The following is a 461,373-nucleotide window of genomic DNA, read 5'->3' on the forward strand; positions in this document are numbered from 1 at the left end:
GGGCACGGTGCGTGACGCCATCGCGTACGGGCGGCCGGAGGCCACCGACGCCGAGGTGGAGGCGGCGGCCCGGGCGGTGGGCGCGCACGACATGATCGCCACCCTGGACGGCGGCTACGTCCACGAGGTCGCCGAACGGGGCCGCAACCTCTCGGCCGGGCAGCGCCAGCTGATCGCGCTGGCCCGCGCCGAACTCGTCGACCCGGACATCCTGCTGCTCGACGAGGCCACCGCCTCGCTGGACCTGGCCAGCGAGGCCCTGGTCAACCAGGCGACCGACCGTCTCGCGGGCCGGCGCACCACCCTCGTCGTCGCCCACCGCCTCACCACCGCCGCCCGTGCCGACCGGGTCGTGGTCATGGACCACGGCCGGGTCGTCGAGGACGGCACCCACGACGAACTCCTCGCCCTGGACGGGCACTACGCCCTGCTGTGGCGCACCTTCATAGGGGAGGACGAGCCGGCGGGCGTCTGAACCGGCCCGTGTCCGGGGCGACTTCCGCTACTCGCGGACCCCGGAGATCTTCCCGGTCTCCAGGTCCGACCGCACCTTCAGGTACGTGTACGTGGGGTCGGTCGCCGATCCCCAGGTGAGCCGGACCGTCGACCAGGTGTGGCCGGCACCGCTGTCGCCCTCGGCGACACGGAAGCCGGCCGGGGTGTTCTGGGCGCGCAGCACACCGTCGGCGTGGTTGGCCGCCTCCCAGTCGCCCAGCTCCGCGCGCAGGCGGGGCGTGAGGTAGAAGTCCCGCAGCGAGGCGGCCAGTTTCCCGCCGTCCTCGGCGGTGACCGCGTCGATGTAGGCCCCGTAGAAGTGGGCGACCTGCTGATGCGCCGCGGCCACGCCGCGGGCCGACGTCGCAGCCGGTGCGCCCCGCGGTCCGACGGCGGCGGCCGGGACGGCCGCCACGGCGGCCAGCAGAGCGGCGGAGAGCAGCGTGCGGCCGATGAGGTGCCGGCCCCGAGGGCGACCGGAGGTGCGGAGTCGGGTCATAGCGGTTCCCGCCTTTCGTACGGCTCTGTCCGGTGACGCCCATCGTGTGCCGACCCGGCCACGCGCAACGCGGAGCGCGCCGGGTGCAACCTCCGGATGGCCTCTCGCGTCGTACGCAGATACACGTGTGTGCGTACATGTGTGGGATGGAAGCATGTGCGTTCGATGAGGCGATGGGGCTGCTGGTGACCAGAGGGACCGAAAGACACGACGGGCGCACGGGACGCGGCGTCCCGTTCCGCCTGCTCGCCCTCGCTCTGGCGACCGCCCTCGGGCTCGTCGTCGGCGGTGTGGAGGCGAGCAGTGCCGACGCCGCCTCGGTGTGCGCCGGACGGCCCGCGAAGACGGTGAAGTTCGCGACGGGAGAGCTGCGCGTCTACAGGACCCGCTCCTACGCCTGCGCCACCGCCGTCGCGGCCAAGCCCGGCAAGCGGCGCCCGATGTCCGTACAGATCCAGCCCCGCGGCGGCCGGCCCGTGGTCGACAGCGGCTCCTTCACCGAGCGGGCCGGACCCGTGACCGTCCACGCGCTGAACCGCTGCGTCCGGGCCTCGGGCACGATCTCCGGGAGCACCGGCACCACGAGCTGGATCCTGTGCTGACCGGGTGACGCGAGCACACGCCCGGGCAACGGGGGGTGGTGGTACGGGTATCGCCCCGCTAGGTTCACGACGTTCTGTTGTGAATCAAGGGGAGGGTGTATGCGCAAGGCGCTCAGAGGGTTCCTGTCGCTGGCAGTGCTCATCGGCACAGTCAGTGCGACGGGTGCTTCGGCCGGGGCGGCCACCGCCGCAGAACCGGCCGCGGTCCGTTCCGCCGTCGGCGACAGCGGTACGAGCACGGACATCAAGGACCGCATCCTGGCCATCCCGGGCATGAGTCTCATCCAGGAAAAGCCGGTGGACGGGTACCGCTACTTCGTCCTCAACTACACCCAGCCGGTCGACCACCGGCACCCGTCCAAGGGCACGTTCCAGCAGCGCATCACCCTGCTGCACAAGGACACCTCGCGCCCGACGGTCTTCTTCACCAGCGGCTACAACGTCTCCACCAATCCCAGCCGCTCGGAGCCGACCCGGATCATCGACGGCAACCAGGTCTCGCTGGAGTACCGTTTCTTCACCCCATCGCGCCCTTCGCCCGCCGACTGGTCCAAGCTCGACATCTGGCAGGCCGCCAGTGACCAGCACCGGGTGTTCACCGCGCTGAAGCGGATCTACTCCAAGAACTGGCTGACCACCGGCGGTTCCAAGGGCGGCATGACCGCCACGTACTTCGAGCGCTTCTACCCGAAGGACATGGACGGCGTCGTCGCCTACGTCGCACCCAACGACGTGGTCAACAAGGAGGATTCGGCATACGACCGCTTCTTCGCCGACGTGGGCACCAAGGAGTGCCGCGACCGGCTGGAGGGCGTGCAGCGCGAGGCGCTGGTCCGCCGGGAGCCGCTGGAGGAGAAGTACGAGCAGTACGCCGCCGACAACGGCTACACCTTCACCACCGTCGGCACCCTGGACAAGGCCTACGAGGCCGTGGTCATGGACTACGTCTGGGCGTACTGGCAGTACAGCCTGCTCGCCGACTGCGACTCCATCCCGGCCGACGCGGAGAACGCGCCCGACCAGGCGATCTGGGACTCGATCGACTCGATCTCCGGCTTCTCCGCCTACGCGGACCAGGGCCTGGCGAACTACACGCCGTACTACTACCAGGCGGGCACCCAGCTGGGCTCGCCCGACATCGAGCAGCCCTGGCTCGGCGGGCTCAGCCGCTACGGCTACCAGCCGCCCCGCAACTTCGTACCGAGCTCCATCCCGATGAAGTTCCAGCCCTCGGTGATGCGCGACGTCGACAGCTGGGTGAAGAACCACGCCAGCCACATGCTGTACGTGTACGGGGAGAACGACCCGTGGGGCGCCGAGCGCTTCCGGCTCGGCGCGGGCGCCCGTGACAGCTACGTCTTCACGGTGCCCGGCGGCAACCACGGCTCGAACGTCGCTGGTCTCGCCCCGGCGGAGAACGCCACGGCCACCGCGGCCATCCTGCGCTGGGCGGGCGTCGCCCCGGCCGCCGCCCAGGCGGACCCGGCGAAGGCGAAGCCGCTCGCGAAGTACGACGCGCGGCTCGACAAGAAGGACCTGACGACCGAGCACCGGCTCGGCACCAGGCGCCCGTAACGCCGTAACGGGAACAGCCCCGCGCCGGCGGCCGGTACGCAACCGGCCGCCGGCGCGGGAACCGCTCCGGAGCCTCTCGTTCGGATCATGCCGGGTTCGCGGGGCCCGGCACGCACACCTGCGGCGTGATCCGGACGCAAAGGCCCCAGGGCGTGTTTCGAAAGTCCCGCCTGCTCGGCGACGCCTGGCACGCACGCTCGCCGCGTTGTCGGGATCACCCCGATACACCCAGTATCGGGGCGACCCTCCGCCTTGCGATCGCACGCACCAGACGCCGCCGAGCCCGCCCTCCGGGCGGACGGCGCTACTTTCGAAACAGGCCCTAGTACGTCAGCCCGTAGCCCACCGGGTACAGCACCTGCGAGGGATCGTCCGGGCGCTGCACCGGAACCGGCAGCTTCCCCTCCGGCTCGGCCTGCCCCGCGATCACCCGCGCGGCCGCCCGCAGTTCGACGTCGGTCCACGAGTACGAGGCCAGGCTCGCCGCGTATCCGGTGCCGGCCAGACGGGCGATGTCGTACGGGTTGCGGATCGCGATCGTGATCACCGGGACGCCGGTCGCGGCCAGCTCACTCACCAGGGTTCGCTGCGAACTGGTCGCCGTGACGTTGTACGTCCCCACGACCACCGCGTCCTTGCCCTGCGCGGCCGCCACCGCCGCGTCGATGGCCGCCCTGGTCGGAGTGGTGCCCGTGGACAGGGCCGTGGCCGTGTACCCCAGCTCGTTGAACGCCTGTGCCAGGGTGGTGGTCGGCGGCCCCGTCGTGCCGGACGGTGAGGCCGGATCGGCCCCCACCACCAGCAGGTTCCTGTGCGAGCGACGGGACAGCGGCAGCACCGCGCCGGTGTTGGCCAGCAGCGTGGTGGTGTGCTCCGCGATCCGGTCGGCGGCGGCGAGGTGCGAGCGGGTGCCGACGTTACGGTCCACACCCCGGTGACTGACGAACGGGTCGTCGAACAGTCCCAGCTTCGTCTTCAGCCGCAGGATGCGCAGGATCGATTCGTCGAGGCGGGCCTCGCTGACCTCACCGCTCTTGACGGCCGCCAGGAGGGCGTTCCAGGACACCTCCAGGCTGGGCGGGTTGAGCAGTTGGTCGACACCCGCCTGCAGTGCCAGGACCGGCACCCGCTCGTCGCCGTACTTCGTCCGCACGCCCTCCATGCCGAGCGAGTCGGTGACCACGACGCCGTCGTAGCCGAGCTCCTCGCGCAGGATGCCGGTGAGGATCGGCTTGGACAGCGTCGCCGGGTCCTCGGCCGGGTCGAGCGCGGGGACCACGATGTGCGCCGTCATGATCGAGTCGATGCCCGCGGCGATCGCCGCCCGGAACGGCGGCGCGTCCAGCTCGGCCCACTGCTCACGGGTGTGGGTGATCACCGGCAGGCCGGTGTGGCTGTCGGTGCTGGTGTCGCCGTGGCCCGGGAAGTGCTTGGCCGTGGAAGCGATCCCGGCGCTCTGGTACCCCTTCACCTGGGCTGCGACCATCCCGGCCACGGACTGCGGGTCGGAGCCGAAGGAACGCACGCCGATGACCGGGTTGGCCGGGTTGACGTTGACGTCGGCGTCCGGGGCGTAGTTCTGGCAGATACCGATCGCGGCCAGCTCGGCGCCCGCGATCTGCCCGGCCCGCCTGGCATCGGACCGCGAACCGCCCGCGCCCAGCGCCATCGCGCCCGGCATCAGTGTGGCGGGCTCGCCGACGCGGCAGACGATGCCGTGCTCCTGGTCGGTGGAGATGAGGAGCGGCAGGGAGTTGGGCCCGGCCAGACCGGCCCGCTGGATGCCGTTGGAGAGATCGGCGATCTGGTGCGGGTCACGGGTGTTGTGCGCCCACGCGAAGTAGATGATGCCGCCCACGTGGTACTTGGCGATCATCTCGGCAGCGGTACGCACCCCGATCTCGGCGAGGTTGGCGTCGATGTCCGCCTGATCGGGCTCGGTCGCGGAGTGCCCGTAGACCCGCATGACGAAGAGCTGGCCGACCTTCTCCTCCAGGCTCATCCGGGAGATGAGCCGCTTCAGCCGACGGGTGGTGGCGGCGGAGGTGGGGCTGCTGCTTGCGGACTTCTGGGCGGCGACGGCGCCGGGGGCGACTGCCATGCCCGCAGCCGCCGCGACGCCGGTGGCCGCGGTGGCGGTGAGGAGGGTGCGTCTGGAGGTGCGGTCGTGCACGTGAGCTCCTTCGGCCGTACTCGGTGACGAGGGGGTGGTGAAAGAAACTGCCAAGCAGTACGGATATCCAGAAAATAACTTTCGGTCAAGGGTTCGGACCATTTTGCGCGCGTCTTCGCGCAGGGTGATCCGCCCCGGCGCGGCCCACGGTTGCCGCAGCCGCACACCCGCGCGGCGCCGTGGTCACCGCAGCCCCGCACCCGCCCCGTGTGCCTGAAGTGCCGAGACCGCCGCCGTGATCGCCGGGCGGCGCGCCGCCTCCGTACGCCACAGCGCGTACAGCCGCCGCACCGGTACGGGATCGATCCGCACCGCCACCACCCCGTCCGGCAGCGGCCCGCGCCCCAGTCGCGGCATCATCGCCACTCCGAGCCCGGCGGCGAGCAGGGCCAGCTGGGTGTGGTTCTCCTCGGCCTGGTGCCGGATGTCCGGCTCGTACCCCGCCGTGCGCAACGTCCGTACGAGCCAGTCGTGGCAGACCGTCCCCGGCGGCTGGCAGATCCACCGCTCCTTCGCCAGCTCCTCGCGCCGCACCCCGTCCCGCCCCGCGAGCCGGTGGTCCGCGGGCACCAGCAGATCGCAACGGTCCTCGCCGAGCACGGCCTGCGCCACACCCTCCGGGGCCGGCAGCGGGGCGATGTCCCAGTCGTGTGCGACGGCCAGGTCGATCACGCCCTTGGTCACCAGGTCCACCGAGAGGTGCGGGTCGACCTCGGTCAGTCGCACATCCAGGGCGGGGTGCTCGCGGTCCAGCTCTGCCAGGACCCCGGGCAGCAGCCCGCGCGCCGCCGAGGCGAACGCGCCGATCGAAAGCCGGCCCGTCGGCAGCCCCCGCCGCTCCTCCAGCGAGGTCTCGGCCCGCTCCACGATCGCCAGCAACTCCTGTGCGGCGAGGGCCAGATGCACCGCCTCCTCGGTGAGCGCGACCCCGCGGCCGCGGCGCTCCAGCAGTGTCGTGCGGGTCTCCCGCTCCAGCTTGGTGATCTGCTGCGAGACCGCAGACGGGGTGTAGCCGAGTGCCGCGGCGGCCCCCGCGACGGAACCGTGGACGGAGATGGCGTGCAGGGCGCGCAGCCGGGCGAGATCGAGCACCGGAGCCTCCGAGGGCCAGTCGATTGATTAGCGACGCTCAATTGCACCATGAAGAAATCCGCGCTGGTGCTACATGGTCCACCGACGGGATCCTCGGTGCATGCGTCCCCTCCACATCGCCCTGGCCGTCCTGGTGGCCGCCCTCTGGGGCGTCAATTTCGTCGTCATCGAGCTCGGGCTCGACCACTTCCCGCCGCTGCTCTTCTCCGCCCTGCGCTTCCTGGTCGCCGCTCTGCCCGCGGTGTTCTTCGTGGGTCGGCCGAAGGTCGCGTGGAAGTGGATCGTGGGGGTGGGGCTGGCCCTGGGAGTGGCGAAGTTCGGCCTGCTCTTCATCGGGATGGACCGGGGGATGGGTGCGGGGCTCTCCTCCCTGGTCCTTCAGGTCCAGGCGGTCTTCACCGCGCTCTTCGCGGCACTCGTGCTGGGTGAGCGGCCGGGAAAGGTCAAGCTGGCGGGGATGGCGGTGGCACTGTCCGGCATCGGAGTGGCCGCCGTCGACGAGGGGGCGAGCGGGCCCGTGCTCGCCTTCGTCCTCGTGATCGCCGCAGCGGCCTGCTGGGGCGTGTCGAACGTGCTCACGCGCAGGGCCGCCCCGCCCGACGCGCTCAACTTCATGGTCTGGGTCTCCACCGTGCCCGTCCTTCCGCTGCTCGGCCTCTCCCTGCTCTTCGAGGGCTGGGACCGCGACCGGGACGCGCTCTCCGCGCTCGACTGGAGCGGGGCCGGAATCATCGTCTACGTAGCCTGGGTCGTCACGATCTTCGGCTTCGGGGCGTGGGGTTTCCTGCTCAGCCGCTACCCGGCCTCGTCCGTCGCCCCGTTCACCCTGCTCGTACCGGTCTTCGGGATGTCGTCGGCCGCGCTGCTGCTCGACGAGTCGGTGCGCCCGCTGCGGTGGTGCGCGGCGGCGCTGCTGGTGGGCGGGGTGGCGCTGACCTCGCTCGCGGGGGCGCGGCGGACCCGCGTACCCGCCCCCGAGCCGGCCCCCGTCTGAGGACCGGCCCCGCGGCCCGCACCGCGCGGGCCCGCCCGTCCGCAGTGGATGCTCGCGGCCCGCACCGCTGCGTGGGCGTGCCCGTCCGCGGTGGATGCCCGCGCAGGGGCTACTGCTTGGGCGCACCCAGGCGCAACAGGTGCTCGCGCCCCGCGGCGAGCATCGCGGGCAGCTCCGCCGCCTGGGGGTACCAGCGCTTCTCGTACTCCCAGCAGACCCAGGTGTCCGCGTCCAGGGCGTCCAGGCACGCCCGCAGCGGCAGCACCCCCGCGCCCAGCGCCACCGGCGTGGTGTCCTCGGTCGAGGCGATGTCCTTCACCTGTACGTATCCCAGGTGCGGGGCCAGCACCGCATGGCTCGCCACCGGCTCCTCGCCCGCCAGCCAGGTGTGCATGACGTCCCACAGGGCGCCGATGCTCCCGTGCCCCACCGTGCCGACCACCCGCGCCACGTCGACCCCCGCGCGGTGCGAGTCGTGGGTCTCCAGCAGGACGCGTACGCCCAGGTCGGCGGCGTACGGTGCGACCGCTGCCAGCCTGCGGGCCGCCGCCGCGTCGGCTGTGGCGGGGTCCTGGTCGCCGCCGCCCGGGAAGACCCGGACGTGGGGCGCGCCCAGGTCCCCGGCCAGCTCGATCAGCCCGGCGAGCTCGTCCAGCACCGGCTGGTCGTCCCCCTCGGCGGCCGCCCGCACGTAGCCGGCCACGGTCAGGATCTCGACCCCTCCCCGCTTGAACTCATCGGCCACATCGGCCCGTTCGGCCTTCGACAGCCCGGGGTGCACCGGCTCCTCGGGATGGGCGCGCAGCTCCACCCCCTGGTAGCCGTGCTCGGTGGCCAGCCGGACGACCTCGGTCATCGGCAGTCCCGGAACCCCGAGGGTGGAGAAAGCGAGCTTCACGTGCGTGTTCCTTCCGTCGGTACGTGCCCCTGCACCGTACGGACCGGGGCACGTCCGCCGCGTACCCCGGTCACGGTGACTCGACTCATCCCCGGGGTGCGGCCGTCGACCCGCGCACCATCAGCTCCGCGGCGATCGTCGCGATGCCACCCGGCGGCGGGGCCTCCTTGCCCGTCGCCAGCCGGCCGGCCCGGGCCCCCGCCTCGACGAGCGGCAGCCGTACGGTCGTCAGGGCCGGGACCACGTCCACGGAGAACGGGAGGTCGTCGAAGCCGGCCACCGAGATGTCCTCGGGGATGCGCAGTCCGCGGTCACGGATCGCCGCGGCGGCGCCCAGGGCGACCGTGTCGTTCGCCGCGACCACGGCCGTGATCCCCGGTTCACGGCGCAGGAGTTCGACCGTGGCGTCGTAACCGGAGCGGCGGTCGTAGGAGCCGTGCACGGTGAGCCGGTCCTCGTCGCCCGAGACCCCCGCGGCCTTCATCGCGTCGCGGTGGCCCTCCAGCCGGTGGCGGGTGGTGGTCCGCTCCACCGGGCCCGCGACGTATCCGATGGCACGGTGGCCCAGTGAGAGCAGGTGTTCGGTGAGGCGCCGGCCGCCGCCCCGGTTGTCGAAGGCGAGCGCGGCCACCACGGAGGCGTTGTCCGGCAGCGGTGGCCGCCCGCACAGCACCACCCGGGTGCCCGCGTCCGCGAGCTTCGCCAGCTTCGCGGACATCGCGGCCTGGTGGGCCGGGTCCTCGACCGCGCCGCCGGTGAGGACGACAGCGGCGGCGCGCTGACGCTGGAGCAGGGTCAGGTAGGTGAGCTCGCGTTCCGGCGTGCCGCCGGTGTTGCAGACGATCGCCAGCTTCTCGCCGCCTGCCCGGCCCGTTCCGTCGCCCGGACCGCCGATCTCCGTCTGGGCAGCGCCCGCCATGATCCCGAAGAAGGGGTCGGCGATGTCGTTGACCAGGATCCCGATCAGGTCGGACGTGGCCGCGGCGAGGGAACTCGCGGGCCCGTTGAGTACGTAGTCCAGATCGTCCACCGCACGCAGGACCCGCTCCCGAGTGGACGTCGCCACGGGGTAGTTGCCGTTCAGCACGCGGGAAACGGTGGCCGGGGACACCCGGGCGCGAGCCGCCACGTCCGCCAGGGTGACTGTCATCGCATTCCTCCGAGGAGTGATGAGGGAGTGGACCAAACCAATCAGCGTGCCCCCTCTTGTCCAGGTCGCTGTCGGCAGGCTAGCGTCATACCGCATAGAAAGCGCTTGCTACGGCTGTATGGAGGAACTTTCGTGACACGCAGGACAGTGCGCATCGCCATGAACGGCGTCACGGGTCGCATGGGATACCGACAGCACCTGGTGCGCTCGGTCCTCGCGATCCGCGAACAGGGCGGCCTCGATCTGGGCAACGGCGACGTGCTGTGGCCCGAGCCGGTCCTCGTCGGCCGCCGCGCCCACGCGTTGGAGGCACTCGCCGAGCAGCACGGTCTGACCGAGTGGTCGACCGACCTGGACGCGGTCCTCGCCGACGACACCATCGACATCTACTTCGACGCCCAGGTCACTTCGGCCCGGGTCGAGGCGATCAAGAAGGCCATCGCGGCGGGCAAGCACATCTACACCGAGAAGCCCACCGCCACCGACGTCGAGGGCGCCCTCGACCTCGCCCGCCTCGCCCGGGATGCCGGCATCAAGCACGGTGTCGTCCAGGACAAGATCTTCCTGCCGGGCCTGCTGAAGCTGAAGCGCCTCATCGACGGCGGTTTCTTCGGCGAGATCCTCTCCGTACGCGGTGAGTTCGGCTACTGGGTCTTCGAGGGCGACTGGCAGGAGGCCCAGCGCCCCTCCTGGAACTACCGTGCGGAGGACGGCGGCGGCATCGTCGTCGACATGTTCCCGCACTGGGAGTACGTGCTCCACGAGCTGTTCGGCCGGGTCACCACCGTGCAGGCGCACGTACAGACGCACATCCCCGAGCGCTGGGACGAGCACGGCAAGCCGTACGCCGCGACCGCGGACGACGCCGCGTACGGCATCTTCCAGCTGGAGGGCGGCGCCGTCGCCCAGATCAACTCCTCCTGGACGGTCCGCGTCAACCGCGACGAGCTCGTCGAGTTCCAGGTCGACGGCACCCACGGCTCCGCCGTCGCGGGCCTGCGCAACTGCCGCGTCCAGCACCGCTCGGCCACGCCCAAGCCGGTCTGGAACCCCGACCTCCCCGTCACCGAGTCCTTCCGCGACCAGTGGCAGGAAGTCCCCGACAACGCGGTCTTCGACAACGGCTTCAAGGCCCAGTGGGAGCTGTTCCTCCGCCACATCGTGCTCGACGAGCCGTACACCTGGGACCTGATGGCCGGCGCGCGCGGCGTCCAGCTCGCCGAGCTCGGCCTCAAGTCGTCCGCCGAGGGCCGCCGCTTCGAGGTCCCGGAGCTGACCCTGTGATGCCGCGCCCCACCCCCGTCGCACCGGAGCGGACACCATGACCATTCACCTCCCGCAGGGCCCGTACGAGCCCCGCACCACCCCGCTCGACCTCGCACCCGACGGCGCGCCCCTGGCCTCCCGTACGGTCTTCTCCGCCGCCCACGTCGTGGCCGACCCGTACGCCGACATCAGCCCGGACTCGCCCGCAGCCGTTGACTGGGACGCCACCCTCGCCTTCCGCCGCCACCTCTGGTCGCACGGACTGGGCGTGGCCGAGGCCATGGACACCGCCCAGCGCGGCATGGGCCTGGACTGGGCAGGAGCCGCCGAGCTGATCCGCCGCTCGGCCGCCGAGGCCAGGTCCGTGGGCGGCCGCATCGCCTGCGGCGTCGGCACCGACCAGCTCCCCGCCGGTCCGGCCACGCTCGCCGAGGTGCGGTCCGCGTACGAGGAGCAGCTCGCCCTCGTCGAGGAGAGCGGCGCCCAGGCCATCCTGATGGCCTCGCGTGCGCTCGCCGCAGCGGCGAGGGGCCCGCAGGACTACCTGGAGACGTACGCACATCTCCTCCGCCAGGCCACCGAACCGGTCGTCCTGCACTGGCTGGGCCCGATGTTCGACCCGGCACTGGACGGCTACTGGGGCTCCACCGACCTGGACGCGGCGACCGACACCTTCCTCCAGGTCATCGCGGAACACCCCGACAAGGTCGACGGCATCAAGATCTCCCTCCTCGACGCGGAGCGCGAGATCGACGTCCGCCGCCGCCTCCCGAGCGGGGTGCGCTGCTACACCGGCGACGACTTCAACTACCCCGAACTGATCGCCGGCGACGACCGCGGCTTCAGCCACGCGCTGCTCGGCATCTTCGACCCGCTCGGCCCGCTGGCCGCGCACGCGGTGCGGGTCCTGGACACGGGCGACACCAAGGGGTTCCGCGAACTCCTCGACCCCACGGTCGAGTTGTCCCGCCATCTCTTCCAGGCACCGACCCGCTACTACAAGACGGGCGTGGTCTTCCTCGCCTGGCTGGCCGGTCACCAGGACCACTTCACGATGGTGGGCGGCCTGCAGTCGTCCCGCTCCCTGCCACACCTGTCCAGGGCGTACGAACTCGCCGACCGCCTCGGCCTGTTCCCCGACCCGGAACTGGCGGAGTCCCGGATGCGCGCGCTCCTCACGGTCAACGGAGGCCCCCGATGAGCGACGGCCGTCTCTCCATCAACCAGGAGACCATCAAGCAGTGGTCCCTGCCCGACCTGGCCGAGGGCTGCGCGAAAGCGGGCATCGACAAGGTCGGCCTGTGGCGGGCCCCCGTCCAGGAGTACGGCGTCGAGGCCACGGCCCGGCTCCTCTCGGACTCCGGCCTGTCGGTCACCAGCCTCTGCCGGGGCGGGTTCTTCACCGCCCTCGACCCGGTCGAGCGGGCCCGCGCCCTGGACGACAACCGCGCGGCGCTCGACGAGGCGGCGGGCCTGTCCACGGACACCCTGGTCCTGGTCTCGGGCGGTCTCCCGGAAGGCAGCAAGGACCTGTACGGAGCCCGCGAACGCATCGCGGACGCGCTGGCCGAACTGGCCCCCTACGCAGTCGAACGCGGTGTACGCCTGGCCATCGAGCCACTGCACCCGATGTTCGCCTCGGACCGCTGCGTCGTCTCCACCCTGTCCCAGGCGCTGGACATCGCGGAACGCTTCCCGGCCGACCAGGTGGGCGTGGTCGTGGACACGTACCACCTCTGGTGGGACGACCAGGCACCCGCTCAGATCGCCCGCGCGGGCGCGGCAGGCCGCATCCACTCCTTCCAGCTCGCCGACTGGATCACCCCGCTCCCGGCGGGCGTCCTGCTGGGCCGCGGCCAACTCGGCGACGGCAGCGTCGACTTCCGCGCCTTCCGCACGGCGGTGGAGGCCACCGGCTTCGACGGCCCGGTCGAGGTGGAGATCTTCAACGAGGCGCTGTGGGCACGCGACGGCGCCGAGGTCCTGGCGGAGGTCGCGGCCCGCTATGTGAAGCACGCCTGCTGAGGCGGCGATCCGGCCCTCCGGGCGTCCGAGGTAAAGAGATGGCCAAGGTGTACAACCCTTGAGTGCCATGCCGGGTCATATCTGCGTCGGACGCTTCCGGGGAGGGATCCGGGGGGATGTGGAAGCTCCGGCCGAGGGGGAAAGCGAGTGGGGCCCGGTCGGGAGACCGGGCCCCGTTTCGCCGCAGGGCTGTGCCGGACAGCCGATCGTCGGAGGCCCGGACGGGCGGGAGCCGTCGGCACAAGTCTCCTCGAAGGGCTCTGAGCAGGTCCGTTGCGCGGGAGCCAGGCCCTCGCCGTCCCCGCTCGGACAGACGACGCCGCGACGAGGACCAACTCCCGGACCGGGCCTGTCAGGTGCCTCGCACACGTCCTCCAGCCCCATCCTCAGCCGTGTCGGGCGAAGACCTCACGGATGCCGGGCAGGTCCGCTTCCTTCTCGTCCTCGTACCGACCGTCTTCGTCACGGATCGTCACGAGGGCTCCGGGGCGAAGTCCTGGCCGAAGCGGTAGGCGCGCAGGCAGTAGTCGAAGCCGGACTCGACGAAGAGGTCCGCGCCCTCGCGGCGGCAGTGCTCCGCCAGGCCGTCGGACACATGCCAGCGCGTGCCGTCGTACCAGAAGACGCCGCCTGCGTAGTGGATCGTCCGTCCCGTCGCGGAGTCCGTGAGGTTCAGCGACTCGTAGTTCTCGGGACGGTCGCGGACCAGGGCGACGAGGGATTCGGGGACGCCGTCGTAGAACGACTCCTGAAGGGCGAAATCCTCCTCGGCGTACAGATTCAGGTCCGACTCGTGGTCGAAGGTCAGCAGCAGCACGCGGCCGTCCTCCGTGAAGTACCAGACCGCGGACTGGCCGCCGCGGTCGTTCCAGGCCAGACGGCGTGCGCCGGACACCTCCACCGGTGCGACCTCGGCGAGTTCGTCCATGACGGCCGCGCGGCGCCGCACTTCCGGGAGAGGGGTCGCTGTCAGGGCGTCCCATGTCGCGTTGCTCATTCGGGCAGGGTATCCGCCGCCTGTGACACGGCCGTCAGCCGCTGCTTCGCCGTCCTCCACTCGCCCGATCCGGTCGACACGCCACGGCTCAGTCCGCCGGGTCCGCCGGGTACGTCACCTCGCCGCGCACCCCGATCCGGGGGCTCGCGCCCCAGGTGCCCAGGACATGGGGCCGCGGCTCGCCCGTCCCCATGATGTGCCGGACCGTCCAGCCGCGTGCGGTGAGTGTGTTGGCGATGAGCAGCCGGTGGCAGCGCCACGGCATCGGCTCACCGCACATGACGGCGACGCGGCCGCGGTCCGCGAGGGAGGTCAGGCGGGTGATGCCGCGCTCGTACTCCGGGAGCTGTGTGTAGTCCGCGTAGTTCTTGAAGCTCGCGTGGTGCCAGCCCGCGTTCACGAGGGGGTCCACTTCCTGCTTGCGCCGCCGCCCGCCGAGCTCGGCCAGGTACACGTAGTCGATGCCCGCCCGCTCCAGCCATCCGGGCAGCACATCCTGGGAGAACTGCGGGCTCCGGCGCGAGCCGGGCTGGGCCCGGACATCGGCCAGCACGTCGATGCCCTGGCCTTCGAGCAGTCCGGTGAAGGCCTCCTCCGGGCATGTCCAGTGCCCGATCGTCCAGATCTCGCGCATCGCATGCTCCTCTCCGAAAGAGCCGCCCTCGGACATACTGCACCGGCCGCGGCGCAGCGCCGCCACACCGTGCGAAGCATGTCCCGGGCGGGACACTGGAGGAGGCGGGAGACACCGTCATAACGGAAGGCGAACCGATGACCAGCGATTTCGCGACCGGGGACCATGTGCGTTGGAACTCCGAAGCGGGCCATGTGGAGGGCCGGATCACCCAGGTCCACACCGACGACGTGGAGTTCAAGGGCCGTACGCGGCGTTGCAGCCCCGACAGTCCCCAGTACGAGATCAAGAGCGACAGGACTGACCACGTCGCGATGCACAAGGGCGAAGCGCTGACGAAGATCACCTGACCGGCTGCCGTTTCTCGGGCGGCAGCGCGGCAGCACCGATCATGTCGCCGATCGTCTTCCAGTCCTCGTGACGTACGCCAGTTTCCGACGCGGGGCACCGCTGTCAGCCCGGCCAAGTACCGTCACCACCATGTCCACCACGTCGTCCACGGCCCCCTCCACGCCGAACATGGCCGTCCTGGAAGGCGTACTCGAGCGCATCACGTACGCCAACGAGGAGAACGGGTACACGGTCGCGCGCGTCGACACCGGGCGTGGTGCCAATGACCTGCTCACCGTCGTCGGCTCGCTGCTCGGCGCGCAGCCCGGCGAGTCGTTGCGGATGGAGGGGCGGTGGAGCTCGCACTCGCAGTACGGCAAGCAGTTCACCGTCGAGAACTACACGACCATCCTCCCCGCCACCATCCAGGGCATCCGCCGCTACCTCGGCTCCGGGCTGATCAAGGGCATCGGGCCCGTCATGGCCGACCGGATCACCACCCACTTCGGTGTGGACACCCTCGACATCATCGAGCAGCAGCCGAAGCGCCTCGTGGAGGTCCCCGGGCTCGGGCCGAAGCGGACGAAGATGATCGCCGCCGCGTGGGAGGAGCAGAAGGCGATCAAGGAGGTCATGGTCTTCCTCCAGAGCGTGGGCGTTTCGACGTCCGTCGCCGTCCGCATCTACAAGAAGTACGAGGACGCCTCGATCTCCGTCGTGAAGAACCAGCCCTACCGGCTGGCCGCCGATGTCTGGGGCATCGGCTTCCTCACCGCGGACCGGATCGCCCAGGCCGTCGGCATTCCGCACGACAGCCCGGAGCGGGTCAAGGCCGGGCTGCAGTACGCCTTGTCGCAGTCCAGCGATCAGGGACACTGCTTCCTGCCCGAGGAGCGGCTCATCGCGGACGCGGTCAAGCTCCTGCAGGTCGACACCGGGCTCGTCATCGAGTGCCTGGCCGAGCTGGCCGCCGAGCCGGAGGGTGTCGTACGGGAGAAGGTGCCGTCGCCCGAGGGCGGTGAGCCGATCACGGCCGTCTACCTGGTGCCGTTCCACCGGGCGGAGATCGCCCTGGCCGCCCAGGTGCGCCGGCTGCTGCGGACGCCCGAGGAGCGGATGCCGGCCTTCGGGGACGTGGACTGGGACGCGGCGTTGAAGTGGCTCGCGGGGCGGACCGGTGCGACGCTGGCTCCCGAGCAGGAGGCGGCGGTGCGGCTCGCGCTCAGCCGCAAGGTGGCCGTGCTGACCGGAGGGCCCGGCTGCGGGAAGTCGTTCACCGTCCGGTCGATCGTGGAGCTGGCCCGCGCCAAGAAGGCGAAAGTGGTGCTGGCCGCGCCCACCGGGCGGGCGGCAAAGCGGCTCTCCGAGCTGACCGGCGCCGAGGCGTCCACCGTGCACCGCCTGCTCGAACTGAAGCCGGGCGGCGACGCGGCGTACGACCGGGACCGACCGCTCGACGCGGATCTCGTGGTCGTCGACGAGGCCTCCATGCTCGACCTGCTGCTCGCCAACAAGCTGGTCAAGGCCGTGGCGCCCGGGGCCCATCTCCTGCTCGTCGGCGATGTGGACCAGCTGCCCTCGGTCGGTGCGGGGGAGGTGCTGCGGGATCTGCTCGCCGGTGGCAGCCCCGTCCCGGCGGTCCGGCTGACCACCATCTTCCGCCAGGCCCAGCAGTCCGGGGTCGTCACCAACGCCCACCGGATCAATTCCGGCGTACCGCCTCTCACCCAGGGCCTCAGCGACTTCTTCCTCTTCGTGGAGGACGAGACGGAGGACGCCGGGGTGCTCGCGGTGGATGTGGCGGCCCGTCGCATCCCGGCCAAGTTCGGGCTGAACCCGCGCCGGGATGTGCAGGTGCTGGCGCCGATGCACCGCGGCCCGGCCGGAGCCGGTCATCTCAACGGGCTGCTCCAGCAGGCCATCACCCCGGGCCGCCCCGGTCTGCCCGAGAAGCGGTTCGGCGGCCGGGTGTTCCGCGTCGGTGACAAGGTCACCCAGATCCGCAACAACTACGACAAGGGCGAGAACGGTGTCTTCAACGGGACCGTTGGTGTCGTCACCGCCCTCGACCTGGACGAACAGAAGCTGAGCGTGCTCACGGACGAGGACGAGGAGATCAGTTACGACTTCGACGAGCTCGACGAGCTGTCCCACGCGTACGCCATGACGATCCATCGCTCCCAGGGCAGCGAGTACCCGGCCGTCGTCATCCCCGTGACGAAGAGCGCCTGGATGATGCTCCAGCGGAACCTGCTGTACACGGCCGTGACGAGGGCCAAGAAGCTCGTCGTGCTGGTCGGCTCCCGGCAGGCGATCGGCCAGGCGGTCCGCACGGTTTCCGCAGGCAGACGCTGTACGGCGCTGGATTACCGGCTGCGGGGAGGTGCGGAAGGAGGATCCTCGGTAAAAATGATCGATCAAATCGGTGGGAAACATCACGGAGGTCTTCCGCAACCGCAGTCAAGGGGGCAGGATGAATAAGTTCGCGGCACTCAGTGCCGCGAGTAGGTCCAATGGACGACCCCGAGTGCACTCTCCTGAGCCAAATGGGGGAGGGTGGAGACAGTCAGGGAACCTCGAAGAAGAGGCACTACGTCGGTGAGGGATGACGTGAGCGAGCACACCAGCAACGCTGTAGTACTGCGGTACGGCGATGACGAGTACACCTACCCGGTGATCGACAGCACCGTCGGCGACAAGGGCTTCGACATCGGGAAGCTCCGGGCGAACACCGGTCTGGTGACGCTGGACAGCGGATACGGCAACACCGCTGCCTATAAATCGGCCATCACCTACCTCGACGGCGAGCAGGGCATCCTGCGGTACCGCGGCTACCCCATCGAGCAGCTCGCCGAGCAGTCGACGTTCCTCGAGGTCGCCTACACGCTCATCAACGGTGAGCTTCCGAAGGTCGATGAACTGTCGACCTTCAAGAACGAGATCACCCAGCACACGCTGCTGCACGAGGACGTCAAGCGGTTCTTCGACGGCTTCCCGCGCGACGCCCACCCGATGGCCATGCTGTCCTCGGTCGTCAGCGCGCTGTCCACGTTCTACCAGGACAGCCACAACCCGTTCGACGAGGAGCAGCGTCACCTCTCGACGATCCGGCTGCTGGCCAAGCTGCCGACCATCGCGGCGTACGCGTACAAGAAGTCGATCGGCCACCCGTTCGTCTATCCGCGCAACGACCTCGGCTACGTCGAGAACTTCCTGCGCATGACCTTCTCGGTCCCCGCCCAGGAGTACGTGCCGGACCCGGTCGTCGTCTCGGCGCTGGAGAAGCTGCTCATCCTGCACGCGGACCACGAGCAGAACTGCTCGACCTCCACCGTGCGTCTGGTCGGCTCCTCGCAGGCGAACATGTTCGCCTCGATCTCCGCCGGCATCTCGGCGCTGTGGGGCCCCCTGCACGGTGGCGCCAACCAGTCGGTCCTGGAGATGCTCGAGGGCATCCAGGCCAACGGCGGCGACGTCGACAGCTTCATCCAGAAGGTGAAGAACAAGGAGGACGGCGTCCGCCTGATGGGCTTCGGCCACCGGGTGTACAAGTCCTTCGACCCGCGCGCCAAGATCATCAAGGCCGCGGCCCACGACGTGCTGTCCTCGCTCGGCAAGTCCGACGAGCTGCTCGACATCGCGCTCAAGCTGGAGGAGCACGCGCTCAACGACGAGTACTTCGTCTCGCGCAACCTCTACCCCAACGTGGACTTCTACACCGGTCTGATCTACCGGGCCATGGGCTTCCCGAGCGAGATGTTCACCGTGCTCTTCGCGATCGGCCGCCTTCCGGGCTGGATCGCCCAGTGGCACGAGATGATCAAGGAGCCGGGTTCCCGCATCGGCCGCCCGCGTCAGATCTACACCGGCGAGGTCCTGCGCGACTTCGTCCCGGTCGAGGGCCGCTGACCCCCGGACCGCCCCCGCACCACCCCGGCCCTGACGGCCGGTTGCCTTCGCCCCGACTGCCGCGCTTTCGCACAGAGCGCGGTGTCCGGGGCGATTTGCTTGTCCGGACAGCTTCCGCCGACGGGCTCCCGCCGGCGCGCTCCCGCGCTCCCGTCCTTCCCGCGGGAGCGCTCCCGCGGGAAAGCGAGAAGCGCCCCGCCGTCGATCCCCCCACGGGCCGACAACGAGGCGCTTCCCATATCCCGGAGCGGATTCCCCCCACGGGATCCGGCCGGGCGTTCAGTGGGAGCCGAAGCTCCTGGGTTCCTCGGGTACTGCTGGTCCTGCGCTGTTCCTCGTACCGCCTGCGCGTGCCGCCTGCGGTCTGCCGGGGTACGTACGGACGGGAGGGCCGCTCAAAGCTCCCCGGTGCACGTGCCCCGGCCTACGCGTGCCCGGAGCGTCCCCCAAGACCCTCCGTCGGACGTCCCCCAAGACATCCTTTGGCATCGCACTCTAAGACTCGCGAACCCGCCGAATGGTTACCCCTGAACCGGTGTGATCTAAGTCTCTTTGTGGAAATTACGTGAAGGACCGCAGGCGCAGGCTGTTCGTCACGACGAAGACCGAGGAGAAGGCCATCGCCGCTCCCGCAATCATAGGGTTGAGCAGGCCAAATGCCGCAAGGGGTAGAGCAGCAACGTTGTAACCGAATGCCCAGAAAAGGTTGCCCTTGATGGTGGCCAGGGTGCGGCGCGAGAGCCGGATGGCATCGGCTGCCACCTTGAGATCTCCACGAACGAGCGTCAGATCGCTCGCCTCGATCGCGGCGTCGGTGCCCGTTCCCATCGCCAGGCCGAGGTCCGCGGTGGCCAGTGCCGCCGCGTCGTTGACCCCGTCACCGACCATGGCGACCGCCCGCCCCTCGGCCTGCAACCGCTCGATGACGTGCACCTTCTCCTCGGGCAGCACCTCTGCGCGGACCTCGTCGATCCCGACCGCACGGGCCACGGATTCCGCCACCGCGCGGTTGTCGCCGGTCAGCAGGATCGGCGTCAGGCCGAGCGCGCGGAGGTCGGCGACGGCGGCCGCGCTGGTGTCCTTGACCGCGTCGGCGACTTCGAGGGCACCGCGTGCCTCGCCGTCCCAGGCGACCGCGATCGCGGTACGGCCCTGGGCGGCTGCCTCCGTCATCGCGGCGGCCAGGGCGTCGGGGATGCCGATTCCGGCGCCGGCGAGCAGCCGGGGGCGGCCGACGAGGACCGCGTGGCCCTCGACGGTGCCCTGGACGCCGAGGCCGGGGAGGTTGGTGAAGTTCTCGGGGGTGGGGAGGGGTGCTCGGGTGTGGTTGGTGGCGCCGGTGGCGACGGCTTGGGCGATGGGGTGTTCGGAGGCGTGTTCCAGGGCTCCGGCCAGGCGCAGGACGTCGGTTTCGGTGGCGTTGTTCGTGGTGTGGACGGTCTGGAGGGTCATGCGGCCGGTGGTGACGGTGCCGGTCTTGTCGAGGACGATCGTGTCGATGCGGCGGGTGGTCTCCAGGACTTCGGGGCCCTTGATCAGGATGCCGAGCTGGGCGCCGCGTCCGGTGCCGACCATGAGGGCGGTCGGGGTGGCGAGTCCGAGGGCGCAGGGGCAGGCGATGATCAGCACGGCGACGGCGGCCGTGAACGCGGCCGTCGCGTCGTCCGTCACCAGCAGCCAGGTGACCAGGGTGACCAGGGCGGTCACCAGGACCACGGGGACGAACACCGCGGAGATCCGGTCGGCGAGCCGCTGTGCCTCGGCCTTGCCGTTCTGGGCGTCCTCGACGAGCCGGGCCATCCGGGCCAGCTGGGTGTCGGCCCCGACCCGGGTCGCCTCGACGACGAGCCGGCCGGAGACGTTCACGGTGGCCCCGGTGACGGAGTCCCCGGCCCGCACGTCGACGGGAGCGGACTCACCGGTGAGCATGGAGGCGTCCACAGCCGACGTGCCCTCGACGACGGTGCCGTCGGTGGCGACCTTCTCGCCGGGGCGGACGACGAAGCGGTCGCCGACGGCGAGCCGGCCCACGGGGATGCGTACCTCCGCACCGCCCCGCAGGACCGCGACGTCCTTGGCGCCCAGGTGCATCAGCGCCCGGAGGGCGGAACCCGCCTTCCGCTTGGACTTCGCCTCCAGATAGCGGCCCAGCAGAATGAAGGTGACGACCCCTGCCGCGACCTCCAGATAGATGGTGGAGGCGCCGTCGGCGCGGGAGGCCGTGAAGTCGAAGCCGTGCCGCATGCCGGGCATCCCCGCGTCGCCGAGGAACAGGGCCCACAGCGACCAGCCGAAGGCGGCGAGGGTCCCGACCGAGACCAGGGTGTCCATGGTGGCCGCGCCGTGCCGGAGGTTGGTCCAGCCGGCGCGGTGGAAAGGCAGGCCGCCCCAGACGACGACGGGGGCTGCCAGTGTGAGGGACAGCCACTGCCAGTTGTCGAACTGGAGGGCGGGGATCATCGCGAGCGCCACGACGGGGGCGGCGAGGACGGCCGAGACGATGAGCCGGAGCCGCAGCGCGGCGAGGGTGGAGGCGTCGTCGTCGGCGCCGGCCCGGGCCGCGGTATGGGTCCCGGTGTCGTCATCGGTCTCCGGAGCCGATGCCGGGGCCGCGGGCGCCGGTGCGGGGGGAAGGGGAACGGGCGGCGTCGGTACCGGGCGGCGCACCGGCGTCGCCGTGTAACCGGTCTTCTCGACCGTGGCGATCAGATCCGCGAGACCGGTCCCGGGACCGTAGGCGACCCGGGCCTTCTCCGTCGCGTAATTGACGGTGGCGGTGACCCCGTCCATCCGGTTCAGCTTCTTCTCGACCCGGGCCGCGCAGGACGCGCAGGTCATCCCGCCGATCGTGAACTCGGCCCGCGAACTCTCCGCCGCCGGGATCTCGACATCTGTTGCGCTGTGCATGTCCGAACTCCTGAAACGCCGACCGGGCCGTGCCCCACCAGTATCTGCTGGTCGGACCGGCCCGGCGGCAAGGGGGTGGTGCGAGTGCGGTGGATCCCGGTGCGGTCAGGCGCGGCCGGCGAGCTCGTAACCCGCCTCGTCGACGGCGGCGCGCACAACCTCCTCGTCCAGGGGGGCACGGGAGACCACCGTCACCTGCCCGGTGGACGCCACCGCCTTCACCGAGGTGACACCCTCGAGGGCGGAGATCTCTTCGGAGACCGCACCTTCGCAGTGTCCGCAGGTCATGCCCGTCACCTGGTAGACGGTGGTCACGCCGCCCTGCTCGGCGTCCGTGCCCGCGGGGTCGTGGCAGGAACCGGTGGGCGAGCAGCAGGAGCCGGTCGCCTGGGGGAGCTGGGTCTCGGCGGTCATCGTGTTCTCCTCTTCGACGAGCACAAATGGATGTGGCGGCAGGGGGCCGGGGGGACGCCGGTAAGGGCGGTGCGCCTCCACACTCTCGACTATATACCCCTAGGGGGTATCAATGCGAGTGACTCCCGGGATGGTGGGCCAACCGGGTGAAGGGCGGTCACTCCCGGCGGCCCCGGTTGCCCGGACGGGCGGCGACCCAGGCGCGGACGGTGTCCGCGAACCAGTAGGGCTTGCCGCTCTCGACGTGGTCCGGAGCCGGGAGAAGACCGTGCTTGCGGTAGGAGCGGACGGTATCCGGCTGCACCCGGATGTGTGCGGCGATCTCCTTGTAGGACCAGAGCCTTCTGTCCGTCATACGTGCCACCTCTCTGCGCCGCAGCGGTGGCCGGGGGGCCGTCGGGGGAACTGCGGCACGGACGCTGCGGATCACTCAGCCTCTGTCCGGTGAACGAGGGCGACGGGAGGTGGGGTGGGGCTGTCGAGCGCCTGTGACGGAAAACCCGCGTAACGGAGACATGCGTGACGAAGGGGTCACCTCCGGGACAGAAGAAGCACAGGGGGCGAAGGTGACGGAGCCTGGGCCGGCGGGTGCGCCCCACGATCCGGGGGGCGCACCCCGGGCGTCAGGCGTGCCAGAGCGCCGACCAGGTGCGCGGCCCGACGAGGCCGTCCGGGACGAGGGGCGGGTGGTCGGCCTGGAAGCGCTGGACCGCCGCGAGGGTCCGCGCCCCGAACACGCCGTCGACCGCCTCCCACGGCAGGTAGCGCCGGTTGGCGAGCATGCACTGCACCTGGGAGACGCGCTCGCCCTGTTCGCCGAACGCAGTCAGCCCGTCCCCGTCGTAGAAGGCGCAGACGGGGCTGGAGCCGGCCGGGGGCACGTTGCTCTCGTCGGCTGTGGCGCCGGGGGCGAGGGCCAGTGCGGCGGCCAGGACGAGCGCGGCCGGGGCCGAGCTCCGGGCGGCGCGGCGGAACGGCGGAGTCGTACGGATCACGGTGGGGTACTCCTCGGACGATGCGGTGACGGGGCCGGTGCCGTAGGCGCGGGGCCTCGTCCTCTCTTCGGGGACAACACCGCGTACCGCCGTGACGTCACTCCCGGGACGGCCGCCGGGGCCCGGAACCGGGAGGAGTTCACCTACTTGTCACCGGGGAGAGTGAGGGGACGGTACTGCCGTCGGCCGGTGGCTGTACGGTGCACACCTCAGATGAGATCTTTGAACTGCTGGGCCGGACAGGAGTGTTCAGCGGGGTTTCCGACTTCCCGTCTGTACGCGTGGTGCCCATGCGCAGATCGCCTCCGGCGCAGGCGGCCGCTTCGCCCTGGCAGGAGCGAAGTGCGAGCGACGACTCCCCGCTCGCTACGGCCCCGCGCCGGAGGTACCCGTCGGGCTGCGCGGCAACGGTCCGCGCCAGGTGCCGCCGCCCCCTCCGCCCTCGCCGCGGCCGGCATGCCCCCGCCCGGACCGTCCTCCTTGTGTCTACGCCGGTACCGAAACGGCAGACACAGTGTCGGGCCCCCCTCCGGCGCGGGCGTGGTGGGATGTTGGCAGGAGGAGGGTACTGAAGACCCTGGCTGGGCCCGCAACGACTGGCACGCACATCTGCGGCGTTGCCGAAGCGTCCTGATAGCTCCGCTATGAGGACGCTCCGGCGCCTTGCAGCCGCACGCACCAGGCTCCGCTCCCTGATCCGGACAGGATCTTCAGCACCCTCCCAGCCGAAGAAGGCCACTAGTCCGTCGGCGGTCACAGCACGGGAGAGCATGAGCGACACCCCACCGACCGACGCCGCCACACCTCTGAAGGAGACACCGTATGAAGACCGTCAACCACTGGATCGGTGGCAAGACCGTCGAGGGCGCGTCGGGCAACTACGGCCCGGTCACCGACCCGGCCACCGGAGCCGTCACCACTCAGGTCGCCCTGGCCTCCCCGGACGAGGTCGACGCAGCGGTGGCCGCCGCGAAGGACGCGTACGCGACGTGGGGCACCTCGTCGCTGTCCGCCCGCACCGCGATCCTCTTCCGCTACCGTGCGCTGCTGGACGCCCACCGCGACGAGATCGCCGCCCTGATCACCGCCGAGCACGGCAAGGTGCACTCCGACGCGCTCGGCGAGGTCGCCCGCGGTCTGGAGATCGTCGAGCTGGCCTGCGGGATCACCACCCAGCTCAAGGGCGAGCTGTCCACCCAGGTCTCCACCCGGGTCGACGTGTCCTCGATCCGTCAGTCCATCGGTGTCGTCGCCGGCATCACCCCGTTCAACTTCCCGGCCATGGTGCCGATGTGGATGTTCCCGCTCGCCATCGCCTGCGGCAACACCTTCGTGCTCAAGCCCAGCGAGAAGGACCCGTCGGCGGCCAACCTCCTTGCTGAACTGGCCTCCGAGGCCGGCCTGCCGGACGGCGTCCTGAACGTCCTGCACGGTGACAAGGTCGCCGTCGACGGCCTGCTGAACCACCCGGACGTCGACGTCGTCTCCTTCGTCGGCTCGACCCCGATCGCCCGCTACATCCACGCCACCGCGTCCGCCAACGGCAAGCGCGTCCAGGCGCTCGGCGGAGCCAAGAACCACATGCTCGTCCTGCCGGACGCGGACCTCGACGCCGCCGCCGACGCCGCCGTCTCCGCCGCGTACGGATCCGCGGGTGAGCGCTGCATGGCGATCTCCGCGGTCGTCGCGGTCGGCGCCGTCGCCGACGACCTGGTCGCCCGGATCAAGGACCGCGCCGAGAAGATCAAGATCGGTCCCGGAAACGACCCGACGTCCGAGATGGGCCCGCTGATCACCGCCGCCCACCGCGACAAGGTCGCCTCGTACGTGACCGGCGCGGCCGCCCAGGGCGCCGACGTCGTACTCGACGGCACCGGCCACACCGTCGAGGGCTTCGAGGACGGCCACTGGATCGGCCTCTCCCTCCTCGACAACGTCTCCACCGACTCGGACGCCTACCAGGACGAGATCTTCGGCCCGGTCCTGTGCGTGCTGCGCGTCGGCACGTACGAGGAGGGCGTGGCGCTGATGAACGCCTCGCCGTACGGCAACGGCACCGCGATCTTCACCCGGGACGGCGGCGCCGCCCGCCGCTTCCAGCTGGAGATCGAGGCCGGCATGGTCGGCATCAACGTCCCGATCCCGGTGCCGGTGGGCTACCACTCCTTCGGTGGCTGGAAGGACTCGCTCTTCGGGGACCACCACATCTACGGCAACGACGGCGTGCACTTCTACACCCGCGGCAAGGTCACCACCACCCGCTGGCCGGACCCGGCCGACGCCCCCGCCGGCGTCGACCTGGGCTTCCCCAGCAACCACTGACCCGCTCCTCCCCGCACGGCACAGCACTGCAGGGCCGCTCCCCCGGGGCGGCCCTGCAGTGGTTCGTGGGAGGTCAGCGACCGGTACCGGCCGCCTCCTCGATCATCCGCTCCATCGGTACGACAGCGACCCGCCCCGAGACGACGAAGGCCAGCACCATCGCCGCCCCCAGGACCACCGTGCCGGCCCACACCATCGTCTCGACCGGCACGGTGTACGCCCCCGCGGCCCGCACCACGCACTCGGCCAGCAGCGCCGCACCCCACACCGCGGAGAACCGCACCTCGGCCCGCCGGAACGCGTCCGACTCCACCGAAAGCCGCTGCCACGCGGCGGACTTGGCCGCCTCGCCCCGCGTCAGCCACGGCCGCAGAGCCGCCGTCATCATCGGCCGCCCGCGCAGCGCGGTCACCAGGATCACCAGACCGATCGTGCTGCTGACCCCGCTGTCCTTGAGAAGCATCAGCCGCGGGTCACCGGCCACCAGGCTCAGCAGCAGCCCCACCGCGTTGACCGTCACCATCAGCGCCGCAAGCCCGTTGAGCCGCCGGTCGCGCACCACGCCCCACACCGTCCGCACCGCCGGCACCACACTGCTCCAGGCCAGCGCGCCGAAGGTGCCCGTCCCCGCGGCTTTCAGCAGGTAGTACGAGGCGAGCGGCACCGCCACATCCACGAGCAGCGGCATCAGGCTGTCCAGCAGGGCCTTGCGGGGCGAGAACGGAACGGCAACGGCCGGAGCGCCGACGGCAGGTGCGGTGACGGTGGCGACCGGGCTGCTCATGACGGGTTCCTCCCGTATCGGCGGCGCCCTCGCGGCTCCCGCTCTCGATACGTACAGACTGGCCGCCGGACCCCGCTCCCCGGCAGAGCCGTGTGTACTGACCTCGGTGTGACGAATGTCAGTGTCCAGGGATGACGCGGGCCCCGCCCGGCCTCAAGTGGGCAGTCGTCCGGACCACTTCATTCAGGCGGCGTCGGAAAACTGTTCGCCCCCGGCGCCCGTCGCTGCTGGGATGTCCCCATGACCGCACCCGCCCCACCGCAGCACCAGATCCGCGCGCTCCACACCGCCACGACCGTCACCGTCTACCAGGCGTACTCCCCGGCCCTCGGTCTCCCCGCCGCCCGTGACGGCCGCTTCCCGCCCGCCTGGAAGCGCGACCGCATGACATGGATCAAGCCGAGCTTCCTGTGGATGATGTATCGCTGCGGCTGGGCGGCGAAGGAGGGCCAGGAGACCGTCCTGGCTGTCCAGATCACCCGCGAGGGCTTCGACTGGGCGCTGGCCCACGCCGAACTCTCGCACTACGAGCGGGGCGTGCACCCCGACCGTGCCACCTGGCAGCGCACCCTCCGCCGCGCCCCGGCCCGCGTTCAGTGGGACCCCGAACGCGACCTGCACCTGAACCGGCTCCCGTACCGCTCCCTCCAGCTGGGCCTGGCGGGGGAGGCGGCGCGGCGGTACGCGGACGAGTGGACGGTGGCGATCCACGATGTCACCCCGCTCGTGCGGGAGATCCATGGACTGGTCGGAGCGGGCAAGGCCGAGGCGGCAGCCCGGCTGCTGCCGGAGGAGCGCGTCTACGCGGCGCCTTCGGCGACTCCGGGGACGGGGTGAGCCGCGCACCGCTCAGTGCGCGATGCCGTCGATCAGTTCGCGCGCGCCCTGACGCAGGAGGGCGACGGCCACCGAGGTGCCGAGGGTGGCGGGGTCGAGGCGGCCGGCCCACTCGTGGGCGTTGAGGACCGTCTTGCCGTCGGGGGTGAAGACCTTGGCCCGGAGCGAGAGTTCACCGGTCCCTTCGACCTGCGCGTACCCGGCGATCGGCGAGTTGCAGTGCCCCTGAAGGACGTGCAGGAACATGCGCTCGGCGGTGGTCTCGCGGTGCGTGGCAGGGTCGCCGAGCGGGCTCACGAGGTCGATGAGCCCGGCGTCGCCTTCGCGGCACTGGAGAGCCAGGACCCCCGCCCCGATCGGCGGGCACATCACCTCGGGCGACAGGACCTCGGTGATCACGTCGGTGCGGCCGATGCGCTCCAGCCCGGAGACCGCCAGGAGCAGCGCATCGGCCTCCCCGGCGGCGAGCTTCTCCAGGCGGCGGTTCGCGTTGCCGCGCATCGGTACGCAGGCCAGGTGCGGGTGCGAAGCGGCGAGTTGCGCGGATCGCCGCACGGACGAGGTGCCGATCCGGGTGCCGGGCGGAAGCTGGTCGAGGCGGACTCCGGCCGGGTGGACGAGGGCGTCCCGGATGTCGTCGCGCTTGAGGAACGCCGCGAAGGTGGTCCCGGCGGGCAGGGGCCGGTCGGCGGGGATGTCCTTGACGCAGTGCACCGCGAGGTCGGCGTCGCCGGCGAGCAGAGCCTGGTCGACCTCCTTGGTGAACGCGCCCTTTCCCTCGACCGCGCTGAGGTCGCCCATCCACTTGTCGCCGGTCGTCCTGACCGGGACGACTTCGGTGCGGGTGCCTGGGTGGAGCGCGGCCAGTTCGGCGCGGACCCGTGCCACTTGGGCGAGCGCCATGGGGGAGTCGCGGGACACGATACGGATGAGATCCAGGTCGGTCATGGCAATGATGATAGGCCGTCAGGCATGCGGGAGCGGGTGGCGAGTGGCCGGGCGCGCGGACCGGCGAGTTACCCGGGCAGCAGGCATCGCGCCCGTGCTGCCGCCCGAGCAGGCAGCGCGAACCTCCCCGCACGGGAGGGGCATGGGGGATCATGGCGCTGAGGTGCGGGGTGCTGCGGGCGGCCGAGGGGACAGGATGATTTCCGAGCCGGAGATGGCGGGGGAGTTCGGCGCGTCCGCCGGACATGAAGTGCTGGACCATTCCGGCGCGCGGCCGGAAGGCGCGCGCCCGCCGCGCGCTCCGGCGCCGGGGGCACGGTGGCTGTGGGCCCTCGGCGGGGCCGTGGCGGCGTCGGCCGTGTGGGGGGCGCTGCTGTTCACGGACGGCCCGCGTGACGGGGCGCCCGACATGCACGGATACCGGCTGAGCCAGGATCCCTGTCCGGCCGTGGGGCTACGGTCGATCGGGGCGGCGATCGCGCCCAGAGAGCCCGAGCGGGGGTTCGAGGCAGGGATGCTGCGGCATGCCGCTCTCGACCGGGCCCAGTGCTACATCCCCCTCCGTCCCGAGAGCGCCCAGCAGCGGTCGGACAAGGGCTGGTTCGTCGGCTACACCGTCACGATCAAGATCGCGCTGCACAAGAAGACCGACCCGCGCGTCGAGTTCGAGGCGGGGCGGACCGCGACCGAGCTCGGGGTGGCCCCGGAGACCGAGGTGGAGGGGGTGCCGGAGCTCGGCGACAAGGCGTTTCTGCTCTCCTTGGACGGCGGGGAACAGGAATTGCGGGTCCTGGACGGCGGGGCGGTCCTTTCCCTCGCCCTCACAGCCTCCCTCGACTGGGCCGGCAGCGAGGGGCCGGGGCCCGGCGACGAACAGGGGAAACTGCCGGATCTGGCCCCCCACAAGGCCGCCATGATCAGCGACATGCGGGACTTGATGGCCGGCCTCAAGAGCTGAGACGGCGCTCCTCCTTACGCACCGGACCCGTAGGGGCCCGACACCCCGGCCGTTTCGCGTCCGTCCCTGAGTGGCGACGTGCGGGGCACAGAGCCGCCCTCTCCGCACGCGCCGGACCGTCGTAGAGGTGCCGGGCAGCTTCGAGGCCGGCGACGGGCGCGCGCCGGATTCACGCCCAGTCGTCCATGACGGGCCCTCTGGCGGTCGAGCCGGGCCGCGCGGGGGGCATACCGCGTGCGGAGTACGCCGACGGAGCTCCGTACGCCCAAAGGATGCCGGGGACCTCCGCCTGACGGCAGCGTGGGCGGGGCGGCGCCCCGCATAGGCTCGACAGCATGGAGACCCCTATTGCGCGTACGTCCCGGTGGCGGCGCCTGCTGCCCCGCGCCCGCGGCCGGTGGGCCGCGGGTATCGCCGCGCTCGTCGTGCTCGCCGGGGCGGGCACCTGGACCGCCGTGGCCGATGACAGCGCGCCCGCCGTGCACCGCCAGGATCGGATGATGCGCGTCGACGGGGTGTCCGTCGACACCTCGTACTACACCACCGGTGGCACCGGGCGCCGGCCCGCGGTGCTCATCGGTCACGGCTTCGGCGGCAGCAAGGCCGAGACCCGGGCGCAGGCCGAGCAACTGGCCGCCGACGGCTACGCCGTCATGACCTGGTCCGCGCGCGGCTTCGGCAGGTCCGGTGGCAAGATCTCGCTCAACGCCCCCGACCACGAGGTCAGGGACGTCTCCCGGCTGATCGACTGGCTCGCCGCCCGCCCCGAAGTGCTGCTCGACGGCAAGGGCGACCCCCGCGTCGGGATCACCGGCGCCTCCTACGGCGGCGCGGTCTCGCTCCTCGCCGCCGGGTACGACCAGCGCGTCGATGCCATCGCCCCGGAGATCACCTACTGGAACCTCGCCGACGCCCTCTTCCCCGACGGGGTGTTCAAGAAGCTCTGGGCCGGCATCTTCGTCACCACCGGCGGCGGCTGCGAGAACTTCGAGAAGCGGCTCTGCGACATGTACGAGAGGGTCGCCGTGAGCGGCAAGCCGGACGCCGCCGCGCGCGCCCTGCTCACCGAGCGGTCCCCGAGCGCCGTCGCCGACCGCATCAAGGTCCCCGCGCTCATCGTGCAGGGGCAGACCGACTCCCTCTTCCCGCTCGGCCAGGCCGACGCCATGGCGAAGGCCATCAAGGCCAACGGCGCACCCGTCTCCGTCGACTGGATCGCCGGCGGACACGACGGCGGCGACAGGGAGACCGGCCGGGTGCAGAAGCGGGTCGGGGACTGGTTCGACCGCTATCTGAAGAAGGACGAGAGCGCCGCCACCGGCCCCGCCTTCCGCGTCACCCGTACCGGCGGCATCGACTCCACCGACGGGGCCGCGCTCACCCGGGGCGCGAGCAGCGACACCTATCCGGGGCTGCGCAGCGGCCCGGAGCGCATCGAACTGCGAGGTGGCGAGCAGAAGTTCCGCAACCCCGCCGGAGCCAACCCGCCCGCCATCTCCGCCGTTCCTGGCGTCGGCGGTGGCCTCGCGCAGCTGTCCACCCTCGGTGTCGGGCTCTCCGTCGACTTCCCCGGGCAGTACGCCCGCTTCGAGTCCGCCCCGCTGACCGCCTCCCGGCGCATCACCGGCTCACCCACCGTCCGCGTCAACGTGACGGCGGGACAGGGCGACGCGGTGCTGTTCGGCAAGGTGTACGACGTGTCGCCGGACGGGAAGCAGCAGGTGCTCCCCTCCCAGCTCGTCGCCCCCTACCGGATCACCCCCGAGCAGCAGGGCAGACCCCTGGAGCTGACGCTGCCCGCCGTCGACCACGAACTCGACTCGGGTCACCGCCTGCGCCTCGTGCTGGCCGCCACCGACCTCGGTTACGCGTCACCGGCCGCGCCCACCACCTACACCGTCTCCCTCGACGGCCCGCTCACCCTGCCCACCGCCCCCGGCCTGAAGACCGCCGCGGCCGCCCTGCCCTGGTGGACCTGGGGGCTCCCCGTCGCCGCAGCGGTGATCGCGGCGGCCCTGCTGCTCACCACCCGGCGCCGCACCGCCACGCCCGCCCCCGACCCCGCACTCACCGACGTACCGCTGCAGATCACCGGCCTGTCGAAGAAGTACGCCAAGTCCGCCGACCGGTACGCGGTCAGGGAACTGTCCTTCCGCGTGGAGAAGGGACAGGTGCTCGGACTGCTGGGGCCGAACGGCGCCGGCAAGACCACCACGCTGCGCATGCTCATGGGGCTCATCACGCCCGACGACGGCGAGATCCGCGTCTTCGGACGGGCCATCCGGCCCGGTGCGCCCGTGCTGTCCCGCGTCGGGGCGTTCGTCGAAGGGGCCGGCTTCCTGCCGCACCTGTCCGGCCGCGCCAACCTGGAGCTGTACTGGCAGGCCACCGGACGGCCCGCCGAGGACTCGCACATCGAGGAGGCCCTGGAGATCGCCGGGCTCGGCGACGCACTGGCCAGGGCCGTGCGCACGTACTCGCAGGGCATGCGGCAACGTCTCGCCATCGCCCAGGCCATGCTCGGGATGCCGGACCTCCTCATCCTGGACGAGCCGACCAACGGGCTCGACCCGCCCCAGATCCGCGAGATGCGGGACGTGATGATCCGGTACGCGGCCGGCGGCCGTACCGTCATCGTCTCCAGCCACCTCCTGTCCGAGGTCGAGCAGTCCTGCACCCACCTGGTGGTCATGGACCGCGGCCGGCTCGTCCAGGCCGGACCCGTCGCCGAGATCACCGGCTCCGGCGACATGGTGCTGGTCACCTCCGCCGAGGAGATCACCGAACCGCTCGTCGAGAAGATCGCTGTGCTCGCGGGGATCGGATCCGCCGTCCGTACCGACGACGGGCACGGCCTGCTCGTCCGGCTCGACGGCGCCACCTCGCCGCAGCTCGTCACCGAACTGGTGCGCCTGGACATGCCGTTGACCGGCGTCGGACCGCACCGCCGCCTGGAGGACGCGTTCCTCACCCTCATCTCCGGAGGCTCCGCATGAGTACCGCAGCCGAAGTCGCCGAAGCACCCGAGGCGCCCGGATACCGTGCCCGGCGCACCCTTCCGCTGCGTGTCGAGGCGGTACGCCAGCTGCGCAGGCGGCGCACCCTGCTGATGGGCGGGGTGCTGGGCGCGCTGCCCTTCATCCTGATCATCGCGTTCGCGATCGGTGGCACCCCGGACGGCGGGCCCGGGGGCGGCGACCGGCTCACCCTGATGGACACCGCGACCGCGTCCGCCGCCAACTTCGCGGCGACCTGCCTGTTCGTCTCTGCCGGCTTCCTGCTGGTGGTTCCGGTGGCGCTGTTCTGCGGCGACACCGTGGCCTCCGAGGCAAGTTGGTCCTCGCTGCGCTATCTGCTGGCGGCGCCGGTGCCCCGGGCCAGGCTGCTGTGGAGCAAGCTCGTCGTGGCGCTCGGCTTCAGCCTCGCCGCGATGGTGCTGCTGCCGCTCGTCGCGCTGGCCGCGGGGGCCGCCGCGTATGGCTGGGGACCGCTCGAACTGCCCACCGGCGGGGCACTGGCGACGGGGGACACCGTGCCGAGGATCGCGCTCGTCGTCGCCTTCATCTTCGTGTCGCAACTCGTCACCGCGGGGCTGGCGTTCTGGCTGTCGACCAGGACGGACGCCCCGCTCGGCGCGGTCGGCGGGGCGGTCGGGCTGACCATCGTCGGCAATGTGCTGGACGCGGTCACCGCGCTCGGCTCCTGGCGCGACTTCCTGCCCGCCCACTGGCAGTTCGCGTGGGCCGACGCGCTCCAGCCCGACCTGGAGTGGGCCGGCATGGCGAAGGGCACGGCCATCTCGGTGACGTATGCCCTGATCCTGTTCGCCTTCGCCTTCCGGGGGTTCAGCCGTAAGGACATCGTGTCCTGACCTTGACATTCCGCCGGATGTCCGTGCGCCGTTGCCGCATCGAGACGGTTCCGCAACCCCTTCGAGGGCTCCGACGCCCCTGCTCGCACGTCACATTCACCAGTGGTGACACGACGACGCTGGGGGCCGAAGGATGAAACGCCGGACGAGGACGTACCGAAGCACCGTGGGCCTGTTCCTCGCGGGGGGCGTACTGCTCACCGCCTGCTCGGGGGGCGGGACGAGCGACAGGAGTGCCGCCGAGAGCGGCAAACGGGCGGCCGGTCCCGCACCGGCCGCACCCGGCGGGGCGGCCGCGGACGCGGCGCAGCCCGCGGACGGCGCGGAGAAGGCGGACGGGCTGAGGGAATCCATCGCGCCCGACTACCTGTCCACGTTCGCGCTGGACGTGGACACCGCCTCGTACGGATACGCGCGCCGTACCCTCGCCGACGGCAGGCTGCCGGGCCCGGAGACCGTACGGCCGGAGGAGTTCGTCAACAGTTTCCGCCAGGGCTATCACCGCCCTGCCGGCAACGGCTTCTCCGTCTCCGTGGACGGCGCGAGCGCCGGCTCCGGGGGCTGGTCGCTGGTACGGGTCGGCCTGGCCACCAAGGCGGCGCCGAGCAGTGCCGAACGGCCGCCCGCCGCCCTCACATTCGTCGTCGACATCTCCGGTTCGATGGCCTCGTCCGACCGCCTCGGACTCGTGAAGACCTCGCTGGGCATCCTCACCGACGAACTGCGCGACGACGACTCGGTCTCCCTGGTCACCTTCAGCGACGAGGCGAGGACCGTCCTGCCGATGACCCGGCTGCGGGACCACCGGGGGCGGATCCACGAGGCCGTCGACTCCATGGAACCCGCCGACTCCACCAACGTGGGGGCAGGCGTCCGGCGCGGTTACGAGGAAGCCGTCGAGGGCCACCGCAAGGGCGCCAACAACCGCGTCGTCCTGCTCTCCGACGCACTCGCCAACACCGGCGAGACCGACGCCGAGGCGATCCTCGAACGGATCGACTCCGCCCGCCGCGACTACGGCATCACCCTCTTCGGGGTCGGCGTGGGCAGCGACTACGGCGACGCCTTCATGGAACAGCTCACCAACAAGGGTGACGGTCACACCACGTACATCGCCGACGAGGAACAGGCCCGCAAGGTGTTCGTCGACCAGTTGCCCGCACACCTCGAACTGACGGCGCGTGACGCGAAGGCACAGGTCGCCTTCGACCCGAAGACCGTGGAGAAGTTCAAGCTGATCGGTTACGAGGACCGCAAGGTCGCCGACGACGACTTCCGCAACGACAGCGTGGACGGCGGCGAGATCGGCCCCGGCCACACGGTGACGGCGCTCTACGCCGTACGCCTGCGGGACGGCGCCTCCGGCCGTGTCGCCACCGCCACGGTGCGCTGGATGGACCCCAAGTCCCGGGCGGCGCACGAGGAGACCGGATCGGTCGGGACCGGGGGGATCGACGGCAAGCTGTGGGGCGGCAGGAGCATCCGGCTTCAAGTGACGGCCGCGGCCGCCTACTTCGCGGACAACCTGCGCGGCGGCACGCTGCCGGGCGCGCCCGGGCTCGGTGAACTCGCCACGAAGGTAGACGAACTGGCCCGGAGCACCGAGGACGACTCGGTGGCGAAACTGGCCACCGCGATCGGCCGGGCGGACCGCCTGAAGGGCGGCCGCGCCGACACAGGTGCGGGCGCGGACGAGGGCGAGATGGACTGAGCGGCGCCCCGCCGCGCCGCAGCGGGAGCCGGTCGTACAGCCCTGCGCATACGGGCTGTACGACCGGCCGCGCCGCGCCATGATGAGCCCATGGACTCCCTGTTCCTGACTCTCGCCGTGATCACGACCGGCCTCTACGCAGGCTTCATGCTGACGTTCCTCATCGCGATCATGCCCGGACTCGCCGCCCTGCCCGACGAGGGCTTCACCACGGCGATGCGCCGCTTCAACGAGAAGGTCCCCGGGCCCGTCTTCCTCGTCCTGTTCCTCGGCGTGATCGCCTTCCCGGCCGTCGCGGTCTTCACCGAGTACGGCGACGACGGGTGGCCGCTGGTCGCCGTGGCGCTGGCGTGCGCCGTCGTCTCCCACCTGATGACGATCGCCGGCAACATCCCGCTGAACACCGGGCTGGCCGAGTCCGAGGGCGGCGACGACAGTGCGGCCCGTACCGCGTTCGAGACCCGGTGGAACGCCCTCCACCGCTTCCGTACCGCACTCTCGCTCGCCGCCTTCGTCCTGCTGGCCGCGGCGGGCTGAGCGCGGCTCCGCGGGCGCGTCACGCCAGGTGGAACACCTCGGTGAGCGGCACCATGGCCTCGTCCGCCGCCTCCGGCTGCTCGAAGAATTCCGCCATGTCACGCTGCCACCGCTCGTTCACCTCGGTCGCGGCCATCGCCTCGCGGGCCGCGTCGAAGTCCTCCGTCTCCAGATAGCCGACCAGCAGCCCGTCCTCGCGCAGGAAGAGCGAGTAGTTGTGCCAGCCCGCCTCGGAGAGGGCGGCGAGCATGTCCGGCCAGACCGAGGCATGACGCTCGCGATACTCGTCGACGCGGTCCTTGCGGACGTTCAGCAGAAAGCAGACGCGCTGCATGATCGGGACCCCCGGGCGGGTGGGCGCGCCGGTAGCGAGACCGCAGGGCGCACGGACTGAAAGGTTTCAACCTGACTCGTCGAAAGCTAGACGGGCGGCCGGTGTGGGGTCAATGGGGGGCGGCTTCTGTTTCTTACACGGTCGCTACGCCGCCTTCGCTACCGTGCGGTGACCTGCCGAAAAGACCCTCCCGGGGGAGGGCCTGGCATGGGCTGGGCTGATGCGCCCCCGGCAGGACTCGAACCTGCGGCCAAGCGCTTGAGAAGAGAGTGACTTTCTCTGAACGGCGCGGGTCTCTGACCCGCCAAGTAGTGGTAGGCGCCAATCCGCCGACCCGCTCGGCACCGCGCATTCACCGGAAGGCACTATTCCGTCTGCTGTACGCGGGCCTGAGGGCAGGGCGTTGCGTAGTGGGTGCGAGGTGGTGGCCCCACCCCTGCACCCAAGTAGGTGCCGCTCGGGTAATTCTCAAAACCCTGCTGCGCAAGCCCTCGCCTTGTCAGGATGTGCGCATGGACACTTCACCCGCCCTGCCGGATCCTCTCCGCGCGATCATCTTCGACGCTAACGCGCTCGGCAACGGACTACCGCACCTGGGGAAGGTGCGGCGGATCGCGGCCCTGGCAGCAGACGCAGGAGTCGAGACATGGATTCCGGAGCTCGTGGCCCTGGAGTGGGCGGAGCACCTAGTCCGCGAGGTCGAGGCATTCCGCGTCGCAGCGAAGTCCGCAGTGAAGGTGATGTCTGCGGCAGGCATCAAGGTGCAGCCCCCCGTACTCCCTTCGGATGGCCAGGTTGTCGCCGAGGACTTTCTCAGGGAGCTGGAAGCCGTGCCGGGCGTCACGATGGTGGGGCTAAGCGGAGACGCGGCACGCGCTGGACTGAGGGACCAGGTCATGCAGACTGGGCCCGGCCGGAAAAAGCAGGGAGTCAAGACCGGTGGTTCCGACTCCGCCTGGCTGCGGGACGTCCTGGTAAAGGCCGGTGGCTCGTTCGACGATGTCGCCCTGCTCAGCCAGGACGGCGATGTTCAGGCCGCCTGCAAGGCTCTTCGGGTGGCTCCTCCCCAGATGATGAACTGGAAGGACTTCAACCAGGCGCTGTTCAGGCTGGTGGAGAGGCCGCAGGTACTGGAGCGCAGGATCACCCACTACTTCTCCTCGCTGGTGGACTACTCAAAGGGGACTCATCACGACTGGGCCGAACCGGAGATGGACCTCGGCGGCTTCGAGGCCGATGAGGAGCTCCTGCTGGCCGACAGCTACCAACACCAGCCCGAACTGAATGACGTCACCCTGAGCCGGGTGTACGAGGTGCTCGATGTGTCGGACATCCGCATGGAGTACGCGACGACAAGCAAGGAGCCCGGCGATGACCCTCGAAACGCCACGCTGGAGGCGACCGTAGCGTTCCGTGCCGACCTAAACGTCTCTACCTATGAACTCACAGTGGATGGCGGCGTAGAGATGGGTTCTCACCCCGTAGACGACGTACGCGTGACCAGTTCGCTCATCATCGAAGTCTCCGAAGGAGAAATCCGCTCGTACGAGCCGGTCGATAGCTCCCGCGTGACGCGTATGTGACCTTGTCCTCGCTGGGTGAGGCATGGCTCCGCTACCCGATCGGCTGTCGTAGATCATTTACGGGACAGCCTTGGTCTTCTGGTGGCTAATGCAGTGCTGTCGGCGACACCGCGCGGCCGATCCCGGTGTCGACAACCGCCGAGTACGCGGGTATCTCCAGCTTGGAGAGGGATACCCAAGCAGCGAGAGCCAGCTGGGTCAGACCAGGTAGGGATTGCGCGTGGATTGCACCACGAGAGCGACTCTGCGCGAGGTTCCGCGGTTGCCAGTCGCCGGATGTACGTCGCCGGCGACTGTTCAACGGCGGTGCCGTTGCCACCTGTAGGGCGTGCTCAAGTGCGAGGCCGCAGACCGTGGGGCCCATCTCCTCGACCAACGAGTGTTCGTTTACAGGTGCTTCGGGAAGCAGCAGTGGCCAGCGGATCACCACCACCCTCTCCCAAAGTTCGGGTGGCACCGTGTTGGCCAGGTGGTGGCTCTCACCCACCGGCAGGTCCCGCAGACGGCGCTCGGCCTCCTGCGTCTGCCCTACGTAGCAAAGTCCCGCACCAGCGGCGAATACCCCGTAGAGGGCGGGTCCTGTGATGGCAGGGCCCGCTCCATGCGCCTCGGTCAACAGGGCTCCGACTCGATGAGCGAACTGAAAGCGCCGCTCCTGCCACCGAGCAAGCAGTGTGGGATCCGCCAGCAGGGTCGTCAGAGACGTTCGCCAACCGCGGTAGGCATCGTCGTAGGTCTGATCGTCCACGCACCGCAGCGTAGACCTTGGCTCAGGTGGTGATCAGGCAAGCCACTGCCGTGAACTGGTACGACTCCGCTCTCCAGTTCACCGACCTCCAATGGGGTCGGACGGCCCGTCTCCCATCAGGCGGGCGCGAGCACATCAAGGCCGAGGACCTGAAGCCGAGCGATCTGCTGTTCCAGGGGGAGAGGGGCGAGCTGCTCGCAGGCTCCGTCATTCGTCGGGCCTGGCGATCCGCTCGTGTGAAGGTCCTCACCCCTGATGAGTTCGCCTCACCCTTGGGCAAGTGGGTGTACGACCTGCGGCACACGCGGCTGACCAAGTGGCTCAACGATGGCATTCCGCCGGCGCAGGTCGCGGAGTGGGCAGGGAACAGCGTGCCGATCCTGCTGGCCATCTACGCCCGCTGTGTGTCCGGTCGGCTCTCCGAGCTCAAGAAGCGAATGGAAGCGGGTGAGGACCTCCCCGAGCTGCCTGACGCGGGCTGACGGGGGCACGGAGAACTTCACCGTGCATTCACCGTGGCCACCCGTAGAAACCCGGTGACAGCCGGACAGTGCCGGACCGCCCTCACAGCCGCCCGAGGTCGGTCCGGCGCTTACGCGACCTCTACGAGAAACCCTCTAGGGTGCGTCTGACCAGCAAAAAGGCCCTCCGGGGTGGAGGGCCTCAAAGTGGTGTGCGCTGTGCGCCCCCGGCAGGACTCGAACCTGCGGCCAAGCGCTTAGAAGGCGCCTGCTCTATCCACTGAGCTACGGGGGCCGGGTGTGGGCCTCGATGGCCTGGAGCCCTGGGGACCCGGGTGGTCCGTGACCTTGCCGGGACAAGGATAGGGCTCCGATCGTCTCGGCCCGGTTGCTTCACCTGCGTGGCACGATGTGGAGGTTCGGTGAAGCGAGACGATAATCGCAGGTAGGTGCGATTCATGCACCGCTTTTGACGCCTCGCGCCCCGGGTGTTGTGCACTCGTTATGCCTGCGCCCCACTCGCCCCCTCTGTCCGGACGGGGGAACCGGCGCGCAGAGGTGGCTATACGCTTCAAAAAGGCGCCAAAATTGGGCATTCTTCGCATGTGGTGACCTTGGACGTACGGCCTCAGCTCATCGACGCACTTTCCGCCCTGCGCGACCGTGTCGCTGCCGTGCGTCTTCCACTCCCGCTCCCAGGAGCCCCACGAGCCCGGCAGACCAGGATCGAGCTGCTCGCTCAGCTCGACGACTACCTGCTGCCCCGGCTCAAGGACCCCGAGGCGCCCCTGCTCGCCGTCATCGGGGGATCCACCGGTGCGGGCAAGTCGACGCTCGTCAACTCCCTCGTCGGACGCCGGGTCAGCGAGGCCGGGGTGCTGCGGCCGACCACGCGGACACCCGTGCTCGTCTGCCATCCGGATGATCACCACTGGTTCGCCGACATCCGCGTGCTGCCGCAGCTCACCCGGGTCTGGCTGGCGCCCGAGGAGTCCGCCGACCCCGGCCAGTGCGACGACCTCGACGGACCCGACGGGAATGCGGCCGAGGAAGGGACCGCGCTGCGCGTCGAGACCGCCACCGGGCTGCCGCGTGGTCTCGCCCTGCTGGACGCCCCCGACATCGACTCGCTCGTCGTACGCAACCGGGTCCTGGCCGCCGAACTCATCTGCGCGGCAGACATCTGGGTCATGGTCACCACCGCCTCCCGCTACGCCGACGCCGTACCGTGGCATCTGCTCCGCACGGCCAAGGAATACGACGCCTCCCTCGTCACCGTCCTCGACCGGGTGCCGCACCAGGTGATCGCGGAGGTGTCACGGCAGTACGGCGCGCTCCTGACCAAGGCCGGGCTCGGCGAGGTGCCGCGCTTCACCATCCCCGAACTGCCCGAGTCGGCCGGCGGCGGCAGCGGACTGCTGCCCACCACCGCCGTCGCCCCGCTGCGCGCCTGGCTCACCCACCGCGCACAGGACCCGGCGGCCCGTCAGCAGGCGGTCGGGCGGACGGCGGCCGGGGTCATCAACTCCCTCGACGTCCGGATGCCGGCCCTGGCCGGAGCCGTCGCGGCGCAGTACGCGGCCGCCGTACGGCTGACCGGTGTGGTGGAGGACGCGTACGGCAAGGAGGGCGCCCGCGTCAGGAAGCGGCTCCAGAACGGCGGGGCGCTCGCCGGGGACGCCCGCACCCGCTGGCGCGGCTACCCGCTCTACAGCACCTCGGAGGAGGTGCTCGACGCACTCGTGGACTCCCTCGCCGCACTCCTGGAGTGCGCCGTGGCCGCCGCCGACGAAACGATCCGCGCGACCTGGCGGCGGGAACCCGCGGCCGGGCTCTTCCCCTACGAGGCGGCAGGCCGGGAAGCCGGCGGGTGGGGGCCCGCCGAGGACATCCGCGGCCGGATCGCCATGACCGTACGGAGGTGGCGCCGCGTCCTGGAGGAACTGGCGGAGGAGGAGCTGCGCCTCATGGAACGCAACACCGCGCCCGACCCCGAGACCGTCGCGGCGCTCCTTGCCGCCGCCCTCCTCGGCGGACGCCGGGCCCGTACCGCCGGAGAGCAACTGGCCGAACGCATCGGCGTCCAGGGCGCCCTGCGGCTCCGCGACAAGGGCGGCGAACTGCTCACCACCTACCTCGACCACGTGCTCGGCGGCGAACGCGACCGCCGGCTCGCGCCGCTGGACGCGCTGGACGTGACCCCCGAACCGCAGGCCGAACTGATCGCCGCGCTGTCCGTACTGCAGAAGGAGAGGTGGCAGCGATGACTGCCGTCACTGACGAAGGTCCGGGACAGAGCCGGGGACGGACCCGGCCCCAAGAGCCCGAATCCGGGCGGAGCCCGGACGGCGGGACCGCCGCCGGCGAGGGCCCCGGGCGGGACCGGGAAGAGCCGCACGGGGGCTGGGACGACGGACTCATCGCCCGCCGGGCCGCAGCCGAGGAGGCCGCGCCCGACCGGGCCCCCGTGACGGTCCAGGAGGACGACGTACGGCCCCAGGTCGAGGCGTACGTGCCCTCCGGCAGCCCGCTCAGCCCGCGCCTGGACGCCCTGCGCGAACTCGTCGGCCTTTCCAGGGCCCGGCTCGACCGGACCGCCCTCGCCGAGGCGGGACGGGTGCTGGACGAGGCCGCGGCCCGGCAGCGGCTCTCCTCCCGCCACACGGTGGTGGCCATCGCGGGGGCGAGTGGCAGCGGCAAGTCGACCCTCTTCAACTCCCTCGCGGGCGCCCAGATCTCCGAGACCGGCCTCCGCAGGCCCACCACGGCCGCACCCCTTGCCTGTTCCTGGACGGACGGCGCCGCGGGGCTCCTGGACCGGCTCGCCATCCCCGGACGGCTCAGGCGCAGGCCGCAGGCGGGCGCTACCGCAGCCGACGAGGCGCTCCAGGGCCTCGTCCTGGTCGATCTGCCCGACCACGACTCGGCGGCGAGGGGGCACCGCGACCAGGTGGACCGGGTACTGGCGCTCGTCGACGCGGTGATCTGGGTGGTGGACCCGGAGAAGTACGCCGACGCGGCCCTGCACGAGCGCTATCTGCGGCCGCTCGCCGGTCATGCGGAGGTCACCTTCGTGGTCCTCAACCAGATCGACCGGCTGCCGGGCGAGGCCGCCGACCAGGTCCTGGACGACCTGCGCCGGCTCCTCGACGAGGACGGCATGGCCCTCGGCGAACACGGCGACCCCGGCGCCACCGTCCTGTCCCTGTCCGCGCTCACCGGTGACGGAGTGGGCGAACTGCGCGAACTGCTCGGCCGGTTCGTCCAGGACCGCACGGCGGCCACCCGCCGTCTCTCCGCGGACGTGGACGCCGCCGCGGCCAGGCTCCGCCCGGTGTACGTGGCCGAGGGGCGGCCGGGACTGGGGGAGCGGGCCCGGGAGGAGTTCACCGACCGTCTCGCGGAAGCCGTGGGTGCCTCCGCCGCCGGGCAGGCGGCCGAACGCGAATGGCGCCGCAACGCCGGACGGGCGTGCGGGACGCCGTGGCTGCGGCTGTGGCGCTGGTACGAGTCCACCCGGCGACCCGGCGGCTTGGACCACGGCGCATTCACCGCGCCGCCCGAGGAACAGCTCACCGCACGCCAACGGGTCGAACAAGCCGTGCGCACAGTGGCCGACGACGCCGCGGACGGGCTGCCCGGACCGTGGGCGCAGGCGGTGCGCGAGGCCGCGGTGCACGGGGCCCAGGGTCTGCCCGAGGCGCTCGACGAACTGGCCGGGCGGGCCGTGGGGACGGACGGCCGGGACGCGGACGCCGACAGCGACGCGGACGGCGCGGCGACGGGTGTCCGAGGAGGCGCGGCCCACGCTCACGCGGGCCGCGGTACGAAGCCCCCACGGCCGGCGTGGTGGCCCGCGGCCGTACTGGCCCAGGTGGCCATGACGCTGCTGCAGATCTTCGGGGGACTGTGGCTGGCCGGTCAGATCATCGGCGTACTGCAGCCCGGGCTGCTGACGCCCGCTCTGGTGATGCTGGCGGGCATCATCGGCGGTCCGCTGGTGGAGTGGTCGTGCGCGGCGGCCGCCCGGGGGCCCGCGCGGCGGTACGGCCAGGAGGCCGAGCGAAGGCTGCGCGAGGCGGCGGCGGCCTGTGGGCGGGCCCGGGTGCTCGATCCGGTGTCGGCGGAGCTGGTGCGCTACCGGGAGGTGCGCGAGCGCTTCGTGGCGGTGACGGAGTTTTCCACAACGGGCCGTTAGTCCACAGGCCTCAGCAGGAATTCCGCCTCCCCTTCAGCATGGGATCAGTGACCGGACGCAAGGGCGTGGTCACCGATATCCGGACCGAAGGGGAGGCGGAGTCATGAACGAGACCTTGGTGACGCTGGTGGGGAACGCGGCGACCGGTGTGGAGTTCCGGGAGACCGCGAGCGGGGGAATGGCGCGATTCCGGTTCGCGGTGACGCCGCGCCGATGGGACCGGGAGAAGCAACTCTGGTCGGACGGACACACCAGCTTCTACACCGTGTGGGCGTGGCGCGCCCTGGCATCGAACCTGACGGGTTCCGTGGCAGTGGGGGAGCCCTTGGTGGTGCACGGCAGGCTGAAGGTGCGCGAGGAGGAACGGGAGGGGCAGCGCCGGACCTTCGTGGACATCGAGGCGGTGGCGGTGGGACACGATCTGACCCGGGGGACGTCGGCGTTCCGACGCGTGGTCAGGGGTGAGCCGGGGCTGACGGCACGCAGCGGCGGTCGGGAGGCCGGTGAGCCGGACCAGTGGACCGTGCGAGACCGCCCGGCGGGTGGCGAACAGCCCGCGGAGCAGGCGGAGCCACGGGCTGCGGAGCGCGTGCCCGCCGTGACCGACCGGACGAAGGTTCCTGCTACGAGGCGTCGGACGGCGCGTCAGAAGTCCGCTGCGGAGCTGGTGTCGGCGCCCTGACGGTCTGGCCCACGCGGAAGGCGCAGGTCGCTTCGCGGCCCGACTCCCGTCTCCCGCTGGGGCGATACCCGGGATAACGATTCCGATTCGGAATGGTTGTCGGACGGTATGACGGGGGACCGTGCTTCGTTCAGTCCTTAGGATTCCTCAGTACTCACAGGGCACTTGAGTGGGCTGGCGGGACATTCCCCACACGCGTACCGGACGCGAGGGGCTCGCCCGGAGGGGAATTCTGTGTTTTCTGCTTCTTCAGCGACCGTCTTGTCATCCACGAGGACGGCCAACACCCGACGACCCCGGGGCGTAGCCCGGCTGGCCGCCTCGGTGGTGGCATCAGGCCTGGTCATGGCCGGCGCCCTCACCGGGGCGGGTGGCGCGATGGCCGACGAGGCACCCCAGCACCTGGGAGGTGCGACCGCGACCCTGGACGGGCTGAAGACGTTCGACACCGCGGTCCTCCACGCGGACGGCGAGGAGCAGAAGCTGCCCGCCGGCCTCTTCGAGATGACCGTCGACGGCGGCGGCAAGTTCAAGACGTACTGCATCGACATCCACAACCCCACTCAGGACCGGGCCGAGTACCTGGAGACGCCCTGGAGCCAGACGTCGCTCGGCACGAACAAGGACGCCGGCAAGATCCGCTGGATCCTGGAGCACTCGTACCCGAAGATCGACGACCTCCAGGCACTCGCCGAGGAGGCCGGCACGGGCCCGCTCAGCGAGCAGACCGCGGCAGCCGGCACCCAGGTCGCCATCTGGCGCTACTCGGACGACGCCGACGTGACCGCATCCGACAAGCAGGCGGAGAAGCTCGCCGACTGGCTGCAGACCTCCGCCACCGACACCGCCGAACCCAAGGCGTCCCTCGCCCTGGACCCGGCCGTGGTGTCCGGCCGCTCCGGTGAGCGCGTCGGCCCCGTCACCGTCCGCACCAACGCCGGACAGGTCTCCGTGACCCCGCCCGCCGACTCCGCCAGCGGTGTCCGCATCACCGACAAGAAGGGCAAGGCCGTCACCACGGCCGCCAACGGTTCACAGCTCTACTTCGACATCCCGGCAGGCGCCGCCGACGGCTCCGCCTCCCTGACGGTCCAGACCACCACCTCGGTCCCCGTCGGCCGGGCCTTCGCCGGTGCCACCAAGAGCCAGACCCAGATCCTGGCCGGCTCCAGTGACTCCACGGTCTCCGCGAGCGCCTCGGCGACCTGGGCCGGCAAGGGCGCGATCCCGGCGGTCACCGCGAAGAAGAACTGCGCCAAGGGCGGCGTCGACGTCACCACGAGCAACAAGGGCGACGAGGCCTTCACCTACGAACTGGCCGGGGCTGAGCACACGGTCGGGCCCGGCAAGTCCGAGACGGTGACCGTGCCGGTCGCCGAGGACCAGGCGTACGACTTCACCGTCACCGGCCCCGCCGGGTTCACCCGGACGTTCAAGGGCGTCCTGGACTGCCTGACCACCACGACCAGCAACGACGGCCTCACGACCCAGACCGCTGACCAGCCCACCACGACCACTGCCACGGCCGGCGGCAGCACGACCGGCGTCGAGGGCAACCTGGCCGAGACCGGAAGCTCCAACGCCACCCCGATCATCGCGGCCGTCGCGATCGGCCTGGTCGTCATCGGCGGCGGCGGGGTCTTCCTCCTCCGCCGGCGCAAGGGCCAGCCCTCCGGCGAGTGACGAACGGCAGGCGCACGGTCACCCGTCGCTGATCACGGCCCCGGTCACGCTTCGGCGTACCGGGGCCTTCGCCTGTCGCGACCTCATCGTCCGGGACCGGGGACTCCTGGGCGCTCGACGTAATGGGGTACCCGCCGGTGAGGGCTCACGGGCGCTCGAAGTACTGGAGCACCCCTCCGGCGGAGAAGCAGACTGCTCCGGTGAGGGTGCCCCAGTTGGCGATGTCGACGTTCACGAGGCTTCCCGTGGCGGGGCGGGTGAAGTCGGCCAGTGCCGCGCCCAGGAAGAGCACGGACCCGAGTTGGTTGATCGCGACGATCCACCAGCCGAGATCGCGGGGACGGATTCCCGGCCGGCCATGGCAGACCTCGACCAGGGCGAAATGCCCCGAGAGAAGGAACAGGGTGCACCCCACCATGTCGGGGGCCCACACAAGCCTGTTCACCTGCTGCACCGAAAGCCCCTGCAACAAGGAACTCAGCAGGTTGATGCCGAACACCAGCGTTCCCACGAACAGCAGGAAGGTGCTCAGCCAGTCGATCCGGCCGGGCTCGTAGCTCCACCATCTCCAGTGCCGGGCGGCAAGCGCCCCGATGCCGTCGTCCCGGCGAGGAGCGTTGACTGCCTGAAGCAGCGACACATAGCCGCCCGCGTTGAAGAACAGGCCGCCGACGAAGTAGATCCAGGCACCCGTCGCGCCGCTCGTGCCGAACTGCGCCACCGCTGCCCCGGCGGCGAACAAGCCCCCGCCCACCGCGAACGCACCCGCCGCCATGGCGTTCAGCCTGCGGAGGCGGCCGACCGACGAGCTGTCCGCCGGCCGGGAGCGGGGCTCGGTCTCACCTGCTGCCCGCACAGTGAGCAGCCCGCGCTTGCGCGCCGGCCGCGACTCCCAGACCGCGGTGCCGCCATCGCTGAGGCGCCAGGTCAGTCGTGTCGTGAAGGGCCCCGCACCCTCAGCGGTTCGCTCGATTCGGCTCACTGCTCGACCCTAGCCGTTTGGTGGGCATTCATCCCTTATGCGGCTCGGCCTCCCGCAGGAATGGCGGGGCCCTTTCGCCGGGCAGGCCCGGCTGTGGCAGCCCAACCGCGGACGTCAGCGGACCATCAGGGCAGGTGGCAGGCGGAGCAGCCCAAGGATGGCGAGCATCCCAAGTTGCTTCGGGACGCAGAGGCCCACCCCTTGAGGGTTGGACCCAAGGTTCAGATTGGTATGACCTTTGATGCCCGAGGTATTCATGCCCGACTACGCATGCCGCCTGGAGCAGGCGAGGTAGCGTTTGCTGGAGGCCGTGGGCAGCGATGCGGATATCGAAGCGGGGGCGTGAAGGACCTTGGAGTCACTCGGGTACGCCCTTGCCGCCGTGGTGTGGGGCGGCGTCGGCATGGCCCTACTCGCAGGCGTGGCCGCCACGGTGCTGGCGGTCAGGTGGCGTCGGCGCGCCATAGCGGCTCTGGAAGGCGAAGAGCTGGCTGTCGAAGGGCGTCAAGCCCCGGCCCGGTCTGACGTCTCCCCGTGACATCGGCGGTGCCACCGCCGACAGTCCCGCCCGAGGCCGTCATGAGGGTGGGCCGCTCGGCGGACAGCTGACATCGTCGAGCCCGCCGCCCTGTGCGAGATCGTTTACGAGATCCCGGTCAGTCGGCACTAGTTTTTGGACGGGCGCCAACTTGGCTGTGTGCCTCAGTTGGCGTCGAACGCCGAGCGGGCTTCAAGGGCCGAGCGGAACGGGGGATGGCTGCGAGCTGTCCGAGGGAGGGCGGGAACCGTGACTGCGAACAGTGAGAGGGAGCGCTGGGAGTGGGTGCCTGGGGTCAGTGTGGGGCCCTTGCGGTTCGGGATGAGTCCGGCCGATGTCGCCGTTGCGCTCCAGGTCCTCGCCCCGCAGCAACGGGTTGGCGGACCGTACTCACAGGAGAACTTCGCCGACGGGGTGAAGGTCTTTTACGACGACGACGACGACGACGACGGGGGCGGGCTGGCGTGCGTGTCCTTGGATGCGTTTGTGGGCCCTCAGGCCTTCCTCGCCGGTGTGGCGCTGGCCGGCCGCGATCCCGAGAAGGCGCACCAGTTCCTCCTGGACCACGCTTCGGAGCACGGAAACTGCTTGCTCTACACGCCCGACGACTCCCTTGCCTTGACCGATCTCGGGTTGCTTCTGCGGACTCAGCGGGTCGGCGACGTGCTTTTGTCGCGGCCGCTCTTCGTGATCGAGGAGTGGCTCGAATCGGAGTACTACCGCGACCGTCTCCCGCTGGAAGGCGTCCCGATCGTGCACGTATGGAACGAGCCTTCGTAAGGCGACTCGCACGTGATTCTGCTGTGGCGTCTCCGTCAGCCCTGGGCCGTCTGTGGGCCGTGCGACGCCGCCAAGGGCCGGCAACCAGCGACCGACAGTGACAGTCCAGCTACCGGGGCTCGGCCGGAACCCCCAGGTCAGGCCCACCCGCCGATACGGGTTTCCGTCAAGAGGTAGCCGTCAGGCAAGATGGGGTGTATCTGCCCACTCATCGATTGCCGGACGGTTTCTCTTGGCTGAGTACATCTACACGATGCGCAAGACACGCAAGGCGCACGGCGACAAGGTCATCCTTGACGACGTCACGCTGAGCTTCCTGCCCGGCGCGAAGATCGGTGTGGTGGGTCCGAACGGTGCCGGTAAGTCCACGGTGCTGAAGATCATGGCGGGCCTGGAGCAGCCGTCCAACGGGGACGCCTTCCTGTCGCCCGGGTTCAGTGTCGGCATCCTCATGCAGGAGCCCCACCTCGACGAGTCCAAGACCGTTCTGGAGAACGTGCAGGACGGCGCCGCCGAGATCATGGGCAAGCTGAAGCGCTTCAACGAGGTCGCCGAGCTCATGGCGACCGACTACTCCGACGCGCTCATGGACGAGATGGGCAAGCTCCAGGAGGACCTGGACCACGCCAACGCGTGGGACCTGGACGCTCAGCTGGAGCAGGCCATGGACGCGCTGGGCTGCCCGCCCGGCGACTGGCCCGTCACCAACCTCTCCGGTGGTGAGAAGCGCCGCGTCGCGCTCTGCAAGCTCCTCATCGAGGCGCCCGACCTGCTGCTCCTCGACGAGCCCACCAACCACCTCGACGCCGAGTCGGTGAACTGGCTGGAGCAGCACCTCTCGAAGTACGCGGGCGCCGTGGTCGCCGTCACCCACGACCGGTACTTCCTGAACAACGTCGCCGAGTGGATCCTCGAGCTCGACCGCGGCCGCGCCATCCCCTACGAGGGCAACTACTCCACGTACCTGGAGAAGAAGGCCACCCGCCTCAAGGTCGAGGGCCGCAAGGACGAGAAGCGGCAGAAGCGGCTCAAGGAAGAGCTGGAGTGGGTGCGGTCGAACGCCAAGGGGCGTCAGACCAAGTCCAAGGCGCGTCTCGCTCGCTACGAGGAGATGGCGGCCGAGGCGGACAAGATGCGGAAGCTGGACTTCGAGGAGATCCAGATTCCGCCGGGCCCGCGGCTCGGCTCCATCGTCGTCGAGGTCGAGAACCTCTCGAAGGCCTTCGGCGACAAGGTCCTCATCGACGACCTGTCGTTCACGCTGCCGCGCAACGGCATCGTCGGCATCATCGGTCCGAACGGCGCGGGCAAGACCACGCTGTTCAAGATGATCCAGGGACTGGAGGCGCCGGACACCGGCTCCATCAAGGTCGGCGACACGGTCAAGATCTCGTACGTCGACCAGAGCCGCGCCAACATCGACCCGAAGAAGACCCTCTGGGCGGTCGTCTCGGACGAGTTGGACTACATCAACGTCGGTCAGGTCGAGATGCCGTCGCGGGCGTACGTCTCCGCGTTCGGCTTCAAGGGCCCGGACCAGCAGAAGCCGGCCGGTGTGCTCTCCGGTGGTGAGCGCAACCGCCTCAACCTGGCCCTGACGCTCAAGGAGGGCGGCAACCTGCTGCTCCTCGACGAGCCCACCAACGACCTCGACGTCGAGACCCTCTCCTCGCTGGAGAACGCCCTTCTGGAGTTCCCGGGTGCGGCCGTGGTCATCTCCCACGACCGTTGGTTCCTGGACCGGGTCGCCACGCACATCCTGGCGTACGAGGGCGAGTCCAAGTGGTACTGGTTCGAGGGCAACTTCGAGTCGTACGAGAAGAACAAGGTCGAGCGTCTCGGTGCGGATGCTGCCCGCCCGCACCGTGCCACGTACAAGAAGCTCACGCGAGGCTGATCGTCTTGGCTCGTCATATCTACAGCTGCCCGCTGCGCTGGTCGGACATGGACGCCTTCGGCCACGTCAACAACGTGGTCTTCCTCCGCTACCTGGAGGAGGCGCGCATCGACTTCATGTTCCGGCTGGCGCCGGGGGACGGCTCGCCGTCCTTCGCGGGCGGTTCCGTCGTGGCCCGGCACGAGATCGACTACGTGCGTCCGCTGGTCCACCGGCACGCGCCGGTGACCGTCGAGTCGTGGGTCACGAAGATAGGTGCCGCCTCGCTCACGATCGCGTACGAGATCAAGGACCCGGATCAGGTGTACGTGCGGGCGTCGACCATCGTCGTGCCGTACGACCTGGTCGAGGAGCGGCCCCGGCGGATCTCCGCGGAGGAGAGGCTCTTCCTCCAGGAGTACCTGGCCGAGGAGCCCGCGGCGGCATGACCGCGCCCGTACAGTCCCTGCGGTTCGCCGACGAGAGGGAGGCCGCGGATCTCGCGGCCTTCCTCGGCCGGCTGCTCCACTACGACCGTGCCGCGGCCGTGCGGCTGCAGTCGGGCGGCGGTGCGCTGGCCGTGTTCGGCCGGCCGCCGTCGTTCGAGGTCCTGGCGATCCGGGCGGTGCGGCTGGCGGACCGGTGCGACTTCGACGTGACGGTGTCCGCGGGCGAGCTCCTCGAATCACTGGAGGAGTCGACCGGTTCCGGTGCCGTCCCCCCGCCGGTGACGGGGCCGCCCTGGACCGGCGTGCTGCCTCCGCGCGGCGGCTGGCAGGAGCGGCAGGGGCTGCCCGGCCCCCCTGCTCTGCATACGGCGCTGAGCGAGGCCGTCGCCGAGTTCCGTACGCGGGACGCGGCACTGCCCGAGGAGCGGCGTACGCGGGCGGAGCGCGATCTCATCGGGCGTGACATCTGGTCGCGGACCGTCGGCGGTACGGAGCTTCCGCTCCGCGCCGTGCACGCGGCGCAGGCTCTCGGTTTCCTGCGTGCCGCGCCGGACTTCCCCGTGGCCCTGCTGGTTTCGGGGGCCTGGCTGCGGCTGCGTACCCCCTATGGCTCGATCGCCCTGCGGCGGGCGGGCGCTGCGGGGGGTCTGGGGGCGCTCGCCGTCTCCGTGGGCGGGTGACTCCCTCACCTCGCCTCACCAGCGCATGTGGACGTCCTCGGCCCAGCCCAGCAGGCGCTCCACGGCGATCTCCGTGCCGTCGTCCGTGCGAATCCGGCCGTCGTAGTAGCCGAAGCACTGGTCGGTGCGGTTGTCGATCAGGCCGGTCTCCGTGCGCGTCGACCGGTTGTGGAACGGCGTGAACGTCAGATCGACCTGATCGGACGACGGCGTACGGATGGTCCACGGCGCGAGCAGGTCGGTCGTCGACCACCGCCAGTCCAGTTCCTCGCCGATCTTGGTCAGCCGGCCGTCCACACAGAGGCCGTTCTCGGTGGAGCCGGTGCCCGCCGTCCAGCGGCCGCCGAACTGGAGGCCCACCGTGTGCCCTCCGGTGCGCCCGGACGCGGCGCCCCAGTTCCAGTCGACCGTGCGCGGCCAGCGGCCGCGGCCGTGGTCCAGGACGGCCCAGGTGTCGTCCCCGTCGAACTCCAGGTACTCGCTGCCGATCCTGACCCGGCCGGAGGCGGGGAGCGCGGTGTGTTTGGAGGTGTACTGGAAGCGTCGTTCGTCCCACGGCACGACGACGGAGAGCGACTCGTGCTCCGGCGGCCGGGCGACCAGGAGGTCGACCTCCAGCGGAAGCCGCTCCGGGGTCAGGCAGCGGGCCCTCAGCCGGGTGCCGGCGTTCTCGTCGCGGATCTCGACGCGCACCTTGCCGCCGGACGGCCGTTCGGGACCTACCACCACGTCCCGGGAGCCGGGGGCCCCGGCGACGGTGTCGGGCAGCTCGACGCCGAAGCCGCCGGGGATGATCGCGGTGCGCTCCACCTCAAGCCCGCCCGGCGCGTATTCGAGCAGGTAGACGGTGTTCAGAGCGAGGAAGTCGAGATCACTGACGGTCAGCGCCACGAGATGGGTGGGCGTCGTCACGCACCAGTACTCCCACCGCTTGGTCCGGCCCCAGCCGCGGAGGTTGGCGCGGTGAAGCGGCACCCGGGACCAGCCGACCGCGGCCGGATCGAGAGTGCCGTCGGGCAGGCACAGGTCGGTCGGCCCGGTGATCTCGCGTTCGGACGTCGTCATGCGCCGATCCTATGGCGGGGACCGGAGGCTATCCGGGCGTGGGCCCGGCGCCGTCCGGCCACACGCCGATGTGGTCATGCTCCAGTTCCAGCATCACACGGTGCTCCATGCCCAGCGTCTGCGTGTAGTCGGCGGGCAGTTGGAGCCGGCCCGCCCGGTCGAGCATCGCGTACTCGCGTGCCACCTGGGACTCCTGGCCCGTCGCCGCGTCGACCTCGGTGCGGCGCAGCACCTCGAAGGACGTGCGGCCGTCCCGGATGGCCACCGTGCGGCGCACCTCGTTCGCGACCGCCTGGTCGTGCGTGACGATCACGATCGTCGTGCCGAGCTCCTCGTTGGCGCGGCGGAAGGCGGCGAAGACCTGTTCGCCCGTGGCCGAGTCCAGCTCGCCGGTCGGTTCGTCGGCGAGCAGCACCGAGGGGGAGTTGGCCAGCGAGACAGCGATGGCCACCCGCTGCTGCTGGCCGCCCGACATCTGCCGCGGACGCCGGTCGCGGCAGTCGGTCACCTCCAGCATCTTCAGCAACGACTCGGCACGCGCGGTGCGTTCACGGTTGCGGCCGCGGCCGCGCAGTTGCATCGGCAGCGTGACGTTCTGGATGGCTGTCAGATAGGGAAGGAGGTTGCGGGAGGTCTGCTGCCAGACGAAACCGACGACGTCCCGGCGATAGCGGAGCCGTTCCTTCTGGCCCATGGAGAGCAGGTCGCAGCCCGCGACCTTCGCTGCCCCCGCCGTGGGTTCGTCCAGGCCCGCCAGGATGTTCATCAACGTCGATTTGCCGCTGCCGGATGCGCCGACCAGGGCCAGCAACTCGCCCTCGGTGACGAGCAGGTCCAGGCCCTGGAGGGCCTGGACCTCCACTCCGTCCGTGGTGAAGATGCGGACCAGGCGGTCGCAGGCGATCAGCGCGTCGTGGCCGTAGGAGGGCCGGTCGCGGCGGGCGGCGGCACGCTGTTCGAGCTCCGCCAGCGTGGAATCGGTCGACGGCGTCGTCATCGGGAGTCTCCTGCCCTGAGTTCGGTGATCGATCCACGGCGGGCCGCCCACCATGCCTGGACGCCGGCCACCACCGCGGCGAGGACGATCACGCCCACCGCCGGAAGGACCAGTGACCACGGATCGGTCCGCAGCGGTGCGGTGTCCAGCAGGCCGGAGCCGGCACTGGACGAGAGTGCGAGCCGCACCAGATCGATGCCCGGTGACAGCAGCGCGATGGTCGCCCAGCCGACGAGGAGCCCGCCCCCGGCGGCCAACAGGGCCTGCGGCATGGCCTCGAAGCCGAGGAGCCGGCCGCCCTGCCGGGAGGTGAGGCCCATGGTGCGCAGCCTGGCCAGCAGCGTGGTGCGTTCGGGTGCGGTCTGCAGCAGGGAGAGCAGCACGGCGAGGAGCGCGTATCCCGCGCCGGCCGCGATCGCCGCCTGGTAGATCCGCTCGGCCCCCGTCTGCATCGGGGTGTCGACGTACGTGGCCCGCGCTTCGGCGCGCATCTGCACGGTGGCCTCGTCGCCCGGGCGCCCGGCCGCCGTGCGCAGTGCCTCGCCGTCGAGCCGGTCGCCGGTGAGCAGCAGAGCGGTGGTCTGCCGATGGGTGAGCGAGGCGGAGTCGACGAGGATGAAGGCGGTGTCGTCGACGGCGGGCGTGGCCGCCACCGTGCCCGCCACCTGGACCTTGAAGTCCCCGGCCAGCGACTGGAGATCGCGCGGCCGGTCGCCGAGCCGCTCGGCGACGGACGGCGAGACGAGGACGGGCAGCACCCGGTTCTTCGAGGGCATCGCGCCCTTGGGCGTCGCCGGTCCGGTCGCCTTCAACCGGTCGGCGGAGAAGGGGCCGATGCCGGTCGAGCGGGCCAGCCGGGCGTAGGTGACCGGATCGACGCCGACCAGGGTGGCCCCCTTGGCGTCCTCGAATCCGTGCTCGGGCGCCGGAAGGGCGACCCCGTACTCGATCTGGACGCGTGCCACCTCCCGTACGCCGTCCGCCTTCCGCACCGCCCGGATCAGGCCGTCCGACAGGGGTGCGGAGTCGGCCGGGCCGCTGATCCGGGCATCGGCGCCGACGGCACGCACCGCCGCGCCGTCCCGGGCGTCCGCGACCCCGGCGAGCACCGAGCCGCCGAACGCCGCCGTCGTCAGCGCGACCAGCAGCGCCAGCAGCGGCAGGGTGCCGGCGGCCGAGGAACGTCCGGCGCGGGCGAGCGACAGGAAGCCGACCGCGCCGCGCAGCCGGGCCACGGAGCGCAGGGCGAGCCGCAGGGGCAGCGGGTAGAGCCGGACGAGGACCACGGCGGCGATCAGGCCGACCAGTACGGGGGCCGCGCTGATCAGCAGGTCGGTGCCCTCGGCGCCGTCCGTACCGCGTCGGCGCAGCGCGGCGACCGCGCCGACGGCCAGGACCAGCAGGGTGAGTTCGGCTACGGCACGCCGCCGGGACGGGCGGGCGGCGACCAGGTCGTCGCGGCCGCCGTGCAGTTGCGGAGTGCGGTGCAGCAGTGCCGTACGCAGAGGGAGCGCGGCGCAGACGAGGACGACGACCGCGGCGGCGCCCGCCGCGGCGGGCCACAGCCGGGCCTCGCCGATGGCCAGGACCGCGAGCAGCAGGCCCAGGGCCCCGGCGGGCACGGCCGTCACCGCGGTCTCGGCCAGCAGTCGGCCCCCGATGCCCGCCAGGGAACCGCCACGGGCCCGCAGCAGTGCCAGTTCGGCGTGGCGGCGGCCTGCCATCAGGCCGCCCGTCATGAGCAGGACGACGGCGGCGACGGCCCCGATGCCGACGGCGGCGACCGTGACGACCGGCTGGATCGCGGCACGCATCCCCTCGTAGCCGGTCAGCACCTCGTCCAGGTCGGTCGTGGCCGTGACGGTGGCACCGGCCCTCCCGCGCATCTTCAGCAGCTCCGGGCCGCCCTCCAGGGAGGCCACCGCGGTCCGCAGCCGCGGTACGTCGAGTGCGGTGAGGCGAGAGGCGTCGGGCGCGATCCGCCAGTACAGCTCGGGCTGCCCGGTGGTGGCGAGCAGGGCGGGCGCGGCGTCCGGCGGGAGGAGCAGCGCCGCTGTCCAGTAGTAGCGCGGCGTCTCCTTGGTGGGCCGGGCGACCAAGGACGGGCTGCGGAGCAGGGGTTCGGCCGACCAGTAGGAGCCGGCGGGGTCCCGCGGGGTGACGGTTCCGGTGATCCGTACCGTCAGCGGCTCACCGCTGCGGGTCGGGACGGAGACGGTCGATCCGGCCTTGATCCGCAGTGCCTTCGCGGTCTGCTCGGTGACGGCGGCCTCGACCTCCTTGGTCGTGAGTGTCACCTCGCCGCGGACGGCCGGCCACTTCCCCGTCCGCAGGGCCGCGTGGTCGGACAGCGCGGACTGGGTGACGTACGTCAACGCGGGGTCGAGGCCGTACGGGCGGGGGAACCACGGCTCGCCCGCCAGGATCGGCTCCGAGGTACGCACCCCGTACGCGGACTGGGAGGCGTCGGCCCGGACCGGGTCCGGCAGCCCGGCCAGGATGTCGCGCTGTACGGAGCCGAGCGTGGCCCCGCGCACGGCGGACTCGCGGGCCGCCACGGGCAGTTCCAGGCCGGGCTGGGGACCGCTCAGTTCCAGGACGCTGCGCGTGGCGTCGACGTTGCCGAGGTCGTGGCGCAGCCCCTTGTTCTCGTAGTTGTCGACGGCCCGGGGGAAGGCCGCGGCGAGGAAGGCCGTCACCACCACGAGGAGTGCGAACGCGCAGGCGGCGCCGGGGGCCGTACGCAGCCGGGTGCGTACCCAGGGAGCGCAGGCGGTGGCGGCGCGGGGGGTTCTCGGTCGCGGGTTCATGTCAGTTGTCCCCCTGGGCGCGCAGCGAGATCGCCGGGTCGACGCGGCGCAGTGTGAAGGCCGCGACGATGAGCAGCGGCAGCGCAGCGACTCCGGCGAGCAGTACGGCCACCTGTGCGGCCGGCAGCTGCACCAGCACCGCGGGCACCGGCTGGGCCGCCTGACCGGTCAGCACGATCAGCGGGACGACCGCCCGGGTGAGCAGGGCTCCGAGCGCGGCCCCGACCAGCAGCCCGATCGTGATCAGTACGGCCTGTTCGGCGGCGGTCATCCGGGCCAGCCGGCGGCGGGAGGCGCCGAGCGCCCGCAGCACGGCGAACTCGGCGGAACGCTCCCGCTGGGAGCCGACCGAGGCCACCGCGAAGCCGACCGCGGCGAGCGCGGCGGCGATGACGGCCACCGCGAGCAGCGCGGACTGCGGACCGGCCCCCAGCGGATCGCTGATCAGGTCCTCGGCCACCTCGTCGCGCACCTGGACCTGTACGGGGTCGGTGTCGGGCTGCTTGCGCAGTGCGGCCGCGACGTCCGCGGTCCGGCCCGGTTCGGTGCTCAGCCACCACTCGGTGGCGGTGAGCCGGGCGTTGGGGCGTTCGGCGAAGACCTGGCCCAGGGAGCGCAGGTCGAGGAGGAGGGCCCCGCCGTCCCGGGCCTTCTGCGATTCTCCGGTGGAGGCGGAGGAGCCCGAGCCGGGGCCGGTGGTCGGCAGCCGGTGCACCGTCCGTGTGATCTTCACCCGGACCGTCTCACCGGCCAGCGTGACGTCGACGTCCTGCCCCCGCTCGGCCCCGGTCGCCTTGAGATAGGCGTCGGTGGCCACGGCGTGCAGGGCCGGCGCCTTGGTGCGGAGCGCGGTGATCCGCACGTTGAGGGCCGGTATCGCCCACACCGCGTGCTCGGCCGTGACGGATCCCGTGGCGTAGTCGAGGGCGAGCGGGGCGGCGGCCGAGGCGGTCGGGAAGACGGCTGCACCGGGCTGCACCTCACCGAACACGTCGGCGGTCACCGCAGCCTGCCAGCGGAAGCCGTCCGGTACGGGGACCGGCCGTTCGGTGCCGCCCGGCCCGACGGCCCGCAGGGCGCTCACCGTGAGCCGGTGCGCCTCCCCCTTGCCGACGGGCTGCTTGCTGTCCAGCTCGATCCCGGTGACGGCCAGTTCACCGGCGGCGGCCACGTCGACCGAGACCGGATGTGCCTTGCCGTCGACGGGGACGGAGCCCACGACCACCTGGTACGGGATGCCGTAGCGGTCCTCAAGACCTACGGTGACCAGCGGAGCGATGCCGGACGGCGAGACCTTGCCGGGCGCGGTCACCGCGGAGAGCCTTACGTCGAAGCGCAGTTGTGTGCTGTTCTTCGGCAGCAGCAGTCCGGCCCGGGAAGTCTTCGGCGGGGAGAGCGTGTCGAACAGCCGGTCCACGGACCCGTCGCCGAGGTCGTCGCGCATCAGCATCCGCTCGTCGGCATGCGCGGTGTCCAGCGCGAGCACCTCTGCGGTGCGCTCGTCGGAGAGGTCCACCGACGCGCGGAAGGCGGGCGCCGCATTCCGTACGCCCGGCAGTTTCGCGTACGCACCGGCCTTCGCCGGGTCCGCGCTGACACTGCCGGTCATACGCACCGACGCACCGGACCTGAAGTCCGCCTGATCGCTCTGTGAACGGTTCCAGGACGCGCTCTGCCCGATCGCGAGCATCCCCATCGCCACCGCGAGCACCAGCAGCAGGACCGGCCCCGCCCCCCGGAGGGGGCGGCGGCTGAACTGCCAGCCCGCCAGCGCCGTCGCCAGTCCGCGGCCACCCGCCGCCCGGCGTTCCGCGAGCCTCGCGGCGGGCGGCAGCAGGCGCAGTGTCAGCACGGTGCCGGCGAGCAGCGCCAGTGCGGGTGCGGCCACCAGCAGCGGATCGATGCCGAGTTCGCCCGCGCGGTCGCCGCTGAGCGCACCGCCGCCCGAGCCCTTGGTCTGCCGGTCCAGCTGCCAGTACGCGACCGCGGCGATCACCAGCAGGGCGATGTCCGCCCCGGCCCGCACCGGTGCGGGCAGCGCGGCGGAACGGGTGGAGCGCCGGCCCCCGGCACTGGCGGCCAGCGCCGGAGCGACGACGGCGAGCGCACAGGCCAGCGCGGTGACGGCCGCGGTCAGCCACACCTGGCCGGTGACGCCGCCGTCGAGCCGCAGCCCGATCCGGGTGAGTTCGGAACGGTCCGCCAGCAGGCGGGTCAGCGGTCCGCAGAGCAGTGGGGCGACGACAGCAGCCGGCAGCGCGAGCAGCAGCGCCTCGACCGCTGCGAGCGAGGTGATGCGGGCGCGCGACCCGCCGCGCGCCCGCAGCAGTTCGGTCTCCCCGCCGCGTTCGCTGCTGAGCAGCCGCGCCACCAGCAGCAGGGCGTACCCGGCGAGCAGGACCAGCTGCACCGCCACGATCGACAACGTCGACCGGGAGACCAGCAGGGCCCGGTCGATCTGGTCGAGGACGGTGGGCAGCGAAGTCTGCGCAGTGGCCCCGTCCTTGAAGTCGGGAGCGGCGAGCAGTGCCTTGGGCCCCGTGGTCGCCGAGTCGCGCAGCGCGGCCATCCGGTCGGTGGTGACGGTCCCGAAGTCTGCGGAGGCCAGCCAGGACATCTCGCCGGAACTGATCCGGCCGGAGCCGAGCACGGCCGGGTCGGTGAGCAGCGGACCGTACGTCGTGAAGACGACCTTGCGGATGCCGCGCCCCCCGAGCGCGTCCAGCTGCCAGTACGGATCGGACTGGTCCGCGGCCTTGTAGAGAGCGGTGACGAGGATCTGTACGGGCTTACCGCCGAGCCGGTCGGTGAGTTTCAGCCGGCTGCCGGGCTTCAGCCCGAGGGTGTCGGCGGCCGTGACGGGGAGCGCGACCTGGACGGGGGCTCCCGCCTCGCCGGTGCCGGCGACCGGCATGCGGCCGGCCGTGAGCCGGATGCGGCTGCGGTCCAGGGAGGCGAAGTGTGTGAGGTCGGGGTCTCCGCGACGGGCGGCGGGGGCCTGCAGACTGCGCGGCAGCGCGTAAGGCCCGGAGGACTCCAGCTTCCTCACGGTCACCGGGAGCCCGTCGAACGTGGTGTGGGCGGCCCGGCGCGCGGCGGCGTCCGCGGCGTCCCGGCGGTCGCGCTCCACCTGCACGGATATGACGAGAGAGGCGGGCGCGGCGGACCGGTGGGTCAGGGTGTGCCGCAGCGCGGCGTCACCGATGGATCCGGAGAAGGCGGTGAGAGCGGCCAGGACCGAGGTGGTGAGGAGGACGGCCAGCACGGCCGCGGCGAGGAGGAGCCGATGAGCCCTTACCCGCAGTAGGACGAACCCCGTCACCTGGCCCCCTAGTCACCGCACGCTGCGCACGCATCGCCCCCGGCGCCGTCGTATCGGATGCTTTCAGACACCAGCTGCTGCTGGAAACCGCTTACAGGTAGACCTTGATGGGATTGTGATCGATATCCGAAGGTGGAGTACCGAATTCCGCACACCTTCTGACCGGTTCAGCCCTCGGTGTTCACCATCGAGGCGGCCGCGTAGGTGAGGTAGTCCCACAGCTGCCGGTCGTGCTCCGGGGTCAGGCCGAGTTCGTCCAGGGCCACCCGCATATGGCTCAGCCAGGCGTCGTGCGCGGCGCGGTCGACCCGGAACGGCACGTGCCGCATCCGCAGCCGGGGGTGCCCGCGCTCCTCGCTGTAGGTGCGGGGGCCGCCCCAGTACTGCATCAGGAACAGCGTGAACCGCTCCTCGGCCGGGCCCAGGTCCTCCTCCGGGTACATCGGCCGCAGCAGCGGGTCCCCGGCCACACCCTGGTAGAAGCGGTGGACCAGGCGTCGGAAGGTCCCCTCGCCGCCGACCTGCTCGTAGAAGGTCAGCTCCTGCAGCGTGTCGCGCGGATTCTCAGTCACCCGTCCATGGTCGCAGACGCGCCCGCCGGGCACGGGGGACCGGGTGAAGCCGGCCGGCGCGGACAGCACGACGGCCGGCGAGGAGCGCTCCCTCGCCGGCCGTGTCCGTTTCGGAGCCGCGTCAGTCCCGGCGGATCGTGATCGTCGTCCACGCCCCGACGTGCACCTGGTCGCCGTCCTGGAGGGGTACGGGGACGTAGGGCTGGATCGGGTCCTCGGCACCGTTGAGCGTGGTGCCGTTCGTCGAGTTCTGGTCGACCACGGCCCAGCTGCTGTCCGGCTGCTGCACCAGCACCGCGTGCTGGTGCGAGACGCCCGGATCCTCCGGGGGCACCGACAGGTCGATGTCGGGGGACTCGCCCGTGCTGTGGCGCCGGCGACCGATGGTGATCTGGTTGCCGACGAGCGGCAGCTGCTGCTCCGGGGAGTAGGCCGGGAGGTTGAGCCCGGTGGCCTCGGGGCCGCTGCGCTGCATCATCGCCAGGAAGTACTCACGGTCGGGCGCGATGACCGCGGTCCAGTTCATGGACTGCGGAGCCTGACCCTGACCCTGCCCGGGGCCCGGTCCCTGGTTCTGCCCGAAGCCCTGGTTCTGCCCGGGCCCCTGGTTCTGTCCCGGGTACGGCTGCTGCTGCATCGGCGACTGCGGGCCCTGGGCCTGCGAGGGCGGTGACAGCAGCCAGTCGTCACCGCCGGTCTGCGGCGCCTGCGGCTGCGGCGGGGCCGGCGGTCCGGGCTGCCCGAAGACCGGGGGAGCCGTCTGCTGGAACGCGGGCGGCGCACTCTGCTGCTGGTACGGCGACGGCGGAGGCTCCGCCGGCTGTCCCTGCTGCTGGAACGGCGGCGGGGGCGAGCCCTGCGGCGAATTCTGCTGCTGGAACGGCGGCGGGGGCGAGCCCTGCGGCGAATTCTGCTGCTGGGCGTGCTGCTGCCCCTGCGGGAAGCCCTGCGGACCGCCCTGCTGTCCCTGCTGCTGGAACGGGGGAGGGGGCGGCGGACCTTGCTGTCCCTGCTGACCTTGCTGCTGGAACGGGTGGGGTGGCTGCTGACCCGGTCCCGGAGGGCCGGGCCGGCCCGGGCCCGAGGAGAGCGGCTCGGCCGACCGGTTCATCTGCGAGGGGCGCGAGCCCTGGTACTCGAACGGGTCGCGCTGCTGCGGCGGACCCGGCGCCTGCTGGGCCTGGAAGCCCGGCGGAAGATTGAGCCCGGGGACGGGGCCGCCCGGACCGCCGCCGTGCTGCGGGGCCAGCGGCGTGTACGACGTGGCGGTGTTCGTGAGGAAGTTCCAGCGGCACTCCTCGCAGAACGGAGCCATGGACTCCCGCGGGGTGCGGCACTGGGGGCAGAGCTCGGCCTGCTGCGTCGCGTCGGGGCCGGGGCCCTGCGGGTATCCGTAGCCGGGCGCGGGTGGTGGGGGAGGCGGCGGGGGGACGGCGCCCGCGGGCGCGCCCGCCTCGGCCATGCGGTGTCCGCAGACCTCGCACCAGTCCTCGGAACCCGACTGGTGTCCGTTCGGGCAGGTCGGCATGTCGGCGCTTCCCCCTTTCCTCGTCCGGCCCCGGGGGCCGTCATTCTTCTTGCGTCGCCGCCCGGCGGACCTGGCCGGTCGGGCGGCTCATCAGTGCGGATATGTGGCTATTTCTTGACGCGGACCGTCTTCGTGGAGCGCGTTTCGAGTGTCATCTCGTCCGCTTCCGCGACCTTCGCCTTCAGTCGCACAGTACCGGTCGCCGCGTCGACGACGTCTACCACCTTCGAAAGCAGTTTCGCAGTGTCCTCGTTCCCGGACGCGGATGCCAACTGCACCGCCCGGCCGAGTTTGGCCGTCGCGCCGTCGAAGTCTCCCGACTTGCGTGCATCGAGCCCCTGCTGGATGACTTGTGCCAGTTCCGCCTGGCCCGTGTAGTGCGCGACCTGCGGATTGATCGAGGTCGACGCCACCATGTCGTCCGTCCACACCGCCCGCACCAGGCCCTGCGAGAGCGTCTGCGGCGTCCCGCCCGCGGGGGCGGGAAGGATCAGGGAGACACGGGCCGCCAGCATCTCCTGCCCGATACCGGCCTCCGGCACCTGCACGCACACGTGGTAGTCGCGGGACTCGTCCCCCCAGGACCCGGTGGGATAGTCGCCCGCGCGCGGTCCTGCCTCGGTGCGCCGGCCGGTGAGCTCGGCCACTGTCGGCGCGACCTGCTTCACGAACTTGATCTCCACGCCGACCGGGGTCCAGAGCCGCAGTGCCACGTCCGCGACCTCCTTGCCCATCGCGTTCTCCATCATCTGCGTGAAGTCCGCGGCAAGCCCCGACGGGTCGGCGACGATGTCGGCCGTGCCGAGCAGCGCGGAGGCGATCGCTGTGACCTCTTTCACTTCCCAGTCGGTGCCGACGCCGCGGGCGTCACACGTGAACCGGCCCGCGCACGCGTCGAGCGCGGCCCGAAGATCCTCCGGTGCCTCGTGCTCGTTGCGCCCGTCGGTCAGCAGGATCCCGTGCCGGATCTCCACGTCGGCGGCGCCGAACAGCCGGTCCGCCAGCCGCAGCCAGGTCCCGATCGCCGTACCGCCGCCCGCGCTGAGCCGGCGCAGGGCCTCCTTGGCCTGGGCCTTGGTCTGCGCATCGGCGACAGCGAGCCGCCCGTTGCCCGGGTAGACGTCCTTGGCCACGTGCGTACCGCTCACCACCGCGAAGGACGTGCCGTCGCGCAGGGTGTCGATCGCCGCCGCCGTCGCGTCGCGGGCATTGCGCATCTTCGTCGGCGGGTAGTCCATCGAACCCGAGCAGTCCACCATGATCACCACGGCCGCGTTCGCCGCGCCGCCCCCCGCATGCGAGGTCGCCGCACCCGACAGCGGAACGCCGCCGGTGGTGCCACCCCCGGTCGAGGTGACCGTGATGATGCCGTTGACCTCACGGCCGCCCTCGGGCAGATATTCGTTCTGATACACCTCGACGGAGAACTGCGGCACGTTGGACTTGGAGAAGTTGGCCATCTGATCGGCTCCTTGAGGCTCCACGTGTCAGATGAAGACAGATGTGCGGACAACGGCATCGGAGGTGCAGGGGGCGGACAGAACGGGACTCAGCCACTGCTGTAGGCGGATCCTGCCCCTTGCGGTGGTACGGCGAACGGCACCAGGGCCACTGTTACGTTGTCGTGGCCCCCGCCGTCGAGGGCGTGACCCACCAGCACCTGGGCACCGTGCAGCGGCCGTTCGTACGCGTCCTCGGGCACCGCGGCGGCCATTTGGGCGGCGGACTCCGCGTAGTTCCACAACCCGTCCGTGCAGACCACCACGAGTCCCGGGCGGTCCGGCTTGAACGACGCGGTGTGCGGCTCCAGCTCGTAGGCGTCCGCGCCGAGCCAGCCCGTGATGGCGTGGGCACGCTCGTCGGCGTACGCCTCCGCCTCGTTCATCAGGCCGGCCGCGACCATCTGCGCGGCCCAGGAGTCGTCCTCGGTGAGCCGGGCGGGCGGGCTGGAGCGGTCCTCGGGCACCCAGTACACGCGGCTGTCGCCGACCCACCCGACGACCAGCAGACCGCTCGCCATGATGGCGCCGACCAGCGTGCAGGCGGGAGCGTTCTGGTGGCGGTGCGGATCCTGCTCCTGGGCCTGAGGGGAGTCCTGCGCCAGCCGGTTGACCGACTCGGCGGCCGCGACGATCGCCTCGTGCATCGCCTGCTGCGGGTGCGTGCCGCGCGGCAGCGACTCCAGCAGCGCCTCGTTGGCGGCGTGTGCGGCGGCGGCCGAGGCCTCGTCGGGCCGGCTGGCCGACGACACCCCGTCGCAGACGATCGCGACGACGGCGGGCGACCCGTCCGGCAACGCGGTCGTCGACACGGCGAACGAGTCCTCGTTGCGATGATGACGCAGTCCGCGGTCGCTGACGGCGGCGACCGAACCGAGCTCCTGCTCCATGTGGTCGCGCTCGCGAGGCTGGGCGTGGCCGCAGTTCTCGCAGTAGCCGTCGCTGTCGACCCGGCCGGCCCGGCAGGCCACACACACCTTGGCGCCGGCCGGCGGAGCCGGGTCTGGGCCGGGGGACGTACGGGGATCGGGCGCCGCCCCCGCCGGAGCGGCCAGCTCGAAGTCGCCCGACGCGCCGGGCCCGTCGAACCGGGTGCCGGGCAGTGCCGAACGCTCCACGCCCGGCGCGGAGCCGGGCACCGGCTGCCCCGGGGCAGGCTCCGCCGCCCCGGGGGCCGGCCCGAAGCCGGCACCCGGAGCGGAGTCACCGGCCGGGGTGACGATGGCGATCGTCGGACGGTCCTGCGGCGGCTCGGGCACGGCCGACAGGTCGTGTCCGCACGCACCGCAGAACAGGTCCCCCGGCTCCAGCGGCTCCTCGCAGCCGGGACACCTCGACAAGGCAGTCTCCTGGTGCTTCTGCGACATGTTCACACCCACGTTCGGGGGCGGAAACGGTTGGCCCGCTCCACCAGCTCGATCCTCTCGTCGCCGGGCTCCGCAAGCCGGGCGAGCATCCGATACGACCGCTCCAGCCCGAAACGCAGGCCGCGCTCGTCCAACTCACTGCCGAGCAGCGTCTTCGGCCCCTGAGCCCCGGCGTGCGGAACGGACTTGGGGTCCGAGGGCCGAGCCGTGGGACTACCGGAGAGTACCCAGTCCAGGGCCGTCCCCAGCACCTCGGTCGACAACTGCTCGCGGCGCACCGCGTCCAGACCGAGCCCGGCCAGCCCCGTGACCTGGGCCGAGGCCGCCATCAGGTCGGTGATCAGCGGCTCGTCCGGGGCCCGCTCACGCAGCCGGGCCCGCACCGCGGCGACCCGGGCCGCCGTGAAGTGGATCGAAGCCTCCGGCACCGACTCCAGGGTCCGGACGGCTCCGCTCCGGTCCCCGGCCGCGATCTGCACCCGGGCCAGGCCGAACGCCGCGCTCACGAAGCTCGGGTCGGTCATCCACACCAGCCGGTAGTACTCGGCGGCGTTGTCCAGCTGACCCAGAACCTCCGCGCAGATGCCGAGGGCCAGCTTCGGCGCGGGCTCCCCGGGAAACGCGTCGTAGACCGCGTCGAAGGACAGGGCCGCGTTCTCCTTGTCACCGGAGACCAGGGCGGTGAGCCCGCGGTACCAGACCACCCGCCAGTCGTCCGCGTGATGAGCCTCCAGCGACGTCAGGGTCTCCGTCGCGCCGCCGAGGTCGTGCATCTCCAGGGCGGCCCGCAACTCGCGCAGCCTGGTCTCCAGCGAGGCGGCCGGCACGGCCTGCAGCGCGGCGATCAGTTCGGCGGGCGCCGAGGCCATCACCCCGGCGAGGAAACCCGCGTTGGGGTCGCTCGCGTCGACCCGGGGTACCGGCAGCGCGAGGGAGGTCGCGCGCACGTCCAGCCCGGCCAGCCAGGAGCCGTTCGCACTGTACGGCCCCGGCACGGCGCCCGGACTCACGACCGGGACCCGGGGGGCCGGAATGGCCGCCGGGGCCTGCGCGTACGGAGGCGGGGCGCTGTTCCCCGCGCCGGCCGGGGCGCTGCCGCGCAGATGCGTGGTGGTGGAGTGCAGCGGTCCGGCTCCCGCGGCGAACCCGGCGGGCAGGGCGCCCGGGACGCCGCCGGGCGGCGCCACCGCGGAAGGCGGGGCCGGGGGCGGCGCCACCGGAGCTCCGCCGCCCCGCCGGCGCCCGAAGAGGCCGGACCGGCCCGGCTCCTGGGACCTGGCCCCCAAGCGGGAGACGTCACCGGTCCGGCGGGTGAAGAGCTCCGTGTCGGTGACCCGCAACTCCGCGCCGAAGAGCGTCGACAGCGCCGGGCGCGGGCGCCCCGTCTGCAGGGAGACCACCTCGCGCAGCACGCCCGTCAGCTGCTCAGCCATCTCCGCGGCGGAGGCGAACCGCCGTGCCGGATCGGGATCGGTCGCCCGCACCAGCAGCCGGTAGAACGACTCGTAGGTCCGGAACACCTCGATGTTGTCCGGGTCCGGCAGCGAGTCGACGAAGACGTTCGTGTACCCCTGGAAGTCGAAGGTCATCACCGCGAGCGTCCGCGCGACCGTGTACAGGTCGGACGCCACCGAAGTGCCCACCTCCGCGACCTCCGGCGCCTGGTACCCCACCGTGCCGTAGATGGCCGACTCCTCGTCGTCCATCCTGCGCACCGCGCCCATGTCGATCAGCTTCAGCTGGTCCTCGGTCTGGATCGCGTTGTCGACCTTGAAGTCGCAGTACAGCAGGTTGCGGCTGTGCAGATGGCCCAGCGCCTCCAGTGCCTCGATGCCGAACGCGCACGCCTGCTCGACCGGCAGCGGGTCCCGCTTCCCGGCCGGTGTGCGGCGCTCGTTGGCGATCTCCTTGAGCGACTTGCCGCCGACGTACTCCATGACGATGTACCCGTCGAGGGAGCCGGTCCGCTGGTCGAGGTGCTCGACGAAGTTGTAGATCCGGACGATGTTGGAGTGCTCGATCTCGGCGAGGAACCGGCGCTCCGAGATGGCCGCCGCCATGGCGTCCTGGTCCCCGGTGTCGAGCAGGCCCTTGAGCACCACCCACCGGTCGGAGACCGCACGGTCCACCGCGAGGTAGACCCAGCCGAGCCCGCCGTGCGCCAGACAACCCGCGACCTCGTACTGCCCGTGGACGATGTCGCCCTCCTGGAGCTTGGGTACGAAGCTGTACGGGTGGCCGCACTTGGTGCAGAACCCCTCCGTGCGCCCCGGCCGGTCGCCCCGGGCACGGCCCACCGGCGCCCCGCAGTCCGAACGCGAACAGAACCGCTTGCGCTCGGGCACCTCGGGGTTCTCCATGACCGCGGTGCGCGGATCGGGGCGCGGCACGTCCGGTACGAGCACCAGCCCGGCGCCCAGCCGGCTGCGGCCCGAGGAGCCGGTCGACCTGGCCGAGGAACGCACCGAGACCGAACGCGATGCCGTGTTCCCGGACAGCGCCCGCGAGAGCCGCCCCGACACCGAACGCCGTGAGGTCGACGAGCGCGAGGAGGCCCGCGAGGACGCCCTCGACGACGCCTGCGAACTGCTGCGGGCCGAGGTGCTGTTGCTGCCCCTGCTGCCCCGGCCGCCGCCCGCGATACCGGTGGGAGGCGAGCTCACCATGCCGTTCGGTGACACGACCGGCGCCAGACCGCAGGTGTCGCAGTACAGCTCACCGCCGCCCATGTCCTCGTAACTGCCCTCGCACGCGGGGCGCTGGCACTGCGTACTCATGGTCGTTCCCCCTGTTCGCCCCGCCGCCGCAGCGGCCACGTTGCTCCGTCACTACCCGTCCCGCACACGTTCTGCCCCAGGATCCCCGGGCGTCTCACGAGCGCCCCCGCCTGTCCTCGGGACCGGACGACGCGCGCCCGGCCAGCATGTCCAGCGCCGCGTCCTGATAGCGCTGCACCGTGAGCGCGGCGACCCGCAGATCGCACGGCGCGCTCCACAGCATCCGGCGCGCTGCGTCGTAACGCTCGATGAGGACCGGGTCCTCCGCCAGACCGTGCCGGGCCACCTTCGCCTTGTAGGCGTCCAGCCGGCCGCGCAGCTCGGCCCGGACGGCCAGCGGCGCGGTGACCGCCGTCAGTTGCTCCCTGGCCCGCAGCAGCTCCTCGTCCGCCTGCCGCTCCAAGGAGTCCAACAGCGGCGAGAGCCGGTGCCACTGGGCATGCCTGCGGTATTCCGAGGCGGCGGCCAGCCGCTCCTGGAGTGCCGTCGGCGGACCGTTCACCGCGGGTACCTCGGACGCGGCGATCTTCGCCAGCACCTCGCCACGCGCAGCCCTGGCCTCGGCCAGGGTGCGGTCGGCCCGGGAGAGGACGTCGCGCAGCTGGACCAGGCGCTGCTCGGCATCCTGCCGGACCGCGAGCACCGCCTCGACCTCACGCCGCACCTCGTCCAGCGCCCGCGCCGCCCGGTCGTAGCGCGTCGTGTCCGGGCGACCGCCGCCAGGTGCCGAACTTCCGGGCCCCGGAAGCCAGAACGACAGCGGGTCGGAGATCACCTGCACCCGCAGCGTGGTCAGCTCCTGGATGATCGACTCCAGGTCGTCGCCGGCCGGGTGCTCCCCGGGCCGTACCCCGACCGAGTGCGCCAGCGAGTGGGTGCGGCGCAGCTCGGCGGCGAGCAGATCTATCCGGGCGGGCATCGCCGACCACACGGAGTCGGAGGCGACGACCATGTCGAGCGAGCGCGCGTACAGCTCGTTCATCCGCTGGACCAGCTCCTCCAGCGAGAAGCGCTCCGAGAGCCGGGCCGGGCCGGTGATCGACGGATCGTGTGCGGCAGCCGCATGCGCCACCGTGACCCCCTGGCCGCGCAGCAGCTCGGTGAGCGCCACCAGGTCCTCGCGGTTGGGCTGACGACGCCTGGCCCGCACCTCGCGCGCCCGGTTCAGTGCCCCCGCGTACGCGTCGAAGTAGGTCCACAACAGCGTGATCGACTGCTCGGTGGTGTTCCAGCGCTCCTTGGTGACACCGGTGAGCTCGGCGCCCTCCAGCAGCCGGCGGCCGGCGTGGTCCTGCAGAGCGAGGAGCGAGGTCTCGATCGCCTCGTGTTCCGCGCCGAGCCGGGCCAGCGCACGGTCGGCCTCGTCCCGGTCCATGACCGGGCCGGGAGGCCGGGCCGCGTAGCTGGGGAAGGGGCCCGCGACGCCCATCGATCACCTCTCCGCTCTCCTGCCGGGCGGGGGCCCGGCAGGATCAGTGCTGCCAACCCGCCGTCCGGGTGCCTGTGCCCCTGATCCGGCCTGATCCGAACGAAACGCTCAAGTGCTGCGACCGGCAGAGCCTGCCGGGGGGCGCTAGTCGTTCCGGTACTTGGGCGCCGGTGGCCCCTTGATCCCGGGGAGACCGTCCGCCAGCCAATGGCGGTACGAGATCATCCACGGGCTGTCCGTGCCGCCGGCCCGGTAGTCGACGAGCACCTCGTTGACCCGGGAGACCAGGTCGTCCGCGCCCTTCTTGGTGGCCACGCCGTAGTACTCGGTGGTGAAGGGCGCGCCCTTCAGCTCCACTGCGGGGTCCTGGGCTGCCTGCCCGGCCGCGAGGGCGTTGTCCGTGACGACGGCGTCGACCTCGCCCATCTGGAGCCGCACCAGGCAGTCCAGCTGGTTGGGGACGGTGAGCCTGTCCTCGTCGGCCGCGCTGCCGTCGTGCTCGTCCTTGAACACGGAGCCGAACGACTCCTTCTCCAGCGCCTCGTACGCGGTGGAGCCCTCCGCCGTACAGACCCGCTTGCCGGCCAGCGAGGAGTTGAAGCCGGTGATCGTCGCGTCCTCCTTCGCCGCGAGGACCTGCTGACCGGCCTGGAAGTAGGCCGTGGAGAACGACACCTGGTCCAGCCGGGAGCAGTTGATCGTCATCGTCCGGACGACGACGTCGACCTTGTCGTTCTCCAGCGCGGCGATGCGCTGGTTGGTGGGGATCGCCCGGAAGATGACCTTGTCCGGGCTGCCGAGGATGTCCTTGGCCACGGCCCGCACCAGATCGATGTCGAAGCCTTCGAGATTTCCCGACTCCGGGTTACGGAATCCCCACTGGAAGCTGTTCTGGTCGACGCCCGCGATCAGTTTGCCGCGGTCCTTGATCCGCTTGATCGCGTCACCTTCGGCCCGGCCGGGCTCCAGGCTGGCCTCCGGGTCCGTGCAGTCGTCGGCCCGTGTCTGAACGGCGTGGGCCGTCCCGCTTCCCGCTCCCTGCGCGTCGAAGGCGTCCTTGCCGCTGTGGGAGAGTGGCAGCAGGGTCAGCGATGCCGTCACCGCGCAGGCCGCGGCCATGCCGGTCACCCCGCCCCAGCCGCGCAGCCGGTGCAGCCGGCCCTCACGGGCCGTTCCCGGGCCCGTCCTCGGGTCCTTCGCTGTCATCGCTCCCCCTGTCACCGGAACTCCGAGAGCCTGCGGTTGACCCCGACGATCGCCGCCACCGCGCCGAGCACGGCGAGAGCCGCGGCCCCGATCGGCAGACCGCCCAGGGCCCCCCGCCCGTCCTTGGCGGCCTGGGTGAATTCGCTCTGCTCGTGGGCGAGCGCCTTCCGCAGCGCTTCGTCCACCCGGCTGAAGGACTCACCCGTCGAGTTCTCCGACCCGATGATCTGCTTCAGCGCGGTGTCGTAGTCGCCGCCGTCGTCACTCTTGCGGGCGGTCCGGTGGCGACCCTGCCACTCGGTGACAGCCGAGACGGCATCGGCCACCGGCTTGCTTCCCTCGGCGTCGCCGGTGTCCTTGGCCAGCTTCGCGGCCTTGTCCAGCTCTTCGCCGAGTGCCTTCATGCCCGTGCCGTAGTCGGTCTCGTACTTGTCGTTCTTTCCGTCCGCGGTGAGCACCGCACCACGCGCGACCACCGTGAGGTTCTCGCTGGAGCGCGCCTTCAGCGAGTCGATGCGCGCCCGGTTGAGCACGTCCAGGGACTGCTGGCCGTGGGTGTTGGCCTCGGCCAGGCCGGACCGGGCCACCGTGTGCCCGACCGCCAGCCACAGCAGCACCACCGTCGCCGCCGCTGTCGCGGCCAGCAGACCGTGGTTGAACACCCGGTTCGTCCTGCGGTAATTGCGCCGCTGCGCCCAGAACAGCACCGCCAGCGCGACGACACCGATACCGAGGGAGAAGAACGGCCACATCCGCGCGGCGTGGTAGTCCTGGTCGAGCCGGTCGGTCTCCGCCGTGTACAGCCGTTCGGCGGCCGGCAGCAGTTCGTTCGTCATCTTCTGGTTCGCGTACCGGAGATAGGCGCCACCCAGCGGCAGCCCCTGCCGGTTGTTGGCGCGGGCTCGCTCGATCAGGCCGGTGTAGCGCGGGAGTTCCTTGTTGAGCGTGCTGATCTCGTGACCGGAGCTCGTCGACGCGTCCGTGTTGGCCGCGGCCTTCACCAGCAGCCGGGAGGCGTCGTCGATGTCCTGGACGTACCGGTCGCGGACCGCGCGTGATTCCTGCCGTCCCTCCAGGAAGCCGCTCGCGGCCGCCGCGTCCGCGTCGGCCAGCGAGCGGTAGATGCCCGCCGCGTCCGCGCTGAGCGGCTGACTGTGCTCCACCACGTCGTTCGCCGAAGCCGCGCGGTCGCTGATCTCGAACGCCGTCACCGCTCCGAACGCGACGACGAGCAGCGCCAGTACGGCCCCGATGATCTGGAGCCGGCCCGGCTCGGTGGTCGCCGCGGCACGCAGCCGCTCGGTCACCACGGCCCGGACGCTGTGCGGCGGTGGCGCGGGTACGGCCGTTGGCGCAGGCGGCTGCCCCGGCGCGTGGTGCGGAGCCGGACGCACATTCGGCGGGTATGTCACTTGACCTCCCCCTCGGTCACTGACGGCGGCCCGCCCCCCGGCCGATCGGGGGACTGGTACCCGGCCAGAAGTATGGCCGCAGGGACCGGCGTCCACATGGGGAACGCCTGGATCCTGCACCGGTCCATGAAGCAGCCAACTGCGATCAGCCGCGGTCACACAGCATTCGATCAAGGCCGACGCCACCGATCAAGCCGATCGCCGACGCAATCCCCCGAACTGGATCGATCTCCCCCTCATGAACACGTCCGGGACAACTGATCGGTTCCCCCACGCAGAAGGCGTCCCGTGACCCGAAGGTTACGGGACGCCTCCGGCACCGGCCGGCGCAGCCGCCGTCAGACGTACTGGGCCCGCAGCCGGGCGTGCACCTCGGGCGCCGCACCCGTGTGGTCCATCCCCAGCAGCCCGGCGCCCAGGACGGGGGGCTCCTTCACCACCCGTACCGTCGCCTTGGGAGCGCGTACGGAGAGGAGTTCGCCGATGCGCTCGTCCAACCGCGGGTGACGCGCCGCCAGTACGCTGCCGCCCAGGATCACCGGGGCCACCTCGTCGAGCAGGCCGAGGCGGGACAGCGCGACCGTGGACAGCGCCACGACCTCGTCGGCCAGCCGGTCCACCAGCCCGCGCGCCACCGCGTCACCGGCCGCCGCCGTCGCGAACAGCACCGGTGCCAGTTCGTGCCGTCGTTCCGACGCGATCCGGCCCAGGTGCAGCGCCTCGATCAGCGCGTACATCGAGCCGAGTCCGAAGTGGGCGGGCAGCGTACGGGCCAGTTCGGTCGGCTCACCGCGGCCGTCCTCGGCGCGCGAGGCGAACCACATCGCTTCCTCGGAGAGCCCCGAACCCCCGCCCCAGTCACCGGATATCCGGCCTATCGCGGGGAACCGTGCCGTCCGTCCGTCGGGCACCATGCCCACGCAGTTGATCCCCGCACCGCACACCACCGCCACCCCGCGCGGCTCGTCGGCCCCGGCCCGCAGGATCGCGAAGGTGTCGTTGCGCACCTCCACCGTGCGGCCCCAGCCACGGGCGCGCAGGGCCTCGGTCAACTGCTCCTCCTCGACCGGGAGATCGGCGTTGGCGAGGCAGGCCGACACATGGGCGACGGACCCGGCGTCCACGCCGGCCGAACCCAGCACCTCCGCCACCGCCGCGCCGAGCACGTCCACGGCCGTCGGGACACCGACCAGCGGAGGCTGGAAGCCGCCGCCCCGGGCCGTGGACAGCACGGTGCCGTCCTCACCGATGAGTGCCACATCGGTCTTGCTGTTCCCCGCATCGATCGCGAGGACCGAACCGTTCATGCCCACGCGAGATGCTCCCGGTTGTGCGCGACGAGCTTGTCGGTGAGCGCCTCGGCGTACTCGAACTGACCGATCAGGGGGTGCGCCAGCAGTGCCTTGAAGACCCGGTCGCGGCCACCGCGCAGCGCGGCCTCCAACGCCAGGTCCTCGTACGCCGTCACGTTGGCGATCAGACCGGCGTACAGGGGGTCCAGCTCCGGCACGGCGAGCGGCGTCGCGCCCGTCCTGTCCACCGCCGCCTGCACCTCGATGACCGCGTCGTCCGGCAGGAAGGGCAGCGTGCCGTTGTTGTACGTGTTGACGACCTGGTGGGCGGAGCCGCTGCCGCCGAGCAGCGAGGCCGCCAGGTCCACGGCCGCCTCCGAGTAGAAGGCGCCGCCGCGCTTGGCGAGCAGCGCGGGCTTCTCGTCCAGTGCGGGGTCCCCGTACATGGCGAGGAGCTCCCTCTCCATCTCGGCGACCTGGGCCGCCCGCGACGGCTTGGTGGCGAGCTCCCGCACGACCTCGTCGTGCGCGTAGAAGTACCGCAGGTAGTACGAGGGGACGACGCCGAGCCGGTCCACGACCGCCCGCGGCATGTGCAGGTCGTCCGCGATCGCGTCGCCGTGCTCGGCTATCAGCCGGGGCAGCACGTTCTCGCCCTCGGGACCGCCGAGGCGCACCCCGAGCTCCCAGCTCAGGTGGTTCAGGCCGACGTGGTCGAGGTGCACCTCACCGGGGGTCACGTCGAGCAGAGCTGCGAACTTGCGCTGGAAGCCGATCGCCACGTTGCACAGGCCGACCGCCTTGTGCCCGGCCTGGAGCAGCGCCCGCGTGACGATGCCGACCGGGTTGGTGAAGTCGATGATCCAGGCGTCCGGGTTGGTGCGCCGGACGCGCTCGGCGATGTCCAGGACGACCGGGACGGTGCGCAGGGCCTTGGCGAGGCCGCCGGCGCCGGTGGTCTCCTGGCCGACGCAGCCGCACTCCAGCGGCCAGGTCTCGTCCTGGTTGCGGGCGGCCTGGCCGCCCACGCGCAGCTGGAGCAGGACCGCGTCCGCGCCGGCGACGCCCGCGTCGATGTCCGAGGTGGTGACGATGCGCCCGGGGTGACCCTGCTTGGCGAAGATCCGCCGGGCGAGGCCGCCCACGAGTTCGAGCCGGTCGGCCGCCGGGTCGACGAGCACGAGCTCCTCGACCGGCAGGGTGTCCCGCAGCCGTGCGAATCCGTCGATCAGTTCAGGTGTGTAGGTGGACCCGCCACCCACTACTGCGAGCTTCATGAATCAGCCCTTTACTCCGGTCAGTGTGACGCCCTCGACAAATGCCTTCTGTGCGAAGAAGAAGACGACGATCACAGGGGCCATGACCAGAACGGTCGCGGCCATGGTCAGGTTCCAGTCGGTGTGGTGTGCGCCCTTGAAGGACTCCAGTCCGTAACTCAGTGTCCAGGCCGCCGGGTTCTCGGAGGCGTAGATCTGCGGGCCGAAGTAGTCGTTCCAGGCGTAGAAGAACTGGAAGAGGGCGACGGCGGCGATGCCCGGCTTGGCCATCGGGATCACGACGCGCAGCAGGGTGCGCAGTTCGCCGCAGCCGTCGACCTTCGCCGCGTCCAGGTACTCGTTGGGGATGGTGAGCAGGAACTGCCGCAGCAGGAAGATGGAGAACGCGTCGCCGAACGCCATCGGGATGATCAGCGGCCAGAGCGTGCCGGACATGTCCAGCTGCTTGGCCCAGAACAGGTACATCGGGATGACGACCACCTGCGGCGGCAGCATCATCATCGAGATGACGAGCATCAGCGACAGATGCCGGCCCCGGAAGCGGAACTTGGCGAGCGCGTACGCCACGGGCAGCGACGACACGACCGTGAGGACGGTGCCCAGACCCGCGTACAGCAGGGTGTTCTTCCACCAGGTAAGGAAGCCCGGGGTGTTGAACACGTCCTTGTAGTTGCTCCACTCGAAGGGGTGCGGCCACAGGTCACGGGTCAGTGCCTGCTGGTCGCTCATCAGCGAGGTGAGGAAGAGGAAGACGAACGGCAGCACGAAGAAGAGTGCGGCCGCGACGCCGAGCGAGTGCACGGCGATCCAGTGCAGCAGCGACTTGCGTCGGGCGACCCGCTCGGCCGGGGTGACGGGGTCACTCACCGGGCCGGCGGCCTTGGGGGTGTCGAGAACCTGCGCCACGTCACTCACCTGCCTGGATCAGCCCGCTGCGGCGCCGCATCAGCAGTGCGGTGAACGCCATGGCGAGGACGAAGAGGACGAGCGCGACCACACAGGCCGAGCCGTAGTCGAAGCGCTGGAATCCGAGGTTGTAGACCAGCTGCGGAAGCGTCAGTGTCGACTTGTCGGGATAGCCCGGCTCGAACTGCTGCCCGGAACCGCCCATGACACCCGAGGCGACCTTCCCGGCCACCAGCGGCTGGGTGTAGTACTGCATCGTCTGGATGATGCCGGTGACCACGGCGAACATGATGATCGGCGAGATGTTCGGCAGGGTGACGAAGCGGAACCGCTGGTACGAGTTCGCCCCGTCGAGCTCCGCCGCCTCGTACTGCTCCTTCGGTACGTCGAGGAGTGCGGCCATGAAGATCACCATGAGGTCGCCCACCCCCCACACCGCGAGGGCGGTCAGCGCCGGCTTGGACCAGGTGGCGTCGGTGAACCAGCCGGGGGTCGGCATTCCCAGATCCCCGAGGATCGAGTTCACCGGTCCGGTGCCCGGGTTGAGCAGGAAGACGAAGCCCAGGGTGGCGGCGACCGGCGGGGCCAGGTACGGCAGGTAGAAGAGCGTCCGGAAGACCCCGGTGCCCGTCTTGATCCTGGTGATCAGCATGCCGACACCCAGACCGAAGACCACCCGGCAGGTGACCATGACGAGGACCAGCCAGAGCGTGTTGCGCAGGGCGGGCCAGAACAGCGGGTAGTCGTTGAAGACGAACGACCAGTTCTGCAGCCCACTGAACTCCGGGGCCGAGAAGCCGTCGTAGCTGGTGAAGGAGAAGTAGAGCGTGGAAATCAGCGGGTAGGCGAAGAAGACGCAGAACCCGATCAGCCACGGCGACATGAAGGCCGCCGTACGGAGCGCCGAGCGGCGGCGCTTCGAACGGAGTGTGTACGTGCTCATCGTGGTGCTACTTCGCCTGTGCGATCGCGGCGTCGATTTCCTTGGCCGTCTTCTCCAGGCCCGCCCCGATGTCCTTCTGGGTGCCCTTCTCGACCTCGAAACCGAGGTTCTGCAGGGACGTCAGGTAGGCGCCGCCGTTCACCGAGGGCGGGGTGGTGGTGGACTTCGGGTCGGCCGCGATGTCCAGGAAGGTCTTGAAGCGCGGGTCGTACTTCAGCTTCGGCGACTTCAGTGCGGCCAGCGTGGACGGCACGTTGTGGATGGCGTTGGCGAAGTTCACCACCGCGTCGGTGTCGGTCGTCATGAACTTCACCAGCTCCCAGGCGGCGTTCTGCTTGCCGGAGGTGGCGGCGATGCCGGCGATGGTGCCCGTCAGGTAGCCCTTGCCGTAGGTGTCGGCCTCGTCGTCGGCGACGGGCATCGGGGCCACGCCGATCTCGAACTCCGGATGGGTGTCCTCGGCCATGCCGAGCCTCCACTCACCGTCCAGCTGCATCGCCACCTGGCCGGTGTGGAACGGGTGCTTCGCGCCCCACTCGTCGCCGAAGCCGGTACGGAACTTCTCCAGCTTCCGGTAACCGCCCAGGGAGTCGACCAGCTTCTTCTGGTTCGTGAGCAGCGCGGCGAACGCCGGGTCCTTGGCGATGTTCGACTTGCCGTCCGCGTCGAAGTACGTCGGGTTCCAGCCACCGAGGTAGTGCTCGGTCGTCGACTCGTAGCCGTGGTAGTTCGGCATGAAGCCGAGCTGCTCGTACGTGTCGCCCTCGGTCTTCGTCAGCGCCTTCGCGTCCGCGGCGAACTCCGACCAGGTCTTCGGCGGACCGTCGATGCCGGCCGCCTCGAACGCGTCCTTGTTGTAGTAGAGCCCGTACGCGTCACCGAGCAGCGGCACCGTGCAGCGCACGCCGTCGAACTGCGTGTACTCGTTCATCGCCTTGGGGAAGGTCGCCTCCGCGTCGATCCCGTCCTTCTTCAGGAACGGGTTGAGGTCGACGAAGGCCTTCGACGAACAGAACTTGCCCACGTTGTTCGTGGTGAACGACGAGACGACGTCCGGCGCCTTGGAACCGCCCGCGCGCAGCGCCTGGTTGATCTTGTCGTCGGTCATGTTGCCGACGACCTTCACATGGATGTTGGGGTGCGCCTTCTCGAAGGCGTCGACCGTCGCCTGAATCCCCTTGACCTCGTTCGGGGCACTCCAGCCGTGCCAGAAGTTGATGGTCGTCTCCTTGGAGGCGTCATCACTGGCACCGGAACTGCTCTGACCGGTACAGGCGGAGGCGAACAGGGCGAGCGCGGCGGTCGCGGCGAGTGCGACGGCCGGCTTCCGGCGGTTTCCGGACATGGTGGTGTCTCCCGATGAAGGGTTGGGACGGGCAAGGGGACGCACGCGAATGTGCGGGGTCAGCGGTGTACGTGGACGTGGAGTCAGCGGTGTACGTGGGCGGGCGGGCTCAGCGCGAGGTGTCGAAAACTTCGTCGCGGGTGGTGGCGAGCGCGCTCTCCAGCGCGCCCCGCAGTACGGGGCGGTGGGTCACCTCGCCCGTGATCAGCCTGGGCCGGGAGGCCGCCAGCTCGGCGAGCTCGGCCGCCACCCGGCTGCGCAGCGGCTCCCCGCCGCGCGCGATCAGCTCTCCCGACAGCACGACGACCTCGGGGTCCAGGACGGCGACCATCGAGGCGAGACCCGTCGCCAGACCGGTGGCGAACCGGTCGAGGAGCCGGCCGTACGGCCCGCCCTCGCCCTGCTCCACGGCCTCGGCAGCCCGGCCCACCAGGCGGGCCGCGATCTCGTGATGGGTGCCCGGGCCGCGCACCGCCTCGTCGTCGATGCCCAGCTCGCAGGCGAGCCGGGCGAGCACCTGGGCGCCCGCCAGTTCCTGGAAGCCGCCCGCGTTCGCCTTGGTGACCTGGCGGACCAGCGGGGCGCCCGGCACCGGCAGGAAGCCGACCTCACCGGCGCCGCCGGTGAAGCCGCGGTGGAGCCGGCCGTTGATGACGAGGGCGGCGCCGAGGCCCTCCTCGTTCCACAGCAGCACGAAGTCCTCGTGCCCCCGCGCCGCGCCGAGCCGCTGTTCGGCCACCGCGACGAGGTTCACGTCGTTCTCGTACTCCACCGGCATCGGCAGGAAGGCCGCCAGCTCGTCCAGCAGGGTGGGGGAGTGCCAGCCGGGCAGGTGCGAGGCGTACCGCAGCCTGCCCGTGCCCGGGTCGAAGGCACCCGGCGTACCGATGACGACCCGGTGCACGTCGGACCGGGTCAGCCCGGCCTCCTTGACGGCCCCGCCCAGCGCGTCCGCGACCTGCCGGACCACGCTGTCGGCGCGCCGTCCGGGGGTCCGCAGCTCGAACTCCCCGACCGTCTCGCCCGTCACGTCGGCGACTGCGGCGACGATCCGCTGGGCGTTCACGTCGAGCCCGGCGACATGCGCGGCCGACGCGTCGACGGCGTACAGCTGTGCGTTGGGCCCGGGGCGCCCGGCCGCGGTCCCGGTCGCGACGACCAGCCCGGCGGCCTCCAGCCGGGCCAGCAGCTGGGAGGCGGTGGGCTTGGACAGCCCGGTCAGCTTCCCGATCCGGGTCCGCGAGAGGGGCCCGTGCTCCAGCAGCAGATCGAGGGCGGCCCGGTCGTTCATGGCGCGCAGAACGCGGGGGGTCCCCGGTGTGGTTCCGGCCATGGTCACTGCACCCGCCCTCTGTTAGGAAAGTTTCCTATTCGGTGAGAGGACCGTAGGGCGAGCGTCACCGGGGCGTCAATGGGCGGCACCGCGGTGGCAACCAAAGTGTTACCTGGACGGGGCGCCACGGAACGGTCCATGCCCAACGGGAACACCGGCGAATCGAGTTGGCCGGAACCCGGGGCGGGCCGAGAGCGGGACGGCACACCTGAGGGGCGCCCCGCAGACCTCGCGGGGCGCCCCTCAGGTGTGCCGCGTGCGTCCGGCAGCTACTTCGTGATGCTCGGCGGCGCCGGAGGTATCGGGGTCGCGGCCAGGGACTGGGGCGAGGTGGCCGAGGCGTACGCCGAGGGAGCGGCCATCGCGGCCGTGGGGTCGGCGGCCGAGGGCTCGTCCGGCTGGGCCGGGATGCCGCCGACCATGCGGATGCCCGCCTCGTCGAAGGCACGCTTGATGCGCCAGCGCAGCTCGCGCTCCACGCCCAGGGCCTTGCCCGGCATCGTCTTCGCGGTCACCCGGACCGTCATCGAGTCGAGCAGCACGCTGTCCAGACCCAGGATCTCCACCGGGCCCCACAGGCGTTCGGTCCACGGATCGTCCTTGGCCATCAGCTGTGCGGCCTCGGTGATCACCGTACGGACCCGGTCGAGGTCCTCCGTGGGGCGGACCTGCACGTCGACGCCGGCGGTGGACCAGCCCTGGCTGAGGTTGCCGATCCGCTTCACCTCGCCGTTGCGGACGTACCAGATCTCGCCGTTGTCGCCGCGCAGCTTGGTGACCCGCAGGCCGACCTCGATGACCTCGCCGGAGGCGACGCCCGCGTCGATGGTGTCGCCGACGCCGTACTGGTCCTCCAGGATCATGAAAACGCCGGAGAGGAAGTCGGTGACCAGGTTGCGGGCGCCGAAGCCGAGCGCGACCCCCGCGACCCCCGCGGAGGCCAGCAGCGGGGCCAGATTGATCTCGAACGCGCCCAGGATCATCAGGGCGGCCGTGCCGAGGATCAGGAACGAGGCCACTGAACGGAGTACGGAACCGATCGCCTCCGAGCGCTGCCGGCGCCGTTCCGCGTTGACCAGCAGGCCGCCGAGGGCGGTGCCCTCCACCGCCTGGGCACTGCGGTTCATGCGCTCGATGAGTTTGGTCAGTGTGCGGCGCACGGCGATGCGCAACGCGATCGCGATGGCGGCGATGAGCACGATCCGCAGACCGGTGTTCAGCCAGGTGGACCAGTTCTCCTCGACCCAGCTCGCGGCGTTGCCGGCCTGCTTCGCGGCTTCGTCCAGCGAGCCGCCTGGCTCGGGTGACGGGGCTGCGGCCAACAGGACGGACAGGGACACGGCGAAACCTCCGGTTGGGCGAGCGCTGGACAACCACACTAACGGGGCATCCGGAATGCTCCGTTGCCGTGATCGAGGGGAGAGACGCGTCTCACCCGGGGATATGGAAGAGGTAAGGGACTCGTCCGCGCAGGGCGGTGGCGAGCGGTGTGTACGGGCGGCCCGTGGCCGGTCGCACACCGGGCGCGGTCGTGGCGGCAGCCCGCCGAAGCACCTGTTCCGGCGCGTACCGGCGTACGGGCGGCAGGGTCCCGGAGAAAAATCCTTCCGGCCCGTTACCCGCACGTGGTGGCGCTTCGACCAGGCAGGAGGGGAGACTGAGATCGGATCGTCCCGGCGCGAGCCACGCGCCGCCGGCGTACAAGGAGGCGTCCACGTGCCGCATGTCCTGGTTCTCAACGCGTCGTACGAGCCACTCGGCGTCGTACCGCTCCGCCGCGCGCTCGTCCTCGTCCTCGAGAACAAGGCCATCTGCCTCGAGGAGTCCGGCGCTTTCATGCACAGTGCCACCCGTGCCGTCCCGGCACCCAGCGTCGTCCGCCTGAAGCGTTTCGTGCGCGTCCCCTACCGGGGCCCGGTCCCACTGACCCGCAGGGCCCTCTTCGCCAGGGACGGCGGGCGTTGCATGTACTGCGGCGCCGCCGCGACCAGCGTCGACCACGTCATTCCGCGCAGCCGCGGCGGGCAGCACGCCTGGGACAACGTGGTGGCCGCCTGCCGCCGCTGCAACCACGTCAAGGCCGACCGCCATCTGCCCGAGCTCGGCTGGCGGCTGCACCAGGAGCCCGCCCCGCCGACCGGACTGGCCTGGCGGATCATCGGCACGGGGCACCGCGACCCGCGCTGGCTGCCCTACTTGCAGCCGTTCGGCGCGGACGACGCCATGGCCCGGATCGACGGCATCTCAGCCTGAGACCGGGCCTCTGTCGTCCTGGCACCCACCGGGCGGCCCGGGGCCCCGGCATGTCCCGGACGAAGGGGCCTACTCCGCCACCGCGTACGCCTGGACCGACCACAGCGAGTAGCCGTACTCGGTCGCCCGTCCGTCGCCCTGGATCCTGATGAAGCGGGTCTCCTTGGCGTCCATCCGGACCGCTTCGTGCCCGCCCCCGCCGTTGCGGACGGTAGCCGCCGTGCGCCAGGTGCGGCCGTCCGCGGAGACCTGTACGCGGTAGCGGGAGGCGTACGCGTCCTGCCAGTCCAGGACCACCTGGCCGACCCGGGCCGGAGCCGGCAGCTCGGCCTGCCACCACGCGCCGTCCTCGGCGGGCGAGGACCAGCGGGTCCCGGGGTCGCCGTCCGAGGCGGCGGCCGCCGGGAAGTCCGGGGTCTCGTCGCCGGAGGAGGACGCGGTGGCCGTTCGCAGCAGATCGGGGCCCGCCGTGCGGGGGAAGGCCCGTACGGTCAGGGTGGTCTCCTCCGTACCGAACGAGAGCGGCACCTCGTACTCACCCACCGGCGTGCCGGCCGGGACGGTGATCTCCACGGGAACGGCGGTGCGGGACCCGCGCGGCAGGGTCGTCCGCTTCGGTACCCGTACCTCGATGCCCTTGGGCGCCTTCGCGGTGAGCGCGCCGCGCACCTCGGCGGGGCGGCGTGCGGAGAGCCGCGCCTCGACCCGCAGCGGATCGCCGCCGATCTCGGCGTCCGTCTCGCCCCGCGCGAGAGCGAGCCTGGCTGCGGGCTCGTCGCCGAACCACGGCACCAGCGAGCGCACCCGGGGGGCCGTTCCGGTGGACGGCGCGGTGCCCGCGAGCGGAGGGATGATCAGGGGCGGTGCGCCGGTGATCGCCGGGGTGGCGGTCGGCCAGCTGATCCGGACCGCGTCCGCCCGCAGGCCCTGGCCCGGCGACTGGGTCCAGCCCCGCGCCGACAGGGTGCCGAGACTGCGCCAGCCCTCGCCGGGCACGTGCGCCTGGACCGTCGCCCCGGACACGGAGGTGTCGCCGCCGGGCACGGTCATCGCCGTGACGGCCTCCAGCGGGCGGGTCCGGTGGAAGCGCACGGTATAGCTGCCCGGGGCCTCGGTCACCGTGCCGTTGTCTCGGTCCGAACCGGTCCAGGCGTCGGCCTCCTTGTGTGCCCGGTCGAGGAACGGGCCGAGCACTCCCTTGCCGACGGTCGCGCCGCCCGCCTTCACGGCCTTGAGCGCCGGTTCCAGGGCCAGTGAGGCCTCCCAGGCGGCCGCGCCGTCGTCGTGCGCCTGCGCCTGGAGCAGATCGACGGCCAGCTCGCCCGCCCGGCCGAAGCGGGCCAACTGCTCGCTCCACGGACGCACTTCGTCATCGAGCCGCCCGTCGGCCAGGCCGGCCAGACGCTGCGGGGTCTCACGCATCACCGTGAACGCGGCCCGCAACCGGCGCGCCGCCTCGTCGCGAGCCGATGCGCCCTCGGCCGTACGGGACTTCCAGAACGCGGCGAACAGCGGCTGCAGGTACGCCGATTCGTCGCCGCCCAGTACGGACCCCGCACTGTTGCCCGCCAGCGCCCGCAGCGCGTCACGACTGCGGGCGTCGCCGCCCGCGAGATCGTCCATGGCTGCCTGCCAGGACTCCTGCGGCTGGTACCCCTTCGGGTTCCAGGCGAAGTCGGCGGCGGTGAACAGCGGGATCCGGGACGCGGACGGCTGCTCCATCGCATTGGCGAGCAGCGCCGCCGAACCGATGGCGACCGCCGGGTCGCGGCCGGTGTACGGGCCCAGGAAGATCCGGTCCTGGGCGTAGTCGTTGACCGGATAGTTGTCCATCGTGACCAGCGGATGACGGAACGTGGTGCGCGCGCCGGCCAGTTCGCCGCCGGTGATGGTCCTCGGCACCACCCCGACTCCGGTCCAGGCGACCTGCACCCGCTCGTCGAGTTCCTTGGCGAGTGCGGTGCGGTAGTCCGTCGCCCCGTCCTGGTAGAACTCCGTCGGCATCATCGACACCGGCTCCGAGCCCGGATGCCGCTCCGCGAGGTGCCGCGCCACCTCGCCCAGGACGCGCGCCTGCGCCGTGGCCGCCGCCTCCGGGCCCCTGCCGAAGGTGTCGGCATCGGCCGAGCAGTGCCATTCGCTGTAGCTGACGTCCTGGAACTGCACCTGGAAGACCCGCACTCCCAGCGCCCACATCGCGTCGATCTTCTTCGTCAGTGCCTTCACGTCGCGGTCCGACGACATGCACATGGACTGTCCGGGGGCGACGGCCCAGCCGAGGGTCACATGCTCGGCGGCGGCCCGTTCGGCCAGCGCCCGGAACTCGGCACGCCGCTCGGCGGGGTACGGCTCGCGCCAGCGGTCCTGCCGGTACGGATCGTCACCGGCCGCGTAGAGGTAGCGGTTCTGCTTGGTGCGGCCCATGAAGCCGAGCTGGGCGAGCCGTTCCTCCTGGGACCAGGGCTGACCGTAGAAACCCTCGGTCAGCCCGCGTACGGCGCCGCCCGGCCAGTCCCGGACGGTGACGCCCGCGATGCGGCCGCCCCCGGTCAGCTGACGCAGCGTCTGCACCGCGTGGAACAGGCCGTCGTCGCCGACGCCGTCCACGGCCACGGTGTCCCGGCCCGCGACCCGGCCGACCGCGATCCGGTAGCCGCCGGACGGGAGGTCGGCGCGGTCGGGCGCCCGCAGCGTGCGCAGCGCGTCCGTGGCGCCGTCCCCGCCGAGCCGGATGACGGGGCCGCCGCCGGGCAGCGACTCGTGGACGGTTTCCGCGCCCGCGTCGCGCAGCACCCGGTGGAGCGCGTCGACCGCGTAGGGGTCGGCCCCCTCTCCGGCCAGGACCGTCACCTCGCCGGAGAGGGGGACCGGGGAACCGGACACCTTGATGCTCTGCGGACGCGGCCACACGGCGGGCGGCCCGGCGTCGTCGGTGCGGTCCGGTGTGGTGACGGCGGGGGTGCCGGGCGGCGGCGGAGCCGCGACGGCCGCCGGGGCCCCCGCGGAGAGCAGCCCGCCGAGCACGGCCACGGCGACGGCCGTCGCGTGCTTCCTGCGCCTGAGCTGCATGCCCGTCTCCCCTCACGTCCACCGGTCGGCCCCGAGCCCACCATCCGGGCGCGAGGGTGTCAATGCGCGTGGTGGGTGTGGTGCAAATGCCCGGTATGGCGGTCGTGGTGAAGGGGTCGCGGCAGCCGGTGGTGCACGCGAAAGACGGCGCCGTATGGCCGAAATCAGCGGACGTCTTACGGATATCAGGCCCCGGGGGAACGGATTGTGACCCGGAGCACGTTGAACTCGTTGTCATCACGCCTACGTCTGCGGCCGCGTCCGCTGGGTAGGTCTGCTGTGTCCTGTTCCCCTCGGCCAGGAGGCCACCATGCCCGCCGCAGCGCAGCTCCTGCTCTCCGCCCTGTGCAAACAGGTACCGGATCCGACCCTGTACGTCAGCGCCTCCCCGGCCACCCTCGGCACGCCCGGCCCGCTCACCAGCGAAGCGCCGCTGGCCGACGCCATACCCCTGACCAGCGAGCCGCCGCTCGCCGACGCCACACCTCTCACCAGTGAGCCCCCGCTCGCCGTCCTCGCCCCGCTGACCAGCGAGCCGGCTTTCTCCGGCAGTGCTTGGGGCATGGAGTCCTCAGGAGTCTGAATGGGCTTGTCCCGGCTCGCCGCACTGCACGGTGTCGCCACCTCCTTCTCCCCTTCCGCCGATGTCACGGTGCCCGTCCCCGAGGCCACGGTCGTCGCGGTCCTCGCCGCGCTCGGCGTCCCCGCCGCCACACCGGAGGCGGTGGCGGCCGCGCTCGCCGCGGCCGATTCCGCGGCCGGCTCCCGGCTGCTCCCGGCCACCCTGGTGGTGTGGGCCGGGGAGCCACTGCCCCCGGCCCTGACCGCGCTGCCGTCCGGCACGGAGCTGATGGTCCGTCCCGAGGGGCCCGCCGACGCCCCGCCGCCCCCGATGCGCGTCCCCGCCGGGGGTAGGGTTCCGGCCGTTTCCGGCCCGGGCGAGGTCCGGGCCGCCGAGGGCCTCGCGACAGCGGCCGCGGTGCCGGCAGCAGCCCCGCCCGGCTGGTGGTCCGAACCGCCGTTGGGGGTGCACCGGCTGACCGTCCTGCCACCGGGTGCACCGGCCGAGACGTGCACGCTCGTGATCGCCCCGGCCCGGGTCCCGCAGCCCCCCGAGCGCAGCCACGGCTTCCTCGTCCAGCTCTACTCCCTGCTCTCCGCCCGCTCCTGGGGCATGGGCGACCTCGGCGACCTCGCCGACCTCGCGTCCTGGTCCGGGCGCAGCCTCGGCGCCGGCTTCGTCCAGGTCAACCCGCTGCACGCCGCGGTGCTCGGCACCCCCACCGACCCCTCGCCCTACCGCCCGTCCTCGCGTCGGTTCCCCGACCCCGTGCACCTGCGCATCGAGTCCGTCCCGGAATACGGGCACGCGCCCGACCCGGCCGCCCTCGACGAGCTGCGCCGCCGGGCCGCGGAGCTCAGCGACGCCGTACTGAACAAGGGCGCCCTGATCGACCGGGACGCCGTCTGGGCGCTCAAGCGGAAGGCGCTCGACATCCTCGTGGGCGTCCCCCTCACGCCCGGCCGCCGCGCCGCCTACTGCGACTTCCTCGCCGAACAGGGGCAGGCCCTGGAGGACCACGCGCTGTGGTGCGCCCTCGCGGAGGTGCACGGCTCGGACTGGCACACCTGGCCGGCCGGACTGCGCGACCCCCGTTCGAAGGAGACGGCCCGCGCCCGCGCCGCGCTGCTGGACCGGGTCGACTTCCACTGCCGGCTCGCCTGGCTGACCGACGCTCAGCTCGCCGCGGCCCAGCGCGCGGCGGAGGACGCCGGGATGGCCGTCGGGATCGTCCACGACCTCGCCGTGGGCGTGCACCCCGGCGGCGCCGACACCTGGGCCCAGCAGGACGCGTTCGCGCACGGCATGTCCGTCGGCGCGCCCCCGGACGCCTTCAACGCCCGAGGCCAGGACTGGGGGCTGCCGCCCTGGAGACCCGACGCGCTCGCCGCGTCCGGCTACGCCCCGTACCGAGGACTGCTGCGCGGGCTCCTGGCCCACGCGGGGGCCCTGCGCATCGACCACGTGATGGGCCTGTTCCGGCTCTGGTGGGTGCCCGAGGGCCGACCGCCCACCGAGGGCACCTACGTCAGCCACGACGCGGAGGCGATGCTCGCCGTCCTCGTCCTGGAGGCCCACCGCGCCGGCGCCGTCGTCATAGGGGAGGACCTGGGCACCGTGGAACCGGGCGTCCGCGAGGCGCTCGCGCTGCGCGGCGTCCTCGGCACCTCCGTGCTCTGGTTCGAGCGGGACTGGTCGGGCACCGGCCGGCCGCTCGCCCCCGAGGAATGGCGCGAGGACTGCCTGGCCACCGCCACCACCCACGACCTGCCGTCCACCGCCGCCCGGCTGACCGGCGACCATGTGACGCTGCGCCACCGCCTCGGTCTGCTCACCCGCCCGCTGGACGAGGAGCGCACCGAGGACGGCACCGACACCGCGGAGTGGCTCGGCCTGCTCTCCCGCCTCGGCCTGCTCCCCGAGGGCGGCAACGACGAGGAGGCCGCCGTGCGCGCCGTCCACCGCTTCCTGCTGCGCACCCCCGCCCGCATGGCCGGCGTCTGGCTCCCGGACACGATCGGTGACCGCCGCCCGCAGAACCTGCCGGGCACCTGGGACCAGTACCCCAACTGGCGGCTGCCCATCGCCGACGCCGAGGGCCACCCGGTCACCTTGGAGGAACTCGCCGCCTCACCCCGGCTGCACCGGCTGATGGAGGTCCTCAGGCCTCGTCAGGATCCTCCGAGGACCCGTACGGCACCCCCGGGCGAGCGTCGCTCCTAGGCGTTCGCTACGTTTGCACCGTGGACAAGAAGAACGCTATGCGCGCCGGCGCCGTCGCTGCCGGTACGACGCTGATGATGCTGCTGATGTCGTCCCCCGCGCTCGCGCTCACCCGCGACGACGGTGACGACCCGGGTACGGGCCTGAGCGTGATCGACACGGTCGGTCTTTTCGTCGTGGCGCCCATCGTCCTGTTCGCGGTCATCGCGGGCCTGGTCATGGTCCTCGACAAGTCCAAGAAGCAGGCCTGAGCCTCTCAGGACACCCTGGTCATCCCGGGTGCGCCGCCGGTACCTCCGTACCGCGCGGCGCATTCGCATGTCCGGACCCGGCCCCGGAGCCGGACCTGCACTCGGGTCCTGGCCTGCACCCGGACCCGGAGTCGGACCCCCGTCGCGCCCCCGGCGCCCCGGTAGGTTGCGGCCATGATCGAGTGGGACGTCAAGAAGCTCCGCATCCTGCGCACCCTGCGTGACCGGGGTACCGTCACCGCGGCCGCCGAGGCGCTGCTGATGACCCCTTCGGCCGTCTCCCAGCAGCTCTCCAACCTCTCCCGGCAGCTCGGCGTACCGCTGCTGGAGGCACAGGGGCGGCGCGTCCGTCTGACCGACGCCGCCCACCTGGTGCTGCGGCACGCCGAGGCCGTCTTCGCCCAACTCGAGCGCGCCGACGCCGAACTGACCGGCTATCTGCGCGGCGAGGCCGGTGAGGTGCGGATCGCGGCGTTCGCCACCGCCGTGCCCGCCCTGGTCGTGCCGGCTGTGCAGACGCTGCGTGACGGGGACCGCCCGGCGCCGGAGGTACGGGTCCGGGAGGCCGAGGCGGCGCAGGCGTACGAACTCCTCGCCGCAGGGGAGGCGGACCTCGCCCTCTCGCTGGCCGCCTACGCCCCGACCGCCCGTGACTCCCGGTTCGCCGTGCTGCCGCTGCTCGCGGACCCGCTGGACGTGGCGCTGCCGGCCGGTCATCGCCTCGCTGCCGCATCCGGGCTGCGGCTGGCCGACCTGTCCGCCGAACCGTGGATCTTCGGCGGCTCCGGCCCCTGGTCCGAGATCACCACGGCCGCGTGCCAGGCCGCGGGCTTCGTCCCGGAGCAGGCGCACAGCGCCTCCGGCTGGACCGCGATCCTCGCCATGGTCGAGGCGGGCATGGGCGTCGCGCTGGTCCCCCGCATGGCGTCGGCGGAGCGCCAGGGCCGGGACGGGGTGGTGATGCGGGTCCTCGACGCGGACCGGCCACGCCGCCATGTGGTGGCCGCGGTCCGGCAAGGAGCCGAGGACGGACCGGCGGTGGCCCGGTTCCTGGCGGCGCTCCGCGAAGCGGCGGAACCGTTCAGCCGGCCTTAACGGTGCGTGCGAAAACTTTCGATGGACCTGATGGCTTCCGTCCCGCGACAGTGAACGCATGACCTTCGAACAGAATGAGACCCGCAACGAGGACCCCCACGCCAACGACGCGGCCCCGTACGGCGGTGGTGACCCGTACGCCGACTACCGCACCACCGACCTCCCCTTCACCGAACTCGTCGACCTGGCCGACCGCCGTCTCGGCGCGGGCGTGATCGCCGCCAACGACGAGTTCTTCGCCCAGCGCGAGAACCTCCTGGTCCGGGAGCGCGCCGTCTTCGACCCGGAGCACTTCGGACACAAGGGCAAGATCATGGACGGCTGGGAGACCCGCCGCCGGCGCGGCGCGGACGCCGCCCACCCGTTCCCCGCCCCGGACGAGCACGACTGGGCCCTGATCCGTCTCGGCGCCCCCGGCATCATCCGCGGCATCGTCGTCGACACCGCGCACTTCCGCGGCAACTACCCGCAGCGCGTCTCGGTCCGGGCGACGTGCGTCGAGGGCTCGCCCGGCCCCGCCGAACTCCTCGCCGACGACGTGAAGTGGGAGGAGATCGTCCCGCCGACCCCCGTACGCGGTCACGCCGCCAACGGTTTCGAGATCACCGCAGGACGCCGCTACACGCACCTGCGTCTCGGTCAGCACCCCGACGGCGGCATCGCCCGCCTGCGCGTGCACGGCGAGGTGCTCCCCGACCCGGCCTGGCTCGCGACGCTCGGCATGTTCGACCTGATCTCGGTCCTGAACGGCGGCAGTTACGAGGACGCCTCGGACCGTTTCTACTCCTCGCCGACCCAGATCATCCTGCCCGGCACGTCCCGCAAGATGGATGACGGCTGGGAGAACCGCCGTCGCCGGGTCCGCGACACCAACGACTGGGTCCGCTTCCGGCTGCCCGCGCAGGGCGCGGTCCGCGCGGTCGAGATCGACACGGCCTACCTCAAGGGGAACGCGGCAGGCTGGATCGCCCTCCAGGGCCGCAACGGCGAGACGGGCGAATGGTTCGAGATCATCCCGCGCACCCGGCTCCAGCCCGACACCCTGCACCGCTTCCCGCTCCGTGCCCAGGCCGTCGTCACCCACGTCCGGCTCGACGCCTTCCCCGACGGGGGCGTGGCCAGGATGCGGCTGCACGGCTCGCTGACGGAGTCCGGCGCGGCCGAACTGGCCCGCCGCCACGAGGCGTCGGGCGCATAACCGGCCCTCAGTACCGCCGCCCGGCGGACAGCTGCGCAGCAGCGCCTGTCCACCGGGCGGTTTCCAACCGTGCGGTCAGCGGCCCTGATCCCGCTCGTGCCGCGTCCCGTCATCCCCGGCGGGCGCACGACGCCGGCTACGGCACTCGCCGCGTTGTCGGAACGCCCCCATACCTCCGGCATGAGGACGCCCACCTCCTTGCGATGCACCGCATCCGACGCCGCCCGCCGATCCGCCGGCGATCGCGCGACAGCCCTCAGGCGGTCGCCGCCGCCGCGTCTGCCGCCTGGGCCTTCAGCGCCCGCTCGACACCCGAGCGGGACTCCGACATCAGCCGTCGCAGCGCGGCGCCCGGCTCGGCCGAGGCCAGCCAGGCGTCCGTGGCCGCCAGGGTCTCCTGCGAGACGTGGAGCGCCGGGTAGAGACCGATGGCGACCTGCTGCGCCATCTCGTGGCTCCGCGACTCCCAGACGTCCTTCACCGCGGCGAAGAACTTCTCGGTGTACGGGGCCAGCAGTTCGCGCTGATCGGTCTGGACGAAGCCGCCGATGACCGCCTCCTGGAGGGAGTTCGGCAGCTTGTCGGACTCGACGACCGAGGCCCACGCCTCCGCCTTCGCCTCCTGGGAGGGCCGTGCCGCACGCGCGGCCGCCGCGTGCCGCTCGCCCGCCGCGGTCCGGTCGCGCGCATACTCGGCGTCGATCTCCTCGTCGTCGAGCAGCCCGGTGGCGGCCAGCCGCTCCACGAACGCCCAGCGCAGCTCGGTGTCGACGGCCAGGCCCTCGATCGCCTCGGTGCCGTCGAGCAGCGCCTGCAGCAGGTCGAGCTGCTGCGGGTTGCGGGCCGTGGCCGCGAACGCGCGCGCCCAGGCCAGCTGGTGGTCGCTGCCCGGCTCCGCCGCGCGCAGGTGCGCGAGCGTGGCCTCGGTCCACTGCGTCAGACCCGCCTCGCGCCACTCCGGCGCCGCGTACACGTCCAGCGCCATCTTCGCCTGACGGTGCAGCGACTGGACGACGCCGATGTCCGTCTCCTTGCCCACCCCTGCCAGGACGAGCGAGAGGTAGTCACGGGTGGCGAGTTCGCCGTCGCGGGTCATGTCCCAGGCGGACGCCCAGGACAGGGCGCGCGGCAGCGACTCGGTGAAGTCGCCCAGGTGCTCCGTGACGACCCGCAGCGACTCCTCGTCGAGGCGGACCTTCGCGTACGAGAGGTCGTCGTCGTTGAGGAGGATGACGGCGGGACGCGCGGTACCGGCCGGGAACGGCACGGTGGTGCGCTCGCCGTCCACGTCCAGCTCGATCCGGTCCGTGCGGACCAGCTTCCCGGCCGCGTCGAGGTCGTAGAAGCCGATGGCGATCCGGTGCGGCCGCAGTGTCGGCTCGCCCTTCGCGCCCGCCGGCAGCGCCGGCGCCTCCTGGAGGACGGTGAACGAGGTGACGTGGCCGTTGCCGTCCGTCTCGATCTCCGGACGCAGGATGTTGATGCCGGCCGTCTCCAGCCACGCCTTCGACCAGGTCTTCAGATCGCGGCCGGAGGTCTTCTCCAGCGCGCCCAGCAGGTCCGACAGACGGGTGTTGCCGAAGGCGTGCGCCTTGAAGTACGCCTGGACGCCCTGGAAGAACGCGTCCATGCCGACGTACGCCACCAGCTGCTTCAGGACCGATGCGCCCTTGGCGTAGGTGATGCCGTCGAAGTTGACCAGGACGTCGTCCAGGTCACTGATGTCCGCCATGATCGGGTGCGTCGAGGGCAGCTGGTCCTGGCGGTACGCCCACGTCTTCATGGAGTTGGCGAACGTGGTCCAGGAGTGCGGCCACTGCGACCCGTCGGCGTACGCCAGGCACGCGATCGACGTGTACGTGGCGAACGACTCGTTCAGCCACAGGTCGTTCCACCACTCCATGGTGACGAGGTCGCCGAACCACATGTGGGCCAGCTCGTGCAGGATCGTCTCGGCCCGCGTCTCGTACGCCGCGTCCGTCACCTTGGACCGGAAGACGTACTGGTCGCGGATGGTGACCGCGCCCGCGTTCTCCATCGCGCCGGCGTTGAACTCCGGGACGAAGAGCTGGTCGTACTTGGCGAAGGGGTACGCGTAGTCGAACTTCTCCTGGAACCAGTCGAAGCCCAGCCGGGTCACGTCGAAGATCGCGTCCGCGTCGAGGTACTCGGCCAGCGAGGGACGGCAGTAGATGCCGAGCGGGACGGACTGGCCGTCCTTCTCGTAGCTGCTGTGCACCGAGTGGTACGGACCGACGATCAGGGCCGTGATGTACGTGGAGATGCGCGGCGTCGGCTCGAACGACCACACGTCGTCCTTGGGCTCCGGCGTCGGCGAGTTGGAGATCACGGTCCAGCCGGCCGGGGCCTTCACGGTGAACCGGAAGGTCGCCTTCAGATCGGGCTGTTCGAAGCTCGCGAAGACGCGGCGTGCGTCCGGGACCTCGAACTGGGTGTACAGATAGGCCTGCTCGTCGACCGGGTCGACGAAGCGGTGGAGGCCCTCACCCGTGTTGGTGTACGAGCAGTCGGCGACGACCTTCAGCTCGTTGGAGCCGGCCGCCAGATGCGCCAGCGTGATCCGGGAGTCCCGGAACACGGCCGCGACATCCAGGGCCCTGCCGTTCAGCTCGACCTCGTGCACCGCCGGGGCGACCAGATCGATGAAGGTCTCCGCGCCGGCTTCGGCGGAGTCGAAGCGCACGGTGGTGACGGACCGGTAGGTCCCACCCTCCTGCGCTCCGGAGAGGTCGAGATCGATCTCGTACGCGTCCACGGTCAGCAGGCGCGCCCGCTCCTGTGCCTCTTCGCGGGTCAGATTCGTGCCAGGCACGCGGTCATCTCCTTGCTCTGTGATGTTTCCCGCCATCCTTCCACGTGACCCCTGCCAGGGCGATGTCCGTTTTCCGCCGGTCCATGCCGGGCGGGCGGGCCATTCTCGTCGTATGACCAGTTACGAGCCACGCGCGATCGACCCGGCCGCGCTGAAGGAACTCCGGGAGACCGACGACGCGGGACGCCCCTGTGTCCCTTACACCGCCACGGCCGCGGGCAGCCCGCTGCGGTGCTGCCTGCGGGGCAACGAGCTGGGGGAGGAGATCGCGCTCGTGTCCTACGCGCCGCTGCGGCGCTGGGCGGCGGCGAGCTGGGCCCGCCCCGGGGCGTACGACGAGCAGGGACCGGTCTTCATCCACGCCGGGGAATGCGACGGGCCCGAGGCCGGCCGGTCCGGCTACCCGTTCTCGCGGGCGGGCGCGCTGCGCACCGTCCGCCGCTACAACGCGGACGGGCACATCGTGGGCGGCCGGCTGATGGAGATTCCGGCCGACGAGGAGCGAGGGTACGACGCGGCCTTCCGGGAGGCGTTCGACGATCCGGAGGTGGCGCTGGTGCACGTCAGGGCCGTGGAGTACGGCTGCTGGCACTTCGAGGTCCGGCGCCCCTGAGCGCCTCGGCGGCGCTGCCGCGGGCTCCCGGAGGGGGCGGGCAGGGGGCGGCGACGCCGCACAGCGGCACCGCCCCGGCGCTTCAGCCCCGAAGCTCCGCGGCGACCAGCTCCGCGATCTGCACCGCGTTCAGCGCGGCGCCCTTGCGCAGGTTGTCGTTGGACACGAACAGCGCAAGTCCGTGCTCCACGGTCTCGTCGACCCGGATCCGTCCGACGAAGGACGCATCCTGCCCCGCGGCCTGGAGCGGGGTCGGGATCTCCGAGAGCTCGACGCCGGGCGCGTCCTTCAGCAGCTCGTACGCGCGCTCCACGCTGATGGGCCGGGCGAAACGGGCGTTGACCTGGAGCGAGTGACCGGAGAAGACGGGGACCCGGACGCAGGTGCCGGACACCTTCAGCGCCGGGATCTCCAGGATCTTGCGGGACTCGTTGCGGAGCTTCTGCTCCTCGTCCGTCTCGAAGGACCCGTCGTCGACGATGGCACCGGCCAGCGGCAGCACGTTGAAGGCGATGGGGCGCTTGTAGACGCCCGGCTCGGGGAAGTCGACGGCGCCGCCGTCGTGGGTCAGCTTGTCGGCGTCCGCGACGACCTTGGAGGCCTGGCCGTGCAGTTCGGCGACACCGGCCACTCCGGAGCCGGACACCGCCTGGTACGTGGCGACGGTCAGCGTCTCCAGGCCTGCCTCGTCGTGCAGCGGGCGCAGCACGGGCATGGCGGCCATCGTGGTGCAGTTCGGGTTGGCGATGATGCCCTTGGGGCGGTTCGCGATCGCGTGCGCGTTGACCTCGGAGACGACCAGCGGGACCTCGGGGTCCTTGCGCCAGGCGGAGGAGTTGTCGATCACGACGGCGCCCTGCGAGGCCACCTTCTCGGCGAGCGCCTTCGACGTCGCGCCCCCGGCGGAGAAGAGCACGATGTCCAGGCCCGTGTAGTCGGCCGTGGAGGCGTCCTCGACGGTGATGTCCTGTCCCTGCCACTGGATGGTGGAGCCTGCCGAGCGTGCGGAGGCGAACAGCCGCAGCTCGTCGGCAGGGAACTTCCGCTCGGCCAGGATCCTGCGCATGACTGTGCCGACCTGACCGGTGGCGCCGACGATTCCGACCTTCACAGGGACTCCTTCAAACGTACGAACGGGCACGGTTGCCGCTCCATGATGCGTCTGTCCACGGCTTCCTTGTCCAATCCATTGTCCGACCTGCGGACGAGGGGCGCAGGGGAGGCGGACAGCGCAGTGGGGCGGGCGCCCGTCGAGCGCCCGCCCCACTGTCGTACGGATCACATGGTCACGCTGTAGCGGTTACGGCGTGACCTTCTCGATCACGACGCTGCCGGTGCCCGCGGCGGTGCCGCGGGAGTTCACCAGCTGGACCTCACCGAAGAACTGCCGGCCCTCGGGGGCCGCCCCGGCGACCGCGACCTCGGCACCGACCTTGGCCGATGCGCCGTTGGCCAGGTTGACGGCCTTCGACTCGTCGACGTTGATCGTGCCGAGCGACGGCGCGTAGTACACGTCGCGGTAGTCGTACTCGGTCGTCCCGGCCGGTACGTCGTAGCCCTCGATGACGACCGTGTACGTGCCGGCGGCCGGCTTCAGCAGGCTGACGGTCTCCTCGGAGCCCGCCGTGGTGGAGGAGCCCACCTCGTCCGCGCCCTTGTAGACGTACAGGTCGAGGTCGGCGTTGGCGTCCGAGGTGCCGCCGATTGCGACGTCCAGCTTCTCGACGCCCGCACCGATGGTGACCTCCTTGACGTACTCGCCGTGCGTGGAGATCGACGGACGCTCGACATCGGCCGAGCCCAGCGAGCCGCCCTTGAGCTTGCCCGCCAGGTCACCGGCGTTGTTGGTGACCGTCCAGTCCACCGCGGCAGGGGTGCCGATCTTCGCCTCGGCGATGGTCTGCACCGCCGGGTCGAAGGTCGCGCCGAGCAGCGAGACGTCCAGCTTGTACGGGTTGTCGAGCAGCGGCGACGTGCGCCGGGCCTCGACCTCGATCTCCCAGACGCCGGCCTGCGGGTCGGCGTACGAGCGCACGTCGGGGCGGCAGGTGTTGGCCGGGTTCTCGTAGTTCGGGTAGCAGAACGGCGTCCCGCTGTCCTCCACCGCGACCCCGTACGGGTGGATGGAGATGAAGCGGGTCTGGCTGCCCGAGCGCAGGGCGCTCATGGCGACCTCAAGGGTCTTGGCGCCCTCCGGCACGTTCACGAAGTACGACGTGGTGCCGTTGCGCTGCACCGAGCCGGACGCCGTGTACGCGTAACCCGGCTTCACCAGGTCCTTGGCGACGACGACCGTCGCAAGGATCTGCTGGTCCACACCGGAGGTCTTCGCGTCGTCGAGCTGCAGGATCGCGCTGTGCACGCCCGCGCTGCCCGGCTTCGCCTGGACCTTGACCGTCACCGGCTTGCCGAGCGGCAGTGAGACGGTGCTCGGGCCGGTCAGCTTGAAGGTGCCGTCGTTGTACTTCCAGGAGAGCTTGTGCCTGACGTCCTTGTCCGGGCCCGTGGTGCGGGTGACCGTGACGTCGTACGACTTCTTCTGGCCGGCCTTGAGGCCGCCCTCGCGGTCGTACAGGCCGGTGCCGAAGCCCGGGGTCTTCAGCGCGAAGTCGATCGCGGTGTCGACCGGGGCCTTGACCGTGTACTCGTGCGCCGGGGCGCCCTGCTTCTCGATCTGCTTCCAGGCGCCGACGATGTTGATCAGACCGGCACCCTGGGCGTGCGCGGGCACTCCCTTGATCTGGGTGGCGGTGCTGGTCAGCGCGGTGCGCAGATCGGCCGGGGGCAGCTCGATGTGCTTCTGCTTCGCGGCGGACAGCAGCAGCGCGGTCGCGCCGGCGGCTTGCGGGGAGGCCATCGACGTGCCCTGGAGCATGGAGTAGCCGGCCGGGAGGGAGTAACCCGCCTCCTTGACCGGACCGCCGGGCAGCCAGGTCTGCGTCGAGTTGATCGCCGCGCCGGGTGCCGTCAGGGTCGGCGTGAAGCCGCCGTCCTCACGCGGACCGCGGGAGGAGAACGGCATCATGTCGTACTTCTTGGTGACGCCGGAGCCGTAGTTGGCGGCCCAGGTCTCCTTGGAGATGGACGCGCCGACGGAGATGACGTGGTCGGCGAGGCCGGGGTCACCGATGGTGTTGATGCCCGGGCCCTCGTTGCCGGCCGAGATGACCAGCTGGACGCCGTAGATGTCGATGAGCCGCTTGTACAGCTCCGCGCGGGCGTTGTTGCCGTCGTTGAGCGGCGGCAGGCCGCCGATCGACATGTTGACGACGTCGACGCCGCGGTTCACGACGAGGTCGATCATGCCCTCGGTGAGCGCGATGTTGGTGCAGCCGCCGGACCAGGTGCAGGCGCGCGAGGAGACGATCTTCGCTCCGGGCGCGGCCCCGCTCATCTTGCCGCCGAACAGGCCGTTCGCGGAGGTGATGCCCGCGACGTGCGTGCCGTGCTCGGACTCGATGACACCGATGTTGACGTAGTCCGACGTGTCGCCCGCCGCGTTGTACACGACGTCGCCGCGGGTCTCCACGACGAACGGGATGCGCTCGACGACATCGGTCCGCGGGTCGTCCGTACCGAAGTAGGAGACCTGGTGCTTCTCCTTGTACGGCTTCAGGACGGCGTCGTCGGAGAAGTCCGCGTTGCCGTTCAGGTCCACCCGGGTGGTGCCGGCGACCGGGTCGTAGAGGACACCCCACGCGTCGGTGGTGTCACCGTCGCGGTTGAGGTCGCCCGCCATGTCACCGCCCTTGGTGGCGGCTTCCTTGAACACGCTGATCCGGTACGAGCCCGCCGGGGCCGAGTAGGTACGGCCGCCGTAGGCGAACGTCGGGCCGGACACGGCGTCCGTCATCCGCAGCCAGGTGCCGTCACCGTCGCTGACCGGGTCGGTGGCCGTCACCCAGTCGGTGATCTTGCGCTCGCCGGTGGTGGTCTTCTGCAGCGCCGGGTGGCCGAGGTCGACACCCGAGTCGAGGATGCCGATGGTCACCCCGCGGCCGTCGGCCTTCGGGTGCTGCTTGACGAAGTCGACCGCACCCGTCTCGAAGGACGGGTTGTACGGGTTCTCCGCCGGGGTCTTCTTCCCGGGGGCCGGGTAGGTGCCGGTCGACTTCACCGAGGCCCGGCTGCCGGTCGCCCGGTCGCCCGCGGGCGTCGGATCGTCCAGCACGATCTCCTGCTTGAGATCGATGCCGTGGACGGAGGTCAGCTTCGAGGCCGCCCTGATCGTGGCCTCGGCGGCCGCGGTGGGCACGGTGGCCCGGACGTAGCCGAGCTTGTCGTAGGCACGCCCCAGCACGGAGCCCTTGACGGCGTCCAGTTGCTTGCTGACCTGCTCGGTCGCACCGGGAGCGGTGGCGACCATCATCGTGATGTTCTTCTCGCCCTTGGCCCTGGCCTTGGCGAGAACATCGGCGTCGGCCGTGCCGAGCTTGTCCGCCGGGTTGTCGCCGGTGGCGGCCTTGACGGGGGCGGTGGCCGGGTCGTCGGCGGCGAAGACGGGAACGGCACCGGTGGCGGCCAGCGCGGCCACCAGTCCGGCGGCGGCCGCGACGCGGGCCACACGTCTCGCCCCGGGTATGTAGCTGGGGGATTCGGAGGTCATCAGCATCCCTGTATGTGAAAGAGAGAGTCCGGAAATCGGTACCGGATGACCGCTCACCCTTTCGTAGATGACAGGGGTTTGTGGAGAGTTGTGAGGGGCGAGTTATGGACATGGCGGACTTCCGCCAGTGAGTTCGAAGCGTCACATGGGACGAAACGGTGGATACACGGCGCCCGAGGGCCTCACCTGGGCAGGATCATGACGTACGCGGCCGGTTCGCGGTCGGCCGCCGCCATCAGTGCCGTCCGGACGACGGCCGCCTGCTGCTCCCTGGTGTCCCGAAGCTTCTTCGGCGTGAGGTGGACGACGGTGACGCCGAGTCGCTCCAGGTGCTCGCGCCGGGCGGCGTACGCGGACCACTCGGCCTCGTGCTCCTCCTGGCGGTGGTCGTCGTCGAGGCGGCTGTGGCGCGGGGACCTGGTGTCCAGTTCCACGGCGACCGCCTCCTCGGGCCAGTACGCGTCGACCGCGCCCAGATGCGGGCCGCCCGGCAGGCGCAGGTCCACGTTCCACAGCGGCTCGGGGAGCCCGTGGGTCCGCACCATGTCGTACAGCCGCTCCTCCGCCAGCGCCCGGCCCTCGGCGAGCAGTGAGTCCACGGCGTTCCCCACCTGGGGGCGGCCGAGCACCTTGGCACGGTTCAACTCGCCGACCAGGACGGCAGGTTCGCAGTGACCGCCGCGGACCGCCTCGGTGAGCAGCCGGCGCACGGTGTGAGCGTCCCCGAGTCCGGTCACGGCGTCCGCGACGGCGCGCGCCACGGGCGCCACCGCGATCGCGTCCACGTACTCCGGCCGCGGCAGTTCGGAACTGCGCACCAGGCGGACGTACCGGACCGACCGCAGCCGGCGGACGCGGGGGACCAGCACCTCGACGCGGTCGGTGGAGACGGCGGGCGGGGCGGCGGTGAAGCCGTACAGCGAGAGCGCGGCCAGCCCGGTGACCATCGCCTCGCCGTACCCCGGGTCCGCATCACCACCGGCCCGCGCCGGTACGGTCCGCCGTCCGGCCGCCGGTGGCCGTCCCGCGTACAGCAGGGCCGCCCGCAGCCGTTCGCGGCCACTGAGCGGCCCCGGGTGCAGCACGAAGACGCCGGGCAGCGGCTGCTGCCACGGCCCACCGGTCCGGCACCGCTCGCCGGCCTGCGCGGGGGCGACGCCACGGGACTTCAACTGGGCGGCGGACAGGACGCGTTGCCGGAGATCGGAGGTGATGCGGAGGTGGCAGGGGGAGAGCGGGGTGTTCTGGGTCATGCTTCGGTGTATCCCGCCGGCGGCCGGGACCTTAACCCCTGTTACAGGCCCGTCGACATTTCAGGACAACGCCGTCCTGAAGTAAGGGCGTTCGACTGCCGAAAAGGGCTGACCCGTCGGGGATCGGGAGCGCCCCGAAGGGCGCACCGACCGGGCCGGGCGCCGCCCGCGCACGCCCCTTCCAGGCCTGTGTGCGGGACGACGAGGCCCCTGCCGGGAAGTGCGCACCCCGGCAGGGCCTCGTGCCGAACGCCGTCAGACGGCTTTGCCGTCACACGCCTGGGCGCGCAGCCCACGCGCGAGGTCGTCCCTGGCCTCAAGGACCAGCCGCCGCAGCGCCGGCGCCGCGTCCGCGTGCGCCGTCAGCCATGCGTCCGTCGCCGCCAAGGTGGCGGGATCGTCCTGAAGGTCCGGGAACAGGCCCTTCACCACGGCCATCCCGATCTGGATGGACCGCTCGCTCCACACCCGCTCGATCGCGTCGAAGTACTTGGCCGCGTACGGCGCCAGCAACTCCCGCTGCGAGGACTGCGAGAAGCCCAGGATCGTCGCCTCGACCAGCGCGTTGGACAGCGTGTCCGACTCCACGACGCCCGCCCACGCCTGTGCCTTCACCGCGGCCGACGGCCGCGAGGCCAGGCACCGCACCTGGTGCCGCTTCCCGGAAGCCGTGTCGTCGCGGGCCAGTTCGGCGTCGATGGCCGCCTCGTCGGCCGCACCGTGCGAGGCCAGCGGCGACAGGAACGCCCAGCGCAGCTCCTGGTCGACGTCGAGACCGTCGATCCGCGCCGTGCCGTCGAGCAGCCCGGACAGCAGCTGGAAGTCCGTGTCCGAGGAGGCGACCGCGGCGAAGAAGCGGGCCCAGGCCAGCTGCGGCTCACTGCCCGGCGCGGCGAGCCGCAGTTCGCGCAGCGCGCCCTCGGCCAGCGCCCGGCCGCCCTCCTCGCGCCACGACGGGGCCGCGTAGTGCACCAGCGCGGTCCGGGTCCAGGTGTGCAGCATCTGCAGGACGCCGATGTCCGTCTCCCGGCCGGAGAAGGCCAGGACCATCGCGGCGAAGTCGCGGGCCGGCATCAGCCCGTCCCGGGTGAGACTCCACAGCGCGGACCAGCACAGGGCCCGCGCGAGCGGGTCCGTGATGTCACCGAGGTGCGCCCGGAGCGTGGCCAGCGACACCTCGTCGAAGCGGACCTTGCAGTACGTCAGGTCGTCGTCGTTGACGAGGATCAGCTCGGGCCGTTCGGCCCCGGCCAGCTCCGTGATCACGGTGCGCGGCCCCGCCACGTCCGCCTCGGCCCGGGCGTACCGCACCAGGTCACCGTCGGGCGTGCGCCGGTACAGGCCGACCGCGACCCGGTGCGGGCGCAGCTCGGGGTGAGACTCGGCCGCCTCCTGGATGACCACCAGTTCGGTGATCCGGTCCGCGGCGTCGTAGGTCGCCACCGGGGTCAGTGAGTTGACGCCGGCGGTCTGCAACCAGGAGCGCGACCACGAGGTCATGTCCCGCCCGGACGTCTCGGCCAGCACCGACAGCAGGTCGCCCAGCCGGGTGTTGCCGTACGCGTGCCTCTTGAAGTAGCGCCGTGCGCCCTCCAGGAACGCGTCCCGCCCCACGTAGGCCACCAGCTGCTTCAGCACCGAGGCGCCCTTGGCGTAGGTGATGCCGTCGAAGTTCAGCTTCGCGTCCTCCAGGTCACGGATGTCGGCCGTGATCGGGTGGGTGGACGGCAGCTGGTCGGCGCGGTAGGCCCAGGACTTGCGGTTGTTGGCGAAGGTGATCCAGCCGTCCTCGAACCGGGTCGACTCGACCATGGCGAACACGCCCATGAAGTCGGCGAACGACTCCTTGAGCCACAGGTCGTCCCACCACTGCATGGTGACGAGGTCGCCGAACCACATGTGCGCCATCTCGTGCAGGATGACGTTGGCCCGGCTCTCGTACGCCGCCCGCGTCACCTTCCCGCGGAAGATGTACTCCTCGCGGAACGTGACGCAGCCCGGGTTCTCCATCGCGCCGAGGTTGTACTCGGGCACGAAGGCCTGGTCGTACTTGCCGAACGGGTACGGGTAGTCGAAGTTGTCGTGGAAGAAGTCCAGACCCTGCTTGGTGATCAGGAAGACGTCGTCGGCGTCGAAGTGCCGGGCGAGGCCCTTGCGGCACATCGCGCCGAGCGGGATCTCCAGCGTCGAGCCGTCGTCGAACGTACGGCTGTAGGAGTCGGTCACGTAGTGGTACGGACCGGCGACGACCGCCGTGATGTACGTCGAGATCGGCTTCGTCTCGGCGAACCGCCACACCCCGCCGTCCCGGGACTCCTCGGCGCCGTTGCTCCAGACCGTCCACTCCTCGGGGGCCGTCACCTGGAAGCGGAAGGGGGCCTTGAGGTCGGGCTGCTCGAAGTTGGCGAAGACGCGCCGCGAGTCCGCCGGCTCGTACTGGGTGTAGAGGTAGACCTCGCCGTCCTCGGGGTCGACGAAGCGGTGCATGCCCTCGCCGGTCCTGCTGTACGCGCACTGCGCGTCCACGACCAGGACGTGCTCGCCCTCCGGCAGGTCCGCCAGCGCCACCCGCGTCCCGTCGAAGACCGAGGCCGGGTCCAGCGGCGTGCCGTCCAGGGTCACCGCGTTCACCGAAGGGGCGATCAGATCGGCGAAGGTCGTCGCACCGGCGCGCGCCGAGCGGAACCGGATCGTCGTCACCGAGCGGAAGGTCCTCGGACCGGAGTCCTGCCCGGCCTCCCCGTCGGGCCCACCGATCGCTGACCGGACGTCGAGCACGACGTCGTAACCGTCGACGGTCAGCAGCTCGGCCCGCTCACGGGCCTCGTCACGGGACAGGTTTTCACCGGGCACGAGCACACTCCTTTGTGTCACGTTCGAATACTTTGATCCTCCCATGCCGCCTTCCGCCCCGGCATTCGGGAATGGCGGGAGCGTCCGCCGGTGTTTCTCGGTCACAGCATGCGATCGGCCCTCATGAGGAGAGAGATGTCTGACAACAGCACGGTGACCGGCAAGACCCCTGCCGATTTCTGGTTCGACCCGCTCTGCCCCTGGGCCTGGATGACCTCCCGCTGGATGCTGGAGGTGGAGAAGGTCCGCGACGTCGAGGTCCGCTGGCACGTGATGAGCCTGGCCGTGCTCAACGAGAACCGGCTGGACGAGCTGCCCGACGAATACCGCGACATGCTGGAGAACAAGGCCTGGGGCCCGGTCCGCGTCGTGATCGCCGCCCAGCAGAAGCACGGCGACGACATCCTCGGCCCGCTGTACACCGCGCTCGGCACCCGCTTCCACAACCAGGGCGAAGGCCCCACGCGCGAGGCGATCGAGGGCGCCCTGAAGGACGTCGGCCTGCCCGTCGAACTCGCGGACTACGCCGACTCCGACGCGTACGACACCGAGCTGCGCGCCTCCCACCAGGAAGGCATCGACAAGGTCGGCCAGGACGTCGGCACGCCGGTCATCGCGGTACCCGGCGCGGACGGCGAGCAGATCGCCTTCTTCGGCCCGGTCGTCACTCCCGCCCCCAAGGGCGAGGACGCGGCGAAGCTGTGGGACGGCACGCTGCTGGTCGCCTCGATCCCGGGCTTCTACGAGATCAAGCGGACCCGGACCGCCGGGCCCAGCTTCGAGTGACCCCGTGGGTGCGGGACCGGGCGGCCCCGCACCCCGCCGCGTCAGCCGTACAGCGCGTCCAGCTTCGGCAGGCGCAGCGCCACCTGCTCCGCGTCGTCGAAGTCGAAGTCCCACTCCGGGTCCAGAGCCGGGTAGTCGATGGTGAACGAGTCCGGCGGCAGGGTCTCGCCCGTCGCCTCCCGGTACGCGTCCCACACCACCCCGAGCACCCGCTCGCACTCCATCTCCTCGAACTCGACCGCCGCCGCCCGGATGACCGGCAGGCCGGCCAGCGAGTCCGGATCGGCCACCACCCGCTCGAACACCTCCCGGCCCTGCGCTATCAGCCAGCCCCGGAAGTAGTCGAAACCGTCGTCCGAGCAGCCGCCGTTGACCGTGTACGCCGCAGCCCAGAGCGGGGCCCGGTAGGAGGCCGCCATCAGGTCCCACAACAGCTGCTGCGCGATGAGGATGTCGTCCACCGGCCGCTCGGCGAGCAGCGCCGCCATCCGTTCCGCCACGGCCTCGGCGTCACAGGGGTCGACGACCAGGGTGCGCGCGTCGTCGATCAGCTTCCAGAAGTCCTTGGTGTCCATGGGACGAAGCATGCGGCAGGGGTCTGACAGTCAGGACGCGGGCGGCCCCGCCCGGAGGCCCGGCCCGGCGCTCCCCGGCCCGCAACGCAGCGACGAGGCCGGATTCGGCGGTGCGCACGTCGGTACGATCGCGCGCCCGGTGTCGCCGGGACGCCGGTGATGCGACCACCGGTCCACGGAGAGGCGATGCGGCGCCCCTTCATACCCGTTGCCCATGTCGCGGCGCTCCTGTGCGCGGGGTGGCCCTCCGGGTCCGGCTCCGGACCGGTGAGCGATCCGGAGAAGCCGGCGAAACGATTCACGTTCCTCCAGGGGGCCTTCGTCATCCGCTGCGCGCCCGGCCGCTGTTGTGACGCCACCGTGACGCGATATGTGACCTGGGGCACAGCCTGGCCGGGTGGCCCCTGATCTTCTGGGCGCATGCGTACCGCCACTCCTCTCGCCCTGTGTGCCGCCCTCGCGAGCACCGCGCTGCTCGCCGGATGCGGGACGGAGACGGCCGGTGGCCCGGGGTCGCCTGCCGCCTCCGCCACCTGCGCGACCGCCTCGCCCGTCGCCGATCCCTCGGGCCGCACCTGGGACAACGTGTCGCTCGTCAACCGGCTCTGCGGGCCCTCCGGCGCCCCGGTCACCGAGTTCGCGGTCACCAACACCGAGAAGGAAGCGCTCACCTTCACCATCACGTTCACCCTGATGAACGAGTCCGGCCAGGCGATGGACAACACCACGCGCACGGTCGAGTCGGTGAAGCCCGGCCAGACCGTGCGGCGCACCCTCGACACGGACGACGAACCCGTCGTGGCCCGGGAAAGACTGGCCCGGATCATCAAGGTGCGGACCGTCCCGGCGGACGAGGCGCCCTCCGGGGCCGGCGCCTGCCCGCCCTCCGGGATCCGGGTCACGGCAGACCGGGGCGACGCCGCCATGGGGCTGCGCGTGGTGGGCCTCCACCTGCTCAACTGCGGCTCGGCCGCCTACGCGGTCGACGGCTATCCCGGGCTCCAACTCCTCGACGAGGAGCGCGAGCCGGTGAACGGAGTGCAGATCCTCCACGGCACCGACAAGATCTCCACCGGGATCGGCGGCGATGCCGCGCCCCGGCCCGTCACGCTGCGGCCGGGCGAGTCCGCGTACGCCAACCTGGCGTGGCGCAACACCACCGGCGCGGGTGAAGCGGTGAACGCCCCGTACACCCGGGTCACGGTGAAAGCCGGGGCCGCGCCCGTGACGGTTACCCCGGAACTCGACCTCGGGACCACGGGCCGCCTCGGCGTCGGCCCGTGGACGAAGGACGACACCTCCGCCCGGTGAGCCCTCCGGGGCCGCCCGGAGCCCCGCGGCACAGCAGAAGGCCCCCCGCGAGTCACGTCCTCGCGGGGGGCCCTCCTTCATCCGCCTGCCCGGCGAAGGCTGAGAAGACGATCACGAGGCAGGACGTTCTCGGTGTGCCGGACTTCAGGGTGCGAGCAGCAGCACGTCCGCGCGCTCCTTGGCGGCCGCGTAACGCCTGGCGACGTCCTGCCAGTTGACGACGCGCCACATCGCCTCGATGAAGTCGACCTTCTGGTTCTTGTACTGGAGGTAGAAGGCGTGCTCCCAGGCGTCGAAGACCAGGACCGGGACCGAGCCCTGGCCGACGTTGCCCTGGTGGTCGTAGACCTGCTCGACGATCAGCTTGCCGCTGACCGGCTCGTACGCGAGGACGCCCCAGCCGGAGCCCTGCGTGGTGGCCGCGGCCTTCGTCAGCTGGGACTTGAAGCCCGCGAAGGAGCCGAACGAGTCGGTGATCGCGTCCGCGAGATCGCCGACGCCGTCCGCGGCGAGGGGCTCGCCACCGCCGTCACCGGTCATGTTGTGCCAGTAGATCGAGTGGAGGATGTGGCCGGAGAGATGGAAGGCGAGGCTCTTCTGGAGCCCGTTGACCGCGCCCCAGGCCTCCTTGTCCCGCGCCTCCGCCAGCTGCTCCAGGGTGTCGTTCGCACCCTTCACGTACGCGGCGTGGTGCTTGTCGTGGTGGAGCTCGATGATCTGCGGATTGATGACCGGTTCGAGCGCCGCGTAGTCGTACGGGAGTTCCGGGAGCGTGTACGTGGCCATGGTCGAACCCTCCAGCTGCTGAACTGTTGTTATTGCAACCTATGTGCAAGAGCAGGCTAGCAGCAGGAGTGGGTGAGGGGGCGTCGCGGAGCGTCAGCCCTTCGGCGTAGGACCGCGGCCCGACGGACACCCTCCGGGTACGAAAAAACGCCGGGCGCGCCGCATCGCTCCGGCCCGCCCGGCGTTACGCGTGCCGGGCTACTCGTCCGTCGTGGTCGCGGAGCGCCGCTGCCGCACGGCACCGATCACGATCAGGGCAGCCGTCAGTGCGCCCGTCGCCAGCAGTTGGTCACGGGTGTCGGGCTGGCGGAGCATCAGGAAGAAGATGCCGGCCATGGCGAGGAGGGCCACCACGGTCAGGCCTGGGAAGAGCCACATCCGCACCACCAGCTTCTCGGGCGCCTCGCGCTCCAGCCGGGTGCGCAGGACGAGCTGGGAGACCGCGATGAAGATCCACACGACCAGGATCACCGCGCCGATCATGTTGAGCAGCCAGGGGAACACGTCGTCCGGCCGCCAGTAGCTCAGCAGCACGCACAGGAAGCCGAACACCGACGAGACCAGGACCGCCGTGCGCGGCACACCCGAGGTCACCCGGCCCAGCCGCTTCGGGCCCTGGCCGCGGGCGACCAGCGAACAGGCCATGCGCGAGGCCCCGTAGATGTTGGCGTTCATGGCGGAAAGCAGCGCGACCAGGATGACCACGTTCATGATCTCCGCCGCACCACTGATGCCGAGGTGGTCCAGGGCCGCGTAGAACGGGCCCACCTCCACCACCTTCGCGTCGTCCCACGGCACCAGCGTGACGATGACCGCCATCGAGCCGACGTAGAACAGTGCGATCCGCCACATCGCCGTCCGCACGGCCTTCGCGACACCCTGCACCGGGTTCTCGGACTCCGCCGCGGCGATGGTGACCGTCTCCAGACCGCCGTACGCGAAGACGGAGGCGAGCAGCCCGATGACCAGGCCCTCGGAGCCGTTCGGCATGAAGCCGCCCTCACCACTGAGGTTGGCGGTGCCCGGGGCGTCCGTGCCAGGGAGCACGCCGAGGATCGCCAGGACCCCCAGCACCAGGAACAGTGTGATCGCGGCGACCTTGAGGGCCGCGAACCAGAACTCGAACTCACCGAACTTCGTCACCGAGGCCAGGTTCGTCCCCAGGAACACCACCATGAACAGCGCCACCCAGGCCCACTCCGGAGTCCCGGGCAGCCAGCCGCTGACGATCTGCGCGGCACCGATGCCCTCCAGGCCCACGGCGACACAGAGCAGCACCCAGAACGCCCAGCCCGCCGTGAATCCCGCCCACGGCCCGATCGCCCGCTCGGCGTGGACGGAGAACGAACCGGAGGCCGGATTGGCCGCCGACATCTCGCCGAGCATGCGCATCACCAGCATGACCAGCAGCCCGGAGATCGCGTAGGCGATGACGATCGACGGTCCCGCGGCGGCGATGCCCGCGCCGGAGCCGACGAACAGCCCGGCGCCGATGACACCGCCGAGGGCGATCATCGACAGGTGGCGCTGCTTGAGTCCGTGAGTGAGGGCCGAGTCGCTTCCGGTGCCGGAGGTGACGGCCGGGGAGCCTGTGGGGGGAGACGCGGAGGTCCGAGGCATGGACGAGCTCTGTTCGGTCGGTGAGACGGGGACGGGTACCCAGTCTGGACACGGGCCCCGTTCACGGGGAACGGCTGTCCGCTATACGGGCACCAGGCTCACACATCGCGTACACCCGGCCTCGTGGGGTCGCTCACCGTCATGGACCGTCGTTTTAGAGGGAATTCACAGTCCGGCCCCAGGGCGCCTCCCCGGTCGGACGCGGCAGTATCCGCCCCCACCTCCGTGACGAGCATCACGCCCCGGCGCGATTGCGTGACGTCCGTTGTGCGAACCCCACCAATCCCCCAACCGACGCTTTGTGGGCCGCTGATGGTGATCCGGCCATACTCCGTCGGCTAACGTCAGCATCGATCCGTCCCCACCCACCCTCGCCTGCCCCTCACCCCGCGGAGTCCCGATGAGCACTGCTGCCGCCGCCCCCGTCCGTACCGGAGCGGTCCTCGCCGACCTGCTGCCCGCAGTCCGGCACCGCTACGCCGTGGACACCGCCCTGGTGCTCGGCGGCGCCGCGCTGACCGGCATAGCGGCCCAGATCGCCGTCCCGGTCCCCGGCTCCCCCGTCCCGGTCACCGGCCAGACCTTCGCCGCGCTCCTGGTCGGCACCGCGCTCGGCGCCCGCCGCGGCTTCCTCGCGCTCGCCGTGTACGCGCTCGTCGGTATGGCCGGCATGCCGTGGTTCTCCGCCGGCAGCTCCGGCGCCGGCGGTGCCTCCTTCGGCTACGTGCTCGGCATGCTGCTCGCCGCCACCGTGGTCGGCGGCCTCGCACGCCGCGGCGGCGACCGCTCCGTGCTGCGCACCGCGGGCACGATGGTGCTCGGCTCGGCGATCATCTACGCGGTCGGCGTGCCGTACCTGGCGCTGTCCACCGGCATGTCGGCGAGCGCCGCGATCGCGGCCGGCCTGACGCCGTTCCTGCTCGGCGACGCGCTGAAGGCCGTGCTCGCGATGGGCGCGCTGCCCGCGTCCTGGAAGCTCATCGGGCGTCGCGGCTGATGCCGTAGCTCCCCCCGAAGAGGCTCGCCGGGTCGTAACGCGACACCAGACCGGCGAGCCTCCTTCGCGTCTCCGGGTCGTGGAAGGCGTCGGTACGGTCCCCGCCGCCGAAGGAGAAGTTCAGCGAACGGCCTACGGCCGTCGCTCCCAGGACGTCGGCCACCTCCCCGTACAGCGCCCGGACCGACGCCACGTCCGTACCGTCGAGCGGCGACAGCAGCCGCAGCAGGAAGCCGGCGTCCCGGTAGGGCACCGCACTGTCCGGTTCGGGCGCGGCGGCCAGCGCGCCGCCCAGGTGGTTGAGCTGCACCACGGTCATCATCGGCGCCTTCCGTCCGGCGAGCTCCAGCACCCGCGCCGCACGCTCCGGATCGATCCCGCTCAGCATCAGCCCGTCCCCGTAGTAGGCGTGCGGGAACGGCGGATCGCTGTGGATGGTGTGGCTTTCGCTGTACGGCATCTCCCGCAGCGAGTCCGCCAGTGCCGGTCCGATCGCCCGCAGCGGTGCGACGTGGCGTTCGCCCTCGGTGGCGGATCCGGTGAACGCTACGCGCACCGAGACCACGTACCGGCCGCGCAGCGGCTCAGGCAGCTGGGGCAGGTCCGGGTACACGAGTGCGCCGACCGAGGAGGTCAGCGACGCGGGCACGGTCCGGGTCCACTCCAGATAGCGCCCGAGCACCTCCGCGCCGGCCTCGCCGTCGCCGTCGAAGGCGATCGAGCCGCCGTACAGCCGGGCCACCGGGACCAGGCCCGTCTCCATCCCGGTCACCACGCCCAGCCGGTGGCCGCCGCCGCGCAGCCCCCAGAACAGCTCGGGCTCGTCCGCGGCGGTGACATGGCGCAGCACCCCGTCCCCGGTCACCACGTCGAACGAGCGGACCAGGTCGGCGGCGTACCCGAACTCCCGGGCCAGCACGCCCAGACCGCCGCCGAGCGTGTACGAGACGGCGCCGACACCGGGGGAGGAGCCGTTCAGCGGGGCGAGCCCGTGCGGGGCCGCGGCCTCGATCACCTGGCCCCAGGTGACACCCGCGCCGATCCGGGCGGTGTGGCGCACCGGGTCGACCAGGACCGAGTCCATGGCACGGGTGCTGATCAGGACGCCGCCGTCGACGGGCCCTGCCAGGCCGTGCCCGGTGGCGTGGACGCGCACCCGGAGCCCGTCCCGGGCGGCCCGGGCCACTGCGGTGCGTACGTCCTCCGCGTCGGCGGCCTCGACGACGAGGTCGGGGCGGATCGCGAAACCGGTCTGGTAACCGGTGGGGGCGGCAGTCATGGGGAGGCTCTCCAGTCGCTCGCTCGATGCGCTGACGACCTCACCCGCGAGGACCGGCGGCGGCGCGGCCGGTCGCGGGCGAGGTCGTTACGGCGGAGAGCCTCCCCGGTATACCTGACAACGGCCGTCAGGTATGGACGATCACGTGTCGCTGGGCACGGCAGGCTCACCGCTGCGGCGCCTGCGGGCCTCACGCACCAGCGAGACGGCCACCACCAGTACCGCGACCAGCAGCGAGAGGAGCACCTGCTCGCGTCCGGCGTCGTCGGTCAGCATGTAGACCAGCACGAACGAGATCATCGCGATGGTCGCCCAGGTCAGGTACGGGAAGAGCCACATCCGTACGACCAGCTTCTCGGGCGACTCGCGCAGGATGATGCCGCGCATCCGCAGCTGGGTGAAGCAGATGACCAGCCAGACGAAGAGGGCGACAGCGCCGGAGGAGTTCAGCAGGAACGCGAAGACGGTGTCGGGCCACTGGTAGTTGAAGAAGACCGCGACGAAACCGAAGACGACCGAGGAGAGGATCGCCGCCTGCGGCACGCCCCGCTTGTTGGTCCGGGCGAACGCCTTGGGCGCGTCACCGCGCCCGCCGAGCGAGAACGCCATCCGGGAGGCCGTGTACAGACCGGAGTTGAGGCAGGACAGCACGGCCGTCAACACGATGACGTCCATCACCTGGCCGGCGTGCGGGATGCCGATGACGTCGAGCGCCGCGACGTAGCTGCCCTTGTCGAGGATCGACGGGTCGTTCCACGGCAGCAGGGTCAGCACGACGAAGATCGAGCCCAGGTAGAAGACCGCGATCCGCCAGATGACGCTGTTGGTGGCCTTCTGGACGGCACGCTGCGGATTCTCCGACTCACCGGCCGCCAGCGTCACGATTTCGCTGCCCATGAAGGAGAAGACGACCATCAGCACCCCGGTGAGGATCGCGCCCGGCCCCTTGGGGAAGAAGCCGCCGGTGTCGGTGAGGTGGGCCAGTCCGGAGCCGGCGTGGTCCGATCCGGGCAGTACCCCGAAAACGGCGAGCAGGCCGACGATCACGAACGCGCCGATCGCGACGACCTTGATCCCGGCGAACCAGAACTCGAACTCGCCGTACGAACCGACGGACACCAGGTTCGTCGCGGTCAGCACCAGCATCACGATCAGTGCCCAGCCCCACTGCGGCACGCCCGGCACCCAGCTCTCCAGGATCTTGGCACCCGCCGTGGCTTCGACGGCGAGCACCACGACCCAGAAGAACCAGTACAGCCAGCCGATCGAGAAACCGGCCCAGCGGCCGAGCGCCTGGTCGGCGTAGGCGGAGAAGGAGCCGGAGGCGGGGCGGGCGGCCGCCATCTCACCGAGCATCCGCATCACGAACACGACCATCAGGCCGACCAGTGCGTACGACAGCAGGATGGCCGGTCCGGCGGCGGCGATGCCGGCTCCGGAGCCCACGAACAGGCCCGCGCCGATCACACCGCCGATCGCGATCATCGAGAGGTGACGGTTCTTGAGACCGGCCTGGAGCCCGTCCTGGGTCTCCGTCCGGTCCGAACGGTCCGGCCCGTCGGGCTGGTGGCCCGGCCCTGCCAGAGTCGTCTGCGACGTCATGGATCGAATCCTTACGTTTTCGGATCACTCGGTTGCGAGGCTCGCCGCACCGCGGTGGCGGAACGGCGAGCGATGCATTGAAGCCCGGCGAACCCCGAAAGCGGAACCCATTCCTCCGGTTCTTTGACCGGATCGTTGCCTCTGTGGCATCGCACACACAGGGCCCGCACATCGCGGCCACACCGCACCCCGTCGTCGGTTACCCGGCGTCGCTCGTGCCACACTCCTCCCATGCGCGTGTACCTCGGATCCGACCATGCCGGTTACGAACTCAAGAACCACCTCGTCGAGTGGCTCAATGCACAGGGCCACGAAGTCGTCGACTGCGGTCCCCACATCTACGACGCCCAGGACGACTACCCGCCGTTCTGCCTGCGTGCCGCCGAGAAGACGGCCGCGGACCCGGACAGCCTCGGCATCGTGATCGGCGGCTCCGGCAACGGCGAGCAGATGGCCGCGAACAAGGTCAAGGGCGTCCGCGCCGCACTCGCCTGGAGCGAGCAGACCGCCGCGCTGGGCCGCGAGCACAACAACGCCAACGTGATCTCCATCGGCGGCCGGATGCACACGGCCGAGGAGTCCACCAAGTTCGTCGAGATCTTCCTCTCGACCCCGTACTCGGGCGAGGAGCGGCACACCCGCCGCATCGAGATGCTCACGGCGTACGAGAACACCGGCGAGCTCCCCCTGATCCCGGCCCACCACCCGCAGCAGGGCTGACCGGGTCATATCCTGAACTGTGCCGCCGGTACCCCCGGCGGCACAGCCATGTCACCGAGGAGAACCGCAGCCGTGCCCGAGGGACACACCATCCACCGCCTCGCGGGCGACCACCGGGACCGGTTCGCCGGACGGCCCGCGCGGGTCAGCAGCCCGCAGGGGAAGTTCTCCGACAGCGCCGCCCTGCTCGACGGCCGGGTACTGGAGGGGGCGGACGCGCACGGCAAGCACCTCTTCCTCGGCTTCGAGGAGACCGGCTGGGTCCACATCCACCTCGGCCTGTTCGGCAAGCTCGGATTCGGCACGGTCCCGGCCCCGCCGCCCACCGACACGGTCCGCCTCCGCCTCCTGAACGACGAGCACCACGCGGACCTGCGCGGCCCCACCACCTGCGCCCTGATCACCGACGCCGAGAAGCACGCGATACACGACCGCCTCGGCCCCGACCCGCTGCGCCCCGGCGACGACGGCGAGCGGGCCTGGCAGCGGATCTCCCGCAGCCGGATCACCGTGGCCGCCCTCCTCATGGACCAGAAGGTCGTCGCGGGCGTGGGCAACGTGTACCGCGCCGAGGTGCTGTTCCGGCACGGCATCGACCCGTACCGGGCCGGCAAGGACCTCACCCGCCGCGAGTGGGACGCGATCTGGGCGGACCTGGGCGCGCTGATGCGCGAGGGCGTACGGAACAACCGCATCGACACCGTGCGCCCCGCGCACCTGCCCGAGGCGATGGGCCGCCCGCCGCGCGTGGACGACCACGGCGGCGAGGTGTACGTCTACCGCCGCGCCCGCCAGGCCTGTCACATCTGCGGTACGGAGATCCGCACGGCGGACCTGGCGGCCCGGAACCTGTTCTGGTGCCCGGGCTGCCAGAGCCGCTGACCACCGTCGAGCCCGTCCGGCGACCGGGGTCAGCCCGGTCGCGGACGCACTCGGCTCCTCAGAACCCCCGCGGCAACCACGGCGCCACGTCGGACAGGAACGCCGAGGACACCTCCGCCACCGCCCCGGCCCGCAGCTCCCTCACCCGCCCGGCCAGGGCCAGCGATCCCAGGGCCTCGCCGCCCAGGTACGCGGAGCCCAACTCCCGCACGGACAAAGCCAGGTCCGCCGCGTCCTCGGTGCGCCCGCACGACGCGCCGCCCTTGGCGTCCACGATCAGCCGCCAACGCCCGGTGTTCCAGGGGCAGAAGGTGTCCTCGACCTCGAACACCACGTCCAGCGGCCCCCGGTAGGTCCGCGCCTCCAGCGCGGCGCCCACGTCCACCAGGCGCACATGGAGCGAGTCCCGCAGCCGGATGTCGCACCGCCGTACGTCCGAGACCAGGTGCAGCACCGCGTCGTCCGCCGGCCGGTTCCGCGCCTCGACCGTCGACGTCAGGTCGATCCCGAACAGGAACTGCCACAGCGCCGCGTACGCCATCGGGTCCAGCGCCGCCAGATCGCTCACCACGATGCGGCCCTTGGGGCCCGACATCTCCCATTCCGGCTTGATGTGGTAGTTCGTGTAGCCGACGACTTCGCCGTCCCGCTCCGCCAGCACGCACTGCAGCACCGAACCGCCGCCGCGTGAACTCGCCGGGTCCGTCAGCGGCTTGCGCTCCCAGCCGGGGCCGTGGGCCGGGGTGCCGGGCCGGCCGGGCACCAGCCGTGCGTACACGCTCTCGCACGCGGCGACCGCCTCGTCCTTCCTCGCGTGCCGCAGCCGGACCGCGTCCGTGCCCTCCGGCACGCTCAGCCGTACCCGGTCTGTGTCGATCGTCAGGGACATCTGCCGGGTCGCCGCCCCGTAACCGAACCGGCCGTAGATCGCCGGCTCCGAGGCCGTCAGCACCGCGATCGGCTCACCCAGCGCCCTCACGTCGTCGAGCTGGCGGCGCATCATCGCGGTCAGCAGACCGCGCCTGCGGTGCGTGGAGGCGACGCTCACCATCGTGACCCCGGCCGCCGGCACCAGCGCCCCGCCGGGCACGGCCACCCGGAAGCTGAACGCCCCCGCCGTCGCGACCACGTCGTCGCCGTCCCAGATGCCGATCGACCGCTCGCACTCGGTCAGCGACTGTTCCAGCTCCCGCTGCTCCGCGGACTCCTGGACCCCTCCGAACGCGAGTTCCAGGGACGAGAACCACTTGTCCCACTCGGACGGCTGCAATACGCGGAGCTCTGTAGTCATACGGCATGCCTACCAGGGCTTCCGCAGCCGGGCGAGCCGTTTTCGAACGCATTGTCACAGGGGTCCCCCTGCACCGGAGCCCGCCGGGTGGATAGGGTCCCCGCAATGGCACGACGCGCAGGAGCAGAGACATATCCGGCCCGATTGCGGAAATCGGCGCACCGGGTACGCACCGCGCTGCGCAGGTCCGGGGTCGACTACTTCCGCGGGGACGGCTCGGACTGGATCGCCCTGGCCGCGCTGCTGCTGACCATTCCGGCGATCACCTGCGGAACCCTGCTCAATCCGGTGTGGTGCTCGCCGACCGTACTCGTCCTGCCGATCGTCGCCGGTGGCCTGCTGCTGCGGCCCGCCAGCCTGCTGGGTCTGTACGCGACCGCTGCCGCGGCCCTGATCGTGGAAGCCCTCTGGCTCGGCCCGTACGCGGACGGTCCGGCCAGGGTCACCCCCGGCACCGTGCTGACGGTCGCAGCCTGCGGGTTCCTCGGGCTGATCCTCGCCCAGTTCCGCGCCAGGGTCGGCGTGCCATGGCGACGCGGCGGCACCATGCTCTTCGACCTGCGCGAACGCATCCGGGTCCAGAGCGCGCTGCCCCGCCTCCCGCAGGGCTGGCACCGCGAGATGTCGCTACGCCCGGCGGGGGGCCAGTCCTTCTCCGGGGACTTCGTCGTCGCGGCCCGCACCAACGGCGGCCGCACGCTGGAGGCCGTGCTCACCGATGTCTCCGGCAAGGGCATGGACGCGGGCTCACGGGCGCTGCTGCTCTCCGGCGCCTTCGGCGGACTCCTCGGATCGCTGCCGCCGCACGGCTTCCTGCCGGCGGCCAACGGCTATCTGCTGCGCCAGGACTGGGACGAGGGCTTCGCCACCTCCATCCACCTGGTCCTGGACCTGGAGTCGGGTGACTACGAACTCCTCTCGGCAGGCCATCCGCCCGCCCTCCAGCTCCACGCCGGCAGCGGCCAGTGGGAGGAGATGGCGGCGGAGGGCCCGCTGCTCGGGGTGTACGACGGGGCGGAGTTCGACGCGGTGAAGGGCCACCTGGCCCCCGGCGACGTCCTGATGCTGTTCACCGACGGACTGGTCGAGGCATCGGACCGGGACATCGCGGAGGGCATCGACCGGCTGACGGGCGAGGCCGACCGTTATGTCACCACGGGTTTCGAGGGTGCCGCCTGGCACCTCATCGAGGCATGCGCCAAGGACGTCAACGACGACCGCGCTCTGCTGCTGCTGTCACGCCGCGCCTGAATCCTGAACCGTACGCAATCGGTTCGAACCGGGCGTACGTCAATGTGGGCGAACCCATCACCGGTTCGGGAGCGGAATCGTCTCGCGCCCACGGGGCAGGAAGCGGGCCAGCCAGTGCGAGCGCCCGGCCGCCAGGGGGGCCAGGACCGCGAGGACGAGCACATAGCCCGCGATGAACGGGGAGAGCCGTTCGTCCAGCCCCGCGCCCGCCGCCATCGTGGCCAGGATCAGGGCGAACTCACCGCGCGCCACCAGGGTCGTGGAGATGTTCGCCGTGGCCTGCGGGCCGAAGCCGTAGACCTTGGCGGCGGCGATCCCGGCCACGACGTTCATCGCGAGGGTCACCGCCACGGCGGCCAGGACCGGCCACAGCACGGTCGGCAGATCGCCCGGGTTGATGGAGAGGCCGAACGCGAAGAAGAAGATCGCTCCGAAGGCGTCGCGCAGCGGGTGGACCAGCTTGAGGATGCGTTCCCCCGAGGTGGTGCTGCCGAGCATCAGGCCCACCATGAAGGCGCCGATGGCGTCCGCGACCCCGAACCACTCGGAGATCCCGGCGACGAGGACGGCGGCGCCGAGGAAGGAGATGACGAGGAGTTCGTCGTCCCGGGTGTTGATGAGCTTGCCGATGACCTTGGTGCCGAACCGGGCGGCCAGCGCGAGGAGCAGCAGGAATCCGAAGGCCTTGCCGCCGTCGACCGCTGCCGACGCGAGGCTGTCGGCGCCGGAGAGGATGGGCTGGAGGGCCGCCAGGTACAGGGCGAGGAACACGTCCTCGACGACGATGATGCCGAGGATCGGCTTGGTCTCCGGATTGCCGATGCGGCCCAGGTCGACCAGGACCTTGGTGACGATGGCCGACGACGAGATGCCGAGCACCCCGGCGAGGACCAGTGCCTCCGATGTGCCCCAGCCGAGCACGAAGCCGAAACCGAGCCCGGCACCCACGTTCAGGGCGAGATAGGTGCCGCCCGCGACCGCCATCTTGCGGCCCCCGGCCTTGAGGTCGTCCAGGTGGAACTCCAGGCCGAGGTAGAAGAGCAGCAGCACCAGACCGAGTGCGGAGAGCATCTCCAGGTCGTGCGGATCGGCGACGAGAACGATGCCGGGGGTGTGCGGGCCGAGCAGTATCCCGGCCAGGATGAACAGCGGGATGGTCGGCAGGCCGATACGGCTGCCGACGCGGGCGAGTACGGCGGCGGCGAGGAAGGCGCCGCCCATGGCGATGAGCGTGTCTGCGTGTCCGATGAGCTTGATCCTTCGTCGGGTCAAGAGAGCGTCAAGAAATCGTCAGTAATTAGTTTACCGAACGATTGACGCTGCAACTCTTCCCCGGCTGGATCCCCCCGCCGGCGGGGCGGCCGGCCGGGGAGCGGCCCTCGTAGAGTCGGGCCATGACGGCATCACACGCACAGTTGACCCTGACCGAAGTCGAGGCCATCGCCCGCGGGGCCCATGCGGGGCAGCGGGACAAGGCCGGACGGCCGTACGCCGAGCACCTGGCGGCGGTTGCCGAGGGGGTGCGGGCGAGGGGCGGCAGCGACGGGCAGATCGCCGCCGCGTGGCTGCACGACGCGGTCGAGGACGACGCGCTGTCGGAGCGGTGGCTGGCCGGGGCCGCACTGCCGCAGCAGGTCAAGGACATGGTGCTCGCCGTCACCAAGCGGGACGGCGAGGACCTGCCGGCCTACACCCGGCGCATCCTGGCCACGCCGGGCGCCCTGCTGATCAAGGAGGCCGACCTCGCCCACAACGCCGACCCGGCCCGCCTCGCGGTCCTGGACCCGGCGACCCGTACCCGGCTGACCGAGAAGTATGCGCTGGTACGGGGGCTGCTCGGGCTCACCGACCCGCAACCGCCCGCCGAGCAACGCGATTGAGCCAACACGCCGGGGCCCGGCCCTCGAACGGGCCGGGCCCCGGGGCGCCGGTGCACGTCTTCTCCCTGGGCTCTCAGGGCTTTGCGGTGTCCCGCCGGAACGCCCAGTTCATCTCCGGCTCGGTCACACAGCGCAGGGCGCGCCGTACCGGCGGCGTGCACATCAGGGTCACCCCGGCCGACGCCACGACCGTGACCAGCACCAGGCCGACCGGTGAGATCAGCCAGTCGTTCCGGTCGAAGACCCCGGTGTATTCGGCACCCTTCACCATGAAGCCGTGCAGCAGGTAGCCGCAGATCGTGCCGGCGCCGAGCACCGTGAACCATGTGTGGCGCCGCGGGACCCATGACAGGAACCCGGCGGTGAGGAGCGTCGCGCAGCCGAACAGCACGAGCGTCATGACCACGCCCGACCACCAGGGTGCGCCCAGGTCCTGGGCGGCGTAGTCACGCAGGAACCAGTCCGTGGTCATCCGCGGCGCCACCCAGTAGGCGACGGCCAGCGCCCCGGCGAACAGTGGCAGGGCCAGCAGCCGCACCTCGCGGCGTCGGACCAACTGGAAGTGCTCGGGCTTGAGTTGGAGGCCGAGTACGAAGAACGGCAGGAATTGCAGGACGCGCGGCAGGTCGAGGTGCTCGGTGATGCCGGGGGTGGCCGAGGCGAGGACGGCGATGACGAGGGAGACCGTCAGCGGGTAGCGCATGCTGCGCCACAGCGGGGTGGTGAGCCGCCAGATGAACAGTGCGATCAGGAACCAGGCGAGGTACCACGGGTCGGTCAGACTGATCGGGGAGTCGGGTGCGTCACCCGCGTACCGCCGGAACAGTGTGTAGGCCGTCTCGAAAACCACGTAGGGCACGGCGACGCCGGTGATCAGGCGCTTCGCCTTGGCCGGGCTCATGTCGAACGAGCGTGAGAAATAGCCGGAGATGATGATGAAGGCCGGCATGTGGAAGGTGTACGTCATCATGTACAGCGCGCGGGCGGCCCTGCTCCCGTCCATGACCGGCACCCAGGAGTGCGCCACCGCGACCAGCACGATGGCCAGGTACTTGGCGTTGTCGAAGTAGGCGTCACGCCTCTTCGCGGCGACCGTCGGCGCAGGCCGGCCCGCGGCCGGTACGGGGCCGTCGTCCGTCGTCACCGGTGCTTGGCGTCTGGGCTCCGACTCCCGGGTCGCCGGTGGGAGCGTGGCCCTCTGAAATACGTTCGGAGCGGGGAACATCTCAGGCACCCTAGACGCCTCGATTGCAATTCGTAAAACCACCTTCGGTTATTGCGTGTTCCCGTTCGAATAAATATCAAACCATCGAAAACTGTCCGCTATGGCCGTGTTAATCCTCCTTAAATGGTGCATATCGTGGAGGAGTTGGAGGCAGTGAATTACGTCTCGCTCGGGCGCCGAAATAGCCTGTGAATAAACTGTGTGGATACAGAAACGGTCACCGTTGCATATTGCCCGGACCGGCAGGGTTTCCGCTGCTGGGGGCCCTGGCGGCTGTCCTGCTGCCGCACGGCCGGCGCCCGCCCCCGCCTCCGTCAAGTGACCGGCGCGCAGGGGGCGCAGGGGGCGCAAGATGGCGCGATATCGACAGGTCGATTCGTCACCTGGCAGCGACCACAGGGGAGTTGGTGGCACGATGGACGCCGACGGAGGAGTGCGCAGCCGCACGCCTCCGGGCCGGCAAGGCGGACCGACCGAGGGTGTGAGCAGTCGTGGCCATTTCGCTGTCTGTGGTGCTTCTTTTGGCGATCATCCTGGTGGTCCTGATCCGAGGTGGCTCCATCAAGGCCGGACCCGCGATCGTCGCGGTGCTCTTCGGCTTCTTCCTGGCATCGACCGGCATGGCGCCGTCGATCCAGAAGTTCATGGACTCGATAGCGCAGAGCATCAACCAGATCAGCTTCTGACCGCGGGCCGCTCCCCGCGGGGAGCGGCCGGAAACGCAAGAGGCCCGGTCCGGCGAACACCCCCCAGGGGGTACCGCCGGGCCGGGCCCGAAGCATGGAGCGGGCGACGGGAATCGAACCCGCGTAGCTAGTTTGGAAGACTAGGGCTCTACCATTGAGCTACGCCCGCATGCAGTGCACCGCAGGTCACGGGGACCGCGGCACGAGAAGCATCGTAGCGGGTCGCGGGGGATGTCCGCACACCTGATTGCGACGAGCGGCTCCGAGTCGGGCGACGCCTGCGTAAAGCGTCCGATGCGCGGCCCTTCTGCATGTACCCTACGTGTCGCACCGACGGGGTGTGGCGCAGCTTGGTAGCGCGTCCGCTTTGGGAGCGGAAGGTCGTCGGTTCGAATCCGGCCACCCCGACCACCGGCAAGATCGCATTGTGGGAGTTCTCCCCCTTGCCGTTACTATGCAAAATGCGTGCCCGTGTGTCTGATGTACCGGGCTCGGTCCGCGAAGCCGCCTCCTGTGCGGTGGAGCAGAACCCCAAGAAGTCAGCCACCAAGGAGACCGAACCGTGAAGAGCGCCGTGGAGACCCTGAACCCGACCCGGGTTCGGCTCAGCATTGAGGTGCCCTTCGAGGAGCTCAAGGACAGCCTCGACGCGGCGTACAAGAAGATCAACCAGCAGGTCACGGTGAAGGGGTTCCGCAAGGGCAAGATCCCCAACCGGGTCATCGACCAGCGGTTCGGCCGTGGCGCAGTGCTGGAGGAGGCCGTCAACGACGCGCTCCCGAAGTTCTACACCGAGGCCGTCAACGAGGGTGAGCTCAATGTCCTCGGCCAGCCGGAGGTCGACATCACGGAGCTGAAGGACGGCGAGCTGCTGTCCTTCACCGCCGAGGTTGACGTACGCCCCGAGATCGAGATCCCGGACTACTCCGGCATCGAGGTCACCGTCGACGCCCTCGAGGTCAGCGACGAGGACGTCGAGAAGGCCGTGGAGCAGCTGCGCGAGCGCTTCGCCTCGACCAACCCGGTCGAGCGCGCCGCAGCCGAAGGCGATGTCGTGACGATCGACCTGCAGGCCAAGGTCGAGGGCGAGGTCCTCGAGGACGGCGTGGCCGAGGGTGTCTCGTACACCATCGGTTCCGGCGAGCTCCTCGACGGCATCGACGCCGCAGTCACCGGCCTGGAGGCGGGTGGCGAGGCCACCTTCGCGTCCGAGCTGAAGGGCGGCTCCGCCGAGGGCAAGGAGGCCGAGGTCACCGTCAAGGTCACCGCGGTCGCCGCCCGTGAGCTCCCCGAGCTGGACGACGAGTTCGCCCAGATGGCCAGCGAGTTCGACACGCTGGAGGAGCTGAAGGCGGACAGCCGCAAGCGCCTGGAGGACACCAAGCAGTACGAGCAGGCCACCCAGGCCCAGGAGCGCGTCCTCGAGGAGCTGCTGAAGCTCGCCGAGGTCCCGATCCCGGAGAAGCTGCTCGCGGACGAGGTCCAGACCCGCAAGCACAACCTGGAGCACCACCAGCTCGGCCAGATGGGTCTCGACCTCGAGAAGTACCTGGAGATCCAGGGCAAGACCCTCGAGGAGTTCGAGGCGGAGACGTCCGAGCAGGCCATCAAGGGCATCAAGACCCAGTTCATCCTTGACGAGCTCGTCAACAAGGAGAAGCTGAACGTCAACCAGGAGGAGCTCACCGAGCACCTCATGCGGCGTGCCGCTTCCTCCGGCATGAGCCCGGACCAGTTCGCCCAGGCCGTCGTCGAGGGCGGCCAGGTGCCGATGCTCGTCGGCGAGGTCGCCCGCGGCAAGGCGCTGGCCGTGGTGGTCGAGGCCGCCAAGGTCGTCGACACCAACGGTGAGGTCGTCGAGCTGGAGGACGACGAGGAGGCCACCGAGACGGTCGAGGCCGCCGAGGGCACCTCCGACGCCGCCGCCGAGGAGAAGACCGAGGCCTGAGCCTCGCGTTGAACCCCGTACGACGGGCTCCGGACGCCACCGCGTCCGGAGCCCGTCGTCGTATCGGCGCACGCCCCCCACAACCCTTGTGCGGACTGCGGAGCTTGCGCTCCCAGCGAACAGTTGCGGAAGCGGGATGGCGTTGTCCCACCTGCGCGTTAGGGTCCATGAAGAGGAAGGGTCGGGGAGTCCCGGCCCACCCGGTACGAAGACGCTGAGACGGCCGGAGCCGTCAGAGACGAGCAGGTGGATACGTGACGAATCTGATGCCCTACGCCGCCGGAGAGCCGTCCCTCGGTGGAGGCCTCGGTGACCAGGTCTACAGCCGACTGCTCGGCGAACGCATCATCTTCCTCGGTCAGCAGGTCGACGATGACATCGCCAACAAGATCACCGCACAGCTGCTTCTCCTTGCCGCCGAGCCGGACAAGGACATCTACCTGTACATCAACAGCCCCGGCGGCTCGGTGACGGCCGGCATGGCGGTCTACGACACCATGCAGTACATCCCGAACGACGTCGTCACCATCGGTATGGGCATGGCGGCCTCGATGGGCCAGTTCCTGCTCACCGGTGGCGCCGCCGGCAAGCGCTTCGCGCTCCCGAACACCGACATCCTCATGCACCAGGGTTCGGCCGGTATCGGCGGTACGGCCTCGGACATCAAGATCCAGGCCCAGTACCTGCTGCGCACCAAGCAGCGGATGGCGGAGATCACCGCCCGCCACTCCGGCCAGACCGTGGAGACGATCATCCGCGACGGCGACCGTGACCGCTGGTACACCGCGGAGGAGGCCAAGGACTACGGCCTCATCGACGAGATCATCACGGTCGCATCTGGCGTTCCGGGCGGCGGCGGCACCGGCGCCTGACCCGGTCAGTACCGGATCACGTCGCACCGCCCCGCTTTTCTCTCGTACGCCGAGACACCCAGCCACAGAACGCCACCAGGATGGTGAACACCCACATGAACAACTTCCCCGGCGCGTCCGCGAGCGGCCTCTACACCGGCCCGCAGGTGGACAACCGCTACATCGTCCCGCGCTTCGTGGAGCGCACCTCGCAGGGCGTGCGCGAGTACGACCCGTACGCGAAGCTCTTCGAGGAGCGCGTGATCTTCCTCGGTGTGCAGATCGACGACGCGTCCGCCAACGACGTCATGGCGCAGCTGCTGTGCCTGGAGTCGATGGACCCGGACCGGGACATCTCGATCTACATCAACAGCCCCGGCGGCTCGTTCACCGCGCTCACCGCGATCTACGACACGATGCAGTTCGTGAAGCCGGACATCCAGACGGTCTGCATGGGCCAGGCGGCCTCCGCCGCGGCCGTGCTGCTCGCCGCGGGCACGCCGGGCAAGCGCCTGGCACTGCCTAACGCGCGCGTCCTGATCCACCAGCCGTCCTCGCAGACCGGCCGTGAGCAGCTCTCCGACCTGGAGATCGCGGCCAACGAGATCCTGCGGATGCGTGCTCAGCTGGAGGAGCTGCTGGCCAAGCACTCCACCACGCCGATCGAGAAGATCCGTGACGACATCGAGCGCGACAAGATCCTGACCGCCGATGACGCCCTGGCCTACGGTCTGGTCGACCAGATCGTTGCCACCCGTAAGAGCGCGGCCGCAGCGGCCGCCTGACGTCGGCCTTTACCCCTTGGTACGGCAGGGTCACCCGGTCTCGGCCGTGTGAACCGTGCCAAGGGGGGCCCGAACGGGGGGCCAGGCAAGGTACCGTCGGATAGAGGCACCAGGAGCCGCTGAACCAGGCGGATCCCAGGCGAAGGGGAAGCACCTCGTGGCACGCATCGGTGATGGCGGCGACCTGCTCAAGTGCTCGTTCTGCGGAAAGAGCCAGAAGCAGGTGAAGAAGCTCATCGCGGGACCCGGTGTGTACATCTGCGACGAGTGCATCGATCTCTGCAACGAGATCATCGAGGAGGAGCTCGCGGAGACCTCCGAGGTCCGGTGGGAGGAACTCCCCAAACCGCGCGAGATCTACGAGTTCCTCGAGGGTTACGTCGTCGGGCAGGAGCCCGCGAAGAAGGCCCTCTCGGTCGCTGTGTACAACCACTACAAGCGGGTCCAGGCCGGCGAGAACGGCGGCGGTTCGAGCCGCGACGACGCGATCGAACTCGCCAAGTCCAACATCCTGCTGCTGGGCCCCACGGGCTCGGGCAAGACGCTGCTCGCGCAGACACTGGCCCGCATGCTCAACGTCCCGTTCGCCATCGCCGACGCGACGGCGCTGACGGAGGCCGGCTATGTCGGCGAGGACGTCGAGAACATCCTGCTGAAGCTGATCCAGGCCGCGGACTACGACGTCAAGAAGGCCGAGACCGGGATCATCTACATCGACGAGATCGACAAGGTCGCCCGCAAGAGCGAGAACCCGTCGATCACCCGCGATGTCTCCGGCGAGGGCGTGCAGCAGGCGCTGCTGAAGATCCTGGAGGGCACCACTGCCTCCGTGCCGCCGCAGGGCGGTCGGAAGCACCCCCACCAGGAGTTCATCCAGATCGACACGACGAACGTGCTGTTCATCGTGGGCGGCGCCTTCTCCGGGCTGGAGAAGATCATCGAGTCCCGGGCCGGCGCCAAGGGCATCGGCTTCGGCGCCACGATCCGCTCCAAGCTGGAGATCCAGGCGAGCGACCAGTTCCAGGAGGTCATGCCGGAGGACCTGGTGAAGTTCGGGATGATCCCCGAGTTCATCGGCCGCCTCCCGGTCCTGACCTCGGTCCACAACCTGGACCGCGAAGCCCTGCTCCAGATCCTCATCGAGCCGCGCAACGCCCTGGTGAAGCAGTACCAGCGGCTGTTCGAACTCGACGGTGTGGAGCTGGAGTTCGAGCGCGAGGCGCTGGAGGCCATCGCCGACCAGGCGATCCTGCGCCAGACCGGCGCGCGAGGCCTGCGCGCCATCATGGAGGAGGTCCTCCAGTCGGTGATGTACGAGGTGCCGTCCCGCAAGGACGTCGCCCGGGTCGTCATCACCGCGGACGTGGTCCGCAACAACGTCAACCCGACCCTGGTCCCGCGCGAGCCGCGGACGATCGGCAAGGGCGACGAGGGGCGGCACGAGAAGTCGGCGTAGCCGCGGTTTCGTACGCAACGCGAAGGGGCGCCCCGCCGGTTCAGCCGGCGGGGCGCCCCTTCGCGTTGCGCGGGTCAGATCTTGGTGCGGGAGGTGTTGTACAGCTTCGCCGCGACCGCGGCGACATCGTCCTGCGACATGGCCTGGTTCTTCATGGCGAGACCCATGTCGACACCGGTGACGATGCCGACGGTGCTGTAGTCGGCCCAGATGCAGATGGGTGCCTCGATCGACTTCGGCCCCTTCTCGACAGTGCCGTCACCGCCTTCGATGTCGGTCTTGACGTTCTGGCACCTCATCAGCGCACCCTTGAAACCGGCCGGGGTGACGTCCTTGGGGGAGCCGACCAGTTCGGCCTTGTTTCCGTCCTCGCCCTTGGTCATGTTCAGCTTGGCCTGGTTGAACGACTTGTTGATCACGTTGGCCGGGTCGCTGACCTCACCCCAGTAGCCCTGAAGGTTGATCATCTTCAGGCTCATGTCCTGCTCGGAACCCCCCTGGTAGTTCGCACCGGCTCCGTTGGGGTTCTTGACTCCGGCGGCCTCGATCTCGCTCTTCTCAGAACCGGTCAGTGGCCCGTTGGTGGTGCCGCCGCTGCCCTTCTTGTACCCGTCCACCGAAGCCGCCGGCGTCAGCTTGTACCCCTTCGTGGAGTCCGCGACATCGCTGTTGCTGGCCCCGCCCGACGTCAGGAAGTACACGCCGCCGCCGATGACCGCCAGCGCCACGATGACGCCGCCCACGATCAGGCCGGTCTTCTTCTTCGGCGGCTGGGCCGGCGGGAAGCCCGGCTGCTGGCCGTAGACCGGCTGGCCGCCGTACGGGGGAGTGGGGGGCTGCTGGCCGTACGGGCCGGGCTGCTGGGCCTGGGGGTAGCCGTAACCCGGCTGCGGGGGCTGCTGCTGGGGCGGGACGCCCTGGGGGGCCTGCTGCTGCGGGTAGCCATAACCGGGCTGCCCCTGCGGCGGGCCCTGCGGCGGCTGACCGCCGTAGGGGCCCGGCTGCTGGCCGTACGGTCCGGGCTGGCCCTGCGGCGGCTGGCCATCGTACGGGCCCGGCTGGTTGTAGCTCATCTGCGGTGTCCCCTGTTCGTCATACTTATGCGTTGCGAACATCCTGACGGACGGTCCGAGGGCGTGGGGCACCGGGAGGGAGACCGTTACTGAACAAACCGGTTTCAGTGCACGCTTGTGACGGCCCTAAACTGTGCGGCGTGACCGAGAACGCAGCGCAGCAGCCAGCCAGCACCCCCGAACTGCCGACCCAGTACACGCCGGCCGAGGTAGAGGGGAAGCTGTACGAGCGCTGGGTAGAACGCGGTTACTTCGAGGCGGACGAGAACAGCGACAAGCCGCCGTACTCCATCGTCATCCCGCCGCCCAACGTCACCGGCTCCCTGCACCTGGGACACGCCTTCGAGCACACGCTGATCGACGCCCTCGTCCGCCGCAAGCGGATGCAGGGGTTCGAGGCGCTCTACCAGCCCGGCATGGACCACGCCGGCATCGCCACCCAGAACGTCGTCGAGCGCGAGCTCGGCAAGGAGGGCAAGTCCCGCCACGACCTGGGCCGCGAGGCCTTCGTCGAGCGCGTCTGGCAGTGGAAGGACGAGTCCGGCGGCCAGATCTCCGGCCAGATGCGCCGCCTCGGTGAGGGCGTCGCCTGGTCCCGTGAGCGCTTCACCATGGACGAGGGCCTGTCCAAGGCCGTCCAGACCGTCTTCAAGCAGATGTACGACGACGAGCTGATCTACCGCGCCGAGCGCATCATCAACTGGTGCCCGCGCTGTCTCACGGCGATCTCGGACATCGAGGTCGAGTACCAGGAGGACGACGGCGAGCTCGTCTCCATGCAGTACGGCGAGGGCGACGAGACCATCGTCGTCGCCACCACGCGCGCCGAGACGATGCTCGGTGACACCGCCGTCGCCGTCCACCCCGACGACGAGCGCTACAAGCACCTGGTCGGCAAGCAGATCAAGCTGCCGCTGACCGACCGCACCATCCCGGTCGTCGCCGACCACCACGTCGACCCCGAGTTCGGCACCGGCGCCGTCAAGGTGACCCCGGCACACGACCCGAACGACTTCGAGATCGGCAAGCGCCACGACCTGCCGTTCCTCACGGTCCTCGACGAGCGCGCCGTCATCACGGCCCCCGGCCCCTTCCAGGGGCTGGACCGCCTGGAGGCCCGCTCCGCCATCGTCGCCGCCCTGCGCGCCGAGGGCCGGATCGTGGCGGAGAAGCGGCCGTACGTCCACTCCGTCGGACACTGCTCGCGCTGCAAGACGACCATCGAGCCGCGCCTCTCCCTCCAGTGGTGGGTCAAGGTCGCCCCGCTCGCCGAGGCGGCCGGTGACGCCGTCCGCGACGGCAAGGTCAAGATCCACCCGCAGGAGATGGAGAAGCGGTACTTCGACTGGGTCGACAACCTCCACGACTGGTGCATCTCGCGCCAGCTCTGGTGGGGCCACCGCATCCCCGTCTGGTACGGCCCGAACGGCGAGGTCGTCTGCGTCGGACCGGACGACGAGGCGCCCACCGGCGAGGGCTGGACCCAGGACAGCGACGTCCTGGACACCTGGTTCTCCTCCGGCCTGTGGCCGTTCTCCACGCTCGGCTGGCCCGAACAGACCGACAGTCTCGCGAAGTTCTACCCGAACTCCGTCCTGGTCACCGGCTACGACATCCTCTTCTTCTGGGTCGCCCGGATGATGATGTTCGGCCTGTACGTCAACGACGGCGTCCCGCCGTTCGGGACCATCGTCCTGCACGGCATGGTCCGCGACGAGCACGGCAAGAAGATGTCGAAGTCCTTCGGCAACGTGGTCAACCCGCTGGACTGGATGGACAAGTACGGCTCCGACGCGCTGCGTTTCACGCTCGCGCGCGGCGCCAACCCCGGTACCGACGTCCCGATCGGTGAGGAGTGGGTCCAGGGTTCCGCCAAGTTCTCCAACAAGATCTGGAACGCCACCCGCTTCGCCCTGATGAACGGCGCGACGATCGAGGGTGAGCTGCCGTCCGCCGACGAGATGTCGGTGACCGACCGCTGGATCCTCTCCCGCCTCAACAAGACGGTCGCCGAAGTCGACGCGTACTACGACGACTACCAGTTCTCCAAGCTCAGCGAGTCGCTCCGGCACTTCGCCTGGGACGAGGTCTTCGACTGGTACGTCGAGCTGTCCAAGACCACGTTCTTCGGCGGCGGCCGTCCGGCCGAGGTCTCGGGCCGGGTCCTCGGCGAGGTCCTCGACGTGATGCTGCGACTGCTGCACCCGGTCGTCCCGTTCGTCACGGAGACCCTCTGGACCGCGCTCACCGGCCGTGAGTCGGTCGTCATCGCCGAGTGGCCGGAGGACAGCGGCTTCCGTGACGACGCGGCCGAGAAGGAGATCGAGCTCGTCCAGCAGGTCGTCACCGAGGTCCGCCGCTTCCGCAACGACCAGGGGCTCCAGCCCGGCCAGAAGGTCCCGGCCGAGCTCACCCTGACCGGCACGGCACTGGCCCCGCACGAGGCGGCCATGCGCCAGCTGCTGCGTCTGCAGCCCGCCGGGGACGGCTTCCACGCCACCGCGTCGCTGCCGGTCGCGGGCGCCACGGTCGCACTCGACCTGTCCGGCACGATCGATATCGACGCCGAGCGCAAGCGCCTCACGAAGGACCTGGAGGCCGCGCAGAAGGAGAAGGCGCAGGCCACCGGCAAGCTCGGCAACGAGGCGTTCCTGGCCAAGGCCCCGGACAACGTGGTCGACAAGATCCGCGGCCGGCTCACCAAGGCCGAGGCCGACATCGAGCGGATCTCCGGCCAGCTCGCGGCCCTGCCGCAGGCCTGACACCGCGCCGAAGCCCCCGTACGCCTCCCGCGAGGGGTACGGGGGCTTCCCCGCACCCCTCGCCGCCGGGCGCTGCGCGCGTTGTCCGTGCCGATCCGTAGACTGGCCCCGTGAGTGAGCCCCGCCCTTCCGACCGGCACGACGCGTCCGACTCCGACGAGACCTTCGCGGAGATCGTCGACGAAGCGACCCAGCGCGACCCCGACCTGGCGGTGATCGAGGCCGGGAGCCGTACGCTGCGCGCCGCCTCCGGACCGCCCCAGGGCGAAGAGGTCCCCGCCCGCCCCGCCGACCCGGAGGTGGACAAGGCGCTGCGCGCGGTGGAGCAGGAGCTCGCCGGGCGCTGGGGCGAGACCAAGCTGGAGCCGTCCGTGGCGCGCATCGCCGCGCTGATGGACCTGCTCGGTGACCCGCAGCGCGCCTACCCCTCCATCCACATCACGGGGACCAACGGCAAGACGAGCACGGCCCGCATGATCGAGGCGCTGCTGGGCGCCTTCGACCTGCGTACCGGCCGCTACACCTCGCCGCACGTCCAGTCGATCACCGAGCGGATCAGCCTGGACGGCTCCCCGATGGACCCCGAGCGGTTCATCTCCACCTACGAGGACATCAAGCCGTACGTCGAGATGGTCGACGCGCAGCAGCCCTACCGGCTCTCCTTCTTCGAGGTGCTCACCGGCATGGCGTACGCGGCCTTCGCCGACGCGCCGGTCGACGTCGCCGTCGTCGAGGTCGGCATGGGCGGCAGCTGGGACGCGACCAACGTGATCGATTCCACGGTCGCGGTCGTCACCCCCATCTCGCTGGACCACACCGACCGGCTGGGTTCCACGCCGGGCGAGATCGCGGTGGAGAAGTCCGGGATCATCAAGCAGGGCGCGACGGTCATCCTCGCCCAGCAGCCCGTCGACGCCGCCCAGGTCATGCTGAAGAAGTCCGTCGAGGTCGACGCCACCGTGGCCCGCGAGGGCATGGAGTTCGGTGTCGTCTCCCGGGAGATCGCGGTCGGCGGCCAGCTGCTGACGCTGCGCGGCCTCGGCGGCGAGTACGAGAACATCTTCCTTCCGCTGTACGGCGCCCACCAGGCGCGCAACGCGGTGGTGGCGCTCTGCGCGGTCGAGGCGTTCTTCGGCATCGGCGCCGAGCAGACCGGATCGCTCGACGCCGACATCATCCGCAGGGCCTTCGCCTCGGTGATCTCGCCGGGCCGCCTCGAAGTGGTCCGCTCCAGCCCGACCGTCGTTCTGGACGCCGCGCACAACCCGGCAGGCGCCCTGGCCACTGCCGAGGGGCTCTCCGAGGCGTTCGGCTTCTCCCGGCTGATCGGTGTGGTCGGTGCCAGTGGCGACAAGGACGTGCGGGGGCTCCTGGAAGCCTTCGAGCCGATCTTCGCCGAGGTCGTCGTCACCCAGAACTCCAGCGCACGCGCGATGGACGCCGACGAGCTCGCCGCCGTCGCCGTCGAGGTCTTCGGCAACGACCGGGTCCAGGTCGAACCCCGGCTCGACGACGCGCTGGAGGCGGCGATCACCCTCGCCGAGGAAGAGGACGAGTACGCGGGCGCCGGGGTGCTGGTGACCGGATCCGTGATCACGGTCGGCGAGGCCCGGTTGCTTCTGGGAAGGCGCTGACCGACGTGCGTACGCTCTGTGCATCGACGCTGATCGGCGAGTTCTTCGTGATCGGGTTCGCCGGGCTCGTCGCGATGAAGTCCGACGACCTGACGACCGCCACGGTCTGGACGGTCTGCGGCATCGGCATGCTGCTCTCCGTGCTGCTCTGCGGGATGATCACCCGTCCCGGCGGCATACAGCTCGGCTGGGCCCTGCAGATCGCGCTGGTCGCGAGTGGCTTCGTCGTCCCGATGATGTTCATCCTCGGCGTGGCCTTCGGCGGCCTGTGGTGGGCCTCCGTGCACTACGGCCGCAAGATCGACGCGGTGAAGGCCCGGTGGGCCGCGCAGGAGGCGGCGCAGGCGCCGGCCGGCAGCTGAGGCGCTGCCGGGCAGCCAAACCCGGCCGCCGGCCCGTCACCGTACCCCTGTAACCTCGCCTCACCGCACCCGTATGCCTGCAAGGAGCCGCACATGACCCAGCGCACCCTCGTTCTTCTCAAGCCCGACGCCGTCCGTCGCGGTCTGGTCGGCGAAATCGTCGGCCGCATCGAGCGCAAGGCCGGCTGGAAGATCACGGCGCTGGAGCTCCGCACCCTCGACCGCGCCACGCTGGAGCAGCACTACGCCGAGCACGTCGGCCGGCCGTTCTACGAGCCGCTCGTCGAGTTCATGCAGTCCGGCCCGATCGTCGCCCTGGTCGCCGAGGGCGAGCGGGTCATCGAGGGCGTACGCGCCCTGGCCGGCCCCACCGACCCGATCGCCGCCGCGCCCGGATCGATCCGTGGTGACTTCGGCTCGATCACCCGGGAGAACCTCATCCACGCCTCGGACTCCGAGGAGTCCGCAGAGCGAGAAATGAAGCTGTTCTTTCCGGGACTTTCCTGACCTTCGATCAGCCGAACAGCGCTCATGACCTGGGGCGACCGAAGTAATTCGGTCGCCCTTCGGTATAGGGTCCCCGATCGCGGGAACGCATCCCTTCGACGTAACGTCACCATGAGTGGAACGGCCACCCGTTCTGCTCAGCATGGCGAAGGACCCTCGCGCTGTGTCGGTGTTTCCGGCACTACGATGGAAGCTTCCACGCCCGCAGCGCTCATCTCGCCTACCAAAACAAGCCATCGCTTTCGCTTGGGAAGGCCCGACGCATCCTCATGGGGAACAAGGGGAACTCAATGTCGTTCATCGGCCGTGACATGGCTATCGACCTCGGGACTGCCAACACGCTGGTGTACGTCAGGGGGCGCGGCATCGTTCTGAACGAGCCGTCCGTCGTGGCCATCAACACCAACACCGGCGGCATCCTCGCGGTCGGTTCCGAGGCCAAGAAGATGATCGGCCGTACGCCGGGCAACATCGTTGCCGTACGGCCCCTGAAGGACGGCGTGATCGCCGACTTCGAGATCACGGAGCGGATGCTCCGCTACTTCATCCTGAAGATCCACAAGCGCCGCTACCTGGCCCGCCCGCGGGTCGTCGTCTGCGTGCCCTCCGGCATCACCGGGGTCGAGCGACGCGCCGTCATCGAGGCGTCGACGCAGGCCGGCGCGCGCCAGGTGCACATCATCGAGGAGCCCATGGCGGCGGCCATCGGCTCCGGCCTGCCGGTCCACGAGGCCACCGGCAACATGGTCGTCGACATCGGCGGCGGCACCACCGAGGTCGCGGTCATCTCGCTCGGCGGAATCGTCACCGCGCAGTCCATCCGGGTCGCCGGTGACGAACTGGACAACGCGATCATCCAGCACATCAAGAAGGAGTACTCCCTCCTGCTCGGTGAGCGCACCGCCGAACAGATCAAGATCACCATTGGTTCCGCGTTCGAGCTGGAGAAGGACGAGCACACCGAGATCCGGGGCCGCGACCTCGTGTCAGGGCTGCCCAAGACCGTGGTCATCTCCGCCACCGAGGTCCGCAAGGCGATCGAGGAGCCGGTCAACGCGATCGTCGACGCAGTCAAGACGACGCTGGACAAGTGCCCGCCGGAGCTGTCCGGCGACGTCATGGACCGCGGCATCGTCCTGACCGGCGGCGGCGCACTGCTGCGCGGCCTGGACGAGCGGCTGCGCCACGAGACGGGCATGCCGATCCACATCGCCGAGGACCCGCTGGACTCCGTCGCGCTCGGATCCGGCAAGTGCGTCGAGGAGTTCGAGGCGCTCCAGCAGGTGCTGGACGCCCAGCCCCGGCGGTAGGAACTCCACGAACCTCCGGGCGGACACTGCCGTTCCGCCCGGAGGATCGTTGATATACAGGCACGAACATTCCTACGAGGAAGGCACGGCCGCCGCACGTGAGGGACACACGAGAGAGCCGGCTGCTCCTGGTGCTGCTGATCGCCATCGCATTCGCACTGATCACGGTGGATATCCGCGGCGGCGAGGAGTCACCGGTGGACGGCGCCCGGCAGGCCGCCGCCACCGTCTTCGGACCGGTGGAGAACGGCGTGGCGTCAGCGGTCGATCCGGTGGGCAACGCCATAGGGGCCGTACGCGCCTCCGGCACCCGCCACGACAAGATCGCCGCGCTGGAGAAGCAGAACGCCGAACTCAAGGCGAGGCTCGGCAGTGACGACCGCAACCGCAGCCGGGTCCGCGAGCTCGACAAGATGCTCAAGAAGTCGGACGCCGGCCAGTACGGCATCAAGGCCGCCGAAGTCATCGCCATAGGAGCGGCCCAGGGCTTCTCCTGGACGGTCACCATCGACGCCGGTTCCAAGGACGGTCTCAAGCGCGACATGACCGTCCTCAACGGCGACGGTCTCGTCGGCCGCGTCACCACGGTCGGCCCGGACACCGCCACGGTGCTCCTGGCCAACGACCCCGACTTCACCGTCGGCACCCGGATGGAGTCCACCGACGAACTCGGCTTCGCCACCGGCCAGGGCTCGCGCCCGCTGTCCGTCCAGTTCCTGAACGGCAAGGCCAAGGTCAGGAAGGGCGACCGTCTCGTCACGTTCGGCTCCAGCAAGGACAAGCCCTTCGTGCCCGGTGTCCCGGTCGGCGAGGTCGTCCGGGTCGACCCGTCCGGCGGCGACCTGACCCGTACGGTCTACGTCCGGCCGTTCGTCGGCTTCACCAAGCTCGACATCGTCGGCATCGTCGTCCAGGCACCCCGCGAGGACCCGCGCGACGCCGTTCTGCCGAAGAAGCCCGTCAAGCCGGCCAAGCCGAAACCGACCCCGACCGTGACCGTCACCATCTCGCCCAACGGCGACATCGTCGACACCGGCGGCAACGTCGTCGGGAACATCCACCAGAGCGCGACCCCCACCGGCAGCCCGAACCCCGACCCGAGCGGGAACGCCACACCGAACGCCGACAACGCGGTAAACGAACAGAGGTAGAGCTGATCCCCATGCGCGTCAACCGGACTCTGCTCTCCATCGTTCTGGTCGTGATCGCCCTCGTCGTCCAGGTATCCGTACTCGCCCGGCTCCAGCTCCCCGGAGCCGTACCCGACCTGCTGCTCATGGTCGTCCTCGGACTCGCCTTCGTGTACGGGCACGTCAGCGGGGCTCTCATCGGCTTCGGCGCGGGCCTCCTCGCCGACCTGGCGCCCCCCGCCGACCACGCCGCCGGACGCTACGCCCTGGTGCTCTGCATCATCGGCTACCTCGCCGGACTGGCCAGGCCGGAGAACGGGCAGCTCAAGTCCGCCTTCGTCCCGATGGCCGTGGTCGTCGCGGCGGCGATCGGCTCGACCCTGCTCTACGCGGGCGTCGGCGCCCTCGTCGGCGACACGGCGGCCCGCCATGTGGGCCTGGGCAGCCTGCTGTTCACCGCGGCCGTCTACGACCTGCTCCTCGCACCGTTCACGGTCCCGCTGATCATGGCGATGGCCAGACGAACGGTGAACGACCCGCTGACCGAGTCCTCCTCCGGCCGCGGCGACGCCGCAGCCGGCTGGCTCGCCGCGGGCACCGGGCTGCGCATCGGCAGCCAGCGCGGCGGACTGCGCGTCAAGGCAGCCCGCAACCGTGCCGCACGCGCCGGACGGATCAAGGGAGTCAAGCGACTGTGAGGCTGCATACCTCCGGGGGCAACCCCCCCGCCCCCAGCCGAACCACCACCGGGGGCGCCCCGTGAGCAACATTCCCGAGACGGGACGGACCCAGCGGGTCCAGATCCGCCTCATCGTCATCCAGGTCCTCGTCTTCTCCCTGCTGCTCACCCTCGGCGGCCGCCTCTGGTACCTGCAGATCCGCAACGGCCAGGAGTATTCGGACGAGGCGAAGAACAACCACGTCCAGCAGGTCGTCCAGCCCGCCGCACGCGGCTCCATCCTCGACGCGCGCGGTGTGCCGCTCGCCGACAACGAGACCCGGCTCGTCGTCTCCGCCAGCCGCACCGAGCTGATGAAGATGGACGACGACGGCAAGGGCGTCCTGACCCGGCTCGCCGGCGTACTCGACATGAAGCCCAAGGACGTCCTCGACAAGGTCCGGCTCTGCGACGCGAAGACCCCGCAGCCGTGCTGGAACGGTTCGCCCTACCAGCCGATCCCGGTCACCGACGAGGCCACCACCCAGCAGGCACTCCAGATCCGCGAACGCGCGGAGGACTTCCCCGGCATCACCGCCGAACCCACCGCCGTACGCCGCTACGCAGCCCCCGGCAAGGCCAACTCCGCCCAGGTCCTCGGTTATCTCTCTCCCGTCACCGACGACGAGATCACCAAGGCCCAGGACACCGACTCGCCCTACCTCCGCTCCGACCAGGTCGGCCGCTCCGGCCTGGAGCGCACGTACGACAAGGAACTGCGCGGCAAGGCGGGCGTCACCCGCTACGAGGTCGACAACCTCGGCCGGGTCATCGGCCAGGCCAAGAACGACGAGGCGGAGGCCGGAGCCAGCGTCGTCACCTCCATCGACGCCCGCGTGCAGGCCGTCGCCGAGTACGAGCTCAACCAGGCCATGAAGAAGGCCCGCCAGGAGTTCGACACCAACACCGGCGAGAACTACAAGGCAGACTCCGGCGCCGTCGTCGTCATGGAGGCCAAGACCGGCCGTGTCGTCTCCATGGCCTCGCTGCCCAACTACGACCCCAACGCCTGGGTCGGCGGCATCTCGGGCAAGGACTACGCCAAGCTGACGGGCAAGAACTCCAACTTCCCGCTGCTGAACCGTGCCATCCAGGGCCAGGCCGCCCCCGGCTCCATCTTCAAGGTCATCTCGTCCACCGCCGCGGTCAACGCCGGATACCCGTTCGACGGCAACTACCCCTGCCCGAGCTCGTACTCCATCGGCGGCCAGACCTTCAAGAACTTCGAGTCCCAGGGCTACGGCAGCATCACGATCGGCCGCGCCCTCGAAGTCTCCTGCGACACGGTGTACTACGGCCTCGCGCACAGGGAGTGGCAGAAGGACGGCGGGAACAACCCCAAGAAGAAGCCCAACGACTGGTTCTACAGGACCGCCCACCAGTTCGGCCTCGGCAAGGAGACCGGCATCGACCTCCCCAACGAGGTCAGCGGACGCGTCCCGGACCGCGAGTGGAAGAAGAACTTCGCCAAGGCCAACCACGACGCCTGGTGCAAGCAGGGCAAGAAGGACGGCACGTACGTCGAGAAGATCGCGTACGAGAACTGCCTCGAAGGCGACAGGATGCGCGCCGGTGACTCCGTCAACTACTCGATCGGCCAGGGCGACACCCTCGTCACCCCGATCCAGATGGCCACCATCTACGCGGCCATCTCCAACGGCGGAACCCTCTACAACCCCACCGTCGGCAAGGCGATCGTCAGCGGCGACGGCAGGACCGTCCAGGAGATCGAGCCGAAGTCGCACGGCAAACTCCCCTTCACCAAGAAGACGCGCAACGAAATAGACCAAGCCCTCGCGGGTGTCGCGACCCGTGGCTCGGCCGCCTGGCGATTCGGCGGCTGGCCGCAGGACAAGATCCCGATGCACGCCAAGACGGGCACGGCCGAGGTCTACGGCAAGCAGACGACCTCCTGGTTCGCCACGTACACCAAGGACTACTCGATCGTCATGACGATCTCCCAGGGCGGTACGGGTTCCGGTGCGTCGGGACCCGCCGTCCGCAACATCTACAACGCGCTCTACGGCCTCGACGCCTCGGGCAAGCAGGACCTCAAGAAGGCCCTCCTGCCGACGCCGCAGAAGTCCCTGCCGAAGATCCAGACGGACGGCACCATCGACTCGCCGAAGATCAAGCCGTACGACCCGAACTCGCAGAAGCCGGCGGCCGAGCAGACCCTCGCCGCAGTCCTCGGGAGGCGCGACTGATGGCCGGCTTCTCCGTCCAGCGGTACGCCCCCGAGCGCTCCGCCTGGGGCAGGTTCACCGCCCGTGACTCCGTCGTGCGCCGCCTCGACTGGCCGCTGCTCGGCTCGGCGATCGCGCTCTCCTTCATCGGCTCGCTGCTTGTCTACTCCGCCACCCGCGGACGTGACTCCCTCACCCACGGCGACCCGTACTACTTCCTCTTCCGCCACGCCCTCAACACCGGCATCGGCGTCGCCCTGATGATCGGCACGATCTGGCTCGGCCACCGGACCCTGCGCGGTGCGGTGCCGATCCTGTACGGGCTGTCCGTCCTCCTCGTGCTGACGGTCCTCACCCCGCTCGGCGCCACCGTCAACGGCGCCCACGCCTGGATCATCATCGGTGGCGGCTTCTCCCTCCAGCCGTCCGAGTTCACCAAGATCACCATCATTCTCGGCATGGCGATGCTGCTCGCCGCCCGCGTCGACGCGGGCGACCAGCTGCACCCGGACCACCGCACCGTCGCCAAGGCCCTCGGCCTGGCCGCGCTCCCGATGGCGGTCGTCATGGGCATGCCGGACCTGGGCTCCGTGATGGTCATGGCCGTCATCGTGCTCGGCGTCCTGCTGGCCTCCGGCGCCTCCAACCGCTGGGTCTTCGGACTCCTCGGCGCGGGCACCGCCGGGGCCGTCGCCATCTGGCAGCTCGGACTGCTCGACGACTACCAGATCGCCCGGTTCGCCGCCTTCGCCAACCCGGCCCTCGACCCGGCCGGTGTCGGCTACAACACCAACCAGGCCCGTATCGCGATCGGCTCCGGCGGTCTCTCCGGCACCGGCCTCTTCCAGGGCACCCAGACCACCGGCCAGTTCGTCCCCGAGCAGCAGACCGACTTCGTCTTCACCGTCGCCGGTGAGGAACTCGGCTTCCTCGGCGCCGGACTGATACTGGTGCTGCTCGGCATCGTCCTGTGGCGCGCCTGCCGCATCGCCCGCGAAACGACCGAGCTCTACGGCACGATCGTCGCCGCCGGGATCATCGCCTGGTTCGCCTTCCAGGCCTTCGAGAACATCGGTATGACGCTCGGCATCATGCCGGTCGCCGGACTGCCGCTGCCGTTCGTCTCCTACGGAGGCTCCTCGATGTTCGCCGTCTGGGTGGCCATCGGACTGCTCCAGTCGATCAGGGTGCAACGGCCGATAACGGCCTGAGCCGTCGCGGGCCCACTGCCCATCCGCGTACATCACGTCTAGATTCGATTGCATGGCGGACTCGAAGCGCGAGATCGAGCGGAAATACGAAGCCACCGGTGACACCCGGCTTCCCGATCTGAACCGGGTGGCCGGGGTCACGGCCGTCGACCACCACGGCGTCAGCGAACTCGACGCCGTCTACTACGACACCGAGGACCTCCGGCTCGCCGCGGACCACCTCACCCTGCGCCGCCGCACCGGCGGCCCCGACGCCGGCTGGCACCTCAAGTTCCCGGTCGCCTCCGGTATCCGCGACGAGATCCGGGCCCCGCTCGCCGACACCCTGCCCCCTGACCTGGCGGGCCTCGTCCGTTCCCGGGTCCGCGACACCGCCCTCGTGCCCGTGGTCAGGCTCCGCTCCGCCCGCGACGTCCACCTGCTGAAGGGCCCGGGTGGTGAACCGCTCGCCGAACTCAGCGTGGACGAGGTCCGCGCCGAGCGGCTGAACGGAGGCGGCCGCAGCACCGCCTGGACCGAGATCGAGGTCGAACTCGCCGACGACGGCGACCCCGCCTTCCTCGACGCCGTCGAGAAGCGGCTGCGCAAGGCAGGGATACGGCCCTCCGCGTCGCCCTCCAAGCTCTCGCGCGCCCTGGCCGAGACCTCCCCGAAGAAGCAGCGGGAACCGGAACCCTCCGCGTCGCCGCGCACCGCCGGCGACCACGTCCTCGCGTACGTCCAGCACCAGATCACCGCGATCGTCGCCCTCGACCCGGCCGTGCGCCGCGGCCTGCCCGACTCCGTGCACCGGATGCGGGTCGCCACCCGCAGACTCCGCAGCGCCCTGCGTTCGTACCGCAAGGTCCTCGACCGGACGGTCACCGACCCCGTCTGCGCGGAGCTGAAGTGGCTGGCGGCGGAACTCGGCGTGGACCGTGACCAGGAGGTCCTCGACGCCCGCCTGCTCACCCGGATCGAAGGGCTGGCCCCCACCCTGGTCCTCGGCCCGGTGCGCGCCCGGCTGCGGATGTGGTCCACGGCCCGCCGCAGCGGCTCCCGCCGCCGTACCGTCGAGGTGCTCGACGGCACCCGCTACCTCGCGCTGCTGGAGAAACTGCACGCGCTCCTGGCCGACCCGCCCCTGCGGCCCGCGGCCGCCGGCCCGCCCGGCAAGGCGCTCGCCCGCGCCGCGCACAAGGATCACGCGCGCCTGGCCACCCGGCTCGCGCACGCCCGGGAACACCCACCGGGCCCGGACCACGACCTCGCCCTGCACAACGCCCGCAAGGCCGCGAAACGCGCACGGTACTCGGCGGAGGCGGCCCGCCCGGCCCTCGGTAAGCCGGCCAGGAAATCCGTCAAGCGGCTGAAGGCCGTGCAGAGCCTCCTGGGCGACCACCAGGACAGCGTGGTCGCCCGCGAGGCCCTGCGCACTCTCGCCGTCCAGGCCCACGCGGCAGGGGAGTCCTCGTTCACCTGGGGGCTGCTGTACGGACAGGAGGAGGCGGCGGCCGCGGCACTGCGGCGGGAGTTGCCGAAGGTGTGGGCCCGCGCATCCCGGGCCGAGATCCGGACGGCGTCCGGAGGCTGAGCAGCGCGGTACGCTGGGTGGTCACCCCTGCCAGCTCTCGAAAGTTCGCGATGTCTGTCGATTCGGTCTTCCCACAGCTCGAAGCTCTGCTCCCGCATGTGCAGAAGCCCATCCAGTACGTCGGCGGTGAGCTGAACTCCACCGTCAAGCCGTGGGACGAATGCGACGTCCGCTGGGCTCTCATGTACCCGGACGCGTACGAGGTCGGGCTCCCCAACCAGGGCGTCATGATCCTTTACGAGGTGCTCAACGAGCGCCAGGGCGTCCTCGCGGAGCGCACCTACAGCGTCTGGCCGGACCTCGAAGCGCTGATGCGCGAGCACAAGGTCCCGCAGTTCACCGTGGACGGCCACCGCCCGGTCAAGGCGTTCGACGTCTTCGGGCTGAGCTTCTCCACCGAGCTCGGCTACACCAACATGCTCACCGCCCTGGACCTGGCCGGCATCCCGCTGGCCGCCAAGGACCGCGGCCTCGACGACCCGATCGTGCTCGCCGGCGGCCACGCCGCGTTCAACCCCGAGCCGATCGCGGAGTTCATCGACTGCGCGGTCATCGGCGACGGCGAGCAGGCGGTCCTGGAGATCACCGAGATCGTCCGCGCCTGGAAGGCCGAGGGCCGCCCCGGCGGCCGCGAGGAGGTGCTGTTCCGTCTCGCGAAGACCGGTGGCGTCTACGTCCCCGGCTTCTACGACGTCGAGTACCTCCCGGACGGCCGCATCGGACGCGTCGTTCCGAACAAGTCGGGCGTGCCGTGGCGGGTGTCCAAGCACACGGTCATGGACCTCGACGAGTGGCCCTACCCCAAGCAGCCCCTGGTCCCGCTCGCCGAGACCGTCCACGAGCGGATGTCCGTGGAGATCTTCCGCGGCTGTACCCGCGGCTGCCGTTTCTGCCAGGCCGGCATGATCACGCGTCCCGTGCGGGAGCGAAGCATCACCGGCATCGGCGACATGGTGGAGAAGGGTCTCAAGGCGACGGGCTTCGAGGAGGTGGGCCTGCTCTCGCTCTCCTCCGCGGACCACACCGAGATCGGTGAGATCGCCAAGGGCCTCGCCGACCGCTACACCGAGGACAAGATCGGCCTCTCGCTGCCCTCCACCCGCGTCGACGCGTTCAACGTGGACCTGGCCAACGAGCTGACCCGCAACGGCCGTCGCTCCGGTCTCACCTTCGCCCCCGAGGGCGGCTCCGAGCGCATGCGCAAGGTCATCAACAAGATGGTCTCGGAGGAGGACCTGATCCGTACGGTCTCCACCGCGTACGGCAACGGCTGGCGTCAGGTGAAGCTGTACTTCATGTGCGGTCTGCCCACCGAGACCGACGACGACGTCCTGCAGATCGGCGACATGGCCGTCAACGTCATCGCCAAGGGCCGCGAGGTCTCCGGACAGAACGACATCCGCTGCACCGTCTCCATCGGCGGCTTCGTCCCCAAGCCGCACACCCCCTTCCAGTGGGCCCCGCAGCTCAGCGCCGAGGAGACCGACGCCCGGCTCACCAAGCTCCGGGACAAGATCCGCGGCGACAAGAAGTACGGCCGTTCGATCGGCTTCCGCTACCACGACGGCAAGCCCGGCATCGTCGAGGGCCTGCTCTCCCGGGGTGACCGCCGCGTCGGCTCCGTCATCCGTGCCGTCTACGAGGCCGGCGGCCGTTTCGACGGCTGGCGCGAGTACTTCAGCTACGACCTGTGGATGAAGAGCGCCGAGAAGGCACTGCCCGCCTTCGGTGTGGACGTCGACTGGTACACCACGCGCGAGCGGACGTACGAAGAGGTCCTGCCCTGGGACCACCTGGACTCCGGTCTCGACAAGGACTGGCTCTGGGAGGACTGGCAGGACTCGCTCGACGAGACCGAGGTCGAGGACTGCCGCTGGACGCCGTGCTTCGACTGCGGGGTGTGCCCGCAGATGGACACGAGCATCCAGATCGGTCCGACGGGCAAGAAGCTCCTGCCGCTGACGGTCGTGAAGTAGATCCGCAGCTGACACGGCACGACCCGGCTCCTGTCGGTGACATCTCGGTGACGAAGGCCCGGTCCGGGGAAACCCCGGGCCGGGCCTTTGCGTCATGAGGTGCATGGAATACGGAAAGCACCAGGCACCCGCGCGGTACGAGAGCGGTGACGGCTGTCTGACCACGCTCGTCAGGATTCCGGTGAGGATCGTCGTCCTCGTCCTCGTCCTGCCGGTGCGGATGGTGTGGGACGCCCTGGTCGCGGGCGCCCGTGCTGCGGACCGGATTCTGCTGCGCCCGCTGGGACGGGGGCTGGCGTGGCTGTGCGAGGTACTGGTCGCGCTTCCGGCCCGATGGCTGTACGCGCGGGTACTGACCCCGCTCGGGCACGGGCTGCGATCGCTGGCCTTGGCGGTGTTCGTCCGGCCGTGGGTCGCACTGTGGCGGTACGGGGTGGTGCCGGGGGTGCACTACGGGATCGTGGTGCCGCTCGTATGGCTGTACGAGCAGGTCCTCACCCCGCTCGGGCACGGGGCGCGGTGGGTGTGGCGGGCGCTGGTGCTCCCGGCGGGACGCGGCATCGCCACGGCCGTCGGGTGGCTGCTCACCGCCGTGCTGGTCATGCCGCTGGTCCTGCTGGGGCGCTACGTCCTGAAGCCGTTGGGGGCGGCCGTCGCCCGGCTGGTGGAGCACCTGATCGTGCTGCCGCTGGTGTGGGCGTACCGGGAGCTGCTCACTCCGCTGGGCCACGGCCTCGCCTGGCTGCTCCATCTCCTGGTCCGCGGTGTCGAAGCCGTCGGCCGAGGACTGTGGGCCGCCGTCCGGTGGCTCATCACGGTGGTCCTCGTCACCCCGGTGGTCTGGGTGTACCGGCGGGTCCTGACCCCCCTCGGGCGGGAGATCGCCGCCGCGGTCGGCGTGGCCTGGCGGGTCGCCGGGTTCGTCTCGCGTGCGGTCGGCAGGGCGCTGGCCTGGCTGGCGTGGCACCTCGTCGGAGCGCCGGTGACCTGGGTCTACCGCACGGTGTGCACCCCGGTCGGGCACTTTCTGCGTGACGCGGTACTCGCGCCGGCCGGGCGGGCCGCCCTCGCGGTGGGCCGGACGGCCCGGCAGACGCTCCGCACGGCCCGCGAGACCGTACGGCAGGCCAGGCGCGACGCCTGGCGGGCCTTGGTCGGCGGGGCGCGCGAAGCCGGGCCCCGGGAACCGGGAAGCCTCTCTGCGCGTACTCTGGGTAGTACAACGATCGTGCCCAGCGCGGCGCCCGAGCCAGAGATCTCCCTGCGGAAAGAGAAATCCGTACCGCAGGGGTGAGCCGGAGCGGACACCCCCGGGCCACCCGTCTTTCGAGGGCGGCGCGCCACCGCGTCCGCTCCGCACGGAGGAGAAGAACCACTGGGCAAGCGACAGCCCGAAGGCCCGCCGCCCGCACCGGCAGTGCAGCGCATCCGACTGCGCTACACCAAGCGCGGCCGCCTCCGGTTCACCAGTCATCGAGACTTCCAGCGTGCCTTCGAGCGTGCACTGCGCCGCTCCGAGGTGCCCATGGCCTACTCGGCGGGCTTCACCCCGCACCCCAAGGTGTCGTACGCCAACGCCGCACCCACCGGCACGGGCAGCGAAGCCGAGTTCCTGGAGATCGCCCTCACGGAGGCCCGTGATCCGGGCACGCTGCGCGAACTCCTCAACGACTCGCTGCCGGACGGCCTCGACATCACCGACGCCGTGGAGGCCCGCACCTCGGGTCTCGCCGACCGGCTCACCGCCTCCATCTGGGAGATGCGGCTGAACGGGGTCGCCGTGGAGGACGCCGAGAAGGCCGTCGCCGCTTTCAACGCGGCGACGAGCGTCGAGGTCGAGCGCCGCACGAAGAACGGCATGCGGAGCTTCGACGCCAGGTCCGCGGTCGTCGACCTGCAGGCCCTTGATCATCAGCCTGATAGGCCCGGGGACAAGGCCTGTGCGATACTGCGGCTGGTTGTTCGGCACGTGACACCTGCCGTTCGGCCTGACGACGTCCTGTCCGGTCTCCGCGTTGTGGCCGACCTGGCGCCGCCGGTCCCCGCAGCGGTGACCAGGCTGGCGCAGGGGCTCTTCGACGAGGAGTCCGGCACGGTGACCGACCCGCTCGCGCCTGACCGCGAGGCAGCCCCGGCCGCTCCATCCACGGCCGCCGGGACCGCCGTCGCGACAGCGCCTGAAGGTGCAGGTTCCGCGTAAGGCGGTCGTTGTAGCGCAGCCCTCGGACTCGGGAGCCACCTGGGCCGGGCCGCGCGCTGACCCATAAGACTTTCGCCAGGCCGTACGCACACCGCGTACGGAACCGGCGAGCCAGACATTCAGCCCCCGTGCGGCGCCCGCGCCCCGGACGGCGGTACCGCGTATCACACGCGGACCGTGCCGGACCGGAATCAGGTGCGGCGCCCGGGAGCCCGACGGGAGAACCGCCCGCATGCCTCAGCCCACCGAACCCGGCACGGCCGGGAACGCAGAAGACAACAACACCCCTGGCGACAAGCTGCCGCCGCGCCGCAGGCGCCGCGCGGCATCGCGCCCGGCGGGCCCGCCCACGACGGGTGTGCAGGCCGGAGCCGAGGGCTCGGCCATACCGGTCGTTGACGCCGGAGTGTCGGAAGCCAGCACCGAGAACACCGCCGAAGCAGCGCCGCCCGTGCGTGCACGCCGTCGCGCCGTCCGCAAGGCGACCGCCCCCGCCGGCGCGCCGCAGGCCGCCGAGGCCGCGGAGGTCGTCGAGCCGGTCGTCGCGGCCGCGACACCGGTCGAGGAAGCACCCGCGGAGCCGGTCGAGGCGCCGCGTGCGCGTCGTCGCGCATCCCGTAAGGCGACCTCCCCGGCCGGTGCGCCGCAGGCCGCCGAGGTCGTGGAGCCCGTTGCCGCGGCTGCCGCACCGGTCGAGGAAGAGGCCGCGGAGCCGGTCGAGGCGCCGCGTGGCCGTCGTCGCGCATCCCGTAAGGCGAGCGCGCCCGCCGGTGCGCCGCAGGCCGCCGAGGTCGCCGAGATCGTCGAGGAGGCCATCGCGGCGGAGGCCGTGGAGCCCGCCGTGGCCGAACCCGTCGTCGCCGAGGCGCCGCGTGGCCGTACCCGGCGCCGGGCTTCCGCCCCCGCCGGTGCGCCGCAGGCCGCCCGGACCGAGGCTGCAGCCGAGCCGGCGGTCGCCGTCGAGACGCCGGCCGAGGAAGAGGTTGCGGAGCCCGTCGAGGCACCGCGCGGCCGTCGTCGCGCCTCTCGCAAGGCGACCTCTCCCGCGGGTGCCCCGCAGGTCACGGAGGCCGTCGAGGAGCGGACCGAGACACAGACGGGCGAGAGCCTGCCCGAGGCAGCCGTGGAGGAGCTGGCCGCCGAGACCGCCGAGGTCGAGGAGGCGGCCCCGCGCGGCCGTCAGCGCCGTCGGGCCACCGCCGCGGCGGGCCGCCCCGAGTTCACCGGCAAGGTCGAGGAGCCCGCGCGCAAGAGCCGCAGGGCGACGCGCCCCGCCGTCGCCGTGTTCCAGGCGCCGGTCTTCGCCGAGCCGATGTTCCAGACCCCGGAGACGGCCGCCGCGGCCGCCGCCGCCCAGCCCCCCGCCCCGCTCGACGAGGAGCCGGAGGACGAGGCCGTGACGGTGGAGGAGCAGACCGCTCCCGCCGAGACGGCCGCCCCCGCCGAGGCCGCGCCGCAGGGTGGTTCGCGCCGCCGTCGCCGCCGTCGTGGCGAGGCCGCCGAGGCCGAGCCCGTGTCCGCACCCGCCCCGGCCGCCGCTCCGGTCCAGGAACAGGCCGAGGACGAGCACGAGCCCGAGAACGAGAGCGACGTCGAGCAGGACGGGGAGGAGACCGACGAATACGGTGACCGCCCGTCGCGCCGTCGCCGTCGCGGTGGCCGCCGCCGCCGTCGTGGCGAGTCCGCCGAGGACGACGCCGCCGAGCAGCACGCCGACGAGGCCCCCGAGCGCTCCGACGACGAGCACGAGCCCGCTCAGGAGTCCGAGGACGAGGGCGACGACGAGCAGGACGACCACGAGTCCGCCTCCGGATCCAGCAGCAGCCGTCGGCGCCGTCGCCGTCGTCGCCGCAGCGGTGACGCGTCGTCCGACGCCGAGAACGGCACGGACGACCCGGAGCGCACGGTCGTCAAGGTCCGCGAGCCCCGCAAGAAGGAAGCCGAGCGCGAGCCCGGCACCGGCTTCGACGAGGTCCAGTCCATCAAGGGCTCGACCCGTATGGAGGCGAAGAAGCAGCGCCGCCGTGAGGGCCGCGAGCAGGGGCGCCGCCGGGTTCCGATCATCACCGAGGCGGAGTTCCTCGCCCGTCGTGAGGCCGTCGAGCGTGTCATGGTCGTCCGCCAGAACGGCGAGCGCACCCAGATCGGCGTCCTCGAGGACAACGTGCTCGTCGAGCACTACGTCAACAAGGAGCAGGCCACCAGCTACGTCGGCAACGTCTACCTGGGCAAGGTCCAGAACGTCCTGCCGTCCATGGAGGCCGCGTTCGTCGACATCGGCAAGGGGCGCAACGCCGTCCTGTACGCCGGTGAGGTCAACTTCGAGGCGCTCGGCATGGCCCACGGGCCGCGCCGTATCGAGACCGCGCTCAAGTCCGGCCAGTCCGTCCTCGTCCAGGTGACGAAGGACCCGATCGGTCACAAGGGCGCCCGCCTGACCAGCCAGGTCTCGCTGCCCGGCCGCTACCTGGTCTACGTGCCCGAGGGCTCGATGACGGGGATCAGCCGCAAGCTGCCCGACACCGAGCGCGCCCGGCTCAAGACCATCCTCAAGAAGATCGTCCCCGAGGACGCGGGGGTCATCGTCCGTACCGCCGCGGAGGGCGCGAGCGAGGACGAGCTGCGACGCGACGTCGAGCGGCTGCAGCAGCAGTGGGAGGACATCCAGAAGAAGTCGAAGAGCAGCGGCAGCTCCAACGCGCCGACGCTGCTCTACGGCGAGCCGGACATGACCGTCCGGGTCGTCCGCGACATCTTCAACGAGGACTTCTCCAAGGTCATCGTCAGCGGTGACGACGCGTGGGAGACCATCCACGGCTACGTCTCGCACGTGGCGCCCGACCTGACGGACCGGCTGTCGCGGTGGACCTCCGAGGTCGACATCTTCGCGACGTACCGGATCGACGAGCAGCTCATGAAGGCGCTGGACCGCAAGGTCTACCTGCCGAGCGGCGGCTCGCTGGTGATCGACAAGACCGAGGCGATGGTCGTCGTCGACGTCAACACCGGCAAGTTCACCGGTCAGGGCGGCAACCTCGAGGAGACCGTCACCAAGAACAACCTGGAGGCGGCCGAGGAGATCGTGCGGCAGCTGCGGCTGCGCGACCTCGGCGGCATCGTCGTCGTCGACTTCATCGACATGGTGCTGGAGTCCAACCGGGACCTCGTGCTGCGGCGTCTGCTGGAGTGCCTGGGACGCGACCGCACGAAGCACCAGGTCGCCGAGGTCACCTCGCTGGGCCTGGTCCAGATGACCCGCAAGAGGGTCGGCCAGGGCCTGCTGGAGTCCTTCTCCGAGACCTGTGTCCACTGCAACGGGCGCGGCGTGATCGTGCACATGGAGCAGCCCACCTCGATCGGTGGCGGTGGCAGCGGCAAGCGGTCCAAGAAGCGCCGTGGCGGCTCGGGCCAGGAACACGACCACGACCACGAGCACCTCACCGAGACGGACACCGACGTCGAGACCGAGGCCGAGGTCGCTGCGGAGGTCGCCACCCCGCTGGCGCTTCCCGAGCCGGAGTTCGTCCCGGACGAGGAGCTGTACAGCAGCCCGGCCGAGGCGGAGGCGGCCGCCTCGCGTGGCCGTGGCCGTCGCCGGGCGACCCGTAAGGCGACGGCTCCGGCCGGCGCCCCGAGGTCCGCGTCCGCCCCGGCCCCCGCGGCCGAGCCGGTCGTGGCACCGGAGCCCGTCGTGGAGCCGGTCGAGGCGCCGGAGCCGGTGGCCGAGACCCCGGTGACCGAGGCCCCGGCCGAGGCACCGCAGGGCCGTACGCGCCGTCGGGCGACCCGCAAGGCGACCGCCCCGGCGGGATCGCCCGCACCGGCCGCCGAGCCCGTCGCGGTCGTCGAACCGGCCCCCGCCGCGGAGCCCGCCCCGGTCGCCGAGGAGCCGGTGTCCCATGCCGACCCCGTCGCCGCGGAGGACCCGGTCGTCGAGGCGCCGCACGTCGAGGCGCCGCACGTCGAGGCCCCTGCCGAGGAGCCGGCCGCACCTCCGCGTGCCCGGCGCCGGGCGACCCGTAAGGCCACCGCGCCCGCGGGTTCACCCGCAGGTGCCGAGGACGCCGAGGTCGTCGTGGTGACGGCTGCCGAGCCGGAGTCCGCCACCGAGGCGGAGGCCGAACCGGCACCCGCCAAGAAGGCGGCCCGCAAGACCGCGAAGAAGGTCACGGCCAAGAAGGCCGCGGTCAAGAAGACGGCGGCCAAGAAGACCGTCGCGAAGAAGACGACGGCCAAGAAGGCGGCGGCGAAGAAGACGGTGGCGGCCGAGCAGTCGTCGAGCACCGTCACGGCCTCGACCGACGAGGTCTGATCTCCTCGCACCGCGCGCGACGCAGTCAGGCCGGTCCCTCCACGGGGCCGGCCTGCTGCGTTCCGGCGCCGGTCGCACCCGCCCCCACACGGAAGTCCCCGCACATGCACAGGATCCAGAAGGCCGTCATACCCGCAGCCGGGCTCGGTACCCGATTCCTCCCGGCGACGAAGGCGACGCCCAAGGAGATGCTGCCGGTGGTCGACAAACCGGCGATCCAGTACGTCGTGGAGGAGGCCGCCGCCGCGGGGCTGAACGACGTGCTGATGATCACCGGTCGCAACAAGCGTCCTCTGGAGGACCACTTCGACCGGAATTACGAACTGGAGTCGGCGCTGACCCGCAAGGGTGACGGCGAACGGCTGGACCGGGTCCAGGAATCCAGTGACCTGGCGACCATGCACTACGTCCGGCAGGGCGACCCGAGGGGCCTCGGTCACGCGGTCCTGTGCGCGGAGCCGCATGTGGGCTCCGAGCCCTTCGCCGTCCTGCTCGGCGACGACCTGATCGACCCGCGTGACCCGCTGCTGGCGCGCATGGTGGAGATCCAGGAGCGCGAGGGCGGCAGCGTCGTCGCGCTGATGGAGGTCGCGCCGGCGCAGATCCACATGTACGGCTGCGCCGCGGTGGAGCCCACTCCGGAGAACGACGTCGTCCGGGTCACCGGACTGGTCGAGAAGCCGGAGGCCGCCGACGCCCCCAGTAATCTGGCGGTCATCGGACGGTATGTGCTGGACCCCGCCGTCTTCGGGGTGCTGCGGGACACGGAGCCCGGCCGCGGCGGCGAGATCCAGCTGACCGACGCGTTGCAGCAGCTGGCCGCCGACGAGAGGCTCGGCGGCCCGGTGCACGGCGTCGTCTTCCGCGGCCGCCGCTACGACACCGGTGACCGGGGCGACTATCTGCGGACCATCGTCAGACTCGCCTGTGAGCGTGAGGACCTCGGCCCGGACTTCCGTACCTGGCTGCGCACGTTCGTGGCCACCGAGCTCTGAGCGACGCCCCGCACGCAGCCCCCACCCGAGCCATCCGCACCAAGGACCAAGGAGAACCCTCATGATCGGCATGATCCTGGCGGCCGGCGCAGGCCGACGTCTGCGCCCCTACACCGACACGCTTCCCAAGGCCCTGGTGCCGGTAGGCCCCGAAGGGAACGAGGAGAGCCTGACCGTCGTCGACCTGACCCTCGGCAACTTCGCCGAGGTCGGCCTGACCGAGGTCGCGATCATCGTGGGTTACCGCAAGGAGGCCCTGTACGAGCGCAAGGCCGCCCTTGAGGAGAAGTACGGCGTCACCCTCACGCTGATCGACAACGACAAGGCCGAGGAGTGGAACAACGCCTACTCCCTCTGGTGCGGCCGTGACGCCCTCAAGGACGGTGTGATCCTCGCCAACGGCGACACCGTGCACCCCGTCTCCGTCGAGAAGACGCTGCTCGCCGCGCGCGGTGAGGGCAAGAAGATCATCCTCGCCCTCGACACGGTGAAGCAGCTCGCCGACGAGGAGATGAAGGTCGTCGTCGACCCCGAGAAGGGCGTTCGGCGGATCACGAAGCTGATGGACCCGGCCGAGGCCACCGGCGAGTACATCGGCGTCACCCTCATCGAGGGTGACGCGGCCGAGGAGCTGGCCGACGCCCTGAAGACCACGTATCTGCGCGACCCGGACCTCTACTACGAGGACGGTTACCAGGAACTCGTCAACCGCGGGTTCAAGGTCGACGTGGAACCGATCGGCGACGTCACGTGGGTCGAGATCGACAACCACGAGGACCTCGCCAAGGGCAGGAAGATCGCGTGCCAGTACTGACCCGGCTGATCCCGGCGCCGGTCGTCGTCGACATCCGCGCCGGCGCCCTGGCCGACCTGGCGGCGGTCCTCGCCGATCAGCGGATCTCCGGCTCGGGCAAGCTCGCGATAGCGATCAGCGGGGGTTCCGGCCGGGCACTGCGGGAGCGGCTCGCGGACAGTCTGCCGGGTGCTTCGTGGTTCGAGGTCGGCGGAGGGACGCTGGACGATGCCGTCAAGCTCGCCGATGCCATGAGGACCGGCCGGTACGACGCCGTCGTGGGTCTCGGCGGCGGCAAGATCATCGACTGTGCGAAGTTCGCCGCGGCGCGCGTCGGGCTGCCGCTGGTCGCCGTGGCCACGAACCTGTCCCACGACGGTCTGTGCTCACCGGTGGCCACGCTGGACAACGACGCGGGCCGCGGCTCGTACGGTGTCCCGAACCCGATCGCCGTCGTCATCGACCTCGACATCATCCGTGAGGCACCGGTCCGCTTCGTGCGGTCCGGGATCGGCGACGCGCTCTCCAACATCTCCGCCGTCGCGGACTGGGAGCTCGCCCACCGGGTCAACGGCGAGGACATGGACGGCCTGGCCGCCGCGATGGCCCGTCAGGCCGGCGAAGCCGTGCTGCGCCACCCCGGGTCCCTCGGGGACGACGGCTTCCTCCAGGTGCTGGCCGAGGGCCTGGTGCTGACCGGCATCTCGATGTCGGTGGCGGGGGACAGCCGGCCCGCCTCCGGTGCCTGCCACGAGATCAACCACGCCTTCGACCTGCTCTTCCCCAAGCGTGCGGCGAGTCACGGGGAGCAGTGCGGTCTGGGCGCGGCGTTCGCGATGCACCTGCGCGGCGCGCGTCAGGAGTCCGTACGGATGGCCCGGGCGCTGCGGCGCCACGGCCTGCCGGTCACGGCGGAGGAGATCGGGTTCAGCGCGGAGGAGTTCGTCCAGGTGGTCGGTTTCGCCCCCCGCACCAGGCCGGGCCGCTATACGATCCTGGAGCATCTGGACCTGCCCCCGGACGGGATCCGGGAGGCCTACGCCGAGTACGTCCGGGCCGCCGGGGCCTGAAGTCCGGCCCGGATCGGGGGCCGGTTTGACCGGGCTGTACAGGTCCCCGTAATCTTGACCGTCGGCGTTTGTTCGCCACACCTCTGAGCACTGACCTCCCGCTCGTACGGGAGAGGCCGCTCGTCCAATCCGGATCATCACGGGTCCCCGGACCCGTGTGAGCGGCTGGCATCAGAGGTTTCCGCTTCGAGTGAGAGTGAGATCCGCGTGTACGCCATCGTGCGCAGCGGTGGTCGCCAGCACAAGGTTGCTGTCGGCGACATCGTTGAGGTTGACAAGATTCCCACCGCCAAGGTTGGCGACACGGTAGAGCTCTCTACCCTGCTCGTTGTCGACGGCGACGCCGTGACCAGCGACCCGTGGGTCCTGGACGGCATCAAGGTCCAGGCCGAGATTGTGGACCACCACAAGGGCGCGAAGATCGACATCCTTCGCTACAAGAACAAGACCGGCTACCGCCGTCGCCAGGGTCACCGCCAGCAGTACACGGCGATCAAGGTCACCGGTATCCCCGCGGCTGCGAAGTAAGGGACTGAGGAGACATGGCACACAAGAAGGGCGCATCGTCCACCCGGAACGGGCGCGATTCCAATGCTCAGCGGCTCGGCGTGAAGCGCTTCGGCGGTCAGGCCGTCAACGCCGGTGAGATCCTGGTCCGCCAGCGCGGCACCCACTTCCACCCGGGCACGGGCGTCGGCCGTGGCGGCGACGACACGCTGTTCGCCCTCGCCGCCGGTGCGGTCGAGTTCGGCACGCACCGCGGCCGCAAGGTCGTGAACATCGTTCCGATCGCCGGCTGATTTTCGGCGCTCGTCGAGCGGTATGACGTGGAGGCGGACCTCACTTCCTGTTGTGGGAAGTGGGTCCGCCTTTCGCGTGTTGCTCCTACAGGAGCGCACGAGCGAGACATTTCTGCATGTATGTAACTGGAGGTACCACCCATGACCACCTTCGTGGACCGCGTCGAACTGCATGTCGCCGCGGGTAACGGGGGCCACGGCTGTGCCTCCGTTCACCGTGAGAAGTTCAAGCCGCTCGGCGGCCCGGACGGCGGCAACGGCGGCCGTGGCGGCGATGTGACCCTGATCGTCGATCAGGCCGTCACCACGCTCCTCGACTATCACCACCACCCCCACCGCAAGGCCACCAACGGCCAGCCCGGCGCGGGCGACAACCGCACCGGCAAGGAGGGCCAGGACCTGGTCCTGCCCGTGCCGGACGGCACCGTCGTCCTCGACGCCGAGGGCAACGTGCTGGCCGACCTGGTCGGCCAGGGCACGATGTTCGTCGCAGGTCAGGGCGGCCGCGGCGGCCTCGGCAACGGCGCGCTGGCATCCGCCCGGCGCAAGGCGCCCGGCTTCGCGCTGCTCGGCGAGCCCGGCGAGAGCCGGGACATCGTCCTGGAGCTCAAGACCGTCGCCGACGTCGCCCTGGTGGGCTACCCGAGCGCCGGCAAGTCCTCGCTGATCTCGGTTCTGTCGGCTGCCAAGCCGAAGATCGCCGACTACCCGTTCACCACCCTCGTCCCGAACCTGGGCGTGGTCACCGCGGGCAGCACCGTCTACACCATCGCCGACGTACCGGGCCTGATCCCGGGCGCCAGCCAGGGCAAGGGCCTCGGCCTGGAGTTCCTGCGGCACGTCGAGCGCTGCTCGGTGCTTGTGCACGTGCTGGACACGGCGACGCTGGAATCCGACCGCGACCCGGTCTCCGACCTCGACATGATCGAGGAGGAGCTCAAGCTGTACGGAGGGCTGGAGGACCGGCCCCGCATCGTCGTCCTGAACAAGATCGACATCCCGGACGGCCAGGACCTCGCCGACATGATCCGGCCTGAGCTGGAAGCCCGCGGCTACCGCGTCTTCGAGGCCTCGGCGGTCGCCCGTACCGGCCTCAAGGAGCTCTCCTTCGCGCTGGCCGCGGTCATCGCCGAGGCGCGAGCCGCCAAGCCGGTGGAGGAGGCGACCCGTATCGTCATCCGCCCCAAGGCGGTCGACGACGCCGGGTTCACCGTGGTGCTGGAGGACGACGGCATCTACCGGGTGCGCGGCGAGAAGCCGGAGCGCTGGGTGCGCCAGACCGACTTCAACAACGACGAGGCCGTCGGCTACCTCGCGGACCGGCTGAACCGGCTGGGTGTCGAGGACTCGCTGCGCAAGGCAGGTGCCCGGGCGGGCGACGGTGTGGCCATCGGTGCCGAGGACAACGCCGTCGTCTTCGACTGGGAGCCGACGGTGACGGCCGGTGCGGAGATGCTCGGCCGCCGCGGCGAGGACCACCGCCTGGAGGAGCCGCGTCCGGCGGCTCAGCGTCGTCGCGACCGGGAGTCGGAGCGCGACGACGTGAGCAAGGAGTACCAGGAGTTCGACCCGTTCGCGTAGGACCGGACTGCTGGTGACCACGCAGAACGCCCGGCCGGGTTTTCCGGCCGGGCGTTCTGCGTGGTCCCGGGCCCTGACCGCGGTCAGCGCTCGTCGGCGAGCTCCTTGGCCTTCGCCAGCATGCGGTCCACCACGCGGTCCGAGGCGTGGCCGTCGTCGAGGTCGCAGAAGAGCCTGTGGAATTCCTCGTAGCGCTCCTCGTGTTCGGCCACCACCTCGTCGATGTCGAGGATGGCGCCGATCAGCTCCTCGGACGTACTGATCAGCGGGCCGGGTGCCTCGTTCTCGAAGTCGAAGTAGAAGCCGCGCAGCTTGTCCCGGTAGTGCTCCAGGTCGTAGGTGAAGAAGAGCATCGGCCGCCTGAGGTGCGCGTAGTCGAACATCACGGACGAGTAGTCCGTGACCATGATGTCGGCGACGAGGTAGAGATCGGCGATGTCGGGGTACTCGGACACGTCGAAGACGAACCCGTTCCCTGCCCCGGGGATGCTGTCCACCACGTTGGAGTGGCGGCGGATCAGCAGGATGTGATCGTCGCCCAGCCGCTCCCGCGCCTGCTCGATGTCCAGCCGCAGGTCGAACTTGAACTGACCCTGCCGGTGGGCCAGATCGTCGCGCCAGGTGGGGGCGTAGAGCACGATCTTCTTGCCGTCCGGCAGTCCGATCCCTGCCTTGATCTTCTTGGCCCGGGTCTCGCGGTCGGGCGCGTAGAGGTAGTCGTTGCGTGGATAGCCGGTTTCGACGATCTCCCCCTCGTACCCCATGGCCCGCTTGAGGATCGGGGTGCTGAAGCGGTTGGAGGACACCAGCATGTTCCAACTGCGGGACTCCTGCTGGAGCTGGGCGTGGTACTGGGGGTTGAACTTCGGCGCGCTGATGTCCAGGCCGATCTTCTTCAGCATGGTGCCGTGCCAGGTCTGGACGATGACCTGCCCCGGCCGGCGCTCGATCCAGTGGGGGAGATGCGCGTTGGTCACGATGTACCGGCAGCGAGCCAGTGCGTCGTACCACTCGGTTCCCCAGAAGCGGACCTTCTCGGCCGTGGGCGGGAGGTCCACCTGTCCGTCCCTGACCAGCCACAGGTGCTGAACGTCCGCGTTGCGCCGCAGCAGCTCCTCGTGGATGGCCCGAGGGCTGTCGGAGTACTGCTTGCCGTTGTAGCTGATGTACAGCACGGAGTCGCGCAGCGGTTCCTTGCGACCGGCCTCGTACACCTCGCGGTACAACCTGTCCTGCCGGTAGCGGCCGCGTTCGAGGATGGTCAGGTCCGAGGGACACTGCAGCTGGGGGAAGTCGTGCCAGCGGGATTCGAAGTGGTACTGGCGGCCTGCGTGTTCTCCCGAGACCGGGAAGGCCGGCACGGCGAGTCGGTCGATGACGAACGGGAGGTCGGGGCGCCCGTCCCCGGACCGCAGGTAGAAGTTCCACCGGCCGCTCTTCAGCGGCTTGGGGCCGTTGGGCCCGGGCATGGCCGAGGGCGTGAACGTGGCGACGAACGTGCCGTCCGGGAAGACCTGCACCGGCACGGTCTTCTCGTCGAAGAAGTCACGGGCCTTGATGAGGAGGACCGGGTCGCTCAGATCGGCCGGCGTGGAACCGTGGACCACGTACTCGCCGTCGACCAGCCGCACCGCCGTCATCTTGGCCTGGAGCGGGCGGCCGGAGAACTTCAGGTAGCCGTTGTTCCCCGCGAGCAGCGCGAGTTCGTTCCGTTCAGCCCCTGGGGCCACGCTTGCGGGGAGGCGGATCTGGCGGTCGGCCAGTCCGTCACGGACCACTGTGCCGAACCGGCGCTCCGTCCCCTCGGGGGTGGTGGCGACCAGCTCGGTGCTCCAGTTCCGCCGCGAGGCCAATGCCGGATTGCCACCCTCCGCGGCGTTTCCTTCATCGACGACGTCCTGGTGTTCGGGCAGCAGCGCGATGTCCCGGAGCGGCACGACGACCCGGAAGGCGGCGCGGCCGCCCTGAGCGGTCTCCAGGACGGCGGGGTAGGAGATGACCTCGCCGCTCTTGCGGTTGGAGACCTCCAGGTGCACCGACTCGCCTGTCTTCAGCGGGACGCGGATCTCACCCTCGATCTCCACGTTCTCGTCCACGCCACGGTGGCCGGTGATCAGGGCGCGTACCCGCTCGACACGCAGCTTCAGCGCACCCGTGGAGGTGAGGGGGAGCAGCCGGAAGTCCTCGTCCAGCCACGCGTACGGCGAGTGATTGGCCTCACCCGCTCCACTCGCGTGCACGGCGCGCTTGCGGACCAGCCCCGCGGAGGCGATACCGAGGCCCACGTGCCAGGTTCCCTCCACCCACTGGCCGCCCTTGCGGAGCTTTGCGGGGTCGAACAGCAGCTCCCAGCCGGCCCAGTCGTAGTTGTACTGCTTCCGGGAGGACAGTGCGGTGCACTCCGGGCTGTAGACGTTGCGCAGGGGCAGCACCGTGCGCCGGCGCGAGCCGTTCTTCTTGAGGGCCAGGACCTTGACCGCGCTGCGCTTCGTCGACTGGTCGATCCGGTCGATCCACGCATGGCCGAACAGCCGCAGTTTCCCGTTCTCCCAGGTGACCTTCTGAAGCGGAGCACGCGGAGTCAGGTCGGGGTCGATCCTTCGCGCCCGCTTGGGTATCAGGGCGGCGATCGTGTCCAGGTCGCTGAAGCTCGCGTACTTCCGGAGCCGCCCGGCGATCTCGATCGGGTCTCCGCGGCGCTCGGAGTTGATCAGCTCGACCAGCTCGGTCATGGCGTGCTTGCGCACCAGCAGCCACTTGATGCGCTGGACGGCGGTCAGCTCCATGACCACCTGCGGATCGACCTGGTCCAGGAACTGGTTGATGACGCGCAGGAACTCGGCCCGGAAGTCCTCGTCCCCGTCAGGAAGGACGTTGAGGAAGATGCGCAGATCGCCCTTGAGGACGGTGCTGTCGTACTCGCGCTTCAGCGTCGCGGCCTCTTCCCCGGGCTGCCTGCCGAAGAAGCGGCTCACCGACTCCACCGCGGTGGACCGGTCGCGTACGGCCTTCGGCTCGGTCCTGCGCTGGGTGATGGACGGGGTACCCTCGCCCTCGCGCAACCGCCAGTAGTACGTGGGAGCGCTGATGATGTCGACGGCCTCGGCCAGGAACTGGGCGGGCACGATGACCGGAACGTCCTCGTAGAGCACCCCTTCGGGGAAGGCCAGCTCGTGCTTTTCCCAGAACGAACGCCGGAAGACCTTGTTGCAGGCGATCTTGTCGTTGAGCAGCTTCTTGTTCACCGACACATGCGTCCGCTGGACGGCGCCGCCGGCGAGGATGCGGTGCATCGGGGACTGCCACACCTTGGTGCTGTTGATGTGCAGCACATTGCCCGTGATGAAGTCCGAACCGCTCTCGTCCAGGCTCGCCAGCATGAGGCGGTAGGCGTCCGGCGGAATCATGTCGTCACTGTCGACGAACGCGATGAACTCGCTCTCGGGTGCGAGCAGTCCGAGCCCCGTGTTCCGCGCGGCACCCAGGCCGGCGTTCTCCTTGGTGATCAGCCGGAACCGCGGGTCACGGGCCTCGTACTCGGCCGCGATGGCGGCGGAGTTGTCGGGGGACCCGTCGTTCACCATGATGACTTCGAGGTCCTTGAGGGTCTGCGCAGCCAGCGAGTCCAGGCAGGCGGGCAGGTACTGCTCCACGCTGTAGATCGGCACGATGACACTGAGACGAGGGGTCATAGTCGGTGCAGTTTCCTTTCGGGATCAGACCCGCTCGAACAGCTCGAGCGCCTGGGCTGGGGTGGGTGCCGGCTCGCGGTCGGCGAGCGGTACGACGGGAAGGAGGCTCTCCTCGCCCAGGAAGACTCTGCGGACCACCCGTTCCGAAGCCCGTCCGTCGTCGAAGTCGCAGAAGCGCTCTCGGAACGCGCTGCGCAGAGCGGCGGACGCCGGGCTCCGCCACTCGCCCGAGCGAAGGATCTCGGTGAGCTGCTCCTGGCTGGTCGCGACGGCGCCGGGCGGCTCGGCCATCAGGTCGAAGTAGCTGCCCCTGACGACCCTGTACGTGTCCCAGTCGTCGGCGAAGATCACGATCGGCCGGTCGAGGTTGGCGTAGTCGAACATCGCCGACGAGTAGTCGGTGATCAGGGCGTCGGCCGCGAGGTAGAGCTGTTCCACGTTCTGGTGTGCGGAGACGTCGATCACGCGGCCGCTGGCCTGGAGCTCGGCGAGCCGGCCGGTGGCCCTGTAGAAGTAGTGGCCCCGCACCAGCAGGGTCACGTCGGGGCCCAGCTTCTCGGCCAGCTCCTCGAGGCGGATCCGCGGCGTGAATTCCTTCTGGTACTCCCGGTGGGTCGGCATGTACAGGAAAACCGTGGAGCCGTCCGCCGCGCCCAGTTCGCGACGGGCCTGCGCGACCTCCCGCGCTCCGGCGTTGATCAGCACGTCGTTGCGCGGATAGCCGGTCTCCAGCGAGGTGTAGGAACAGGGATAGACCCGCTCCCACACCGAGGTGGAGAAGCTGTTGGACGACAGGCTGTAGTCCCAGCGGTCGCACCGCCGCAACAGGTCCTCCATCTTCATGCTCGTGGAAGCCGGGAAGTTGGCCTGGTCGAGGCCCATGGTCTTCAGCGGGGTGCCGTGATGGGTCTGCAGGTGGATCTGGCCCTTGCGCTTGACGAGCGCGTCCGCGAAGTTGACGTTGTTGACGAAGTACTTGCCGCGCGCCAGCGCCGTCCAGTATTCGCGGGAGCCGACGACGGCCACTTCGACGCCCTTGGGCACCCGGCCCACGTGCTCCGCGCGTACTGCCCAGATCCGGCGGATGTGCGGGGCCAGCCGGGCCAGCTCGGCATCGACGGCCGCCGGGTTGCACGAGTAGCCACGGTTCCAGTAGGCGGAGAAGACCGCGAGGTTCTCGTCGACGGGCAGCCTCAGCTGGGCCTGGTAGATCACCCGCATCGCGGCCCGCTTGACCTGGCCGATGCCCTCACCGGTGCGCGCCCGCGCCCGGTGGCGCACCCGGTTCGCCCGGGTGGCACCGGTCAGGGCCGGATAGGAGCCCAGGCTGAGCAACGCGTACTTGTAGCCGCGGCCCCCGCCCGGACGCTCGAACCCTTCGGGCAGCCGGCGTCTGTAGTCGGCGGCCGCCCGGTGGAAGAATTCGGACCGCGCGTTCTTGGGGAGGCGGCCCGCCTTTTCCATGACGGTGAGATAGTGGTCGACCATTTTTCCGAACAGTGCGGGACGCCAGCAATTGTCTTCCGGGTGTTCGTCCAAATAGGCGAATACGCGGTCGTACTGGTCGAACACGTCGAAATGCTTGCGGCTGACCGTGCGAAGGATGTTTCCGCCCTCGCGTCGCTGCCGGTAGAGCACACAGGTGCGGCCAAGTGTCGCGATGCGTTCCGCCGCGAGCAGGGTGGTGTACGTCCAGGGGGCGTCCTCGTAGTACCCGGACGGGAACCGGAATCCGTGTGCCTCGACGAAGTCGCGGCGGTAGGCCTTGTTCCAGACGATCTGCAACAGGTCGAGGAGCTCGGGCCGTTGGGACAGCGGGAAGACTGCGGGCTCGCTGCGGTTCAGGAGTTCGGCTCGTTGGTTGGGCAGCAGCCGGCCGTCCCAGTACGTGCGCACATAGTCGTAGATCAGGATGTCGGGGTCGTCCGTGACGTCGAGGCGGCCGGCGATGGCGCTCAGCGACCCGGGTGTCAGGGTGTCGTCGCTGTCGAGGAAGAGCAGATAATCGCCGGTCGCCTGTTCGATTCCGGCGTTACGGGCGTGTCCCAGCCCCACGTTCTCGCTGAGGTGGAGCACCCGGACCCGCTCGTCACGCCTTGCGTACTCGTCGAGGATGGCGCCGGAGGAGTCCGGTGAGCAGTCGTCGACGGCGACGACCTCGAAGTCGGTGAAGTCCTGCTGCAGTACGGAGTCGAGGCACTCCCGAACATACCCCTGAACCTTGTACGCGGGCACGATGAGTGTCAGTCGAGGCATCCTTCACCAGTCCAAAGAGCTGTTTACAGGGTCCGTGCGGTGGCGCCGATTCGCAGCGCGGAATCGTGGCGGAGCACCTAACACCTGAACAGCGTAATTGATTGACATCCGCCTGCCGTGGCCTTGCGTTTACCCCGGCTTCATTCGTCACCCCCGGGCTTCTGCGGTCAGTGTTCCCGGGCGTCAACCATGCAAGGCTGCTTGTCGCACGATAATACTGTCGGGGGCCACGTTTGTCTGATTCGATTTATGCACACACAGAGTGAACCTTTCCGTAGGGCTAGGGGCGGGGTGAGAGTGGGGGGTGTAGGAAATGACCTTGGTGGTTATGTGCGGGGCCCGGATGCGCGGGTGCGCACGACGTGCGGGCGATGCCTGCCCTGAGGTCTGCGGGTGGTCGTCCACGACGACCTTCCGGCGGGGAACGCCGGGGGTGTGCCCACGGGGTTCCCCTGGTCACCGGCGGCATGCGGGACCGGAGGCCCTGCACGCGGTGCTCCGCGGCCACCCCCGGCAGGCGTGGTGTGTGTTGCGGGCGGGGAGCCGTCCGGCGAGTCCGGCGGGGGCCGGATGCGCCCGTACGGGGAGGCCGCGCTCAACGGCGGATGGCTGATCCACGCTGCGGCGCCCGCCCATGAGCCGTGCCGCGCCTTGCTCCGCCCCTTCCGCGCCGTCGGCGCGGGCCTCGCCCGGGGCCTGCCGACACCGGGGCGATCGGCCTCGTCCCGATGGTCATCGCGCGCCTGGAGGCCGGGGAGGTCCGCGGATTCCGGGCGACGACGGCGCCCCCATGGCACATGCGTGCGAGGGCGTCCCTGTGGGGAGTGAGCCCCGGCCCACCTCGCGGCCGCACGCGCCGGTCGGGGCGGGGTCCGGTGCGGACCTCGCACTGAACCTCGGTCGCGGCGGGGGCGGCGCGGTGCATGACGGCGACGATCGGTTGACAAGCGGAGTCCGACGAATGTGCGAATGCAGGGAATTCGGTATCGAGTTCGATATCGCGCGGGCAGCACCATTTTCGCGGACGGACGTGAGACGAACCCGAATGGTTACGGGCGGCCGCCGCTTTTCCTTCGGACGAGTCGGTAAGCGGGCCGACCAAGCTGTTTCGTCGCGGATGAGAGGCGGAGTCTGACTAAGGTCACCCGGTAGGTCGCAGCTGCTGCGACCGGACCGCCGACTCATCGTGGGGGCAGAACTGTGAAGGCTCTCGTACTTTCCGGTGGGGCAGGCACCCGGCTTCGTCCCATTACCCATACCTCGGCCAAACAGCTCGTCCCGGTGGCGAACAAGCCGGTGCTGTTCTACGGACTGGAAGCCATCGCGGAAGCCGGCATCACCGAGGTCGGCATCATCGTCGGGGACACCGAGGAGGAGATCCGTGCGGCGGTCGGCGACGGCTCCCGGTTCGGCATCGACGTCACCTACATCCCGCAGTCCGAACCGCTCGGCCTCGCGCACGCGGTCCTGATCGCCCAGCGCTTCCTCGGCGACGACGACTTCGTCATGTACCTCGGTGACAACTTCATCGTCGGAGGGATCGCCGGTCTGGTCGAGGGGTTCTGCGCGGACCGGCCCGACGCCCAGATCCTCCTCACCCAGGTGCCCGACCCGACCTCGTTCGGCGTCGCCGAACTCGACGGGGACGGCAGGGTCGTGGCTCTGGAGGAGAAGCCGAAGGAGCCCAAGAGCGACCTGGCGCTCGTCGGCGTCTACCTCTTCACCCGGGTCATCCACGAGGCCGTCCGCTCCATCCGGCCGTCCTGGCGCGGTGAACTGGAGATCACCCACGCCATCCAGTGGCTGATCGACCAGGAGCGCGACGTCCGTTCCACCAGGATCCGCGGATACTGGAAGGACACCGGCAACGTCACCGACATGCTGGAGGTCAACCGCACCGTGCTGGAGACCGTCGAACCCTGCACCCGGGGCGCCCACGTCGACGACGAGAGCGAGATCATCGGCCGGGTCAGGATCGAGCCGGGCGCCCGGGTCACCCGCAGCCGGATCGTCGGCCCCGTCATCGTCGGGGCCCGCTCGGTGATCAGCGACGCCTACGTCGGACCGTTCACCTCGGTCGCCCACGACTGCCGGATCGAGGACAGCGAGATCGAGTACTCCATCGTGCTGCGGGGAGCCTCGATCGACGGCGTCCGCCGCGTGGAGGCCTCCCTCATCGGCCACGAGGTCGAGGTGACTCCCGCCCCCCGGAGCCCGTCCGCCCACCGACTCGTCCTCGGCGACCACAGCAAGGTGCAGATCTCCTCATGACGACCCACATCCTGGTGACCGGGGGCGCCGGCTTCATCGGCTCCCACTACGTCCGTACGCTGCTGGGCCGGGGCGGCCCCGGCGATATCGCCGTCACCGTGCTCGACAAGCTCACCTACGCCGGCAACCCGGCCAACCTCGACGAGGTGCGGGGCCACCCCGGATTCTCCTTCGTGCAGGGCGACATCTGCGACGCGGAGCTGGTCGGCGGTCTCATGCCCGGGCACGACCAGGTGGTGCACTTCGCCGCCGAATCGCATGTGGACCGCTCCATCGACGGCGGCGCCGAGTTCGTCCGTACGAACGTCCTGGGCACCCACACCCTCGTCCATGCCGCGCACCTGGCGGGCGTCAGCACCTTCGTGCACATCTCCACCGACGAGGTCTACGGATCGGTCGACGAGGGCTCCTGGACCGAGAGCGAACCCCTCGCCCCCAACTCCCCGTACTCCGCGTCCAAGGCGTCGAGCGACCTGATCGCGCTCTCGTACCACCGCACCCACGGACTCGACGTGCGGGTGACCCGCTGCTCCAACAACTACGGGCACCACCACTTCCCCGAGAAGGTCATCCCGCTCTTCGTCACCAACCTGCTGGAAGGCCTGCCGGTCCCGCTGTACGGCGACGGCGCCCACGTGCGCGACTGGCTGCACATCGACGACCACGTCCAGGGCATCGAACTCGTCCGCACCAAGGGCCGCGCGGGCGAGGTCTACAACATCGGAGGCGGCACCGAACTCTCCAACAAGGAGCTCACCGGGCTGCTCCTGACGGCGTGCGGCGCCGACTGGGACACCGACGTCGTCCACGTCGAGGACCGCAAGGGCCACGACCGGCGCTACTCCGTGGACTGCACCAGGATCCGCGAGGAGCTCGGCTACGAGCCCCGCAAGGACTTCCGCACCGGGCTCGCCGAGACCGTGCGGTGGTACCGCGAGAACCGCTCCTGGTGGGAGCCGCTCAAGGCGAGGGCCGCCCTGTGAGCCCGGTCTGGCTGGTCACCGGGGCCGCCGGAATGCTCGGACAGGACCTCATGGCCGCGCTCGCCCACGAGGACGTCACCGCAGTCGCCGCGGACCGTACGACCCTGGACATCAGCGACCCCGGCCGCGTCCGCGCGGTGCTCGCCGCGCACCGCCCCGCCGTCGTGGTCAACTGCGCGGCCTGGACCGCCGTCGACGACGCCGAGAGCCAGGAGGGCGCCGCGCTGCGGATCAACGGCACCGGCCCCGCGGTCCTGGCCGCGGCCTGCCGTGAACGGGGCGCCGTCCTCCTCCACGTCTCCACCGACTACGTGTTCGCCGGGGACGCCGGCCGGCCCTACGCCGAGGACGCCCCCACCGCCCCGCGCAGCGCCTACGGCCGCACCAAGCTGGCCGGCGAACGCGCCGTGCTGGAGACCCTCCCCGACACCGGCTACGTCGTGCGCACCGCGTGGCTCTACGGCGCGGGCGGCACCAACTTCGTCCGCACGATGATCCGGCTGGAGGGCGTCAAGGACACCCTCGACGTGGTGGACGACCAGCGCGGCCAGCCCACCTGGACCGTCGATCTGGCCGGGCTGCTCGTCCGGCTCGGACGGGCGGCGCTCGACGGCACCGCCCCGGCGGGCATCTACCACGGCACCAGCGGCGGCGAGACGACCTGGTGCGGCTTCACCCGGGAGATCTTCCGGCTGCTGGGCGCGGACCCGGCCCGCGTCCGGCCCACGACCAGCGCGGCCTTCGTCCGACCGGCGCCCCGGCCCGCGTTCAGCGTGCTCTCCCACGACCGGCTCGCGGCGGCAGGGACCGATCCCATCCGGGACTGGCGCACCGCACTGGAGGAAGCGTTCCCGGCCCTGCTCGCCGCTGAACGCCCCCTGGATCAGCGGCCGGCCGGGCTGAGGGGCCGCGCGGCGGCCACCGGGACCGGCGCGCCCGCACGCAGTCGGGCGTAGTACGCCTCGCACGCCCCGTACGACGGAAGCAGTCCCTGCTCCTCGGCCTCGGCCAGTGAGGGCGCCGAGGCGTCCTTCCCGGACAGCAGCGTCGTGATGTCCGCGGGCCACTCGATGCCCAGCTCGGCGTCGAGCGGGTCGATGCCGCGCTCGCGCCCCGGCGCATAGCCCTCGGAGCAGAGATAGAGGACGCACGCGTCGTCGGTCAGCGCCATGAAGGCGTGTCCCAGCCCTTCGGCGATGTAGACCGCCCGGTGATCGGTGTCGTCGAGGCGGACGCCCTCCCACCGCTTGTACGTGGGCGAGCCCGCCCGGACGTCCACGATCACGTCGAGCACGGCGCCCCGCACGCACTTGACGTACTTCGCCTGGCCGGGCGGCACGTCGGCGAAGTGGATCCCGCGCAGCGTGCCCCGGCGCGAACACGAGAAGTTGGCCTGCGCGAGCCCCAGCGAATGCCCCGCGGCCTCCCCGAGATCCGAGGCCCTGAACCACTCGTGGAAGCTGCCGCGGCTGTCGGGGATGACCTCGGGCTCGTGCACCCAGGCCCCGGGAATGGAGAGCTGGCGCATGCGATCACGTCCTGTTCCTGAAGTCCGCCGGGTTTCTCGGCCGTGGGCCGACACCTCCTGCAACGAGTCCCGGCGCGAAACGGATACGGAAGGCCACGGATCCGGACGAAACAGGGTCCACGGTGCGGAACGCGAAGGCGCCGGATTCCGCGCTCGCGTAGATTGCGGGGTCCAGCGAGGCGAACCATGGGGGATACGCGTGTCAGGGGCCAGGCAGGGCGTCACGGAGGCCCGCAGGATCGTGGTCAAGGTCGGTTCCTCCTCCCTCACCACCGCCGCCGGAGGCCTCGACGCCGACCGGGTCGACGCACTCGTCGACGTGCTCGCCAAGGTGCGCAGCGGCGGCGAGCGGGAGGTCGTCCTCGTCTCCAGCGGAGCCATCGCAGCCGGGCTGGCCCCGCTCGGACTGCACCGCAGGCCCAAGGACCTGGCCAGGCAGCAGGCCGCGGCCAGCGTCGGCCAGGGACTGCTCGTCGCCCGTTACACCGCTTCCTTCGCCCGCTACGGGGTCCGCGTCGGCCAGGTCCTGCTCACCAGCAACGACACCAGCCGTCGCGCCCACTACCGCAACGCCTACCGCACCCTGGACCAGCTCCTGGACATGGGCGCGCTGCCGATCGTCAACGAGAACGACACCGTCGCCACCGACGAGATCCGCTTCGGCGACAACGACCGGCTCGCCGCGCTCGTCGCCCACCTGGTCCGCGCCGATCTGCTGATCCTGCTCTCGGACGTGGACGGCCTCTACGACGGCGACCCGAGCATCCCGGGCACCACCCGCATCGCGGAGATCACCGGTCCGGCCGATCTGGCCGGGGTCAGCATCGGCAGCGCCGGCAAGGCAGGTGTCGGGACCGGCGGCATGGTCACCAAGGTCGAGGCTGCCCGGATCGCCACCGCGGCCGGTGTCCCGGTCGTGCTGACCTCGGCCAGCCACGCGGCCGACGCACTCGCGGGCCGCGACACGGGCACCTACTTCCACCGCACCGGACGCCGCTCGGCGGACCGGCTCCTGTGGCTCGCCCACGCCTCCACCCCGCAGGGTTCGCTGACCCTGGACGACGGCGCCGTGCAGGCGGTCGTGGAGCGCCACAGCTCGCTGTTGCCGGCCGGGATCGCCGCGGTGGAGGGCGAGTTCACCGCGGGCGACCCGGTGGAACTGCGTGACCTGCGGGGCCGCCCGGTCGCCCGTGGGCTCGTCAACTTCGACGCCAAGGAGATCCCGCAGCTCCTCGGCCGTTCCACACGCGAGCTGGCACGCGAGCTCGGCCCCGCCTACGAACGCGAGGTCGTACACAGGGACGATCTCGTCGTTCTCCACAGCTGACCGACCCCTGAAACGGCTGAAAGTCCAGCCTTCGGGCAGAGACCTTCACGAAAACCGCCCCAAGCCGGGCCGCGGACTGGTCCACTTTGTAGCAGGGACACTGCGGGGTTCACCACAGCAACACATTCACAGGAGGCCGCCGGTGAGACGAGCGCGCCCGGGGGCGCCGCCCCGAGGAACGGGTGGCCGCGCCCTGACCAGCGTCGGAGCAGGGACCGGTTTCGACGGAAGCAGGTCCACGGACCGGAGGGACGAACGGACCACCGGCGCCGAGCCGAGAGCGGTCGGCCAGGAACGCACTCAGTCGAAGCTGTGGCACATCACGCTCTGTGTCTCCGGCAGCGAGGTGCCGCTGAACGAGGTCAGACGCGGTCTCGAACAGCTCGCTCACGACCACCCCTTCCTGCTGACCAGCCGCTATGCCAACGACCACGCGGAGATCCGCTACTGGGAAGAGGCCCGGGACCTCCACGACGCGGCGGCGGTGGCCCTGCGGCTGTGGGGCGAGCACCGCTCCAGCGCGGGGCTGCCACCCTGGGAGATCGTCGGCCTGGAGGTCATCGACCGCGAGACGTACCACCAGCGCGTCGCCGAGGGGTACGGACCGCCCCCGGCCGCCCCGGTCGGGGTGCACCCGTACTGAAGCGTGTTCCGAAGGAGTCTCCGTCTCGCATCACGGGATACGTGACGGATGCCCGCAGCGTGCGCATTACGCTGCGGGCATGACCACGCTTTCGCCGTACGACAACATGTCCCCGGTCGCCCAGACCGCTTACCGGGCCCGTTCCGCGGCCGCCGACATCGCGCCACTTCCGCGCGCGGCGAAGGACGACGCGCTACTGGCGATCGCGGACGCGCTCGAGGTGCGGACCAGCGACATCCTCGCGGCCAACGCCGAGGACGTGGCGCGCGCCCGTGAGGCGGGGACCAGCGAGTCGGTCGTGGACCGGCTCACCCTCACCCCCGAGCGGATCAGGGCCATCGCGGCCGACGTGCGGGACGTGGCGGCGCTGCCCGACCCGGTCGGCGAGGTGGTGCGCGGCTCGACCCTGCCCAACGGCATCGATCTGCGCCAGGTCCGGGTGCCCCTCGGCGTGGTCGGCATCATCTACGAGGCCCGGCCCAATGTGACGGTGGACGCCGCCGCGCTCTGCCTCAAGTCGGGCAACGCCGTGCTGCTGCGTGGTTCGTCCTCCGCCTACGCGTCCAACAGCGCCCTCGTCCGGGTGCTGCGCGACGCGGTCGGCGGCTCCGGCCTGCCGGCCGACGCGGTTCAGCTGGTGCCGGGCGAGAACCGTGACTCCGTGCGCGAGCTCATGCGGGCGCGCGGCCTGGTCGACGTCCTCATCCCGCGCGGCGGAGCCTCACTGATCCGCACCGTCGTCGAGGAGTCCACCGTCCCGGTGATCGAGACCGGTACGGGCAACTGCCACGTGTACGTGGACGCCCAGACCGACCTCGACATGGCCGTCGCCATCCTGGTCAACTCCAAGGCGCAGCGCCCGAGCGTCTGCAACGCCGCGGAGACCCTCCTGGTCCACAAGGACGTGGCGGACGCGTTCCTGCCGCGCGCCCTGGACGCCCTGGCCGAGGCCGGTGTGACCGTGCACGGTGACGAGCGCGTCATGGAGTACGCGGAGGGGTCCAAGGCCACCGTGGTGGCGGCGACGGCGGAGGACTGGGAGACCGAGTACCTCTCGTACGACATCGCGGCGGCCGTCGTGGAGTCGCTGGACGCGGCCGTGGCACACATCCGGCTCTGGTCGTCCGGCCACACCGAGGCGATCGTGACGACCTCGCAGGCCGCCGCCCGTCGCTTCACCCAGTTGGTGGATTCGACCACGGTGGCCGTGAACGCCTCGACGCGGTTCACGGACGGCGGTCAGTTCGGCTTCGGCGCGGAGATCGGCATCTCGACCCAGAAGCTGCATGCCAGGGGGCCCATGGGGCTGCCGGAGCTCACGTCCACGAAGTACATCGTGACCGGCGACGGTCATGTGAGGTGACCGCCCATTGCGGCGAATGCGTCGTCTCCCTGCCCAAAACCACCCCGCGGGTCTAGGCTGAAGCTGTGCCGGACGACGTGGGGGGCAGGCCGTTCCCGAACGGCTGGGAGCCCGACGACGACCGCGGGGGCGCGGACGAGGACTTCGCCTCCGTGGTGTTCGACGAGGATTTCGTACGGGCAGCCGCATTCCACGAACCGACCGCCGACGAGCGATTGTTGGCGGCCGCCGAGGCGCGTGCCGAGGCCGACGCCCACCGGGCCCGGACCGTTGGTGGCCCGCTGGACGACGACCTCTACGACGACGGCTACGGCCCGGGCGGCGCCTACGGCAGCAGCGGCTACGACGACCCGCTCGACGCGGACGACGACTATGACGGCAACGGCCCCTACGGGCGGCATGGTGGCGCCCTGCGTCCCTACCGGGGTGCCGCGCGCTGGCACCGGCCGGTGGCCTGGCTGCTGGCGGTGCTGATGGGCGTCGGTATGGTCGCGCTGGCCTTCAGCGCCGTCTTCCGCAACGCTGCGGGCGACCGCCAGGACCAGGTCCCGCCACCGGCCACGAGCGGCGTGGACAGCGCACCCGGGCCCACCTCGGCTCCGTCCGCCGCTGACGGCTACTCCCGTCCCATGGTCTCGGCCGTCCCCCGCACCCCCTGACGCACGGGGGCGTTCCAGGGCGCCGGCCTGCGGCCGGCCCAGGGCGCACCCCCGCTCGGACGGCCCCGCCCGCCGGCTCACGGATAGGCCCGGGCGCCGGCTCACGGATGGGCCCGGGCGCCGGCTCACTGACGGGCCCGGGCGCCGGCTCACTGACGGGCGACGGCTCTCGGTCTCGTCCCGGAGCTCCGGGGGGCGGCCCAGGCGCACCGGGGCCGGGGGCCCGCGCTCTCGCCGGCCCCGTTCCCGCCGCTGACGTTTCCCGGTCAGGATCCGCCCGACCGGGGGAACCCCGGGTCAGTTCCCGCCCGTCACCGCGTTTACCTCCGTCGTAATCGACCTACTCTGAAGATATGACCCCTCACCCGCTCGAAGAGGGGGCTTCTCATATGTCCGTACATGTCCCCGCATGACGGGCAGGCCCTGTCCGGAGCCTTCCGGCCGCAAGGGGCGCACCGTTTCGGCCCCGGTCGGTGGCGTGGAGTCGGGAGAAGTCATGGCAGACCGCGGAGATCCACCCGAAGGCCCGTCGGAGAACAGTGCGAGCGGTAGCGAGGACGAGTACCGGTCCCTGGTCTTCGACGAGTCCTTCGTCCGGGCTGCGCGGCTGCAGGAATTCTCCGCCCAGGAGCGCATGGGAGAGCACGCCCGCGCCGTCCGGAGCCTGCCGGGCCGCGCCGTGCGCCACGGCTCCCGGGCCGCACTCGCCCTGGTCGTCCTGATCGCCCTGGCCTTCGGCGCCGCCGTCTTCATGGGCTTCCGTCACCCGTACCAGAACCCCGTCACCCGACGGGCCGAGCCGCTGCGGATGACGGTCGTTCCGCTGGCACCGAGCGGAACCGTGCCCGCCGGCACCCCGGCCGGCCTCTTCGCGAGCAGCCCCGCCGCCTCGTTCCGGAAGGGAGCCGCAGGTATCAGCCTCCCGGTCACCCGGCGGACGGCGAACTTCACCGACAGCCAGGTGTATGCCGCCCTGGCCACGGCCAAGGACTATCTGGCGGCCTCCTCGCTCGACCCGGACGTCCTCGGCGGGAGCGCGGTGCGCCCCGTGGAGGCGTTGCTCGACCCGGACCAGATGGAGCAGTTCGAGCGGAGCATGAACGCCCCGCACGACGACGGGCAGCACGCGGCGACCGGCTGGCTGGTGCGCTTCGACCCGGCCGAGGTCACCCCCCACCCGGAGATCCGGGTCCAAGGAACCCTGCGCTACGCCGAAGCGGGGGCCGACACCCTGGAGGTGGTGTCGGACCACACCTTCGCCTATGTACTCCGCCCGGCCGTCGCGGGCCCCCAACAGGCGGGCGGAGCCTCGCTGTTCACCGTACGACGGGAGATGCGCTTCCGGTTCGACCGTGACGATCTGCGGCTGCACCGGCTGGAGGTGCAGAGCAGCTACGTCCAGGCCGGACCGCAGTCCTGCTCCGCCGACACCACCGGGGCCCTGCGGCCGCTGCTCGCGGGCAGACGGGCGGTCGACGGCGGACCGGCGGGCACCGACCCGTATGCCACGGGCCGGCCCGCCGCGGCGCTGTGCGGGAAGCTGGCGGTCAGCTCCCCGGTGCCGCAGGCGGCCCCTCAGGGTCCTCGGGCCTCGGGGACTGCCCCGAGCCGTCGGTAGCGTCGCCCTTGGCAGCCCCGGCTCCCCTGGCACCGCTGCCGCCCGCTCCGGTGAACTTGTCGCGGAGCTTGCCGCCCAGGTCGCCGGCGCCGCCGGCTATGTCGCCGACCAGCTTCATCAGCGGATCCTTGCTGGTGCGCACCGAATCGGCGTAGTGCGAGGCGGACTCCTTGAAGGCGTCCGTCACCGAGGTGTCCTTGTCCTCGTCGCGCCGCGGGTAGTGGCCGTCCATGATCCGCTGGTAGTCCCGGGTCTCGGACCACTTCTTCAGTTCGGCCGCGCGCACCGTGGTGAACGGGTGCGAACGGGGGAGTACGTTCAGGATCTTGAGGACGGAATCGCGCAGGTCGCCCGCCTTCTCGTACTCGTCGGCCTGGGCGAGGAAGGCGTCCACGTTCATCTCGTGGAGGTGGTTTCCGCCGGCGATCTTCATCAGTCCGCGCATGGAGGCCCGCAGATCCTGGCCGACCAGCAGCCCGGCGCGGTCGGCCGACAGCTCGGACTTGCGGAACCACTCGCGCAGCGCAGTGACGATCCCCATGATCGCGACATTGCCGAGCGGGATCCACGCCACCTTGAGAGCGAGATTGGTGAGGAAGAGCAGGATCGTGCGGTACACGGCGTGACCGGACAGGGCGTGCCCCACCTCGTGCCCGACGACCGCCCGCATCTCCTCCTCGTCGAGCAGCTCGACGAGGCCCGTCGTCACCACGATGATCGGCTCGTCCAGCCCGATGCACATGGCGTTGGGCTGCGGGTTCTGGCTGACGTACATCGGAGGGACCTTCTCCAGGTCCAGGATGTAACAGGCGTCCCGCAGCATGTCGTTGAGGTGGCTGAACTGCGCGTCGCTCACCCGGACGGAGTCCGACAGGAAGAGCAGCCGCAGACTGCGCTCCGGCAGCAGTCCGCTCAGCGCCTTGAACACGGTGTCGAACCCGCTGAGCCTGCGCAGCGCCACCAGGGCCGAGCGGTCCGCCGGGTGTTCGTACGCCCGGGAGGAGATCCCCGGGAAACGCCTGCGCTGCCTGCTCGGCACCTGGCCATGGCTCTCGTGGCTGCCGTCGGTCATGAATGGGCCCCCTGTTCGTACGAGACGTCGCTCGCCCCCCTGGCACATCCCAGCGTAGGTGCTGGGGCTACGGTGTGCGGGGGCTGTGGATAACTGAGGAGACGCCCGACATGCCGCACACCGTTGCTCTGTTCGCCGCCGCATCCGAGGATCAGGGGCCGGGCAACACGATCCGCATCGTGCTCATCGCCTCGCTCGTCGGAGCGGCTCTGCTGGCCTGGTTCCTGCTGCGCGGATACCGCAACGACGACAACAACGACTGAGTCGGCGTGAGCGTGCCCGGGGCTCCCGCATACGATGTCCGCGACGTCTTCCCTCCGACTCCCGATCGATAGGTCCTGCCGAAGATGAGCCTCACGAGCACCGCACACCAGCTGGTCACCGTCGCCGCCGAGGGCGAGCACGGTGGGAACCACGAAAGTCTCAGCCCGCTCCTGACCGGTGGTGGTGCGTTTGTCGCGCTTCTCCTCCTTCTGTGGATCACCACGCGCTTCAACCGCGACCGCTGAGGCCGAGGCGTACAGCTGTGCCAGTAGGCTCTGCACGCATGGGAGAGCAGGAAGTGCCTACCGGCCGCGGGAAACGCCGACTCGGCGTGATGGGCGGGACGTTTGACCCGATCCATCATGGACACCTGGTGGCGGCCAGTGAAGTGGCCGCCCAGTTCCACCTCGACGAGGTGATCTTCGTTCCGACCGGGCAGCCGTGGCAGAAGAGCCACAAGCAGGTCTCCCCGGCCGAGGACCGCTATCTGATGACAGTCATCGCGACGGCGTCCAACCCGCAGTTCTCGGTCAGTCGGAGCGACATCGACCGAAACGGCCCCACGTACACGATCGACACCCTGCGGGACCTGCGCGCCGTCCATGGCGACGCGGACCTCTTCTTCATCACGGGTGCAGACGCCCTCTCCCAGATCCTCACCTGGCGGGACGCCGACGAGCTCTTCTCGCTGTCCCACTTCATCGGTGTGACGCGGCCGGGGCACGTGCTCACGGATGACGGGCTCCCGGAGGGGGGCGTCTCCCTCGTGGAGGTCCCCGCGCTGGCGATCTCCTCGACGGACTGCCGTGGCAGGGTCGCCCAGGGGGAGCCCGTCTGGTACCTGGTGCCGGACGGCGTGGTCCGCTACATCGACAAGCGCCAGCTGTACCGCGGCGAATGAGCCACGGAGAGGGGCACCGGTGAACGACCGACAGAATCCGTACGACCCGTACTACCAGCAGCCGCAGATCGTCGGCTACGACGAGTACGGGCAGCCGGTGTACCAGCAGCCCGGGCAGCAGCAGTACGACCCGTACGCACAGCAGCAGCCTCAGCCGCCGCACCAGGCCCAGCAGCCCCCGCAGCAGGCGCCGCAGGCCGGTCAGGGGTACGGCTACGACCCGTACGCCGAGCAACAGCAGCACCCTGCCGCGCCTCCGCAGCAGTACGACCCCTACGCCGCGCAGCAGCACCAGCCGCCCCAGCAGCAACCCCCGCAGCAGGGTTACGGCTACGGCGGCGGCTACGGCTACGACACGGGGCAGCAGCCCGCCGCGGTCGACACCACGCAGCAGTGGAGCATCCCGCAGCAGGCCCCTGCTCCGGCCGCTCCGCCGCAGCGGACCCCCGAACCGCAGCCGGCCGCGGAGCCCGAGGCGGGCGTCCCGGGGCCGCGCCGGGGAGACCGCGACTACCGCACGGAGCAGTTCTCCTTCATCGAGGAGCCCGACGAGGACTCCGAAGACGTCATCGACTGGCTGAAGTTCACCGAGAGCCGGAGCGAACGCCGCGAGGAGGCACGCCGTCGCGGTCACAACCGCATGGTCGCGCTGATCGTCGTCGCCGCCCTCGTCGTGCTCGGCGGCGTCGGCTACCTGTGGTCCGCGGACAAGATCCCCGGCCTCTCCGCGTCGGAGAAGGAGAACACCACGGCCACGGGCCCGCAGCGGCGGGACGTCATCGTGGTCCACCTCCACAACACCAAGCGGGGCGGTACGTCCACGGCCCTGCTCGTCGACAACGTCACCACGAAGCAGGGGACCACGGTTCTTCTGCCGAACTCGCTGGCCGTCGCCGACCAGGACGGTTCCGCCACCACTCTCGGGAAGTCGGTCGACGACGACGGGACCTCGGGAACGCGTGAGGCCATCGATTCGCTGCTCGGCACCGAGATCAGCGGCACGTGGCGGCTCGACACCCCCTACCTGGAGAACCTCGTCGACCTGGTCGGCAACATCGAGGTCGACACCGACACCGCCGTTCCCGACACCAAGAAGGGCGCCGCGCCCCTGGTGAAGAAGGGCAAGGCGCAGACGCTCAGCGGGCCGATGGCCGTCGCGTACGCCACGTACCGCGGTCCCGGCGAGGCCGAGGCGAAGCAGCTGATGCGGTTCGGGCAGGTCATGCGCGGAGTGCTGCGGAAGATCTCCGACGACCCGAAGGCCGCCACGGTCACCGTGGAGACGCTGGCCCAGATCCTCGACCCCTCCCTGCCCGAGCAGGATCTGGGTGCCTCCCTGGCCAAGCTCGCCGAGCACGCCAAGCTCGGCGACTACAAGACCGCGCTGCTGCCGGTCCAGGACGACGGCACCCTCACCGAGGCTGCCACGGAGAGTGTGGTCAAGGACATCCTGGGCGGCACCTTCAAGGCTCCTGACGCCGACGCGGCGGTACGGGTCGGGGTCAAGAACGCCACGGGCAGTGACCGCGGTACGGAGTCCGCCCGGATCGAGCTGGTCAACGGCGGCTACACCTTCGTCAACGCCGGGAAGTCCGATGCGGTGGCGTCCTCCGAGGTCGTCTACAAGAGCTCGGCGGACAAGAAGAAGGCGACCGAGGTCGCCGCGACCCTCGGGCTGCCGGCGACCGCGGCGAAGAAGGGCACACCGGCCGGAAACGCGGACGTGTCCGTCGTCATCGGCCGGGACTACAAGATCAAGTAGGCGGTGGTGCGGCCGGCCCGGCCGCACCGGCCCGATCGGGGCGGCTCGGGGACGGTTCCGACACCGGCAACGGTGTCCGGGGACGGTTCCGGGCCGCCCCGCAGCCGTTCCCGGCCCGCTCCCCGAGCCTCCCGCGGGCCGGTCCGGGAGGTTCCGCAGCCGCTCCCGGAGGCCGCCGGACGGCTGCCGACCGGCCCTCGGAAGATGACTGCGTGGGCTGTCGGCGGTCCGTGAGACCCTAGAGGTTGATCTGACCGCCGACGAAAGCCTGCATGTGACCGCCACGGACCGCTCCATCGAGCTCATCAACGCCGCCGCTCAGGCGGCCGCCGACCGGCTCGCGCACGACATCATTGCGTACGACGTCAGCGACGTGCTGTCCATCACGGACGCCTTCCTGCTGGCCTCGGCCCCCAACGACCGCCAGGTCAAGTCGATCGTCGACGAGATCGAGGAGCAGCTTCAGAAGAAGCTCGGCGCCAAGCCGGTCCGCCGTGAGGGCGACCGCGACGCCCGCTGGATCCTCCTCGACTACGTCGACATCGTCATCCACGTCCAGCACAGCGAGGAGCGCGTCTTCTACGCGCTCGAGCGCCTGTGGAAGGACTGCCCCGAGATCCCCCTCCCCGAGGATGCCGTGAAGACCCGCGGCAAGGCCGAGGAGCACGCACAGCTCACCGGCAGCACGGAAGGTGAGCAGAACTGAGCGGCAGCGGAGGCGGCAGGGGCCGCAGGATCGTCCTCTGGCGGCACGGCCAGACGGCCTGGAACCTGGAGCGCCGGTTCCAGGGCTCCACGGACATCGATCTCACCGAGGAAGGTGTCGGGCAGGCCCGCCGGGCTGCCCGGCTGCTCGCCTCGCTGGGGCCGGACGCGATCGTCGCGTCCGATCTGCGGCGGGCCGCGGCCACGGCGGCCGAGCTCGTCGCGATCACCGGACTCGACGTCGCGCACGACCCGGGGCTGCGCGAGACCTATGCCGGCGCCTGGCAGGGCCTCACCCACGAGGAGATCGTGGGGCTGTACGGCGAGCAGTACGCCGCCTGGAAGCGCGGTGAACCCGTGCGGCGCGGCGGCGGTGAGCTGGAGACCGAGGTCGCCGACCGGGCCGCCCCCGTCGTGCTCGCGCACGCCGACAAGCTGCCCGACGACGGCACGCTCGTCGTGGTCAGCCACGGCGGCACCATCCGGACCACCATCGGCCGGCTGCTGGGCCTGGAGGCGCACCACTGGGAAGGGCTCGGCGGACTCTCCAACTGCTGCTGGTCGGTGCTGGGCGAGGGTGCCCGCGGCTGGCGTCTGCTGGAGCACAACGCGGGCACTCTGCCCGAACCGGTGCTCGGGGACGACGCCTGACCGGCTGCCCGGCAGCGCCCGCAGGGCGTCTTCGGGCGGCGTCGGCCGGATTTCACTTTCTGGCTGGTCACAGGCTAAAGTTCTTCTTGTTCGCAGCGCGGAAACGCAGGGAAACACAGCGAACAGCGGGGCTATAGCTCAGTTGGTAGAGCGCCTGCATGGCATGCAGGAGGTCAGGAGTTCAATTCTCCTTAGCTCCACAATCAGGATCCCGTCCCCGTCAGGGGGCGGGATCCTTGCTTTTTCCCCGAGTCCGGGGGCTTCCCCGGGCGGTTCGGGACGCCGCCGGCCCGTGCCCGCCCCTCCTCGTACGGGGTTTCGTCGCGGGGCGGGATCTCCGGCGGGCTGACCCCCTTGCGGCGTCATGGCAGAATCGGACCGCCGGAGGGGGAGACGAGCGAACGGGGAGGAGTGCGCGATGCCTGCGAGCCGCCACGAACTCCCGGCCCTGCCGCCGGAGCCCGTTCCCGGTCGTCCCGCCGGCACACCCCCGGCAGTCCGAACGCCCGGCGCCCACGCCGGGATTCTCTCCATGTGTACGGCCCGCGGCCGCAGCCGGAGCTGATTCATGGGTGCACACAGGCGGAAATGCGACTGGTGCGGCAGGGGTACGCCCATCGTCAGGGACATGGACCCCATCAACGCCGACTACCAGTACTGGTGCGAGGAATGCGCGAGGGCGCTGGTCATAAAGGGCGACGCCATCGAGACCTACCGGGAGCTGGAGGGCGAGCCGATCTACGGACGGCTGCTGGAGGAGCACTGCACTCTCAAGCGCTTCTACTCCTTCGCCACCGCCTGACCGGGCTCGGCGATCGGCCGCAGAGGGGCCCGGCGGGAATCGATTTGGTGGACGGCAGGGGTGACCGGTAATGTTCTCGATGTCGCCACGGGAGACCGGGCGGCACAACGAGGGGCTATAGCTCAGTTGGTAGAGCGCCTGCATGGCATGCAGGAGGTCAGGAGTTCAATTCTCCTTAGCTCCACAATGAAGATCGACTGGTGGGCCATCCGATTCGGATGGCCCACCAGTCGTTTCTGCTCCGTCAACCAAGGCCGCTGCCCAGGGCCTTACGGCCGTTGCCCGGAGGCAGCGCGGGCCGCTCGGGAGCCTGCTGCTCGATCCGGAGCGCCAGCGCGGGACAGCGGCGTACGGCACGCTGCGCGCGGCCCCGCAGGTGCATCAAAACCGCCGCGTCCGCGAGCGCCGGATATCCGTCGGGGCCCAGCCTGATCAGCTCCGGGACGATGTCCGCACAGAGGCCGTGACCCCGGCAGAGCGTCCAGTCCACGGCAAGCTTCTCGCCACTGGGAATCGACTCCTCCACATCCTGGTACCCGGGTGCGGGAAGGGGGAGCACACCGAGCGTCTCTCTGCCGCAGCCACCGTCCAGCACATGCGCCGCCAGATCGTCGGTGAACGCGGAGAGCGTGGACGACAGGAAGCGCGCCGAACCGTCCGGATGCTTGCAGGCACCCCGGCCCTTGACCGCCAGCGTCACCTCACGCAGCGCCTCCAGGGCGGCGGGCCCGCCCCCGTTCAGTACGTCGGAGAGTCCGCCCGCGGCGGCCGGCAGTCCGAGCTTGCAGGGGCCGCACTGACCCGCCGTCTCGGCGGCCAGCCAGTTCGCCACCCGCAGGGACTCGCCGAGCGGACAGGTCTCCGGCCCGATCGGCAGGATCGCGCCCGCTCCCAGGGCGCCACCTGCCGCGGCCAGCGACTCCCGGGAGATGACGGCGTCATGCGTGGCGTGCGCGCTGATCCAGTTGCCGTGGTAGCCGCCCGTCAGCACCCCCTGCGGCAGCGGCGGCGCGCCTGCCAGCTGGAGCACGTACCGCAGCGGCACACCGGTCGGCACCTCGATGACCATCGGACGCGCGACGGCGCCGGAGAGCGTGAGGAGTACCGTGCCTGGCTCGTCCGGCAGGCCGGTGTTCCCGTATCGGCGGGCGCCCATGCGGGCGGCGACGGCGAGTTGTGCGTACGTCTCCGCGTTCGACAGCAGGGTGGGAGCGCCGCCGACCCCCGACTCGGCGGCCCGTTCGCGGCGCCCGGGCGGCAGAGCGGGGCCGCCGGACGCCGCCCGGATGACGGCCGAGGCTTCGCCGGAGACCATCCGCTCCGGCGTCCGCACCACCCGGGCCCGCAACGGCTGACCACGGCGGTCGGACAGACCTCGCTCGGCCAGGGCGGAGCGCACCGAGATCTCCGTGGAGTTACGGGTGACGGCAACGATCAGCGTGCGGGCGCCGAGCGCCTCGGCGGCCAGCAGAGCGCCGTCCAGGATGAGGTGCGGCGCACGGTTGAGCATCACCGTGTCCTTCCGGCAGGCGGGTTCGCCCTCGCTGCCGTTGATCACGACGACCGGCCGCACCCCTCGCCGGATTGACGCCTTGGCGACGGCCCGCAGCTTTCTGCCGAAGGGGAATCCGGCACCGCCTCGGCCGTTCAGCGAGATGGACTCGGCGAGTTCCGCCAGGCGTTCGCCGGTCATCGGCTCCAGCGGTCCGTGCACCTTCAGGTGCATGCCCAGGTCGAGTCGCTCCACCAGGTCGAAGCCGCTGGTCAGTTGGGGGAGGCCGACGACGCGGACTTCCGGGACGTCCGGCAGGGGGATGTTCACGGTCGGTCTCCTGCGGGTGCGGTCCAGGGTTCTCCGGCCGGGGGCGGATAGAACGGTCCCGGGAGCGGTGCGGTGTCGCCGACGACGGGCAGCGGAGCGGTCGATCCGCCGGCGGCGTACGGAGGTTCCTGGGCGGGGACGTGGGGAGCGGTGGGCGCAGGCGTGAAGGACGGCGCGGGGGGCTCGTAGGCGGCGTACTGGGGGTGCGCGGATCGCGCGTGGTCGGGGGCCGTGCGCAGTCCCCGGGCCGGCGGGGCGGGTGACGGCGCCGGCCAGCGCCCGGACTGCTGCCGGCGGGCGGCGGCTCCGGCGGTCGGTGAGACCGCGCGGTACCCGGCGGCGATCCCCGGGCCCGGGCCCGTGAGGCCGCCGGGCGTACTAGGGAACGGGTCCGTGAGGCGGTCGGAGCTGCGGGGCGGGGCCTCGTACAGCGGCGGTGCGGGCGCGGGGAGCGTGGCCCTGGGAGGCTCGAAGGACGAGGGCAGCGGGGTTCCCCGCAGCCGGTCGTCGAGGCCGAGCCGGTCCGCGCCGCCCGCGTCCGTTCCGTACGTCCTCGGCAGGCCCGCGATGTCCGCACCGGGCAGCGGGGCCTCGCGGGTCACCGGATCCGGTTCGGCGGGCAGGGCTCCGGGCTTGATCAGAGCAGTGATCAGATCCGCGATCCGCCGCTTCAGCGGCGGCGGCAGCGTGCGCAGGCACAGCGCTGCCGCCACGGCGACGAGGCTCATGCTGTACATGACGACGACCCAGCCCGCGGGCGGCCGGCCCGCGTACAGACCGTGCACCAGGGCGGCACACCAGGCCGGGTAGGACAGCGCGTGCAGCGCACGCCAGCGCCCGGCGACCTTGCTGGGGGTGGCGAAAGCGCTGCGCAGCGCGCCCGTCGCGGCGGCCACCACCATCAGCAGCCCGGCCAGCGCGCCGAAGCCGATCAGCCCTGCCGTACCGCTGAATCCGAGGCCGAACGGTATGAGGGCGCCGAGCAGCGCCACATGCCCCAGCGAGACCTTCACCGTGACATGGAGCAGCAGGAAGCCCAGCGAGGCGGCAGCGGCGGTGCGGTGGACGGCCTGGCCCACCAGCCGCTGACGTGAGGAGAGGAACAGCCGGTCGGTGGCGAGCAGACCCCAGCCCACCGCGGCGGTGAGGGAGACCAGCGAAAGCACACCGGTCGTGAAGTCGAGCGTGGCGCGCAGACCGTCGCTGCCCGCCACGGCGAGCAGGGGCAGGAGAACCAGCACAGCGACGGTCAGCCCGCCCTGCACCTGGCGGCTCGGCCCCTGGAGAGGGGCGGCCGATGAGCGGATCTTGCGATGAGGGTTCATAGGGGGGCGACTCCGAATGGTTCGGCAAAGCGGTCCCGTTGCCGCATGCTAAGGCGCCCCATACCGACCAGTACGCGGTTTGGGTGGTTGCCCCGATAGAGGGCATTACGCGGAGTAACCCCCGCTTCCCGGACGTTCCGCCGCATGGTTCGCAGCCCCGTGTGTCCACGGATCGGCGGCCCCCGAATGGGGGCCGGGCCTGTGCGGTACCCTGACGCCATGCGTGCCGTACGCCTTCTGCTTAGCGAGCCGCGCTGATCAGTCCCGACCGGTGAGAATGCCTGGTCGGCATCGGCGCGGCGTCCCCTCCTGTGCGAGGGGATTTTTCGTTTCCGTAGACGCGTGTCCGTAGACGTGGGCGCCCGGCAGATGACGATCGATGGAGCTTTGAGGATCATGAGCGAGACGAATTCCGCAGCCGACGTTGCTGCGCCGCACCGCTACACGGCAGCGATGGCCGCCGACATCGAGGCACGCTGGCAGGACTTCTGGGACGCCGAGGGCACCTACGAGGCGCCGAACCCGACCGGTGACCTGGCGGGCGACCCGGAGCTGGCCGCCAAGCCGAAGAAGTTCATCATGGACATGTTCCCGTACCCCTCGGGTGCGGGGCTGCACGTGGGCCACCCGCTGGGCTACATCGCCACGGACGTGTTCGCCCGCCACCAGCGGATGAGCGGCCACAACGTGCTGCACACCCTGGGCTTCGACGCCTTCGGCCTGCCCGCGGAGCAGTACGCCGTACAGACCGGTACGCACCCGCGGATCTCCACCGAGGCCAACATCGAGAACATGACGGCGCAGCTGCGCCGGCTGGGCCTGGGACACGACAAGCGCCGCTCGTTCGCCACGATCGAGTCCGAGTACTACAAGTGGACCCAGTGGATCTTCCTGCAGATCTTCAACTCCTGGTACGACACCGAGGCCGACCGCGCCCGGCCCATCGCCGAGCTGGTCGCCCAGTTCGAGAGCGGCGAGCGTCCGACCCCGGACGGCCGTGACTGGAGTGTGCTGAGTGCCGCAGAGCGTGCCGACGTCCTGAGCGACTACCGGCTGGCCTACGCCTCCGACGCGCCCGTCAACTGGTCGCCCGGCCTGGGCACCGTCCTGGCCAACGAGGAGGTCACGGCCGACGGCCGCTCCGAGCGCGGCAACTTCCCCGTCTTCAAGGCCAAGCTGCGCCAGTGGAACATGCGCATCACGGCCTACGCGGACCGGCTGCTGAACGACCTGGACGGGCTGGACTGGCCCGAGGCCATCAAGCTGCAGCAGCGCAACTGGATCGGCCGCTCCGAGGGCGCGCGCGTCGACTTCCCCGTCGACGGCGCCGGCAGCATCACCGTCTTCACCACCCGCCAGGACACCCTGTTCGGTGCCACCTACATGGTGCTGGCGCCGGAACACGAGCTGGTCGAACAGATCATTCCCACCGCCTGGCCCGACGGCACCCACGCGGTCTGGACCGGCGGACACGCCACACCGGCCGAGGCCGTCACCGCGTACCGCAAGCAGGCCGCCGCCAAGTCCGACGTGGAGCGGCAGGCCGAGGCGAAGGACAAGACGGGTGTCTTCACCGGTGCGTACGCGACCAACCCGGTCAGCGGCGAGCAGGTCCCCGTCTTCATCGCCGACTACGTCCTGATGGGTTACGGCACCGGCGCGATCATGGCCGTGCCGGCGCACGACGCGCGCGACTTCGCCTTCGCGCGCGCCTTCGAGCTGCCGATGCGCTGCGTGGTCGAGCCGTCGGACGACCGCGGCACGGACGCCTCGACGTGGGAGGACGCCTTTGGTTCGTACGACGCGAAGCTGGTGAACTCCGCGAACGGCGAGATCTCGCTGGACGGCCTGGGCGTCGTCGACGCCAAGGCCAGGATCACCGAGTGGCTGAAGGAACACGGCGTCGGCGAGGGCACCGTCAACTTCCGGCTGCGCGACTGGCTGTTCAGCCGTCAGCGCTACTGGGGCGAGCCCTTCCCGATCGTGTACGACGAGGAGGGCATCGCCCACCCGCTGCCCGAGTCGATGCTGCCGCTGGAGCTGCCGGAGGTCGACGACTACTCTCCGCGCACCTTCGACCCTGACGACGCCGACACCCAGCCGGAGACCCCGCTGTCGCGCAACGCCGACTGGGTCAACGTCACGCTGGACCTGGGCGACGGACCGAAGAAGTACCGCCGCGAGACCAACACCATGCCCAACTGGGCGGGTTCCTGCTGGTACGAGCTGCGCTACCTGGACCCGAACAACGCCGAGAAGCTGGTCGACCCGGCGATCGAGCAGTACTGGATGGGGCCGCGCGAGGGCCGGCCGACCGGTGGCGTCGACCTGTACGTGGGCGGTGCCGAGCACGCCGTGCTGCACCTGCTGTACGCGCGCTTCTGGTCCAAGGTGCTGCACGACCTGGGTCACGTCTCCTCCGCCGAGCCGTTCCACAAGCTGTACAACCAGGGCATGATCCAGGCGTTCGTCTACCGGGACGCCCGCGGCATCGCGGTCCCCGCGGCCGAGGTCGAGGAGCGTGACGGGGCGTACTACTACGAGGGCGAGAAGGTCTCCCGGGTCCTGGGCAAGATGGGCAAGTCCCTGAAGAACGCCGTGACGCCCGACGAGATCTGCGGCGAGTACGGCGCGGACACGCTGCGTCTGTACGAGATGGCCATGGGCCCTCTGGACGTGTCGCGCCCCTGGGACACCCGCGCGGTCGTCGGCCAGTACCGCCTGCTGCAGCGCCTGTGGCGCAACATCGTCGACGAGGAGAGCGGCGAGGTCACCGTCGTCGACTCCGAGCCGGGCGAGGACACGCTGCGTGCGCTGCACAAGGCGATCGACGGCGTCGGCGGGGACATGGCCGCGATGCGTTTCAACACGGCCATCGCCAAGGTCACCGAACTGAACAACCACCTGACCAAGGCAGGCGGCCCGCTGTCGCGCTCCGTCGCCGAGGCGCTGGTGCTGCTGGTGGCGCCGCTGGCGCCGCACATCGCCGAGGAGCTGTGGCGCCGGCTGGGCCACACCGAGTCGGTCGTGCACCAGGACTTCCCGGTCGCCGATCCGGCGTACGTCGTCGACGAGACCGTGACCTGCGTCGTCCAGATCAAGGGCAAGGTCAAGGCGCGCCTGGAGATCTCGCCGTCGATCACGGACGCGGAGCTGGAGGCCCTGGCCCTGGCGGACCCGGCCGTTGTCGCGGCACTGGACGGGGCGGGCATCCGCAAGGTGATCGTCCGGGCACCGAAGCTGGTGAACATCGTTCCGGCCTAGCCTGCCGGTGGTCTGTGGTCTGTGGTCTGTGGTCTGCGTTCAGAGGTCGGTGGTCGGCCGTTGACCAATCGCAGATGGCAGATGGCCGACGGTGACCCATGGCGGAGGGTCTGCTGGTGACGAGTGACGAGTGACGGGTGACCGGTGGCCGATGTCAGGGCGGCGTGAGGGCCTTTCGGTGTGAGGGCTTTCCCCTACGGGCAGGTTGGGGGTTCCAATGGAACCCTCCGCCTGCCCGTTCCGTTTACGGTGGAGGGGCGGGTGAAACCGTGCCGCAAGCCTTCACACCATCCGAGGGGCGCTCATGGAAGCCGTGATCCTGATCCTGGGGCTGCTCGTCGTCGCGTTCATGGCGCTGGGCGTCTACGCGACCGTCAAAGTGATCGGGGCGGCCAAGCGCGGCGTGGACCGCACGATCACGCAGGCCCGCCGGACCGTGGAGGACACCACGCTGCGGGCCAAGAGTTACGGGCAGGTGGGCGTCGGCGGCGAGCTGGCGCAACTCCGCCTGTCGCTGCGCACCTCGATGCGGGCCACCCAGGAGGCGCTGCAGACGGGTGTGGTCGAGGACGCCTCGCTCTCGGAGTCGCTGGGTCTGTTCGAGCGCCTCGGGGTGCACGGCCGCGAGCTGGACGAGGACCTGAAGCGGCTGGAGCGGGAGCCCGACAAGGCGACGGTCACCTCGCTGCTGCCGGATCTGAAGAAGCGCACCGAGCGGATCACGCGAGCTGCGGAGTCCCTGCGGTGGGCGGCCCGGGACCGGGCCCGGCAGTTCGCCGACGACGATCTGGCGGCGCTGAACGTGCAGATCGATGTGGAGGCCGGGGCGCTGCGGCACTGGACGACGGCGGAGGAGCCCGTACCGGGGCGCCCGGCGGGCCGCGGTCCGGAGCAGGCCCCGGGGAGCCCTGCGGAGGGCGAGGGGGCCCCGCAGGCGATCACGGCCACGGACCCGCGGCTCCAGGCCCGGCATCCGTGGCAGAAGTCGGCACGGCCGGAGACCACGAACTGACGTCGTTCGAAGGCGTGCTGACAACTTCCCCAGGCGTGCTGGCACCGTTCAGAGGCGTGATGGCAACCTTCGGAGGCGTGCTGATGGCGTTCGAGAGGCATGGGGCGATCTTCGTTTCCGTCGGTCACGCGGGTTGGTGGGCCACGACCGGGGCTGCAGATGAGCAAGGATGGCAGGATGCGGACCGTAGCGATCGGAACTGATCATTCGGTCGGGGTCGGACTGCCGAGCCACCTTCCCGGCAGGTAATCTCCCGCTCATGTCCCGCCATGTCGCGATCGTCACCGATTCCACGGCCTACCTGCCGCCCCAGGCGATGGAGCGGCATGGCATCACCGCAGTGCCGCTGACCGTCGTTCTCGGCGACCAGGCGCTGGAGGAGGGCACCGAGATCTCTGCCCGCTCCCTCGCGCTGGCCCTGCAGAAACGCCGTTCCGTGACGACTTCACGGCCCAGCCCCGAGGTCTTCGCCGCCGCCTACCGCGCGGCTGCCGACGCCGGTGCGAGCGCCATCGTCTCGCTGCACCTGTCGGCGGAGTTCTCCGGCACGTACGACGCCGCGCTCCTCGCGGCGAAGGACGCTCCGGTGCCGGTGCGCGTGGTGGACACCGGGATGGTCGCCATGGCCCTCGGGTTCTGTGCGCTGGCCGCGGCGGAGACGGCGGAGGCGGGCGGTAGTCAGGACGACGCGGTGGCCGCAGCCGAGAAGCGTGCGGCGGGCACGTCGGCCTACTTCTACGTCGACACCCTGGACTATCTGCGCCGAGGCGGCCGGATCGGCGCCGCGCAGGCCCTGCTCGGTTCGGCCCTTGCCGTGAAACCGCTCCTGCAGCTGCACGGCGGCCGGATCGAGCTGTTGGAGAAGGTACGGACGGCCTCGAAGGCCATCGCCCGGCTGGAGGAGATCGTCGCCGACCGGGCGGGCACCGGACGGGTGGACATCGCGGTGCATCACCTGGCGGCCCCGGAGCGGGCCGAGCGACTGGCCGAGCGGTTGCGTGAACGGGTTCCGGGCCTGGCCGATCTACATGTCAGCGAGGTGGGTGCGGTGATTGGCGCCCACACCGGCCCCGGTCTGCTGGGAGCGGTGGTTTCCCCTCGCTGACGTCACTCTCCGGAGTGGTGGAGTTATCCACAACGAGGCGGTTTTCCACCGGAATTGGATGCGCTCAGCGGGATCCGGCGGAAGTCCCTAGCGTCATGTGGCATGGCTTCCCGATCACATCGTGCAACCAATCGCGCCGCCGGGCGTGTCAGCGGCATCGGTCGATTTGCCCGGTCCGGCAGCGCGTCCCGCAGCGAGTCCGACACTCGGTCCGGCGGCGGGTCCGGTCCCGGTAGCGGGCCGGGGCGTGTTCCCGCCTCGGACGGCCGTGCCCGGACCGGGGCGGGCACCGGGCCCGGCCGACGGCAGCGGACGAGGGCACGCACGGCCGCGGCCGCGGCTTCGCGCAGCCGCGCGGATGCGCTGATGTCGGGAGGCTTTGGAGGGCGGGTCGCACGGCCCGTGCTGGGCGTGGGCACAGGCTCGTCGGTGATTCGTCCGGAGTCGACTGCCCGCTCGGAGTCGACTGCCCGCTCGGAGCCGGCTGCCCGCTCGGAGCCGGCTGCCCGCTCGGCGATGGCTGCCCGCTCGGAGTCGGCTGCCCGCTCGGCGATGGCTTCTCGCTCCGTGGTCGCGCCTCTGCCCTCGGTGGTCCTGCCCTCGGCGGTCCTGTCCTCGGTGGCTCTGCCCTCGGCAGTCCCGCCCTCGGCCGGGGTGCCTTTCGACGGCGAGCGCCCGAGCGAGTCGTCGCCCCTGGGCACATCAGGGTTCCCGGCCGTCCCGCGGGCGGGTGGGCGCTCGGCCGAAGCCGAGGCCGGTACCGCCTCGTCGGTGGGACAGGAGCGGGCGCGAGGGCAGGAACGGGGGCCGGGGCCGGGGCGGGAGCCGGGGTGCTTCACGGTTCAGGACCCGCTACCGAAAGCTCCGAGGGCGGACCGGCGGGGGCCGGGCTTTCCCGCGTTGCGGGAGCGGCTTCCGGTCTGGCTCCAGCTCAGGTGCGGCCTGGAGCCGAGGGCCCTGGCCGCGCTCGGTGTCGTCCTCGTCGCGGCAGCGGTCCTCGCCGCGATGCACTTCTGGACCGCCCGCCCCGATTCCGTGCCTGCGCCGGAGCGCGTCGGCGAGGCCGCGCAGGTGCCCGTGGGCCAGACGGATGCGGACGGGGGGACGAGCGGGGATCCGAACGGCACCCGCACGCCGGAGCCCTCTCCCGGAGCGCTGCCCGCCGCCGGCCCGGGAGGGCAGGTCGTGGTGGACGTGAGCGGGAAGGTCAGGCGGCCCGGGATCCACCGGCTGCCGTCCGGAGCCAGGGTCGCCGACGCACTGCGAGTGGCGGGCGGAGTGCGGCCGGGCGTGGATCTCGACAACCTCAACCGGGCCCGGGTCCTGATGGACGGGGAACAGATCGTCGTGGGTGCCCCACCCGGCACGGCCGCCACCGGTGGTGCCGGAGGGGGCGCGGGCCCGACCGGCGCCACGGGGCCAGTGAGCCTCAGCACCGCGACGCCGGAACAGTTCGACACCCTGCCGGGCGTCGGCCCCGTCCTCGCTCAGCGCATCGTCGACTACCGCACCCAGCACGGAGGATTCCGGTCCGTCGACGAGCTCCGTGAGGTCAACGGGATCGGTGACCGCCGGTTCGCCGATCTCCAGCCGCTGGTGCGTCCATGAGCTCCCAGGACGTCCACACGGCGTCTGGCCGACGGCTGGGGGCCTCCGACCCGCGGCAGGAGGGTCCGGTCGATCTGCGGCTGGTCCCCCCGGCCCTGGCGGCCTGGGCCGGTGCAGCGTCGGCCCTGGACGTGCCCGGCCGCTGGGTGGCCGTGGGCGTGGCGCTCTGTCTCGGGGCATCCATGGTCTGCCTGGCCCTACCGGGCATCCCGCCCGTCCGCGCGGCGCGGACAGTCCGTGAGGAGGGCTCCGCCGGTGACCGGCGGCGGTTGCGCACGAGATTGCACACCACGGCTGTCGCGGCGGTGCTGCTCTGCGCGGCGGCCGGCGCGGCCTCCGCAGGCCTGCACCGGGCCGATGCACGGCAGGGGCCCGTGCCCGGGCTGGCCGGGCAGTTCGCGCGCATCGACGCGGAAATCGTCCTGACCTCCGACGCCCGCCGCACGGCCCCCCGGGTGCGCGGAGACCGCAGCACCCCTGTCTCCCTGCTTCTGGACGCCGAGATCGTTCGGCTGACGAGCCGCGGCGGCGCGACCGTACGGCTGCGTACGCCGGTGCTGGTCATCGTCACGCCCGCTCGCGCGGCCGCACCGTGGCAGCGCCTGCTCCCCTCCACGCGGCTGCGCGTCAGCGGCCGGCTGGCCCCGCCGATGCGCGGCGGGGAGCGCGCCACCGCCGTGCTCCGCGCAGAGGGAAAGGGGCCGCCCCGCGTCATCGGCCCGCCCACCCGGCTCCAGCGCACGGCGGGCGGACTACGTGCCGGTCTGCGCACGGCGACGGAAGACCTCGGTCCCGACGCGCGGGCGCTGCTGCCCGGACTGGTCGTCGGCGACACCACGCGCGTCACACCGGAACTGCACGAGGCGTTCCGGGCGACTGATCTCACCCATCTCATGGCGGTATCGGGTGCCAACCTGGCCATCCTGCTCGTTCTGCTCATCGGGCCGCCCGGCAGCGCCCTGCGCGTCGAACGCCGCGGACTGGCGCCCGCGTGGGGGATCTCCCTGCGGGGGACCGCGCTGCTCGGCGGCGGGCTCACCCTCGCCTTCGTGCTCGTCTGCCGGCCGGAACCGAGCGTGCTGCGGGCCGCGGCCTGCGGTCTGATCACACTGCTGGCCATCGGTACCGGGCGGCGCAGATCGCTGATTCCCGCGCTGGCCGCCGCTGTTCTGCTGCTGGTGCTCTACGACCCGTGGCTGGCACGCGGTTACGGCTTCGTCCTGTCGGTGCTGGCCACCGGAGCCCTCCTGACCCTGGCCCCGCGATGGAGCGAAGCGCTGCAACGGCGAAGGGTGCCACCGCGGTTGGCCGAGGCCCTGGCTGCGGCGGCCGCGGCGCAGGCGGTCTGCTCGCCCGTCGTGGTGCTGCTCGCCTCCCGGGTGAGCCTGGTGGCGATCCCGTGCAATCTGCTGGCCGAGTTCGCGGTGGCGCCCGCCACGGTGCTCGGGTTCGCCGCACTGGCGCTGGCGCCGGTGGCCATACCGGTGGCCGGACTGCTCGCGTGGCTGGCAGGGTGGCCGGCGGGATGGATCGCCTCCGTGGCCCGGACCGGAGCCGCGCTACCCGGAGCGGAGACCGACTGGCCCGACGGCCGGCGGGGGGCGCTGCTGCTGGCCGTGCTGACGCTGCTGCTGGTGCTGTTCGCGCGGCGCATCGGGCGTCATCCGTGGATCTGTTGTGCCGCGGCGCTGTTGCTCGTCCTCGCGGTGCTCCGGCCCGTGCCACTGACCCGGGTGCTGACCGGATGGCCGCCGCCCGGCTGGGCGTTCGCGATGTGCGACGTCGGTCAGGGGGACGCCCTGGTGCTCGCGGCGGGGCCCGGCGCGGGCGTGGTCGTCGATGCCGGCCCCGACCCACGGCTCGCCGACCGGTGCCTGCGCGACCTGGGCATCACCCGCGTCCCGCTCCTGGTGCTCACCCACTTCCACGCCGACCACGTAAGGGGACTGCCCGGTGTGCTGCGGGGCAGAGCGGTGGGCGCGATCCAGACGACGAGCCTGGACGAGCCCCCGGAGCAGGCCGGGTTCGTCAGGCGAACGGCCGCTGCGGCGGGCATCCCGGTGGTGCGTACCGTCCCCGGCGAGCAGCGCAGGATCGGGGCACTCTCATGGCAGGTGCTGTGGCCGCCGGGTGGCCCGAGCACTGCGGCGGGCCTGGCAGCCGGCCCCGTACCGGAGGAACCGAACGATGCCAGCATCACCCTGCTCGTGCGGGCGGGCGGGCTCACGCTCTTGCTTCTGGGAGACCTCGAACCCCCCGCCCAGCAGGGTCTGTTGCGCAGTCACCCCACCCTGCCTCGGGTGGATGTGCTCAAGGTCGCCCACCACGGCTCCGCACATCAGGACGCGGCACTGCTCCGCAGCGCGCGTCCGAGGTTCGCGCTGGTGAGCGTGGGCCGGGACAATCCGTACGGGCATCCTGCCGCGCGGACGGTCGGGGCGCTCAGTTCCGGGGGAGCGGTGGTGCTCCGTACGGACAGGGATGGCGCGATCGCCGTGACGGGCGCCGGTACGGGACTGCGGGCGGTGGGCCGGTCATGACGGGGCGTTCACTCCAGCCAACGGCCGCCTGCCATCAGTTCGCGGCCGGCCAGCTCGTTCTCCTCACGCCACGCCCTGACCGCGTACGGCGTGAACCGCAGATACACCCATGCGGAACGCCCCCGCAGGTCCCAGCCGAGCTTCGTGGCAAAGGCGTCACCCGACTCCGCGAGAAGCTCCGCGCCCTCGACGAGCTCCGCCGTCGCATCGATGAGGACCACGTCGCGGGTGGGTCCGAGCGCGATCCGCGCCTGCCCTGCCGGCGTCACGTTGACCGCCGTCGGATTGGTACGCCTGGTGGCCATCAGCAGGGTCCCCCGGTCCCACACGAACGAGAGCGGCACCAGGGTCGGCACCCCGTCGGCCGAGGCGGTCGACACCCAGGCATCCGTGTCCTTCTCCAGATGATCGAGTACATCCTGCGTGCGCTGTTCGCGGCTGCGCGCCGGCGCCCGGTTCGTCATACCCGGCACGCTAGTGAGTGCGACGGGCGGCACGCCTCCGCCGCCGGTCCTAGGACCATCGGCTCAGGGCGCGGCGCCGCTCGGGGGGACAGACTGCCCTCATGGACCCGCAGCTGCCGCAGACCGTCGACGCCTACCTGGAGCGCATCGGCGCCACCCGGCCAACCCGCCCCGATGCCGCGGCGCTGCGCGAGTTGCAGCTGCGCCACCTCACCACGGTGCCCTTCGAGAACCTCTCGATCCACCTCGGCGAGAACATCGTGCTGGAGGAGCAGGCGCTTCTCGACAAGATCGTCGTCGACCGCCGCGGGGGGTTCTGCTACGAACTCAACGGCGCCTTCGCCGCATTGCTGCGCGCGCTCGGCTTCCACGTCACACTGCTCCAGGCGCGGGTCCACGGTGACGAGGGGCGGCTCGGCATTCCGTACGACCACATGGCGCTGCGGGTGGAGACGGACGACGGTACCGGGCCGTGGCTCGCCGATGTGGGATTCGGCGACCATGCCCAGCATCCGCTCGTGCTCGGTGACCGCACCCCCCAGCGGGACCCGCGCGGTGCCTTCCGGATCGTGCGGGCCCCCGTCGAGGGTGGCGAGGACTACGGGGATCTTGATGTGCTGCGGGACGGCCTTCCCCAGTTCCGTCTGGACCCGCGCCCCCGGGCGCTGGCCGACTTCCGGGGCGGAGCCTGGTACCACCGGACCTCACCCGATTCCGGCTTCACCCGGTCACCGGTCTGCTCGCGCTTCACCACCACCGGCCGGATCACGCTCAAAGGCCACAAGCTGCTCACGACGGTGGGTGCCGAGCGCCACGAGACGCGGCTGGACAGCGACGAAGAGGTTCTCGCCGCCTACCGCGAGCATTTCGGAGTGTCTCTCGACCGGCTTCCCGCGGAGGGAGGCGCCGGTGTTTCTGTGACGAATGGGTGACACACACACAAGCGGAACTATCAATTCGGACCTTCGGTAACACCTCCGCCCAAGCCGTTGCGAGCCGCTCTGTTTGCCTCGAACGTCTCATTGGTGATCGAATGCATGATCGTCGGCGGGCCGCTGCTCCGACAACGAAGTCCAGTCCTTCGGCCCGAGGTGAAACCGCCCCCGGGAGTGCGTGGAGATGTTCGGCCGTTGGCTCGGAAACAAGGGAGCGACGGGTGCCGTCCGCGGCAACGCCCTCGCCGGACTCGCCGTACCGGACTCCGCCGGTGTCCTCAGCTGCCGGGTGCTCGACCCGGTCAGTGAGGCGGTGCAGCAGGCCGAGTTCGTCGTCTCGGACGCGGCGGGCCGCAAGGTCGTCGGCGGGGAGACGGACCCGTTCGGGACTGTCCTCGCCACAGTGCCGGCGGGCGAGTACCGCCTGGCTGTCACGGCGGAGGGGTTCACCCCGTTCCATGGCTCGGCCACGGTCGTCGAGGGTGCGCACGCGGGCCTGGGCGATGTGACCCTGCAGGTCTCCGCGCCCCCGCAGCTGCCCGAGCCCGGCGAGTGGGAGATCGAGCCGATGCACTCCCAGATCGGTTTCACGGCCCGGCACATCGGGATGGCCCGCGTCCACGGGCGGTTCAACACCTTCGCCGGCGCGGTCCGGATCGCTGACCGCATGGAGAACTCGGCCATGCACGTGATCATCGATGCGGCGTCGATCGACACGAACGTCCAGATGCGCGACGACCACCTGCGCTCGAGTGACTTCCTCGATGTCGGCCGCTATCCGACGCTGGAGTTCTACAGCGAGCGTTTCGTCCACCGGGGCGGCACCCGATGGGGCGTCAGCGGTGCGCTGACCCTGCACGGAGTGAGCCGCACGGTGACGCTGGACACCCAGTACCTCGGCCTCGGTAACGGCCTGGAGGGCGAGACCCGGGCAGCCTGCCGCGCCACCACCGAACTGCACCGTGAGGACTTCACCCTCACCTGGCAGACGATGCTGGCCCGTGGCATCGCCGCGGTCGGCTCCAGCATCTCGATCGACATGGACATCCAGATCGTTCCGAAGAGCTGACTCCGCGGGCCTGCCCGTAACCCGGCTCCCGGGCAGGCCCCCACGGAGCGTCGGGTACCGCTAGGGAGCCTCCAGCCAGCCCTCGTGCTCCGCGGCGAACGCATCGAGTGCCGCGGAGTCGAGGCGCCGGCCCGGGTCCTCCACGACCACCAGCCACTGGGCGTCCTCGGCGTCGTCCTCGCCGGCCAGCGCGTCGCGTACGAGCTGCGGCTCCTCGGCCACCCCGAACCGGTCGGCCAGCTCACCCGCCGCCTCCTCCGCGGCGTCGCGGTCGGGCAGGACCAGTACATGTCTCACATCGCTCACCCGCCCATTCTCGGCCATGAACCGCCGGTGGGGCCCCACGGGTCGCGGCGTCCCTGACGGGCGGCCGCAGCCGGTCTGTCAGTGGCCCGTGGGATGCTGGACGGCGATGGCCACCAGAAGGAATTCCACCGACGATCCGCTCGCCCCCCTCACGCTCGCCGTGGGGCAGGAGGACCTGCTCCTGGACCGTGCCGTGCAGCAGGTGGTGGCAGCGGCCCGGGCCTCCGACGCCGACACCGACGTCCGGGACCTCACCTCCGACCAGCTTCAGCCGGGCACGCTGGCCGAGCTGACGAGCCCTTCGCTCTTCGCTGAGCGCAAGGTGGTGATCGTGCGCAACGCGCAGGATCTCTCCGCCGACACGATCAAGGACGTCAAGAAGTATCTCGACGACCCGGTCGAGGAGATCACCCTCATGCTGCTCCACGCGGGCGGCGCCAAGGGCAAGGGGCTGCTCGACGCGGCGCGCAAGGCCGGGGCGCGGGAGGTCGCGTGTCCGAAGACCACCAAGCCCGCCGAGCGCCTCTCCTTCGTGAGGGGCGAGTTCCGGACGCTGGGACGCTCCGCCACGCCCGAGGCCTGTCAGGCGCTGGTCGACTCCATCGGCAGCGATCTGCGAGAGCTGGCCGGCGCGGCTTCACAGCTCGTCGCGGACGTCGAGGGCACGATCGACGAAGCCGTGGTCGGGCGTTACTACACGGGCCGCGCGGAGGCGTCGAGCTTCACGGTCGCGGACCGGGCGGTCGAAGGACGGGCGGCGGAGGCCCTGGAGGCGCTGCGCTGGTCGCTGTCGACCGGTGTGGCCCCTGTCCTGATCACCAGCGCGCTCGCGCAGGGCGTTCGGGCGATCGGCAAGCTCTCGTCGGCGCGCGGGGGGCGGCCGGCGGACCTGGCCCGGGAGCTGGGCATGCCGCCCTGGAAGATCGACCGGGTGCGTCAGCAGATGCGGGGCTGGACTCCGGACGGGGTCGCCGTGGCGTTGCGGGCGGTCGCGGACGCGGACGTGGGGGTCAAGGGCGGCGGCGACGACCCGGAGTACGCGCTGGAGAAGGCCGTCGTCGCGGTGGCGCGGGCCGCGCGGACGGGGCGATGACGGGGTTGCCGCGGCGAGGGTAGCCGAGGGTCACGGTGCCGGTGGGGCGACGGCTACCGGCGCGCGAGGCTGACCGCGGTGGCCGCAGTCGCCGGACGGGCTCGAATGTGCCGTTCCGGGTGTTCTGGATCATCGGACGGCTCGACCGTGCCGTTCACCCGTGCCGTTCACCCGTGCCGCTCATCAGGCCGTTCGGAATGTCCTCGATCCAAGGCAGCGCGTGAGATCGCCTTCGCCCGCCGGACGGGGCCGGGTGGGGCAGGTGCACCCGGGCATGCAGAGCGAGTCGGCGTGCGCCCAGGGCGCCGCGCTGAAGGACGACATCACGAAGGCCCTCGTCGTTTCCCTGGGGAGGGGAACGACGAGGGCCTTCGGTATGTGCTTGGTGCGCCGCACCCGCGTGGCGAACGCAGGTTCGGTGTGCGGCGCGGGGTGCCGGTCAGGAGCGGGAGAGAGGGCCCGCTGGGTCCGTTCCGGCGATCACATCAGAATGCTCAGCCCTGGAGGGTGGCAACCTTGGTGGCCAGCGCCGACTTCTTGTTGGCGGCGGCGTTCTTGTGGATGACACCCTTCGAGACAGCCTTGTCGAGAGCGCGCGAAGCGTCGCGAACGGCCACGGTGGCCTTCTCGACGTCGCCCGCAACGACGGCCTCGCGGGCCTTGCGGATCGCGGTCTTGAGCGAGGACTTGACGGCCTTGTTACGCAGGCGCGCCTTCTCGTTCGTCTTGTTCCGCTTGATCTGGGACTTGATGTTCGCCACGAAAGAGCCTTTTCAGGTTCGTTGGATCTTCGATGTGTGTCCTTGCGGCCCGAGAGCCACGAGGCACAGCTGTCCACGGTACCAGCAGCACTCCGACCGGCCCAAACCGGTCCTCGCCCCCCAGGCGTGGGACGATGGAGGCTACGTACAGATCCGACCGACCCGACATCGACCCGAGACACGGCGTTCGGCGTCTCAAGAATCAGGACCCTGCGTGCCCGCGACTCCTCTCCACGTGCCCGAGCCGAGCCGTACCGACCCGGCGCTGATCCGCAATTTCTGCATCATCGCGCACATCGACCACGGCAAGTCGACCCTTGCCGACCGGATGCTCCAGCTGACCGGTGTGGTCGACCAGCGGCAGATGCGCGCTCAGTACCTCGACCGGATGGACATCGAGCGCGAGCGTGGCATCACGATCAAGTCCCAGGCGGTACGACTGCCCTGGGCGCCCACGACCGGTGAGGGCCAGGGCAGCACCCATGTCCTCAACATGATCGACACCCCGGGACACGTCGACTTCACCTACGAGGTCTCCCGGTCGCTCGCCGCCTGCGAGGGCACGGTCCTGCTGGTCGACGCCGCGCAGGGCATCGAGGCCCAGACGCTGGCCAACCTCTACCTGGCGATGGAGAACGACCTCACCATCGTCCCGGTGCTCAACAAGATCGACCTGCCGGCCGCCCAGCCCGAGAAGTTCTCCGAGGAGCTGGCCAACCTCATCGGCTGCCAGCCCGAGGACGTCCTCAAGGTCTCCGCGAAGACCGGCGTGGGCGTGGACGCGCTGCTCGACCGGGTGGTCCGGGACGTTCCCGCCCCCGTCGGCCAGGCCGACGCCCCGGCCCGCGCGATGATCTTCGACTCGGTCTACGACTCGTACCGGGGCGTCGTGACGTACGTGCGTGTCGTCGACGGCTCGCTCAACAAGCGCGAGCGCATCCGCATGATGTCGACGGGCGCCACTCACGAGCTGCTGGAGATCGGTGTCTCCTCCCCGGAGATGACCCCGTCCGACGGCATCGGCGTCGGCGAGGTCGGCTACATCATCACCGGGGTGAAGGACGTCCGGCAGTCCAAGGTCGGTGACACGATCACCTCCCTGAGCAACGGGGCGACCGAGGCACTCGGCGGCTACAAGGACCCCAAGCCGATGGTGTTCTCGGGTCTCTACCCGCTGGACGGATCGGACTACCCGGACCTGCGCGAGGCCCTGGACAAGCTCCAGCTCAACGATGCCGCCCTGGTGTACGAGCCGGAGACCTCCGCCGCGCTCGGCTTCGGCTTCCGCGTCGGCTTCCTCGGTCTGCTCCACCTCGACGTGGTCCGTGAGCGGCTGGAGCGCGAGTTCGGTCTCGACCTCATCGCCACCGCGCCCAACGTGGTCTACCGCGTCGAGATGGAGGACGGCACCGAGCACATCGTCACCAACCCGAGTGAATTTCCCGAGGGCAAGATCGACAAGGTGCACGAGCCGGTCGTCCGGGCCACGGTCCTGGCGCCCAGCGAGTTCATCGGCGCGATCATGGAGCTCTGCCAGCAGCGCCGCGGCACCCTCCTCGGCATGGACTACCTCTCCGAGGACCGTGTCGAGATCCGCTACACCCTGCCGCTCGCCGAGATCGTCTTCGACTTCTTCGACCAGCTGAAGTCCAAGACGCGCGGCTATGCCTCGCTCGACTACGAGCCCACCGGCGAGCAGTCCGCCGAGCTCGTCAAGGTCGACATCCTGCTGCACGGCGACAAGGTCGACGCGTTCTCCGCGGTCACGCACAAGGACAAGGCGTACGCCTACGGCGTCCGGCTCGTGGCCAAGCTGCAAAAGCTCATCCCGCGGCAGAACTTCGAGGTGCCGATCCAGGCGGCCATCGGCTCCCGGGTCATCGCCCGCGAGACCGTCCGCGCCATCCGCAAGGACGTCCTCGCCAAGTGCTACGGCGGTGACATCTCCCGTAAGCGGAAGCTGCTGGAGAAGCAGAAGGAAGGCAAGAAGCGGATGAAGATGGTCGGCAACGTGGAGGTGCCGCAGGACGCGTTCATCTCCGTCCTGTCGACCGACGAGTCCGCCGGGGAGAGCAAGGCGAAGAAGTAGTACGCGGACGGGGGCGGCGAGCCCGCCCCCGTGTTCGTACCGGCCAGTAGACGAACGGGTCCCCGCATCGCAGAACGCTGCGCCGCGGGGGCCCGTTCGTTATGAAGCGGGGTCCCGTTGCCTCTTACGCGGGGCGCGCGGGCGCTTTACTCTGATCACGGCTTCGTAGTTACTCGCCAGTTAAACAAGCACCATCAGCATGCAGACGTAAGCGGAGAGCACACCCCAACCAGCAGCCCGTCGTGAAGCACTGCCGCAGGCCCGGAGGATGTCGTGAGCGACACACAGACCATGATCGAGAACCGTCCGCCCTCCGTGGCGACCCTCTTCATCGACCGGGTGGCGGCCACCCCGGACGGGGAGGCCTACCGCTACCCCGTCCCCGCGGCCGCCGGCCAGGGGCCCGACGAGTGGAAGTCGCTCAGCTGGGCGCAGGCCGCCGAGCGGGTCTACGCCGTCGCCGCCGGGCTGATCGCTCTGGGGGTGCAGCCGGAGGAGCGGATCGCACTCGCCGCGAGCACCCGGGTCGAATGGATCCTGGCCGACCTCGGGGTCATGTGCGCGGGCGCCGCGACCACCACGATCTACCCCTCGACGAACGCGGAGGAGTCGGCCTTCATCCTCTCCGACTCCGAGAGCCGGGTACTGATCGCCGAGGACGCCGCGCAGCTGGCCAAGGCCCGCGAGCGCCGCGCCGAGCTGCCGAACCTCGCTCACGTCGTCGTCATCGACGCCGAGGGCGCCGGACCGGCCGAGGGTGACCCGGAGGGCTGGGTGCTCTCCCTGGCCGACCTGGAGGCCCTGGGCGCCGAGCACCTGGCCAAGAACCCGGCCGCGGTCACCGAGCGGGTCGACGCGATCACCCCCGAACAGCTCGCGACCCTCATCTACACCTCCGGCACCACCGGCCGTCCCAAGGGCGTACGGCTGCCGCACGACAACTGGTCGTACATGGCCAAGGCCACCGTCTCCACCGGCCTGATCACCAAGGACGACGTCCAGTACCTCTGGCTGCCGCTCGCGCACGTCTTCGGCAAGGTCCTCACCTCCGGACAGATCGAGGTCGGGCACGTCACCGCGGTCGACGGCCGGGTCGACAAGATCATCGAGAACCTGCCGATCGTCCAGCCCACCTACATGGCCGCCGTCCCCCGGATCTTCGAGAAGGTCTACAACGGCGTCGCGGCCAAGGCGCGTGCGGGCGGCGGGGCCAAGTACAAGATCTTCCTCTGGGCGGCCGGCGTCGCCCGCGAGTACGCGAAGGTCTCCCAGGACAACTTCCGGCGCACCGGCACCGCCTCCGTGCCCTTCGCGCTCGGCGCCAAGCACAAGGTCGCCGACGCCCTCGTCTTCGCCAAGATCCGCGAGGCGTTCGGCGGCCGGCTCCGCGCGTGCGTCTCCGGCTCCGCCGCGCTCGCCCCCGACATCGGGTTCTTCTTCGCCGGCGCCGGCATCCACATCCTGGAGGGCTACGGCCTCACCGAGTCGAGCGCCGCCTCCTTCGTCAACCCGGGCGAGGCCTACCGCACCGGCACCGTGGGCAAGCCGCTGCCCGGCACCGAGGTCAGGATCGCCGACGACGGCGAGATCCTCCTGCGCGGCCCCGGCCTGATGCAGGGCTACCAGGGACTGCCGGACAAGACGGCCGAGGTGCTGGAGGCCGACGGCTGGTTCCACACCGGCGACATCGGTGAACTGTCCGTGGACGGCTATCTGCGGATCACCGACCGCAAGAAGGACCTGATCAAGACGTCCGGCGGCAAGTACATCGCGCCGGCCGAGGTCGAGGGCCAGTTCAAGGCGGTCTGCCCGTTCGTCTCCAACATCCTGGTGCACGGCGCGGACCGTAATTTCTGCACCGCGCTGATCGCCCTCGACGAGCCGACCATTCTCGGCTGGGCCGCGGAGAACGGCATGGAGGGCAAGTCGTACGCGGACGTCGTGGCGTCCCCGAAGACCGTCGAACTCGTCGACGGGTACGTGAAGCGCCTCAACGAGGGCCTGCAGCGCTGGCAGACCATCAAGCAGTTCCGGCTGCTCCCGCGTGACCTCGACATCGAGCACGGCGAGGTCACGCCCAGTCTCAAGCTGAAGCGACCGGTCGTCGAGCGCGAGTACAAGGATCTGATCAACGAGATGTACGCGGGCTCCCGCGAAGCCTGACAGCGGCACGAAGTCCCGGCCCCCCGCGCCCCGCGCACGGGGGGCCGGGGCGTTGTTCTCCACTCACTTCGGTAACTCGACGCGTATGCGAAGGGTCGATCTGTCACTCTGTCCGTGTCGTCAGCGGCGCTCAGAGGGTGCGTCCTACGGAGAACAGGCAGCGAGAACAGGTCAGGAGCCGCCCTGTGGGGTCCATTCCCTTGCAGCGGGACATCGTGCAGCGTCCCGGAACCACTGGCGCGTCCACGGGCGAGCAACCCGTCGCCCGGACGAGTCTGCCCGGGAACCTGCTCGCGCCCTCCGCGGCCCGGCAGTTCGTCGCCGCGGCGCTGGCCGAGTGGAGCGGGCTCGGGCTGCCCGCGGCCGTCGGCTTCAGCGAGCGGCTGTCCGACGACGCGGCGGTCATCGTCAGTGAACTCGTCACCAACGCCGTCGTCCACGCCGGGACCACCGTCGACCTGCTCTTCCGGCTGGAGGAGGCGACCGAGGACGAGGCCTCCGCACTCGTCCTGGAGGTGTCCGACCACCACCCGACCCGTGCCGTGCGCAGCGACCGCTCCGAGAGCGGCTCCGGAGCCGACGAAGGACCGGGGGAGCCCGACGAGTACGGGCGGGGCCTGGCACTCGTCGCCACCCTCGCCGAACGCTGGGGCATCACCTATCGCACCGGCCTCAAGACCGTCTGGGCCCGGCTCCCCGTCGACGACTGGAACCCCTTCCCCGACGCGCCGGAGGCTGGATTCCAGCGCCAGCTGCGCGCCGCCGAACTGCTTGCCCCCACCGCCCGCCGCGCCCTGCGCGACGATGCGGACTGGGCCGGCCGCGGCGCGCTGTCGTTCCTCGCCGAGGCCTCGGACCTGCTGGCCGGACAGCTCGACGAGGACATCGTGGCCGCGCTCGCCGGACAGTTACTCGTGCCCCGGCTCGCCGACTGGTGTGCGATCTGGCTGGAACCCGAGACCGCCGGCCGCGCTGCTGTCCCGCGGCTCGCCAAGGTCTGGCACGTCGACGAGGCCCGCATCCAGCCGCTGCGCACCCTGCTGGAGGGCCATCCGCTCCGGCTCCCCGAGCGGGTCGGCACCGGGCCCGTCTCGATGCCGTGGCCCGGCAGCGCGGAGGACGGCGGTCAGCCGGACGGCCTCGAAGGCGTCACGCTCGCCTACCGGATCACCTCGGGCGGCCGCACCCTCGGCGCCGTACTCCTCGGCCGCGAAGGCATCGCCCGCGTCCCCGACGAGGTCACGGCACTGATCGAGGACTTCGTGCGCCGGGTCGGCCTCGCCGTCGGCGCGGCCCGCGCCTACACCCGGCAGGCCACCATCAGCCGCATCCTCCAGCGCGGACTGCTGCCCAGCAAGGTCGCCGACATACCGGGCGTCGCCAGCTCCCTCGTCTACGAGCCCAGCGACGACGGCGTGGTCGGAGGTGACTTCTACGACATCTTCCCCTGCCCAGGTGACCGCTGGTGCTTCGTCCTCGGCGACGTCCAGGGCAGCGGTCCCGAGGCGGCCGTCGTCACCGGGCTCGCCCGCCCCTGGCTGCGGCTGCTGGCCCGCGAGGGCTTCCAGGCCGGCGAGGTCCTGGTCCGCCTCAACCGGCTGCTCCTCGACGACGCGATGGAGGCCGCCGAAGCGGCCGCGCTCATGGTCGCCGCCGCGGGCGGCCAGCAGTCGGCGGACAGCGGACCCCGGTTCCTCTCCCTGCTGTACGGGGAGCTCGTGCCCCTGCCCGACGGCGGCGCGCGCTGCACCCTGGCCAGTGCAGGGCACCCACTGCCACTGCTGCTGCGCCCCGACGGCACGGTGCGCCCGGCCGCCGAACCACAACTGCTCCTCGGCGTCATGGACGACGCCGTGTACGAGACCCAGAGCTTCGACCTGGCTCCCGGCGACAGCCTCCTGTGCGTCACCGACGGGGTGACCGAACGGCGTTCGGGACCGCTCATGTTCGACGACGCCGAAGGGCTGGCGCAGGCACTCTCCGGCTGCGTGGGGCTGACCGCGGAAGAGATCGCGGACCGCATCAAGCACGCCGTGCACGCCTTCGCCGAGCGCCCGCCGGACGACGACCTGGCCCTGCTGGTCCTCCAGGCCCAGTAGGAGGCGGTCGGGCGGCTCAGGGCGGAGCGGCCACAGGCGTCGGACCGCGTCCGCTTCCGGCCCGAGGCCACCCGATCGCGCCTGCGCCGCCCGCCGTGGCGTCGAGGTGCCGGGCGGCGCGCGACAATGGGCGGTATGCCTTCCGTACTGCCCGATGGTGAGCCCGTGCCCGACGACGGGGCGCTGCCCCGCCACGCCCTGGAAGGCGCCGCTGACCGCCCGCTCGGCTTCTACCTGCACGTGCCGTACTGCGCGACCCGCTGCGGCTACTGCGACTTCAACACCTACACGGCGACCGAGCTGCGCGGCTCCGGCGGTGCGCTGGCCTCCCGGGACAACTACGCCTCCCACCTCGTCGGCGAGGTCCGCCAGGCCCGCAAGGTCCTCGGTGACGACCCCCGCCAGGTCCGTACGGTCTTCGTCGGAGGCGGTACGCCGACACTGCTGGCCGCCGCCGATCTCGTCCGGATGCTGGCCGCGATCCGGGAGGAGTTCGGTCTCGCGGACGACGCCGAGATCACCACCGAGGCCAACCCCGAGTCCGTCGGGCCCGCCTACCTCGCCGAGCTGCGTGAAGGCGGCTTCAACCGGATCTCCTTCGGGATGCAGAGCGCCCGGCAGCACGTCCTGAAGATCCTCGACCGCACCCATACCCCCGGCCGGCCCGAGGCCTGTGTCGCCGAGGCCCGGGCGGCCGGTTTCGAGCACGTCAACCTCGATCTGATCTACGGCACCCCTGGCGAGTCCGACGACGACTGGCGCGCCTCCCTCGACGCGGCGATCGGCGCGGGGCCCGACCACGTGTCGGCGTACGCCCTGATCGTCGAGGAGGGCACTCAGCTGGCCCGCCGGATCAAGCGCGGTGAGATCCCGATGACGGACGACGACGCGCACGCCGACCGGTATCTCATCGCGGACGAGGCGATGGCCGCAGCCGGCTTCTCCTGGTACGAGGTGTCGAACTGGGCCCGGACTCCCGAGGGCCGCTGCCTGCACAACGAGCTGTACTGGCGTGGGGCCGACTGGTGGGGCGCCGGACCCGGAGCGCACAGCCACGTGGGCGGCGTGCGCTGGTGGAACGTGAAACACCCCGGGGCGTACGCGCAGGCGCTGGCCGAGGGGCGCTCGCCCGGCGCGGGCCGCGAGATCCTCTCGGCGGAGGACCGCCGGGTCGAGCGCATCCTGCTGGAGCTGAGGCTCGTCGACGGCTGCCCGCTCTCGCTCCTCGCGCCGGCCGGGCTGGCGGCGGCGGGCCGGGCGGTCACGGACGGGCTGCTGGAGTCCCGCCCGTTCGCGGCGGGCCGCGCGGTGCTGACCCTGCGCGGGCGGCTGCTGGCGGACGCGGTGGTGCGGGATCTGGTGGACTGAGGGGACGGCCCGGGGGCCTGCGGTCGGACCGGGCCGGATCAGTGGCCGGCCGGATCGGAGAGCGGCCGGATCGGGGAGCGGGCGGACCGGGCCGGATCAGTGTGCGTTCCGACCCGCCCGAAGGTGCCTACGCGGGAGGCGCCGTCACGAAGTCGATCAGCTCCTCCACCCGGCCCAGCAGCTCGGGCTCCAGGTCCCGGTAGGAACGGACCGTGGACAGGATCCGCTGCCACGCGGCACCGGTGTTCTCCGGCCACCCCAGCGACCGGCACACGCCCGTCTTCCAGTCCTGGCCGCGCGGTACCACCGGCCACCCGGCGATCCCCACGGAGGACGGCTTCACGGCCTCCCACACGTCGATGTACGGGTGACCGACCACCAGCATGTTCCCGTCCGAGATCTGCGCCGCGATCCGGGACTCCTTGGAACCGGGCACGAGATGGTCGACCAGCACCCCGAGGCGTGCGTCCGGGCCCGGCGAGAACTCCCGGACGATCGCGGGAAGGTCGTCGATGCCCTCCAGGTACTCCACGACCACGCCCTCGATGCGCAGGTCGTCGCCCCAGACCCGCTCCACCAGCTCGGCGTCGTGCCGGCCCTCCACATAGATCCGTCCGGCCCGGGCCACCCGCGCCCGAGCCCCGGGAACCGCCACCGAGCCGGAGGCCGTACGAGCGGGCCGGGCCGGGCCGCCGGCCGACGGGCGCACCAGCGTGACGACCCGGCCCTCCAGCAGGAAGCCGCGCGGTGCCATCGGGAACACCCGGTGCTTGCCGAAGCGGTCCTCCAGGGTCACCGTCGGGCCCTCGGCCGTCTTCTCACACCGGATCACCGCTCCGCAGAAGCCGGTGGCGACGTCCTCCACCACCAGATCCGGTTCGGCGGGCACCTCGGGAACGGGGGCGGACTTCTTCCACGGCGGGGTCAGGTCCGGCTGGTAGCTGCGCATCGGACGACGATAAGCGCGGAGCGCGCTACGACACGCCGAACCGAGCAGCGAGATCATCGCGCTGGGACCGGACGAACGCGGCGTCCACCACCGCCCCGTGCCCCGGCACGTAGAGCGCGTGCTCGCCGCCCAGCGCCAGCAGCCGGTCCAGTGCCGCCGGCCAGCGCGCGGGGAAGGCGTCCGGGCCCGCCTGCGGTTCACCGGACTCCTCCACGAGGTCGCCGCAGAACACGATCGCGGGTGAGCCGGGGACGCCGGGCACCAGCACCGCCAGATCGTGACCGCTGTGCCCCGGGCCGACGTTCACCAGCACGACCTCGCGCCCGCCCCCCAGATCGAGCGTCCATTCGCCGCACACCTCGTGATGCGGCGCCACCAGCACATCGGCGGACTCGGCGGCGTCGTGCTCGGCCAGACCGTGCCGCACCGCGTCGGCGTGCAGCTCGTCCGCCCCGCGCCGCAGCAGCTCCGTCAGGCCGGCCGCGCCGAACACCTGCGCCCCGGCAAAGACCGCCGTGCCCAGCACGTGATCGAAATGGGGGTGGCTGAGTGCGATATGTGTCACCCTCGTACCGAGCAGCGACTGTGCCTGGCGGCGGACTTCGACCGCTTCACGGAGTGACGATCCGGTATCGCAGAGCAGCACTCCGTCCGCCCCCTCCACCAGGGCGACCGTTGCATCCCACACCGGAAGGCGCCGACGGCCCACTCCGTGTCCGAGTCGCTCCCAGCCGAACTCTTCCCAAGAGGCGTCCATACGACGACGCTATCGGCAACGACCTGCGCAGTCTCGCGGTAGCGTGGCCGGTCGCCCTTGCTAGGGGGCTACCCCGTCGCCGTACACTGGCCGGGGGATCGCTGGCACTCGTACGCACAGAGTGCCAGGGCAGGACCCGGGAACGACCCGAGAACCACCGAGGTACACAGCTGGAGGTGTGCGCGATGCTCAGCGAACGCAGACTCGAAGTGCTGCGCGCCATCGTCCAGGACTATGTCGGCACCGAGGAGCCCGTCGGCTCCAAGGCGCTCACGGAGCGGCACAAGCTGGGGGTCTCCCCGGCCACCGTCCGCAACGACATGGCGGTGCTGGAGGACGAGGGCTTCATCGCCCAGCCGCACACCAGCGCGGGACGCATCCCGACGGACAAGGGGTACCGGCTCTTCGTCGACAAGCTCGCGGGCGTCAAGCCCCTGTCGTCGCCCGAGCGCCGTGCCATTCAGAATTTCCTCGACGGCGCGGTCGACCTCGACGATGTCGTGGGTCGCACCGTACGGCTGCTCGCGCAGCTGACCCGGCAGGTCGCCGTCGTGCAGTACCCCTCGCTGACCCGCTCGACGGTGCGGCACGTGGAACTGCTGTCCCTGGCCCCCGCCCGGCTGATGCTCGTGCTGATCACGGACACCGGCCGGGTCGAACAGCGGCTGGTCGACTGCCCCGCGCCGTTCGGTGAGACCTCTCTCGCCGATCTGCGGGCCCGGCTCAACAGCCGGGTCGTGGGACGCCGCTTCGCGGACGTCCCACAGCTGGTGCAGGACCTGCCGGAATCCTTCGAGAGCGAGGACCGGTCCACCGTGTCCACCGTGCTCTCGATCCTCCTCGAATGCCTCGTCGAGGAGACGGAGGAGCGGCTGATGATCGGCGGCACCTCCAACCTCACCCGCTTCGGGCACGACTTCCCCGTGATGATCCGGCCGGTGCTGGAGGCATTGGAGGAGCAGGTCGTGCTGTTGAAGCTGCTCGGTGAGGCGAAGGACTCGGGCATGACCGTACGTATCGGGCACGAGAACGCCCACGAGGGGCTCAACTCCACGTCCGTCGTCGCGGTCGGCTACGGTTCGGGCGACGAGGCAGTCGCCAAACTCGGCGTGGTCGGACCGACCCGCATGGACTACCCCGGAACGATGGGAGCGGTACGCGCAGTGGCACGTTACGTCGGACAGATCCTGGCGGAGTCGTAAGTGGCCACGGACTACTACGCCGTACTCGGCGTGCGCCGCGACGCTTCGCAGGACGAGATCAAGAAGGCCTTCCGGAGGCTCGCACGCGAGCTGCACCCGGATGTGAACCCCGATCCGAAGACCCAGGAGCGGTTCAAGGAGATCAACGCCGCCTACGAGGTGTTGTCGGACGCTCAGAAGAAGCAGGTCTACGACCTCGGCGGCGACCCGCTGTCCGCCTCCGGAGGCGGCGGCGCGGGCGGATTCGGACAGGGTGGCTTCGGCAACTTCTCCGACATCATGGACGCGTTCTTCGGTACGGCGTCGCAGCGCGGACCCCGTTCGCGCACCCGTCGCGGCCAGGACGCCATGATCCGGCTGGAGATCGACCTCTCCGAGTCGGCCTTCGGTACGACCAAGGACATCCAGGTCGACACGGCCGTCGTCTGTACGACCTGCAGTGGCGAGGGTGCCGCACCCGGCACCTCCGCCCAGACCTGTGACATGTGCCGCGGCCGCGGTGAGGTCTCGCAGGTCACCCGGTCGTTCCTCGGCCAGGTCATGACCTCGCGGCCCTGCCCCCAGTGCCAGGGCTTCGGTACGGTCGTGCCGACCCCGTGCCCGGAGTGCGCCGGCGACGGCCGCATCCGCTCGCGGCGCACGCTCACCGTGAAGATTCCCGCAGGTGTCGACAACGGCACCCGCATCCAGCTCGCGGGCGAGGGCGAGGTCGGCCCCGGCGGCGGCCCGGCCGGCGATCTCTACGTCGAGATCCACGAGCTGCCGCACGCCGTCTTCCAGCGGCGCGGCGACGATCTGCACTGCACGGTCACCATCCCCATGACGGCGGCGGCCCTCGGCACGAAGGTGCCGCTGGAGACGCTCGACGGCCTGGAGGAGGTCGACATCCGGCCGGGCACCCAGTCCGGTCAGTCCGTCCCGCTGCACGGGCGTGGCATCACGCACCTGCGGGGTGGCGGGCGGGGCGACCTGATCGTGCACGTCGAGGTGATGACCCCGACGAAGATGGACCCGGAACAGGAACGCCTCCTGCGCGAGCTGGCGAAACTGCGGGGTGAGGAGCGGCCCACCGGCCAGTTCCAGCCCGGGCAGCAGGGTCTGTTCTCGCGGCTGAAGGACGCGTTCAACGGCCGCTAGGGCCTGAACGGAGTTCGACCGACGATGGTGTACGGGCCCGGTTTCCGGGCCCGTACGGCATTGCGGACAAAACGTGGCAGCGGGGTGCGCATCACGGGGCAGGGGCGACATGACACGATGCGGTCATGTCATCCGCGTTGACCGATCTCTGCCGGTATCCGATCGTGCAGGCCCCGATGGCGGGCGGACCCTCCTGTCCGCAGCTCGTCGCGGCCGTCGCCGAGGCCGGCGGACTCGGTTTCCTGGCCGCCGGGTACAAGACGGCGGACGGCATGTACAACGAGATCAAGCAAGTGCGCGGGCTCACCGGCCAGCCCTTCGGCGTCAACCTCTTCATGCCGCAGCCGAACCTCGCGGACCCGGCCGCCGTCGAGGTGTACCGGCACCAGCTCGCGGGCGAGACCTCCTGGTACGAGACCCCGCTCGGTGAGACCGACGCCTGCGGCGACGACGGCTACGAGGCCAAGCTGGCCATCCTGCTGGAGGACCCCGTCCCGGTCGTCTCCTTCACCTTCGGCTGCCCCTCCCGCGACACCCTCGACGCGTTCGCCGCGGCGGGTACGTACACCGTCGTCACCGTCACCTCGCCGGAGGAGGCCCAGGCGGCCCAGTGGGCGGGAGCCGACGCGGTCTGCGCCCAGGGCGTGGAGGCGGGCGGCCACCAGTCCACGTTCCGCGACGACCCGCAGACCGACGGATCCGGCACCGGGCTGCTCTGCCTGGTGACCCAGGTCCGTGAGACCGTGCAGATACCGGTCATCGCCGCGGGCGGGCTGATGCGCGGTTCCCAGATCGCCGCGGTGCTGGCGGCGGGTGCCGATGCCGCGCAGCTCGGTACCGCCTTCCTGGTCTGCCCCGAGTCGGGCGCCCATCTGTTGCACAAGCAGGCCCTGACCAACCCGCTGTTCGTCCGCACCACCCTGACCAGGGCGTTCTCCGGGCGCCCGGCCCGCGGCCTGGTCAACCGCTTCGTGCGCGAGCACGGACCGTACGCCCCTGCTGCCTACCCGCAGGTGCACCATCTGACGGCCGTGCTGCGCAAGGCGGCGGCCAAGGCCGGGGACGCACAGGGCATGGCGCTGTGGGCGGGGCAGGGGCACCGGATGGCACGCGAGCTTCCCGCGGGACGACTGGTCAGACTGCTCGCCGAGGAACTGGACGCCGCACGGACGGCACTGAGCACGAGGAGTACACAGTGACGGCACCCGTCTTCGTCGTCGAACAGCTGCCGGACGGGCCCGGGTTCGTCCTGGAGGGGCCCGAGGGGCGGCACGCCGTCTCGGTGAAACGCTTGCACGCCGGTGAGAACGTGGTCCTGACGGACGGGCGCGGCCGCTGGGCCGAAGGTGTCGTGAGCGCGGCCGAGGGCAAGGACCGGCTGGTGATCACCGACCTGGAGCCCGTCCACGAGGAAACCCGTCCCGGCGTCCGCATCACCGTCGTCCAGGCGCTGCCCAAGGGTGACCGGGGCGAGGTCGCCGTCGAAACGATGACGGAGACCGGCATCGACTCGATCGTGCCGTGGCAGGCCGCGCGCTGCATCACCCAGTGGAAGGGCGACCGCGGCCTCAAGTCCCTGGCGAAGTGGCGCAACACGGCCCGCGAGGCCGGCAAGCAGTCGCGCCGGGTCCGGTTCCCGGACGTGGCGGACGCGGCAACGACCAAACAGGTTGCCGCACTTCTGGCCACAGCTGACTTCGCGGCCGTGCTGCACGAGGACCGCGGGTACGCCAGCGAGCCGCTGGCCACCGTCGACCTGCCCGACAAGGGCGAGATCGTGCTGGTCGTAGGCCCCGAAGGGGGCGTCTCGCCGGAGGAGTTGGCCGTCTTCGCCGCCGCCGGCGCGCGGACCTGCCGGCTCGGACCGACCGTGCTGCGCACCTCGACGGCGGGCACCGCGGCGACAGCGCTGCTGCTGGGGCGCACGGGCCGCTGGTCGTAACGGCCCACGCCCGGGGCAGTTGTGGCCGCAAGCGGTCTACCGCTGCGTCAGGAGTGGTGGGAAGCTGCCCGTATGGGGACATCAAGGGCATGGGGTCGCCGGGCGACCCGTCGCTTTCCGGCCGCGATCTGCCTCGCGGCCGTCGCCGTCGCGGGCCTCGTCGCCTGCGAACCCGCGGACGGACTGAACACCGCGTCCATCGCCGTGACCACCGACCGCACCGCCACCCGCGCCCTGGAGCACGAAGGCGTGCACGTGCGGTGGCTGACCTGCACGGCGAACATCGACGGGGGTGGCACGAAGGCATCGTCCGCACGGGCGGGTTCGGCCACCGCCTCCACGCGTCGAGTCGCCGACGTCGACTGCAGCGGCCGGACGAAGGAGGGCCGGGACATCAAAATCGCCGGCCAGGTCCGGCAGGCGGTCGACGGCCGGTGCGTGCGGGGCGACCTGACCGCGAAGGCCGACGGCCGGACCGTGTTCCGGGCCAGCCTGCTCGGCAACTGCGAGGCCCCGCCCTCGGCCTCCGTACCGGACAACGGCAACGGCGACGGCAGCAGCGGGGGAGGGGCCCGGCCGACGGTCACCGTGACCGTCACGGTCACCGAGCACCCCCAGGGGAAGTGAGGGGCCGCTCCGACTGGACTACCGCGCCCACCGGTTGCCGGACCCCTTGCGTGTGCCGGGCATCCACCGCAGGGCGTACTCCGGCCAACTCCGTTCCGCCGGCCGCGGCCGCAGCCTAGGGTGATCGATGTGACACAGCATTCCTACCTCCGGTACCCCCATGTCCAGGGCGATTCGATCGCCTTCACCGCCGAGGACGATGTCTGGCTCGCGCCGCTCGACGGCGGCCGAGCCTGGCGTGTCAGCGCCGACAACCGTCCCGTCACCCAGCCGCGGATATCTCCCGACGGCACCCTCGTGGCCTGGACGTCCACCCGGGACGGAGCGCCCGAGGTGCACCTCGCGCCCGTCGACGGCGGTCCCTCCCGGCGGCTGACCCACTGGGGCGACGCGCGGACCGCCGTGCGCGGCTGGACCCCCGACGGCGACGTGCTGGTCACCAGCACCCAGGGCCAGGTCTCGCTCCGGCGCTCCTGGGCCCGGGCCGTCCCGGTCGACGGTGGTCCCGCACGGACCCTCCCGTACGGCCCGGTCGGCTCCCTCGCGTACGGGCCCGGCGGACGCGTCCTGCTGCTCTCGGCCACCATGGGGCGTGAGGCCGCTACGTGGAAGCGCTACCGGGGCGGCACGGCGGGCAAGCTCTGGATCGCGGACGAGGGTGACCCGGCGCAGTTCGTACGTGTCCACGAGGAGCTCGACGGCAACATCGAGTGCCCCCTGTGGGTCGGTGACCGCATCGCCTTCCTCTCCGACCACGAAGGCGTCGGCGCCCTCTACTCCTCCCTCCCCGACGGCACGGACCTGCGCCGGCACACCGGCGTCGAAGGCTTCTACGCCCGGCAGGCCACCACCGACGGCACCCGCGTCAGCTACGCGTCCGCCGGTGAACTGTGGCTCCTGGACAGCCTGGAGAGCGACGGACCCCGCCGCCTCGACATCCGGCTCGGCGGCCAGCGCGCCGACCTCCAGCCGCACTCCGTGCACGCCGGCAGCCACCTGCACGCCGCGTCGCCCGACCGCACCGGCCGCGGCAGCGCCGTCGGGTCCCGCGGCGCCGTCCACTGGGTCACCCACCGCGAGGGCCCGGCCCGCGCACTCGCCGTCGAACCCGGCGTACGGGCCAGGCTGCCCCACACCTTCCAGGCCGACGGCGACCAGCACGTCGTCTGGGTCACCGACGCCGAGGGCGACGACGCGCTGGAGTGCGCACCCGCCACCGGGACCGGCCCGGGCGCCGTACCCCGCCGTCTCGCCGCAGGCCGGATCGGCCGGGTCCACGACCTCGTACCGGCACCCGACGGCAGCCGGTTCGCCGTCGCCGCCCACGACGGACGCGTCCTCATCGTCGAGCGGGAGAGCGGCGAGGTCCACGAGGTGGACCGCAGCGAGCACGGCGACGCCTCCGGGCTCGTCTTCTCACCCGACTCCGCCTGGCTCGCATGGTCGCACCCCGGACCCGAGCCGCTGAGCCAGCTCAAGCTCGCCCACCTGGCCGACCTGTCGGTCTCCGAGGCGACCCCCCTGCGGTTCCGGGACTTCGCGCCCGCCTTCACCGCCGACGGAAAGCACCTGGCCTTCCTCTCCGAGCGGGCCTTCGACCCGATCTACGACGCCCACGTCTTCGACCTGGCGTTCATCGGCGCCTGCCGGCCGCACCTGCTGACACTCGCCGCGACCACGCCCTCCCCGTTCGGGCCGCAGCTCCACGGCCGCCCGACCGAGAGGGAGAAGGCCGGCGACGGGGAAGACAACCCCACCGCGCTCCCCGTCACCCGTATCGACCTGGACGGCCTCGCCGACCGGATCGTGCCGCTGCCCGTCGAGGCCGCCAGCTACTCCTCGCTGCGGGCCGCGAAGGACGGGCTGCTGTGGCTGCGCCACCCGGTGACCGGGGTGCTCGGCACGAGCGCGGCCACTCCCGACGCCCACGACGCCGAGCCCGTCCTGGAGCGGTACGACCTGGAGAAGCTGCGCTGCGAGGAGCTCGCCTCCGACATCAGCCGGTTCGCGGTCAGCGGCGACGGCAAGCGGCTGGTCCTGCACAGCCACGGCAAACTGCGCGTCGTCCCGTCCGACAGCCGGGTGTCCGCGAGCTCCGACGACGACGGCGACGACGGCAACATCACCGTCGACCTCTCCCGCGTCCGCCGCACCCTCGACCCGGCCGCCGAATGGCGCCAGATGTACGACGAGGCCGGCCGCATCATGCGGGACAACTTCTGGCGCCCGGACATGGGCGGCATCGACTGGGACGGCGTCCTGGACCGCTACCGGCCCGTCCTGGAGCGCGTCGCCACCCACGACGACCTCATCGACCTCCTCTGGGAGGTCCAGGGCGAACTCGGCACCTCGCACGCCTATGTGACCCCTTCCGGCGGCTGGCGCGACGACTCCGCCCGGCAGGGACTGCTCGGCGCCGACCTCTCCCGCGCGGACGACGGGAGCTGGCGCATCGACCGCATCCTGCCGTCCGAGACCTCCGACCCCGCCGCCCGGGCCCCGCTCGCCGCGCCCGGCGTCGCCGTCCGGCCCGGCGACTCGATCCTGGCCGTCGACGGGCACCCCGTCGACGCGCTCACCGGCCCCGCGCCCCTGCTCACCGGCTCGGCCGGCAAGCCCGTCGAGCTGACCGTCTCCCCGGTCGACGGCGGCGACCCGCGCCATGTCGTCGTCGTACCGGTCGCGGACGAGGAGGCGCTGCGCTACCACGCGTGGGTCGCCGACCGGCGCGCGTACGTGCACGAGCAGTCCGGTGGACGACTGGGCTACCTCCACGTCCCCGACATGGTCGGCTCGGGCTGGGCGCAGATCCACCGCGACCTGCGCACCGAGGTCGCCCGCGAGGGCCTGGTGGTGGACGTACGGGAGAACCGCGGCGGCCACACCTCGCAGCTGGTCGTGGAGAAGCTGGCCCGCCGGATCGTCGGCTGGGACCTGCCCCGCGGCATGCGGCCCTACAGCTATCCGGGCGACGCGCCGCGCGGTCCGGTGGTGGCCGTCGCGAACGAGTTCTCCGGCTCGGACGGCGACATCGTCAACGCGGCGATCAAGGCGCTGAACATCGGCCCCGTGGTCGGCGTACGCACCTGGGGCGGAGTGGTGGGCATCGACAGCCGCTACCGGCTCGTCGACGGCACGCTGGTCACCCAGCCCAAGTACGCCTTCTGGCTGGAGGGCTACGGGTGGGGCGTCGAGAACCACGGCGTCGACCCCGACGTCGAGGTCGTCATGGCGCCGCAGGACCATGCGGCGGGCCGCGACCCGCAGCTGGACGAGGCGATCCGGATCGCGCTGGAGTCGCTGAGCCGCACACCGGCGAAGGTGGCGCCGACACTGCCCCGGTGACACCCGCGGGGCCCGGGGACGCCTCGGCCCCGCGCCTCGATCGCGGGCGGGGCCGAGGCGTCGGCCCCGCCCGCTAGGCTGCCCTGTAACGGATCACCGAGACAGAGGAGCGCACCCCATGGCAGGAGAACCGCAGCCCGACTGCCTGTTCTGCAAGATCGTCTCGGGCGAGATCCCGGCCACCATCGTCCGGGAGACCGACACCACGGTCGCCTTCCGCGACATCAACCCCCAGGCCCCGACCCACGTCCTGGTCATCCCTCGCGTCCACCACCCCGACGCCGCCTCCCTCGCCGTCGCCGAGCCGCAGATCCTCGCCGACGTGGTGCGCGAGACCGGACATGTCGCCGCCGACGAGAAGGTCGACGCGACCGGGTACCGGGTCGTGTTCAACACCGGCGTCGGAGCCGGCCAGACCGTCTTCCACGCGCACGCCCACGTCCTGGGCGGCCGCGGTCTCCAGTGGCCCCCCGGCTAGGACCGGACGAAGCAGCCGCACCCATGTCGCCACGTGAACTCGTCGTCCTCGGCACCGCCAGCCAGGTCCCGACCCGCCACCGCAACCACAACGGCTACCTGCTGCGCTGGGACGGCGAGGGCATCCTCTTCGACCCCGGCGAGGGCACCCAGCGCCAGATGCTGCGGGCCGGCGTCGCCGCGCACGACATCAACCGGATCTGCGTCACGCACTTCCACGGCGACCACTCGCTCGGTCTCGCCGGGGTGATCCAGCGGATCAACCTCGACCAGGTCCCGCACCCCGTCACCGCGCACTACCCCCTGAGCGGACAGCACTTCTTCGACCGGCTCCGGTACGCCACCGCCTATCGCGAGTCCGTCGAGCTGACCGAGGCTCCGGTCGCCGCCGACGGGCCGCTGGCCACCACGAGCACGTACACCCTCAGCAGCCACAAGCTCTCGCACCCCGTCGAGTCGTACGGCTACCGGCTGGTCGAGCCCGACGGGCGGCGCATGCTGCCCGCGAAGCTCGCCGAGCACGGCATCGCCGGCCCGGACGTCGGCCGGATACAGCGCGAGGGCGCCCTCGGCGGCGTCTCGCTCGACGACGTCTCCGAGCGCAGGCGCGGTCAGCGGTTCGCGTTCATCATGGACACGAGACTGTGTGACGGCGTGTACGCGCTCGCGGAGGGCTGCGACATGCTGGTCATCGAGTCGACCTTCCTCGACGAGGACGGACGACTGGCCACCGACCACGGTCATCTGACCGCCGGACAGGCGGCCCGGGTCGCGCGGGACGCGGGGGTACGGCACCTCGTGCTCACGCACTTCTCCCAGCGCTACCCCGACCCGGAAGCCTTCGGGAACCAGGCCCGGGCGGCCGGGTTCGAGGGCGAACTGACGGTCGCCCAGGACCTGTCGCGGGTCCCGGTCCCGACGCGTCACCCGTAACACCTGACAGCACCACCATGCGTAAGTGAGAATCCCGTGCACCTCCCCAAAGCAGAACTCCACCTCCACATCGAAGGAACCCTCGAACCCGAGCTGGCCTTCGCGCTCGCCGCACGCAACGGTGTGCCGCTGCCCTACGCGGACACCGAGGAACTGCGCACCGCCTACCTCTTCGACGACCTGCAGAGCTTCCTCAACCTGTACTACGCGCTGATGGCGGTGCTGCGGACCGAGGAGGACTTCGCCGAACTCGCCGACGCCTACCTCACCCGCGCCGCCGGCCAGGGCGTGCGCCACGCGGAGATCTTCTTCGACCCGCAGGCGCACACCGCCCGCGGCGTCCCCATCGGCACCGTGATCGAGGGACTCGGCCGGGCACTGGAGCACAGCGAGGAGAAGCACGGCATCTCCACCCAGCTGATCATGTGCTTCCTGCGCGACGAGTCCGCCGAATCGGCACTGGAGACGCTGGAGGCCGCGAAGCCCTACCTGCACCGGATCAGCGCCGTCGGCCTGGACTCCGCCGAGGTGGGCCACCCGCCGGCCAAGTTCCGTGAGGTGTACGCGGCAGCCGACGCGCTCGGACTGCGCAAGGTCGCCCACGCGGGCGAGGAGGGGCCGCCCGCGTACATCACCGAGGCGCTCGACGTACTCGGCGCGGAACGCATCGACCACGGGCTGCGCTGCATGGAGGACCCGGAGCTCGTGAAGCGGCTGGTCGCCGACCGGGTGCCGCTCACTCTCTGCCCGCTGTCCAACGTACGGCTGCGCGCCATCGACACCCTGGAGGAGCACCCGCTGCGGGCCATGATGGACGCCGGGCTGCTCTGCACCGTGAACTCCGACGACCCCGCCTACTTCGGCGGGTACGTCGGGGACACCTTCCACGCCGTCCACGAGGCGCTCGGTCTGGAGCGCGAGCAGCTGCGCACCCTGGCCCGCAACTCCTTCGAGGCGGCCTTCCTCGACCACGACGAGGAGCGCAGGGCGCGCTACCTGTCGGAGGTCGAGGCGTACGCGTTCGACTGACCGGCGCCCGACGGGCCGGCCGTCCGGAAGGCACTCCTGACCAGGCGCCGGCGGCGCAGCGAGGGCAGGCTGATCTCCGTGACGGCCTGCTCGGGCGCGCCCAGCTTCGGCACGGCCCCGGGTACCGCGCCGGTGGTGACGGCGAGCAGGGCTGCCGGAGCGCCGCCCCTGCGGCGCACCGAACCCGGCACCAGCGGACGGCCACCGGTGTGCAGGGCCACCGCTGTCACCGGCACCGCGACCAGCAGCGTCACGGCGCCCAGGATCAGCCCCATCACCGGGAAGCCGGCCCCCTCCGACAGCACACTGCCGAGGACCGGACCGCAGGCCACACCGACCGACGAGGCGGAGCCCGCCAGGACGGCCCAGCGCCCGCGCACGTCCAGGGACGCGGCCAGGCCGATCAGATACGACAGGACCACCGGGTAGACGGTGTTCCACAGGATCTCGCCGGTCGCGAACGAGCCGAGGCTCCCGGCCGAGGAGCTGAGTACGATGCTCGCCGCGATGATCATGGTGCCCAGGCCGATCGGCACCGCCCGCCCGAGCCTGGCCCCGAGTACCCCGGCTCCCATCACGCCGAGCAGACCGGCACCCAGCGCGGCGGCGAACACCGCGCCGATGGTGACCTCGGAGAGGCCGACCTGGTCCACGCCGATACGGCTGCTGACGCCCCACAGCGCGTTCTGCGCCATGGACCAGACGAGCATGCCGCCCGCCAGCACCAGGCCCGAACGGCGGTGCGGCAGCCGTCCCGACGCCGGGACAGCGGGGCCGGCCGGGGCCGGGCTGCCGAGCCGGGAGGTGGCCGGCCAGACCAGCAGCGCGACCAGTGCGATCGACGCGAACGGCAACCGGTGCCCGCCGCCCAGATGCGGGATCGTCAGATACAGGGCGCCCGCGGTCGCGGAGACGCTCAGCAGTCCGAGGGACGACGTCCGGTGCGGATCACGCTGGGCGGCGATGCCGGCCGCGGCCACCGCGGTCGCCGTACCGGAACCGAAGCCGCCGGCCATCGCGCCCAGGACCACCAGCGGCACGGAACCCGCGAGCGCGGCGCAGCCGTACCCCAGCACGGCCAGCAGCAACCCGAGCCGCGCCGGTCTCTGCGGCCCGTACGTCTCGACGCGGCCCGCCAGGCAGAAGCCGGCCGAGGCCGAACTCAGCAGCAGGGCGCTGCCGACCAGACCGGCCTGGGCCGTGGTGAGCCCCAGATAGACGGAGAGCCGTCCCACGATGGTGGGGAGGAGATAGGCGGCGAGGTAACCGGCGGTGAACACGGCAACCAGAGGCCACGCGGCGCGAGGGCGCGAGGACATGGGCGTTCCTGAAGACATGCCAGAGGAGGCGAGAAGGCAGAGGGGGGCAATGCGAGAACTGCGAAGAATGAGAAACTGCGAGAAGCGCTGAAATGCGGGGAGTCGGCACACTCGTCGGTCAGATCCCCAACGGTGGTCGCGGGCCAATTTGTATCAAGTGCTCCCGGCCGACCGAAAGCCGACTCGATGTGATCTGGGTCACTTATGCGTTTGCCGTGTTTCTATGCGGGTAGCAGCCCATGTTTATGCAGGTCAGCCTCTGCATACGCGGAGCCGCCTCAACCCGGCGCGGACCCGGCGCACACGGACGGGAATCGGGCACACTGGCCGGAACCGCCACGACCGGGGAGTGCAAGGTGAGCACCGACATTCCAGCCATCGACCCACTGGACGGGCTGCGCGCACCGCAGGACCCCGACTGCGACGTCTTCCTCACCGGCACGGTCTTCCTCGACATCATCTTCACCGGCCTGGACAGCGCCCCCGTACGCGGTACCGAGTCCTGGGCCCGCGGCATGGGATCCAGCCCCGGCGGCGTCGCCAACATGGCCACCGCGCTGGCCCGTCTCGGCCTCCACACCTCGCTCGCCGCGGCGTTCGGCGACGACCACTACGGCGAGTACTGCTGGGACGCCCTCGAACAGGGCGAGGGCATCGACCTGTCCCTGTCGCACACCGTCCGCGGCTGGCACTCCCCGGTGACCGTCTCGATGGCGTACGAGGGCGAGCGGACGATGGTCTCGCACGGCCACGAGGCCCCGCCCCCGCCCGCGTTCGCTCCTCCCGGCGCCCCCGCGGCCTCCCCCCGGTGCCCGCCCCGGGCCCGGGCCGCGATCGCCTCGCTCGCCCCCGGCCGCAGCGAAGCCTGGGTCGCCACGGCTGCCCGCAGGGGCGCCCTGGTCTTCGCCGACGTCGGCTGGGACCAGACCGGCCGCTGGGACCTGAACGGTCTGAGCGACCTGGAGCACTGCCAGGCCTTCCTCCCCAACGCCGAGGAGGCCATGCGGTACACCCGCACCGACTGCCCGCGGGCCGCCGCACACGCCCTGGCCGAGCGGGTCCCGCTCGCCGTCGTCACCCTCGGGGCAGAGGGCGCGTACGCGGTCGACGCGGCGACCGGGACCACCGCCGAGGTCCCCGCCATCGCGGTCGAGGCACTGGACCCGACCGGCGCGGGCGACGTCTTCGTCGCCGGCTTCGTCACCGGCACCCTCGCCAACTGGCCGCTCGCCGACCGCCTGGCCTTCGCGGGCCTCACCGCGGCCCTCTCGGTCCAGGAGTTCGGCGGCTCGCTCTCGGCCCCCGGCTGGGCGGAGATCGCCGCCTGGTGGCAGCGGATCCGTACCGTCAACGGCCAGGACCCGGCCGCGCTCCAGCGGTACGCCTTCCTCCAGGACCTGCTCCCGGCGGCCACGCGCCCCTGGCCGCTGCGCCGGGCCGTCCCCACGATCGGCTTCCGCCCGTAACCCTGCGTCCTCCTTTCCCCCGCGAAAACCTCTCGGCGTTGTCAGTACGGAGTCGTAGGCTGGGAACACCTGAGGTTTTCGAGCAGCGAGAACCCTGCAACGGGAGGTATGTGCAGGCCCGAGGGCCGGCCCATGACTCAGACACCCACACAGCCGCAGGCGCGTGCCCACATCAGCATCCCGGCCGCACACCCCATGGTGATGCTCCTGGGAGCGGGCGACTCGCTGCTGCGCGTGATCGAAGCGGCGTTCCCGGCGGCCGACATCCACGTCCGGGGCAATGACATAAGCGCGACGGGCGAAGCGGCGGACATCGCCCTGATCCAGCGCCTGTTCGACGAGATGGTGCTGGTGCTCCGCACCGGTCAGCCGATGACGGAGGACGCTGTGGAACGGTCGATCGCGATGCTCAAGGCCAGCGAGAACGGCCAGGCGGACGGGACCGAGACCCCGGCCGAGGTGCTCACCCAGAACATCCTCTCCAGTCGCGGCCGCACGATCCGTCCCAAGACGCTCAACCAGAAGCGGTACGTCGACGCGATCGACAAGCACACGATCGTCTTCGGCATCGGCCCCGCCGGTACCGGCAAGACGTACCTCGCCATGGCGAAGGCGGTTCAGGCCCTGCAGTCCAAGCAGGTCAGCCGGATCATCCTGACCCGCCCGGCGGTCGAGGCCGGCGAGCGGCTCGGCTTCCTGCCCGGCACGCTCTTCGACAAGATCGACCCGTACCTGCGCCCGCTCTACGACGCCCTGCACGACATGCTCGACCCGGACTCGATCCCGCGGCTGATGGCGGCCGGCACGATCGAGGTGGCACCCCTGGCGTACATGAGGGGCCGCACCCTCAATGACGCCTTCATCATCCTGGACGAGGCGCAGAACACCAGTGCCGAGCAGATGAAGATGTTCCTGACGCGGCTCGGCTTCGACTCCAAGATCGTCGTCACGGGTGACGTCACCCAGGTCGACCTGCCGAACGGCACCAAGAGCGGTCTGCGTCAGGTGCAGGACATCCTCGAAGGCATCGATGACGTGCACTTCTCCCGGCTGACGTCCCAGGATGTCGTCCGGCACAAGCTGGTCGGCCGTATCGTCGACGCGTACGAGAAGTACGACAGCCAGGGTGACCAGGACGGCCAGGCCGGAAACGGCCGGGGCCGACGCAACGGGAAGCAGTAGCAGCGCACCATGTCGATCGACGTCAACAACGAGTCCGGAACCGAGGTCGACGAGCAGGCGATCCTCGACATCGCCCGCTACGCGCTCGCGCGGATGAGGATCCACCCGCTCTCCGAGCTCTCGGTGATCGTGGTGGACACCGCCGCCATGGAACAGCTCCACATCCAGTGGATGGACCTGCCGGGCCCGACGGACGTCATGTCCTTCCCGATGGACGAGCTGCGTCCGCCGGCCAAGGACGACGAGGAGCCCCCGCAGGGGCTCCTCGGTGACATCGTGCTCTGCCCCGAGGTCGCCAAGAAGCAGGGCGAGGACGCCGAGACGCAGCACTCCATGGACGAGGAGCTCCAGCTCCTCACCGTCCACGGGGTGCTGCACCTGCTCGGCTACGACCACGAGGAGCCCGACGAGAAGGCCGAGATGTTCGGCCTCCAGGCGGCCATCGTGGACGGCTGGCGCGGCGAGCACGGGCTCACCGGTCCGTCCCCCGCACCCACCGTCTCGTGAGCCTGCCTCTCGTCTTCGGGGTCGTCCTGCTGGTCGTCGTCGGCTGGCTCGCGGCCTGCGCCGAGGCCGGCATCGCGCGGACGTCGAGCTTCCGGGCCGCCGAGGCGGTCCGCTCGGGGCGGCGCGGCAGCGACAAGCTGGAACAGGTCGCGGCCGATCCGACGCGTTATCTCAACGTGGCCCTGCTGGTGCGGGTCGCCTGCGAGATGGCGGCCGGGGTGCTCGTCACGTACGCCTGCCTGAAGGAGTTCCCGGAGACCTGGGAGGCGCTGGCCGTCGCCATGGGCGTGATGGTCCTCGTCTCGTACGTCGCCATCGGTGTCTCGCCGCGCACCATCGGCCGCCAGCACCCGCTGAACACGGCCACCGCGGCGGCGTACGTGCTGCTCCCGCTCGCCAGGATCATGGGGCCGATCCCGCAGCTGCTGATCCTCATCGGCAACGCGCTGACGCCGGGCAAGGGGTTCCGCAAGGGGCCGTTCGCCAGTGAGGCCGAGCTGCGGGCGATGGTCGACCTCGCGGAACAGGAGTCGCTGATCGAGGACGAGGAGCGCCGGATGGTGCACTCCGTCTTCGAGCTCGGCGACACGCTCGTGCGCGAGGTCATGGTGCCGCGCACCGACCTGGTCTGCATCGAGCGCTACAAGACGATCCGGCAGGCGCTGACCCTGGCGCTGCGGTCCGGTTTCTCGCGCATCCCCGTCACCGGGGAGAACGAGGACGACATCGTCGGGATCGTCTACCTCAAGGACCTGGTCCGCAAGACGCACATCAACCGGGACTCCGAGGCCGATCTGGTGTCCACGGCGATGCGTCCGGCGGCGTTCGTGCCCGACACGAAGAACGCCGGTGACCTGCTGCGGGAGATGCAGCAGGACCGCAGCCACGTCGCCGTCGTCATCGACGAGTACGGCGGCACGGCGGGCATCGTCACCATCGAGGACATCCTGGAGGAGATCGTCGGGGAGATCACCGACGAGTACGACCGCGAGCTCCCGCCGGTCGAGCCGCTGGTCGACGGCTGCTTCCGGGTGACCGCCCGGCTGGACATCGGAGACCTCGGCGAGCTGTTCGGCCTCGACGAGTACGACGACGAGGACGTGGAGACCGTCGGCGGGCTGCTCGCGAAGGCGCTGGGGCGGGTGCCGATCGCGGGTGCCTCGTCCGAGGTCGAGCTTCCCGACGGGCGCCGGCTGCGGCTGACGGCGGAGTCGCCCGCGGGCCGGCGGAACAAGATCGTCACGGTGCTGGTGGAGCCGTTGGCTCCCGAGGAGGAGGAGGAGGCGACGGCATGACACCACAGCAGCTGAGGGCGTTCTGCCTGGCGTTCAACGCGAGCGTGGAGGAGTTCCCGTTCGGGCCGGAGACGTCCGTCTTCAAGGTGCTCGGCAAGATGTTCGCGCTGAGCACGCTGGATGCGCGGCCGCTGACGGTGAACCTCAAGTGCGACCCCGACGACGCGGTGCGGCTCCGGGAGGAGTACGAAGCCGTGGCGCCGGGGTGGCACATGAACAAGCGGCACTGGAACACCGTGACGGTGTCCGGTCTGCCGGATGCGAAGCTGCGCGAGCTGATCGAGGACAGCTACGACCTCGTGGTGGCGAAGCTGCCGCGGGCGGAGCGGCTGCGGCTCGACCGGGCGTAGGCCGGGAACGTCACTTCCGCCAGAGCAGGTGGTGCACCACGTCGCTGCTCGGGCTCGGGACCTTCTCCAGGTGAAAACGGTCGGTCAGCGCCTCGGGGCTCTCCCACAGCCGTTCGCCCGCGCCGATGTCGAGCGGCGAGACGGCGACGTGGAGCGAGTCGATGAGGTCGGCTTCGAGGAACTCCCGGACCGTGGCGACACCGCCACCGATGCGGACGTCCTTGCCCTCGGCGGCCTCGAAGGCGCGGGCGAGCGCGTCCTTCGGGGACGCGTCGAGGAAGTGGAACGTGGTCTCCCCGAGCGTGATCGACGGGCGTTCGTGGTGGGTGAGGACGAACACCGGGGTGTGGAACGGGGGCTCCTCGCCCCACCAGCCCTCCCAGTCGTGGTTCTCCCACGGGCCGCGCTGCGGGCCGAACTTGTTGCGCCCCATGATCTCGGCGCCGATGTTGTTGGAGAAGTCGCGGGTGAAGTAGTCGTCCAGCCCGAGGGTGCCTCCGGGGTCGGTCCGGTTGGGCCAGTGGGCAGTGGCACCGGCCCAGGAGATGAGCCGGCCGGGGTCGACGTTGCCGAACGGGCGGTCGAGCGTCTGCCCCTCCCCGGCGCCGTAGCCGTCGCGGGACACACAGAAGTTCTGGACGCGGACCAGCTGTTTCATCGGAGCCCTCTCTGGTTGCAAACTGCAATCGGTTCGTAAGCTATCTAGACTGCTCCCATGTTGCAACCAGTTCCGGTCGGAAAGCTGCCCGTGTCGCCGGGCCGGTCAGGCTGCCCGATCAACATGACGGTCGAGCTCCTCGGGGACCGCTGGAGCCTGATCGTGCTGCGCGACATCATGTTCGGCGGCCTCACCCACTTCCGTGAGCTGCTCAACGCGTCCATGGAGGGCATCGCGTCCAACATCCTGGCCAACCGGCTGGCGAAACTCGTCGAGGCGGGGCTGCTCACCCGTGACGACGACCCGAGCCACCGCCAGAAGGTCGCATACCACCTCACCGAGGCGGCCGTTCAGCTCGTCCCGGTGATGGCCCAGCTCGGAGCCTGGGGCGCCCGCTGGCTGGACACGGCGCCGGAGCTCACGGTGCGGGCCGAGCTCCTTGCCGCCGGCGGCCCCCCGATGTGGGAGCGGTTCATGGCCGAGCTCCGCGCCACCCACCTGACCGGGGCACCGGCCCGCACGGACGGCGTACTGGCGGAACTGACGGCCGCCTACGAGGAAGCGGTCGCCCGGGAGACCCGCACCCGCTGAGCCCGCCGTAGCCCGCACCCCTCGGCCCCGCCGCAGCCCCGCGCACCTTCAGGCCCGCCGCAGCCCCGCGCCCACCACGCCCGCGGCGACGACCAGCAGCCCCGCGGCCACCGCGACCACGGTCCGTACGCCGTCGAACAGCGAGCCCTGGGTCGTCGCCAGCACGCCGAGCAGCGGGATCCCGATCGTGAGCCCGACCTGCTGGGTCGTGGTGACCAGGCCGGTCGCCAGGCCCTGCTCCTCGTTCTGCACCCCCGAGGTGACAGTGACGCCGTACCCGATGATCGCGCCGAGGTGGCACATGCTGGCCAGCGAGACCGCGGCCGTGGCCAGCCAGACGCCCGAACCCGTACCGAGGCCCAGCAGGGCCGCGATGAACAGGCCCTGGCCCAAGAGGGAGGCGGCCAGGGTCTGCCGGGCGCCGAACCGGCCGATGACCTTCGGGGCGTACGCACCCGCCGCCACGGAGGCGACGCCCTGCGCCCCGAAGACCAGCCCGGTCCCGAAGGCGGACAGGCCCAGGACCTCCTGCAGGTACAGGGTCAGGACGAAGACGATGGTGCTCATCATCGAGAAGGTGACCAGCCCGCCCAGATTGCCGAAGGCCACCGTGCGCCGGCGGAGCATCGGCAGCGAGACCAGAGGGGCGGACGCGCGCGACTCGACGACCACGAAGGCGGCGAGCAGGACGAGTCCGGCGGCCAGCGAGGCCTGCACGTCCACGCGGCCGAAGCCGTGCTCGGCCGCCGTGGAGAGGGCGTAGATCAGCGCGAGGAGCCCGCCGGTGACGGTCACGGCACCCGGTACGTCCAGCCGCGGCCGGTCGGGCGTACGGGACTCGGTGAGGAGCGCGGGCGCCGCGGCGAGCACGTCGCATCCGGCCGTGGGCGCACTGGTCATGGAAGCGACCCAGCTGCGCATCCCGGCGCGTCCGGATCTCGCGGTCGTGGTGCACCACCCGTGGCCGGGCACCGGCACCGAGGAGAAGCTGCGGTGGCTGGCCTCGCCGGAGGGCCGGCGGGGCTCGATGCGCCAGGTACGGACCTGAGCGGCCGGGGCGCCCGCGTGCCGCGCCCGTCGCCGCACTTCGTATGCTCGGCACATGACCGATAGCACCGACCTCGGCGCCGAGGACCGCAAGATCGTCACGCTGGCGCGCAGCGCCCGCGCCCGCAACGGTGTGCCGGAGGGCGCGGCCGTGCGGGACGAGACCGGACGTACGTACGTGGCGGGCACCGTGGAGCTGGAGTCGCTGCGGCTCAGCGCGCTGCGGACGGCCGTCGCGATGGCCGTGGCCAGTGGGGCCACGTCCCTGGAGGCGGCCGCGGTCGTCTCCGAGGCGCTGACCCCGTCCGACGAGGACCGGGCCGCGGTACGGGACCTGGGCGGTGCCGACACGCCCGTGCTGCTCGCGGGGCCCGACGGGGTGCTGCGGCTCACCGTGACGGCGGGCTGAACCTCTGCGGGACCGCCGTCGTGCGCAAGAACGCCCCGCGTCCCACCGGCGCGGGGCGTTCGCGCAGGATGTGCGGGAATCGCGGATCCTGACATCATCTGATGGCCCATCAGTCGGCGCCTTTCGATGCCATTGACTTCTTTTGGGCCGGAGTCATCAATGGCCCCCTGCCGGCGCGGAAGAGCCGCGCGCCGGATCCCGCAGGAGGGGGCTCCATGCGTTCAGCCACACGAAGATCCGACAGTCGAAGATCTTGTCGCCGGGACCGTCCGGTGCGCGGCCGCCGCTGGGCAGCGGCCCTGGGCGTCGGTGCGCTCGTCATCACCGGGGGAGGGCTGCTCGCCGGACCCGCGCAGGCCGCCGCGACGGCCTCGGTCGCGGTGGACTTCCCGACCCACTGCATCCCGCCCGCCATCGCCGGCATCCCGCCGATCGACGGGACGACGTCGGCCGAGATCGCCGTCGACAACGCAGCCCCGAAGGTCGGCGACACGGTCACGGTGACGTACACCGTCGTCAAGCCGGCCGCGAGCAACCCCGTCGACCTGGCGCTGCCCGCCGACATCATGACGCCGACCGGCAAGGTCACCGTGGGCGGTGCGCAGTCCGCCGACGTCACGGTGGCGGGCCCGAAGAAGAACGAACCGGTGCCCGGCAAGGGCGACTTCCCCTCGTTCTCCATGACGGGCACCTTCACCGTCACCGCGCCCGGTGAGATCACTCTCTCGCCCGGCGACTACAACATCCACACCAGCTACATCATGGAGCTGGACACGCCGTGCACGGTCACCGATCCGCCCGCCCCCGTCTCCCTGACGATCATCGCCACAGACGGCGGCGGCCAGGTCAACGAACGCGCCATCCAGCTCGGCACGGCCTCCGGGGCGGCCGGTGACCAGGTCGCCGTGACCGGGTCGAAGTTCACCGCGGGCGCGTCAGTCACACTCGCCGGCCGGGCCGGGGACGCACCGACCGGCGACACCGCGACGGTCACGGCGGACGACGCGGGCACCTTCACCGGACAGCTCACCGTCAACGATCCGGCCACCACCGGCATCGTCGCCTACGAGGGTGCCGACTGGGACGCCACCAAGGGTGCGGGCCCGCAGGCCTACACCGTCACCGGAGGCGGCGGCGAGATCCCGGACGGCAGCCAGAAGCTGACCTCCTCCGTCAAGCCGGGAATGCTCACCATGGCCCAGACCGGGGACTCCGTCGCCCTGTCGGCGGTCGACTTCGGGCAGGGCGGCGCCTCCACCGGCGCCCTGCGGACCGTGACGGTGCAGGACTTCCGCGGCGGCCCCGCGGGCTGGTCCCTGACCGGCAAGGTCACCGACTTCTCGGGCCCGGGAGGGGCGACGATCGGCGCGTCCGCGCTCGGCTGGAGCCCGGCCTGCGCGACGAAGCCCGGCAGCCCGAGCACCTGCGCGGCCGGGTCCGAAGGAACGGTCGGCAGCGCGGGGGCCACCCTGGCGTCCACGCCGGACGGCGCGTTCACCGGCGGCGAGTTCACCGTCGACGCCCAGCTGTCGCTGGACGTACCGGCGTTCACCGCCCCCGGCGCGTACACCGGAGTGCTCACGCTCACACTCACGTGAGCGAGCGCCACTGATCAGCCGGTGGGCCGGGCGCGCACCCGGCCGGCCCACCCCGCCCGAGCGTGCACCTGGGAGCCCGCACCGTGCGCAGACCCTCCGTACCCCTGACGGCCCTGCTGGCCGGAGCCCTGCTCCTGCTCGGCGCGCCCGCCGCCGGCGCCGCCGACAACGGCAGCTGGTCGGTCTTCCCCGCGACCGCCGACGCGGGCACGCGGCCGTACTTCTACCTCTCCGCCGACCCCGGCGCCACCCTCACCGACAAGGTCACCGTCACCAACAAGACCGGTGAACCGCTGACCTTCCGGCTGTACGCCGCCGACGCGTACAACACCGCACGCGACGGCGGATTCGCGGTCCGGGCACAGAACGAGAAGCAGCGCTCCGTCGGAGCCTGGGCGAAGGCCGACCGCGACCGGGTCACCGTGAAACCGCACGGCTCGGTCACCGTGCCCGTCACCATCAAGGTGCCCGAGGGCGCCGAACCGGGCGACCACCCCGGGGCGCTCGTCGCCCTCGACGAACGCATCGACCCGGCCGACGCGGGCGCCGTCGCCGTCGGCATCCAGAAAGCGGTCGGCGCCCGGATCTATCTCCGGGTCAACGGCCCGACGATGCCGGCGCTCTCCGTCGAGGACGTGACGGTCGAGCACACCCAGCCGCTGGTCCCCGGCACCGGCACCTCCCGGGCCGTCATCTCGTACACCCTCCGCAACCGCGGCAACGTCACCCTGAGCCCCAAGGTCGCCCTCAAGGCCGAGGGCCTCTTCGGCCGCACCCTGCTCGCCCGCGACCTCAAGCGCATCCCGTCCGAGCTGCTGCCCCGCCAGGAGGTCCGGCTCACCGAGGAGTGGGCGGGCGCGCCGCAGGTGGAGTGGGGCGAGATCAAGCTGACCGCGAGCGCCCGCGACACCCGAGAGTCCGCCTCCGTGTCGTACTTCGCACTGCCCTGGCTGGTCGCCGGGGTACTCCTCGCGGCGCTCGCCGGGGGAGCGGCGCTGTGGATCCGGTCACGCCGCGGCCGTCGCCGCACGGCCTGAGAAGCGGGTCAGGTGGCCGCGGCGACCTCCTTGGTGCCCCGCGGCCGCCGGGATCGGGGACAATGGGCGCCATGAGCGCTCGACCTAACCCAGAAGCTGCTGCGCAGCAGGCTGAGAACACCGCCCCCCACCGGGCCGGTTTCGCCTGCTTCGTGGGCCGTCCCAACGCGGGCAAGTCCACCCTTACGAACGCTCTGGTCGGCCAGAAGGTGGCGATCACGTCCAACCGGCCCCAGACGACCCGGCACACCGTGCGCGGCATCGTGCACCGGCCGGACGCACAGCTGATCCTGGTCGACACCCCCGGCCTCCACAAGCCGCGCACCCTGCTGGGCGAGCGTCTCAACGACGTCGTACGCACCACCTGGGCCGAGGTCGACGTCATCGGCTTCTGCCTGCCCGCCGACCAGAAGCTCGGCCCCGGCGACAAGTACATCGTCAAGGAACTCGCGGGCATCAAGAAGACGCCCAAGATCGCGATCATCACCAAGTCCGACCTGGTCGAGTCCAAGCAGCTCGCCGAACAGCTGCTGGCCGTCTCGCGCCTCGGCGAGGAGCTCGGCTTCGAATGGGCCGAGATCATTCCGGTCTCGGCGGTCAAGGACGACCAGGTCGGCCTGCTGGCCGACCTGATCGCCCCGCTGCTGCCCCAGAGCCCGCCGCTCTATCCGGAGGGTGATCTCACCGACGAGCCCGAGATGGTGATGGTCGCGGAGCTCATCCGGGAGGCCGCGCTCGAAGGCGTACGGGACGAGCTGCCCCACTCCATCGCGGTCGTCGTCGAGGAGATGCTGCCGCGCGAGGACCGTCCGGCGGACAAGCCGCTGCTCGACATCCACGCCAACGTCTACATCGAGCGGCCCAGCCAGAAGGGGATCATCATCGGCCCCAAGGGCAAGCGGCTGAAGGAAGTCGGCACGAAGTCGCGCAAGCACATCGAGGCTCTGCTGGGCACGCCGGTCTTCCTGGACCTGCACGTCAAGGTCGCCAAGGACTGGCAGCGCGACCCGAAGCAGTTGCGGAAGCTCGGGTTCTGACCCCCCTCAGCGGTACGCCCGCGGTCTCACGCGCCCTCCTTCAGGACGCGTGAGACCAGGGCGCGCTGGGCGTCGGTCAGCCGCGGGTCCGCGCAGTGCACGGACCGGTCGCCGACCGTGATCCGGTAGCTGAAGCCGTCCGGAACACCCGGCGGCGGAGAGTCCCCGCCGTCGGTGAGCGCCGATTCGGCCAGGGCCTCCCACTCGTGGGCGTCGGCCCGTCCCGAGGTGTCGATCTCGCGGTGGCGCGCGATGCCGGCGAAGCCGCCGGTCCTGCTCACCTGGATCCGCATGCGGTGTCCCTCCTCGACGGGCCTGTCCTTCGGATCGGGCCGGTTACGCGGTCGGCACGCCCACCTCCGACCAGGCCTTGAGGACCGCCTCCACCTCGTCGCCCTCGCCGAAGCGGCTGCGGGCCGCCGCCACGGTCAGCCGGGCGAAGGACGCGAAGTCCGCGTCCACCGCCAGTTCACCACCCGTGAGCACATCGAACCAGAGCTGGCCCGCCCGCTCCCAGGAACTGCCGCCGAGCGCGGTGGCCAGCAGGTAGAACGCGCGGTTGGGGATGCCGGAGTTGAGGTGCACCCCGCCGTTGTCCTCGCCCGTGTGGATGTAGTCGTCCATCGAGGCGGGCTGGGGGTCCTTGCCGAGCACGTCGTCGTCGTACGCGGTGCCGGGCGCCTTCATCGATCGCAGCGCCACGCCCTGCACGCGGGGCGCCAGCAGGCCCGCGCCGATCAGCCAGTCCGCCTGCCCGGCGGTCTGCCCCAGGGAGTACTGCTTGACCAGGGAGCCGAACACGTCCGACACCGACTCGTTGAGCGCGCCGGACTGGCCGTAGTAGTTCAGGTTGGCGGTGTACTGGGTCAGTCCGTGCGCCAGCTCGTGCGCGATCACGTCGATGGCGACGGTGAAGTCCAGGAAGATCTCCCCGTCCCCGTCGCCGAAGACCATCTGCTCGCCGTCGAAGAAGGCGTTGTTGTACTTCTCGTCGTAGTGCACGGACCCGATCAGCGGCAGCCCGTTGCCGTCGATCGAACGCCGGCCGTAGGCGCTGAGCAGCAGTTCGAAGGTGGCGCCGAGTCCTGCGTACGCGCGGTTGACGCTGGCGTCGGACGTGGGGTCCTCGCCCTCGGAGCGGACCTTCGTGCCCGGCAGGTCCGTGCCGTGGCGGCAGTCGTAGAGCGTGCGGTCGGGTTTGCCGGACCGGTCCCCCTCCGGCGCGGGGGCGACCGTGGTCCGGACGACGGTGGTCACCTGACGGCGGGTGCGCCGGGCGGCGTCGGCCTCCAGGGTGCGGCGGGCCGGGCCTGCCAGGACGGGGTCGTCGGACTGGGACAGCTTGTCGAGGACGTGGGGCGGCACGATGGTGCAGAAGACAGGACGGAGTTCGTGCTGAGATCGAGGCTGCATACACCCAACTGTGGCAGTGCGTGATCGCCATGTCACCGGTTGCGACGAGGATTGATGAAATAGAGTGATCCCTCACTGTTCACCCGTTACCGGCACCCGGTCCCGCATACTGATACGGCACCGACGTCTCGGGCGTCCCTCGGTTAGTCTCTTCGCATCATGCGTTTCGGGCTGCTTCTTCTTAGCTGCCGCGGCGAGGGCCTGTAGTCGTAGGCCGACCCCCTCCCCGCGGAGTCTGGTGTTGCAGCAACACAGTCGGCCGTCCCCTTGCCGGACCCCGAGGAGCCCTACGCCATGACCGAAGTGAACCCCGCGCAGACCCCCGCCGCCAACGCCGTGGGCCGTCCCACGCCGATCACCAACGCCACGGGCCTGCAGAAGCCGTCCGGGATGCCGGTCCACAAGTACGGCCGGTACGAGGCCGTCGAGATCCCCGACCGCACCTGGCCGGACCAGCGGATCACCGTCGCGCCCCGCTGGCTCTCCACGGACCTGCGTGACGGCAACCAGGCCCTGATCGACCCGATGTCACCGGCCCGCAAGCGCGAGATGTTCGACCTGCTGGTGCGCATGGGTTACAAGGAGATCGAGGTCGGCTTCCCGTCCTCGGGCGAGACCGACTTCGCGTTCGTCCGCTCCATCATCGAAGAGGGTGCGATCCCCGAGGACGTGACGATCTCCGTCCTGACGCAGGCCCGCGAGGAACTGATCGAGCGGACGGTCGAGTCGCTGCGCGGCGCCCACCGTGCCACCGTGCACCTGTACAACGCGACCGCCCCCACCTTCCGCCGCGTGGTCTTCCGCGGCTCCAAGGAGCAGGTCAAGCAGATCGCCGTGGACGGCACCCGGCTGGTGATGGAGTACGCCGAGAAGATCCTGGGCGAGGAGACGATCTTCGGCTACCAGTACAGCCCCGAGATCTTCACCGACACCGAGCTGGACTTCGCCCTGGAGGTCTGCGAGGCGGTGTGTGACGTGTGGCAGCCCGAGGAGGGCCGCGAGATCATTCTCAACCTGCCCGCCACCGTGGAGCGTTCGACGCCCTCCACGCACGCGGACCGGTTCGAGTGGATGTCGCGCAACCTGTCGCGCCGCGAGTTCGTCTGCCTGTCCGTCCACCCGCACAACGACCGCGGCACCGCCGTCGCCGCCGCCGAACTGGCCCTGATGGCGGGCGCGGACCGGATCGAGGGCTGCCTGTTCGGCCAGGGCGAGCGCACCGGCAACGTCGACCTGGTGACGCTGGGCATGAACCTGTTCTCGCAGGGCGTGGACCCGCAGATCGACTTCTCGCAGATCGACGAGATCCGCCGCACCAGTGAGTACTGCAACCAGATGGAGGTCCACCCGCGCCACCCCTACGCGGGTGACCTGGTCTACACCGCCTTCTCCGGCTCCCACCAGGACGCCATCAAGAAGGGCTTCGACGCCATGGAGGCCGACGCGGCCGCCCGGGGCAGGACCGTGGACGACATCGAGTGGGCGGTCCCGTACCTGCCGATCGACCCGAAGGACGTGGGCCGCTCCTACGAGGCCGTCATCCGGGTCAACTCGCAGTCCGGCAAGGGCGGAATCGCGTACGTCCTGAAGAACGACCACAAGCTGGATCTGCCGCGCCGGATGCAGATCGAGTTCTCCCGGATCATTCAGGCCAAGACCGACGCCGAGGGCGGCGAGGTCACCCCGAAGCAGATCTGGACCACGTTCCAGGACGAGTACCTGCCCAACCCCGAGAACGCCTGGGGGCGCGTACAGATCCGCTCCGGCCAGACCACGACCGGTTCGGACGGTCAGGACACGATCACCGTCGAGGCGAACGTGGACGGCGCGGACACCGTGCTCACCGGCACCGGCAACGGCCCGATCTCCGCGTTCTTCGCAGCGCTGCAGGCCATCGGCATCGACGCGCGGCTGCTGGACTACAGCGAGCACACGATGAGCGAGGGTGCGAGCGCGCAGGCCGCCTCGTACATCGAGTGCGCCATCGACGGAAAGGTCCTGTGGGGCATCGGCATCGACCCCAACACCACGCGGGCCTCCCTGAAGGCGGTCGTCTCCGCGGTCAACCGCGCCACCCGCTGACCCGGGCGCCCGAAAGGGCATGAAGTCGTACGGTCCGTGACCCCGTCCACCCGCACCCGGGGGGCGGGGTTCGGCCATCTCCGGACGGTCGGGGCGGTCGGGGTGCTGACGCCGCTTCACGGATGTGGTTAACATCACGTCCAATGCGGCAATGTTGCCGGAGCATTACGGAGGTGTGCGACGTGCGGTCAAGCCTGGGACGAAGCGCCACAAAGCTGCGTATCTGCGGCATCCGCACGCTGTGGGACGCCGTCGGTGACGGCGAGTTCTTCTGCCCCGGCTGCGGGGGCGACCGCAACTACCGCCGCCTGACCGGGCGCCGCCGCTTCGCGGTCCTCGGGGTGCCGCTGCTGCGGCGCGGCACCGTGGGCCCGGTCGTCGAATGCGCCGCCTGCCACGCCCACTTCGACACCGAGGCGCTCGACCACCCCACCACCACGCGGTTCTCCGCGATGCTCAGGGACGCCGTCCACACCGTGACCCTCGGAGTCCTCGCGGCGGGCGGCAGCACCTCCCCTACCGTCCTGGGGACGGCCGTCGAGACCGTGCGCGACGCCGGCTTCGACGACTGCACACAGGACCAGCTCGCCACCGTCGTCGAGATCCTCGCCGCCGACATCGGCCACGGCTCCGCGTTCGACCCCGCGGCCGAGGCCTGCGGCGCGGCCCTCGCCATCGAGCTCCACGAGGCGCTGGAGCCCCTCGCCCCGCATCTGGCGCCCGCGGGCCGCGAATCGATTCTGCTCCAGGGCGCCAGGATCGCCCTCGCCGACGGTCCGTACAGTCCGGCCGAGCGCGAGGTGCTGACCACGATCGGCGGCGCGCTGCGGCTGCGCGGCGAGGACACCGCCCGGCTGCTCGCGGCAGCGGCGCGCACGCCCTCCTGACGCCCCGGGCCGAGCAAGGGCCCGGTAGCGTGGCTCTCTTCGGGTGGTGAAGGCCTCCGGAGTCCCGATTGCGAGCTCCACGATGAGCGCCGAAGAATCCCGCGCACACCAGCGCCTCGATGCCGCGCTGGACCGCCTGGCCCTCACTTTCGCCGGCATGACAGCCCGCCCCGACGAGTACAACTGCGTGTGCCATTGGGGCGATGCCGAGGAACTCGCCCGGCTCAAGGTGGCGGACACGGAGCTGGACCCCGACCTGCTGCGGCGCACCTGGCAGGCCTGCGACTGGAGCGACCACCCCTCCGTGCTGCGCAGGGTCCTGCCCCAGTTCGCCCGGTCCCTCGTCGCCGGTTCCGCCGATCCCTGGTACGCGGAAGCGGGGCGGTCGTTCGCCCGGGGCCGGTGGCGGCAGTGGCCCGCCGAGCAGGCCGGCGCGGTCCGGGAGTTCCTGCACGCCTGGTGGGCCCGCACTCTCGTCGATCCCCGCCCCGTGGTGCCCGTCCCCGACGTCCTGGCCCTGGCCACCGAGGCGTCCGGTGACGTCGTCCCGTGGCTCAGCGTCTGGGAGACGCTGACAGGGGCAACAGCCGACGGACACCTCGCCGCACTGGTCGAACGGTGGGAATGGGAACTCATCGGCGACCAACTGCCGTGGAGCGCCTGGGACAACGAGGAGGAGATACGCACCGGGCTGTGCTCCTGGCTGGTCCGCAACGCGCCCGCCCGCCTCCGCGCCCACGGCGCACCGGCGGAACTGCTCAACCGGATACGGCTGCTGGGCCTCGACGGCGCCGCCCGCTGGGAGGACCCCGGCTGGGACGGCCGGCCCTGCTGACCCACGGGGCCCGTCGTCGTCTCGCCGCCGCCCCTACTCCCGCGGGAGTATCCGGGCCCTCGTGCCCTCCGCGGCAGTAGCGGGGAAGTCGGCCCTCGGTGCGACGAACCGCCCCCGGCGCGACGGGAGTCTGGACATGACCGGACACCCGTACCGAAGAGGGGGCCTCCCATGAGGGCCGCAGCACAGGACAGTGGAGAGCGGACGCGACCACGGAGCAGGTGGCGCATGCTGCCCTGGGCGATCGTCGCGCTCTGGGTCGCCGTGATCGCGATCGCGGGCCCGCTCGCCGGCAAGCTCGGGGACGTACAGGTCAACCGGGCCGTCGACTACCTGCCGGCGAGCGCCGACTCCACCCAGGTGGCGAAGATCCAGGACACGCTGCCCGGCGGCGAGTCGACCGACCTCGTCCTCGTCTACCACCGCGACGGCGGACTGACCGCCGCCGACCGGGCCGCCGCGGCCCGGCAGACCGCCGAGGTCGCGGGCGCCCACACCCTCACCGCAGCGCCGCGAGCCGTGCCCTCCCAGGACGGCACGACCCTCATGTACCCGGTCTCCACCACTGAACCCGGCCAGGACGACGAGGCGCGGACCGCGTTCGTCGACGACGTGCGCGACACCGTGCGGGGCGACGGCGGACTGAGCGTCGAGGTCGGTGGCCCCGGAGCTCTGAACGCCGACGCGCAGAAGGTCTACGGCTCGCTCGGCGGGCCGCTCCTCTACACGACCGTGGCGGTCGTCGCCATCCTGCTGATCCTCATCTACCGCAGCCCGTTGCTGTGGCTGGTGCCGCTCGTCGTCGCGGGCGTCGCCGACGCCCTGTCGATGGCGGTCGTCTACGGCCTCAACCGGGGCTTCGACGTCACCGTCACCGGACAGAGCTCCGCGGTGATGACCATCCTCGTCTTCGGCGCCGGTACGGACTACGCCCTGCTGCTCGTCTCCCGCTACCGCGAGGAGCTGACCCGCGTCGCCCGGCCGCACGAGGCGATGGCGGCGGCGCTGCGCGGCTGCGGCCCCGCCGTCGTCGCGTCCTCCGCCACCGTCGCGGCGGGTCTCCTGTGCCTTCTGGCCGCCGATCTCACCAGCAGCCGGGGTATGGGGCCCATCGCCGCCGTGGGCGTGCTGTGCGCGCTCCTGGCGATGCTGACGCTGCTCCCTGCCGTCCTGGTGCTCCTGGGCCGCAGGGTGTTCTGGCCCCTCGTGCCCGTGTACGGCGCCGAGCCGGGGAAGCGCCGCTCGCTCTTCGCCGCCATGGGCGGCTCCGCGGGACGCCGCCCCGTCGCCGTGCTCGTCGTCGGCGGTGTGCTGCTGGGTGCCCTGTCGCTCGGCGCCTTCAACCTGCCCGGAGACCTCAAGCAGGAGGACTCCTTCATCAGCAAGCCGGACTCGATCGCGGCCATGGCGACCCTCGCCGACGCCTACCCCGGCCGTTCCACCCAGCCGATCACCGTGATCACCCCCACGGACCGGGCCGCCGCCGCACTGGCGAAGGCCCGTACGACCGCGGGCGTCGCCTCCGCCGAACGCGGCCGCAGCGGCGGCGGCTGGACCGAACTGTCCGTCGTCGCCAAGGACCGGCCGGAATCCGCGGGGGAGCGGGACACCATCCACGCCCTGCGCGACGGGCTGGAAGGCAGCCACGTGGGTGGGCCCGGCGCCCAGCAGATGGACCTGGAGACCGCCAGCTCCCGGGACCTGGGGATCGTCGTCCCGCTCGTCCTGCTCTCCGTCCTGCTGATCCTGATCGTCCTGCTGCGCAGCCTCGTCGCCCCGCTGCTGCTCGTCGCCGCGGTCGTCGCGGTCTGGGGCGCCGCGCTCGGCATCGGCGGACTGCTCTTCGAGCCGGTCCTCGGGCTCAAGGGCACCGACCCCGGACTGCCGCTGCTCACCTTCGTCTTCCTGGTGGCCCTCGGCGTCGACTACGGCATCTTCCTGATGCACCGCGTCCGCGAGGAGGCCCGGCGGGGGGCCGAACCCACCGAAGCAGCCCTCACCGCCCTGCGCACCACCGGCGGAGTGATCGCCTCGGCCGGACTCGTGCTGGCCGCCACCTTCGCCGTCCTGACGAACATGCCCCTGACGGGCCTGGTCGAGATGGGCTTCGTCATCGCCGTCGGCGTCCTGCTCGACACCTTCCTCGTCCGCACCTACCTGGTGACCTCGGCGAGTGTGGCGCTGCAACGGAGGATGTGGTGGCCCGGCGCGCTCAGCCGCACCCCCGCCGTACCCGCCCCGCACGAACACGAACTCGTAGGGACGCCCTGACAGTGCCACGCCCCGTACCGGAGGATGGCGGCGTGTCCACCACCGCAGGCCGCCGCGAGCGCATCCTGGCCGTCGTCAACCGCGACCCCATGCACGCGCCTCACAAGACGCGCACCGACGCCCTCATCGCCGTGGGCGCCGGTGCGCTCTCCGCCACCCTCGCCCTGTCCGCCGGCGACGCCGTCGCGCCCGACGCGCTCGGCTGGCTCCTGCTGCTGGGCAGCGCCGCTCCGCTCGTGTGGCGGCGGCGCAACCCCGTCCTCGTCCTGCTCAGCATGATCCCGCTGCTGATGCTCTACCACGGCCTCGACAACACCCACACGGCTCCGATGCCGCAGACCTGGATCGCGCTCTACACCGTCGCCGTGACCGGCCGCCCGCTGCGCACCCTGCTCACCGGCATCGGTGTGACGTCCGTGATGGTGACGGTGGTGCTCAGCATCGACGCCCATCAGGGACTCGAACTGCTGCGCATCTCCGGGTGGATCGTCGCCGTGCTGTTCTGCGGCGTCGACGTACGCATCTACCGCCAGTACGTCGCCTCGATGCTGGAGCGCGCCGAACGCGCCGAACGCACCCGCGAGGAGGAGGCCCGGCGGCGGGTCGCCGAGGAACGGCTGCGGATCGCCCGGGACCTGCACGACCTGCTGGCCCACAGCATCACCCTCATCGGCGTCCAGACCTCCGTCGCCTCGCACATCCTGACCGTCGACCCGCAGCGGCTCGACCGGGAGGCGATCGCCGCATCCCTGGACGACATCGCGGACACCTGCCGGGAGGCCAGGGCGGAACTCCGGACCACCCTCCAGGTGCTGCGCGACACGGGACACGGCAGCCGTCACGAGGCGGACGGCCCGCTGCCCGATCTGGCCGCGCTGCCCGGACTCGTACGGGCCGCGGAGGCGGCCGGGGCCCGGGTCGACCTGAGGGTGCGCCTCCCGGACGGCCGCCTCGCCCCGGCGACCGGAGCGGCCGCCTACCGGATCGTTCAGGAGTCCCTGACGAACGCGGTACGGCACGCGGGCCCCGGCGTCCGCGTCGTCGTCGCCGTCGAACCCGCCGGCACGGGCGGCCTGCGGGTCACGGTCACCGACGACGGCACCGGCCCGGCGGACAAGGGTTCCACCCCGGCGGACGAGGGCTCCGCCCCCGGCTTCGGCATCGTGGGGATGCGGGAACGGGCCCGCACCGCCGGCGGCACCCTGGACGCCGGACCCCGCCCCGACGGCGGCTTCGAGGTCTCGGCGCTGCTGCCGCACCGGTACCAGGGCGAGGGACAGGCCCCGCAACCGCCGTCCACACCAGCACCCCAGACCTCTGCGCCAAGGGCCCAGGCATCGGAGACCGCCTCATGATCCGCGTACTGCTCGCCGACGACCAGACACTCGTCCGGGCGGCGTTCGCGATGCTCGTCGGCTCCGACCCGGACATGGAGGTCGTCGGTGAGGCCGGCACCGGACTCGAAGCCGTCGCACTCGCCCGCTCCGCCCGCGCCGACCTCGTGGTGATGGACATCCGGATGCCCGAACTCGACGGCATCGAGGCCACGCGCCGCATCGCCGCCGACGAGGACCTGGCCGGGGTGAAGGTCCTGGTCCTGACCACGTACGACACCGACGACCACATCGTCGACGCGCTGCGCGCAGGAGCCTCCGGCTTCCTGGTCAAGGACACCCGGCCCGCCGACCTGCTCGCCGCGATCAGAACCGTGGCCGCGGGTGATTCCCTGCTCTCGCCCGGTCCGACGGCCCGGCTGATCGCCCGGGTCCTCAGCGCGCCGCAGCCCCCGTCCGGTGCCGGAGCGGGCGGCCCCGCCATGCTCTCCGACCGGGAACGCCAGGTCCTCGCCCTCGTCGCACGGGGCCTGAACAACACCGAGATCGCCGAGAGTCTCGGCCTCAGCCCGCTCACGGCCAAGACCCACGTGAGCCGGATCATGGGAAAACTGGGCGCCCGCGACCGGGCCCAGCTGGTGATCGTCGCCTACGAATCCGGGCTCGTCGTGCCCGCGGGCGGCGGCGCGGACGTGAACTGACCGGACCGGGTCGTGGGGCCGGGCCCGCCGGGCGTCCCGCGTACCGGACAATGGAGCCATGAGTTTGTTCCGGGACGACGGCGTGGTGCTCCGCACGCAGAAGCTGGGCGAGGCCGACCGGATCATCACGATCCTGACCCGAGGCCACGGCCGGGTACGGGCCGTCGCACGCGGCGTGCGGCGCACGAAGTCGAAGTTCGGGGCCCGGCTGGAGCCGTTCTCCCACGTGGACGTGCAGTTCTTCGCACGCGGCAGCGAGCTGGTCGGGCGCGGACTGCCGCTCTGCACCCAGAGCGAGACCATCGCCCCGTACGGCGGCGGAATCGTCACGGACTACGGGCGCTACACCGCGGGCACCGCGATGCTGGAGACCGCCGAACGCTTCACCGACCACGAGGGCGAGCCCGCGGTCCAGCAGTACCTCCTGCTGGTGGGCGGCCTGCGCACGCTGGCCCGCGCGGAGCACGAGCCGAACCTCATCCTCGACGCCTTCCTGCTGCGCTCCCTCGCGGTCAACGGCTACGCACCCAGCTTCGTCGACTGCGCCCGGTGCGGAATGCCCGGTCCGAACCGGTTCTTCTCCGTCGCGGCGGGCGGCGTCATATGCGCCGACTGCCGGGTACCCGGCAGCGTCGTACCCTCGGCTGAGGCCGTCACCCTGCTGAGCGCACTGCTCTCCGGCGACTGGGAGACGGCGGACGCGTGCGAGGCGCGTCACGTCAGGGAGGGGAGCGGGCTGGTGTCCGCCTATCTGCACTGGCATCTGGAGCGCGGCCTGCGTTCGCTGCGGTACGTGGAAAAGTGACACAGGGAGACTGAAGAGCTCATGGCAGTACGCGGATTCCTCGGCGGCCGTAACCGGCGCGACTACAAGACCCCGGAGCCGCACCCGTCCGGTGCCGTGCCTCCGAAGATCCCCGGTGAGCTGGTGCCCAAGCACGTCGCCGTCGTGATGGACGGCAACGGCCGCTGGGCCAAGGAGCGCGGTCTGCCGCGCACCGAGGGCCACAAGGTCGGCGAGGGCGTCGTCATGGACGTGCTCAAGGGCTGCATCGAGATGGGCGTCAAGAACCTCTCGCTGTACGCGTTCTCCACCGAGAACTGGAAACGGTCCCCGGACGAGGTCAAGTTCCTCATGAACTTCAACCGGGACGTCATCCGCCGCCGCCGCGACGAGATGGACGAACTCGGCATCCGGATCCGCTGGGTCGGCCGCATGCCGAAGCTGTGGAAGTCCGTCGTCCAGGAGCTCCAGGTCGCCCAGGAGCAGACCAAGGACAACGACAAGATGACGCTGTACTTCTGCGTCAACTACGGCGGCCGCGCCGAGATCGCGGACGCCGCGCAGCGGATCGCCGAGGACGTCGCGGCCGGGAGGCTCGACCCCTCGAAGGTCAACGAGAAGACGTTCGCGAAGTACATCTACTACCCGGACATGCCGGACGTCGACCTCTTCGTCCGCCCCAGTGGCGAACAGCGCACTTCCAACTACCTGATCTGGCAGAGCGCGTACGCCGAGATGGTCTTCCAGGACGTGCTGTGGCCGGACTTCGACCGCCGCGACCTGTGGCGGGCCTGCCTGGAGTTCGCCCAGCGCGACCGGCGCTTCGGCGGTGCGGTGGAAGCGGCGCAGGAGGCGGAGCCGACGGCCTGATCCGCTGCCGGTACGATCACGGCTCTTCACACTTCAGGGGGGGCCATGAGTGAGCAGCAGGGGGCCGTGCACGGTGCGGTCGATTTGAGATACCGCCCGGTGCTCCAGGACTATTCGGCGGCGCTCCGCGCCCGCAACCGGGTCGGTTCGTCGGGTCGGCGGCAGCGGATTCTGGGGGTGGTCACGACGGGCTGTGGCGTCGTGGCCGCCTCGCTGTCTTTGGCGGAAGGCACCGACGTGCCGGTGCTGATGCTGGTGGCGCTGCTGGTCAGCGGTCCGCTACTGCTCCTGAGCCCGTGGCTGATGGCGCGCCAGCTGTTCCGGTTCGTGGGGCGGCAGGGCGAGTTCCGGGTGCGGGTCGAGGAGTCCGGCGTCAGCATCGACACGGACCACTCCAGTGGGGTCATCAAGTGGCAGGCGCAGCCGCGGTACGTGGAGACAGCAGATCTCTTCGTGATGCTCAGCGACGACAAGAACGCCACCGCCCTGACGGTGATAGCCAAGCGCGGCGTCCAGGACCGGTCCGACGTGGACCGCCTGCGTGAGATCTTCGACCGGCACCTGACGAAGGCCTGACGGCCGGAGCCCGGGGGCGCCGCCCCCGGGCTTCACCCCTTGTCGCTCGCGCACTCCACGCACGTACCGAAGACCTCGACCGTGTGCGCCACGTTCACGAAGCCGTGCTGCGCCGCGATGGTCTCGGCCCATGTCTCCACCGCCGGGCCCTCGACCTCGACGGCCTTGCCGCACATCCGGCACACCAGATGGTGGTGATGGTCGCCGGTCGAGCACCGGCGGTAGACGGACTCGCCCTCGGTGGTGCGGAGCACGTCGACCTCGCCCGCGTCCGCGAGGGACTGCAGGGTGCGGTAGACCGTGGTCAGCCCGACCGAGTCGCCGCGGTGCTTGAGCACGTCGTGCAGGTCCTGGGCGCTGCGGAACTCGTCCACCTCGTCGAGCGCCGCCGCCACCGCTGCCCGCTGGCGGGTCGACCGGCCGCGTACAGGTGCCGCGTTCGTTCCACTGATCGGCGCCGTCGCCACAGGAGCCTCCTTGTGTCGCCCGTACGTGTGTCGGGCCATTGTGCCAGTCCGCACCGGCGGCGGGGTCAGGCCGACCGCACAGGTGCGTCGTCCGCGGCCGGGCGGGTGGCCGGTACTTCCAGGGTGCACCGCTCGTCCACCGTTTCGCGCCGGCGGGCACGGATCCGGGCCAGCGGGGCGGCGAGCAGGGTCAGGGCGATGAACACCCCGATGGCCAGCAGCACGATCGTCGCTCCGGGCGGGACGTCCTGGTAGTACGACGTGATGGTGCCGGCCAGGGTCACCGCGACCCCGGTGACGACGGAGAGCACGAAGGTCACCTTGAACGAGCGGGTGATCTGCTGCGCGGCGGCGACCGGGACCACCATCAGGGCGCTGACCAGCAGCAGCCCGACGACCCGCATCGCGACGGTGACGGTGACCGCGGCGGTGACCGCGATCAGCAGGTTCAGCACGCGCACGGGCAGCCCGGTGACCCGGGCGAACTCCTCGTCCTGGCTGACGGCGAACAGCTGCCGCCGCAGTCCCACCGTCACCAGCAGCACGAACGCCGCCAGCACGGCGATCGCGGTGATGTCCTCGGAGGAGACCGTGGACAGCGAGCCGAAGAGGTAGGAGGTGAGGTTGGCGTTGGAGCCGGTGTCGGAGAGGTTGATCAGCAGGACACCGCCCGCCATGCCGCCGTAGAAGAGCATCGCCAGCGCGATGTCGCCGCGGGTGCGTCCGTACCAGCGGATCAGTTCCATGGTGACCGCGCCCACGACGGCGACGGCGGTGGCCATCCAGACCGGGCTGGTGGAGAGCAGGAAGCCGAGGCCGACGCCGGTCATCGCGATGTGGCCGATGCCGTCGCCCATCAGGGCCTGCCGGCGCTGGACCAGGTAGATGCCGACGGCGGGAGCGATGACGCCGACCAGCACGGCGGCGATCAGGGCCCGCTGCATGAAGGGAGGGGTGAGGAATTCCATGATCAGCTCAGCAGTCCCGTCCGGACGGGCTCGGAGGCCGCGTGGGGGTGTACGTGGTCGTGGCCGGGCAGCGCGTGCTGGCCGAGGGCCTTCGGGGGCGGGCCGTCGTGCATCACACAGCCGTCGCGCAGCACGACCGCCCGGTCGATCAGGGGCTCCAGCGGTCCGAGCTCGTGCAGGACGAGCAGCACGGTCGTGCCGGCCGCGACCTGCTCGCCCAGCGTCTCGGCGAGGATCTCCTGGCTGGCCAGGTCGACGCCGGCCATCGGCTCGTCCATGATCAGCAGCTCGGGTTCACAGGCCAGCGCGCGGGCGATCAGGACGCGCTGGTGCTGACCGCCGGAGAGGGCGTCCACCGAATCCTTGGCACGCTCGGCGAGGCCGACGAGCGCGATGGCGCGGTCGACGGCGGCCCGGTCGGCCCTGCGGGGCAGTCCCAGCTTGGTGCGGGACAGCCGCCCCGAGGAGACGACCTCGCGGATCGTGGCGGGCACACCACCGGCCGCCGTGGTGCGCTGCGGTACGTAGCCGACCCGGGCCCAGTCGCGGAACCGGCGCAGTGGGGTACCGAAGAGATCGACGGTTCCGCCGGTGAGGGGGACCTGGCCGATGACGGAGCGCACGGCGGTCGACTTGCCGGAACCGTTGGCGCCGAGCAGGGCGACGACCTCGCCGCGGCGCACGGTCAGGTCGATGCCACGCAGCACGGGGCGTGCGCCGAGGGTGGCCGTGGCGTCGCGTACGACGATCACGGGTTCGGGTGTGGAGCCCTGGGGCTCGGGCATGAGCGCCTCCGGTGCTGCTGCCGCGCGGTTCGGGTCGGCCGGGTGGGCCGGGTCTGTGGGGCCGGTGGGATCAGTAGGGCTGGTGGGTCCGGTGGGGTCGCTCACTTCGCGCCGAGGGCCTTCTGCAGCGCGATGAGGTTGGACTCCATGACCTCGATGTAGTCATCGCCCTTGGACTTGCCGGTGATTCCCTCCAGCGGATCCAGGACGTCGGTCTTCAGGCCGGTGTCCCGGGCGACGGTCTTGGCCGTCTTGTCACTGGCGAGCGTCTCGAAGAAGACGGTGGTGACCTTCTTCTCCTGCGCGATCGAGTGCAGGGCGCTGATCCGGGCGGGGCTGGGCTCGGCCTCGGGGTCGATGCCGGCGATGCCCTCCTGTGTGAGGCCGTAGCGCTCGGCCAGGTACCCGAAGGCGGAGTGGGTGGTGATGAACGTCTTGGTGGCGGTGTTCTTCAGCCCCTTCTCGTACGCGGTGTCGAGCGCGTCGAGCTTGGCGACCAGAGCGTCGGTGTTCTTGCGGTAGTCCGCGGCGTGGTCGGGGTCGGCCTTCTCCAGGGACTTCCCGACCCCCTTGGCGACCTGGGCGTACTTCACCGGGTCCAGCCAGATGTGCGGGTCGGCGCCGGCCTCCTCGCCCTCGTGCTCGTGGCCGTGCTCCTCGCCGCCGACCTCGGCGCCGTGGTCCTCCAGCGTGGTGAGCTTCGCGGCGTCGACGGTGTGCTCGGACTCGGAGAGCTTGATCGCGTCGTCGACGGCAGGCTGGAGGCCCTTGAGGTAGAGGATGTAGTCCGCGTCGCTGAGGCCGCCGACCTCCCGCGGGCTGAGCTCCAGGTCGTGCGGCTCCACGCCCGGCTTGGTCAGCGTGGAGACGGAGACGTGGTTCCCGCCGATCTGCTCGGCCAGGAACTGCATCGGGTAGAAGGACGCCACCACGTTCAGCTTGTCGCCGCTCTTGTGGTCGGCGGCGTCGGACGCCGAGCAGGCGGTGAGGGCCGTGAGGCCGAGGGCAACTGCTCCGGCGACGGCTGTGGCGGGTATGAGGCGGCGTACGTTCATGACAGTCATTTTCAACAAAAGTGGAAACGATTGTCAACAAGGCTGATGAGATGCCCTCGGGCCGGACCGCTCGGCGGGCCGCACGAGGGACCGGTCCGATACCGATTTGATCGAAGGGGCGTGCCCGCCGGTAATCTGAGGCATTCGCCCACCCGTCTCCCGACCACCACCCCACACCGAGGCGCTTCGGGCCCACCCTGTCCAATTTCGTCGTCGTAATGAAGAGAGCACCGTGGCCGCCGACAAGATCGACTCCATCGTCAGCCTGAGCAAGCGCCGTGGCTTCGTCTACCCCTGCAGTGAGATCTACGGTGGCCAGCGCGCCGCCTGGGACTACGGGCCGCTGGGTGTTGAGCTCAAGGAGAACCTCAAGCGTCAGTGGTGGCGCTACATGGTCACCTCGCGCGAGGACGTGGTCGGACTCGACTCGTCGGTCATCCTGGCCCCCGAGGTGTGGGTGGCCTCCGGCCACGTCGCCACGTTCTCCGACCCGCTGACCGAGTGCACCTCCTGCCACAAGCGCTACCGCGCGGACCACCTGGAGGAGGCGTACGAGGAGAAGCACGGCAAGCCGCCGGTCAACGGCCTCGCCGACCTCAACTGCCCCAACTGTGGCAACAAGGGCACCTTCACCGAGCCCAAGCAGTTCTCCGGCCTGCTCTCCACGCACCTCGGCCCGACCCAGGACTCCGGCTCGGTGGCCTATCTGCGCCCCGAGACCGCCCAGGGCATCTTCACCAACTTCGGCCAGGTGCAGCAGACCTCGCGCAAGAAGCCGCCCTTCGGTATCGCGCAGATGGGCAAGTCCTTCCGGAACGAGATCACTCCGGGCAACTTCATCTTCCGCACGCGCGAGTTCGAGCAGATGGAGATGGAGTTCTTCGTCAAGCCGGGCGAGGACGAGCAGTGGCAGGAGTACTGGATGGAGCAGCGCTGGAACTGGTACACCGGCCTCGGCATGCGCGAGGAGAACATGCGGTGGTTCGAGCACCCCGCGGAGAAGCTCTCCCACTACTCCAAGCGCACCGCTGACATCGAGTACCGCTTCCGCTTCGGCGGCAGCGAGTGGGGCGAGCTGGAGGGCGTCGCCAACCGCACGGACTACGACCTCAAGGCGCACTCCAAGGCGTCCGGCACCGACCTGCAGTTCTACGACCAGGAGGCCGGCGAGCGCTGGACCCCCTACGTCATCGAGCCCGCGGCCGGTGTCGGCCGCGCGATGCTGGCCTTCCTCCTGGACGCCTACATCGAGGACGAGGCGCCCAACGCCAAGGGCGTCATGGAGAAGCGCACCGTGATGCGCCTCGACCCGCGCCTGGCGCCGGTCAAGGTCGCCGTCCTGCCCCTGTCCCGCAACCCGCAGCTCTCGCCGAAGGCCAAGGGCCTGGCGGCCGACCTGCGGCAGAACTGGAACATCGAGTTCGACGACGCCGGCGCCATCGGCCGCCGCTACCGCCGTCAGGACGAGATCGGTACGCCGTTCTGCGTCACCGTCGACTTCGACACCCTCGACGACAACGCGGTGACCGTGCGCGAGCGCGACACCATGAAGCAGGAGCGGGTCTCGCTGGACCAGATCCAGGCGTACCTCGGCGCCCGTCTGCTCGGCTGCTGACGCGTCGCACCCGCTTCATCCGCTGAACGAAGCCCCCGGTTCCCCTTACGGGGCCGGGGGCTTCGTGCACACTGGGCACACTCGTCCACAGGAGGCCCGGATGCCGTCCATGACCACGAGCAAGGTCAGCAGATGGGACCAGCACGGCCGTGAACACGTCGTTCACGTGAAGAAGTCGGGGGTGCAGCGGCAGCTGACCTGCGATACCTGCGACTGGCGCAAGGCGGTGCAGTTCCTGCCCTGGCTCAAGGCCGAGGAACACCTCGCCGAGGCCCACCAGGCGACGGTCGACCCGACGGCGACATAGCGGGCGAGGCGCCCTGGGGCCGGTCCACCGGGCCCGCGCACCGCCCTCAGGCGCGCAGGCCGCGCAGCAGGAGGTCCGAGACGGCGGTGAACTCGGCGGCGATGGCGGGCTTCTGCCACTCCGCGGCGTACGCCGGGTCATGGAAGCGCGCTGTCGCGTCGAAGACGGCCTGGGCGCTGGCCGCTGGGTCCTGCGCGGCGAACTGCCCCTCTCGCACCCCCTCTTCGATGATCTCCCGCAACTGGCCGACCAGTTCACGGATGTGGTCCTCGACGACGGTGCTTTCGCCCATCAGTACCTCGTACGTGGCGAACAGCTCGGGATCGTCGCCCGCCTTGTGCCGTTTGGCCTCGAACAGCGTCTCCAGCCACTGCCGCAGCTTCTCCGGAGCCGGCTGGGCGGCGGCGTGCAGGATCTCGGTGAGCGCCAGCTCCGTACGTGTCAGCCAGCGGCCGGTCACGGCCTCGCGCAGGGCGGCCTTGGTACGGAAGTGGCGGTAGACGCTGCCGTGGCTGACACCGAGTGCGCGGGCCACGTCGACCACGGTCGCCTTGGCGGGCCCGTACCGGCGCAGCACGTCCTCGGTGGCTTCGAGGATGCGCTCGGGAGTCAGCGGGTCGGACGGCGGCGTCATGGCGGTGGGCTGCCTTTCGGGGGGTCGTGCCGGGAGGGGCCGGAAGCGGGGCGGGCCGCACCCCAGCTGACCGTACCCGGAGGTCAGCGCTCGCTGTCCAGGTGGGCCATCTGGTTGTCGGGGTAGCGGGCGCCCGCGGCCGCACCGGCAGGGACGGCCTCCTCGATGGCGGCCAGGTCGGCCGCGTCCAGCCGCACGTCCAGGGAGCCGAGAGCCTCGGTGAGCCGGTCGCGGCGGCGCGCACCCACCAGCGGCACGATGTCCGTGCCCTGGGCAAGGACCCAGGCGATGGCCGTCTGTGCGACCGTGACGCCTTTCTGCTCGGCGATCTTGCGCAGTGCGTCGACCAGGTCGAGGTTGTGCTGGAGGTTCGCGTCCTGGAAGCGGGGGCTCATGGACCGGAAGTCGCCGGCGGCCAGCTCGCGGTCGCGGGTGAAGTGGCCGCTGATCAGGCCCCGGGAGAGCACTCCGTAGGCCGTGATGCCGATGCCCAGCTCGCGGCAGGCGGGCAGGATCTCCGCCTCGATGGAGCGGGAGATCAGGGAGTACTCGATCTGCAGGTCGCAGACCGGGGTCACGGACGCCGCCCGCCGGATCGTGTCCGCGCCGACCTCGGAGAGTCCGACGTGGCGGACGTGGCCCGCCTCGACGAGCTCCGCGATGGCACCGACGGTCTCCTCGATCGGGACGTCGGGGTCGAGGCGGGCGATGCGGTAGACGTCGATGTGGTCCGTGCCCAGCCGTTGCAGGGAGTACGCCGCGAAGTTCTTCACGGCTGCCGGCCGGCCGTCGTATCCGGTGAAGCCGCCTTCCACGGTCCGCAGGGCGCCGAACTTCACACTGGTCAAAGCCTGTTCGCGTGCTGCGGCGGGGGCGGTGCGCAGGGCCTCGTTGATCAGCAGCTCGTTGTGCCCCATGCCGTAGAAGTCGCCGGTGTCCAGCAGCGTGATGCCGGCGTCGAGAGCGGCATGGATGGTGGCGATCGATTCGGCACGGTCGGTCTCGCCGTACAGGGCGGACATGCCCATGCAGCCGAGGCCGAGCGCGGAGATCTGGGGGCCGGTGGAGCCGAGGGTGCGGGTGGCGAGGGTGGTCATGGGGAACTCCCGGTGGCGGGCTCGTCGGGTGGACGGGCGGTGGGTGGGCGTGGCCGAACGGCTCGGAAGGCGGCACGGGAGGGGCCAGGCCGCCGTGTCATTCCGTAGGTCCACCATGGCATGCGGGATGACAGATTTCAATATCTGTCAGTCCATGTTCCCTCGGGAAGGTGAGTGAGGGGCGGCCGGAGGGTGGGTGAGGGCCGGCCGGAGGGTGAGCCGGGGCCGCCCTCCGTTGCGCGTCCGTCCACGTTCGGGGGTCCGAAAATCCGGTGCTGGGGCCACGCGGCGCGGGGTACCTTTGCCGCATGTATTCGTTCTTCCAGATCTACGAGTGAGAGCGCGGCGGGTCCGACCACCCGCTGCCCACCGGACCGATCCAGGGTCTTCTCAGACCTCACTTTCACCACGAATGGGAGAACCCCGTGGCCAAGAGCCGTAACAACCTTCTCGGCGTCGGCGGACAGCGCAAGAAGGTGTCCCGCGCCGAGCAGCAGGGCGCCGGCGCCGGGCGCGACGCCGACCGCAGGACGGCTGCCGAGCAGAAGGCGGAGCTGCTGCGCAAGATGCGCGAGCGCGCCGCCGGGACAGAGACCGAGCAGTCGGACGCCCCCGCCGCCCCGGCCGAGCAGGACGCCCCGGAGCAGGACGCGCCCGCCCAGAGCTGACGCCTCCTCCTCCCGGAGACCGGAGCTGACGCCTCCTGGCGGAGAGCAGTTCCCTCCTCCTCGCGGAGGCCGGAGCTGACGCCTCCTGGCGGAGAGCAGCTCGCATCACCCGTACGAACGTGGGCCCGGAGCACCTCAGGTGTTCCGGGCCCACACCCGTATCGGCGCCGCGCCCGGTCGCACGCCAAAGGGCGTCGGCGAGGTGATCCCGACCCCGGCCGACGGGTGGCAGTTCTCGCTCATGCGTGTCGGCGCGCGTCGGCGACGGATCGAGTGCTCCGGCACGTTACCGCCGGGTGCCGGGCTTCGATGACGGAGCACGTCGCCGTCGGGTGCCGGGCTTCGATGACGGAGCACGTCGCCGAAACTTCGCGGAAGGGACCGGGTGAACGGGCTGAAGCGCCTTCAGGCCCTGGTGCCCGACGGCGAGGACTGACCCGCAGGTGCGCCGGGCGGGGCCACGGCCGTGGACTCCTCCAGCCGTTCAGCGGTCCGGCGGGCGGTGCCCCGGGCCCAGCGCCCGCTGCTCACCGCGCCGACCAGCAGGACGCACACCCCGCAGCCGGTGATGATCCACCAGGCGGCCCTGCTCGCCGCGACGAAGTCGCCCGCCGACCCGTTGCCGTACGAGGAACCGGCCTCGGCCACCCCCGCCGCCAGGACGGCGCCGATCACGGCGACGCCCAGCGTCTGGCCGATCTGACGGCTGGTCGAGGCGATCGCCGCGGCGACGCCCGCCTGCGATCGGGGCATGCCGGACACTGCGGTGTTGGTGATGGGCGCGTTGACCGCACCGAATCCGAGGCCGAACAGCACATAGGCGGTGAACATCGAGGCCGTGCCGGTCTCCGCGTCGAACGCCGCGAACATCAGCCCGCTCACCGCGATCGCGACGCCCGCGACCAGGAGCGGGATGCGCGGCCCGCGACTGGCGACGAGCCGCCCCGAGAACGGCGACAGGACACAGACCACGGCCGCCATCGGCAGCATGTAGAGACCCGCGTCGAGTGCGCTGAGGCCCCGTACGTCCTGCAGATAGAGGGTGTTGAGGAAGAGGAAGCCGCCCAGGGCGGCGAAGGCGCTGACCGCGATGACGGTGGCCCCGCTGAAGGGGGCGCTGCGGAAGAAGCGCAGATCGATGAGCGGGTCGGCGCGCCGGGCCTCGTACACCAGCAGGCCGGTCAGGGAGGCCACCGCGAGCGCGGCGAAGAGCAGGATCTCCGCCGAGGCCCATCCCTTCTGCGGCGCCTCGATGATCGCGTACGTCAGCGAGCCCAGCAGCGTGATCACCAGCAGCTGGCCCACCGGATCGGTGCGGCGGGCCTTCGCGGCGCGGGACTCGGAGACGTAGCGCCAGGTCAGCAGCAGTGCGGCGATGCCGATCGGCAGGTTGATCCAGAAGATCGACCGCCAGCCGACCGAGTCGACAAGGAGGCCGCCGACCACCGGCCCCGCTGCCATGGAGACGCCGACGACAGCGCCCCAGACCCCGATCGCCCGGGCACGTTCGCGGGGGTCGGTGAAGGTGTTGGTGATGATCGACATCGCCACCGGGTTGAGCATGGACCCGCCGACGGCCTGCACCATCCGGAACGCGATGAGCGCCTCCAGGCTGGGAGCCAGCGAGCAGAGCGCCGATCCCGCGGTGAACAGGACGAGGCCGGCCATGAAGACCTTGCGCCGGCCGATCCGGTCGGCGGTGGAACCCGCGAGCATCAGCAGGGAGGCAAGGACGAGCGTGTACGCGTCGATCGTCCACTGCATCCCTGCGACGCTCGCATCCAGGTCGTGGCGCATGGCGGGCAGGGCGACGTTGAGGACGGTGTTGTCGAGGCTGACGATCAGGAGACTCATGCAGCAGATCGCCAGTACGAGCATCCGCCGTCGGTGGCTCAGCTCAGGCATGCATGGATAGTACGGCTAACTAACGACTTCCGCTGCCAGTACCTCGGCCACCCCGGCCACCAGCGGGTGATCGCCCGCCGCATCCGCCGCGGGCTTGGTCGTCAGCACCGCCAGCACCACGGGGACCCCGTCAGGCGTCCAGGCGACGCCCACGTCGTTGCAACTGCCGTACGAACCGCCGCCGGTCTTGTCCGCGACCGTCCACTCCGGCGGCAGCCCCTTCCGGAGGCGGGTCCCACTGGTCCGGCAGTTCAGCAGCCAGCCGGTCAGCCGCTCGCGGTCGCGGGGCTCCAGCACGTTTCCGAGCACGAGCCGCGCGTAGTCGCGGGCGATGGCGGCCGGGGTGGTGGTGTCCGTACGCCGCTGGGGCTCGGCGGAATTGAGATCCGGCTCCCAGCGGTCGAGCCGCGTCGTCGGGTCGCCGATCGAGCGGCTGAAACGGGTGATCGCCCGCGGCCCGCCGAGCTCGCGCAGCAGCAGGTTGCCCGCGGTGTTGTCGCTGTCGCAGATGGCGGCGTCGCAGAGCTGGGCGACGGTCAGCCCGCTCGCGATGTGTTCCGGGGTGTCGGTGATCGGGGAATCGACCACGCAGTCCGCCTTCGTGTAGCGGACGAGCCGGCCGAGCACCTCGCCGTCCCGGTCGAGATCCCTCAGGACGGCCGCGGCTGCGAGCGTCTTGAACGTGGAGAGGACGGGGAACCGCTCATCGGCCCGGTGGCGGACGGCGGCCCCGGTGGCCAGGTTGTACGCGAACGCGCCGACCCGGGCGCCGTGGACGCGTTCCAGCTCGAGCAGCCGGGAGGACGCCGGTCCGGCCGTGCGCGCGGCGGCCCGGGAGGGGCCCGCGGCGGCGACGAGCAGCGCACCGGCCGCCCCTGCCGTGCCCAGCGAGAGCAGGGCGCGGCGGGTGGGGGCCGCCCCGGCTGCGGGGGCCGTCGGTACGGTCCGGTCTAAGGATCGGGTGGAGCTCATGGTGGTCATGCCCTTCGGTCGCTGTATCGGTACCAGCCCTCACGCTACGTGCGGCGGCCGGCGACGGGCCCACGCACCCCGGGCGGTCTCCGCCGCCGGAGCAGTTCCCGGCGTACGCGACAATGGGGGAATGACCACGCTCGCCCCCTCGCCCCAGCTGCTCCGCATCGGCCCGCACACCGTGCAGCCGCCGGTGGTCCTGGCCCCCATGGCCGGCATCACCAACGCGCCCTTCCGCACCCTGTGCCGGGAGTTCTCGGGCGGCAAGGGGCTGTTCGTCAGTGAGATGATCACGACGCGGGCCCTGGTCGAGCGCAACGAGAAGACCATGCAGCTCATCCGCTTCGACGCGAGCGAGACCCCGCGCTCGATCCAGCTGTACGGAGTGGACCCGGTGACGGTCGGCAAGGCCGTCCGCATGATCGTCGACGAGGACCTCGCCGACCACATCGACCTGAACTTCGGCTGCCCGGTCCCCAAGGTCACCCGCAAGGGCGGCGGATCGGCGCTCCCGTACAAGAGGCCGCTGCTGCGCGCGATCCTCAACCAGGCCGTCTCGAACGCCGGCGACCTGCCGGTCACCATCAAGATGCGCAAGGGCATCGACGACGACCACATCACCTTCCTCGACGCCGGCCGGATCGCGGTCGAGGAAGGGGTCACGGCCGTCGCCCTGCACGGCAGGACGGCCGCCCAGCACTACGGCGGCACCGCCGACTGGGACGCCATCGCCCGGCTCAAGGAACACGTCCCCGAGATCCCCGTCCTCGGCAACGGCGACATCTGGTGTGCGGACGACGCCCTGCGGATGATGCGCGAGACCGGCTGCGACGGCGTGGTCGTGGGCCGCGGCTGCCTGGGCCGTCCCTGGCTCTTCGGCGATCTGGTGAGCGCGTTCGAGGGTACGGAGACGAGGCAGGCACCCACTCTGCGCACCGTCGCGGACGTCATGCTGCGGCACGCGACCCTGCTGGGGGAGTGGATCGGTGACGAGACCCGCGGCGTGATCGACTTCCGCAAGCACGTGGCCTGGTACCTGAAGGGCTTCGCGGTCGGCTCCGAGATGCGCAAGAAGCTGGCGGTCACCTCGTCGCTGGAGGAGCTCGGCTCCCAGCTGCACGAGCTGGAGCTGGACCAGCCGTGGCCCGACGGCGCCGACGGCCCGCGCGGACGCACGTCGGGCAACAACCGGGTGGTCCTCCCGGACGGCTGGCTGAAGGACCCGTACGACTGCGCCGGTGTCAGTGCGGACGCGGAACTGGACACGTCCGGCGGTTGACAGTCCGCCCTGCGGGAGGGGCACCGGGTGCCCCTCCCACGGTAGTGCTCATTTGAGCGTGAAATTCGGCAAGAATTGGCCAGCTGGGCCGAGAAGTGACGTTCCACGTGTCCGTGAGGTGCTCCCAGCTACCCCTGTGTGAGCAACGGCCCACGGTCAGCCACCTGGAAGGCGTCCGGATGGTGACATCTGAGCGGCGGTCGCGGCGTGATTCTCGCCACCCTGAGATGAGTGTCGCTCACATGAGCGCGCCTGAACAGGCTGCACTTCTCAAATGATGGCACTGGGTGCCAGGTGCCTCCACTTCGACCGATCACCGGATTCGCTACCCGGCGTCAGCGATTTCGCGCCCATGTGGAGCGCTCCGTAGTCATGTGTTCAATGTTTGAACGCATGGCGGGGGTGGGTTCGCCCGTGGGCTTACTTTCGATCTGCTGGCGGACGGGTGGTTGAGGCCGCATGACGCGCATGCGGACGTACCGAGACACCTTCGATCTGGGTATGTTCCTCGCCGTCAGGGCAGCCACCGCGTCGTCGAGGAGTCGAGACTCGTGTCGGAAAACGAAGACCTTCAGAAGTTCGTCTACGACTTCACCGAGGGCAACAAGGAACTGAAGGACCTTCTGGGCGGGAAGGGTGCGAACCTCGCCGAGATGACCAACCTCGGGCTTCCCGTCCCTCCGGGTTTCACCATCACCACCGAGGCCTGCAAGGTCTACCTCGACAGCGGCGAGGAGCCGGCGGCCCTGCGCGACGAGGTGAGTGCGCACCTCGACGCCCTTGAGGCGCGGATGGGCAAGAAGCTCGGCCAGGCCGACGACCCCCTGCTGGTCTCCGTCCGCTCCGGCGCCAAGTTCTCGATGCCCGGCATGATGGACACGGTCCTCAACATCGGCCTCTCCGACGCCTCCGTCGTCGGTCTCGTCGCCCAGTCGGGCGACGAGCGGTTCGCGTGGGACTCCTACCGCCGCCTGATCCAGATGTTCGGCAAGACCGTCCTCGGGGTCGACGGCGACCTCTTCGAGGAGGCCCTGGAGGCCGCCAAGGAGGCCAAGGGCGTCACCGTCGACGTGGACCTCGACGCGGGCGACCTGAAGAAGCTGGTCAAGCAGTTCAAGAAGATCGTCACGCGGGACGCAGGACGTGACTTCCCGCAGGACCCCCGCGAGCAGATGGACCTGGCCATAAAGGCGGTCTTCGACTCGTGGAACACCGACCGGGCCAAGCTCTACCGTCGTCAGGAGCGCATCCCCGGCGACCTCGGCACCGCGGTCAACGTCTGCTCCATGGTCTTCGGCAACCTCGGCCCCGACTCCGGTACGGGTGTCGCGTTCACCCGTGACCCCGCCAGCGGCCACCAGGGCGTGTACGGCGACTACCTGCAGAACGCGCAGGGCGAGGACGTCGTCGCGGGCATCCGCAACACCGTGCCGCTCGCCGAGCTGGAGTCCATCGACAAGAAGTCGTACGACCAGCTGATGCAGATCATGGAGACGCTGGAGACCCACTACAAGGACCTCTGCGACATCGAGTTCACCATTGAGCGCGGTCAGTTGTGGATGCTCCAGACCCGTGTCGGCAAGCGCACCGCCGGCGCCGCCTTCCGGATCGCCACCCAGCTCGTCGACCAGGGGCTCATCGACGAGGCCGAGGCGCTTCAGCGCGTCAACGGGGCTCAGCTCGCGCAGCTGATGTTCCCGCGCTTCGACGACGAAGCGAAGACCGAGCGGCTGGGCCGCGGCATCGCCGCCTCGCCGGGCGCCGCGGTCGGCAAGGCCGTCTTCGACTCGTACACCGCGGTCAAGTGGTCCCGCTCCGGCGAGAAGGTCATCCTCATCCGCCGTGAGACCAACCCGGACGACCTCGACGGCATGATCGCCGCCGAGGGCATCCTGACCTCGCGCGGCGGCAAGACCTCGCACGCCGCCGTCGTCGCCCGGGGTATGGGCAAGACCTGTGTCTGCGGGGCGGAGGACCTGGAGGTCGACACCAAGCGCCGGCGGATGACGGTGGGCGGGCGGGTCATCGAGGAGGGCGACGTCGTCTCCATCGACGGCTCGACCGGCAAGGTGTACCTGGGCGAGGTCCCCGTCGTACCGTCGCCGGTCGTCGAGTACTTCGAGGGCCGGATGCACGCGGGCGCCGACGACGCCGACGAGCTGGTCGCCGCCGTGCACCGGATCATGGCGTACGCGGACCGGGTGCGCCGGCTGCGGGTGCGGGCCAACGCGGACAACGCCGAGGACGCCCTGCGGGCCCGCCGCTTCGGTGCCCAGGGCATCGGGCTGTGCCGCACCGAGCACATGTTCCTCGGTGAGCGCCGCGAGATGGTCGAGAAGCTGATCCTGGCCGACACCGACCAGGAGCGCGAGACGGCCCTGGAGCAGCTGCTGCCGCTCCAGAAGGCCGACTTCATCGAGCTCTTCGAGGCGATGGACGGACTGCCCGTCACCGTACGGCTGCTGGACCCGCCGCTGCACGAGTTCCTGCCCGACATCACCGAGCTCTCGGTCCGGGTGGCGCTCGCGGAGTCCCGCAAGGATGCCAACGAGAACGATCTGCGGCTGCTGCAGGCCGTGCACAAGCTGCACGAGCAGAACCCGATGCTCGGTCTGCGCGGGGTCCGGCTCGGACTGGTCATCCCCGGTCTGTTCGCCATGCAGGTGCGGGCGATCGCCGAGGCCGCCGCCGAACGCAAGAACGCCAAGGGCGACCCGCGCGCGGAGATCATGATCCCGCTCGTCGGTACGGTGCAGGAGCTGGAGATCGTCCGCGAGGAGGCCGACCGGGTCATCGCGGAGGTCCAGGCGGCGACGGGCACGAACCTCAAGCTGAAGATCGGCACGATGATCGAGCTGCCGCGCGCCGCTCTGACCGCCGGGCAGATCGCCGAGGCCGCGGAGTTCTTCTCCTTCGGCACCAACGACCTGACGCAGACGGTGTGGGGCTTCTCCCGTGACGACGTGGAGGCCTCGTTCTTCACCGCCTACCTGGAGAAGGGCATCTTCGGGGTGTCGCCGTTCGAGACGATCGACAAGGACGGCGTGGGCTCGCTGGTGCGCAGCGCGGTCGCGGCCGGCAAGGCGACCCGTCCCGACATGAAGCTCGGCGTCTGCGGCGAGCACGGCGGCGACCCCGAGTCGGTGCACTTCTTCCACGAGGTGGGGCTGGACTACGTCTCCTGCTCACCGTTCCGCATTCCGGTGGCCCGCCTGGAGGCGGGCCGGGCGGCCGCGCAGTCGCGGGGCAGCGACAGCCGCTGAGCCGGCAGAGCCACTGATTCCGCGGGCTGCCGCAGGACCGGACGACCCTCATCGGTCGGGCGGCGGGCGCGGAATTCCCTGAGGCGGCGGCACCCTGTGCGGGGGTGCCGCCGCCTCGTCATGTCCACGGACTTCTGTCCGGTGGCGGCATCGCCCCCGCGCCGCGGGGGGAAAGTGAGCGCTTTCTGCAATACGCGGCACTCCGGGCTGCTTCATTGCTTCGTTTAATGCGCAAAGAGATGGGTGGAAACGGACCGGGGTGCGGCCCAGGGATCCCCATCCCTGGGCCGCACCCGGCTTACCCCCGTCGGGTGCGGAGCCGCACCGTCACCAACCGCCGCCGAACGAGCAAAACCCCCCACGGCCTTCACTCGCTCTTCCGGTGGCTCCGGAATCGCACCCGACGTCGTACAGCCTTTCGGGTGACGGTGGGTCGGGGCGAGACGTTTCACCTCTGGCCGAAACCCCGTGGTGACGTGTAGTTACCCTTCGCATACTCTGAAGCGGGGGCGATTGCAGGTGCAAGGGGTGGGGGTTCGGTGCTGCGTATCCATGTCTCCGGATGGGACCTTTCAAAGGTGCGGATGGCCACAGGGCCGGACGCATTATGGGAGACCATTCTCAGTTTTCACCGGCTGAGAGACCGGCGGGCTTCCACGGTGTTCGGTAAATGGCGCTCCGAGGCGCGGCCGCGGTTGAATGGTGACGTTCGCCTGCTGTCCGCCGTGGTTCCACCGCGCGGCTATTTCCCGGACTTTCTGACGCCTTCCCAGGAAGGCGCCGAACCGATGGACTTCACCACCGGTATGGAGGCCCTGCGCGACACCCCTCCCGAGCGCCTGCGGGCCGAACTGGCGGTGCTGGGCGCCCAGGAAGCCGTCGGCGGCCGCGGCGTGGCCCGGCGTGCGCCCCGTCCCGTGCCACTGGACATGCTGGGTGAGGGGCGCGCCGAGCCCCTGGGGCGGCTCATCGGCGTCCTGCGTGCCTACCACCGGGCCGCTGTCGAGCCGTACTGGCCGCACATCCAGGCCAGCATCGAAGCCGACCGCGCCCTCCGTGGCCGCGCACTCCTGGACGGTGGCGCCGACGAACTGCTGGCCTCACTCCCGCCGGTGATCCGCTGGCGGGCCCCCGTACTGGAGGCGGACTACCCGGTCGACCGTGAACTCCACCTGGACGGCCGCGGCCTGCTCCTCCAGCCGTCGTTCTTCTGCCGCGGGACCCCGGTCGTCTACCGCGATCCGCTGCTCCCGCCGGTGCTCGTCTACCCCGTCACCCACGCCGCCGCCCCGGCCTTCGCCGTGCCGGGCCCCTGGCTCGGCCGGCTGCTCGGGAACACCCGATCGACGGTTCTGAGGGTCATAGGCGACGGCTGCACGACCAGCGAGCTCGCCCGGCGGGCCGGAGTGTCCCTCGCCTCGGCCAGCCAGCACGCCTGTGTGCTGCGCGAGGCGGGCCTGGTGCACACCCTGCGCCACGGCAGCTCGGTCCTGCACACGCTCACCCCGCTGGGCGGCTCGCTGCTGCGGGGCGGTGCGCCGATCGCCGTGTCGTGAGCCCCGGCCGGTTCCGGGGAGGTTTTCCGTCCGGCGCCGCGCGGCAAGGATTCTTCGTCCGGCGCCGATGAGTTTCCGGCGGACCCGGCGTCTACCTGTCGTAACGCGTTCGAGAAGCGCACCCGGAGCACCACCGAGAGAGCGAGACGACCATGCCTCAGATGATCTTCGTGAACCTGCCGGTCAAGGACCTGGAGACGACCAAGGGCTTCTTCGACAAGCTGGGCTACTCCTTCAACCCCCAGTTCAGCGACGAGCACACCGCCTGTCTCGTCATCAGCGACACGATCTTCGTCATGCTCATGGAGGAGCCGCGCTTCAAGGACTTCACCAAGAAGGAGATCACGGACGCCTCGACGCACACCGAGGTGATCCTGGCGCTGAGCGCCGACAGCCGCGAGAAGGTGGACGAGTTGGCGGACACCGCGCTCGCCTCCGGCGGATCGCCCGCCAACGAGACCCAGGACCTCGGCTTCATGTACGGCCGCTCCTTCCAGGACCCGGACCACCACATCTGGGAGGTCGTCTGGATGGACCCGGCGGCGGTCGAGGCCGGCGGTCAGCAGGCCTGAACGGCGGCGGAGGACGCCGCGCGGCGCCGGTGGCGGCGCCGCGCGCGAGAGGCCCCGTTCAGCTCCGGAACGGCCCCGTGACCTCGTAGGTGATGCCGCCGGAGGAGCTTCCGCTCGTCCCGCGCTGCGAGGAGAAGTAGAGCCTCGTGCCGTCCGGGGAGAACGCCGGCCCGGTGATCTCCGAGCCCGACTGGCCGCTGATCCGCAGGAACGGGGCGACGGTGTCGTCCGGGGTGATCAGGCAGATCTCCATGTTCCCGCCGTCCTCGGCGACGTACAGATCACCCGACGTGGACCGGGTGACGTTGTCCACGCCCGTCAGCGGGGCGCCGCCGCCGGAGACCAGCGAGTCGTCGTAGGCGAGCGAGATGCTGGACGCGTTCGCGTCGTAGGCCCACACCCGGTTGTCGCCCTTCGTGGTGAACCAGCAGGTGCCCGCCGCGTAGAAGCAGCCCTCGCCGCCGTTGAAGACCTTGGCGCCGGAGACCTGGTAGCGGGTCTGGGTGGGTGAGCCGTCCGGGTCGGGGACCGTCGCCCAGGTCACCGGGCCCGAGGTGCCGGTGCCCGCCACCAGGACCTGCAGGGTGCCGGATGACAGGTTGCCCCAGGTGGTGGGGCGGAAGCGGTAGAAGCGCCCGTCCGTCTCATCCTCGGTCAGGTAGACGTAGCCGTGGTCGGGGTCGGCCGCCGCCGCCTCGTGCTTGAAGCGGCCCAGCGCGGGGCGCTGCACGGCCGCGTTCACACCCCAGGGGTCCGTCTCGTACACGGATCCGCGGCTGACCTCCTCGCAGGAGAGCCAGGTGTTCCACGGGGTGCGGCCGCCCGCGCAGTTGTTGTTGGTGCCGGACAGGATCCGGTAGGCGGAGGTGACGGTTCCGGAGGAGTTGAAGCGCACCGCGCTCGCCCCGCCGCCGCTGCCGCTGCCGGAGGAGACTTCGGCGTTCGAGACATAGATCCAGCCGCTGCCGTCGGCGAACGTGGCGCCCCCGTCGGGTGCGCTGTGCCAGGCGTACGAGGTGCCGGGGACGGTCTGGCCCGAGCGGGCGACGATTCTGCTGGTGAAGCCGCTCGGCAGCAGGATGCCGTTGCCGTTGGCCGCCTGCAGCGTGCCGTACGGGCCGGTCGCCGGCTGGGCGGGGCCGGCGAAGGCGGCACCCCGCCACAGGGTGCCGCCGAAGGCCGCCGCCGAGCCGCTGATCACTGCGGTGCGCAAGAAGGTCCGACGTTCCACGATCACTCCACGGGTGACGTGAGGGCCCGCCGGTCCGGTCGGCCCGGCGGGTCGAACGTCAGGACACTAGGGGTGCGCAGTTGACGGAGCGTCAACGGTCAGTGAACGCGGGGCGATCAGTCCGCGCGGACCTCGAAGACCGGTACCGAGACCTCGTCGTCGTCCAGGCACGCGCCCGTCGCCAGGTCGAAGCGCTGTTTCAGGAGCGGGGAGGCGACGAACGGCTGCCCGCCGTCCGATCCGACCAGGCCGCGCGAGAGCACGTACGCCCCGGTGAACGGGTCGCGGTTGTCGATCGCGTACGTGCGCCCCGCCCGGTCCACGAAGAGCGCGACCTGCCGGCCGTCCGGGAGGAGGGCTGCGACACCGCGGCCCGGCGTCAGCAGCGAGCGGTCGCAGACCGTCAGCCAGTCGTCTCCGGCAGCGAGCCGGATGACCCGGGTGTCCGGCGCGGTCTCCATCGTTGCGTTCATCGTCTGGGTCGTCATCAGGAGGCGGTCCCTTCAAGAGTGCGGATGGCGAGAACCGGGCCCGCGAGGATGTCCAGGTCGGGCTTGACCTGATCGCGTTCCGGGACGAACTTCACCGACGGGTCGGGCGCGTCGGGGGCGTTGACGAAGGTGACGAAGCGGCGCAGCCGCTCCGGGTCGTTGATGGTCTCGGCCCACTCGTCGCGGTAGCCCCGGACGTGGTCGGCCATCAGCCGCTCCAGCTCGTCGCAGAGCCCCAGCGAGTCGTGGACGACGACGTCCCGTACGTGCTCCAGGCCGCCCTCGATCCGGTCCAGCCAGGTCGAGGTGCGCTCCAGCCGGTCCGCCGTGCGGATGTAGAACATCAGGAACCGGTCGATGAGGCGCACCAGTTCGGCATCCGAAAGGTCCTGGGCCAGCAGGTCCGCGTGGCGCGGGGTGGCGCCGCCGTTGCCGCCCACGTACAGGTTCCAGCCGCCGGCGGTGGCGATGATCCCGAAGTCCTTGCCGCGGGCCTCGGCGCATTCGCGGGCGCAGCCGGACACCGCCGACTTCAGCTTGTGGGGGGAGCGCAGGCCCCGGTAGCGCAGCTCCAGGTCGATCGCCATCCTCACGGAGTCCTGGACCCCGTAGCGGCACCAGGTCTGCCCCACGCATGACTTGACCGTCCGCAGTGACTTCCCGTACGCGTGCCCCGACTCGAAGCCCGCGTCGACCAGCCGGGTCCAGATCAGCGGCAGCTGGTCGACGCGGGCACCGAACAGGTCGATCCGCTGGCCTCCGGTGATCTTGGTGTAGAGCCCGAAGTCGCGCGCCACCTCGCCGATCACGATCAGCTTCTCCGGGGTGATCTCGCCGCCGGGAATGCGCGGCACGATCGAGTACGAGCCGTTGCGCTGGAGGTTGGCCAGGAAGTGGTCGTTGGTGTCCTGGAGGGCCGCCTGCTCGCCGTCCAGCACATAGCCGCTCGCGCCGACCGTCGGTGCCAGCGAGGCGATGACCGAACCGACCGTCGGCTTGCAGACCTCGCAGCCGTCGCCGCCGCGCGCCGCCTCCCGGCCGTGCGAGTCGAGCAGCTCGGCGTAGGAGGTGATCCCCAGGGTGCGGACGATCTCGTACAGCTCACTGCGGGTGTACGAGAAGCAGCCGCACAGGCCCTTGTCCTGGCTCTGCGGGAGCAGCTGGCCAATGACCTTGACGCAACTGCCGCAGCCCGTACCGGCCTTGGTGCACTTCTTCACCTCCGGCAGCGTGGTGTGCTCGCAGATCGCGCCCTTGGTGACGTTGTGGCAGGAGCAGATGACTGCCTCGTCGGGCAGCGAGGAGGGGCCGAGGGTGACCGGTGCGCCCGCACCGGCGGGCAGCACCAGCTGTTCGGGGGCGACCGGCAGGACCGTGCCCGTCATCGGGCGGAGCGTGCCGTACTGGTCGGCGTCCCCGACGAGGACCCCGCCGAGCAGCGTGCCGTCCTGGCCGATCACCAGCTTCTTGTAGACGCCGGAGCGGGAGTCCGCGTACACGACGTCCAGGCAGCCCTCGGAGGTGCCGTGGGCGTCACCGAAGGACGCCACGTCCACACCGAGCAGCTTCAGCTTCGTCGACAGATCGGCGCCGGTGAACGCCGCTTCCCTGCCCGCGATCACCTCGGCTGCCGTCTGTGCCATCTCGTAGCCGGGCGCCACCAGGCCGTACACCCGGCCGTCCGAGGCGAGCGCGCACTCGCCGATCGCGAAGACCGCCGGGTCGGAGGTCCGGCACTCCTCGTCGACGACGATGCCGCCGCGCTGCCCGACCTCCAGACCGCAGTCCCGGGCCAGCTGGTCGCGGGGCCTGACGCCGGCAGAGAAGACCACCAGGTCCGTGGCGAGCGAGGAGCCGTCGGAGAGCGACATCCCGTTCACCGAGCCGTCCTCGCCCGCGGTGACCTCCTGCGTACCGACGCCCGTGTGGACGGTCAGGCCCATGTTCTCGATGGTGCGCAGCAGCGCCGCGCCGCCGCCGTCGTCGACCTGGACCGGCATCAGCCGCGGCGCGAACTCCACCACGTGGGTGTCGAGGCCGAGGCCCTTCAGCGCGCCCGCAGCCTCCAGACCGAGCAGTCCGCCGCCGACGACCGCGCCGGTCGTCGCCGTCTTCGCGTACTCCTCGATGGCGAGGAGGTCCTCGATCGTCCGGTAGACGAAGCAGCCCTCGCTGTCCTTGCCGGGGACCGGCGGGACGAACGGGTAGGAACCGGTGGCCAGCACCAGCGTGTCGTAGCCGAAGGTCTCGCCGGAGCGCGCGGTGACCGTGCGCGCCTCGCGGTCCAGGGACTCGGCGGGGTCACCGACCCGCAGCTCGAAGCCGTGCCGCTCCATGAAGCCCTGCTCGACCAGCGACAGGTCCTCGGGGGTCTTCCCCGAGAAGTACGAGGTCAGCTGCACCCGGTCGTAGGCGGCGCGGGGCTCCTCGCAGAGGACGACGACCCGGGCGGTGCCGGCGGTGGCGGTCAGCCCGCGGTCGGCAAGCGCCTCCAGGAACCGCTGGCCGACCATTCCGTGCCCGACGACCACGATGGTCGGCACGGCTGCTGTGGTGGAGGTGTGGGCGGTCGGGATAGTGGACACCGGCATCTCAGAAGCCTCCGTCGTTGGTGAGCAGGTGGAGCAGGGACGTTTCGGCGGGGAGCGGTGCGTCGTCCTGCCAGGTGCGGGCCAGGGTGCCGACCGCGGCGAGATCGCCGAGCAGCACACCGCCGGCCAGCCGGTCGCCGCGGACGACGACCGTGCGGTACGCGCCCCGGGTGGCGTCCGCCAGCCGGATCACGTCGTCGCCGGGCAGCGGCCGCGAGTCGCCGAACGCGGCGAGATCGAGCGACCCCGCACCGGGGTCGTCCGGGCCGTTGAGCGTCAGCCGGGTCAGCGCCCGGGTGCCGTCGTAGCGGGCGGGCCGCCCGGCCAGTACCTCGGCGAGCACATCGGCCTGTTCCAGTGCCGGGCCCGCGAGCCCGTACACGGTGGAGCGGTGCTCGGCGCAGTCGCCCACGGCGTGGATGTACGGATCGGAGGTGCGCAGCTCGTCGTCGACGACGACACCCTTGCGGACCTCCAGACCGGCCGCCTGCGCGAGCCCCGTGCGGGGACGCACCCCGCAGGCCAGCACGGTGATCTCGGCGGCAAGCTCGTAGCCGTCGGCGAGCTCCACCGCACGGACCGCACCCCCGGAGCAGCGCAGCCCGCGGACCCGGCACTCGGTGTGCACCTCTACGCCGAGCGACTCCAGATGGCTGCGCAGCAGCCCGGCCGACTCCGCGTCCAGCTGGCGTTCCATGAGGTGCTCGCCCTGCTGGGCCAGCACCACCTGGGCGCCGCACTCGGCCAGCGCGCGGGCCGCCGACACGCCCAGGAGACCGCCGCCGATGACGACCGCGCTCACCCCCGGCCGTACCGAGGCGCGCAGCGCCATGCAGTCGTCGAGTGTGCGGAAGGCGTGCACCCCGTCCGGCATCGTGTTCCCGAGCCCGCGCAGCGGCGGGAGCACCGGGTTGGAGCCGGTCGCCAGAACCAGCCGCCCGTACCGCACGACGCTTCCGTCGTCGCAGTGCACCAGCCGGTCGTCCCGGTCGATCCGCACCACCCGCACCCCGCGCCTGACCTCGGCCGGGGGAAGTGCGATCACGTCCGCCGGATACCGGCCGGCCAGCACCTCGGCCAGCAGCACCCGGTTGTAGGGGGCGTGCGACTCCTCGCCGATGACGGTGACATCGGGCACCTTGGCGGCGAGGCGTGCGCCCGCCATTCCGGCGCCGATCACCACCACCCGCGCCGTGTTCTCCGTCCGTGTCCTCATGACTGGAAGCGTGACCGGGGGGTGTTACCCGTCCGGATCCCCACTGTTTCCCGGGAGGAACCTTGCGCTCAGCGCCCACGGAGTGTGTCTGTGAGGGCCGTCGAGGGCGCCGAGCTCAGAAGTGGCTCAAGAATTCCGGGACGGTTGGACGGGACACGTACCGTTTCCTTAGGGTCGCGATCATGCCTGACATAACCCTGACCACCCTCGTCGTGCTGTGCCTCGCCGCGGCCGCGGCCGGCTGGATCGACGCGGTGGTCGGCGGCGGCGGACTGCTCCTGCTGCCCGCGCTGCTGCTCGGACTGCCGCACGTCCCGGCCGCGCAGATCCTCGGCACCAACAAGGCGGTCGCGATCGTCGGCACGTCGGGCGCGGCCGTCACCTACGCGCGCAGGGCGCCGGTGAAGATCGGCACGGCGGTACGGATCGGGCTGGCGGCACTCGCCGGATCGATGACCGGTGCCTTCTTCGCCGCCGGGATCAGCAGCGAGGTGCTGCGCCCGGTGATCATGGTGGTGCTGCTGGCCGTCGCCGCGTTCGTGATGCTGCGGCCCCAGTTCGGCCGGCCGGCCGAGGACGGCACCGCGCCCCGGGTCACCCGGGCCCGCACCGTCACCGCGATCGTCCTGGTGGGCGGCGGCATCGGCCTGTACGACGGGCTTTTCGGCCCGGGCACCGGCACCTTCCTCGTGCTGGCGCTCACCGCGGTGCTCCACCTCGACCTGGTGACGGCCTCCGCCACCGCCAAGATCGTCAACGTCTGCACCAACGGCGGGGCCCTGGCGATGTTCGCCTACCAGGGCAACGTGATGTGGCAGCTGGCCGCGCTGATGGCGGTGTTCAACCTCGCGGGCGGCCTGTTCGGGGCGCGGATGGCGCTGCGCAAGGGCAGCGAATTCGTCCGCGGGGTGCTGCTGGTGGTGGTCTTCTCGCTGGTCGCCAAGCTCGCGTTCGACCAGTGGCAGGCCTGAGGGGCCGTCGGGTCCTTCAGCGCACGCCGGTGAGGTGCGCGTAGGCGACCACATTGCCCTCGTAGCCGGTGGCGTCGGAGAACCCGCCGCCGCAGGTGATCAGGCGCAGCGAGGCGTGCTCCGAGGCCCCGTACACCCGCCGGTCGGGGAAGTCGTCGTTGTCGTACACCTCGATCGCGTCGACCGAGAAGAGCGCCGTGCGGCCGTCCTGGCGGAGCACCTCGACGGTGGTGCCCTTCCTCATCGACCCCAGGTCGTAGAAGACGGACGGCCCCTGGGCGTTGTCGACGTGACCGGCGACGATCGCGGTGCCCTTGGCGCCGGGCGGTGGGCCGTCCTTGTACCAGCCGACGATGTCGGTGTTCCCGGCCGGCGGTACGTCGAGGCTGCCGTCCGGTCCGAGCCCCAGCCGCATCATCGGGGCGTCCACCCGGATGCCGGGAATCCTGATGCGCACGGGGGCGGAGGGCCGCAGCGGCTCGGCGACCGGCGATCCGGGCAGCAGGCCGGGACCGGCGGCGAAGGCGTCGGCGGACGTCGGGGCCGGTGGGGTCAGCTGGGTGCCGGCGCCGTTCCGGATCAGCCAGAGGCCGGCCAGCGCCGCGACGACGAGCAGCCAGCCCTTGGCCTTCTGGGACACGGTCGTCCTCCGGGTGACGGGGACCGGACGGGCCGGGCCCGGGTGGGAAGGGTCCCGTCCCGGTGGCGCGAGGCCACCGGGACGGAATCCGGGCGGTACGGAGAGGTGGAAGTCTCCGTCAGCTGCCGTCCTGCGTGCCGCTCGCCCGACGACGCAGGAGCCAGGCTCCGCCGACGGCGGTCGCGGCGAGTACGCCGGCTCCCGCCGCGATCTGGGTGGTGTCCGGTCCGACGCTGCCGCCGACACCGGTCTTCACATGCCCCGTGGGGGCGGTGGGCGCGGCCGAGGGGTGGTGGCCGGAGGGGTTCTCGTAACCGTCGGACGGGTCCTCGTGCCCGGCGGAACTCTCGTGCCCGGAGGGGATCGGGCGGGGGGTGGGCGTGCCGCGCCCGGCGAGGAGCGCGGGGGCGTCCGGCACGAGGGCCGCACCGGAGGCCTCGGCCTCGTCGAGTCCGGTGGCGTCGTACTCCTCGGAGTCGTACAGGTCCGAAGGCAGACCGGCATCGGCGGGGGAGTCCGCCTCGGAGGACCCCGCGGCGCTGTCCTTGACCGCACTGTCCTTGCCCGCGGTACCCGCCGTCTTCACCTCGATCTCCCCGGTGGCCCGCTTCCCGTTCTCGCAGGCTACGTCGATGCTGTACGGCCCCGGCTCGATGTTGCCCGGAACCCGGAACGAACCGGCCAGGACCTCCTTGAGGGTGGCCGGAGCCAGCGCGAAGTCCGAGGCGTCCAGGGCGCTCGCGTCACCCGTGGCGGCGGTGTCTCCGCCGCAGGCGCTGGTGTTCACGGTGACGGTGGCGCCCGGGGCGGCACTCGCGGGGGTGATCTCCAGTGGCCCCAGCTCATCCCCGTACGCGGACGGGGCGGCGGCACTGAGGCCGAGCGCGGCAGCGGCGAGGGCCGCGGCAGCGGTGCCGGTCACGAGGCGGGCAGGACTGCGCATGGGGTTCCTCCGAGCGGGATGGCGCGGGCTGGTTGTCCTGGTTCCGAGCTAACGGCCGGTCCGCCATCCATGCCTGTTGACACCGGGTCAGCTTTCACCCGTTCGGACCGGCGCCGCCTCCTTGCAGGCGTGCATGTGCGCAGGTCACCGCGGTGATGGTGGAGCTGGGGCCCCATCCTTCGGTGTCCGGTGCCGATCGGGTGATGGCGACCGAAGGGGGAAGTGGCGTACGTCACACGCATGAGTCGGTCGTTCGGGGGCACACGAAGTACACCCCCCACGGGACGGTGCGCTCAGCCGCCCCCGGCCACTGCTCTCACCGGGCCCGCCCCCCCCTGGGCCCGGTGAGAGTGGTCGTCCTGCGCCGGAAGGTGCTCCCTCAGGCCGGTGCGCCGGCGGACCACCGGATGACGGGCGGCCGGACCCTGGCGCAGAGCGGCTGCCCCTTGGTGTCGGAGAGTGGCAGTCGTGCCGTGAGGTGCCCGGAGCGCACGGCGGCTTCGAGGACGTGCGCGTCGATGTCGGCGAACATCAGCTTGGCCCGCCGGAACATGGAGAACAGGCCGTCCGCGTCGACCGTGCCCCACGACAGGTAGACGAACCGTCCGCCGAGCCGGTCCTGCACGTACGGGCCGCTCACCTCGATGCCGTCCGGGCCGGCGGCGGTGGCGCAGTCCAGGGTCCAGCGCGCGGAGGCGGCGTCGCCCGGGTGCAGCCCCAGCAGCTCATCGGGCCGGTCCTTGCGCTGGACGCCCACGTGGATGTTCTGGCGGCCGGCGAAGTCGCCACCGGGGCCGCAGTCGCGACCGGGCAGGTGGGAGCCCTCGATGTGGATCTGCATGCGCGGCGGAGGTCCTTCGGTCGGTTACTGCACGGTCTCCATGGTCCATCGTCCCGGCGGCCCGCCGGGCCGGTGCGTCAGACGGTGTCCCAGGGGGCGGCCTCGTAGGCGGCAGCCAGCCGTTTCATCAGCTCCCCGTCGACCGTGAACGCCGTGTCGTCGATCCGGGCGACCGGTGCCATGCCCTGGGAGTTGGTGACGAACGCCGAACGGTAGGCCCCCAGTCCGCTCAGGTTCACCGGCCGGCGCAGCGACGGCACGCCCGCGCCGGGCAACTCCTGCTCCAGCAGCGCCATGGTGATGCCCAGCAGCGCGGGTGCCTGGGGCCAGACGACCGAAGTGCCTTCCCAGAAACCGATGTTGGTGATCGCCCCCTCGGTCACTCCGCCGTCCGGCAGGGTCAGCAGCGCGTCGTCGAAGCCGGCCCGGCGGGCGAGCTCCCCGTAGTACGTCTGGCCGAATTCGCCGGGGCGCTTGAGGTGCGGCGCGGTGCGCGCAAACGGGACGGACTGCAGGCTGACCGGCCACGGGTCCATCCGGGCCGGCCCGCGCACCGTGACCATGACGGTCGTCGCGGCGGCGCCCGGCGGTCGCAGTCCTTGCACGCGCACTGCGGCGTCCGTCGTGCCCGCGCCCCGTAGCGCGTGCCGGATCAGTTCCCGTACCGGGCCGCCCTTCAGGGGAAGTTCGAACAGTTCCCGGTTCGCGGAGTCCAGCCGCTCCAGATGGAGTCCCAGGCCGCGTACCCGGCCGTCCCTGACCTGCATGGCCGTGAAATGGCCGTAGCCGAAGAAGGCGGCCGTGCGCAGGTCGTCCTCGGTGGCCGGATGTCCGTCGAACTCGGCGTAGGGGAGCGGGGCGGCTGCTGGAAGCGTCATGCCGACCACCGTATGCCGACCCGCGCGACGGGAGGGCCGGCGGTGCGGGCTTGACCTCAACCATGGTTGACGTACGAGCCTCTTCGCATGGACCTCACCACAGCCGCAACTGCGGCCACCGCTCTGCCCGGGACCGCACCCCTCAAGGTCGCGGTCATCCTCGCCAGCAACCGCGAGGGCCGGTTCGCGCCCGTCGTCGCCGACTGGTTCCGCTCCCGTACCGACGGCCACCCCGGCATCGAGACCGACCTGGTCGACGTCGCCGCACTCGCCCTCCCGACCGCCCTCTCCCACCGCCCCGGACCCGAGGACCAGGTCCTGCTGGCCGAGGTCTCCGGCCGGCTGGCAGCCGCCGACGCCTTCGTCGTCATCACCCCGGAGTACAACCACTCCTACCCGGCCCCGCTCAAGAACCTCATCGACTGGCACCGCGCCGAATGGCAGGCCAAACCCGTCGCGTTCGTCTCCTACGGCGGGGTCTCCGGCGGTCTGCGCGCGGTCGAGCACCTGCGGCAGGTCTTCGCCGAGCTGCACGCCGTCTCCATCCGGGACACCGTCTCGTTCCACAACGCCGGTGCCCTCTTCGACGACGAGGGCACGCACCGCGACCCGGTCGGCCCCGACGCGGCGGCGAAGTCACTCCTGGACCAACTGGTCTGGTGGGGCAGGGCGCTGAGGGATGCCAAGGCGGCCCATCCGTACGGAGGCTGACTGCGCGGCGGCACCACCTGGTCGACAATCGGCAGGAGAGCCCCGCTGCCGATACCCGAGGAGACCGCAGGTGACACCGCCCGCATGGCTGACCGTACTGACCGCGACGGACAGCGAGGAGAAGGCCCAGCTCCTGGCGCAGGGCGCGGTGGAGGCGAGGCTGGCCGCCTGCGTCCAGATCTCCGCGCCCGTCACCTCGGTGTACCGGTGGCAGAACGCCATCGAGACCACCGAGGAGTGGCAGCTGTCCTTCAAGACGACGGCCGAACGGTACGACGAGCTGGAGGAGTACCTCCAGGAGGCGCACGACTACGACACCCCGGAGATCATCGCCCTGCCGGTGCTCCGGGGCAGCGCCCGCTATCTGGGCTGGGTGTCGGCGCAGACGGCCCCGGTGACCTCGCTCTGAGCGGCACCGGAGCCAGGGACGACCGCCTCCACGCGCACCGCGCACACCTTGAACTCCGGCATCTTCGACACCGGGTCCAGGGCCGGGTTGGTCAGCGTGTTGGCCCGGCCCTCACCCGCCCAGTGGAACGGCATGAACACGGTGTCCTCCCGGATCGACACGGTGATCCTGGCGGGCGCCACCGCCCGCCCGCGCCGTGAGGTGACCGCCACCGGACCGCCCTCGGTCACCCCGATCCGCTCGGCGAGCCGCGGGTGCAGTTCCACGAAGGGCCCCGGGGCGGCGGCGTTGAGCTCCGCCACCCGGCGGGTCTGCGCCCCCGACTGGTACTGGGCGACGACCCGGCCCGTGGTCAGCACCACCGGATACTCCGCGTCCGTCTCCTCGGCGGACGGCCGGTGCGTCACGGGTACGAACCGGGCCCGCCCGTCGTCCGTCGCGAACCGGTCCAGGAACAGCCGCGGCGTACCGGCGTGCTCCGTGTCCGGACAGGGCCAGAAGACCCCGTCCTCGGCGGCGATCCGCTCGTACGTGATGCCCGCGTAGTCCGCCGGGCCGCCCGCCGAGGCCCGGCGCAACTCGTCGAACACCTCCGCCGGGTCGGCCGGGAACCCCTTCCCGTGCCCCAGGAGACCGGCCAGCCCGTGCAGCACGTCCAGATCGCTGCGCACGCCCTCGGGCGCGGTGACCGCACGCCGGCGCAGCAGCACCCGGCCCTCCAGATTGGTCGTGGTCCCCGTTTCCTCGGCCCACTGCGTCACCGGAAGCACCACATCGGCCAGCGCGGCCGTCTCCGACAGCACCACATCGGCGACCGCGAGGAAGTCCAGCGACCGCAGCCGCTCCTCCACATGACCCGCGTGCGGCGCGGAGACCACCGGATTCGACCCCATCACCAGCAGCGCCCGCACCTCGGTGCCCAGCGCGTCCAGCAACTCGTAGGCACTGCGCCCCGGCCCCGGAAGCGAGTCGGGATCGACCCCCCACACCCCGGCGACATGGCGGCGCGCCGCCGGGTCGGTGAGCTTGCGGTACCCGGGCAACTGGTCGGCCTTCTGGCCGTGTTCGCGGCCGCCCTGGCCGTTTCCCTGCCCGGTCAGACAGCCGTAGCCGGACAGCGGGCGGCCCGCGCGCCCGGTGGCCAGCGCGAAGTTGATCCAGGCCCCGACGGTGTCCGTACCCTTCGACTGCTGCTCGGGCCCCCGCGCGGTCAGCACCATGCCGCTCTCCGCGTCGCAGAACATCTCGACGGCCGCCCGCAGCTGGGGCACCGGGACGCCGGTCAGCCGCTCCACCAGCTCCGGCCAATGGGCCATCACCCCGGCCCGCGCCTCGTCCCAGCCGCTGGTGCGCTCCCGTACGAACTCCTCGTCCACCCGCCCCTGCGACACCACCAGGTGCAGCATGCCGAGCGCGAGCGCCAGGTCGGTGCCGGGCCGGGGGGCGAGGTGGAGGTCGGCCTGCTCGGCGGTCCGGGTGCGGCGCGGATCGATGACGATCAGCCGGCCGCCGTTCTCCCGCAGTTCGGTCAGATAGCGCAGCGCGGGCGGCATGGTCTCCGCCAGGTTCGATCCCACGAGGATCACGCACCCGGTGCGCGGGATGTCCTCCAGCGGGAACGGCAGCCCGCGGTCGAGGCCGAAGGCGCGCTGGTGCGCGGCGGCCGCCGACGACATGCAGAACCGCCCGTTGTAGTCGATCTGAGAGGTGCCGAGCACCACGCGGGCGAACTTCCCGAGTGCGTACGCCTTCTCGTTGGTCAGCCCACCGCCGCCGAACACCCCGACCGCGTCGGCCCCGTGCTCCGCGCGCGTGCCCCGCAGCCCTTCGGCGATACGGGCCAGCGCCTCGTCCCACCCGGCCGGCTCCAGCTCCCCGCTCGCCGCACTGCGCACGAGCGGCCCGGTCAGCCGCACCGCGGAGGACAGCACGGCGGGAGCGGACCGGCCCTTGCCGCACAGCGCTCCCCGGTTCACGGGGAAGGCGGTGCGCTCCTCGACCTCGACGACCGCGTCGCCGGCGGCCGGGCGCAGGTTCATGCCGCACTGCAGTGCGCAGTACGGGCAGTGGGTCGCGGTGGCGGCAGTAGCGGTGCTGGTCATGGTCCCAGACTGCGAGCCGGGTGTTACACGGGTGCCCGCTCCCGGTTACACCACCGGTACGCCCACCTCAGCCCGCCGCGCACCCGGCGGTGAGGTGAGCGGCGCCGTCACCGGGCAGATGCCGCGAGCGCGCTCTCCACCCCGGGCTCCTTGGGCCCCAGGAAGCGCGGATCGGGCTTGAACAGGGCGTCCAGGGCGGCCTTCCCCGCCGCGAACACCTCGCGAGTGCCGCCGTAGTACCAGGTCGCTTCGTGTACGGCCTCGACCCCGACGCCGTAGGCGTCGATCCCCGCCGCCCGGCAGAGCGCGATCGCCCGCCGGATGTGGAACCCCTGGCTCACCAGCACGGCCCGCTCGACCCCGAAGATCTTCCGGGCCCTCACGCACGAGTCCCAGGTGTCGAAGCCGGCGAAGTCACTGACGATCCTGCTGTCCGGCACCCCGTGCGCCACCAGGTACGTGCGCATCGCGTCCGGCTCGTCGTACTCCACCCGGCTGTTGTCGCCGGTCACCAGCACGACCTTCACCTTCTTGTCCCGGTACAGCTCGGCCGCGGTCCGCAGCCGGTTCGCGAGGTACGGGGACGGCTTGCCCTCCCACAGTCCCGCGCCGAACACCACGGCGACCTGCTGCGCGGGCACGTCCGCCGTCGTCCTGACCCGGGCGTCGGCGACGGTGTGCATCCAGGTGGCCGGGGCCAGTGCCAGCACACAGGCGACCATCACGCCCTGCACGGCCAGGCGCCGCCCCCGCCGGGTCCGCAGCCGGACCGCGGTCCGCCGCAGCGCCCGGACCGCCCGCCCTCTCCATGACCTCAGCCGCATCAAAGCCCCCATGTCGCTCTTGTCGTGTCGCACCGTCCCCTATCGCTTGACGAGCGGACGGCCGAAACGGTTCTCCGCCACACCCGTCGGTAGCATCGGCCGATGTTGCTCCCACGGCTGATCGCCTCGGATCTAGACGGCACCCTGCTCCGTAACGACGGCACCCTCTCCCCGCGCACTCTGCGCGCCCTGCGCGCGGCCGAGGAGGCCGGCACGGAGATCGTCATCGTCACCGCCAGGCCTCCCCGCTTCGTCGACCGGCTCGCCGAGGCCACCGGCCTCGCGGGCACGGCGGTGTGCAGCAACGGGGCACTCGTGTACGACATCGCGACCCGCACCGTCGTCTCCTCCCGCATCCTCCCCGTGACCACCGCCCACCGGGTCGCCACCGCACTGGCCGCCGTCGTGCCCGGGGTGGGCTTCGCCCTGGAGACCGGCAATCAGGTGGTGTACGAACCGGCCTACCGGCTGCGCATGTCGGAGGACGCCGGCGCCGAACTCCCCGTACCGACCCTCGCCGACCTCTGGCTCACCGAGGCCCCCGTCACCAAACTGCTCGCCTGGTCGGACCGGCTCGACGCCGACACCCTGATGGCCGCCGCCAGGCCGGGCGCGGGCGACGAGGTGCAGCTCACCCACTCGGGCGGGCGCGGACTGCTGGAGATCAGCGCCCCCGGCGTCACCAAGGCCGGCACCCTGGCGGTGCTGTGCGCCGCACGGGGCATCGACGCCACCGAGGTCATCGCCTTCGGCGACATGCCCAACGACCTCACCGCCCTCGCCTGGGCAGGCAGGGGTTACGCCATGGCCAACGCCCATCCGGCCGTACTGGCGGCCGTGCCGACGCACACCGGAACCAACGAGGAGGACGGTGTCGCCGACGTCATCGAGCGGTTGTTCGCCGCGCAGGTCCGGCCCCGCCGTCCGACAGCGGGCAGGGGCTCATGGTGAGGCGGCGGAAAACGCCTGTGACCGGCGCGCAACGACCCGGCAACCTGCGCCCGGCACCATCGGTCCATGACGGAGTCGGCACCGGAACGTCCCCAGGAGTCCCTGCCCCTCGACAGCACGGCGCACGAACGTCCCCAGGAGCCCCTGCCCCTCGACAGCACGGCGCAACTGCTGACCCGTATCACCGCACAGCTCGGCACCCAGCTCAGCCTCGTCTCCCTGAACGGAACCCGACGGCCCATGCACCGCACCCCGCAGCAGCCCGCGCACAGCAACGTGAGCCCCCTGACACCCACCGCCCCCACCCTCGTCGCCGTCGCGCACGGCAGCCGGGACCCGCGGGCACTGCACACGGTGACGGAGCTCCTGGACCGGGTGCGGGAGCTGCGGCCGGGGCTCGACGTCCGGCTCGGCCACATCGAGCTCAACGAACCCCTCCTCCCGCAGACCCTGGACGCCCTCGGCGGCGGTGAGGCGGTCCTCGTACCGCTCCTGCTGGGCCGCGGCTACCACGTGAAGCAGGACATCCCGGAGGCGGTCGCCGGCGCCGTCGCCCTGCGCACGCGCACCGCCGCACCCCTCGGACCGCACCCGCTGCTGGTCGAGGCGCTGCACGGCCGGCTCACCGAGGCGGGCTGGAGGCCCGAGGACGACGGGAACCGCAACAGCGCCGTGGTCCTGGCCGCAGCCGGTTCGCGTGATCCCGAATCGGCGGCCGGTACCCGTCGCACCGCGTACCTGCTCAGCGAACGGCTCGGCGGGGTGCCTGTCGTGCCCGCGTACGCCTCCGCCGCTGCGCCCAGCGTCCCGGCCGCTCTGCGCGCCTTGGCCGCCCGCGGCCGCCGAAGGGTCGCCGTCGCTTCGTACTTCACCGCCCCCGGACGCTTCGCCTCGGCCGCGGCGGCCCGGGCGCCCTGGATCGCCGCCGCCCCCCTCGGCGCCCACCCGGCCATGGCACGCCTGCTGCTGCACCGCTACGACCAGGCTCTGGCAGTCGGTGCACCTGTGCACGAAAACCCGATGAACACACGTTTCCTGGCCTCCGCCTGAGCCTTCCTGTCAGTCCGGCGGATTAGTGTCGGACATATGGAAGGCACGGACGACGCGTACGACACACAGAACCCCGGCACGGCTCCCTACAGTGCGGCCGACGCCGAGCGCTGGGACACCGAACCGGACAAACGGCCCGGTCGCACCGCCTTCCAGCGCGACCGCGCCCGGGTGCTGCATTCCGCCGCGCTGCGCCGGCTCGCCGGGAAGACCCAGGTCGTCACCCCGGGCACCCGCAGCCATGTCTGGGACGCCAGCCCGCGGACCCGGCTCACGCACTCGCTGGAGTGCGCGCAGGTCGGCCGCGAACTGGGTGCGGCGCTCGGCTGCGACCCCGACCTCGTCGAGACGGCCTGTCTCTCCCACGACATGGGCCACCCGCCCTTCGGGCACAACGGCGAGCAGGCGCTCAACGACTTCGCCTCCGACTGCGGCGGCTTCGAAGGCAACGCCCAGTCGCTGCGGCTGCTGACCCGCCTCGAACCCAAGCGGTTCGTGCGCGACACCCGCACCGGCGACCTGGCCAGCGTCGGACTCAACCTGACCCGCGCAGCGCTCGACGCCGCCACCAAGTACCCCTGGCCCAGAGGCTCCCATCCCACCGACCCCGGCTCGCCGAAGTTCGGGGTGTACGAGGACGACCTGCCGGTCTTCCACTGGTTCCGCAAGGGCGCCCCGCAGGACCGCAAGTGCTTCGAGGCCCAGGTGATGGACTGGTCCGACGACGTGGCGTACTCGGTCCACGATTTCGAGGACGGGCTGCACGCCGGACACATCGACCCCAACTGCCTCGACGCGGAGCCGGAGCGGCAGGAGATCTGGGCCGTCGCCATCGGACGGTACGTCCCCGCCGGCACCGATCCCCAGGAGCTGTCCGACGCGCTGGACCGGCTCATGGGCCAGGACTGGTGGCCGCACGGGTACGACGGATCGGCCGTGGCGCAGGCCCGGCTCAAGGACGCCACGAGCCAGCTGATCGGCCGTTTCTGCCTCGCCGCCGAAAGCAGCACCCGGCAGGCGTACGGCACCGGACGCCTCGGCCGGTACGGGGCCGAGCTCGTCGTCCCGAGCGAGGCGCGCCATGAGTGCGCGGTCCTCAAGGCGGTCGCCGACCGGTACGTCATGCAGCGTCCCGAGCAGGAGGAGATCCGCGCCGATCAGCGGATCGTCATCGCCGAGCTGGCCGCGGCGCTCACCGCCCGCGCACCGGAGGGGCTGGAGCCGCAGCTGCGGGCGCTGTACGAGGCGGCCCCCGACGACCGCGCCCGTAAGCGGGTCCTCGTCGACCAGATCGCCGCCCTGACCGACGCCTCGGCCCGCTCCCTCCACCACTCGCTCACCGCACGCCGCGGCTGAGCGGCCCGGTGGCGGACCCCTGGGGCGCGGCGATGACGGACGGCGGGGCGCAGGTGGTCTGCTGGGGTACACATACCTCTCTGCGCAGGGGCGCGGGGGCCGCCCTCACACCCTTGCTCCCGGCGTGCGGGCCCCGGCCCGCGCACCGGCCCATGACCACTGGGGGTGACCTGATCGGGTCACACCCCCTTTCGCCATCACGCTGCGTGCGGGACGCTCGCAGTTGGCGCCGCGCAGCAAGCACCGAGGAGGCATCAAGTGGTCGACGCACATCGGACGTTCGTCATTGTCGGCGGAGGACTGGCCGGAGCGAAGGCAGCGGAGACGCTCCGGTCGGAGGGTTTCAGCGGCCGGGTCATCATGATCGGCGATGAGCGGGACCACCCGTACGAACGCCCGCCGCTCTCCAAGGGGTACCTGGCCGGGAAGGAGGACCGCGACAGCGTCTTCGTCCACGAGACGGCCTGGTACGCGGGGGCCGACGTAGAGCTCCACCTCGGCCAGCCCGTCACCGCGCTGAACCGCGCGGCACGCTCCGTGGAGCTCGGCGACGGCACCGTCATCCACTACGACAAGCTGCTCCTGGCCACCGGCGCCGAACCGCGCCGCCTGGACATCCCCGGCACCGACCTGGCGGGCGTCCACCACCTGCGCCGCCTCGCCCACTCCGACCGGCTGCGCAACGTGCTGGCCGCGCTCGGCCGCGACAACGGCCACCTGGTGATCGCCGGCGCCGGCTGGATCGGCCTGGAGGTCGCCGCCGCGGCCCGCGGGTACGGGGCCGAGGTCACCGTCGTCGAACCGGAGGCGACCCCGCTGCTCCGGGTCATCGGCCCCGAGCTCGGCCAGATCTTCACCGACCTGCACAGCGACCACGGCGTCCGCTTCCACTTCGGCGGCCGACTCACCGAGATCGTCGGCCAGGACGGCATGGTCCTCGCCGTGCGCACCGACGACGGCGAGGAGCACCTCGCCCACGACGTCCTCGCCGCGATCGGCGCCGCCCCGCGCGCCGCCCTCGCCGAGGCCGCGGGACTCGACATCGCCCCGCGCGCCGAGGGCGGCGGCATCGCCGTGGACGCCTCGCTGCGCACCAGCGACCCCCACATCTACGCGGCCGGGGACGTCGCCAACGTGGCCCACCCGCTGCTCGGTACCCGGCTGCGGGTGGAGCACTGGGCCAACGCGCTGAACAGCGGCCCGGCGGCGGCCCGCGCCATGCTCGGCCAGGACGTGGTCTACGACCGGGTGCCGTACTTCTTCTCCGACCAGTACGACCTCGGCCTGGAGTACTCGGGCTGGGCGCCGCCGGGCAGCTACGACCAGGTCGTGATCCGTGGTGACGCGGGCAAGCGCGAGTTCATCGCGTTCTGGCTGAAGGACCACAAGGTGCTCGCCGGGATGAACGTGAACGTGTGGGACGTCACGGAGACCGTGCAGGAACTGATCAAGGCCGGCCAGCCGGTCGACCCGGACACCCTGGCCGACCCCTCGGTGCCCTTGGACTCCCTGATCTGAACGGGCACGGGTGCCCTTGCGGGGCGTTGCGCCGGGTTTTGACCTTGCCCCGGTCCGGGGCGGGGGGTTCCGTCCTCAATCGCCGGACGGGCTTGGTTGGTGCGGGTGCCCCCGCAGGGGCACTTCGGCTCGGTGGTGGGGGTCCGTGGCCCCTCCGGGGCGTCTCCTCGAACGACGAACGTTCCGCGGGTACGCAGCGGACCCGGGTCGATGTTCGTCGTCCTGCGGGGACTCCCCTGCACGGCCCCGGACCCGGCCGCCGTGCGTCTGCGGCAGTCGTATGGCGTGTGTGCAGACGCACGGCCCCGGACCGGCCGCCCTGCGTCTGCGACAGTCGTACGGCCGGTCTGCACACGCGAGTGATGCAGGGTGGGGCCGTGCAGGGCAGTCCCCGCAGAAAATGGCGTACGACCCGGGTCCCCCACGTGACCGGGTGCACACGCCATTTTTGAGGAGTCTGCCCGGAGGGGCACCACCCCCACCCACCCGACGTGGCGCACCCCGCGGAGCGACCCGCACCACTCAAGCCCGTCCGGCGATTGAGGACGGACCCCCGAGCCCCGGACGGGGCGCACCCCGCAGGGAACCCGCGCCCCGGACACAGCGCACCCCGCAGGGACCCGGCACGGCCGAGGAAGTCCGCGGCCGGACGCGGACTGTCCCACCCCACCCGTAGACTTCACTCGTGGCAGGCAGGATCAATGACGACGACGTGAAGGCGGTCCGGGACGCGGTCCCGATCGACGCCGTCGTTTCCGAGTACCTCCAGCTGCGCAACGCGGGCGGGGGAAACCTCAAGGGCCTGTGCCCCTTCCACGACGAGAAGTCCCCCTCCTTCCAGGTCAGTCCGAGCAAGGGTCTCTTCCACTGCTTCGGCTGCCAGGAGGGCGGCGACACGATCGCCTTCGTGCAGAAGATCGACCATCTGACGTTCGCGGAGGTCGTCGAGCGCCTCGCCGCCAAGGCCGGCATCACCCTGCGGTACGAGGAGGGCGGGTACAACCCCTCCCACCAGCGCGGCGAGCGCATCAGGCTGGTCGAGGCGCACAAGGTGGCCGCCCAGTTCTATGTGGAGCAGCTCGACGGCCCCGAGGCCGAGATCGGCCGCAAGTTCCTCGCGGAGCGGGGCTTCGACCAGGCGGCCGCCGCTCACTTCGGCGTCGGCTACAGCCCGGCCGGCTGGGACCACCTCACGCGCTACCTGCGCGGCAAGGGCTTCAGCGACAAGGAGCTGATCGCCTCCGGCCTCTCCCAGGACGGCAGGCGCGGCCCCATCGACCGCTTCCGCGGCCGGCTGATGTGGCCGATCAGCGACACCTCGGGCGAGGTCGTCGGCTTCGGCGCCCGCAAGCTGCGCGACGACGACAACGGCCCGAAGTACCTGAACACCCCCGAGACCGCGATCTACAAGAAGTCCCAGGTGCTGTACGGCATCGACCTGGCCAAGAAGGACATCGCGAAGGCCAGCCGGGCCGTCGTCGTCGAGGGTTACACGGACGTGATGGCCTGCCACCTCGCCGGGGTCACCACTGCCATCGCCACCTGCGGCACCGCGTTCGGCGGCGACCACATCAAGATCCTGCGCCGCCTCCTGATGGACAACGGCAGCGCCCGGGTGATCTTCACCTTCGACGGCGACGCGGCCGGTCAGAAGGCCGCCCTGCGCGCCTTCGAGGACGATCAGAAGTTCGCCGCCGAGACCTACATCGCGATCGCCCCGGACAACATGGACCCGTGCGACCTGCGCCTCGCCAAGGGCGACGACGCCGTCCGCGACCTGGTCGAACCCCGCACGCCGCTCTTCGAGTTCGCGCTCCGCCAGATCGTCGGCCGCTACGACCTGGAGACCCCGGCCGGCCGCGCTGCCGCCCTCGACGAGGCGGCCCAGGTCGTCGCCAAGATCAAGACGGGCAGCGTGCAGCGCGAGGTCGCCGTCCAGCTCGCCGGCTTCATCGGCATTCTGGACCAGGAGTACGTCGTGCACCGGGTCAACCAGCTCGCCCAGTGGGCCCGTGGCAGGGGCGGCGACAGGGGCCCCGCACCCGCCGCCCGCGGTGGCTCACGGCGCCAGGAGGTGCAGGCCCCCGTCGCTCCCTCCGGCCCCGCGCTCAACCTCCGCAGCCCGGCCCACCGCACCGAGCGCGAGCTGCTGAAGCTCGCCCTCCAGAAGCCCGCCCTGGTCTCCCCGGCGTTCGACGCCTACGGGGTCGACGAGTTCACCGCCCCGCCGTACGCCGCGGTCCGCCAGTGCATCGCGGAGGCGGGCGGTGCGGAGCTCGGCGTCCCCGAGACCCGCGAGTACCTCGTGCAGGTGCTCGACGCGACACCCAACGACACGGTGCGCAAGCTCGTCACGGAGCTGGCGGTCGAGGTCTTCCACGGCAAGTCCATCGACGAGGCGTACGCGGGCGAGCACCTGGTCAAGGTCCGCCTGCGCGCCGTCGACCGCCGGATCAACGACGTCCAGGGCAGCCTCACCCGCCTCGGCAGCAATGTGGCCCCGGACCACCTGGCCGCCGCACAGAACGAGGTCTGGGTCCTTCAGCAGTACGCCCAGTCGCTGCGCAACAACGGCGCCGACGCGCTCTGACGCCCCCGGGCCGCGCTCCGCGGTAACCGGCCGATCACGGACCGGATTCAGAAAGTCCCCGCACGCCCCTCGTGGCAGCTGTGTGTCGTACCCCACACTGGATGGCGGTGCCTGAGTCATCGGAGCGCGGCCGGCTCACCGAACGGTGGTCCTCCATCCCCGCGTTCCGGCAGCGATCACCTGGAGGTCGCCCCCGTGCAGACCCGGACCGTGACCGAAACCGAGCGTGTCCCGGCCATCCCCGCGCAAACCCGGGCCGTGCATCACCCCGAGGCCGCGGCGGACCCGCCGACACCCCTGCCCGCCCCGCAGAGCCTGCCCGGACCGCCCGAGGCCGTCATGGAGGAGCCGGAGCTCCCCGAGCCCTCGGAGCCGCGCAGTCGTCCGGACACCGGCGGACCGTCGTCCGACCTCTTCCGGCAGTACCTGCGCGAGATCGGTCGCATCCCGCTCCTCACCGCCGCCGACGAGGTGGATCTCGCCCGCCGCGTCGAAGCCGGCCTGTTCGCCGAGGAGCACCTGGCCCGCACCCCGGACCCCGACACCCGGCTGGCCGTCGACCTGGACCGGCTCGTGGTCATGGGGCGGATGGCCAAGCGCCGCCTCATCGAGGCCAATCTCCGCCTCGTCGTCTCGGTGGCCAAGCGCTACGTCGGCCGCGGACTGACGATGCTGGACCTGGTCCAGGAGGGAAACCTCGGACTGATCCGGGCGGTCGAGAAGTTCGACTACGCCCGCGGCTACAAGTTCTCGACGTACGCGACCTGGTGGATCCGTCAGGCCATGTCCCGCGCCCTCGCCGACCAGGCGCGGACCATAAGGGTCCCGGTCCACGTCGTCGAACTGATCAACCGCGTCGTCAGGGTGCAGCGCCGGATGCTCCAGGAGCGAGGCTACGAACCGACGTCCGAGGAGGTGGCCGGCCAGCTCGACCTGACACCGGAACGGGTCGGCGAGGTTCTGCGCCTCGCCCAGGAACCCATCTCCCTGCACGCCCCGGTGGGCGAGGAGGACGACGTCTCGCTGGGAGACCTCATCGAGGACGGGGACGCCGCGTCCCCCGTGGAGTCCGCGGCCTTCCTGCTGCTGCGAGAACACCTGGAGGCGGTGCTCTCCACGCTCAACGAGCGCGAGCGCAAGGTGGTCCAGCTGCGCTACGGGCTGGCCGACGGCCGGCCGCGCACCCTGGAGGAGATAGGGCGGATCTTCGGCGTGACCCGCGAGCGCATCCGTCAGATCGAGTCCAAGACCCTCAACAAACTGCGGGACCACGCCTTGGCCGACCAGCTCCGCGGCTACCTGGACTGACGTGCGGTCCAGGCAGCCGCCGGAGCGGGTGCCCGGGCTTCCCGTCCGGATCATGCCGGGCTCACGGGTTCCGTGATCCGGCCCGATCCGGACGACAGGCAGGCTGGGGCGGGTTTCGAAAGTCCCGTCTGGCCCGGGACGCCGCGGGCCCCGCCCTCCGGGCGGACGACGCTCCTTTCGAAACACGTCCTAGTCGACCTCTGCGACCGCCTGCGCGAACTGCGCCGCGTACAGCCGGGCGTACGCGCCGTGCGCCTCCAGCAGCTCGTCGTGCGTGCCCTGCTCGACGATCGACCCGTTCTCCATCACCAGGATCACGTCGGCGTCCCGGATGGTGGAGAGACGGTGCGCGATCACGAAGCTCGTACGACCATGGGCCAGGCCCGCCATCGCCTTCTGGATCAGCACCTCGGTACGGGTGTCGACGGAGCTTGTCGCCTCGTCGAGCACCAGTATCACCGGGTCGGACAGGAACGCCCGCGCGATGGTGATCAGCTGCTTCTCGCCCGCGCTGACGCCCGAGCCCTCGTCGTCGATGCGCGTGTCGTACCCGTCGGGCAGGGTACGGATGAAGCGGTCGGCATGGGCCGCCCGCGCGGCCTCCTCGATCTGCTCACGGGTGACGTCCCCCGACGCACCGTAGGCGATGTTCTCCGCGATGGTGCCGCCGAACAGCCAGGTGTCCTGGAGGACCATGCCGATCCCCGAGCGCAGGTCGTCGCGCGACATCTTGGCGATGTCGACCCCGTCCAGAGCGATCCGGCCGCCGGTCACCTCGTAGAACCGCATCAGCAGATTGACCAGCGTCGTCTTGCCGGCGCCGGTCGGACCGACGATGGCGACCGTGTGGCCCGGCTCGACGCTCAACGAGAGGTCCTCGATGAGTGGCTTCTCCGGGTCGTAGCGGAACGACACGTTCTCCAGGGACACGCTGCCGCGCAGCTCCCCGGGGAACTCGGCCTCGCCCTTCGTCGGGTCCGCGTCCTGCTCGTCCGCGTCCAGCAGCTCGAAGATCCGCTCGGCCGAAGCCACTCCCGACTGCACCAGGTTCGCCATCGACGCGACCTGGGTCAGCGGCATGGAGAACTGGCGCGAGTACTGGATGAAGGCCTGCACGTCACCGATCGACAGCGAGCCCGAGGCGACCCGCAGCCCACCGACGACAGCGATCAGCACGTAGTTCAGGTTCGACACGAACATCATCAGCGGCTGCATGATCCCGCTGTTGAACTGCGCCTTGAACCCGGCCTCGTACAACGCGTCGTTCTGCTCGGCGAAGTCCCGCGCCGATTCGTCCTGCCGCCCGAAGACCTTCACCAGGGTGTGCCCGGTGTACATCTCCTCGATGTGGGCGTTGAGCTTGCCCGTCACCTTCCACTGCTGGACGAACTGCGGCTGCGAGCGCTTGCCGACCTTCGTCGCCACGACCACCGACAGCGGCACGGTCACCAGGGCGACCAGCGCCAGCAGTGGCGAGATCCAGAACATCATCACGAGTACGCCGACGATGGTCAGCAGCGAGTTGATCAGCTGCCCCATCGTCTGCTGCAGCGTCTGCGAGATGTTGTCGATGTCGTTCGTCGCCCGGCTCAGCACCTCGCCGCGCTTCTGCCGGTCGAAGTACGACAGCGGCAGCCGTGACAGCTTCGTCTGGATGTCCTCACGCATCTGGAACACGACCCGGTTGATCACCCGGATCGACAGCCGCGTCGAGACCAGCATCAGCAGCCCGGCACCGACGTACACGGCCAGTGCCACGAGCAGCACCCGGCCGATCGCGTCGAAGTCCATGCCCTGCCCCGGGGTGAAGTCCACCTTGGAGAGCATGTCGGCCAGCGAGCTGTTGCTCTTGCGCAGGCCCTCGACGGCCTGCTCCTTCGTCGTCCCCGCGTCCATTCCCCGGCCGACGACACCGGCGAACACCAGGTCCGTCGCCTTGCCGAGGATCTTCGGGCCGACCACCGAGAGCGCCACGCTCAGCGCGACGGCCACCAGCATCACGTACAGAGTGGCCTTCTCCGCCGCGAAGCGCTTCAGCAGCCGCTTCGACGAGCCCTTGAAGTCCATGGACCGCTCGGTGGGAGCCCCGCCCGCCATCATGCGTCCGCCAGGCCCGGCCATTACGCGGCCTCCGCTTCCGTCAGCTGGGAGAGAACGATCTCCCGGTATGTCTCATTGCCGTCCATCAGCTCGTGGTGGCTGCCGGAACCGACGACGCGGCCCTCGTCCAGCACCAGGATCCGGTCGGCGTCGCGGATGGTGGACACCCGCTGCGCGACGATCACCACCGTCGCCCCCTGGGTCTCCCGCAACAGCGCCGCACGCAGCGCCGCGTCCGTGGCGTAGTCCAGTGCCGAGAAGGAGTCGTCGAAGAGGTAGATCTCCGGACGCTGCACCAGGGTCCGGGCGATCGAGAGCCGCTGTCGCTGCCCGCCGGAGACATTGGTGCCGCCCTGCGCGATCGGCGCGTCGAGCCCGTGCTCCAGGGCCTCGACGAACTCCTTGGCCTGCGCGATCTCCAGCGCGTGCCACAGCTCCTCGTCGGTCGCGTCCGGATTCCCGTACCGCAGATTCGTCGCGACCGTCCCGGAGAACAGATAGGGCTTCTGCGGGACCAGACTCACGGTCTTGGCCAGCAGCACCGGATCCAGCGTCCGTACGTCCGTCCCGTCGACCAGCACCTGGCCGTCCGTCACATCGAACAGCCGGGGTACGAGACCGAGCAGCGTCGACTTCCCGCTGCCCGTCGACCCGATGATCGCGGTCGTCTCGCCGGCCCGCGCCACCAGATCCACCGAGCGCAGCACCGGTTCCTCGGCACCGGGGTAGCGGAAGTCCGCACCGCGCACCTCCAGATGCCCCTGGGCCCTGAGCTCCCGTACCGGGTTCACCGGCGGCACCACGGAGGAGTCGGTCTCCAGGACCTCCTGGATGCGCTCGGCGCAGACCTCCGCACGGGGCACCATCATGAACATGAAGGTGGCCATCATCACCGACATGACGATCTGCATCAGATACGAGAGGAACGCGGTCAGCGCCCCGATCTCCATCCCGCCGCTGTCGATCCGGTGCGCGCCGAACCAGACGACGGCGATCGACGACACGTTCACGACCGTCATTACGGTCGGGAACATCAGCGCCATCAGCCGGCCCGTGGACAGCGCCACGTCCGTCAGCTCGGTGTTGGCGCCCCGGAAGCGCTCCTCCTCGTAGCCGTCGCGCACGAAGGCGCGGATGACCCGGTTGCCGGTGATCTGCTCTCGCAGCACCCGGTTCACGGTGTCGAGCCGCTCCTGCATCGTCCGGAACAGCGGACGCATCTTCCGCACGATGAGGCTCACCGCGATGCCGAGGACCGGCACCACCGCGAGCAGCACCGCGGACAGCGGGACGTCCTGCCCGAGCGCCATGATGATGCCGCCGACGCACATGATCGGGGCCGACACCATCAGCGTGAACGTCATCAGGGCCAGCATCTGGACCTGCTGCACGTCATTGGTCGTACGGGTGATCAGAGAGGGCGCACCGAAGCGGCCGACCTCACGCGCGGAGAACGACTGCACCCGGTCGAAGACCGAGGCCCGGACGTCGCGGCCGAGGGCGGACGCGGTGCGGGCACCGATGTAGACGGCCCCGATGTTGCAGACCACCTGGGCGATGCTGACGACGATCATCACGCCGCCGTACTGGATGATGTAGCCCGTGTCCCCCTGGACGACACCGTTGTCAATGATGTCGGCGTTCAGGGTGGGCAGGTAGAGCGTGGCGCAGGTCTGCAGCAGCTGGAAGACGACCAGCAGCGCAATCGGTTTCTTGTACGGACCGAGATAGGCCCGCAGGAGTTTTATGAGCACGCGTGTCTCTCGGAGTCGGCGAGGTCGGGAGTCGACTCATTTTCGGGCACCGCCCACCGCGACTGCGAACGTTTTTCCTCAAGTCCAGGTCAAAAAACGGACCCGGTCCATAATTTCCGTGTCCGGACCCCACCAGGAGGCCCGGACACGTCACGGTGGGCGTTCGTATCAGCGCGCGGAGTCGAACGCCCCCGGGTGGGTCTGGTCCCGCGTCGCCACGTACTGCTGACGCACCGCCTGACCGACGGGCAGCTCATCGCCGGGCTCCAGCACCTGAGTCGCGGCGCCCTGCCACGGCGGGGGAGTGCGCCCGTCCATCGTTCCCTGGGATACGCCCAGCGCCCAGGCCGCCTGCCGGGCCGCACCCAGCGCCGCGTACTGCGCCGGCTGCGGCACGACCACCTGGGTGCCCAGCAACGCGGGCGCCAGTCCCTGCACGGCCGGCAGTTCGGCGGCGGCCCCCAGCAGGAACACCCGCCGCACCTCCACCCCGCGGCCGCGCAGCACGTCCAGCGCGTCGGCCAGCGAGCACAGCATTCCCTCGAACGCCGCCCGGGCCAGGTGCTCCGGCTTCATCGACTCGCGCCGCAGCCCGCACAGCGTTCCGGCGGTGTGCGGCAGATCCGGGGTGCGCTCACCCTCCAGGTACGGCAGGAGTACGAGCCCCGAGGAGCCGGGCGTCGACTTCAGCGCCAGCGCCGACAGCTCCTCCAGCCCGTCCACCCCCAGCATCTCGGCGGTGCCGCGCAGCGCGCGTACCGCGTTCGAGGTGTGGACCACCGGCAGGTGCATCCCGGTGGCATCGGCGAAGGAGGTGATCATCCCGGTCGGGTCGGCCAGCGCCTCGTGATGGACCGCCATCACCGAACCCGACGCCCCCAACGACACCACGGCGTCACCGACCGCGACACCCAGCCCGAACGCGGCCGCCATCGTCTCGCCCGTACCCGCCGAGATCAGCAGCCCCTCGGGCGTCGTCCCCGCCGCGTCGGACGGGCCGAGCACCTCCGGCAGCGCCGCCTGGTGCCCCAGGGCGAGCTCCACCAGTTCCGGCCGGTACGACTCGCTGCCCGCCGACCAGTACCCCGTGCCGGAGGCGGCCCCGCGGTCGGTGGTCCGCCGGGCCGGCCGGCCCAGCAGCTGCCACACCAGCCAGTCGTGGGGCTGGAGCACCGCGGCGACACGCTGCGCCATGTCCGGCTCGGTGCGCGCCAGCCAGCGCAGCTTCGACACGGGCTGGGCGGCCTGCGGTACCGACCCGACGGCCTCGGCCCAGGCCTGCCGCCCGCCGAGTCCGTCGATCAGATCGGCCGCGGCGACCTGCGCCCGCCGGTCGTTGCCGAGGAGCGCCGGACGCACCAGATTGCCCTGGTGGTCCAGCGGCACGAGCCCGTGCTGCTGCGCCGACACACCGATGGCCTGCACCCCTTCGAGCAGGCCGCCGGCGGCGGCCTCACCGAGAGAGAGCAGCCACGCCTGAGGATCGACCTCGGTGGCCTTGGCGTCGACGGGATGTGTGGCGTATCCCTGACGCAGCACGGCACCCGTGTCCGTATCGCAGACCACGATGTGCGTGAAGGCGGATGAACTGTCCAAGCCGGCGACTATGCCCATACATGGATTCTGCCGCACCCCCGGAGGTTTCCCGACCGGTGGTGCGGCAGATGTGGCGGTGGCGACTCAGGTGTTGGTCGTTCCCCAGTCGTCCTCGCCGTTCGCCCCGCGCCCTCGCAACGACCGGACCCGGTCCGCCACCGAGGCCGGCACCTTGTCCCCGACCTTCTCCTCGACCGCGTGGTACGCCTTACCGGCGAACTGGCGGCCGTTCTGGGCCGCCGTCTCGCAGGTGTTGCGTACGGCCGGGTTCTGGGCGAACTGGCGTGCGGACTTCTTCAGCTGCTCGTAGCGCTCGCGCCCGGCACGCGTGCCGAGCACGTAACCGAGGGCCACTCCGGCGATGAACGTGAGCCGGTACCGCATGGCTGCCACCCTTCCTTCGCTCCGTCTTCGCTCCGTGCGACGTGTGCTGCTCGCCTACCCGCAGACGCCCGAGATCACCCCGGGCGATACCGATTGGCAAAGCACCCCCCTGCTTGCGCTAATGTATGTGTCGCAGCGAACGCGCGCCGCTCGGCAGTAGCCAGGCAGGTACGTTCGAGGCAACGCAGCAATCCCCTGTAGCTCAATTGGCAGAGCAGCCGGCTGTTAACCGGCAGGTTACTGGTTCGAGTCCAGTCGGGGGAGCGCGATCCCCTGTAGCTCAATTGGCAGAGCATTCGGCTGTTAACCGGAGGGTTACTGGTTCGAGTCCAGTCGGGGGAGCGGAACGGAAGAGGACCCCACGGGGTCCTTTTTCGTGTGCCCGGCACCAGTGCGCGGGGAGCCTGCGGTGGTGATGCCGGTGGGGCTCGCGTGACTCTTTCGCGTCAACCTTGGGCCATCTGGAACCGGGCAGCGAGCAGCGCGGTCTTCATGGTCATGAGGAGCCGGGCAGTCGGAGCGAGAGATCGTATGACCGGCTATGCTGCGGCAGACGGCGCGCACACGTGTACGCGCCACGCCGAAAAGGGGCGGTAGCTCAGCCGGTTAGAGCAGCGGACTCATAATCCGTCGGCCGTGGGTTCGAGTCCCACCCGCCCCACCGAGCGTCCCCAGGCAGAATCGTTCTGACCTGGGGAGACGTGTTTTTCGGCGGCGGTTTCCGTGCAGCGAACGTGGCGCTTGGGGTAGGCGTAAAAGGTCTTACGTGGCTGTGACCTGGGACTTTCCCGGTGTCGTGTCCGTGGGAGCGTCGTGGTGTGCTCCCACGGCCGCTTGAACGGCGATATATCCTGGTTGCTCACGCCTGTGATGGTGAGGGGGGTATCTCCGGCGCGGTCTTTCCCGCTGAGGTACTGGCGCTTGCCAGGTCAGCCTGCCGACGCGCAGCGGAGCTGTAGGGGCAGTGCCCGTGTGATGGCTCGTGAAGTCGAACTCGTCAGTTCTGCGGTGCCCGGGCAAGGTCCTGAGTGAGGTTCCCGGTTGAGCCGGGAGCGGCGGGGGCCGACGGCTCCTTCTGCGAGTGAGCGGCGGTCGGTTATGGGCGCACAAGGCGTCTGGCGGTGAGTGATGGTGACGGCGGAGTCCCACGTGAGCGGGCAGGTGTGCTGTCCGGGAGTGTGTTACGCAACATCACAGACGGTGCCTGAGGTGAGAGTTGCGCTCGTCGCACCTTGTGTGTGTCGTCGACGACACCCCCGACAAAGCCCTGGCCCAGGCCCGGGCAGCAGCCGACGGTCGGGACGTCCGCCTCGGCGGGGGCGCGCGGACCATCCGCGCCTTCCTCTTGGCGGATCCGGTCGACACCCCGTACGTAGCGGTCTCCCCCTGGAGCTCGTCCGAGCACCAGGCTCTGGCAGTCCCCGGACGAGCTCGATGACCGATTCCCTCACGACGTCGTCCCCAGCCCCAGCGGGGCGGTCCACCACCTACTCCGGAGACGTTGACCGACCGATCGCGCTGCTCGACGGCTCCACCGAACTGCGTCCCGTTGATCGATCCTGTTGTGGCACGCTCAGCGTGCGCCCGATGGTCACCGGAGCGTGACCAGTACGGGATTCCCTCGCGAGACGCAGCTCGTGGAGTGGAACCGGCCGAATCCTTGCCGGGGGTATGCAGGCAAGTCGGGTTGGTCGCCTCCCGGACGAGCGGCTCGTGCCGCTAGCCTGTAGCGCATGGAGTTGATCAGGGCAGCTTCGGCAGAGTTCGAACGAGTTGTGCGTCAATTGCCCGCGGACTCGTCGGAGCAACCGACGCCGTCGGGAATCTCGGTACGCGAGTTGATTGAGCACGTGGTGGTGGGGAACCGCTTCACCGCACTTCTGCTGGCAGGTGTTGGTCGCGGCGAGGCCCGCGCCATGCTCGCAGCCAAGCAGGCCGGCGATGACCCAGTCGCTGACGTGAGTGAGTCCGCACAGCGCCAAGCACAGGCATTCTTCGCGACATCGCCCGGGCAACAGGTCGCGGGCCCGAACGGAAATGTTCCCGTCGCCGCCTACTTGCGATTCCGTCTCGTCGACCTGGTAGTGCACGCGTGGGACCTCCTGCGTGCCGCGCGTCTCGACGAGACCCTCGATCCGCAGACTGTTCTCGGCGTGCTGAACACGGTCGAGCCGCACCTGGACGAAATGCTTTCCTTCGGAGCGTATGGTGCCGGTCCGAGCGGAACGCTGCCTGCTGACGCGTCACCACAGATCCGGCTGCTCGACTCCTTCGGGCGACGACCGTAGCCACATCTCCGATTGTGCGGATGACAATCCTGCTCTGGTGACTGACGCCCTCCGGTCATGTGGTCCGCTGAAGGACCCTCGGCCGAGCCGAGTGCCGACGGCCTTCCGACGCTCTCGTGCAAGGCGATGGGGTGCGCCGATCCGGTTGTCATTCAGTGGGCGCGGGTGCGCTGTCCGCGGACTGTCCGGGGGCTCATCCCGAGCTCTTGGCTCATGGCCCGTCGAAGTGCCGTCGGGTCGCTGTACCCGACTGCATGGGCGACTCCGGTGACGGCGAGGTCGGTGTTGTGCAGAAGCTCGACAGCTCGCTCGACACGCAGGCGTCGTAGGAATCGAGCAGGTGACATACCTGTGGCTTCGCTGATTCTGCGGGTGAAGGTGCGCGGACTGAGGTGTGCGGCGGCGGCCAAGTCCCTCACTCCTATGCTTGTGTCGAGGTGCTGGAGCGCCCATGACCGCGCGATTGCGACATCGCTGTCGGCGCCCTTGACCGTCTCGGGCATCACGTAGGGGGACTGCGACCGACGACGGTCGACCGCGAGGTACCTGGCGCACTCCCGGGCGAGCGCCTCCCCACCGTGGCGCCCTACGAGCGTCAGCATCAGGTCCAGGTGCGCCAAGGCTGCCCCTGCGGTTGTCACCGGGCCGTCGGTGACGACGAGATCAGCAGGTGTCAACCGGACTGCGGGGTACCTGCGGGCGAACAGCGGCGCCAGCCACCAGGTGGTAGTCGCACGTCGCTGATCGAGGATGCCGGCTTCGGCGAGGAGGAACACTCCGGCGCACGAGGCTGCGATCTCGCTACCTGCTGCGGCGGCTTCCTTCAAGTAGTGCGCCCCCGCTCTGGCATCGGGCGCTGCGAGTCGGCTGCGAACTTCTTGGGTGTTTCTCATCCCGAGGCCAGGGACGACCACGAGATCCACCGGATCCGTGGCGTCTCCATAGCCCTTGGCGACCCAGGGCTGGACGTCGAACTGATCGGCCCGTCCCGATCGGAGGGCCAGCCGGTTCGCGGTGTCGAGGACATCAGCCGTGATGGCCACGGAGGTGGCCATCGCTCCCTCGAGATCCAGTACGCGGACCGAGGTCATGTCTCGAACCGCCCGGAATATGGCCGGTCACGCTCTCTCAGGGACTTCATCGTGATCCATCGTAGTCACCAGATCGGCCGCACTCCGCGACGATCCATCGCAGGGGGGATCTCTATGACGGATCACGACGTGACCCAAGACGACGACCTCGCCGACTTCACCGTCCGGTCCATCTCGCTCCTCGGCCAGGTGCGTCGCGTGTATGTCAGCGGTGGCGGTCCCGGCGTGATCGTGATGCACGAGATGCCCGGCCTCAGCCCACACGTCGCTCGTTTCGCCCGATGGGTCCGCGATCGTGGCATGACGGTCTACCTTCCTTCCCTCTTCGGCACCGACGGCGCCCTCGGTGACGCCGACAGCGGGGCACAGGTGTTTCGTCGTCTCTGCGTCGCGAAGGAGTTCCGCGCACTCGGCGGTGGCGAGTCGAGCCCCATCACGACGTGGTTGATGGCCCTCGCTCGTTTGGCGCACCGTGAGTGCGGGGGATCAGGTGTGGGCGCGGTCGGGATGTGCTTCACCGGCAACTTCGCCATCACCATGATGCTCGAGAGCGCCGTCGTCGCGCCGGTGGCCTGCCAGCCGTCCCTGCCGTTGGACGAGCCGGGTTTCCTGGAGATCAGCGACGCCGAGCTCACCGCCGTGAAAGAACGTCTCGACCGTGACGATCTCACCGTCCTGGCCTACCGATTCGAGGGTGACAAGGTCTGCACCAGGGCACGCTTCGATGCCTACGCGCAAGCCTTGGGTGGCTCCTTCGTCAGCCGCGAACTCCCCGACACTGCCGCGAATCGTGATGCACCGCCGTTCTTCGCCGCTCACGTTCCCTATCCCCACAGCGTGGTCACTGTTCACCTCATCGATCGAGAGGGCGAACCGACCGCCACGGCACGCGACGAGATCCTCGACTTCCTTGTCCACCGGCTTCACGGCCACGCCAACTCGGACCGCTCGACCGACGCTCATGCGAACCGACCCTCTCCAGACAGGAACCTTCTGTGACTGCCTACGCCATCGCCCATCTGCGCGACGCCGAGCCGCACCCGGACGTCGCCGAGTACATGGAGCGGATCGCCGGCACGTTCGAGCCCTTCGGGGGCCGCTTCCTGGTGCACGGCACGCCACCGGAGGTGAAGGAGGGCGCGTGGGCCGGACACGTCGTGGTGATCGCCTTTCCCGGGATCAACGAGGCCAGGGACTGGTGGGACTCTCCCGCCTACCGGGAGATCGCACCCCTCCGCTCCCGGCACATCCAGGGCGACATCATCCTCGTCGGCGGCGTTCCCCAGGACTATGACCCGAGCGCCACCGCGCAGGCCATCCGGAACGCCCCGGCATCGCGCTGAGGTCGTCGACCCTGCAAGGACTGCGGTGTCAGATTCGTACCTGCGTACGACACCTTCACCCACCCCCTCGCCCGGCGGCCTGGCCCGGAAGGCCCAGCTGGTCGACTGCGCGGTGGACGTGCTGCGCAGGCACGTCCGTCGCCGAGGTTGCCTGCCGCGCAGGCGTCAGCAACGGAGTGGTGACCTGCCACTTCCCTACCGAGGAGGACTTGTTGAGCGAGGTGGTGACCTCCCTCTACCGCGAGGCCGGGTGGCAGATCGGCCAGGCGACGGGCGACAGCGACTCGGTGATCGGCGAGCTCGCGACCTGCATCAGGAGCAACCTCACTTTCGTCGCCGACCATCCGAGGCACGTGCGCGCAGTCATGGAGGTGGCGGCGAACATGCGACCTGCGGACGGCCCCCCGGGAGGCGAGGATCCCCTGAGCGCCCACCGGCGAGAGCTGATCGAGGGAGGGCAGGCGACGGGTGAGGCCGCGGATGTGGACGCCGGGGTGCTGACCATGACGATCCGGGCGTCGACCGACGCCGCCGCGGCCCGCGCCGCCTGCGACCCGACGGCTGACCCACGAGGCCACGCCGAGCACCCGGTCACCATCGTCCGACGTGCACTGCAGGCCACGGAGCCACGATGAGGGCCCCGAGAAGCGGTCCGGTCGCCTTCACCGGCTTCCTCCTCATCGACCTCGTCGTCCCGCTCGCGTCCTACTACGTGCTCCGCGCACTGGGCGCATCCGTCTGGACAGCGCTCCTCGCCGGGGCCGCCCTGCCTGTGCTCCGCCTGAGCGCCGGCCTGGTCCTCCGGCGGCGCGTCCCAGGGGCGAGCCTCTTCGCTCTCGGGCTCATCACCGTCGGGACTGCGATCGGCCTCATGACCGCCGACTCGCGGCTCCTGATGGCCCGCGAGAGCTATCTGACCGGCTTCGTCGGTGTTTGGGTCCTGCTGTCGCTGCTGCGGGCACGACCGCTCGTCTTCACGGCGACCGTCGGTTTCATGCCCCCGGCACCGGCCGAGGACTGGCACCGGTCCTGGGAGACGAGCGAGACCTTTCGGCGAGCGATGCGGGGCATGACCTGGGGCTTCGGACTGGCCTTCCTCATCGATGCTGCGGCTCGGGTCGTGATGAGCTACACGCTGCCTCTGGACCTCGTCCCGGCGACCTCCGCCGCACTTCTCGCCGTGATGCTGGTCGTCGTGGTCCAGACGGGCAAGGCATGGGGACGCCGACACATGCGCCGGAGCACCGTGCCGCCGACGCGCCCCTACACCCGTGGCCCGTGGTCGTACTTGGCGTGGCTCGTGTCTCGGCAGCGCGGCCGGGTCACGCTCGGAGCGGTGCTCGGCAGCGCCTGGACGGTGGGGCTCGCCCTACCGCCGTACGTACTGTCCCGTGCGGTCGACAGCCTCGCGGAGAGCCAGCAGAACGTGGTGCTGGGGTGGACGGCTGTCCTGCTCCTGGTCGGGGGCGTCCTGGCAGGCCTGAGCATCTGGCGGCATCGCACCATGACCCGGGTGCGCATGGATGCGGCGCTGCGGACGGTGTCAGAGGTGAACGCCCACGGCATCCGTCTGGGAGACACGATGGCGCGTCGCGCGCTCACCGGGGAGGTCGTGGCCATCGGAGGTGGGGACGCGTGGACGATCGGGCGCAGCCTCACCGCGACCGGGCCGGGAGTCGGTGCGGTGCTCGCCTACGTGGTGATCGCGGTGCTGCTGTTGCGGATCTCGGTGCCACTGGCTGTGGTCGTGCTGGCGGGGGTTCCGGTCCTGGCCCTGGTCGTGGGTCCGGCGACGCGCCGGCTCCGGACGGTCGGTACGCCGTATCGCGAGCAGCAGGGCCGAGTGACGGGTCGGATGGTGGACATCGTCGCGGGGCTGGGCGTCCTGAACGGCCTGGGCGGCAAAGCGGTCTACGCCGACCGTTTCCGCGCCGAGTCGCAGCGGCTGCTGCAGCACGGCTATCGGGTCGGCCGCGTCACGAGCGTGATCCAAGCAGCCGGTCTGGGGCTGCCGACACTGTTCTCCGCAGTGGTGGTGTGGCTGGCCGCCCGGCTCGCGGTCGAGGGCAGCATCACGGTGGGCGAACTGGTCGCGGTCGCCGGCTACGCCGCGGTGCTGGCGGTGCCGGTTGCCTCCTTCATCGAGGGCGCGCTCGATCTCAGCCAGGCTCTCGTGGCCGCACGTCGGGTGACCGACTTCCTGGACGTGCGCCCCGACAGCACCGGCACGGCGGTGCCCCCGGTGCGGGGAGACCTGATCGACGAGGCCTCCGGGCTGCGGATCACACCGGGGACGTTCGCTGCGGTCGCCACCGCCCAGCACTCCGACGCCGTGGCCCTCGTCGACCGACTCGGCGGTTTCCGCCCAGGTGCCACCTGGGCCGGGCAGCCGACCTCCGAGCTTGATCCCGCCCAGTTGCACGAGCAGGTGCTGGTGGCCGACAACGACGCCGCCCTGTTCGCCGGGTCCCTGGCCCAGGTAGTGGCCGGTCGCCTCGACGCCGCCGACCTCGGTGAGGCTGCGATCCTGGACGCGCTGCACACCGCCGCCGCCGACGACGTGGTGCGGGGCCTGACCGAGGGCCTGGGGTCGAGGATCGACTCCGGGGGACGGAACCTCTCAGGCGGTCAACGCCAACGCGTCCGCCTCGCTCGGGCGACGATCGCCGACCCGGCCGTCCTGCTCGCGGTGGACCCGACCTCGGCGCTCGACGCCGCCACGGAGGCCACCATCGTCGACCACCTCACCCACCACCGTCGCGGTAAGACCACATTGGTCACCTCGACGTCCGCGCTCGTGCTGCAAGGAGCCGACGAGGTGCACCTGCTCGCCGACGGTCGGGTGGTCGCAAGCGGCACCCACACCGCCTTGCTGGCCAACCCCGCCTACGCTGCTCTGGTCCACCGCGGAGGACCGGCCACCAGCGGCCACGACCCCGAGATCCAGGCATGAGCGCGCAGCCGTTGCCGGTGGCAGAGCCCGGCGAGGTCCGCCGTGCTGCGTGGCGGCTCATCCGCTCCGACCGCGCAGCATTCATCGTCGTGCTGCTCGCCAACTGTGCGGCGGCAGGCGCAGGTCTGGTCGGGCCGTGGCTGCTCGGGCAGATCGTCAACGAGGTGCAGGCCGGGGCTGGGGTCGCGACCATCGACCGGTTGGGCCTCCTCGTGGTGCTTGCCGCGGCCGTGCAGCTCCTGATCGGGCACCAGGCCCGCCGCCTGGGCCACCGGTTCGGCGAACGGACTGCCGCCCGACTGCGCGAGCAGCTGGCCGACCGGCTCATGCGGATCCCTGCACGAGCTGTCGAAGGGGCCGGCACCGGCGACCTGACCTCACGTGCCACGACCGACGCCGGCCTGGTGTCGTTCGCTCTGCGCGACGCCGCGCCAGAGATGGTGTTCGCCCTTGCCCAGGCGCTGATCATCGTCGTCGCCGTCGTCCTGCTCTCCCCCGTGCTGGGCGCCGTCGGACTGGTCGCACTCGTCGCCATCCCCGTGGTCCTGCGCTGGTACCTGCGCCGCGCCCGGTCGGCCTATCTGGCCCAGGCAGCCGCGCATGCCGAGGTCGCCGACGTCCTGGCCGGCACCGCCGCCGGCGCCCGGACGGTGGAAGCGCTCGGCCTGCAGGAGCGGCGGGCCGCCGACTGCTCGTCCGCGATCGCTGCCGCGACAGCCGCCCAGCTGCGCACCCTTCGCCTGCGGAGCGTGTTCTTCCCGACCATCGACGCCTCCACCGCTCTTGCCGTCGGCGCCGCGTTCGGCGTGGGCGGCCTGCTCTACCTCGACCACCGGCTCAGCCTCGGCACCGTCGTCGCGGTCGTCCTCTACCTGCGCCAGCTCACCGCCCCGATCGACACGATCCTGATCTGGGTGGAGACTTTGCAGAGCAGCGCCGCCTCGTTCGCCCGCATCGAGGGCCTCGCCTCGTCAGCGCAACCGCCACGACGCAGCGCCGAGGGCGTCACGGCCGTCCCCACCGACCAGGACATCGTCGTCACCGACGTCCGCTACGCCTACGACGGGGCCGACGTCCTCCACGGTGTCGACCTCGACGTCCGGGCCGGCGAGCGTCTCGCCGTCGTGGGGACGTCGGGAGCAGGCAAGACCACCCTGGGTCGCCTCATCGCCGGCATCGACCGTCCCCGATCAGGGAGGGTCACCGTGGGCGGTGCGGACGTCGCCGACCTCGCACCCGAGCAGCTTCGCCAGCACATCGTCCTGGTGACCCAGGAGCACCACGTGTTCGCCGACCCGCTGCGCGACAACCTCACCATCGCGGCACCTCACGCCACCGACGCCGAGCTCCTCGAGGCCCTCGGCGTCCTCGGCGCAGACTGGTTCGACGACCTCCCCGACGGGCTCGACACCGACCTCGGCACCCATCGGCTCGGCGGCGCCCAGGCCCAGCACGTCGCGCTCGCCCGAGTCCTGCTCGCCAATCCCCACACCCTCGTCCTCGACGAGGCCACCGCCCTGCTGGACCCGACGACCGCTCGCCGCACCGAACAAGCCCTCGCCGCCACCATCCAGGGCCGCACCATCATCGCCGTGGCCCACCGACTCCAGACAGCCCGAGACGCTGACCGCATCGCCATCATGGAAGGGGGCCGCATCACCGAGCTCGGCCACCACGACCACCTCGTCACCACCGCGACCTCCTACGCAGCCCTCTGGGAAACCTGGAGTGCAGACACCAGCCACGAGGGGACTGACAACCATGAGTGACACACGAAGCCGACCCGCGGGACCCGTGCCACCGGCAGTCCGTCCGCTCACGATCGTCACAGGCGGGGCGCGAGGGATCGGCGCCGCCACCGTCGCGCACCTGGCGCGTGCAGGACACGACTTGATCGTCGGCTACCGCGACGACCGCGCTGCCGCCGAGAGGACAGCCGCAGCAGCACAGGACCACGGCGTGAGAGCCGTCGCCGTGGCCGGCGACGTGACCGACGAGGATGACGTTGCCGAGCTGTTCGCCGCTGCCGCGGACCTGGGCGCCGTCACCGGACTGGTGAACAACGCCGGACTGACCGCACACCTTGGAGACTTGGCGGACACCCCGGTCGCGGTGCTGCGCCGGGTCGTCGACGTGAACCTCGTCGGCGCGCTGCTGTGCGCGCGCGAGGCGGTCCGGGCAATGTCCACCACCCGCGGCGGACACGGTGGGGCAATCGTCAATGTCTCCTCGGCAGCAGCCACGCTGGGCTCGGCACACGACTACGTCCACTACGCCGCAGCCAAGGCCGGGGTCGAAGCGATGACCGTGGGACTCGCCAAGGAGGTCGCCGATCAAGGGATCCGGGTCAATGCCGTGGCGCCGGGCACGGTGCACACGAGGATCCACGCCGATGCCGGGGATCCGGACCGCGCCGGGCGCGCTGCCGCACGCATCCCGTTGGGCCGAGCCGGAGAGCCCGACGAGATCGCTCCGGCCATCGTCTGGCTGCTCGGCTCCGAGGCCAGCTATGTCACCGGAGCCAGCATCCGAGCGGCTGGTGGACTGTGACCCGCTCGGCCGCTGACGATCGCGAAGGTCGGCGACGTCGAGCCCGCAGCACCAGCGCAGCACGCGCGTTCCGGCGAGAGGATGATTCAGTGCTCCACAGTGACGACAGGCCGTCGACGTCCGCCCGATCGCGGGAGCTCCGCGAGCTGTACGAGGCGTTCAACGCCCGCGAGATCGATCGGGTCCTCGCGGCCATGACCGCCGATGTCCAGTGGCCCAACGGCTGGGAAGGCGGGCACCTCGAAGGACGGGCGTCGGTCCGCGACTACTGGATTCGCCAGTGGGCTCAGCTTCGGCTGTCTCTCACGCCTGTGCAGTTTCGGGAACGGGGCGACGGCCGGATCGAAGTCGCGGTCAGACTGGTGGCTCGCGACCCGGGCGGTTCCGTTCTTGCTCGAGAGGAGGTCCGTCATGTGTACGAGTTCGAGGGTCGTCTGGTCCGTCGCATGCAGGTCGAGCAGTAGTCGGTGATCGCCCGAATCGGGTCACGGTCTCAGAGGGCGGTATGCGAGTCGTTGTCTGATATCTGACTCTGTCATGGGATTGGCGTGCAGGTCAGGGCTGGTGACGATCGCCGGTTGCATGGTGAGGGCGAAAAAGTCAGCGGGCTGTCCCAGCCTGGGCTCTGCGACACACTGCGGTCATGAGCCGAGAGGAATCTGTGCGGCTGGCGAGAGCCCTCATCGAGTTCCGTGAGGCCGAAGGCATCTCGGAACGTGAACTCGCGCGCCGCACCTGGCTGAGTGAGGCGACCTTCAGGACCTTCGAAGGCGACCGTGGGGACCTGCCCACCCCGATTGTTGCCCGAAGCTTCGAGGGAGTCCTTGGCTGGGCTCCGGGCAGCATCAAGGCCACGCCGTCCGAGGCGATGGGCCGTGAGCCATCGGCGGACTCGGCCATAGACCTCGAGTAGGCGCGCTGGGCAGGGCTAAAATACGAACGCAAGGCCGATCACTTCCTGGCCTTCACCAGCATCGCCTGCACACTCATCTGCTACCACAGACTCGCCAAATGAGATGACTCTTCAGTCCATCGGATAGAAATCAGGCTCCGGAAACGGCCTCGCGATCGAGAACGGCTCGAAATCGGGATCGGTCAGCACTCGGCAGACGAACTCGGAAGTGGACATGTTCACTTCGTGCCAGGGATACGGATCTCCCTGTGTGACAATGGGCCAGCTCGCCGGATCCTCATCCGCGGACGCTAGCCAGAAGTAGCTGCACTTCATCTCACCGAACGCCCAGGGAATGAGGCCGCGCCGACCTGGCCGGTACATTCGGTAGGGCTTGAAAGCGGGATCTGGGCCGCTCTCCGGGCCGCCCTCGAGATACTTCTTCCAGATCCTGACCAGGTCGAACTGCCTCGTGGCATCGACGGTGAAAACACGCAAGAACTCCGAGAATTCGCCCTTGCCGAACGTCTCGGCAAGCTTCTTGTAATCTTCGGGCAGTTGAGTACCAAGATCTTCTTCGATGCTTTTCCAGGGAATATCGAGCCGAAGCGGCTCCCAGTGTGTAGCCTCAGTGATTCGCTCGATCCACATTCTCTTCACATTCCGATCGAAGGCTTGGACCGGGGGCGTATCAGATATACGACACGCCCCCGGTCTCACTCTATGGGGTGTTGTAGACCGGTACCGAACAGCTGGCGTCGCTCGAACTGTTCCAGGTGATGTCGAACTGGTCCAGTGGCATAGGAACACGTGGTGAGGGCTTGCACTGCTAACTGTCGCCCGAAGCAGAGTGGGTGTGGCGCGGATGTGGCGATCCATTCGCCACGGCCGGACCTCTTGAACGACCCCTTTCCCCTCTGTTGGCCTGACCGCAGAGCCTCCCCGCCCGGCGGCGAGACCTTCCCCCTCCGCGCCCGGCCTTAATGCCGTGCGCCCACGACCGGCTCACATACGGGAACTCGCTGAAGGTCCCGGTCATGGACCTCACGTGACCCGAGTGCGCGCCGGATGACCATCGGTGAGACAGAGGGCTATCGCCTGGCCCAGATGAGAATGGCAGCAAGACGGAGTGCAGCCAGGTAGACAATGGCCAGCTTGTCCGTTCTCATCGCGAGACCACGCCACTGCCTGAGCCGGGCGATGCATCGCGCGACAGCATTGCGCCGCTTGTACGCCTCGGCGTCGAAGGTGGGAGGCGGGCCTCCCACACGACCGCGTCGCCGTCGGTGACCTACCTGGTCGGACGGTTGGGGAATGGCGGCACGGATCCCGCGCCGACGGAGATGGCTCCGGATCGCACGGGACGAATACGCGCGGTCCGCCAGAACAGCGTTCGGCCGGACCCTCGGTCGTCCCGGCCCAAGCCGCGGGCCACGAATGCCTGCCAGCACCGCTTCGAACGACGGCGCATCGCCCGCCTGGCCTGCGGCACCAGCATTCCCTGTCCCACCGACACCGGCCCCGCATTTTTTCGGGCCGCCTGCTTGGGGCCGCACGCCGTTGGCCACCGCCGTGCCGACGATGTCGGCCTCGGTGCCGACACCGGGCGGAGGGATCAGGGGAGTGGGTCCCGCACCTACGCCAGTACTCCGTGGAAGGGGCCGGGTCGGACTCGTCTCGACGGTGAAGGTTTTGATCACTTACAGTCACGCGGGGTGTCGAGTAGCCTCCTTTTCCTGGATGCCTCGCCAGCGTGGCGGTCACCAGCGGAGCCCCACACCGTGTCGATCGAGAAGCGCGTGATCGGATGTGCTTGACGCGGCTTCTTGTGCCTCTCGTACCGGTGCAGCGAACGCTGCACCGGATCCGCTGGAGTCGGATCGAGGGGGATTCAGCAGGATGGAAACAGGACGGTATATCCGTGTCTCTGAGAAAACCGCAGGTGAGACGCGTCACCGTTTTGGGTTCGAGTCCCACCCGCCCCACCGAGCGTCCCCAGGCAGAATCGTTCTGACCTGGGGAGACGTGTTTCCCGAGGGGCGTTTCCCGTGCATCGGACGCTGCGTGCAGGTGCAGCGAACGTGGTCCTTGCGGACTCAGGATGGGCCGTACAAGGTCTTGACCGGGCTTTTGCGGTGACGCCTTCGCAGGAGCGTCGTGCCACGGTCCCACGGCCGTTGAGAGGGACGCCACACTCCACCTGACCGCCCGCATCGACGCGGCGTAGCTGCTGATCCCAGGGCTACCTCTGGTCGGCGCTCGCGCCGACGCTGACCAGCCCTGTCTCGTAGGCGACGATGACGGCTTGGACGCGGTCGCGGAGTCCGAGCTTGGCGAGGATGCGGGCCACGTGCGTCTTGACGGTCGTCTCGGCCAAGTGGAGGCGGGTGGCGAGTTCGGCGTTGCTCAGTCCTCGGGCCAGCAGGCCGAGCACCTCCAGTTCGCGCGGGGTGAGCGAGGCGAGGTCGCGGTGGAGGGCGGCGGTATCGCTGCCACGCTGGGCGAACCGCTGCACGAGACGGCGGGTGATGGCCGGCGCCAGGAGGGCGTCGCCGGTACGGACGGTGCGGACGGCTGCTACCAGGTACTCGGGGGTGACGTCCTTGAGGAGGAAGCCGCTCGCCCCTGCGGAGAGTGCCGCGTAGACGTACCGGTCCAGGTCAAAGGTGGTCAGGATGATCACACGGGGTCCACCGGCCAGGGGAGTCTTGAGAATATGGCGGGTGGCTTCCAGGCCGTCCATCTCGGGCATTCGGATGTCCAGCAGGACCACGTCAGGCCGGGTGCGGCGGGCCGCTTCGACGGCTTCGGCCCCGTTCGTCGCCTCGGCGACGACGTCGATGCCGTCGGCGCCGAGGATCATGCGGAATCCGGTACGGACCAGTGTCTGGTCATCGGCGAGAAGCACACGCGGCGGCTCGGTCACTGTGCCTCCAGGGGCATCAACGCTTCCACACGGTAGCCGCCGGTCAGGCGTCGGCCGGTGTCCAGGGTCCCGTCGTAGACGGCGAGGCGCTCGCGCAGCCCGATCAGGCCCCGGCCGTTTCCGTCGGCTGCGCCCGCGCCCGCGTGCCCTCCGGTATCGGTGACCTCTACCCGGAGCCGGTCCGGACCGTATTCGACGGTCACGGCAGCGGTGGCACCAGCGGCGTGCTTCACCGTGTTGGTCAGAGCTTCCTGTACTACGCGGTAGGCGGCGAGTTCGACGCCGGGCGGGAGGGGGAACGGCGGGCCGGTCACGGTCAGTTCGACCAGCAGCCCGGTGTCCCGGACCCGCCCGACCAGCGTTTCCAGCTGGTCCAGGCCGGGTTGCGGGGCCGGCACCGCGGTCGGGCCGTCCAGTCCTGTCACCCCGCCCTCGTCAGCCATGGTGAGCAGTCCCATGACGTGGCGCAGTTCGGTCATGGCCGCCCGCCCGCCTGCCTCGACGGCGAGCAGTGCCTCGCCGGCCTGCCCGGGGGAGGTTTTCATGATCTTGCGGGCGGCGCCCGCCTGGATGATCATCACGCTGACGTTGTGCGTGACGACGTCGTGCAGTTCGCGGGCGATCCTGGCCCGCTCGTGCTCGACGGCCCGGCTGAGGGCCTCGGCCTGTTCACGTTCCAGAGCGGAGAGCCGGGTGCGCCCCTCGTCCGTGCGGAGTTTCCAGGTGCGCAGGCCGACGGAGGCCACGGCCATCGGGACCAGGATCAGCAGCGCGATGTATTCGTTGGGGACGATTGGGGTGACCGAGTTCCCCGAGGTGCTGACCAAGAGGATCGACACCGGCAGTGCCGCCAGGGTCGCCACCCGGTACGGGCTGTACACGGCGGCGCTGTAGACGGCGATGACGTATGCGTAGAAGGTCAGCCGCAGGACGCTCTGCGGTGTCGCCAGGGTCGCGGCCGTCACGACGCACAGCACGGCGAGCGGGTAGCGGCGCCGCAGTACCAGGGCACCCGAGGCGATGGCCGCGAGGGTCACCATGAAGGCCATGCCGCCGGGCCCGTTCGGGCGCGCAATGACGCGCTCCACTCCGGGCGCGATCTCCCGCACTACGACATTGCCGGCGTTGTCGATGCCGTAGTAGACGGTGGCGATACCGATCGTCAGTGCCGCCAAAACGTCGAACTGCCAGGCGCGCCTGGTGGGCCGTAATGGTGGGCCACCGGCGAGCCAGACCTCGCGGACCGTCTGACGCGCGGCTTCCTGAAGCCGCTTCAGCCCCGTAGTTACGTTCGTCACCGGCTCATTGTTGCTGCCGCTCGGACCTGCGGAGTCCGCCTTGGCGGTCATCTCCGTCGCACCGGCTGCATCACCCGCCTACATCCCAGGGATGACGCTTCCGGGGCTCATCCCAGCGCGGTACCGCAATGGGTTCGGGCGGTTGACGCGTGACAGCCGGTCCCGCTCCTACCGTTCACGTGTCCAACCGCCGTACCCGAGGAGCCGTTTCATGCCCATGCCGGTGATCGAACTGCGTGAGGTGAGCCGCCCGTACGACGACGGCCCGCCCGCCCCGAGTGGAGAACGGACGAAGCCGTGAACCCTGCGCTCCTCCGCCGTGGCCTGACCGTCGCCACCGCACTGCTCACGCTCGCCGTCGGCCTGGGCGGACCTCCCGCCGCGGCGGCCGGCGGCCCGGGCAGCGCACCGTATCTGCCCAGGCCGACCGGGCCCCGTGCGGTCGGTACCACTTCCCTGCACCTCACGGACGACTCCCGCCGCGATCCCTGGGCTTCCGGGGTCAACGCCCGCGAACTCATGGTCTCCCTGTGGTATCCGACGGCCTCGCCGAACGGGCGTCGGGCGCAGTACATGACCCCGACGGAGTCCGAACTGCTCCTCGGCGAAGGGGGTATCGACGGTGTGCCGTTGGACGTGCTGAGCACGACACGGACCAACGCCTTCGCCGACGCCCGACCGGCAGGGCACACGCGAGGTCTGCCACTGGTCGTGCTCTCTCCCGGCTTCACCAAGCCGCGCACCACACTGACCACTCTCGCCGAGGACCTCGCGAGCCACGGCTACGTAGTGGCCGCGATCGACCACACCTACGAAAGTGTTGCCACTACCTTCCCGGACGGCCGGGTCGCCACCTGCACCGCCTGCGAGGTCCCGCATGACGAAGCGTTCTGGAATCGGCTGGTCACGAGCCGGGCTGCAGACGTCTCCTTCGTACTGGATGAACTGACCGAGGCGCACGCGCAATGGGAGGGCTCCCGGCTCATCGACCGATCGCGGATCGCGATGGCGGGCCACTCCGTCGGCGGTGCGAGCTCCGTCACGTCCATGCTGGCCGACCCCCGGGTACGCGCGGGCGTCGACATCGACGGCACGACCCAGGTCCCGATCCCGGACAGTGGTCTGTCCCGGCCGTTCCTCTTCCTCGGCAGGGAGGCCCAGTACAGCCCGGGCAGCGGTGACGGCGCCGTCGCCACCTGGGAACGCGACTGGCAACGCCTGACCGGGTGGAAGCGATGGCTCGTGGTGGCCGGAGCCGAACACGCCTCCTTCACCGACGTCGGACTGCTGGCCGAGCAGTTGGGAATCGACATCGGCGCCGAATTGCCGGCTGCCCGCGCCTCGGCGATCGTCCGCAGCTACTCCCGCGCCTTCCTCGACCTGCACCTGCGCAACCGGCCGCAGCCCCTTCTGGACAAGCCGTCCACGCGCTACCCGCAGGTCCATTTCTGCACTCCGGAGACGAGCACCTGCGTCTGAGCATCGATATCACCCGCCTGTGTATGCCCTGCTGCTGCGTCGGCGAGCGCGCGCAATGCTGCGTCCGCGTCGGAGTGAACAGGGGAACGGTCGCGGCGTCGCCGACCGGCGGGGCCGTCCCCACGGTGCCGTCGGCCCAGGTCCGCAGGGCGCATATGTGGCGGTCGGGCAGGTGTGTGGCCTGGCTGTCCGACCGCGCCTCGGGAGATTCTGAGGGGGTCCCAGGGCGTCAGCGGCTCCCGACGTCGTTGCCCTCGCGGAGGGGCCGGGCAGCGGCCCCGGGCCGGGGGGCCGCCTCGTCCGTGGTCGGGCCGTCTTCCTGCCCCACCTGTGCGGGCTCCGGTTTGCGGACCGGGTGCAGGGCCAGCAGGAGTACGGCCGCGCCGAAGAGCGTGATGAGCATGATCCAGATCGCACCGACGTGCATGGAGTGGATGAAAGCGTCATCGGCCGCGTGCCCGAGCGCGGGCAGGTGGGACGTGGTGGCGACGTGTCGGGTCTGTTCGGCGGAGACCCTCGCCTGCTCCCGCACCGGTCCGGGGACGTCGTGAAGCGAAGGTTCGATCGCGTGCCGGTACACGATCGACATGATCGTGCCGCCGACGGCGATCCCGATCACGCTGCCGGTCTGGCGCACGGTGTTGGTGACGGCCGATCCGGCTCCGGCCCGTTCCAACGGCAGGGTGTTGATCAGCGCCGCGGTCACCGGGCCGAGCGCCATACCGATGGACAGGCCCTGCACCAGGAGCAGGACCTCGATCCGGGCGAGGGGGGTGTCCAGCCCGAAGAGCCCGTACGCGCCCATGGTCAGCGCCGCGAGGGTGAGGGCCGGCACGGCGACGATCCGCAGCGACCAACGACGTACCAGGCGCGCGCCCAGGGGTGCCCCCAGGATCGCGCCGAGCGCGGTCGGCAGGCCGGCCAGGCCCGCCTCGATCGGTGAGTAGCCGCGGGCGCCCTGCAGGTAGAACGCGTGGTAGAAGGTGATGGCGGAAACGGCGAACAGGAGCAGTCCGAGGGCTACGTTGCCGCCACCGAAAGCGCGTTGGGTGAGGAGCCGGGGGTCGAAGCTCGGCATCCTGCTGCGCAGTTCGACGCGTACGAACGCGGCCAGCAGGATCAGTCCGACGACGATCGGTGCCCAGACGTCCGTACGGCCCCAGGCGGCTACCTGGCCCGTGCGGATCAGTCCGTAGGCGAGCGCCGCGAGGCCGCTGACCGACAGCAGCATGCCGGCCGGGTCCAGCGGTCGCACGACGGGGCTGCGGAAGTTCGGGACCAGCAGGACGATGCCGAGCAGCGCGAGGACCACGACCGGGACGTTGACCAGGAAGACCGAGCCCCACCAGAAGTGGTCGAGCAGCATGCCGGCGAGCACCGGGCCCACGGCCATGCCGACGCCGGCGGAGGTCGAGGAGATGGCGATAGCCGTCGACCGCGAAGGGCCGGTGAACGTCCACATGAGGATGGCCATGTTGCCGGGCATGATCAGCGCGCTGCCGACGCCCATCGCGGCCCGGGCGGCGATCAGCTGCCCCGCGTCGCCCGCGAACGCCGCCCACACCGAGGCCGCGGCGAAGACCACCAGGCCTGCGGCGAGCACGGTCCGGTGACCGAAGCGGTCGCCCAGCGCGCCCGCGGTGAACATCAGGGTGGCGAAGGCCAGCGTGTACGAGCCGGTGGCCCACTGCAGCTCGGCAGGGCTGGCGTTCAGCCCACGGACCGGGTCAGCGAGGGTCTCCAGGGTGGTGCTCAGCACGGTGTTGTCCAGCCAGATCAGCAGGGAACACACCATGAGAACGGCAAGGATCAACTGCTGCCTGGACTTCGGCAACGTGGATGTTGTCATGAATACCTTCGGTCGCGGTCCGGAAAACCTGACGAGCGGACCGTAAGCGACTGCCGAGCGAGTGTCAATTCTTTGGTGATAAATGAAAGTTGGTAAATTACCGGCGTATCGAGGGCATGCCTCGCGGTGCTCTGTCAATTCTTGAAGAGGTGGTCGGTCCGGCGATGTGGAACGCCGCCGAGGGCATGCCGTCAGTGCTCTGTCAATTGCTGCACCCGATGTTTGACCTCGCGGAAATTTCGTGCCTCGCCTAAGGGCTGTCCCTCAGGGTTCTGCCTCCGTCTCGCCCCGTGATCTGTTCCGGGCGCGGAGACGGGGGTGCGAGGAACGGGTGCGCCCGTTCCCGGAGCGCGTACTGGTGGGCCTGAGGGCAAGGGGAGTGGCAGGGTGCCCAGGCGGCCACCCCCTCGTGAGTGACCCTTTCGGCCCGCCGATCCAGTGGGTCGAAAGGGTGAAAGGGTCGCCTGCATATCTCCGCATGGGATGAGCGGAATTATCCCGGGTCGACGGAATGGGAGACTGCAGTTTTCTGAGGCGAGGTGGGGAATAGTGCTGCAGGGGCGACGGCGGAGCGAAAGAGTCAGTTATTTCTCGGGCGTTCTCCTCATTGGATTCGGGCCGTCATCCGGTTCTTCTCCTGCGCAGCCAGGTGATACCAGGTGTCGAACCGAACCCATCCGCCCTCCACGTATGTCATACGCGGCGTGACAAAGGCGTGCGGAAAGGGGATGCCGTAGCCGTTCTGGCGCCCGACGCCTAGGCGAATTCGACGTCGCGGCGCTTTCATGAGTGCGCCGTTCGCGACGGCGTGAGGATGCCGGTCGGGTGCGCGACCGAACGCCTGTGAAGGGGCGGCGGGTCGCGCGCTCCACGGTGCGTGAGCACTGACTCGACGACATCGGCAGAAGGCCGCACGGCACCCCGCCCACCTGTGGCAGCACGCCGCGCGAGAGGGCGGAGCGGTACGTCACGTTCATGGGTGGGGCGGACGCGGTGGACGGCAAGGCCCGCGCGTCGTTCCAGGCCGGTGGCCTGTGCGCTACCCCGGAGCGCTCAGCCAGGCGCTATTCGCCCGAGCGAGGACCGCCCTTACCTCGCCGACCCCGTACCCATCGGTGCGCGGGCCTTCAACTGCCGCTCGCCATGGGAGAGATACGCCTTTCACGCTACAGGCCCGTGTGGACCGGACCGGGTCTCCCGTCGCGGTGGGATCTGCCGTGCCAGTCCAGGATCAGGACCGTGGCGTCGTCCTTGAGGTGGCCGTAGCAGGCGTCGAGCACCGCCCCCGTCAGACTTCGGACCGCTTCTCGCGGGTGCAGCGCTCTGGTGTCGCGAATGACCGAGGCCAGGTCGACGGCGGCCGCATCGCGCTCCTGCATGCCGTCGGTGAGCAGGACCAGGCGGTCTCCGGGAAGCAGTTGGAATTCTTGCAGGAGGTAGCTGCTGGAGGACGCCACGCCGAAGGGCAGGTTGACGGCGAGTTCGACCTCCTCGACGGCGCCGTCGCGCAGCCGCAGGGGGCGGGGGTGGCCGGCGTTGACCAGTTCGCACAGGCCCGTGTCCAGGTCGACGCAGAGCAGCTGCCCGGTGGCCAGGCCGCGGTTGTGGCTGAGCAGGGCCTGATGGGCGTGGTGGGCCTGCTCGACGGCGTCGCAGCCGCCGCGGCGCGACTGCCTCAGCGCTCCGACAAGCAGGGTGGCCAGCAGTGCGGAGTCGGTGTCGTGGCCCATCGCGTCGGTGATGGACAGGTGCAGGGTGTTGCGGTCGAGGGTGTAGTCGTAGGTGTCGCCGCCGATGTCGTCGGCCGGGATCAGCCCGGCTGCGAGGGTGAACTCGGCCGCCTCGCAGCAGGGGGCCGAGGGAAGCAGCTGGTGCTGGATCTCCGCGGCCAGGCTGGTCCGGGTGGTGCGTTGGCCCAGGTGGTACAGATCGGTGAAACGGCGGTCGGTGACGATGATGTAGGCCAGCGCGTGGGCGGCGTCGCGGACCTGCCGGAGCACGGTGTCGTCGTCGGCCCGCACGGTCACCTCCAGGACGCCGATGCGGTCGCCCCGGTTGGTGACCGGTGTGATGACGCGCCGGCTGCCGTGCCCGTCCGCCTCCACGTGCTGGCACTGGCTCTGCAGGACACGGTCGTAGACGCTTCCGAGCAACTCGATCGGCTCTTCGGTGCCCTCGGTGTCGTTGCCGGTCGCGGTCAGCCGTACCAGTCGTTCGCCGATCAGGTCGACGAACAGGAAGGACACAGATTCCGCGCCGAGCCGCTTCTGCAGGTCGTGCGCCACCACCTCGACGGACTCGCCGGGCGGAGCGGCCTCAGCAGCGGCCAGCAGTTCATTCAGCTCCAGATCTTCACCCACCACAACAACCTCCCATCGGGTTCCGCACCTTCTTCCCCGCATCCCGGAAACCTCACCTGCTGATCCTGCTGTGCCTGGTCAGGGCCCGATAGCGGGCCCTTTCGGCCGTTCCGGAGGCTGCCGAGAGGCGCCTGCGGGCGGTCGGTGGCCGGCGGTCAGGGCGCGGCGAAGGCGACGGAACCGGGAGCGGCGCAGCAGAAGCCTGACCAGTCGCCGACCGGCCGCGGACTCACACCGAGTCCGGTGGCAGGAGAGTACGGACGCCATCGACCGTCACGGCCGGTGTGGGGGAGCCGAACGGCTCCGCCTGCCCGCTCGGAGCGGGGCGGACGGCCTGTCGCGGCCGACGGCCAGTGGACCGGCCCACCTCGGCCGGGCACGATCCGGGCGCTGGGGGCCGGTCGTTACCATGCTTCGTGACTGAATCCCTGACCGAACCGACGGAGGCGGCCGAACGGCCGGAACCCCGCGCCCGGATATTCGCCGACCTGACCCCGCTGCGGACCTCCCCCGACTACCGGCGGCTCTGGTTCGGGAACACGGTCTCCTGGGTCGGGCAGGGCATGACGTCGCTCGCCGTGTCGCTCCAGGTGTACGACCTCACCGGCTCCGCCTTCTCCGTCGGACTCATCGGGTTCTGTTCGCTCGTGCCACTGGTCGTCTTCGGACTGTACGGCGGAGCCGTCGCCGACACCCTCGACCGGCGCAAGCTCGGGCTGGTCAGCGCCTTCGGATCGTTCCTGCTGTCGGTGGGACTGGTCGCGGTCACGGTGGCCGGGGTGGAACAGGTCGGGCTGCTGTACGGGGTGGTGGCCCTCCAGGCCGTCTGCTTCGCGCTCAACTCGCCGGCCCGCAGCTCGATGATCGCCCGGCTGCTCCCGGCCGGGCAGCTGCCCGCCGCCAACGCCCTGAACTCCATCACCAGCACCACGGGCATGCTCGTCGGGCCGATGCTCGGCGGGCTCATCGTCGGCTGGTGGGGGTACCGGGCCGCGTACGGGATCGACGCGATCACCTTCACGGCCTCGCTGTACGCGATGTGGCGGTTGCCCTCGATGCTGCCGGAACGGGGTGAGGAGAAGGCCGGGGACACCAGGCGTGCCTCCGTCATGGACGGGCTGCGGTTCCTCGGGACCCGGCCCAATCTGCGGATGACCTTCTTCACGGACCTGTGCGCCATGGTGCTCGCGCACCCCCGCGCCCTGTTCCCCGTCGTGGCCGTGCTCTGGTACGGGGGTGACGCGAAGACCACCGGACTGCTGGTCGCCGCCCCGGCGTTCGGGGCGCTGATGGGCGGGGTGTTCTCCGGCTGGCTCGGGCGGATCCGACGCCACGGACTCGCGGTCCTGCTGGCCGTCGCGAGCTGGGGAACCGCCATCGCCGTCTTCGGGCTGACCCGGCAGCTCTGGCTCGGGCTGATCTTCCTGGCGCTCGCCGGGGCCTCCGACACCACGTCCATGGTGTTCCGCAACACCATGCTCCAGGCCGCCGTACCCGACGAGATGCGGGGCCGCCTCCAGGGCGTGTTCATCGTGGTGGTGGCGGGCGGTCCGCGGCTCGGGGACTTCCTGGCCGGGTCCGTCGCCGATCTGGCCTCCCCGGGCCTCGCCGCGACCGGCGGGGGGATCGCGTGTGTGGCGGCAGTGGCAGTGTTGGCGCTGCGGTGGCCCGGGTTCGCCCGCTACGACGCGCGCGCACCCGAGGCCTGATCCAGCGGCTGGGAGCAATCGCCACCGACCTGCGGAGACCCGCGCGTAGAGACGGGAGGAGACGGCTTCCGACGCGCCCCCGCGCTCGGGTCGCACGGAGTCCCGCCTCCGTCGCGGTCAGGTCGTGCGCGTCGGCTATTGTGCGATGCGCTTCGGACTTCCGAAGCGCAGAAGCCGCGCCACTCGTGCGCGCGAGCTGCATCCGGGTTGCGGCAGGGCCTGTCAGGGATTCCCGTCGGCCGCCGTCCGTGGGTGCGTCGGATGCGGTCGTGAGCCGCACTGAATGGGGTGGGGAATGTCCAGACATCGGCTGTCCAGGAAGAGCCGTTACATCGCTTGGGGGGCAGCGGGGGCTGTCGTCGTCGCGGGTGCGGGGATCGCGGCACAGACCTCCATGGCGGCTACCGCCTGGCCTGCGCAGAAGACCTACACGGGCCGGGCGTTCGACACGTGCACCGCACCCTCGCTCAGTGCGATGAAGGCGTGGCACACGGGGTACTACGGCGCCGCCGCCGTCTACATCGGCGGAAAGAACCGTGGCTGTGCCCAGCCCAACCTGACGAAGTCCTGGGTGACGTCGGTCAACGCCACCGGATGGAAGCTCATACCGCTGTACGTCGGCGCGCAGCCGCCCTGCCAGACGAGTGCGAATCGCGAGAGGTTCACCTCCTCCACGGCCGCCTCCGTCGGCGCGAGCAACGCCAAGGACGCGATCGCCAAGGCGTCAGCGCTCGGGATGAAGGCCGGCAGCCCCATCTACCTGGACATGGAGCCGTACGCCATCACCGACACGGCGTGCAACAACGCCGTCCTGACCTACGTGCGCTCCTTCACCAAGACCCTGCGCAACGCCACCTACCGAGGTGGCTTCTACGGCTTCAGCAGCTCCAGCGCCAAGGCCATCGCCACGGCCACCAACAAGACGGACCTGCCGGGCAACCTCTGGTACGCACTGTGGGACAAGACGAACACGACCACCACGGACTGGCCGTGGAAGCCGACCCAGTTCACCAACCACAGTCGCGGCCACCAGTACATGGTCAACAGCAAGGAGACCCGCGGCGGTTACACCCTCACCGTCGACCGCGACGCCTGGGACGCTCCGGTCGCGATCATCGGCTGACGGACGCACAGGGTGTGCCTGCCGACGGCGGAGTGAGGGGCCGGCCCGCGCCGAGGGCCGTACCGTACGGGCGTCGGCACGGCGGAGCCGGTCATGGCCGCGGGCTTCGCGGCGGCGGTGACAGCAGGGTGTGGAAGCGACAGCAGGGCGATTCCGCGAGGCCGAGTCGCCCTGCGCGTGCCACGGGTGGGCTGGTCAGACGTCCTTGAGCTCGGGCATGTCTCCGCCGGTCGTCGTGCCGTCGATCAGCGAGAACGCGGCGCCCTGAGGGTCGGTCAGCGCGGCGAACCGGCCGAAGGGCATGGTCATCGGACCGAACCGGAGCTGCGCCCCGAGTGCCTTGGCCTTCTCCACCGCCGCGTCGCAGTCCGCGACGCTGAAGTACACGTTCAGGTAGGGCGGCATCTCGGGCGGGAAGTCCTCCGTCATCTTCATCCGGCCGAGTACGGGGTCCGCGCCCAGGTCGTACAGCGTGAAGTCCACCGCGTCGTCGTCGATGCGCTTCACCCCGTACCCGAAGACCGCCGGGAAGAAGGCGTCCGCCTTCTCCGGCTCCCGGGTGAAGATCTCGGCCCAGCTGTAGGCGCCGGGCACCGCCCGTGCCTGGAAGCCCTCGTGGATGCCCGCCTGCCAGACGCCGAAGGCCGCTCCACCAGGGTCGCTGGCCAGCACCATCGTGCCGAACTCGCCGACCCGCATCGGCTCCACCAGGACCGTGCCGCCGTGCTCGCGGACCGCGGCGGCGGTCGCGGCCGCGTCCGGCGACGCGAGGTACAGACACCAGGCGGCGGGTACGTCCTGGCCGGGCATGGGCGGCATCAGCGCGGCGACGGCCTTGCCGTCCACGTAGGCCTGGGTGTAGTTGCCGAACTCGGGCAGCGAGTCGCCGTACGTCCAGCCCAGCACCTCACCGTAGAAGCGTTTCGCCCCTTCGAGGTCGCCGAACGTCGCGTCGGCCCAGCACGGCGTGCCCTGTGGTTCTGCGGCCATGACCGGTCATCTCCTCACGTGTGAATGGCCCCTCTGCCACGCTAGCCACCCCACGCCCCTCCTGCGCGTCGGACACGAGTCAGCGCCCCGGCGGATCCGCCCGGACGTCGGAACGGGCCTCGGAGGGGACGACGGAACGGGCGACGCCCAGGTCCACCAGGTCCTGGGGGCGCAGCCGAAGCTGGTCGGCCGTGTCGTGTACGTGCTCAGGGGAGCGCTTGAGGATGGCCGCCGCGAGCTCGGGGGCGATGACGGAGAAGTAGCTGTCCGCGGTGACATGGGTGTTGTCCGGCGCCGCGAGGGCCAGCGCCCCGCCCGAGCCGCCCTCGCCGATCACCAGCGTCGTGACGGGGACCCGGGCCGCCGCGACCGCCGCGAAGGCGTCGGCGATGGCCGCGCCCGCCCCGGCCCGCTCCGCCTCCGCGTCGTTGGCCGCGCCCGGGGTGTCGACCAGCGTGAGGACCGGGACCCCGAGCCGGTCGGCCAGCCTGATCACCCGGGCCGCGGTGCGGTACCCCGCGGGGCGGGTCGCGGTGCCGCACTGCGCCACGTACGCGACCGGCTCCCCCTCGTGCAGCCCGAAGCCGGCCAGCAGCCCCGGGTCCGTGCCGCCGCAGCGGTCCCCGGTCAGGGGGAGCCGCAGGGTGAAGTAGGCGTCCAGGTACGCCTCGGCGTGCGGCCGGGACGCGGACCGGGCCCGGAGCACCGCGTCCCAGCCGGTCCGGGGGAGCCCCGCCGAGGAGAGCGCCGCCGGGACCGGGGCGGGGACGGGCGGGGTGGCGCGGTGGGCGAGCAGCCGGAGCCAGTGCCCCACCGCGGCGGACAGGTCCTCGGGCGGGACGACCGCGTCGATCTGGCCGGCCGCCAGCTGGCCCTCGGCGGTGTAGGCGCCGGGATCCGCGTCCGCCGGCCGCACCCGGGAGCCGGCGAACCCGACCTGTGCGCCCGGGAGCGCCAGGATGACGTCGGCGCCCGCCCCCAGGGTCGCCCAGCCGCCACCGGTCGTCGGGTCGCGCAGGACCGCGAGCTGCGCCGGCCCGGCTGCGCGCAGCCGGGCCGAGGCCCGGGCCACCCGGTGCAGCTGGGTGAGCGCGATCATGCCCTCCTGCATCCGGCTGCCACCCGTCGCGATGAGCGAGACGAGGGGGAGCCGTCGGGCGACGGCCTCCTCGTACGCCGCCTCCAGCCGGTCTCCCGTGCGCTGTCCGAGTGAGCCGCCGAGGAAGCCGAACTCGAAGGAGATCAGCACGCAGGGCCGGCCGCCGACCGTGGCGGTGCCGTGGACGACGGACTCCTGCTCGCCGGTGCGGGCGGTGGCCCGCGCCCGGGAGTCGGCGTAGCCGGACCAGTCGAGCGGTCCGTCGGCCGCGGTGTCCCCGGCGGGTGCGGCGGACTCGGTGAAGTCGGCGGTGAGGGCGGCTATCGCCTCGCGGGCCGTGGGGCGCTCAGCCATGGAGGGACCGCTTCATGATCTTGCCGAGATCGTTGCGCGGCAGCGCGTCCAGGTAGCGGACGGTGCGCGGGCGCTTGTGCGGGGAGAGCTGGGCGGCGACGTGGTCGGCCAGTGCGGCGGCCGAGGGCGGGGAGGCGGGGTCGGCCGGCACCACCCAGGCGACGACCCGCTCGCCCAGGTCCGGGTCCGGCTCGCCCGTGACGGCGGCTTCGCGCACGCCCGGGTGGTCCAGGAGCGCGTTCTCGATCTCACCGGCGCCGATCTTGTACCCGCCGCTCTTGATCAGGTCGGTGGCCTTGCGGCCGACGATCCGCACGTACCCGTCGGGGTCGAGCGTGGCCATGTCGCCGGTGCGGAACCAGCCGTCGGAGGTGAGCGCCCCGGCCGTGGCGTCGGGGCGGTTGAGGTACTCGGTGAACAGGTTCGGCCCCCGCACCTGGATCTCGCCGATGGACCCCGGGTCCGCGAGAGGGGTGCCGTCCTCCTCCACCAGACGCAGTTCCACGCCGCGCAGCGGGGCGCCGACCGTGCCGGGGCGCGGTTCGCCGTCGGCCCGTACGCCGGTGTTCATGAGGGTCTCCGTCATGCCGTACCGCTCGATGACCCGGCGGCCCGTCGCGGCCGCGATCCGCTCGTGGTCGTGGACCGGCAGGGCGGCCGACCCCGAGACCAGCAGCCGGGCGCCGGCGAGGGCCTTCGCGAGGCCGTCGGACGCCGACGGATCCGCCAGCGCGTCCGCCAGCCGGTGGTACATCGTCGGCACGCCGAACAGCATCGTGCCGCCGGAACCCAGCTCCCGGGCCACGCCCTCGGTGGAGAACCGGCCGAGATGGCGTACCGACCCGCCCCGGCGCAGCGGGCCGAGGATGCCGAGGATGAGGCCGTGCACGTGGAACAGCGGCAGGGCGTGCACGAGGACGTCGTCCCCGGTCCACTGCCAGGCGTCCTCCAGTGCGTCCAGTGAGGCGGCGATCGCCCGGCGCGGCAGGACGGCCCCCTTGGGCGGGCCGGTGGTGCCGGAGGTGTACACGACCAGGGCGGGGGACTCGGGGGGCGGTTCGGGGAATCCGGCACCGGTGGGCGCGGGGCCCGCCTGCGTGGTCACGTCGAGCCGTTCCAGGGCCGCCAGGGCGGGCGGCAGCACGTCGGAGGCCGAGGCCAGCACCGTGGACGGCGCGCTGTCGGTGACGATGTGCGTCAGTTCCCGTTCCCCCGTCCTCGGGTTCAGCGGCACGGCGGGGACGCCCGCCCGGAGTGCGGCCACCACCGCGACCACGGTCTGGGCGGTGGGCGTGGCCCACACCGCGACCCGGCCCGCGTCGGCGATCCTGGCCGCGAGCGCATCCGCTGCGGCGGCCAACTGTGCGTAGGACAGGGTGGCTTCATCGAACCGGACGGCTTCGCGGGTCGCCGCCGGGGCGGCCGCGTCCTGAAGTGCGGGCAGAAGTGGCATCACCCTGTGAACCCTAGAGCGTGGTCCCGCCTCAGGAGTCCCGCTGGACGTTGCGCATCCGTCCGTACGCGTACACGCAGCCCGCCAGCGCCAGGTCGGACAGCAGCATGTAGCCGATCGAGTAGGAGCCCTTCGCGCTGTAGATCGCCCCCATCACCAGCGGCGGCACGAAGCCGCCGAGCCCGCCCATCGCTCCGACGATGCCGGTGACACTGCCCACCTTCGCCTGCGGTGTCACCTGCGAGACCAGGGCGAAGATGCTGCCGCTCGCGGTGCCGAGGCCGGCCGCCATGCAGAGCAGGGCGATGGTGCCGCCGGGCGTCAGTTCAGGGTCGAAGGCCTGGGCGATGGCCGTCAGTGCGGCGAGGCCGAGGGCGGCGGACGTGACGATCGCCGGGTGCATGCGGTCCGAGAGCCAGCCACCGATCGGCCGGAAGACGACCGTGACCAGGGCGAACCCGGCGGCCTTCGTGCCGGCGTCGGTCGGCGAGAGCTCGTACCAGGTCTTCAGGTACGTCGGCAGATAGACGCCGAACGCGACGATGCCGCCGAAGCCGATCGCGTACAGCGCGGACAGTTCCCAGGTGACCCGCAGCCGGCTCGCCGCACCCAGCCGGTGGGCCAGCGTGTCGGTCGGCACCTGACGGCCCGGCCGGTCGTTGACCAGCATCGCCGCCAGCGCCGCGTAGACCACGAGTGCACCGGCGACCACGAGGAACGGCAGGTTGTCGCCGTGCTTGGCGATCCGCGGGGTGAAGTAGCCGGACAGCGCGACGCCCCCCATGCCCATGCCGAACACGCCGAGCGCGAGGCCGCGGTCGGCGGGCGGGAACCACGAGTTGACCAGAGGGATGCCGATCGCGAAGGTGGTTCCGCCCAGCCCGAGCAGAAAGCCCACGGCCAGCATCGCGCCGTAGGAGTTCTTCGCCGGGATCAGCAGCAGCACCGGCACGACGGTGAGTGCCGAGACCAGCGGGAACATCAGACGCGCACCGTACTTGTCGGTGAGCGCCCCCACCGGGATGCGGCCCAGCGAGCCCACGAGCACCGGCACGGCGACCAGCAGGGACTGCTGGAACGAACTCAGACCGAGCCGGTCCTTGTAGTCCGCCGACATGGGGGCGATCAGGTTCCAGGCCCAGAACGTGAGTCCGAAACCGATCGTCGCCATCGCGAGGTTGCGGTAGGCGGCGCCGGATGGCTTCTCGGCGGCCGGTGCCGGTGACCGTTTCACTGCTGTATCCACCCACTCAGTCAAGGGCGGAAGCGGGTCGCGAGCCCGCCGGGTTACTCCGAACGAGGGCCCGTAACAGCCGCCCGCGGCGGCGGGCCGACGTCTGCGAAGTCGCATTCGGCCAGAAACTGGGACAATCGCGGTATGGACCGTCTGGACAGGGAAATCCTCGGCGTTCTCCAGGAGGACGCACGGATCTCGTACCGCGATCTGGGTGTACGGGTCGGACTGAGCGCCAACGCGGCCGCCGACCGGGTGCGCCGGCTGCGCCGGGACGGCGTCATCCGGGGCTTCAGCGTGATCATCGACCCCGCCGCCGACACCCGGACCGGGCTCGTCGTCTTCATCGACGTGACCCTGCGTACGGACACCACCAACGAGGTCTTCGAGCGGGCGGTGCTCGCCCTTCCCGGCATCACCGAAGTGGTGCACGTGACGGGCGGGCACGACTACCTGGTCCGGGCCACGGCCGCCGACACCGCTGCGCTGGACGGTCTGCTGCGCAGACTCAAGCGCGAGGCGGGCGTCGCGCACTCCAACACCCGGATCGCGCTCAGAGCGGCGCCTGCCAGATGACGGTCGAGGGGCGCGAACCGTCCGGTTCGCGCCCGTCGTCGGCGACCACCAGCCGGACTCCGGCCCGGCCGTCGGGCAGCACGGCCGTCGCGTCCACCTCCACCTCGATCGCCGACACCCCAGGCCTCCGGTGTGCCGCCGCCAGCGCCCCGCGCAGTGCGGCGAGCAGTTGTCCGGCCGCCGGGTCCGGCACGAGTGCGTCCACCGCACCCGTGAAGTGCACCGAGGGCGGGAACCCGAGCACCGCGGCCGCGCCGCTGGTCTCCCGCAGCACCCGGCCACGGAAGGTGGTGGGTGCCTGTGCGGGTGGCTGCTGGAGGGCGAAGATGGCCGTCCTGACCTCCTGGATGGTGGAGTCCAGCTCGTCGACGGCCCGGCCGAGCAGCTCGTCCGTGTCCGCTGCGCCGGCCCGGCGGCGCGTCGACTCCAGCATCATCTCGGTGGCGAACAGCCGTTGCACGACGAGATCGTGCAGGTCACGGGCGATCCGGTCCCGGTCCTCGTACACCGCGAGCTGCTCGCGGTCGTGCTGGGAGTCCGCCAGGACCAGGGCCAGCGCGGCCTGCGAGGCGAACTGGGCGGCCAACAGCCGGTCCACGTCCGTGTAGGGGCGGGCGCCGCGCCGCCGGGGCAGGGCGAGGGTGCCGATGAGCCGCCCGCCGCTCTGCAGCGGCAGCATCATGCTGGGGCCGAAGCGGGAGCGCACCGGCGTGGTCATGCGCGGATCGGTCGCCGAGTCCTCGATGAACACCGCCTCGCCGCCCAGCAGCTGGACGAGGACGGGGGAGCCGGGGGCGATCGCCGTGCCCACCAGCCCGGCCGGGTCCTCCAGGGTGGACGCGACGACGATCTCCATCCCGCCGTCCTCGTCCGGCTGAAGGATCACTCCGGCCGACGCGTCGCTGAGGATCCTGGCCCGTTCGGCCACGGTCATCAGGGCGTCGGAGGCGTTCTCGCGGTTCAGCAGTGTGTTGGTGACCGCGGCCGCGCCCTCGATCCAGCGCTCCCGCTGCCGGGCGCTCTCGTACAGCCGGGCGTTGCCGATCGCGATGCCGGCCTGCGCGGCGAGGACCCGGAGCAGCGTCATGTCGGTGTCGCTGAAGTGCCCGCCGCGCTTCTCGGTGAGGTAGATGTTCCCGAACACCTTGCGGCGGACCCGGATCGGGGCGCCGAGGAAGGAGCGCATGACGGGATGGCCGGGCGGCACGCCGCAGGAACGCGGATCGGTGGTCACGTCGTCGGAGCGCACCGGCCGCGCGCCGTTGATGAGTGCGCCGAGCAGGCCCGTGTGCCCGTCGGGGAGGTGGCCGATGGCCGCCCGTTCGCTCTCGTCCATCCCGGTGACGAACAGTTCGCCGATCCTGCCGCTGCCGGGGCCGAGGACTCCGAGCGCGCCGTAGCGGGCGTCGGTGAGAGCGGTCGCGGTGTCGATGATCTGCTGGAGCGTGGCGCGCAGTTCGAGGTGCGTGCCGACGCGCAGCACCGCCTCCAGCAGCATCGGCAGCCGTGGTGACCGGGGGACTCCGCGGCCGGGCGTCTCCTCGGGTGGTTCGTCGCTCATCCGCCGTGCCCCGCGGCAGTCAGCCGGCGAGCGGGTCGAGGACCATGGGGCTGATCTTGCCGTCCAGCATGGCGCCGAGCCCGAGGACGGAGCAGACGTCGGGCCGCTCGGCGATGTGCACGGGCATGCCCGTCGCGTCGCGCAGCATCCGGTCCAGGCCGGGCAGCAGGGCGCTGCCGCCGACCATCATGATCCCGCAGTCGGCGAGATCGGCCACCAGATCGGGCGGGCAGTCCCGCAGGACCTTGCCCAGGCCGTCGAGGACCGCGGTCAGCGGGCGGTGGATCGCCTGTCGCACCGCGGCGGTGTCGACCTCCACGGAGCGGGCCAGTCCGGTCGCCACGTCCCGGCCGTGGATCTCGGTCACGGCCGGGCCGTGCGGGGTCAGCCCGGCGCCGCTGAGGGCCAGTTGGAGGGGGCGCACGGAGTGGCTGGGCAGCATCAGCTCGTGGAACTGGCGCAGATGCTGGATCACCGCGTGGTCGATGGCGTCGCCGCCGATCGGGATGCGTACCGCGGTCACGATCGAGCCGAGCGAGAGCACCGCGATCTGGGTGGTCGCGGCCCCGCACACCATGATCATGGTGGCGGTCGGCTGTTCGACCGGCAGTCCGCAGCCGACCGCCGCCGCGATCAGGGTGTCGACGAGCTCGACCCGCCGGGCCCCGAGACCGACCAGGGTCTCGACGGCCGCACGCTGGGCGAGCGGATCGCTGTCGTGCGGGATGCAGGCGGCGGCGCGCAGCCAGGGCTTGCGGCGAAGCTGACGGCGGAGCTTCTCGCCGAGCAGATGGCGCAGCATGCGCTGGGCCATTTCGATGTCGACGACGGTTCCGCCGGAGACCGGGCGGACCACCCGGATGTAGTCGGGGGTGCGGCCCGTCATCTGCTCGGCGAGCACGCCGACGGCGATGAGCGAGCCCGTGCGGGTGTTGACGGCGGCGGCGCTCGGCTCGTCGACGACGAGCCCGAGCCCCTTGACGTACACCCGGGTCCGGGCGGCCCCGAGGTCGACGGCGACATGGCAACGGCGCAACTGATCAAGGCTGACGGTCACGGCAGGTCTCCCGAGAGCGCTGATGGAGGGACCGACGGGCAGCCGGTTCTCTTCGCATCGTGCGCCGTTCGGGGGCATCGTGCGCGTTGGGATACGCCGGAGGGGGTACGGAGCTGACGGCGTGTCGGCAACGGCCCCGGGCCGGCTCAGCCGGGGAGCAGCCGCTGGAACAGCCCCCAGGTGAACTCGGCGACGTACGGGGTGCCGGTGGCCGCGTCGGTGAGCGCGAGCGCCCAGCGGGTCGGCGCGCTGCCCTCCATCGGACGGGCCGGCGCGAAGGCCCGGGCCACCTCGTTCACGGTGCACGACCAGGGCCGCAGATCCCCGGCCCGTCCGAGCACGGGGGCGGCCGCGCCCGGGGCCCGCACCAGCCATTCGTTCCACACCGCGCCGCCCGGCGCCACCATCACCTCGAACCGCAGGTCCGGCCAGAGCGGCACCGGCCAGAACAGCGCGTCGCATTCCAGATCGCCGACCGCGCGGCGCAGGGAGGACTCGGGCTCGCCGAGCACCGCACGGTAGCGGCGCAGCGCCCCTCGACCCCGCGGCGCCCGCACCATCGCCTGCCATCGGCGGTTGGCCTCGCGCATCTCGGCGAGCGTGGCGCTCAGTTCGTGCCGGGCGTCCTCCACGAGGCCGGGCTGGTGGTCCGCCATCCGGCGCAGCAGGACGAGTTGGAACTCACGGGGGCCGAAAGGCGTGGCAGCGGTCATGGAATCAACGGTTCCACACAGGATCCTCACGTGAGCGGCTATCTCCGTTGTCCGGCGGCCGTCTACTCTGCGGGCGCCATGGATTACTGCCAGCCCTGTCAGCGTCATCTCAATGGCGCCCTGGCCTGCGCCGGATGCGGAACCCCCGCTGAAGCGCTGAGCCCCTACGCCGCGCCCGCGGCCTTCGGCCACGAGCCGGACGCGCGGGACGAGCAGGCCGCGCCGTCCCCGCCCGGGGGCCGTCGCCGCCGCGAGCGCGATGCTGCCCGGACGCGGGGCGGTGCGCACGGCGGACGCGGCCCGGGACGCCGGCGCGCGGCACCCGACGAGCGGCCGGGCCGGGGCCGCCGGGGCCGCAGCCGCCGGGGTCGTACGGCGTTGCTGGGCCTCCTCGGGGCGGTCCTGGCGGCCGGTGCGCTGAGCCTGGCCGAGCTGGCGACCGAGCCGGACGGCGGCGACGGCGCCTCGGACTACGTACGTGAGTCGACGTCCGCCACCACCGCGCCCGCCCCGGAGCCGACGGCCAGCGATACGGCCGAGCCGCCCGGGCCGGTGCGGACCCCGGTGGGCACCCCCTCGGCCGTCCCGGCCACCGACGCCCGCACTCCGGACAGCACCCGGACCGGCCCGGCCACGGACGCGGCGCGGCCCGGGGGCGCCACCTCCGTCCCCGAGACCTCGGCCCCGGCCCCCACGCCGTCGTCGGCAGCGCCGTCGGTCACCGCCGGTGGCCCGTCGGAGCCGGGTGACGCGGGCGATGTCCCGTCGCCGTCGGCAACCACGCCGCCGCCCACCCCCACGCCGACCCCCACGCCGTCGCCGACCCCGTCGGACGACAGCTGTTGGTTCCTGTGGTTCTGCTGAGCCCCTGAGCGCTCAGGCCGTCGGGGCCGGCGGTTCCACGCCGAGCATCCGGCGCAGCAGGTCCCGCAGCACCGCGCGGTCCGCGTCGGAGAGGCCGGCCAGGGGCTCGCGGGCGAAGTCCAGGGAGTCGCGCAGCTCCCGGGCCGTGCGGGCGCCCTTCTCCGTGGGGGCGGCCAGCTTCACCCGCCGGTCGGCCGGGTCGGGCCGCCGCTCCACCAGGCCCCGTGCCTCAAGGCGGTCGACTATGCCGGTCACGTTCGACGGTTCGCACTTCAGCTTCTGGGCGATCCGGCGCATCGGCAGCGGATCCAGGGAGAGCAGCCCGAGGACCCGGGCCTGGGCGCCGGTGAGGCTGTGGGCGGCCGCAGCCTGCTCGTACTCCTCGTAGTAGCGCGCCACGACCGCGCCGATCAGCTCGACGACTTCGAGGGTCAGTGGGTCCGTACGGGTGGTGGCCATGGCATCCAGGATAGCCGGTTACTTGACAAGGTGAAATATCCAGGCGCATGGTTGTTTCACGTCCTGAAGCTTTTTCGCTCCGGTGACGGCTTCCCGCATCCCCCTAGACATCGAGGAGACACCGAGCCCATGTCTGCAGCTCTTCCCACGTCCGGCCGTGAATGGCACCTCGTAGCCCGTCCGCACGGCTGGCCGAAGGCCGAGGACTTCGCACTGCGTGAGGCTCCGGTCACCGCCCCCGCCGAGGGCCGGGTCCTCGTCCGCAACCTGCACTTCTCGGTCGATCCCTACATGCGCGGCAGGATGAACGACGTGAAGTCGTACACCCCGCCGTTCAAGCTGGACCACCCCATGGAGGGTGGCGCGGTCGGCGAGGTCGTCGCGTCCAACGCCGAGGGCTTCGCGGTCGGCGACCACGTCCTGCACGGTCTGGGCTGGCGCGAGTACGCCGACGTCCCCGCCAAGCACGCGGTCAAGGTCGACGCCTCCCTCGCTCCGCTCTCCGCCTACCTGGGCGTGCTCGGCATGACCGGGCTCACGGCCTACGCGGGCCTGTTCGACGTGGCCTCCTTCAAGGAGGGTGACGCGGTCTTCGTCTCCGGCGCCGCCGGCGCGGTCGGCAGCCAGGTCGGTCAGATGGCGAAGCTCAAGGGCGCCTCGCGGGTCATCGGCTCCGCCGGTTCCGACGAGAAGGTCAAGCTGCTCGTCGAGGAGTACGGCTTCGACGCCGCCTTCAACTACAAGAACGGCCCCGTCGCGGAGCAACTGCGCGAGGCCGCCCCCGACGGCATCGACGTCTACTTCGACAACGTCGGCGGCGAGCACCTCGAAGCCGCGCTCTCCTCGTTCAACGTGCACGGCCGCGCGACGATCTGCGGCATGATCGCCCAGTACAACGCGACCGAGCCGACCCCGGCCCCGCGCAACCTCGCCCTCGTCATCGGCAAGCGGCTTCGCCTTCAGGGCATGCTCGTCGGCGACCACGCCGATCTCCAGGGGCAGTTCGTCCAGGAGGTGGCCGGCTGGCTGGCCTCCGGCGAGCTGAAGTACCGCGAGACGGTCGTCGAGGGCATCGAGAACGGCTTCGAGGCCTTCCTCGGTCTGCTCCGCGGTGAGAACACCGGAAAGATGATCGTCTCTCTCGGCTGAGTGCCTCACGGGCACGGGTTAGGCTCGTGCCAGGCCGTCGCGATCGTGGGCGCGAGTCGCGGCGCATCAGCAGGAGGAATCCTCAAGCATGACGATTCAGGACATAGCCGTCGCGTACACCGCCGTCGCCACCGCTTCGAGCGGCCGTGACGGCCGGGTCTCCTCGGACGACGGCAAGCTCGACGTGGTCGTCAGCCCGCCGAAGGAAATGGGCGGCAGCGGAGCGGGCACCAATCCGGAACAGCTCTTCGCGGCCGGATACGGCGCCTGCTTCCAGGGCGCGCTGGGGGTGGTGGCCCGCCAGGAGAAGGCGGACATCTCCGGATCCACGGTCACCGCCGCGGTCTCCATCGGCAAGACCGAGGCCGGCGGCTTCGGGCTGGAGGTCGCGATCACCGCGGCCATCCCGAACGTGGACAGGGCGACCGCACAGGCGCTCATCGAGAAGGCGCACCAGGTGTGCCCGTACTCGAACGCCACACGGGGCAACATCAAGGTGGAGCTCTCGGTCGTCTGACCGCCCGCACCGCCCGTACACGGCCGAGGGCCGCACCCCAAGAGGGTGCGGCCCTCGGCCTTTTCGTGCCCACGCATCCGGTGACTCCCGTGCGAAATCCCGGACATTGTTCGGAATTCTTGCGTGACCCATTGACGCGCAAGCGCTTCGATTTTACCGTCCGTTCGAGGTTACGGGCAGCATTCGATATTTCGAATAGTGAGGGCGGGCATGGACACGGGACCACCTGGCCCGGATCGCAGGCGGCTGATCGAGGAGCTGGGCTGGGCGGGGCCGCCGGCGGCTTCGGCTTCGCTGCGCCGTCCCTCTCCGCGGTCGGTATCTTCACCTTCATCGCGTCCCGGAACAACTTCCCGTGGCCGTGCGTGGTGACCGGCAACCCCGACCTGACGACCATGCCGAACGGCATCGCGAGCGTCATGGACCCCCACGGCGTCCAGTGGGCCCCGCTCATGGCCGGCGGGCTGATGGCCGGGCTGCCGCTGATCTTCGTCTTCGTCCTCCTCCGGCGCCACATCGTCAGTGGCGTCGCCCGCACCGGCCCGGCCGGACAGTGACCTGCCCCTCCCGCCGATCCATGACCGAAACACCGAACACAGCGAGGAAGTCATGACCCGCACCGCCCGTTTCACCCTCGACCCGGCGTTCACCGTCGGCGATGTCGACCCCCGCCTCTTCGGCTCGTTCGTGGAACACCTCGGCCGCTGCGTCTACGACGGCATATACGAGCCCGGCCACCCCTCGGCCGACGACGCCGGCCTGCGTACCGACGTCCTGGAACTGATCCGCGAGCTCGGCGTCACCGCCATCCGCTACCCCGGCGGCAACTTCGTCTCCGGCTACCGGTGGGAGGACAGCGTCGGCCCCGCCGAGGAACGGCCGCGCCGCCTCGACCTCGCCTGGCGCTCCACCGAGACGAACCGCTTCGGGCTCTCCGAGTACATCGACTTCTGCAGGAAGATCGGCCCGCAGGCCGAGCCCATGATGGCCGTGAACCTCGGCACCCGCGGCGTCCAGGAGGCCATCGAACTCCAGGAGTACGCCAACCACCCGGGCGGCACCGAACTCTCCGACCGCCGCATCGCGCACGGCGACAAGGACCCCTTCGGCATCAAGCTGTGGTGCCTGGGCAACGAGATGGACGGCCCCTGGCAGACCGGCCACAAGACCGCCGAGGAGTACGGCCGGATCGCCGCCGAGACGGCCCGCGCGATGCGGCAGATCGACCCGTCCGTCGAACTCGTCGCCTGCGGCTCCTCCGGCAGGTCCATGTCCACGTTCGCCGCCTGGGAGGCGACGGTCCTCGCCGAGACCTACGACCTGGTCGACTACGTCTCGCTGCACGCCTACTACGAGGAAGTCGGCGGCGACCGCGACTCGTTCCTGGCCTCCGCCGTGGACATGGAGTCCTTCATCGAGGACGTCGTCGCCACCTGCGACCACGTCGGGGCCCGGCTGAAGTCCACGAAGAGGATCAACCTCTCGTTCGACGAGTGGAACGTCTGGTACATGGCCCGCAGCCAGCAGGACGCCGAGCAGAACCCCCTCGACTGGCCCGAGGCGCCCCGCCTCCTGGAGGACAACTACTCGGTCACCGACGCCGTCGTCTTCGGCACCCTGCTCATCGCCCTGCTGCGGCACGCGGACCGGGTGACCGTGGCCTGCCTGGCCCAGTTGGTCAACGTGATCGCCCCGATCATGACCGAGCCCGGCGGACCGGCCTGGCGGCAGACCACCTTCTTCCCGTTCGCCCAGGCCGCACGGCACGGCCGGGGCCAGGTCCTGGACGTGCGGGTGGACTCGCCCACGTACGGGACGGCCAAGTACGGCGAGACGGACCTGCTGCACGCCACCGCCGTCCGCGACCCGGAGACCGGCGCGGTCACCGTCTTCGCGGTCAACCGCGGCCAGGACACGGCACTCCCGCTCGAAGTCGCCCTGCACGGCATGGGCCTGACGGGGATCACCGAGCACCAGGTCCTCGCCGACGCCGACCCGGACGCCCGCAACACCCTCACCGAACCGGGACGGGTCGCCCCGCACCCGGCGAAGGACACGGTGCTCGACGGGGGAGTGCTGCGCGCCACACTGGAGCCGATGTCCTGGAACATGATCCGCCTCGCCTGACCGCACCCCCTCGCGCGAAGGGCCCGCCCCCGTCCCGTTACGCTGACGCCATGCGTGATCTCGGGGCGGGCCTCGGCTATCTGATCAAGGGGCAGCGCTGGGTCGTCCAGCACGGCAGGTGGTTCGGCATCGGGCTGCTGCCCGGCCTGATCACCCTCTTCCTGTACGCGGGCGCCCTCGTCGGCCTCGGCTACGGAGCCGACGACCTGGCGGACTGGGCGACCCCGTTCGCCGACGACTGGTCCTCGCCCTGGCTCGGCCTGCTCCGCACCACGCTGACGGTACTGGTCTTCGCCTTCGGCCTCTTCCTGGCCGTCATCACGTTCACCGCCGTGACCCTGCTCGTGGGGCAGCCCTTCTACGAGTCGCTCTCCGAGGAGGTGGACCGCGCCGAGGGCGGCGAGGTCCCCGAGTCGGGGCTGCCGCTCTGGCGGGAACTGTGGATCTCCGCCCGCGACAGCGTACGCATCCTGGTGCGCGTGGCGCTGTACGCGGTCCTGCTCTTCGCCCTCGGATTCATCCCGGTCGCCGGCCAGACCGTCGTCCCGCTCATCGGGTTCTGCGTCACGGGGTACTTCCTCGCCGAGGAGCTCACCGCCGTCGCGCTCCAGCGCCGCGGCATGGTGCTGAAGGACCGGCTCGTCCTGCTGCGCGGCCGGCGGCTGCTGATCCTCGGCTTCGGCGTACCGCTGGGGCTCGCCTTCCTGGTCCCGTTCGTCGCCGTCTTCCTGATGCCGGGGGCCGTCGCGGGGGCGACGCTCCTGGCGCGTGACCTGGTGGGGGCGGGGAGCGACGCGGACGATGCGCGGGGCGAGGGTACGGTGCCGTCCCCCTCGCCCTGCCCCCTGGACGACTGAGCCGCCCGTCCCCGGTCAGCTCGTGTGCACCTCCAGTGCGGTGCGGACCGCGGATTCCAACGCCCCTTCGATCCAGGCGGGCTTGACGGACGTGTGGCAGCCCGCGAAGTGCAACGGACCCTCGATCGACCGTACATCGGCGAGCAGCTCGGTGTGCTGGCCGGGCAGCAGGACGGACGCCTCTCCGTACGCGTACGGGTCGCGCATCCACGACTGCGTGGCGCCGGCCCCCGTGTAGAAGACCTCGACGCGTTGCCCGTACACGTCCTGCACTCCGCCCAGGGCGTGCGGATAGCGCTCGTCGTCCCCCAGGGAGTCCCACTTCAGGGCGTCGTCGGCCCAGCTGTACGAGGCGAGGAGCACACCGCCCCTGCTGCCGGCGACCGGGTGGGAGGGCTGGTACATGAAGCGGTTGGCGTTGTCGGTGACCGAACCGCCGCCGATGACATGGGCTGCCGCGGGCTGGTCGCGGGCGGTCGCGCGGTACGCCGCGTAGTGCACGCGCTGGTTCGGCGCGAGATGGCCGGGCGGCACGGAGGGGTGCGCGCCCAGCAGTGAGCCGTCCGCCGGGGCCTTCCCGAGCCGGTAGGCCTCGTACAGCCCGGGCCGGACCCGCTCCAGCTCCCTCTTCCAGTCCTTCTCCTCGAACTCCCACCAACGGCGGCTGAATTCGAGCAGCACCTTGGTGGCCGCGTCGTAGTGCACCTCGGTGATCGCCCGCCGCTTGCCGTACGAGAGCGGGGGCGTGACCGGGACGTGCCGCAGACCGGAGAACGGCACGGTGACGATCGCCCGGTCGCCGGTGAACGTCTCGCGCACGACCGTGCCGTCCCGGCCCTCCGACACCGTCTCGACCCGGACGCCCTCGCCCCCGTGGCTGATCCTGGCGGCCCGGCGGTCCATCCGCACCAGGTCCTTGACCCGCGCGTACATGGCGTCGGCCAGCGTCCCCGTGCCGTCGGGCAGCTCGTAGAACGCGGTGTCCGGGCTGATCAGGGAGGCCCCGATGAAACTGTGCACGAAGGCGAGGGGGAGTCGCGAGGTGAGGTTCTCGACGGTTCCGACGAGGTCGATGGTGCGCTCGTCGAGCCCGGCCGCCTCGGTCAGGAAGCGGAACATCGACCAGTGGCCGTACCTCTGGATGACCCGGGCCCAGCCCTTGACGAGTTCCGGTCCCTCCTTGCCCTCGAACTCCTTGCGTACGGGCGCGAAGGCCTCCCGCACGATGGTCGAGGCGGCCTTGTCCTCGAACGCCGCGGGGACCCCGAAGGAGCGGTTGACCGCCTGGGGCTTCTTCGCGTAGTCCGCCTTGCGCACCCGGATGCCGTTGACGTGGATCCAGGTGTGGTTGACGGGCTGTCCCGAGCCGTCGACGTCCACGAGGTGGAAGCGCCGCCGCTTCAGTCCGAAGCCGTCCATGAGCCCGGTGACGAGGGGGTGGCTCTCGGGGATCCGCATCGCCCCGGCCTCGGCGTACTGCTTCGGGTCGGCGAACGGCGACTTCGCGTTCTCGTGACCGCCCTTGCGGAAGGTCTTGATCCGGCCGCCGACCCGGTTCCCGTTGGCCTCGATCACGGTGACGGTGTGTCCGGCCTCGCGAAGCAGGTGGGCGGCGGTGAGCCCGGCCGGTCCCGCGCCGATGATCAGCACCTTCTTGGGGTCCTTGCCGCTGCGCGGCAGGCCCTTGGAGAGCAGGACGTCGCGGTAGTGCGGTACCAGTGACTCGTCCTGTTCGTCGCGTACGAGGATGGCGCGCGCGACGGTCAGGCAGGCGTCCCAGTCGGAGCCGGGGGCCGCGACGGGGGCGGTGAGGGGTGCGGCTGCGGCGGCCGCGGTGGGCGTGGCGAGGGCGGTGGCACCCGCGGCGGCGCCCGCGATCACGGTGCGCCTGGAAGGCAGGCCGGAAGAGGGCAGGCCGGACGACGGTCCGGCAGGCTTGGAGGTCATGCGGCCACCCTGGGGGGCGCGGAAAGGGGCGCATTGCGCGAACGCGCGTAGACCGTCCGGAATCACTCCCAGGTGCCGCTTAACGATCTTGTAGTATCGGTGTTCCCGCAGGTCAGGTCACCCGCCGACGGGAACACCGGAGGCATCTGGGACGAGCCCGCGGGTCAGCGCACCGAGAAGCCGTACACCGTCGTCGACACGTACTCCTCGCCCGGACGCAGCACCGTGCTCGGGAACTCCGGCCGGTTCGGCGAGTCCGGGAAGTGCTGGGTCTCCAGGGCGATCCCGGCGCACGGGCCGAACGGCCGTCCCTCGAAGTGGTCCGCGGTGTACAGCTGCATGCCCGGCTCCGTCGTCGTGACGCTCAGGACGCGCCCCGACGCCTCGTCGTACAGCTCGGCCACCGGTCCGCTCACGCCCTCGTCCAGCACGAAGTTGTGGTCGTACTCCTTGGAGACCGGCTGCGCCTCCCGGAAGTCGAACCGGGTCCCGTCCACGGGCAGGAACTCACCCGTCGGCAGTGACTGCGCGTCCACCGGGGTGATCCGCCCGGCCGCGATCCGCAGCCGCTGGCCCAGCGCGCTGCCGGAGTCGGCGCCCGCCAGGTTCCAGTACGTGTGGTTCGTCAGGTTCAGCACGGTCGGCGCGTCCGTCGTCGCCCGGTACGCGATCCGCAGCGCCCCGTCCTCGTCCAGCGTGTAGGCCACCGAGACCTCCACCCGGCCCGGGAACCCCTCCTCGCCGTCCGCCGCGACCAGGGACAGCTCCACCCCGTCGGCTACCTCATGGGCGTCCCACACACGCTTGTCGAAGCCGATCGCCCCGCCGTGCACATGGTTGCGCCCCTCGTTGCGCGTGACGTGACAGGTCTGCCCGTCGAGGACGAACGACGCCCCGCCGATCCGGTTCGCGTACCGCCCGACCAGCGCGCCGAAGTACGGCCCGGTGTACTTCTGGTACGAGGCGAGATCCGGCAGCCCGAGCGCCACCCCGGCCCGCGTGCCGTCCCGGTCCGGCACCTCCACCGACTGCACGATGGCGCCGTACGTCAGCACCCGGACCCGCGTGCCACCGCGTTCCAGGGTCCAGCGGTCCACGGCGGTGCCGTCCCCGAGGGTGCCGAAGTGTTCCGTACGCATCACCGTGTTCGAACCCGTCTCCATGATCGCGAACTTTACGCGGGAGGCCGCGCCGCCGTGACATTGCGGTAGGCGATCTCGGCCAGCCGGGCCTGCCCGTTGCGCCCCGGGTGGAACCAGTCCCACTGGCTGAGCTGCTTGCCGGTGAACCGGTAGTCGAACACCGCCCCGCCGTCGTAACGGCAGCGCCGATCCTTCGCGCACACCTCGCGCAGCACCCCGTTGTACGCGACGACGCGGTCCTGCACCTCCGCGCGCCTGGCCACTGCCGAGGCGCCCAGGTTGTCCGCGTCGCCCAGCATCGTCCTGCAGATGCCCAGCTTCCAGATCTGCTTGCCCAGCTGGTTGCCCCGGCCCGTCGACCAGAGCCGCTTGAGGTCCGGCACGCTCGACACGTACACCTGCGCCTTGGGTGCCGCGCCGCGCAGCTGACGCATCGACGCCTCGAACGACGCCCGGAAGTCCTCTACCGGCGTCATGGACCGTAGCGAGTCCCGGCAGGCGTCGTTGGCGCCGATCATCACCGTCACCAGATCCGGGTCCTCCTTCGCGGCCAGCGCCATCTGCTCCGGCAACTGGGCGATCCTGGCCCCCGTCTCGGCGTGGTTCCAGCTGCGGGTGGCCGCGCCCGACGCGCCGAGGAGCCGCACCGCGAGACTGCGCACCGAGCTGTCCGTGCCGGTCGACCACGAGGCCTCGGGGCAGTCGGCCAGCACCGAACAGGCGTCGAAGCCCCGGGTGATGGAGTCCCCGACCGCGGCGACCGACTCCGGACTGCGGTCCCAGACCGGTGCGGCCGCCGGCCGCCTGCCCTCCTGGGCCGTCGCGCCCTTCGTCGTCCCGGCGGACCCGGAGTCACAGCCCGTCAGGACGGCCGTGCCGAGGATCGACACGGCGGCCAGCGTGGCCAGTGCGGTCCGCGAGCGGTGCCGTACGGAGCGATCCGGCATTGTCCTCGTCCCCTCCTGTCCCATGCCTCCGGCACACCCGTGCGGCACCGGTCGGCGGGCCCCCGCGCCCTGCCGGGTGAATGCCGAGCGAATCGTGGGCCCAGGACCGACGGTACGTCACACCTCGGACGCCGCCGCACGGTAGCTTTTCCACGTCGAACCAGTGCCTCTTTCGGGCGCCCGGCTCCACTCGGGTGGCTCTCGAACATCACATCACGTCATATACCCGTCTTTCTCCGGACATTACCTCCCGATACTGTTTACTGATGACAGCCTCGGGAACCGGCCGGTAAGAGGTGGTACGGCGCGAGGCCGCTGGGGAAGGCGAACCTCGTCCCACACTGGAGGTCCCGGTGACGACACGTGGAGTCCTGTACGTCCACTCAGCCCCGCGCGCGCTCTGCCCTCACGTCGAGTGGGCGGTGGGGGGCGTACTCGGCGTGCGGGTCCAGCTCGACTGGATCAGACAGCCGGCCGCGCCCGGCACCTGGCGTTCCGAATTCTCCTGGCAGGCCCGCCCGGGCACGGCGTCGAAGCTGGCCTCCGCGCTGCGCGGCTGGGATCTGCTGCGATTCGAGGTGACCGCGGAACCCTCACCGACCGCGGAGGGCGAGCGCTACAGCTCCACGCCCGAGCTCGGCATCTTCCACGCCGTCACCGGCATGCACGGCGACATCCTGGTCCCCGAGGACCGGCTGCGGGCCGCGCTGGCGCGTTCGCTGAGCGGGGAGACGGACCTGGAGGGCGAGATCGCCAAACTTCTCGGCAAGCCGTGGGACGACGAACTGGAGTCCTTCCGCCACGCGGGCGAGGGTGCGCCGGTGCGGTGGCTGCACCAGGTGGTGTGAGCGGGGCTCCGTCCCGCACTCCGGCGCCTCGAACGCCCGCATCAAGCCCCAACGGCGATCGAGGAGCCGGGGCCCTGGGCAGGGCCCCACGGAAGGGCCCGCGCCAAGCCTGAGGCCCGCCTCCCCTCACGGGGAAGCGGGCCTCAGGCGTACAGCGGGAAGATCACACGCTACGGAACGCCAGCACCACGTTGTGCCCGCCGAACCCGAACGAGTTGTTGATCGCCGCGATCGGCCCCTCGGGCAGCGCCCGGGGTTCGCCGCGCACGATGTCCGCCTCGACCGCCTCGTCGAGGTGGTCGACGTTGATGGTCGGCGGAGCCATCCGGTGGTGCAGGGCCAGCACGGTCGCCACGGTCTCGATACCGCCCGCGCCACCGAGCAGGTGCCCCGTCATCGACTTCGTCGCCGAGATGGCGACGTGGTCCAGGTCATCACCCAGGACCTTGCGCAGGGCCTTCAGCTCCGCGATGTCGCCCTGCGGTGTGGAGGTCGCGTGCGCGTTGAGGTGCACGACCTCGGACGGCTTGAGGTCCGTCTGGTCCAGCAGGTTCTGCATCGCCGTGGCGATACCGCGCCCGGTCGGCTCCGGCTGGGCGATGTGGTGGGCGTCCGCGGACAGCCCCTGGCCCAGCACCTCGCAGTAGACCCGGGCGCCGCGCGCGGCGGCGTGCTCCGCGGACTCCAGGACGACGACACCGGCGCCCTCGCCCAGGACGAAGCCGTCGCGGGCCGTGTCGTAGGGACGCGAGGCCTTCTCGGGCTCGTCGTTGCTCTTGGACATCGCCATCATGTTGGCGAACGCCGCGATCGGCAGCGGGTGGATCGCCGCCTCGGTGCCACCGGCGAGGACCACGTCGGCACGGCCGGTACGGATCATCTCGACGGCGTAACCGATGGCCTCGGCGCCCGACGCACAGGCGGAGACCGGGGTGTGGACGCCCGCCTGGGCGTTCACCTCGATCCCCACGTTGGCGGCCGGGCCGTTCGGCATGAGCATGGGCACGGTGTGCGGGGAGACGCGGCGGACGCCCTTCTCCTTCAGCACGTCGTACTGGTCGAGCAGGGTGATCACACCGCCGATGCCGGAGGCGATGACCGAACCCAGCCGCTCGGGCCGGATCTTCTCGTCCTCACCGGCGGGGCCGGTGAAGCCCGCGTCCGCCCACGCCTCACGGGACGCGATGAGCGCGAACTGCGCCGAGCGGTCCAGCTTGCGGGCGAGGGGGCGGGGCAGGACGTCGCCCGGGTCGACGGCCGCGAGGGCCGCGATCCGGACAGGCAGTTCGGCGAAACGTTCGCCCTCAAGAGGCTTGACGCCGGAACGGCCGGCCATCAGACCTTCCCAGGTCGATGCGGAATCGCCACCCAGCGGAGTGGTTGCGCCGATACCGGTGACGACCACGGTGCGATTGGTCGAGCTCACTGGAAAATCTTCTCCACGTGTAGAGGGTCGTGAATCAGCGGCGCCACCGCCGGGTGGCGACACAGCCGGGCTGGGATCAGCCCTGGTGCTTGAGGATGTAGTCGGCGGCGTCGCCGACCGTCTTGAGGTTCTTGACGTCCTCGTCGGGGATCTTGACGTCGAAGCGCTCCTCGGCGGCGACGACGACCTCGACCATGGACAGCGAGTCGACGTCCAGGTCGTCGGTGAAGGACTTCTCCAGCTCGACGTCCTCGACGGGGATACCGGCGATCTCGTTGACGATCTCGGCGAGACCGTCGACGATCTCCTTCTGCGTGGCGGCCATGTTGGCGCTCCTTCGGTGGGTTTCTGCTGGGTTCGGGCGTCCGGGCGAAAAGACCCGGTGTGCCTAGGGGAGGGTAACGACCGTCGCGGCGTAGACGAGACCCGCCCCGAAGCCGATGACGAGCGCGGTGTCGCCGCTCTTCGCCTGACCGGTCGCCAGGAGCCGCTCCATTGCGAGCGGAATCGAGGCGGCGGAGGTGTTGCCGGTGGTCTCCACGTCACGGGCGACCGTGACGTGCTCCGGCAGCTTCAGGGTCTTCACCATCGAGTCGATGATCCGCATGTTGGCCTGGTGCGGAATGAAGACGTCCAGGTCTTCCGGGGCGATCCCGGCCGCGTCCAGCGCCTGCTGGGCGACCTTCGCCATCTCGAAGACGGCCCAGCGGAAGACCGCCTGGCCCTCCTGCGTGATGGCGGGGAACTTCTCCGGACGGTCGGCGTGGAAGGTGTCCCACGCCACGGTCTGCTTGATCGTCTCGGACTTGTCGCCCTCGGAGCCCCAGACCGTGGGGCCTATGGCGGGGACCTTGGACGGGCCGACGATGACCGCGCCGGCGCCGTCGCCGAACAGGAACGCCGTCGCGCGGTCGCTCAGGTCCGTGAGGTCGCTCAGCCGCTCCACGCCGATGACGAGTACGTACTCGGCGGAACCCTCGACGATCATGCCCTTGGCGAGCGTCAGGCCGTAGCCGAAGCCCGCACAGCCGGCCGAGATGTCGAAGGCGGCGGGCTTGCCCGCACCGACCTTGTGGGCGATCTCGGTCGCGATGGCCGGGGTCTGCTTGAAGTGCGAGACGGTGGAGACGATGACCGCGCCGATCTGCTCCGGCGTGATTCCGGCGTCGGCGATGGCCTTGCCGGACGCCTCGACGGACATCGCGGCCACGGTCTCCTGGTCGGAGGCCCAGTGGCGGGTGGCGATGCCGGACCGGGAGCGGATCCACTCGTCGGACGAGTCGATCGTCTCGAGGATCACCTCGTTGGGCACGACACGGGTCGGGCGGTAACCGCCCACACCCATGATCCGTGCGTACGGGGCGCCCTGACTGGGCTTGATCTTCGACATGCTCTCGGGCTCCTTAGGCGCCTGCGTGCTCAGCGATGAGCGCGCGGGCCGCGTCGAGGTCGTCGGGGGTCTTGAGCGCGAGGGTCTGCACGCCGGGCAGCGCACGCTTGGCCAGACCGGTCAGCGTGCCACCGGGGCAGGCCTCGACGATCGCGGTGACGCCCAGCGCCTTGAACGTCTCCATGCACAGGTCCCAGCGGACCGGGTTGGCGACCTGGCCGACCAGCCGCGAGATGACCTCCGCACCGGTGGCCACGGTCTTCCCGTCGGCGTTCGAGACATATGTCACGGCCGGGTCGGAGACCTCCAGGGCCGTGGCGGCCTCACGGAGACGCTCGACCGCGGGAGCCATGTGGTGCGTGTGGAACGCGCCGGCGACCTTGAGCGGGACCACCCGGCGCACGCCCTCGGGCATGTCCTCGGTGAGCGCGGCGATCTGCGCGGCGGTGCCGGCGGCGACGATCTGGCCGCTGCCGTTGATGTTCGCCGGAGTCAGACCCAGCTTCTCCAGGTGCAGGACGGTGACCTCCGGGTCACCGCCGAGCAGGGCGGCCATGCCGGTCTCGGTGACCGCGGCGGCCTCGGCCATGCCGAGCCCGCGGGTGCGCACGAAACGCAGCGCCGCCTCGTCGCCGATGACCCCGGCGAGAGCGGCTGCGGTGATTTCACCCACGCTGTGACCTGCGACGACAGCCGGTGAGGCGTCAAGCGCGGTGGCGGAGAGCAGGCCGGCGGCGACCAGCAGCGGCTGAGCCACCGCGGTGTCACGGATCTCCTCCGCGTCGGCCTTCGTGCCGTAGTGGGCAAGGTCGAGCCCGATGGCGTCGGACCAGGCCGCGATGCGGTCGGTGGCACCGGGGAGGTCGAGCCAGGGAGTCAGGAAGCCGGGCGTCTGAGCGCCTTGGCCGGGAGCGACGAGTACGAGCACCCTCACACTCTCTCTTGTGAACGGTACGGAACGCCCGTGGGGACAGGGACGAAGAACCGTAGGGGGAATTGTTGATGTCCGACAAAAGTCTAGGACTGGAGATCCCTGTCGGCCAGACGCCCCAGAATCAGGGCGATCCGCAGAGTGAACGCCGAGCGGACGTCGGAGGGCGACCACCCGGTGACGTCTGTCACACGTCGGAGCCGGTAGCGCACGGTGTTGGGGTGGACGAACAACATGCGGGCGGCACCTTCGAGGCTGCTCGCCTGTTCCAGATACACACTCAGCGTCTCCAGGAGGGCAGAACCTGCTTCTTCGAGCGGTCTGTAGATCTCCTCCACCAACTGATCCCGCGCGGCGGGGTCGCCCGCCATGGCGCGCTCCGGCAGGAGATCGTCCGCGAGGACCGGCCGCGGGGCGTCCTGCCAGGCGCTGCACGCCTTGAGCCCGGCGGCAGCCGCCTGCGCGGACCGGGTGGCCGCCAGCAGGTCCGGCACCACGGGGCCGGCGACGACCGGTCCCGCCGCGTACGGACCGATGAGCGCCTTCGCGACCTGCAGCGGATTGTCGCTGCCGCCGGCGATCACGACCAGGCGGTTGCCCAGCACCCCGGTCAGGACCTGGAGCTTGGCGTGCCGGGCGGCCCGGCGGATCGCCTCCACGGTCAGTTCGCTGTCGCCGTCCGGGGCCGTACCGAGCAGCACGCACACGTGCTCGGGGGAGTTCCAGCCGAGCGCGGCGGCCCGGGACACGGCACCCTCGTCGGCCTCCCCGGACAGCACCGCGTTGACCACGAGTGATTCGAGGCGCGCGTCCCAGGCGCCCCGGGCCTCGGCGGCCTGCGCGTACACCTGGGCGGTCGCGAAGGCGATCTCCCGCGCGTAGACGAGCAGCGCCTCGCGCAGCACCGACTCGTCGCCGGGCGCGGCGACTTCGTCGATCGCCGCCTCCATGACCTCGATGGTCGTCCGCACCATTTCTACGGTCTGCCGCAGCGTGATCGCCCGGGTCAGTTCGCGCGGGGCCGTGCCGAAGACATCGGTCGAGATGGCCTGCGGGGTCTCCGGATGCCGGAACCACTCGGTGAACGCGGCGATGCCGGCCTGGGCCACCAGCCCGATCCACGACCGGTTCTCCGGAGGCATCGCCCGGTACCACGGCAGCGACTCGTCCATGCGGGCGATCGCGTTCGCGGCCAGCCGGCCGGAGGACTGCTCCAGCCGCTTCAGGGTCGCGGCATGGAGATGGGCGGCGTTCGCAGCGGGCTGCTCAGGATCGGGTCGGGGCACGGGGACAAGACTGCCCTATCCGGACGGGTGCCCGAAGGGGCGGGGCCGGTGGCGGGTCGTACCGGCGGGTAGTCGCCCCGGGGCCGGGGCGCTGGTCAGGCGCGCGGGCTACCGTGGGCAGGTGATTTCCGTACGTCGCTCGGGCGACCGATTCAGGGGCGGGGACGGGGCGGCCGGCATCGAGTCCCGGCACTCCTTCTCCTTCGGCACGTTCTACGACCCCGACCACCTGCGCTTCGGCCCGATCCTGGCCTGCAACGAGGAGCGTCTCGCCCCGGGCGCGGGCTTCGAGGAGCACCCGCACAGCCACACGGAGATCGTGACCTGGGTCGTGGAGGGCGAGCTGACCCACCGGGACTCGGCCGGTCACGCCACCGTCGTGCGGGCCGGAGACATCCAGCACCTCAGCGCGGCCTCCGGTGTCCGGCACGAGGAACGCAACGACGCCGAAGCGCCGTTGACGTTCCTCCAGATGTGGCTCGCGCCCCTGGAGCCGGGCGGCGAGCCCTCGTACACGACGGTTCCCGGCATCGCCGACTCCACTCCGTACGCCCTGCCGGAGGCCGGGGCGATGCTCCACGTGCGACGGCTGGCCGAGGGGGAGCGCGCGGCGGTACCGGACTCGCCCAAGGCGTACGTCCATGTGGTGGCCGGGGACGTGCGGCTCGGCGACGAGGAACTGAGGGCGGGCGACGCGGCGCGGATCACGGGGGAGAAGGACCTCGAACTGGTCGCGGGCGGGAAGGCCGAGGTGCTGCTCTGGGAGCTGGCGGACTGAGGCGTCGATCCGGTCGGCCCGTCCGGCGGCAGGCCCGCCTCGCTTCACCAGTCGAACTTCTCCATGTCCTCCTCGGTCGCGCTGCGGTAGCCGGTGATCACGTCACCGTCGAACCGCACGAGGCAGAAGCCCTTGTCGTCCAGCCCGCACTGCTTGCACCACTCGGGATAGCCGGGGACCTCGAAGCGGCCCGTCCGGGGGGACCCCTTGGCCGTGTCCGACCACGCAATCGTGTCACCGACGCGAAACCTGTGCAGGTACACGTCCCCGAAGTGGAACTGGATCACCACGTCCTCCTGCGAACCGCACTGGGGGCAGGGAGACGGGGCGGGGACGAACAGCCGGTCGTACACACCCATGTCCGGGCGCCTCTCGTTCGGAACCCTGTCCCTGACCTGAGCACGGCCGGAACGCTCCGCACAGCATGAGCGGGAACCGCCGGTCGGACAAAGGCTTTTCAGCGGCCGTTCTCGCGGCGCCACATCGACCACATCGGCGGCCCGGACCGAAACGTCATCTCCTCGTGCACGGCGAAACCATGCCGCTGGTAGAACGTCAGATTGCGCCGGTTGCTCGACTCCAGGAAGACCGGGCGCCCGTCCGTGTCCGCCCGCTCCAGCAGGGCGCTCAACACCTGGGAACCGCGCCCCGTACCGCGCGCGTCCGCGTGGGTGCCGATGTACTCGACGTACCAGTGCGCGGGTCCCGCCGGATGCCGGTGCTCCAGCGCGAGCAACCGCATCCCGGTCCTGGGCAGTTGGGCCCGCCCCGCCCGTACCAGTGTGCCCGCGTTGCGCAGCAGGTGGCTCACCGGCAGCTTCCACTGTCCGGGCTCGGCCCACACCGCCGCCACCGTGCGGTCCTCGTCCGTCCACACCCGCCCCACCGGGACCTGCTGGGCGAGGTGTGCGGTGAACAGGAGACGCAGCCTGCGGTCCCGGTCGTGCGGCATCAGCCACGACCAGACGGGGTCCTCGGCGTAGGCGCTGGCGAGTACGGCGGCGAGAGCCGGGACGTCGGAGGCGGTGGCGCGGACTATGGCGGTCATGGCCGAGGAGGGTAGCGGGTGCCGCGTCGGCCATGGCTTCCTGTCCGCCGAGCCTGCCGATTCTGCCCCCGCGTACCTGGCGGCCACCGGCCTCGTCCGCGTAGGGATGGAGAGGCTACTGCCCTGTGCACCCGGAAGGTCTCTGATGCGATCACGCGAGTTCGACCCCACCCGTGCTTCCCGTCGCGCGCGTACGCCGGAGAAGGACCCGGCGGCGGGCGAGCTGTCCGCGCGCACGCCGCTGGCCCTCCAGGGCAGCCTCGGCAACGCCGCCGTCGTCCAACTGCTCCGGCAGGCGGGACACCCCTCGGCGCAACCCAGGGAAGAGCATTCCGAGGAGCACCTGCACGACGTACAGCGTTCCGCCGTCCACGACGTCCTGCGTACTGGCGGCAAACCCATGGGCGCCGCGCTCCGCGCGGAGATGGAATCCCGGCTGGGAGCAGACTTCTCCGACGTACGCATCCACGACGACAGCGCCGCCCGCGCTTCCGCCACCGAGGTCGGCGCCCGCGCCTACACCTCGGGCCACCACGTCGTCGTCGGCAACGGCGGAGGTGACAAACACACGCTCGCCCACGAACTGACCCACGTCATCCAGCAACGGCAGGGCGCTGTCTCCGGCACGGACAACGGTGCGGGCCTGCGGATTTCCGACCCCTCGGACACCTATGAGCGGGCTGCGGAGCAGAACGCCCGCCGGGTCATGTCCGGACCGGTGCGGGCCGGCCTGCCAGGGGACCGGGAGACGGCCGGGGCGAGCGCGTCGACGACCGCACGGACGCCGGTCCAGCGTGCCGGTGACTGGAAGAACAATCCGACGAAGAACGCCCTGGCCGCGGAGAAGGCCGCCAACCCGGGCAACGCGCTGGTGCACACCCTGCACCACATCGTGCCCAAGTCGCTGCTGGAGAAGTTCGCCGCGCTCCTCACCCAGCCCCAGCTGACCGACGTCGTGACGGCCCTGGCACCGGTCGCCCCGACCGCGTTCACGACCACCAGCGACCAGCTCGCGGCTGTGACGAAGGCGTTGAAGAACCTGCCGGCCAACTTCGCACTCGGGCCCGCACCGGGGGACAGGAACGACGACCCGGGCAGCAGCGGACCGGACCTCAACTTCGGCGGGGACGGCGCCATCACGCCCCGTTCCGAGCAGCTGGAACGGGTTCACGATTTCATCGACGCGAAGGTCAGTGCTGGGGCGGCCGTCACGCAGGCGGAGTTGCAGGCCGACTTCATCACTCCGCTGCGACTGGCCTGCGTCGAGCACGCCGCCGTGATCGCCAGTCTCGGCCTCGCCAATGGCGTGGGCCTCGACCCGAACCGGACGTCCTGGTCGGGCAGCGCGGCCACGCGCTCCCAGCACCGGACCGGCATGATGGGACCGCTCGTGTGACGGAGCGGGCGCGAAGGGCCGTTCGAGCGCGCGGGCTTAACCCCGAGTGAGCGGGGCGGCAGCCACGGGTGTGTCGCAGCCGCAGGCCCCCGTGAGCTGTGGCGGCCTGCACGACGAACACCGTCGGCACGGCATGTCCGAGCCTGACGAGGGCCGTGCCGCTGCGGTACCGGGCGGCCGGTCCCCCGCCGCCACACCGATCGCGCAGGCGCCCCGGACCAGGGCGTCATCTCCTCGTGCCCGGCCCGTCCGTGCCGCAGGGGGAACGTCGGTGGGGGGCGAGTTCCGGCTGTCCTCGTGAAGCACCTCGACCCGGCGCCGAGGGCCGTGAAAATCTGCCGGTGTCTCAGGAAAACGTCCTTGGTTCCCCCGCCGTTCGTTCCGGCGGCCTGAGGGCTGTCCCGGAATCGCTCCCGCAGAGGTGCCCCCGATGACCTTCCAGTCCACCGAGTCCCCGTATCCTGACATGGAGAACAGCGAGAGGCCGGAGCACGCCGACGGATTCCGGATCACCCGGCGCCGGATGCTCCGGACAGCCGCCGTCACCCTCGGTGCGATCGCTGCGGGTACGGCCGCCGAAGCCGTCGGCGGGGCGCAGGCCAGTGCGGCCGAGTACGTCCTGCCCGAGGGCTTCAACGGCGACATGTCCGATCTGAAGCACGTGGTGATCCTCATGCAGGAGAACCGGTCCTTCGACCACTACCTCGGTCAGCTGCCAGGTGTGCGCGGACACCACGACAAGCAGGTCCTGAGATTCCAGGACGGGACCGACGTCTTCCAGCAACGCGACGCCGCCGGCGCCATCGTGCGGCCCGTCGTGTCGACCGCCACCTGGAGCGACAACCACAACTTCTACGGTGCCAACGGCGGGCGATGGGACACCTGGGTGAAGGACAAGGGCGACCACTGCATGTGGTACTACACGCCCGACTACATGCCGTGGATGTACTCGCTCGCCTCCCAGTACACCGTCTGCGACATGAACTTCTGCTCGCTGCACGGGCCGACCATCCCGAACCGCTACTACCTCATGACCGGTGCGGCGGGCGGCGAGGTCACCAACGCCGGGCAGAACGACTACAGCCGCAGCTGGACCACGGTCCCCGAGCAACTCCAGCAGGCCGGCATCGACTGGCGGGTCTACTCCGACAACAGCGGCAACGGTGTCCGGGGAAGCCTCCAGAGCGGGTACGTCGGCGAGTACGGCTGCAACGTCACCAACAGCTTCAAGGCCTTCGACCCCCGCACGGCGGACGAGGACGACCTCGCAGCGGGCACCGGCAAGATCTGGAAGGCCAACTCCTTGGTCTACGAAGGCGCCACCACGCCCGACGACGACTCCGAGGCGAACCTCGACGCGGTGCTCCGCGACCTCATCGCGGCCTGCGAGCCGGGCGCGGAGCACCCGCTTCCCGAGGTCTCCTGGGTGGTGATGCCCGCCGCGTGGAGCGAGCACCCGGGCTTCGACACCGTCCACGGCGAGCGCTACATGGACAAGGTTCTCCGGACGCTCCAGAGCAACGAGGACATCTGGAACCACACCCTGGTGATCATCACCTACGACGAGAACGACGGAAAGTTCGACCACGTCCTGCCCCCGCGCCCGGAGGAGGGCACCCCGGGTGAGTTCTCCGGCACCACACCGTACGGGTTCGGTCCCCGAGTGCCGATGCTGCTGGTCTCCCCGTGGACACGAGGCGGCCATGTCGCGTCGGAGGTGTTCGACCACACGTCGGCCGTGAAGTTCCTGGAGACCTGGGCCGCCCATCTGGGCAAGCCGTTCACCTGCCCGAACATCACCGACTGGCGCCGCTCGATCGCCGGCGACCTGACCAGCGCGATCGACTTCGCGCACCCGCGGCCGGGTCCGGTCGTCATCGCCGACCCGGTCACCGGGGCCCCGCCGAAGCTGCCGGAGGACGGGATGAAGCCGCGCGGCCTCTCCTTCCACCCGCACGCCACCTTCACCGAGGACCGCTCCGCCGGCACGGTGACCGCGGACATGACGCTGGCCGGCGGCCCGGCGGGCAAGGCGGTGAGCCTTCAGGTCTTCCCCGACCAGTACCTCGCCTTCGACAACACGCCGTACACGGTGAGCGCGGCGAGCCCGCGTTCGTACACCTGGGATGCGACGAAGACCGACGGCAAGTACGCCTTCTCGATCTACGGGCCCGACGGCTTCCTGCGCTCCTTCGCCGGACAGGTGATTCCCGAGAACGAGAGCCGGAAGCACATCGGCATTCCGCGCGTCGAGGCGGAGCTGGTCAGGAGCAGGCGCTCCGAGGTCAGGCTGAGGCTGCACAACGACGGCAAGCACCCCGTCCGTTACACCCTCACGGCCAACGACTACCTCGGCGGCTCCCGGAAGTACACCGTCCCCGGCGGCGGCTCCACCGTCGTGCACTGGCCGACCGAGCACGGCTACTACGACGTGGTGCTCACGGCCGATACCGGGACCGGATGGTCCCAGCGGTACGCGGGCCGCGTGGCGACGGTCCGATAGGACGGTAGGGGCTCAGGACGATCTCCGGATCGCCCTGAGCCCCTACCGCCGCACGGGCTCAGAGCCCGGCTACGAAGCCGCGCCAGGCATCGGTGCCGACGACGAGGACGGGCCCGGAGGGGTTCTTGCTGTCGCGGACGGGCACGGAGGCGGCGCAGCCGTCGGCCACCTCGACGCAGTCGCCGCCGGTGCTTCCGCTGTACGACGACTTCCGCCAGGCGGCGCCGCCGGCCACGGTGCACTCGACGCACTCGCCGCCAGAACTTCCGCTGTAGCTGGACTTACGCCACTGCGCGCTCTTCAGGTCGGGGCCGTTCTCCATAATGCTCCTCCATCACGCGGGCGATCAGAGCCGCCGAGTCCTCCACGGAGAGGGCGGCGGCCTGCAAGTGAGCGTATCGGAGCGAGGCCTCTCGGACCGTGTCGGGGCTGGCGGTCATATGGCCGGAGATGAGGTCCTCGGTGTAGATGATGTCCGGGTCGTCGTCGAAGCGCAAAAGGTTGAACGTGCCGTCCAGGCTTGAGTGTTCACCCGCCGAGAAGGGCAGCACCTGGATGCGCATCCACCGGTTGGTGGTGAAGTCCAACAACCGCACCAGTTGGGCGCGCATGACCTCGTGGCCGCCGACCGGGCGGTGCAGCACGGCCTCGTCCAGGACGGCCCAGGCCAGTGGCGGCCGTTCGCGCTCCAGGATGCGCTGGCGCTCCATGCGGGCGGCGAGCAGACCGTCCAGGTCATCGGGCATGCCGGTGGCCAGCACCGCCCGTGCGTACTCCTCCGTCTGCAGCAGCCCGTAGACCAACTGTGCCTGGTACGTCGAGATGTAAGCGGCCTTCGCCTCCATCTCCGCGTACGGCTGGAACCAGGTCGGCAGCTGGCTGCGCAGGACCAGGCCCATCAGCCGGGAGAACGTCCCGTCCGTGCCCAGCGCGGCGTCGACGCGTTCGGAGAAGTCGCGGGTGGGCAGCTTCCTCGTCGTCTCGATCTGGCCGATCAGCGAACCCGTACAGAAGATGATCTCGCCCAACTGGGCCTGGTTCAGGCCGGCGGCTTCGCGCAGGCGGCGTAGTTCCCAGCCGTAGTAGTCCAGCGGGGAGGCGCTGGGGTCGAGTGACTGGACGTTGGCCACGGCGGGACCTCCGGTGTGCAACGCCTCGCGGCGTTCGTTTCGGTACGTAGCCGAGCGTAGTCACGCGGTCGCACGATGGTGTCATGAATCACGTAACTGCACCCCGGGCGGGGTCCGAAGAGCCCGTCTACCGAGCCGACTTCGCCATGGGCGAGCACTCGGCCCGGCACCTGCGGCGCATCCTGCGGCTCTACCTCGACGGGTGGGGTCTGGGGTGCGTGGCCGACGTGGCGGAACTCGCGCTCACCGAGCTGATCTCGAACGTCGTCCGGCATGTCCCCGGCCGCCGGTGCCAGACCTTCGTCTTCCGGCTGCCGGGCGGTGAGGGAGTGCGGGTGGAAGTGGCGGACGGCTGCCCGGGGCTGCCCGTCGTGGTCGCGGGTGATGCGCTCGACGAGGGTGGGCGGGGGCTGCTCCTGGTGGAGGCCGTCACGGACAAGTGGGGTGTGGAGGTGCGCCGCGACGGCGGCGGCAAGGCGGTGTGGTTCGAGTGCCTGGTCGCCGCCGAGCCGGTTACGCCTTCAGCTCCGCCAGTACCGCGTCCGTGAACGGGGGCCACACCTCGGCCGCCCACGGTCCGAAGGCCCGGTCGGTGAGCGCCACGCACGCGACCCCTGCGGCGGGATCGATCCACAGGAACGTGCCCGACTGCCCGAAGTGCCCGAAGGTCGCGGGTGAGGAGGAACTGCCGGTCCAGTGCGGAGACTTGTGGTCCCGGATCTCGAAGCCGAGGCCCCAGTCGTTGGGGTTCTGGTGGCCGTAGCCGGGCAGCACGCCCTTCAGTCCGGGGTGGACGACGGTCTGTGCCTCCAGCACCGTGCGCGGGTCCAGGAGCCGGGGCGCCTGCACCTCCGCCGCGAAGCGCGCCAGATCGTCGACGGTCGAGACGCCGTCGCGTGCGGGCGAGCCGTTCAGCGTGGTCGCGGTCATCCCCAGGGGCTCCAGCACCGCCTGGCGCACGTACTCCGGGAACGGGATCTCGGTGGCCTTCGCGATGTGGTCGCCGAGGACCTCGAAGCCCGCGTTGGAGTACAGCCGGCGCGTGCCGGGCGGGGCCGTGACCCGGTGCTCGTCGAACGCGAGGCCGCTGGTGTGGGCGAGCAGGTGCCGGACCGTGGAACCCTCGGGACCGGCCGGTTCGTCGAGCTCGACCGCGCCCTCCTCGTACGCCACCAGCGCCGCGTAGGCGGCGAGCGGCTTGGTGACGGAGGCGAGCGGGAAGCGGTGCCCGGCCGGGCCGTGGGTGCCGAGGACCGTCCCGTCCGCTCGTACGACGGCCGCCGCCGCGGTGGGGACGGGCCACTTCTCGATCATCGCCAGGCTCTGCATGCGTACGAGACTAAGTTCTGAGCGCTCGTGGCCGAAACCCGCATCCGATTGCGCTTGCCTAGAGTGCACTCCAAGGTTCTAGCGTGGAGGGCATGACGGTGATGGAGACGCAGACCACTTCGGCAGGAACGGACGCCTGTGCGGCGCCTCCCCGGCCCCATCCGCGTCCCGAGGGCCAGGACCGCTACACCATCAGTGAGGTGGCCGCCTTCACCGGGCTGAGCGCCCACACCCTGCGCTGGTACGAGCGGATCGGGCTGATGCCGCACGTCGACCGCTCGCACACGGGGCAGCGCCGCTTCACCAACGCCGACCTGGACTGGCTCGCCTTCGTCGGCAAGCTGCGACTGACCGGGATGCCGGTCGCGGACATGGTCCGTTACGCGGAACTGCTGCGTGAGGGCGAGCACACCTTCGAGGACCGGAGGGAACTGCTGGAGGCGACCCGCCGCGACGTGAGAACGCGGATCGCGGAGCTCCAGGACACCCTCGCCGTCCTCGACTACAAGATCGAGTTCTATGCAGGCGCCCAGCGGGTGCCGGAAAGGCCCAGTGCCTGATGAGTGACAACAAGATCGCCACAGTGGAGCTCGGCGGCGGCGGCCCGCAGGTCGGCGTCCAGGGGCTCGGCTGCATGGGCATGAGCGAGTTCTACGGGGAGACCGATGAGTCCGCCGCTCGCGAAACGCTGGAGACGGCCCTCGCGGCCGGCGTCACGCTCTTCGACACCGCCGACGTCTACGGCCTCGGCGCCAACGAGACCTTCATCGCGCCCTTCGTCGGCGCGCACCGGGACGAGATCGTCCTCGCCACGAAGTTCGCCATCGAGCGGCGCGAGGACGACCCCCACTACCGGGGCGTGCGCAACGACCCCGCGTACATCCGGCAGGCGGTCGAGAACAGCCTGCGCCGGCTGAACACCGACGTCATCGACCTCTACTACATGCACCGCCGCGACCCGTCCGTACCGCTCGCGGAGTCCGTCGGCGCGATGGCCGAGCTGGTGCAGCAGGGCAAGGTCAGGCAGCTCGGGCTGAGCGAGGTGACCGGTGCCGAGCTGCGCGAGGCGCACGCCGTGCACCCCATCGCCGCCCTCCAGTCCGAGTGGTCGCTCTTCAGCAGGGATGTCGAGCGCAGCGCCGTGCCCGCCGCCGCGGAGCTGGGTGTGACCTTCGTGCCGTACTCGCCGCTCGGCCGGGGATTCCTGACCGGGGCGTTCGCGGACGCGGGCAAGGACCTGGGGAAGAACGACTTCCGGAAGTTCCAGCCGCGCTTCACCGGCGACAACGCCAAGGCGAACGCCGCGCTGCTGGAGCCGGTCCACAAGATCGCCGCCGCGCACGGGGCCACCGCGGCCCAGGTGGCGCTCGCCTGGGTGCAGCAGCGGGCCCAGGTGCACGGGCTGGCCGTGGTCCCGATCCCCGGTACGCGCAAGAGCAGCCGGCTGCTGGAGAACATCGGCGCCACCCGCCTCACGCTGTCGTCCGAGGAGCTGGCGCTGCTGGAGCCGATCGCCGGCCAGGTGGCGGGGGACCGTTACCCGGACATGAGCTCGACGTCCGCGGCCCGCGAGTAGGGGCTGCGGCACACCGGTCCCGAAGCGCCGTTCACGCCAGTCCCAGGGCGAAGACCGCGAACCCCGCCGCGAGCACCCCCGCAAGCGCGCGGCGGGCGTGCGCGGCGCGGGTTCCCGCCTTCCACGGCGCCTCGAACCTTCGCGCGTACCGGGCGATCAGCACCAGCAGCCCCGCGAACACCGGCATCCAGGCGAGCCGGGCCAGGACCCAGCCGAGCGTGTCCGGCCCGGTCGTCAGGCCGGGCACCGCGCCCGCGAAGGACGCCGGAACGGCCGCGGCGAGCATCGCCGTCTGGTGCCAGCACAGGATCGTCATCGCCGACAGGTTGATCACGACGACCGGCGCCCACACCAGCGGCCTGTGCAGCAGCCGGCCGATCCGCCTCCGCAGCAGGATCGCCGCACCGCTCTGCGCGGCAGCCAGCGCGAGGACCAGCAGCGACGGTGGATGCGAGTTGGTGCGCGCCTCGCCCGGTACCCCGACCATCGAGGCCGGGTAGTGGAAGAGCAGCAGCAGGGCGGCGAACAGCACGCCGCCGCCGACGAGCAGCGACCGGGCGCCCCGCTTCCCGATCCGGCCCTCGCCCCAGGAGACACCGAGCTGGTACGCGAAGAGCCAGCCTGGAACGATGTTGAGCATGCTCAGCCAGGAGGGCATGGCGTCACCGAGCGGTCCGTACCGCAGCAGGTCGACGACGGCGACCGCGCCGAGCAGCGGGGCCGCGGCCCAGCTGCCAAGTCTCCTCGCCATGCGGACGCAGTACGGCGTCAGCGCGGTGACCACCGCGTACACCCCGACGAACCAGAGCGGCTGGATCACCAGCGTCGACCCGGTCCGCAGCGTGTCCCCCGGTACTCCGAGCGCGTGCAGGACCGGGATCATCGCCGCCCAGACAGCGGTCACCCCGAGCACGGGCCGGCCGAGACGCGCCATCCTGCCGCGCAGCCAGGCCCCCGTCGTGGACTGCCTCCGGCGGTACGAGAGCACCGAGGCGTACCCGCCGACCAGGAAGAAGACGCCCAGCATCTGGAGCGCCCAGCTGAACGGGGCGAGGGCGCCGAAGGCCGAGAGCGGGCTGGCGTTGTGCAGAGCCCCGCCGTCGTCGAGCCGGAATCCGCCGAGCAGCCAGTGCCCGGTGGGTACGGCGAGCAGCGCCAGGGCGCGCAGACCGTCGAGGGCGCGGTCGCGGTGGGCGGGGGTGCGGGCGTCGATGCGGGAGGCGAGGGCGCGCAGTCTCATCGCGAGCCCCCTTCCGGTGCCGTCCCCGCGTACGTGCCGTCCGCGATCGCGGCGAAGGCGTGGAGGGACTCGGTGCCCGGGGCGAAGTAGCCGGTGTGCCCGTGGGCGTCACCGGCGGGCACCCGGCGGGCTCCGAACTCGGGGGACGTCGGGTCGGGGCCGTGGCCCAGCCCGGCGATCTCGACGTTCGGTACGTCGTCGATCCAGTCGTCGGGGTCCTTGGCGGCCCACACCCGCGCGTCCGTGTGCAGCTCGCCGACGTCGGCGGCGCGCATCCCCGGGGAGCCGAGGACGACCAGGTCGCCCGCGTGCAGCCGGGGAGCGGCGAGCCCGCAGACGACGGAGCCGTAGCTGTGGCAGAACACGGTGGGCTCGGGCAGGCCGACGGCCGTGAGCCCGTCCGTGAACCGGGTCAGGCGGTCCGCGCCGGCCTCGGCGAGCGAGCCGGTGGCGGCGTCCACACCGACGCCGACGGGCGTGGTGTATCCGGCCCAGGCGATCACGGCACTGCCCGGTCCGGTTTCCGCGTACAGCGACTTGGCCATACCGGCGGGAGTCCCGTACACGTCGGTCGTACGGTCGAAGGTCCCGGCGTCGATGTCCGAACCGGGCACCACGACGGACACTCGCTCTGCTGTGGCCAAGTCCCCGAAGACCTCGGCGACCTGGCCGCGGCCACGCGGGTCGAACGCGAGGATCCGGCGGTGCGGATCCGCGGCGAGGCCTGCGTAGCGAGGGTCGTGATCGGCCTTCAGGGCCAGGGCGTTGGCCCGGTAGCGAAGCTCGACGGGCACGCCGTCCAGGTTTCCGACGACGAGCGGATGCCGGACGATCAGGGACTGCTGGTCCTTCGGGCTCAACCCGGCGAAGAATCGCGTCACTCGGGCGGGTGTGTCCCGCGCCGGATCGGGCAGCTCCCGCCCCAGCACGTGATCCGACCGCCAGGCGGCGGTGCCGGGCGGCGGCCCCGTCAGTGCCTGCTGGGCGTTCCCCGACGCCCAGCCGGCGGTCCCCGACACGACGGTGACCGCCAGGGCGACCGCGACCAGGGTCCTCGCATAGCGGCGCATGCGACCCTCCCTCTCCGGCTGAACCGGCTCCCGCACGCCGTTCGGCGCGACGGAGAGGAAGGTAGGAGGACGACGGGTGCGAGGGCGTCACACCGGAGGGCCAAGTACGGGGTGATACCGCAGTAGGGGGTGTACGGGGTGCTGCCCCGAGGACGCGCGGGGGGTCTGCACCCGACGTCACCCCTCGCCGGGCACGACCAGCCCCGCCTCGTACGCGAAGATCACCGCCTGGGCGCGGTCGCGCAGGTCCAACTTGGCCAGAACCCGCCCGATATGGGTCTTCACCGTCTGCTCCGCCAGCACCAGCCGCCCCGCGATCTCCTGGTTCGACAGGCCCCGGGCCATCAGCTCCAGCACCTCCCTCTCGCGCGGGGTCAGCCCGTTGAGCCGCAGCGCGGGCCCGCTGCGCGCGGCGCCGGACGGCCGCCGGCGGGCGAAGTCCGCGATCAGGCGCCGCGTCACGGACGGCGCCAGCAGCGCGTCGCCGGCCGCCACCACCCGGACCGCCGAGATCAGGTCCGCCGGAGGGGCGTCCTTCAGCAGGAATCCGGACGCGCCTGCGCGCAGTGCCTCGTACACGTAGTCGTCCACGTCGAAGGTGGTGAGCATCAACACCTTCGGCACGTGCACCACGCCGGCCGGTGGGTTCAGCAGCTCGTGCGCCGCGGCCAGGCCGTCCATCTCGGGCATCCGTACGTCCATCAGGACCACGTCCGGACGGGTGTGGCGGCTGACCTCGACTCCCTGGCGCCCGTCCGGCGCCTCGCCGACCACGTCGATGTCGGCCTGCGCAGCCAGCAGCGCCGCGAATCCGGCCCGCACCATGGCCTGGTCGTCGACGATGATCACACGGATGGTCAAGAGTCCTCCGGAGCAGGGGGCGGGGCGGAAGAGGCCGAGGCGGGCGGCGCGGCAGGGGGCAGCGGCAGTCGTGCGGCCACCCGGAAGCCCCCGCCCGGCAGCGGCCCGGTGTCCAGCGTGCCGCCGGTCAACCGTACGCGTTCGCGCATACCGACCAGACCGTGTCCCGTCCCCGTCGTCTCCAACGGGGCGAGCGACGAACCCGTGGGTTCCGGAGGGTCGTTGACGACCAGCACGGTCAGATGTGCGCCGTCGGACGTGATCGACACCCTGGTCCGGGCACCCGGCGCGTGCCGGACCACGTTCGCCAGGGCCTCCTGCACGATCCGGTACGCGGACAGATCCACCGTCTGCGGTACGCCCTCCAGGCCGGCGGGCAACGACACCTCTGCCGGCAGGCCGGCCCGTACCGTCGCCTCCACCAGCTGCTGCACCCGGTCGAGCCCCGGCTGGGGCGCCCGCTCGCCCTCCGTGCCCTCGCTGCGCAGCACCACCAGCAAGCGCCGCATCTCCGTGAGGGACTCCCGCGCACTCGCCGCGATCGAACCGAACTCCTCGCGCACCTGGTCCGACAGACCCTCCAGCCGGTACGGGGCGGAGTCGGCCTGGACCGTGATCACGGACATGTGGTGCGCGACCACGTCGTGGAGTTCGCGGGCGATCCTGGTCCGCTCCTCCAGCAGCGTCCGCCGGGCCCGCTCGGCCTCGCTGATGGTCTGCTGCTCGACGAGCCGGCGCTGGGCGACACCCCGCTCCCGCACCGTCGCGCCGATCACCAGGACCACGGCGCCGAGGATGAACAGCAGGAGCGAGTTGTCGGTGCCGCGGTGGGGCGAGACCAGATACAGGACGAGCCCCGCGGCGCCGGTCGCCAGCCAGACGGCGACCAGGGTCCGCCGCTGCTCGCGCAGGCCCAGCGCCAGGAGCAGGAAGAGGTAGCCGATGAGGCCGGGCGGTGTCCAGGGCCAGGCCTGGTCCTGCCCGCCGTCCTGACCGAGCAGCACGACGGCGCCCAGGATCTGCGCCGGGAAGATGATCCACCAGGCCTGCAGCGGGCGGTGCGCCAGCATCAGCAGCGGGGCGGCCTGAGCGAGGGCGAGCGCCCCCGCCGTGCCGCCGTTCAGACCGTACTGACCGGACAGAACGGTGGCCGTGACCGGGACGAAGACGGCGACGAGGGCGAGGACGGCTGCGTAGGGAAGCAGCCGTTGCCATGGTTTCGGTGCCCCGGCCAGCAGCGGTGTCGGCGGATGGGAAGGGTGGGACAGCGCGTGGCCGGTCTCGCGCAGACTGCGGCGGGCGGCACTCAGCAGACCGTCCGCCGGCGGGCGCGCGGGAGCGGGCGGCGGGGATGACGGGGGCGGGGAGGAAGGGCACATGGCGTGATCAGGATAGGCAGCGGAGCCGTGCTGTGGCGTCATACCGGGGTCCCGGTCCGCCGCGCCCGTTCTCGTACGGGGGTATGACCCGCTCGTACGAGAACGGCGGGGGCGGCCGCCCGCAGCTCCGGCCCGCTACAGCTCGGCGAGCAGCTGTGCCTTCTTCGCGCTGAACTCGTCGTCCGTCACCAGACCTGCCTGGTGCAGCTCCCCGAGATGACGGATCCGTTCCGCGATGTCCGCCGGATCACGCCGCCCCGCGCCCACCGGAGCGGCCGCGACCGGCGTGGACTGCTTTCTGCGGACGGACTCCAGCACGGCCGCGGCGAAGGGCAGCGACTCGTGCACGGGGCCGTATCCGAGCCCGAAGATCACCGCGGCCGGGTCCTGGTCCGCCCGGGCCGGGCGCGCCGCCATCGACTGCGCGCTCGGGGCGGTGCTCGTCAGCAGGCCCGCGCCCGGTCCCGCGCCCGCCGGGGCGATCGTGTCGGCGGCCGGGCCCACGGACGCCGGCCCGCGCGGCACGAGTCGCAGATAGCCCTCGAAGGCCTCGGGCGAACGCCACTCGACCCCGCTCAGTTCGGTGACCGGGAACGTCTGGTCGCCCGCCTTCCACTTCTCCGAGGAGGCACCCGTCCAGAACCACCGGAACGAGATCCGGTCCCCGTCGAAGCTGGCCCTGCCGTCGTACGCCTTGAAGCGCATCGGCGCCTCGGGGGCCGCGACCAGGAACCGGTCGGCGGGTTCGCCCGCCTCGGGGCCCAGCCTCGCGCGCAGCTCGTCCGCGTAGTACTCGGCGAGCGTCTCGCGTTCGGCGGGGAGCACCAGGCGGTACGGATCGCAACCGTCCTTCAGCTGCCCGGCCGCCGCCTCCAGCAGCGGATCGGCGCCGGGTCTCGGGACCGCGCGCAGCACCACCGTGCCCCGCTTGCCCGGGGTCAGCGTCACCGACGACAGCGCCGCATGCGGGACGCGGCGCTCACGGAGGCTCTGGAAGAGCCTCGGCGTACGGATACCCCGTTCGAAGCGGATGAGCACGGAGTCGGCGTCGAACTCCCAGGTGGCATGAATTCCGGCCAGCACATCACCCATGTGCCTCATCGTATGCGGCACTTGCCCGCTCGTCCCCCCTCGGAGGCACTCACAATTCCTGGCCGGTCGCGGTTCTCTACGCGCGTCAGAGCCGGACGCCTGGTTGTTTACACGCGTCAGGCGGCCTTGTGGCCGGAAATCTGTTCGTGACAGCCACTGTCGGACGGGGCGCATGTCACGGAGGCGTAGGCGCCCGCACCGATCGCGGCGAAGTTGCCGAGACTCTCCGTTCCCGGCTCGAAGTAGCCGCTGTGACCGATCGCGTCGCCCGCCGAAGCGATCCGCGCGCCGAAGTCCGGATCGACCGGGTCGGCGCCGTGACCCAGGCCCCCGACCTCCAGGTTCGGCACGTCCTCGATCCAGTCGTCGCGGTCCCGCATCGCCCACACATTGGCCCGGGTGTGTAGTTGGCCGGCGTTGTCGGCCCGCATGCCAGGACTTCCCGCGACCGCGATGTCCGTCACCCGGCCGGGCAGCCCGTCCGCGGCGACGCCGCACAGGACGGAGCCGTAGCTGTGGCAGAACAACGACACGGGAGCGGTCCCCGGCAGCGACCCGACGAGTGCGTCCAGCCGGACGGCCCCGCGCTCGGCGAGGTTGCCCAGGGCCGCGTCCATGCCGATGCCGGCCGGTGCGGTGTAGTCGGCCCAGGCGATCACCGCGGTCCGCACGCCGGGGTGTGCGGAGTGCTCGGCCGCGTACAGGGACTTGGCCATGCCGACGGGGGCGGCGTTCGTCTTGCTCCCGGTGCGCTCCAGCGTCAGCAGGTTCGTGTCGACGCCCGGGACGATCACCGAGATCCGCTCGGCCCGGTCGAGGTCACCGAACACCTCTGCGGCGTGCCCACGGCCCGACGGGTCGAACGCCAGGAAGTGCCGGCCCACGGCGAGCATCGACCGGAAGCGGTCCACCCGGTGCTGCGCGTCGGCGCGGCCGTCGGGGGAGAGCCTCGGGTCGTGCACCCTGGCCTGCTCGGCCGTGCGCGCCTGCTCCAGCGCCACCCTGTTGGCCCGGTAGCGCAGGGCGACCGGGGCGCCGTTCAGATTCCCCACCACGAGGGGGTACTTACGGGCCAGTCCCCCGCTCTGCTCGTCCGTGAGCGCAGCGAAGAAGTGCGCCAGCTTGTAGGCAGGCGCATCCGCCGCGGGGAGCGCGTGCCCCGCTATCGATCCCTTGGCCCAGGAAGCGAGGGCGGCGGTGCGTGGCTCGGCGGAGTGTTGATGACGCACGGCCGTCCAACCGGTGGTCGCCAGCATCACGAACACGACCGCGATGGCGAGAAGAGCGCGCCAGGCGGTGAGCGTGGGGGAGGAGTCGAAGGAAGTCACTTCGGCACACATTAGGAGACGCGCGTAAGGCGTCGTTAAGTGGGTGACGCACATCACCCGACTGTGGGGAACGGAACGCCGTTTCGCTCACGCTGTGTTCGGCCTTGCGCCACGCTGCGGCGCGCCCGGCGCCTCCGGGGGTGCCGCATCGGGGCGTTGGGGGCCGCCTGTTGTGAAGTCGGTCATGCATCGCACCTGAGATGTGCGGCACACCACCTCAGTTGAGGTGAGCCGTCCCGGCCGGGCGTGCGCGCCAGTCCCCGGCGAGGGCCGGTCCCAACTGGTCCAGATAGGTCTCGGTCAGGGCCCGCAAGGAGTCCATGCTCCCGTCGTTGCCCCGCCCCCACAGCTGCCCGGTCACCCGCATCACCCCGCAGAACGCGGCGACCGCGACGCGCGGCCGCGGGTCCCGGGTCAGGTCCAGCCCCTCGCGCTCGGCGATCAGTCCGGCGATCTGGTCCTCCACGGCGACGCTGCGCCGCATGTGGGCGGCGAGCAGGGACGGTGTGGACTCGATCATCCGGTACGTCTGCATGTGGAGTTCGACCGGGATGATGGCCTCGATGGCCTCCCCGATACTGTTCCAGGCGCACAGGACCGCGCGGCGCATGGCCTCGAAGGGGGTCTCGGCGGCGGGGCGTTGGCGCAGTTCAAGGATGAAGCGGGTCTCGACCATGTCCTGGACGGCGAAGACGACCGACTCCTTGCCCGCGAAGTAGCGGAAGAAGGTGCGCTGGGACACCTCCACGGCGTCGACGATCTCGTCGACGGTGGTCTCCTCGTATCCCTGGCTGGTGAAGAGTTCGAGTGCGGCACGGAGCAGTGCGTCCCGGGTGCGCCGCTTCTTGCGTTCGCGCAGCCCGGCCGGAAGGCCTGCGACTCGCTGCCCGTCGGTCACTGAACTGGTCCTCTTTTCCCTGCTTTGTCCAGCTCAGCCTACCTGTGAGCTACGTGACAGTTACCGACTTGTGAATTGGTTTGTCAACTGTCAGCGACTGACACTAATCTCCCGCGTATGACTAGTCAGACCACCGTCGAAAAGGCGTCGCGGGAACCTCGGGACCCCCTCGGCACCGCACCTGCCAAGGGCCTGCGCGGCCACCCCTGGCTGACACTCTTCTCCGTGGCCATCGGCGTGATGATGGTCGCGCTCGACGGCACGATCGTCGCCATCGCCAACCCGGCGATCCAGCAGGACCTCGGCGCCTCGCTCGCCGACGTCCAATGGATCACCAACGGCTACATGCTGGCCCTCGCGGTCTCGCTGATCACCGCGGGCAAGCTCGGTGACCGGTTCGGTCACCGTCAGACCTTCCTCATCGGTGTCGTCGGCTTCGCCGCGGCATCGGGCGCCATCGGCTTCTCCGACAGCGTGGTCCTGGTGATCACCTTCCGGGTGCTGCAGGGCCTGTTCGGCGCCCTGCTGATGCCGGCCGCGCTCGGTCTGCTGCGCGCCACCTTCCCCGCCGAGAAGCTGAACATGGCGATCGGCATCTGGGGCATGGTGATCGGCGCCTCGACCGCGGGCGGCCCGATCCTCGGTGGCGTGCTCGTCGAGCACGTCAACTGGCAGTCCGTCTTCTTCATCAACGTGCCGGTCGGCGTGATCGCCCTCGTCCTGGGCGTGCTGATCCTCAAGGACCACCGCGCCGAGAACGCCCCGCGCTCCTTCGACATCGCCGGCATCGTGCTGCTGTCCACGGCGATGTTCTGCCTGATCTGGGCGCTCATCAAGGGCTCGGAGTGGGGCTGGGGCGACACGAAGACGATCGGCTTCCTGGTCGGAGCGGTCGTCCTGTTCGTCGGGTTCGCCCTCGTGCAGCAGCGCGTACGGGAACCGCTGATCCCGCTGGCGATGTTCCGCTCCGTACCGCTCTCCGCGGGCACGGTCCTGATGGTGCTGATGGCCTTCGCCTTCATGGGCGGCCTGTTCTTCGTCACCTTCTACCTCCAGAACGTGCACGGTCTGAGCCCTGTCGACAGCGGTCTGCACCTGCTGCCGCTTACCGGGATGATGATCGTCGCCTCGCCGCTCGCGGGCGCCATGATCACCAAGTTCGGCCCGCGGGTTCCGCTCGTCGGGGGCATGGTCTGCACCGCGGTCGCGTGCTTCGGCATGTCCCAGCTGACCGTCGGCACCGGCACCCTGACCATGTCGATCTGGTTCGGTCTGCTCGGCCTCGGCCTCGCCCCGGTGATGGTCGGCGCCACCGAGGTCATCGTCGGCAACGCCCCGATGGAGCTCTCCGGCGTCGCCGGCGGACTGCAGCAGGCCGCCATGCAGGTCGGCGGCAGCCTCGGTACGGCGGTGCTGGGCGCGATCATGGCAGCCAGGGTCGACTCCGAGCTGCCCGGCAACTGGAAGGACGCGCAGCTTCCGCCGCTGTCGCCCGCACAGCTCGACCAGGCGTCCTCCGCCATCAAGGTCGGCATGCCGCCGGTCGCCGAGGGGACCCCGCCGGACGTCGCGGGCAGGATCGTGGGCGTCGCTCACGACACCTTCGTCTCGGGCATGAGCACGGCGTTCATGGTCGCCGGCATCGTCGCGGTGATCGCCGCGCTGGTCGCCACCCTGACCAAGCGCGGGGAGAACGCCGAGGCGGGCATGGGCGCCGGTCACATCTGACCCGACCCGACGCCCCGCCGCGTCAACACAGTGCATACGACAGCCCCGCCGGAACGTTCCGGCGGGGCTGTCGCCTATCAGGGTGGTCCCGCCGCCGTTCCCCTTCCCGAGCCGCTGCCGCGCGGCTCAGGGTGGATGCGGAAGATCCACATCACCACGGGGGTTGATTTCGCATGCGTACAACCGTTGTCGCGGCCGCCCTGGCCGCCACCGCCCTGATGCCGCAGACACCGGCCCACGCCGCACCCGGCCGGCTCGGGGACTGCGGGAGCGGCCAGCTCTGCCTCTGGGCGAAAGCCGACTTCACCGGCGCCCGGCAGGTCCACGAGCTCTCCACCGTCGACATCGAGAGCTGTGTGCCGCTGAAGGCCGGCGCCACCGTCCAGTCGCTGGCCAACCGCACGGGCCGGCCCGTGACCACCTACCAGTCGGCGGAGTGCGACGAGACCGGCGAGTTCGAGACCTACCCGGGCGGAGGCACCTGGACGCCGCGCTCCCCGTACCAGGTGCGGGCCTTCAAGATCTGGGAGAACTGACCGGCGGACAGCGCCGCGGGGCGGCGGGAGCCCGTCGGCTCCCGCCGCCCCGCGGCCGTGCGCTTCGGTCCTACGCGTCGCCGCCGGCCGCGCCGGGGTCGGCCGAGGCCACGTCCAGCAGCTCGTAACGATCGACCGCGGTCTTCAGCGCCGAGCGGTCGATCTTCCCCTCCTTCGCGAGCTCGGTGAGCACCGCGAGGACGATCGACTGCGCGTCGATGTGGAAGAACCGGCGGGCCGCCCCGCGCGTGTCCGCGAAACCGAAGCCGTCCGCACCCAGCGACTGGTAGGCGCCGGGCACCCAGCGGGCGATCTGGTCCGGCACCGACCGCATCCAGTCCGAGACCGCCACGAACGGCCCCTGGGCACCGGACAGCTTGCGCGTCACGTACGGGACGCGCTGCTCCTCCTCCGGATGCAGCAGGTTGTACCGCTCCACGTCCACGGCCTCGCGCCGCAGCTCGTTCCAGGACGTCGCCGACCAGATGTCCGCCTTCACGTTCCACTCGTCGGCGAGGATGCGCTGCGCCTCGACCGCCCAGGGGACCGCCACGCCGGACGCCATGATCTGGGCGGGGATCTCGCCCTTCTCGCCGCTGCTGTAGCGGTGGATGCCCTTCAGGATGCCCTCGACGTCCACATCGGCGGGCTCGGCCGGGTGCTGGATCGGCTCGTTGTACACGGTGAGGTAGTAGAAGACGTCCTCACTGTTCTCGCCGTACATCCTGCGCAGACCGTCCTTGACGATGTGCGCGATCTCGTACCCGAAGGCCGGGTCGTACGCGACGCAGCCCGGGTTCGTCGAGGCGAGCAGCTGTGAGTGGCCGTCCGCGTGCTGGAGACCCTCACCCGTCAGCGTCGTACGGCCGGCGGTCGCGCCCAGCACGAAGCCGCGTGCGAGCTGGTCGGCCATCTGCCAGAACTGGTCACCCGTGCGCTGGAAACCGAACATCGAGTAGAAGACGTACACCGGGATCAGCGGCTCGCCGTGCGTGGCGTACGCCGATCCCGCGGCGATCAGCGAGGCCGTGCAGCCCGCCTCGGAGATGCCGTCGTGCAGCATCTGACCGGTCGGCGACTCCTTGTACGCGAGCAGCAGATCGCGGTCCACCGACTCGTACTGCTGTCCCAGCGGGTTGTAGATCTTCGCGCTCGGGAAGAACGCGTCCATACCGAAGGTGCGGTACTCATCGGGCGCGATCAGCACGAATCGCTTGCCGATCTCCTTGTCCCGCATGAGGTCCTTCAGGATGCGGACGAACGCCATGGTGGTGGCGATCGACTGCTGGCCCGACCCCTTCTTCGCGGTCGCGTACGTCTTGTCCTCGGGCAGGACCAGCGGCTTCGCCCGTACCACACGGGTCGGGACGTAACCGCCCAGGCCCTTGCGGCGGTCGTGCATGTACTGGATCTCCTCCGAGTCGCGGCCCGGGTGGTAGTACGGCGGGTTGCCGTCCTCCAGCCGCGAGTCCGCGATCGGGATGTGCAGCCGGTCCCGGAAGCGCTTGAGGTCCTCGGCGGTGAGCTTCTTCATCTGGTGGGTCGCGTTGCGGCCCTCGAAGTTCGGCCCCAGCGTCCAGCCCTTGACCGTCTGCGCCAGGATCACCGTCGGCTGACCCTTGTGGGCCTTCGCCGCCGCGTACGCCGCGTAGACCTTCCTGTGGTCGTGGCCGCCGCGCCCGAGGTGCAGGATCTGCTGGTCGGACATGTCCTTGACCATGTCGCGCAGCCGCGGGTCGTCACCGAAGAAGTGCTCACGGATGTACGCACCCGTTTCGGTGGCGTACGTCTGGAACTGGCCGTCCGGCGTCGTGTTCAGCTTGTTGACCAGGATGCCCGTGCGGTCCTGCGCCAGCAGCGGGTCCCAGGAGCGGTCCCAGACCAGCTTGATGACGTTCCACCCGGCGCCGCGGAACTGCGACTCCAGCTCCTGGATGACCTTGCCGTTGCCGCGCACCGGGCCGTCGAGGCGCTGCAGGTTGCAGTTGACGACGAAGGTCAGGTTGTCCAGGCCCTCGCGGGCGGCGATGGAGAGCTGGCCGAGCGACTCCGGCTCGTCCATCTCGCCGTCACCGAGATACGCCCACACGTGCGAGTCGGAGGTGTCGGCGATGCCGCGCGCCTCCATGTAGCGGTTCATCCGCGCCTGGTAGATCGCGCCGAGCGGGCCGAGGCCCATCGAGACGGTCGGGAACTCCCAGAAGTCCGGCATCAGCCGCGGGTGCGGATAGCTGGACAGGCCGTTCGGCGCCTTCGACTTCTCCTGGCGGAAGGCGTCGAGCTGTGTCTCGCTCAGCCGGTCCAGCAGGAAGGCGCGGGCGTAGATCCCGGGGGAGGCGTGCCCCTGGAAGAAGATCTGGTCACCGCCCCGGCCGTCGTCCTTGCCGCGGAAGAAGTGGTTGAAACCCACGTCGTACAACGAGGCGGAGGAGGCGAACGTGGCGATGTGACCGCCCACGCCGATCCCCGGACGCTGCGCACGGGACACCATCACGGCCGCGTTCCAGCGGGTCGCGTTGAGGACCTTGCGCTCGATCTCCTCGTCGCCGGGGAAGAACGGCTCGTCCTTCGTGGCGATCGTGTTCACGTAGTCCGTGCTGCGCATCTCCGGCACGGCGACACGCTTCTCGCGCGCGCGCTCGATGAGCCGGAGCATGAGGTAGCGGGCCCGCTCACGGCCCCGCTCGTCGACGGCGGCGTCGAGGGAGTCGAGCCATTCCTGGGTCTCTTCGGGATCGAAATCCGGGACCTGACTCGGAAGGCCGCCAATGATGATCGGGTTGCGATCGGATCCGGAAGCCACGCTGTTCCTTCGCTGTTCGGTGCTGCTCTACGGGGCCTGGTCACGGGAGGCGTCCCCCCGGTGTGTCTGCGCGTACGCCATCCCATCGTGTACCGCGAGGGCGTAAACGTCATCTCTACCGGGAGGTAACCACCGGTGTTGCGAAGCCGTGTCCCGGACGGACGCACGGGCCGCGCCGGAGTGGGTATCCGACCGGTCAGGAGGCATCGGGCAGGATGGGTCGGGCCAAACCGCAACCATACGCCCAAGGGGTCCATACGTTCCCGAATGCTGTTCGACTCCGTTTGCCGGACCGAAACCGCATAAGCTGTTCAAGGACGTAAAGGGTGTGGACGGCAGCGCCGGCTCCCGCAGGGGGCCGCCGACAGGGCGGCGACGTGGCAGGGAACGTCACCGTTTAGGCGGTCTCGTACGCTGGGTACTTGCGCGATCCGCCGCTCCCGTGTGGACTACGGCCAACGCCCCGCGCACGCGCGTGGCTGAAGCATTTTCCGAAACATGATCAGGAGGCAACCCGTGAGCGCGACCGCGGACCACGCGGAGGAGCGGACCAACCCGGCAGCACGCCTGGGGTTCGAGCCCGGACAGGTGGTCCAGGAGATCGGCTACGACGACGACGTCGAGCTGGAGCTCCGTGAGGGCATTGAGGCCACTACCGGCCAGGATCTCGTCGATGAGGAGTACGACGACGTCGCAGACGTCGTCCTGCTCTGGTTCCGCGACGAGGACGGCGACCTTACGGACGCGCTGGTGGATGCCATTGGTCTGCTCGAGGACGGCGGTACGGTCTGGCTGATGACGCCGAAGACCGGCCGTGACGGATACGTCGAGCCGAGCGACATCAACGAGGCTGCCCAGACAGCCGGTCTCGCCCAGACCAAGAGCATCAGTGCGGGCAAGGACTGGACGGGCAGCCGTCTGGTCACGCCGAAGGCGGCCAAGGCCAAACGCTGAACCGCACTCGCCCCTGAAGGCCCCGGACGGCATCGCGCCGTCCGGGGCCTTCGTACGTTTCCCGCCCGCCCCGCCCGTCCGCAGGAACCTTTCACGGGTGCCGCACGGCCGTCCGACGCCTCTGCGTAGGGTGGGAGTCACCCGGACAGCCCAGCCCGGTGACGTAGCGAAGGGACGCGTTTTCATGGCGATCGAGGTCGGCACCAAGGCCCCGGATTTCGAGCTGAAGGACAACCACGGCCGGACCGTGAAGCTCTCCGACTTCCGCGGCGAGAAGAACGTGGTGCTGCTGTTCTACCCGTTCGCCTTCACCGGCGTCTGCACGGGTGAGCTCTGCGCGCTCCGCGACGAGCTGCCCGCCTTCGAGAACGACGACACGCAGCTGATCGCCGTCTCCAACGACTCCATCCACACCCTGCGCGTCTTCGCCGAGCAGGAGGGTCTCGAGTACCCGCTCGTCTCGGACTTCTGGCCGCACGGTGAGACCTCGCGTGCGTACGGCGTCTTCGACGAGGACAAGGGATGCGCGGTGCGCGGCACCTTCATCATCGACAAGGAGGGCGTGGTGCGCTGGACGGTCGTCAACGGCCTGCCCGACGCGCGCGACCTCAACGAGTACATCAAGGCGCTCGGCGCCCTCTGATCCGGGATCGGGTGGATCTCGGGACGCCCCCAGGCCAAAAGCCTGTTTTGGCCGGGAACCGGTCACTAGGATCCAGTCGTTGATCGGATGCCAACACGACGTGGAGGCGCCGGCACCGGCCGGCCCCCAAAGAAACCAATGGGAGGACTCGTGGGAGTCAGCCTCAGCAAGGGCGGCAACGTCTCGCTGACCAAGGCCGCGCCCAACCTGACCGCGGTCATCGTGGGTCTGGGCTGGGACGCCCGTACCACCACCGGCGGAGACTTCGACCTCGACGCCAGCGCCCTGTTGACGAACGCCGAAGGCAAGGTCGGCAACGACGGCAACTTCGTCTTCTTCAACAACCTCAAGAGCCCCGACGGTTCCGTCGAGCACACCGGTGACAACCTCACCGGTGAGGGCGAGGGCGACGACGAGGTCATCAAGGTGAACCTGGCCGGTGTCCCGGCCGATGTCGACAAGATCGTCTTCCCGGTCTCGATCTACGAGGCCGAGTCCCGCCAGCAGAGCTTCGGCCAGGTGCGCAACGCGTACATCCGCGTCGTCAACCAGGCGGACAACACCGAGCTCGCGCGCTACGACCTCAGCGAGGACGCCTCGACGGAGACCGCCATGGTCTTCGGCGAGCTGTACCGCAACGGTGCGGAGTGGAAGTTCCGCGCCATCGGTCAGGGCTACGCCTCGGGGCTGCGCGGCATCGCGCAGGACTTCGGCGTCAACGTCTAGACAGCAGTTCCGGGGGCGCGCCCGTGCAGGCGCGCCCCCGGTCCGCACCAGCACGTCCCGTCCGGCGCCGCACCCCGTGCGGCGCCGGACGCGCTCGGCAGAAGGACCCACCGGTTCATCAACGGTTCATCGACTCGGGGAGGACACACCATGGGCGTCACGCTCGCCAAGGGAGGCAATGTCTCCCTCTCCAAGGCCGCACCCAATCTCACCCAGGTGCTCATCGGGCTCGGCTGGGACGCACGATCCACGACGGGGGCGGACTTCGACCTCGACGCCAGCGCACTGCTGTGCCAGTCGGGCCGGGTGCTCGGCGACGAATGGTTCGTGTTCTACAACAACCTCACGAGCCCCGACGGCTCCGTCGAGCACACCGGTGACAACCTCACGGGTGAGGGCGAAGGCGACGACGAGTCGGTCATCGTGAACCTCAATGAGGTGCCGGCCCATTGCGACAAGATCGTTTTTCCGGTCTCCATCCATGAGGCCGACAATCGCGGGCAGACGTTCGGTCAGGTCAGCAATGCGTTCATCCGGGTGGTGAACCAGGCCGACGGCCAGGAACTCGCGCGTTACGACCTCAGCGAGGACGCCTCCACGGAGACCGCGATGATCTTCGGTGAGCTCTACCGCTACAACGGCGAGTGGAAGTTCCGTGCAGTAGGACAGGGGTACGCGTCGGGGCTGCGGGGCATCGCTCTAGACTTCGGGGTCAACGTTTCGTAAAGCCGCGCACGGCGCGGGGGAGCCCCGTGCTCTTCGGGGGAGACCCGTTACATACATGATGGGGTAGCCAGTGCTTCTGAAAACCTTCGGCTGGTCGCTCGCGATTACCGCGATCGGCCTGGTCGCAGCGTGGTTCTACGGGGGGTGGGAAGCCTTCGGAGTGGTGGCGATCCTTTCCATCCTGGAGATCTCGCTGTCCTTCGACAATGCGGTGATCAACGCCGGAATCCTGAAGAAGATGAGTGCCTTCTGGCAGAAGATCTTCCTCACGGTCGGTGTGCTCATCGCGGTCTTCGGCATGCGGCTGGTGTTCCCCGTCGTGATCGTGGCCATCACCGCCAAGCTGGGACCGATCGAAGCAATCGATCTCTCCTTCAACGACCCGGACCGCTACAAGGAACTGGTCACCGACGCTCACCCGGCGATCGCCGCTTTCGGTGGCATGTTCCTGCTCATGATCTTCCTCGACTTCATCTTCGAGGAACGTGACATCCAGTGGCTGCGCTGGATCGAGCGCCCCCTCGCCAAGCTCGGCAAGGTCGACATGCTGTCGGTCTGCATCGCGCTGATCGTCCTGCTGATCTCGGCCCTGACGTTCGCCGGCTCGGCGCACCAGCACGGCGGCGGCCACGCGGACAAGGCCGAGACGGTCATGCTCGCGGGCATCGCGGGTCTGATCACGTACCTCATCGTCGGTGGCCTCTCCGGCTACTTCGAGAACAAGCTCGAAGAGGAGGAGGAACGCGAGCACGAGCAGGAGGAAGAGGCCAGGCGGTCAGGCAAGAAGATCTCCGCGGTGGCTCTCTCCGGCAAGGCCGCGTTCTTCATGTTCCTCTACCTCGAAGTGCTCGACGCGTCCTTCTCGTTCGACGGCGTCATCGGCGCCTTCGCGATCACCAACGAGATCGTGCTGATGGCCCTCGGCCTCGGTATCGGCGCCATGTACGTCCGTTCGCTCACGGTCTACCTGGTCCGCCAGGGCACCCTGGACGACTACGTCTACCTGGAGCACGGCGCGCACTACGCGATCGGCGCGCTGGCCGTCATCCTGCTCGTCACGATCCAGTACGAGATCCACGAGCTCATCACCGGTTCCGTCGGCGTCATCCTGATCGGCTGGTCCTTCTGGTCCTCGGTCCGGCGCAACAAGGCGATCGAGGCCGACGGGGGCGAAGGCAGTACGGAAGTCACCGCCGGGGTGTGACCCGGTAGGGAATGAGGAACGCTCTCTGCGGGGCGGCTCGTACGGCAACGGCTCCGGGGACCACCCGGAGCCGGCCCGGAGCCGCCCCGCAGCGGTGCGTGCGTCGCACGTGCCGCGTGCGACGGGTGGGGCCGACATGTGTGGGGGTTGGGGATGGCGTTCTGGAACAACCTGTGGCCGGGGCGGGAAGCGCAGTTCGAATCGGGCAGCGCGGCCACCAACTCCATCGTGCTGTCGAGACGGCACGCCACGGTCTCACTGACCAAGCAGGGCGCGCTGACCGGCAATCTCCGGGTCAACCTCTCCTGGCGGATGCGCACGTCCGACATCGAGGGCCGGTCGCGGCAGAGCGGCCGGCTGCTGCGGCCGCTGAAGCTCTTCCAGCCCGACGTCGTCCAGGCGCACACCCAGGGTGTCGTCAACGTCGACCTGGACCTGGGGTGCATGTACGAGCTGACGGACGGCACCAAGGGCGTGGTGCAGCCGCTCGGCAATCTGATCGGCGATCTGAACGGGCCGCCGTACATCAGGCTCAGCGGCGACGACCGCTTCGGGGCGCCGTCCGGGGAGACGGTCTACGTCAACCTCGACCAGCGCGACCAGATCAAGCGGATGCTGTTCTTCGTCTACATCTACGACCAGACCCCGGCCTTCGACCGTACGCACGCCAAGGTGACGCTCTACCCGGGCAACGGGCCGCGCATCGAGATCGAACTGGACGAACGGGCCCCGCAGGCCCGCTCGTGCGCCGTGTTCACCGTGGAGAACCAGAAGGGTGAACTGATCGTGCGGCGCGAGGTGAAGTTCGTGTACGGCTTCCAGTCGGAGCTGGACCGCTTGTACGGGTACGGCATGCAGTGGGGGCGTGGCTACAAGACCCGTGCGTGAGAGGTGTCCGGCGCGGCGGTCACGGCCGTATGAACTGCGGCCCCTGTGGTGGCAGGACGAAATTCGGGTCGGGCGCGTGCGCTGCCGCCGCCGCGGGCTGGGGGTAGCCGTAGGCGGGCTGTGTGGAGGCCGGCTGGGGGTAGCCGTAGGCAGAGCCCGGGGCGGGCGCCGCGGGGGCCGCAGCGGGCTGCGGATAGCCGTACGCGGGCTGCTGGTGCTGGACCGTGGCCTGGGCGTCGGGGCCGGGCGCCGGTGCGGGAGGGAACGCGGGAGCGGGCGGAGGCGTAGGGCCGGGCTCGGCGGAGGCCTCCGACTCGTCCACCGAGATGCCGAACGCGGTCGCGAGACCGATGAGACCGGTCGGGTACCCCTGTCCCACGGCCCGGAATTTCCAGCCATCGCCGCGCCGGTACAGCTCGCCGCAGATGATCGCGGTTTCCTGGCCCGTTTCCGGACGCACGTCGAAGACGGCGAGCGGTTCGCCCCCCGACGCCGCGGCGTCGTAGAGCAGGACGCAGAGATCGCGCACCTGCTCGAAAGCGGCCCCGTCGGAGGACGCGGCGATGACCACCTGGTCGACCGACGGGTCGAGGGCGTTCAGGTCGGCCTCGATGGTGTCCGTCAGGCCCTCGGGAAGGCTGCGCTTGGGCAGCCGTCGTACCAGGCCGGAGGGGTGTCGGGGCTGGTTGTAGAAGACGAAGTCCTCGTCGGAGCGCACGCGGCCGCCCGAACCGAGCAGCAGGGCCGAGGCGTCCACATCGGGGACCCCGGCGCCCGGGGTCCAGCGCAGCACGGCCCGTACGGCCATGGCGTCCAGGGGGACGTTCGAGCCCTTCACCATCGCGTGCGTCATGCCGGTCATCCTGCCTGCTGGCAGCCCGTGCGGACAACGCGGGGTCGCAGGCCGTGTCTCACGCACATGCCGGAACGAGTCCCTCCGCACCCTTCGTAACCGTCGCTAAATGGACGAGTTACCCGGAATTCATGCGGGCAGGGAACTGTCGACACCGGTCCGTACGTACTATTACCGGCCACACGTTGTCCGGTCGGTCAGGTAGTACGGGGGGAATCACATGCGTCATTTCGGGCATATCGCACCGGCCGCGAGGGGCGATCTGTTCTTCCGGGAACCGTGCTCCTTCGACGCCGACTCGCCGGCCCCCGTCCTCGCGGCCGCCCTGGGCGCCACGCTCTACAGCCCCGCCACCCGGCCCAGGCTTGCCGAGGACGTCCTCAAGCAGGCTCGCCGCGGGGTCGTCTCCATGGTGCTGTGCCTGGAGGATTCCATCGATGACTCCGAGGTGCCGGGCGCCGAGGAGAACCTGGTCAGGCAGTTCGCCGACCTCGCCGAACGCGGTGCTGAACTGCCCCTGCTCTTCATCCGGGTGCGCGAGCCGCGCCAGATCACGGACCTCGCGCGCCGGCTCGGCGAATGCGTCCGGTTGTTGTCTGGTTTTGTACTACCCAAGTTCACGCAAGAGCGGGGCGTTCCCTTCATGGAAGCGCTCCGGAAGGCCGAGTCCACCGCCGGACGACGCCTCTTCGCCATGCCCGTGCTCGAATCCCCCGAGCTGCTGCACCTGGAAACCCGCCAGGAGTCCCTCCACAAGATCGCCCGCACCGTCGACACCTACCGCGACCGGGTGCTTGCGCTGAGGCTCGGCGTCACCGACTTCTGCTCGGCGTACGGACTCCGCCGCGCACCCGACATGACGGCCTACGACGTCCGGATCGTCGGCGACGTCATCGCCGACGTCGTCAACGTGCTGGGCCGGGCGGACGGCACGGGCTTCACCATCACCGGCCCCGTCTGGGAGTACTTCAGGCTCCAGGAGCGCATGTTCAAGCCACAGCTGCGCCGCAGTCCCTTCCTGGAGGGCCGGGTGGAGGAACTGCGCACGGCCCTGATCGAGCACGACCTGGACGGGCTGCTGCGGGAGATCGAGCTCGACCGGGCCAACGGCCTGCTCGGCAAGACCTGTATCCACCCGTCACACGTCGCACCAGTGCACGCGCTGTCCGTGGTCAGCCACGAGGAGTTCAGCGACGCGCAGGACATCCTGCGGCCGGAGCGTGACGGCGGCGGGGTGCTGCGCTCGTCGTACACGAACAAGATGAACGAAGTGAAGCCGCACCGCGCCTGGGCCGAACGCACACTGCGGCGGGCCGAGGTCTTCGGCGTGGCCAAGGAGGACGTCGGCTTCGTGGACCTGCTGGCGGCGAGCCTCGCGGAATGAGCGGTGCGGGCGAACGGGTTCCGTAAGGAGGGCCCGGTGAGCGGGCGCGCATGAGGACGACACGGCGCCCGGTGAGCGGGTGCACGAGAGGCGACGGCTCCCTGAGCGGGCGCATGGCAGGTCAACGGAGAGGGACGGCGAACGTGGTGTGGTCGGGTAGCTGGGTCGCGGAGCGACTGGGCGTCGAGCTGGTGGGCGACGCGGAGCTCCGTGAGCTGCTGGGCCTCGCCCTGCGGCGCAACCCCAAGCGGGCACACCTGCTCGTGTCCAACGTGCTCGGCAAACACGTGCCGCAACGCCCCTCCGTCGTGTACGGGGCCGGCGTCGAGCTCGGCCGCCGGGTGCGCGACCTGCTCGGCGTGGCCGGGGCGCGGCAGGCGGTGGTGCTCGGCTACGCGGAGACGGCCACGGGCCTCGGTCATGCCGTCGCCGACGGGCTCGGAACGGCGCCCTACCTCCACTCGACGCGGCGCCCCGTCGAGGGCGTGGCGCAGGCGGGCGGCTTCGAGGAGTCGCATTCCCACGCCACCTCGCACCTGCTGCTCCCGGAGGACCCGGACCTGCTGGCGGGGGACCCGGGCGACGAAGGCCCCGAGGGCGCGACCCTGGTGCTCGTGGATGACGAGTTCTCCACCGGCAACACCGTTCTCAACACCATCCGGGCCCTGCACGAGCGCTACCCCCGCAAGCGGTACGTCATCGTGGCCCTGGTCGACATGCGCTCACCGGCCGACCGCGGACGGCTCGCGGAGTTCGCCGAGGAGATCGGTGCCCGCGTCGACCTGGTGGCACGGAACACGGGCACGGTCCGCCTCCCGGAAGGAATTCTGGAGAGCGGGCAGAAGCTGGTCGCCGAGCAGGAGGCGGCGCAGCAGGCGGCCCAGCCGCCGGTGGGGTGGCCGGGGGAAGCGCCCCGGCCACCGCGCGACCTCCCCCGTCCCTGCACCCGGATCGACCTCCAATGGCCCGCCGCAGTGCCCGACGGCGGCCGGCACGGCTTCACCCCCGCACACCGCGCACTTCTGGAACCCGCTCTCCCCGCCATGGCGGAGCGCATCGCGCAGGCGCTGGGCGAGCGCCCGCGCCGGGTGCTGGTCCTCGGTTTCGAGGAGCTGATGTACGCCCCCCTGCGCCTGGGCGCCGCCCTGGAGGAGCGCATCGACGCCGAGGTCCGCTACTCCACGACGACCCGCTCCCCGGTCCTCGCCGTGGACGACCCGGGCTATGCGATACGTACCCGCCTGGTCTTCCCCGCCCACGACGCCCCGGCGGACGGCCCCGGCGACCGCTACGCGTACAACGTCGCAGGCGGCGACTTCGACGCCGTGGTCCTCGTCGTCGACTCCACCGCCGACACCCGCGCGCTGCACGACCACCGCGGCCTGGTGCAGCAGCTCACCCCGCACACCGCCCACGTCCTGCTGGCGGTCGTCCCCTCGTACGTACCGCCCGGGGCCACCGCCGCCGAGCCGTCACCGTCGTACGTCCCCCAACGGCAGGAAGAGCCCTCCATGCTGCCCGAGCCCCTCCGCGGCCCCGCCTTCTCCTCCTACGCGCCCGACGAGGTCGGCTGGCTGCTCCAGGACCTGTCGGACACCCAGCTGGAGGCGCCCACCGAGGAGCGCGAGGAGGCGATACAGAGCGGTGGCGCGCACTACGCCGAATCCCTGCCGGTCGAGTACCAGCCGTCCGAGGAGTACCAGGACCTGTTCAAGGCGGCCCTGGACCTCTCGGCCGCCCGCATCGCCCGCGCCGTCGGCACGGTCACCGAGACGGTCCTCGCCGAGCGCGGCCCCCGCCCGGTGCTCGTCTCGCTGGCGCGCGCCGGCACCCCCGTCGGCGTACTGATGCGCCGCTGGGCCCGCCTCCGGCACGGCGCGGAGCTGCCCCACTACGCCGTCTCGATCGTGCGCGGCCGCGGCATCGACGCCAACGCCCTGCGCTGGCTGGCCGCACACCACGACCCGGCCGATGTCGTCTTCGTCGACGGCTGGACCGGCAAGGGCGCCATCACCCGCGAACTGGCCGCCGCGATCGCCGAGTTCGAGGAGTCCGAGGGCATCCAGGGCTTCAACCCCGAGATCGCGGTCCTTGCCGACCCGGGCGGCTGCGTCCGTACGTACGGCACCCGCGAGGACTTCCTCATCCCGTCCGCCTGCCTCAACTCCACCGTGTCCGGACTGATTTCGCGTACCGTCCTGCGCTCCGACCTCGTCGGGCCCGACGACTTCCACGGCGCGAAGTTCTACCGGGAGCTCGCCGGGTCGGATGTCTCCGGCCACTTCCTCGACACCGTCACCGACCGCTTCGGTGAGGCCGCCCCAGCCGTGGACGCCGAGGTCAAGGAGCTGCTCACCGCCGACCGTGCCCCGACCTGGGAGGGCTGGGCCGCGGTCGAACGGATCAGCGAGGAGTACGGCATCCATGACGTGAACCTCGTCAAACCCGGCGTAGGCGAGACCACCCGCGTCCTGCTGCGCCGCGTCCCGTGGAAGATCCTCGCCAAGCGCGGCGCGGGCGCCGACCTGGAACACATCAGGCTGCTGGCACAGCAGCGCGGCGTGCCCGTCGAGGAGGTCGACGAACTCCCGTACACCTGCGTCGGATTGATCCACCCGAAGTACACGCGCGGGGCCACCGGGGCAGACGGCAGGGCGGTGGAGTCGAAGTGACTCCCCCTCTGACGCTGGTCGCGAGCGACCTCGACCGCACCCTCATCTACTCCGCTGCCGCCCTCCAGCTCCCGATGCCGGACGCGGAGGCCCCCCGCCTGCTCTGTGTCGAGGTGTACGACAAGAAGCCCCTCTCGTACGTCACGGAGGCGGCCGCGACCCTGCTCGACGCGCTGACCCGTTCCCCGTCCACGGTCTTCGTGCCGACGACGACCCGCACCCGCGAGCAGTACCACCGCATCCATCTCCCGGGCGCCGCAGCCGAGTTCGCGATCTGTGCCAACGGCGGACACATCCTGGTGAACGGCGTGTCCGACCGGGACTGGCAACGCACTGTGGCCGGCCGGCTCGCCGAGGAGTGCGCCTCGCTGGAAGAGATCCGCACCCACCTCGTCTCCGCCTCCGACCCCGCCTGGCTGCTCAAGGAACGGGTCGCCGAGGACCTCTTCGCCTACCTCGTCGTCGACCGGCCCCTTCTGCCCGCGGACTGGACGAAGGAGCTCGCCGCGTGGGCGGAGCCGCGCGGCTGGACCGTTTCGCTCCAGGGCCGCAAGATCTACGTCGTACCGCGCCCGCTCACCAAGAGCGCGGCCATGCGCGAGGTCGCCCGCCGCACCGGAGCCACGCTCACGCTGGCCGCGGGCGACTCCCTCCTCGACGCCGACCTGCTGCTCGCCGCCGACCGCGGCTGGCGCCCCGGCCACGGCGAACTGGCCGACGCCGGCTGGAGCGCCCCGCACGTGGAGGCGACCGCCGGGAGCGGCGTGGCGGCGGGCGAGGAGATCCTGCGACGCTTCCTCGATGCGTCGGGGCAGCACCGAGGGGCCTGAGCCGAGGGCCGGCCCGCGATCACCGCGGGCCGGCCCTCGACGCGCCGCCGTAATCGCTCGAACCGGACCCGCCCGGCGACTAAAGTCACCGCGTTCCCGCCCGACGGCGGAGCACTCGGGCGAGCGGGGAGTGGTGCGATGACCAAGGGCAACGAAACCAAGATCACCGACGAGTTGTACGCGTACATGCTGGCCCACAATCCGCCGCTGGACGCGGTGCAGCGCGAACTCGTGGAGACCACGTACGCCAGGCTGCCCGACCACGCCGGCATGCAGTCGGCCGAGGAACAGGGCCCCCTGCTCGCCTTCCTCGTACGGCTGACCGGCGCCCGGCACATCGTTGAGGTCGGCACCTTCACCGGGTTCTCCGCCCTGGCGATGGCCCAGGCGCTGCCGGCCGGCGGCCGGCTGATCGCGTGCGACATCTCGGAGGAGTGGACCGCCTACGGCCGTGAGGCCTGGGCGAAGGCGGGCGTCGCGGACCGGATCGAGCTGCGGATCGCCCCGGCCCTCGACACACTGCGGGCCATGCCCGCGGAGCCGCACATCGACTTCGCCTACCTGGACGCGGACAAGGGGAACTACATCGCGTACTGGGAGGAACTGGTGCCCCGGATGCGCCAGGGAGGCGTCATCACCACGGACAACGTCCTCTTCCACGGCGGCGTGACGGACCCGCGGGCGGCCGGAGCGGCGGCGGCCATCCAGGAATTCAACAACCACGTCTCCGCCGACCCGCGCATGGACAGCGTGATGCTCACGGTGTCGGACGGACTGACGCTCTCGCGCAAGCGGTAGCCGGAGCGGGGACAGCGGCCGGGGCTGTCGGGGCCGGACGGCTCAGCCGCAGCATCCCCCACCGCAGCAGCCCCCGCCACCACCCGCCGAGGGAGCGGGCGCGGAACCGGCCGATCCCCCCACGGCGACGGCGGAGAGAAGCTTCACGGTGTCCTCGTGCCCGGCGGGGCAGGAGGCGGGGGCCGAGGACTCGGCCATCGGACGGCTGAGCTCGAAGGTGTCTCCGCAGGAGCGGCAGCGGTACTCGTAACGAGGCATGCCACCAGGCTATCGGCCGGGCGCCCCGACGTCCCGGACGACCGGCATCTCCCCGACCTCACGCCGCCGCGTCTGCCGCTGCTCCCGCTCGGCCTCCTCGGGGTGGCGGGCCCGCCAGTAGGGGTTGTCGTGGGGGAGTCCGCCGCTGACGCGTCCGTACATCCCGAACATCATCAGCATCACGCCGACCGCGAAGCTGAAGAGCACGTTCTGGATCTCGAAGGCGAGGAAGTTGAGCCCGGTGTCCAGCAGGGCGAGATTGACGAAACCGCTGAGGATGAAGGCGATGCCCAGGACCATGTTGAGCGTCGAAGCGAAGTTGCCGCCGATGACCATCCCGATGAAGAGCAGCAGACCGACGCAGATCGAGAGGACGCTGAGCGCGCCGTTGGTGCTCAGACCGGCGACGGTGTCGCCGCCGGTGTCGAAGAAGCCGATCTTGTCGATCAGTCCGAGGATCCCGAAGGCGAGCAGCACCAGCCCCATCACCCCGGCGCCGATCCGGTAGACGCGGCTGAGCCGGTGGTCCACAGGCAGCTGCTCATCGAGCAGCGCGGCCTTGCGATGGGCGGGACGCCGAGCGGGGCGCAGTACATGCGTGGCCATGGGGCCTCCTTCACGTACTACCAGGATCACGCGGGGACGGTCCCGCCGCACGTCAGGCGCCCGGCCGCGAGCGCAACGGCCCAGGTCCGGGCCCGGGACGCCCGCGCGACCGGCCCCGGCCGCCGGGGTCCCGGGCCGGGACGCACGCGCGACCGGCCGTCGGGGTCCCGGGCCTGGCGGTCAGGCCTCGGCCAGTCAGGGAGGGGCTGCGGGGATCGAGCACCGGCTTGGTCAGGGAGGGGCTCCGTCAATCGAGCACCTGCCCGGTCAGGGAGGGCTGCGGGGATCGAGCACCGGCCTGGTCAGAAACAGGCTCCGTCGATCGAGCCCCGGCCCGCCCTGGGCTTCAGGCGCCCGCCCCGGCGCCGCGCTCCTCGCGGATCTCGGCGACGACGCGTGCGACGGTCTGCCGCACACCCTCGGTCACGGTCAGGAAGTGCCAGTAGTCGGGATGGCGCCCGTCGAGGGCGGTGACGGCCTGGTCGAGCCGGGCCACCGCGTCGTCGAGCGGCCGCGCATGGCGCGGCTCGGGTGTGTGGCGCCCGGCCATGGCGAGACGCTGGGCGTCGCGGATCGCGAACCGGGTGCGCTGGATCTCCTGCTGCGGGTCCTTGGCGACGGCGTCCAGTCGCTGCAGCCGGTCACCGGCCGCCGACACCGCCTCGTCCGTGGCGTTGAGCAGGGCCCGTACCGTACTCAGTCGCGAGGTGGCATCCGCCCAGCGCTGCTCGGCACGGGCCGTCGCGGCCTCCTTGAGCTTCTCCTCCGCCTGGCGCACATTGACGGCCGCCTGCTCGGGAACCGGCTGGAGGTCCTGCCAGCAGGCCGCCGAGAAGCGCCGTCGCAGCTCGCTGAGCACGGGCTCGACGGAGGCGGACCGGGTTGTCAGTGCCTGGGCTCTGGTGCGCAGCGTCACCAGCCGCTTGTCGATCTCGGCGGCCCGCTCGGGCAGTTGCGCCGCCTCGGCGCGTACGGCTTCGGCATCGCGCAGCACCTGATCGGCGCGCTGGAGCGTCTCCGGCACGCCGTGCCGGCCGGCGCCCTGGTTGAGCTTGGTCAGCTCGGGGGCGAGGGCGGCGAGCCGGGCGGCGAGATCATCCGCCCGCAGTCCGGACGCCCGCACCGAGTCGAGAGCATTGCTCGCGGACAGGAGCGCCTGTCGCGCCCGCTCCACGGCGGGGGCAAGCCGGGCGAGCTGCGTCTCGGCGGACCCCAGCAGCGGCCCGAGACCGGCGGCGAACCGGTCCAGCTCGCCCTTCACGCGTACCAGCTCGTCCTTAGCGGACGACAGCTCGGCCTTGGCACGGGAGGCGACCGCGGGTTCAAGATCATCCCGGTCGAGGTCGTGCGCGTCGACCGCGGTGATGTAGGTGTTGCTGGCCTCATCGATGCGCCGCCCCAGAGCGGCGAAGTCATCGACCACCTTGCGCGCCGCCGGCGAGCTGTCCACGGCCGTGATCGTCTCGATGGAGATCTGCAGATCGCGCTGAGCGGTGTCGAGCTCGTAGAAGGCCTCGGCGGCGGCGTCCTTCGCGGCCTGAGCCTCCGCCCGCTGCCCTTCCCCGCGCCCGCCGAACCAACGCCGCGTGCCGCCCCCGGCGAACGCGGCGGGCGCAGCGGCGGCGATCAGCGGCACGGGCAGCAGCATCAGCAGGAGAACATCACGAACGCCGCGACCGCGACCGTGTCCGCCGCCACCACCGCGACCGCGTCCGGCCGGACGGCCGGCAACATCACTGAGGGCGGAACTGACGGCGGAGCTCCCACCCGCTCTGGCCTGCGGCTTCGCGTGTGTCGCCGTCACATCCCTCTCCCGTGCTGCTTCGCCCTGACCGGTACATTCTCCCACCAGGTAAGGACGAACACACGGGCCCGTTAGTTCGCGGTTCGCACCGTGACTTCGCCGTTGTCGCTGTGCGCCTTCACGGCATGAGGGCTGTCGTCACTGCGGGGCACGGACACGGAGACGTCCCCGTTGTCGGCCGATGCGGACACGGCGTACCGGTTACCGCCCGACGGCAGATCGATGGTGATGCTCCCGTTGTCACTGACGGTGTCCACCAGATCCGGAACCCGACTGAAGTCGAGCTTCACCGAGCCGTTGTCCGACCGCGCCACCACGGAAGCACCGGAGATCCGCTCACCGCGCACGGAGCCGTTGTCGCTCTTCAGCTCCAGCGGCCCGGTGACATCCCGCACCACGACCCCGCCGTTGTCGGAGAAGAGCTTGAGCGGCGTACCGAACCCGGAGGCGGTGACCTTCCCGTTGTCCGCATCCACGGTCAGGGCGAGCCCGCGAGGCACCTTCACCTCATGATGAGCCTCGCAGTCGCTGATCAGCGCATCGCACTTCACCCGAAGCGTCAGCTTGTCGCCCTCCAGCTTCCACACGGGATGCGGCCCACTCCCGAGTACGACCCACCCGTCGACCCTGCGGGTCACCTCGATCCGCTCCACGTCGGCGGGCACGACGTCCACGGTGGAGTTCTCCGCGTCGATGGTCAGCGTCTTCCCGCTGTACGCGAACGACTTGTGCTCGGCGGGGGCGTCCTCCACGTCCGTACTCCCACAACCACTGAGCACGCCGGCGAGCAGCACGGTGCCCCCGGCAGCCACGAGGGCGTGGGGCCGGACACGGGTGCGGGTGCGGGTACGGATGGTCATGGCGATTCGAGTCCCCCTGGCTGGCGCTGCCGATGTGCCTCCACCGTATGCAGCGCCGGCGGCGGGGACGATGCGGACGGCTACCGTCTCGGGGGTGGGGATATCCCCCGTACGGCCTGCGGGCGGGAGGCCCCGGCCCGGGTAACCGATTGTCGACGGGCGCCGAGAGGCATGTAACCTGTTGCCTCATCCACGGGTGCGTAGCTCAGGGGTAGAGCGCTGCTCTTACAAAGCAGATGTCGGCGGTTCGAAACCGTCCGCGCCCACCAGCCCGAACGCCCCCGCAGCGAGCCGCTGCGGGGGCGTTGGCGGTAGTGGGTGACGGCAGTCTCTCGGGCCGCGAGCTTGCCCGGTTGTGTGAGTAGAAACCTTCCCTACGGGTTCAAGGCGCCGCGCGAGCACGGCGCGCGCCGCCTCTGTCTTCGCCCCCGGCTGCCCCGGCCGGGTGGTGGCCCACCGAGCGCGACACCAGCCCGAGAAACGACCGGACGTTGCGACCAAGGCCGAGCTCGCTCGGCACCTGGTGCCGCGCGTACTCGCCTCATGCTGTCGGCTCGGTGGCCGCTGATTCCGCCCACGGTCAGGAATGGGGCTCTCGCCGGATGCGGAGGAAGCCGGTGGCGGCGATGTGCTCGAAGTGTCGAAATCGCAGCAGGTCAAATCCATGGCAGGGACTTGGCGCATCGACCAGCTCATCACCGAAGGCGACGTTCGCCGGGTTCATGAGAGGGAGCGGGCGGCTACGGATCCGAACAGTCCGATCAGCAGGATGAACGAGAGATACGTCGAGACCAGTGAAGGCGCCAACATGACCCTTGTGCCCGCTTGTATCCGAACTGGTGTTACTTGACGCGCCGTTGGTGCTCTGCGGGTGAGAGCGGTCTTCCAGAAGATGGACAGGCGCTCCCAGTACTCGTGTTCATCGGCGGGCGAAGGCCGCACCTCACCCAGGAGAGCGATGAGGTCGTTGCGGTAGAGGTCGAATGCGACAGCGATCTGCTGCGCATAGGCGACCGCGATGGACAAGGATGCCCGGTAGCTGAGCCAGGCCAGTCCTGCGCCACCCCACAGACACCCGAGGAAAAGGGTGGTCGAATCCGAGGCCCAGTAGGTGTACCCGCCCGCGACCAGCGAGAAGGTTCCGCTCAACGAGCTGACCGTAAGCATCAGTTCCAACTGCGCCCGGGCATCGATTAGCAGGGAGAGCAGACGTTCCGGGAGGACGTGAAACAGCCGTGGCCAGATCAGGACGGCGTCGATGCCGTACCTTGCGAGTGGGTAGAGCTCGCCAGCGCGCAGGATGTTCCCGAGCCTTGTCGGCTGTATCTCCTCAGCCATCGTCGGGGGCGGATATGTCAGGGACGCGGGATCAGTGGCGGCTCGGGTGAACCTGCGCCGGTGCAGGAACAGCCCCAGTGGTGCGATCCGAATGCTCCGCAGTACGGTCCAGTGCCCTTCAAAGCCCCGCACGATGAGGAACCTCGACACCGCGAGGATTTGCGCCAGCAGAGCCGCGCTCACGAACAGCGTAAGCAGCATCAAAACTTGGGCGCTGCCGCCCTGGGTCGTCCACCAGTCGAGGCTCGCCTTGAAAGTGTGTTGGCGGGCGGCTGTCACCGTCGCGGCCAACATGGCACAAAAGAGCAGGCTGGGCAGGAAGGCCGTGATGAAGAGCCTCCGGTCGACGACACCGGAGGCTTCCTTTACCGCGCGTCCAAGCATGCTCAACTGTCCAGCGCGATCTCAAGAGCGTGCTCGGGTGATTGCGAGCCACCGCAGATCGGTGGACGTCGCGGATCGTAGAACGCCACAGAGTTCACATAGCTGCAGTTCTGACAGACGACCAGTGCCTCTGCGGTGGATGTGCCGGGCAGTCCGGAGTCACTGGCAGACACCTTCCAGTCGGAGGAGCGGACGTCGTGAGCCCGATGGTGCGGCAGATAGGCCTCGATGGTTGCGGCAGGTACCACGCCGACCACCGCGTCCTGAGCGACGAGGACGAACCCGTGTGTGAGGTCCAGGAGCGTGATTCCGTCGGAATCAGCGAGTTCACCAAGTGCCAGTTCGGGTGCGCACGTCACCACCGGACGGAGTGGGACTCTGGAAGCCGAGACCGGGTCCAGATCGTCCGCCGTGATCAGGGCGAGTGGTCGTTGCGTCGAGTTGAGGACCACACCAAACCGGCAGCTACCCAGTCGTTCGGCCGCCTCAGCGCGCGACGCATCTCGCGGAATCAGGCTGAACGAGCGGCCTGCGAGCGCGACCAGCGCGGTATCGGCCTTCAGTTGTACGGTCACCACTCACCTACCAGGATGAAGGGGGCCCAGTAATACGGGCTTGAATAGGGCGTCCGGTCGTAGTCGAGCGAGTCGGCGGACGACTCGCCGCTGCGCAGGACCCTTTCCATGCGGACCGCCTTGCGATATTCCGCGCTTCCGGGCGGGGCGACGGTGGCGATCTCGGTGTAGTCAGCCCGGGCCCGCGCATTGTCACCGGCCAGAGAACGAAGCTCAGCTATATCCAGCGCAGACAGCAGCAGATCCCGTGTCGCAGGTCCTGCGAAATGCCCACAGTTGTCGATCGCCTCAAGCACCGTGATCCGACGTAGCCGCTCTTGGGCCTGCCGCAGCGCTTCGGCCTTGGAGGCTCCCGTCCCCAGGGCCGTGTAGAAGGCGTCCATGAGAAAAGTCGTCGAGATGTCATCCACCTTCCACAGACTGACCAGGACCGATCTGCTCCCGGCGTGCAGCAGCGCCCGGGTGAGTCCGACGAGGTCGTCACCGGTGCGCCGTCCTCCACGGCCGCTCTCGCACGCGCTGAGTGTGACAAGCGAGGTATTCAGCCGAAGCGCGCTCAGGTCGGCCATGGTCACGACGTCATCGCCGATCCGTAGGCCGGATGCGATGGGGTTCCGCTCATCGAACAGACCATGACACGCCAGGTGGATGACGTCGTACTCGGAGTCGGCCAGGCGGTCGAGAAAGACTCTCCGTGAGGCGCTGGAGCCAACCAGCAGGTCCGTTCCGCCGCCGAACCGGCGCATGACTGCATGGGCCTCCCAGCCGGTGTGCGGCGGAGCGCTCTCCACGCGGGTGTCCGCCAGCACCAGGGCCCGCCCGACCGGGGAGCGGTTGCCGCGTCGGACGTATGTCATGGCCGAGGCACTCGGCGTGTAGCAGACCGGGTTGCGCATGGAGAGCGGCCCCTCATCGACCGGAATGGCGTGCAGCGGAATGTGGTGCAGATGCCCGTGCGGCACGAACCAGATCAGGTCTCCCGGGGCAGTGCGCTCAAGCAGGCCGTCCACCAACGGGGCTAGCGCTTCGCCCCAAGGGTCCGGGGGGCTCAGACCTATGCGGTCGGAACCCGATTCAATCGCTTCCACCAGATCCGGACCGAGGTTGATGCTGACGACGTCCGGCTGCTCATCGTCCGCCCGGACGATGAAAACGAAGAGCGTCTTGTCCGTGAAGAAGTACTCGGTCAGGACGGCGCCCGTCGGCATGGAGCGCATGATTGGTCCCAGTTCCGCAAAGGACGTGGGGGTGCCACGACGTATCGCGGCGTACTCACGTCCAGCCGGGTCCGACTGCTCTATCTGGTCCCAGATGGAACGGAGGCCGTCGTGGGCAACCTTCAGATCAGCCAGTGCTTGCTCCTGCCGGGCGGACGAGAACGAAGACTCCTGGGCCAGTCGAGACTGTGCCATACCGACGTCGTCGAGTGCCTGCGCCTCCGCGCTCGCGAACGCTGCTGGAGGCCTCAGCGCGGCAGCCAGCCCCAGCAGTCGCAGCAGATGTGCCGAACGGGCCTGCTCCATGATCTGAAACGCCCGAGCCATCGGCCGATCATGAGGAGAACGCACTTCGAGTGAGTGGCACCGCGTCACGAGGAAGTCGACGGCTTCCGCGTACGCCTCGTCCGTGAGGTCCTGGTAGATCTCCGGGTCTGCCACCTGGGTACGCATCTCTTCGAATACTTGGATCTGCCGTCTGAGGAAGAAGTCGACCTTCCCCCAGTCCTCTTGCAGCTCAAAAAGCTGCGCGAGGTGCCGGTACGATCTGCGTGCCCAGAAAGGTTCACGGCTCTGAAGCGCCTGCTCTGCTGTTTCCCATGCTTCCGACAGCGACTCGCCGTACTCGCCAGCGAGCATGAGCCGCTCAGCCTTGGCGAGACGCCCCGCAGGCGTCGCCGGAGCCAGGCGTTCGAACATCACACGTGCCTCAGTGGGGAGTTGGACCCTGACCGTGCTCCCCCTCTGTCGGTCGACCGTAGCCAGTCGCTCTGCGAGCGCCTCCACACGCGACTCGATCCTCAATCGGAGGAGTCTCCGCTGGGCGGCCGGGGAGATGCTCCTGTGGTGCAGTTCGTTGGAGAGTCGGTGCATGTCACCTCGGGTGATGCGGATACTCGGTATCCGTCTCAGCACACGGACAGCGGGTCGCTTACTGCCCTCCGCCATGAGGCATTCGGCATGGATGACGAGCGCGAGAACCAATACAGGCGACGCCAGCTCCGGATCCGCCAGCGTAGGCGCGAGCATCTCGGCCGCGGCCCGGGCGCGGTGCAGCTGGCCCAACAGAAGGTCTGCCGCCGTGCAACGTTCAAGGGCGGCACTCCCTGTCAAGCCTGCCGCCTCATAATAGTCAACGGCCTTCCGGTGATTGGCTAACTGGATGTCCGGTTGTCCTGCGACAGAGGCGATGGAGGAGGCGATGTTTCCCTGCGCGGCCAGCACGGCCAGTTCAAGCGGTTTTCGCTGGACATCATCAACGGGGAGCACCTCATCGATAATGTCCAGCGCTCTGCCGGCCGACTCGAGGAATGCCGCCCGCGCATCCGGTCCGCGCTTCAGTAGTGAATTCCTTACGGACGGGGCACGGGTCAGACACCCCAGTTGACGGCCTTCCAGCACGCTGACCGAAAGCTCCGAGAACGCGAAGATCAGTCCGAGGTCGGGGCGGCGGAAGGGGCGACGGAGCACGAAGTCATAGACCCACCCGCGCAGTGCCACTTCGCGATGCTCCGGCGCCATCCCAGCGGTGTTGACGGCGTCCTCGAGGTCCATCGTCGGCCGCCCGGTCACGATGATGAGCAGGCCTTCTGTCATAGCCAACAGGACAGCAGGCGTGATCAGTTCGGGCCTCGGGTGGTACAGGGCGCCTATGGCGAAGACCGGGACTCCGCGACCCAGCAGAGCACGGAGGACCCAGGCGAGTCGGCCCAGCGGGAACAGCCAGCCGATCAAGGTGCGGCTACCCAGACGCGGCGGAACATCATCACTCGGCCCCTCCCGCATCATCTCGGTGCGCGACATGCCGATGAGTCGATTGATGCGTCGATAGACCAAAGAGATTAGGAAGGGGACCGTGAACCCCACGGCCCAGCCCACCCAGTCCTCATGTCGGGCAATTTTGGAGAAATATGTATAGATCAGTGTTGAGCCGGCCCCCACTAACCCATATAGAACGCAGCGCAGAAGGAGCTGTTGGTTTTCAGGATCCATGGGTAGCCAGCGACGGCGGCCCAGTAGGACGACGTACCGGTCGTCCTTGACCTTCCACCGCCGCCTCCGACCGAGGCGCCGCACCGGGCCGAATCGAAGCAGATCGTGGCGGGCGCCCAGCGGACTCTCCATGGTCAGCCAGGCCAGGAAAGAGATACCGCAGAGAATCAGACCGCCACGGATTCCCCGAAAGGGGGATCCCGCCCACACGTCCGCCAGCCAACCGCCGAACGAAGATGCTGCGACCCAGAAGACCGCCACGAGGGCCAGCGCCCGAACCGCGAGCTCCCCGCAGCGCTTCGTTCGCGTCTGATGTCTTGTCCACCAGCCTCTCACCCAGAGCCTGGCCGCCAAGAGCGCGCCGCCCACACATCGCCACCACCATAAGTGTTCGGATGGCGGCGGAAGTGACAGGACTACGGCGCCCAGCAGAGGCCAAGCCGTCACGGCGAAGAAGGTGAGCTTCCAGAAGTGGTGACTCAGCGGAAGTCTCGGGAACCACCCCTCACAGGCCAGGAACGTGTTGCGTGTCTCGTTGTGCGGTAGCGCCACGACGCTCCCCAGGGACCCGAGGGTAGGGGCGTCAAGGATAGCCAATCCGATAAGTAGTGCTCAAGGTTTGTGGATTGCACCGGAGGGCGCCCTTGATGTTGGGGTGCACGTCCTCGTACAGGCAGGCGAGCAGATCCCTGTAGCAACAGAGAGCGGGGTGCCCGGCAGTCTTCGACCGGGCGGCCCGCCCCTGCATGTAAATGGGATCCCGGCGGCCTCAGCTGCACGGCCCGTACGGCGCCGTTGCAGCGTTTGTTGGAGGCCGTGGGCAGCGACGAAGACGACGAATCGGGGGCGTGAAGGGCCTTGGAGTCACTTGGGTACGCCCTTGCCGCCGTGGTGTGGGGCGGCGTCGGCGTGGCCCTACTCGCAGGCGGGGCCGCCACGGTGCTGGCCGTCAGGTGGCGTCGCCGCGCCATCGCGGCTCTGGAAGGCGAAGAGCTGGCTGGCGAAGGGCGTGAGCCCCGGCCCGGTCTGACGTCTCCCCGTGACGTCGGCGGTGCCACCGCCGACTGGATGCTGCAGTGTTGCGGAGGGAGGTTCGAGCCAGGGGATGTTGTCTCGTGGAACTACTCCGTTCCGGGCACGACCGTACCGGTTTCGGTTGCTGCTCGCGGTCAATGAGGGGGCCAGCGGACGCGTGCCAGATCGAACGGCCAATCACGGTCACTGGCGGATTGCTGCGGCCTCAACCGCTTGTGACAGGCGTCGTAGTTCGCAGAGGGGCTGAGCTGCCATGACGGATCAGCTGCGGGCGCCAGGCTTACAAGGCAGATCGGCGGTTCGAAACCGTCCGCGCCCACCAGTACAAAGGCCCCCAACCGATCACGGTTGGGGGCCTTTGGCATCCACTTCTGACGGCAACGGGCGTGGTCATCCACGGGCGGACGCTGCCGCTTCAGCATGCGGTCGAGGTGACTCACGGCCTCGCGCTGCGTGTTCTGGGCAGCGCGGGCGTAGATGTTCGTCGTGACCGCGATCTGGCTGTGTCCGACGATCTCCCTCAAGATGCGGGGCGGGACGCCGGCCGCGGTTAGCGGCGTCGCGCAACCGTTCCTGGCATCGTGCAGTCGAATCACGCGGAGTCCGGCCGACTTGCCGACCCGAGTGAACGAGCGGTACAACTTGCGCGGCTCGATCGGCCGGCGCGTGCGGGTGGTGAAAACGTAGCCGGGTCTCCTCCCCCTTCTCGCTAGCGGCTCCGCGCATGGCGGCCTGCCGCATTCGTTGCCGGCGAAGGGGAGCGACACAGGTCGCGGGCTGGGGAGAGCTGTGGGGGAGTCACCGCGAGGCTCCGACCCAGGTCAGCGAAGGTGCAGGTCCTCGGACCATGGCAGCTCCCGCCCAGAGTCTCTCTATGCCGACCTTCCCTGCCAGGTGTGCGGACCGTAATCGCGAAGCGCGCCCCAGCCCGCATTGACACCAGGACTTGAACGCGTTCAGGATGATGTTCACCGCTTCCTCGAGGCGTCGCTACCGGGCATGTGCGAGACACGAGAGGCAGGGCCGCATGGCTGTCGTCCAGCATCAGCGGACACGACGTGCATTCATGGGCGCTTCGTTGGGAGGTGCGGTGACATTCCTGTTGGCCGCCTGTTCCGGCTACTACCCGGTCGAGGTCGACACCGTTGATCGGCTGACGGGCGTGTGGTCGGACTGGTCCGGGGCGACAGTTGAGTTCAAGGACGACGGCACGTTCACAGCCGAGGGCTTGGACAAGGCGGACGTCATCGGTTGGGGGTGCTCCGGGTTCGCCGACCGGCAACACGGAACATGGTCTTCCTCCGGAACGTACGGCGAGGTCACCTTCGACGGTGTGGACTGTGAGGACATGAAATTGGCCTTCTACGGCTCCCCGGATTCCTTCATCGCCTGCTTCACGCGGGACGTGACTTCCGGGGGATGCACGCACGAATTCAGCCGGGAGGAAGGCTGATCCAAGTGGTCTTGGCCGCGAACCGACTACGTGATCGCCACGGCACGGGAGGTGTGCGGGACAACTCGTCAGCCGGAGGGCGTATCAGACGCTTGAACTGCAGAGACATGGAGAATCGGGCCGGCCTCCGGAGTCGGGTGTGTGGAGCGGCATCATGTTCTCCATGACCTCCGATCCAGCAGCGCGCCCATTGGGAGTGCCCAAGTTACGGCCGTGACCGATGGTGTCGCCCAAGTCTTCAACTGGGAGGCGGACGCGCGGATCGAGGTGCGGGACCTTGGGGGAGAGGTCGTCATTGAGGCGAACGCCGCAGGTCTCAGGGCGCACGCTGGGCATCTCCTCGTGTTGGTCGGCGATGGAGTTCCCGATGGAAGTCACCTATACATCGAGGACGGCAACGGTCTGGAGGGCGGGTCCGCCGGTTTGGTCCTGCGGTGGAAGCGCAAGCAGGCACTAGCTTCCGGCCGAGCTCACCATTCAGGTGTCCCCTGCGAGCGCCGCACGCTCAGATGACGGGCAGGAGGCGGCTGTCAGAGCCAGGTGGGAGGGTGTCGCCATGCAGGCCGCGCTCTATGAACTGCCGGACGAGTCTTTGGAACACGCCGTGATCGCTCGCTTCCAGCTGGGCGGCGAGGACTTCGGTGAACCTGACCAGAGGTCATTGGTCTTCGAAGCCGAGCGGTCCATCGGGGCCGTGGTCGCAGCCGCTGGAGTGGGTGACGTCGACGGCAATGAGTTCGGCGGGGGAGAGGTGGCGATCTACGCCTACGGTCCTGATGCCGAAGCCTTGTTCCGGGTGATGGAGCCTGGGTTGCGCCTGCTTCCGTTTCGGCCGGCACACGTCGTGCTGCGCTACGGGGAGCCCGGTGACGACGTGGTGAGCGAGCGTGTCGAGCTTCAGGCGCGCGCGCCGATGCGGGCCGGACCGAGCGGTCAGGCACGGTCATTCGGAGAACCTCAAGGCGTCAGCAACTGGTGACAGCCGCGGACGGGCGGGGCTGGGGTGGGTGGTGAGTGGAGCCGGTGGGCGAGGCGAGGATCGAAGGACAAGGGCACGGCCCAGCCCGCAGCAGGCCGAGTGCCGGCAGCGGGGCGACGCGCACCCAGCGGTGCAGGGCCAACTGCGCCTCTGGGCCCGGCGGTGGCGCTGTCATCCGGCAGGCAAGCCGGGTGCGGTGAGAAGGCGGAACCGGCCGGATTCGAACCGGCGTCCTCGCGGTTTTGGAGACCGCGCGCGACGACCTCTGCGCTACGGCTCCGCCCTGCCGCCATCCTAGGAGGGCGTTCTGCCGGGCTGTACGGGTGCGGGGCGATGTCGCTGTCAGAGCAAGGTGATGACGTCGTGTGGGTCGCGGGGGCGACCATTCGTGGTCGCGAGTTCCCGAGTCCCAGCCGGCCGGCGCGGACGTCGCCGTGTTCCGTGCGCCGCCGTCAGGCGGCCGAAACCGGGCCGGGTGGCAGGTGGACCGTCATGATCAGGTGGCAGGCATCGGGGCCGACGCCGCGGTACGTGTGGGGGGCGTCGGCGTCGAAGGTGGCCGTCTGGCCGGCCTCGACGCGGTGCTCGGCGCCGTCGACGACGAGCGTCATGCGGCCGGACGTGACGCTGACCGTTTCCACGACCCCGGCCTGGTGGGGGTGGCTGGGGTACTCCTCGTCCGGTTCCAGCCGCCAGCGCCACACCTCGACCGGGGCCGGGCCCGAGGTCGTCAGCATGAGCCGGGCCTCGCTGCCCTGCGCTCCGGTCCACAGAGGGGCGACGGCGTCGGCCGTCACCACGCGGACGCGGCCTTCCGCCGGTCCTTCCATCAGTGCGGACACCGAGATGCCGAGCGTGTCGGCCAGCCGGACCAGGGTGGCGAAGTTGGGGTTGCCCTGGGCCTTCTCCAACCCGACCAGAGCACCCTTGCTGACCTGTGCGCGCCGGCCCAGTTCGTCCAGGGACAGGCCGGCGCGGGTGCGGGCCGCTCTGACGTTGTGCGCGAGCGAGCGCAGAGCCGTGTCCGTCTCGGCCATCCGATCACCATCCTTGCGAGAGACCAATGGAGTGCACCGCGCGGTCGTTTGGTTGACACGGGGCGGTCGGTTCGTTGTACCGTTGGGTCGTTCCACTGAATAGTAAGGGATGTGCCCGTGATTGCTCTGCTGCTGGCCCTGGGCAGCTCACTCGCCTACGGGTGCGCCGATTTCCTGGGCGGCCTCGGCGCCCGTAAAGCCCATGTGCTGCGCACCGTGATGATCGCGGCCCCGGCCTCCCTCGTGGTCGAGCTGCTGCTGTGGCCGTTCCTCGGCGCCTCGTTCAGTGCCGGGGCCCTGGGCTGGGGCGCCGCATCCGGTGTCGCGTCCGCCGCCGCGTTCGCCCTCCTCTACAGGACTCTGGCGATCGGCCCGATGAACGTGCTGTCGCCCGTGACCGCGCTGGTCTCCGCCATGCTGCCCGTAGGCGTCGGCCTGTTGCAGGGGGAGCACCTGGGTGTCGCCGGACCGGTGGGTCTGCCACTGGCCCTGGCGGCGGTGGTGCTGGTCAGTGCCGGGCACGGGTCGGGGTCGGTACGGCCTTCGCGTACGGCGCTGCTGCTGGCACTCGGTGCGGGCGCCGCCATCGCCCTCCAGCTGATCTTCCTGCACCAGGCCCCCTCCGACAGTGGGGTCGCACCGCTGATCACCGGCAGGGCCGTGTCCTCGGCCGTCACGCTGGGCGCTGCCGGACTGATGCTGCGCAGGCTGGGGTCCGAGAGGCCCGCCTACGCGATGGCCGCCGCCGCCGGCGTGCTGGACTCGGTGGCGAACCTGCTGTTCCTGCTCGCCGCCCGCAGTGGGGACCTCGCCGTCGTCGCCGTCATCACCGCTCTCTACCCGGCCGGTACCGTCCTGCTGGCCCGCAGCGTGCTGGCCGAACGCATCCACCGAGGCCAGCTCGTCGGACTCGGCACCGCCGCCGCTGCCGTCACTCTCCTCGCCCTCACCTGATCGCCCGCCGGCCCGCAGCAGCGAGTGCCGACGCCGGCCCGCAGCAGCGAGAGTCACAAGGAAAGGAGCAGCATGTTCATCCAGCCCTGGGACGCCGCCCTGGACGAAACCGAATGGCAGACCTGGATCGCCGGCGGTCACGACTTCGGACAGCTCAGCGTCAACGGCCTGCCTGGCCGCCCGCCCGCCGTCGTCCCCACCCACTTCACCATCGACGGCAGCGACCTGCTGATCCACTTCGCCCGGCCCAACCCGGTCTGGGAGCCGATCGAGCACGACCCGAACGTCACGTTCACCGTCATCGGCGACTACGCCTTCATCCCCGGCCCCTGGCGCGCCAAGCCCGGAACCCCGCCCGCCGAAGGAGTTCCGACCAGCTACTACGCGGCCGTGCAGTTCGCCTGCCGCGCCACCGTCGTCGACGACCCCGAAGCGAAGGCCCTGCTGCTGCGCCGCCGGCTCGCCCACGTCCAGCCCGACGGCGACCACGCCCCCGTCGCCGTCGGCCGGCCCCCGTACGGCCGGATGCTGCCGGGCATCCGTGGGCTGCGCCTCGAAGTCACGGAGGCCGTGGCCACGTTCAAGTACGACGACCACAAGCCCGTCGAGCACCGAGCGGCCGTGGCCGACAGTCTCACCCGACGCGGGAAGGGCCTCGACGCCCCGACCGCAGGTCAGCAGCGCCGTCGTCTGGACCGCATGGGCCCGTGGAAGGCCTGACCCCCGCAACCGTCGTACGTACGAAGCAACGGAGCCCTCGCCTCATGACCGATGTCCACCTTGCCCCCGCCGTGGCCGACGCCTTCCCCGAGACCCTCATCGCCGTGGTCACCGCCACCGGTCTGCGCGGCCGTGAGGACTGGCCCGGCACCGCCGCCGCCCTGGAGGAGCTGGAGCAGCAACTCGCCGACGGCACCTGGCAGCCCGCCGAAGAGACCGACCCCCGCATCGAGGCGTGGCACACCGCCTACCGTTCCTTCGGCACGAACCCCCGGCGCATCCGCCCCAGCGTCGACGCGCTCGGCAGGCGCCTCGCCAAGAAGGGGACCTTGCCGCGCATCAACCCGGCGGTCGACTCCTACAACGCCGTCTCCGTGCGGCACGGTCTGCCCGCGGGAGCCTTCGACCTCGACCGGGTCACCGGCGACATCGACATCCGGTACGCGGACGGCAGCGAGGAGTTCACCCCGCTCGGTGAACCCGGCACCGTCGAGAACCCCAAGCCCGGTGAGATCGTCTACACGGACGGCAGCGGTGTGCTGACCCGGCACTGGAACCACCGCGACGCCCACCGCACACGGGTCACCGAGGACTCCACACGCGTGGCCTTCGTCCTCGAAACCTTGCAGGCGGCCCGCGACGGACACCTCCTGAAGGCTGCGGCGTCGCAGCTGCAGGAACTTCTCGCTCCGCACGCCGAGCAGACCGCGGTGCACTACCTCGGCCCGGCATCCTCGCGGACCACCGGGTGAGAGGTGCTGCCGGTCACCTGAGCCGCCGGCCGGGGCGTCTCAGGGCTTCGGAGCCGTCCGGGCGCCGCTGCGCGCCTGTTGCCGGCAGACGCTCGGCGGACCCGGCCGCTGTGCGTACGGAAGGTCTCTGCCCAGACGCGCCAGCGGCGAGAACGCCATGAACAGCGGGGACAGGGCGAGGGCGGCGGCGGTCACCAGCAGACTCGTGCGCAGCCCCCAGTGGCTCGCCAGGAAGCCGCCCAGCAGGGAACCGACCGGGGTCAGACCCATGCCGGCGAAGTTGATGGTCGCCACGACGCGGCCCTGTATCCGGACGGGTGTAAGGGCCTGCCGCACGGCCATCATCGTCACGTTGACCAACTGCCCGAAGGTGCCGAAGAGGAAGTTGACGCCGACGAGTACGGGGAGCGTGACAGTCGTCGAGCCGTGCAGCGCCGGTACGCACAGCATCACGCCGTCCGCGACGACCGCCGAGAACACCAGCACCCTGCCGTACCCGAACCGCCCCGGCAGCCGGGCAGCCAGCAGCGACCCCAGGACCGCACCAGGGCCCATCGCGGCGAGCGCCAGGCCGACGGCCGCGCCCGACAGGTGCAGTCCGCGTGGAAGATGGAGCAGATAGACGGTCATCAGCGCGGCCAACCAGAACTGGAAGAGGGCCGAGGCCACGCCCACCGCCCGCAAGGAGGGGTTGCCGGCCACGAAGCGCAGGCCCTCGAGGATCTGCCGCCGGATGCGGACAGGGCCCTCTCCTCGCGCGGGGACCTGCTCCCGCCCGCGGATACGCCCGATCGACACGGACGACAGCGCGAAGAAGAACGCGCCCATGACCACGGCGACCGGGCCGGAGAACAGCGACACCAGCGTGCCACCGAGTGCCGGGCCGCCGATCTGCGCGGCCGATCTGCTGCCCTCCAGCGCACTGTTTCCCTGCAACAACCGGTCGCGTTCCACCAGTCGTACGAGCGAGGCCTGGTACGCCACGTCGAAGAACACGCTCAGTACGCCGACGAGCAGCGCGACCACGAGCAGCACGGGCAGCCCGAGGACTCCGAGCAGATACGCGGCGGGGACCGCTCCCAGGGCGAGGGCCCGGCCGCAGTCCGCCGACACCATCACCGTGCGGGCGCGCCGACGGTCCACCCACGCGCCCGCGAAGAGCGAGAGGAGCAGGATCGGTGCCTGCTCCACCGCACGCAGCAGACCGAGTTGACCGGGCCCCGCGTTGAGCGACACCACGGCGATGAGCGGCAGGACGACCTGTGTGGCCTGCGCCCCGAACTGGGAGGCGGTCTGGCCCACCCACAGTCTGCGGAAGTCGGCGTCCCGCCACAGGCCCGGCCAAGAACCGGTGCGGTTGCTGTCGGCCGCCTTCATCGCGTGCCCCGTACGTGCGCGGGGGCGGGGAAGGTTCGGGTGTACGGCGTCGATTGCACAGAGACCTCTTGAGCTGCGGAGGACAACGTTCGCCGGCCGGGCGCGGGGAAGCACACCGGCGGCTCGGGCGAGAAGGCTCGCTGCGCCGCAGAACAGGGCGGCGCGCGATGACGGGTCGGTCACGACCTGAGACGTCAGCGCGCGCTCGGGCGACCGGCCATTCCTCACTCCTGTCCCGGGGTCTCGTGGTGGACCGAAGGGTAGCCGCCGGGATACCGGACGGGGAGTGAATTTCCGCCTGGCACATGGCTCGCGGGCGGCCCATTACGGGGCAACCAAAACGGTAATGGGCCCCTCACCCGTTCGGCCGCGTCGAGTAGCAGTGCCCGGACGCGCCGAGGAGGGTCGGTCTGACGTGAAGTTCCACCGGCCCAGGAGTCCTCATGGCACAGACCGCGCCCACACCGGGCAGTTCTTCCCCACCTCCGTCCCACCCCGGCGGCATCAACCCCTGGGCCGCCGGCGGGATCATGTTCGCCGGTGTCCTGCTGATGGTCGACGGGGTGCTGGGGGCGATCAAGGGCATCACCGGGATCGCTTCGAACGACGTCTACGCGCGGATCGACGACTACGTCTTCAAGTTCAACGTGACCGCATGGGGCTGGATCCACCTCGTCCTCGGCATCATCATCGCCGTCGTCGGCTGGGGCATCCTCAAGGGTGCGGCCTGGGCGCGCTGGGCCGGTGTGGGGCTTGCGGCGCTCAACATGATCGCCAACTTCATGTGGCTGCCCTACCAGCCCATCTGGGCCGTGGTCTCCCTCGCCATCGACACCTTCGTGATCTGGGCCCTGTGCACGGACCGTTCCAAGGCGGTCATCTGACAGGCACGACCAAGGTTCCGGCCCGGTGGTGGCAGTTGCTGCCACCGGGCCCGTCCTTCTGCCCGTACATCCAGGGCGGCTGGTACCGGGACGTTGTCAGTGGGGCGGTCCACACTGGAGACATGTGCCGCAGCATCAAGACCCTCCGCCCGCCGGCCCTCCCCGAAGAGGCGACCGACGAGGACATCCGCGCCGCCGCCCTGCAGTTCGTCCGCAAGGTGTCCGGCTTCCGCGCCCCGGCCGCGCACAACAGGGAAGTCTTCGACCGGGCCGTCGACGAGATCGCCGAAGCGACCACCCGGCTGCTGGACGGCCTGGAAGTGCGGGGTGGTGTCAGGACGCCGTAGGGACCGATACCGCGGAGGAGGCAGCGGCGGCCGCGGCCGCCGCGGGGCGCTTCATCAGGAGTGCGGCGAACGCCCCCGCGCCGAAGAGCGCCAGGACCGAGAGGGCCGTGCCCAGCCAGCTCGCGCCGAGCCAGTGGGCACCGAAGTAGCCGAGGCCCACGCTGTAGCCCGCCCAGGCCACGCCTGCCACGGCGGACCACGGCAGGAACTCCTTCACGTCCCGGTGTGAGGCGCCCGCGCCCAGTGAGACGACCGAGCGGCCGGCCGGTGCGAAGCGTGCGATGACGACGAGGACGCCGCCACCGCGGCTCAGGGCGGCGCCGAGACGTTCCTGCGCCGAGGTGAGGCGGCGTGAGCGGGCGATCGTGCGGTGCAGGCGCTCGCCGCCGCGCCAGGCCACCCGGTACGCGACGAGGTCGCCTATGACCGAGGCGGCGGCCGCACAGAGGATCAGGGCGAGGACCGAGGGGACCTCGGTCACGTGACGGGCAGCACCCGCGGCGTCCGCGGCGACGGTGGTGGTGCCTGCGGCGGCGGCCGTGGCGGCGGTGATCACGAGGACCCCGCTCGGCAGCACGGGAAGGAAGACGTCCAGCAGCACGGAGAGGGCGACCACGGCGTAGATCCATGGGCTGCTGGTCAGCGCACCCACACTCTCGAGCACCTTCTACTCCCCGTTCCGTAACAACGCCGCGACGTCGCAGGGGAGCGGCAGGAGCGGCAGGGCCAGCTGTACAGCGTACGCCTGTCGATCACCGGAAGATCTATATATGTGCGCGATGTTGGGCATCTCACGTGCGTCACAGACGCACCATGCACACCCGTGCTGCCCCTGCTCGCGTGCCTCGTGCCCGCCGGGGAGCGGTTCCCGGCGGGCACGAGGTCCAGGTGGTGTGGTCGGCCCGGTCGGCGCGGGCCGGTGCTGTGGGTGCGGGGAGTGGGTCAGGCGGCGATCGGGGTGCTGGGCTCCGGTGTGCGGTCCTGGCCGCCGTTCGCGGTGGTGCGGGAGGTGAACAGCCGGTCCAGGGCCAGGGCGCCGGGGCCGGTGAAGACGAGCAGGAGGAAGGCCCAGCAGTAGACGGCCGAGGGCTCCCCGCCGTTCTCCAGGGGGAAGAGCGCCTCGGGCTGGTGCACCTTGAAGTAGGCGTACGCCATGGAGCCGGATGCGACGAGGGCGGCGATACGGGTGCCGAGGCCCAGTACCACGAGGCTGCCGCCGACGAGCTGGATGACCGCCGCGTACCAGCCGGGCCAGGTGCCGGCGGGTATGGAGCCGCCGCCCATGGCGCCGCCGAGTACGCCGAAGAGCGAGGCGGCACCGTGGCAGGCGAAGAGCAGGCCTACGACGATGCGGAAGAGCGCGAGGGCATAGGGCTGGGCCTGATTCAGGCGTGTGTACATGTGGGGAGAGCTCCTTCGGTCTGGTGGGGACGTGAGCCGACTGAGCGCCACAGATTAGGTAGGCCTCACCAATACTTGCAAGTTCAACGTTTTGTCGACTGGCTGGATCGCGACGCGTTGTCATCGGTCAGTGAGCGGTCGAAGGCCAGCTCCAGCACGGTCCCCTTCTTGCCCGACTTGGCCTGAACCATTGACAACGCGGCTTTCCGGCCACGCAAAGTCAGCGTCATCAGCTGATTGCCGAACCACGGTCCGCCCGCCCTGTGCCACCGCACCGACGGCGTTCCGGTGCGCCCGTGCCGGGCCAGCAGCCGGCCGAGCAGCCGTCCCGCCCGGCTCCAGGCGAAACGGAAGCCGCCCCTGAGCGGTGCGGGGATGGAGTTGTGCACGGGAGAGCAGGTCAGCTGCAACACGCGAGCGGTCGGTGCGTCGCCGGGTGCTGGAGCGGACGGGACGGGCTCCGCGATGTACGCGTGGTGCACATCGCCCGACAGCACGCATACCGTCGCAGGGGCCCCAGGTCCGGCGGCCACCTCCCGGATCAGCTCCGTCAGTTGCCGGAACGACTCGGGGAAGGCCGCCCAATGCTCCAGGTCGGAGCGCTGTCGCAGGAATTCGCCCACGCGGGCCCAGCGGCCGTCCGGCCCGCCCCGCTCGCCCCGGCACAGCGCGGCGCTCCACTGCTCCGCGTCGTGCACGAGAGGCGGCAGCAGCCACGGCAGCGAGGTGCCGATCAGGAGGTGGTCGAACGAACCGAGAGCCGCCAGGGCCTCCTCCCGCAACCACTGAGCCTCCTGCGGGTGGAGCATCGCCCGCTGCTGCTCGTCGAGCACCCGGGCCGCGCGGCTGTCCACCATGAGCAGCCGTACTCGGCCGAAAATGCGTCGGTAGCTCCAGCGGGTGCGGGTGGGGTCGGCGGCGGCCGCGGCCGCGAAACGGCGCACCGCGTCGGTGGCGTCCGGGGTGGCGTGCACCGCCGTGTGGAGCGGGTCCGCGGCGAGTTCGGCGGGGGAGAGGTTGCCCAGGTGCTGGTAGACCCAGTACGACATCAGCCCGCTGACGATCCGCTCGTTCCACCAGGACGTGGCGCGCATGCCGGCCAGCCAGGCGGCGCTGGTGTTCCAGTCGTCGATGACGTCGTGATCGTCGAAGATCATGCAGCTGGGCACGGTCGAGAGCAGCCATCGCACCTCGGGGTCGCGCCACGACTCGTCGTACAGGAAGGTGTATTCGTCGTAGTCCGCCACCTCCGCCCCCGGTGGCTCGTCCAGATCGCGCCGGGCGGCCAGTCGGCGGCGGATGGCCTCCGAGGTCTCGTCCGCGTAGACCTGGTCGCCCAGGAGCAGCAGCACGTCGGGGCGTGCGGCGCCGGGGTCGGCGGCGAGCCGGGCGGCGAGGGCGTCCAGGGCGTCGGGGCCGACGGGGTCGTTCCGGCCCGGAAGGTGGCCGGCTGCGGGCGGCGCCGCCCAGCGGCAGGAGCCGAACGCGACCCGCACCGTCCCCTGCCCTGCCTCGGTGCCGCCGTCCGCGGCCCCGGGTATCGGCGGGGTGGTGATCGTGCTCGGCGGGAACGGGTACTGCTCGGGTGGCCACACGGGGCGGTCGTCGAGCAGTACCTCGTACGCGGTGGTGGAGCCGGGCGTCAGTCCGGTCACCACCACCAGGGCGTAGTGATGACCGGCGACCGCGAAGGTGCGGGACGAGCCCGACGCTCCGTCCGCGCACCGGACTTCGGCTGTGCAAGGCCGGTCCGCCTCGACCCAGACGGTCGCGGTGGAGGCGGTCTCCCAGTCGACGTACCGCAGCAGTGGTCCCAGGCGCAGGCCGGCCATGTGGTGCTCCTCGCGTCGTTCCGTACGGGACGGTCCCGTGGGTGGTCCGTACGGCGGATGCGCACGGCGGGTTCGTACCGTACGGAACGACGGGGGAGTGCGGGGCGGTTCCGGGGCGGGCGTCCTCAGCAGCCGTTGAGCACGGACTGCAGGGCGCTCTTCTCGGCGGAGTCGACGCTCAGCCCGTAGTAGTGCTTCACGTGCACCCAGGCGCGTACGTACGTGCACTTGTACGCGGTGCGCGAGGGGAGCCAGGTTGCGGGGTCCTGGTCACCCTTGGACTGGTTGACGTTGTCCGTGACAGCGATGAGCTGGGGGCGCGTCAGGTCGTTGGCGTACGCCTGCCGTTGGGCTGTGGTCCAGCTCGATGCGCCCGAACGCCAGGCCTCGGCGAGCGGGACCATGTGGTCGATGTCCAGATCGGATGCGGCGGTCCAGGTGGCCCCGTCGTACTGCGAGTACCAACTGCCGCTGACGGCGGCACAGCTGGAGTCCTGCGAGACGTTCGTGCCGTCCCGCTTGAGTACGACTTCGCGGGTGTTGCAGGCGCCCGACTGGGTGATCCAGTGCGGGAACTTGTCCCGGCTGTATCCGGTGGACGAGCCCTCCGCCTGCACGGTCAGTTCGCCGAGATACGTACGGGCGGTGGCGGCGGAGACCGGGGTGGGCATGGCCGCCTGGGCGCTGGGGGCCGTGAGCAGTCCGGTGGTTGCCGCGAGGGCGGCGGATGCGGCGAGGACGGCTATGCGACGCGCGTAGACACCTGACATGCGAACTCCCTTGATGTGGGGGGATGGTGGACGGCCGTTGGACGTGGCCCGGCCATCGTGGCGGCGCCAGGTTTCTGGGGGGTGGGCGCCAGGTAACAGAGTGGCGACATGGGCACGTCACATCAAGGGGTCTGACAAAGGGGTTCGAGGTACGGGGGCGTACCGGAGTGCGTGCGCGGGCGTACGGAACTGAGGAGTCGGCAGGTCCGGGGGCCGGGACGGACCGCGACCCGCCGCGGGGATCCCGGTTCGTGGCGGGGGGCCGGGCTCGTGCGGTCTTAGGGTGGCGGCGTGCTGCTTCCGGTCACCGTCACGCTCGGCATCGTCCTGGCGCTGCTGCTCGCGGCGGCCGCTGCCGTCGCCCGGTTCGCGTCCCTCGGCCGGTCACGCGAGATCGTCGTGGCCGGGCTGCGGGCGGCGGTCCAGCTCGCCGCGGTCTCCTCGCTGATCGGCTGGGTGGTCCACGCGCTTGCGCCGATGTTCGCGTTCATCGCGCTGATGTACGCCGTCGCCGTGTGGACCGCGGGGCGCCGGGTCACGCGAAACCGCACGTGGTGGTGGGTGGCCGTGCCGATCGGGGTCGGGGTAGCGCCGGTCGTCGCCGTGCTGCTGCTCACCGGCCTTCTTCCGGTCCGGGGCATCGCGCTGATTCCGGTGACGGGCATTCTCATCGGCGGCGCGCTGACCGCGACGGTGCTCGGCGGCCGGCGGGCGCTCGATGAACTGACCACGCGGCGGGGGGAGGTGGAGGCGGCGATGGCCCTTGGATTCCTGGACCGGGACGCACGGATGGAGATCGCCCGGCCCGCGGCGTCGGACGCGCTGCTGCCGGGACTCGACCAGACGCGCACGGTGGGACTCGTCACGCTGCCCGGGGCCTTCGTGGGCATGCTGCTGGGCGGCGCCTCACCGGTACAGGCGGGCGCCGTACAGCTGTTCGTGCTGGTGGCCCTGATGGCCGTGCAGGCCGCGGCCGTAGCGACCGTGCTGGAACTGGTGGCGCGGGGGCGGCTGCACCGGGGCCCGGCCGGGGAGCGTTGAGGGTGGTTACCGTCCGCTGATGTGCAGGACGACGGAACCGTCCGCCGCCGCCTCGACCCGGATCTGCGTCAGGTCGTCCACGTGTGCGTCGGGGGAGAGCGCCGCCGCGCGCGGGCCGACCCCCACGACACGCATGCCCGCCGCCCGGCCGGCCGCGATGCCCGCCTCGGAGTCCTCGAAGACGAGGCAGTCCGCCGGTGCGAAACCGAGCCCCGCCGCTCCCTTGAGGAAACCCTCGGGGTCCGGCTTGCTGGCGCCGACGCTCTCGGCGGTGACCTTGAGCTCCGGCATCCGCAGCCCGGCTGCGGTCATCCGGGCCCGGGCCAGAGCCAGGTCGGCCGAGGTGACCAGGGCGTGGGGGAGCGTGGCGATGGCGTCCATGAACGCGGGGGCGCCGCCGATCGGGACGACCCCGTCGGTGTCGGCGGTCTCCTCCGCGAGCATCAACCGGTTGTCCGCGTAGTTCTCCTCCATCGGACGGTCCGGGAGGAGCACCGCCATGGTGGCGTATCCCTGCCGGCCGTGGACCACCTTGAGTGCTGCCTCCGGGTCCAGGCCCTGCCGCAGTGCCCAACGCCGCCAGCAGCGCTCCACGACGGCGTCGGAGTTCACCAGCGTGCCGTCCATGTCGAGGAGGAGTGCGTGGGCGGTGAGGGCGGTGGCCGGCATGGGCGGGCTCCAGAGCGGGGGGAAGCGAACGCCGCGCGGAGACGTGCGGCGCGGGAAGGAGAACAAGTGGCCCCCGCTCGCCGGTCAGGGTATGCGCGCGGAGGCCACTTTGTTTCTCCACGATACAAAAACGGTGCCGGGAAAGCCAATCCCGGCACCGGGGCGGCCTCCCGCGCGGGTCAGTGGCGCCCCCGGCCCGTGGTGGCTCCTTCCAGCGCCTGCCGGGTGTTCGGCCCGTAGACCCCCTTCGGGTCGCCCTGGATGTTCCACCAGCTCTGGAAGTCGCCCACGGCCTTCTCGACCCGCTCCGTGTAGTCGTCGTCGGTGGGCCCCTGGTCGAGGACCCAGACCTCCTGGAGACGGCGCTGCAACTCGGTCACCTCCGGGCCGGAGTCCCCGCGCCGCAGCGTCGCGGCGCTCTGTGACTGGACGGGCGGCGCCACCGCCGCGGGGGTGCTGCTTCCCGCCGTGGCCGCGGGGGGCGATGCCGCCTCGGCCGACCCTGTCGGGGACGCCGACGCCGAACTGGACGCGGAGCGGGACGCGGACGGCGAGGTGGAGGCGGACGCCGAGGCCGAGGCCGACGCGGACGGCGAGCCGGATGCCGGACGGGAGGGTGAGGGGGAGGTGGACGCCGAGGCGGAGCCCGACGGCTCGATGCTCTCCTCGTGGACACTGCTCACCGTGGAGGGCAGCGCCTGGTCCAGGTCGGCTTCCTGGCTCCTGTCCCCGTTGAACAGGCCGCCCACGAAGGCCGCCGTGCCGACCACGGTGACGACGGCCGCCCCCGCGGCCAGCGCCGCGAAGGGCCGGCGGCGACGTGGCTGCACCGGGTCGGGGCCGGTCGTGAGGAGTGCGGTCTCGTCCAAGCCCTCCGCGCCGGCCGGGTCCGCCGCGCCCGGCAGCGCGCCCACCGGATCCAGGAACAGCGGCATCGTCGTGGCGGCGCCCCCGGGCGCGTCCCCCCGGGCGGGTTCGGAGGCGGCCGCCTCGGGCTCCTCGCCGCCCAGCGTCACGTACGGCCGGATGCGCAGCGGGTCGAAGTCCTCCGCCGCCGCCATCTCCGCCGACCGCTCGGCGTGCTGTGCCGCGATGCGCTGCTGCTCGGCGGCCCGCTCCCGGTCGTCGGGACGGGCGGCGGCCTGCTGCGCGAAGGCGGCGTCGGGGGCGGTCTGCCGCTGTCCGGCCGCGCCGAGCTGCCCGTCGTTCTGCCGCGGTCCGGCGTCACCGCGGGCCGCGCGTGGCGCGCAGGCGCAGTGCGGGCCGGTGCCCGGTCTGTTGTCCGTACCGCACTCCGGGCACATATGTCCGGTCATTGTGGGTCCCCTCCCCTTGAACTGCCTGCGATTATGCAGCCCGCCGCCGGTAAGCCCAATCACGGACTTCCTCGGCAGGCCATAACGGTGCAGAACAGACAGGATGGGGGGGTAGCGGATCCGAGGAGATGTTCTATGGCCCAGCAGTTGAGCCCTACGGCCCCGGCCCCCGGCGCCGACCGCTCCACGCGGTCGGTTCTGGTGGCGATCGGCGCACTGCTTCTCGGCATGCTCCTCGCCGCACTCGACCAGACCATCGTCTCCACGGCTCTGCCGACCATCGTCAGCGATCTCGGCGGTCTGGAGCACCTGTCATGGGTGGTCACGGCCTACCTGCTGGCGTCGACCGCGGCGACCCCCCTCTGGGGCAAGCTCGGCGACCAGTACGGACGCAAAAGGCTCTTCCAGACCGCCATCGTCATCTTCCTGATCGGCTCGGCCCTCTGCGGCATCGCTCAGAACATGCCTCAGCTGATCGGCTTCCGCGCCCTCCAGGGGCTCGGCGGCGGCGGTCTGATGGTGCTGTCGATGGCGATCGTCGGCGACCTCGTCCCCCCGCGCGAACGCGGCAAGTACCAGGGCCTGTTCGGCGCGGTGTTCGGCGCGACGAGCGTCCTCGGACCGCTCCTCGGCGGCTTCTTCACCGAACATCTCAGCTGGCGCTGGGTCTTCTACATCAACCTGCCCATCGGAGTCGTCGCCCTCGTCGTGATCGCCGCCGTGCTGCACATCCCGGTCCGCCGGACGAAGCACACCATCGACTACCTCGGCACCTTCCTCATCGCCTCCGTCGCCACCTGCCTGGTCCTCGTCGCCTCGCTCGGCGGCACCACCTGGGCCTGGGGGTCGGCACGGATCATCGGCCTCGCCGTGCTCAGCGTGGTGCTGCTGATCGCCTTCGTGTACGTGGAGCGACGCGCGGCCGAACCCGTCCTGCCGCTGAAACTGTTCCGGATCAGGACCTTCAGCCTCGTCGCGGTGATCAGCTTCGTCGTCGGATTCGCGATGTTCGGCGCGATGACCTATCTGCCGACGTTCCTCCAGGTGGTGCACGGCATCACGCCGACGATGTCCGGCGTCCACATGCTGCCCATGGTCTTCGGCCTGCTGATCACCTCCACCGTGTCCGGACAGATCGTCAGCCGTACGGGCCGCTGGAAGGTCTTCCCCGTCCTGGGCACCGGCATCACCGCGATCGGCCTGCTGCTCCTGCACCGGCTGACGGAGTCCAGCAGCACCTGGGAGATGAGCATCTACTTCTTCGTCTTCGGTGCGGGACTCGGTCTGGTGATGCAGGTCCTGGTCCTGGTCGTGCAGAACGCCGTCTCGTACCAGGACCTCGGCGTCGCCACCTCGGGCGCGACGTTCTTCCGTTCCATCGGAGCCTCGTTCGGCGTCGCCATCTTCGGCACCATCTTCACCAACCGGCTCACCGACAAGCTCGGCTCCGCACTCGCCGACCGGCCGCTGCCGCCAGGAGTCAGCGCCAAAGGTCTGGCCGCGGACCCGCGCGCCATCGGCCAGCTGCCCCCGGCGCTCCAGCAGCCCGTGCTCAACGCGTACTCCACGTCGATCACCGATGTGTTCCTGTACGCCGCCCCCGTCGTCCTGGTCGCCTTCCTCTTCGCCTGGCTGCTCAAGGAGGACAAGCTGCGTGGCTCGGTGACCGCCCCCGACTCCACCGAGACGCTCGCGTCGAATCCGGTCGAGCGTTCCTCGTACGACGAGTGCGCCCGCGCCCTCTCGGTCCTGGCCACCCGGGAAGGACGCCGCGAGGTCTACGAGAAGATCACCGCGCGGGCCGGGTACGACCTGCTGCCGGCCGCCAGCTGGATGCTGCTGCGCATCAAACGGCACGGCACCGTTGAGCCCGCCCGGCTCGCCGACATCGCCCCCGTGCCGTTGCGGGTGATCAGCGACGCCGCCCGGCAGCTGGAGGAGCGCGGTCTGGCCCGCCGGCTGGGGGTGCAGATGGTGCTCACCGAACCGGGCGCCGAGGCCGTCGTGAAGCTGGCACAGGCCCGCGAGGACTCCCTGGCCGAGCTGCTGGGCGACTGGTGGGGTCCGGACCGGCCGACCGACCTGGTCGCCCTGGTGTCGGAACTGACGGCGGAGACCAGCGGATCGAGCAAGGAGCGCCCGCACAGCCCGGCGCCCAAGCGGGATCACGCGGCCGGGCACCCGCACCAGCCGCCCGTCTGACCCTTCGTCCGGGCCGGGGGCGCGCGCGGCCTCACGACCAGGTGGGCGACGGAGCACACCAGGTCGTCACAGCTCCTTGGTGAACCAGTGCTCCGCGTACTGCCGGCGGTGGAAGGCCGGGACCTCCCGGTAGCCGTGTTTGGCGTACAGTCCGCGCGCCTCGACGAGATCGTTACGGGTGTCGAGCCGGATCCGCCGCACGCCGGCGGCCCGCGCCAGGCGCTCCACGGCCGCGAGCAGCAGCCCGCCACCACCCGTCCCGCGTGCCTGGGGACGGACGTAGACCCGGGTCAGCTCCGCGGTGCCCGGCTCCGTCACGATCAGCCCGGCACACGCCGCCGCGGCGCCCTCGAAGCGACCGACGACGAACTCGCCGGTCGGCGGGACGAGCAACTCGGCACCGTCGTCGGTGAGCCCCTCGTCGATCTCCCGGGCCGTCGCGGGCCGCTCCCAGTAGCGACTGGCCACCTCGTCGTAGTAATCCCTGCGCAGCAGGGCGGCGTCGGGGGAGTCGAAGCGCTCGGGGGTCACGGTCCACGTCATCGGGTCAGTCTGACGCGCGCCCGAGCGTAGGGAAAAACGATTTCGTGCGCGGAGGGCGTCGTGAGGACCGTCGTCCCGCGATTCACCCAGCGTACGTACGTCCACGACCCGTCGGACCGGCCCCGGCGCTCACCGCAGCGGCGGCGGCACGGTGACCGGTGGCGGCGGCGACACCGGCCGCCGTCGCCGGGCCCGCAGCGCCGCCAGCAGCGCGGCGACCACCACCACGGCTCCACCGAGCAGCGACAGCAGCCAGGCCGGGGCGCCGCCCACGGTCAGCAGCTCGTCGCGGTAGTCCATGGTCCGGTACGGGGTGTCCGCGGCGGCTGCCCGCAGTTCGTGGTCGCCGTCGATCAGCTCCGGCCGGGGGAACGACTGGTCGATCGCCGTGACGAACACCGGCTTCCCGCCCGTCAGCGCATCCAGCGCCGGGTACTCCCCCTCCTCCTGCCGGGCGTCGACCCGCCCCGCGTACGTCACCTCGGGCAGCTGTCCGCCGATAGTGCCGCGCGGCTCCATGCGGTGCGCCGCGAGCACGTACAGGCCCAGCGACTGCGGCGTCGCGGCGAGCCGGGACAGACGCATCGGGTAGACCGGACGGTCGCTGGCGAAGCGCAGCCGCAGCGGGTCGAGCGTGCCGCTCAGCGGTCCGCCGGGCTCCCGGGGGGCGAGGCGCACGGCCACGTACTCCCATTTCTGCTCCACATACGGGCGCAAGGCCGTCGCGAGCCTGTCCGGCAGCTCGAAGCCGTTCTCCTTCAGCCAGCTCTCCAGCGCGGCGGGATCCGTCGCGGCCAGCCGGGCCACGTCGAACGGACCGAGCCGCTCCCGGCCCACCACCTCGACCGGGCCGGCCGCCGAAGGAGCGGCGGCGCCGTCCCCGGAGCTGTTGCCCGACCCGCTGAACGGCCAGTCCTTGGCCCGGGGCCAGAAGTAGTGCCGGGTGGCGCTCACCGGTGCCGTGAGGGTCTGCAGCTCGGAGAAGAGCGAGGCGTCACCGAGTTCGACCGTGGCACGGTGCGGCACGGGCATGATCCAGGCGGCGTCGGGGGCGTTCCCACGCACGGTGAGCCGCATCACGATCTGCTCGGTACTGCCGTCCCAGCCGACGACCGACGTCTCCCGGTCGACCGAGACCCGCGAGTCGCGGTCCACCACCATCGCCCCGCAGCCACACGCGTACGCCGGCGCGATCAGCGACCCCAGTTGAGTGGAGAACACCAGCATGGCCAGGGACAGCGCCCGGAGCGCCCACCCGCGCGGCCGATGCCGCACCTCTCGATCTCTCCCCGCACACCGCATCTTCCGCGTCCTCCCCATAGCCACTGATCAGGGGCTCAGACGTGCGCACGCCCCCGCCGGTTCCGGCCGTTCCGGCCTGTCCGCACCGCACAACCGGGCATCCTTTCCGACAAAAGCGGGATGACAGTCAGGTGAAGAGGGGGTGATTGTGTCTACCTCATAGGGCAATGCGAAGGTTTCACAGCATGCCGGGCAGAGAATCGGCACCAAACGTTGGGAGGGTCGGCGCAACGTGGCGAACGCGGAGCACAGTGTGCGCACAGACGCGGCGACGGGAGCGAGGACCGGGGCTGCCCGTGCCGTGCTCTGGCTTGTTGTAGCCGCATTGGCCGTGCGGCAGATGGCGGTGGTGCTGCGGCAGCCGCCCGGCGAACGCCTCACCGATCTGGAGACGTGGATCGGTGAGAACGGTGTGCTGCATGTGACGGGCTCGCTGTACGACACCGACCGGTTCACCGGCACCCCCTTCGCCGGCCTGGTGCTCAAGCCCCTGACCCGCACGGCCGAACAGAGCCTCGGCGTCGCCTGGACCTTCGGCTCACTGCTGCTCGTCGCCGCCCTCGGTATCGTCGCGGCGCGCGCCCTGCCCGGCCCCGTCAGCCGCCGCACCGCCCTGCTCGCCGCACCCGTCGCGATCAGTCTGCTGATGCTCTCGCTGCCGGTGCGCAACGCCCTCCACCTGGGCCAGACCAGCATCCTGCCGGTCCTCCTGGTCCTCGTCGGCTGCTTCGCGGCCCGCGGCGAACGGGCCTCGGGCCTGCTGATCGGGATCGCCGCAGCCCTCCAGCCGACCGTGCTGCTCTTCGCCGTCCTCCTCTGGCTGACCGGCAGACGCCGGGCCGCGCTGACCGGCGGCGCGGCCTTCGCCGCCTGCACGGCGCTGGCCTGGGCCGCGATGCCGCACGACTCGTGGACCTACTGGGTGCACCACGTCGCGGGCGCCGGGCTCGGTGACCAGGCCGACAGCCTCGCCAACCAGTCGCTGCACGGCGCGCTGCTCCGCCTGGGCCTGGAAGGCCCGTGGGAGATCGCGCTCTTCGTCGTTCTGGCCGCGGCCGTCTGCTTCCTCGGACTTCGCCGCGCCGCACGGTACGCGAGCGACGGCCAGCTGCTGCTCGCCGTGGCCGTGACCGGCTGCGTCTCCGTCGCCGTGGCCCCCACCGCCTGGCAGCACCAGCTGCTGTGGGTGCTGCTCGCCGTGGTCGGCCGGGTCGGCAAGCGGGCCTCCGACCGGATGGTCTGGCCGGCCGTCGTGATCCTCGTCGTCACGCTGCCGGGCAAGATGCTGCTGCCGAACATCGAGGCGATGTTCCCGGTCCGCGACAACGTGCTGCTGATCGCCGCGCTCGCGGCCGCGTGCGTGGCCCCGTTCCTGCCGCGCACCTCGCCGTACTGGCAGCAGCCGATCCAGACCGGCCACGCCTCCCCGGTCGCCGCCCGCTGGAGCGGGGTGCCGCTGCTGCCGTTCTGGCAGCGGGTGCTCAGCCGGCCGAACCTGCTGTTGGAACTCCTGCTGATCAGGGTCGTCTACTCCGCGTACCAGCAGGTCAGGCTGGCGGCGACGGCAGGCCGCGCCACCGCGGAGCACCACGGCCGGCAGATCCACTCGATCGAACAGTGGCTGCACATCGACGTGGAGCACTGGGTCAACCACTCGGTCGTCAAGGTCGGCTGGCTGCGGGACTTCTTCGACTACTACTACTCGACGTTCCACTTCGTCGTGCCGCTGACCATCCTCGGCGTGCTGTACGTACGCCGCCCCGCGGACTACCGCTGGGTCCGCAGCTCCATCGGCTTCGCCACCCTGCTCGCCCTGGTCGGCTTCTGGCTCTACCCGCTGGCCCCGCCGCGGCTGATGCCGGGGCTCGGGTTCATCGACACGGTCCACGGCGTCCAGGACTTCGCGAAGCCCGACTACGGCACGCTGACCGGGGTCACCAACCAGTACGCGGCGATGCCCTCGCTGCACTTCGGCTGGTCCCTGTGGTGCGGTGTGGTGATCGTGATGCTCGCCCCGAAGCTCTGGATGAAGGCGCTGGGGGTGCTGCACCCGCTGTTCACGGTCTCGACGATCGTCGCGACGGGCAACCACTGGGTGCTCGACGCGGTGGGCGGTGCAGCGGTGGTGGCCCTCGGCTTCGGCCTCACGTACGCGCTGTCCGGCCCCCGCAGGCTGCGGGAACCGGGGGACGAGACGCCGCCGGACGCAACCAGCACGACGTCGTCGAAACCCGTCGGGCGTGTCACCGAGAGCGCCTGACGGGCGACGTGCCGAAGGGGTGCCGGGCGGCAAGAAGCGCCCGGCACCCCTTCGGCATGTGGATCGTCGCCCCACCAGCATCCGCCCGTCGGGCGGGCCCCGCCACTCCAACGGATCAGCCGGACGCCCCCAGCGCCCAGGCGGCGAAGGACAGCGTGACCATCGACACCACCGTGGAGGCCACCACGCAGGTGCGGGCCAGGCCGGTGTCCAGCTCGTACTCACGGGCGTAGAGGTAGGCGTTCTGCGCCGTCGGCAGCGCGGAGCAGAGCACCACGGCCAGCACCTGGTGGTCCGGCAGGTGCAGAAGCGGTCCGGCGACGACGTAGGCGACCGCGGGCTGGACCAGCGTCTTGAGCGCGACCGCGACGCCTACCTCAGCACGCCCCGTGACACGGCCGGTCCCGCCGTCCGCCTCCTCGGCCCCGTCCCGGCGCCCTCCGCCGGGGCCGCCGTGCAGGGACAGGCCCAGCGCGATCAGCGCCGTCGGTACGGCCGCGGCACCGAGCGCGTCGCAGGAGTGGGCGACGGCGGCCGGCAGACGCAGCCCGCTCGCGGAGACCGCCACTCCGAGCAGTGAGGCCATGATGACGGGGTTGCGCACCGGCATGGTGAGCATCCGCCGCAGTCCGCCGCCGAGGGGCCGGCCGCCCCGCGCGCCCGAGTCCAGCAGGGTCAGGACCACGGGCGAGACCAGCAGCACCTGGAACAGGATGACCTGCGCGACGAACGAGGCGTCGCCGAGCACGTGCACCGCCACCGGGATGCCCAGATTGGCGGAGTTGACGTAGCCGGACGCCATGCCGCTGATCGACGCCTCGGCTCTCTTGCGGCCGAAGAAGCGTCGGCCCGCCACGTATCCCGACGTGGACACCAGCACCGTGCCTGCGGCGAACGCCACCATCGACGGATGGGCGAAGGCGTCCAGCCGTGAACCGGACACCATGGTGAACAGCGCGGCGGGCATGGCCACATGAAAGACGAACCGGCCGAGCACCGACTCCGCCTGCTCCCCGAGGAGCCCGCCGCGGGCTGCCGCGTAACCGATGGCGGTCAGGATCCAGATGGGGGCGAAGCCGGAGAGGAGCGCAGGCATGGCCGCCATGATCCCCGTACCCCCGTCCGACAGGCGGACGGGGGTACGGGGATGGCTCAGGCGGCCGTCCTGCTGACCTGGAGCTGTTTGATGCCGTTGAGCCAGGCCGACCGCAGCCGGCGCGGGTCACCGACCAGCCGCAGGTCCGGCAGGACGTCCGCGATCGCGTTGAAGATCAGGTTGATCTCCATCACGGCCAGGGACTTGCCGAGGCAGAAGTGCGGACCGCCGCCGCCGAAGCCGAGGTGCGGGTTCGGGTCGCGGGAGATGTCGAACTGCTCCGGGTTCTCGAACACTTCGGGGTCGTTGTTGGCCGAGGAGTAGAACAGCCCGACCCGGTCACCCTTCTTGATCTGCTGCCCGCCCAGTTCGAGGTCCTGGGTGGCGGTCCGCTGGAAGGAGACCACGGGCGTCGCCCAGCGGACTATCTCCTCGGCGGTGGTCTCCGGCCGCTCGCGCTTGTAGAGCTCCCACTGCTCGGGGTGGGTCAGGAACGCGTGCATGCCGTGGCTGATGGCGTTGCGCGTGGTCTCGTTGCCGGCCACGGCGAGCAGGATCACGAAGAAGCCGAACTCGTCCGAGGAGAGGTTGCCCTCGCCCTCGGCGGCGACCAGTTGGGAGACGATGTCCTTGGCCGGGCACTCCTTGCGCGCTGCCGCGAGGTTCATCGAGTAGGAGACGATCTCCATCGCCGCCTCGGCGCCGATCTCTTCGGTGATCGCGTACTCCGGATCGTCGTACGCGGCCATCTTGTTCGACCAGTCGAAGATCCGCGCCCGGTCCTCCTGCGGTACGCCGATGAGTTCGGCGATGGCCTGAAGTGGCAGTTCCACGGCGATGTTGGTGACGAAGTCGAACGAGCCGTCGTCGTCCGCCCCGGCGAGTGCGGTCTCGACGATGGAGCGCGCCCGGTTGCGCAGCGTCTCCTCCAGGGACCGGATGGCGCGGGGGGTGAAGCCGCGCTGGACGATCTGACGGACCCGGGTGTGCTCGGGCGGGTCCATGTTCAGCATGATCAGCTTCTGGACGTCGATCTGGTCCCGGCTGATCGACTCGTTGAAGCGGATCACCGCGGTGTTGGTGTTCGACGAGAACAGCTCGGGACGGGTCGAGACGTACTTGACGTCCGCGTGCCGGGTGACGACCCAGTAGCCCGCGTCGTCGAAGCCGGAAATGCCGGTGGGCTGGGTGCACCACCAGACCGGTGCCGTCTCCCGCATGAGGGTGAACTCCGGGTGTGGGACCCGGGCATGGAGCAGGTCGGGATCGGTGAAGTCGAACCCTTCGGGCAGATGGGGGCAGGGCATCGGCAGCTCCAGGTCGAGAACGCCAGGTCGGTCCGAGAGCCGTCGGCACTTTGTCTGACGACCCATCAGAAGCTGCCCGCAAGGTAGTAACGAGTTCTACAAGTGACAAGGGGCATGGCCGGATCTGTTGCGTGAGGCGGTGGTGAACCGGCCGTTCTGCGGTGGGCGTGGGTGGTGAAGCCCGGGCAAGGTGCGTGCAAGACCCTTGCGTACCGGGGGTAAGCCTCATAAGACTGCTTGCAGAACTAGAACGCGTACTAGTTCCTTCCGTGGGCGCCGGGACGCCTCTGCGGAAGAGCGAGGAGAGGACGAGCTCATGGCCGCGGAACCCGTCATCGTCGAAGCCGTACGCACCCCCATCGGCAAGCGTGGAGGCGCGCTCGCCAACCTGCACCCGGCCTACCTGCTGGGTGAGACCTACCGTGAACTTCTCGGCCGGACCGGCATCCACGCCGACTGCGTCGAACAGATCGTCGGCGGCACCGTCACCCATGCCGGCGAACAGTCCATGAACCCCGCGCGCAACGCCTGGCTCACCGTGGGGCTTCCGTACGAGACCGCCGCGACGACCGTGGACTGCCAGTGCGGCTCCTCGCAGCAGGCTTCCCACATGGTCGCCAACATGGTCGCGGCCGGGGTGATCGACGTCGGCATCAGCTGCGGGGTGGAGGCCATGTCCCGCGTTCCGCTGGGCAGCGGCTCCAAGCACGGGCCGGGCAAGCCGTGGCCCGACGAGTGGAACGTCGACCTGCCCAACCAGTTCGAGGCCGCCGAGCGCATCGCCCGCAAGCGCGGCCTCACCCGGGAGAACGTCGACTCGCTCGGCCTCCTCTCGCAGGAACGGGCGGCCGTCGCCTGGGCCGAGGAGCGCTACAAACGGGAGACGTACGCGGTCCAGGTACCCACCACCGAGGCCGAACAGGCCGCGGGCCAGGGCATGTGGCGGCTCGTCGATCACGACGAGGGGCTGCGCGACACCACCATGGAGGGGCTCGCCCGGCTCAAGCCCGTGATGCCCACGGCCGTCCACACCGCGGGCAACTCCTCGCAGATATCCGACGGAGCCTGCGCGATCATGTGGGCGTCCAAGCGCATGGCCCGGGCCCTGAAGCTGAAGCCGCGGGCCCGGATCGTCGCCCAGGCGCTGGTGGGCTCCGACCCGCACTTCCACCTCGACGGCCCCGTCGACGCGACCCGCGCGGTGCTCGGCAAGGCCGGGATGTCCCTCAAGGACATCGACATCGTGGAGATCAACGAGGCTTTCGCGTCGGTGGTGCTGAGCTGGACGCAGGTCTTCGACCAGGATCTGTCGAAGGTGAACGTCAACGGGGGCGCGATCGCGCTCGGTCACCCGGTCGGCGCCACCGGGGCCCGGTTGATCACCACGGCCCTGCACGAGCTGGAGCGCAGGGACAAGGAGTTCGCGCTGATCACCATGTGTGCGGGTGGCGCCCTGGCGACCGGAACGATCATCCAGCGCCTGTAGGGGGCCTGCGGGCGGGCCCCGGCTCGACGCGCCGGCCGCGCCCGGCCGGGGAAACGACGAGGGACCCTCCACCGCGCACATGCGGTGGAGGGCCCCTCGTCGCTACTGGCTGCGGTCCGGTGGACTCAGTACCAGTTGTTGGCCTGCCAGAACGACCAGGCGCCACAGGGGCTGCCGTAGCGGGAGTTCATGTAGTCCATGCCCCACTTGATCTGGGTGCTGGGGTTGGTCTGCCAGTCGGAGCCGGCGGACGCCATCTTCGAGCCGGGCAGCGCCTGGACCAGGCCGTAGGCGCCGGAGGAGGCGTTGGTCGCGCTCGGGTTCCAGCCGCTCTCGTGGCTGACGATGTTGCTGAAGCACTGGAACTGCGCGTCGTCACCGATCATCTGCTTCGCCGTGTCCTGAGCACTCGCGGCAGCTGACGTCGGCGCGGCGGACGTGGCCGCCATGGCCGGGGAGACGCCCAGCGCCACACCGGAGGCACCCAGCAGCACGGCTGCACCGGCGATGGCGGACTTGCGACGGGCGAGGATGTTACGGGCGAACGACACAGGGAACCTAACGTCGGGTACGGGGGAGTCGCGTGCTCCGGCCCGAATCCTGCGTGGACCGTTGCGCGTTGACCGCTGTCCGTTCCGGTGGACGCTGCGGTGCTCGGCGACTTCTCCAGTGTTAGCGGCGCCGTTCAACCACCGCAACGACCCCGGATACGACCCCGCCTCGCACCCAGGGCCGAAGGTCCCGAACCATATCGAAATGCTCCATAGCAGGTCGGAGGGGGAGGAACGGGGTCAGGTGGGGGTTTCCCCGACTACTGTCCCGCTTCGTACAGGACCAAGGTCCTGTGGGTGCCCTCACTCGCCGGGAGCCTCGAATGTGACCTGGGCCTCGAAGGCGGCCCGCCGCGTGGCCCGGCGCAGCGCTTTCAGCAGCGCGGTGCCGACGGTCAGCGTCAGCACGACGGTGAGCACGGCCCGGCCCAGATCCCAGCCGAGCGAGGTGGCCGTGCAGTACGCGAGGAAGCGCACCAGGTTGTCGCCCAGCGGGTCTCCCGGCACGAAGGAGATGCCCGAGCCGAGCCCCGGCACGATCGTCCACCCGTAGAGATTCATGACCGTCCCGTACGCGAACGAGGCCACCGCCCCGTACGCGGCGAGCATCAGCAGCTCGGCGCGTCCACGGACCCGGTCCGGGCCCGGCAGCAGCCCGGCGCCCATCGCGAACCAGCCCATCGACAGCATCTGGAACGGCATCCACGGACCCACTCCGCCGGTCAGCAGCGCGGAGGCGAACATCGTCACCGAGCCCAGCACGAAGCCGAAGCCGGGCCCGAGCACCCGCCCGCTCAGCACCATCAGGAAGAACATCGGCTCCAGACCGGCCGTACCGGCCCCCAGCGGGCGCAGCGCGGCCCCGACCGCGGCCAGCACCCCCAGCATCGCCACCGCCTTCGCGTCGAGTCCGGAGTCCGCGATCATCGCCACCACCACCCCGACCAGCAGCGGCAGCAACGCGGCGAACAGCCACGGCGCGTCCTCGGAGTGCGCGAGCCCGGAGTCCGGGCCGGCCAGCAGCGGCCAGCCGAAGGCGGCCACTCCGATGGCGCTGATCAGCACCAGCGCGGCGACGGCCCGCGGCCCGAGCCGCACCGGCCGCGCCCCCCGTTCTCTCGTGCCCGTCACTCAGCACCTCCCAGTGCCCGGCGCACCTGCGACACGGTGAGCCACTCCTGCGGAGCGAGGATCTTGGCGGTCTGCGGGGCGAACGCGGGCGAGGACACCACGACCTCCGCGGTCGGCCCGTCCGCGACGACCTCCCCGTCAGCGAGGATCACCACCCGGTGGGCCAGTTCGGCGGCCAGCTCCACATCATGCGTGGCCAGCACGATCGCGTGGCCCTCGGCCGCCAGCGCGCGCAGCACCCCGACGAGTCGGGCCTTCGCCGCGTAGTCCAGACCGCGGGTCGGCTCGTCCAGGAGCAGCAGCGGGGGGCGGGCGGTGAGTACGAGCGCGAGCGCAAGGGCGAGGCGCTGTCCCTCGGAGAGATCACGGGGATGGGTGGCGTCGGCGACACCGGGCAGCAGCTCGGAGACCAGCTCCCGGCAGCTGCCCGGCGCCGCTCCCGCGTCGGCGTCGGCCGCCGCGCACTCGGCGGCGACGGTGTCCGCGTACAGCAGGTCGCGCGGCTCCTGCGGTACGAGGCCGACGCGGCGCACCATCTCGCGCGGCGGTGTGCGGTGCGGGGTGCGGCCGCCGACGAGCACGGTGCCGGAGGCGGGCTCGACCATGCCGACGAGCGCGGAGAGCAGGGTGGACTTGCCGGCGCCGTTGCGTCCCATCAGGGCGACGGTCTCGCCGGGGGCGACGGTGAGCGTCACCCGGCGCAGCGCCTCGACGCGCCCGCGCCGCACGGCGAGGCGCTCGACACGGGTGGTGGTGTCGGTGACGGGCTCGGCGTGGGGGGCCTCCTGCGCCGCACGGCCGAACAGACGGGCCAGGCCGGAGCGCCGTGGCGCGGGGCGGGCGGGAGGCGGTGGCGGGAGAGGCTTCCGGTGTCCGGTCCCGCCCACCGGCCCGGGCGTCACGGTCGACAGCCGGTCCCGCATCCCCGCCGCCTGCCGCCGGGCATCGCGGACCGACAGGGGCAGCGGCTCCCAGCCGGCCAGCCGTCCCAGCGCCACGACCGGCGGATGTACCGGTGAGAGGGCCATCACGTCGGTGGGCGCCCCCATGACCGGGGCGGCGCCCGGCGACGGCAGCAGGACGACCTGGTCCGCGTACTGCACCACGCGCTCCAGCCGGTGTTCCGCCATCAGGACCGTCGTCCCCAGGTCGTGGACGAGCCGCTGCAGAACCGCGAGGACCTCCTCGGCCGCCGCAGGGTCCAGCGCGGACGTCGGCTCGTCCAGCACCAGGACACGGGGGTGCGGGGTCAGCACCGAACCGATCGCGACCCGCTGCTGCTGACCGCCGGACAGGGTGGCGATGGGCCGGTCGCGCAGCCCGGCGAGGCCCAGCAGGTCGAGGGTCTCCTCCACCCGCCGCCGCATGACGTCCGGGGCGAGGCCCAGCGACTCCATGCCGTACGCCAGCTCGTCCTCGACCGTGTCCGTCACGAAGTGGGAGAGCGGGTCCTGGCCCACGGTGCCGACCAGATCGGCGAGCTCGCGCGGCTTGTGGGTACGGGTGTCGCGCCCGCCGACGGTCACGCGCCCGGTCAGCCGACCGCCGGTGAAATGCGGCACGAGCCCGGACACGGCGCCCAGCAATGTCGACTTGCCGACCCCTGAGGGCCCGACGAGGAGCACCAGCTCACCCTCGGGAACGGTCAGCTCGACGCCCGACAGGGTGGGGCTGTCCACCCCCTCGTACTGCACCGAAACATCGTCGAACCGGATCACACCTGCTCCTCGAAGCCTGTGGGGGAGGGCGGGACGGGCGCGACCACCGCCGGCAGCAGGCCGATCAGCACCGCGGCGGCCGGCCACAGCGGCAGCACGGGCGCGGTCAGCGGTACGACACCGGGGTGCAGCGCCGCCGGATCCGCACTGCCCGCCCAGATCATCGCGACCGCGACCGCCGCACCGGACCCCGCGACCAGCCAGGCCCGCGCCCCCCAGCGGTCGGGCCGGTACCGGGTGCGGACCGAACGGGCCCCGCCGAGCCTCAGCCCTGCCATCGCGGCCACGAGACCGGCGATCAGCAGCGGCAGCCCGTACACCGCGCCCTGCGCGGCGAGCAGCCCGTACGTACCGGCGCAGACACCCAGCAGCCCGCCGAGCGTGAGGACGTTCGTGGTGTGGCGGACGGCGGCAGGCACCTGCGCCGTGCGGCCGTAGCCGCGGGCGTCCATCGAGGCCGCCACGGCGACCGACCGCTCCAGTGCGCCCTCCAGGACCGGCAGCCCGATCTGGAGCACGGCCCGCACACCGCCGGTCGGGCGGCCACGCAACCGCCGGGCGGTGCGCAGCCGCATCACGTCGGCGACCATGTTCGGCGCGAACGTCATCGCGACGACGACGGCCACCCCGGCCTCGTACAGCGCACCGGGCAGCGACTTCAGCAGCCGGGCCGGGTTCGCGAGGGAGTTCGCCGCGCCGACGCAGATGAGCAGAGCGGCGAGCTTCGCCCCGTCGTACAGCGCGAACAGCACCTGTTCGGCGGTGACGCGGCCCCCGATCCGGACCCCCTTCGCCCAGTCCGGCAGCGGCGCCTCGGGCAGCGTGAACACGACGTGCGTGCCCGGGATGGGGGAGCCGAGAAAGACGGAGAAGAGCAGTCGCACACCGATCACGAACAGCCCGATCCTGATGAACGCCCCGTACGACCGGGCCCACGGCGCGTCCGTGCGGCGCGCGGCCACGACGTACCCCGCGACGCCGACCAGCAGGCCGAGCAGCAGCGGATTGGTGGTCCGGGAGGCGGCGGTGGCGAGCCCGAGCGCCCACAGCCACCAGGCGCCGGCGGGCAGCGCGTTGCTGCGGGTCGCGGCGGGTGCGCGCCAGGCACGGACCCGGTCCACCGGGGCGTCCGCGATATCCACGGGCGTACCACTCGTCGAGCCGGTCATCCGCGGCGGCGGCGGGCCTGCGCGACTGCGGCGATGCCGAGGAGGAGGACGGCGGCGACGCCGACGAGGACCCCCGCGGAGGGCCCGCCATGGTCCGGACCGTCACCGACGGCGACGCCCGCCGACGTGGGCGCGGAGGCGTCAGCCGTGGCGGTCCTGCTGTCGCCCGCGCCCTCGTTCCCGGTCACCTGCTCACCGCAACCCGAGACCGGGTAGCCGGAGATCGCGCAGAGCAGCGCGTCGCTGCCGTATCGCAGCGGCTTGGCCACCGAGGCGAGCGCCTCCGCGCTGCTCGCGTCCTCGGGGATCTGCGCGCACGCCGTACGCAGTGCGGGCGGCGTCGCCCCGTCCGGGGCGTCGGCGGCCGTACCGGGATCGATGACGAGCGCGACCCGCTTGCTGCCGTCCTCGGCGGGCGTGGCCGCGCAGATCTTCGTGAAGTCGGGGGCGCGGCGCGGCTTGGCCGCGTCCTGCGAGTCCGCACTCACGGCGAACCGGAAGCCCTGCACCGAACCGTCGGCCGGGCGGACCAGTGACGGCCCCTGCGTCGCATACGTCCACCCGCTGCCGGAGCCCTCCCAGAACGACCAGTAGCGGTAGCCCGCCGCCTGGGCCGTGCCCGTGCCGAGCACGGCCAGGGCAGCGCCCAGGACCACCAGCAGCGCGGTGACCCGGCCGGCGCGCCGCAGGGGCCGTCGGGTGACCTCGGACCGGGAGGCCACGCCCCGGCACGCACGCTTCCGGCGGGGGCGCCGTTCATCCACGCTCCGCGTCGGCTCGCCCGTCCGCCTTGGCATCGCACGCCGAGGACCGCGTCCGCTCATCCGGTCCGGTGCCATCCGACAGGGCCTCACAGCTGCTGGTTCTTGCGGCGGCCGCTGATCAGGAACCCGGCGCCCGCTCCGACGGCGAGCCCGATCCCGACGAACCACCAGACACCGCCGATCCCGTCCCCGTCGCCGCTGTCCTTCTTCTCCTCCTCGGTGGCACTCGCCGTCGGCTTCGCGACGGCGGCGGGCGCGGGCCCGGTCGCGTTCAGCTGGGCGACGAGGTCGGCGCCGCCGAAGTCGTGGACGTCCGCACCGGTGGCGTGGGCGGCCATGACGAGCTGCGCATACGCGGCGGGGCCGTTCTCCTTCGCCCAGTCCGCGGAGTTCTCCGCGAGCCACTTCACGGACGCGGCGGCCTTGTCCTTGTGGCCGGACGCGGACAGGGCGACGACCGCGTCGGCCGTGTTGCCGAAGTCCGGCTGCGGGGCGCTGTCCTCCGCGCCGGGCATCGGCGGGGAGTCGAGGTGGCCGGTCTTCGCGAGGGCGCCCGCAAGGTAGGAGGCACCGTTCTGGGCGGCCTGCTCGGGCTTGAGAGCCTTGCCCTTGGTGCAGGTGGGGTCCTTGACCGCGGCGTTGTCCCCGATGACGAACCCCTTGCCCAGGGAGCCGAGCACAGCGGCCGCCGTGGCGTCGCCGTTGGCGACGAGCTTGCCGGCCTTGTCCGGCTGGTACGCGAACGCGCCGCCCTCCTTGCCGCCGCAGGGGATGGCGAAGCTGAGCAGGGCGTCGTACGGGGTCTTGCCGCCGTCCGTCGTCACGTCGCCGAGCTTCTGCCCGGCCCGGCCGAGGGTGCCGATGACGATCGACGTGGAGTTCGCGTCACTGGGGCTGCCGGCGGTGTAACCCCAGCCGCCGTCCTCGTTCTGTACGGACTTCAGCCAGTCGACGCCGGTCGCGACGAGGTCCTCGTGCCCGCGGACCTCGTGCAGTGCCTGCACGGCGGCCGCGGTCGCATTGGTGTCGATCATGGTCTTGGCGTCGCAGGGCACGGAGGCGTCGGGCCGGTACGCGGGGAAGGCCCCGCTGTCGCACTGCTGGCCGATCAGCCAGTCGACGGCCTCGGCGGCGGGCGTGACCCCCACGGTCCGCTGCGCGACGAGCGCCAGCGACTGCCGCCACACCCCGTCGTACGTCGGGTCCTTCGTGCCGTGCAGCCCCGAAGGCAGAGCCACGGAAGGCGAGGGGGAGGGGGACGGCGCGGCGACTGCGGCCGGGGCTGCGGCCGCACAGAGCACGGTGGCGGTGGCGGCGAGCGCAGCTGCGCTGCGGCGTACGGTCATGGCGGGCGGGGCCTCTCCTGGGGGAACCGGGCACAGGCACACACAGGCACCAGGCTCCGGCTCCGTCTACCTCGACGGTGCCGGCCACCGGGGGTCCCGACGGCACGAGCCGGTCACGACACGGACAGGGCATTCCGACTTCCGCCCGGGAGGGCGGTCACGGGATGGGGCTCCCCTGCTCGAGCGGAGTCGAGAGCTTGGGGAAGGGTCGGTGCCGGATTCGCTCCGGCTTCCCCCCTGAACGGGCATGATGACGACTCGCCCACTCTACCGGGCGGGTACCACGGGGCCCTGGCCGGGCGCCGCGGCACACAGGGCCGGGGAGGTGGGGCGTGTCCCCTCCGGGTCCTGCACCGAAGTGGACCCGCCCCGGCGCCGCGCACCGAAGTGGACCCGCCCCGGCGCCGCGCACCGAAAAGGAGCTGAGGGGCGCCCCCGGTCCGTGGTTGCATGAGCCGCATGGTGTCTGCCGAGCACTTGCTCGCCTTCGCGGCTATGTCGTTCCTGCTGATCGTGATTCCCGGGCCCAGTGTGCTGTTCGTGATCGGACGGGCGTTGGCGCAGGGGCGACGCGCGGCGCTGACCACGGTGGCGGGGAACTCCCTGGGCGCCTACGTGCTCATCGTGGCCGTGGCCCTCGGGGTCGGGTCGGTCGTGGAGCGCTCCGTCCTGGTCTTCACGGTGCTGAAGCTGGCCGGTGCCGTCTACCTGGTGTACCTGAGCGTCCGAGCGTGGCGGCAACGTGGCTCGCTTCAGGACGCGTTCACCGGCACGACGACCGCCCAGGGCGGTACGCGCACGTTCTGGGACGGCTTCGCCGTCGGCGTGGCCAACCCCAAGACCATGGTGTTCTTCGCTGCCGTGCTGCCGCAGTTCGTCGACCGCGGCCAGGGACACACCGTGGTCCAGATGCTGGTGCTCGGGCTGGTCCTCAACATCATCGCCCTGACCTCCGACAGTCTGTGGGGGCTGCTCGCGGCCACCGGGCGGGACTGGTTCGCACGCTCGCCCCAGCGGCTGTCGCTGGTCGGAGGAGTTGGCGGGGTCACGATGATCGGGCTCGGTGTCACCATCGCCGTGACCGGACGCAAGGACTGATCCCGCACCACGCAGGCTGCGTCGGTCACGTCGGTCGCCGGCCCGCACTCGCCGGCCCGCACTCGCCGGCCCGCACTCGCCGGCCCGCACTCGCCGGCCCGCGCCCGCCGGCGTACGGCCGCCGCCGGTCACAGCACCCGGACCTCCCCCTCGGGAAGCTTCGCCCACCAGTGGTGGTAGCGGCTGTAGACCGCCGCCTCGCGGTCGCCGAGGAGAGCCGTCAACGACTGTGCCTCCGCGGCGAGCCCGTCCCAGTCGGCGCGTGACAGCGGGTGGAAGGCGGTGGCCTCGATGCCGTCGGCCGTGGAGCGCCACACGCCGGCGACGCGGCCGTCCACCAGCAGGGTGGGCAGCACGTCGCCGTTGCGCCGGATCACCAGGGGTCGGTACTCCGGAGGTATCACTCGGCTGCGGTCGGCGTAGGCCAGCAGAACGCTGTCCCACATGGCCATGAGCCGCGGTGGGGCGGGGACGTCGGCCGGGGGCCGGGGCGCACCGGGCAGGTCGAACAACGTGCTGCCGTCCGGCCCCCGGAGCTGCTCGACGGTCTCACCCATGGCCTGGAGCGCGGTGCGTACGGACGTCCGCCGCACCAGGGCGAACTGCGCCACGTCGGCGATCGAGGCGGGCCCGAACCCCGCCAGGTAGCGCAGGATCAAGGTCTGCAGCGCCTGGGCGTCCACAGCCCGGCCCACGGGTGCGGGCCCTTCGCCGGCCGCGACGAAGGAGGGCCGGTGGCCGAAGGCCCAGGTGGCGTCCGTGGGGACGTGGTGCAGCGGCGCGTAGGCCTTCAGCCCCCACCACCCTCCGTCCTTCTTCTCGGCGCCCAGCCGCTCCTCGGCCCATGCCTGCATCTCGGCGGAGGTCCGTGGGGCGCGGGCGAAGGCCAGCAGCTCCGGCACCAGCTCCTCCGCGTCCGCGGGAGTCAGCCCGCACACGGCGAAACGGGCTCCGAGCCGGGAGGCGTACAGCGTCGGCTGCATGGCCGCACGGAAGGGCGGGTAGTCCTCGGCGTGCACGGCGTGCAGCGTGATCCGCATCAGGGTGGCCTTGACCACCGCACGCTCGGCGAAGGCGGCGTCGAGTTCGGCCGGAGTGAAGTCGGTGAGCCGGTTCCACAGGGCGAGGTAGGGGGACGCCGGGTGCTGTGCCTGGAGCGCGACCACCCGTCGCACGCCGGCGGGGACGCTCAGCGGCTCACGGGCCAGGAGCAGTTGGCGGCCGAGGGTGGCCCGGTTGAGTTCGCGCGCGGTGATCGTCACAGCTCAGGATTGTGCCCTGAACCGGCCGTTGGGAGGGGGCGCGCCGTCCGTCGGCGGTCAGCCCTGCGGATCGGCCGTCAGCTCCACGGCGTCCAGGACGACGGGCTCATCGAGGCGCTCTGTGCTCACGGGGACAACTGTGCCATCGCACTGACGGCCGCCCCGCGGGAGCACCTCGTTCGGGTGAATAGTCGTTCCGGTTTGTCCTCTGTCATCCGTTACGCATAGATTCCCGTCCACGCTGTCCGGGAACTGTTGTCTCTCGGCTCGCAGTTGAGCGACAACGCGACCCGTCATCATCGGCTGGGAGGGCCCCGCCCCTATGTCCGGAACCGTCGACCGGTGGACCATCGCACTGCGCAGCGCCTGGAAGGACGGCACGGCGTGGCCGTGGTGCCTGGCGGCTCTCGCGGCGGCGTGCGGCTATGCCGTGGCCACCGTCTTTCACCCCGGATACCTCAGCGCGGACAGCAACACCCAGCTGTGGCAGGCGCTCGGGGACGAGCCGGTGAACGACTGGCATCCGCCGGTGATGGCGCTCGCGTGGCGCATCCTCATCCAGGTCACGGGGAACTTCTCCACCATGGCGGCCGTGCAGGCCGCCGTGCTGTGGGGGGCGCTGTGGATCCTCGCCCGGCTGGTGTGGACGAGGACCCGCAGCCGTGGGCTCTCCCTCGCGGTGCTGGCCGTCGGCTGGGCGCCGCACATCGTGAACCTCACGGGAGTGGTGTGGAAGGACGTGCACCTCGCGTACGCGCTCCTCGCGGTCTTCGCGATCGTGCTCACCGTGCGCGAGCTGCCCCGGGAACGGGTCAGGACCCGCTGGGCCCTGCTGGTGCTGGGTCTGCTGTTCCTCACCTACGCCGCCCTCGTACGGAAGAACGGCATCCCCGCCACGATCCCGGTCTTCGCCCTGCTGGTCCTCGCGGCGTGGCCCGCCCCGGGCCGGCGCCGATGGCTGGCCGCCACCGCTGTCTTCGCCGCGGTCGTGATGGGCGGCAGCGCCGCTGTGAACGCGGCGACCCATCCGTTGGCCACGCGGGTGTACGCGGTGATCCCGGTGGACGACCTCGTCCACGTGCTCACCCCGGACCAGGTGCGCACCGCCGCCGAACAGGCGGGCGCGGGCACCGACCTGCGGGACCGTCTGATCGCCGCAGCCGTCACGTGCCAGAAGCGGAACATCACCTCGGACGGGTACCTGCAGTGCTTCCCGCAGCGCCGGCCGTTCGACGTGACGTATCTGGACCGGCACGCCGACGTTCTCGTGCGCATGTGGACGCAGCAGATGCCGAAGCACTGGAAGGGCTACGCGGAGTACCGGGCCCGGGTCTTCACCAAGCTGCTCTTCCGGAGCAACCAGACCTTCTGGAACGGCACCCGTGTCAATGCCGGTGCCCGGCTGCACCCCGAGGTGCGGAAGCAGCCGCTGAACGACACCCTGAGGTTCGCTCTGCAGAACTACGTGACCGGTTCCTCCCGCGACCTGCCGATGCTCTTCCAGGGCTGGTTCTGGCTGGCGGTCTCGCTGGTGCTGGTGCTGCGCCGCCGGTGGGCCGGGCCCTGGACCCGCGAACTCCGGCTCCTCGGGGCGAGCTCCCTCCTGTACCTCCTCGCCTACCTGCCCACGGCGCCCGAGTCCAACTACCGTTACGTGTACTGGCCCGCGCTCTCCGGGACCGTTGCCCTCACCCTCGTTGCGACCGCCTTCGTGGCGCGCCGCCGCTCGGTGCCGGCCGGCCCCGCCGGTGAGCCGGACGCCCGGCCCGCCGTTCCACCGGCCGGCCGCGCTCCCGAGGCGGCCCCGGCGGGACCCCGCGAGGACACCGGCGCCGCCGTGTGACCCCGCTCGGCGCCCTGCTCACACCGCCACGTATGTCACGGGCTCGCTGCCGGCCACCGCCTCCGCGCGGCCCAGCTTCACCAGCCGGCGCAGATGTGACTCGGCCTCCGAGACGGCGATGTTCCGTGACCCGTAAGGGATCTGCTCCCAGGGGCGGTTCCACTCCATCCGCTCGGCCAGCTGCCAGGGCGTGAGCGGTTCGGCGAGCAGGGCGAGGAGGCCCGTGAGGCGTTCCTCGTGATGGTCCAGGAGTTCCTGTACGCGCCCTGCCGCGTCCGCGAACGCGTACTGGTGCGCCGGAAGGACTTCCGCGGCGCCCAGGCGGCCGATGCGCTCCAGGGAGTCGAGGTAGTCGCCCAGCGGGTCCGTGGCCGTGGCGTCGTCCGGGTCCTCGTAGAGGCCGACATGCGGGCTGATGCCGGGGAGCAGGTGATCGCCGGAGAAGAGGCGGCCGCGGCCGGGGAGGTTGGCCGGATGGTCCTCCTCCAGGTGCAGGCAGACGTGGCCGGGGGTGTGCCCCGGTGTCCAGATCGCACGCAGGGTGCGGCCCGCGAGGTCCAGGAGCTCGCCCGGCACGATCTCACGGTCCGGGATCGCGGCCCGCAGGCCGGGCAGGGTGCGCATGCGGCCGCCCTTCTCGCGGGCGGCCAGCAGCGGCGCGATGTGGTCCTCGGGCGCTCCGACCGTCGCCAGCTTCGTCGCGAGGTAGGCGAGCCAGGTCCCCGGTTCGGACGCGCGGGTGCGGCGGACGATCGCCGTGTCGGCGGCGTGCATCGCTATCCAGGCCCCGGACGCCTCCCGGACCTGGCCGGAGAGGCCGTGGTGATCGGGGTGGTGGTGCGTGATCACCACTCCGTGGATGTCGGCGACGTCCACCCCCACGGTCGTCAGTCCGGCCGTCAGGGTGTCCCATGCCTCCGGGTCGTCCCAGCCGGTGTCGATAAGGACCGGGCCCCGGTCCGTGTCGAGGAGATGGACCAGGGTGTGGCCCAACGGGTTGTCAGGGATGGGGACCTTGATGCTGTGGACGCCTCCACCGTGGTTGATCACCTGCGACATGAACTCCCCATCTCTCCGCGGCCTCGGCGGCGTGCGGGGTGCGGCCACGACGCGTCGCGTCCACTGTAACGAGAACTTGTTCCAGTGGTAGCCCCGGTCGACCATCTGGACGCGGTATCCCGGGACGGCTATCCGATCAGGGTGGCCTTCGGGCGCACGACGCAGAACTCGTTGCCCTCCGGGTCCGCGAGCACGGTCCAGGACTCGTCCCCGGTCTGCCCGACGTCCACGCGGCGTGCGCCGAGCGCGAGGATGCGCTCGATCTCCGCGGCACCCTCCTCCGGGCCCGTCGTCAGGTCGAGGTGCAGGCGGTTCTTCACGGTCTTCGCCTCGGGTGCCGGCATGAAGCAGATGCCCACCGGGGCGTCCGCGTCCGGGCCGATCACGACCTCGCGCTCCCGTTCGGACAGGATGCGCCACTTCAGTACCGCGGCCCAGAAGCGGGCCAGGGCGGGCAGGTCGTGCGTGTCGATGACGATGTGGTGCAGGGATGCGGTCATGGACGTCAGTCTGCCGTCCGGGCCGCGCTGCCGGTGCTGTCCCGGCCGTGGACTCCTGGAAGTGGAACTGGTATCAGTTCTGACACGGAGTCAGATGAGGGGCCGGACGCGGATGTGGGCGCGGGAGCGGACGCGGGAGCGCCGGCGGATTCTGATGCCAGGTCAGTCAATGAGTCGATCGGGTCACGTGCCGCGTCGCGGGAGGCAGCAGCCATGAGCGAGCTTGTCGAACACGGAAAACTGTTCATCGGCGGGGAGTTGGTCGATCCGCTGGGGCGGGATGTCATCGAAGTCATCTCCCCGCACACCGAGCAGGTCATCGGCCGCGTGCCGCATGCCGCCGAGGGGGACGTGGACCGGGCCGTCGCCGCCGCCCGGCAGGCGTTCGACCACGGGCCCTGGCCGCGGATGACGCTGGACGAGCGCATCGCCGTCGTCACGCGGATCAAGGACGCCTTCGCCGTTCGGTACGAGGAGATCGCCCGGGTCATCAGCTCGGAGAACGGCACCCCGTACACCTCCAGCGTCATGGTGCAGGCCCTCGCCGCGATGATGGTGTGGGACGCGGCCATCACCGTCGCCCGCACCTTCCCGTACGAGGAACGCCGGGACGGGGCCCTCGGGCCACTGCTCGTGCGGCGGGAGCCGGTCGGCGTCGTCGCGGCCGTCGTGCCGTGGAACGTGCCCCAGTTCACCGCCGCCGCCAAGCTCGCGCCCGCGCTGCTCGCCGGGTGCTCGGCCGTCCTCAAGGTGTCGCCCGAATCTCCGCTCGACGCCTACATCCTGGCCGAGATCGTCACCGAGGCCGGGCTGCCCGAGGGGGTGCTGTCGATCCTGCCCGCCGACCGCGAGGTGAGCGAGTACCTCGTCGGACATCCCGGGGTCGACAAGGTCTCGTTCACCGGGTCCGTCGCCGCCGGCCGGCGCGTCATGGAGGTCGCCTCGCGCAACCTCACCCGCGTCACCCTGGAGCTCGGCGGGAAGTCCGCCGCCGTCATCCTCCCCGACGCCGACCTGGGCGCCGCCGTCGCCGGCATCGTGCCCTTCGCCTGGATGATCAACGGGCAGGCCTGCGTGGCCCAGACCCGCATCCTCGTGCCGCGTTCCCGGTACGAGGAGACCGCGGAGGCCTTCGCCGCGGCAGCCGGCGCGCTGAAGGTCGGCGACCCGCTCGACCCCACCACCGAACTCGGACCGCTCGTCGCGCGGCGCCAGCAGCAGCGCTCCCTCGACTACATCCGGATCGGGCAGGAGGAAGGTGCCAAGGTCCTGACCGGGGGCGGCCGGCCCGCATCCCAGGAGCGTGGGTGGTACGTCGAGCCGACGCTCTTCGGCGATGTCGACAACTCCATGCGCATCGCCCGCGAGGAGATCTTCGGGCCGGTCATCTGCCTGCTGCCGTACGGCGACGAGGACGAGGCCGTGAAGATCGCCAACGACTCCGAGTACGGCCTCAGCGGCAGCGTCTGGACCGCCGACACCGAGCGCGGCATCGACATCGCCCGCCGGGTCAGGACCGGCACCTACAGCGTGAACACCTTCAGTCTCGACATGCTCGGGCCCTTCGGCGGCTACAAGAACTCCGGGCTGGGCCGCGAGTTCGGACCCGAGGGGTACGGGGAGTACTTCGAGCACAAGATGATCCACCTGCCCGCCGGGTACGGAGGAGAGGCCTGATGGGGGACCGGTGGAGCGTTGAGGTCGACCGCGGGGTCTGTATCGGCTCGGGGATGTGCGTGAACCACGCTCCGGACGGCTTCCGGCTGGACTCTGCCCGGCAGTCCCACCCCGTCGACCCGGAGACCGACGCCAACGAGCGGGTCCTCGCCGCCGCCGAGGGATGCCCGGTCGAGGCCATCACGTTGGCGCTGGCCGACTCGGGAGAGGTGGTGTTCCCGCCGGAGGACTGAGGGGCGCGGGTGCGGGCTGTGCCGTCGGGGCGGGCGGCGACGGCGGTGTCACCGGCATCGTCTCGGCGCGGGTGGTGGCGACCGGTGAGGCCTCCCGGCGAGGGGGCAGTCGGGCAGTCGTACGCTCGCCGGAGGGGAGGCACTCATCGGCTGTCTCCTTGGCTCCCGCGGCCCCGTCCGGCACCCGATGCCGTCCCGGCTCCCGACGTCCTCCCGCCCCCGCCCGTCAGGCGGGCGGGGCGACCAGCGTCCCGGACCGGTGCGAGCGGCGCAGCGCGTCGGCCACGAATCCGTCGGCCTTCAGTTCCTCGACCAGGTCCCGCAGGAACCGCACCGTCTCAGGCGTCCGGCTCCGGGTCGTTCCCACCGCCTGCCGGATCTCCATGAACCGGTCCTCGATGAGCCGCACCACGTCCGGGTGCCCCTCGACGTACTCGGTCAACGGCTGCCGGATGCCGGCCGCGGCCTCCAGGCCCTGCTCGCGGAAGACGTCGACGCCCTCCGCGCCGCGCACCACGGTCGCGTGCCGGAGGGTGCGGGTCAGGAACAGGTCGTATGCGGAGCCCTGCTTCACGCCGATCCGGACACCCGCCCGGTCGACCTCGGCGGCGGAGACGAGGTCCGATCCGACGGGTACGGCGTACACGCCCTCGATCATCACGTAGGGGGTGGTGAAGGCGACTTGGGCCTCTCGCGCCGGCTCGATCGCCAGGAAGCAGATGTCCGCCCGGCCGGAGGCCATCGCCTCGTACGACCTGCGCGCCGCGTCGAAGCAGAGCAGCTCCACCGGCACCCCCAGGCGCGCACCGATCTCCCGCGCGAGATCGACCGTGACGCCGCTCGGATCGGCGGACGTGCCCTGGGCGAGGACGGGGTTCCCGAGGTTGATCGAGGCCCTCAGTACCCCCGTCCGTGCCAGGTCGGTGGTGACGGAGGCGGTCGCGGTCTTCATGGTGCGGAGTGTAGGACACCCGCTCAAAGGCCGGCTTCGGGCGCCGAGCCCGACAACAGGTACAGCCGCAGCGCCAGTTGCAGCTCCAGTGCCCGGTCCGGCTCGTTCCAGTCCCGGCCCAGCAGGACCTGGATCCGGTCGAGGCGCTGCACCACCGTGTTCACGTGCACATGCAGCTCGTCCTTGGCCCGGATCAGGCTGCCGCCCGCGCCGAAGTACGCGCTCAGCGTCCGCACCAGATGCGTGCCGCGCTGCGCGTCGTACTCCAGCAACGGCCCCAGCGCCGCCGTCACGAAGCCGTCGACATCCTGCGCGTTGCCCAGGACCACGCCCAGGAAGCCGAGTTCCTCCACGCACGCGCCCTCGCCGGTGCGCCCCAGCACCCGCATCGCCCGCAGACAGCGCGCCGCCTCGCCGTACGCCTGGGCCAGCTCCCGGGGTCCCCGGGCGGGCCCGGCGGCGGCCACGGTGACGGGGGACTGCGCCAGCTGTCTCAGCTGGGCCGCCGCCGAACGGGCCGCGCGGCCCGCGGCCGTGCCGTCGTCCTCGATCAACAGGACCACCGTGCCCGCGTGTTCGGCACTCACCCCGTGGATGTCGCCACCGAACAGATAGCGCATGGCGGCCGGGGCCAGCCGCTCACGCGCCCCGGTCTCCGCCACCAGCAGCAGATGCGGGCGGTCCAGGTCGATGCCCAGGCGGCGGCCGCGCTCGGCCAGCCCCGCCGGGTCGCGGCCGGTGTCCGTCAGCAGGTCGGCGATCAGCTCGCCCCGTATCCGGTTCTCCGTCTCGGCCACCGTGCGCCGCAGGAGCAGGAGGAGTCCGGTGACCACCGCAGACCGTTCGAACAGCCGGCGGTCGGAGTCGTCCAGGGGGCGGGCGCGGTGCAGCACCAGTCCGGCCAGCAGCTCCTGCCCGGCGAGCACCGCGCAGACCACCCGGCCGTCGCGGTGCACGGCACGCGCCCCCGTACGGGACTCCTCTGCCGCCTCCGCCAGCCACCCGGCGTCCATGCTGTCGGCGGCGAAACCCGAGCCGTCCGGGCGCACAGCCGCCAGCGGACGGCCGCCCGGGTCGTGAATGGTCAGCGGGGAGTCCAGCAGCCCGGCGACGGCGGCCGCGACGTCCTTGACGTCCCGGCCGCGCAGCACCAGGTCCGTCAGCCGGTCGTGGGACTCCTCGGCCCGCTGCATGGCCGCCGAGTGTGCCCGTACGGAGGCGTTGGCCTCGGCCAGCTCCGCGTTCGCCTCCGCCAGCTCGGCGAGGGCCGCGGTGGTGTCGGCGAGCGCGCGGGCCGTGTCGATGGCGATCGCCGCGTGCGCGGCCAGCGAACAGAGCAGCGCGACCTCGTCGGGGCTGAAGACCCGGGGCGCCCGGTCTGCCGCGAAGAGGACGCCGATCACCTTCCCCGTGCCGCCGCGGCTGGAGCCGAGCAGCAGGGGCACGCCCAGGATGGCGACCAGGCCCTCGTCCAGGACTCCGGCGTTGATGTTGCGGGTGTGGTGGAAGCGTTCGTCGGCGGGATAGTCCGGAGTCGCGTACGGGCTCGCGGTCTGCGCCACGAGGCCGCCGAGCCCCTCGCCGAGTTCCAGGCGCAACCGCTGGAAGAGGACCGACACCGACCCGTCGGTCACCCGCATGTAGGTGTCGCCCGCCTCCTCGTCGGGAAGCGTGAGGTAGGCCGTGTCCGTGCCCAGCAGCATCCTGGCCCGCCGCACGATCGCCTTCAGCACGTCGTCCAGGTCACGGGAGGCCGCCAGGTCGCCCGCCGTGTCGAACAGCGCGGTGAGCTGGAGCTCCCGGCGCCGGTGCTGACGCAGGGCGCCCCTGATCCGCAGCGCGGTGGCCGTGGCGCGTTCCACCTCGGCGAGCCCCTCCACCGGCACACCCTCCCCCCGCGCCTGCGAGAAGACCGCCCCCAGCGCCTCGGCGGGCGCGTCGTCGGCCAGCAGGTCGAACAGGCGCCGGAGGTGGGGCGCGGCGGAGGGGAGCGGTTCAGGCATGGCGTCCAGCGTTCGTAGGAGGTGGGTCGAGGCCGGTCAGTTGGCGGTCCAGCCGCCGTCCATGGAGAGCGAGGTGCCCGTGATGTGCCCGGTGCGCGGTCCGCACAGCCACAGGACCGCCTCGGCGACGTCCGCCGGCTCGATCAGCCGCTTGATGGCGCTGCGCTCCAGCATGACCCGCCCCACCACGTCCGCCTCCGAAATGCCGTGCGTCCGCGCCTGGTCGGCGATCTGGTTCTCGACCAGGGGTGTGCGTACGTATCCGGGGCTGACGCAGTTGCTCGTCACCCCGTGCTCCGCCGCTTCGAGCGCGACCACCTTGCTCAGCCCCTCCAGTGCGTGCTTGGCCGTCACATAGGCCGACTTGTAGGGACTCGCGCGCAGCCCGTGCACCGACGAGATGTTGACGACGCGCCCCCAGCCGCGTTCGTACATGCCCGGCAGGGTCCTGCGCAAGATGCGGAACGGGGTCTCCACCATGACGCGCTGGATCAGGGCGAAGCGCTCCGGCGGGAACTCGTGGACGGGAGCGACGTGCTGGAGCCCCGCGTTGTTGACCACGACGTCCACCTCGGCCGGCAGTGTGTCGACGACCGCGGGGTCGGACAGGTCCACCACCCAGGGCGTCCCGCCGATCTCCTCCGCGAGGCCCTTCGCGGCCTCGCCCGACCTGTCCACGACGTGCACATGCGCGCCCGCCGCGGCCAGCGCCTGGGCGCAGGCCCGTCCGATGCCGCTCGCCGCACCGGTCACCAGCGCGGTGCGCCCGGCCAGGACCGGTTCTGCGGGTACCTGCGGTGCTCCGCCGCCGGGAAAGGGGGCGGCGGGCTCGTGATCCGGTCTGCGGGAAGTCTCCATGGCCGTCACCGTAGGTACGCGACGGCCCGTCTCACACGGCGCCGGTGCACACACCCTGGGCCCCCGGCATGGTGGCGGCGTACATGGTGTGTGCTCCGGCCCGGTCCGTCAGTTCGCGGCGTCCAGTGCCGCCCGCTGCTCCGCGGTCAGCTCCAGGTCCACCGCTGCCAGGCTCTCGTCCAGCTGCGCCACCGACGAGGCGCCGACCAGCGGGACCACCGGGACCTCACCGCCGATGAGCCAGGCCAGCACCACCTGACCGGGGGTCGCGCCGGTGGCCTCGGCCACCGCCTGCAGCGCCTCACGGCGGGCGGGCGTTCCCGGGTGGTCGAACTCCGGGCCGAGCGGCCGGTCCGAACGGCTGTAGGCGCCGCCCAGCAGCGGCGAGTAGGCCACCGGAACGAGGGAGGGCTCGGACCGGAGATAGCTCAGCAGGTCGCCAGCCATGACTCCCTCCTGGCCGTCCGGGGAGCGCAGACTCGGAAGGTCCGTGCGCCGGCGCAGGTAGCTGTGGTGGTACTGGAGCACCTCGTACCCGGGCAGACCGGCGGCCGCCGCGAGCGCACGGGCCCGTTCGACCTGCCACGCCCAGTGGTTGCTCACGCCCAGCAGCCCGACGGTGCCCTCCGCGACCAGTTCCCCGAAGGCCTCGACCGTCTCGCTCAGGGGAATTCCGCGGTCCTGGACGTGGGCGTAGAGCAGGTCCAGCTTGTCCACCCCGAGGTTCTCCAGGCTGCGCTCCGCGGACTCCCGGATCACCTTGGCGGACAGGCCCTCGATGTCGCGGGAGAACCCTTTGCTGGGGGTGTTCGGGCGGCCCCCGAGCTTCGTCGCGATGACGATCTCGTCGCCCACCCCGCGGCTGCGGCGCCAGCGGCCGAGCAGCTGCTCGCTCTCCCCGCCCTGGGTGCCCTCGACCCAGAACGCGTAGTTGTTGGACGTGTCGATGAAGGTGCCGCCGGCCTCGGCGTACCGGTCCAGGATCGCGAAGGACGTCGCCTCGTCGGTGAGCGTGCCCATTCGCATGGCGCCGAGGCTGAGCACGCTCACCTCCCGGCGGGTCCGCGGGCCGGTGCCGATGGTGCGGTAACGCATGGGGTTCCCCTCCCAACAGCCCGTCTTGGTACGGGCGTCGAGCGGTGCAGTCTGCATGCTGGAGCGCGCTCCATGTCAACCTCCAGACCCCGCCGTCCAGGGCGCGGGCCGCCACGCAAGGGCGGCGGCGCACACAGCCGGGGCCGGGGAGTGTCCACCGGTCCCATGGGCGCGGACGCCCCCTGCTCGTAGGTTCCGGCAGCAACTCGTACCCCCCACTCTCCGACCAAGGAGGCCGCCCCCGTGCGCCCATCGATCATGAAACGCCTGTTCCGCCGCGTCGCGTCCACGGCCGTCCTCGGCCTGCTCGCGGCGACGCTGAGCACCACCACCGCCGCGCAGCCGGCCGCCGCTGCCGGTGGCCTCCAGCAGGTCACCGGCTTCGGATCCAACCCCGGCAACCTGCAGATGTACGCCTACACACCCGCGGGCCTCCCGGCGAACGCGCCCCTGGTCGTCGCCCTGCACGGCTGTACCCAGACAGCGAACGCGTACTACACCAACTCCGGCTGGCCGAAGTTCGCGGACAAGTGGGGCTTCGCCGTCGTGTTCCCGCAGACCACGTCCGCGAACAACTCCCTCTCCTGCTTCGGCTGGTTCGACCCGGCCGAGGACACCCGCGGCAAGGGCGAGGCCGCGTCCATCGTGCAGATGGTCGAGTACGCGAAGCAGAGTTACGGCTCCGACGGCCGGAGGGTGTACGTCACCGGTCTCTCGGCGGGCGGCGGCATGACCGCGGACCTGCTGGCCGCCTACCCGGACGTGTTCGCGGGCGGCTCGGTGGCCTCCGGGCTGCCCGCACAGTGCGCGACGAGCCAGGCGGCCGCGTCGGGCTGCCAGACGGGCCCGCAGAAGCTGACCCCCGCGCAGTGGGGTGACAAGGTCCGTGGCGCCTATCCCGGGTACACCGGGCCCTGGCCCCGAGTGGCGATCTGGCAGGGCACCTCGGACTACACGGTGTACCCGGCGAACGCCACGGCGCTGCGCGACCAGTGGACGGACGTCTGGGGCATCGGCCAGACCCCGTCGTCCACCGACACCCTCCCCGGGAACACCACCCGCAGCGTCTACGACGACGCCTCGGGAAGCCCGGCCGTGGAGACGTACTCCGTCTCCGGCATGGGCCACGGCCTGCCCGTGAGCCCCGGCTCGGGTGACCAGCAGTGCGGGAGCACCGCCGCCTACTTCCTCGCCACGATCTGTTCGACGTACTACACGGGCGTCTTCTGGGGCCTGGACGGCGGGACCCCCGGCGGTGGCGGCGGTCAGCTCCCCGCGCCCGCGGGTGTGACCGTCACCGGCACCACCGCCGCCACCGCGTCCCTGTCCTGGAACGCGGTCGAGGGCGCGGCCTCCTACGAGGTCCGCCGCAACGGCACGAAGATCGCGTCGCCCACCGCCACCACGTACACGGACACGAACCTGACCGCCGGGACCGCCTACCGCTACACCGTGGCGGCGGTCGACGGATCGGGCACGGCCGGCGCCGCATCGGCCCAGGTGACGGCGACCACCACCGGCGGCAGCACGCCCGCACAGTGCTACACCGCCACCAACTACGCGCACGTCACGGCCGGCAGGGCCCACACCACCGGCGGGTACGTGTACGCCAACGGCTCCAACCAGAACATGGGCCTGTACAACGTCTTCGTCACCCACGTCCTGAAGGAGTCGCCTGCGGGGTACTTCGTGATCGCGGACAGCGGCTGCACCGGCTGACCCGTGGGGTGGGCCGGGCCCGGCGGGGGACCGCCCGGCCCGGCCTCCTCGTCAGGCCCGCGCGTACGCCACCAGACGGTCGGCGATCTCCTGCCCGCCCCGCTCGCCCGTGAGCACCGTGTAGTGGTTGACGTCCTTCACCGCCACCGGCTCCACCGCGGTCCCGCCCAGGCCGGCCATCGCGAGCCGGCTCTCGTCGTACAGCCCCTGCTCCTCGTCCATCAGGCCCCGTGCCGCCCACAACAGCGTCGCCTCGACGGGCAGCTTGCGTACGGCGTCGAGCACCTCCTCGTCGAACAGGCCGACGCCGTCCGTGCGGATCGCCTCGATCCGGCACGTGGAGCGCAGGACGGGCTCCTCGCCCGTCAGGTCACGCTGGATGTACGCGTCCACCTCGTCCGACCACGCACCGGCGAACGCCGGGTGCGCCTGCCAGAAGGCGCGATAGGCGGCCCGGTCCGTGAACGTCATCGACAGACGGTCCATCGCCGGGCCGATCACCGCCGTCAGCAGCTCGTCGGGCGTCAGATGCGTGGGCGCGGGGAAGCCGATGCCGCCGTCGACGAGCAGCAGCGGGCCGAAGCGGTCGGGGTGGCGCACCGCGGCCAGCGCCGCCACGAACGCGCCCATCGAGTGGCCGGCCAGCACCACCCGTCCCAGGCCCAGGGCCTCGGTCAGGGCGGCGATGTCGTCCGCGTGCGTGGCGATGCCGTACGGACCGGGGAGACCCGAACTCCGTGCCCTGCCCCGCAGATCGGGGGCGATGAGCGTGACGCGGCCGGCCAGCAGCCGGGCCACCGGGCCCCAGGAGAGCGCGTTGGCCGTGATGCCGTGCAGCGCCACGACCGTCGGCGCCTGTGGATCGGTGGCCGGCCAGCGCAGTGCGGCCAACTGGCCCCCGTTCACGGGGACTTCGATCTCCTCGTACGGAGTCACTGGTTTCCGGTCTCCTTCCGGTGCAGGACAGTCCTGAGTCGGGACGGCAACCGGGCAAGCCCGCCCGGCAGCAGATGTACCACGGCCACGAACAGCACGCCCAGCAGGAACAGCGGCTGGGAGAGCGGGACGCGGAGCACCGCGGGCAGATCGGCGACCGCGCCCGAGCCGGCCAGGTCGCCGAGCCGGTGGTCCGCCCAGGTGTAGAGGATGCCGCCGACCATCGGCCCCCAGCGGGTGCCCGAGCCGCCCAGCACCACCATCACCAGCAGCGACAGCGTGAAGTCGGACGTGGTGGTCTGGGGCGTGGAACCACCGGTCAGGAGCAGGTGCACGATGCCGCCGAGCGCGGCGAGCGCGCCCGCGACGACGAAGGCCGTCAGCTTGAAGCCGTACGGCTTCAGCCCCAGCACCTCCACCCGGCGCTCGTTCTCCTTGATGCCCTCCCAGACGCGTCCCGTGGGGGAGCGGACCGCCCAGGTCACGACGGCCAGAGTGAGGACGAGGTAGGCGAGCGCGATCCAGTAGAGGTTCGCGGTGTGGTCGATACCGACGAGCCAGGAGGGCAGCAGGTCCGCCGGCGCCGCCCGGCCCTCCTCGCCGCCGGTGACGCCACCGGGGTTGCGGGACACCAGGATCGAGCCCGCCTGGGCGAAGGCGAGGGTCACCATGGAGAAGCCGATCCCGGTGACGCGCAGGCTCACCGACCCCAGCACCAGGGCCAGTGCCGTCCCGAAGAGCAGACCGAGGAACGCGGCGAGGGCGAAGGGCAGCCCCGCCTCCAGCAGGAACATGTTGGTGGCGTAACTGCCCGCCGCGAAGTAGAGCGCGTGGCCGAACGAGAGCAGTCCGGTGCGCCCGAGCAGCAGGTCGTATCCCGTGGCCAGCGCGCCGAACAACAGGCACGTGGCCAGGAGTTGGAGGCTGCCCGCGCTGCCGAGCGGCCCGTCCAGCAGGCCCGGCACCGGCACGGCACTGAACGGCGCGACGGCGAGGACCAGCAGCACGGCGGCCGGCCACCAGCGCAGCAGCCGAGGCGTGCCGGTCGTCCGTATCGGGGCCACGGGGCCCTGGGTGCGGTCGTGTGTCTCGGTGGCGGTGCTCACGCGAGCCTCCCCGTCAGTCCGCGCGGGCGGATCAGCAGCAGCGCGGCGAGCAGGACGACGACCGCCAGATCACCGAGACCCGCCGCGGTGTAGTAGTTGGCGAACTGCTGGACCAGGCCGATGACGACGGACGCCACGGCGGCGCCGGTCACCGAGCCCATGCCGCCGGTGACCACGACGACGAACGCGAAGATCAGCAGCGAGGTGCCCTGGCGGGGGTCGACCGAGCCGAAGTACAGCCCGCCGAGCGCCCCGCCCAGGGCCGCGGCCGAGCCGCCGATCGCGAAGACGAGCGTGAACGCCTTGCGGACGTCGATGCCGAGCGCGGTGACCATCGCCCGGTCCTCGACGCCCGCCCTGACGACGAGGCCGTGCCGGGTCCGGCCGAGGAAGAGCCGCAGCGCCACCAGGACCACGACGGCCGCCGCGATCAGCACCAGCCGGTTGACGGGGACCTGCGCGCCCAGCAGCCCGAAGGTGCCGGAAAGGGCTTCGGGCCCGGGGAAGGTCCGGGCGTCCGAGCCCCAGATGCCCGACAGCAGCGCCGGGACGGCGAGCCCCACCCCGACCGTGGCGAGCACCTGCTCGCGCGGACGGGTGTACAGCGGGCGGACGACGGCGAGTTCGAGGAGTACGGCGGCCGCGGTGCCCACCGCCGTACCGAACAGGACCGCGAGGACGAAACCGGCGCCCCCCGGCCCCGCGCCGGGCAGATTCCCGGACGCCGCCCACCACGTGCCGTACGCGCCGATGGACAGCAGCGCACCGTGGGCGAAGTTGAGGACGTCCATCAGGCCGAAGATCAGCGAGAGTCCGGACGCGATGAGGAAGTAGAGGGCTCCCAGACCGAGACCGGTCAGAGTGAGCAGGACGAGGGTGGACATCAGGAATCCGCCTCCGCGGTGTGAGGGGTCAGCGGGCCGTGGCCCACGCCGAGCAGCCTGCGGGCAGCCTCCGCGTCGCCGAGCAGCGCGTCCGCCGGGCCCCGGTGGGCGGTCCGTCCGTCGGCCAGCACCACACAGTGCGCGGCCAGTCGCCGTACGACGGCGAGGTTCTGTTCCACGAGCAGCACCGGCACCGCCTCGGCGGCCCGCTCCAGCACCTGCGCCACCTCGGTGACCACCCTCGGCGCCAGGCCCTTGGTGGGTTCGTCCGCGATGATCAGCCGGTTGGCGTTGAGCAGGGTGCGCCCGATGGCGACCATCTGCTGCTGACCGCCGGACAGCGTGCCGGCCGCCTGCCGGGCCCGCTGTTTCAGTTCGGGGAACAGCTCATGGACCAGGGCGTACGCGGGCTCGCCCGCGCCGCGCCGCTCGGCCAGCCGCAGGTTCTCCGCGACGGTCAGGCCGGCGAAGATGCCGCGGTCCTCGGGGGCGTAGCCGATCCCGCGCCGTACCAGCGCGTGCGTGGGCAGTGCCACGGTCTCCTCGCCGTCGAGGCGGACGCTGCCGCTGCGTGGGACGAGACCGAGGACGCCCCGTACGGTCGTGGTCTTCCCGGCCCCGTTGCGGCCGAGCAGCGCGGTCACACCGTGGGCCGCGACGTCCAGGTCGACGCCGTGCAGGATGTGGCGGCCGCCGATCAGGACCCGCAGATCCCTCACGTCGAGCAGGGGTTGCTCCGTCATCACAGTCCCTCCCCGAGGTAGGCCTGCTGCACGGTGGGATCGGCGGTCACGGCCTCGGGCGTGTCCAGGGCGAGCAGCCGGCCGTGGTGCATCACGGCGAGCCGGTCCGCGAGGCCCAAAAGGACGTCCATGTGGTGCTCGACCATGAGGACCGTGCGGCCCTCTTCCCGGTGCAGGGTGCGGATCAGTTCGGTCAGCGCCGGGACCTCCTCGGCGCTCACCCCGGCCATCGGCTCGTCGAGCAGCATCAGCCGCGGCTCGCCCACCAGCAGCACGGCGAGCTCCAGCTTCCGCTTCTCGCCGTGCGACAGTTCGGCTGCCGTCGCCCCGGCCCGGTGGCCGAGGCCGGTGCGCTCCAGGACACCGGCCACCTCGGCGGTGTACGGGTCGGCCCGCCGCCAGAGGCGGTACGAGCCGCCCCGGGCGGCCTGCGCGGCCAGCCGGACGTGGTCGGCGACCGTCATCGCGGGCCAGAGGCTGGACGTCTGGAACGTCCGGCCGATGCCCCGCCGGGCCCGGACGTGTGCGGGCCGGTCCGTCATGTCCGCGCCGTCCAGCGCGATCGTGCCCGCGGTGGGCAGGGTCAGACCGCTGATCAGGTTGAACAGGGAGGTCTTGCCGGCCCCGTTGGGGCCGATGAAGGCGAGGAACTCGCCTTCGCGGACGCTCAGGGAGATGTCCTGGACGATGGTCGCGCCGCCGACGCTCCAGCCGATCCCGTCCAGCCGCAGCACGGGCGTCGCCGGGTCCCCCGGGCCACCGTCCCGGTGCCCGAGGGGGTGAGGTGCGGTCACGGTTCAGCCCGCCGAGGGCTTCGCGGGCGGTGCCACGGTGTCCGGTGCCTCGGTGTCCAGCAGTTCCGGCTTCGCGGCTGCGCCCTTGCCGGTCAGCCGGGCCACGAACATCGGCTGCAACAGCGCGTGGTCCTCGGCCCGGACCTGCTGCTTGCCCTTGGGACCCTCGAAGGTCCAGCCCTCCAGGGCCTTCACCATCGCGGCCGGGTCGGTGGCGCTGCCCTCGGCCACGGCGTGCACGATCATCTGGGCCGCGGTGAAGCCGTCAGGGGTGAACAGGTCGGGGGTGCCACCCGCCCCGGTCACCGAGTCGAGCATCGCCTTCTCCACGGCGTTGCCGCCACCCGCGCCCGGGAAGTAGTGCGCCAGGAACGACACCTTGGAGCCGGCAGCTCCGAATACCGGGTACGAGGCGGTTCCCGCCAGGCCGGTGACCACCTTGCCCGCGCCCAGCACGCCCTGCTGGTCCAGCGCGGTCCACAGGGCCGGGGCGGTGGAACCGGCCCAGGCGACGAAGACCAGATCCGGCCCGCCGGCCTTGACCTGCCGGGCGAACGGTGTCAGGTCCGTCGCGCTGGGCGGCGCCATCACGGAGCCCACCTTCGCGCCCTTCGCTCCGAGCACCGCCTTCACGGCTGCGACGTTGGCCTGGCCGAAGGTGGAGTCCTGGGCGAGGACCGTGACCTTCTTGCCCTTGGCATCGCCCAGCATCGCGCCCGCCGTCAGGATGTCCTGGTAGGACTGGCGGCCCGAGCGGAACGTGAAGTCGTTGATGCCGGTCACCGCGTCGGTGGCTGCCGGGCCGCTGACGTACAGCACCTTGTTCTGTGCGGCGAGCGGCGCCATCTGGAGGGCGACACCGGAGTCGGTGGTGCCGGCCAGCACCTTGTAGCCCTTGCCGATCAGGTTCTTCGCCGCGGAGACGGCCTTGCCGGGATCGCCCGCGTCGTCCTGCTCGGCGACCTCGATGCGGTGGCCGGCGACCTTTCCGGTGCCCTTGGTGGCGTAGTCCAGGCCCGCCATGAAGCCGTCGCGGTACTGCTTCCCGTAGTCCGCGAGGAGCCCGGTCCGGGAGTAGACCAGGCCGACCTTCACGGGCGCGTCCCCGGCGGACTTCCCGGACCCGTCGGACCCGGAGCCGCCCGCCGTGCCGGCGGCGGTGCAGCCGGTCAGCAGCAGACCGGCGACGGCCAGTACGGTGACGGCTGACAGGGACCTGTGCTGGACGGTGCTGCGGGTGCCTGTACGGGATCTGCTGGCTCTGCGACGCATGGTGACCGGCTCCTCGGCGTGTTCCTGTGATGTCGCCGAACCGTATGAACACCGTGCCGTCGTCGATATGGTGCAGGGGACCCCACCTGACCCGGGAGCCATGTGGGTGCGCTCCATAGGCAGAGGTCGGGGGGCGGGCGCCCCGAGCGCTCAGCCCGCCGGTTCCTGCGCCGTCAGGTCGATCAGCCGGCAGACCGTCTCGATGTCTATCTTCACCTGCGCGATCGACGCCCGGCCCGACAGCCAGGTGATCAGTGCCGAGTGCCAGGTGTGCTCGATGACCCGGACGGCCGAAAGCTGCTCGGGCGTCGGGTGGTCGAGCCCCATCGCGTCCAGGATGATCGCCGTCGTGAGCCGCGAGACCGTGTCCACCTCGGGGCTCACGCTGCGGTCCGCGAAGGTCAGCGCGCGCACCATCGCGTCCGCCAGATGCGGTTCGCGCTGCATCGCGCGGAAGGCGCGCATCAGCGTGTCGGCGACCCGCTCCGCCGCGTCGTTCCCGGTCGGAGGCCGTTTGCGGAGCGTCCCGTGCATGTGCTGGAGCTGGTCCTGCATGGTGGCGACCAGCAGATGGACCTTGGACGGGAAGTAGCGGTACAGGGTGCCCAGGGCCACCCCGGCGGCCTCCGCCACCTCGCGCATCTGGACGGCCTCGAAACCACCCCTGCTGGCGAGCTGGGCGCTGGCGTGCAGGATGCGGCGGCGGCGTGCCTCCTGGCGTTCCGTCAGGGGCGGCGATGCCGGTCTGGCTTCCGCTGTCATGTGTCCCATCCCGAGGCTTCTCTCCGCGGCCGCGAGGCTGCGGCGGCCGGTCCGGCGGCGCACAGCATGCCAGGGTGTGTGCCGTGGCGCGAATCACCTGATCCGGCCGTTGCACCGTTGCTACCTGCCGGTAGATTCGTAGCTCATTGAACGATCCAGTCGGAGACCGACCGGCACAGGGGGACGGGTGGAGGAGCGGGGCCGGTCACGTGCAGCTGCAAGGCGGAGGATCGAGTCATGGCGGAGCCATGATGATTGACGACAACGCCGCAGATGTGCGTGACCGGCCCCGCGACGCCGCCCTCCATGTGCCGGTCGGTCTGTAACTTGTTCTAGATTAGCGCGAGCGGTTACGCTCCGGCGAACACGCAGTGAGAAGGGGGCCGAGTGTGACCGCTGAGGCCATAGAGTCGGGCCCCCGTACGGGCGTCGATACGTCGGACACGGGCGCGGCCGGCGACCGGCCCCTGCGCATCGCGCTCCTCACCTACAAGGGCAACCCCTTCTGCGGCGGCCAGGGCGTCTACGTACGCCACCTCGCCCGGGAGCTCGCCCGCCTCGGCCACAGCGTCGAGGTGATCGGCGCCCAGCCCTACCCCGTGCTCGACGAAGGCGTCCCGCTCACCGAGCTGCCGAGTCTGGACCTCTACCGGCAGCCCGACCCGTTCCGCACCCCGAAGCGGGGCGAGTACCGGGACTGGATCGATGCCGCCGAGGTCGCCACCATGTGGACCGGCGGCTTCCCCGAACCGCTCACCTTCAGCCTGCGCGTCCGGCGCCATCTCGCGGCCCGGCGCGGCGAGTTCGATGTCATCCACGACAACCAGACGCTCGGCTACGGGCTCCTCGGCGACCTCGGCGCCCCACTCGTCACCACGATCCACCACCCCATCACCGTCGACCGGCAGCTCGACCTGGACGCCGCCCCGACCCGTCGCCGCCGCGCCTCCGTACGCCGCTGGTACGCCTTCACCCGCATGCAGAAGCGGGTCGCGCGCAAGCTGCCCTCCGTCCTCACCGTCTCGGGCTCCTCCAAGCAGGAGATCGTCGACCACCTCGGTGTGCGGCCCGGGCGTGTCCACGTGGTGCACATCGGCGCCGACACGGACCTGTGGTCGCCCGACCCCGCCGTCGCCGAGGTGCCCGGCCGGATCGTCACCACGTCCAGCGCCGATGTCCCGCTCAAGGGCCTCGTCCACCTCGTCGACGCACTGGCCAAGCTCCGTACCGACAACCCGGCGGCGCACCTCGTGGTCGTCGGCCGCCGCGCCGAGGACGGGCCGGTCGCCCAGGCCATCGAGCGGCACGGCCTCGGGGACGCCGTCGAGTTCGTCAAGGGCATCAGCGACACCGAACTCGTCGACCTGGTGCGCAGCGCCCAGATCGCCTGCGTCCCCTCGCTGTACGAGGGCTTCTCGCTGCCCGCCGCCGAGGCCATGGCCACCGGCACCCCGCTCGTCGCCACCACCGGCGGTGCGATCCCCGAGGTCGCGGGCCCGGACGGCGAGACCTGTCTGGCCGTCCCGCCCGCCGATGCCGGGGCCCTGGCCGACGCGCTCGGCCGGCTGCTCGGCGACCCGGAGCTGCGTGCGCGGCTCGGGGCTGCGGGCCGCGCACGGGTGCTGGCCCGGTTCACCTGGAAGCAGGCGGCGATCGGCACCGCCGCCCTCTACCGGGAGTCGATCGCGGCCCGCGCCGCCACCGGCCCCGGCGGCCGACGGTGACCCCCCGCTTCCCGATCCGCTGACCTCCGTTCTCCCCTCCCGACACCTCGACCGCGAAAGCAGGCATTCGTGCTGACCGTGGACTTCACCCGCTTCCCGCTCGCCGCAGGCGACCGAGTGCTCGACCTGGGCTGCGGCGCCGGACGCCACGCCTTCGAGTGCTACCGGCGCGGCGCCCAGGTCGTGGCTCTCGACCAGAACGGCGAGGAGATCCGCGAGGTCGCGAAGTGGTTCGCCGCGATGAAGGAGGCCGGGGAGGCGCCCGAGGGTGCCACCGCCACCGCGATGGAGGGCGACGCGCTCAACCTGCCGTTCCCCGACGAGTCCTTCGACGTCGTGATCATCTCCGAGGTCATGGAACACATCCCGGACGACAAGGGCGTGCTCGCCGAGATGGTCCGGGTCCTCAGGCCCGGCGGCCGGATCGCGATCACCGTGCCGCGTTACGGCCCCGAGAAGGTCTGCTGGACGCTCTCCGACGCCTACCACGAGGTGGAGGGCGGCCACATCCGCATCTACAAGGCCGACGAGCTGCTGGGCAAGATCCGCGGCGCCGGCCTCAAGCCGTACGGCACCCACCACGCGCACGCCCTGCACTCGCCCTACTGGTGGCTCAAGTGCGCCTTCGGGGTGGACAACGACAAGGCGCTGCCGGTACGGGCGTACCACAAGCTGCTGGTCTGGGACATCATGAAGAAGCCGATGGCGACGCGGGTCGCCGAGCAGCTGCTCAACCCGGTCGTCGGCAAGAGCTTCGTGGCCTACGCGACCAAGCCGCACCTGCCCACCGCCGCGGCCGCCGCCCCGGCCGACGATTCCGCCAAGGCCGAGGCGTGAGTCTTCCCGAGCAGACCGAACACCTCGTCCTGCCCGGGGTGCTCACCGCCGGAGAGGCAGCCGAGACCGTCGCCGCGGTGCTCGCCGTACAGCGCGACGACGGGGCCATTCCGTGGTTCCGCGGCCACCACCTCGACCCGTGGGACCACACCGAGGCAGCCATGGCGCTGGACGCGGCCGGCGAGCACGCCGCCGCGGCACGCGCCTACGAGTGGCTCGCCCGCCACCAGAACGAGGACGGTTCCTGGTACGCGGCCTACCACGACGGCGACCCGCAGCAGCCGACCGACCGCGGTCTGGAGACCAACTTCTGCGCCTATGTGGCCGTCGGCGTCTGGCACCACTACCTCGCCACCGGCGACGACGCGTTCGTCGACCGGATGTGGCCGACGGTCTACGCCGCCGTCGAGTTCGTCCTGAAGCTCCAGCAGCCCGGCGGGCAGATCGGCTGGAAGCGGGAGGCCGACGGCACCCCGGTGACGGACGCGCTGCTGACCGGCTCCTCCTCCATCCATCAGGCGCTGCGCTGTGCGCTCGCTCTCGCCGAGAGCCGCGAAGAGCCGCAGCCCGACTGGGAGTTGGCGACCGGGGCGCTGGGACATGCGATCCGCCGCCACCCGGAGCGCTTCCTCGACAAGAGCCACTACTCGATGGACTGGTACTACCCGGTCCTCGGCGGCGCGCTCAGCGGACCCGCGGCCAAGCAGCGGATCGAGGAGGGCTGGGACCGCTTCGTCGTCCCGGACCTCGGCGTGCGCTGCGTGCTGCCCAACCCGTGGGTGACCGGCGGTGAGAGCTGCGAACTCGCCCTGGCCCTGTGGGTGATGGGCGAGTCCGACCGGGCCCTGGAGATCCTCCAGTCCATCCAGCACCTGCGGGCCGAGGGCGGGTTGTACTGGACGGGGTACGTCTTCGAGGGCAACCGGGCGTTCTGGCCCGAGGAGCACACGGCGTGGACCGCCGGCTCGCTCCTGCTGGCGGTGGCCGCGCTCGGGGGGGACGAGGCGACCACTGCGGTCTTCGGCGGGGAACGGCTGCCGAAGGGGCTGGAGCCGGACTGCTGCGGTTGAGACCGGCCGCCCTCCTGTGCCGGCCGGTCCGAGCCCGCCCGGCACAGGAGGGCGGCCGCGGGCCGAGCCCGCCCCTCCTCGGCGCTTCTCAGTGCCTGATGCGACCGGCGACCGCGTGACCGACGAACAGGTACACGACGGCGGCGAGTCCGTATCCGGCGACGACCCTGGCCCACGCCGCGTCGAACGTGAACAGGTCGTACGACCAGCCTGCGAGCCACCGGGCGCTGTGCTGCACGAATTCCACCAGGTCGTTGCCCCGGTTGGCGTCGAGCAGGTACATGAGGATCCACAGGCCGATGATGAAAGCCATGATGTCGGCCACCACGGCTATGACACGTGCTGCGGTGCTGCTTCCCTTGCCTCTGCTGTAGGACATGGATTCCAGGTTGCCGCTTTCCGCCCGGTGAAACCCGGACGGCGGTCCCGAGGTGGCGGAGCGGGACCGCCGGACCCAGCCTTGCGGGGGAGTGCCGGGTGCCGGCGCCCACCGTGATGTCCCCGGTCAGGGAGGCCCGCCGTGCCCCGTTCCGAACCGCTCCGCAGACTGCTCGTGGCTTTGGTGCTGTCGTGCTCCGTACTGGTGGGTGCCACCGCGTGCGGGGGTGACGACACCGGCGGGGCGAGCAGCTCGGCGTCGCCCACCGGCACGTCGTCGGCCGAGGCGCAGAAGTTCGCCAAGGCGCGGTTCGTCGCCAACGCGGGGCTCGCGGCGGGCGCCACGTACCAGTGGATCGTCAAGCCGTACCGCGCCGGGAAGTTCAAGAAGGGTGCGGACGGGCGGACCTTCGCACTCGTCAAGGCGGGGCTCGCGGGCGGCTTCGCCTACAACCGGCTCAAGGCCGCCTCCGACAACGCCAAGGGCGACCCGCTGCTGTCGAAGGCCGTCGCCCCGCTGACCGCGGGCATCGCATCGCTCAAGGGCATGGCCACCAAGCTCCGCAAGGGCGAGGTGGGCGACGGGGACGTCGGTGTGTTCGAGGGCGTCATCAACAGCGTCAAGGACGCCGGGAAGAGTGCGGGCGCCGAGGTGAAGGACACGGTTCCGTCCACCTCGCAGCTCGGCGGATAACCGCATGTGAGAGGGATCGTGGCAGCACTGAGGGCTGTCCCGGCAGTAATTCGGGACAGCCCTTAGGGTGCGGGCATGGCATCCCTTTCACATGAGCGCTACTGCGACGAAATCATTCGGCTGACCCAGGAGTTGAGGTCCGCGATCAACGGCGCGGACCTTGAGGCGACCGTCCCCACCTGCCCGGCGTGGACGCTGCGCGAACTCGCCGTCCACCTGGGCGGCGCCCACCGCTGGGCCGGTGAGATCGTCCGCACCCGGGCCACCGAGGCGCTCGGGGAAGAGCAGGTGCCGGCCTTCACGCCGGACGGCGACGACCCCGCCGTGCTCGACGCCTGGCTGGCGGACGGGGCCGCCGGGACCGCCGAGGTGCTGCGGAAGGCGGGCCCGGGGCTGAAGGTCTGGTCCTGGTACGGCCGGGACCGGAGCGCGGGCTTCTGGGCGCGGCGGATGGCGATCGAGACGGTCGTCCACCTGGCGGACGCGGCCCTGACCGCGAAGGTGCCGTACACCATGTCGCCCGAACTGGCCGCGGACACCATCGACGAATGGCTGGACATCGTGGCCGGCGCCCAGGCCGAGGGCGATGCGGAGGCCGCGGAGCTGCGCGGGGCGGGCCGCTCCATCCATCTGCACGCCACCGACGTGCCGGACGCCGAGTGGATCGTCGAGTTCGACGAGGACGGCTTCACCTGGCGCCGCGCGCACGGGAAGGCGACGGTGGCGCTGCGGGGACCGCTCACCGACCTGATGCTGGTCTTCAACCGCCGCCTGGCCCCTGACAGCGACCGGGTCGAGCTGCTGGGCGAGGCGGAGCTGCTGGACTTCTGGCTGGCCCGGTCCTCCTTCGGCTGACCGGGGCGGCGGGGCCGGGTGGCGGGAGCGGCCCGTGTGCGGGCCTGGCGGGGCTGGGTCAAGCTGGATGGGCAGCTCGTCCCGTCCAGCCAGGAGGTGCCGATGGACCCGGTCCGTGCCCTGGAGCGGATCGCCTTCCTGCTGGAGCGGGGCAGGTCCGACACCTACCGCGTCCAAGCCTTCCGCACGGCCGCCCGCACGGTGGCGGCGATGGGCGAGGGCGAGGCCGTCCAGCGGGTGACCGACGGCTCCCTTGAACGGGTCAAGGGCATCGGCCCCCGCACCGCCCAGGTCGTCCGCGAGGCGGTCGCCGGGCAGACGCCCGCCTATCTGGAGCGGCTGGAGGCGGAGACCGCGCAGAGCGGCCCCCTCGCCGAGGGCGGTGAACGGCTGCTCGCTCTGCTGCGCGGCGACTGCCACCTGCACTCCGACTGGTCGGACGGCGGCAGCCCGATCGAGGAGATGGGCCGTACGGCGGCGGAGCTCGGGCACGACTGGGCGGTGCTGACCGACCACTCGCCCCGGCTGACCGTCGCGGGCGGACTCTCTCCCGAGCGGCTGCGGCGGCAACTCGACGAGGTGGCCGAACTCAACGAGCGCTGGGCCCCGTTCCGGCTGCTGACCGGCATCGAGTGCGACATTCACCTCGACGGCACCCTCGACCAGGAGGAGGAGCTCCTGGAACGGCTGGACCTGGTCGTGGTGTCCGTGCACTCCAAGCTGCGCATGGACCCCGGCCCGATGACCCGGCGCATGGTCGCCGCGGTCCGCCACCCGCAGGCGAACGTCCTCGGACACTGCACCGGGCGCCTGGTCACCGGCCGGGGCCGCCCCGAGTCGCAGTTCGACGCGGACGAGGTCTTCGCCGCCTGCGCCGAGTCGGGTACGGCGGTGGAGATCAACAGCCGGCCGGAGCGGCTCGACCCGCCCCGGCGGCTGCTGCGTCGAGCCGTGGAGGCGGGCACGCTGTTCGCCGTCGACACCGACGCGCACGCGCCCGGCCAGCTCGACTGGCAGATCCACGGCTGCGCCCGCGCCGAGGAGTGCGGGGTCCCCGCGGGGCGTGTCGTCACGACGTGGACGGCGGACGAGTTGCTCGGCTGGACCCGCGAGGGACGGCTGCCCGTGTCCGCTGGATGATCAATTTCAAGGGGCGTCTTGCGACTGTGCATCACAGTTGGCCGGCACATGACCCATTTGGCAGGCTGAGTGCGCGGTCACTGTCAAGGGGTTCAGGGGTGCTGGGTGATCCCGGCTGCGGCGCGCTCAGCTGAAGGCAGGGAGCTGGCGGGCGAAGCGGCGGACGGCGTCGGTGAAGGCATCTGGATCGTCGAAGTTCGCGAGGTGCCGTGCCCGCGGGATCAATTCGACGCGAGCATGCGGATGCGCGCGGGCGAAGTCCGCTTCCCCGGCCCGGAAGACGGCGTCCTTCTCGCCGTTCAGGATGAGGACCGGAGCCTTCACATCACGCATCGCACCCGCGTCGAAGCGTCCGAGAACCTCGTCCCAGGCTGCCGGCAGGGTATGGAAGGCGTAGCCGGAACGGATGGTCGCCTCCACCACTTCCCGTGGGTAGAGCCGCCGCAGCAACCGGTCGTTCCACTGGGCCAGGCGATCCGCAGGCATATGAGGGACCAGCCTGGCGACCCACCGATAGGGTGCTGCCCAGAGGCCGCGGGTGGAGGCACTGGCTCCCGCGAGGATCAGCCCGCGCAGTCGTTCCGGACAGCGCCGCGCGAACTCCAGCGAGGCATATCCGCCGAGCGAGTGCCCGACGACCAGAGCCGGCCCGCGGTCGAGCGAGTCCACCGCGGAAGCGATGATCTCCGTCGCAGTGCTCAGGCTCCAGGGCTGAGCCGAGCGCTCCCCGTGGCCGGGCAGGTCGATGGCGACTGCCGGGAATTCGTCCCCGAGTGCGGCAAGCTGCATGCTCCACTGTCCCGCGCTGAAGCGCGTCCCGTGAACGAAGACTATGGGCACTGCATCCGCTGCCGTCATCAGTCCCCCCAGGTGACACGGTCCTCACGCCGACTCTACCGGCGGGATCTTCCTCGCGATCAAGAAAGATCCCAAAAGGTTCCGAAACGGCCAAGTGTGTGGCGCTCAGTCACATGCCTGCGGAGACGAGAATGAGGGCGTCCAAGATCGTTGTGTGACGAACAGCCGACACCCTCACTCCGGCCGCGACTTCGAACAAGAACTCGCCTAGCAAGGACCCCAGTTGCTACGGCCGACCCGCAAGGGCGAACGGCAGCGACCCGGCGGATCCCTGTTCAAGCCGTTGCGGCAGGTCATCGAGTCGGTCAGCGAGACTTTCAAGGGGCAGCTCGACCTCGAACAGCACCGAGGGTGCACACCCCGCGGTGTCATCGCCCGCGTTATGCAGCGCATACTCGCGCTGGCCGTCGTGATCTGGCGCAACGATCACACCGGACAAGACACCCTCCGTTCGCTGACTTCATACGATCACTGCCCCTCGGAATTGATCATCTAGTGGTTGAGCTCCGCCAGCACCCGCAGGGTCCGCTGGTCCGGCGCCGTCACCAGGAGGTCGGTCACCGGCCCCTTCCGCCACAACTCAAGCCGCTCCGCGATGCGTTCGCGGGGGCCGACCAGCGAGATCTCGTCGGCGAAGGCATCCGGAACGGCCATCACCGCTTCTTCCTTCCGCCCCTCCAGGAACAACTGCTGGATCCGCCGCGCCTCCTCCTCGAACCCCATCCTGGCCATCAGGTCCGCGTGGAAGTTGCGCGCCGCCGCGCCCATGCCGCCGATGTAGAAGCCGAGCATCGCCTTCACCGGCAGCAGCCCCTCCGCGACATCGTCGCAGACCTGCGCACGGGCCATCGGCGCGATCATGAACCCCTCGGGGAGGCCGCTCAGTGAGGCCTCGTACACATCGGTGCGCAGCGGCGACCAGTACAGCGGCAGCCAGCCGTCCGCGATCCTGGTGGTCTGGGCGATGTTCTTCGGCCCCTCCGCGCCCAGCAGCACCGGGAGCCCGGCGCGCAGCGGATGTGTGATCGGCTTCAGCGGCTTGCCGAGGCCGGTGGCGTCCGGGCCGTTGTACGGATGGGAGTGGAAGCGGCCGTCCAGGGTGACGGGTGCCTCGCGGCGCAGCACCTGACGGACCACATCGACGTACTCGCGGGTGGCGGTGAGCGGACTGGCGGGGAACGGCCGCCCGTACCAGCCCTCCACGACCTGGGGCCCCGACAGCCCGAGGCCCAGCATCATCCGGCCGCCGGAGAGGTGGTCCAGGGTCAGGGCGTGCATCGCGGTCGCGGTCGGGGTGCGGGCCGACATCTGCGCGATGGCGGTGCCCAGCCCGATACGGGAGGTGTGGGCGGCGATCCAGGTCAGCGGGGTGAAGGCGTCCGAACCCCAGGCCTCCGCCGTCCACACCGACGCATAGCCCAGCTCCTCGGCCTCGCGGGCGAGATCGAGATGGGCCGGGTTCGGGCCGCGGCCCCAGTATCCGAGAGCCAGTCCGAGCCGCATTCCGCCGCCTCCCACCTTTGCTGACGATGCATCAGAACTAGTCGGAGGGTACGGCAGCGGCCCTCCGCCCGGAAGGGGCGGAGGGCCGCTGTCGGTGGTGCGTGGCGTGAACCGTCGGGTCAGCCGCGCTGGATGCCCGTGGTGTCCTGGAGCACACCGCGACGGCCGTCCTGCGTCTGGGCGATGAGGCCCGAGCCGCTCTGCTCCACCGCGAGGTACCAGGTGCCCGGCGCCAGTTCGGCGATCGGGGACGGCGATCCGTCCTCGCCGTACAGCGGGCGGGCCACCGGCACCGCGAACCAGAACGGGGTGAAGTCCCCGGCCGGGGCGGCCTGCTGGGCGGGCGCCTGGGCCTGCTGCGGGTCGGGCTGGCCGGCCTGCGGCTGACCGCCGAACGCCGGCGCCTGGCCCTGCGGCTGACCGCCGTAGGGCGGCTGCTGGGCACCCGGGTAGCCGTAGCCCTGGTTCGGCTGGCCACCGTACGGCGGGTGCACGGCCTGCGGCTTCGGGGCGCCCGCCAGCGGGGCCTTGAGGGCCGGAAGCAGCGGGGAGGCGACCGCGCCCGCGGCCAGCGCCAGGGAGGCGATCAGGCCGAGGATCAGGCCGGCTCCGGCGTCGATCTGGCCCAGGTCGATGATGGTCCAGAAGAGGCTCCATGCGGTGAACACCGTTGCGGCGACACCGAACTGAGCGAGGTCGAGACCGGCGACCTTGCGCGGCTGGGGCTGCGAACGTGACAGCACGATGAGTGCGGCACCGATCACCCCGACCATGTAGACACCGATCGCGTTGCCCAGGGAATCCCAGGAGTTCGGTGCGTCGACGCTGGTGCTTCCGTAGTCGAAGTAGTCGAGGAAAGAGGCGATGAACAGCACGACCGCTGCTCCGATCACCACGCCATCGCCTCGAGTGAGGGAGCGGATATTCACGTGAAGGTCCTTAGTCGGTCGTCTCGTCGGGGCGGTCGTCGCTGCCACCGGTACGGCGGGTACGGCGCGAAGCTCGGGAGCGGCCCCCCATCGTACGGATGAATCTATCGTCTGCCCGGGCGGGTTGTGTCCCTGCCCGGTCCTTGGGCGGGCATCCTCCCGAATTCATCGCAGAACCACCTCTTACTACCCCTTGAGGTAGCTGCTGATGCCGTCCGCGATGCCCTGGGCCGCCTTCTGGCGCCAGCCCGCGCTGGTGAGCAGGGCGGCATCCTTCGGATCACGCATATTGCCGCATTCGATGAAGACTTTGGGCACGGTCGACAAATTAAGTCCACCGAGATCCTTGCGGGTGTCCAAGCCGGTATTGCCGCCGATGTAATTGGAAGGCGCACTTCCGGTAGCGCGCACGAAGAGTCCGGCGATCCGGGTACCCAGATCGCGCGAGGGACCCACGATCGTCGAAGTGTCCGCGCCACCGCCGCGCACCGCTGCAGGAAGAATCACATGGAAGCCGCGGTTGCCGACCGCCGAACCGTCGGCGTGAACCGAAACGACCGCGTCCGCACCGGCCTTGTTCCCGATCCGGGCCCGCTCGTCGACGCAGGGCCCGTACGCGCGGTCGCCGTCGTAGGTCAGGACGACCCTCGCGCCCTGCGCCTGGAGCAGCGTGCGCAGCCGGTGTGAGACATCGAGCGTGAACGAGGCCTCCGCGTAGCCGGAGTTGGTGGAGGTGCCGGTGGTGTCGCACTCCTTGTGCGTGGTGCCGATGTCCACCTGGCGGTTGATCTCGGCGGTGTGCAGGTGGTTGCGCGGATTGTGCCCCGGGTCGATGACCACCGTTTTTCCGGACAGCGGCCCGGACACCGTGTCCCGCGAGGACGGCGAGGGGGGCGTGGGCTTCCTCGACGGGGACGGTGACGTACGCACCGGTGACGGCGTCGCGGGGGCGGCGGGGGCGGACGCGGCAGCCGAGGAAGGGGCCGCATCGCCGCCCTTCCCGGGCTGCGCCTGTGCGGCGCCACCGCCGCCGCAGCCGGCGACGCCCAGCGACAGCGCGGTGAGCGCCGCGGCGGCGGACAGGGCGGGGCGGCGGTGGGTGGGGGGAAGGCTCTCGTCGTGACGCACCCGGCGATGCTATCCGGGTGCCCATGCGGTGTCCGGGGTGCTCAGATTCCCACGCCGGTACGCCGCAGGACCCGCAGCGAATCCGTGACGGAGATCTCGGTGAACGCCCCCGAGGCCAGTGCCCGCAGATACACCCGGTACGGGGCCTGGCCGCCGTGCGCCGGGTCGGGGAACACGTCGTGGATCACCAGCAGCCCGCCCTCGGCGACATGCGGGGCCCAGCCCTCGTAGTCGCCGTTCGCGTGCTCGTCGGTGTGACCGCCGTCGATGAAGACGAGGCCGAGCCGGCCGCCCCAGACGGCCGCCACTTGCGGGGAGCGCCCCACGAGGGCCACCACGTGCTCCTCCAGGCCGGCTGCGTGCAGCGTCCGGCGGAACGTGGGCAGCGTGTCCATCCGGCCCACCTCGGGGTCCACCACCGTCGGGTCGTGGTACTCCCAGCCGGGCTGCTGCTCCTCGCTGCCCCGGTGGTGGTCGACGGTGAGAGCCGTCACCCCCGCCGCACGCGCCGCGTCGGCGAGCAGGATCGTGGAGCGCCCGCAGTACGTGCCCACCTCCAGCAGCGGCAGACCGAGCGCGGCCGCCTCGGCGGCGGCGGCGTACAGCGCGAGACCCTCGACCACCGGCATGAAGCCCTTGGCGGCCTGGAACGCGGCGAGAATCTCCGGCTTGGGCTCGGCGGCCACGGGGTTCCTCCTGGTGGGACGGGGTGCTTCGACGGCGCCCCATCGTGCCGCACACCCCCGCCGACCGCGTCGGCGGGGGTGTGCGGCTGCGGGAGAGGGACGCCGGACGGGGAGGGGGTGCTGAGAGCAGATACGGGATCGGATAGCGTTGAGCGCAACTATTTCCCGTTATGTGCACATTGGCCGGACGGCACCGGCATCGCGACCGTCGCCGTACCGGTTGTCCTCGGGCGGGCGAACCGTACGGAAGCCTCAGCCCGGGGGGGTGCGAAGGAGTGGTTCGAGGGCGCTCCCGAGAACCGCCTCGACGCGCTGCGGCAGGCCGCAGAACTGCTGGAGAAGCGCCTCACCCGTCCGCCGCAGCGCCCGAAGCCCAAGGCCCGCCGCACCCGGGCGACGTGACGCGGCACCGGGCTGCCCACCCGCACGACCTGAGCCGGCGCCGGGTCCGCCGCACCCGCACGACCTGATCCGAAGAGAAGCCCCAAAAGGAACCCCGTGAATCTGCTCCTGCTCTCCAACTCCACCCAGTACGGCTGCGGTTACCTGGAACACGCCCTCGACACGGTCACCGGGTTCCTGCCCTCCGGCGCCCGTCTGGCCTTCGTGCCGTACGCCCTCGCCGACTACGCCACGTACACCTCCCGCGTCCGCGACGCCCTCGGACCGGCGGGGATCAGCGTCCGCGGCGTCCACGAGAACGCCGACCCGGTCGCCGAACTCGCCGCGTCCGACGCCGTGTTCATCGGTGGCGGCAACTCCTTCCGGCTGCTGAGCGCGCTCTACCGGACCGGTCTGCGGAGCGCCGTCATCGAGGCGGTGCGCGAGGGGCTCCCGTACATGGGGGCCAGCGCGGGGACGAACATGGCGGCGCCCACCCTCCGCACGACCAACGACATGCCCATCGTGCAGCCGCCGTCCTTCGAGACGCTCGGCCTCGTCCCGTTCCAGATCAACCCGCACTACCTGGACCCCGACCCGGACAGCACCCACAAGGGTGAGACCCGTGAGGAGCGGCTCACCGAGTTTCTGGAGGAGAACGACGTCCCCGTACTCGGTCTGCGCGAGGGATCATGGCTGCGCGTCAACGGGCGCCAGGCCCGGGTCCAGGGCGCCCGCCCCGCCCGGCTGTTCACCCGTGGCGCGCAGCCGCAGGAACTTCCGGCGGGGACGGACGTCTCTCATCTGCTCACGACCGCGCCGCGGTTCGACGCTCCGGTGCGGTGACCGTCAGCACCAGATCGGTCTCGGCCCGCGGCCCGTCCGCCGGGTACGACGCGGGGCGGGCCCGCGGCGCGTATCCGGCGGCCGATCCGGCCAGGACGAAACTGCCGTGGCCGGGGGCGGCGAGCGCGTAGTGGCCCGCCGCGTCCGTCGTGGTGAGCCCGGCCTGCCGGCCGTGCCGGTCGATCAGGGTCACATTGGCACCGGCCACCGGCGTCCCGTCCGCCTCCGTCACGCGGCCGCGGAACCCGTCGGAGCCGGGATGCGGGTGCGGGACGGCGGGCAACGGCTGACCGGCCTCGCGTGCGGCGGCGTCGGCCGCGCTGCTCGCCAGTAGTACCGGCGCGGCGGCCTTGCGCGGCGACGGCAGGAATGCCGCCAGGACGAGGCCGACCAGCACCGCGCCCGTCGCGATCATGAACGAGGTCCGGAAGCCCTCCATGCTGGGCACCGCGACCGGCCCCCTCTGCACCGAGGTGTTCGCCAGCACCATGCCGATCACCGCGCTCGACACCGAGGTGCCGATCGAGCGCATCAGGGTGTTCAGCCCGTTGGCCGCTCCCGTCTCCGAGGCGTCGACCGCCCCGATGATCAGCGCGGGCAGCGAGGAGTACGCGAGTCCGATACCGGCTCCGAGCAGCACCGCGATCACGACGGTCTGCCAGGCGGCACTCATCAGGCCGAGCCCGGCCCCGTAACCGATCGCGATGACCAGCATGCCGATCATCAGGGACACCTTGGGGCCGTACCGGGCGGAGATCCGCGCGTACAGCGGGGCGACGAACATCATCGTCAGACCGAGCGGGGCCACGCACAGCCCGGCGACCACCATGGACTGGCCGAGTCCGTAACCGGTGGACGTCGGAAGCTGGAGCAGCTGCGGGAGGACCAGCGAGACGGCGTAGAAGGCGACCCCGACCATGATCGAGGCGAGGTTGGTGAGCAGCACCTCGCGCCGGGCGGTGGTCCGCAGATCGACCAGTGGCGCGTCGTTGCGGAGCTCGAAGACGCCCCAGAGTACGAGGACCACCACGGCGGCGGCGAGCAGGCCGAGCGTGGTGGGGGAGGTCCAGCCCCAGTCGCTGCCCTTGGTGATCGGCAGCAGCAGGAGGACCAGGCCGAGCGAGAGGCCCAGTGCGCCCGTGACGTCGAACCGTCCCGGTGCGCGCAGCGAGGTCTCCGGCACCGCGAGCACGGTCAGACCCATGGCGAGCACGCCGAGACCGGCCGAGCCGAAGAAGAGGGTGTGCCAGTCGGCGTGCTGGGCGACCAAGGCGGCGGCGGGCAGCGCGAGTCCGCCGCCCACCCCGATCGAGGAGCTCATCAGGGCCATCGCCGAGCCGAGCTTCTCGCGCGGTAGCTCGTCGCGCATGATCCCGATGCCCAGCGGGATGGCGCCCATGGCGAAGCCCTGGAGCGCACGGCCCACGATCATGATCACGAGGTCGTCGGTGAACGCGCATATCAGCGAGCCGATCACCATCACGGCAAGACTGGCCAGCAGCATCTTCCGCTTGCCGTTGAGGTCTCCGAGCCGTCCCATGATCGGGGTGGCCACGGCTCCGGCGAGCAGGGTCGCCGTCATCACCCAGGTCGCGTTGGACGGGTCCGTGTTCAGAAGGGCGGGCAGGTCCTTGATGACGGGGACGAGCAGGGTCTGCATCACTGCGACGGTGATGCCCGCGAAGGCGAGCACGGGGACGATCCCGCGCCCCCCCTTCGGTGTCCGTGGATCAGGAAGCTCCACGGCGGGCTTCTCGTGCGTCGTCTGTGGCATGCGTGCGGCCTCCGGGCAGCAGGAGAGGGAGGGGCGGGGGCGGGTGTGCGGTCCCTGCGGCGGACAGCGCTGACCGCCAAGTACGTGCAGGGTGAAACCTTCCCGACGTCCGGGGTATTCCGGTGAATAGGGCAAGAACAGGTCAAGGCGGCCTGCCGGGTTTCCGGCCCGGTCGTAAGTCGGCGCTCATCTGACCTTCCGTCAGATTGGAACGTGTTCTACTCTTGCGCCGTTCCAGTGGCTGCGACCGGCGAGGATCCGCATGGGCATCGGAATCACCGAAGAACACAGGGAGCTCGCACAGGCCGTGCGGGGATGGCTGCTACGCGCCGTACCGGCCGGGGAAATCCGCAAACTGCTCGATGCGGTCGCCCCCGCCGCCCCCGGCGCACGCCCCGCGTACTGGGACGGCCTCGCGGAGCAGGGTCTGCTCGGCATCCATCTGCCCGAGAGGTACGGAGGCGGGGGCGGCGATCTCCTCGACCTGGCCGTCGTCCTCGAAGAGGCGGGCCGGGCCGCACTGCCGGGCCCGTTCCTGGCGAGCGCCCTCGCCTCGGCCGTCCTGAACGAGGCCGTCCGGCACGTCTCGGGCTCCGGTGGGCCGGCGAACGAGTTGGTGTGTGAGCTGGCGGCCGGTACCCGCATCGGGGCCGTCGCGCTCGCCCCCGGAACCCTCACCGCCGTCGAGCGCGAGGACGGCCACCTCCTGGACGGTGAGCCGCCGCCGGTGCTCTCCGGCGCCGAGGCCGACCTGCTCCTGCTCCCGGCCGCCTCGGCCACCGGCCTGCGCTGGTTCGCCGTGGACGCCGCAGCGCCGGGCCTCACCGTGCGCCCTCACCGCGGCGCGGACCCCACCCGCCCCACGGCCGAGGTCCGCGCCGACGGCGTCCTGGTCCCGGCCGGCCGCGCCCTGCGCACCGACTCCGGCCTCGTCCGCGACCTCGCCGCCGTCCTCCTCGCCGCCGAGGCCTGCGGCACCGCGGCCCGCTCGCTGGACACCGCCACCGAACACGCCAAGGTCCGCGAACAGTTCGGCCGCCCCATCGGGCAGTTCCAGGGCGTCAAGCACCTGTGCGCCGACATGCTGGTACGCGTCGAGCAGGCGCGCGCCCTGGTCTGGGACGCCGCCCGGGCGGCCGGTGAGCCGGAGGAGGTACGGGGCCTGGCTGCCGCGCTTGCCGCGGCGACGGCCCTGGACGCCGCGTTCGGCTGCGCCAAGGACGCCATCCAGATCCTCGGCGGCATCGGCTTCACCTGGGAGCACGACGCGCACCTGTACCTGCGCCGCGCCCTGGTGGCGCGCCAACTGCTGGGCGCCGGGGACGAACACCGCCAGCGGGCCGTCCGCCTGGCCACAGGCGGTGCGCGCCGCGAGCTCACCCTGGAACTCCCCGCGCAGGCGGCCGCGCACCGCTCGGCGGCCCGCGTGGCCGTCACCGCCGCCCACGGCCTCGACCCGAGAGCCGCCCGCCGCGCGCTCGCCCCCACCGGCTATGCGGCCCCGCATCTGCCGAAGCCCTACGGGCTCGGTGCCGGCCCCGTACAACAACTGGCCGTCCAGCAGGAGTTGCGCGAACAAGGCGTGAAGCTGAGCGACCTGGGGATCGCCACCTGGGTGGTGCCCTCCCTGATCGCGCACGGGACCGCCGAGCAGCAGGAGCGCTACCTCCTGCCCACCCTGCGCGGCGAACTCCTGTGGTGCCAGCTGTTCTCCGAACCCGGCGCCGGCTCCGACCTCGCCTCACTGCGCACCCGCGCCGAACGGACCCCCGAAGGCTGGCGGATCAACGGCCAGAAGGTGTGGACGAGCGCTGCCCAGTGGGCCGACCACGGAATCCTGCTCGCCAGGACCGACCCCGACGCCCCCAAGCACCAGGGGCTCGGCTACTTCCTCGTGGACATGAAGAACACCGAGGGCATCGACATCCGCCCGCTGAAGGAGATCACCGGCGACTCCCTCTTCAACGAGGTGTACTTCGACGACGTCCTGCTGCCCCACGACGCCCTTGTCGGCGAGCCCGCCGGCGGCTGGCAGGTCGCCCGCAACACCCTGGGCAACGAACGAGTCCACATGGCCGACCAGGTGGCCTTCGACACCGGGCTGGAAGCCCTGATCGAACGTGCCGAAGGGCTCGACGGCGCCTGCCGGGCCCGGCTCGGGGCACTGGCCGCCGAGGCCCACGCGCTGGCCTGCATCGGACTGCGCACCACCCTCCAGCAGGTCTCAGGACTGGAGCCGGGCGCGGGTGCCTCCGTACGCAAGCTCGTCCAGACGCTCCACCAGCAGAAGGTCGCCGAACTCACCCTCGAACTCCTCGGACCGGACGGGTCGGTCTGCGAAGGGGCGGGGGAGCGGGCGGTGCACGGCTTCCTGATGTCCCGCTGCCTCACCATCGCGGGCGGCACCACCCAGGTTCAGCTCAATGTCGTCGCCGAGCGCATCCTCGGCCTGCCGCGGGACTGAGAGGACACCCTGTGAAGGCGTACATCGTCGGAGTGGGCATGACGAAGTTCGAGAAGCCCGAGACACGCGACTGGCAGTACTGGGACATGGTCAGGGAGGCCGGGACCGCGGCGCTGGCCGACGCCTCGGTCGCGTACGAGGACGTCCAGCAGGCCGCCGTCGGCTACTGCTTCCAGGCCTCCACCGCCGGGCAGCGCGCCGTCTACGAACTCGGGCTGACCGGCGTACCCGTCTACAACGTCAACAACAACTGTGCCACCGGCTCCACCGCCCTGATGATGGCCCGCCAGTTCGTCGAGGGCGGCGGCAGCGACTGCGTCCTCGCCGTCGGCTTCGAGAAGATGGCGCGCGGATCGCTCGGTGGCGGCGCCGACGGCGCGAGCGACTTCAAGACCTCCCCCGTCGCCCGGCACTACGGGATCATGGCCGCCGCCCACGGCTTCGAGATGACCCCGCCCACCGCGCAGATCTTCGGCAACGCCGCCCGGGAGCACATGGAGCGATACGGCACCACGGAGGCGCAGCTCGCCGCAGTAGCCGCCAAGAACCACCGTCACTCGGCCGGTAACCCCTACGCCCAGTTCCAGGACCTGTACACGGTCGACGAGGTCCTCGCCGCCAAGACCGTCCACCGCCCCCTCACCCGGCTCCAGTGCTCCCCCACCTCCGACGGGGCGGCGGCAGCCGTCGTCGTCTCGGAGCGCTTCGTCGAGCGGCACGGCCTCGGTGACCGGGCCGTCGAGATCGCCGCCCAGGCCATGACGACCGACACCGAAGCCTCCTTCGCCTCCGGCTCCTGCATCGACGCGGTCGGGCTGCCCATGTCGAGGGAGTCGGCACGGCAGGTGTACGAGGCCGCCGGAATCGGCGCCGGCGACCTCGACGTCATCGAGCTCCACGACTGCTTCTCCATCAACGAACTGCTCACCTACGAGGCACTCGGACTGTGCGGCGAGGGCGAGTCCGGAGCCCTCGTCGAGTCCGGCGCCACCACCCACGGCGGCCGCTGGGTGGTCAACCCGTCCGGCGGGCTGATCTCCAAGGGGCACCCGCTCGGGGCCACCGGAATCGCGCAGGCCGCCGAACTGACCTGGCAGCTCAGGGGCGAGGCCGGGCCCCGCCAGGTACCCGACGCCCGGACCGGGCTCGCCCACAACATCGGGCTCGGCGGAGCGGCGGTGGTGACACTCCTGCGCCGCTGAGGTGCCGGTGAGGTCAGGGGCCTACGCCGTCGGACCGAGGCCGGTACGGTCCGGAAACCGATGTACGGGGTGCGGGGCGGCTGCGAGTATGACGTTCATGGTTGACGTCTCGACCCCCACACGCCGTAATGGCGGTACCCGGACCCGTACCTGGGCGGTCGTGCTCGCCGCCTGTACCGGTCAGTTCCTCGTCGTCCTCGACGTGTCCGTCGTCAATGTGGCGCTCCCCTCCATGCGCACCGACCTGGGCCTGAGCGCCTCGGGACTCCAGTGGGTGCTCAACGCGTACTCGATCGCGTTCGCCGGATTCATGCTGCTCGGCGGGCGGGCCGCCGACCTCTACGGCCGCAAGCGGATGTTCCTCGTCGGCCTCGGCCTGTTCACCGCCGCCTCGCTCGCCGGTGGACTCGCCCAGGAGGGCTGGCAGCTGCTCGGTGCCCGGGCCGCCCAGGGGCTCGGCGCCGCAGTACTCGCCCCCGCCACCCTCACCCTGCTCACCGCGGCCGTCCCCGAGGGGCCCGCCAGGACCAAGGCCATCGGCACCTGGATGGCCGTCGGCGCGGGTGGCGGCGCGGCCGGCGGGCTGATCGGCGGGGTGCTCACCGACGCCCTGTCCTGGCGGTGGGTCCTGCTCATCAACGTGCCCGTCGGCGTGCTCGTCCTGATCGGCGCCGCGCTGTGGCTCGCCGAGGGCCGGGCCGGTGAGCGCGGCCGGATCGACCTGCCGGGCGCGTTGCTCGTCACGGCGGGCCTGGCCTCGGTGGCGTACGGCATCGTGCAGACCGAGGAGTCGGGCTGGACCGCCGCCGCCACCCTGGTGCCGCTGCTGGGCGGCCTGGCGCTGCTCGCGCTGTTCGTCCTGGTGGAGGCCCGGACGGCGAAACCGCTCATGCCGCTGCGGGTGCTCGGGGCGCGGGCCGTGGCGTCGGCGAACGTGGCGATGTTCGTGATCGGCTCGGCCACGTTCTCGATGTGGTACTTCATGACGGTGTACGCGCAGAATGTGCTGGGCTACTCCGCGCTGGAGGCCGGACTCGCCCTGATCCCCACCTCGGTGGCCGTCGTGGTCGGCTCCAAGTGCGCGCCGCGGCTGATGGTCCGCACCGGCGCGAAGAATCTGGCGCTGATCGGCACGGCGATGGCCGCCGCGGGCTTCGGCTGGCAGTCCACGATGACGGCCGACGGCTCGTACCTCACCGCGGTCTGCCTGCCCGGCGTCCTGATGATGGCCGGCACCGGACTCGCGGCCACCCCGCTCGCGACCCTCGCCATCTCGGGCGCGGCCCTGGGCGAAGCAGGCCTGGTCTCCGGCCTTGTCAACACCTCCCGCACGATGGGCGGTGCCCTCGGCCTCGCCGCACTCTCCACGGTCGCCGCCGCCCGCACGGACGGCTCCGCGAACCCGGTGGAGCTCACGGCCGGCTACGCGCTGGCCTTCCGGACGGCCGGCGGGGTGCTGCTCTGCGGGCTGCTGCTGATGGTCATCTGGCTGCCGCGCCACAGGACGGCACGGGACCAGGGCCTCTTTCGAAAGTAGCGCCGTCCGCCCGGAGGGCGGGCTCGGAACACGCCCTAGGACCGGTACGACGGCCCCTCAGAGCCATCCCTGCTGCCGGGCCGCCCGGACCGCCTCCATCCGGTTGCGGGTGCCCGTCTTCCCGATCGCCGCGGACAGGTAGTTGCGGACGGTCGACTCGGACAGGTGCAGCTTCAGCGCGATGTCGGCGACCGTCGCCCCGTCCACCGACGCGACCAGCGCATCGCGCTCCCGCGCGGTCAGCGGGCTCGGTCCGGCGCTCAGTGCGGCGGCGGCCAGGGCGGGGTCGATCACGGTCTCCCCGGTCAGCACCCGGCGGATCGCCACCGCGAGCTCCTCGACCGGCCCGTCCTTGACCAGGAACCCGGCCGCCCCGGCCTCCATCGCGCGCCGCAGATAGCCGGGCCGGCCGAAGGTGGTGAGGATCAGCACCCGGCAGTCCGGCACCTCCTCCCGCAGATCGGCGGCCGCGTCCAGACCGCTGCGGCCCGGGAGTTCGATGTCGAGGAGCGCCACATCGGGCCGTGACGTCAGGGCTGCGGCCACGATCTCGTTGCCCGCGCCCACCTGGGCCACCACCTCGATGTCCGGCTCCAGCCCGAGCAGCAGGGCGAGCGCACCGCGCATCATGCCCTGGTCCTCGGCGAGCAGTACCCGTACGGACTTGGTCGGCCGGTGATCCTGCGGCATCTCGTTCACGCAAGACAGAGTAGGGCCGGGGGACCCGGGTTCATCCCGTCAGCCGCGCCCGGTACACCGTGACCCGGCGCCCGTGCCCGGCGGTTTCGGAACAGCGGACGAAGTGCTCGCGCAGGACGCGCTGTTTGGCCCGGTCGCGAGCGGTTCCGGTGGACGGAGCGCCCGCGTCAGCGACGACCACGATGCGGCGCGCGGTCAGCATGGCCTGCGCTATCTGCTCCGGCGTGCCCTCCGTGCCGTTCATCGTGCCGGATTCCAGCGGGCCCCGGACCAGCGCCAGATCTCTGAGCCCGGTGAATTCGGCCGGTGAGACAAGGGCGGTGTCACGACGCGCCGCGGGGATGTACAGCACCCCGTCACCCCTCTCGTGGACCGCGGCGACGTTCGCGGCCGTGGACAGCACGTCGTCGATCCGGCCGTCCGGGCCGCGCAGGGACAGCTGGACGGGAAGCAGACCGAGGAAGGCGGCGGCCGTGACGGCGAGGATCAGCCGGCGCGGTGCCGCGCACAGCCGCGATGCGAGGGCGTGGCACGCCGCGCCGATGAGCAGGGTGAGTCCGAGGTGGCTGAACAGGACGTAGCGGGTGAGGTAGAGGGGGTGGGCCAGGGAGGCCATGAGGAGCAGGAGCGGAGGAACGGCCAGCAGCGGCAGGGCGACCGCGGTGAGCGATGTCCGGGTACCGCGGGCCGTGCGGTGGTCCTTCCCGGTGCGTGCGAGCCAGGCGCAGAGCGTGCCCGCGAGCAGGGTCAGCGCGAGGCCGAGCAGGGCACTCGGACGGGCCGGGGGTATCCACGCGACCTGCCCTGTCTGGCCCTTGCTCGCCATCACGAGGGGCAGCGTTCCTGCCACGGCGACGGTTGCGGCGACCCCCCAGCGCAGGACCGCCACGCGGGACGGGCGGGCGAGGGCCAGCGTGAGCGCGTGGGCGAACAACACCAGGAGCGAGAACCAGTTGAGCAGCGCGGCCACCAGCAGCGTCGCACCGTACGCCGCCCAGCGGCCCGACCCCGGGCTGTCGACCGCGTCGACCAGCAGCAGACAGGCCAGTGCCACACAGGCCGTGACCAGCGCGTAGGAACGCCCCTCCTGCGCGTACTGCTGGACTGCGGGTATCAGGGCGAAGGCCAGCCCCGCGGCGAGACCGGCGCAGGAGCCGGCCAGCCGGGTACCCAGGAGGGTGACCAGGGCGGTGGCACCGGCCATGGCCAGCACGGAGGGCAGCCGCAGGGAGAGCAGACTGTCTCCGAAGACGACGAAGACGCCGTGCATGAACAGGTAGTAGAGGCTGTGGACGACATCGGCCGTGTCCAGCAGATGCCAGATCTCCGGAACGGTCCTGTGGGCCACCTGCCAAGTCGCCGCCTCGTCGCGCCACATGCTGTTTCCTCGGGTGATTCCCCACAGGCCGAGTAAGAGGGCGAGAGCTGCCGGAGCGGCGGCGCGCGTGGTTCTGGGCATGGCGAAGCTCCGGCCGGCGTGAAGGAAGAGGAGGCGATCGGAGCGCCGGACAGCCGCCGGGCCGTTCCGATCACCAGCACGCTAAGCCGCGGAGGCGATCAGGGTCGTCACCTGAGCCGACGACCCCGGGGGTCCGTCGCGGGAGCTACGGAGGGTGCGACCTGGGTCGTACGGCGTAGTCCTCCGGTTCACGGGACCGGGTTCGGGTCGTCGTTCCTGCCCGAGTGCCCGGCCGCTTCCATCGGGAGTTCCGCCGTGACCACGAAGCCACCTGCCGGGCCGGGGCCGGCCTCCAGGGAGCCGCCCGCCACGGCCAGGCGTTCGGTGAGGCCCTTCAGGCCGGTGCCGCCGATGCCCGGGGTGGGCGGGGCGGCCGAGGTGTGCCCGTCGTCGGTCACTGTCAGGCGGACCCGGTCCGGGGTGCCCTCGACGACGAACGCGCAGGTGGTCGCGGCGGAATGGCGGACGGCGTTGGTGACCGCCTCCCGGACCACCCAGCCCAGCAGCGCCTCCGTCTGCGGCGCGAGCGGGGGGCCCGAGCGGCGGACCGACGGCTCGATTCCGGCGGCGGTCAGCGCGGACCTGGCCCCGTCGAGCTCGGTGGCCAGGCTGCCCTCCCGATAGCCCGTGACCGCCTCGCGGATCTCGGTCAGCGCCTGGCGTCCTACCGATTCGATGTCGGTGACCTGGAGGAGGGCCGCGTCCATGTCGTGCGGCGCGAGCCTGCGCGCGGCCTCCGACTTGACGACGATCACCGAGAGCGTGTGGCCCAGCAGGTCGTGCAGATCGCGCGAGAAGCGCAACCGCTCCTTCTCGACGGCGGTACGAGCCAGTTCCTGCCGGGTGGAACGCAGTTCCATCACGGTCTCCGACAGGGTGAGGATCGCGGCCGTCACCGCTCCCGAGATGAACGTCCCGTAGCCCAGTGTCCAGGGCGTCGGCCCGCCGTCCTCGCGCCACACGGAGATCAGGCACGCGGACACGGCAAGGCCGAGCAGCCCGACGGCGAGCAGGCGGCGGCGCAGGATCGTGCCGCACGCCAGTGAGAGCAGCGGGAAGAAGAGCAGCCAGCTGCCGCCGTAGCCCATGGCCAGGCCGAAGGTGATGACGGTCATCGCCCCCAGCAGGGCGTACGACACGGGGCTCTCGCGCTTCTCCTTGACGAATCCGCGGAACACCACGGAGATGTAAAGGGAGTTGAAGGCGAGCAGCCCTAGGCCGCCGATCCAGGGGTTGGGGGTCTCACCCTGGAAGAGGTTGGAGAAGGAGCCCAGGCCCATCAGCAGCCAGGGCAGCAGGGCGTACGGTCCCGGCGGGCCGGGGCGGCGCCCCTCCTCGCGTAGCCGGCGCCGCTCCTTCCGTGCCGCTCTTCCGTTCTCCGGCATGTTCACTCCTGTCACACGGTCCTGGCGGACCGACGGTACGAGATCACGGCGTACGCGCCGAACAGCAGCAGCCACGCGGAGAGTACGCCGAGGGTCGTGGCGCCGGGTGCATGGCCGTCCGTGGTCGCCCAGCCCAGGTCGGCGAACCGGTTGGCAGGGGTGAACCTGCCGGCCGATCCCAGCCACCCGGGAAGCATCTCCAGCGGGAACCACAGCCCGCCGACCACGCCGAAGCCCATCAGCAGGGCGACGTTGACGACTCCGGTGCCCTGTGGGGTGAGCCGGTAGCCGTTGCCCAGGCCGAGCAGGGTGAAGGGCAGCGCGCCGATCCAGAGCAGCAGGACCAGGGCCGCCCACTGCCAGGCGGCCATCCGCACGCCATTGACCAGGCCCCCGGCCAGCATCACCGTCAGGATCGTCGGCAGCACGGTCACCGAGCCGCTGATCGCCCGGCCCACCACGGCGTGCGTGGGGGAGAGCGGGGTGATCCGCAACTGCTGGAGCCAGCCCAGGGACTTGTCGGACGCGACGCCCGTACCGATCGACATGGCGGAGCCGAGCGCCCCGTACGCGGCCATGCCGACCATCGAGGCGGTCTTCCAGCCGTCGACGTCGTCACCGCCGCCGATGTTCGTGAAGATCAGATACATCATCACGGGCATTGCGGTGCCGAAGATCAGGAAGGTGCTGTCGCGCAGGGTGCGGCGGATCTCGAGCACGATGTAGCGGTACATCAGACGGACTCCTTCTCGGACCGGGGAGCGCCGGTGGCCGGCGCGGTGAGGGTGAGGAAAGCGGCCTCCAGCGTTGCCGGGGACACCTGCAGGCCCCGGACCAGGCCGAGCCGGGCGAGCTCCACCACGGTGGCGTCCGAGTCGTCCGTGTGCAGTACCGCCCGGTCGCCGGTCACCTCGGCCGTCACGACACCCGGCAGCAGCTCCAGGCCCTCGGTGGACCGGCCCGCCAGGTCGAAGGAGACCTGGCTGTGGCCCGCCGCTGCCTTGATGACCTCGCCGCTGCCGTCCGCGACGATCCGGCCGCGGTCGATGACGACGATCCGGTCGGCGTTCTCGTCGGCCTCCTCCAGATAGTGGGTGGAGAAGAGCACGGTGTTGCCGCGCCGGGCGTAGGCCCGCATGGAGTCCCAGAACGTGTGCCGCGCCTCCACGTCCAACGCGGCGGTCGGCTCGTCGAGCACGATCAGCTCCGGATTCCCGGCCAGTGCGACGGCGAACCGGACCCGCTGGATCTGGCCGCCGGAGAGCTTGTCGATGCGCCGGTTCGCGTACTCCGCCACCCCCGCCAGGGCCAGCGCCTCGGCGACCGGCATCGGCCGCGGGTAGGTGGAGGCGACGAACGTGATCAGCTCGCGGACGGTGACCCGCTGGATGGGCCGCCCGTCCTGCAGCATGGCGCCGACCAGACCTGCCCGTACGGCCTGCTCGGGGGTGCGGCCCAGCACCCGCACGCTGCCCGCGTCCGGCTCGTTCAACCCGAGCAGCAGGCTGATCGCGGTGGACTTCCCCGCACCGTTGCGGCCGAGCAGGGCGATGGTCTCGCCCCGCTCGACGGTGAGTCCGATCCCGTCCACGGCCCGCACCCGCTGCCCGGGCCTCCCGAAGGTCTTCACCGCCCCGGTGAAGACCACCGCGGCTCCGTTCCCCGTTGTCTGCGTCATGCATACGACGCTACGGAGCCCGGACCCGCCGCGGCAGAGGCTCATGTACGGAGTCCGCCATGACAAATGTCATTGCTCGCGCGGAGGGCGAAAGGGCTGCCCCACAGTGGATCTGACGGGACGTCAGCAGTCTTCACAAGTGCTGGGCGCTGCGTTATACATAGGGCCAACCGGCTAGAACGCGTTCTAGGGCGTGGTTCGTCAGTAGTGCCGTCCGCCCCACGGGGGGCAGGCGGGACTTTCGAAAACACGTCCTGGGAGGGGCGCGGTCTCCGGTCCCCGCACGACCTCGGTGCGGCCGACGGTGCGGACGGCCGCACCGAGGTCTTTCACCGTCGAGGAGCAGCTTCCCCATGCCCATTGATGCCGAAAAAGCTCTCGCTGCCGAACCCCGGACCAGCCGGATCAGCTGGGACCACAAGGACGTCCAGCTCTACCACCTCGGGATCGGCGCCGGCGCCCGCCCCGATGTGGCCGACCCGGCCGTCGAGCCCGGCGAGCTGCGCTACACACTGGAGTCCCGGCTCCAGGTGCTGCCCTCCTTCGCCACGGTCGCGGGCGCGGGAACGGCCATGGCCGGCGGCCTCTCCGCACCAGGTGTCGACATCGACCTCGCGGCCGTCCTGCACGGCGGGCAGAGCGTACGGGTGCACCGGCCTGTCCCCGTGAAGGGCAGCGCCCTGGCGACCTCCAAGCTCGCCGCGGTGTACGACAAGGTCAAGGCCGCCGTGCTGGTGCTGCGTACCGAGGCCGCCGACGACGACGGGCCGCTGTGGACCAGCGACTCCCAGATCTTCGTGCGCGGCGAGGGCGGATTCGGCGGTGAGCGCGGCCCGTCCGAGCGCATGACCCACCCCGCCGTCGCCCCCGACCGCGTCGTGGAACGGCCGGTCCGACCCGACCAGGCGCTGCTGTACCGCCTCTCCGGGGACTGGAACCCGCTCCACGCCGACCCGGACTTCGCCGCGCGTGCCGGCTTCGACCGCCCGATCCTGCACGGTCTGTGCACCTACGGCATGACGCTCAAGGCCGTCACCGACACGGTGCTCGGCGGCGATGTGACCCGTATCCGCTCCTACCGCACACGGTTCACCGGGGTCGTCTTCCCCGGCGAGACCCTCCGCATCGAGATGTGGACCGCCGGGAACGAGGTGCGGGTCGAAGTGAAGGCCGTGGAGCGTGACAACGCCACGGTCCTCGGCGACACCTTCGTCGAACACTCCTGAGCCCGAAGCCCGAAGCCCGAAGCCCGGAGCCCGAAGCCCGAAGCCCGAAGCCCGAAGCCCGGACCCCGAAGAACCGAAGTCCGGAACCCAAGAACCCGAGACCCGAACCGCCCGGACCCCGTATCCGTACCGATCCCAACCGCACCGCAGGCCCGTGAGGGGAGCCGCACCATGCGCGCAGCCGTTCTGCACGAGATTGGCCAGGACAAACTCGAAGTACTCGACGACGTCGAGGCGGTGGGCTTCGGCCCCGGCAAGGTGAGGCTCCGCATCCGGGCCACCGGGCTGTGCCACTCCGATGTCTCCGCGATGAGCGGGGTGCTCCCGCAGCCCGCCCCCTTCATCCCCGGCCACGAGGGCGCCGGAGAGGTCGTCGACGTCGGTGACGGCGTCACCGGGCTGAGCGCGGGGGACCGGGTGCTGGTCTGCTGGCTTCCGGCCTGTGGCACCTGTCCGGCCTGCAAGCGCGGGCAGACCCACCTGTGCCTCGCCGGTTTCATGAACGCGGGCACCCCCAACTTCAAGCGCCCGGGCGGGGACGTCTTCGGTTTCGCCGGCACCGGTACCTTCACCGAGGAGGTCGTCGTCGGCGCGGGATGCGCGGTGCCGATCCCCGACGACGTGCCGTTCGAGATCGCCGCGCTGATCGGCTGCGGGGTCACCACGGGCCTCGGCGCCGCCATCAACACCGCGCAGGTGGAGGCCGGTTCGTCGGTCGCCGTGATCGGCTGCGGCGGGGTCGGCATCTCCACCATCCAGGGGGCCAGGGTCCAGGGCGCCGCCCAGATCGTCGCCGTGGACCCGGTGGCGTCCCGGCGCGAGGCGGCGCTGCGGTTCGGAGCGACCGAGGCGGTCTCGCCCGACGAGTTCGCCGACGCCAAGCAGCGGATCACCGCGGGCGAGGGTTTCGACTACGTCTTCGAGGTCGTCGGCAAGTCCGCCACGGCCCGCACCGCGTATGAGCAGACCCGGCGCGGCGGCACCCTCTGCATCGTCGGCGCGGGGGCCATGGACGACAACTTCCAGGTCAACATGTTCGAGCTGTTCTTCGACGAGAAGCGCATCCTGCCTTCCATGTACGGGGGCGGGGACGTACTCCGGTCGTACGAGCGGGCCATCGCGCTCTGGCGGGCCGGCCGCATCGACCTGGAGTCGATGATCACTCACCGGGTGCGGCTCGACGGCATCAACGACGCCCTCGACCAGATGCGGACCGGCGAGTCGCTGCGTACCTGCATCGAACTCTGACCACCCGCCTCCCCGGCCCCGCCCCCTCCCGAGAGGACCCCGAGTACCGATGTCACTTCCCCTGGACGGACTGTCCGCGATCGTCACCGGTGCAGGCCGCGGCCTGGGACGGGCCGAAGCGCTGGAACTGGCGCGGCTCGGCGCGGCCGTCGTCGTCAACGACTACGGGCAGCCGGGCCGCGACGGCTCGGGCGAGGCCTCCGCGGCCCCCGCCGAGGAGGTCGCGGAGAAGATCCGTGCCGCGGGCGGCCGGGCGGTCGCCCACCTCGGCGACGTCTCCGACCACGATCAGGCCCGCGAACTGGTCGAGCTGGCCGTCAGCACCTACGGCAAGCTCGACATCCTGGTCAACAACGCGGGCATCCTGCGCGACAGGATGATCTTCTCGATGACCGAGGACGAGTGGGACTCGGTCCTGCGGGTGCACCTCAAGGGCCACTTCAACACCACGCACTTCGCCGCCGCCCACTGGCGGTCGAGGTCCAAGGGGTCCGGCGGCCCCGTGTACGGCCGCATCATCAACACCTCGTCGGAGGCCTTCCTTGCCGGTTCGGCGGGCCAGCCCAACTACGCGGCGGCCAAGGGCGGCATTGTCGGGCTCACCACCTCGACCGCGCTGGCGCTGGCCAAGTACGGGGTCACCGCCAACGCCATCTGCCCGCGTGCCCGGACCCGGATGACCGAGGACGTCTTCGCGGGCTTCCAGGAACCGCAGGACGGGCGGCTCGACGCGCTCGCACCCGAGCACGTCTCGCCGCTCGTCGGCTATCTGGCCTCCCCGGCGGCCGCCAGGGTCAACGGACAACTGCTCGTGGTGCACGGCGGGATGGTCGCGATCGTCGAACGCCCCAGGGTGGCGGCGAAGTTCGACTCGTCGAAGGAGACGTTCTCCTTCGACGAACTGGACGAGCTGATCTCCCCGTACTACGAGGACCGCCCGCCGAACGAGACGTTCGCGGCGGCGGAGGTGCTCGGCCTCAAGCGCGGCTGACCGCCGGCCGGACGCGCACAGAGAAGGGCAGCACAGAGAAGGGCAGCACAGAGAAGAGCAGTACAGAGGAGGGCCCCCGCAGCCGACCGGCTGCGGGGGCCCTCCTCTCCCTCGTTGCGTTTTCTGGGCGGTCAGGCCGCCCTGCTGCCACCTTCGCAGGGGCGGCGGTGACGGCCGTGCGGTTGAGCCGCCGAGTCGTCCGTTGCCACACCCCCTCGGTGCTTTCCGGAGCCACCGGCTTCGGCCCGTTGCGCGTCCGCCCCCGGCGGACGCGTCTGGGTCGTGTCGGATCGCGCCTCAGACATCTGGGAAGTCACCCCGTTGTGATTGCTTGCGTGTGGGTCTCCGGGGTCCCCGCGCCACCGCCCGGGAACGGTCACCGTCGGCGACCGCGGTGCGCGATTGCGTGAGATCCCCGGCCCAACTCTAGTCAGGTGCCGTACGCCCCAGGAGAGGCGCCTGCCCCAGTGGAACGGGTCTGCACACAGAAGGAGGCGCTACGGCGGCGGAAGGTTGCCTGTCGTTCTGCCCACAACTCCCCAGGGCCCCGTCCGGGGCCGCGTTCCCGGAGGGCTCCACGTCGGTGGGGGCCGTCAGGAGGGCCACCGCGCACGCCGCGTCCCCGTTGGCGTAGGGCAGTTTGAGTACGCCGTCGCGCGACCAGATCCCGCTGCCGGCCAGCCAGCCCCCGGGCGCGGCGAAATGATGCAGCCGACGGCCCGAAGGGCGCCAGATCCCGACCCAGCTGCCTGCCGCCCCGTCGATCCGCAGGGCCACCGCACAGCTCTCCGGCATCAGCATCTGCCCCGGCTGCACCGCGAACGGCGTCACGGCGACATCGGGCAGACGCAGGCACTCGGGGAAGCGCACCGGCAGACAGCTGCCCAGCACCCCCCAGCCGAGCCGGTCGTGCCCCGGCGCGTCGGAACGGATCAGCAGCAGACCGCTGTCCGGATCGGCGAGCAGCAGCCGGTCGTTGCTGTCCGGCGCGATCTGCAGCAGGGGCGTCATCTCGGCGCCGCGCCCCAGGTCCACCGCGACCGCCTTGACCGGTCCGCCGCCCGCCGGTTCCCGGTCCAGGGCCAGCAGCCGGCCCGCCCGGTCCAGCCAGACCCCACCGGAACAGTGCCCCGGCAGATCCGCGATGTGTTCCGGCCCGAACGCGCCGCCCGCCACCAGCCAGAGCCCGGTGGAGTACACACCGGGCGCCAGGGCGTACGCGCTGACGCCGTCCGGCGACGGCGGCAGCAGGGTCAGCTCGGCGCATTCGACGGCGCCGAGCGGGAGTTCACCGGTGCCGGGCCCGGTCGGGTAGAGCAGCGAGAAGGAGTGGTGGCCGGCGACCCGGCGCCGGATCAGCACCCGCCCGTCGGCGAGCGGCAGCACCTGCGCATCCGCCTCCTCCGGCTGGTCCAGTGGGAGCGGCACGGCATACGGCTCGTGGCCGTCCAGAGTCCAGCGCTCCGCGTACCAGGCCGCCCCGCCGCCCGCTTCCGTCCCGGCGGCGTCGCGGACGGCCGTGAGCCGCGCCGCGTAGGCGCCGTCCGCAGTGAGCGTGAACGCGGGCAGGACCGTTTCGTCAGGACCCGGCTCCACCGGCTCCACCGGCTCCACCGAACCCACTGGCTCCACCGGACCCACCGGACCCACCGGACCCACCGGCTCCACCGGCTCCACCGGCTCCGCCACCGGACCCACCGGACCCGTCGCGCCCCCGACCGGATCCGGTGCCTCTTCGGCTCCCTCCGGCTCGTCGGACTCCGGCTCCACCGTCTCGCCGGTTCCGGCCGCCTCAGCGGTCCCGTCCTCGATGGCACAGGCAGTCATCGACTCATCACCTCCGGCAACCGAAGCTAGTTTTCGCACTTCCTGCCGAACAACACGAGCTACGTCACTTCACACATAAGGGTGGCGATGCCCGGATTCGCCTGAGAGGGCGGGGGTGGTTGTGCTGCGGGAGATGCGGGTGGCTAAGGTTAGGCATTCCTAAGTGTTACCTGTGTGACCCTCGACTGGAGTAAGTGATGTCCCTTCGTCGCCGCGGCACCGCCGCAGTCGGCCTGGCCGTAGTGGCCGCTCTGTCCCTCTCTGCCTGCGGGAGCGACGGCGACGCGTCCGGCGCCTCCGGCAAGTCCGACGCGGGCGGCGACAAGAAGGCCGCGGTCGCGACGGGCGGCAAGGACTTCGGTGATGCGGCGAAGAAGACCGCGACGTACGGCACCGACGCCCCGGCCGGCACGTTTCCCCGCACCGTCACGCACGCCATGGGCAGCACCGAGCTCAAGGCCGCCCCGAAGCGGGTCGTCGTGCTCGACGTCGGCGAGTTCGACAACGTCGTCTCGCTGGGCGTGAAACCGGTGGGCTACGCCCCCTCCGAGGGCGACGCGGCCATCCCGTCGTACCTGAAGAAGGACGCGGGCGACCCCAAGAACGTCGGCACGATCAACAACCTCAACCTTGAGGCGATCGCCGGACTCAAGCCCGACCTGATCCTCGGCAGTCAGCTGCGCGCCGCGGACAAGTACGACGAGCTGTCCAAGATCGCGCCGACCGTGTTCTCCATTCGCCCGGGCTTCACCTGGAAGGAGAACTACCTCCTCAACGCCGCGGCGCTCGACAAGACCGCCAAGGCGAAGTCGGCCCTCGGTGCCTACGAGGTGAACGCCAAGAAGCTCGGCGAGGAGATCGGCCCGAAGAAGCCGACCATCTCCATGGTCCGCTACCTGCCGGACAAGATCCGCCTCTACGCCAAGGCCTCCTTCATCGGCACGATCCTCGACGACGCCGGCCTGCCGCGGCCCAAGAACCAGCAGATCGACGATCTCGCCGCGGAGATCAGCCCGGAGAAGATCGACGAGGCGGACGCCGACTGGATCTTCACCGGTGTCTACGGCGACGTGAAGGCCACCAAGCGCGACACCACCCAGGCCAACCCGCTGTGGAAGAACCTGAAGGCCGTCAAGGAGGGCCGGGCCAAGAACGTCTCCGACGAGACCTGGTACCTCGGGCTCGGTGTCACGGCCGCGAACCTGGTCCTCGACGACCTGCGCGCGGACCTCGTCAAGTAGGAACCGCACCCACGGGGGCCGGTACGCCCGTGACGCCATGGCGCCGTGCCCCCACGGCGTCGTGGCGCCGTGACGTAACGATTTCGACCGGTCGGCGGTCCGATGACGCGGGTCCGACCGGCCATGGGATGTGGGGCACGGAGGCCAGGTAGCCTTTCCTCCGTGCCCCGTCTGTCTGAAGTCATCGCCGAGCTCGACGCCCTGTGGCCGCGCGAGTGGGCCGAAGGATGGGATGCGGTCGGCACCGTCTGCGGTGATCCGGACGCCGAGGTCGACCGGGTGCTCTTCGCCGTCGACCCCGTACAGCCGATCGTGGACGAGGCGCTGGAGCTCGGCGCCCAGCTGATCGTCACCCACCACCCGCTCTATCTGCGCGGTACGACGACGGTCGCGGCCGGCACCTTCAAGGGCCGGGTCGTGCACACCCTCATCAAGCACGACGTCGCACTGCACGTGGCCCACACCAACGCGGACTCCGCGGACCCCGGCGTCTCCGACGCCCTGGCCGGCGCCCTCGACCTGCGCATCGAGCGCCCCCTCGTGCCGGACCCCACGGACCCCGCAGGCCGCCGCGGCCTCGGCCGCATCTGCGCGCTCGACCACCCCGAGACCCTCGGCGCGTTCGCCGCCCGAGCGGCCGCCCGGCTGCCCGCCACCGCGCAGGGCATCCGCCTCGCGGGCGACCCGGAGGCCCTCGTACGGACCGTCGTCGTGAGCGGCGGGTCGGGCGACAGCCTCTTCGACGCGGTGCGAGCCGCGGGCGTGGACGCCTTCCTCACCGCGGACCTGCGCCACCACCCGGCCTCCGAGGCCGTCCAGCACTCGTCGCTCGGCCTGGTCGATGCCGCACACTGGGCCACCGAGTGGCCGTGGTGCGAGCAGGCCGCCACACAGCTCGACGCGATTTCCGACCGCCACGGATGGGACCTGCGGGTCCACGTCTCGAAGCAGGTCACCGACCCCTGGACCACCCACCACTCTTCTGGAGCCCCCAACTGAACGCCGCGCCCGCCGACCAGATCCGACTCCTCGACGTCCAGGCCCTCGACCAGCGTCTCTCCCAGCTTGCGCACCGTCGCAGGTCCCTGCCCGAGCACGCCGAGATCGAGTCGCTCACGGCCGACCTCGCCCAGCTCCGTGACCTCCTCGTCGCCTCGACGACCGAGGAGAGCGACACCGCCCGCGAGCAGACCAAGGCGGAGCACGACGTCGACCAGGTGCGCCAGCGCGCCGCCCGCGACCAGCAGCGCCTGGACTCCGGCGCGGTCACCTCGCCCAAGGACCTGGAGAGCCTCCAGCGCGAGATCGTCTCCCTCGCCAAGCGCCAGGGTGACCTGGAGGACGTCGTCCTCGAAGTCATGGAGCGCCGCGAGTCCGCTCAGGAGCGGGTCGCCGAGCTGACCGACCGGGTCTCCGCCGTGCAGGCCAAGGTGGACGACGCCACCGCCCGCCGCGACGCCGCGACCCAGGAGCTCGACTCGGAGGCCGCCACGGTCACCAAGGAGCGCGAGGTCGTCGCCGGCTCCGTCCCCGCGGACCTGCTCAAGCTGTACGACAAGCTCAGCGCTCAGCAGGGCGGGGTGGGCGCCGCCCGCCTCTACCAGCGCCGCTGCGAGGGCTGCCGGCTGGAGCTCAACATCACCGAGGTCAACGACGTGAAGGCCGCGTCCCCCGACACGGTGCTGCGCTGCGAGAACTGCCACCGCATCCTGGTCCGCACCGCGGACTCGGGTCTGTAGTGACGCAGTCGCGCCGGTTCGTCGTCGAGGCCGACGGGGGCTCCCGGGGCAACCCGGGGCCCGCCGGTTACGGCGCGGTCGTCATCGACCCGGCGACGGGGGAGACCCTGGCCGAGGCCGCCGAGTACATCGGCGTCGCGACGAACAACGTCGCCGAGTACAGGGGCCTCATCGCCGGACTGCGTGCCGTGCGGGCACTGCTGCCGGACAGCCCGGCACAGGACGGTCCGCAGGTCCGTGTGCGGATGGACTCCAAGCTGGTCGTGGAACAGATGTCGGGCCGCTGGAAGATCAAGCACCCCGACATGAAGCCCCTCGCGGCCGAGGCGGCGAGCATCCTGCCGGCCTCCGCCGTCAGCTACGAGTGGATCCCGCGCGAGAGGAACAAGCACGCGGACCGGCTCGCCAACGAGGCCATGGACGCGGGCAAGCGCGGCAAGCAGTGGGAGCCGTCCTCCTCGACGGCGGACCTCGACACCCCGAGGTCCTCGGTGGCCGCAGCCCTGCCGCCGGTCTCCGGACCGCCCGGTGACGCGGCGGCCGGTGCGGCCAGGGCCAGAGCGGCGCTGAACCGTTCCGCTCCCGCCGCCACGGCCACCCCGCAGGTCGGCTGGGGCGCCGCCCCGGACCTCGGCGAGCCGGCCACGTTCGTGCTGCTCCGCCACGGCGAGACCGCCCTCACTCCGCAGAAGCGGTTCTCGGGCAGCGGTGGCACGGACCCCGAGCTCTCCGCCGTCGGCCGCGGACAGGCCGAGCACGCCGCCGACGCCTTCGCCGCCCGCGGCACGATCCAGGAGATCGTCAGCTCCCCGCTGCGCCGCTGCCGTGAGACGGCCGCCGCCGTCGCGGCCCGGCTGGGGCTGGAGGTCCGGATCGAGGAAGGGCTGCGCGAGACGGACTTCGGTGCCTGGGAGGGGCTGACGTTCGGTGAGGTCAGGGAGCGGTACGGCGCCGATCTGGATGCCTGGCTCGCCTCCGCGAAGGCCGCCCCCACCGGAGGCGGCGAGAGCTTCGCCGAGGTCGCCCGTCGCGTCGCCGCCACCCGCGACCGCCTCGTCACCCGCTACGCCGGCCGCACGGTCCTGGTGGTCACGCACGTCACGCCCATCAAGACCCTGGTCCGGCTGGCGCTCGGCGCACCACCGGAGTCGCTGTTCCGGATGGAGCTCTCGGCGGCGTCCGTGTCGGCCGTGGCCTACTACGCGGACGGCAACGCCTCCGTACGGCTGCTCAACGACACGTCCCACCTGCGGTAACCAGCCGCATCCGCGACCGACGACAGCGCCGGAGGCGGAGGTCTCAGGCGTCGCGACGCCCCCGAAGGCCGCAGGTGCCGGTGAGGGCGGGGCGTCGCTCCGCGTCCGGACAGCACTCGGCCCCATCGGCGGGGGGAGTCCGATGGGGCCGAGGCGGTTCCGGGAGGCGGGGGGTTGCCTGCCGGAACCCGGGTCACCCGGAGTCCGGGTCACGTGTCCCTGAAGGGTCTCGTGCCCCGGTTGCCGGGGAGCATGCATGCGATTCCGCGGAATCGTGAAAATCGCGAGCCGCGCGTGATCAGCCGCGCAGCGCCGCCGCTTCGGCGGCCAGCCGCTCCACCCGGGCCCAGTCCCGGGCGGCCACCGCGTCGCCGGGGAGCATCCAGCTTCCGCCCACGCAGCCGACGTTGGGAAGGGCCAGGTAGGAGGGCGCAGACGCGAGCGAGATGCCGCCGGTCGGGCAGAACCTGGCCTGGGGGAGCGGGGCGGA

Annotated in this window: 386 protein-coding genes, 10 tRNA genes and 7 pseudogenes (2 of these 403 only partly in view); 220 read left to right on the forward strand and 183 right to left on the reverse strand. The window is 70.9% G+C overall.

Going from position 1 to position 461,373, the window contains the following annotated elements; all coding sequences use genetic code 11:
• Nucleotides 1-475: the 3' end of an ABC transporter ATP-binding protein gene (locus OG538_RS23955; protein WP_406096792.1), read on the forward strand. Its footprint begins 3,266 nt before the window's first position; the window shows 475 of its 3,741 coding nt (coding positions 3,267-3,741); its start codon lies off the left edge, out of view; its stop codon occupies nt 473-475.
• A 27-nt stretch (nt 476-502) separates the two neighbouring features.
• Here OG538_RS23955 and OG538_RS23960 read toward each other — a convergent pair whose 3' ends face one another.
• Complete coding sequence (locus tag OG538_RS23960; protein ID WP_406096794.1) at nt 503-994, reverse strand: hypothetical protein; 492 nt, start codon at nt 992-994, stop codon at nt 503-505.
• 185 nt (nt 995-1,179) lie between these two features.
• On the opposite strand from OG538_RS23960, the gene OG538_RS23965 reads away from it, so the two are divergent.
• Together OG538_RS23965 and OG538_RS23970 are read left to right on the forward strand one after the other, a co-directional pair.
• Nucleotides 1,180-1,596, forward strand: a complete 417-nt coding sequence (locus tag OG538_RS23965) for a hypothetical protein (RefSeq protein ID WP_406096796.1) — start codon at nt 1,180-1,182, stop codon at nt 1,594-1,596.
• A gap of 99 nt (nt 1,597-1,695) precedes the next feature.
• Entirely contained in the window at nt 1,696-3,171 is a 1,476-nt protein-coding gene (locus OG538_RS23970) for a S28 family serine protease (RefSeq protein ID WP_406096798.1), read from the forward strand.
• A gap of 322 nt (nt 3,172-3,493) precedes the next feature.
• Here the strand turns inward: OG538_RS23970 and OG538_RS23975 are convergent, their stop codons facing one another.
• Together OG538_RS23975 and OG538_RS23980 are read right to left on the reverse strand one after the other, a co-directional pair.
• Nucleotides 3,494-5,344: a glycoside hydrolase family 3 protein gene (locus OG538_RS23975; RefSeq protein WP_406096800.1), complete on the reverse strand. Its 1,851-nt coding sequence runs from the start codon at nt 5,342-5,344 to the stop codon at nt 3,494-3,496.
• A gap of 183 nt (nt 5,345-5,527) precedes the next feature.
• Nucleotides 5,528-6,436, reverse strand: coding sequence for a LysR family transcriptional regulator (locus OG538_RS23980; RefSeq protein WP_406096802.1), 909 nt, complete (start codon nt 6,434-6,436; stop codon nt 5,528-5,530).
• Between the two features lie 100 nt (nt 6,437-6,536).
• On the opposite strand from OG538_RS23980, the gene OG538_RS23985 reads away from it, so the two are divergent.
• Nucleotides 6,537-7,430, forward strand: a complete 894-nt coding sequence (locus tag OG538_RS23985) for an EamA family transporter (protein ID WP_406096804.1) — start codon at nt 6,537-6,539, stop codon at nt 7,428-7,430.
• A 109-nt stretch (nt 7,431-7,539) separates the two neighbouring features.
• Here OG538_RS23985 and OG538_RS23990 read toward each other — a convergent pair whose 3' ends face one another.
• The gene (locus tag OG538_RS23990) at nt 7,540-8,328 is read right to left on the reverse strand and encodes a sugar phosphate isomerase/epimerase family protein (RefSeq protein ID WP_406096806.1); all 789 of its coding nucleotides are present in this window, start codon (nt 8,326-8,328) and stop codon (nt 7,540-7,542) included.
• 85 nt (nt 8,329-8,413) lie between these two features.
• Nucleotides 8,414-9,478 carry a LacI family DNA-binding transcriptional regulator gene (locus tag OG538_RS23995; RefSeq protein ID WP_406096808.1) on the reverse strand — a complete coding sequence of 355 codons (1,065 nt, stop codon included), beginning with the start codon at nt 9,476-9,478 and terminating at the stop codon, nt 8,414-8,416.
• Nucleotides 9,479-9,610: 132 nt separating this feature from the next.
• Between OG538_RS23995 and OG538_RS24000 the strand changes: the two genes are divergently transcribed.
• From OG538_RS24000 to OG538_RS24010, 3 genes are read left to right on the forward strand one after another with little or no spacing between them, the layout of a single operon-like run.
• Nucleotides 9,611-10,762, forward strand: coding sequence for a Gfo/Idh/MocA family protein (locus OG538_RS24000; RefSeq protein ID WP_406096810.1), 1,152 nt, complete (start codon nt 9,611-9,613; stop codon nt 10,760-10,762).
• A gap of 37 nt (nt 10,763-10,799) precedes the next feature.
• The gene (locus OG538_RS24005) at nt 10,800-11,945 is read left to right on the forward strand and encodes a dihydrodipicolinate synthase family protein (protein ID WP_406096812.1); all 1,146 of its coding nucleotides are present in this window, start codon (nt 10,800-10,802) and stop codon (nt 11,943-11,945) included.
• Entirely contained in the window at nt 11,942-12,769 is an 828-nt protein-coding gene (locus OG538_RS24010) for a sugar phosphate isomerase/epimerase family protein (RefSeq protein WP_406096814.1), read from the forward strand. The genes OG538_RS24005 and OG538_RS24010 overlap by 4 nt, the downstream gene beginning before the upstream one ends.
• Before the next feature lie 472 nt (nt 12,770-13,241).
• Here OG538_RS24010 and OG538_RS24015 read toward each other — a convergent pair whose 3' ends face one another.
• Both OG538_RS24015 and OG538_RS24020 read right to left on the reverse strand, forming a co-directional pair.
• Nucleotides 13,242-13,766 carry a hypothetical protein gene (locus OG538_RS24015; protein WP_406096815.1) on the reverse strand — a complete coding sequence of 175 codons (525 nt, stop codon included), beginning with the start codon at nt 13,764-13,766 and terminating at the stop codon, nt 13,242-13,244.
• Between the two features lie 88 nt (nt 13,767-13,854).
• The gene (locus OG538_RS24020; RefSeq protein WP_406096817.1) at nt 13,855-14,400 is read right to left on the reverse strand and encodes a DUF488 family protein; all 546 of its coding nucleotides are present in this window, start codon (nt 14,398-14,400) and stop codon (nt 13,855-13,857) included.
• A 137-nt stretch (nt 14,401-14,537) separates the two neighbouring features.
• Between OG538_RS24020 and OG538_RS24025 the strand changes: the two genes are divergently transcribed.
• The 3 genes from OG538_RS24025 to OG538_RS24035 all read left to right on the forward strand — a co-directional run bounded on the left by OG538_RS24025 (nt 14,538) and on the right by OG538_RS24035 (nt 18,639).
• Nucleotides 14,538-14,750 (forward strand): DUF2945 domain-containing protein, encoded by a 213-nt coding sequence (locus OG538_RS24025; protein ID WP_406096819.1) that lies wholly within the window; start codon nt 14,538-14,540, stop codon nt 14,748-14,750.
• 130 nt (nt 14,751-14,880) lie between these two features.
• On the forward strand, nt 14,881-17,211 hold the full coding sequence (locus tag OG538_RS24030; protein WP_406096821.1) for an ATP-dependent RecD-like DNA helicase: 2,331 nt from the start codon (nt 14,881-14,883) through the stop codon (nt 17,209-17,211).
• Between the two features lie 129 nt (nt 17,212-17,340).
• Entirely contained in the window at nt 17,341-18,639 is a 1,299-nt protein-coding gene (locus OG538_RS24035) for a citrate synthase (RefSeq protein WP_327711111.1), read from the forward strand.
• 561 nt (nt 18,640-19,200) lie between these two features.
• Here OG538_RS24035 and OG538_RS24040 read toward each other — a convergent pair.
• The 4 genes from OG538_RS24040 to OG538_RS24055 all read right to left on the reverse strand — a co-directional run bounded on the left by OG538_RS24040 (nt 19,201) and on the right by OG538_RS24055 (nt 22,955).
• Nucleotides 19,201-21,546 (reverse strand): heavy metal translocating P-type ATPase, encoded by a 2,346-nt coding sequence (locus OG538_RS24040; protein ID WP_406096823.1) that lies wholly within the window; start codon nt 21,544-21,546, stop codon nt 19,201-19,203.
• Nucleotides 21,547-21,651: 105 nt separating this feature from the next.
• A complete protein-coding gene (locus OG538_RS24045) occupies nt 21,652-21,960 on the reverse strand; it encodes a heavy-metal-associated domain-containing protein (RefSeq protein ID WP_406096825.1) in 309 nt (102 codons plus the stop codon).
• A gap of 157 nt (nt 21,961-22,117) precedes the next feature.
• Complete coding sequence (locus OG538_RS24050; protein WP_406096827.1) at nt 22,118-22,315, reverse strand: helix-turn-helix transcriptional regulator; 198 nt, start codon at nt 22,313-22,315, stop codon at nt 22,118-22,120.
• Nucleotides 22,316-22,583: 268 nt separating this feature from the next.
• Entirely contained in the window at nt 22,584-22,955 is a 372-nt protein-coding gene (locus OG538_RS24055; protein ID WP_406096829.1) for a peptidoglycan-binding protein, read from the reverse strand.
• A 125-nt stretch (nt 22,956-23,080) separates the two neighbouring features.
• On the opposite strand from OG538_RS24055, the pseudogene OG538_RS24060 reads away from it, so the two are divergent.
• Both OG538_RS24060 and OG538_RS24065 read left to right on the forward strand, forming a co-directional pair.
• Nucleotides 23,081-23,367, forward strand: a pseudogene (locus tag OG538_RS24060) (5-deoxy-glucuronate isomerase); the annotation flags it as partial.
• Nucleotides 23,368-23,777: 410 nt separating this feature from the next.
• Entirely contained in the window at nt 23,778-25,277 is a 1,500-nt protein-coding gene (locus tag OG538_RS24065) for a CoA-acylating methylmalonate-semialdehyde dehydrogenase (protein WP_406096831.1), read from the forward strand.
• A 73-nt stretch (nt 25,278-25,350) separates the two neighbouring features.
• Here OG538_RS24065 and OG538_RS24070 read toward each other — a convergent pair whose 3' ends face one another.
• A complete protein-coding gene (locus OG538_RS24070; protein ID WP_406096833.1) occupies nt 25,351-26,061 on the reverse strand; it encodes a VC0807 family protein in 711 nt (236 codons plus the stop codon).
• Between the two features lie 240 nt (nt 26,062-26,301).
• On the opposite strand from OG538_RS24070, the gene OG538_RS24075 reads away from it, so the two are divergent.
• Nucleotides 26,302-26,898, forward strand: coding sequence for a DUF4291 domain-containing protein (locus OG538_RS24075; protein WP_406096835.1), 597 nt, complete (start codon nt 26,302-26,304; stop codon nt 26,896-26,898).
• A gap of 12 nt (nt 26,899-26,910) precedes the next feature.
• Here the strand turns inward: OG538_RS24075 and hemC are convergent, their stop codons facing one another.
• Nucleotides 26,911-27,846 (reverse strand): hydroxymethylbilane synthase, encoded by a 936-nt coding sequence (gene hemC, locus OG538_RS24080; RefSeq protein ID WP_406096837.1) that lies wholly within the window; start codon nt 27,844-27,846, stop codon nt 26,911-26,913.
• A gap of 196 nt (nt 27,847-28,042) precedes the next feature.
• Here hemC and OG538_RS24085 point away from each other — a divergent pair, with 196 nt between their 5' ends.
• The 5 genes from OG538_RS24085 to OG538_RS24105 all read left to right on the forward strand — a co-directional run bounded on the left by OG538_RS24085 (nt 28,043) and on the right by OG538_RS24105 (nt 34,923).
• Nucleotides 28,043-28,804: a hypothetical protein gene (locus tag OG538_RS24085; protein ID WP_406096839.1), complete on the forward strand. Its 762-nt coding sequence runs from the start codon at nt 28,043-28,045 to the stop codon at nt 28,802-28,804.
• Between the two features lie 335 nt (nt 28,805-29,139).
• Nucleotides 29,140-31,800, forward strand: a complete 2,661-nt coding sequence (locus OG538_RS24090; RefSeq protein WP_406096841.1) for an alpha/beta fold hydrolase — start codon at nt 29,140-29,142, stop codon at nt 31,798-31,800.
• Nucleotides 31,797-32,675 carry an ABC transporter permease gene (locus OG538_RS24095; RefSeq protein ID WP_406096843.1) on the forward strand — a complete coding sequence of 293 codons (879 nt, stop codon included), beginning with the start codon at nt 31,797-31,799 and terminating at the stop codon, nt 32,673-32,675. Before OG538_RS24090 ends, OG538_RS24095 begins: the two co-directional genes overlap by 4 nt.
• A 133-nt stretch (nt 32,676-32,808) precedes the next feature.
• Nucleotides 32,809-34,386: a von Willebrand factor type A domain-containing protein gene (locus tag OG538_RS24100; protein ID WP_406096845.1), complete on the forward strand. Its 1,578-nt coding sequence runs from the start codon at nt 32,809-32,811 to the stop codon at nt 34,384-34,386.
• Between the two features lie 90 nt (nt 34,387-34,476).
• Nucleotides 34,477-34,923: a DUF1772 domain-containing protein gene (locus OG538_RS24105; RefSeq protein ID WP_406096847.1), complete on the forward strand. Its 447-nt coding sequence runs from the start codon at nt 34,477-34,479 to the stop codon at nt 34,921-34,923.
• Between the two features lie 19 nt (nt 34,924-34,942).
• Here OG538_RS24105 and OG538_RS24110 read toward each other — a convergent pair whose 3' ends face one another.
• Nucleotides 34,943-35,257 (reverse strand): L-rhamnose mutarotase, encoded by a 315-nt coding sequence (locus OG538_RS24110; protein WP_406096849.1) that lies wholly within the window; start codon nt 35,255-35,257, stop codon nt 34,943-34,945.
• 512 nt (nt 35,258-35,769) lie between these two features.
• Here OG538_RS24110 and OG538_RS24115 point away from each other — a divergent pair.
• Entirely contained in the window at nt 35,770-36,840 is a 1,071-nt protein-coding gene (locus OG538_RS24115; RefSeq protein ID WP_406096851.1) for a hypothetical protein, read from the forward strand.
• Between the two features lie 85 nt (nt 36,841-36,925).
• Here OG538_RS24115 and OG538_RS24120 read toward each other — a convergent pair whose 3' ends face one another.
• Entirely contained in the window at nt 36,926-37,588 is a 663-nt protein-coding gene (locus OG538_RS24120) for a hypothetical protein (RefSeq protein ID WP_406096853.1), read from the reverse strand.
• 26 nt (nt 37,589-37,614) lie between these two features.
• Here OG538_RS24120 and OG538_RS24125 point away from each other — a divergent pair, with 26 nt between their 5' ends.
• The gene (locus OG538_RS24125; protein ID WP_406096854.1) at nt 37,615-38,070 is read left to right on the forward strand and encodes a hypothetical protein; all 456 of its coding nucleotides are present in this window, start codon (nt 37,615-37,617) and stop codon (nt 38,068-38,070) included.
• A 201-nt stretch (nt 38,071-38,271) separates the two neighbouring features.
• Here the strand turns inward: OG538_RS24125 and OG538_RS24130 are convergent.
• Nucleotides 38,272-38,344, reverse strand: a tRNA-Arg gene (locus OG538_RS24130).
• A 319-nt stretch (nt 38,345-38,663) separates the two neighbouring features.
• Here OG538_RS24130 and OG538_RS24135 point away from each other — a divergent pair.
• The 4 genes from OG538_RS24135 to OG538_RS24150 all read left to right on the forward strand — a co-directional run bounded on the left by OG538_RS24135 (nt 38,664) and on the right by OG538_RS24150 (nt 44,612).
• The gene (locus OG538_RS24135; RefSeq protein ID WP_406100279.1) at nt 38,664-40,316 is read left to right on the forward strand and encodes a dynamin family protein; all 1,653 of its coding nucleotides are present in this window, start codon (nt 38,664-38,666) and stop codon (nt 40,314-40,316) included.
• Entirely contained in the window at nt 40,313-42,247 is a 1,935-nt protein-coding gene (locus OG538_RS24140; protein ID WP_406096856.1) for a GTP-binding protein, read from the forward strand. The genes OG538_RS24135 and OG538_RS24140 overlap by 4 nt, the downstream gene beginning before the upstream one ends.
• Before the next feature lie 103 nt (nt 42,248-42,350).
• On the forward strand, nt 42,351-42,929 hold the full coding sequence (locus OG538_RS24145) for a single-stranded DNA-binding protein (RefSeq protein ID WP_406096858.1): 579 nt from the start codon (nt 42,351-42,353) through the stop codon (nt 42,927-42,929).
• A gap of 234 nt (nt 42,930-43,163) precedes the next feature.
• Nucleotides 43,164-44,612 (forward strand): Cys-Gln thioester bond-forming surface protein, encoded by a 1,449-nt coding sequence (locus tag OG538_RS24150; RefSeq protein WP_406096860.1) that lies wholly within the window; start codon nt 43,164-43,166, stop codon nt 44,610-44,612.
• Between the two features lie 145 nt (nt 44,613-44,757).
• On the opposite strand, the gene OG538_RS24155 is transcribed toward OG538_RS24150, so the two are convergent.
• Nucleotides 44,758-45,594 carry a hypothetical protein gene (locus OG538_RS24155; protein WP_406096862.1) on the reverse strand — a complete coding sequence of 279 codons (837 nt, stop codon included), beginning with the start codon at nt 45,592-45,594 and terminating at the stop codon, nt 44,758-44,760.
• Nucleotides 45,595-46,381: 787 nt separating this feature from the next.
• On the opposite strand from OG538_RS24155, the gene OG538_RS24160 reads away from it, so the two are divergent.
• From OG538_RS24160 to OG538_RS24175, 4 genes are all read left to right on the forward strand, one after another.
• Nucleotides 46,382-46,912: a hypothetical protein gene (locus OG538_RS24160; protein ID WP_406096864.1), complete on the forward strand. Its 531-nt coding sequence runs from the start codon at nt 46,382-46,384 to the stop codon at nt 46,910-46,912.
• Between the two features lie 232 nt (nt 46,913-47,144).
• Nucleotides 47,145-48,809, forward strand: coding sequence for an energy-dependent translational throttle protein EttA (gene ettA, locus OG538_RS24165; RefSeq protein ID WP_326662158.1), 1,665 nt, complete (start codon nt 47,145-47,147; stop codon nt 48,807-48,809).
• Between the two features lie 5 nt (nt 48,810-48,814).
• Complete coding sequence (locus OG538_RS24170; RefSeq protein ID WP_406096866.1) at nt 48,815-49,237, forward strand: acyl-CoA thioesterase; 423 nt, start codon at nt 48,815-48,817, stop codon at nt 49,235-49,237.
• On the forward strand, nt 49,234-49,917 hold the full coding sequence (locus OG538_RS24175) for a hypothetical protein (RefSeq protein WP_406096868.1): 684 nt from the start codon (nt 49,234-49,236) through the stop codon (nt 49,915-49,917). Before OG538_RS24170 ends, OG538_RS24175 begins: the two co-directional genes overlap by 4 nt.
• A gap of 15 nt (nt 49,918-49,932) precedes the next feature.
• Here OG538_RS24175 and OG538_RS24180 read toward each other — a convergent pair whose 3' ends face one another.
• From OG538_RS24180 to OG538_RS24270, 19 genes are all read right to left on the reverse strand, one after another.
• Entirely contained in the window at nt 49,933-50,982 is a 1,050-nt protein-coding gene (locus OG538_RS24180) for a DUF2804 domain-containing protein (protein WP_406096870.1), read from the reverse strand.
• 28 nt (nt 50,983-51,010) lie between these two features.
• Nucleotides 51,011-51,979 (reverse strand): ABC transporter ATP-binding protein, encoded by a 969-nt coding sequence (locus tag OG538_RS24185; RefSeq protein ID WP_406096872.1) that lies wholly within the window; start codon nt 51,977-51,979, stop codon nt 51,011-51,013.
• Complete coding sequence (locus tag OG538_RS24190; protein WP_406096874.1) at nt 51,976-54,789, reverse strand: FtsX-like permease family protein; 2,814 nt, start codon at nt 54,787-54,789, stop codon at nt 51,976-51,978. The genes OG538_RS24185 and OG538_RS24190 overlap by 4 nt, the downstream gene beginning before the upstream one ends.
• 1 nt (nt 54,790) lies before the next feature.
• Entirely contained in the window at nt 54,791-58,111 is a 3,321-nt protein-coding gene (locus tag OG538_RS24195; RefSeq protein WP_406096876.1) for an FtsX-like permease family protein, read from the reverse strand.
• A gap of 167 nt (nt 58,112-58,278) precedes the next feature.
• Nucleotides 58,279-58,683, reverse strand: coding sequence for a globin (locus OG538_RS24200; protein WP_406096878.1), 405 nt, complete (start codon nt 58,681-58,683; stop codon nt 58,279-58,281).
• 121 nt (nt 58,684-58,804) lie between these two features.
• The gene (locus OG538_RS24205) at nt 58,805-60,211 is read right to left on the reverse strand and encodes an FHA domain-containing protein (protein ID WP_406096880.1); all 1,407 of its coding nucleotides are present in this window, start codon (nt 60,209-60,211) and stop codon (nt 58,805-58,807) included.
• Nucleotides 60,212-60,318: 107 nt separating this feature from the next.
• On the reverse strand, nt 60,319-61,671 hold the full coding sequence (locus OG538_RS24210) for a vWA domain-containing protein (RefSeq protein WP_406096882.1): 1,353 nt from the start codon (nt 61,669-61,671) through the stop codon (nt 60,319-60,321).
• Between the two features lie 89 nt (nt 61,672-61,760).
• Nucleotides 61,761-63,083, reverse strand: a complete 1,323-nt coding sequence (locus tag OG538_RS24215) for a PP2C family serine/threonine-protein phosphatase (RefSeq protein WP_406096884.1) — start codon at nt 63,081-63,083, stop codon at nt 61,761-61,763.
• Nucleotides 63,080-65,854, reverse strand: coding sequence for a tetratricopeptide repeat protein (locus OG538_RS24220; RefSeq protein ID WP_406096886.1), 2,775 nt, complete (start codon nt 65,852-65,854; stop codon nt 63,080-63,082). Before OG538_RS24220 ends, OG538_RS24215 begins: the two co-directional genes overlap by 4 nt.
• A gap of 94 nt (nt 65,855-65,948) precedes the next feature.
• Nucleotides 65,949-67,283 (reverse strand): hypothetical protein, encoded by a 1,335-nt coding sequence (locus tag OG538_RS24225; RefSeq protein WP_406096888.1) that lies wholly within the window; start codon nt 67,281-67,283, stop codon nt 65,949-65,951.
• Between the two features lie 144 nt (nt 67,284-67,427).
• A complete protein-coding gene (locus tag OG538_RS24230; protein ID WP_406096890.1) occupies nt 67,428-68,489 on the reverse strand; it encodes a glutamate ABC transporter substrate-binding protein in 1,062 nt (353 codons plus the stop codon).
• Nucleotides 68,490-68,500: 11 nt separating this feature from the next.
• Nucleotides 68,501-69,901 (reverse strand): hypothetical protein, encoded by a 1,401-nt coding sequence (locus tag OG538_RS24235; protein WP_406096892.1) that lies wholly within the window; start codon nt 69,899-69,901, stop codon nt 68,501-68,503.
• Nucleotides 69,902-70,239: 338 nt separating this feature from the next.
• A complete protein-coding gene (locus OG538_RS24240; protein ID WP_406096894.1) occupies nt 70,240-71,214 on the reverse strand; it encodes an N-acetylglucosamine kinase in 975 nt (324 codons plus the stop codon).
• Nucleotides 71,205-72,470, reverse strand: a complete 1,266-nt coding sequence (locus tag OG538_RS24245) for a 6-phospho-beta-glucosidase (protein ID WP_406096896.1) — start codon at nt 72,468-72,470, stop codon at nt 71,205-71,207. The genes OG538_RS24240 and OG538_RS24245 overlap by 10 nt, the downstream gene beginning before the upstream one ends.
• A gap of 3 nt (nt 72,471-72,473) precedes the next feature.
• Nucleotides 72,474-73,376 (reverse strand): carbohydrate ABC transporter permease, encoded by a 903-nt coding sequence (locus tag OG538_RS24250; protein ID WP_406096898.1) that lies wholly within the window; start codon nt 73,374-73,376, stop codon nt 72,474-72,476.
• A gap of 1 nt (nt 73,377) precedes the next feature.
• Nucleotides 73,378-74,319, reverse strand: coding sequence for a carbohydrate ABC transporter permease (locus OG538_RS24255; RefSeq protein WP_406096900.1), 942 nt, complete (start codon nt 74,317-74,319; stop codon nt 73,378-73,380).
• A gap of 7 nt (nt 74,320-74,326) precedes the next feature.
• A complete protein-coding gene (locus tag OG538_RS24260) occupies nt 74,327-75,664 on the reverse strand; it encodes an ABC transporter substrate-binding protein (RefSeq protein WP_406096902.1) in 1,338 nt (445 codons plus the stop codon).
• A 109-nt stretch (nt 75,665-75,773) separates the two neighbouring features.
• On the reverse strand, nt 75,774-76,997 hold the full coding sequence (locus tag OG538_RS24265; RefSeq protein WP_406096904.1) for an ROK family protein: 1,224 nt from the start codon (nt 76,995-76,997) through the stop codon (nt 75,774-75,776).
• A gap of 269 nt (nt 76,998-77,266) precedes the next feature.
• Nucleotides 77,267-78,337, reverse strand: a complete 1,071-nt coding sequence (locus OG538_RS24270) for a mechanosensitive ion channel family protein (RefSeq protein ID WP_406096906.1) — start codon at nt 78,335-78,337, stop codon at nt 77,267-77,269.
• A 376-nt stretch (nt 78,338-78,713) separates the two neighbouring features.
• On the opposite strand from OG538_RS24270, the gene OG538_RS24275 reads away from it, so the two are divergent.
• A complete protein-coding gene (locus OG538_RS24275; RefSeq protein ID WP_406096908.1) occupies nt 78,714-79,250 on the forward strand; it encodes an HNH endonuclease in 537 nt (178 codons plus the stop codon).
• Between the two features lie 69 nt (nt 79,251-79,319).
• On the opposite strand, the gene OG538_RS24280 is transcribed toward OG538_RS24275, so the two are convergent.
• Nucleotides 79,320-82,319, reverse strand: a complete 3,000-nt coding sequence (locus tag OG538_RS24280) for a beta-N-acetylglucosaminidase domain-containing protein (protein ID WP_406096910.1) — start codon at nt 82,317-82,319, stop codon at nt 79,320-79,322.
• A 310-nt stretch (nt 82,320-82,629) separates the two neighbouring features.
• Here OG538_RS24280 and OG538_RS24285 point away from each other — a divergent pair, with 310 nt between their 5' ends.
• The 5 genes from OG538_RS24285 (at nt 82,630) to alc (ending at nt 87,648) form a co-directional block, all read left to right on the forward strand.
• The gene (locus tag OG538_RS24285; RefSeq protein WP_406096912.1) at nt 82,630-82,902 is read left to right on the forward strand and encodes a hypothetical protein; all 273 of its coding nucleotides are present in this window, start codon (nt 82,630-82,632) and stop codon (nt 82,900-82,902) included.
• Nucleotides 82,903-85,104: a 4-alpha-glucanotransferase gene (malQ, locus tag OG538_RS24290; RefSeq protein ID WP_406096914.1), complete on the forward strand. Its 2,202-nt coding sequence runs from the start codon at nt 82,903-82,905 to the stop codon at nt 85,102-85,104.
• A 20-nt stretch (nt 85,105-85,124) separates the two neighbouring features.
• On the forward strand, nt 85,125-85,355 hold the full coding sequence (locus OG538_RS24295) for a hypothetical protein (RefSeq protein WP_406096916.1): 231 nt from the start codon (nt 85,125-85,127) through the stop codon (nt 85,353-85,355).
• 174 nt (nt 85,356-85,529) lie between these two features.
• Entirely contained in the window at nt 85,530-86,450 is a 921-nt protein-coding gene (locus tag OG538_RS24300) for a LysR substrate-binding domain-containing protein (RefSeq protein WP_406096918.1), read from the forward strand.
• Nucleotides 86,451-86,508: 58 nt separating this feature from the next.
• On the forward strand, nt 86,509-87,648 hold the full coding sequence (gene alc / locus OG538_RS24305) for an allantoicase (RefSeq protein WP_406096920.1): 1,140 nt from the start codon (nt 86,509-86,511) through the stop codon (nt 87,646-87,648).
• Between the two features lie 256 nt (nt 87,649-87,904).
• Here the strand turns inward: alc and pepN (OG538_RS24310) are convergent, their stop codons facing one another.
• Nucleotides 87,905-90,481 (reverse strand): aminopeptidase N, encoded by a 2,577-nt coding sequence (pepN, locus tag OG538_RS24310; RefSeq protein WP_406096922.1) that lies wholly within the window; start codon nt 90,479-90,481, stop codon nt 87,905-87,907.
• 112 nt (nt 90,482-90,593) lie between these two features.
• Between pepN (OG538_RS24310) and OG538_RS24315 the strand changes: the two genes are divergently transcribed.
• Nucleotides 90,594-91,094, forward strand: coding sequence for a DUF1203 domain-containing protein (locus tag OG538_RS24315; protein WP_406096924.1), 501 nt, complete (start codon nt 90,594-90,596; stop codon nt 91,092-91,094).
• Nucleotides 91,095-91,176: 82 nt separating this feature from the next.
• Here OG538_RS24315 and OG538_RS24320 read toward each other — a convergent pair whose 3' ends face one another.
• From OG538_RS24320 to pepN (OG538_RS24335), 4 genes are all read right to left on the reverse strand, one after another.
• Nucleotides 91,177-92,205 carry an aspartate-semialdehyde dehydrogenase gene (locus OG538_RS24320; RefSeq protein ID WP_406096926.1) on the reverse strand — a complete coding sequence of 343 codons (1,029 nt, stop codon included), beginning with the start codon at nt 92,203-92,205 and terminating at the stop codon, nt 91,177-91,179.
• Between the two features lie 189 nt (nt 92,206-92,394).
• Nucleotides 92,395-95,706, reverse strand: coding sequence for a S8 family serine peptidase (locus tag OG538_RS24325; RefSeq protein WP_406096928.1), 3,312 nt, complete (start codon nt 95,704-95,706; stop codon nt 92,395-92,397).
• A gap of 176 nt (nt 95,707-95,882) precedes the next feature.
• Complete coding sequence (locus OG538_RS24330; protein ID WP_406096930.1) at nt 95,883-96,953, reverse strand: hypothetical protein; 1,071 nt, start codon at nt 96,951-96,953, stop codon at nt 95,883-95,885.
• 255 nt (nt 96,954-97,208) lie between these two features.
• Nucleotides 97,209-99,806, reverse strand: a complete 2,598-nt coding sequence (gene pepN, locus OG538_RS24335) for an aminopeptidase N (protein WP_406096932.1) — start codon at nt 99,804-99,806, stop codon at nt 97,209-97,211.
• A gap of 135 nt (nt 99,807-99,941) precedes the next feature.
• Here pepN (OG538_RS24335) and OG538_RS24340 point away from each other — a divergent pair, with 135 nt between their 5' ends.
• Nucleotides 99,942-100,592: a DsbA family protein gene (locus OG538_RS24340; RefSeq protein ID WP_406096934.1), complete on the forward strand. Its 651-nt coding sequence runs from the start codon at nt 99,942-99,944 to the stop codon at nt 100,590-100,592.
• A 41-nt stretch (nt 100,593-100,633) separates the two neighbouring features.
• On the opposite strand, the gene OG538_RS24345 is transcribed toward OG538_RS24340, so the two are convergent.
• The gene (locus OG538_RS24345) at nt 100,634-101,167 is read right to left on the reverse strand and encodes a DUF4240 domain-containing protein (protein WP_406096936.1); all 534 of its coding nucleotides are present in this window, start codon (nt 101,165-101,167) and stop codon (nt 100,634-100,636) included.
• A 420-nt stretch (nt 101,168-101,587) separates the two neighbouring features.
• On the opposite strand from OG538_RS24345, the gene OG538_RS24350 reads away from it, so the two are divergent.
• Nucleotides 101,588-102,478, forward strand: a complete 891-nt coding sequence (locus OG538_RS24350; protein ID WP_406096938.1) for a DUF4232 domain-containing protein — start codon at nt 101,588-101,590, stop codon at nt 102,476-102,478.
• A gap of 144 nt (nt 102,479-102,622) precedes the next feature.
• On the opposite strand, the gene OG538_RS24355 is transcribed toward OG538_RS24350, so the two are convergent.
• On the reverse strand, nt 102,623-103,264 hold the full coding sequence (locus OG538_RS24355; RefSeq protein WP_406096940.1) for a superoxide dismutase: 642 nt from the start codon (nt 103,262-103,264) through the stop codon (nt 102,623-102,625).
• A 198-nt stretch (nt 103,265-103,462) separates the two neighbouring features.
• Complete coding sequence (locus tag OG538_RS24360; RefSeq protein WP_406096942.1) at nt 103,463-104,884, reverse strand: amino acid permease; 1,422 nt, start codon at nt 104,882-104,884, stop codon at nt 103,463-103,465.
• Between the two features lie 400 nt (nt 104,885-105,284).
• On the opposite strand from OG538_RS24360, the gene OG538_RS24365 reads away from it, so the two are divergent.
• Nucleotides 105,285-105,881 carry a biotin transporter BioY gene (locus OG538_RS24365; protein ID WP_359085197.1) on the forward strand — a complete coding sequence of 199 codons (597 nt, stop codon included), beginning with the start codon at nt 105,285-105,287 and terminating at the stop codon, nt 105,879-105,881.
• On the opposite strand, the gene OG538_RS24370 is transcribed toward OG538_RS24365, so the two are convergent.
• A complete protein-coding gene (locus tag OG538_RS24370; protein WP_406096944.1) occupies nt 105,862-107,160 on the reverse strand; it encodes an FAD-binding oxidoreductase in 1,299 nt (432 codons plus the stop codon). The genes OG538_RS24365 and OG538_RS24370 overlap by 20 nt on opposite strands.
• Nucleotides 107,161-107,301: 141 nt before the next feature.
• Entirely contained in the window at nt 107,302-108,762 is a 1,461-nt protein-coding gene (locus OG538_RS24375) for an amino acid permease (protein ID WP_406096946.1), read from the reverse strand.
• Nucleotides 108,763-108,993: 231 nt separating this feature from the next.
• On the opposite strand from OG538_RS24375, the gene OG538_RS24380 reads away from it, so the two are divergent.
• Together OG538_RS24380 and OG538_RS24385 are read left to right on the forward strand one after the other, a co-directional pair.
• Nucleotides 108,994-109,482 carry a ribose-5-phosphate isomerase gene (locus OG538_RS24380; RefSeq protein ID WP_406096948.1) on the forward strand — a complete coding sequence of 163 codons (489 nt, stop codon included), beginning with the start codon at nt 108,994-108,996 and terminating at the stop codon, nt 109,480-109,482.
• 72 nt (nt 109,483-109,554) lie between these two features.
• On the forward strand, nt 109,555-110,364 hold the full coding sequence (locus OG538_RS24385) for an Fpg/Nei family DNA glycosylase (protein WP_406096950.1): 810 nt from the start codon (nt 109,555-109,557) through the stop codon (nt 110,362-110,364).
• 58 nt (nt 110,365-110,422) lie between these two features.
• On the opposite strand, the gene OG538_RS24390 is transcribed toward OG538_RS24385, so the two are convergent.
• Nucleotides 110,423-111,655 (reverse strand): GNAT family N-acetyltransferase, encoded by a 1,233-nt coding sequence (locus tag OG538_RS24390; RefSeq protein ID WP_406096952.1) that lies wholly within the window; start codon nt 111,653-111,655, stop codon nt 110,423-110,425.
• A gap of 105 nt (nt 111,656-111,760) precedes the next feature.
• On the opposite strand from OG538_RS24390, the gene OG538_RS24395 reads away from it, so the two are divergent.
• Nucleotides 111,761-112,906, forward strand: a complete 1,146-nt coding sequence (locus OG538_RS24395) for a PP2C family protein-serine/threonine phosphatase (RefSeq protein WP_406096954.1) — start codon at nt 111,761-111,763, stop codon at nt 112,904-112,906.
• Nucleotides 112,907-112,963: 57 nt separating this feature from the next.
• On the opposite strand, the gene OG538_RS24400 is transcribed toward OG538_RS24395, so the two are convergent.
• Nucleotides 112,964-114,127, reverse strand: coding sequence for a cation:proton antiporter (locus OG538_RS24400; RefSeq protein WP_406100281.1), 1,164 nt, complete (start codon nt 114,125-114,127; stop codon nt 112,964-112,966).
• 173 nt (nt 114,128-114,300) lie between these two features.
• Here OG538_RS24400 and OG538_RS24405 point away from each other — a divergent pair, with 173 nt between their 5' ends.
• On the forward strand, nt 114,301-114,786 hold the full coding sequence (locus OG538_RS24405; RefSeq protein ID WP_406096956.1) for an HD domain-containing protein: 486 nt from the start codon (nt 114,301-114,303) through the stop codon (nt 114,784-114,786).
• Between the two features lie 73 nt (nt 114,787-114,859).
• Here OG538_RS24405 and OG538_RS24410 read toward each other — a convergent pair whose 3' ends face one another.
• Nucleotides 114,860-116,011, reverse strand: coding sequence for an acyltransferase family protein (locus tag OG538_RS24410; RefSeq protein ID WP_406096958.1), 1,152 nt, complete (start codon nt 116,009-116,011; stop codon nt 114,860-114,862).
• A 491-nt stretch (nt 116,012-116,502) separates the two neighbouring features.
• Here OG538_RS24410 and OG538_RS24415 point away from each other — a divergent pair, with 491 nt between their 5' ends.
• Nucleotides 116,503-116,697 carry a hypothetical protein gene (locus OG538_RS24415; protein ID WP_123471025.1) on the forward strand — a complete coding sequence of 65 codons (195 nt, stop codon included), beginning with the start codon at nt 116,503-116,505 and terminating at the stop codon, nt 116,695-116,697.
• A 95-nt stretch (nt 116,698-116,792) separates the two neighbouring features.
• On the opposite strand, the gene OG538_RS24420 is transcribed toward OG538_RS24415, so the two are convergent.
• Nucleotides 116,793-116,866, reverse strand: a tRNA-Gly gene (locus tag OG538_RS24420).
• A gap of 165 nt (nt 116,867-117,031) precedes the next feature.
• Here OG538_RS24420 and OG538_RS24425 point away from each other — a divergent pair.
• The 5 genes from OG538_RS24425 to clpX all read left to right on the forward strand — a co-directional run bounded on the left by OG538_RS24425 (nt 117,032) and on the right by clpX (nt 121,737).
• Nucleotides 117,032-117,108: transfer RNA gene (locus OG538_RS24425), tRNA-Pro, on the forward strand.
• 151 nt (nt 117,109-117,259) lie between these two features.
• Nucleotides 117,260-118,645: a trigger factor gene (gene tig / locus OG538_RS24430; protein ID WP_406096960.1), complete on the forward strand. Its 1,386-nt coding sequence runs from the start codon at nt 117,260-117,262 to the stop codon at nt 118,643-118,645.
• 266 nt (nt 118,646-118,911) lie between these two features.
• Nucleotides 118,912-119,517 (forward strand): ATP-dependent Clp protease proteolytic subunit, encoded by a 606-nt coding sequence (locus tag OG538_RS24435; protein ID WP_352121848.1) that lies wholly within the window; start codon nt 118,912-118,914, stop codon nt 119,515-119,517.
• Nucleotides 119,518-119,597: 80 nt separating this feature from the next.
• A complete protein-coding gene (locus OG538_RS24440) occupies nt 119,598-120,281 on the forward strand; it encodes an ATP-dependent Clp protease proteolytic subunit (RefSeq protein WP_406096962.1) in 684 nt (227 codons plus the stop codon).
• A gap of 157 nt (nt 120,282-120,438) precedes the next feature.
• On the forward strand, nt 120,439-121,737 hold the full coding sequence (gene clpX / locus OG538_RS24445; RefSeq protein WP_406096964.1) for an ATP-dependent Clp protease ATP-binding subunit ClpX: 1,299 nt from the start codon (nt 120,439-120,441) through the stop codon (nt 121,735-121,737).
• A 74-nt stretch (nt 121,738-121,811) separates the two neighbouring features.
• Here the strand turns inward: clpX and OG538_RS24450 are convergent, their stop codons facing one another.
• Nucleotides 121,812-122,810 (reverse strand): hypothetical protein, encoded by a 999-nt coding sequence (locus tag OG538_RS24450; protein WP_406100283.1) that lies wholly within the window; start codon nt 122,808-122,810, stop codon nt 121,812-121,814.
• Between the two features lie 140 nt (nt 122,811-122,950).
• On the opposite strand from OG538_RS24450, the gene OG538_RS24455 reads away from it, so the two are divergent.
• From OG538_RS24455 to obgE, 20 genes are all read left to right on the forward strand, one after another.
• Complete coding sequence (locus OG538_RS24455; RefSeq protein ID WP_406096966.1) at nt 122,951-125,572, forward strand: valine--tRNA ligase; 2,622 nt, start codon at nt 122,951-122,953, stop codon at nt 125,570-125,572.
• Nucleotides 125,573-125,682: 110 nt separating this feature from the next.
• Nucleotides 125,683-127,206 (forward strand): bifunctional folylpolyglutamate synthase/dihydrofolate synthase, encoded by a 1,524-nt coding sequence (locus tag OG538_RS24460; RefSeq protein ID WP_406096968.1) that lies wholly within the window; start codon nt 125,683-125,685, stop codon nt 127,204-127,206.
• A 5-nt stretch (nt 127,207-127,211) separates the two neighbouring features.
• Nucleotides 127,212-127,568 (forward strand): DUF4233 domain-containing protein, encoded by a 357-nt coding sequence (locus tag OG538_RS24465; protein ID WP_406096970.1) that lies wholly within the window; start codon nt 127,212-127,214, stop codon nt 127,566-127,568.
• A 93-nt stretch (nt 127,569-127,661) separates the two neighbouring features.
• Nucleotides 127,662-128,075, forward strand: coding sequence for a nucleoside-diphosphate kinase (gene ndk, locus OG538_RS24470; RefSeq protein ID WP_406096972.1), 414 nt, complete (start codon nt 127,662-127,664; stop codon nt 128,073-128,075).
• 290 nt (nt 128,076-128,365) lie between these two features.
• Nucleotides 128,366-129,385 carry a rod shape-determining protein gene (locus OG538_RS24475; RefSeq protein ID WP_073723157.1) on the forward strand — a complete coding sequence of 340 codons (1,020 nt, stop codon included), beginning with the start codon at nt 128,366-128,368 and terminating at the stop codon, nt 129,383-129,385.
• Nucleotides 129,386-129,483: 98 nt separating this feature from the next.
• A complete protein-coding gene (mreC, locus tag OG538_RS24480; protein ID WP_406096974.1) occupies nt 129,484-130,536 on the forward strand; it encodes a rod shape-determining protein MreC in 1,053 nt (350 codons plus the stop codon).
• 11 nt (nt 130,537-130,547) lie between these two features.
• Complete coding sequence (gene mreD / locus OG538_RS24485; protein WP_406096976.1) at nt 130,548-131,213, forward strand: rod shape-determining protein MreD; 666 nt, start codon at nt 130,548-130,550, stop codon at nt 131,211-131,213.
• A 61-nt stretch (nt 131,214-131,274) separates the two neighbouring features.
• Nucleotides 131,275-133,440, forward strand: a complete 2,166-nt coding sequence (gene mrdA, locus OG538_RS24490; RefSeq protein ID WP_406096978.1) for a penicillin-binding protein 2 — start codon at nt 131,275-131,277, stop codon at nt 133,438-133,440.
• Nucleotides 133,440-134,630: a rod shape-determining protein RodA gene (gene rodA, locus OG538_RS24495; protein WP_406096980.1), complete on the forward strand. Its 1,191-nt coding sequence runs from the start codon at nt 133,440-133,442 to the stop codon at nt 134,628-134,630. Before mrdA ends, rodA begins: the two co-directional genes overlap by 1 nt.
• Nucleotides 134,631-134,682: 52 nt before the next feature.
• On the forward strand, nt 134,683-136,203 hold the full coding sequence (locus OG538_RS24500; RefSeq protein WP_406096982.1) for a CHAD domain-containing protein: 1,521 nt from the start codon (nt 134,683-134,685) through the stop codon (nt 136,201-136,203).
• Nucleotides 136,204-136,253: 50 nt separating this feature from the next.
• Nucleotides 136,254-138,179, forward strand: a complete 1,926-nt coding sequence (locus OG538_RS24505; RefSeq protein ID WP_406096984.1) for a TIGR03960 family B12-binding radical SAM protein — start codon at nt 136,254-136,256, stop codon at nt 138,177-138,179.
• A gap of 103 nt (nt 138,180-138,282) precedes the next feature.
• Nucleotides 138,283-139,473, forward strand: coding sequence for a hypothetical protein (locus OG538_RS24510; protein ID WP_406096986.1), 1,191 nt, complete (start codon nt 138,283-138,285; stop codon nt 139,471-139,473).
• A gap of 123 nt (nt 139,474-139,596) precedes the next feature.
• The gene (locus OG538_RS24515; RefSeq protein WP_406096988.1) at nt 139,597-140,379 is read left to right on the forward strand and encodes a TIGR03936 family radical SAM-associated protein; all 783 of its coding nucleotides are present in this window, start codon (nt 139,597-139,599) and stop codon (nt 140,377-140,379) included.
• A gap of 232 nt (nt 140,380-140,611) precedes the next feature.
• Nucleotides 140,612-144,691, forward strand: coding sequence for an Rne/Rng family ribonuclease (locus OG538_RS24520; RefSeq protein ID WP_406096990.1), 4,080 nt, complete (start codon nt 140,612-140,614; stop codon nt 144,689-144,691).
• 104 nt (nt 144,692-144,795) lie between these two features.
• Nucleotides 144,796-145,686 carry a UTP--glucose-1-phosphate uridylyltransferase GalU gene (galU, locus tag OG538_RS24525; RefSeq protein ID WP_406096992.1) on the forward strand — a complete coding sequence of 297 codons (891 nt, stop codon included), beginning with the start codon at nt 144,796-144,798 and terminating at the stop codon, nt 145,684-145,686.
• A gap of 61 nt (nt 145,687-145,747) precedes the next feature.
• Entirely contained in the window at nt 145,748-146,500 is a 753-nt protein-coding gene (locus OG538_RS24530) for a sugar phosphate nucleotidyltransferase (protein WP_406096994.1), read from the forward strand.
• Nucleotides 146,488-147,549 carry an iron-containing alcohol dehydrogenase family protein gene (locus tag OG538_RS24535; protein ID WP_406096996.1) on the forward strand — a complete coding sequence of 354 codons (1,062 nt, stop codon included), beginning with the start codon at nt 146,488-146,490 and terminating at the stop codon, nt 147,547-147,549. The genes OG538_RS24530 and OG538_RS24535 overlap by 13 nt, the downstream gene beginning before the upstream one ends.
• A gap of 207 nt (nt 147,550-147,756) precedes the next feature.
• The gene (gene rplU, locus OG538_RS24540; RefSeq protein WP_018551604.1) at nt 147,757-148,077 is read left to right on the forward strand and encodes a 50S ribosomal protein L21; all 321 of its coding nucleotides are present in this window, start codon (nt 147,757-147,759) and stop codon (nt 148,075-148,077) included.
• 14 nt (nt 148,078-148,091) lie between these two features.
• The gene (rpmA, locus tag OG538_RS24545; RefSeq protein WP_018103204.1) at nt 148,092-148,349 is read left to right on the forward strand and encodes a 50S ribosomal protein L27; all 258 of its coding nucleotides are present in this window, start codon (nt 148,092-148,094) and stop codon (nt 148,347-148,349) included.
• 141 nt (nt 148,350-148,490) lie between these two features.
• Complete coding sequence (obgE, locus tag OG538_RS24550) at nt 148,491-149,930, forward strand: GTPase ObgE (RefSeq protein ID WP_406096999.1); 1,440 nt, start codon at nt 148,491-148,493, stop codon at nt 149,928-149,930.
• Between the two features lie 83 nt (nt 149,931-150,013).
• Here the strand turns inward: obgE and OG538_RS24555 are convergent, their stop codons facing one another.
• On the reverse strand, nt 150,014-153,622 hold the full coding sequence (locus tag OG538_RS24555; RefSeq protein ID WP_406097001.1) for a CDP-glycerol glycerophosphotransferase family protein: 3,609 nt from the start codon (nt 153,620-153,622) through the stop codon (nt 150,014-150,016).
• Nucleotides 153,623-153,646: 24 nt separating this feature from the next.
• Nucleotides 153,647-155,878: a CDP-glycerol glycerophosphotransferase family protein gene (locus tag OG538_RS24560; protein WP_406097003.1), complete on the reverse strand. Its 2,232-nt coding sequence runs from the start codon at nt 155,876-155,878 to the stop codon at nt 153,647-153,649.
• Between the two features lie 1,200 nt (nt 155,879-157,078).
• Here OG538_RS24560 and OG538_RS24565 point away from each other — a divergent pair.
• Genes OG538_RS24565 through rfbD form a run of 3 tightly spaced genes read left to right on the forward strand, consistent with a single transcriptional unit; the run spans nt 157,079 to nt 160,088 of the window.
• Entirely contained in the window at nt 157,079-158,149 is a 1,071-nt protein-coding gene (locus tag OG538_RS24565) for a glucose-1-phosphate thymidylyltransferase (protein WP_406097005.1), read from the forward strand.
• Nucleotides 158,146-159,132 (forward strand): dTDP-glucose 4,6-dehydratase, encoded by a 987-nt coding sequence (rfbB, locus tag OG538_RS24570; RefSeq protein WP_406097007.1) that lies wholly within the window; start codon nt 158,146-158,148, stop codon nt 159,130-159,132. The genes OG538_RS24565 and rfbB overlap by 4 nt, the downstream gene beginning before the upstream one ends.
• Nucleotides 159,129-160,088 (forward strand): dTDP-4-dehydrorhamnose reductase, encoded by a 960-nt coding sequence (gene rfbD / locus OG538_RS24575; RefSeq protein WP_406097009.1) that lies wholly within the window; start codon nt 159,129-159,131, stop codon nt 160,086-160,088. Before rfbB ends, rfbD begins: the two co-directional genes overlap by 4 nt.
• Here rfbD and OG538_RS24580 read toward each other — a convergent pair.
• Nucleotides 160,016-160,660: a dTDP-4-dehydrorhamnose 3,5-epimerase family protein gene (locus OG538_RS24580; RefSeq protein WP_406097011.1), complete on the reverse strand. Its 645-nt coding sequence runs from the start codon at nt 160,658-160,660 to the stop codon at nt 160,016-160,018. The genes rfbD and OG538_RS24580 overlap by 73 nt on opposite strands.
• A gap of 241 nt (nt 160,661-160,901) precedes the next feature.
• On the opposite strand from OG538_RS24580, the gene proB reads away from it, so the two are divergent.
• The 5 genes from proB (at nt 160,902) to OG538_RS24605 (ending at nt 166,270) form a co-directional block, all read left to right on the forward strand.
• Nucleotides 160,902-161,987, forward strand: coding sequence for a glutamate 5-kinase (gene proB / locus OG538_RS24585; protein WP_406100284.1), 1,086 nt, complete (start codon nt 160,902-160,904; stop codon nt 161,985-161,987).
• A 142-nt stretch (nt 161,988-162,129) separates the two neighbouring features.
• Nucleotides 162,130-162,630 carry a hypothetical protein gene (locus OG538_RS24590; protein ID WP_406097013.1) on the forward strand — a complete coding sequence of 167 codons (501 nt, stop codon included), beginning with the start codon at nt 162,130-162,132 and terminating at the stop codon, nt 162,628-162,630.
• A 79-nt stretch (nt 162,631-162,709) separates the two neighbouring features.
• Nucleotides 162,710-163,993 carry a glutamate-5-semialdehyde dehydrogenase gene (locus OG538_RS24595; protein WP_406097015.1) on the forward strand — a complete coding sequence of 428 codons (1,284 nt, stop codon included), beginning with the start codon at nt 162,710-162,712 and terminating at the stop codon, nt 163,991-163,993.
• A gap of 65 nt (nt 163,994-164,058) precedes the next feature.
• Nucleotides 164,059-164,652 (forward strand): hypothetical protein, encoded by a 594-nt coding sequence (locus tag OG538_RS24600; RefSeq protein ID WP_406097017.1) that lies wholly within the window; start codon nt 164,059-164,061, stop codon nt 164,650-164,652.
• Between the two features lie 496 nt (nt 164,653-165,148).
• On the forward strand, nt 165,149-166,270 hold the full coding sequence (locus OG538_RS24605; RefSeq protein ID WP_406097019.1) for a hypothetical protein: 1,122 nt from the start codon (nt 165,149-165,151) through the stop codon (nt 166,268-166,270).
• Here OG538_RS24605 and OG538_RS24610 read toward each other — a convergent pair.
• A complete protein-coding gene (locus tag OG538_RS24610) occupies nt 166,200-167,342 on the reverse strand; it encodes a M48 family metallopeptidase (protein ID WP_406097021.1) in 1,143 nt (380 codons plus the stop codon). The genes OG538_RS24605 and OG538_RS24610 overlap by 71 nt on opposite strands.
• 110 nt (nt 167,343-167,452) lie before the next feature.
• Here OG538_RS24610 and OG538_RS24615 point away from each other — a divergent pair, with 110 nt between their 5' ends.
• The 9 genes from OG538_RS24615 to OG538_RS24655 all read left to right on the forward strand — a co-directional run bounded on the left by OG538_RS24615 (nt 167,453) and on the right by OG538_RS24655 (nt 172,611).
• Nucleotides 167,453-167,605, forward strand: a complete 153-nt coding sequence (locus tag OG538_RS24615; RefSeq protein ID WP_406097023.1) for a hypothetical protein — start codon at nt 167,453-167,455, stop codon at nt 167,603-167,605.
• A gap of 84 nt (nt 167,606-167,689) precedes the next feature.
• Nucleotides 167,690-167,851, forward strand: a complete 162-nt coding sequence (locus OG538_RS24620) for a hypothetical protein (protein ID WP_187285139.1) — start codon at nt 167,690-167,692, stop codon at nt 167,849-167,851.
• Nucleotides 167,852-167,889: 38 nt separating this feature from the next.
• Nucleotides 167,890-168,507 carry a nicotinate-nucleotide adenylyltransferase gene (gene nadD / locus OG538_RS24625; RefSeq protein WP_406097025.1) on the forward strand — a complete coding sequence of 206 codons (618 nt, stop codon included), beginning with the start codon at nt 167,890-167,892 and terminating at the stop codon, nt 168,505-168,507.
• A gap of 19 nt (nt 168,508-168,526) precedes the next feature.
• Complete coding sequence (locus OG538_RS24630; RefSeq protein ID WP_406097027.1) at nt 168,527-170,269, forward strand: LCP family protein; 1,743 nt, start codon at nt 168,527-168,529, stop codon at nt 170,267-170,269.
• Between the two features lie 274 nt (nt 170,270-170,543).
• Complete coding sequence (gene rsfS / locus OG538_RS24635; protein ID WP_406097029.1) at nt 170,544-170,975, forward strand: ribosome silencing factor; 432 nt, start codon at nt 170,544-170,546, stop codon at nt 170,973-170,975.
• Nucleotides 170,972-171,625: a histidine phosphatase family protein gene (locus OG538_RS24640; RefSeq protein WP_406100285.1), complete on the forward strand. Its 654-nt coding sequence runs from the start codon at nt 170,972-170,974 to the stop codon at nt 171,623-171,625. Before rsfS ends, OG538_RS24640 begins: the two co-directional genes overlap by 4 nt.
• Before the next feature lie 127 nt (nt 171,626-171,752).
• Nucleotides 171,753-171,825, forward strand: a tRNA-Ala gene (locus tag OG538_RS24645).
• Nucleotides 171,826-172,193: 368 nt separating this feature from the next.
• Nucleotides 172,194-172,427: a hypothetical protein gene (locus OG538_RS24650; RefSeq protein WP_406097031.1), complete on the forward strand. Its 234-nt coding sequence runs from the start codon at nt 172,194-172,196 to the stop codon at nt 172,425-172,427.
• A 111-nt stretch (nt 172,428-172,538) separates the two neighbouring features.
• Nucleotides 172,539-172,611 (forward strand) — tRNA-Ala (locus tag OG538_RS24655).
• Between the two features lie 60 nt (nt 172,612-172,671).
• Here OG538_RS24655 and OG538_RS24660 read toward each other — a convergent pair.
• Nucleotides 172,672-174,249 carry an NADH-ubiquinone oxidoreductase-F iron-sulfur binding region domain-containing protein gene (locus OG538_RS24660; protein WP_406097033.1) on the reverse strand — a complete coding sequence of 526 codons (1,578 nt, stop codon included), beginning with the start codon at nt 174,247-174,249 and terminating at the stop codon, nt 172,672-172,674.
• Nucleotides 174,246-175,574, reverse strand: a complete 1,329-nt coding sequence (locus OG538_RS24665) for a hypothetical protein (protein WP_406097035.1) — start codon at nt 175,572-175,574, stop codon at nt 174,246-174,248. Before OG538_RS24665 ends, OG538_RS24660 begins: the two co-directional genes overlap by 4 nt.
• A gap of 396 nt (nt 175,575-175,970) precedes the next feature.
• Here OG538_RS24665 and leuS point away from each other — a divergent pair, with 396 nt between their 5' ends.
• From leuS to OG538_RS24690, 5 genes are all read left to right on the forward strand, one after another.
• A complete protein-coding gene (gene leuS, locus OG538_RS24670; protein ID WP_406097037.1) occupies nt 175,971-178,838 on the forward strand; it encodes a leucine--tRNA ligase in 2,868 nt (955 codons plus the stop codon).
• A 304-nt stretch (nt 178,839-179,142) separates the two neighbouring features.
• Entirely contained in the window at nt 179,143-179,850 is a 708-nt protein-coding gene (locus tag OG538_RS24675) for a hypothetical protein (protein WP_406097039.1), read from the forward strand.
• A gap of 259 nt (nt 179,851-180,109) precedes the next feature.
• The gene (locus OG538_RS24680) at nt 180,110-180,955 is read left to right on the forward strand and encodes a DegV family protein (RefSeq protein WP_406097041.1); all 846 of its coding nucleotides are present in this window, start codon (nt 180,110-180,112) and stop codon (nt 180,953-180,955) included.
• A gap of 900 nt (nt 180,956-181,855) precedes the next feature.
• Nucleotides 181,856-182,563 carry a helix-hairpin-helix domain-containing protein gene (locus tag OG538_RS24685; RefSeq protein WP_406097043.1) on the forward strand — a complete coding sequence of 236 codons (708 nt, stop codon included), beginning with the start codon at nt 181,856-181,858 and terminating at the stop codon, nt 182,561-182,563.
• Nucleotides 182,560-185,103, forward strand: a complete 2,544-nt coding sequence (locus OG538_RS24690; RefSeq protein ID WP_406097045.1) for a ComEC/Rec2 family competence protein — start codon at nt 182,560-182,562, stop codon at nt 185,101-185,103. The genes OG538_RS24685 and OG538_RS24690 overlap by 4 nt, the downstream gene beginning before the upstream one ends.
• Nucleotides 185,104-185,111: 8 nt before the next feature.
• Here the strand turns inward: OG538_RS24690 and OG538_RS24695 are convergent, their stop codons facing one another.
• The gene (locus tag OG538_RS24695; protein ID WP_406097047.1) at nt 185,112-185,567 is read right to left on the reverse strand and encodes a pyridoxamine 5'-phosphate oxidase family protein; all 456 of its coding nucleotides are present in this window, start codon (nt 185,565-185,567) and stop codon (nt 185,112-185,114) included.
• A gap of 101 nt (nt 185,568-185,668) precedes the next feature.
• On the opposite strand from OG538_RS24695, the gene OG538_RS24700 reads away from it, so the two are divergent.
• Nucleotides 185,669-186,499 (forward strand): arylamine N-acetyltransferase, encoded by an 831-nt coding sequence (locus tag OG538_RS24700; RefSeq protein ID WP_406097049.1) that lies wholly within the window; start codon nt 185,669-185,671, stop codon nt 186,497-186,499.
• Nucleotides 186,500-186,686: 187 nt separating this feature from the next.
• Nucleotides 186,687-187,571 carry a YceI family protein gene (locus tag OG538_RS24705; protein WP_406097051.1) on the forward strand — a complete coding sequence of 295 codons (885 nt, stop codon included), beginning with the start codon at nt 186,687-186,689 and terminating at the stop codon, nt 187,569-187,571.
• 60 nt (nt 187,572-187,631) lie between these two features.
• Here OG538_RS24705 and OG538_RS24710 read toward each other — a convergent pair whose 3' ends face one another.
• Nucleotides 187,632-187,895 carry a hypothetical protein gene (locus OG538_RS24710; RefSeq protein WP_406097053.1) on the reverse strand — a complete coding sequence of 88 codons (264 nt, stop codon included), beginning with the start codon at nt 187,893-187,895 and terminating at the stop codon, nt 187,632-187,634.
• An 88-nt stretch (nt 187,896-187,983) separates the two neighbouring features.
• On the opposite strand from OG538_RS24710, the gene holA reads away from it, so the two are divergent.
• Nucleotides 187,984-188,970, forward strand: a complete 987-nt coding sequence (gene holA, locus OG538_RS24715) for a DNA polymerase III subunit delta (protein WP_406097055.1) — start codon at nt 187,984-187,986, stop codon at nt 188,968-188,970.
• Between the two features lie 494 nt (nt 188,971-189,464).
• On the opposite strand, the gene rpsT is transcribed toward holA, so the two are convergent.
• Nucleotides 189,465-189,731, reverse strand: a complete 267-nt coding sequence (rpsT, locus tag OG538_RS24720) for a 30S ribosomal protein S20 (protein ID WP_266778644.1) — start codon at nt 189,729-189,731, stop codon at nt 189,465-189,467.
• A gap of 214 nt (nt 189,732-189,945) precedes the next feature.
• On the opposite strand from rpsT, the gene lepA reads away from it, so the two are divergent.
• The 4 genes from lepA (at nt 189,946) to hemW (ending at nt 197,450) form a co-directional block, all read left to right on the forward strand.
• Nucleotides 189,946-191,820, forward strand: a complete 1,875-nt coding sequence (gene lepA, locus OG538_RS24725) for a translation elongation factor 4 (protein WP_406097057.1) — start codon at nt 189,946-189,948, stop codon at nt 191,818-191,820.
• A gap of 273 nt (nt 191,821-192,093) precedes the next feature.
• On the forward strand, nt 192,094-193,983 hold the full coding sequence (locus tag OG538_RS24730; RefSeq protein WP_406097059.1) for an AMP-dependent synthetase/ligase: 1,890 nt from the start codon (nt 192,094-192,096) through the stop codon (nt 193,981-193,983).
• Between the two features lie 200 nt (nt 193,984-194,183).
• Nucleotides 194,184-196,082, forward strand: coding sequence for a SpoIIE family protein phosphatase (locus tag OG538_RS24735; RefSeq protein ID WP_406100287.1), 1,899 nt, complete (start codon nt 194,184-194,186; stop codon nt 196,080-196,082).
• 135 nt (nt 196,083-196,217) lie between these two features.
• Nucleotides 196,218-197,450 (forward strand): radical SAM family heme chaperone HemW, encoded by a 1,233-nt coding sequence (hemW, locus tag OG538_RS24740; RefSeq protein ID WP_406097061.1) that lies wholly within the window; start codon nt 196,218-196,220, stop codon nt 197,448-197,450.
• Nucleotides 197,451-197,577: 127 nt separating this feature from the next.
• Here the strand turns inward: hemW and OG538_RS24745 are convergent, their stop codons facing one another.
• The gene (locus OG538_RS24745; protein WP_406097063.1) at nt 197,578-198,399 is read right to left on the reverse strand and encodes a DUF3097 domain-containing protein; all 822 of its coding nucleotides are present in this window, start codon (nt 198,397-198,399) and stop codon (nt 197,578-197,580) included.
• 25 nt (nt 198,400-198,424) lie between these two features.
• The gene (locus OG538_RS24750; RefSeq protein ID WP_406097065.1) at nt 198,425-199,156 is read right to left on the reverse strand and encodes an MBL fold metallo-hydrolase; all 732 of its coding nucleotides are present in this window, start codon (nt 199,154-199,156) and stop codon (nt 198,425-198,427) included.
• Nucleotides 199,157-199,341: 185 nt separating this feature from the next.
• Between OG538_RS24750 and hrcA the strand changes: the two genes are divergently transcribed.
• From hrcA to OG538_RS24795, 9 genes are all read left to right on the forward strand, one after another.
• Nucleotides 199,342-200,358 (forward strand): heat-inducible transcriptional repressor HrcA, encoded by a 1,017-nt coding sequence (hrcA, locus tag OG538_RS24755; RefSeq protein ID WP_406097066.1) that lies wholly within the window; start codon nt 199,342-199,344, stop codon nt 200,356-200,358.
• Nucleotides 200,359-201,495, forward strand: a complete 1,137-nt coding sequence (dnaJ, locus tag OG538_RS24760; protein ID WP_148018633.1) for a molecular chaperone DnaJ — start codon at nt 200,359-200,361, stop codon at nt 201,493-201,495.
• Nucleotides 201,496-201,620: 125 nt separating this feature from the next.
• Nucleotides 201,621-202,694 carry a nitronate monooxygenase gene (locus tag OG538_RS24765; RefSeq protein ID WP_406097069.1) on the forward strand — a complete coding sequence of 358 codons (1,074 nt, stop codon included), beginning with the start codon at nt 201,621-201,623 and terminating at the stop codon, nt 202,692-202,694.
• On the forward strand, nt 202,691-203,437 hold the full coding sequence (locus OG538_RS24770; protein WP_406097071.1) for a 16S rRNA (uracil(1498)-N(3))-methyltransferase: 747 nt from the start codon (nt 202,691-202,693) through the stop codon (nt 203,435-203,437). The genes OG538_RS24765 and OG538_RS24770 overlap by 4 nt, the downstream gene beginning before the upstream one ends.
• A 72-nt stretch (nt 203,438-203,509) precedes the next feature.
• A complete protein-coding gene (locus OG538_RS24775; protein ID WP_406097072.1) occupies nt 203,510-204,064 on the forward strand; it encodes a hypothetical protein in 555 nt (184 codons plus the stop codon).
• A gap of 129 nt (nt 204,065-204,193) precedes the next feature.
• A complete protein-coding gene (locus OG538_RS24780; protein WP_406097074.1) occupies nt 204,194-207,409 on the forward strand; it encodes a S41 family peptidase in 3,216 nt (1,071 codons plus the stop codon).
• A gap of 118 nt (nt 207,410-207,527) precedes the next feature.
• Nucleotides 207,528-207,887 carry a histidine triad nucleotide-binding protein gene (locus tag OG538_RS24785; RefSeq protein ID WP_406097076.1) on the forward strand — a complete coding sequence of 120 codons (360 nt, stop codon included), beginning with the start codon at nt 207,528-207,530 and terminating at the stop codon, nt 207,885-207,887.
• A gap of 23 nt (nt 207,888-207,910) precedes the next feature.
• Nucleotides 207,911-208,819: a ribonuclease Z gene (locus OG538_RS24790; protein WP_406097078.1), complete on the forward strand. Its 909-nt coding sequence runs from the start codon at nt 207,911-207,913 to the stop codon at nt 208,817-208,819.
• Between the two features lie 36 nt (nt 208,820-208,855).
• Nucleotides 208,856-209,848 carry an adenosine deaminase gene (locus OG538_RS24795; RefSeq protein ID WP_406097080.1) on the forward strand — a complete coding sequence of 331 codons (993 nt, stop codon included), beginning with the start codon at nt 208,856-208,858 and terminating at the stop codon, nt 209,846-209,848.
• Here OG538_RS24795 and OG538_RS24800 read toward each other — a convergent pair.
• On the reverse strand, nt 209,812-211,167 hold the full coding sequence (locus tag OG538_RS24800; RefSeq protein ID WP_406097082.1) for an MFS transporter: 1,356 nt from the start codon (nt 211,165-211,167) through the stop codon (nt 209,812-209,814). The two genes, OG538_RS24795 and OG538_RS24800, sit on opposite strands and share 37 nt — an antisense overlap.
• A 356-nt stretch (nt 211,168-211,523) precedes the next feature.
• Between OG538_RS24800 and OG538_RS24805 the strand changes: the two genes are divergently transcribed.
• From OG538_RS24805 to OG538_RS24825, 5 genes are all read left to right on the forward strand, one after another.
• Entirely contained in the window at nt 211,524-212,633 is a 1,110-nt protein-coding gene (locus OG538_RS24805) for a carbohydrate kinase family protein (protein WP_406097084.1), read from the forward strand.
• Between the two features lie 132 nt (nt 212,634-212,765).
• Nucleotides 212,766-213,815 carry a PhoH family protein gene (locus OG538_RS24810; RefSeq protein WP_406097086.1) on the forward strand — a complete coding sequence of 350 codons (1,050 nt, stop codon included), beginning with the start codon at nt 212,766-212,768 and terminating at the stop codon, nt 213,813-213,815.
• A 9-nt stretch (nt 213,816-213,824) separates the two neighbouring features.
• Complete coding sequence (gene ybeY / locus OG538_RS24815) at nt 213,825-214,322, forward strand: rRNA maturation RNase YbeY (RefSeq protein WP_148018624.1); 498 nt, start codon at nt 213,825-213,827, stop codon at nt 214,320-214,322.
• Complete coding sequence (locus OG538_RS24820; protein WP_406097088.1) at nt 214,319-215,617, forward strand: hemolysin family protein; 1,299 nt, start codon at nt 214,319-214,321, stop codon at nt 215,615-215,617. The genes ybeY and OG538_RS24820 overlap by 4 nt, the downstream gene beginning before the upstream one ends.
• Nucleotides 215,614-215,967, forward strand: coding sequence for an MmcQ/YjbR family DNA-binding protein (locus tag OG538_RS24825; RefSeq protein ID WP_406097090.1), 354 nt, complete (start codon nt 215,614-215,616; stop codon nt 215,965-215,967). Before OG538_RS24820 ends, OG538_RS24825 begins: the two co-directional genes overlap by 4 nt.
• Before the next feature lie 10 nt (nt 215,968-215,977).
• Here OG538_RS24825 and OG538_RS24830 read toward each other — a convergent pair whose 3' ends face one another.
• Nucleotides 215,978-216,625 carry a dihydrofolate reductase family protein gene (locus OG538_RS24830; protein ID WP_406097092.1) on the reverse strand — a complete coding sequence of 216 codons (648 nt, stop codon included), beginning with the start codon at nt 216,623-216,625 and terminating at the stop codon, nt 215,978-215,980.
• Nucleotides 216,626-216,682: 57 nt separating this feature from the next.
• On the opposite strand from OG538_RS24830, the gene OG538_RS24835 reads away from it, so the two are divergent.
• Nucleotides 216,683-217,216, forward strand: coding sequence for a winged helix-turn-helix transcriptional regulator (locus OG538_RS24835; RefSeq protein ID WP_406097094.1), 534 nt, complete (start codon nt 216,683-216,685; stop codon nt 217,214-217,216).
• Nucleotides 217,217-217,264: 48 nt separating this feature from the next.
• On the opposite strand, the pseudogene OG538_RS24840 reads toward OG538_RS24835, so the two are convergent.
• Nucleotides 217,265-218,086: pseudogene (locus OG538_RS24840) on the reverse strand (MFS transporter); the annotation flags it as partial.
• A gap of 28 nt (nt 218,087-218,114) precedes the next feature.
• Here OG538_RS24840 and OG538_RS24845 point away from each other — a divergent pair.
• The 5 genes from OG538_RS24845 (at nt 218,115) to era (ending at nt 222,344) form a co-directional block, all read left to right on the forward strand.
• Nucleotides 218,115-218,264, forward strand: a complete 150-nt coding sequence (locus tag OG538_RS24845) for a hypothetical protein (protein ID WP_406097096.1) — start codon at nt 218,115-218,117, stop codon at nt 218,262-218,264.
• A gap of 54 nt (nt 218,265-218,318) precedes the next feature.
• Nucleotides 218,319-218,672 carry a cytidine deaminase gene (locus OG538_RS24850; protein ID WP_406097098.1) on the forward strand — a complete coding sequence of 118 codons (354 nt, stop codon included), beginning with the start codon at nt 218,319-218,321 and terminating at the stop codon, nt 218,670-218,672.
• A 215-nt stretch (nt 218,673-218,887) separates the two neighbouring features.
• Nucleotides 218,888-220,270: a beta-xylosidase gene (locus OG538_RS24855; protein ID WP_406097100.1), complete on the forward strand. Its 1,383-nt coding sequence runs from the start codon at nt 218,888-218,890 to the stop codon at nt 220,268-220,270.
• Nucleotides 220,271-220,353: 83 nt separating this feature from the next.
• On the forward strand, nt 220,354-221,307 hold the full coding sequence (locus OG538_RS24860; RefSeq protein ID WP_406097102.1) for a WxL protein peptidoglycan domain-containing protein: 954 nt from the start codon (nt 220,354-220,356) through the stop codon (nt 221,305-221,307).
• A 62-nt stretch (nt 221,308-221,369) separates the two neighbouring features.
• The gene (gene era, locus OG538_RS24865; protein ID WP_359132669.1) at nt 221,370-222,344 is read left to right on the forward strand and encodes a GTPase Era; all 975 of its coding nucleotides are present in this window, start codon (nt 221,370-221,372) and stop codon (nt 222,342-222,344) included.
• A gap of 26 nt (nt 222,345-222,370) precedes the next feature.
• Here era and OG538_RS24870 read toward each other — a convergent pair whose 3' ends face one another.
• Nucleotides 222,371-222,637 (reverse strand): protealysin inhibitor emfourin, encoded by a 267-nt coding sequence (locus OG538_RS24870; protein WP_406097104.1) that lies wholly within the window; start codon nt 222,635-222,637, stop codon nt 222,371-222,373.
• Between the two features lie 43 nt (nt 222,638-222,680).
• Nucleotides 222,681-223,757 (reverse strand): M4 family metallopeptidase, encoded by a 1,077-nt coding sequence (locus OG538_RS24875; protein WP_406097106.1) that lies wholly within the window; start codon nt 223,755-223,757, stop codon nt 222,681-222,683.
• Between the two features lie 294 nt (nt 223,758-224,051).
• On the opposite strand from OG538_RS24875, the gene leuA reads away from it, so the two are divergent.
• The 9 genes from leuA (at nt 224,052) to OG538_RS24920 (ending at nt 234,097) form a co-directional block, all read left to right on the forward strand.
• Complete coding sequence (leuA, locus tag OG538_RS24880; protein WP_406097108.1) at nt 224,052-225,839, forward strand: 2-isopropylmalate synthase; 1,788 nt, start codon at nt 224,052-224,054, stop codon at nt 225,837-225,839.
• A gap of 173 nt (nt 225,840-226,012) precedes the next feature.
• On the forward strand, nt 226,013-226,726 hold the full coding sequence (locus OG538_RS24885) for a TerB family tellurite resistance protein (protein ID WP_406097110.1): 714 nt from the start codon (nt 226,013-226,015) through the stop codon (nt 226,724-226,726).
• An 82-nt stretch (nt 226,727-226,808) separates the two neighbouring features.
• Nucleotides 226,809-227,561: a hypothetical protein gene (locus OG538_RS24890; RefSeq protein ID WP_406097112.1), complete on the forward strand. Its 753-nt coding sequence runs from the start codon at nt 226,809-226,811 to the stop codon at nt 227,559-227,561.
• Nucleotides 227,562-227,789: 228 nt separating this feature from the next.
• The gene (locus OG538_RS24895) at nt 227,790-229,832 is read left to right on the forward strand and encodes an MMPL family transporter (RefSeq protein ID WP_406097114.1); all 2,043 of its coding nucleotides are present in this window, start codon (nt 227,790-227,792) and stop codon (nt 229,830-229,832) included.
• A gap of 89 nt (nt 229,833-229,921) precedes the next feature.
• Entirely contained in the window at nt 229,922-231,187 is a 1,266-nt protein-coding gene (locus tag OG538_RS24900) for a sensor histidine kinase (RefSeq protein ID WP_406100288.1), read from the forward strand.
• A complete protein-coding gene (locus OG538_RS24905; protein WP_406097116.1) occupies nt 231,184-231,867 on the forward strand; it encodes a response regulator in 684 nt (227 codons plus the stop codon). The genes OG538_RS24900 and OG538_RS24905 overlap by 4 nt, the downstream gene beginning before the upstream one ends.
• Nucleotides 231,868-231,925: 58 nt before the next feature.
• A complete protein-coding gene (gene recO / locus OG538_RS24910; RefSeq protein ID WP_406097118.1) occupies nt 231,926-232,672 on the forward strand; it encodes a DNA repair protein RecO in 747 nt (248 codons plus the stop codon).
• A 21-nt stretch (nt 232,673-232,693) separates the two neighbouring features.
• Nucleotides 232,694-233,521 (forward strand): isoprenyl transferase, encoded by an 828-nt coding sequence (locus OG538_RS24915; RefSeq protein WP_406097120.1) that lies wholly within the window; start codon nt 232,694-232,696, stop codon nt 233,519-233,521.
• 45 nt (nt 233,522-233,566) lie between these two features.
• Nucleotides 233,567-234,097 (forward strand): YcxB family protein, encoded by a 531-nt coding sequence (locus tag OG538_RS24920; RefSeq protein WP_406097122.1) that lies wholly within the window; start codon nt 233,567-233,569, stop codon nt 234,095-234,097.
• 32 nt (nt 234,098-234,129) lie between these two features.
• Here OG538_RS24920 and OG538_RS24925 read toward each other — a convergent pair whose 3' ends face one another.
• The 4 genes from OG538_RS24925 to OG538_RS24940 form a co-directional block, all read right to left on the reverse strand.
• Nucleotides 234,130-234,564, reverse strand: a complete 435-nt coding sequence (locus OG538_RS24925) for a Fur family transcriptional regulator (RefSeq protein ID WP_406097124.1) — start codon at nt 234,562-234,564, stop codon at nt 234,130-234,132.
• 65 nt (nt 234,565-234,629) lie between these two features.
• Nucleotides 234,630-235,532, reverse strand: a complete 903-nt coding sequence (locus tag OG538_RS24930; protein ID WP_406097126.1) for a metal ABC transporter permease — start codon at nt 235,530-235,532, stop codon at nt 234,630-234,632.
• A gap of 2 nt (nt 235,533-235,534) precedes the next feature.
• Entirely contained in the window at nt 235,535-236,317 is a 783-nt protein-coding gene (locus OG538_RS24935; RefSeq protein WP_406097128.1) for a metal ABC transporter ATP-binding protein, read from the reverse strand.
• A gap of 101 nt (nt 236,318-236,418) precedes the next feature.
• Entirely contained in the window at nt 236,419-237,372 is a 954-nt protein-coding gene (locus OG538_RS24940; RefSeq protein WP_406097130.1) for a metal ABC transporter substrate-binding protein, read from the reverse strand.
• A 232-nt stretch (nt 237,373-237,604) separates the two neighbouring features.
• On the opposite strand from OG538_RS24940, the gene OG538_RS24945 reads away from it, so the two are divergent.
• The gene (locus tag OG538_RS24945; RefSeq protein WP_406097132.1) at nt 237,605-238,987 is read left to right on the forward strand and encodes a glycine--tRNA ligase; all 1,383 of its coding nucleotides are present in this window, start codon (nt 237,605-237,607) and stop codon (nt 238,985-238,987) included.
• Nucleotides 238,988-239,087: 100 nt separating this feature from the next.
• Nucleotides 239,088-239,294 carry a hypothetical protein gene (locus OG538_RS24950; RefSeq protein WP_406097134.1) on the forward strand — a complete coding sequence of 69 codons (207 nt, stop codon included), beginning with the start codon at nt 239,088-239,090 and terminating at the stop codon, nt 239,292-239,294.
• 46 nt (nt 239,295-239,340) lie between these two features.
• Here OG538_RS24950 and OG538_RS24955 read toward each other — a convergent pair whose 3' ends face one another.
• Both OG538_RS24955 and OG538_RS24960 read right to left on the reverse strand, forming a co-directional pair.
• Nucleotides 239,341-239,928: a TetR family transcriptional regulator gene (locus tag OG538_RS24955; RefSeq protein WP_406097136.1), complete on the reverse strand. Its 588-nt coding sequence runs from the start codon at nt 239,926-239,928 to the stop codon at nt 239,341-239,343.
• A gap of 83 nt (nt 239,929-240,011) precedes the next feature.
• Nucleotides 240,012-241,025, reverse strand: coding sequence for an aldo/keto reductase (locus tag OG538_RS24960; protein WP_406097138.1), 1,014 nt, complete (start codon nt 241,023-241,025; stop codon nt 240,012-240,014).
• A gap of 425 nt (nt 241,026-241,450) precedes the next feature.
• On the opposite strand from OG538_RS24960, the gene OG538_RS24965 reads away from it, so the two are divergent.
• Complete coding sequence (locus OG538_RS24965; protein WP_406097140.1) at nt 241,451-241,693, forward strand: DUF6243 family protein; 243 nt, start codon at nt 241,451-241,453, stop codon at nt 241,691-241,693.
• A gap of 405 nt (nt 241,694-242,098) precedes the next feature.
• Here the strand turns inward: OG538_RS24965 and OG538_RS24970 are convergent, their stop codons facing one another.
• Nucleotides 242,099-243,598, reverse strand: coding sequence for an MFS transporter (locus OG538_RS24970; protein ID WP_406097142.1), 1,500 nt, complete (start codon nt 243,596-243,598; stop codon nt 242,099-242,101).
• 15 nt (nt 243,599-243,613) lie between these two features.
• Nucleotides 243,614-244,570: a class A beta-lactamase gene (bla, locus tag OG538_RS24975; protein WP_406097144.1), complete on the reverse strand. Its 957-nt coding sequence runs from the start codon at nt 244,568-244,570 to the stop codon at nt 243,614-243,616.
• 130 nt (nt 244,571-244,700) lie between these two features.
• Here bla and dusB point away from each other — a divergent pair, with 130 nt between their 5' ends.
• The 4 genes from dusB (at nt 244,701) to OG538_RS24995 (ending at nt 251,240) form a co-directional block, all read left to right on the forward strand.
• Nucleotides 244,701-245,849 carry a tRNA dihydrouridine synthase DusB gene (dusB, locus tag OG538_RS24980; protein ID WP_406097146.1) on the forward strand — a complete coding sequence of 383 codons (1,149 nt, stop codon included), beginning with the start codon at nt 244,701-244,703 and terminating at the stop codon, nt 245,847-245,849.
• 551 nt (nt 245,850-246,400) lie between these two features.
• On the forward strand, nt 246,401-249,112 hold the full coding sequence (gene ppdK, locus OG538_RS24985) for a pyruvate, phosphate dikinase (protein ID WP_406097148.1): 2,712 nt from the start codon (nt 246,401-246,403) through the stop codon (nt 249,110-249,112).
• A gap of 539 nt (nt 249,113-249,651) precedes the next feature.
• The gene (locus OG538_RS24990) at nt 249,652-250,668 is read left to right on the forward strand and encodes an ArsR/SmtB family transcription factor (RefSeq protein ID WP_406097150.1); all 1,017 of its coding nucleotides are present in this window, start codon (nt 249,652-249,654) and stop codon (nt 250,666-250,668) included.
• A 152-nt stretch (nt 250,669-250,820) separates the two neighbouring features.
• Entirely contained in the window at nt 250,821-251,240 is a 420-nt protein-coding gene (locus OG538_RS24995) for a VOC family protein (RefSeq protein ID WP_406097152.1), read from the forward strand.
• Nucleotides 251,241-251,298: 58 nt separating this feature from the next.
• Here OG538_RS24995 and OG538_RS25000 read toward each other — a convergent pair whose 3' ends face one another.
• The 4 genes from OG538_RS25000 to OG538_RS25015 form a co-directional block, all read right to left on the reverse strand.
• Nucleotides 251,299-252,471, reverse strand: coding sequence for an alkaline phosphatase PhoX (locus OG538_RS25000; RefSeq protein WP_406097154.1), 1,173 nt, complete (start codon nt 252,469-252,471; stop codon nt 251,299-251,301).
• A 116-nt stretch (nt 252,472-252,587) separates the two neighbouring features.
• Complete coding sequence (gene nirD / locus OG538_RS25005; RefSeq protein ID WP_406097156.1) at nt 252,588-252,959, reverse strand: nitrite reductase small subunit NirD; 372 nt, start codon at nt 252,957-252,959, stop codon at nt 252,588-252,590.
• Nucleotides 252,959-255,553, reverse strand: a complete 2,595-nt coding sequence (nirB, locus tag OG538_RS25010) for a nitrite reductase large subunit NirB (RefSeq protein WP_406097158.1) — start codon at nt 255,551-255,553, stop codon at nt 252,959-252,961. The genes nirD and nirB overlap by 1 nt, the downstream gene beginning before the upstream one ends.
• Nucleotide 255,554: 1 nt before the next feature.
• Nucleotides 255,555-256,769, reverse strand: coding sequence for an NAD(P)/FAD-dependent oxidoreductase (locus OG538_RS25015; RefSeq protein ID WP_406097160.1), 1,215 nt, complete (start codon nt 256,767-256,769; stop codon nt 255,555-255,557).
• 182 nt (nt 256,770-256,951) lie between these two features.
• Between OG538_RS25015 and OG538_RS25020 the strand changes: the two genes are divergently transcribed.
• Nucleotides 256,952-257,740, forward strand: a complete 789-nt coding sequence (locus tag OG538_RS25020) for a sulfite exporter TauE/SafE family protein (RefSeq protein ID WP_406097162.1) — start codon at nt 256,952-256,954, stop codon at nt 257,738-257,740.
• 16 nt (nt 257,741-257,756) lie between these two features.
• Here OG538_RS25020 and OG538_RS25025 read toward each other — a convergent pair whose 3' ends face one another.
• The 4 genes from OG538_RS25025 to OG538_RS25040 form a co-directional block, all read right to left on the reverse strand.
• Nucleotides 257,757-258,380 (reverse strand): class F sortase, encoded by a 624-nt coding sequence (locus OG538_RS25025; RefSeq protein WP_406097164.1) that lies wholly within the window; start codon nt 258,378-258,380, stop codon nt 257,757-257,759.
• 118 nt (nt 258,381-258,498) lie between these two features.
• Nucleotides 258,499-259,323 carry a hypothetical protein gene (locus tag OG538_RS25030; protein ID WP_406097166.1) on the reverse strand — a complete coding sequence of 275 codons (825 nt, stop codon included), beginning with the start codon at nt 259,321-259,323 and terminating at the stop codon, nt 258,499-258,501.
• A gap of 379 nt (nt 259,324-259,702) precedes the next feature.
• Complete coding sequence (locus tag OG538_RS25035; protein WP_406097168.1) at nt 259,703-260,164, reverse strand: DUF5990 family protein; 462 nt, start codon at nt 260,162-260,164, stop codon at nt 259,703-259,705.
• 77 nt (nt 260,165-260,241) lie between these two features.
• Nucleotides 260,242-261,042, reverse strand: coding sequence for an aminotransferase class IV family protein (locus OG538_RS25040; protein ID WP_406097170.1), 801 nt, complete (start codon nt 261,040-261,042; stop codon nt 260,242-260,244).
• Between the two features lie 87 nt (nt 261,043-261,129).
• Here OG538_RS25040 and OG538_RS25045 point away from each other — a divergent pair, with 87 nt between their 5' ends.
• Both OG538_RS25045 and cutA read left to right on the forward strand, forming a co-directional pair.
• A complete protein-coding gene (locus OG538_RS25045; protein ID WP_406097172.1) occupies nt 261,130-261,753 on the forward strand; it encodes an NADPH-dependent FMN reductase in 624 nt (207 codons plus the stop codon).
• Between the two features lie 70 nt (nt 261,754-261,823).
• Entirely contained in the window at nt 261,824-262,162 is a 339-nt protein-coding gene (gene cutA / locus OG538_RS25050) for a divalent-cation tolerance protein CutA (RefSeq protein WP_406097174.1), read from the forward strand.
• Here cutA and OG538_RS25055 read toward each other — a convergent pair.
• The gene (locus tag OG538_RS25055) at nt 262,114-264,264 is read right to left on the reverse strand and encodes a molybdopterin oxidoreductase family protein (protein WP_406097176.1); all 2,151 of its coding nucleotides are present in this window, start codon (nt 264,262-264,264) and stop codon (nt 262,114-262,116) included. The genes cutA and OG538_RS25055 overlap by 49 nt on opposite strands.
• 107 nt (nt 264,265-264,371) lie before the next feature.
• Complete coding sequence (locus OG538_RS25060) at nt 264,372-265,088, reverse strand: vancomycin high temperature exclusion protein (protein WP_406097178.1); 717 nt, start codon at nt 265,086-265,088, stop codon at nt 264,372-264,374.
• Between the two features lie 117 nt (nt 265,089-265,205).
• Here OG538_RS25060 and OG538_RS25065 point away from each other — a divergent pair, with 117 nt between their 5' ends.
• From OG538_RS25065 to OG538_RS25090, 6 genes are all read left to right on the forward strand, one after another.
• Nucleotides 265,206-266,039, forward strand: coding sequence for a Cof-type HAD-IIB family hydrolase (locus OG538_RS25065; RefSeq protein ID WP_406100290.1), 834 nt, complete (start codon nt 265,206-265,208; stop codon nt 266,037-266,039).
• A gap of 66 nt (nt 266,040-266,105) precedes the next feature.
• On the forward strand, nt 266,106-267,089 hold the full coding sequence (locus OG538_RS25070) for a sirohydrochlorin chelatase (RefSeq protein WP_406097180.1): 984 nt from the start codon (nt 266,106-266,108) through the stop codon (nt 267,087-267,089).
• Between the two features lie 36 nt (nt 267,090-267,125).
• Complete coding sequence (locus tag OG538_RS25075) at nt 267,126-268,445, forward strand: deoxyguanosinetriphosphate triphosphohydrolase (protein ID WP_406097182.1); 1,320 nt, start codon at nt 267,126-267,128, stop codon at nt 268,443-268,445.
• Between the two features lie 258 nt (nt 268,446-268,703).
• The gene (locus OG538_RS25080) at nt 268,704-269,963 is read left to right on the forward strand and encodes an NAD(P)/FAD-dependent oxidoreductase (RefSeq protein WP_406097184.1); all 1,260 of its coding nucleotides are present in this window, start codon (nt 268,704-268,706) and stop codon (nt 269,961-269,963) included.
• A gap of 685 nt (nt 269,964-270,648) precedes the next feature.
• Nucleotides 270,649-272,553, forward strand: coding sequence for a DNA primase (dnaG, locus tag OG538_RS25085; protein WP_406097186.1), 1,905 nt, complete (start codon nt 270,649-270,651; stop codon nt 272,551-272,553).
• A 195-nt stretch (nt 272,554-272,748) separates the two neighbouring features.
• Nucleotides 272,749-273,861 (forward strand): RNA polymerase sigma factor, encoded by a 1,113-nt coding sequence (locus OG538_RS25090; protein ID WP_406097188.1) that lies wholly within the window; start codon nt 272,749-272,751, stop codon nt 273,859-273,861.
• Nucleotides 273,862-274,050: 189 nt separating this feature from the next.
• Here OG538_RS25090 and OG538_RS25095 read toward each other — a convergent pair whose 3' ends face one another.
• The 4 genes from OG538_RS25095 to OG538_RS25110 all read right to left on the reverse strand — a co-directional run bounded on the left by OG538_RS25095 (nt 274,051) and on the right by OG538_RS25110 (nt 279,695).
• On the reverse strand, nt 274,051-275,982 hold the full coding sequence (locus OG538_RS25095; protein ID WP_406097190.1) for an ABC transporter ATP-binding protein: 1,932 nt from the start codon (nt 275,980-275,982) through the stop codon (nt 274,051-274,053).
• The gene (locus OG538_RS25100) at nt 275,982-277,715 is read right to left on the reverse strand and encodes an ABC transporter ATP-binding protein (protein ID WP_406097192.1); all 1,734 of its coding nucleotides are present in this window, start codon (nt 277,713-277,715) and stop codon (nt 275,982-275,984) included. The genes OG538_RS25095 and OG538_RS25100 overlap by 1 nt, the downstream gene beginning before the upstream one ends.
• Before the next feature lie 168 nt (nt 277,716-277,883).
• Nucleotides 277,884-279,329 carry an FGGY family carbohydrate kinase gene (locus OG538_RS25105; protein ID WP_406097194.1) on the reverse strand — a complete coding sequence of 482 codons (1,446 nt, stop codon included), beginning with the start codon at nt 279,327-279,329 and terminating at the stop codon, nt 277,884-277,886.
• 66 nt (nt 279,330-279,395) lie between these two features.
• Complete coding sequence (locus OG538_RS25110) at nt 279,396-279,695, reverse strand: YtxH domain-containing protein (RefSeq protein WP_406100291.1); 300 nt, start codon at nt 279,693-279,695, stop codon at nt 279,396-279,398.
• 191 nt (nt 279,696-279,886) lie between these two features.
• Between OG538_RS25110 and OG538_RS25115 the strand changes: the two genes are divergently transcribed.
• From OG538_RS25115 to OG538_RS25135, 5 genes and pseudogenes are all read left to right on the forward strand, one after another.
• Nucleotides 279,887-279,959, forward strand: a tRNA-Asn gene (locus OG538_RS25115).
• 5 nt (nt 279,960-279,964) lie between these two features.
• Nucleotides 279,965-280,037: transfer RNA gene (locus OG538_RS25120), tRNA-Asn, on the forward strand.
• Nucleotides 280,038-280,282: 245 nt separating this feature from the next.
• Nucleotides 280,283-280,356: transfer RNA gene (locus tag OG538_RS25125), tRNA-Ile, on the forward strand.
• Nucleotides 280,357-280,950: 594 nt separating this feature from the next.
• Nucleotides 280,951-281,200, forward strand: a pseudogene (locus tag OG538_RS25130) (deaminase); the annotation flags it as partial.
• Nucleotides 281,201-281,428: 228 nt separating this feature from the next.
• Complete coding sequence (locus tag OG538_RS25135; protein ID WP_406097196.1) at nt 281,429-281,983, forward strand: TIGR03086 family metal-binding protein; 555 nt, start codon at nt 281,429-281,431, stop codon at nt 281,981-281,983.
• Between the two features lie 152 nt (nt 281,984-282,135).
• On the opposite strand, the gene OG538_RS25140 is transcribed toward OG538_RS25135, so the two are convergent.
• Nucleotides 282,136-283,038 carry a GlxA family transcriptional regulator gene (locus tag OG538_RS25140; RefSeq protein WP_406097198.1) on the reverse strand — a complete coding sequence of 301 codons (903 nt, stop codon included), beginning with the start codon at nt 283,036-283,038 and terminating at the stop codon, nt 282,136-282,138.
• A 150-nt stretch (nt 283,039-283,188) separates the two neighbouring features.
• Here OG538_RS25140 and OG538_RS25145 point away from each other — a divergent pair, with 150 nt between their 5' ends.
• The 8 genes from OG538_RS25145 to OG538_RS25180 all read left to right on the forward strand — a co-directional run bounded on the left by OG538_RS25145 (nt 283,189) and on the right by OG538_RS25180 (nt 290,833).
• Nucleotides 283,189-284,073: a dienelactone hydrolase family protein gene (locus OG538_RS25145; protein WP_406097200.1), complete on the forward strand. Its 885-nt coding sequence runs from the start codon at nt 283,189-283,191 to the stop codon at nt 284,071-284,073.
• Complete coding sequence (locus tag OG538_RS25150; protein WP_406097202.1) at nt 284,070-284,417, forward strand: DUF1330 domain-containing protein; 348 nt, start codon at nt 284,070-284,072, stop codon at nt 284,415-284,417. The genes OG538_RS25145 and OG538_RS25150 overlap by 4 nt, the downstream gene beginning before the upstream one ends.
• Before the next feature lie 212 nt (nt 284,418-284,629).
• The gene (locus tag OG538_RS25155) at nt 284,630-285,052 is read left to right on the forward strand and encodes a hypothetical protein (RefSeq protein WP_406097204.1); all 423 of its coding nucleotides are present in this window, start codon (nt 284,630-284,632) and stop codon (nt 285,050-285,052) included.
• Nucleotides 285,049-287,370 (forward strand): VC0807 family protein, encoded by a 2,322-nt coding sequence (locus tag OG538_RS25160; RefSeq protein WP_406097206.1) that lies wholly within the window; start codon nt 285,049-285,051, stop codon nt 287,368-287,370. Before OG538_RS25155 ends, OG538_RS25160 begins: the two co-directional genes overlap by 4 nt.
• Nucleotides 287,367-289,139 (forward strand): ABC transporter ATP-binding protein, encoded by a 1,773-nt coding sequence (locus tag OG538_RS25165; RefSeq protein WP_406097208.1) that lies wholly within the window; start codon nt 287,367-287,369, stop codon nt 289,137-289,139. The genes OG538_RS25160 and OG538_RS25165 overlap by 4 nt, the downstream gene beginning before the upstream one ends.
• The gene (locus OG538_RS25170) at nt 289,132-289,920 is read left to right on the forward strand and encodes an SDR family oxidoreductase (protein ID WP_406097210.1); all 789 of its coding nucleotides are present in this window, start codon (nt 289,132-289,134) and stop codon (nt 289,918-289,920) included. The genes OG538_RS25165 and OG538_RS25170 overlap by 8 nt, the downstream gene beginning before the upstream one ends.
• Before the next feature lie 89 nt (nt 289,921-290,009).
• Nucleotides 290,010-290,384, forward strand: coding sequence for a nuclear transport factor 2 family protein (locus OG538_RS25175; RefSeq protein WP_406097212.1), 375 nt, complete (start codon nt 290,010-290,012; stop codon nt 290,382-290,384).
• 179 nt (nt 290,385-290,563) lie between these two features.
• Entirely contained in the window at nt 290,564-290,833 is a 270-nt protein-coding gene (locus OG538_RS25180) for an XRE family transcriptional regulator (protein ID WP_406097214.1), read from the forward strand.
• 111 nt (nt 290,834-290,944) lie between these two features.
• On the opposite strand, the gene OG538_RS25185 is transcribed toward OG538_RS25180, so the two are convergent.
• The 4 genes and pseudogenes from OG538_RS25185 to OG538_RS25200 form a co-directional block, all read right to left on the reverse strand.
• Entirely contained in the window at nt 290,945-291,463 is a 519-nt protein-coding gene (locus OG538_RS25185; protein WP_406097216.1) for a hypothetical protein, read from the reverse strand.
• 440 nt (nt 291,464-291,903) lie between these two features.
• Nucleotides 291,904-292,299: pseudogene (locus tag OG538_RS25190) on the reverse strand (transposase); the annotation flags it as partial.
• Nucleotides 292,300-293,054: 755 nt separating this feature from the next.
• A complete protein-coding gene (locus OG538_RS25195) occupies nt 293,055-293,738 on the reverse strand; it encodes a response regulator (RefSeq protein WP_406097217.1) in 684 nt (227 codons plus the stop codon).
• Nucleotides 293,735-295,036 carry a sensor histidine kinase gene (locus OG538_RS25200; protein WP_406097219.1) on the reverse strand — a complete coding sequence of 434 codons (1,302 nt, stop codon included), beginning with the start codon at nt 295,034-295,036 and terminating at the stop codon, nt 293,735-293,737. Before OG538_RS25200 ends, OG538_RS25195 begins: the two co-directional genes overlap by 4 nt.
• Before the next feature lie 297 nt (nt 295,037-295,333).
• Here OG538_RS25200 and OG538_RS25205 point away from each other — a divergent pair, with 297 nt between their 5' ends.
• Nucleotides 295,334-296,515, forward strand: a complete 1,182-nt coding sequence (locus tag OG538_RS25205) for an alpha/beta hydrolase family protein (protein WP_406097221.1) — start codon at nt 295,334-295,336, stop codon at nt 296,513-296,515.
• A gap of 229 nt (nt 296,516-296,744) precedes the next feature.
• Here the strand turns inward: OG538_RS25205 and OG538_RS25210 are convergent, their stop codons facing one another.
• Both OG538_RS25210 and OG538_RS25215 read right to left on the reverse strand, forming a co-directional pair.
• Nucleotides 296,745-298,364 carry an MFS transporter gene (locus tag OG538_RS25210; RefSeq protein ID WP_406097223.1) on the reverse strand — a complete coding sequence of 540 codons (1,620 nt, stop codon included), beginning with the start codon at nt 298,362-298,364 and terminating at the stop codon, nt 296,745-296,747.
• Between the two features lie 1,166 nt (nt 298,365-299,530).
• Complete coding sequence (locus OG538_RS25215; protein ID WP_406097225.1) at nt 299,531-300,727, reverse strand: PP2C family protein-serine/threonine phosphatase; 1,197 nt, start codon at nt 300,725-300,727, stop codon at nt 299,531-299,533.
• A 413-nt stretch (nt 300,728-301,140) separates the two neighbouring features.
• Here OG538_RS25215 and OG538_RS25220 point away from each other — a divergent pair, with 413 nt between their 5' ends.
• Nucleotides 301,141-302,433 carry an MFS transporter gene (locus OG538_RS25220; protein WP_406097227.1) on the forward strand — a complete coding sequence of 431 codons (1,293 nt, stop codon included), beginning with the start codon at nt 301,141-301,143 and terminating at the stop codon, nt 302,431-302,433.
• Between the two features lie 295 nt (nt 302,434-302,728).
• Entirely contained in the window at nt 302,729-303,556 is an 828-nt protein-coding gene (locus tag OG538_RS25225; RefSeq protein WP_406097229.1) for a glycoside hydrolase domain-containing protein, read from the forward strand.
• A gap of 195 nt (nt 303,557-303,751) precedes the next feature.
• On the opposite strand, the gene OG538_RS25230 is transcribed toward OG538_RS25225, so the two are convergent.
• From OG538_RS25230 to OG538_RS25245, 4 genes are all read right to left on the reverse strand, one after another.
• Nucleotides 303,752-304,546, reverse strand: coding sequence for a VOC family protein (locus OG538_RS25230; protein ID WP_406097231.1), 795 nt, complete (start codon nt 304,544-304,546; stop codon nt 303,752-303,754).
• 79 nt (nt 304,547-304,625) lie between these two features.
• Nucleotides 304,626-305,999, reverse strand: coding sequence for a carboxyl transferase domain-containing protein (locus OG538_RS25235; protein ID WP_406097233.1), 1,374 nt, complete (start codon nt 305,997-305,999; stop codon nt 304,626-304,628).
• A complete protein-coding gene (locus tag OG538_RS25240; protein WP_406100292.1) occupies nt 305,992-307,452 on the reverse strand; it encodes an acyl-CoA synthetase in 1,461 nt (486 codons plus the stop codon). Before OG538_RS25240 ends, OG538_RS25235 begins: the two co-directional genes overlap by 8 nt.
• Before the next feature lie 31 nt (nt 307,453-307,483).
• Nucleotides 307,484-308,698 (reverse strand): MFS transporter, encoded by a 1,215-nt coding sequence (locus tag OG538_RS25245; protein WP_406097235.1) that lies wholly within the window; start codon nt 308,696-308,698, stop codon nt 307,484-307,486.
• 132 nt (nt 308,699-308,830) lie between these two features.
• Between OG538_RS25245 and OG538_RS25250 the strand changes: the two genes are divergently transcribed.
• On the forward strand, nt 308,831-309,262 hold the full coding sequence (locus OG538_RS25250) for an Lrp/AsnC family transcriptional regulator (RefSeq protein WP_406097237.1): 432 nt from the start codon (nt 308,831-308,833) through the stop codon (nt 309,260-309,262).
• On the opposite strand, the gene OG538_RS25255 is transcribed toward OG538_RS25250, so the two are convergent.
• The 3 genes from OG538_RS25255 to OG538_RS25265 all read right to left on the reverse strand — a co-directional run bounded on the left by OG538_RS25255 (nt 309,240) and on the right by OG538_RS25265 (nt 312,593).
• Nucleotides 309,240-310,823 carry a GAF domain-containing protein gene (locus tag OG538_RS25255; protein WP_406097239.1) on the reverse strand — a complete coding sequence of 528 codons (1,584 nt, stop codon included), beginning with the start codon at nt 310,821-310,823 and terminating at the stop codon, nt 309,240-309,242. The two genes, OG538_RS25250 and OG538_RS25255, sit on opposite strands and share 23 nt — an antisense overlap.
• Before the next feature lie 19 nt (nt 310,824-310,842).
• On the reverse strand, nt 310,843-311,880 hold the full coding sequence (locus OG538_RS25260; protein WP_406097241.1) for a rod shape-determining protein: 1,038 nt from the start codon (nt 311,878-311,880) through the stop codon (nt 310,843-310,845).
• A 146-nt stretch (nt 311,881-312,026) separates the two neighbouring features.
• Nucleotides 312,027-312,593: a hypothetical protein gene (locus tag OG538_RS25265; RefSeq protein ID WP_406097243.1), complete on the reverse strand. Its 567-nt coding sequence runs from the start codon at nt 312,591-312,593 to the stop codon at nt 312,027-312,029.
• Between the two features lie 30 nt (nt 312,594-312,623).
• On the opposite strand from OG538_RS25265, the gene OG538_RS25270 reads away from it, so the two are divergent.
• Complete coding sequence (locus OG538_RS25270; RefSeq protein ID WP_406097245.1) at nt 312,624-313,457, forward strand: hypothetical protein; 834 nt, start codon at nt 312,624-312,626, stop codon at nt 313,455-313,457.
• Nucleotides 313,458-313,469: 12 nt separating this feature from the next.
• Here OG538_RS25270 and OG538_RS25275 read toward each other — a convergent pair whose 3' ends face one another.
• Nucleotides 313,470-313,916 (reverse strand): MarR family winged helix-turn-helix transcriptional regulator, encoded by a 447-nt coding sequence (locus tag OG538_RS25275; protein ID WP_406097247.1) that lies wholly within the window; start codon nt 313,914-313,916, stop codon nt 313,470-313,472.
• Nucleotides 313,917-314,045: 129 nt separating this feature from the next.
• Between OG538_RS25275 and OG538_RS25280 the strand changes: the two genes are divergently transcribed.
• From OG538_RS25280 to OG538_RS25300, 5 genes and pseudogenes are all read left to right on the forward strand, one after another.
• Complete coding sequence (locus OG538_RS25280) at nt 314,046-315,065, forward strand: NADP-dependent oxidoreductase (protein ID WP_406097249.1); 1,020 nt, start codon at nt 314,046-314,048, stop codon at nt 315,063-315,065.
• 88 nt (nt 315,066-315,153) lie between these two features.
• Complete coding sequence (locus tag OG538_RS25285) at nt 315,154-315,582, forward strand: organic hydroperoxide resistance protein (protein WP_406097251.1); 429 nt, start codon at nt 315,154-315,156, stop codon at nt 315,580-315,582.
• 299 nt (nt 315,583-315,881) lie between these two features.
• Nucleotides 315,882-316,139: pseudogene (locus tag OG538_RS25290) on the forward strand (carbohydrate ABC transporter permease); the annotation flags it as partial.
• Between the two features lie 52 nt (nt 316,140-316,191).
• Complete coding sequence (locus OG538_RS25295; RefSeq protein ID WP_406097253.1) at nt 316,192-317,709, forward strand: alpha-N-arabinofuranosidase; 1,518 nt, start codon at nt 316,192-316,194, stop codon at nt 317,707-317,709.
• Nucleotides 317,710-317,759: 50 nt separating this feature from the next.
• Nucleotides 317,760-318,566: an EI24 domain-containing protein gene (locus OG538_RS25300; protein ID WP_406097255.1), complete on the forward strand. Its 807-nt coding sequence runs from the start codon at nt 317,760-317,762 to the stop codon at nt 318,564-318,566.
• Nucleotides 318,567-318,581: 15 nt separating this feature from the next.
• Here the strand turns inward: OG538_RS25300 and OG538_RS25305 are convergent, their stop codons facing one another.
• The 3 genes from OG538_RS25305 to OG538_RS25315 form a co-directional block, all read right to left on the reverse strand.
• Nucleotides 318,582-320,513, reverse strand: a complete 1,932-nt coding sequence (locus OG538_RS25305) for a flavin monoamine oxidase family protein (RefSeq protein ID WP_406097257.1) — start codon at nt 320,511-320,513, stop codon at nt 318,582-318,584.
• 164 nt (nt 320,514-320,677) lie between these two features.
• On the reverse strand, nt 320,678-321,676 hold the full coding sequence (locus OG538_RS25310) for an aldose epimerase family protein (protein WP_406097259.1): 999 nt from the start codon (nt 321,674-321,676) through the stop codon (nt 320,678-320,680).
• An 11-nt stretch (nt 321,677-321,687) separates the two neighbouring features.
• The gene (locus tag OG538_RS25315; protein ID WP_406097261.1) at nt 321,688-322,602 is read right to left on the reverse strand and encodes an SGNH/GDSL hydrolase family protein; all 915 of its coding nucleotides are present in this window, start codon (nt 322,600-322,602) and stop codon (nt 321,688-321,690) included.
• Nucleotides 322,603-322,955: 353 nt separating this feature from the next.
• Here OG538_RS25315 and OG538_RS25320 point away from each other — a divergent pair, with 353 nt between their 5' ends.
• Nucleotides 322,956-323,450 carry a DUF3145 domain-containing protein gene (locus OG538_RS25320; RefSeq protein ID WP_406097263.1) on the forward strand — a complete coding sequence of 165 codons (495 nt, stop codon included), beginning with the start codon at nt 322,956-322,958 and terminating at the stop codon, nt 323,448-323,450.
• A 163-nt stretch (nt 323,451-323,613) separates the two neighbouring features.
• On the opposite strand, the gene fabF is transcribed toward OG538_RS25320, so the two are convergent.
• From fabF to OG538_RS25345, 5 genes are all read right to left on the reverse strand, one after another.
• Nucleotides 323,614-324,876, reverse strand: a complete 1,263-nt coding sequence (gene fabF / locus OG538_RS25325; protein WP_406097265.1) for a beta-ketoacyl-ACP synthase II — start codon at nt 324,874-324,876, stop codon at nt 323,614-323,616.
• 76 nt (nt 324,877-324,952) lie between these two features.
• Nucleotides 324,953-325,201 (reverse strand): acyl carrier protein, encoded by a 249-nt coding sequence (locus tag OG538_RS25330; RefSeq protein ID WP_406097267.1) that lies wholly within the window; start codon nt 325,199-325,201, stop codon nt 324,953-324,955.
• Nucleotides 325,202-325,264: 63 nt separating this feature from the next.
• Nucleotides 325,265-326,266, reverse strand: coding sequence for a ketoacyl-ACP synthase III (locus OG538_RS25335; protein ID WP_406097269.1), 1,002 nt, complete (start codon nt 326,264-326,266; stop codon nt 325,265-325,267).
• Between the two features lie 13 nt (nt 326,267-326,279).
• Entirely contained in the window at nt 326,280-327,194 is a 915-nt protein-coding gene (locus OG538_RS25340; RefSeq protein ID WP_406097271.1) for an ACP S-malonyltransferase, read from the reverse strand.
• Between the two features lie 89 nt (nt 327,195-327,283).
• Nucleotides 327,284-328,483, reverse strand: coding sequence for a helix-turn-helix domain-containing protein (locus tag OG538_RS25345; RefSeq protein WP_326736014.1), 1,200 nt, complete (start codon nt 328,481-328,483; stop codon nt 327,284-327,286).
• A 121-nt stretch (nt 328,484-328,604) separates the two neighbouring features.
• Between OG538_RS25345 and OG538_RS25350 the strand changes: the two genes are divergently transcribed.
• Nucleotides 328,605-329,261 (forward strand): pirin family protein, encoded by a 657-nt coding sequence (locus OG538_RS25350; RefSeq protein ID WP_406097273.1) that lies wholly within the window; start codon nt 328,605-328,607, stop codon nt 329,259-329,261.
• Between the two features lie 44 nt (nt 329,262-329,305).
• On the opposite strand, the gene OG538_RS25355 is transcribed toward OG538_RS25350, so the two are convergent.
• Nucleotides 329,306-329,620, reverse strand: coding sequence for a hypothetical protein (locus OG538_RS25355; RefSeq protein ID WP_406097275.1), 315 nt, complete (start codon nt 329,618-329,620; stop codon nt 329,306-329,308).
• A 98-nt stretch (nt 329,621-329,718) separates the two neighbouring features.
• Nucleotides 329,719-330,309, reverse strand: a complete 591-nt coding sequence (locus tag OG538_RS25360; protein ID WP_406097277.1) for a GNAT family N-acetyltransferase — start codon at nt 330,307-330,309, stop codon at nt 329,719-329,721.
• A gap of 145 nt (nt 330,310-330,454) precedes the next feature.
• On the opposite strand from OG538_RS25360, the gene OG538_RS25365 reads away from it, so the two are divergent.
• Together OG538_RS25365 and OG538_RS25370 are read left to right on the forward strand one after the other, a co-directional pair.
• Nucleotides 330,455-331,705, forward strand: coding sequence for a DUF4157 domain-containing protein (locus tag OG538_RS25365; RefSeq protein ID WP_406097279.1), 1,251 nt, complete (start codon nt 330,455-330,457; stop codon nt 331,703-331,705).
• A 430-nt stretch (nt 331,706-332,135) separates the two neighbouring features.
• Nucleotides 332,136-334,208, forward strand: a complete 2,073-nt coding sequence (locus OG538_RS25370) for an alkaline phosphatase family protein (protein WP_406097281.1) — start codon at nt 332,136-332,138, stop codon at nt 334,206-334,208.
• Between the two features lie 58 nt (nt 334,209-334,266).
• Here the strand turns inward: OG538_RS25370 and OG538_RS25375 are convergent, their stop codons facing one another.
• Entirely contained in the window at nt 334,267-334,530 is a 264-nt protein-coding gene (locus tag OG538_RS25375; RefSeq protein ID WP_406097283.1) for a DUF397 domain-containing protein, read from the reverse strand.
• A complete protein-coding gene (locus OG538_RS25380) occupies nt 334,490-335,338 on the reverse strand; it encodes a helix-turn-helix domain-containing protein (protein ID WP_406097285.1) in 849 nt (282 codons plus the stop codon). Before OG538_RS25380 ends, OG538_RS25375 begins: the two co-directional genes overlap by 41 nt.
• Before the next feature lie 83 nt (nt 335,339-335,421).
• Here OG538_RS25380 and OG538_RS25385 point away from each other — a divergent pair, with 83 nt between their 5' ends.
• Nucleotides 335,422-335,886 carry an ATP-binding protein gene (locus OG538_RS25385; RefSeq protein ID WP_406097287.1) on the forward strand — a complete coding sequence of 155 codons (465 nt, stop codon included), beginning with the start codon at nt 335,422-335,424 and terminating at the stop codon, nt 335,884-335,886.
• Here OG538_RS25385 and OG538_RS25390 read toward each other — a convergent pair.
• The gene (locus OG538_RS25390; RefSeq protein WP_406097289.1) at nt 335,852-336,667 is read right to left on the reverse strand and encodes a serine hydrolase domain-containing protein; all 816 of its coding nucleotides are present in this window, start codon (nt 336,665-336,667) and stop codon (nt 335,852-335,854) included. The two genes, OG538_RS25385 and OG538_RS25390, sit on opposite strands and share 35 nt — an antisense overlap.
• Before the next feature lie 92 nt (nt 336,668-336,759).
• On the opposite strand from OG538_RS25390, the gene OG538_RS25395 reads away from it, so the two are divergent.
• Both OG538_RS25395 and OG538_RS25400 read left to right on the forward strand, forming a co-directional pair.
• The gene (locus OG538_RS25395) at nt 336,760-337,227 is read left to right on the forward strand and encodes a MerR family transcriptional regulator (RefSeq protein ID WP_406097291.1); all 468 of its coding nucleotides are present in this window, start codon (nt 336,760-336,762) and stop codon (nt 337,225-337,227) included.
• On the forward strand, nt 337,227-338,243 hold the full coding sequence (locus tag OG538_RS25400; RefSeq protein ID WP_406097293.1) for an aldo/keto reductase: 1,017 nt from the start codon (nt 337,227-337,229) through the stop codon (nt 338,241-338,243). Before OG538_RS25395 ends, OG538_RS25400 begins: the two co-directional genes overlap by 1 nt.
• Nucleotides 338,244-338,274: 31 nt before the next feature.
• Here OG538_RS25400 and OG538_RS25405 read toward each other — a convergent pair whose 3' ends face one another.
• The 7 genes from OG538_RS25405 to OG538_RS25435 all read right to left on the reverse strand — a co-directional run bounded on the left by OG538_RS25405 (nt 338,275) and on the right by OG538_RS25435 (nt 346,111).
• Nucleotides 338,275-339,483 (reverse strand): acyltransferase, encoded by a 1,209-nt coding sequence (locus OG538_RS25405; RefSeq protein WP_406097295.1) that lies wholly within the window; start codon nt 339,481-339,483, stop codon nt 338,275-338,277.
• Nucleotides 339,480-340,553, reverse strand: a complete 1,074-nt coding sequence (locus OG538_RS25410) for an alpha/beta hydrolase (protein ID WP_406097297.1) — start codon at nt 340,551-340,553, stop codon at nt 339,480-339,482. Before OG538_RS25410 ends, OG538_RS25405 begins: the two co-directional genes overlap by 4 nt.
• 177 nt (nt 340,554-340,730) lie before the next feature.
• Nucleotides 340,731-341,414, reverse strand: a complete 684-nt coding sequence (locus OG538_RS25415; protein ID WP_406097299.1) for a response regulator — start codon at nt 341,412-341,414, stop codon at nt 340,731-340,733.
• A complete protein-coding gene (locus tag OG538_RS25420) occupies nt 341,411-342,793 on the reverse strand; it encodes a sensor histidine kinase (RefSeq protein WP_406097301.1) in 1,383 nt (460 codons plus the stop codon). Before OG538_RS25420 ends, OG538_RS25415 begins: the two co-directional genes overlap by 4 nt.
• Before the next feature lie 135 nt (nt 342,794-342,928).
• Nucleotides 342,929-343,885, reverse strand: coding sequence for a DUF4429 domain-containing protein (locus tag OG538_RS25425; protein WP_406097303.1), 957 nt, complete (start codon nt 343,883-343,885; stop codon nt 342,929-342,931).
• Between the two features lie 116 nt (nt 343,886-344,001).
• On the reverse strand, nt 344,002-345,213 hold the full coding sequence (locus OG538_RS25430; protein WP_406097305.1) for an alpha/beta hydrolase: 1,212 nt from the start codon (nt 345,211-345,213) through the stop codon (nt 344,002-344,004).
• A 217-nt stretch (nt 345,214-345,430) separates the two neighbouring features.
• Nucleotides 345,431-346,111, reverse strand: a complete 681-nt coding sequence (locus OG538_RS25435) for a TetR family transcriptional regulator (protein ID WP_406097307.1) — start codon at nt 346,109-346,111, stop codon at nt 345,431-345,433.
• Nucleotides 346,112-346,228: 117 nt separating this feature from the next.
• Here OG538_RS25435 and OG538_RS25440 point away from each other — a divergent pair, with 117 nt between their 5' ends.
• On the forward strand, nt 346,229-347,839 hold the full coding sequence (locus OG538_RS25440; protein WP_406097309.1) for an MFS transporter: 1,611 nt from the start codon (nt 346,229-346,231) through the stop codon (nt 347,837-347,839).
• 173 nt (nt 347,840-348,012) lie between these two features.
• Entirely contained in the window at nt 348,013-348,375 is a 363-nt protein-coding gene (locus OG538_RS25445) for a peptidase inhibitor family I36 protein (protein WP_406097311.1), read from the forward strand.
• Nucleotides 348,376-348,445: 70 nt separating this feature from the next.
• On the opposite strand, the gene aceE is transcribed toward OG538_RS25445, so the two are convergent.
• A complete protein-coding gene (gene aceE / locus OG538_RS25450) occupies nt 348,446-351,178 on the reverse strand; it encodes a pyruvate dehydrogenase (acetyl-transferring), homodimeric type (protein ID WP_406097313.1) in 2,733 nt (910 codons plus the stop codon).
• 516 nt (nt 351,179-351,694) lie between these two features.
• Here aceE and OG538_RS25455 point away from each other — a divergent pair.
• The 6 genes from OG538_RS25455 (at nt 351,695) to OG538_RS25480 (ending at nt 356,319) form a co-directional block, all read left to right on the forward strand.
• On the forward strand, nt 351,695-352,132 hold the full coding sequence (locus tag OG538_RS25455; RefSeq protein ID WP_148017457.1) for a DUF3052 domain-containing protein: 438 nt from the start codon (nt 351,695-351,697) through the stop codon (nt 352,130-352,132).
• A 184-nt stretch (nt 352,133-352,316) separates the two neighbouring features.
• Nucleotides 352,317-352,775, forward strand: a complete 459-nt coding sequence (locus tag OG538_RS25460; protein WP_406097315.1) for a peroxiredoxin — start codon at nt 352,317-352,319, stop codon at nt 352,773-352,775.
• Nucleotides 352,776-352,925: 150 nt separating this feature from the next.
• A complete protein-coding gene (locus OG538_RS25465) occupies nt 352,926-353,501 on the forward strand; it encodes a TerD family protein (RefSeq protein WP_219572022.1) in 576 nt (191 codons plus the stop codon).
• Nucleotides 353,502-353,651: 150 nt separating this feature from the next.
• On the forward strand, nt 353,652-354,227 hold the full coding sequence (locus OG538_RS25470) for a TerD family protein (protein WP_148017459.1): 576 nt from the start codon (nt 353,652-353,654) through the stop codon (nt 354,225-354,227).
• A gap of 70 nt (nt 354,228-354,297) precedes the next feature.
• Nucleotides 354,298-355,431 (forward strand): DUF475 domain-containing protein, encoded by a 1,134-nt coding sequence (locus tag OG538_RS25475; protein WP_406097318.1) that lies wholly within the window; start codon nt 354,298-354,300, stop codon nt 355,429-355,431.
• 153 nt (nt 355,432-355,584) lie between these two features.
• Entirely contained in the window at nt 355,585-356,319 is a 735-nt protein-coding gene (locus OG538_RS25480) for a Tellurium resistance (protein ID WP_406097320.1), read from the forward strand.
• A 19-nt stretch (nt 356,320-356,338) separates the two neighbouring features.
• On the opposite strand, the gene OG538_RS25485 is transcribed toward OG538_RS25480, so the two are convergent.
• Nucleotides 356,339-357,172: a TerD family protein gene (locus tag OG538_RS25485; RefSeq protein ID WP_406097321.1), complete on the reverse strand. Its 834-nt coding sequence runs from the start codon at nt 357,170-357,172 to the stop codon at nt 356,339-356,341.
• 220 nt (nt 357,173-357,392) lie between these two features.
• Between OG538_RS25485 and OG538_RS25490 the strand changes: the two genes are divergently transcribed.
• The 4 genes from OG538_RS25490 to OG538_RS25505 all read left to right on the forward strand — a co-directional run bounded on the left by OG538_RS25490 (nt 357,393) and on the right by OG538_RS25505 (nt 362,856).
• Entirely contained in the window at nt 357,393-358,556 is a 1,164-nt protein-coding gene (locus tag OG538_RS25490; protein ID WP_406097323.1) for an HpcH/HpaI aldolase/citrate lyase family protein, read from the forward strand.
• Nucleotides 358,557-358,669: 113 nt separating this feature from the next.
• On the forward strand, nt 358,670-361,228 hold the full coding sequence (locus OG538_RS25495; RefSeq protein ID WP_406097325.1) for a phosphoribosyltransferase: 2,559 nt from the start codon (nt 358,670-358,672) through the stop codon (nt 361,226-361,228).
• On the forward strand, nt 361,225-362,058 hold the full coding sequence (locus OG538_RS25500; RefSeq protein WP_406097327.1) for an HAD family hydrolase: 834 nt from the start codon (nt 361,225-361,227) through the stop codon (nt 362,056-362,058). Before OG538_RS25495 ends, OG538_RS25500 begins: the two co-directional genes overlap by 4 nt.
• A 138-nt stretch (nt 362,059-362,196) precedes the next feature.
• Nucleotides 362,197-362,856, forward strand: coding sequence for an O-methyltransferase (locus OG538_RS25505; protein WP_406097329.1), 660 nt, complete (start codon nt 362,197-362,199; stop codon nt 362,854-362,856).
• A 42-nt stretch (nt 362,857-362,898) separates the two neighbouring features.
• On the opposite strand, the gene OG538_RS25510 is transcribed toward OG538_RS25505, so the two are convergent.
• From OG538_RS25510 to OG538_RS25525, 4 genes are all read right to left on the reverse strand, one after another.
• The gene (locus OG538_RS25510; protein ID WP_406097331.1) at nt 362,899-363,114 is read right to left on the reverse strand and encodes a zinc ribbon domain-containing protein; all 216 of its coding nucleotides are present in this window, start codon (nt 363,112-363,114) and stop codon (nt 362,899-362,901) included.
• A gap of 9 nt (nt 363,115-363,123) precedes the next feature.
• Complete coding sequence (locus tag OG538_RS25515) at nt 363,124-363,720, reverse strand: DUF4383 domain-containing protein (RefSeq protein WP_406097333.1); 597 nt, start codon at nt 363,718-363,720, stop codon at nt 363,124-363,126.
• Nucleotides 363,721-364,066: 346 nt separating this feature from the next.
• A complete protein-coding gene (locus tag OG538_RS25520; protein ID WP_406097335.1) occupies nt 364,067-365,524 on the reverse strand; it encodes a hypothetical protein in 1,458 nt (485 codons plus the stop codon).
• 71 nt (nt 365,525-365,595) lie between these two features.
• Nucleotides 365,596-366,384 (reverse strand): DUF4097 family beta strand repeat-containing protein, encoded by a 789-nt coding sequence (locus OG538_RS25525; RefSeq protein WP_406097337.1) that lies wholly within the window; start codon nt 366,382-366,384, stop codon nt 365,596-365,598.
• 194 nt (nt 366,385-366,578) lie between these two features.
• Here OG538_RS25525 and OG538_RS25530 point away from each other — a divergent pair.
• Nucleotides 366,579-366,653, forward strand: a tRNA-Val gene (locus OG538_RS25530).
• 451 nt (nt 366,654-367,104) lie between these two features.
• Here OG538_RS25530 and OG538_RS25535 read toward each other — a convergent pair.
• The 3 genes from OG538_RS25535 to OG538_RS25545 are packed head-to-tail and all read right to left on the reverse strand — an operon-like array spanning nt 367,105 to nt 371,890.
• Nucleotides 367,105-368,106, reverse strand: coding sequence for a hypothetical protein (locus OG538_RS25535; RefSeq protein ID WP_406097339.1), 1,002 nt, complete (start codon nt 368,104-368,106; stop codon nt 367,105-367,107).
• 2 nt (nt 368,107-368,108) lie between these two features.
• Entirely contained in the window at nt 368,109-368,681 is a 573-nt protein-coding gene (locus tag OG538_RS25540) for a hypothetical protein (protein WP_406097341.1), read from the reverse strand.
• Nucleotides 368,678-371,890 (reverse strand): CHAT domain-containing protein, encoded by a 3,213-nt coding sequence (locus OG538_RS25545; RefSeq protein ID WP_406097343.1) that lies wholly within the window; start codon nt 371,888-371,890, stop codon nt 368,678-368,680. Before OG538_RS25545 ends, OG538_RS25540 begins: the two co-directional genes overlap by 4 nt.
• A 939-nt stretch (nt 371,891-372,829) precedes the next feature.
• Between OG538_RS25545 and OG538_RS25550 the strand changes: the two genes are divergently transcribed.
• Complete coding sequence (locus OG538_RS25550; protein WP_406100293.1) at nt 372,830-373,066, forward strand: DUF6578 domain-containing protein; 237 nt, start codon at nt 372,830-372,832, stop codon at nt 373,064-373,066.
• A 266-nt stretch (nt 373,067-373,332) separates the two neighbouring features.
• On the opposite strand, the pseudogene OG538_RS25555 reads toward OG538_RS25550, so the two are convergent.
• A pseudogene (locus OG538_RS25555) lies at nt 373,333-373,708 on the reverse strand (tyrosine-type recombinase/integrase); the annotation flags it as partial.
• 244 nt (nt 373,709-373,952) lie between these two features.
• Here OG538_RS25555 and OG538_RS25560 point away from each other — a divergent pair.
• Together OG538_RS25560 and OG538_RS25565 are read left to right on the forward strand one after the other, a co-directional pair.
• On the forward strand, nt 373,953-374,378 hold the full coding sequence (locus OG538_RS25560; RefSeq protein WP_406097345.1) for a hypothetical protein: 426 nt from the start codon (nt 373,953-373,955) through the stop codon (nt 374,376-374,378).
• Nucleotides 374,379-374,934: 556 nt separating this feature from the next.
• Nucleotides 374,935-375,357, forward strand: a complete 423-nt coding sequence (locus OG538_RS25565) for a hypothetical protein (RefSeq protein ID WP_406097347.1) — start codon at nt 374,935-374,937, stop codon at nt 375,355-375,357.
• A 205-nt stretch (nt 375,358-375,562) separates the two neighbouring features.
• Here OG538_RS25565 and OG538_RS25570 read toward each other — a convergent pair.
• Together OG538_RS25570 and OG538_RS25575 are read right to left on the reverse strand one after the other, a co-directional pair.
• Nucleotides 375,563-375,637: transfer RNA gene (locus OG538_RS25570), tRNA-Trp, on the reverse strand.
• 172 nt (nt 375,638-375,809) lie between these two features.
• Nucleotides 375,810-376,394, reverse strand: a complete 585-nt coding sequence (locus OG538_RS25575; protein ID WP_406097349.1) for a helix-turn-helix domain-containing protein — start codon at nt 376,392-376,394, stop codon at nt 375,810-375,812.
• A 117-nt stretch (nt 376,395-376,511) separates the two neighbouring features.
• On the opposite strand from OG538_RS25575, the gene OG538_RS25580 reads away from it, so the two are divergent.
• The 3 genes from OG538_RS25580 to OG538_RS25590 all read left to right on the forward strand — a co-directional run bounded on the left by OG538_RS25580 (nt 376,512) and on the right by OG538_RS25590 (nt 378,820).
• Entirely contained in the window at nt 376,512-377,348 is an 837-nt protein-coding gene (locus tag OG538_RS25580; protein WP_406100294.1) for an EamA family transporter, read from the forward strand.
• Between the two features lie 72 nt (nt 377,349-377,420).
• Entirely contained in the window at nt 377,421-378,068 is a 648-nt protein-coding gene (locus OG538_RS25585; protein WP_406097351.1) for an FMN-binding negative transcriptional regulator, read from the forward strand.
• A 44-nt stretch (nt 378,069-378,112) separates the two neighbouring features.
• Complete coding sequence (locus OG538_RS25590) at nt 378,113-378,820, forward strand: B3/4 domain-containing protein (RefSeq protein WP_406097353.1); 708 nt, start codon at nt 378,113-378,115, stop codon at nt 378,818-378,820.
• Between the two features lie 39 nt (nt 378,821-378,859).
• On the opposite strand, the gene OG538_RS25595 is transcribed toward OG538_RS25590, so the two are convergent.
• Nucleotides 378,860-380,197 carry an MFS transporter gene (locus OG538_RS25595; RefSeq protein ID WP_406097354.1) on the reverse strand — a complete coding sequence of 446 codons (1,338 nt, stop codon included), beginning with the start codon at nt 380,195-380,197 and terminating at the stop codon, nt 378,860-378,862.
• Nucleotides 380,198-380,640: 443 nt separating this feature from the next.
• On the opposite strand from OG538_RS25595, the gene OG538_RS25600 reads away from it, so the two are divergent.
• A complete protein-coding gene (locus tag OG538_RS25600; protein ID WP_406097356.1) occupies nt 380,641-381,081 on the forward strand; it encodes a hypothetical protein in 441 nt (146 codons plus the stop codon).
• 122 nt (nt 381,082-381,203) lie between these two features.
• On the forward strand, nt 381,204-381,428 hold the full coding sequence (locus OG538_RS25605) for a DUF2277 domain-containing protein (protein ID WP_406097358.1): 225 nt from the start codon (nt 381,204-381,206) through the stop codon (nt 381,426-381,428).
• Here the strand turns inward: OG538_RS25605 and OG538_RS25610 are convergent.
• The 4 genes from OG538_RS25610 to OG538_RS25625 form a co-directional block, all read right to left on the reverse strand.
• The gene (locus tag OG538_RS25610; protein ID WP_406097360.1) at nt 381,415-382,092 is read right to left on the reverse strand and encodes a DedA family protein; all 678 of its coding nucleotides are present in this window, start codon (nt 382,090-382,092) and stop codon (nt 381,415-381,417) included. The genes OG538_RS25605 and OG538_RS25610 overlap by 14 nt on opposite strands.
• Nucleotides 382,093-382,370: 278 nt before the next feature.
• A complete protein-coding gene (locus tag OG538_RS25615; RefSeq protein ID WP_406097362.1) occupies nt 382,371-382,829 on the reverse strand; it encodes a DoxX family protein in 459 nt (152 codons plus the stop codon).
• 83 nt (nt 382,830-382,912) lie between these two features.
• Nucleotides 382,913-384,661: an alkaline phosphatase D family protein gene (locus tag OG538_RS25620; RefSeq protein ID WP_406097364.1), complete on the reverse strand. Its 1,749-nt coding sequence runs from the start codon at nt 384,659-384,661 to the stop codon at nt 382,913-382,915.
• Between the two features lie 125 nt (nt 384,662-384,786).
• Entirely contained in the window at nt 384,787-385,431 is a 645-nt protein-coding gene (locus tag OG538_RS25625) for an HNH endonuclease family protein (protein WP_406097366.1), read from the reverse strand.
• Between the two features lie 291 nt (nt 385,432-385,722).
• Here OG538_RS25625 and OG538_RS25630 point away from each other — a divergent pair, with 291 nt between their 5' ends.
• Nucleotides 385,723-386,472, forward strand: a complete 750-nt coding sequence (locus OG538_RS25630; RefSeq protein WP_406097368.1) for an ABC transporter permease — start codon at nt 385,723-385,725, stop codon at nt 386,470-386,472.
• A 6-nt stretch (nt 386,473-386,478) separates the two neighbouring features.
• Here the strand turns inward: OG538_RS25630 and OG538_RS25635 are convergent, their stop codons facing one another.
• Both OG538_RS25635 and OG538_RS25640 read right to left on the reverse strand, forming a co-directional pair.
• Entirely contained in the window at nt 386,479-387,141 is a 663-nt protein-coding gene (locus tag OG538_RS25635) for an HAD-IA family hydrolase (RefSeq protein ID WP_406097370.1), read from the reverse strand.
• Nucleotides 387,142-387,320: 179 nt separating this feature from the next.
• Nucleotides 387,321-388,457, reverse strand: coding sequence for a peptidoglycan-binding protein (locus OG538_RS25640; RefSeq protein WP_406097372.1), 1,137 nt, complete (start codon nt 388,455-388,457; stop codon nt 387,321-387,323).
• 135 nt (nt 388,458-388,592) lie between these two features.
• Between OG538_RS25640 and OG538_RS25645 the strand changes: the two genes are divergently transcribed.
• On the forward strand, nt 388,593-390,659 hold the full coding sequence (locus tag OG538_RS25645; RefSeq protein WP_406097374.1) for a DHA2 family efflux MFS transporter permease subunit: 2,067 nt from the start codon (nt 388,593-388,595) through the stop codon (nt 390,657-390,659).
• A gap of 66 nt (nt 390,660-390,725) precedes the next feature.
• On the opposite strand, the gene OG538_RS25650 is transcribed toward OG538_RS25645, so the two are convergent.
• Nucleotides 390,726-391,202 (reverse strand): GNAT family N-acetyltransferase, encoded by a 477-nt coding sequence (locus tag OG538_RS25650; protein ID WP_406097376.1) that lies wholly within the window; start codon nt 391,200-391,202, stop codon nt 390,726-390,728.
• A 129-nt stretch (nt 391,203-391,331) separates the two neighbouring features.
• Entirely contained in the window at nt 391,332-392,429 is a 1,098-nt protein-coding gene (locus OG538_RS25655; protein ID WP_406100295.1) for a DUF2330 domain-containing protein, read from the reverse strand.
• 376 nt (nt 392,430-392,805) lie between these two features.
• Between OG538_RS25655 and OG538_RS25660 the strand changes: the two genes are divergently transcribed.
• Nucleotides 392,806-394,764: a bifunctional glycosyltransferase 87/phosphatase PAP2 family protein gene (locus OG538_RS25660; RefSeq protein WP_406100296.1), complete on the forward strand. Its 1,959-nt coding sequence runs from the start codon at nt 392,806-392,808 to the stop codon at nt 394,762-394,764.
• Between the two features lie 115 nt (nt 394,765-394,879).
• Here OG538_RS25660 and OG538_RS25665 read toward each other — a convergent pair whose 3' ends face one another.
• Together OG538_RS25665 and OG538_RS25670 are read right to left on the reverse strand one after the other, a co-directional pair.
• The gene (locus OG538_RS25665; RefSeq protein WP_406097378.1) at nt 394,880-395,860 is read right to left on the reverse strand and encodes an AEC family transporter; all 981 of its coding nucleotides are present in this window, start codon (nt 395,858-395,860) and stop codon (nt 394,880-394,882) included.
• 56 nt (nt 395,861-395,916) lie between these two features.
• Nucleotides 395,917-397,167, reverse strand: coding sequence for a cytochrome P450 (locus tag OG538_RS25670; RefSeq protein ID WP_406097380.1), 1,251 nt, complete (start codon nt 397,165-397,167; stop codon nt 395,917-395,919).
• Nucleotides 397,168-397,483: 316 nt separating this feature from the next.
• Between OG538_RS25670 and OG538_RS25675 the strand changes: the two genes are divergently transcribed.
• On the forward strand, nt 397,484-398,653 hold the full coding sequence (locus OG538_RS25675; protein WP_406097382.1) for a steroid 3-ketoacyl-CoA thiolase: 1,170 nt from the start codon (nt 397,484-397,486) through the stop codon (nt 398,651-398,653).
• Between the two features lie 125 nt (nt 398,654-398,778).
• On the opposite strand, the gene OG538_RS25680 is transcribed toward OG538_RS25675, so the two are convergent.
• The 6 genes from OG538_RS25680 to OG538_RS25705 all read right to left on the reverse strand — a co-directional run bounded on the left by OG538_RS25680 (nt 398,779) and on the right by OG538_RS25705 (nt 405,332).
• Nucleotides 398,779-399,204 carry a transglycosylase SLT domain-containing protein gene (locus tag OG538_RS25680; protein ID WP_406097384.1) on the reverse strand — a complete coding sequence of 142 codons (426 nt, stop codon included), beginning with the start codon at nt 399,202-399,204 and terminating at the stop codon, nt 398,779-398,781.
• A 303-nt stretch (nt 399,205-399,507) separates the two neighbouring features.
• A complete protein-coding gene (locus OG538_RS25685) occupies nt 399,508-400,335 on the reverse strand; it encodes an ECF transporter S component (protein WP_406097386.1) in 828 nt (275 codons plus the stop codon).
• The gene (locus OG538_RS25690; RefSeq protein ID WP_406097388.1) at nt 400,332-402,053 is read right to left on the reverse strand and encodes an ABC transporter ATP-binding protein; all 1,722 of its coding nucleotides are present in this window, start codon (nt 402,051-402,053) and stop codon (nt 400,332-400,334) included. Before OG538_RS25690 ends, OG538_RS25685 begins: the two co-directional genes overlap by 4 nt.
• Nucleotides 402,050-403,222: an energy-coupling factor transporter transmembrane component T gene (locus OG538_RS25695; protein WP_406097390.1), complete on the reverse strand. Its 1,173-nt coding sequence runs from the start codon at nt 403,220-403,222 to the stop codon at nt 402,050-402,052. Before OG538_RS25695 ends, OG538_RS25690 begins: the two co-directional genes overlap by 4 nt.
• On the reverse strand, nt 403,219-403,911 hold the full coding sequence (locus OG538_RS25700) for an SCO2322 family protein (RefSeq protein WP_406100297.1): 693 nt from the start codon (nt 403,909-403,911) through the stop codon (nt 403,219-403,221). Before OG538_RS25700 ends, OG538_RS25695 begins: the two co-directional genes overlap by 4 nt.
• A gap of 161 nt (nt 403,912-404,072) precedes the next feature.
• A complete protein-coding gene (locus OG538_RS25705) occupies nt 404,073-405,332 on the reverse strand; it encodes a prenyltransferase/squalene oxidase repeat-containing protein (protein ID WP_406097391.1) in 1,260 nt (419 codons plus the stop codon).
• A gap of 459 nt (nt 405,333-405,791) precedes the next feature.
• Here OG538_RS25705 and OG538_RS25710 point away from each other — a divergent pair, with 459 nt between their 5' ends.
• The gene (locus tag OG538_RS25710) at nt 405,792-406,430 is read left to right on the forward strand and encodes a LysE family translocator (protein WP_406097393.1); all 639 of its coding nucleotides are present in this window, start codon (nt 405,792-405,794) and stop codon (nt 406,428-406,430) included.
• Nucleotides 406,431-406,558: 128 nt separating this feature from the next.
• On the opposite strand, the gene OG538_RS25715 is transcribed toward OG538_RS25710, so the two are convergent.
• Nucleotides 406,559-407,692 (reverse strand): winged helix DNA-binding domain-containing protein, encoded by a 1,134-nt coding sequence (locus OG538_RS25715; RefSeq protein WP_406097395.1) that lies wholly within the window; start codon nt 407,690-407,692, stop codon nt 406,559-406,561.
• A 322-nt stretch (nt 407,693-408,014) separates the two neighbouring features.
• Here OG538_RS25715 and OG538_RS25720 point away from each other — a divergent pair, with 322 nt between their 5' ends.
• Nucleotides 408,015-409,535, forward strand: a complete 1,521-nt coding sequence (locus OG538_RS25720) for a hypothetical protein (RefSeq protein WP_406097397.1) — start codon at nt 408,015-408,017, stop codon at nt 409,533-409,535.
• Between the two features lie 18 nt (nt 409,536-409,553).
• Here the strand turns inward: OG538_RS25720 and OG538_RS25725 are convergent, their stop codons facing one another.
• Both OG538_RS25725 and OG538_RS25730 read right to left on the reverse strand, forming a co-directional pair.
• The gene (locus tag OG538_RS25725) at nt 409,554-410,594 is read right to left on the reverse strand and encodes an MBL fold metallo-hydrolase (RefSeq protein WP_406097399.1); all 1,041 of its coding nucleotides are present in this window, start codon (nt 410,592-410,594) and stop codon (nt 409,554-409,556) included.
• A gap of 128 nt (nt 410,595-410,722) precedes the next feature.
• Nucleotides 410,723-411,094 (reverse strand): VOC family protein, encoded by a 372-nt coding sequence (locus tag OG538_RS25730; RefSeq protein WP_406097401.1) that lies wholly within the window; start codon nt 411,092-411,094, stop codon nt 410,723-410,725.
• A 213-nt stretch (nt 411,095-411,307) separates the two neighbouring features.
• Between OG538_RS25730 and OG538_RS25735 the strand changes: the two genes are divergently transcribed.
• Complete coding sequence (locus OG538_RS25735) at nt 411,308-412,771, forward strand: aldehyde dehydrogenase (RefSeq protein WP_406097404.1); 1,464 nt, start codon at nt 411,308-411,310, stop codon at nt 412,769-412,771.
• Nucleotides 412,771-413,004 carry a ferredoxin gene (locus OG538_RS25740; RefSeq protein WP_406097406.1) on the forward strand — a complete coding sequence of 78 codons (234 nt, stop codon included), beginning with the start codon at nt 412,771-412,773 and terminating at the stop codon, nt 413,002-413,004. The genes OG538_RS25735 and OG538_RS25740 overlap by 1 nt, the downstream gene beginning before the upstream one ends.
• A gap of 226 nt (nt 413,005-413,230) precedes the next feature.
• On the opposite strand, the gene OG538_RS25745 is transcribed toward OG538_RS25740, so the two are convergent.
• The 4 genes from OG538_RS25745 to OG538_RS25760 form a co-directional block, all read right to left on the reverse strand.
• Complete coding sequence (locus OG538_RS25745) at nt 413,231-413,956, reverse strand: transporter substrate-binding domain-containing protein (protein WP_406097408.1); 726 nt, start codon at nt 413,954-413,956, stop codon at nt 413,231-413,233.
• Between the two features lie 23 nt (nt 413,957-413,979).
• On the reverse strand, nt 413,980-415,959 hold the full coding sequence (locus OG538_RS25750) for a helix-turn-helix domain-containing protein (RefSeq protein WP_406097410.1): 1,980 nt from the start codon (nt 415,957-415,959) through the stop codon (nt 413,980-413,982).
• Nucleotides 415,960-415,995: 36 nt separating this feature from the next.
• Entirely contained in the window at nt 415,996-416,817 is an 822-nt protein-coding gene (locus tag OG538_RS25755) for a 3-hydroxybutyrate dehydrogenase (protein WP_406097412.1), read from the reverse strand.
• 108 nt (nt 416,818-416,925) lie between these two features.
• A complete protein-coding gene (locus tag OG538_RS25760; protein WP_406100298.1) occupies nt 416,926-417,912 on the reverse strand; it encodes an aldo/keto reductase in 987 nt (328 codons plus the stop codon).
• Between the two features lie 243 nt (nt 417,913-418,155).
• Between OG538_RS25760 and OG538_RS25765 the strand changes: the two genes are divergently transcribed.
• Nucleotides 418,156-419,631, forward strand: a complete 1,476-nt coding sequence (locus OG538_RS25765) for a PHB depolymerase family esterase (protein WP_406097414.1) — start codon at nt 418,156-418,158, stop codon at nt 419,629-419,631.
• A gap of 51 nt (nt 419,632-419,682) precedes the next feature.
• On the opposite strand, the gene OG538_RS25770 is transcribed toward OG538_RS25765, so the two are convergent.
• The 7 genes from OG538_RS25770 to OG538_RS25800 all read right to left on the reverse strand — a co-directional run bounded on the left by OG538_RS25770 (nt 419,683) and on the right by OG538_RS25800 (nt 426,128).
• Nucleotides 419,683-420,567, reverse strand: a complete 885-nt coding sequence (locus OG538_RS25770) for an alpha/beta fold hydrolase (protein WP_406097416.1) — start codon at nt 420,565-420,567, stop codon at nt 419,683-419,685.
• Nucleotides 420,564-421,673 carry a branched-chain amino acid ABC transporter permease gene (locus tag OG538_RS25775; RefSeq protein ID WP_406097418.1) on the reverse strand — a complete coding sequence of 370 codons (1,110 nt, stop codon included), beginning with the start codon at nt 421,671-421,673 and terminating at the stop codon, nt 420,564-420,566. Before OG538_RS25775 ends, OG538_RS25770 begins: the two co-directional genes overlap by 4 nt.
• Nucleotides 421,670-422,557, reverse strand: a complete 888-nt coding sequence (locus OG538_RS25780; RefSeq protein WP_406097420.1) for a branched-chain amino acid ABC transporter permease — start codon at nt 422,555-422,557, stop codon at nt 421,670-421,672. Before OG538_RS25780 ends, OG538_RS25775 begins: the two co-directional genes overlap by 4 nt.
• A complete protein-coding gene (locus OG538_RS25785; RefSeq protein WP_406097422.1) occupies nt 422,557-423,300 on the reverse strand; it encodes an ABC transporter ATP-binding protein in 744 nt (247 codons plus the stop codon). Before OG538_RS25785 ends, OG538_RS25780 begins: the two co-directional genes overlap by 1 nt.
• Nucleotides 423,300-424,094, reverse strand: a complete 795-nt coding sequence (locus OG538_RS25790) for an ABC transporter ATP-binding protein (RefSeq protein WP_406097424.1) — start codon at nt 424,092-424,094, stop codon at nt 423,300-423,302. Before OG538_RS25790 ends, OG538_RS25785 begins: the two co-directional genes overlap by 1 nt.
• Before the next feature lie 3 nt (nt 424,095-424,097).
• Nucleotides 424,098-425,366, reverse strand: coding sequence for a substrate-binding domain-containing protein (locus OG538_RS25795; RefSeq protein ID WP_406097426.1), 1,269 nt, complete (start codon nt 425,364-425,366; stop codon nt 424,098-424,100).
• A gap of 150 nt (nt 425,367-425,516) precedes the next feature.
• Nucleotides 425,517-426,128, reverse strand: a complete 612-nt coding sequence (locus tag OG538_RS25800) for a TetR family transcriptional regulator (RefSeq protein WP_406097427.1) — start codon at nt 426,126-426,128, stop codon at nt 425,517-425,519.
• A 389-nt stretch (nt 426,129-426,517) separates the two neighbouring features.
• Here OG538_RS25800 and OG538_RS25805 point away from each other — a divergent pair, with 389 nt between their 5' ends.
• From OG538_RS25805 to OG538_RS25815, 3 genes are all read left to right on the forward strand, one after another.
• Nucleotides 426,518-427,852: a glycosyltransferase family 4 protein gene (locus tag OG538_RS25805; protein ID WP_406097429.1), complete on the forward strand. Its 1,335-nt coding sequence runs from the start codon at nt 426,518-426,520 to the stop codon at nt 427,850-427,852.
• A 69-nt stretch (nt 427,853-427,921) separates the two neighbouring features.
• Complete coding sequence (locus tag OG538_RS25810) at nt 427,922-428,689, forward strand: class I SAM-dependent methyltransferase (protein WP_406097431.1); 768 nt, start codon at nt 427,922-427,924, stop codon at nt 428,687-428,689.
• Nucleotides 428,686-429,759: a prenyltransferase gene (locus OG538_RS25815; protein ID WP_406097433.1), complete on the forward strand. Its 1,074-nt coding sequence runs from the start codon at nt 428,686-428,688 to the stop codon at nt 429,757-429,759. Before OG538_RS25810 ends, OG538_RS25815 begins: the two co-directional genes overlap by 4 nt.
• 88 nt (nt 429,760-429,847) lie before the next feature.
• Here OG538_RS25815 and OG538_RS25820 read toward each other — a convergent pair whose 3' ends face one another.
• Nucleotides 429,848-430,138 (reverse strand): hypothetical protein, encoded by a 291-nt coding sequence (locus OG538_RS25820; protein WP_406097435.1) that lies wholly within the window; start codon nt 430,136-430,138, stop codon nt 429,848-429,850.
• A gap of 141 nt (nt 430,139-430,279) precedes the next feature.
• Here OG538_RS25820 and OG538_RS25825 point away from each other — a divergent pair, with 141 nt between their 5' ends.
• The 3 genes from OG538_RS25825 (at nt 430,280) to OG538_RS25835 (ending at nt 432,826) form a co-directional block, all read left to right on the forward strand.
• Complete coding sequence (locus OG538_RS25825) at nt 430,280-430,831, forward strand: hypothetical protein (protein ID WP_406097437.1); 552 nt, start codon at nt 430,280-430,282, stop codon at nt 430,829-430,831.
• 75 nt (nt 430,832-430,906) lie between these two features.
• Nucleotides 430,907-431,686, forward strand: a complete 780-nt coding sequence (locus OG538_RS25830; protein ID WP_406097439.1) for a maleylpyruvate isomerase family mycothiol-dependent enzyme — start codon at nt 430,907-430,909, stop codon at nt 431,684-431,686.
• Between the two features lie 102 nt (nt 431,687-431,788).
• Nucleotides 431,789-432,826, forward strand: a complete 1,038-nt coding sequence (locus OG538_RS25835; RefSeq protein ID WP_406100299.1) for a PHP domain-containing protein — start codon at nt 431,789-431,791, stop codon at nt 432,824-432,826.
• Nucleotides 432,827-432,952: 126 nt separating this feature from the next.
• Here the strand turns inward: OG538_RS25835 and OG538_RS25840 are convergent, their stop codons facing one another.
• The 6 genes from OG538_RS25840 to OG538_RS25865 all read right to left on the reverse strand — a co-directional run bounded on the left by OG538_RS25840 (nt 432,953) and on the right by OG538_RS25865 (nt 437,930).
• Nucleotides 432,953-433,684, reverse strand: coding sequence for an alpha/beta fold hydrolase (locus OG538_RS25840; RefSeq protein ID WP_406097441.1), 732 nt, complete (start codon nt 433,682-433,684; stop codon nt 432,953-432,955).
• Between the two features lie 226 nt (nt 433,685-433,910).
• Nucleotides 433,911-434,123 carry a hypothetical protein gene (locus tag OG538_RS25845; protein ID WP_406097443.1) on the reverse strand — a complete coding sequence of 71 codons (213 nt, stop codon included), beginning with the start codon at nt 434,121-434,123 and terminating at the stop codon, nt 433,911-433,913.
• 53 nt (nt 434,124-434,176) lie between these two features.
• Entirely contained in the window at nt 434,177-435,187 is a 1,011-nt protein-coding gene (locus OG538_RS25850; protein ID WP_406097445.1) for an LLM class F420-dependent oxidoreductase, read from the reverse strand.
• A 119-nt stretch (nt 435,188-435,306) separates the two neighbouring features.
• Nucleotides 435,307-436,083 carry a DUF5336 domain-containing protein gene (locus tag OG538_RS25855; protein ID WP_406097447.1) on the reverse strand — a complete coding sequence of 259 codons (777 nt, stop codon included), beginning with the start codon at nt 436,081-436,083 and terminating at the stop codon, nt 435,307-435,309.
• Between the two features lie 219 nt (nt 436,084-436,302).
• Complete coding sequence (locus tag OG538_RS25860) at nt 436,303-437,244, reverse strand: N-acetylmuramoyl-L-alanine amidase (RefSeq protein ID WP_406097449.1); 942 nt, start codon at nt 437,242-437,244, stop codon at nt 436,303-436,305.
• 41 nt (nt 437,245-437,285) lie between these two features.
• Entirely contained in the window at nt 437,286-437,930 is a 645-nt protein-coding gene (locus OG538_RS25865) for a class I SAM-dependent methyltransferase (RefSeq protein WP_406097451.1), read from the reverse strand.
• 192 nt (nt 437,931-438,122) lie between these two features.
• On the opposite strand from OG538_RS25865, the pseudogene OG538_RS25870 reads away from it, so the two are divergent.
• Both OG538_RS25870 and pepE read left to right on the forward strand, forming a co-directional pair.
• A pseudogene (locus tag OG538_RS25870) lies at nt 438,123-438,332 on the forward strand (IclR family transcriptional regulator); the annotation flags it as partial.
• Nucleotides 438,333-438,428: 96 nt separating this feature from the next.
• Nucleotides 438,429-439,157 (forward strand): dipeptidase PepE, encoded by a 729-nt coding sequence (gene pepE, locus OG538_RS25875; RefSeq protein ID WP_406097453.1) that lies wholly within the window; start codon nt 438,429-438,431, stop codon nt 439,155-439,157.
• Here pepE and OG538_RS25880 read toward each other — a convergent pair.
• Nucleotides 439,120-440,931: an MFS transporter gene (locus tag OG538_RS25880; RefSeq protein ID WP_406097455.1), complete on the reverse strand. Its 1,812-nt coding sequence runs from the start codon at nt 440,929-440,931 to the stop codon at nt 439,120-439,122. The two genes, pepE and OG538_RS25880, sit on opposite strands and share 38 nt — an antisense overlap.
• A 262-nt stretch (nt 440,932-441,193) precedes the next feature.
• Between OG538_RS25880 and OG538_RS25885 the strand changes: the two genes are divergently transcribed.
• The 3 genes from OG538_RS25885 (at nt 441,194) to OG538_RS25895 (ending at nt 446,134) form a co-directional block, all read left to right on the forward strand.
• On the forward strand, nt 441,194-443,395 hold the full coding sequence (locus OG538_RS25885) for an acyl-CoA dehydrogenase (RefSeq protein WP_406097457.1): 2,202 nt from the start codon (nt 441,194-441,196) through the stop codon (nt 443,393-443,395).
• Between the two features lie 11 nt (nt 443,396-443,406).
• Nucleotides 443,407-444,597, forward strand: coding sequence for a lipid-transfer protein (locus OG538_RS25890; RefSeq protein WP_406097459.1), 1,191 nt, complete (start codon nt 443,407-443,409; stop codon nt 444,595-444,597).
• A gap of 88 nt (nt 444,598-444,685) precedes the next feature.
• A complete protein-coding gene (locus OG538_RS25895) occupies nt 444,686-446,134 on the forward strand; it encodes an MFS transporter (RefSeq protein ID WP_406097461.1) in 1,449 nt (482 codons plus the stop codon).
• Between the two features lie 57 nt (nt 446,135-446,191).
• Here OG538_RS25895 and OG538_RS25900 read toward each other — a convergent pair whose 3' ends face one another.
• The 5 genes from OG538_RS25900 to OG538_RS25920 form a co-directional block, all read right to left on the reverse strand.
• On the reverse strand, nt 446,192-446,824 hold the full coding sequence (locus tag OG538_RS25900) for a response regulator (protein WP_406100301.1): 633 nt from the start codon (nt 446,822-446,824) through the stop codon (nt 446,192-446,194).
• A 40-nt stretch (nt 446,825-446,864) separates the two neighbouring features.
• On the reverse strand, nt 446,865-448,211 hold the full coding sequence (locus OG538_RS25905; protein ID WP_406097463.1) for a glycosyltransferase family 39 protein: 1,347 nt from the start codon (nt 448,209-448,211) through the stop codon (nt 446,865-446,867).
• A 269-nt stretch (nt 448,212-448,480) separates the two neighbouring features.
• A complete protein-coding gene (locus tag OG538_RS25910; RefSeq protein WP_406097465.1) occupies nt 448,481-449,677 on the reverse strand; it encodes a sensor histidine kinase in 1,197 nt (398 codons plus the stop codon).
• 11 nt (nt 449,678-449,688) lie between these two features.
• Nucleotides 449,689-450,411, reverse strand: a complete 723-nt coding sequence (locus tag OG538_RS25915; RefSeq protein WP_406097467.1) for an ABC transporter permease — start codon at nt 450,409-450,411, stop codon at nt 449,689-449,691.
• Nucleotides 450,411-451,355 carry an ABC transporter ATP-binding protein gene (locus OG538_RS25920; RefSeq protein ID WP_406097469.1) on the reverse strand — a complete coding sequence of 315 codons (945 nt, stop codon included), beginning with the start codon at nt 451,353-451,355 and terminating at the stop codon, nt 450,411-450,413. Before OG538_RS25920 ends, OG538_RS25915 begins: the two co-directional genes overlap by 1 nt.
• 353 nt (nt 451,356-451,708) lie before the next feature.
• Here OG538_RS25920 and OG538_RS25925 point away from each other — a divergent pair, with 353 nt between their 5' ends.
• The 3 genes from OG538_RS25925 to OG538_RS25935 all read left to right on the forward strand — a co-directional run bounded on the left by OG538_RS25925 (nt 451,709) and on the right by OG538_RS25935 (nt 454,820).
• Nucleotides 451,709-452,581 carry a MaoC/PaaZ C-terminal domain-containing protein gene (locus OG538_RS25925; RefSeq protein WP_406097471.1) on the forward strand — a complete coding sequence of 291 codons (873 nt, stop codon included), beginning with the start codon at nt 451,709-451,711 and terminating at the stop codon, nt 452,579-452,581.
• 171 nt (nt 452,582-452,752) lie between these two features.
• On the forward strand, nt 452,753-453,829 hold the full coding sequence (locus tag OG538_RS25930) for a Zn-dependent alcohol dehydrogenase (RefSeq protein WP_399304448.1): 1,077 nt from the start codon (nt 452,753-452,755) through the stop codon (nt 453,827-453,829).
• 49 nt (nt 453,830-453,878) lie between these two features.
• Nucleotides 453,879-454,820: a 3-oxoacyl-ACP reductase gene (locus OG538_RS25935; protein WP_406097473.1), complete on the forward strand. Its 942-nt coding sequence runs from the start codon at nt 453,879-453,881 to the stop codon at nt 454,818-454,820.
• 426 nt (nt 454,821-455,246) lie between these two features.
• Here the strand turns inward: OG538_RS25935 and OG538_RS25940 are convergent, their stop codons facing one another.
• On the reverse strand, nt 455,247-456,647 hold the full coding sequence (locus OG538_RS25940) for a hypothetical protein (protein ID WP_406097475.1): 1,401 nt from the start codon (nt 456,645-456,647) through the stop codon (nt 455,247-455,249).
• Nucleotides 456,648-456,844: 197 nt separating this feature from the next.
• Between OG538_RS25940 and OG538_RS25945 the strand changes: the two genes are divergently transcribed.
• From OG538_RS25945 to OG538_RS25960, 4 genes are all read left to right on the forward strand, one after another.
• A complete protein-coding gene (locus tag OG538_RS25945) occupies nt 456,845-457,888 on the forward strand; it encodes an ABC transporter substrate-binding protein (RefSeq protein ID WP_406097477.1) in 1,044 nt (347 codons plus the stop codon).
• 162 nt (nt 457,889-458,050) lie between these two features.
• Nucleotides 458,051-458,887 (forward strand): Nif3-like dinuclear metal center hexameric protein, encoded by an 837-nt coding sequence (locus OG538_RS25950; RefSeq protein ID WP_406097479.1) that lies wholly within the window; start codon nt 458,051-458,053, stop codon nt 458,885-458,887.
• Nucleotides 458,884-459,627 (forward strand): zinc ribbon domain-containing protein, encoded by a 744-nt coding sequence (locus OG538_RS25955; protein WP_406100302.1) that lies wholly within the window; start codon nt 458,884-458,886, stop codon nt 459,625-459,627. The genes OG538_RS25950 and OG538_RS25955 overlap by 4 nt, the downstream gene beginning before the upstream one ends.
• Nucleotides 459,627-460,883, forward strand: coding sequence for a bifunctional RNase H/acid phosphatase (locus OG538_RS25960; RefSeq protein WP_406097481.1), 1,257 nt, complete (start codon nt 459,627-459,629; stop codon nt 460,881-460,883). Before OG538_RS25955 ends, OG538_RS25960 begins: the two co-directional genes overlap by 1 nt.
• A gap of 298 nt (nt 460,884-461,181) precedes the next feature.
• On the opposite strand, the gene eda is transcribed toward OG538_RS25960, so the two are convergent.
• Nucleotides 461,182-461,373: the 3' portion of a bifunctional 4-hydroxy-2-oxoglutarate aldolase/2-dehydro-3-deoxy-phosphogluconate aldolase gene (eda, locus tag OG538_RS25965; protein ID WP_406097483.1), read on the reverse strand. Its footprint extends 429 nt past the window's final position; only the last 192 of its 621 coding nucleotides appear in the window; its start codon lies beyond the right edge, outside the window; the stop codon is at nt 461,182-461,184.

It is taken from the genome of Streptomyces sp. NBC_01013 (genome assembly GCF_045162765.1).
In the GTDB taxonomy this organism is placed as follows: domain Bacteria; phylum Actinomycetota; class Actinomycetes; order Streptomycetales; family Streptomycetaceae; genus Streptomyces.

What these genes read in the sequence shown, in the direction of transcription:
- OG538_RS23960 (WP_406096794.1), bottom strand. Translation starts at nt 994, where the DNA reads ATGACCCGACTCCGCACCTCCGGTCGCCCTCGGGGCCGGCACCTCATC.
- OG538_RS23970 (WP_406096798.1), top strand. Translation starts at nt 1,696, where the DNA reads ATGCGCAAGGCGCTCAGAGGGTTCCTGTCGCTGGCAGTGCTCATCGGC.
- OG538_RS23985 (WP_406096804.1), top strand. Translation starts at nt 6,537, where the DNA reads ATGCGTCCCCTCCACATCGCCCTGGCCGTCCTGGTGGCCGCCCTCTGG.
- OG538_RS23995 (WP_406096808.1), bottom strand. Translation starts at nt 9,478, where the DNA reads ATGACAGTCACCCTGGCGGACGTGGCGGCTCGCGCCCGGGTGTCCCCG.
- OG538_RS24005 (WP_406096812.1), top strand. Translation starts at nt 10,800, where the DNA reads ATGACCATTCACCTCCCGCAGGGCCCGTACGAGCCCCGCACCACCCCG.
- OG538_RS24010 (WP_406096814.1), top strand. Translation starts at nt 11,942, where the DNA reads ATGAGCGACGGCCGTCTCTCCATCAACCAGGAGACCATCAAGCAGTGG.
- OG538_RS24015 (WP_406096815.1), bottom strand. Translation starts at nt 13,766, where the DNA reads ATGAGCAACGCGACATGGGACGCCCTGACAGCGACCCCTCTCCCGGAA.
- OG538_RS24020 (WP_406096817.1), bottom strand. Translation starts at nt 14,400, where the DNA reads ATGCGCGAGATCTGGACGATCGGGCACTGGACATGCCCGGAGGAGGCC.
- OG538_RS24025 (WP_406096819.1), top strand. Translation starts at nt 14,538, where the DNA reads ATGACCAGCGATTTCGCGACCGGGGACCATGTGCGTTGGAACTCCGAA.
- OG538_RS24030 (WP_406096821.1), top strand. Translation starts at nt 14,881, where the DNA reads ATGTCCACCACGTCGTCCACGGCCCCCTCCACGCCGAACATGGCCGTC.
- OG538_RS24040 (WP_406096823.1), bottom strand. Translation starts at nt 21,546, where the DNA reads ATGCACAGCGCAACAGATGTCGAGATCCCGGCGGCGGAGAGTTCGCGG.
- OG538_RS24045 (WP_406096825.1), bottom strand. Translation starts at nt 21,960, where the DNA reads ATGACCGCCGAGACCCAGCTCCCCCAGGCGACCGGCTCCTGCTGCTCG.
- OG538_RS24050 (WP_406096827.1), bottom strand. Translation starts at nt 22,315, where the DNA reads ATGACGGACAGAAGGCTCTGGTCCTACAAGGAGATCGCCGCACACATC.
- OG538_RS24065 (WP_406096831.1), top strand. Translation starts at nt 23,778, where the DNA reads ATGAAGACCGTCAACCACTGGATCGGTGGCAAGACCGTCGAGGGCGCG.
- OG538_RS24070 (WP_406096833.1), bottom strand. Translation starts at nt 26,061, where the DNA reads ATGAGCAGCCCGGTCGCCACCGTCACCGCACCTGCCGTCGGCGCTCCG.
- OG538_RS24075 (WP_406096835.1), top strand. Translation starts at nt 26,302, where the DNA reads ATGACCGCACCCGCCCCACCGCAGCACCAGATCCGCGCGCTCCACACC.
- hemC (WP_406096837.1), bottom strand. Translation starts at nt 27,846, where the DNA reads ATGACCGACCTGGATCTCATCCGTATCGTGTCCCGCGACTCCCCCATG.
- OG538_RS24085 (WP_406096839.1), top strand. Translation starts at nt 28,043, where the DNA reads ATGATTTCCGAGCCGGAGATGGCGGGGGAGTTCGGCGCGTCCGCCGGA.
- OG538_RS24090 (WP_406096841.1), top strand. Translation starts at nt 29,140, where the DNA reads ATGGAGACCCCTATTGCGCGTACGTCCCGGTGGCGGCGCCTGCTGCCC.
- OG538_RS24095 (WP_406096843.1), top strand. Translation starts at nt 31,797, where the DNA reads ATGAGTACCGCAGCCGAAGTCGCCGAAGCACCCGAGGCGCCCGGATAC.
- OG538_RS24100 (WP_406096845.1), top strand. Translation starts at nt 32,809, where the DNA reads ATGAAACGCCGGACGAGGACGTACCGAAGCACCGTGGGCCTGTTCCTC.
- OG538_RS24105 (WP_406096847.1), top strand. Translation starts at nt 34,477, where the DNA reads ATGGACTCCCTGTTCCTGACTCTCGCCGTGATCACGACCGGCCTCTAC.
- OG538_RS24110 (WP_406096849.1), bottom strand. Translation starts at nt 35,257, where the DNA reads ATGCAGCGCGTCTGCTTTCTGCTGAACGTCCGCAAGGACCGCGTCGAC.
- OG538_RS24115 (WP_406096851.1), top strand. Translation starts at nt 35,770, where the DNA reads ATGGACACTTCACCCGCCCTGCCGGATCCTCTCCGCGCGATCATCTTC.
- OG538_RS24140 (WP_406096856.1), top strand. Translation starts at nt 40,313, where the DNA reads ATGACTGCCGTCACTGACGAAGGTCCGGGACAGAGCCGGGGACGGACC.
- OG538_RS24145 (WP_406096858.1), top strand. Translation starts at nt 42,351, where the DNA reads ATGAACGAGACCTTGGTGACGCTGGTGGGGAACGCGGCGACCGGTGTG.
- OG538_RS24175 (WP_406096868.1), top strand. Translation starts at nt 49,234, where the DNA reads ATGACCGCGCCCGTACAGTCCCTGCGGTTCGCCGACGAGAGGGAGGCC.
- OG538_RS24180 (WP_406096870.1), bottom strand. Translation starts at nt 50,982, where the DNA reads ATGACGACGTCCGAACGCGAGATCACCGGGCCGACCGACCTGTGCCTG.
- OG538_RS24185 (WP_406096872.1), bottom strand. Translation starts at nt 51,979, where the DNA reads ATGACGACGCCGTCGACCGATTCCACGCTGGCGGAGCTCGAACAGCGT.
- OG538_RS24190 (WP_406096874.1), bottom strand. Translation starts at nt 54,789, where the DNA reads ATGAACCCGCGACCGAGAACCCCCCGCGCCGCCACCGCCTGCGCTCCC.
- OG538_RS24205 (WP_406096880.1), bottom strand. Translation starts at nt 60,211, where the DNA reads ATGCCGACCTGCCCGAACGGACACCAGTCGGGTTCCGAGGACTGGTGC.
- OG538_RS24210 (WP_406096882.1), bottom strand. Translation starts at nt 61,671, where the DNA reads ATGGCCAACTTCTCCAAGTCCAACGTGCCGCAGTTCTCCGTCGAGGTG.
- OG538_RS24220 (WP_406096886.1), bottom strand. Translation starts at nt 65,854, where the DNA reads ATGAGTACGCAGTGCCAGCGCCCCGCGTGCGAGGGCAGTTACGAGGAC.
- OG538_RS24225 (WP_406096888.1), bottom strand. Translation starts at nt 67,283, where the DNA reads ATGGGCGTCGCGGGCCCCTTCCCCAGCTACGCGGCCCGGCCTCCCGGC.
- OG538_RS24230 (WP_406096890.1), bottom strand. Translation starts at nt 68,489, where the DNA reads ATGACAGCGAAGGACCCGAGGACGGGCCCGGGAACGGCCCGTGAGGGC.
- OG538_RS24245 (WP_406096896.1), bottom strand. Translation starts at nt 72,470, where the DNA reads ATGAAGCTCGCAGTAGTGGGTGGCGGGTCCACCTACACACCTGAACTG.
- OG538_RS24255 (WP_406096900.1), bottom strand. Translation starts at nt 74,319, where the DNA reads ATGAGCACGTACACACTCCGTTCGAAGCGCCGCCGCTCGGCGCTCCGT.
- OG538_RS24260 (WP_406096902.1), bottom strand. Translation starts at nt 75,664, where the DNA reads ATGTCCGGAAACCGCCGGAAGCCGGCCGTCGCACTCGCCGCGACCGCC.
- OG538_RS24265 (WP_406096904.1), bottom strand. Translation starts at nt 76,997, where the DNA reads ATGGCCGGAACCACACCGGGGACCCCCCGCGTTCTGCGCGCCATGAAC.
- OG538_RS24280 (WP_406096910.1), bottom strand. Translation starts at nt 82,319, where the DNA reads ATGCAGCTCAGGCGCAGGAAGCACGCGACGGCCGTCGCCGTGGCCGTG.
- OG538_RS24285 (WP_406096912.1), top strand. Translation starts at nt 82,630, where the DNA reads ATGCCCGCCGCAGCGCAGCTCCTGCTCTCCGCCCTGTGCAAACAGGTA.
- malQ (WP_406096914.1), top strand. Translation starts at nt 82,903, where the DNA reads ATGGGCTTGTCCCGGCTCGCCGCACTGCACGGTGTCGCCACCTCCTTC.
- OG538_RS24300 (WP_406096918.1), top strand. Translation starts at nt 85,530, where the DNA reads ATGATCGAGTGGGACGTCAAGAAGCTCCGCATCCTGCGCACCCTGCGT.
- alc (WP_406096920.1), top strand. Translation starts at nt 86,509, where the DNA reads ATGACCTTCGAACAGAATGAGACCCGCAACGAGGACCCCCACGCCAAC.
- OG538_RS24315 (WP_406096924.1), top strand. Translation starts at nt 90,594, where the DNA reads ATGACCAGTTACGAGCCACGCGCGATCGACCCGGCCGCGCTGAAGGAA.
- OG538_RS24325 (WP_406096928.1), bottom strand. Translation starts at nt 95,706, where the DNA reads ATGCTGATGACCTCCGAATCCCCCAGCTACATACCCGGGGCGAGACGT.
- OG538_RS24330 (WP_406096930.1), bottom strand. Translation starts at nt 96,953, where the DNA reads ATGACCCAGAACACCCCGCTCTCCCCCTGCCACCTCCGCATCACCTCC.
- OG538_RS24340 (WP_406096934.1), top strand. Translation starts at nt 99,942, where the DNA reads ATGTCTGACAACAGCACGGTGACCGGCAAGACCCCTGCCGATTTCTGG.
- OG538_RS24345 (WP_406096936.1), bottom strand. Translation starts at nt 101,167, where the DNA reads ATGGACACCAAGGACTTCTGGAAGCTGATCGACGACGCGCGCACCCTG.
- OG538_RS24350 (WP_406096938.1), top strand. Translation starts at nt 101,588, where the DNA reads ATGCGTACCGCCACTCCTCTCGCCCTGTGTGCCGCCCTCGCGAGCACC.
- OG538_RS24355 (WP_406096940.1), bottom strand. Translation starts at nt 103,264, where the DNA reads ATGGCCACGTACACGCTCCCGGAACTCCCGTACGACTACGCGGCGCTC.
- OG538_RS24360 (WP_406096942.1), bottom strand. Translation starts at nt 104,884, where the DNA reads ATGCCTCGGACCTCCGCGTCTCCCCCCACAGGCTCCCCGGCCGTCACC.
- OG538_RS24365 (WP_359085197.1), top strand. Translation starts at nt 105,285, where the DNA reads ATGAGCACTGCTGCCGCCGCCCCCGTCCGTACCGGAGCGGTCCTCGCC.
- OG538_RS24370 (WP_406096944.1), bottom strand. Translation starts at nt 107,160, where the DNA reads ATGACTGCCGCCCCCACCGGTTACCAGACCGGTTTCGCGATCCGCCCC.
- OG538_RS24375 (WP_406096946.1), bottom strand. Translation starts at nt 108,762, where the DNA reads ATGACGTCGCAGACGACTCTGGCAGGGCCGGGCCACCAGCCCGACGGG.
- OG538_RS24380 (WP_406096948.1), top strand. Translation starts at nt 108,994, where the DNA reads ATGCGCGTGTACCTCGGATCCGACCATGCCGGTTACGAACTCAAGAAC.
- OG538_RS24390 (WP_406096952.1), bottom strand. Translation starts at nt 111,655, where the DNA reads ATGACTACAGAGCTCCGCGTATTGCAGCCGTCCGAGTGGGACAAGTGG.
- OG538_RS24395 (WP_406096954.1), top strand. Translation starts at nt 111,761, where the DNA reads ATGGCACGACGCGCAGGAGCAGAGACATATCCGGCCCGATTGCGGAAA.
- OG538_RS24400 (WP_406100281.1), bottom strand. Translation starts at nt 114,127, where the DNA reads ATGGGCGGCGCCTTCCTCGCCGCCGCCGTACTCGCCCGCGTCGGCAGC.
- OG538_RS24405 (WP_406096956.1), top strand. Translation starts at nt 114,301, where the DNA reads ATGACGGCATCACACGCACAGTTGACCCTGACCGAAGTCGAGGCCATC.
- OG538_RS24410 (WP_406096958.1), bottom strand. Translation starts at nt 116,011, where the DNA reads ATGTTCCCCGCTCCGAACGTATTTCAGAGGGCCACGCTCCCACCGGCG.
- OG538_RS24435 (WP_352121848.1), top strand. Translation starts at nt 118,912, where the DNA reads ATGCCCTACGCCGCCGGAGAGCCGTCCCTCGGTGGAGGCCTCGGTGAC.
- OG538_RS24440 (WP_406096962.1), top strand. Translation starts at nt 119,598, where the DNA reads ATGGTGAACACCCACATGAACAACTTCCCCGGCGCGTCCGCGAGCGGC.
- OG538_RS24450 (WP_406100283.1), bottom strand. Translation starts at nt 122,810, where the DNA reads ATGAGCTACAACCAGCCGGGCCCGTACGATGGCCAGCCGCCGCAGGGC.
- ndk (WP_406096972.1), top strand. Translation starts at nt 127,662, where the DNA reads ATGACCCAGCGCACCCTCGTTCTTCTCAAGCCCGACGCCGTCCGTCGC.
- OG538_RS24475 (WP_073723157.1), top strand. Translation starts at nt 128,366, where the DNA reads ATGTCGTTCATCGGCCGTGACATGGCTATCGACCTCGGGACTGCCAAC.
- mreD (WP_406096976.1), top strand. Translation starts at nt 130,548, where the DNA reads ATGCGCGTCAACCGGACTCTGCTCTCCATCGTTCTGGTCGTGATCGCC.
- rodA (WP_406096980.1), top strand. Translation starts at nt 133,440, where the DNA reads ATGGCCGGCTTCTCCGTCCAGCGGTACGCCCCCGAGCGCTCCGCCTGG.
- OG538_RS24500 (WP_406096982.1), top strand. Translation starts at nt 134,683, where the DNA reads ATGGCGGACTCGAAGCGCGAGATCGAGCGGAAATACGAAGCCACCGGT.
- OG538_RS24505 (WP_406096984.1), top strand. Translation starts at nt 136,254, where the DNA reads ATGTCTGTCGATTCGGTCTTCCCACAGCTCGAAGCTCTGCTCCCGCAT.
- OG538_RS24510 (WP_406096986.1), top strand. Translation starts at nt 138,283, where the DNA reads ATGGAATACGGAAAGCACCAGGCACCCGCGCGGTACGAGAGCGGTGAC.
- OG538_RS24520 (WP_406096990.1), top strand. Translation starts at nt 140,612, where the DNA reads ATGCCTCAGCCCACCGAACCCGGCACGGCCGGGAACGCAGAAGACAAC.
- galU (WP_406096992.1), top strand. Translation starts at nt 144,796, where the DNA reads ATGCACAGGATCCAGAAGGCCGTCATACCCGCAGCCGGGCTCGGTACC.
- OG538_RS24530 (WP_406096994.1), top strand. Translation starts at nt 145,748, where the DNA reads ATGATCGGCATGATCCTGGCGGCCGGCGCAGGCCGACGTCTGCGCCCC.
- rpmA (WP_018103204.1), top strand. Translation starts at nt 148,092, where the DNA reads ATGGCACACAAGAAGGGCGCATCGTCCACCCGGAACGGGCGCGATTCC.
- obgE (WP_406096999.1), top strand. Translation starts at nt 148,491, where the DNA reads ATGACCACCTTCGTGGACCGCGTCGAACTGCATGTCGCCGCGGGTAAC.
- OG538_RS24555 (WP_406097001.1), bottom strand. Translation starts at nt 153,622, where the DNA reads ATGACCCCTCGTCTCAGTGTCATCGTGCCGATCTACAGCGTGGAGCAG.
- OG538_RS24560 (WP_406097003.1), bottom strand. Translation starts at nt 155,878, where the DNA reads ATGCCTCGACTGACACTCATCGTGCCCGCGTACAAGGTTCAGGGGTAT.
- rfbB (WP_406097007.1), top strand. Translation starts at nt 158,146, where the DNA reads ATGACGACCCACATCCTGGTGACCGGGGGCGCCGGCTTCATCGGCTCC.
- OG538_RS24580 (WP_406097011.1), bottom strand. Translation starts at nt 160,660, where the DNA reads ATGCGCCAGCTCTCCATTCCCGGGGCCTGGGTGCACGAGCCCGAGGTC.
- OG538_RS24595 (WP_406097015.1), top strand. Translation starts at nt 162,710, where the DNA reads ATGACCACGCTTTCGCCGTACGACAACATGTCCCCGGTCGCCCAGACC.
- OG538_RS24605 (WP_406097019.1), top strand. Translation starts at nt 165,149, where the DNA reads ATGGCAGACCGCGGAGATCCACCCGAAGGCCCGTCGGAGAACAGTGCG.
- OG538_RS24610 (WP_406097021.1), bottom strand. Translation starts at nt 167,342, where the DNA reads ATGACCGACGGCAGCCACGAGAGCCATGGCCAGGTGCCGAGCAGGCAG.
- OG538_RS24615 (WP_406097023.1), top strand. Translation starts at nt 167,453, where the DNA reads ATGCCGCACACCGTTGCTCTGTTCGCCGCCGCATCCGAGGATCAGGGG.
- OG538_RS24620 (WP_187285139.1), top strand. Translation starts at nt 167,690, where the DNA reads ATGAGCCTCACGAGCACCGCACACCAGCTGGTCACCGTCGCCGCCGAG.
- nadD (WP_406097025.1), top strand. Translation starts at nt 167,890, where the DNA reads ATGGGAGAGCAGGAAGTGCCTACCGGCCGCGGGAAACGCCGACTCGGC.
- OG538_RS24650 (WP_406097031.1), top strand. Translation starts at nt 172,194, where the DNA reads ATGGGTGCACACAGGCGGAAATGCGACTGGTGCGGCAGGGGTACGCCC.
- OG538_RS24665 (WP_406097035.1), bottom strand. Translation starts at nt 175,574, where the DNA reads ATGAACCCTCATCGCAAGATCCGCTCATCGGCCGCCCCTCTCCAGGGG.
- leuS (WP_406097037.1), top strand. Translation starts at nt 175,971, where the DNA reads ATGAGCGAGACGAATTCCGCAGCCGACGTTGCTGCGCCGCACCGCTAC.
- OG538_RS24675 (WP_406097039.1), top strand. Translation starts at nt 179,143, where the DNA reads ATGGAAGCCGTGATCCTGATCCTGGGGCTGCTCGTCGTCGCGTTCATG.
- OG538_RS24680 (WP_406097041.1), top strand. Translation starts at nt 180,110, where the DNA reads ATGTCCCGCCATGTCGCGATCGTCACCGATTCCACGGCCTACCTGCCG.
- OG538_RS24690 (WP_406097045.1), top strand. Translation starts at nt 182,560, where the DNA reads ATGAGCTCCCAGGACGTCCACACGGCGTCTGGCCGACGGCTGGGGGCC.
- OG538_RS24695 (WP_406097047.1), bottom strand. Translation starts at nt 185,567, where the DNA reads ATGACGAACCGGGCGCCGGCGCGCAGCCGCGAACAGCGCACGCAGGAT.
- OG538_RS24700 (WP_406097049.1), top strand. Translation starts at nt 185,669, where the DNA reads ATGGACCCGCAGCTGCCGCAGACCGTCGACGCCTACCTGGAGCGCATC.
- OG538_RS24705 (WP_406097051.1), top strand. Translation starts at nt 186,687, where the DNA reads ATGTTCGGCCGTTGGCTCGGAAACAAGGGAGCGACGGGTGCCGTCCGC.
- OG538_RS24710 (WP_406097053.1), bottom strand. Translation starts at nt 187,895, where the DNA reads ATGGCCGAGAATGGGCGGGTGAGCGATGTGAGACATGTACTGGTCCTG.
- holA (WP_406097055.1), top strand. Translation starts at nt 187,984, where the DNA reads ATGGCCACCAGAAGGAATTCCACCGACGATCCGCTCGCCCCCCTCACG.
- hemW (WP_406097061.1), top strand. Translation starts at nt 196,218, where the DNA reads ATGCCTTCCGTACTGCCCGATGGTGAGCCCGTGCCCGACGACGGGGCG.
- OG538_RS24745 (WP_406097063.1), bottom strand. Translation starts at nt 198,399, where the DNA reads ATGCGCAGCTACCAGCCGGACCTGACCCCGCCGTGGAAGAAGTCCGCC.
- OG538_RS24750 (WP_406097065.1), bottom strand. Translation starts at nt 199,156, where the DNA reads ATGGACGCCTCTTGGGAAGAGTTCGGCTGGGAGCGACTCGGACACGGA.
- hrcA (WP_406097066.1), top strand. Translation starts at nt 199,342, where the DNA reads ATGCTCAGCGAACGCAGACTCGAAGTGCTGCGCGCCATCGTCCAGGAC.
- OG538_RS24765 (WP_406097069.1), top strand. Translation starts at nt 201,621, where the DNA reads ATGTCATCCGCGTTGACCGATCTCTGCCGGTATCCGATCGTGCAGGCC.
- OG538_RS24775 (WP_406097072.1), top strand. Translation starts at nt 203,510, where the DNA reads ATGGGGACATCAAGGGCATGGGGTCGCCGGGCGACCCGTCGCTTTCCG.
- OG538_RS24785 (WP_406097076.1), top strand. Translation starts at nt 207,528, where the DNA reads ATGGCAGGAGAACCGCAGCCCGACTGCCTGTTCTGCAAGATCGTCTCG.
- OG538_RS24790 (WP_406097078.1), top strand. Translation starts at nt 207,911, where the DNA reads ATGTCGCCACGTGAACTCGTCGTCCTCGGCACCGCCAGCCAGGTCCCG.
- OG538_RS24800 (WP_406097082.1), bottom strand. Translation starts at nt 211,167, where the DNA reads ATGTCCTCGCGCCCTCGCGCCGCGTGGCCTCTGGTTGCCGTGTTCACC.
- OG538_RS24810 (WP_406097086.1), top strand. Translation starts at nt 212,766, where the DNA reads ATGACTCAGACACCCACACAGCCGCAGGCGCGTGCCCACATCAGCATC.
- ybeY (WP_148018624.1), top strand. Translation starts at nt 213,825, where the DNA reads ATGTCGATCGACGTCAACAACGAGTCCGGAACCGAGGTCGACGAGCAG.
- OG538_RS24825 (WP_406097090.1), top strand. Translation starts at nt 215,614, where the DNA reads ATGACACCACAGCAGCTGAGGGCGTTCTGCCTGGCGTTCAACGCGAGC.
- OG538_RS24830 (WP_406097092.1), bottom strand. Translation starts at nt 216,625, where the DNA reads ATGAAACAGCTGGTCCGCGTCCAGAACTTCTGTGTGTCCCGCGACGGC.
- OG538_RS24835 (WP_406097094.1), top strand. Translation starts at nt 216,683, where the DNA reads ATGTTGCAACCAGTTCCGGTCGGAAAGCTGCCCGTGTCGCCGGGCCGG.
- OG538_RS24845 (WP_406097096.1), top strand. Translation starts at nt 218,115, where the DNA reads ATGGAAGCGACCCAGCTGCGCATCCCGGCGCGTCCGGATCTCGCGGTC.
- OG538_RS24850 (WP_406097098.1), top strand. Translation starts at nt 218,319, where the DNA reads ATGACCGATAGCACCGACCTCGGCGCCGAGGACCGCAAGATCGTCACG.
- OG538_RS24855 (WP_406097100.1), top strand. Translation starts at nt 218,888, where the DNA reads ATGCGTTCAGCCACACGAAGATCCGACAGTCGAAGATCTTGTCGCCGG.
- era (WP_359132669.1), top strand. Translation starts at nt 221,370, where the DNA reads ATGGGCGCCATGAGCGCTCGACCTAACCCAGAAGCTGCTGCGCAGCAG.
- OG538_RS24870 (WP_406097104.1), bottom strand. Translation starts at nt 222,637, where the DNA reads ATGCGGATCCAGGTGAGCAGGACCGGCGGCTTCGCCGGCATCGCGCGC.
- OG538_RS24875 (WP_406097106.1), bottom strand. Translation starts at nt 223,757, where the DNA reads ATGCAGCCTCGATCTCAGCACGAACTCCGTCCTGTCTTCTGCACCATC.
- leuA (WP_406097108.1), top strand. Translation starts at nt 224,052, where the DNA reads ATGACCGAAGTGAACCCCGCGCAGACCCCCGCCGCCAACGCCGTGGGC.
- OG538_RS24890 (WP_406097112.1), top strand. Translation starts at nt 226,809, where the DNA reads ATGAGCGCCGAAGAATCCCGCGCACACCAGCGCCTCGATGCCGCGCTG.
- OG538_RS24895 (WP_406097114.1), top strand. Translation starts at nt 227,790, where the DNA reads ATGCTGCCCTGGGCGATCGTCGCGCTCTGGGTCGCCGTGATCGCGATC.
- OG538_RS24900 (WP_406100288.1), top strand. Translation starts at nt 229,922, where the DNA reads ATGCACGCGCCTCACAAGACGCGCACCGACGCCCTCATCGCCGTGGGC.
- OG538_RS24905 (WP_406097116.1), top strand. Translation starts at nt 231,184, where the DNA reads ATGATCCGCGTACTGCTCGCCGACGACCAGACACTCGTCCGGGCGGCG.
- recO (WP_406097118.1), top strand. Translation starts at nt 231,926, where the DNA reads ATGAGTTTGTTCCGGGACGACGGCGTGGTGCTCCGCACGCAGAAGCTG.
- OG538_RS24915 (WP_406097120.1), top strand. Translation starts at nt 232,694, where the DNA reads ATGGCAGTACGCGGATTCCTCGGCGGCCGTAACCGGCGCGACTACAAG.
- OG538_RS24920 (WP_406097122.1), top strand. Translation starts at nt 233,567, where the DNA reads ATGAGTGAGCAGCAGGGGGCCGTGCACGGTGCGGTCGATTTGAGATAC.
- OG538_RS24930 (WP_406097126.1), bottom strand. Translation starts at nt 235,532, where the DNA reads ATGGAATTCCTCACCCCTCCCTTCATGCAGCGGGCCCTGATCGCCGCC.
- OG538_RS24935 (WP_406097128.1), bottom strand. Translation starts at nt 236,317, where the DNA reads ATGCCCGAGCCCCAGGGCTCCACACCCGAACCCGTGATCGTCGTACGC.
- OG538_RS24940 (WP_406097130.1), bottom strand. Translation starts at nt 237,372, where the DNA reads ATGAACGTACGCCGCCTCATACCCGCCACAGCCGTCGCCGGAGCAGTT.
- OG538_RS24950 (WP_406097134.1), top strand. Translation starts at nt 239,088, where the DNA reads ATGCCGTCCATGACCACGAGCAAGGTCAGCAGATGGGACCAGCACGGC.
- OG538_RS24955 (WP_406097136.1), bottom strand. Translation starts at nt 239,928, where the DNA reads ATGACGCCGCCGTCCGACCCGCTGACTCCCGAGCGCATCCTCGAAGCC.
- OG538_RS24960 (WP_406097138.1), bottom strand. Translation starts at nt 241,025, where the DNA reads ATGACCACCCTCGCCACCCGCACCCTCGGCTCCACCGGCCCCCAGATC.
- OG538_RS24970 (WP_406097142.1), bottom strand. Translation starts at nt 243,598, where the DNA reads ATGCCTGAGCTGAGCCACCGACGGCGGATGCTCGTACTGGCGATCTGC.
- bla (WP_406097144.1), bottom strand. Translation starts at nt 244,570, where the DNA reads ATGAGCTCCACCCGATCCTTAGACCGGACCGTACCGACGGCCCCCGCA.
- dusB (WP_406097146.1), top strand. Translation starts at nt 244,701, where the DNA reads ATGACCACGCTCGCCCCCTCGCCCCAGCTGCTCCGCATCGGCCCGCAC.
- OG538_RS24995 (WP_406097152.1), top strand. Translation starts at nt 250,821, where the DNA reads ATGCCTCAGATGATCTTCGTGAACCTGCCGGTCAAGGACCTGGAGACG.
- nirD (WP_406097156.1), bottom strand. Translation starts at nt 252,959, where the DNA reads ATGACGACCCAGACGATGAACGCAACGATGGAGACCGCGCCGGACACC.
- nirB (WP_406097158.1), bottom strand. Translation starts at nt 255,553, where the DNA reads ATGCCGGTGTCCACTATCCCGACCGCCCACACCTCCACCACAGCAGCC.
- OG538_RS25015 (WP_406097160.1), bottom strand. Translation starts at nt 256,769, where the DNA reads ATGAGGACACGGACGGAGAACACGGCGCGGGTGGTGGTGATCGGCGCC.
- OG538_RS25020 (WP_406097162.1), top strand. Translation starts at nt 256,952, where the DNA reads ATGCCTGACATAACCCTGACCACCCTCGTCGTGCTGTGCCTCGCCGCG.
- OG538_RS25030 (WP_406097166.1), bottom strand. Translation starts at nt 259,323, where the DNA reads ATGCGCAGTCCTGCCCGCCTCGTGACCGGCACCGCTGCCGCGGCCCTC.
- OG538_RS25035 (WP_406097168.1), bottom strand. Translation starts at nt 260,164, where the DNA reads ATGCAGATCCACATCGAGGGCTCCCACCTGCCCGGTCGCGACTGCGGC.
- OG538_RS25040 (WP_406097170.1), bottom strand. Translation starts at nt 261,042, where the DNA reads ATGACGCTTCCAGCAGCCGCCCCGCTCCCCTACGCCGAGTTCGACGGA.
- OG538_RS25045 (WP_406097172.1), top strand. Translation starts at nt 261,130, where the DNA reads ATGGACCTCACCACAGCCGCAACTGCGGCCACCGCTCTGCCCGGGACC.
- OG538_RS25055 (WP_406097176.1), bottom strand. Translation starts at nt 264,264, where the DNA reads ATGACCAGCACCGCTACTGCCGCCACCGCGACCCACTGCCCGTACTGC.
- OG538_RS25060 (WP_406097178.1), bottom strand. Translation starts at nt 265,088, where the DNA reads ATGCGGCTGAGGTCATGGAGAGGGCGGGCGGTCCGGGCGCTGCGGCGG.
- OG538_RS25070 (WP_406097180.1), top strand. Translation starts at nt 266,106, where the DNA reads ATGACGGAGTCGGCACCGGAACGTCCCCAGGAGTCCCTGCCCCTCGAC.
- OG538_RS25075 (WP_406097182.1), top strand. Translation starts at nt 267,126, where the DNA reads ATGGAAGGCACGGACGACGCGTACGACACACAGAACCCCGGCACGGCT.
- OG538_RS25095 (WP_406097190.1), bottom strand. Translation starts at nt 275,982, where the DNA reads ATGGCCGGGCCTGGCGGACGCATGATGGCGGGCGGGGCTCCCACCGAG.
- OG538_RS25105 (WP_406097194.1), bottom strand. Translation starts at nt 279,329, where the DNA reads ATGGGCATAGTCGCCGGCTTGGACAGTTCATCCGCCTTCACGCACATC.
- OG538_RS25110 (WP_406100291.1), bottom strand. Translation starts at nt 279,695, where the DNA reads ATGCGGTACCGGCTCACGTTCATCGCCGGAGTGGCCCTCGGTTACGTG.
- OG538_RS25135 (WP_406097196.1), top strand. Translation starts at nt 281,429, where the DNA reads ATGGAGTTGATCAGGGCAGCTTCGGCAGAGTTCGAACGAGTTGTGCGT.
- OG538_RS25140 (WP_406097198.1), bottom strand. Translation starts at nt 283,038, where the DNA reads ATGGCCACCTCCGTGGCCATCACGGCTGATGTCCTCGACACCGCGAAC.
- OG538_RS25145 (WP_406097200.1), top strand. Translation starts at nt 283,189, where the DNA reads ATGACGGATCACGACGTGACCCAAGACGACGACCTCGCCGACTTCACC.
- OG538_RS25160 (WP_406097206.1), top strand. Translation starts at nt 285,049, where the DNA reads ATGAGGGCCCCGAGAAGCGGTCCGGTCGCCTTCACCGGCTTCCTCCTC.
- OG538_RS25165 (WP_406097208.1), top strand. Translation starts at nt 287,367, where the DNA reads ATGAGCGCGCAGCCGTTGCCGGTGGCAGAGCCCGGCGAGGTCCGCCGT.
- OG538_RS25170 (WP_406097210.1), top strand. Translation starts at nt 289,132, where the DNA reads ATGAGTGACACACGAAGCCGACCCGCGGGACCCGTGCCACCGGCAGTC.
- OG538_RS25180 (WP_406097214.1), top strand. Translation starts at nt 290,564, where the DNA reads ATGAGCCGAGAGGAATCTGTGCGGCTGGCGAGAGCCCTCATCGAGTTC.
- OG538_RS25185 (WP_406097216.1), bottom strand. Translation starts at nt 291,463, where the DNA reads ATGTGGATCGAGCGAATCACTGAGGCTACACACTGGGAGCCGCTTCGG.
- OG538_RS25210 (WP_406097223.1), bottom strand. Translation starts at nt 298,364, where the DNA reads ATGACAACATCCACGTTGCCGAAGTCCAGGCAGCAGTTGATCCTTGCC.
- OG538_RS25225 (WP_406097229.1), top strand. Translation starts at nt 302,729, where the DNA reads ATGTCCAGACATCGGCTGTCCAGGAAGAGCCGTTACATCGCTTGGGGG.
- OG538_RS25230 (WP_406097231.1), bottom strand. Translation starts at nt 304,546, where the DNA reads ATGGCCGCAGAACCACAGGGCACGCCGTGCTGGGCCGACGCGACGTTC.
- OG538_RS25235 (WP_406097233.1), bottom strand. Translation starts at nt 305,999, where the DNA reads ATGGCTGAGCGCCCCACGGCCCGCGAGGCGATAGCCGCCCTCACCGCC.
- OG538_RS25240 (WP_406100292.1), bottom strand. Translation starts at nt 307,452, where the DNA reads ATGCCACTTCTGCCCGCACTTCAGGACGCGGCCGCCCCGGCGGCGACC.
- OG538_RS25250 (WP_406097237.1), top strand. Translation starts at nt 308,831, where the DNA reads ATGGACCGTCTGGACAGGGAAATCCTCGGCGTTCTCCAGGAGGACGCA.
- OG538_RS25255 (WP_406097239.1), bottom strand. Translation starts at nt 310,823, where the DNA reads ATGAGCGACGAACCACCCGAGGAGACGCCCGGCCGCGGAGTCCCCCGG.
- OG538_RS25265 (WP_406097243.1), bottom strand. Translation starts at nt 312,593, where the DNA reads ATGACCGCTGCCACGCCTTTCGGCCCCCGTGAGTTCCAACTCGTCCTG.
- OG538_RS25275 (WP_406097247.1), bottom strand. Translation starts at nt 313,916, where the DNA reads ATGGCCACCACCCGTACGGACCCACTGACCCTCGAAGTCGTCGAGCTG.
- OG538_RS25280 (WP_406097249.1), top strand. Translation starts at nt 314,046, where the DNA reads ATGTCTGCAGCTCTTCCCACGTCCGGCCGTGAATGGCACCTCGTAGCC.
- OG538_RS25285 (WP_406097251.1), top strand. Translation starts at nt 315,154, where the DNA reads ATGACGATTCAGGACATAGCCGTCGCGTACACCGCCGTCGCCACCGCT.
- OG538_RS25295 (WP_406097253.1), top strand. Translation starts at nt 316,192, where the DNA reads ATGACCCGCACCGCCCGTTTCACCCTCGACCCGGCGTTCACCGTCGGC.
- OG538_RS25300 (WP_406097255.1), top strand. Translation starts at nt 317,760, where the DNA reads ATGCGTGATCTCGGGGCGGGCCTCGGCTATCTGATCAAGGGGCAGCGC.
- OG538_RS25305 (WP_406097257.1), bottom strand. Translation starts at nt 320,513, where the DNA reads ATGACCTCCAAGCCTGCCGGACCGTCGTCCGGCCTGCCCTCTTCCGGC.
- OG538_RS25310 (WP_406097259.1), bottom strand. Translation starts at nt 321,676, where the DNA reads ATGGAGACGGGTTCGAACACGGTGATGCGTACGGAACACTTCGGCACC.
- OG538_RS25315 (WP_406097261.1), bottom strand. Translation starts at nt 322,602, where the DNA reads ATGCCGGATCGCTCCGTACGGCACCGCTCGCGGACCGCACTGGCCACG.
- OG538_RS25330 (WP_406097267.1), bottom strand. Translation starts at nt 325,201, where the DNA reads ATGGCCGCCACGCAGAAGGAGATCGTCGACGGTCTCGCCGAGATCGTC.
- OG538_RS25335 (WP_406097269.1), bottom strand. Translation starts at nt 326,266, where the DNA reads ATGTCGAAGATCAAGCCCAGTCAGGGCGCCCCGTACGCACGGATCATG.
- OG538_RS25355 (WP_406097275.1), bottom strand. Translation starts at nt 329,620, where the DNA reads ATGGGTGTGTACGACCGGCTGTTCGTCCCCGCCCCGTCTCCCTGCCCC.
- OG538_RS25360 (WP_406097277.1), bottom strand. Translation starts at nt 330,309, where the DNA reads ATGACCGCCATAGTCCGCGCCACCGCCTCCGACGTCCCGGCTCTCGCC.
- OG538_RS25365 (WP_406097279.1), top strand. Translation starts at nt 330,455, where the DNA reads ATGCGATCACGCGAGTTCGACCCCACCCGTGCTTCCCGTCGCGCGCGT.
- OG538_RS25370 (WP_406097281.1), top strand. Translation starts at nt 332,136, where the DNA reads ATGACCTTCCAGTCCACCGAGTCCCCGTATCCTGACATGGAGAACAGC.
- OG538_RS25375 (WP_406097283.1), bottom strand. Translation starts at nt 334,530, where the DNA reads ATGGAGAACGGCCCCGACCTGAAGAGCGCGCAGTGGCGTAAGTCCAGC.
- OG538_RS25385 (WP_406097287.1), top strand. Translation starts at nt 335,422, where the DNA reads ATGAATCACGTAACTGCACCCCGGGCGGGGTCCGAAGAGCCCGTCTAC.
- OG538_RS25390 (WP_406097289.1), bottom strand. Translation starts at nt 336,667, where the DNA reads ATGCAGAGCCTGGCGATGATCGAGAAGTGGCCCGTCCCCACCGCGGCG.
- OG538_RS25395 (WP_406097291.1), top strand. Translation starts at nt 336,760, where the DNA reads ATGACGGTGATGGAGACGCAGACCACTTCGGCAGGAACGGACGCCTGT.
- OG538_RS25400 (WP_406097293.1), top strand. Translation starts at nt 337,227, where the DNA reads ATGAGTGACAACAAGATCGCCACAGTGGAGCTCGGCGGCGGCGGCCCG.
- OG538_RS25405 (WP_406097295.1), bottom strand. Translation starts at nt 339,483, where the DNA reads ATGAGACTGCGCGCCCTCGCCTCCCGCATCGACGCCCGCACCCCCGCC.
- OG538_RS25410 (WP_406097297.1), bottom strand. Translation starts at nt 340,553, where the DNA reads ATGCGCCGCTATGCGAGGACCCTGGTCGCGGTCGCCCTGGCGGTCACC.
- OG538_RS25420 (WP_406097301.1), bottom strand. Translation starts at nt 342,793, where the DNA reads ATGTGCCCTTCCTCCCCGCCCCCGTCATCCCCGCCGCCCGCTCCCGCG.
- OG538_RS25425 (WP_406097303.1), bottom strand. Translation starts at nt 343,885, where the DNA reads ATGGGTGATGTGCTGGCCGGAATTCATGCCACCTGGGAGTTCGACGCC.
- OG538_RS25440 (WP_406097309.1), top strand. Translation starts at nt 346,229, where the DNA reads ATGACTAGTCAGACCACCGTCGAAAAGGCGTCGCGGGAACCTCGGGAC.
- OG538_RS25445 (WP_406097311.1), top strand. Translation starts at nt 348,013, where the DNA reads ATGCGTACAACCGTTGTCGCGGCCGCCCTGGCCGCCACCGCCCTGATG.
- OG538_RS25460 (WP_406097315.1), top strand. Translation starts at nt 352,317, where the DNA reads ATGGCGATCGAGGTCGGCACCAAGGCCCCGGATTTCGAGCTGAAGGAC.
- OG538_RS25470 (WP_148017459.1), top strand. Translation starts at nt 353,652, where the DNA reads ATGGGCGTCACGCTCGCCAAGGGAGGCAATGTCTCCCTCTCCAAGGCC.
- OG538_RS25480 (WP_406097320.1), top strand. Translation starts at nt 355,585, where the DNA reads ATGGCGTTCTGGAACAACCTGTGGCCGGGGCGGGAAGCGCAGTTCGAA.
- OG538_RS25485 (WP_406097321.1), bottom strand. Translation starts at nt 357,172, where the DNA reads ATGACGCACGCGATGGTGAAGGGCTCGAACGTCCCCCTGGACGCCATG.
- OG538_RS25490 (WP_406097323.1), top strand. Translation starts at nt 357,393, where the DNA reads ATGCGTCATTTCGGGCATATCGCACCGGCCGCGAGGGGCGATCTGTTC.
- OG538_RS25495 (WP_406097325.1), top strand. Translation starts at nt 358,670, where the DNA reads ATGGCAGGTCAACGGAGAGGGACGGCGAACGTGGTGTGGTCGGGTAGC.
- OG538_RS25505 (WP_406097329.1), top strand. Translation starts at nt 362,197, where the DNA reads ATGACCAAGGGCAACGAAACCAAGATCACCGACGAGTTGTACGCGTAC.
- OG538_RS25510 (WP_406097331.1), bottom strand. Translation starts at nt 363,114, where the DNA reads ATGCCTCGTTACGAGTACCGCTGCCGCTCCTGCGGAGACACCTTCGAG.
- OG538_RS25515 (WP_406097333.1), bottom strand. Translation starts at nt 363,720, where the DNA reads ATGGCCACGCATGTACTGCGCCCCGCTCGGCGTCCCGCCCATCGCAAG.
- OG538_RS25525 (WP_406097337.1), bottom strand. Translation starts at nt 366,384, where the DNA reads ATGACCATCCGTACCCGCACCCGCACCCGTGTCCGGCCCCACGCCCTC.
- OG538_RS25535 (WP_406097339.1), bottom strand. Translation starts at nt 368,106, where the DNA reads ATGCTTGGACGCGCGGTAAAGGAAGCCTCCGGTGTCGTCGACCGGAGG.
- OG538_RS25545 (WP_406097343.1), bottom strand. Translation starts at nt 371,890, where the DNA reads ATGGATCCTGAAAACCAACAGCTCCTTCTGCGCTGCGTTCTATATGGG.
- OG538_RS25560 (WP_406097345.1), top strand. Translation starts at nt 373,953, where the DNA reads ATGGCTGTCGTCCAGCATCAGCGGACACGACGTGCATTCATGGGCGCT.
- OG538_RS25565 (WP_406097347.1), top strand. Translation starts at nt 374,935, where the DNA reads ATGCAGGCCGCGCTCTATGAACTGCCGGACGAGTCTTTGGAACACGCC.
- OG538_RS25575 (WP_406097349.1), bottom strand. Translation starts at nt 376,394, where the DNA reads ATGGCCGAGACGGACACGGCTCTGCGCTCGCTCGCGCACAACGTCAGA.
- OG538_RS25585 (WP_406097351.1), top strand. Translation starts at nt 377,421, where the DNA reads ATGTTCATCCAGCCCTGGGACGCCGCCCTGGACGAAACCGAATGGCAG.
- OG538_RS25590 (WP_406097353.1), top strand. Translation starts at nt 378,113, where the DNA reads ATGACCGATGTCCACCTTGCCCCCGCCGTGGCCGACGCCTTCCCCGAG.
- OG538_RS25595 (WP_406097354.1), bottom strand. Translation starts at nt 380,197, where the DNA reads ATGAAGGCGGCCGACAGCAACCGCACCGGTTCTTGGCCGGGCCTGTGG.
- OG538_RS25600 (WP_406097356.1), top strand. Translation starts at nt 380,641, where the DNA reads ATGGCACAGACCGCGCCCACACCGGGCAGTTCTTCCCCACCTCCGTCC.
- OG538_RS25605 (WP_406097358.1), top strand. Translation starts at nt 381,204, where the DNA reads ATGTGCCGCAGCATCAAGACCCTCCGCCCGCCGGCCCTCCCCGAAGAG.
- OG538_RS25615 (WP_406097362.1), bottom strand. Translation starts at nt 382,829, where the DNA reads ATGTACACACGCCTGAATCAGGCCCAGCCCTATGCCCTCGCGCTCTTC.
- OG538_RS25620 (WP_406097364.1), bottom strand. Translation starts at nt 384,661, where the DNA reads ATGGCCGGCCTGCGCCTGGGACCACTGCTGCGGTACGTCGACTGGGAG.
- OG538_RS25625 (WP_406097366.1), bottom strand. Translation starts at nt 385,431, where the DNA reads ATGTCAGGTGTCTACGCGCGTCGCATAGCCGTCCTCGCCGCATCCGCC.
- OG538_RS25635 (WP_406097370.1), bottom strand. Translation starts at nt 387,141, where the DNA reads ATGCCGGCCACCGCCCTCACCGCCCACGCACTCCTCCTCGACATGGAC.
- OG538_RS25640 (WP_406097372.1), bottom strand. Translation starts at nt 388,457, where the DNA reads ATGACCGGACATATGTGCCCGGAGTGCGGTACGGACAACAGACCGGGC.
- OG538_RS25645 (WP_406097374.1), top strand. Translation starts at nt 388,593, where the DNA reads ATGGCCCAGCAGTTGAGCCCTACGGCCCCGGCCCCCGGCGCCGACCGC.
- OG538_RS25650 (WP_406097376.1), bottom strand. Translation starts at nt 391,202, where the DNA reads ATGACGTGGACCGTGACCCCCGAGCGCTTCGACTCCCCCGACGCCGCC.
- OG538_RS25655 (WP_406100295.1), bottom strand. Translation starts at nt 392,429, where the DNA reads ATGCTGGTGTTCTCCACTCAACTGGGGTCGCTGATCGCGCCGGCGTAC.
- OG538_RS25665 (WP_406097378.1), bottom strand. Translation starts at nt 395,860, where the DNA reads ATGCCTGCGCTCCTCTCCGGCTTCGCCCCCATCTGGATCCTGACCGCC.
- OG538_RS25670 (WP_406097380.1), bottom strand. Translation starts at nt 397,167, where the DNA reads ATGCCCTGCCCCCATCTGCCCGAAGGGTTCGACTTCACCGATCCCGAC.
- OG538_RS25675 (WP_406097382.1), top strand. Translation starts at nt 397,484, where the DNA reads ATGGCCGCGGAACCCGTCATCGTCGAAGCCGTACGCACCCCCATCGGC.
- OG538_RS25695 (WP_406097390.1), bottom strand. Translation starts at nt 403,222, where the DNA reads ATGACCGGCTCGACGAGTGGTACGCCCGTGGATATCGCGGACGCCCCG.
- OG538_RS25705 (WP_406097391.1), bottom strand. Translation starts at nt 405,332, where the DNA reads ATGACCGTACGCCGCAGCGCAGCTGCGCTCGCCGCCACCGCCACCGTG.
- OG538_RS25710 (WP_406097393.1), top strand. Translation starts at nt 405,792, where the DNA reads ATGGTGTCTGCCGAGCACTTGCTCGCCTTCGCGGCTATGTCGTTCCTG.
- OG538_RS25720 (WP_406097397.1), top strand. Translation starts at nt 408,015, where the DNA reads ATGTCCGGAACCGTCGACCGGTGGACCATCGCACTGCGCAGCGCCTGG.
- OG538_RS25725 (WP_406097399.1), bottom strand. Translation starts at nt 410,594, where the DNA reads ATGTCGCAGGTGATCAACCACGGTGGAGGCGTCCACAGCATCAAGGTC.
- OG538_RS25730 (WP_406097401.1), bottom strand. Translation starts at nt 411,094, where the DNA reads ATGACCGCATCCCTGCACCACATCGTCATCGACACGCACGACCTGCCC.
- OG538_RS25735 (WP_406097404.1), top strand. Translation starts at nt 411,308, where the DNA reads ATGAGCGAGCTTGTCGAACACGGAAAACTGTTCATCGGCGGGGAGTTG.
- OG538_RS25740 (WP_406097406.1), top strand. Translation starts at nt 412,771, where the DNA reads ATGGGGGACCGGTGGAGCGTTGAGGTCGACCGCGGGGTCTGTATCGGC.
- OG538_RS25745 (WP_406097408.1), bottom strand. Translation starts at nt 413,956, where the DNA reads ATGAAGACCGCGACCGCCTCCGTCACCACCGACCTGGCACGGACGGGG.
- OG538_RS25750 (WP_406097410.1), bottom strand. Translation starts at nt 415,959, where the DNA reads ATGCCTGAACCGCTCCCCTCCGCCGCGCCCCACCTCCGGCGCCTGTTC.
- OG538_RS25755 (WP_406097412.1), bottom strand. Translation starts at nt 416,817, where the DNA reads ATGGAGACTTCCCGCAGACCGGATCACGAGCCCGCCGCCCCCTTTCCC.
- OG538_RS25760 (WP_406100298.1), bottom strand. Translation starts at nt 417,912, where the DNA reads ATGCGTTACCGCACCATCGGCACCGGCCCGCGGACCCGCCGGGAGGTG.
- OG538_RS25780 (WP_406097420.1), bottom strand. Translation starts at nt 422,557, where the DNA reads ATGTCCACCCTCGTCCTGCTCACTCTGACCGGTCTCGGTCTGGGAGCC.
- OG538_RS25785 (WP_406097422.1), bottom strand. Translation starts at nt 423,300, where the DNA reads ATGACGGAGCAACCCCTGCTCGACGTGAGGGATCTGCGGGTCCTGATC.
- OG538_RS25795 (WP_406097426.1), bottom strand. Translation starts at nt 425,366, where the DNA reads ATGCGTCGCAGAGCCAGCAGATCCCGTACAGGCACCCGCAGCACCGTC.
- OG538_RS25800 (WP_406097427.1), bottom strand. Translation starts at nt 426,128, where the DNA reads ATGACAGCGGAAGCCAGACCGGCATCGCCGCCCCTGACGGAACGCCAG.
- OG538_RS25820 (WP_406097435.1), bottom strand. Translation starts at nt 430,138, where the DNA reads ATGTCCTACAGCAGAGGCAAGGGAAGCAGCACCGCAGCACGTGTCATA.
- OG538_RS25830 (WP_406097439.1), top strand. Translation starts at nt 430,907, where the DNA reads ATGGCATCCCTTTCACATGAGCGCTACTGCGACGAAATCATTCGGCTG.
- OG538_RS25835 (WP_406100299.1), top strand. Translation starts at nt 431,789, where the DNA reads ATGGACCCGGTCCGTGCCCTGGAGCGGATCGCCTTCCTGCTGGAGCGG.
- OG538_RS25840 (WP_406097441.1), bottom strand. Translation starts at nt 433,684, where the DNA reads ATGACGGCAGCGGATGCAGTGCCCATAGTCTTCGTTCACGGGACGCGC.
- OG538_RS25850 (WP_406097445.1), bottom strand. Translation starts at nt 435,187, where the DNA reads ATGCGGCTCGGACTGGCTCTCGGATACTGGGGCCGCGGCCCGAACCCG.
- OG538_RS25880 (WP_406097455.1), bottom strand. Translation starts at nt 440,931, where the DNA reads ATGCCACAGACGACGCACGAGAAGCCCGCCGTGGAGCTTCCTGATCCA.
- OG538_RS25885 (WP_406097457.1), top strand. Translation starts at nt 441,194, where the DNA reads ATGGGCATCGGAATCACCGAAGAACACAGGGAGCTCGCACAGGCCGTG.
- OG538_RS25895 (WP_406097461.1), top strand. Translation starts at nt 444,686, where the DNA reads ATGACGTTCATGGTTGACGTCTCGACCCCCACACGCCGTAATGGCGGT.
- OG538_RS25900 (WP_406100301.1), bottom strand. Translation starts at nt 446,824, where the DNA reads ATGCCGCAGGATCACCGGCCGACCAAGTCCGTACGGGTACTGCTCGCC.
- OG538_RS25905 (WP_406097463.1), bottom strand. Translation starts at nt 448,211, where the DNA reads ATGTGGCGCGACGAGGCGGCGACTTGGCAGGTGGCCCACAGGACCGTT.
- OG538_RS25910 (WP_406097465.1), bottom strand. Translation starts at nt 449,677, where the DNA reads ATGCCGGAGAACGGAAGAGCGGCACGGAAGGAGCGGCGCCGGCTACGC.
- OG538_RS25915 (WP_406097467.1), bottom strand. Translation starts at nt 450,411, where the DNA reads ATGTACCGCTACATCGTGCTCGAGATCCGCCGCACCCTGCGCGACAGC.
- OG538_RS25920 (WP_406097469.1), bottom strand. Translation starts at nt 451,355, where the DNA reads ATGACGCAGACAACGGGGAACGGAGCCGCGGTGGTCTTCACCGGGGCG.
- OG538_RS25925 (WP_406097471.1), top strand. Translation starts at nt 451,709, where the DNA reads ATGCCCATTGATGCCGAAAAAGCTCTCGCTGCCGAACCCCGGACCAGC.
- OG538_RS25930 (WP_399304448.1), top strand. Translation starts at nt 452,753, where the DNA reads ATGCGCGCAGCCGTTCTGCACGAGATTGGCCAGGACAAACTCGAAGTA.
- OG538_RS25935 (WP_406097473.1), top strand. Translation starts at nt 453,879, where the DNA reads ATGTCACTTCCCCTGGACGGACTGTCCGCGATCGTCACCGGTGCAGGC.
- OG538_RS25940 (WP_406097475.1), bottom strand. Translation starts at nt 456,647, where the DNA reads ATGACTGCCTGTGCCATCGAGGACGGGACCGCTGAGGCGGCCGGAACC.
- OG538_RS25945 (WP_406097477.1), top strand. Translation starts at nt 456,845, where the DNA reads ATGTCCCTTCGTCGCCGCGGCACCGCCGCAGTCGGCCTGGCCGTAGTG.